Raw genomic sequence first — 461,373 nt, forward strand, 5'->3', positions numbered from 1 at the left:
CAGATTTTTTTATAGACCTCGTTTTCTACAATTACATTTTAAAATGTTTCGTAATCATTGATCTTAAAACAACCAGTTTAAACCATCAAGACATTGGACAAATAGATATGTATGTTAGGATGTATGATGATTTGAAAAGAAATGATGGCGACAATCCAACTATTGGATTATTACTTTGTACCGAAAAAGATGAAACAATCGTAAAATATTCAGTTTTAAATGATAACAATCAGTTGTTTGCCAGTAAATATCTATTGTACTTACCAAAGGAGGAAGATTTAAAAGCAATTATAGAGCAAGACAGGCAGCGTTTTGAATTAGACAACTCCTAAACCCTAAACCTTACACCCTATACTTTCAGCCTTACACCCTCAACCTTCAGCCCTTCAACCTTAAAAACCATGAAAATTACCCACACCCAAATATACCGCTTCAGCATCCCGATGGAACCTTTTGTAATTGCCACGGGCACCATGCATTTTGCACAGAATGTGCTGATCAGGATTTATACGGATACAGGTATCCACGGCATTGGAGAATGTTCTGCCTTCCCGATGATTGTTGGCGAAACGCAGGAAACCTGCATTGCCATGGCCAAAGATTTCGCCGCGATTTTAAAAGGTAAAGATCCCTTAGACATTCCGGAGCGGATGAACGATTTATTGGGTTATGCAGATCACAACAATACCATTAAAAGTGCTTTCGATATGGCTTTGTTTGATATTGCAGCAAAAAATGCGAACCTGCCACTATACAAATTTCTCGGCGGAATCAAACGAATCATAGAAACAGACATGACCATTGGTATTGATACACCAGCGGGAATGGCCACTACAGCTTTAAAATATAAAAGTCAGGGTTGCCGGATTTTGAAAATCAAACTGGGCAAAAAGGTACATGATGATATAGAAAGGGTAAAACACATCCGCGAAGCCATAGGCGAAGATTTGATTTTACGCCTGGATGCCAACCAGGGCTGGAGTTTTGATGATGCTTTATTTGCATTGGGCGAACTGGAAAAATATAACATCGAATTCTGCGAACAACCCATGCGCACCTGGTACGATGATCAATTACCTGAGCTGAATGTGAATTCGCCAATTAAATTAATGGCTGATGAAAGCTGCTATAACCACCACGATGCCCGAAAACTGATCAATAGCCAGTCGACCACTTATTTAAACATTAAATTTTCTAAGTCTGGCGGTATACTCGAAGCGCAGAAAATCCATGAAGAAGCCTTAAAACATGGTGTTAAATGCATGATTGGTAGCATGCTCGAAACCCGGATTGCTTTAAGTGCCAACCTGCATTTTGCCTTCGCCAGCCCTAATGTTGAGTTTTTCGACTTAGATACCGCACTTTTAGGCCACCTGGTTGATCCGGTTGTTGGTGGATTAACCTACAATGGCTATTTTCTGGATGTACCCGAAGAAATCGGTATCGGCGCCGAAGCAGATGAGTTTTTCTTAGAGAAATGTGAAAGCTGGACGATTTAGTTCAGTAGTTCATTGGTCAGTGGTTTATTAGTTTTCAAGCGAGTCTATTAGTGTATTTCATTAGATTCCCATATGATGTAAATGGTCTTGAACAATATATTTAAACAATGAAAGGATTGTAAAAATCACCTATAATAGATCCTGAAACAAGTTCAGGATGACGATTGGCGAAGTATATTACTAATGACTAATGAACCAATGACTAATGACCAATAAACCAATCACTAACGAACCAACAACCTATCCAACGCCAAACTATCGCCATTAAAAGCATTAAAATCAACCACATGGCCAATACCATTAATTTTCGCTTTATCGGAGTGTTGCCAAAATTTCCAGCGGCTTTTATCCAGTCTTAACTTGGGTTGATAATAATGGGCAATCCATAAAGGATAATCATCAAAATGATCCACTAAATAATCTTCATAAAATTTAAGCCCGGTATAAATAATGGGCCTTACCTTGGTTTTCATTTCTACATAATTAAGGAAATCAGCAAGTTCAGCTCGCATTTTTAACGCTGAAACGCCATCTAACGATTCAATATCCACAACGGGTGGTAAATCACCCTTCTCAATATTAACTACCTGTAAGAAAAATTTAGCCTGTGTTTTACCGTCCTTTTTTGGCCTGAAAAAGTGATAGGCTCCACAAATAATCCCCACTTTTGGGGCTTCTCGCCAATTGCGTTGAAAATAGGGATCAACCAGCATTAATCCCTCTGTAGCTTTGATAAACGCAAAACGGATACTCACCTCATCTTCCTTCATTTCCTTTACTTTTTGCCAGTTTATTTTGCCTTGGTAATAAGAAACGTCAATGCCGTGAACGGTATATTTTTTAGGGATCTTGATGTTAAAACTTTCGTAAGTTCTGTAATTAGGGTCTTGCCCCCAATCTTTAACCCAGCGCCAGGTAGCCACAAAACTTCTTAATACATATCCGTAATAAAATGGAGAGAGTAAAATCAACAATAAACCAGCAATAACCAACTTCAATTGCACGGAAATACCATTCTTTTTTTTTCTACCTGTAGTGGGTTTTCTGGCTGCAGGTTTCCTAACGGCAGGTTTTCTGGCGACTGGACTTTTATTTATTGGGATTCTTTTATCTGCAGGCATGGGTTATAATGCCGCTAAGTTGAGGAAAATGTATGGAAATAAAAAAGGCGGGTCTCGAGAAAACCTTTAATTGTCATTCTGAACGCAGTGAAGAACCCCGAGGCTCTGAGAAGCAAATCTTTCAGTTAAAAGATCCTTCGCTGCGCTCAAGAATGACAGCTAACAATAAGGCAAAACCAAGTGAAAGAATTGAATTAAAATGATTAAATAACAGCTGGCTTTTGGTATTTTTACCCCATCTAAACCCACCATGTTCAGACTTATTTTCAACACTTACAAAACATCATTCAGCGGATTAAGCAAAGAAACCTGGCTCTTAAGTATCGTAATGATGTTTAACCGTTGTGGCAGCATGGCAGTGCCTTTTATGGGTTTGTATGTTACTCAAAGTTTACATCGATCAGAAATGGATGCCGGTTTAATCATTACCTTATTTGGTGTGGGCTCTATTTTAGGTTCTGCAACCGGTGGGAAACTAACAGACATTATCGGCTTCAGGCCGGTACAAATTCTCTCCTCCATTATTGGCGGATTGTTGTTTATCTTATTTTCTACCATCAGCCATTTTTCTACCCTATGTGTGCTGGCTGTGGTGATCAGCTTTTTTTCTGAAGCTTTCCGGCCAGCCAATTTTACGGCTGTGGCGCATTATGCAGCAGAAGGGACCATTACCCGCTCCTATTCACTTAACCGGCTGGCGGTAAATATCGGTTGGTCTGCAGGGATTAGTATGGCTGGGATCATTGCCTCTATTAATTACAAGCTTTTGTTTATAGTAGAGGGTTCGGTGAGCATAATCGTTGGACTTTTGATCTTGCTTTTACTACCTAAAGTGCAGGATTTTATTAAAAAAGCAAAAGAAAGCCGCAGCACGATGGTGATTTTAAAACCTTGGGAAGATGCCTTTTATGTAAAATTTATCCTCTTAACTACCCTTTTTATTACCTGCGCTTTTTTAATGTTCAGGGTGGTACCCGTATTTTTTAAAGAGGAATGGCATATTAATGAATTTGCCATCGGCATTATTATTGGCTTAAACGGTGCGATCATTGCGCTGTTTGAAATGATTATGATCAATAAGATTGAAAAGAAAAGATCGCCCATATTTTTCATCATTATTGGTTCAATCTTCTTTGCAGTATCTTACCTGGTGTTAAGTGCGCCGATTATTTTTCATGTGCTATCGGCTGTGTTAACCATTGTAACCTTTACGGTTGGCGAAATGTTTGTGCTCCCGTTTATCAATACCGTGGTTATTAGCAGAAGCAATGAACACAACCGGGGTTTGTATGCAGCGGGATATACTTTGAGCTGGTCTTGTGCACAGGTAGTTGGGCCACTGGCTGGTTTTTATATTGCCAAACACCTGGGTTACAATTGGCTCTGGTTTGGGTTGGCCTGCATCTTATTACTTTGTGCCTATGGTTTTGGCGTGATAGATAAACGCCGACAACAAACGGTATTGGAAACGAATTAGTTTACAGTTAACCATCTGCTAACTGTAAACTACAAACTGACAATTGGAAATTACGGCTATTTAAATTTCTGGGCCTTAACGCCTTCTTTAGTAATTTTTACCGGTAAAATCATCCCATCTGCATCAAATTTCATTTCATCGATACAGGTTTCGCGATGGTTGCCATCCGTTTCGGTTAATGGCCTGCGGTGGTAAACAATGTAGTATTTATTCTTTTTCTCATTGATGATTAAAGAGTGGTGCCCTGCCCCCCTGGCAATAGTGGCATCTTGCTGCAAAATTTTACCTACCCTTTTAAATGGGCCAAATGGCGAATCGCTTACCGCGTAGGCTACAGAATAATCAGGTCCGGTCCAGCCGCCTTCGCTCCACATAAAATAATATTTACCATTTCTGATGAACATATAAGGGCCTTCTACATAGTTATCGGGCGTGATTTCTTTAAAGATTTTTCCATCATCAAAAGGCAAAAAGCCGGTAAAATCTTTATTCAGTTTGGCAATATTACAGTGTTTCCAGCCACCATAAATTAAATAATACTGTCCGTCTTTATCTTTAAACACAAACTGATCAATCGGTTGTGCACCATTATGAAATTTATCTACCAATGGTTTGCCCAAATGATCTTTAAACGGCCCTTCTGGTTTATCGGCAACCGCTACACCGATTCCGCCCACCTCATTGTCGCTCTGGATATCGTTAGCGCCGAAAAATAAATAGTATTTTTTATCTTTTTGAACAATGGCCGGTGCCCACATGGCTTTATTGGCCCATTTAACCGCAGCAGTATCTAAAACATGAGGGTGTTTTTTCCATTTAACCAGGTCATCGGACGAAAAAGCATCCAAAAAAACCTGTTCTTTATACTTGGCAGAGTAAGTTGGGTAAACCCAGTATTTATTATTGAAAACAGCGGCTTCAGGGTCTGCATACCATCCCGGAAATATTGGATTTCCAGATTGCTTAATCGTTTTAGTATCCTGCGCTAAAGAAGTGAGCGCGGATACAAATAAAAGAGATGAGAATAAATATTTCATGGGTACAATTTAGAAAAAAATCTGTGTTTTTAAAATTTGGTGATCGGTTTAACCGCAAAGCGCGCGAAGAAGAAACGCAAAGAATGCAAAGTTGGGCGCATATTGTTTTAACCACAGAGCAAACAGAGATGAGACACAGAGAAAACTGAGTTTGGCCATAAAGGGAGATTCAACCGCAAAGCGCGATAAGAAAAGGCGCAAAGAACGCAAAGTTGGGCGCATATTGTTTTAACCACGGAGAAAACTGAGACGAGACACAGAGAAAACTGAGTTTGGCTATAAAGGGCGTTTTAATCGCAAAGCGCGATAAGAAAAGGTGCAAAGAATGCTGAGCTTCCAGTTTATAATGTTTTAGGAAAGCAATTACAGTGCTTATCTGGTTCGGCAGCCCCGGTCCCGTTACTGCTCCGATGAAGAATCGGGAGCATCCACAAAGATCGGGTTTAGGTGTCAGGGATAGCAAGACTATTAACGTTTTAAGCAAATGCCAAGAACAGGCCTTGCTGATCAGAACAGGCCACTATAAAATAAACCCGACAAAGCTAAATAGCCCGGAATGGAGCACAGCGAAATGAGGACTATAAGCGAATGGCGGGGCTACAGGAGCCATGGAATACAGCACGCCTGTTTTCAAAAAAAAATCGTCATTTCAATCGAAACGCAAACCCGAACTTCCCGGAGAGAAATCGGTTAAAATAGATTTCTCGACTGCGTTGCACTCCGCTCGAAATGACGATCTGTTGCTTTATTTATTCAATTCAGCGAAATATTTGTGGAATAAAGGCAAAGTTTCTATTCCTTTATAATAGTTGTAGATATCATATTTCTCATTCGGCGAGTGTAGCGCATCGCTATCTAAACCGAAACCAAAAAGTACCGATTTAATACCCAATACATCCTCAAACAAGGCTACAATTGGGATACTGCCTCCGCCACGGGTTGGAATAGCAGTTTTGCCAAAGCTATCTTCAATGGCTTTTTCAGCAGCTTTGTAAGCAATACTGTCTGTTGGCGTTACCACGGGCTCGCCACCATGGTGCGGCGTAACTTTTACCTTTACGTTTTTTGGCGCAATGCTTTCAAAATGTTTGGTAAAAATCTCTGCAATTTCTTCTGAGCTTTGGTTGGGCACCAAACGCATAGAAATTTTGGCATTGGCTTTACTTGGCAATACGGTTTTGGCACCTTCACCAATATAACCACTCCAGATTCCGTTTACCTCCAGGGTTGGGCGGGTACCGGTACGCTCTAAAGTAGAATAACCTTTTTCACCCCAAACTTCCTCAATATCAAGATCTTTTTTGTATTCGGCCTCATCATAAGGAGCAGCATTTAATGCTTTTTTCTCTTCATCTGATAGTTCTACCACTTTATCGTAAAAAGCAGGGATGGTTATGTGATTATTTTCATCGTGTAAAGAAGCAATCATTTTACAAAGAATAGTAGCCGGATTGGCCACTGCACCACCGTAAACGCCAGAGTGCAAATCGCGGTTCGGTCCCACTACCTCAACTTCCATATAAGCCAAACCACGTAAACCGGTTTCGATAGAAGGATGCTCCATGCTGATCATCGAGGTATCAGAAATTAGAACGACATCGGCTTTCAATCGATCTTTGTTTTCATTTACAAAAATACCCAGATTGGCAGATCCTACTTCTTCTTCACCCTCAATCATGAATTTAACATTGCAAGCCAACGTATTGGTTTGCATCATCAGTTCAAATGCTTTTACATGCATATAAAACTGGCCTTTATCATCGCAGGCGCCACGGGCGTAAATTTTACCGTCGCGTACTGTTGGCTCGAAAGGTGGCGTATGCCAAAGTTCTAAGGGATCAGCAGGCTGAACATCATAATGGCCATATATTAAAACAGTTGGCAGAGCAGCATCGATAATTTTCTCACCATAAACAATAGGATATCCGGCTGTTGGACAGATTTCTACATGATCAGCTCCTGCATCCTTCAATTTTTGTGCTACATAATCAGCAGTTTTTAAAACATCAGCTTTGTATTTAGGATCGGCACTAACCGATGGAAAACGCAATAACTCAAACAATTCATCTAAAAAACGTTGTTTGTGCGTTTCTACGTATTTTTTAATCTCTTGCATAACAAAATTAGTTTGGGCAAATATAGGCTTTACCTGATAAAAGGCACAGTAAACGATGAAATTATCATCCATGCAAGAACGAAACTTAGCTTCCAGCCGATAGGTTGACCACAGATAATAATCTTTATTTAAAATCACTTGCTGATGTAAAAGCCATAAACCCGTATTTCAAACTATACAAATCGTTTTATGTTTGTAAAAAAGAATAGTACAAATATTATTTATATCTACTTTTTTGTAAATTGCGCCAAATATCCTTTAAATCCTGTACGAAAGAATTTTACCAATGAAGTTTAGCACGAAAGTATTTCTAACTCTGCTGCTGCTTCTTGTTATCCGTATTTCTTCGTTCTCACAAGGGACATCTACTCCTACGCGGGTGAGTTGCCCGGAAGCAGCGCAATACTATTCAAAGGACAGTATCAATATCGTAACTTTTGGTGCCAGCACTGTAGAGGGCGTAAAGGGTATTGGTTTCCAGACCATGCTCCAGAACAATTTTATAAATTGTTACGCCAACAAAATAGTGGATATTACCAATCATGGTATTGGTGGCCAGACTACTTTCCAGGGATTGCTCAGAATAGACAACGCTATAGCCAACAGAACAGGTTTTATTGTCATTGATATGGGTATTAATGATGCCATTGCAATAACTACAGGAAAAGGAAGCATAGCCGAAACCGTTGCCAATATGAGGTCGTTAATTACGGTGAGCCTTAAACAGAAGTTGGTTCCTATATTATGCACGCTACAGTTTGTTGATGACAGGACCAATAAAAGTAATGTGGCTGTAAATACCAACATCAGGAATATCAATGCGGCTTACAGAAAATTAGCGGCAGAATATAAAATATACCTGGCTGATGTAAATGCGGCAATGAGACGCGATTTCTCGCTTTATCAGGATCCGTTTCATCCAAATGCACGCGGTTACAGATTGATCAGTTATGTTATTTTCGACGCAATTAATAAAGCTATTTTTGAAAAATTCCTGAAGTTTACCGTTACGCAGAATTACCCGAATCCTGCAGCCATGCAAACATTTATTGATCTCGTCTTGCCTGAAACAGATAAAATAAACGTCCAGATTTATGATTTAATGGGCCGGTTGGTGAAAACAGTGGTAAATGAATACCTGAATGTAGGCAAACATACTTTAGAAATCAATACCTCTACTTTTGTTCCTGGTATTTATTTCTTTAAAATTTCTTCTGATTCTGGCCAATACAACACAACCAAAAAGTTTATTGTAGCGAGGTAACAAAAGCATTAAATATTAGTCAGATATTTGATTCATACGCGCTATCATTTTAATTATGTCCTCCGATATATCTTTTACAAACGAAACAGTAAATCTTGAACATCTTCCAAAGTATGAAGAAGTTTTACTAAAACAACCTCATTCCAGTTACTGGAAAATTATCTGCATCAACCTGGTGATTTTTTTTGTGCTACTGGGAATCGGTACTGGCTCGCTTTTATTGTTTGTGACTGAAATAAGACCAAATGCGGTTTGGATTGTCCCGCTCTATTTCATCCTGACCGCTGTTTTTTTTCTGCTTTTCCGTTTAAGTTTCAAAAAACGGGGTTATGCGATCCGTACACACGACGTGATTTACAAAAGTGGGGTTATTGCTGAATCGACTACAATAGTACCCCTAAACAGGATTCAACATATCGAATTAAATGAAGGCCTGTTTTCCAGGATGTACAAGTTAGGATCATTACAGCTGTTTACCGCAGGCGGCCAAACGGGGCATATCCATATTTCGGGCATTGCAATTGAAGAGGCAAAAAACATCAGGGACTTACTTTTGAAAAAATTAGAACTGCTCGAAAACCCAACAACTGAAACAGAAGCGTAATGGACAACAATTTTAGCAAACCACAGCGCGAATCGGCTTTGGGTATCGTCATCATGGGTGCGCACATGATGCTGAAAATTGGCAAGGCAACTTTTTTCCTATTCGTTATTGCCTTCGTCAAGATGTCGGGCACTTCTTTCGCCTACCTCATGTTGGGTATTGCTGCAATAATCGTATTCAGTTTTATATTTGCATATTTATGGTACCTAAAATTCACGTTCTTTTTAGATCAAGAAAAGCAGGAATTCGTGGTAAATAAAGGCATATTCAACCGCGATCAGGTCATTATTCAGCTTGACAAAATACAACAGGTTAACATTAACCAGAACATTTTGCAAAAAATTATAGGTGTCTATGGGCTGAAAATCGACACGGCCGGTGCGCATGGAGAAGAAGTAAGTATAAAAGCCATCGATGAAACTTCGGCCTATATCCTTAAAGAACACCTGTTGAACAGCGATACCACAACCGAAACACAACGGCAAGTTGACCTGAAAAATAACAAGACAGCAGAAGCACCATTTTTAAAAATAAGCTCCTGGACACTGTTTAAAGTTGGATTAACCTCTAACTATGGGCAAAGTTTAGCTTTAATTGTTGTTTTTTTTTATACCGTTATTTATGAGGGCAGGCAATTACTTGATGCTTTTAAAATTAACCAAGATCAAATTCAGAGCACAGTAACCGGGATGCTGACCATCGTTACCATTTTTATCTTAGTTGCGTGCCTGTTAATTGTACTGTTGATTGTTAACCTGGTTAGAACTTTTTACAAGTATTTTGAACTCGAAATTAGCGAACATTCCAATACGCTCTTGCTCTCATCGGGATTAATTGCCAAGAAAAACACCCTCGTTAGTCCAAATAAAGTTCAGATTACAAAATACAGCCAGAATTACTTTCAGAAAAAACTGAACATGCTGAATATGAGTTTAAAACAGGCTCATTTTGGTCAGAGTAAAAAAGGGCACGAAATGCAGGGAAACACCTTAGAAATTCCGGGGTGTAATGCTGGCGAACGCGATGAATTGCTGAAAATGATCTTGGGCAAGGTACCATTCAAGGAAAAAACCTTTATTCCCGACTGGCGTTTTCTAAACCTGCCTATTTTCTTTAAACTGATTGTACCTGTATCAATCTTTTTGATCATTACCTTTAATGTACCAGAACTGAAACCTTATATTGGCTTTTCAATTGCCTATCTAATTATCGGTGTATTGATGATTTATATCAGTTACCGCCGGCACCGGATTTCAGTAAGTCAGGATTTCATAATCAAAACCAGCGGAATCTGGGACATTGCTAATGAAATTGTAATGCCTAATAAAATTCAGGCCATTACCACCTTTCAATACCCCTGGCATAAAGGAGTGGATGTTGGCCACCTCACTTTACATACCGCCGCAGGACAGATTCACTTTAAGTATGGCAATTACACCGAAATTAAACAGCTTGTTAATTATTGGTTATACCAGGTGGAAAGTAGAAATGAAAATTGGATGTAAACAAACAGTTGTCCGGCTGCCGGACCGAACAACGGTTATGCTTTAATTAGTTGTGATATGCTGAAGCAAAATCTTTGGCAAAATCTTCAAGTTTAATGTTCCCTAAAACAGGTCTGTTTTTGTAATAATCTACAAACAGTTTATTACTTCTGATCGCATCGCCCATTTCTACATAGTTTTTGGCTATTTCTTCGGGTAATCCTGCCCCTACCATTCCGTTAAATGCCTCTTCATCGCTAAATTCAACCCATGGTAATGTTGGCTTACCAACAGCCATACCCAATGCTTTTGCAACATCAGCTGGCGTGCTTTCATCATCACTGGCTACATATTGGATGGTTTTACCTGTAAAATTACTTTCCAAGACTTCTGCAGCTGCCACTGCAATATCAGCAGGATGTACCAAAACAAGTCTGGCATCAGCGCCAAAATTAGAACCCAGTATATCTGCATGTTTAACCATATCGATGTTGGCTAAAAAGTTGATGTAAAAGTAACCGGCACGCAAATGTTTAACATCTACCCCATTTAATTCGGCAAAAATATTTTCTACGTCGTGCAAGCCAGCTATCGGACCGGTTCCATCAGGCAGATCTGCACCTACACTACTTAAATTCACCACTTTTTTAACCCCCGACTTTTTTATGGCAGCAGCATAATTTTCGCCAATACCTTTAATATATTCCCTGAATTTTGGCGCAGCAAAATTTGGCGGAACCATGGTGTAAATGGCATCAGCCCCTGCGAAAGCATTTGTTAAAAATTCTGTATCGTCTACACTACCAATTAAAGGTATTGCGCCCAGGGCTTTAATTTCTTCGGCTCTATCGGCATTGCTGCTGATCACTTTTACTTCATGGCCTTTGGCCACCAATATTTTGGCCAGCGGCTTTGTAATATTACCTGTTGACCCTGTTAATGTTATTTTCATGATTTTTTATTTTTAATTACTGAGTACAAAGCTATATTTGTGCTTACTTTTATACAAGTACTTACCCCAAAGTATGTAACCATGACTGCTGTTAAAGAAAGTTCGACCCGTAATTTCAATAAAGGCGTAGCGCTAACCAGCTGCCCTGTTACTTTTGTAATGGAAAAAATTGGTGGTTATTGGAAACCGATTATTATTTTTCATTTGATGAGCGGGCCAAAACGCTATAGTGAGCTAAAACGAGCCATACCACAGATTACAGAAAAAATGCTGATACAACACTTAAAGCAATTGCAAAATGACGACCTGGTTCACCGTGATGCACAAGCGGTTATTCCGCCTGTAGTGACTTACAGTCTCACCAAATCAGGGCAGGATCTTTTTCAGGTATTGGATTCCATGGTAGATTGGGCCATTAAAAATGGCTCTGTTTAACCTCATTATAGACAAAATAAGGGTTTGAGTAAAACTTTGGCTCATTTTACCATTTAAGACACATAAGGTACATATAAGCCAATACAGGGTAGATCATGAAATAAGTTTAGCATGATGGCTTTATGTGTAATTGATCATTAGGCGATATATTCTTTTTATTGATTGGAAATGAAAGGATGGTTTTTCATCGGAAGCTGCAGTCCTGCTGTTCACTGTAGCCCTCATGCTTCGGGGCTGCCGCTGCCATCAGGTTTACGAACAGCGTAGCTGCAAACGGCGACCTTGAAAATGAAAAACGCATCTATACATCGAAACGGCCTAAAGGATCATAATGCCTTTGATGTTTCCAGCCTGCTTGTAAACTGCAATCACCTCATCCGCATTTTGCACTGGTTTCTTTACCGTAATGGAAACATATTTCCCTGTTTTTGAAGGCTGCTCCATAAACTCATCGTTAGGTAAAATGGCACGTAACTCCTGTATTTTATCTAAACCTCCGGTAATGATAAATTTAAAATGGTAAACACCCGGAAATTTTTCAACGCTTTCCAGTTTCTCTTTTAAATTCACATAAATATCCTGGCTGGCCCCTTCCGGGATATCGGTAAACTCAATATCGTTATTTGTTTTTTTCTCTTCCATTATTGTACTATCTCAAATTCTATACCTAAAAAATCAGTATGAAATTCTGACAGTATACACAGTTATTCGATTGAAATAAACATCAATTTGGGTTTTGAACCTTTAATAGCAGCATAAACTCAATTTACCTAAACCTTGGCGAAGCGGATACCGACCTGAGCGTAAGGCCTGCAGGCGTATGAGCACAGCAAAGGGCTATACAACCCTATGAAATACAGGTTTGGCTTTCCCCTAAATTATCGAAGGTACAATTCATACCCAAATTTAAGCTCACGATCTTTTTATATTATTACCCAATAAAGGAAAGATGCTGACCACCAAGTAGCTTTTAGACCTAAAAACAATAAGAATAGCTAATAAAATAAGTTCAGCATGACGAATGATTTGCACGAGCCATTGGATTTTTAACTAATTACCAACACCTTTGGCAAAAAGCCCCGAGAATTGTTATTTTTGAACCTCAAAAAAACAGGAGCCGATTTGGATTATTTAGCAGGATTAAACCCACAACAAAGAGCAGCAGTAGAGAACACAAAAGGACCGGTAATGATTGTTGCAGGTGCAGGTTCGGGCAAAACCAGGGTAATTACTTTTCGTGTAGCCCACCTGATCCAAACCGGTACCGATCCATTTAACATCCTGGTTTTAACCTTTACCAATAAAGCGAGTAAAGATATGCGCGAGCGTATCAGCAAAGTTGTTGGCGCAGAGGCGAAAAACATTTGGATGGGTACATTTCACTCTGTTTTTGCAAAAATTTTACGCGTAGAGGCCGAAAAAATCGGTTATCCGAACAATTTTACCATTTACGATACCGACGACAGTAAAAGTGTAATCCGTGCCATTTTAAAAGAAATGCAGCTGGATGATAAATTATATGCCCCAAATTTCGTGTACGGCCGGATTTCGTCGGCAAAAAACAACCTGATATCATGGGGAGAATACCAGGCTAATGACCAGATTCAGGCTGAAGATATCCAGAACAAACGCCCGCTGTTGGGCCAGATTTACGAAACCTATGCCAAACGCTGTTTCAGAGCTGGGGCAATGGATTTCGACGATTTATTGTTCAAAACCAACATCCTTTTGAAAGAACATCCGGATGTTTTAAATAAATACCAGCAAAAATTCAGATACCTGATGGTAGATGAGTACCAGGATACCAACTTTTCACAATATACGATTGTGAAAAAACTGGCTGCTGCGTATCAGAACATTTGCGTGGTGGGTGATGATGCACAAAGTATTTATGCTTTCCGTGGTGCAAATATCCAGAACATCCTGAATTTCGAACGCGATTATCCTGATTTGAAGGTTTACAAACTGGAACAGAATTACCGTTCTACCCAGAATATTGTTGACGCAGCAAGCAGCATCATTGCCAACAATAAAAACCAACTGGAAAAGAATGTCTTTTCTGAAAATGTGGAGGGCGACAGGATCAAAGTTTCCCGTGCTTTTACGGATAATGAAGAAGGTAAACTGGTTGCCGAATCCATTATTCAGGAACGCAGTTTAAAAGGTTATACCTATCATGATTTTGCCATTCTTTACCGCACCAATGCACAAAGCCGTGCAATGGAGGAAGGTTTGCGCAAACTGAATATCCCATATAAAATTTATGGGGGTACGTCCTTCTATCAGCGTAAAGAGATCAAAGATTTAATTGCCTATTTCCGTTTAACTTTTAACCCAAAGGATGAAGAGGCAATAAAACGTGTAATTAATTACCCTAAACGTGGTATTGGTGATACTTCAATCGATAAAATCATCGTTGCAGCCGATCAGCATAACCTCACCATGTGGGATGTGATTTCGAATGCACACCAGTACGTGGATGGACGTTTAGCCAATCAGCTCAATGATTTCGCCATGATGGTGCAAAGCTTTCAGGCAGAAGCTAAAAAACTTGATGCCTATGATTCGGCATTGTTTATTGCTCAACATGCAGGTATTTTAAAAGAACTATATACGGATGACAGCGTTGAAGGGCGCGCGAGATATGAAAATATCCAGGAATTATTAAACGGTATTAAGGAATTTGCAGAACGTGAAGATATTGAGGAAAAAGGCCTTGATATTTTTATGCAGGATGTTGCGCTTTTAACCAACGATGATAAGGACGGCGATAAAAATAAGGATACGGTTTCTCTGATGACGATCCACTCGGCCAAAGGTTTGGAGTTTAAGAACGTGTTTATTGTGGGATTGGAAGAAAACCTGTTCCCATCACAAATGTCGTTAACTAACCGCACAGATTTAGAAGAAGAGCGCCGTTTGTTTTATGTAGCCATTACGCGTGCAGAGGTAAAACTGACCATCACTTATGCCACTTCCCGCTATCGCTGGGGTACCTTAACCAATTGCGAACCAAGCCGTTTCATTAACGAAATTAACCCTAAGTTTTTAGAATTGGATGTTAAACCAGCCAAATCAAACAGTTTTGAAGGCAGTTTTGACAGCGAGCGTAAATCGTGGACTTCTCAGCCCCGTGATTTCATCAGTAAACCAAAACCTGCAGCCGGTGCAACTACTTCAGTACCAGCCGCACGTCCGAAAACAACTTCATTACTGGCAAAAGCACACGTGCCAACACCTGGGTTTACGCCATCACAACCGCACGAGTTTCAAGGTGGTATGGAAGTGGAACACGAAAAATTTGGCTTTGGAAAAATTATTAGTTTAGAAGGCACTTTACCAGATGTAAAAGCCACTGTATTTTTTCAGGGCTTAGGCAATAAACAGTTGCTGCTTAAGTTTGCAAAATTGATGATTGTGAAATAAATGTAGATTTCCATTTAGCCGCCGAAATTCAGAGATGCTAAATAACAAGATTAGTCATCCTGAACTCGTTTCAGGATCTTTAGTAGATAATCAACAGATTGCCATTGACAGAATCCACTAGTGTGGTCGTCATTCTCACGCATGCGGAAATCTTAAAGCACCCTGCAATAGCATTATGATTCCCAATTAAATTGGGAATGACGACCTATCAAAATATAATTTGCTTGTTAAGCCAGCATAAATCTTTTTGACACCACCTTCTTTTATGGATAAACATTTAATAAGATGCTGAATCAAATCCGATAACTAACTATCGGATCAGCAAGACTATCGCTTTTGAAAATTGCTCATAGCGCTATGCACTCTGCGCTTTTCTTTCTACCCTCTTTATGGTTAAAACACCCTGTTTAAAACTTGAAAAACCATAAAATTATCCTTAATATTGGGTTCGGTTCTCCCGATTACAAACCATGCAACTTACCAGGTTAGAAATTAAAGGTTTTAAGAGCTTTGGCGATAAAGTGACCATCAATTTTAATGAAGGCGTTACCGCTATTGTTGGCCCTAACGGTTGCGGAAAATCAAATGTAATTGATGCGATGCGCTGGGTTTTGGGCGAGCAGAGTACAAAAGCATTACGTTCGGAAAAGATGGAAAACATTATTTTCAATGGAACAAAAAACCGTAAACAGGCACAACTTGCCGAGGTTTCATTAAGCTTTGACAACACCAAAAACATCCTTCCTACCGCTTATTCGCAGGTTACCGTAACCCGGAAACTGTACCGCAATGGCGATAGCGAATACCGCTTAAATGATGTGCAGTGCAGGTTAAAAGATATTACCGACCTTTTTCTGGATACCGGGATTGGTTCTGACAGCTATTCGATTATTGAGCTGAAAATGGTTGATGAAATTATCACCAACAAAGAGCATAGCCGGAGGTCGCTATTTGAGGAAGCATCGGGCATCTCTAAATACAAACTCCGTAAGCGACAAACTTTCAGCAAATTAAAAGATACCGAAGCAGATTTAGAGCGGGTAGAGGATTTGCTTTTCGAGATCGAAAAAAATCTAAAGACTTTAGAAAACCAGGCGCGTAAAGCAGAACGTTATTATAAATTAAAGGAACAATACCGCGAGTTGAGTGTACAACTGGCCACGCACCGCATTGCCTTTTTTCGTACCGATTTAAGCGCGCTCGAAGCTCAGGAGCAGCAGCAAATGTTAAACAGAACCGAGCTAAGCACCAAAATAGATACCGGTGAAGCCCAGCTGCAGAAGCTTAAACTGAGCAGTATCAGTCAGGAGAAAAACCTTTCGGTACAACAAAAAGCCACCAACGAGTTTGTTTCCAAAATCCGCGCTTACGAAAGTGAGAAAAAAGTAAAAAATGAGCAGATGCGTTTTTTACAGGAAAAAGAAACCCGTTTATCGGGCGAACTGGAGAAAGATAAAAACCAGGTCAACCACATTAAATATAATATTAAACGGTTAAATGAAGAAGTGGTAACAGAAACCGAGGTATTTAACCGTTTGGAAGCTGACTTAAAACAGTTAAAATCGATGCTTGATACCTTGCGTGAGCAGCAGCAGATTGAAAAAAACCGGATCGACAACCTGATCAAATCTGTTAACGACCTGCAAAGCCATGTATACCAGTCGCAAAAAGAAATTGACATCCTGAATATTCAGAAAGACGCCCTGGTACAGGAAAGTAACCGGAATGTTGACGATACCGAAACCAAAACGCTGGAATTAAAGGCTTTTGATCACGCCCTGGCTGAACTTGATATCCAGGTACGTGAAAAACAGGCCAACATTAAAAATCTCACCGAAGCAGAAGAACTCTTAAAAGAAAAATTAGCCACTTCAGAAAGTAACTTAAGTTCCAATAAGGAAAAACTAACGGCCGAAAACCGTAAAAAAGATGCCAGGCAAAACGAATATAACCTTACTAAATCGCTGGTTGATAGTCTGGAAGGTTTCCCTGAATCGATCCGTTTTTTAAAGAAAAACAATGCTTTTGCCAAAAATGCCTTGCTCCTTTCTGACATTTTATTCTGTAATGAAGATTACCGCATAGCCATAGAGAACTATCTGGAGCCGGTAATGAACCACTACGTAGTTGATCATTATACAGATGCCGTTCAGGCGATTAACCTCTTAACCGATGCCAGCCGTGGAAGGGCAAACTTTTTTATTTTAGAAAATGTTCCGGATAAAAATCCGGTTGTCGGCAGTTATGATGGGCTGATATCCGCTTTATCGGTAGTAGAGGTTGATAAAAAATACCAGAACCTCTGCAATTTGCTTTTGCAAAATGTTTACATCGCTGAAAACGAACAAGAAAACCGATTTAAAAATACGCCGACTGACAGTTTAACCGTATTAGCCAAAAATGGTAAATATGCACAAACCAAATTTACTCTGGCGGGTGGTTCAGTAGGTTTGTTTGAAGGTAAAAGGATTGGCCGCGCCAAGAATTTAGAGAATCTGGCAAAAGAAATTAAAGCTTCAGAATCACTCATCAATCAATATAATGCAGCGATAAAAGCCGAAACAGACAATATATTTAACCTGAAAGAGGCTTCAAAAATTAATCAGATCAACGCTTTACAACAGGAAATGAATCGTTTAAACAACGAACACATTTCTGTCCAGACCCGTCGCGATCAATATCAGGAGTTTATCACCACCAGCGAAAACCGGAAAACAGATATTGCGCAAAAAATAGTATCGATAGAAAAAGCCTTGTCAGAGAAGTTACCGGCCTTGGTACAGTTACAGAAAGACCAGCAGGAAGCACATGTAAATCTACAGGAGCAGCAACTGAACTATCAGGAAATTGCCGACCAGGTAAACGAAAGCGCTGGCAAGTACAACCAGGATAATATCCGTTTCCATCAACAACAAAATAAGTTATCGGGGCTGGAAAAAGACTTGGATTACCGTTTTGTACAGGAAGAAGCCTTAAATAAGCGCATTGCCCAAAATGATAAAGAATTGCAGGAAACCCTGGTACAAATAACGGCAACTTTGCAACACACCGATCTGAGCGACGATACCCTTTTAGAGATGTATCAGCAACGGGAGGAGATGGAAAACGGACTTGCTGAAGCAGAAAAAGAGTATTTTGAAATCAAGGGCAGCATTAACCAGGTAGAAACGGATTTAACCAATATCCGTAAAAACCGAGAAGAAACCGATTTCCTTTTAACTGAAATCAAGGATAAAAAAAATGCTTTAAAAATCGACCTGAATGCTTTAAAAGAGCGTTTGGCGGTAGAATTCAATATTGATATTAATGATCTTTTAGAAACCGATACCGAGATTGAAGCACTGGAAAGTGAATTTGAAATCCGACAGAAAGTAGAAAAAATGAAACGCCAATTGGACGAATTTGGTGCCATCAACTCTATGGCCATGGAAGCCTTTAAAGAAATGGAAGAGCGTTATACGTTTATCCAAAACCAGAAAAAGGATCTTAACGCAGCCAAAAGTGATCTTTTACAGACAATTAAGGAAATAGACGATACGGCCAAGGATAAATTTATGCAAGCCTTTACACAGGCCCGCGAGCACTTTATAGTGGTTTTCCGTTCTTTATTTAACGAAGAAGATAGCTGCGACCTCATTTTGTCCGATATCAATAACCCTTTAGAAGCTGATATTGATATTATTGCACGTCCGAAAGGGAAACGTCCTTTATCCATCAACCAGTTATCCGGTGGAGAAAAAACCTTAACTGCTACAGCCCTACTGTTTTCACTTTACCTGTTAAAGCCTGCTCCTTTTTGCATTTTTGATGAGGTTGATGCCCCTTTGGATGATACCAACATCGATAAATTCAATAATATTATCCGCAAATTTTCTGATCAGTCGCAGTTTATCATCGTATCACATAACAAACGGACCATTGCCAGTACTGATATTATTTATGGCGTAACCATGGTAGAACAAGGGGTTTCAAGGGTGGTAGCCGTAGATTTAAGGGAAGTAGCGGCGTAAAAAGCGGAAAGATAAAAGCAGAAAGACCAAAGCAAAACTCAGCGCTTCAGCCTTTCGATATTTTTTATATTTTTTGTCATGCTTGAGGTACGAAGCATCTTCAACCTAAGAAAAAGATGCTTCGTACCTCAGCATGACAACGTTTGCAAAGTTGCCGCAAATAAAAAGTATTCCTTTCCCATCAGGTTTAGAAACGCAATACAGCACAAAAAACAGCGCTGGAATAGCGTACTGAAAAATGTATATTTGTTAATAACACCAAAGATATGTTAGCCACAGTTAAAGGATATTACGAAAAAGGAAAAATAACGCTGAAAGAAAAAGCGCCTGTACAGACCAAAACGGAAGTTATAGTCACCATTTTAATGGAAGATAGGCCAGTACATGCTAAAAGGATTCCTGGTGCGTTTAAAGGCAAGATATCAATTCCAGATGATTTTAACGATCTTTAAACCTGCGTTTGACAATTAATTATATTAAAAGATTTCCAATTAAAACTTAAATTTAGATCCGTCACCCTGAATTCATTTCAGGGTCTATATTGCAGGAAAGATGCTGAAATAAATTCAGCATGACGATTCTATCATACTATAACCTTAATTCATGAAAATTCTATATATCCTACCCTTAGCCATGATGTTCAGCTGCTGTTCATCAGTAAAAAATCAAAATAATACTGCTTCTGGCAAATTAGATACCCAGTTATTAAAAGATGTTGAAGTATTATCATCTGACGCTTATCAGGGAAGGAAGACGGGTACAAAAGGTGCCGAAATGGCCAGAGCTTATATTATAGAACGGTTTCAGAAATTGGGTTTAAAATCCTACCCCCAGCATGTAAAATACGCACAGGAATTCACTTTTAATGGCAGAAATGGTGTAAAAGTAAACGGAACCAATATTATTGGTTACATCCCTGGCAAAGGTACCAATGCAATTGTGGTTTCAGCGCATTACGACCATCTGGGGGTAATTAAGGATGAAGTTTATAATGGTGCTGATGACAATGCATCGGGAACGGCAGGTTTATTGAAAATCGCCGCCTATTTTGCAAAAAACAAGCCGAATAACACCATTATTTTCGCTGCTTTTGATGCGGAAGAAATGGGTCTACAGGGTGCAAAGGCATTTGTAGGTAATCCACCTGTGCCCATTAATACCATTGCTGTTGATTTAAATATGGATATGATCAGTCATAGTGATAAAGGTGAACTGTATATATGCGGAACATTTAAATATCCCGATTTAAAGAAATATGTAGATACGACTAAAACCAATATCAAACTACTTTTCGGACATGATGACCCTAAACAAGGCCATGATGACTGGACCAACCAAAGCGACCAGGGTGCATTTAATGCAAAAAATATCCCGTTTTTGTACTTCGGAGTTGAAGATCATAAAGATTACCATAAAGCCAGCGACGAATATGCTACCATCACCAAACCATTTTTCAGTAATGCTGCGAGTGCCGTATTGGATGTTGTAAAAAATATCGACAAACAAACTGGTTTACAACAGCTGTTAAAGGATAAGATGATTATGATGGATAATCCAAAAAAATCGGAAAGATTTTAAAAAATCATAAAATAAGATGAAACCTGCCCTATCGGCAGGTTTTTTTATGCTCTCTGCTTTTAGAAACAAAAAATAAAATACTGATTATCAGACATTTAAAATAGAACTATAAAAATAGTTTGCAAACTATTTTTATAGTAGCTAACTTCATTTAACCAAACTACAAAAATAGTTGCTATGATAAAAGAACTCACAAAAGCAGAAGAACAGGTAATGCTCATCCTTTGGGAAATGGGTGAAGCCCTGGTAAAAGATGTTATCGAAAAAATGAATGAACCCAAGCCAGCCTACAATACGGTTTCTACCGTAATCAGGGTGTTGGAAGGTAAAGGCTTTGTTGACCATAAAGCTATTGGTAATACACATATCTATTTCCCTATTGTTAAAGAAACTGATTATAAACGTTTTGCATTCGACAAGGTGATGAACAATTATTTCGAAAACTCTTACGAAAGCCTGGTATCCTTTCTGGTAAAGGAAAAAAGCATGAGTACAGAAGAACTCAACGAAATTATCCAATTGGCAGAGAAACTTAAAAAAGACAAGTGATGAGCTGGCTATATTATTTACTCGAAGCAAATCTATACCTGATCCTGTTTTATGGATTTTATAGGTTATTTCTCCACAGGGAAACCTTTTATGGGTTAAACAGGTCTTATCTGATTTTCAGTTCGATCCTGGCTTTTGTATTTCCGTTTGTTCAGCTGGGTTTTTTGATGAAGGAAATGGTTTTCCACTATACAGGATATATTCGTATTGACGAACCTAAATCCTATTTTACGCTGGAAAATGTTCTTTTAGCATTATATCTATCCATTTCAACAATTTTAATACTAAAAGTTTTATGGGGCCTAAGATACCTGGTAAAATTAATGCGAAATGCCCATAAACGTAGAGAAGATAGCATCACACTTATCGAAATCAAAAATTCAAAGGTTGCATTTTCATTCTTCAATCTACTTTTTATTGATCCGGAGATGAACCAAAAAGCTACCGTGTTAAAACACGAAATGGTCCATATCAAACAAAAACATAGTCTCGATATCATATTATTCGAACTGATACAGATCTCCAGTTGGTTCAATCCGGTTATCTATTTCATCAAGAACGATATCAAGCTCGTGCATGAATACCTTGCCGATGAGGCGACCACTAAAAAAGACATGGCAAAATACGATTATGCGTTGTTCCTGATTCAAAATTCTTACGGGAATCAATCTGTGACACTTAGCAATCATTTCTTTAATTCGTCACTACTAAAAAATAGAATAAGTATGTTAAATCAAACCAAATCAACAAAATGGGCAAGGCTCAAACTGCTGTTCATTATCCCCTTAGCCGGGTTTATGCTCTGTTTATCGACTACGGCATTTACAAAAGACTACAGCACCATTCAGCTGGGGCAAAAAAAGCAAAGTTTAACCATTGTTTTACAGGACACAACCAGGAAAAAATCTGACAAAAAGAGGCTACCTCCTCCACCTCCAAAAGAACCGGGCTCATCCCAATCCAAAAAAATAACAGAAATAAAGATAAATGAGCCTATGATCAAAAAGAATGACAGAAGATTACCACCGCCGCCACCAGTAGAACCACACGCCTTAAAAGCAAAAAAGATTACTGAACAAAAAGGGAATCAAATTCGATTTGCTCCACCTGTTGTTAAAAAAGACAGCAAGAAATCAGTTCCGCCACCTCCACCCGTTGAGGTAAGACCAATCAAAAGTGGAAATGACAGCGAAACCATTAAAGTTAGTTCGGTAATCAATGATAATAATAGGGCACAATCTATTAAAAATACCTCACCGGCAGGGCAAAAGGATGTAAAATCGGTAACTGTTGTTGGTTATCCAAGCACAGGTAATAAAATACAAGTTCCTGTTAAACAGGTAAAAGGAATAAAGATGGAAGAAATTACCATTGAAGGATACCCGAGCAAAAAACAATAACTATTGCGGTACGTAAACCACGTATTTCGTTTCAAAGAAATCTTCATCAAAATAAGCTGAAAGCGGATATAGTTCTGCTTTCAGTTTTGATTCCTTGATCTCTTCTGCCAAATCCCCACCTTTTAGGTACAAAATGCCATTTGGAATAGCATTTATTGAATCTTTTTTAAATTTACCCTGTATCCATGGATAAAATTCGCCTAAACGGGTAACCGCCCTCGACACCACAAAATTAAACTTCTCTTTAACCTGCTCAGCCCTTAGGTGGTCGGCATGCAAATTTTCCAAACCTAGTGCCGAAGCCACTTCTTTAACTACCTTAATTTTTTTTCCGATAGAATCAACCAGGTAAAATTGTGTTTCAGGAAACAAAATAGCCAGAGGAATACCTGGAAAGCCTCCTCCCGTACCTACATCCAGTACCGATTCGCCCGCTTTAAACGTACAGATTTTAGCTATACCCAGGGAGTGGAGCACATGGCGTTCGTACAATTCTTCTATATCTTTTCTCGAAATTACATTGATCTGTGCATTCCAGAAGCTATAAAGATCAAACAACCGCGAAAACTGCTCAAGCTGTTTTTCAGTTAGATCCGGAAAATATTTTAAGATGATATCTGGCTTTACATCAGGCATATTGCAATAACTAAAGGATTATGAACTATTTCCATTTTACATTTTTCTTCCCGAACATGGATAAAAATCCGTTTAGGGTTAAAAACAGAAACAAAAGTATATCTAAAATCGGGAACCACCAACGTAAATCGCCATAGTTTAACCGTTTAAGTAGTTTTGGATAGATAAAACACCTGATCATGATGCTTAGTCCCAAGATTCCCAGCGCTACATATTGCGCTTCACGACTTAAAAACATGCATACAGCAAAAAAAGCGTAAAACAGAAACTGGGAAATAATCTGAAGACTCAAAATAAACTGATGTTTCGGTTTATAGAGCTTTCCAGCCCCAAAATGACGCTTTTTCTGCCTCAAATAACCTGCCCAGGTCTTATTTGGCTCACTCCACACATGGCTATCAGGATGTATCCGAATCTCGGTATTATATTTATTGGCATGTGCGTTTACAAATAAATCATCATCTCCAGATGGAATATGCATGTGCGCTGCAAAGCCTTTATTTTTAAAAAACAGCGATTTTTTATAGGCCATGTTGCGCCCAACTCCCATATAAGGCATGCCCTTAAGAGCAAAAGAAAGGTAATTAACCGCAGTAAAAAAGGTTTCAAAACGGATCAAGGCATTTAAAAGGCTTCTCTTTTTCAGGTATGGCGAATAACCCAATACCATTTCCGTTTGCTCATCAACAGGTTGCTGCATATCCATCAGCCAGTTTTCAGTTGCAGGCACGCAATCGGCATCGGTAAATACCAGCCAATCATATTTAGCTGCTTTTATCCCCATGGTAACGGCGAATTTCTTGCCGGCAATAAATTTATCATTATCTAAAATTTTAACTACCTTAAGGTTATGATGCTTCTTTTCAAAAGCTTCTAAAAACTCTTCCGTACCATCCCAGGAACGATCATTAACCACCACAACCTCAAATTCAGGGTAATTTTGACTCAATAATACAGGAAGATACTTCGTTAAATTAACAATTTCATTTCGGGCACAAACAATTACACTGATGGGTTTTCTGGCCGATACAGGCACTTCTTCAATGCTTACCCTGGCCAGCTTTAAATGAACAAACAGTACATAATAGAACTGAACCAAAAGGCAAAATGCCAATATCGAGAGCAGAATAATTTCAAGTGGGGTTAATATCACAATGGTAAAATAAATAGGCGCAAATTTCTCATTTTTAATCTGTAAATCACTTTTATGTGGATAAAAAATTAAACAAAAATATGCCCTCAATTTTTGCTATTTTTGGCAGATTTTTGACGAGGAAAATACAATATGAAATTTAGTTTACAGGCTAACGATCCACTATCTAAAGCCAGGGCCGGAACGGTTACCACTGCCCATGGCGAAATACAAACCCCAATTTTTATGCCTGTGGGCACAGCCGGAACGGTTAAAGCCGTACACCAGCGCGAGCTTAAAGATGATATTGACGCAAAAATCATTCTCGGAAATACTTACCATCTTTATCTAAGGCCGGGTCTTGATATCCTTGAAAAAGCAGGTGGCTTACATCAGTTTATCGGCTGGGACCGCCCTATTTTAACCGACAGTGGTGGTTACCAGGTATATTCATTAAGTAAAGTGCGTAAAATTAAGGAGGAAGGAGTTACTTTCCGTTCGCATATTGATGGCTCAAAACATCTTTTTACACCTGAATATGCCATGGATATTCAGCGTACCATTGGTGCTGATATCATTATGGCTTTTGATGAGTGCACACCCTACCCATGCGATTACACTTACGCTGCCAAATCTATCAAAATGACCCACCGCTGGCTGGAACGTTGCTGTACCCATTTTGATAATACTCAACCTAAATATGGCTTCGATCAAACACTTTTTCCTATTGTTCAAGGTTCTGTATATAAAGACCTGAGAATTAAATCGGCAGAATTTATTGCCAGTATGGGCCGCGAAGGCAATGCCATTGGTGGTTTATCAGTTGGAGAACCTGCCGAAGAGATGTATGCGATGACAGAAGTGGTATGCGACATATTACCAGTAGAAAAACCGCGTTATTTAATGGGTGTAGGTACACCGATCAATATCTTAGAGAATATTGCCTTAGGGGTAGATATGTTTGATTGTGTAATGCCAACCAGAAATGCAAGAAACGGGATGTTATTTACCAGGAATGGTATTATAAATATCAGGAACAAAAAATGGGAGAATGATTTTTCTCCATTAGATGCAGATAGCGATCTGCATGCCGATCAGGTAACTACCAAAGCTTATTTAAGGCACCTGGTACACAGCAATGAAATGCTTGGCGCTCAAATTGCTACCTTACATAACCTGCATTTCTATCTTTGGCTGGTAAAACAGGCCAGGGAAAAAATCATTGCAGGCGAATTTTATGAGTGGAAAAACAAAATGGTTAAAGTGTTAGGCAATAAGCTATAAAATGAATCTGTTAAAAGGTAGAATAAAAATCATCGATCAGTATATTATCGGGAAATATTTGGGTACATTTATTTACACCCTTGCCATTTTTGTGATCATTATTGTTGTTTTTGACCTGTCGGAAAAAATGGATGATTTTATGAAAAGCGGTTTAAGTTTTTGGGGAATCCTCTCTAAATATTACGCTGGTTCTATTCCTTTCTATGTGAATATGCTTTCGCCACTGATTAATTTTATTGCCGTAATTTTCTTTACGGCTAAAATGGCCGATCAGACCGAAATTGTGCCGATTTTAAGCGGTGGTGTGAGTTTTAACCGGTTTTTATTTCCTTACCTGGTATCGGCCACCATTATTTTTTCGGCCAACCTTCTTTCAAATTTATACCTCCTCCCTTATACCAATACCTTAAAGAATAGCTTCGAGAATACGTATGTAAAACGTAATGATCCCTCCTCAAAATCCAAAATCCACATGAAACTGGATGACAAAACCTATATCTATATTGATAATTTCGACAACAAAACGAATTCAGGATACCGGTTTTCTCTGGATAATTTTAGTGGGGACGTGCTGACCAAAAAGATCGTTGCAGAAAATATAAAGTGGGACTCACTTAAGCGTAAATGGCAATTGAGCAACTACTCCATCCGCAAGATAGATGGCCTGAAAGAAACCATGATTTATGGTAATGGCAAGCTTAAGGATACCATCCTGGATATGCGCCCGGATGATTTTTCAGCCTATGATAATGTGGTGCAAAATTTAACCACTAAAGAACTTACGGATAAGATCAGAAAAGAAAAAATCCGCGGAACAGGTGTAATGAACGACCTTCAGTTTGAGAAATACAAACGTTATCTACACCCGCTTTCCGCCTTCGTATTAACGCTGATTGGCGTAGCGCTGTCGTCGCGTAAGGTTCGCGGAGGCGTGGGTGTATCCTTAGGTATCGGGATCTTCATTAGCTTTGCTTATATCGTATTCAATCAGTTCACCCAAATGTTCTCAACTAAAGGTGGATTACCTCCTTTTGCTGCCGTTATTATGCCAACACTATTCTTTGGCTTGTTAGGTTTTTACCTTTTAAGAAAAGCACCAAAATAGTGATGGACACTACCAAAAAGAATTTACTCATTCTTCATCTTACCGTATTTGTCTGGGGCTTTACGGGCGTACTCGGTAAATTGATTTCCATAGCTGCAGTTCCTATGGTTTGGTACCGGGTATTGATTGCCGCAGTTACACTTTTAGCCTGGTTTTTGATCCTTAAAAAGGATATTAAAATTAGTAAGAAACAGTTTGTCCAATTCTTTTTAACGGGCGGGATTGTAGCCATCCACTGGATATTTTTCTTCCATGCCATCAAAGTTTCTACGGTTTCCGTAACCCTGGTATGCCTCTCTTCTTTTACGCTATTTACAGCCATCTTAGAACCACTGATCAAAAAACAACCCATACAACCAGGCGATATCTTAATCGGTTTACTAATCATCTTAGGGATATATATGATCTTTAAATTCGAAGGCCAGTATACTTTAGGAATTATCTTTGGTTTGTTAGCGGCAGTTGCGTCGAGTCTTTTTTCAACTATAAATTCCACACTGGTACAAAAAAGCGAACCTTCTATCATTAGTTTTTATGAGCTTGTTGGTGCTTTTTTTTGGATCACGTTATATCGTTTATATGATGGCTCGCTGTTGCACACCGCATTCAACCTAAGCGCTAAAAACTGGTTCTATCTCACGCTTCTAGGTACGTTATGCACATCCGTAGCTTACGTTGCCGGGGTTGCTGTGATGAGAACGCTATCTGCTTTCAGAGTCGCTTTAATTACCAATCTGGAACCTGTGTATGGCATAGTGTTAGCTTTTATTTTCTTTCAAAGCAAAGAACAAATGACCGGTGGGTTTTATATTGGGGCAACGATTATTTTAGGATCGATATTCTTATATCCTATTTACAAAAAGAGAAAGAATAAGCTGTAGAATCCTATTGGTAAATTACCCAACAATACGACATACATCTTTCATCAAAACGGCGCGTCATCCCGACCGGAGCAAGGCGAAGTGGAGCGATCTATTTAAACCAATTTCGCCTCACTAAGCATTCAGAAACTCAACTAATTTACCTGCCACTATTACTAATAGCGCTAATAAAAACGGCGCGTCATCCCGACCGGAACAACGCGAAGTGGAGAGATTTATCCAGACTAATTTCGCCTCACTAAGCATTCAGAAACTCATCAAGTCTACCTGCAACTATCACTAATAGCCCTCTTAAAAAGCGGCGCGTCATCCCGACCGGAGCAACACGAAGTCGAGAGATCTATTTAAACCAATATCGCATTATTAGGCATTCAGAAACTCAACTAATTTACCTGCCACTATTACTAATAGCGCTAATAAAAACGGCGCGTCATCCCGACCGGAACAACGCGAAGTGGAGAGATTTATCCAGACTAATTTCGCCTCACTAAGCATTCAGAAACCCAACAAATCTACCTGCCACTATCACTAATAGCCTTCTTAAAAACGGCGCGTCATCCCGACCCGAGCAAGGCGAAGTGGAGAGATCTATTTAAACCAATTTCGCATTATTAGGCATTCAGAAATTCAACTAATTTACCTGCCACTATTACTAATAGCGCTAATAAAAACGGCGCATCATCCCAACCGGAATAACGCGAAGTGGAGAGATTTTTCCAGACTAATTTCGCCTCACTAAGCATTCAGAAACTCAACAAATCTACCTGCTACTATTACGAATATCCCTCTTAAAAACGGCACGTCATCCCGACCGGAGCAACACGAAATCGAGAGATCTATTTAAACCAATATCGCATTATTAGGCATTCAGAAACTCAACTAATTTACCTGCCACTATCACTAATAGTATCTTAAAAACGGCGCGTCATCCCGACCGGAGCAAGGCGAAGTGGAAAGCTCTTCAAGCAGATTTTATCCGCGTGTTCCAACCGATCGCTATCGGATCCGACCGAAATGATAATATTATCAGGTAACTCATACCATTTTACTGTATTCTTATACTCCAGTATCCAAATTAATCAAAGCTAACCACTTCCAATACATGACAAGATAAATTGAATATTTTTTTATTAATTCACTTATCAACATAGAAATTCACTGTCAATAAAATGAGGTAGCTAACAAAAAAAAGCTCTTGTTGTAAAGCTAAATTATCAGCCTCATATCAACCATAAAATATTATTATACCTATGATAAAAAACCTAAATAAAACCACAGGATCACAACGCTGATACAGTATAATCTAAAAACAAAAAGAACATCAAAAACAACTGATAAACAGAGTAAAATTAAAACAGTAAAATCCAATAGTGAGCAAGCCAAAAAAACAAAGAAATACAACTAAAAAATCAAATCAAAAAACCATCATTTTAAGACTAAAAACAGCACACAATAATCGCTAAAATATAGCATAGAAATACTTATGAAAAAGATATAAAAACGAAACATAATCAGCATTTAAAAGCCTGACAAATTAAGGTTCAAATTCATAAAAACGGCCTAAAAAACATCAAATAAATTCCTGTAAAATCTAAGAAAAAAATCCAGTTTAAATTCTCCAAAAAAAGGATAAATATGATGGAATGCCATCAACTAAATACATACAACTAAAGTGAAATATGCAAATATTATAGCTTTCGATCTGTTTACCAGCGTCACCCAAAACTGCCTGTTTTAAGCTGAAAAATTTAGATTTTAAAAACATAATATTTAGAAAATATCTTGTAAAAAAAACCTGATTAATTATTCAGGTTTAGCCTAAATCACTCAGAAAAGCGCCAAAATTTGACTAATCCGCCGATTATGAAATAACAAACAAAAACAACCAAAAAGTGCCTTCAAACAACAATAAAAGCCTTTTTAACATAAAAATAAATTTTTCACAAAAAAGATATCCCAATGAACTTTACCCGAGAATATCGCAGGGAAATCGCATTACCGAGATAAAAAATTGACAATTTAAGGCCCAAAAACATTAAAAAAACATACAAAATGGGACACCTGAATTAAAATTTAGTGAAGAATTTTGATGCTAAAAACTTGATTTTACTTACAAAAAACCGAAATTTTAATGCTAAACTTTAGTATTCGGAATTACCAGAATTTAAAAATTGCAGGTTATGAAAGTTAAATCCATCCTTAATAATAAAAAAAACAGACTGAATTACGCAAATCATTTTAAAGACATTTTGTCATAAAAATATTCTGATCAGAATAAAACCAGATAATGAATCGGCATCAGTTCATGCATTTGGTAGTATAAATTCTCCGAGTTGACGTTGCTCGAGATCCCATTTCAGACTGCGAAGAAATCAATTCAGAAGTGAAGATTATTCTCCTCCTGCTTAAATATGCCGGGTAATTTTTAAGTCCTTACATAATACTAGGCAGGATTCTGAAATTCACAAAACCTGGGTTCCATTTTCAGAACAAAAACCCCATTATAAAATTCATACTGAAATTTAAATAGAAGCAAAAATTTTCGAAGAAAATCGATTAATAAGTGTAAATTAAATCAGTTAATAATCATTGATAAAAAATGTGATGAAGCGCCTAAATCTGACGTAAAATCAGGTTAAAAAATTCAATAAACTTAACATTTACTGAATTCATTTAAATTTTATTAAAAACTATAAATCAACACCTTATTATAAAAAATATAAATTAAAAATTTACATCTGTAGATCACTTTAAAATTTAAAAAACTAAATATTTTAGCAAATAATTTAGATGAACTTAAAAATATCAAACAAAAAATTAATTATCAAGTACTTAGCATCAATAAGTTTAAGTATTACTTCGCTATCTGTTTCTGGTCAGATTTTCAGCACTGCGCAAAACCCACTTAGTGTAAAATGGAACTATATTTATTCTGGTGGCTTTAAAATCATCTACCCACAAGAACTGGAGAAAGAAGCGCAAAGAATGGCTAATACCCTACCCTTCATTTACCCCAAAGTAGGACTCAGTTTAAGGCAACAAAAAACGGCCATCCCCCTCCTTCTCCAGAACCGCGGAACCATTGCAAATGGATTTGTACAGCTTGCTCCTAAGAAGTCTGAATTCTATGCTACCCCACCTCAATTTTTCGATAGTCAGGATTGGTTAAACAACCTGGCCGTACATGAGCTTAGACACGTTGCCCAGTTTGACAAATTGACAGGAACACAAGCACATCCTTTCCCTGAACTGGCTTACTTCGCTTACTTTGGTGCGGCCATCCCGATTTGGTTTTTCGAGGGCGATGCGGTAGTAAATGAAACGGCGCTGACCAATTCAGGCAGAGGGAGGCAGCCCAATTGGATCATGCCATACCGGGCTTCCATTTTAGAAGGAAGAAAAATATCTTACAGTAAAGCCTATTTTGGTTCTAATAAAGACGTAACGCCTGGCTACTACCAAACCGGGTATTTGATGGTATCGGATATGAAAGAAAAATACGGGCAGTTTATTTCCGACAGTATACTTAGCGACATTAGAAAAAGACCTTTAAGACTTTATCCCTTTTCGCAGAGTTTAAAAAAATTTACCAAACAAAATTCCAGCGCCTACTTTCTTTCCACCCAAAACAAACTTGCTGGAGAATGGAAAATACAACAAGAAAAATCGGTTACAGAAAATTATGAGCGCTTAAATAAAAAGACAGATTTGGCAACCGATTATTTCTTTCCTGTAAGACTCAATAAAAAACACATTTTAGCACTAAAAGAAAGCAAGACAGATGCCAGATATTTCGTGATAATTAACGATGATAAATCAGAGCAGAAATTATTCGGAATCGGCTATCAGGAACAGCCTTGGTTTAGCTTGAAAAACGACTTACTAGTCTGGGATGAAATCCGCTACGACCCAAGGTATAAACAGCGAAGTTATAGTGTAATCTGCTCCTATAATTTGAAGACCAAAAAATTCAAAAAATTAAGTAGCAGGAGCAGACTTTTTTCTCCCAGCTTATCCAATGATGGCAAAAGAATCATTGCTTCAAAAGTGGAACTGAACAATCAGTTTAACCTGGTTGAACTGGATGCAGGTTCAGGAAAAATTTTAAAGACTTATCCAAATCCTGAAAATGAAATCCTGCAAACCCCGTCGTTCGATCAATCAGGAAATAGAATCGCCTATATCGGCGTAACAGAAAAAGGAAAAAGTTTGTGGCTGATAGATGGAGAAAAAAAATCAGCATTGATTTCTAACAGTCGTCAACAACTCAATCGTCCGGTATTTATCAATAATAAAATTGTTTTTAATGCACATTTCAATGGCATCAATAACATTTACCAAATTGATCCCACTTCAAAAAAAATTAGTGCATTAACCGCAGCCAAATACGGTGCCTTCAACCCTACCGAAACCCCTGATGGAAAAATCATTTTTAATGATTACAAAATTAACGGATATGAAATCGCAGAAGCCACTCTTACAGAAAAACCGGTAGGCGAAAATAATTTTATTGATTTTGCTGCAGCAGCAGAAAAGCAGGAAAATGTTGGTAATGTTTTTGAAAATATTCCCGATAGTATATACCCTTCTAAGCGGTACCATACCGCATTAAATCTTTTCAGCGTACACAGCATTGTTCCCGTTATAGACAACGAATATATTTTTGGCCTGCAACTGGAATCTAATAATTTGTTGAATACGATGAACTTCTACACGGGGGCTAAATACCACCGGGATTTAAAGCGCTTTGAATACACTGCAGACATTAGCTATAAAGCACTTTACCCCGTATTGAGCATCTTATACCGGAACAGACCTAAACGCACGTTCTACCGTGCTAAAAATCCGGTACAACAAGGCGATTGGCGTGAGAATTATATCAAACTTAATGCATCCCTTCCATTATCGTTTAATGCACGCAATCACAACTATGCTTTTACCCTGAATACGGCAACCAGTTTTACGCAAAGATACATGCCAGAAAACATGCCTTCTGGTTTTATCCGGGAGCTTAAATTTCCGATGGAATATAATTTCACTTTCAACCACAGTGTACGCACTACCGAAAGAGATATTGCGCCCAGGTGGGCACAGGTGCTCAGGGCAACTTACAATCACCAGCCCTTCGACAAAAATTTAAAAGGAGAAATCCTGGCACTCGAAAGCTTCCTGTACTTCCCGGGCTTAGCAAAAAACCATTCCTTCCTGGCCAGCTTTAATTATCAAAAAGCAACCGGGGTAAATCAGTACGCAACAGAGATCGCAACGGTTTATGGATACAACAATATCTTAGCTAAAAGCAAACTACAAAATAGTCTGCTTTTCAATTATCGTTTCCCATTTGCTTTTCCCGATTGGGAGTTAGGTCCTTTTGCTTATGTTAGAAATTTAAGGGCGGGTTTATTTTGCCACTATGAGAACATCGGCAAGGGCACAACCTTTAACGATCCAAAAACTTATGGCGTAGAATTAAACACGAGCGTAAACCTTTTACGCTATCAACCTGTTGCAGATTTAGGGGCAAGATTGGTTTTTGTTAACCAGATTTACAATCAAAATCCGATATTAGAGTTTTCATTTAACTATAGCTTTTAAAACATGAGCGCAAAAACAATCTCGATAATCATATTAACGGCACTATTAACCGCCTTCTTATTTTTGAATAGTGATGAGGTTCCATTTAACTTTATCGTTGCAAACGATGTTCAGGTATCCAAGCTGATCGTTATAGGCGTTTGCATCATCGTAGGTTTTATCATCGGCTTCGTTGTAGGCCGTCCGCGGAAAACAATAAGCAGTTACGATGACGAGATGGAGAGAAATCAAACTACGATAGAAAATAAAAATACCTTAAGCGACGAGGATAGAGATTACATTAGCTAAAGCCCAAAAATTCTATGGTCTGTGTCTCACAGACCATCAAGGTTTATTTTTGCTGCGTACAACTAGCTTTAATGAGATTAGCTTAAAGTGTTTTGAAAATCAAGTCCTGCAGCGCTATTGATTGACAGTCGGGCTTTTCGCTAAATCTTTTAAAATGCAATTGTGATGCTGAGGTACGAAGCATCTGTTTCATCGCTTACAGATGCTTCGTACCTTAGCATCACAGTGAAACGGAAGCAGGTGCTAATTTTAAAAGGATATCGCTGCAATCCCGTTTAGGTGGATTAGCAACTGCAGCTATTGGAGGGAGTAATAGCAAAGTGTAAAAAATATTTCTTTACTTAATTTAGTGCCGACATTATTTCGCCATAAAGGAGTCCACTTCCCCCACCATAGTGCTGGATAATTTTCACGTTTGGTTTAAGCCCGGTTAGCCTTACTCTTAATGCTTTTTCACATGCGGCATCAATGCCATTTCCCAAGAGTACCAAATCTATTTCATTGGTTTGGCAAATCTTGATCGCTTCTTCATCCGTGCATACACAGATACCCTTCCACTCTGGCCTTGCATTCAACAAGCGGTTCATCACAGTTGTAATCTCAGTATCCCTGCCGATATAAAGTATGGTAGTTTGCATATTCTTTACCTAAATAAACCTCGCAGGTTTTAAAACCTGCGAGGTTTGATTAAATTATTTTATTTCAATTCCATCGGCACGTCCATCAATAAAACCTCTGCATCTGCAGTTTGGGCTTTAAAACTAATACTGTCCGTGTCCCACACCCCTAAACCATCTCTTTTGCTCAACACCTGCCCGTTTATGGTTACCTGGCCATTGATTACAAAAGCATAAACACCATTACCTGCTTTTTTGATTTTGTATTCAGTTTCAAATCCGGCATCGAATTTACCTAACGAGAACCAGGCATCCTGATGGATCCATACACCGGCATCATCAGCATTTGGCGATAAAATCTGCTGGAAGTTATTGTGCCTAGATGCAACATCCAATGTCTGCTGATCGTAACGTGGTGTAACGTTTTTCTTGTTCGGGAACAACCAGATCTGCAATAAATTTAATTGCTCGTTTGCATCAGCGTTAAACTCGCTATGGCTCACACCAGTTCCGGCACTCATCACCTGGATTTCTCCATTTTTAATTACTGCCGAATTACCCATACTATCTTTATGAGCAATTGCACCTGCCAACGGAATGGTAATAATTTCCATGTTATCATGCGGATGGGTACCAAAGCCCATACCACCATCAATCAAGTCATCATTTAAAACCCTTAAAACCCCGAAATGCATCCTTTCCGGATTGTAGTAATTAGCAAAACTGAATGAGTGGTGTGCATTTAGCCAGCCATGATTAGCATGACCGCGGGTGTTTTCTTTGTGCAAAATAAACTGTGACATAAATTTCCTTTTCTTATTTATGAAACAAAGTTAATACCGTGAAGCTTACTGTGCATTGATGTAGGGTAAGAAGTGAGTTGGGCGAAAAGTGTGGAGCGGAGAATCGGAGTTCAGGCAAGATAAAGTTAGCGGTACTCACATCACGAATTTAGTTCATCTGTGGAAATCCTGAAGTTTATGCGCTGGTGAATATCCAAAGTTTTATTTCATTTGTAATGTAATTAGGAAACCGCACTTATGATGAAATCATGGCTTAATTGCGATAGCTACTGATAAGCTAAAAATCTTAAACATAACCAATTCTTAACACCGTTTCAGTTTAAAGTTTATATCTAACCCCTAAACTTGTTACTACTTTACCATAACAATCAACCTTGTAAACTCATGCAAAAAAATATGATCGGGATGCTATTGGTGTCCTGCCTATTAACATTCTCCTGCGAAAAGAACACCTCGACAGCAGATCAGACCAGTACGCCAAACCACGACAAAAACATGTTGATGGCCGGTACCGAAGCAGTTAGCGCTGCCGCAAGCGTAAATACTTATTCTAATACATCGGCTTATATCAGCGCCGGTTTTTCATTTTTAAACCCTACACAAATTGATAAAAACCGCCAGGCCATTGGTGGTAGTGCTTATACTGAGGTATATGGCTTTAATGTGCCCGAAGAAAACAGGGTAAGGGGTATCAGATGGAATGAAGATGATGAAACCACTTCTATTTGGCGACCTCAGGGTATTGCAGGTTTCTCCAGGAATGGTGTGCGTTACTTGCTGGTGAGCTGGTACGCCAAAGATGCGGCTGAAAGCAAAGGATCTAGAATAAGCCTCATCGATATTAGTCCGAGTTCGAGCACTTATTTAACTTACAGGCACATTTTACTGGTACAACCTTCCCTTCCAACAGGAACGTTAGATTATACACAATACAGCTTGTATGCACCATTAAATGTCCATGCAGGTGGAATCGCTTATTTTAATGGTAAGATTTATTTAAGCAGTACAAGCTTAGGCCTAAGGGTATTTGATTTAGATAAAATTATCGAAGTAAGTTCTGGAACCGGCACCGAAAATAAATGTGGCAAAGATGCCAGTGGTAACCTTTATGCTTTTAATTACAGGTATATCCTCCCACAAGTAGGTTATTATAAAATCAATGATGCAAGTCCATTTTCTACAGTACAGGTAAATTACGAAAACAACCAGCTATGGACGGGCCAATATTATGCTGGCAGCGCCGATGCCTCAATTGTACCCAAAATATTCGGATTTCCAATTAACAGTTCTGGAGAACTGCAAAATTCTGGTATACAAACCGTGATCCCTAAAAATAATCTGTTTGCTTCCGATCATGCACATGGCATACAGGGTGTTTTCAGAAAAGGCAACAGAACATGGCTTTCCTGCACGGGATCACCGAGCGAATCATTCGGATCAACTGCCCGCCTTGCCAGATATACCGATGGCGACACCAATGCGATAAGATACAGGTGGCCTTATGGAGCCGAATCATTATATTTTGAAACGCAATATGGATATTTATGGAGTTTAACAGAATTTGAACCTAACGCCGGTGCTAACAATGGCAGTCAGGTTAACCGCTGCATATTTGCAGTTGATTTTTCTAAATATGAATAATGATATTGACCTAAAGCAAAAAAAGGGAGCTGTGTTTACAGCTCCCTTTTTCATTATTTATTTTTAAGTCTAAACTAAGCCAAAGCCTGTTCAATATCTGCTAAAATATCATTAATATGTTCTAAACCGATTGATAAACGGATAGATCCCTGTTCAATTCCGACTTCGTTACGCTGCGCTTCGGTCAGTTTGCTGTGCGTACTTGTTGCCGGATGTGTTGCTATAGAGCGGGTATCAGCCAGGTTTGCCGAGATTGAAAATAGCTGCAGACCATCCATAAATTTACGTGCAGCATCTATACCACCATCAACTACAATGGTTACAATGCCACCACCCTGTTTCATTTGCTTTTTAGCAATATCGTATTGAGGGTGCGAAGGCAGGAACGGATATTTAACCAATTTAATTTTGGGGTGTTTTTCTAAGTATTCAGCAACTTTTAAAGCATTTTCGCAATGACGGTCCATACGGATAGCCAAAGTTTCTAAACTTTTAGATAATATCCATGCATTGAAAGGCGATAACGCTGGTCCGCTGTGACGGGCAAAACCAATCACATCTGCAATTAGTTCTTTAGTGCCTAAGATAATCCCTCCCAACACACGCCCCTGACCATCAATATATTTGGTAGCCGAGTGGATAGAAATATGCGCACCAGATTTAATCGGCTGTTGTAAATACGGTGTGGCAAAGCAATTATCAACAACCAGCAAAATATCATGTTTTTTAGCCAGATTGCCCAAAAATTCAAGATCAATGATATCAATACCGGGATTGGATGGGGTTTCTACAAAAATCATTTTAGTGTTTGGCTTAATTAAAGCCTCCCAGTCCTGCGGTTTGTCTAAATCTGCGTAATCGAAAGTTACTCCCCAATTAGAAAAAACATTGGTCAACAATTGGTGCGTAGAACCAAAAACCGATCTGCTGGAAACCAGGTGATCGCCATTTTTCAAGAAAGCACCAAATGTAGTAAAAATGGCCGCCATACCGGTAGCTGTTGCAAAGCCATCCTCTGCACCTTCCAAAAGACACATTTTTTCGATGAACTCTGAAGTATTTGGATTTGAATAACGGCTATATACATTGCCCTCCTTTTCATTGGCAAACAGCGCACGCATTTCTTCCGCATCATCGAATTTATAACTCGAGGTAAGATAAATTGGCGATGAGTGCTCTTTATGTAAGCTGCGTTCGGTTTGTGTGCGTATAGCTATGGTTTCAAAATTTTCGGATTTCATTTTTAGTATCAAGATTTGAGTATCAAGTATCAAGACTTTAGTATCAAGATTAGCATATCAAGCCCGGCATATTGCTTATAACGTCCCTCCTTCTTGATACTTGCTACTTGATACCCTATTCTCTATTTGTTTATTTTATAAGTAAAGTTAATTTTTGCTGATCGGCCTAAAATATTAGATACCGAGCAATATTTATCGAAAGTCATGGCTAATGCACGTTCAACTTTTTGGATGCTTAAATCCCCAAACAAATCGAAGTGAATATCGATTACATCAAAAATCGGGGGCATTTCTTCTTCCTTACGGGTAGCGTTGATAGCAATTTTAATGTCGTTTAATGGTTCTTTTTGCTTAGTAAGTACGTTTACCATATCAATACCACTGCAGCCACCTAATCCGATAAGTAACATCTCCATTGGCCTGAACCCTTTTCCCTCACCGCCAATAGCAGCTTTTGCATCCAACTCTACAGTAAAACCGCTCTCATTTTCTGCCTCAAAATTAAATTTACCGCTCTTGCGGACTAGATTTATATTCATTTTATTCGTATCGAGTATTTAGTATAAAGAATCAAGACACATTTGCTCTAGTCTTTCTGCTTTAACCTTTAAGCTCTATTTAAATATTATAATAAACTAAGTTGTTTTTTTCCAGTTCGGGCAATTTAACCGGATGGTCGAAAATTGCAAAAACCGACGAACCGCTACCACTCATTAAAGCGAATGTTGCGCCTGCATCATATAAACTGGTTTTTATTTGACGAATTTGGGGATACTTTGCGAATACCGATAGTTCGAAATCGTTGATAACCTTATTTTTCCATGTTGTTGAGCACAAATGTAAGATTTCTTTTAACGATTGCAAAGGTTTTTGCGGTTTTACATGTGCATAAGCATCGGCCGTACTCACGTGTACAGGCGGTTTCACCAAAACTTTAAACCAGGCTGACAAATCTACTTCATACCGCTCAAATTCATCACCCTTATTAAATGCGTAAACTGGTTTATTTTCAATAAAAAATGCACAGTCGGCACCTAACTGGCGGGCATAATTCTCCATTTTATCAACAGACATTTCCAGCCTGAATTTATCATTTAACAGTTTGATCAGAAAGGCACAATCTGCTGATCCTCCACCCAAGCCTGCACCAACCGGAATGTTTTTCAGCAAATTGATCTGCTGTGCAGGAATATCATAATCTCTTTTCACTAACTGATAGGCTCTAAAACAGAGGTTATCGTTAGGATCGCCAGGAATACCGATACCGTGAATTTTGCATGAGGTTTCATCAGCATCCGTAATTTCGACCGCATCCTTAATATTAATCGGATAAAAAACGGTTTCGAGATTGTGGTAACCATCAGCACGTTTTTCGGTGATATTTAAACCTAAGTTAATTTTTGCGTTGGGAAAAGATAGCATATTAGTCTGAAGTCTTGAGTCGTCAGTCTGGAGTCCTAATTGCAAAAACAGCAACGACCTTCATTGCAAACATACAATGTTATGTTTTCATAACAAAGTATCCAAAAGTAATGAATTCATAAATTTTAAAAAGTGCATAGTGTCAATAACTAAAATATTCAACTTTTGATAAATTTTAGATATTTGTAAATTATCACAGTAATATGAAACAATATTTAGATTTAATGCAGCATGTGCTGGATCATGGCGCTCAAAAGCACGACCGTACCGGCACCGGAACCATAAGTGTTTTTGGCTATCAGATGCGTTTTAACCTGCAGGAGGGTTTTCCGATGGTAACTACAAAGAAACTGCATTTAAAATCTATCATACACGAACTGATCTGGTTTTTAACCGGCGACACCAACATTAAATACCTGAAGGATAACGGTGTACGTATCTGGGACGAATGGGCCGATGAAAACGGCAACCTGGGGCCTGTTTATGGTTCGCAATGGAGAAGCTGGCCAACACCAGACGGGCAGCATATCGATCAGATCACCAATATCATCAATACGATCAAAAACAATCCCGATTCGCGCAGGATTATTGTTTCGGCCTGGAATGTAGCCGAAATCGAAAATATGGCTTTACCGCCTTGTCACGCTTTTTTTCAATTCTATGTGGCTGATGGGAAGTTAAGCTGCCAGTTATATCAGCGAAGTGCAGATATTTTCCTTGGTGTACCTTTTAACATTGCCTCCTATGCACTGCTTACCATGATGGTGGCACAGGTTTGCGGTTTGGCAGCCGGAGATTTTATCCACACCCTTGGCGATGCCCATTTATACAACAACCATATCGAGCAGGCTAACCTGCAATTAAGCCGGGAGCCAAAACCACTACCAACCATGAAAATCAATCCTGAAGTGAAAAGCATTTTTGATTTTAAATTTGAGGATTTTACATTGGAGAACTACGAAGCGCATCCGCATATTAAAGGTATTGTTGCGGTATAATATTTGTTTATTGGTCATTAGCCAATTGTTCATTTGTTTGGGTGCAGAATTAAGCAGCTGACTTTATAAATCATCCCGAAATATAAATTCAGGTAAACTAAATGAAAAATGAATTACAAATTAGAGGATCTAGAAGTTTATAATCTTTCAGAGTCAATTTCTGATAAAATAGGGGACATTGTTATGTGATGGGATTATTTTGCGAAAGATACTATCGGAAAGCAAATATGCAGAGCAGCTGATTCTATTAGTGCCAACATAGCGGAAGGCTACGGCAGATATCATTTTAAAGAGAATAAAAACTTTTGCTATTACAGCAGGGGCTCAGTTTTAGAAGTAAAATCCTTTCTGAGAAAATCAAAAAATAGAAATTTGATATCTGAAGATTGTTACGCAGCGCTTTATGCAGAACTGCAAACAATGCATTTAAAACTAAATGCCTATATTAAGTATATCGGCAAAAATCTAAACAAATTTTAACTTATCGTTGATGCATGTCGGAATCTGGCCTAACAAACTTTGCTTAACACACCGTGCAGATACTAATAAACCAATGACTAATGACCAATGAACCAAAAAACCTTTCCATCGCTGTAGCCATTGGCGAAAATTACGCAATAGGCAAAAACAACCAGCTTTTATGGCACATGCCAGCCGATTTAAAGTTTTTTAAGCAAACCACCAGCGGGCATACCGTTGTTATGGGCCGTAAGACTTTTGATTCGGTAGGTAAACCATTACCAAACCGCCGAAATATTGTAATTACGCGCGACACCCATTTAAAAATTGAGGGTGTTGAAGTAGTAAACAGCCTGGACGAGGCTTTAGAAATTACCAAATCTGAAGAGAAACCGGTATTTATTGTTGGTGGTGCCGAAATCTACAAACAGGCACTACCTAAAACGGATAGATTATATCTCACTACTATTCATCATAACTTTGATGCCGATACTTTTTTCCCTGAAATTGACAGGAAAGAATGGAAAGTGATTAGCAGCGAAACACACAAAGCGGATGAAAAAAACAAGTACGATTATACTTTTGAGGTTTTAGAAAGGATTTAGCGACTAAAATACCTTGTTTTAGGGTCGTCACCCTGAATTCATTTCAGGGTCTATTTTATCAGAAAGATGCTGAAATAAATTCAGCATGACGATCTCGTTAGTAATAAAGCCAAATATTAATCATTTAGTGAGTTGAACTGGAGCGACTTCTATTTCTACTTGAATAGTTCTTCTTCCATTGCCAGCTAAACCCGATGGCAGTGAGCATGAAGCGCAGCGAAATAAAACGGACAGCGGGACTATCAGAGCCAAAGAAACACAGGTATTGCTTTTCAATAAAAGATTTATCTTTCACGCTAAGAACCCATGTATAAAAAGATGCTTCGTGCCTCAGCACCACAGCAGAAAAAGAGTAAAAAAATAGTGGGATGAAACAAAGCCTAAAAGCTGCTGTAACTGCTTTCCAAATCTATTTCATTCTAAATTTAGTCATCCATAATAAATTCTGCACGATGAATCTCGAAGGATTATTGCCCGATAAAAATTAATGTTAATAAATTATCAATTAAGGGGTTCTATAATTTAAAAATTTAATTAGATTTGCCGACTTGTTAAAAAACAGCGAAAGACAAATTATTTTAAACAAACAATGCAAGGAAAAGGTTTTATTAAGTTTATAGCGATAGTATTGGCTATCGTTTGTGCGTACGCACTTTCTTTTACTTTGGTAGCATCCAAGGTAGAAAAAGACGCAAAAAACGCTGCGAAGGGTGATTTAGCCAAAGAAAAGGCTTACTTAGATTCGATGAGTACCGTAAAAGTTTATCCAGTTGTTGGATTTACTTATCAGGAGGTAAAAGCGAAAGAGATTAATTTGGGTCTGGATTTAAAAGGCGGAATGAATGTGACGATGGAGATATCGTTGGCAGAGTTGGTAAAATCATTGGCGGGTAATCCTACTGATGCGAACTTCAACAAAGCAGTTCAAAACGCACAGATTCAATTAAATGCCGGTGGTAAAGATTACATCAAAATTTTTGTTGATGAATTCGAAAAATTAAGCCCAGGAGTAAAACTTGCAGATTATTTTTCTAATCAGGATAATGCATCTCAGTTAAAACCTAATGCAAGCAATAATGAAGTTGAATCTTTTTTGGAAAAAGAAGCAACCAGTGCTATCGATCGTTCATTTACAGTTTTACGCTCACGTATTGATGGTTTCGGTGTAGTTAGCCCGAACATGCAAAAACAAGAAGGCAGTAACCGTATCTTAATCGAAATGCCAGGTGTACAGGATAAAGAGCGTATCGCTAAACTTTTACAGGGTTCTGCCGAATTACAGTTCTGGCAGGTATACCAGGTACAGGAAGTTGCACCACTATTAGAAAACATTAATAAAATTTTAGCGGCAACATTAAAAACTGATGCTCCAGCTGCTAAAGATACAACGGCTGCTCCGGCTGCTGGTGGTAAATTAGCTGGCTTGGAAAAAGCTGCTGCTAAAGATACTACAGCTAAAGGTAGCAAACTTGCAGGCTTAGGTAAAAAAGATTCGAGCGCAGTTAAAGCCGAATTGATTAAATCTAACCCACTTTATGCTGTTCTTAACCTTCCGATTTACCAGGGCGAAAACGGACAACAACAATTAATGCCTGGCGCAGTGGTTGGTATGTCGCTGCAAAAAGACACGGCAAAGGTTAATGCTTATTTAAAACTTCCTGAAGTAGCTGCATCTATTCCATCTACGATGAAATTTATGTGGAGCGTTAAACCTCGAGAAGGTTCGAAAATTTTCGAATTATATGCTATTAAAGTTGTTAGTGCCGATGGCAAACCAGATTTAGGTGGTGAGGCGATCAGCGATTCGCGTGCTGATTTTGATCAAAAAGGTAAACCAGAGGTAACCATGTACATGACCAGTGAAGGTTCTGCTAAATGGAAAAAAATCACTGCTGAAGCTGCTGCTGATCCAAATAACAAAAAATCTATTGCGATTGTATTGGATAATCAGGTTTATTCCGCTCCTACCGTTCAGAACGAAATTGCCGGTGGCGTTTCTTCAATCACGGGTAACTTTACCCAGGCAGACACCAAAGATTTATCCAACATCTTAAAAGCTGGTAAATTACCTGCTCCTGCTCGTATTGCAGGTAGTTATGTAGTTGGTCCAACTTTAGGTGCCCAGGCTATTCACGATGGTTTAATCTCATTCGTAATTGCCTTTATCGTTATCTTAATCTTCATGGCGCTGTATTATCACCGTGCAGGTTGGGTTGCGAACTTTGCGTTGTTAATCAACTTATTTTTCATCATTGGTATTTTGGTATCGCTTGGAGCAGTATTAACCTTACCTGGTATCGCGGGTATCGTATTAACTATTGGTTTATCGGTAGATGCAAACATCCTTATTTTCGAGCGTGTACGTGAAGAGCTTGCGCATGGCAAGAACACTGCTTCTGCAATTAAAGAAGGTTTTAAACATGCAATGCCTTCCATTATCGACTCAAACGTTACCTTGTTCATTTTAGGTGCTATTCTTTATGTATTTGGTAGCGGTCCGGTTCAAGGTTTTGCTACCACTTTATGTATCGGTATCCTTTCTTCATTGTTTGCAGCTGTAGCCATTTCAAGAGTAGTTTTCGAATCGTTGTTAAACCGCAAAATCGAGGTAAGTTTCGATAACAGCTTAACCCGTAATGCATTTAAAAACTTAGCCTTCAACTTTGTTGGCCGTCGTAAAATCTACTACATTATCTCTACCATCATCATTATTGCCGGTATTGGTATGTACTTCAAAAATGGCGGTTTAAACTTAGGTGTAGATTTTAAAGGGGGTAGAACTTATTTGGTTCACTTCGATAAAGCAGTTAACACGGAAGATTTAAAAACCAAGTTAAACCCGGTTTTCGGTAACGAAACGCCTGAGGTTAAAACTGCAGGTGAAGATAGCCAGGTAAAAATCACCACGACTTTCCACATCGAAGATCAGGACATTAAAACGGATAAAGTTGTAGAGGATGCTTTAAATAAAGGTTTAGCAGGCGCTAAGTATGAAATCGTAAGTTCGCAAAAAGTAACGCCTATCATTGCAAGCGATATTGTAAACGGCGCTTTCTACGCGGTATTGATCTCTTGTTTATTCATGTTTATCTACATCGTGGTACGATTCAAAAAATGGCAGTATGGTTTAGGTGCGGTAATTGCCTTATTCCACGACGTTTTAATGGTATTATCTTTCTATACAATTTTAGATGGTGTGATGCCATTCTCATTAGAAATCGGTCAGGATTTTATCGCAGCAATTTTAACGGTAATGGGTTACACCATGACAGAGACAGTTGTTGTATTTGACCGTATCCGCGAGAAATTAAAAGAATCTGGCAAAGAAGATTTACATGGCGAAGCACGTAACAACTTAATCAACTTCGCGTTGAACAGTACGTTAAGCCGTACCATCTTAACCTCATTAACCGTATTCTTCGTGTTATTGGTGATCTTTATTTTCGGTGGCGATAGCATCCGCGGATTTATCTTCGCATTGTTAATCGGCCGTATCATCGGTACGTACTCATCATTATGTATCTCTACGCCTATCGTAATCGATTTGGGTAGTTCTGCAGAGAAAAAATAAGAGATTAAAATCTTAAAATATATAAGCGCCTCGATTTATCGGGGCGCTTTTTTTATGCCATGCTTTTTTACCACGAAAAGAACAAAAAGTGGTTTGCTATATTTTTTGGTTTTAGAAAAGCAATGCCTGTGGCTCTTCGGTTCCTATAGCCCTGCTGTTCATTTTATTCCGCTGCGCTCCATGCTCACTACCATCAGGTTTAGTTAACTTAAAGTAGTGCTAAGAAACCTATAAAATCCCACTTCGTCATACCAGCGTTATATCTGCTTTGTTAAGCTGAAATAACTGTCAAAACCTCATTTTTTAAACCTTTTGGCTATCTTTTTGTTAATTATGTGTTAGATAAAAAGAGATAAAATGGATTTACAACTTCCTAAAAGCGAGTACCCTAGAGTAGTTATAGTTGGCGGTGGGTTTGGCGGCATTGAGTTAGCCAAACGTTTAAAGAATAAACCTTTTCAGGTAGTGATGCTCGATAAGCACAATTACCATACCTTCCAGCCCTTACTCTATCAGGTAGCTACAGGAGGTTTAGAAGCCGATTCAATTGCGTTCCCCTTAAGAAAGATTTTTAAAGGTCAAAAAAATCTCATTTTCCGGGTAACCAAAGTTCAAGAAGTTAATGCGGCAGAAAACTGTTTACAAACCGATATTGGCAGAATTAAGTACGATTACCTGGTTATTGCTACAGGATCAACCAGTAACTTTTTTGGAAATAAAGAAATCGAGGCCAATTCCATGCCAATGAAATCCATTCCAGAAGCACTGGATTTAAGAAGTTTGATTTTGCAGAATTTCGAAAAATCGCTGATCGAAAAAGATCAGGATAAAAAAAATGCCTTACTTAACTTTGTTGTGGTTGGCGGTGGACCAACGGGCGTTGAAACCTCTGGTGCCATTGCTGAGTTAAAAAAACATGTAATTCCGAATGATTATCCGGAGATGGATCTAAGTAAGGTTAATATTTACCTGGTCGAAAATTCACCGGAATTATTGGGCGTAATGTCGCCACAGGCTCAGAAAAAAGCCAAAGATTTTCTTACCGACATGGGTGTACAGATCATGAATGAAACCCGGGTATTGGGTTATGACGGACATACGCTCACTTTACAGGATAAAGCACCAATTTTAAGTTCTACTGTAATTTGGAGTGCAGGGGTTAAAGGAGAAGTTCTAGCCGGTTTAGACAAAGCAGAAGTTGTGCGTGGAGGCCGGTTGAAAACCGACACCCAAAATTTAGTTGTAGGTTATCAAAATGTATACGCCATTGGCGACGTGGCCGCCATTATAGATGAAGAAACACCTAACGGTCACCCTGGAGTTGCACCTGCCGCGATCCAACAGGGACATCACCTGGCCAAAAATTTGATCAACATTAAAGAAAATAAACCCTTGGAAAAGTTTAAATATTTCGATAAAGGCTCAATGGCTACAGTAGGCAGAAATAAAGCTGTTGTTGATATCGGTAAAATCCGCTTCCAGGGTGTTTTCGCATGGTTTACCTGGATGTTTGTACACTTAATGACTTTGGTAGGCTTCAGAAACAAGATTATAGTTTTCGTCAATTGGGTTTGGAGTTACTTCAGCTACGATCGGGGAACCCGTTTAATTATTAGAACCTTTGCTAAAGATCGAAGTGTAGATTATAGAGAAGAAATACCCGCTGTAAAAGAGGAAGTCAAGGTATTTTAGTCTTTAGTCTTTAGTCTTTAGTCTTTAGTCTTTAGTCTTTAGTCTTTAAGAGAACTATCGGGTTAAAAAATTGTTTTTTCATTGCGAAAAACTTTGCGCACTTTGCGGTTAAACCAAAAACATGAGCCAAACCACTTTCAAATTAGTAGAATGCCCGCGTGATGCCATGCAGGGACTACACGATTTTGTTCCAACTGAACTTAAGGTCGAATATTTAAACCTGTTACTGCAGGTTGGTTTCCATACACTGGATTTCGGAAGTTTTGTATCGCCTAAAGCCATTCCGCAAATGGCCGATACGGCAAAAGTTTTAGACCAGCTAGATTTAAACAGCACCAGTACGAAATTGTTGGCTATTGTAGCCAATTTAAGAGGTGTAGAGGATGCTGTAAAGCATGCGGCGGTTCATTACCTTGGTTTTCCTTTTTCGATCTCTGAAACCTTCCAACAGCGTAATACCAATTCGAGTATATCACAATCATTAAATACGGTTGAAGAAATGCTTTCACTTTGTGCAAAAAATAACAAAAAAGCGGTTGTTTATTTATCAATGGGATTTGGAAATCCTTACGGCGATGAATGGAATTACGAAATTGTAGAAAAGTGGGCGGATGTTTTGATAAGCAAGGGTGTCGAAATTTTATCTTTAGCAGATACCGTTGGTGTTTCTACACCTGAAAAAATTGAGACTATATTGCCTAAACTGGTTTCAAGGTTTAACGATACAGAAATTGGGATCCATTTGCACTCCACACCTGCAGATCGGTTCGAAAAGATTGAAGCTGCTTATCAGGCAGGCGTAAAACGCATTGATTCTGCACTAAAAGGCTTTGGAGGCTGCCCAATGGCCGCTGATGACTTAACCGGAAACATTGCTACGGAAGATGTTATTGGCTATTTGAATGCAAAAGGCGAAAACCTCAATTTAAATATGGATAAATGGAATGAGGCCATGGCGCTATCAGGGAAGATATTTGGATAAGATTTTCTAACATTATTTCATTAGAAATAATGTTAGAAAATCCATTATTTTATCCGTTTACCTTTTTATACATCAGATTGCTTACAATATTGATCACAGTTTCTCGCGGGAAAAACCTTGGAATAAATGAAGTTAGGTAATTTGCAAAGCCTATAATTTTATAGCTTTTTCCTTTTAACATACTTTTAATTCCTATATCGGCCACGGTTTTCGGCGCGTGGGCACTCATTCCCGCTGTATTTGCATTTGCAATACTTTGAAAGCCAGTAGTAGTATTTCCGGGACAAAGTGCCAAAATTTTTAAGCCTTTTTTACTGTACTCTCCATGCAGTGCTTCAGAAAACGCTAAAACAAATGATTTGCTTGCACAGTAAACACCAACATAAGGGCAAGGCTGCAAAGCGCCTGTTGAAGCCACGTTAATAATACCTCCCGCTGCATTTTTCAACATACCTGGTACGAATAAATGTGTTAGCTTAACAAGCGCATTAATGTTAAGTTCCAACATATTATCGTATTCGGCTATGGTTTCATCTAAAAAGTTAGTCCATTTACCGAAACCTGCATTATTTACCAATAAATCAACAGTTAGCCCTTCATTTATGATTTGGCTATAAAGCATTTCAGGCGCTTCTTTTTTAATTAAATCAGCTGCAAAAACAAATACCTTAGTTCCGTATTGTTTATTCAGTTTTATAGCTAATTCCTGTAATTTATCAACTCTTCTGGCTGTTAAAATTAAAATCGCCCCCATTTCAGCTAATTTGTGTGCAAAAGCTTCGCCAATACCTGATGATGCTCCTGTTATTAAAGCAACTTTTCCATTAATACTTTTCATCCTTAAAATGTTAAATTCTGAGGACGTAAAGTTCAATAGTGTCCGATAAAAAATACTGAACAAATGTTAAGAAAGTGTGGCGATCTTTTTTCTGATGCGGCTTAAAGACTGTGGTTCGATGCCAAGATAAGAAGCAATATATTGCAAGGGCACATTTTGAATAATTTCAGGATGGTTTTTCATTAAGTTATGATAACGTTCATCTGCTGTGCAGGTAATCATATCCTGTGCTCTTTGTTCGTTATATAGTAATGATTTTTCGTAGATACGCTTACTAAAAGTATCCCAATTTAGACACTTTTGATAAAGTAAATCAAAATTTTTTCTGTTAATTTTTAACAGGTCACAATCCGTAATGCATTTAACATTATCTATTGATTTTTTTCGATTTATAAAGCCATTAAACGAAGTAATAAATCCAGGCGGGCAGTTGATATGGCTGGTTATTTCATTCCCATTTTGATAATGGAAAACACGTACAAAACCACCATTAATAAAATATAAATTTTCTGGAATTTTATTTTCAAACTCCAGAAAATCATTTTTTTTATGTTTAACCGACTCAAATAGCGCCTTAACTAAATTAAAATCTTGCTCATTAATGCTTATCTGTGTAGAAATCAGATTGAAAAGTTTATTGTAAGCCATAAATTATAATTAAAGCAGACACACTCAAACCTTCTTCACCATTTTAAAATGCTGTATACCAGCCTCTTCAAATTGCTCACCTTCAGCCACAAAACCAAATTTGGCATACAAGCTCATGGCATCCAGTTGCGAGTTTAAGTAAATATAATGTGCATCTTCAGGCAGATCAGATAAAGCTTCGGCAATTAATGCACGGCCAACTCCTTGCCCCCTAAACTCCTTAAGAACTGCAAAGCGTTCTAATTTGTATCCCTTTTCGGTTTTGCGCCACCTACAGGCACCACATGGCTGTCCGTTATGGGTAGCCAGAAAATGTGTAGATTCATCTTCATGCTCCCATTCCAATTCAGGTGGGCAATTCTGTTCATCTACAAAAACAATTTTACGGATCGCAAATACTTTATCTAAATCTTCGGGATGGTTAACTTTTTGAACGTGCAGACTCATTATCGTAGTGTTTAAAGTGTTTATTCGATTTTACTTTTGTTTCATTCAATTCCTTCGCAACATCTATTGAATGCGAGCAATGAATATCGTCCTCTTTTTTGGCAAGTGTAGCAATCGTAACGTAAAATTTATGCAATTGATCCAATTCTTTTTCGCTCAGGTCTTCAATATCTACCATTCGGTTACTCGCGCCTTGTTGTGCAGCAATCAGCTCATTCAATTTTAATTGAATGGCCTTTCCGTCTTTATTCTGTGCTTTCTGAATCAGAAACACCATTAAGAAGGTAATAATGGTCGTTCCAGTATTAATTACAAGTTGCCAGGTTTCAGAATAGTTGAATATCGGGCCGGTTACTGCCCAGATGACTACAATAGCGGTTGCACTGATAAATGCCGCAGAACTACCTGTAAATTTGGTTGCCGCATTTGCAAATTTCTCAAAAAAATTATTTTTTTTGGTATCGTTTTTAGATTTTGCCATTACAAATTTGTTTGCTTAAATATAGCCATAAAACAAACAAAAGCGCCATAAGTTTTAAACCCATGGCGCTTTCGCTTTATGTTGTAATGTTGAAAGATTGAAAAGTTGCAACGTTAAAACATTTCAACTTTCCAACCCCTTAAAGCTTATCGTTAACGTTGATACAGTTCAGATCTTCGAAAGCAGTAGTTAAACGCTTTACAAAAGTTTCTTCACCTTTACGTAACCATACACGTGGATCGTAGTATTTTTTGTTTGGTTTATCATCGCCATCAGGATTACCGATCTGACCTTGAAGATAACCTTCATTCTTTTTGTAATATTCTAAAATACCTTCCCAAAATGCCCATTGCATATCTGTGTCGATATTCATTTTAATTGCACCATAAGAAATGGCTTCCCTGATCTCTTCCTGAGATGAACCAGATCCACCATGGAATACGAAATTAATCGGTTTCTCTGCTGTTAAGTTGAATTTTTCTTTGATAAAATCCTGAGAGTTTTTCAAAATTACCGGTTGCAATTTTACGTTACCTGGTTTATAAACACCATGAACGTTACCAAAAGCAGCGGCAACAGTAAAACGAGGAGAAACTTTGCTTAATTCTTCGTAAGCATAAGCCACTTCGCTAGGCTGTGTATACAATTTGGAGCTGTCTACATCGCTGTTATCAACGCCATCTTCTTCACCACCGGTTACGCCAAGCTCGATTTCTATCGTCATGTTCATCTTTGCCATACGTGCTAAGTATTGAGCAGAAATTTCCATATTTTCTTCGATAGACTCTTCAGATAAATCTAACATATGAGATGAAAACAAAGGTTTGCCGGTTTCAGCAAAGAATTTTTCACCATGATCCAATAATCCATCAATCCATGGCAATAATTTTTTAGCGGCGTGGTCGGTATGTAAAACCAAAGCAACACCATAATGTTCTGCCAATAAATGTACATGTTTAGCTGCAGATACCGCACCTAAAATACATGCCTGTAATTTCTCGTTATCTAATGATTTACCAGCATAGAACTGTGCACCACCATTAGATAGCTGAATCATAACAGGCGAATTTACTGCCTTTGCAGTTTCCAATACCGCATTTACCGTATTGGTACCGGTAACGTTTACTGCTGGTAAAGCAAACTGATGTTTTTTAGCCTGCTCAAATAATTCTTGAACGGCATCTCCGTAAATTACGCCTTTGTAGCCTTTTAAACTCATTTCTTGTTAATTTTATTAAGTCCGAAGTTATAAAAAAAATTAACATTACAAGCTTTTGTAACAACAGAATTATTTGCCTAACAGCAAAATAAAGCCTATTTAGTGTAAAAAACACATTATCCTTAGTGTAAAAAAGACACACTTCAGTTTTCAATTTACAGTTGGCCATGGGGAAAAACAGTTTTCAATTACCTTCACCATTGGCAATCAACCACCAACCAATAAACCATTGACTATTTTTACGGTTAATAAGGTTCGAGTTTATTTTATTTTTCGTTTCTTTGCAGTCCAATTCTTCAAAAAATTATATGGCTTGGTTTAAGAGAGAAAAAAAAGGTATCATTACTACAACAGAGGAGAAAAAAGAAGCACCGGATGGGTTGTGGAATAAATGTCCGAATTGCAAAAAACCGCTACATCAGGCAGAGCTTCAGGAAAACAAATACGTTTGCCACTATTGTGATTACCACCTGAGAGTAGGCTCTAAAGAATATTTCGAGGTTTTATTTGACAATAATCAGTTTAAAGAGCTGTTTCCCAATCTCACATCGGGCGACCCATTAAACTTTAACGATAACAAACCCTACACCGACAGGATTAGAGAAAGCCAGGCTAAAACAGGCTTAAAAGACGCTATCCGTGCGGGTGTTGGTAAAATAGAAGGTCAAGACATTGTAATTGCCTGTATGGATTTTGCTTTCATTGGCGGTTCTATGGGTTCGGTTGTTGGTGAAAAAATTGCCAGATCGATCGATTATAGTATCAAACATAAAGTTCCGTTCCTGATGATCTCCAAATCAGGTGGTGCACGAATGATGGAAGCTGCATTTTCATTGATGCAAATGGCTAAAACCTCAGCTAAATTGGCTTTATTAAGTCAGGCTAAAATTCCATATATTTCTTTATTAACCGACCCGACTACCGGTGGTGTAACGGCATCTTATGCCATGTTAGGTGATATTAATATTGCAGAACCAGGTGCACTGATCGGTTTTGCCGGTCCAAGGGTAATTAAAGAAACCATTAAAAAAGATTTACCCAAAGGTTTCCAAACCTCAGAATTTGTTCTGGAACATGGTTTTCTTGATTTTATTGTAGATAGAAGGGCCATGAAAGCTAAATTAGGTGCTTTTATTAAAATGATGAACAATTAATTAGTTCAATAGCTTATTCGTCATTAGTTTATTAGTGCAAACTGACCACTAAACAAATGACTAATGAACAAATAAACTATTATAAGAAAAGCAGGGCTTGAATAAATCGGTTATCAGCCCTGCTTTTTGTTTCAAGTCCTCGCTACGTGGTGGGCTTTCACTGCATCCGATAGCTATCTCCCGCAACGAAGTCGAGAACCGAAAGGGTTCTGAGAAGCAAAATCTACCTGAACAGATCTCACCTTCCACTGCGGTTCTAGTCAAGGAAGACATTTTTTTATTGAGATCTGTCGATAAATGCCGCAAAACAGCTCTATTTATTAAAAGATGCTTCCTTCGTCAGTATGACAAGAAATTTAAATAATCGTTACAAACCAACTTATAGCCTTGAGATAATTCGGGCGTTATAGACTAATCCCAACTCATAACGCTCCACTCCAAACTCATTTTATTCCTCTTTCTTCTGAAACTTATAAAACAAATATCCTAGGAAAGGTAAAATTAGTACACTGCCCAGTAAAAGCGCCAACCCCAAACTATAAATGGTTTTTTCTGGTCCAACGGTTTCCAATAGCGAGATAGCATCTCCGCTTTTTAAACGGATAAAATTGGGAAAGTGGGCATAACTGATCGCCAGTAGGATCATTGTTACCTGAAAGCCTGCCAAAACGCGTAAAATCTTGGTTTTGCCTTTAATCAACAAGTACCATAATAAAATAAGAGATAAACTTGCCAGAACAATGGCCGATAAACCCACATTACTCCTGAAAACCCAATCGATCAATGGAATTTTATCACGCTGTGCGGCAATAAACACCATGGCACCAAAAACAACTGCTGCCACATTCATAAATTTGGCCTTTTTAATAAACCGGCGTTTATCATGAACTTCTGTTGTTTCGCCAATGAGATAAATGGACGCCAGGAAACCGCAAAGCGCCACTGTAAAGAAACCTACTGCGATTGAAAACCAGTTTAACCAGCCCGATATATAGGCCGTATAAAAATCAGTCGCCTGTGTGTCGATATGCCCAGAAATTAAGCTTCCGGCAATAATACCCAAAAACAAAGCCGTTACAAAGCTCGAATACCGAAATATCCGGTTATATAACCACTGCATATCATCTTTTACAGCATCATAATGGCGGAATACAAAGGCAGTACCTCGGGCAATAATCCCGATGAGCATAATAGCCAATGGGATATGCAGGTAAACCGACATGGTAGTATAAATAAATGGGAAACCGACAAAAAGGATTACAATGGCAATGATTAACCACATGTGGTTGGCCTCCCAAACCGGTCCAATGGCATGATACATGGTTTTGCGTGTTCTACTCCTGTTTTTTGTGGAGGTAAAAAGCTCTATAATCCCCGCACCAAAATCAGCCCCACCCAATAAAAAGTAAAGCAGAATGGCCATGCATAAAAATGTGATTACAACTTCTTTCATATTTAATATGATTACACCAATATTTTAATTACACTGATTAATAAGATTTGCGTTATGTTCTCCATACCCCAGCTATGCTAATTGGTATTAGATTCGACTTTATTATATAATACGGGTACCATTTTAATCTGCCGGTAAAGCAAAAACGTTACGATTATACTTAACGACACATAAATGGCGGAGAAAATATAGAAAGAATATGCAATACCCGGCATTGGTGTTACCGCATCTTTGGTACGCATAATACCATAAATAATCCAGGGCTGCCGGCCAACCTCCGTAACTACCCAACCAGCCTCTAAAGCGATATAACCAAGCGGGATGGCAAAAACAAATAGTTTTAGCAGCCAGCGTTTTTCGGTTAAAGGTTTCTTTTTAAGCAGAATGAAGAAGTAGGTTAAAGATATTAGCAGTAATAATGTACCAATCCCCACCATCATCTGGAAAGCATAATGGGTGATGGCTACCGGTGGGTGTTCATTTTCCGGAATCTGATCCAGGCCTTTAACTTCAGCTTTGAAATCGCCATGTGCCAGAAAACTCAAGGCACCTGGAATTTTGATTGCGCCTGTTACTGTTTTATCTTTTTCGTTTACAATACCGCCGATCAATAATGGGGCAGGTTTTTCGGTTTTATATAATGCTTCCATGGCCGCCAGCTTTGCAGGTTGGCGCCTGGCAACGTCTTTTGCAGAAATATCGCCACTTAAAGGCTGTAATAAAGCAGCAATGCAGGCAAATACAGCCGCTATTTTAAAGGCTTTTAAATGAAAATATGCATTTCGGTTTCGTAAGATCATTAAAGCATGTACGCCTGCCACAGCAAAGCCTGTTGCGGTAAATGCGGCTAGGCACATGTGTAATGCCTGGCTAAACCAGGCTTTATTGAACATGGCTTGTATGGGATCGATGTTGAGGTATTGTCCGTTGACAAAATCAAAACCTGCCGGACTGTTCATCCAGGCATTGGCGGCAACCACCAATATGCCTGAAGCCAATCCGCTTACCCCTACTACCATGCCTGTAAACCAGTGGAACCATTTATTTAACTTATTCCAGCCGTAAAGGAAAAAACCAAGGGCAATGGCTTCAATAAAAAAGGCTGTTCCCTCAAGCGAAAAAGGCATCCCGAATATGGGTCCGGCATGGTCCATAAATTTGGGCCATAGCAGGCCCAGTTCGAATGATAACATGGTACCCGATACCGCACCTGTTGCGAAGAATATGGCTACCCCTTTACTCCAGGCTTTGGTGAGGTTTTTATATACCTCATCGTTCGTTTTAAGCCATTTATAATGCGATACGGCCATAAAGAAGGGCATTACCATGCCGATACAAGAAAAAATGATGTGAAAGCCTAATGACAAGGCCATTTGCGAACGGGCTGCTATAAAATCATCCATGGGCTGTAGATTTTGAATAGTAACAAATATAGTTGTTAATGATTAAAGCCTATGGTAATTCAATGACGTAGAAAGGATTATTTTAAATATAGAACGTTTATAAATTGAAAAAAGATTTGGAAGGCTGTATTAAAGGAACGATAAATTTTTAGCCACAGATGAGCACAGAAGGATATCGTCATTTCGAGCGAAATGCAACGCAGCCGAGAACCACATAGTGCTCAGCGAAGCTAAATCTGTCAAAACAGATCTCTCCATTCCGCTGCGCTTCAGTCGGGATGACGACTTTCTTATGATATATAAGGTTAAACTCCTTTCAATTCATCATAAGCGGCAGTTAAGCTTCTTTCAATGCCTTCGCCCTTCCATTCGGGTGCATTTGGGATGGTTGTCGTTTTTAAAATATCTTCTTTGCTTTTGCCAGTTTTAATTTCGTTTCCTACAAAAGTTAAAAGGTTTTGAAGATAGTTTTGATATGCCTTAACATCTGCTTTGTTTCCCGTTACTTTTTCCGGATCAAGGCTATGTCCCCAGATAAATAAGGTATCGTTATCGAACTGGTTTTGTATCTTATCTAAAGCCGTAATCCAGTTGCCGATGTGTGCACCATTCTCCCTATCAATATATGGAAATTTCCGGTTAAAAACCAGATCGCCTACATGTACAATATTGGCATTTTCGAAATGGTAAACGGCATCGCCATTGGTGTGCCCCGAACCGTAATAATAAGCTTTTATATTTTCGTCACCTACTTTCGCGCTCCATTTTGTACCGAAAGTACTATCAGGCAAAAGCTGTTTATCTAAATTATTGGCTTTCTCTGCGCCTCTTTTCTGGTTGACCAGTGAATTTTGGTGAGCAACCACTTTTTCAGCCAATCCTTTAAAAGAAATATTCCCTGCGGTATGATCTCCATGGTGATGCGTGTTGATCAAATATTTGAATGGTTTTTCGCCCAGTTTTTTCAACTCATCAATCACATGAGGTGCCGTAGTCGGGAACTGCGCATCTACCACTACAAAACCATTACTCGAATTTAACCAGCCAATAGTTCCACCCTGCTCGGTAAATATACCTACATTATTACGGAGCGCTTTAAAATTATAAGCACGAAACAGATCTTGCTGTGCAAAAACATCGGTTTTATAAATTGAAAGCAAGGCCATGGCGAGTGCCGAATTTTTAATAAAATTTCTTCTTTCCATTTTTAAGATTAAGCTAAAAAACCACAGCAAATGCCGTGGTTTAAATTAATGATTTAAATCCTGAAATAACAGAATTATATACCTGCACCTGGCGTAGTACCCGGCTCATGCCCCGGACCAAATGAATTGTTCTTACGGTCTTTATCCTTGTTAAACAAATTTGTACCCACTTTCGATGATTTGTTTTCATCAAGTGTTCTATCTTCTTTAATATCCTCGGCAGTTTTATCCAGTAAATCGTTCTCAACAACTTTACCTTTTTCTTTATTTGTTTCCATAGTAATTGTAAATTGATGTATTATAAGAACAACCTAGAAATAATATTGTTTTCTTTAATCCTAAAAGTCCGTGTTTATTGGCCTACCAAACAAGTAAACAACCACCAACCAATGAAAATGGAAATGCAAGTTTACCTTCACAATTAAAACATTGCCCCGGGGAGTTTTCCTAACTCATGGATGCAGCCAAAAGAATGAAACCTTCGTTTATGGATTTTATTGAAATGGTTTGAAGATTCGAAAGAAAATGGATTGAAGATAAACTTGTAAATGTGTTTTCTTTCTTCGTTTAACTTTTCTTCCAATTTAGCGTTTTCGAGATTTTGAGTGTTGTGGTTAGTTTCCATGACGATATAGATTATTGAAAACCAAGGGGCTTTCAGGTTTAACAATTTTAATCATATTAAAAGCTATTTAAAATTTGCTTAACCTTATACCATGGGGTGTTTGATAAGGTTTCGTTCAGGAACAACAGGTAAAGTGGCGTGGAATGCCTTATGTTTGATTAAATATAAGCTTAATTTTTGAGCTTTGCAAACTATTTTTTGGGTTTTAGATGTGATATGAAAAAAATCTGAAACGTTTTTTGGATATCAGTTGCAGTGGCCATTGGGAAGTTACCATCCTGCTCTCTACTTTACTTCGTTACACTCCATGTTCGTTCCGATCAGGTTTATTGGCACAGCCAGCAAAACGATTAGGAGTTGCAGGGCGCAAAGAATTAGTCTATCAGACAAATATTCTCTTGCATCATACACCCTTAAATAGCAGCACCAGCTTCATGGAACTAAACCTGATTAAAGCGGATACCGGCCAGGCGGTTTAGGCCTGCAGGCGTATGAGCGTAAAGCAGGACGAACATTAAAAATGAAATACTGCCTCTGCTTTTCAAAAAAAACCGGGCTAATTCTTTGCCCCAAAAGAAAGTCCCGATTTATACCGGGACTATCCTATTTGGTTAATGATATTTTATGCTAAAGCATTCTGCTTCACCACCATTTTAACTTTTTCGATTACGTAATCCAAATCTTCCTGAGTAGTATATTTACTGAATGAAAAACGTACCGAAGGACGGTTTGGATCGGCCTTAATACCATTTAACACGTGTGAACCGATGTTTGAACCTGATGAACAGGCACTACCGCCCGAAGCACAGATTCCATTGATATCTAAATTGAACAATAACATATCGGCCATATCCATTTCCGGGAAGGAAACATTTAATACCGTATAAAGACTTTTATCTGCATCGGTTTCGCCATTAAAGGCAATTCCGGGAATTTCGGCAATCAATTGTGCTTTTAGATAATCTTTTAAGCCCTGAATATAAGATTGATGTTGATCCATTTCTGCATAAGCAATTTCCAGGGCTTTCGCTAAGCCCACAATTCCATACACGTTTTCGGTACCACCACGCATATTGCGCTCTTGTGCGCCACCATAAATCATAGGAGGAATTTTAATATTGCTATTTACATATAAAAACCCAACGCCTTTGGGTCCGTGAAGCTTATGCGCAGCACACACAATAAAATGTGCTTTAAGCTCACGTACGTTATGCGGATAATGGCCCATGGTTTGCACGGTATCAGCATGGTAGATGGCATTATATTTCTCACAGATATCGCCAACCTTCACCATATCGGTCAGTGTACCTAATTCATTATTGGCATGCATCAACGAAACGAAGGTACGTTCGTTGTTTTGAAGCAATTCTTCTAAATGGTTGTAATCGATATTTCCTTTTTCATCTATATTAACGAAACTTAATTTATCAATTTCACCATTTTTAAGCATGGTATTTAAAGTATGCTCAACAGCATGATGCTCTATTTTTGAAGTGATGGCATGTTTAATACCATAGGCTGAAATACCGCAGCGGATAGCGGTATTATCGGCCTCCGTACCACCAGATGTAAAAAATATTTCGGATGGAGATGCATTTAACAGACCAGAAACGGTTTTACGGGCCTTCTCAACCAATGTTCTCACCTCACGGCCAAGTGCATGAATGGCAGATGGATTACCAAAATAGTTTTCCATCACGTTTGTCATTTCTGCGATTACTGCCTTATCTAAGGGCGTTGTGGCCGCATTATCTAAATAGACCCTTTTCATTTTATGAATATTTAAAAAGTTAGTGTTGCAAAACTGCCAAGTTAAGGGCAGCCCTTTTGTAAAGGTTCAGGATTTAATACAACGGTTAAATCCTGAACTGGTATGCTTGATCCCAGAATCCGTTTTAGAGATTAAAGGTGTAATATTTCTTTAATATCAGATATCATTTTATTTGCCAGATTTTCGGCAATGGTTTCATTTTCGGCCTCACTGTAAATCCTGATGATTGGTTCTGTATTAGAGCGGCGCAAATGTACCCAGGTTTTATCAAATTCGATCTTCAAACCATCAATGGTGCTGTAGGGCTGATTTTTATATTTTTCTTCTACCTGCTTCAATAAATGATCGATATCCATTTCCGGCGTAAGGGTAATCTTATTTTTAGAAATGTGGTATTGAGGATAGCTGGCCCTAAGTACCGAAATAGATTTACCAAATTTAGCTAAATGCGTTAAAAATAAGGCAATACCAACTAAGGCATCTCTACCATAGTGCGATTCAGGATAAATGATACCACCGTTTCCTTCCCCACCAATAATGGCATTGGTGGCTTTCATTTTGTTTACCACATTTACCTCACCCACAGCCGAAGCATTGTATGCTGAACCAGCTTTTTCGGTTACATCGCGTAAAGCACGGGTTGATGAAAGATTGGAAACGGTATTTCCCGGTGTGTTTTTTAATACATAATCGGCTACTGCAACCAGGGTATACTCTTCACCGAACATACTGCCATCTTCATTTACAAAACATAAACGGTCAACATCAGGATCTACTACAATGCCTAAATCGGCATGCTGTTTCTGTACTTCTTTCGATATTTCTGTTAAGTTTTCTGGCAGTGGTTCAGGATTGTGCGGGAAGTACCCGTCTGGCGTGCAATATAATTCTACTACTTTACTTACACCTAAGGCTTTTAATAAGGCCGGGACAAAAATACCGCCTGTAGAATTTACACAATCAATTACCACTTTAAAGTCAGCCTTTCTGATCGCCTCAATATCAACCAATGGTAAGGCTAAAACTTTATCGATGTGTTTTTGCAGGTAAGTATCATTTTTAATTACTTTACCAAGTTTATCTACATCTGCAAAATCAAAATCGGCACTTTCTGCTAAATCCAAAACTTCCTTACCGTCGGTATCACTAATAAATTCTCCGCTGGCGTTTAATAACTTTAAGGCATTCCATTGCTTAGGGTTATGGCTGGCGGTTAAAATAATTCCACCTCCTGCATTTTCATCAGGAACGGCTACTTCAACGGTTGGTGTAGTAGACAAGCCTAAATCGATTACTTCGATTCCAAGGCCTTGTAAAGTCCCAATAACAAGATGATTCACCATCTCGCCCGAAATCCGTGCATCGCGCCCCAAAACTATTCTTTTATTGCCTGTTTTATTTACTACCCAGCTACCGAAAGCAGCTGTAAATTTCACAATATCAAATGGGGTCAGGCCCTTTCCAGCACTTCCGCCAATGGTTCCCCGTATTCCTGAAATCGATTTTATTAGAGTCACTGCTTATAATTTATTAGAGGCTCCAAAAATAAGAAAAAAAACAAGATAGCTGTTATTTAAACCGAGCTACAGACGTTAATTTATATTGTTTTTACATCCACCTGTACGATCAATTTTATAGAGAATTGTTAAGCGCCAAGAACAAATGTTTGTTTATTTAGATGTCCGATTGATTTTTAGGAATGATTTTCCGGATTTTATATAAGAAGTTGATTTGCTTGCAATAAAAAATCAAATCATAATATTCTTGCAACTTTATTGCATAAATGTGCATTCTACCTTTACTAGCGATTGTAAAACCTTATATTTGCATCTTTTTAAAGATACAAACGGCTTTTATATGCAGCGCAAGTGGTTTCAATATTGGTTCAATTCGCCATATTATCATATTCTTTACCAACAGAGAAATGATGCTGAAGCCGAATTTTTTATTGATAAGCTTACTGCTTTTTTAAATCCCAAAGCTGATGTTAAAATGCTCGATATTGCCTGTGGGAAGGGCCGCCATGCTATTTACCTGAATAAAAAAGGCTTTGATGTTACGGGCATAGATTTATCTGAACAAAGCATCAAGTATGCAAAGCAATTTGAAAACAGCAAACTTCACTTCCTTGTTCACGATATGCGCAAACTGTTTTACATCAATTATTTTGATGTAGCTTTAAATCTATTTACCAGTTTTGGCTATTTTGACACAGAAAAAGACCACGTAAATGCACTTAAAACTTTTCGCAAATGTTTAACTGCAGAGGGTATTCTGGTATTGGACTATTTCAATACTGAGAAGATCATCCGTAATTTAAGTTCCTGTGAAACAAAATCGCTGGATGACATCACTTTTCACATCACTAAAAATGTTATTGATGGGAAAATCATTAAAAAGATCAATTTCGAAGATAAACACAAAGTATACCACTTTGAAGAGCGTGTACAGGCATTTAGTTTTGAGGATTTTGAACGCATGCTGGGCAAAGCGGGGATGGTTATCGAAAAAACCTTTGGCAATTACAACCTGGCTGATTTTGACGAAAGCAGTTCAGACCGGTTAATTTTAATCTGTAAAAAAGCATGATAGAAAGCATACAGCAGTTTGATGTAGATTTGTTCTTGAAAATCCACCGCGGACTTTCAAACGGCTTTTTTGACTGGCTGATGCCGCTGATGCGCAACCGTTTCTTTTGGTCGCCACTTTACCTTTTCATCGTTATTTTTTGCATTAAACAGTATAAAAAACAAGGATATTATATCATTGGCATGGTACTGTTTACCTTCGCCGCGGGCGATTTAATCGCCTCCAGGATTGTAAAACCATGGGTATCGCGTGTGAGGCCTTGCAACGATTTAAGTTTAGCGAACGATATCATTCACCGTGTACCCTGTGGAAGCGGTTTAAGTTTTCCATCTGCACACGCGACCAATCATTTTGCTATAGCTGTTTTTTTGATCTGCATTTTTTACAGCAGGTGGAAACCCATTTTACCTATTGGCCTCTTCTGGGCGTTTATAATCAGTTTTGCACAGGTATATGTTGGTGTTCACTACCCTGTTGATGTAACTACCGGGGCCTTACTAGGTATAACAATAGGCGTGATCTGTTCGAGAATATTTAAAAAATTACAACCTGATTTTTAACCTATGGAAATCTGGAAACTCTGCGTACTCTTTTTCTGTGCCTTCTTAGGCGGAGCTGCTATCTTTTTGGTTAAAAGTGATAAATCTAAATTACTTAAGCTGATTTTATCTTTCAGCGGGGCCTATTTATTTGCCATTACGGTTTTACATTTAATTCCAGATGCTTACAGCGGACCGGACAAATGGCAGATTGGTATTTTTATCCTGATTGGTTTCTTATTACAAATTTTCCTGGAACAGTTTTCAGAAGGAGTAGAACATGGTCATATCCATAAACATCAGGATGGGCATGTATTTCCTTTCGGGATTATGATCAGCTTGTGTTTACATGCATTTTTAGAAGGGATGCCCCTGGCTAAGGAACAGCATAATGAATTGATTTTTGGTATTTCGTTACACCATATTCCTGCTGCCTTTGCATTGGCAAGTATATTGATGCAGAATCATTTTAAAAAAGGCAGCATTGTATTTTACCTGATTATATTTGCCATTATGGCTCCCCTTGGTTTTTATGTAAGTGTTGGTTTAAGCAATGGAACCATAGGTGGCTTAGATGCCTATTTTAATAAAATTATGGGGATTGTAATTGGTATTTTCTTGCATATTTCCACTACTATATTGTTCGAATCGAGCGCCGATCATAAGATCAATACCCGTAAAATGATTGCCGTTTTATTGGGAATAGGTGTAGCATTGATCGGTTTCTTTGCCGGACACTAATTCAGTTGGCAGTTTTCGGTTAGCAGTTTTCAGTTGGCAGTTGGCAGTTTACAGTTAACAGCTGGATAAAATTGTAAGTGAACCTGCCGTAGCTTATCAAAAAAGGCATTATACCATTGAGGAATACCTGAAGATGGAAAAAGCATCAACAGCAAAACATGAATATGACCAAGGAAGAGATCTTTGCCATATCTGGTGCCGGAGAGAATCACAATGAGATTTTCAGTAATGTTTTTGGAGAAATAGCCAGCAAACTTAAAGGCAGGCTTTGCAGACCTTAAGGAAGTGATAAACGAATGAATATCCCGGAGAATACTTTATTTACTTATCCGGATATCTCCATTTATTGTAATGGTTTAAAGCATAACGATGTTGATGAAGATACCTCTGTTTTACCAACTGCGATTATTGAAATCCTTTCGCCTTCAACCTAAAATTATGACAGGAATAAAAAATTCAACCTGTATAAGGATATTCCATCTTTAAAAGAATACATTATGATTGATTCGGAATCTGTTTTTGTACAATCATATCGCATTAATAAAGATAAAAATTGGTTCTTAAGCGAATACAAAGAGATTTCTGATACCTTAACCCTGGTTTAGATGGGATTGATATGGCACTTAGCAATATTTATTATTATGTCCGTTTTTAACAATTGATTTACAGAACGATAAAGTGATGATTGCGATATATTCCAATTAACTACTAACTCAGAACTGTAAACTGTTTTACTTTTTCTCTTTTTTCTTCCCATACCCCCAGGGGCAGTGTTTACACTTATTTTTACAGCAATAACCACGTTTTAAATGGTAAGTTTCAGTAAAAACCATTAATCCATCTTCGTTAAAATAAAAATCTTCGCCTTCTTTCATAGCCAATATTGAATGATTGAATGAATAATGAATGATTGAGTGTTCATTTAATATCTAAGAATTCTGAAACAAGTTTAGAATGACGAACTCTGATTAATTTAATATTTTAACCTCCAGTTTATCTTTAAAATAATCTTTAAGCTGTTTACCATCACCATGCAAAGTCCATACCTGCTTGGGATTGACCTTTTCAATGGTTTCCAGAATTGCATCCCAATCGGCGTGATCAGATATATAAAGTGAAATTCCATTTTGCTGTTGCAGGTTCTTCCATCCGGATGCAAAGGCCCGTACTACATTAATTGCCTTATGGTAACTGTGAAATACCATTGGGGGCACAATATAAACCTGGTGTTCCTGGTTATTTTTCATCACCTTTCTATCGTACATCTTGTAATTCCCTACTTTTATGCCAAAGTCTTCATAGATTTTAACGAAAGGCATAATACTATGGTGAACCATAATGTTTTTTGTAAGGCAATGCGCATTGATCAATTGGATTATCCGCTGGCTTTTGCCCAGTGCATAAGCACCCAGCATAATATTCGCATGGGTATCGTTAAGCTTTTTAATTTCTGCTACCGCAGAAGGATGTTTGGTTTCCGGATTAGCAAAAGTACTTTCTGTAATTAATACATCGGCTTCTACAAATTCAAAAGGCGCACAGGTCTCATCGGGCTCAATCTTGTAATCTCCCGTGTAAAGATATTTAACACCCTTATATTCCATTAGTATCTGGGCGGAGCCTAAAATATGTCCGGCAGAATAAAAAGTAATGTTCACCTCTTTTATTTTGAAAGATTCATGATAACTTTTGGTAAAAAAATCAACCGCTGCAAATTTACGGTACCGGTGTTTCATAAAAGTTGCAGTAGCAGCGGTACAATATACATGCTGGCTTCCACCGATGGCATGGTCGCCATGTGCGTGCGAAACCACTGCCTCTTTAACCGGCTGTTGCGGATCGAGGTAAAAATCGCCGTAAACACAATATAAACCAGTTGGGGTAACAGTGATAAAATCTGCTAAAATCATATAGAATAAAAGGATTTAAGGATGATCTGATTGAAGGAGATCATTATACATTGACACGCTTAATGGCTTCAGCGGCCTTTAGAAATTGCTGATGCAAGGTTAATACCTGCCCGATGATGGACTGTTGCTCATCATTTACGATAAAATGACTGGCCAGTTTAGATTTCTCTTCGTCACTAAGTTGTTTGTCCATACGGGCTTTAACCTGCTCTGCCGAAACACCGTCGCGTTGCATTACCCGTTTCAGCTTAATTTCATACGGTGCAGTAACCAAGATAGTGGTATCACACATCTTGTAGGAACCACTTTCGAACAGGAGGGCAGCCTCTTTAAGTGTGTAAGGTGTATTTTCCGGTATAGTTTGTTCCCAGACATCAAATGCCCTAAAAACTGCCGGATGAACTAATGCATTTAGTTTCTCCAGCGCTTCTTCATGATTAAAAACAATGCCTGCAATATGTTTATTGTTCAGCTTTCCATCTTCAAAGTAACTTTCTTTTCCAAAAGCAGATTTGATTCCTGCTACCAATACAACATCTTTGCACATGATTTCTTTAGCAACCGTATCAGCGTAAAATACCGGAATGCCCAATATTTCAAAAACCTTGCATGCAGTCGTTTTACCGCTGCCAATACCACCTGTTATGCCTACTTTATACATTATTTATCTACAATGAAATCTATTTTAGAAGGGCTTACGCTTACTAACTTACAATAATCAGGAAATTCGGCTATCTTGACGGTAAACTGATGATGTCCTAATTTTTGCCATTCATCAACATCAATCGTTGCGGTAATAAAACTTTCATCAACCTGATCGTAATTACTCAAAGCCACTAAAAAGGTAACTTTAACCTTTTTAGGATAAAGTTTAATGCTATTGTAGCTCCGGTTATTGGTAATTTTTAAAGGTACCTCAATGGTTTTTTCCGTAAACTCATCTACAGGAAGTTTAACCTCAACAGATGAGGGGTAAATGCTTACATTTTTATGAATACTGTGCTGTAAAGCTACCCTTGTCATTATACTACTTTGTATTTTATTCTGTTTAAGTGTATCAGTTGGCCAGAATGTTATTTTAGAAAGCTCTTCTAAAGGCCCGGCAACCTTTACATACTTAGGATTGAGGATCACATCACCTGACCTACCACATTGCTTAGCAAAACCCAATTTATCAATCAATTTTACGGGAACTTTTTTTACTACACGTTTAGTAAAATCAAAGTAAAGGGTATCGGGTTTAACAGAAATTACCTTTTGCGTACTTTCTAATTGCCTGTTGATATTAAAAAGCTGATCGGAGAAAACGATAAAATCTTTAGTATTGAGCTGACTCAGGCTAACAGAAACAGAAGGTGGGCTGATTCTGAGACGGGCAAAAAGCAGCTGCCAGCCTGTGCCTTCCACCTGCAAATCTATTGTATCAGACTGTAAAGGATAAAAAGCTCTTTTGGTTGGACTATTTTTAAAAACCAATACCGTTTTGGCCACATAAACATACTTGTTATTTAATGCCATAAAAAGCCATGCAGCTACAGCCAGCAACAGGCAGGCCAATAAGCTAAATACACGTCTTTTTTCAATCTTCGTTAACGTAATGAAGGGCATAATAAATAAATATGAGCTGTAAGCCGGAAAATTACTATCCGAAATGCATTTAATCAAATGTAATAAAACAAAAACAGTCCCGAAAGTTTTCGGGACTGCACTTAAATTTTATTAATTTATTAGGCTTTAGGCGCTACTACTGCTTTGGTTGCATCTAAAGAAACTGCAGATTTATCAAAACGGATCTTTACACCGCCTTCAACTTCAATTAAGAAAGTGGTTTCATTCATATCTGCAATACGACCATGAATACCAGCAGTGGTTACAATTTTATCGCCCTTTTTTAATTCTTCAACCAATTTTTTGTGGTCTTTAGCTTTTTTAACTTGCGGACGGATCATGAAAAAGTAGAAAACTACCATGATCAGTACCATTGGTACAATTGTAGTTAGCATGTTACTACCACCTGCTGCTGCCTGTAATATTACTGTTGATGTCATTTCTTATTTATTTGTTTTTATGAATTTTGATCCTTATGGATGATGCCATAAACGATCGCCAATTTATTTTTTAGCAAGCACCTCTCCTACCAAATGAACAGTGCTTACGGTTGGATTTGCATTTGATGTTACTGTTATCACCTTATCCTGCATACCCATCTTACCTTCGCTATTGAAAACCACGCTGATTACCCCTTCTTTACCTGGCAAAATAGGTTCGCCCGGTACCTGCGGAATAGTGCAGCCACAAGTTGCCGTTGCATTGGAAACGATGAGTGGACGCTTACCTGTATTTTTAAATTTGAAATCGTGTTTAACTTTTTCGCCCTGTGTGATTTTACCGAAATCGAAAATATCGCGTTCGAAAACGATAACAGGTGCATCTGCCGGAGCAACTTTCGCTGTTTTTGAAGTATCATTACCAACGGAAACAGCTGAAGCAGTTTCGCTGGTTTGATTATTTGCATTACGACATGCTGCAAACGAAAGTGCAGCAATAGCCAGGATAAAAGTTCTTTTCATTTTAATCTTCGATTAATCCGCGGCCGATCTTTTTAATGGTATTGTTTTTCTTTAGATCGCCTAAAATTTTGTCTAAAATACCGTTAATAAATGAATTACTCTTCGGTGTACTGTAATCTTTTGATAACTCCAAATATTCGTTAATGGTTACTTTAACCGGAATGGATGGAAAGTTTAACAGTTCGCAAATGGCCATTTTCATCAAAATAGTATCCATTAATGCAATACGTTCCGATTCCCAGTTTTTAGTCCGATCAGCAATCATATCCTGATATTTGGCATCGTTCTGTAAAGTATGAACAAAAAGATCCTGCACAAATTTGCTGTCTTCAACCCAATCGGCACTAATTTCAGTCAGTTTATTTTTGAACGGATCTTCTGATGTAAAGTTTTTTAAGGTTTTGGCTACCATGCCTTTCATCACTTCGTGATCTACCTGCCAATTGATGAATTTCTCTTCAAAAACCTGAATAATAGCCTGGTTTTTCAGGATAATTTTACGAAAAATGTATTTGATGATATCTTTTGATGATTCCAAACTTTCGTTCGGATCGGCCAGATAATCGGCATATTCTTTTGATGCTTTTAAAGAATTGTAAACAGTTTTACGGATTTCGGGATCGAAGCCCCAGTCTACCTTGTATTTTTTAATTGCAGAAACATATTCGGGATTTTGCTGCAATAAAACGCTAAACTTATTGTGTAGCAATTTCATGTTGGGATTAATATCCTCTGCTGTTTTGATAAACTTATTTGCGCGCTCTGCGGCGTCGTTAGCCGTAAATTCGGTAACTTCTACCATTAGAGACAACATCCAGATGTACATTTCGTACACGCTATCGATGCTCTGCATTAAGGTTTTCAAATCACCTTTAATGTCTTTTTTGTCTGCCATGTGCCAAGCAAAAATATTTTGCAAAGCTTTGATTCTTAAGTGCCTTCTGTTTAACATGAATGTAAGAACGAGTGTGGTTATTTAAAACCTGTTTTAATAATTATGATTTAATATGACGATTTAATTTTTTTAATATCTGCAATCCGTTTCTCGGCAATCCGGTTGGCAGCAATGTTTGTTGATATGTTCTCGGCTTTACTCAATCTGATTACACTGCGTGTAGCATCGTAAATATTCTCGGTAAGCTGTACGGTACGTTTTTTACCGAAACCAGTTAACTCCGAATAGCAGGAAATCAATCCACCTGCATTGATCAAATAATCAGGTGCAAATAAAATCCCTTTCTTTAAAAGTAATTCGCTATCCAGAACCTCATCTTTTAACTGGTTATTGGCTGAACCTGCAATAATTGCAAATTTCATTTTTTCGATGGTTCTGTTATTAACGGTAGCGCCCATTGCACATGGGGCATAAACATCGGCATCAGTTGTAAAAATTTTATCGGCCTCGATCGGTTTTGCTTTATATTTCCGGGCTACGTAAGTTAACTGTTCCTGGTTAATATCGCTGATCAAAACTTCGGCATTTTCTTTTCTCAACAGTGCAACGAGGTGTTCACCAACATTGCCGATACCTTGTACAACAATGGTTCTTCCGGCAAGCATGTCTGTACCAAAAACTTCTTTAACACTGGCTTTTATACCTAAATAAACGCCTTGTGCAGTAAAAGGAGCCGGGTTGCCCGCACCGCCGATTGACTCGGGAACACCAGTAACATAAGTGGTTTCCATACGGATATATTCCATATCGCGTGTATTGGTACCCATTTCTTCTGCCGTAATAAATTCGCCATTCAGGTTTTTAATAAACCTGCCATAGCTACGCATTAAAGTTTCGGTTTTGTCTTTTCTGGAATCGCCGATAATAACACCTTTTCCACCACCCAGGTTCAACCCTGTTATTGCAGCTTTATAGGTCATTCCGCGCGATAAACGCAATGCATCTTCTAATGCTTCGCCTTCGGTGCTGTAACTCCACATGCGAGTTCCACCTAAAGCCGGACCTAACGTGGTATCGTGTATAGCAATAATAGCTTTTAAACCTGTATCTGGATCATTGCAAAAAACCAATTTTTTGTGCCCATAGGCACTTAATTGATCTAAAATTGATGAATCTGACGGAGAATTTGCTGGCATATTGAACGTTCGGATAACCTGCTGCAAAATTAAAATAAAAAACCATTATTACACGCATTTAAGAAAACTATGACAAAATTAATTTGATTATCGCTGCAAATCAGTTTATAAACTCATCTTGAGGGATCATAAATTTCATAAAAATCAATATGAGTGACCCAACTGATTTCCGATGGTATACGGCCTAGTCTTGCCTGGGCTTACCGAAAAATTTGTTAGGTCGGATAACTGAAACGGAGATACACTTCAAAGGCCTTGATATTTGTAAATGCATAGTCTCACTAGTCGTTTATTAGTAAATAATTAAAGAATAACAAATGATAGGCTTTAGGGATTTTTCAATCCTCAGCAGGTGCTTCGTACCTTAGATGATAAAAATCGATTTCAGTGCATTTCTAATTCTTCATTAATACATCATCCAGCTCAAATCATACATCTCACATCCTACATCTCACATTATCCATTTTACATCTCCAAATGTCATTATTCTTTAAAGCTTAGCCCCGATTGGATAAATATACATGATGAAATAACAAAATTAGCTAAGTTTGTACAACATGAAACATCTGAGCAGATTAAACAAATACTTTCTCAAATATAAATGGTGGATTATACCCGGAAGTATTTTCGTGGTAATTTCTAATATTTTTGGGGTAGTGCCTGCCCAGGTGATCGGCTATGCTGTAGACCTGATCAGTGAAAACATTCAGCTCTTTAACCTGTTTAACGGTTTCAATCGGCAGCCCATTATTTACGATATATTTAGCAGCAACCTTTTATTTTTTGCTTTAGTGGTTATTGCGCTTTATTTATTGCGTGGGCTTTTCCTGTTCTTTATGCGCCAAACCATTATATTAATGTCGCGGCATATTGAGTTCGATATGAAGAACGATATTTACCAACATTACCAAGAGCTGAGCTTAGGCTTTTACCGCAGAAACAATACGGGCGATTTAATGAACCGGGCAACAGAGGATGTAAACCGGGTAAGGATGTACGTTGGCCCGGCGATTATGTATACGATTAATACTTTTGTTTTATCTGTGCTCATCATCTGGTCGATGTTTGATGTGAATTCTAAACTGGCCACCTATTGCCTTTTGCCCCTTCCCTTTCTCGTCATCATCATCTACTATGTAAACACCCTGGTCTTTAAAAAAAGCGGAAAGATACAGGAGCGTTTATCAGATCTATCCAGTTTCGTACAGGAACGTTTCTCGGGGATCAGGATTATTAAATCATATGTACGTGAAGATTATACGCGGAACATGTTTGAAATCCAGAGCAACGAATATAAAAAAGACTCCATGAGTTTGGTTAAAGTATCGGCCCTGTTCTACCCTACCATGCTGCTTTTAATAGGCTTAAGCACGATTTTAACCATATACATAGGTGGCATCCAGGTGATGAACGGCAGCATTACTGCGGGGAATATTGCTGAGTTTATCATTTACATCAACCAGTTAACCTTTCCGGTAACCATGCTGGGATGGGTAACTTCTTTAATCCAGCGGGCAGCGGCATCGCAAAAAAGGATAAATGAGTTTTTAGACATCCCATCCGATATTCGATCGAACGAAACAGCAGAAATTGAGCTAAAGGGTAATATCAGATTCGATAAGGTAAGTTTTACCTATCCGGATACCGGAATTGAGGCCCTGAAAAATGTGAGCTTTGAAATTAACAGCGGCGAATTTGTAGCCATTATCGGAAAAACGGGATCGGGAAAATCAACGCTGGCGAACCTGATGATGCGGATGTATGATGTAGAAAGTGGTGTTATAGAAATTGATGGAATGAATATAAAGGCACTAAACCTAAAAGGTTACCGCAGCCAGATTGGCTTTGTGCCCCAAGAGGTTTTCCTTTTTTCGGATACCATAAAAAATAATATAGCCTTTGGCTTAAACGCGGTTACGGATGAAGAAGTGCATGCGGCTGCAAAAAATGCTTCGGTTTATACCAATATTATCGATTTCGATGAAAAATTCGAAACCATGCTGGGTGAGCGCGGAATAACCCTTTCCGGCGGTCAGAAACAACGTGTTTCTATTGCAAGAGCATTGATTAAATCACCTAAGATTTTAATCTTCGATGATTGCCTTTCGGCTGTTGATACTAAAACGGAGGAGGAAATACTCCAAAACCTGGGTAAAATCATGGCCGGTAAAACCAGTATTTTAATCGCCCACCGGATTTCGACCATAAAAAATGCTGATAAGATTTTAGTACTTGATGATGGAAAAATCATCGAACAAGGCACACACAATGAATTACTTAGGCTAAACGGGAGTTATACGGAACTTTATAACAACCAACTTTTGGAGGAGGAAACGCGAACGATTTAAATTGTATCAAAATTGTATTTTGAACTTTAAATATTTGCTTTATATTTACCGAAACCAAAAACCAACATCAATACCAACCATGGGAGAATTCGACAACAAGGAAAGAGAAGAAGTTTTTTCAAAGAAAGTAAGAGCAGGTAAGAGAACTTATTTCTTCGACGTGAAGGCTACAAGATCGGGTGATTACTATTTAACAGTTACCGAGAGCAAGAAAAGATTAGAAGACGGTGTGTTTGTAAAACATAAAATCTTCTTATACAAAGAAGATTTCGAAAAATTTGCAGAAGGACTAAATGAAACTGTAGATTATATCAAAACTCACCAGGATGTGGTTGAAAAACGTTATGAATATTCTGAAAACGGAGAACATAGCACTAAAGCAAGCGACGATTTTACTTTTTAAGCAATTATAATTTCATAAAAAAGCCTCCCGATTTTTAAAATCAGGAGGCTTTTTTTTTGGCTTATTTTATTTTATACCTACACTGCTCACCACAACTGCAAGAATTAACAGAAAATAGCTTACTAATAATATAATAGTGAGTATTCCCCAAAATTTAAACAGTGATTTTACATTAGCAATGGCATCATTTAAATTTTCCTGATCGCCAAAGAGCACGCCTTGTTTGCCTTTACCCGAAAAACGAAACAATAATAAACTCGGGTAAAAAAACAGTAAAGCCAATAGCAGGTAAAATATGGTAATGCCTGTTGCGCCAATACCGGCCAGTGGCCCTAATTGATTAAGCATTGCAGGGTTTGCCGATATTGCAGCCCCTATCCCAAATGAACTCAGGGTTAAAAATGCAGAGACAACAAAACCAACAACCGATAAAAATCTTGCCCATTTACTCATATCGTAAAAATAGCTGCGCATTTCTTCGGTAACAACCAACTTTACTTCCTGAGGCACTTCATTTTCAAAATCTTCCATTTAATCTCTATGTATTTTGGGCTAAACTTAGATAAAATATAGATTTGATACAAGAGTAAGGGTTTAAATAAAGGTTTTAAAAGCTTATCTTTGCGCGGTTTTAGCGGAGATAGGGGATGGAAAATGCGGGATGGATGATGTGAGATATACTGCGGTTACCGACTAAAGACTGTGGACTAAAGACTTAAAGACTAATAAATAATGGCATTACAATGTGGTATAGTGGGTTTACCAAATGTTGGAAAATCGACTCTTTTTAACTGTTTATCAAATGCAAAGGCACAGGCTGCAAACTTTCCCTTTTGTACTATTGAACCTAATGTTGGTGTAATTACGGTACCAGATGATCGTTTGACCAAACTGGCCGAGCTGGTTAAACCAAACAAAGTGCAACCGAATACAATAGAGATTGTAGATATTGCCGGTTTGGTAAAAGGGGCGTCAAAAGGTGAAGGCTTAGGAAACCAGTTTTTAGGAAATATCCGTGCAACCAATGCCATTATTCACGTTTTACGTTGTTTTGATGATGGAAACGTCATCCATGTGGATGGTTCTGTTGATCCGATCCGTGATCGTGAAATTATTGATACCGAATTGCAGCTTAAAGATTTAGATACCGTTGATAAACGTATCCAAAAAGTTGAAAAAATGGCTAAAACCGGTGGTGATAAAGATGCGAAAAGAACTTATGAAATTTTAACTGTGGTTAAATCTCATCTGGAGAGCGGCAAATCGATTCGTACGGCTCCATTGGCGCAGGAGGATTTCGATTTTATTGAAGACTTAGGCTTACTTACCCAAAAACCGGTTATGTATGTTTGTAATGTGGATGAAGCATCGGTGGTTACCGGCAACAAATATGTTGATCTGGTTAGAGCAAACGTTGCTGATGAAAACGCTGAGGTTTTAGTAATTTCTGCAAAAATTGAATCGGAAATTGCTGAACTGGACAGCTACGAAGAGCGTCAGGAATTTTTAGCAGATTTAGGTTTAACTGAATCGGGTGTAAATAAACTGATCCGCGCCGCTTATAAATTATTGAACCTATACACTTATTTTACTGCTGGTGTACAGGAAGTACGGGCCTGGACTATTACCAAAGGTTTTACAGCACCACAGGCAGCAGGTGTAATCCACACTGATTTTGAAAAGGGATTTATCCGTGCGGAGGTCATCAAGTATAACGATTTCGTAACCCTGGGCTCTGAAAATGCCTGTAAAGATGCCGGTAAATTGGGTGTTGAAGGAAAAACTTATGTAGTGGAAGATGGCGACATTATGCACTTCAGGTTTAATGTTTAAGCTAACAACAGATAAATAATACAGAGCCACTCTTTGGAGTGGCTTTCTTTGTTTCTGATACTGACTGCATAAACACAAAAAATCATTAGCCATCTTGTCATCTTGAGCTTAACCTGTTGCGAAAATTTAGGTTAATTTAAAGGTTTCCTCCACAGGAATTGTATAATACCAGGAGTTTTTTTGCTACGGAGACACCAAAAGCACGGAACGCGGCTAGGCCTGTAGAGGCAGAAACATAAACACTTTAAAGAAAATGCTTTAATATTTAACCAGTAAAGTATTTTTTAATCGGCATAAATATCAGTTATTTGTAACTGTAAATTAGCCCTCATGCATAAATTTAAATCTAAACTCGCACTCTTTATTATTTTAACGGCAGTTTATAGCCTAACTGTCGAACTACTCCCATCGTTTTTACAGATCAGGCTTTTACAGCACCTGCTTACCCCTTTTAGTTTCTCTTTTAGGATCAAACAGGTAATTTCTTACGAAACGTTAAGCCAGATTTTTACAGCCTTGTTTCTCATCAGTGGGGTATTATATTATGTAAGCAAGGGAAAAGAAAGTAGATTGGTAACCTTTTTATTTTCGGTTATTTTAATCGACAGGGCTGTTAGGACCTTCAACCTCTTAATGTTAATGTTTTTTTCATTCGGTACGCTGATGGAACATGGCAGCATACTGCTTATATTTTTATCGTTTATTGGCAATATCTTATGGGCCTATCTTTCTTTAAGAATCTTAAAAGATTTTAAAACAAATAAAAAACTACAGGCCAAAACCGAAGCCTATGGCGAGGAAATGGTAACTTATTTAACGGAAGCCAGCAACTGGCAAAGGATATTCCACCTGGTTGTAGACAGTTTGATATTGGTATTTATTTTCTATCCGGTAATCGAGATTATAGCACGTATTGATTTGATTGCTTCATTTTTTAATTTATTGGGTAACACTATAGGAGAAAAACCTGCATTATATTTAATATTCGGCATTTTTAGACTGATTTATTATGTTTTTTTCGAAAAACTGTTCCAGTCGTCGCCAGCTAAATTCCTTACAGAAACAAGACTTGTGACTAATACAGAAGGCGCGGTTACACTCAAAACCGTTTTTGTAAGAACGGCTTCCAGGTTTGTGCCTTTTGATGGGCTGTCTTTCGTGTTCGCCAATGCAGGCTGGCACGACAAATGGTCGGAAACTTCGGTTGTGCGGGAAGAACGTAGCGGTGCTAAGGGCTGGAAATATTTTTTCATCATTCCCATTGTTGTCATTTTATTCTTTGTTTTTGATTATACAAAGACCGAAATCCATTATTATATCGAAAATAGGTCTTCCGGTAATGAAATAAAAGATAAGATTGATCATTTAACGGTAGATGATTTTATTGAATTCAGGAATGTAAAAAATGCAAATACTGTTGTATACCTAAAACCAGAAAACATTAAGGGACAAGAAATTACCTACTCATTAATCGGAATGGACAATGATTTTGAATACCATCCCGAACAGGAAAACATTGATGCTTTTTATCTGAGACATAAAAATACATGGCCATCTGTAACCATCAATAAGGATAAGCTGATGGAAGCATTGCCGGATAATTTTGAGCGGGCAAAATATGGTAGTGTAGAAAATAACGGTAAAGGTATCGCCATTAAAGGCGTTTATGGGAATTACATTATCAAAAGTATTGAAGCCTATATGCAACCCATACTCGCTCTTGAAAACATCAGCGTTTTTAAGGGGAAACAATTTACTTTTTCGATCACAAACAAAGGCTGGAAGGTAAAAATAATAAAAATTGAAATGCCCGAAACCCACATTAACTGGGTTATAAACGACTCTACTATTCAATACAAAAGATTTGGCACCACGATAAGCGGGTTTAGCCGTGAACCCATTGATAAAATAAATGCAAAACTCACGGTACAGGATACAGTAGGCAAAACTTACTTTTACGATATTTCAGCCAGGCTTAATTCTGGAACGATTACGAAGATTAAATAAGATGATATCTTTTCGGATTTAGATATAAGTTTTTCAGACCAGCATACAGCAAGTGCGCATAACAATTCTAGAGTTGCCGACTTACAGGCAGGAAGTCTAGAAAGTTGTCAACTCAACTACAATTCCAACCCATAAGCGGCTAATTGTGTTTTGGTATCTTCGTAGCTGCTGTGATGAATGCCCCTCAAACCCAAACCTTCAGCAACCTGCACAAAAAGCATCCTGTCATCAATGTACAAACTGGTTTCTACATCGCTTTGCGAAATATCGATGGCTACTTTAAAAATATCAGCATCAGGCTTGCGGAAATGCACAAAACTAGATGAGACAAAGAAATCGACGAATTCGTTCAGTTTAAAGGTGTTGATCCGATACTGATTTAATTCCCTACCCTCATTGCTGATTACAGCTACTTTTAAATGGTATTTCTTTTTAAGCTCGCAGATCAACCGGATCATTTCGGGATAAGGAAGTGATTTTTTGAACATGAACTCCTTAAAGTCATCATAACTAAAGCTACGTTCTTCAAAGAAAACGATACGTTCTAAATATTCGTCAAGGGTAAGTTTACCCACTTCATAAGTGTCGAAAGTAAGGTGATGACGTTCTTCGAGATCAACGGAATCAAGATTAAAAAGTACTGAAGCCTCCCCTCTTGCATGTCTGTCCCAGCCATTCGTTAACAAAACGCCCCCGATATCGGTAAAAAGTGTGGTTATTTTCTTTTGCATGATTTAAATTTAAAGTAAGACGCCTTTTAAAATCAATACGGCTACACTAAAATAAATTACAATTCCGGTTACATCTACCATGGTGGCTACAAATGGCGCCGATGAAGTTGCCGGATCGAGTTTTAGTTTTTTCAGAATAATGGGCATCATCGAACCGATTAAACTACCCCATAAAACAATCCCGACAAGGGTGAAGAATATGGTAGTTGCGATTAAAAGCCAATGCGGGCCATAATTATAAAGATGTAATTCTTGCCAGGTTACAATGCGGACGAAACCTATTGTACCTAAAATGATGCCCAGTAAGGCGCCAGAAACAAGTTCGCGGCGCATTACACGCCACCATTCGGCAATGGTTACCTCGCCCAGGGCCATGGCCTGGATAATTAATGTTGAAGCCTGCGAACCACTGTTACCACCACTACTCATAATTAGTGGAATAAAAAGAGACAGCACCACTGCCTTTTCGAGTTCAATTTCAAAGTGCTGCATGGCTGTTGCAGTTAACATTTCGCCTAAAAAAAGCACAATTAGCCAACCAGCACGTTTTTTTACCAGTTTTAAAATCGGGATATCCAGATAAGGCTCATCTAAAGCCTCGGTCCCCCCTATTTTGTGCATATCTTCGGTATACTCTTCGTTGGCAATCCATAAAATATCATCAACGGTAACTATACCTAAAAGAATGTTGTGCTCATCTACCACAGGTAAAGCCACGCGGTTATTCATCCTGAAGATGTTAATTGCATCTTCCTGAGGATCGTTTGCTTTTAAGGCGATAAAACGTTTATCGGTTAATTCACCAATAATAGCTTCCGGATCCGCCAGTAATACTTCACGAATCCTGATATCGTCCAGCAGTACTCCTTCTTTATTAATGACATACACCACATCGATGGTTTCGGAGTTTTTTCCATAACGCCTGATGTGCGCCAAAACCCTCGTGATCGACCACTCGGGTTTTACGGCGATGTAATCGGGTGTCATTAAACGGCCGATACTGTCTTCTTTATAACCTAAAAGTGCGAGTGATTCTTTACGTTCTTCGGGCGGCAAAAGGGTGATCATTTTTTTAACCACATCACCTTTTAACTCGCTAAAAAGTGCGGTACGATCATCTGGTGGCAGATCTTTGATGATCTGATTGAGTTTATTGCCCGAAAGTTTTTTGATGATACGCTCCTGTGTAGGAAAATCCAGAATCCTGAATACGTTTACTGCCCTGTTGAGGGATAAGGTTTCTATAAATTTCGCTGCATGTTGTGGAAGTTCATCTATCAGTTCTTCAACATCTGAAATATTCAGTTGATCGAGATATTGCTTTAACGCTCTATCATTTTCTTTTTCAAGTAGTTCCTGAATTTCTTCCACAACCATTTCTTCCATACACAGCTATTTATTTTGTTACATGCCTAAACCTTAATTAACAGTTCGCAAAGGTGCATTTTTATTTCTTAAAAAGCCAACCTGAGTATCTAAAATCCTCATAGCAGAAAGCCTGCTTTAAAAATACAAGTGCATAAAGTTAATATCAGCGCATGTTTGATAAATGATTTAATCATTTTTTAACATAAAATACATCGGGTAAAAAGATTTGCCTGCACACCCAATCGTTTTGTATTTCCGGGCGGTTTAACAAACATCTATTCGGTTAGTCTACCAAATCCCCATATAAATTACGGCTAGCATCTGGACATAACAACATAATAAATAAGATATTAAAACCTAAAAAAGGCAATTGATTTCGTCTACGGACGAGGCAGAAAATTGCGGTACTGATTAAAAAATCGACAACCAAATTCCAAGTATTAATGATTGGAAAATTTCTGTACTTTTCAACGACAGAAAGCTTGAGGATTTAAATTATCTTAATAAAGCTTTCGTACGCCCCTGGTGCTCATCAGGAATATTTTGTATCTTGTCATATCTAATATATCTCTCATGAACAATACAATCCCCTGCATCATTATCGATGACGATGAGTCAGCTATTGACATGCTTAAAGAATTTATCTCAGAGTTTCCGAGGCTCAGATTAGCACTAACCTACACAAAATCTGTTTCAGCACTAAATGATATTATCATGCTGAAGCAAAGCCACATCATTTTCACGGATATTGACATGCCTAATCTCTCAGGAATTAACCTTGCCGAAAATCTGAAAGGCGAATCACACCATATTATTTTTATCACCTCCTATCCGCAATATGCGATTGAGGCTTTTAAAGTCAGGGCAAAGCATTATCTTCTTAAGCCATTTGATCTTTCAGAATTTGCAAAAGTGATCAATGATGTGTTAAAAGAATGCTACGGGAGCCATAATTTTGAAGGAGATAATGATGATGTGTTCTATTTTAGAAAATCCAGCGATAAAAGCACAATATTAACTGTTCCAAAAAACAACATCATCTATATCCAGGGTTCAAATAACCATATCCATCTATACACCCCTACTGAAAATCATTCGGTTTACATGACCATTAAGGAGATGGAAGAAAAACTTAAATACAACACAAGCTTTTTCAGGGTGCACAAATCTTACATCATCAATTCTGCTTTCGTAAAGAAAATTGAAGGTAACAAGATAAACCTCGGGAAGTATGAAGTATTGATGGCAGCCCATTACAAGGCTGCATTCAGCAAATTTATTGAAGAGCGGTTTCTATTATCCAACAGAACTTAGCTTGAACGGTTATGGTCGGGCGGTTCGTTATTGTGATAATTAATCGAATTTTTCAAGTTAAGCTCAACCTGTGCAGGGCTTGATGTTTACCTAAGGGAATGATCAGAAATGAAAGCAGTTTGTTATTTAAACATCCATAGCTATAGATACAGCTGAATTTAACTATATTTTTTTATTAAAAATGCAAAAAAAATAAGTTTTCAAATCCTATATTTGCAGCCTTGCTCCCGTAGTTCAATGGATAGAATTATGGTTTCCGGTACCATCGATATGAGTTCGAATCTCGTCGGGAGCACATTAGGAAACAACAAACCAATGTTGTTTCCTTTTTTTTTATCTCTATCAATTCTAAAGCAAAAATCCTTGCAATAGCAATAAATTATGTTCGACCTTTGCTGAAAAGTTTACTTTCTAAATAAATCTACCATACAGGGGCTCAATCTTTTCATTTCTGGCTTACCTTGAAAAATAGAGAAATTTTCATCATATTCCCAGATTATCCATGGAACAGACAGCCGGTTGAGTTCATTTTTAACAACAGTTAAATAATTGCATATGCTCTGTTCGGATGCAAATTTCCGGTATACGCCATACTCACCGCAGAGTATGGGTACGTGATAGGTATTAGACCATTGCTTAATGATCATCAATTTATCGTGTATCGCTCCGGCCTTTCCCTCATTTTGATAATTTTTATAATTTGCTTCTCCGGCTGTACCTTTCGCAGACGAGGCCAAAGGGGGCATCTGATGATCGGTGTAAGGAAAAGGGATGCCTGTGGTAGATACCTGTTTCCCGATCCAATCGGCACCTTGGTGGGTAAATATAAATGGTTCGTAAAAATGAAAAGTATATATGATATTTTTAAATGGTAACGGGGTAATCCTGCTTAACTCATACATGCTATTGTAGTTTGAGGCACCCACAATAATTGTCCTGCCAGGCGACATCTTTCTTATGCGTGTTATCAGTTGCTTCGCAACCGGAAGCCATTGCTGATCATTTACTACCGGTTCGTTTAACAGCTCAAAATAAAGGCTGGCGCTACTGATTTTTCGGTAACGTTTTTCGAGAAATGTCCAAAGCCCTAATAGTTGTTGGGTATCGTACTGCAGGTGATCTGCCCTGAGGTTGCCATAATGGTTTACCAGCACCAACCTGATGCGGTATTGAATGGTTTTTTTAATCACCGCATCTATATCAGCAAGCAGCTTAGCTTTCTGTATATCGCTGCCCTGAATATAAAACTGCTGAAAAGCAACCGGCAGGCGGATTGTTTTAAGACCTAAAGCAGCAATTAAACGGAAGTCGGCATTGGTTAATTTATCTTGGTCCAATGCCTTGGGGTTCCAATACTGTTCAAGCCACGATACATTAATGCCATGCCCCAATTGGTCAGCGCGCAAATGAGACAAACCACGTTGCTGTGCATAACCTAAATGCGCAAAAACGATCAGAAGCAAGAGTATGTATTTTTTTTGTTTCAATTCATTTTTTTTATTATGTTTAAAATTCATCCCTGACATCATGAATATAACAACCAAAACAGGTACTTCTAGTGCTGTTTATGTCAGTGAAGTGGCATATGAAAAGCAATTAACAAAAAAATCGACATACTATGCCAATATTATTATTTGGACTGTTTTATTCCTTTATCCGCTACTCGGCATATTGGATTATGTGTACGCCTACCCGATTTATCAGGCGCTTTTCCTCACTAAAGTAATCATAGTATTGCTAATATATGCCGTTTACGACATTTCGATGAGGCTTGGAAAATCTTCAGATTTTGCATTGCATACTACAATTTTGCTCATATCACTTAATGCCTCCATCATATGCAATATTGTACCTTTCGATATTGCGCCAGTATTTTTCATGGTTTTTGCGAGTTTAGCGATGCTTTTTAACCTTGTTGTTTTTTGGAATCCTGTAAACTCATTCGGTCATTTTTTTACCACACTCATATTTATCGCTGTAGGATATCACCTCCTGAATACGGTTAGTGTAGAAACCTATATCACCCAGGGCGCCGGACTTTTTATCATCATCTTTTTTTTCTCTTGTTTTATACCGATGGCCAGGTATGGTATCATCAGAAAAAACACTTTAAACAACCTGCGTTTAAAAAATACAACAGCCCAGCTCAATCTGCTACATGACGAACTGGTAGAGAAAAACCAGCAGGTTGAAATATCAAATTCAAGATTAACCGGTCTGGTCATGCAACAAGACAGCTTTATGGCCTTTGTTCGTGAAGATATCCTGAGTTTTGTCAGTTCGATCAATTCATCGGCCAATGCGATGAGCGATTTGGGATCTGATCGCGACAACCAACAACGGCATCATATCACTATGATAAACGAAAATATTCTCAGGTTAAAACAACTGGCTGAACTTTTCCCTAATGATCATTCGGCCCTATCGAGTGATATTGTGTTATCGCTAAAAAAAGTAGATCTTCTTGCCAGTGTCCAGGCAGTAGCCGATTGCTTAAGTAAAGGTTTTGGGTATCCAGATATCAACTTTAATGTAAATCCCCAGAAAAAATGGGCAGCGGTTCAACTGGATCAGCTTTATACCGACCAGATTCTTTTTAACCTCTTTGCAAACTGTTTTAAGTTCTGCAACAATAACGAAAACATAAATTGCCATATGAAAGAAAGTAATAACAGGCTCCATCTTATTATCAACTGTATTGCGCCTGGCATAGCAGCAGATCTGTTGGCAAATGAATGGGAATCTGCCGTACCCACGGCACAGAGCCTTCATGAAGGTCTTGGGCCTGGTTTTTATATTGCCAAACTGCTTGCTGAAAAAATGGGAGGTGAACTCATTTACCATAAATTCCAAAACCATAGCTGTTACGTACTTGCTTTTAACCAATAATACCATTCAAATTTTTATCCAGATGAAAAAACTACTGATCTTTTTTGCACTGTTTATTTGCTTCATATCAGGTTTCGCACAAAAGTCGTTCGAATCTTACGGTTATCAGCCCCAGCTGATCAGGGGAACTGAAGGACAGTATACCTATTACATCCGCATACTGCCCAGCCAACAGTTGGATAAAAGCACATTGATAATCGATTTCCAGGCTTCAAGGATACTGAATACTTCAAAATCATTTATTCATATCCTGGTTAATGATATGCCTGCACTAAGCAGCAATTTTCAGACGGACAGCACCAACAGGCTCGTGGTCCCTATACGCAAAAGCAGCAAGGGCACTGCTGACTTTCTAAAAATTACCCTTAAATCACAGCTAATGATCGGAGATGATGTTTGTCAGGATGACAACCAGGCTGGTTTATGGCTAAACATTCTGCCAAGCTCTACCGTGTACTGGGCAAAAAATAAGCAGTATGGTCCGTCTAGCGTAAATCTTTCCAATGCCCTTTTCAGTAAAAAAGCGATTGTTTATCCCAATGATATTTCGGCTGCTGAACTGCAAACGGTTGCTTTAACCTATGCCAAACTGTTAAGGAGCGGTACTGAACATGTAGACCTTTACCCGATTTCGCAGATGCCACAAAGTCTAGATAATTTTATCGCTGTTGGATTAGCGCATAAGCTTAAGGCTAAATTTGGAAACAAATTTACCCTTGATCCTAAAAAAGGTCAGGGTATGCTCTATCTGCATAAAGAAACTGATACCACCGAGATTGGATCGCTCAGGCAGATCCTGTTTGTAACCGCAGCTGACGTTGCCGGTATGAGTAAAGCTGCTGACGCATTGCTAACCCCGGGAATTTTGGGCAGTAGCTTTCAGGATGTATTAAAAGTTGACAGGGCAGGTTATAAGGAATTGGAGAAAAAAAGCAGGCTGAATCTTTCACTCCTGGAAGATAATAACAATCTGATGATGGGAGCAGGAAGCCTAACCCATGATTACCGATTTAAAACATCGGCATTCCGCTCACTTCCGGCAGCACTCAACTGCCAGTTTGAGATTAAGTTTTCTGGTATCGGGCAAAATGACAGGGGTTATTTTAATGTTTATTTAAATGATATATTACTCACAAGCAGACAATTAAATGAATCTGGTGCATTACAAATAAGTACAACAGTTAACCGCTACCAGATCAAAAAATTTAATGTACTCAGAACAGAATTTATATTTTACCCGGTCGATGGGATATGCAAGGGTAATTTTAAACATTTTATCGGACAGGTTGATGCCTCAAAATCTTATATAGAAGTATCGGATGAGCTGGAAGAAAAGCAAGCCAGTTTTTACAGTTATCCTGATGTTTTCCAACAGGGAACGACCATATTGGTTGCAAAAAATATGCTTTCTCATGCTGTAAAAGCAATTTGTGAATTAATTTACCAGTTAAACGATCATCCAAGCAATGAGATTGTATACCGTCCGGTTGTAGATTTCAGCAACAATGCGGCTAAGTATAAAGGGCGCAACATTGTGTTAATAAGCGATAGGCAGGATCAGTTGCTCCGCAGTTTTAAGGAGATGCCATTACAATATAAAACTGATTTTACCATTTATGGCGAGCAGCCCGGAGAAGCGATATATAAACTTTCATCACCAGAAGCTGCGGCAATTTCGCAGATATTCAGTGATCAGAATTACCCCTTGGTACTTTCGGTTACCGCCCTGCCAGATGATGCTGCCACAGCACTTTTGTCAAATAGCATTCTGGATTTAAATGAACAGCTGAACCAGCTTTCGGGAAACACAATGATCAACAGCAAAAACAACCACCTCATATTCAATTTAGAAAGGAACAGCAACAATATTGTTTACGAAGGTGATGGTAACGGACAATGGATAACGCTGTGGCTCAAATACAAATTGCTTTTGCTTGCGGGCGCGCTATTCCTGATTTTTCTGGCCTACCTATATGTACGTTCAAAGGTAAAAAAATCACAAAAAATTGTAAATCAATAACTTATAAACATGAAAACCAAAGCTATAAAATTTATTTTTGCAACAATTATCCCATTTTTCATGGTGCAGTATGCTATAGCTAGTGGTTTCCCTATGCGGAAAGGCAAAGCGCTACTTGCCCCCTACCTCAGTTATTTCGTGGCCAACCAATACCGCGATATTAAAGGGCAGAAGTACAGTTATGCAAATGGCGGAAAATACAGTTCTTTTACCATGCAGCTTTATCTGGAGTATGGCATTACCGATCACCTCGATCTGGTTGCAAAACTTCCTTTAACTGCTGCACAGTTTAAAGATAATGTACAGCGAAATAACAATACGGCACTTTCTGACGTAGAAATAGGACTTAAATATAACCTTTTGGAATTTAATCAGAAAAAGTACTTTCTCTCGGCGCAGGCATTGGCAGCGGTTCCGTTGTATGGCAAAAATGGTAACCTCAGCACAGGTTATGGCCAATTCGGTTCTGAACTTAAATTACTTTTTAGCGGGAGTACCCCGGCAGCCTATTTTAATGTAGAAGCGGGTTACAGGCAATATTTCGGTAATACGTTTGGTAACGTGGGGCAAGTAAGTTACATCGCAACGTCTGGATGGCATTTGGGCAAAAATAATCAGCTCGTTGGAGAACTAAACGGGATCAGTTCGTTAAGATCGAACCAATTTAATCCGGAAAATCCAGCTTCAAATACCGAATATACGTTTGTAAAAGCCAATATCAGCATAGGACAACGCATTACTGGTGATAACTGGATATTCGCAGGCCTTTTTCACGATATATTTAACAGGAACTCGGGCATTGGCCAAGGTGTTACAGTTACGGGGATTATACGCTTTTAACATGGGCCAGAAACAACAGCGTTATATTATGGGAATACTCTCTGATCACGGTTATATAACGCATGATGATGTGGTGCGGATTTCTTCGTTTGGAGAAACCAGCGGACTATCGCTGATAAAAATCCTGCTTAATTTTGGGTACATCAGCCGGAAAGATTACCAAAAATGCTTATCGGAAGAGGGCTACGATTTTAAAGACGTTCGGTTGGAAGAGACCGATCCTGAGGTTATGATGCGGATGGATCTTAAATCGGTTGATCGCGACCTGATCCTGCCGTTGCGAATAGAAGATGGTTATGTGCTTGTTGCTGTTGCCGATCCTACTGCAACAGCAGATTTTCTGTTGATTGAGGAAAAATACGGTTGCCCTGTAAAAGTACTGCTTACCTCCGATCTCGATATCATATGGCTCGGACATAAACTACTGGGTGAAAACTATGTTAAAAAAGCAGTCTTCGAATTACTCAACAGGGATCCGGAAAGCTCGGCACTGGTTACTTTTACCAAATCCCAGCTCATTATCATCTTTTCAGTTATTGCACTGGTTACGGTTGCACTCTTTCTCAGTTTTACGAACACCACCATCATCATCAATATGTTAATGAGCAGCTTCTTTTTAGTAGCTGTTACTTTTAAGCTGTTTCTTGCCCTTACCGGATCAAAGCTCGAACTTTTTCAGGCCGTAAGTAAAAAAGAGCTTCTAGGGATAAACAGAGAAGAACTGCCTGTTTTTACCATCCAATTACCGGTTTACAGAGAAGATAAGCTAATCAAAAAACTGATCTGGAACTTACAATCGCTGGATTACCCGAGAGAAAAACTTGATATTAAACTCCTGATAGAAGAAGATGATGACAAAACATTAAATGCTGTAAGAGATCTTGATTTTCCGGCCATTTTTGAAGTGATTGTTGTTCCTTTCCACATGCCCAAAACAAAGCCGAAAGCCTGTAATTATGGTCTCTATTTTTCGCGCGGCGAATACCTTACAATATATGATGCCGAAGATGTACCAGACCATGACCAACTGAGAAAAGTGGTGATCCTGTTCAGCAAGCTTCCCAAAAACTACATCTGTATACAATGTGCGCTTAATTATTTTAACAGGAATGAAAACTTTCTTACACGAATGTTTACCCTCGAATATTCGTACTGGTTCGATTATATGCTGCCGGGCCTAAGCACCCTTGATATTCCCGTTCCATTAGGCGGTACCAGTAACCATTTTAAGCTCGAAAAACTAATGGAACTGGGGGGCTGGGACCCTTTTAACGTTACCGAAGATGCCGACCTCGGCATAAGGGCTTTTGCAAAAGGCTATAAGGTTGCACTGGTAAACTCTACCACTTATGAGGAAGCCAACAACGAACCTTTCAACTGGATCAGGCAACGCTCCAGGTGGATAAAAGGTTATATGCAAACCTATCTGGTACACATGCGTAATCCTTCAAAACTGATAGAAAAAATAGGCTGGAAGGGTTTTTTGGGCTTTAACTTTTTTATAGGCGCAACACCTGTTACGTTTCTTATCTACCCGCTTCTGCTACTGATTTTCATTTGCTACCTGATATTTGATCTTGACGATATCCGTACCGTATTTCCTGATTGGGTTCTTTACATTTCGATATTCAACCTCGCAATAGGCAACATCCTCATTATCTATGTTAATATGATCGCTGTTTTCAAAAGAAGATATTATGAACTCATTTTATTCTCTATCCTTAACCCTTTTTACTGGTTAATGCACTCCATTGCTGCTTATAAAGGCCTTTGGCAACTGATTACCAAACCTTTCTACTGGGAGAAAACGGACCATGGCTTAAGTAAATTACAAACGAACAGAGACATCAAAACGGATACCAGATGAGCGCACAATCGAATAAACCTTTAATCCTGGTATCTTTTTTATTGTTCGGATATTATCTATATATCGCTTACACACTTTTTTATGGGGGGATACACAGCAATGAGGCCCTATTTTTTACAGAAAAATCTGCATTGCTGCGCGAGGGCGATGTGGATCAGATCAAACTCGCCGGACTTACTTTCCCACAGTTGCCTTTTCTAATTTCCTGGCTTTTCTCATTTCTGGATTTGAAGTTTTCTCCGGTTTTTGCCTCATCATTAGGCACTTCTGTACTATTCTTCATTATTACATTTTCAATCAGAGCAAACCAGTACCGAAACTGGTTGTTTTTGGGCATACTCATCACTTTTATACTGCATCCGGCATTTATTTATTTCGCTGTATCAGGAAAAAGTTCGTACATGGTACTCATCTTCTTTTTTCTTTTTGTGATGAGCATTTTCAGGTATTTCCGCACCAATACATCTTACCATATTTCAGTAGCCAGCATCTATTTCACACTGCTTATTTTCTGTTCGTTTAAATTTTTCTGGCTGGTGCTGTTTATCCTTCCCATCATTTTTTTTGTAGCGCTTCAATCTATGACAGTTGCAAAAAACGATCTCATGGATAAGATTGCAATTGCATTCAATACCGAATCGATAAGGCGTAAACTGGTGAATAAAACCTTGGCCATATACCTCGTCATCTTCGCCCTTCCGATAACCGCGATGTTGATTTTCAGGATATTGAACCAGGCGTATACCGGAGATGCAGATTATTACTTAAACAGCCCTTATGCAAATTATACCGCCATTACAGACCAGACAGATAATCTCCGTAATTTAACCGATAACAAACTGGGGCGCATATTTCCTGAGGTACATTTTTTAACAACAGTAAGGATATTGCTATTTGCCCCCTTGATCGTGTTCTGCCTGGGCATTTTCAAGAGCATCAGCCGTAATATCTTTGTGGTTTTTTCCCTTTTCTTTTTCATGGAATTTTTAAAGATAAAATATCCTAATGTTTTTATTCTAAGTCATTTTTACGCGGCCTTCATATGTCTTTCCTGGGCTGTGATAGCGAACGCAAAAAGCATCCGAAAACTCAGATTCAGTAATTTTTTTTATTTTTCGATTATCATTCTACAGTTAGTTACCGCATGGTATACGGTTAATTCCGGACATATACCCGAAGAAAAAAAATTCCAGCATGCATTTGTATCCATCATCACCCAAAAACCAATTGAAAGAGATGATACCGAAAAAATATCGAACTACATCAAAAGTATCAAATCTGACGATGCTATACTTGCGGATGATGCCAATGCCTACCGGATCATCGCATTGACGGGATCTGCCGAAATATTTCTGACTCCGGGAGAAAATAGTTTTTTGGCCGCACTTGCCCGGCCGGCAAAACATGTATCGTACATACTGGCCACCAAAAAAGACAGCCCGTATGATTCATTTGGATTATTAAATGCCACTATGATACAAAACTTGGTTTTAAAGGGAATTTCACTAGATCCGGTCTGCTTCAATAAAAACTGGATATTATGGCGTATCCAAAACGAGCAAAAATAACAATTCAGTATGTTCAATACTACCCTGGAGCACCACAATATTGTTTATCGGGAAAATCAAGCTTTTGTGTCGGAGCATCATATACACTATCTTTTTTGTCTCTTATTTAAAGTATTGAACAATGTTGTAAAACGGATGACGGGCAGTGTACATGTAAATCGCCTTGAACTCAGGTCGAGGCAATGTATAAAAATGTAACTGTTCCAAAATAGAATTTCCTTTTTTTAAGAATAGTAAATGACCGGAAAAGTATCACAGAATCTCCTATCCGGATAATAAATGCCAACCAGTTTAAAATGAAATGTGAGCAATGGCCAAATAATGAATTGCTACATTTCATATTTAAATGTTTATGCCTATCCGCTTATTTTATAAATCTTCCCTTTAGTGGTTAAAAACGTAGTGAGATATCCATTGCCTGATTTAGTGACCTTTTGTTTAACCCCATCTACACGAATCTGATGGCTTGTTCTAATTACACAATTGCCCCCGTTTCCAGATCTGATCAATGCCGATTTTAATTTACCTGCATTCCATTCCATATCCACTGTAAAAACACCCCGCGCTTTTAGCCCTGATATTTTTCCGTTGGCCCATGCTTTTGGAAGTGCTGGCAATAGGTGCAACTCACCGAGTTGACTTTGTAAGAGCATTTCGGTTATACCGGAAGTTGCACCAAAATTTCCATCAATTTGAAATGGAGGATGGGCATCAAAAAGATTTGGATACAAACCACCGCCTTTTGAAACACTTAAATCGCGCATTAAATCGCGAACCAATTTATAGGCATGATCGCCATCAAGTAAACGGGCCCAAAAGTTAATTTTCCAGGCAAGGCTCCAGCCAGTTCCCTCATCTCCACGTAATTCAAGCGTTTTTTTACTTGCAGCCGCAATATCAGAATTGATTAATGGAGATATTTCCCGTCCCGGATGTAAACCAAAAAGATGACTAACGTGGCGGTGATGTGGTTCTACATCTGTCCAATCCTTGTACCACTCCTGTAAGTTGCCCGCCTTACCGATATGAAGCGGATATAGTTTTGCTAATTTGGCTTGAAGTATTTTTCTGAATGCTCCATCAATTTTTAATGATTCGGAAGCTTCTATACAATTGCGGAAATGGTCACGAACGATCGACATATCCATTGTTGTCGCGATAGAGGTATTTGCGGGTTTCCCTTTATCGTCATAATATTCGTTTTCTGGCGAGAATGAGGGAGCGGTAACCAGGTATCCGTTTTTATCTTCTACCAGATAATCAACTAAAAATTCAGCTGCCCCCTTCATCACCGGATAAGCCTTTTTCAAAAAGTCTTTATCCTGGGTAAACCGATAATGCTCATACAAATGCCGGCTTAGCCAGGGAGCGGCCATGTACCAGTTTGCCCATTTAGGGTCGCCCTTGCCTAAATCCCCTACCGGATTACTTAAGGCCCAGATATCGCTGTTATGGTGTGCCACCCAACCTTTCATATGATAAAAATCTCTTGCTGTTTCTTTTCCTGTTATGGCTAAATCGTTGATAAACTTAAACAATGGGTATTCCATCTCTTCCAGATTACTGATGGCAGCAGGCCAATAATTCATTTGGGTGTTAATGTTGATAGTGTAATTTGAGCTCCATGGTGGTCGCATAGAGGCGTTCCAGATTCCCTGAAGATTTGCAGGAGGTCCGCCAGGACGTGAAGAACTGATGAGCAGGTACCTTCCGTATTGGTACAAAAGTGTCTCGAATGCCGGGTCTTTTATGCCTTTGCTAAATTCAATCAGGCGCTCATTTGTGGGAAGTTTCGCATTTGCAGCATCACCGGTTGAGCCCAGCGTAAATTTAACCCGATTGAAATAGCGTGAGTAATCGGCCAGATGCTCCGTAAAGAGTGCTTTCCACGGTCGTTTAATTACAGCTAAAAGATTATCGTTAGTAATTTTAACCTCATCTTTCCCCTCGCTTACCGGACATTTATCAAAACCGTTAAAACTCGTAGCAGCACAAATAAACAATAATACTTCGTCGGCATTTGTAACCTTCACACCCGAAGTATCAGACCTTACGCTTCCACCTTTTAAAACGGCTCGAACCTGCAGGGCTACCCGCATACCGCGGCAATCTCCATCCTCATAATTTATTGGCTTCGGATTGTAATCTATATAATTGGGATCAACCTGTGAAGGGGCTTTTCCCTTAAAAATAATACCACTGTTCCCATCTGCAGTTACAGCTCCTTTAAGCTGACTACTTACACTGGCAAAAAAACTGATCATGCCAGGTTTATCTGCACTTAAGCGGATAACAATGGCCTTACCCGGAGCAGTGGCTATGATTTCGCGTTTGTAAGCCACTCCGTTTGCATTGAAATGAACGGATGCCATACTTTCATCAATGGATAAATCTCTTACGTATTGCTCAAATTGCCCTGTTCCAATATCCTGTTTTAACTTAAGGTCGGCCAGGGGTAAATAAGATTGAGAATAAACCCCCTGCATTTTACTTACCTCCGTATTTGCCTCCTGGTAATTCTCATTTTTCAAAAGCAACCCGCGGGTACGCATCAGGTATTCTGGCGCCCTGGGATTTACATTTGCTTTAACCGGACCACCACTCCATAAAGTGGCTTCATTAAGCTGGAGTAATTCATTAGAAGGATCGCCTAAAATCATGGCGCCCAACAGGCCATTCCCAACGGGCAAAGCTTCAGTCCATTTTTTTGCAGGAGTATTGTACCACAATAAATCATTTTTTTGTCCAAAACACCGAAAAAATAAACCGGAACAAATAAACAGGAAAAATAAAAAACGAATCATAGATTAATATTATATATTAAATTTTAAGAAATGATCTTTAACGACTGTATGGTCTTCAATATTAAATTAAAATTCTGACAAATACGAAGAATTTGACTTAGGTATTGGTATTATGCCCGATATATTGCCACATCTTTTCTACCAAAAAAGGCTTTTTGAGGTTAGCTGCTACTGGCCATCCCACAGCCGGATAGTAATGAAAATTAGTTAATGACGCTTATTGTTAAAAATAATTAGTTTATTTATAAACATAATATAACATTTTTACGTATTAATAAACTACAATGATATACAAATAATCATCTCATGCAATTCCAAAATAAAAATATACTCATTATTGGTGCAAGTTCTGGTATAGGCCTTGAGTTGGTTCACCTGCTTAGTAGTGAAGGCGCAAATGTGTTTGCTGCATCCAGAAGCCGTTCAGAGCGCTGGCCCGGGTCTGTCCGCTATATTGAGCTGGATGTTACACTGGAAACCGGAATCTTATCTGATGCACTACCTGCTGAACTACATGGATTTGTTTACTGTGTTGGTAATATTAACCTCAAACCCTTTTCCAGAATTTCTGAAAACGAACTGATAGCAGATTTTAAACTTAATGTGGTAGGGGCAGCTTTATCAATACAACAAGCGCTTAAACCACTAAAAAACGCTACAGCGGCGTCCATCGTGCTTGTCAGTTCTGTAGCCGCCAGAACCGGGATGGCTTATCATGCCAGCATTGCGGCATCCAAAGCAGCAATAGAGGGATTAGCCATTTCTTTGGCGGCGGAGCTGAGCGGAAGCCAGATTAGGGTAAATGTTGTTGCACCATCTTTAACCGATACGCCATTGGCATCAAAACTGCTCAATACTCCTGAAAAGATAGAAGCCTCTGCAAAAAGGCATCCCATAGGAAGATATGGTTCACCTCAAGACATCAGCACAGCCATCAGATTTTTATTATCAACTGAAAGCAGTTGGATAACTGGTCAGGTTATTCCCATTGATGGGGGCATGAGCAATTTAAAAACAACATTTTAACTGTAAAACCGGCGCCGAATAAAACCGTGTTAATAACTGTTCTAATCATAAAAGACATGATGTATAATCTCATAAATGAACTATTATCCTTAGTTAAAACTTACGAAAATACAGCTACAAAACCAAAGGATGATTTATACTCTTTTCAAAAATGGCTTAGTGAACAACCGGCGGTTAATGCTGCATTAGTTAAAGTAGAACCTGAATGGAGCGGTAAAATAAACGGACGATCTGCAGATAGTGTAATCAATACTGCCCTTGTTCATCTTTACAGGTATGCAAAGATGCATGCAAAGGCGGCAATATCAGAAAGTTCATTTTCCACTCCTGATGAATTCATTTATCTCATCAATCTGGTTTCGCACGGTGCAATGAGCAAAACAGACCTGATCAAAGAAAATGTGCACGATAAGCCAGCAGGAACATTGATTATTAAAAGGTTACTGGATAAAGGTTTTATCGAACAAAAACCTTCGGGTGTAGATAAAAGAAGCGTAATCATAGCCATTACCGAGAAGGGAAATGATGAGCTTAATAAATGTATGGATAGCATTCGCCTGGCATCGGCCAAAGTTACCGGCCCACTAAATAACGATGAAAAAATAAGGTTGATTGCTATTCTTAAGAAGCTTGAAGATTTCCATTACGAACAAAATTTCGAAAAGATTTAATTATTAATAAATGAAGATAATCTATGACAGCGTATCTGCGCAGTGCAGTAAGGTAGTTACCAAAAGTTACAGCACAAGCTTTTCACTGGGCATCCGTTTCCTAAACAAACGCCATCGGGATGCCATTTACGCGATATATGGTTTTGTTAGGCTTGCAGATGAAATTGTAGATAGTTTCCATGACTATGATAAAGCCACCCTACTGTATAAATTTAAACGGGATTGTGAAGAGGCTATCCACGACAAGATCAGTTTAAACCCAATCCTTAATGCCTTTCAACAGGTTGTAAACAAATACAAGATAAAACAAGAACTCATCGAACTCTTTCTGGAAAGTATGGAGATGGATCTTCATCAGCAAAAATATACTCCTGAAAAGTATGACCGTTATATTCTGGGTTCGGCACAGGTGGTAGGCTTAATGTGCCTGCAGGTTTTTGTAGATGGCGATCCGGACAGTTACGAGCGTTTAAAGGAACCTGCCATGAAATTGGGTTCAGCTTTCCAGAAAGTAAATTTTTTGAGGGATGTAAAAGCAGATTTTTATTCGTTGAGCAGAAATTATTTTCCGGATATAAACCTGTCTGAATTTTCAATAGCTGAAAAACTGGTGATAGAAAATCAGATTTCAGCTGAATTCGATGCTGCGCTATATGGCATAAAAGCATTGCCAAAATCATCGAGAGGTGGTGTATACCTGGCATACGTTTACTACAGAGCACTTTTCGAGAAGATAAAGAAGAAAACAGCAACACAGATTATGAATGAGCGGGTCAGGATTTCCAACAGCCATAAATTTATGCTGATGTTTGGTTCAGCACTTAAAAGCAGATACAACAAAATATAACGAGTAAGTAAGAGCCGATACAAAACCGCTAATGAATTAAAAATGACTAACATCAATACACTTTCGGCAGTTGAAATAGACAGGATCATAGAAATGGCATGGGAAGACCGGACTACCTTTGATGCGATCTTTGTACAATTTGGACTGAAACACCAGGAAGTAATCGTGTTAATGAGGAAAGAAATGAAAAAGCGCAGCTTTAAAATGTAGAGAAAACGCGTGAATAATAAATCTACCAAACATGCTGCATTAAAGGCTAATGCAATTTCACGCTTTAAATGCGACCGACAAAGGGCAATTTCAAATAATAAAATAACCAAAAGGTAATTTGGCTGAAATGGAATTTACTACAGATTACAATATAATTTTAAGTAAAATGAAAAATCTGGATGTTGTGCAATATGCCAAAACCAGGAATTTTATAAATGGTGCTGTTAGTTATCTATCTCCGTATATATCCCGCGGGGTAATCAGCCTAAAGCAGATCCAGCAGCAAATCATCAATCGGGGCTTCGGACTGAACACCTCCGAAAAATTCTTACAGGAGCTAGCCTGGCGCGAATATTATCAGCGCATCTGGCAGGAGAAGAAGGATCTGATCTGGCAAGATATGGGTAAACCTCAGGAAAATGTAACGGACTACCAAATGATCACATCAGTATTTGAAGCCAAAACAGGAATAACCGCAATCGATAAAGGGATAAATACACTATACCAAACCGGTTACATGCATAACCACATCAGAATGTATGTGGCATCCATGGTATGCAACATCGGTAAAACCCATTGGAAACAACCCGCAACCTGGTTATATTACCATTTACTGGATGGAGATCTTGCAAGTAATAATGCCAGCTGGCAGTGGGTATCCGGTGCATTTGCTTCTAAAAAATATTACTGCAATCAGGAGAATATTAACAAATACACTTTGGGCAATCAGCAAGGGACTTTTTTAGATAATAGTTATGAAGTTCTCCCGCTAATTTCCATTCCAGCTGTATTGAAACACCGGACTTGCCTGCAATTAAAAACTGTTTTGCCGGAAACCGCAATACCATCAATAGACGTATCAAAACCGACCCTGATTTACAACAGCTATAACCTTGATCCGCTCTGGCGAAAAAATGATAATGCCAACCGGATACTACTACTGGAGCCAGGTCACTTTTTAAAATACCCGGTTCATAAAAATGTGATCGACTTTATCATTTCTCTTGCGAACAATATTCCGGGGATTCAGATTTTTACCGGTGAACTGTCTGAACTCAAATCTTTATATAAAGACAGTGATTTCCCATCAGATAACATTTTCATATCCAAAGATCATCCTGCATACACTTACTACACGGGGATTAAAGATGATTATGAATGGATGTTCCCTGAGGTTACCGGTGCTTTTCCATCGTTTTTCAAGTACTGGAAAATGTGCAGGCCCTACCTGGAAAAAGCAATGAATCAATGATCGGTTGATTAGCAAATTAAAAACTATTTCATTCTTAGCGATGGCAAAAAAATACAAGATATTACGGCTCGTTTTGGGCGACCAGCTTAACATAAAACATTCGTGGTTTAAGAAGGCTGCGCCCGATACGCTCCATGTATTAATGGAAGTAAAAACAGAAACCAATTATGTTTGGCACCATATCCAGAAAGCATGTGCATTTTTTGCAGCAATGGAAAATTTTGCCCAATTGCTAAACAGTAAGGGATTTGAAACACTTTACCTTAAACTTGACGATCCGAAGAACAAACAAAATTTTTCAGATAACCTGAGCCATTTCATACAAATGTTTGGAATAACGGAATTTCATTATCAATTGCCCGATGAATACCGCCTTGATCAGGAACTGAACAAGTTCTGCGGCGGCTTACATATTGCTAATCATGCTTTTGATACCGAACATTTTTACACTGGCCGGTCTGAACTTGCAGATTTCTTTTCTGGGAAAAAAAAATTGTTGATGGAAAGCTTCTACCGGGCTATGCGCTTAAAACACCACATACTGTTAGATGATGGTCATGATCCATTAGGAGGTAAATGGAACTTTGACGAGGAAAACCGTAAAAAACTCCCTAAAAACCACAAACCAACCCCTACCTTATTATTTGATAATGATGTAAGCAGACAGTATGACAGCATAAAAGATGCAGAAATCAAAACCATTGGTCATATTGACCCTAAACATCTCCTATGGCCGATAAACAGGGAACAATCTTTAAAACTGCTACGTTATTTCTGTGAAAATTGCCTCCATTTATTTGGCACCTTCCAGGATACGATGCATGCCGAAGAATGGTCTCTTTATCATTCCCGCTTATCGTTTAGCCTAAATACCAAACTTATTTCACCGGTAGAAGTGGTCAGTTCAGCGATTGAATATTGGAAGGAAAATAAGAAATCGATCACCATGAATCAGATAGAGGGATTTATTAGGCAGATTTTAGGCTGGCGCGAATACATGAGGGGGATTTACTGGATGAAAATGCCAGCGTTTGAGAAGATGAACTTCTTTGATCATAACAGAAAACTTCCAAAATGGTACTGGACAGGAAAAACGGATATGAACTGTTTAAGCCATTCCATCAATCAGTCTCTGGAATATGCATATGCGCATCATATCCAGCGTTTAATGATCACCGGGAATTTTGCACTGCTTGCAGGCATTCATCCGGATGAAGTAGATTTCTGGTATCTGGGTATTTACATCGATGCTATACAATGGGTAGAAATCACAAATACCAGAGGCATGAGCCAGTATGCAGATGGTGGAATTACAGGTTCAAAACCGTATACGGCAACTGCCAACTACATCCATAAAATGAGCAATTATTGCGATAACTGCAAATACGACCGAAATGAAAAGGTTGGAGAAAACTCCTGCCCTTTTAACAGCCTGTACTGGGATTTTCATGATAGAAACAGAAGCAAGCTTGGCAAAAACCACAGGCTTGCTATGGTTTACCGGATCTGGGATAAAATGGATGCTAATTTAAGATCCGAAGTGCTGAAAAGGGCTGATTTTGTCTTAAAAAACCTTGATCATCTTTAAATATTTTAGAGACAGTACCATGTAGTGGTTTTAGTTAATTAGCCATAAAAATGAATTTAAGACCATTGTACATTTAATGCCCGCATTTATAATAGAAGTATTATAAGGTTCTGTGGCTGCAATTTCAGATTGAAATAAAAAAATAAACGATCTATTACCCATTTAATATTAAAAGAGATTGCTTTTCTAACTGCTGGTAAATATCACTCGTAAAATTAGCAGGCTACTATTGACAGTATCTGCTGGTGTAATCGTCATGCACACACACGCAGGCATCTAAAAGTACGCAGCAAAGCTGATCTTAAAACGCTTATATTATGATTATTGATAAGTTCTCCTTAATCAGGAATATTCATAAATGAAATTAAGGGTCTTAGCGCTCAGTTAATTTTCAATCGGGTATAATGTTCTATAAACCAACTTAACACCTCGTTTTTATTCGATTCTTTATAAGCCAGTACCACCTCTGTGTTAATCGGAATGTCACGAAGTTCAATAAAAGATACGTTCAGCTGGGCATATTGCTTTTTTAACGACAGCGGCAAAATAGATACGCCCAGGCCTGCTTCTACCAATTGTAATATAGAATGTACATTGTTAGCCTCGTGGGTAATATCCGGACTAAAGCCCATTCTCTGGCAGATTTCTACAAGCTTCTGGTTATACTGTGGTGCAAAATCTTTATTAAAGAAAATAAACGGACTCTTGCTTAAAAAATTGATAAGTTCTTGCTGAGTATGAATTTTGTAATCTGTTAAGGGCACGACTACCACAAACGGATCAAAAAACAAAGATTCTACGTTCAATTTTTCAGATAAAACGGGGGCTCTTAAAATCCCCACATCTAAGCCTCCTTGTTCCAGCGCTTTAATCTGGGACAGTGTAGGTACCTCGAATAAGCTCGTTTTCAGATAAGGAAATTCCTGATGCATCAATTTTAAAATTTCGGCCAGCTGCGATTGGTAAACTGAACTGATATAACCAATCTTAAATTCGCCGTTAACTCCTTCATGAATTTTACGAACCACTTCTTTACTTTCCTCCAACCTGACAAATAGGGTATCTACCTCGGTTTTAAAATATTTGCCGGCATTTGTCAAGGCAACCCGTTTATTATTCCGAACAAACAACTGCACACCAAGTTCTTCTTCCAATTCTTTAATCTGGCGGCTCAAAGGCGGTTGTGAGATAAAAAGTTTGGTTGCCGCTTTTGTAAAATGAAGTTCTTCTGCAACAGTTTTAAAATATAACAGGTGTCTGAGTTCCATATTTATAATACTTAACAGGTATTAATTTATGCTAAAATTGATATTTTACAAATATGATCAACAGCCGTAACTTTACAAAAAATTAAAAGCAATGCATAAAAATTATTCGCATAAAGCAACAAATGAGGAGATAAAAAAAAGGTTCGACAGCGATGTAGAACGTTTTTCGAACCTGGAGAGTGGTCAGCAAACCACTGTTGATGCACCACTTACCATGGAACTTTGCACGGAGGCAGCCAAATACATCAATCCAAATGCGAAGGAACTACTGGATATTGGCTGTGGTGCGGGCAATTACACGTTAAAAATGCTCAGCAAAATCCCAAACCTGAACTGTACACTTAACGATTTAAGCTTACCCATGTTGGAACGTGCGAGAGACAGGATATCGTCACAAACTACCGGAAAAATAACATTGATACAGGATGATATGCGTAACCTGAATCTGCCCGATAACCATTTTGATATTGTACTGGCTGCAGCAACATTCCATCATTTACGTACGGATACCGATTGGGAACTTGTTTTCACCAAAGTTTACCGGGCTTTAAAACCCGGGGGCAGTATCTGGATTTCGGACCTCATTGCACACGATTCAGTTTTGATTGATAAACTTTTTCAAGATCAGTACGGGGCATACCTGGAAACACTTGGCGGTGAAACCTATAAGCAAAAAGTACTGGATTATATTGCATATGAAGATACCCCGCGTTCGGTAAACTATCAAATGGCATTACTACAAAAAGTTGGATTTAAGATTACCGAAATTCTGCACAAAAATGCTTGTTTTGCAGCATTTGGTGCGATAAAATAAATGATATGACGGGCAATAGTAATGTTATTGCCCATTATTGTCCAAAAAATTAAACCATAGCTTATTCTTACTTTTTAACCAATTTATAGGAGCTTTAGACCTTTTTTGAAAGTGGTTATTGAACGAAATTTGTAGTCAAAATTTCATTAAAGCGAATCTCAAATAATTTGATTTTCGCAGATCGTTCACCCAAATTCATTAAAGTGGCTAATCATACCATCATATCAAACCCAAAAGGTTTTAAAACAGCCGTTCTTCGGCTTATTATTTATAGTGCACTCATTTACCTGCTTGCCGAATTTCTTAAATGGAATGTACAACATGAAGCCGTAAGCAATAAATTTAGTGAAGATTCTGCAGTAGAATATGTTCAGAGCCTTTTGCTACTTTTATGTTCGATCGTTTTTCTCTACAGCTCTATAAAATACAAACCCATTTTTCCCCTTTCTTTCGCACTGTTTGCTTTTATGATGGCCTCTCTCATCAGAGAACAGGATGCTTTTTTAGACCAACATGTATATGATGGAGCCTGGCAAACCGGTGCATTTGGCCTCCTCTTGCTGGCAACTTTACTGGTTTACAGAAAAAAAGAACTCTTTTTCTCCAACCTGAACAATTTTGTACACCAGTTCTCTTTTGGAATTTTGTTATCTGGTATTGTAACTACTTATGTTTTTGCACGCTTATATGGAAGAAAAGTTTTCTGGATGGCCGTTATGGAGGCACAATATGCCCGTGATGTCAAAAATGTATCGGAAGAGTCTCTTGAACTTTTTGGCTATGCACTTATTTTTATTGCAAGTGTAGAGTTTTACCTATTCGCTAATGCCAAAAACCGTGAAATAGAATTAAAAACACACCAAGGCCAAACATCATTCCCTATTTCTGCCTGATTTAAGCCGAGTCCGGTTTAAGCAGCTGGCATTAGCTGGTTTAAATGATCAGTTTGAATATTTAGGGATGTTTTTTTTAAGGAAAGAAACAGGCATCTATTACTTTTGGTATTTTGAGCAGAAAGGTCCCCAATGCGCTAAAAATTATGCGTTTTGCTCTTTTTATGTATTTCTCGATCATGAACTCAAGTTGATTATAAATTAACAGTATTCATTTTTTCATTTAAGCTTAGCAGATATGGTTTAAAACTTAATCCTCTCTTAACAATAGTAGTTTTAAGTTTGTCGTTAAAAATCAGAAGGTTATGAAAAAGCGCTCCACTCACTTGAAAAGAATGGTTTATTACTGTTCTCGTTTTATTATTCTGATCGTTTTCATTCAATCCTGTAAAAAAGACAACAAGCGACCCGATTATCCGGCTGGCAGTAATGAAAACATCAATACCTGGATACTTGACAGTCTGAAACGCTATTATTATTGGAATGAGCAATTGCCTTCCGATCCAAATATCGGTTTATCACCCAAAGATTTTTTTTATTCTGTCCGAAATGCTTCCGACCGTTTTTCTTATATCAATATCTCAAATGATGCCTCAACCATTACACCTAACAACCGGAACTTTGGTTTTGATTATGTAACCGTTAGCGACCAGAACAGTACAAGAGTAATCGGGATTATCAAACTGGTTTTAAAAGATTCTCCTGCGTCACGGGCGGGCTTAAAACGCGGAGATTACATCAGTAAGATAAATGGGAAAACATTAACATCAACCAATGCACAGGCTTTGCAGGACGAAATTTTAAGCGGCGACCGCTTCTCGCTAGGTCTGGCAGAACAGAACAACAATATATGGACGGATACACGTACCGTAGACTTGGCCAAAGGGGTAATCCTTGATCAGAAAGAAATCAGTAAAGTGATGGAAAGTGATGGAAAAAAAATCGGATACCTCTATTTTCTTGATTTTAATGGTGGATTGGCCAGTTCATTAATTCCGGTTTTCAGTAATTTCAAATCGGAAGGCATTACCGATCTGATTCTCGATTTACGTTATAATTCTGGTGGCCAGGTAGCAGAAGCGGCGGCAATATGTGCCATGATTGCACAAAATATAACTTTCGATAAAGCATTCATTACCTATAAGGGCAATAAAAACGGTGGAACCAGAACCGAATCCATCGGCACTGCAGCTACTTTCGATCGAACCGTAAATTTTAATGTCCTGCTCCAGCAAAACCTGGGTTTAAGTAGGGTTTATATTTTATCAACTGCCGCCACCGCGTCCGCTTCAGAAGTGATGATCAATAATTTAAAACCTTATATCCAGGTGATACAGATTGGTGAAAAAACCAGGGGGAAAGATGAAGCATCGTTCAAAATATTTGATGCACGGAGTCCAAAACAGGTGAACTGGGAAATGCACCCGATAGTTTATAAACTATTTAATGCCCAGGGCGCCGGTAATTACAGTACAGGTATCCCACCCGATGTGCTTGTAAATGAAATTAATACTTTACCCCTGCTCCCGTTTGGCGATCAGGCTGATCCGCTGGTCAAAGCAGCCATGGCAACAATAAACGGTAAAGTAACCAAAACTGGCGTTAGCCTTAGTGCTGTACTTTCCGGAACTTTCCAGGCTGGAAATATTTTAATGGATTCGAGTGCCGGATCTGCGCAGCAGGGCATAGTGATAACCCACCGATAGAAAAGGTTCTCATTCGCTTAACATTAACTTTAAACGCAAGCCCTAACTTGCCACCATTAACCGCTACTCATGGAAAAGTTGGAAGATTTTAAAAAAATAAAACTCCTGAATGCATTAAAAGCCGGAGATTCAGCCGCTTTTAATGAAATTTACCACAAGTACCGCCAAAAGATATTTGGTTATGCTTACCATTTTACCCGCTGCCGCGAAGAAGCAGAAGAACTTACACAAGATAGCTTTGTAAGGCTTTGGGAAAACAGGGCTAAAATAGATCCTGAAAAAAATTTCGATGCTTTTATTTATACCCTTATTCGCAATAATTTTTTGGGCGCACTGCGTAAAAAAGCAAGAGAAAAGGCCTATACCTGCGAAAAGCTAACAAATGAACAGTCTTTTAATGCGATCGAAGATGAACTCGATGCGAAAGAATCAAAACAACTGGCACAGGAAGCGATAGAAAGTCTTTCTCCACAGGTAAAAAAAATATACCTACTGAGCCGTAATGACTACTATAGCCATGAAGAAATATCCCAATTGATGGGTATTTCTAAAAACACGGTGAATAATCACCTTAAAAAATCGCTGGGCATTATGCGCAAATACTTTAGAACTTATTCCCCGGAAACGATAATATCATTGGTAATGGTGATGTTTTGCTGAGCGGTTAGCGTAGAGCGTTTGGCGTGGAGCGAGAAGCATTGAGCGTTTGCAACCACGATCGTGATTTCTATCTAATAGCTATTCGACTAAAGCGCAGCGAAATGGAGAGATCTATCTCAATAGATTTCTCGACTGCGTTGCACTCCGCTCGAAATGACGGAAACCAGAGGGAATTTTCATGAAGAGATTAATTATTATCATTTATATTAATTAGAAAAATCGTCATCTCCACTGAAGCGCAGCGAAATGGAGAGATCTATTATTCATTTCAGTATAAAAGATCCTTCATTGCATTCAGGATGACAAATTGATCAATAATAAAATGGTCGTCATCTCTACTGAAGCGCAGCGAAATGGAGAGATCCAATCATTCATTACCCATCTTACACTTCCATTGTAATGGATCTTTCGACTATGTTTAGGATTGACAAAATTGGCAATTAATCCATCTCCATTAATTTTTTAAAATAAATTTCATTTCCCTATAGCTATATACCAGGTCTCGCGCATATATACAGTAGCGCGCAGCATAAAAGCTTACAAATATTAAAGTGAAAGAAAACATTAAAATACTATTTGAACATTATTTAGCAGGTGAAACCACTCCGGAACAAGAAAAAATCCTGATGGAGTATCTGGCCGATCCGGCAAACGCAGATAGTAAATTTCATGGCGTAATGGAAAAGGCCTGGGCAGAACAGAAAAGCGAAACCGATTACTCTTCAACGGCTGTTCAAGGCCTGGCAGAGATATGGAATAAAGTAGAGGAACGCCAGCCACAAATCAGATCAGGCTTTCCCCTATCAAAATATGCGGCAGCAATTGTTGTTATTATTTCTGCAGCGCTAGGCTGGTATACATTTAAGAAAGCGCAACAACCTGTTCAAACAGCCATTGCCTTTCTAACTAAAACCACTCAGAAAGGCGAAAAAGTAAAGTTGATTTTGCCTGATAGTTCTGTTGTATACCTTGGTACCGAAAGCAAACTTACCTGGCCATCACATTTTGTTAAGGGCAAGCTAAGAAATATCCGGTTGGAAGGTGAAGCTTTTTTTGAAGTAAAACATGATAGCACCAGTCCTTTTATTGTACATAGCGGCCAAATGCAGACCAGGGTTCTAGGTACTTCTTTTAACATATATGCCTACCCTAAAGATGGTACTTTCAGTGTAGCAGTAAGAACCGGAAAAGTAGGTGTTTCAGAAGACCATGAAGGTAAATTAAAACATTTATCACTCCTCACTCCAGGAATGAAGTTATCATATCATCTAAAGGCACACAATTATACCATAAGTAATGCGCGCATTACCGAAGTAAATGCCTGGATTAAAAACAGCTTTGCTTTTAAAGACATAAGCCTGCCCAACATGCTTAAATCATTAGAAAGGTATTATAATGTTCATTTTGAACTCAAGACCAATAAATTAAACCAGTGCAGGTTTAACGCCACATTTTCAAACAAAAGCATTGGCGATGTGATGGAAGAAATCCGCGTGATGAGCGGCAAAAAAATAAAATATAAAATAGATACTGCGAACAAAACAATTACCGTATGGGGGGAGGGCTGTCAATGATAAGTTAGCCATATGCTATAGCGCTGCAAAAGGCGCAATAACCGGATTCATACCTACGAAAAACAAATTAAACCGCTTAATATGAACAAGGAGCCGGATTGCTCGAACAATCCAGCTCCTAAAACAAAAGTTTTTAACCCGTGAGAATTAAAAAACATCTTGAACCTATGAAAATAGGCTTTTACCACAATATAAAAGAATATTTTATCAATTTGGATTACCGCCCTGCGGTAGCTATAATGGTACTGTGCATCTTTTTATTTAACCAGGGCATGGCAAACAGCTTTGCCCAAACGCCTAAAGAAAGCGGTTTGAGTATTAAGATAGCTGCAAAAAGCATACCTGATGCACTTTCGTTGCTGGAAGAAAAAGCAGGATTTTCTATCAATTACAACAGATCGATCTTCAACCCAATCGAAAAAATAAACCTTGAGGTAAAGAATATGCCACTTGAGTTTATCCTTAAAAAAATATTGTCGGGCACAGGGGTAACGTACAGGTTTGCCGATTCCAATACCATATTGCTCTATAAATTAGCGGATCCGGTAAAACCGGGCCGGATATCGGGAAAAATATTCGATGAAAAAGGTGAAACACTCCCTGGTGCTTCCATCAAAATTATCGAAACAAATAAAGCTACGCAAACTGCTAGTGACGGAAGTTATAGCATCAATGTAGATCCCGGCACCTATACGGTAGAAATCAGTTATATTTCTTTTGCAACACAACGCATCAGTGATGTAAAGGTAAAAGCCGGCAAGGCTACCCCTTTGGATATTTCGTTAAAACCAGATGCGAAAGGGCTTCAGGATGTGGTGGTAACGGCCACATACAAAAAAGCATCAGTTGAAGGCTTATTAACCCGTCAGAAAAACGCCTCCGAAATCAGTAATGGAATCAGTGCCGAACAGATTTCGAGAACACCGGATAAAAACATTGGTGAAAGTTTAAAACGCATCAGTGGGGTGAGCTCAATAGACAATAAACTGGTATTGGTACGTGGCATTGGCGAACGTTATAATACGGCACAGTTAGATGGTATTACTTTACCAAGCACGGAAGCCCAAACCCGCAATTTTTCGTTTGATCTGATCCCTTCGAGTTTGGTTGACAATGTAGTGGTAAGCAAAACAGTTACACCAGATATGAACAGCAGTTTCGGTGGTGGTTTGATCCAGATTAACACCAAAGATATCCCTACAGAAAACTTTATGAGTTTTACCGCGGGTACTTCTTATAACGACCAAAGTACAGGCAAAGATTTTTTAAGCCACCAGCGTGGTAAAAATGACTATCTGGGTTTTGATGATGGCAGGAGAAAATTCCCTACAGACTTACAGCATACCGACCGTACTATTGTTCCCAATAACACGCTTACGGATGAACAGTACAAACAAAAACTGATTACGCAGAGTCAAAAGTTTACGAACGATAATTTTACGATGTATAAATATAAAACCGCGCCATCGCAGAATTATCAGTTCACCATTGGCAGGTTAATCGGCATTGATACCACCAACAACAAAAAACTGGGTTTTACGGCATCATTAAATTACCGGAATACGCAGAATATAAATACTATCGAACAACAAACCAGGAGCGACTGGAACCCCAACACCCCCAATACCGGGAATAAGTACATGTTTAATACCACTTTGGGAGCCATGTTCAATGTAGGATTACAACTGGATAAAAACAGGTTCGGTTTCCGCAATACCTATACACATATTTATAATAATGATCTGGTTCGTACCATAGGATATGATAACGATCAGGGACTTTCATTTTTTAACGCGGGTTTAAAACCAAACCGCATAATAGAGGCTGATGACCCAACTTATACAGATTTATTGCAGCATAAGTTAAACGGGCAGCACCAGATTGGCAAAGTAAAACTGGATTGGAATTTATCAAGAACATCGATCGACCGTAAAGAGAAAGATCTCAGTATAGCCTCTCAGAATTTAACCAAAATTGGTAATGATTACGCCTATTTTTATGCTTCGAGTGCACAAACTGAAGGTTATATCAAACCCACATCGCGCCATAACTACAGTAATAATGAACATCATTTTTCATGGAGCGGTGATGCGGGTATGCCTTTTAAAACAGGGCCATTAAACAACAGCATTAAAGGTGGCTATTTTGGCATCTACAAAGAAGGATCGTTAAATTGGCAGATTGCTTCGTTGGTACAAAGCGCCACACTAGCCGATAGTTTAAGGTACATTCCGATTGCCCAGATGATCGATCCGGCCAAAATCGGTAATAATGGTTACAACTATTATATCAACAATTACTTTTTAAACGGCTATAAAGGGAAAAGTATTACCCAGGCCGGTTATGCGATGATGGATAATCGTTTGGGCGAAAAATTACGCCTTGTTTGGGGTGTGAGGGCCGAATATTACAAATATACCGAGCTGCGTAACGATATTAATGTAAGGGGAAACAGCTCATTTACATTACCCTACGAAAAGAAATGGCGGTGGTTGCCATCAGCCAACCTTACCTATAGTCCTATCCGGGAAATCAATATCAGGGCTGCGTTTTCCAATACAGCAGTTAGACCGGAGTTAATGGATAACAGCCAGTTTTTTAGGTACGACCCCATGTTTGATGCCCAGTTTGGTAACGAAGGTATAGCCAGTACAGAGATCAAAAATTTCGATATTAAAGCAGAATGGTTCCCCGGATTGGGCGAAATTATTTCAGCAAGTGCTTTTTACAAACGTTTCAATAAACCGGTAGAGGTTACTTTCAGTTTATCTAACGGCAATGGCGGATTCTATTATATCTTAAATTCGGATGAAGCCAAAGTGTATGGTTTAGAATTCGAACTCAGAAAAAACCTGGGCTTTATTGCTGATGCCAAACTGTTATCACACATTACCTTGTATGGCAATTTAACCCTACAAAAGGCAGATGTTGTGGGCACTTACAAAGCAACGGCGCCGGATGGCAGCCAGATCATGGTAAACACCAAGATCAAAAGAAACATGTATGGCCAATCCCCCTACCTTGTTAATGCCGGAATACAGTATTTGGATGAGCATTTCGGATTCAATATTTCGTACAATAAATCCGGGCTTAAAACCACTTTGGTGAGTTCGGAACTGATGCGTATAGAATATGAAAAGCCAAGAGATCAGATTGATGCGCAGGTAAGTTATAAATTTTACAAAAACAAGTTCGAAATCAAGGTAAATGCAGGTAACCTGCTCAATAAGGCCGCTGTCATTTTCAATAATATGGGCAGTTATGAACGTAATCCCGATTATGTTGCCGGAACGGCAGACTACAGTAATCAATACCGATTAAAACCTGGGTTCACCAATGCATTAGAAGAAGGCGACCAGGTATTGTTTTCGCAAAAATTTGGCCGTACCTACAGCACTTCCATTACCTATAATTTTTAAAGCTACCATGAAAAACAATATAAATAAACTTGCACCATCAAAAAAGAAAGGAGGAACACAGTTTCCTGTACAGGCATAAAAAAACGAAAGGTTGTACCAGAACCCTTCGTTTAAACCGATCATTTCTAGTGGAACGGCCAATCCAGGATAAACCTGAAATATTAAAAAAAATACTGTTAAATGCCAAGGGCATCGAACAGATCTGCTTAGTTATCGATAAGAAATACTAAGATATAAAAAACATCCTATTTAGCAATATGCAGGCCTTTATTTTCCGTAAAACAAGGAATTATCTGCCTACATGTCTAAATAACCAAAAAAAATCAACCTAAAAAAATGGATCATACCTATCAGATCCTATGAAAATAAAAAAACGAAAATGAAAAATTTCAAAAGTTTAATCGGTCTTTTATCAATTGTTGCTGTTTCTTTTACAGCTTGTAAAAAAAATGAAGGCGGTTCATCTGCATTCGGCAACCGCAGCACTTCTGCAGCAGATTATTCACAGTCATCATTGCCGGTTGTGGCAGTTAGCGGAGACATTACCAGCTCTGTAACCTGGACAGCAGGAAACGTTTACGAATTAAGTGGTGTAGTAACCGTTAGAAATGGTGCTACATTAACCATCCAGCCAGGCACTTACATCAAAGCATCAGCAAATACCCCTGGTGTACAAAATGGTGTGCTGGTTATTGCAAAAGATGGTACCATCAATGCCTCTGGAACAGCTGCTGATCCAATCGTATTTACCAGCCGTAACCTTTTAGATGGCAACGCCGGCACAACAGGTACTCCTGGCGATTTTGGTGGTGTGATCATTTTAGGTAATGCAACAATCAATGTTGGCGATAAACTGATTGAAGGTTTAGCTAATGAAGCTAAATTCCACTATGGAGGTTCTAATGATGCCGATAACCGTGGTACTTTCCAATATGTACGTATTGAGTATGCAGGTTTCCAATTGGCTCCAAATGTTGAGGTTAACGGCTTAACTTTAGGTGGTGTGGGTAACGGTACCACTATCGATCACGTACAGGTTTCTTACGGTCTTGATGATGGTTTCGAATTTTTCGGAGGTACAGTTAATGCAAGCAGTTTAATTGCTTTAGCTTCTGATGATGACCAATTTGATTTCGACAACGGTTTTACCGGTATATTAAGTGACTGTGTAGCCATTGCCGATAAAAATTCTACCCACAGCACAAGCGGTGGTAACAGCGATTCAAACGGTATCGAATCTGATAACAATGCACCTGCTGAAGATGGTACATTTAGCTTAACCCCTAAAACACACCCAACTTTACAAAACGTAAGCATTTTCGGAACTGAAAATACAAACGGTATTTCTGGTTTAGGTTACCGTAATGGTATCCGTGAACGCAGAGGTTCGGAAGTTAGTTTAATCGGTGTAATTGTTTCTGGTTATAATACCGGCATTGCTTTCGATAGTGATGCTAATGCAAGCCTTTCAGATATCTCAAGTACATCTGTTCACGGTTTCAACAATTCAATCACAGCAGCTGTTGGTGCTTACGTTGATGGTGGCAGTAATACTTTGGTGGTTAATGCAACCAACGCCAGCACTTTCGGGGTTGCACAACCATGGTATAATACTCCAGGTTCTCCTGCTACAGTTACTTTACCAAGCTGGGCTTCAGGTTGGTCAAAACTTGTATTCTAATATTTTTCTCTCTTCATCAAACGAGGCTATACCCTTTGGGTATAGTCTCTTTATGATAAAACAGAACAATCTGTTTTAAATGATAAGTAACCTTTATATGAAACTTAAAATATTTACCCTTTTCTTCCTCCCGGCCATCGCTGCACTAAGTTTTTCTTGTCGTAAGGCTGAACTACTACAACCCGAACCTGTTAAAATTATTCAGTTAAACGTTACTGGTGCAAGTAGTGTTCAGCTGGAATACCTTTATAAAGATAGTGTAATAGCCGCTCCACCTGCCGGGGGCATTAATGTAAAAACCCTCCTCACCGTAAAAGATCAGCAAGCTGATTTGAAAGTAAGAAAAAAAGGTTCTACAGAAATACTACTCTCCAAAACGATAACGGCAGCACCATTCGATCAGTTTATTAGTATTTTTTACGATGGCATTAAAATATACAACAGTTCCGTCTCGTTGAATATTAAGGGTTATGCACTGGCTGGCGAACTCGAGTTTTCACTAGATGGAAAGGTGTTTCTATCCGGTACCGGCACGATAAATAACCTATCCCCTATCTTAATCGATCAAGGTAATACAAGAGAAATTACCGTGCGTAGAAAAGGCGAAACGGCTGTTCTGCTGACCAAAACAATTGAATCGGCTACCCCACGCCAGAACATCAATTTCTTTTTTGATGGAACCAAGATAGTAGATAATGTAAAATTAGATCCACCGGTAAATGCCGCCAATATGTTGGTGAGCGCCAAATTCGAAACGCTGTTTGCCCCACAGTTTAAAAATGTAGATGTAGATCTTGTTTTTTATACCAGGCTTAAACCGCAGTCCACTGCAGCATATGCTACTGCTGGGACAAAAGTAATGCCTGAAATTAGGCTTACATTGCTTAAAGACGGTTCTTTTAGCCAGACAGAGCTTCCACCATTACCTGGTGCCAATTATATTTACAGTTTTGATATTGTTGAAAAAGGTACCAATACTGTTCCTTATACAACAACCAGTGCTCCCTTTGTATTGGCAACCTTTCCTTTTAAACCCAATGAAGGCCGTTATGGAGAAATTAATTTTGAAGCAGGTAAATCGAAATTGTTTGTCATCAATGATACTAAAAATGTGTTAGCGAATACAAGAGGTACTTATTTTTCAGGTAAAATCACAGATCTTTCTCAATATTTTCAGTAAATTTAAAATGCTGTACTAAAAGAAAAAGGGGAACCATAGCTAACTACAAAGGGTATTCCCTTTTTCTTTTTAAAATTTGGCATTAACCAATTGATAATAATCATTTAACCTACCACACCAATTAAATCAGTTACTTATTCATTTATTTGAATAGTGCAGATACCGTTGTCTGCTATGGATATCCAAACTGATCTTATGCCGTCGTTCTGCAACATCATTCCCTTAATAGGAAATACTGATTTAAGTACTCCTCTTGTTATTATTTTTGTAGTATGTTTACTTGCCGTTGTTGGTTTCGAATTTGTTAACGGATTCCACGATACGGCAAATGCAGTGGCTACAGTGATTTATACAAAAGCGCTTAAACCAGTGGTGGCCATCCCTTGGTCGGGGTTCTGGAATTTCATGGGTGTATTTACCGGAGGGATTGCCGTAGCCATGGGCATTTTAAAACTTGTGCCCCTAGATGCATTAATGAACCTTCCTGTTGGTGTAGGTGCTGCCATGGTACTGGCTGTTTTACTGGCCTCCATTGCATGGAACCTGGGTACCTGGTATCTGGGTATCCCCTGCTCAAGTTCACACACCATGATCGGCGCTATGATCGGTGCAGGTTTGGCGTTCACCTGGTACTACGGGGGCAAAGGCGTAAACTGGGGTAAGGCCGAAGAAATCGGATTATCGTTAATTTTATCGCCGGTTATTGGTTTTGGCCTGGCCGTTTTGCTCATGTACTTTTTAAAACACGTTGTAAAGTATCATGCACTTTTTCATATCCCACAGGGTGAGGAAGATCGTCCTCCTTTGCTCATCAGAAGCTTACTCATCACCACGTGTACCTTGGTGAGCTTTTTCCATGGCAGTAACGACGGACAAAAAGGCGTTGGTTTGCTGATGTTGATACTGATTGCTTTTTTACCTGCAAAATTTGCGGTAAACCACCATATACCCAATGATAAAATACTTTTTCAATTGAACCAAACCGAACAGGTGCTTCAGAGAACAGCAGCATTCAATCATGACAAAAGACTGTCTATTAAATTGTTGTTAACTAAAATTAACAAGGCTAAATTTCACCTGGCGCTAAAAAACGAAACAGACAAAAAAAACACCTACCTTTTCCGCAGGCAGATAGAAGAAATAATTACTTCGGTAAAAATAATAAGGACAGATAAAACACTGATCATCAAAAAAGGCGACGATCAGCTCCTTGCGGATAATCATGACAAATTAGCTAAAGTGGTGGAGTTTGCCCCTTTATGGGTGATTCTTTTAATTTCCATTTCGCTGGGGCTGGGCACCATGATCGGTTGGAAAAGGATAGTGGTTACCATTGGTGAGAAAATTGGAAATGAACATTTAAATTATGCCCAGGGTGCAACCTCCGAAGTTGTAGCCGCATCTACCATCGGTTTGAGTACAGCCTTTGGATTACCGGTAAGTACCACACATGTATTATCGAGCGGGATAGCTGGTGCCATGGTCGCATCTGGCGGAAAAGATAATTTAAATAATAATACCTTAAAAAATATTGGCTTGGCCTGGATACTCACCCTGCCGGTATCAATTGTTTTGGCCGCCTTGTTATTTATGCTTTTTCATTTATTTATCTAATCTCTTTGAAATCATTTTATTATCCTTCAAAAAAATGAAACAGATACTTGTAGCAACAGATTTTTCGGGAAGTGCAGGAAATGCCCTGGCTTATGCTTTGGCTATGGCGAAAACACTAAAAATGGAGGTTATGGCCATCCATGCCATCCACCCTACCGAAGGCATAAACAACAGTACTTATAATGCCATTTTTATCGAATCTTATTACGAAAACAAAAGGACTGCCTTAAAAGAATGGGCAGAAAACATCAGGGCAAAAGAAAACTACACTGATGTTAAATTAGAAACTAAATGTGATGTTGGCTTTTTAAGGGCAGTAATCACCCATCACACTGAAAACAACCAGGTAGAACTTCTGGTAATGGGGATTACCGGCGCAACGGGTATTAGCGGCATTGTAGGCAGCAACGCCAGTATGGCGGTTACCAAAATGAGAATCCCAACGCTGATTGTTCCCTTAGAAAGCAGTTTTACCAACTTTCCTGTTATTACCTTGGCCACCGACTATGAAACGATTTTATCGCCTAAAGATATTACCGCACTGAGCGAGCTTTTAAAAGCCTCGGGTACAAGAAAAATGCAAGTGCTTTATGTTGCCGAAAAATCGGATGAACTCCATATTCAAACTGGAGAAAAAAGGATTAGGGAATTGCTTCCTAATACAGAAATAACATTTAACTACATCATGGACAGTAGTGCGCCAAATGGTATTATGGATTTTATCAAAAGTAATCATACCGATATACTTTGTTTAGTTAAACATCACCACAATATTATCTACCGGTTATTCACTAGTAGTACGGTTAACCAGGTAATGAACAAAACGGTGAAGGCTATTTTGGTGTTACACGAATAATTTTTTAGTCCGAATTCCTTAGTCTCTTGACGTTGCAGTAATGATCAGTAAGTAAGTGTTATAAATATTATGATCATTTACCCGGTGCATACCTGTCAGTCAATTATCATGCTGATCCGGTAATTTTCGGATGCACTGAAGGATCTTTAATGATTAAAAATTCATAATGGAAATAACCAAATTTCAGTTTTTTTCCATGTCTGTCCCATTTATTTTTAGCTTAGCGCTAACGATAGCTTTAGCCAATGTACAACGATAAAACAACAGCACTAAAAGATGGAGACCTATGTCTCGTTATCGCCGGAACACATAAAGGCAAGTGGGGCAAAATAAACGACATTAACACCAGTAAAACAGGCCATATTACCATTACAGTAGAGCAGGATAACACGTTAAGGTTTAAAACGTTGATGAAAAATGTAGTACCGAAAGAAATCGAAAAATAAATCCAGTTAATAATATGAAATTAGCAATGTCAATTATCGGATGGTCTGGAGTGTTGTTTTGTACGCTGGGATACCTTTTTCTAAGCATGAAATTAATCCGGCCCGATTCATTTTCTTTTCAGGCGCTCAATATATTGGGTGGATTGTGTTTAGCCATAACTGCATTAGATACGCACGACCTACCCAATGCCGCTGCAAATGTACTCTGGATGTCTATTGGTTTATATGCTTTAAGCCGGCAGTTTAGCAAGCGGGAGCAGAAACAATCTTAAGGGGTATGGAAAGAACATCATATGCCTTTTGTTTATAATAAGCTAAACGATCTAAATAAGCCTTCTTATCACTTTCCATTGACAAGTAAAAATAAGCACCATCTACCAGTACGAAAATAAAATCGGCCGTAACCTGAGGGTTCTCTACATTCGTGATCTGCTGTTCGTTGCACTGCTCAATCATGAGGGCCAGGCCATTGCGGAGTGCATCTAAAATAAGTTTATATTTCGCCTTGATCTTTTTTTCCCTGAATGCCAGTGCGTAAAAGGTATAGAACAATCCATCATCAAACAGTAAATTCCATTTTTTGGAAAACAACATCTCAATAGTACCCTGCAAATCATTCAGGGTTGCTTTTCCTTTGTTTTTTACGGTATAAATCAGTAAATACCGATCGAGTATATGATCGATCAGTTCATAAGTAAGCCCTTCTTTGGTTTCAAAATAATGAATAATAAGGCTCGGGTTAATATCCATTACCTTGGCAATCTTGGCAATAGAGGTATTTTCGTAACCCTCCTTTTTGGCTACCTGGTAAAATACCTTGATAATTTCCTGTCGCCTTGTCTCTTTTAGGCTTTTACGTCCCATCGTGCAGTTAATATAATAGGGCAAACTAATCAAAAGTAGTCGGATTTTGCAAATTTATTTTCCCTAATAGATTGAATGAACATTCAATTAATATAATAATTTAGTCTTAACCTAACTTTAACATGCTATACTCAATTTAGCACCGCTAAAAAGAGCTTATCATTCCAAATCAAACAACTAAATATTAAGAAAATGAAAAAAAAGCTACTCTGGATGTTCATGCTATTGATTCTATCTGCTAGCGGCTTTGCACAAGGGATTGCCATTAAGGGTGTGGTCACTGATGCAAAGACGGGGGAAACACTCCCTGCCGTAAACATTACCGTAAAAGGGACAAACCTGCATATTGCCACCAACATTAGTGGTGTTTACAGCTTAAGTAATGTAAAACCTGATGCCACACTTATCTTTTCCTACATTGGCTACAAACAACAGGAAATTGCAGTTGCTGACAGGGCAAAAATCGATGTTTCCTTATCTCCTGACTTTGCCAACCTCGATGAGGTAATGGTTGTTGGCTTTGGAACCAAGAAGAAAATCAATGTTGCCGGCGCAATTGATCAGATCTCTGGCAAGCAGCTCGAATCGAGACCGGTAACCAACGTATTACAGGGTTTACAGGGCATTAGTCCCGGGCTTAATATCACTTACGCAGGCGGTGCGCCTGGCAGTGTACCCAACATCAACATCAGGGGATATACTTCTATCAATGGAGGGTCTCCGTTAATTGTAATTGATGGTATTCCGGCAACAAGTAATGATGATATGCTGAGATTAACACCGGCCGACATTACCTCTTTTACCGTATTAAGGGATGCGGCATCTGCCGCCATTTATGGTGCACGTGCAGCATTTGGTGTAATTTTGATCACCACTAAACAAGGTGTTGCCGGTAATAATGTAATTAGTTACAATACCTTCCAATCATGGGCTAAACCAACCTTACTGCCTAAGCCGGTAACCGATCCATATATTTTTTCGAGGGTTCTCGAAACTTCTACTGACAATACCCCATGGGATTATGTAAATTATACTGATGAGTATTACCGCTGGGCAAAAGAAAGGTCAGATAATCCTGCTATAGCTGATACCCGATTAAACCCAACCGACCCAACCAAATGGGCCTATATGGGCAGCAATGACTGGTATAAATACTTTTTTAATCACTCAAGTTTATCTAAAAGCCATACCCTTACTTTTTCGGGCGGGGCTGCCGTAAACGAAAAACCATTAACCTACTATCTCTCTGCAGATTACACCAGAGATAACGGGTTAAATAAACTGACTGCAGATTACTGGGACCGTTATGGATTAAGGTCAAAAGTAGGCTTCTCCCCGCTATCCTGGCTTAAAATCGACAATAACCTGAATATTTATCAAACTAAACGGGCACTTCCTAACGGAAACATCACAGATTTGTATTACCTCATGCCTACCGACGTAGCTACGAATCCCGATGGTACCTGGGCAAATACCGCTGCTGGAAAACTGGCTGCAAAACTTGTTGACGGAGGAAATAACCTTCAAAATATGTTCGGTTTCCAGAATATTACCAGTGCAACAGCTTTATTTTTAAAAGGCGATCTTCAGGTAAACGCCGATGCATCTTTTAAACGTGAGCTTTGGAAAACTCATAATGACAGTAAAAAATACAAAATCGGCTATGGCCCGAATGATATCCGCGAAGAAGGCGGAACCGGTTCAGTAACGGAAAACAACGGTTACCTGTTTAATAACGCATTTAATATCTATAGCACTTATAAAAAAACGCTGGGCGATCATTTTTTCAGTGCAATGGTGGGTTTTAACAGTGAAGACTATAGCTATTCTACTGTGAATGCGAGCAAAGATATCCTGATTTCTTCTTCTCTACCCTACCTATCGCTTACCAGCGGAACCGCTACAGCCAGCGCTGCTTATTCAGCTTACGCCACAAACAGTGCATTTTCGAGGTTAAATTACACCTATAAAAATAAGTATATCCTGGAAGCTACAGGAAGGTACGATGGTTCATCGCGGTTCCCGATAGACAGACGCTGGGGATTTTTCCCTTCGGCATCGATCGCCTGGATAGGAAGTGCAGAAGATTTCTTTAAACCATTATTATCTACGGTATCTACTTTTAAACTTCGTACTTCATATGGCGATCTTGGAAACCAGAATGTTGGCGATTTTGGTTATATCCAATCTCTTGTACCTGGTACCTCAGGTTATTTAATTGGAGGCAATGGCCAAAACCAGGTGATTAATGGTGCTCCCGGATTAAACGTAGACCCACGCACTTATACATGGGAAAGGGTATCTACCTTAAATATGGGTACCGATATTGCCCTGTTGAACGATAAACTTTCTTTCACTTTCGATTATTATATCCGCGATACCAAAGGTATGCTTACTGCAGGGCAGGAACTTCCGGGTGTGTTAGGCACTGGTGTACCACGTCAGAATTCGGCCGATCTCCGCACCAAAGGATGGGAACTTTCAGTAACCTATAGAGATAGGTTTGAACTGGGTCCGAATCCCTTCAGTTTTGATGCTAAAATATTCCTGGCCGATTCTAAAGCCAAGATTACCAGGTTTAAAAATGACCAGAACCTATTTTCAAATTACCGCGAGGGGCAGACACTCGGAGAGATCTGGGGATTACAGAATGACGGCGTTTTCCGCAGTAAAGCAGAAATTGCCGCTTTAGATGAATCTGCAATTATTCCGTGGGGTGCACTTTCCATTGTTGAGGGATGGCCAAAATATGTTGATCTTGATGGAAATAAAAAAATTGAAAGAGGTTTAAGTTCAAACGACCCCAAAGATTTAAAAATTATCGGGAACAGTGCTGACCGTTATACAATCGGCGCCAACCTGAATATGGATTGGAGTGGTTTCGATGTTTCCATATTTTTGCAGGGCGTACTCAAAAGAGATTTTTACCCTCACCACTATCTTTTCTGGGGTCCTTATCAGCAGCCATATGCAAATGTTTATCCATGGAACCTTGATTTTTACCGCGGAACAGCCGATTCACCAGCGCAAAGAGCCAAACATTCGGCTTCATATATTGCCGCCGGGCTTGCTGATGCGAATACCGATGCTCAATACCCGGTATTACAATCTTGGCTTGCTGATGCCAATTATGGATCGGGTTTAGATATCCCCCAAACTAAATATTTGTTAAACGGTGCTTACCTGAGGATCAAAAATGTGTCGTTCGGTTATACGCTACCAGTTCAATGGACCAAAAGGTTTCATGTAAACCGTCTTCGCGTATTTGTTACCGGAGAAAACCTGTACGAGTTTTCTTCTATCAAGAAATTTATCGATCCTGAAGCGGTTAACCAGGGACCAAGTGCCTGGGCATATCCTTACCAGAGAAGATATGCCTTCGGTCTAAACCTCGATTTTTAATCTTTGGATATATTACCATTAAATCATTTGAAAATGAAAAAATATCTATATTTCCTATTTATTGCAGCTATATGCATGCTTGCAGCCTGCAAAAAAAACGGACTGGATCGTTTCCCTCAAACCTCCATCTCCCCTAGCCTCTTTTTTAATACAGAAAGTGATCTTTCGCTCTATGTAAATGGCTTAGTCTCGCAGCCAGACCGCAGTACTTACCTTAATGATCAGAGTACGGATAACGTAGCCACTACAGCGGCAGTAGAGGTAAAAAATATAATGACCGGCAACGCGAACGCCCAGAACATTACTACGGGCTGGAGCTGGAGCAGATTAAGAAACATTAACTATTTTCTGGAGAATTACGGAAAAGCGCAAGTCTCTGCTGCCATTAAAAACCACTACGCGGGTTTAGCCAGGTATTACCGTGCTGAATTCTATTTAGACAAAGTAAAGCGTTTCTCTGATGTGCCCTGGTATTCAGGTACGCTGGAACCAGGTGATGAAAAACTTTACAAAGCTCGTGATCCAAGGGCATTAATTGCCGACAGTATCATGGCAGATTTAGATTTTGCCTATAAAAATGTAAGGGAGAGTGTTCCGGCAGGTACTCCGGGAAAATGGGCAGTAGCCACTTTATACGCACGTGCAGCACTGTATGAAGGGACTTATCGTAAATACCATAACGAACTGAATTTAAGCGGTTCAGCCAATGCTTTCTTAGAAACTGCAGCAAGAATTTCAGGAGAGATCATCGCCAGCAAAAAGTTTACTATTTACAACACCGGAAAACCGGAACAAGATTATGCAACGCTTTTCTCCAGTCAGGATTTAACAGCCAATAGCGAAGTGATTTTAGTTAACATCTTTGACCTGAACAAGAGCAAAAGCCAGAATGTTAATTCTACTGTATTCGGCGATTACGAGCAGGCTCCGGCCAAAGACCTGTTGCAGACTTACCTCATGAAAGATGGAAGCAGGTTTACAGATGTAGCAAACTATGCGCAGTTGGGTTTTGTGGCAGAATTTAAAAACCGCGATCCGCGGATGTCGCAGACAATGGTTTACCCGGGATGGATCAGGGTACCCGATCCTACCCCCTATATCCAGCGTTTAAACAAAAATTTTACAGGTTATCATCAGTTGAAAGGTTATGTAAACAGCACTGATAACGCGATCTTAAACGGTGTAGATTTTCCGGTATACCGCTATGCAGAAATACTGTTAACTTATGCTGAAGCGCTTGCTGAATTGGGCACATTAACGCAGGCCCAGCTCGACCAATCGATAAATCTGCTTCGTAAAAGAGCGGGGTTGCCCGATCTTAACCTGGCAGCGGCTAATGCCAATCCAGATCCGGCATTGCAATTACAGTATCCAAATGTTACCGCTAACGCAGGTGTAATACTCGAAATCAGAAGGGAACGCAGGGTAGAATATGCTTTCGAAAACATGCGCTTTGACGATTTAATGCGTTGGAAGGCAGGCAAACTTTTGACCACAAGCCCCCAAGGCATGTATTTTGCCGGATTAGGCAAATACGACCTTACCGGTGATGGTGTTGATGATATTATTCTGATTGACCGAACGGCTACTATTCCCGGCGAAGACCAGAAAGAAAAAAATTCACTTGGGGTAAAACTTATTTATTACCGTACAGGGTTAATCGGCACGGATGCAACGGTTTATTTGAAAAATGGAAACAATGGCGGTAATATCGTAACAGAAAACGTGACCAGAAACTTTGAGGAACCAAAATTCTATTATCGCCCTATCCCGCAGCAACAAGTAATCCTGAATCCTAAACTAAAACAAATTTTTGGTTGGTAATGATGACAGAAATAAAGAGAAGGTCTTTAATAAAGGCGATCGGACTATCAACAGGCGCTGCACTTTCTGGTACGCTGCCTGCACTGGTTGCAGAAACGCTTCCGGATAAACCAAAAGGCAAAAAACTGGTGCTTACCATAGCACATATTACCGATGTTCATATCCGTGCAGGTGAAAATGCGCCAGAACGATTTAAAGCATGTTTAAAACAGATCATCAGCAAACATCAAGTTGATTTCTTTTTAAACGGAGGAGATTCCATTAACGATGCCTCTTACGATAATGTAGAGCGCAAACAGGTAACCGAACAATGGGAGATCTGGGATGATTGCATTAGAACAATTGATCAATACGAAGTACACAGTTGTATCGGCAATCATGATACCTGGTGGAAGGCCCCAACAAAAGATGATGAAATGTATGGAAAGGACTACGTGGTAAAACGGCTGAAAATCCCTAACCGTTATTATAGCTTCTCTAAAAAAAACTGGCATTTTATTATTCTCGATGGCAACAACAACAAAATCTCCCTTGATGATGATCAATATCACTGGCTTGAGCAGGAATTAAAAAACCTGCCTGCCGGCACGCCTACCCTACTCATGTCACATTATCCAATTCTGGGTACCACCCAGGTATTGGTTGGTGGCGGACATTCGGACTGTAAAAAGCTAAAAGATCTTTTCTACAAAAACCGCCACAAGGTAAAAATCTGCCTGAGCGGACACAACCATCTTTCTGATCAAACAGTATACAATGGTGTTCAATACTGCTGCAATGGGGCCATGAGTGGTTTCTGGTGGGGCAAGGGCGATGCAGAATCGGCTGGCCCCGGTTATTATCTGGAAACGCCTCCCGGGTATGCAATACTTAAAATGTACGATGATGGAACAGTTGAAAACGAATATTTACCACACCCTTTCTAATCATAAAACGATGTTAATCAGAACAATTATTTTTGCCTGTCTTTTTTCTTTATCCTTATCGGCAATTGCTCAAAACAGGCCACGAAAAGTGGTGTATGTGATCGCTGATGGCATCCCTGCCGATGTAATAGAACGTTTGGCGTTACCTAATTTCAAAAAGATCATCTCCGCAGGATCTTACTCGCGCATGCACGTGGGTGGAGATAAAGCAAGTTATAACGAAACGCCCACCATATCTGCCGTGGGCTACAACAGTTTGCTTACTGGCACGTGGGTTAACAAGCATAACGTACCCGATAATGATATCAAGTCACCAAATTACAACTATCAGCACATTTTCAGGCTTTTTAAAAACCAGTACCCGGATAAAAAAACAGCTATTTTCTCCAGCTGGACCGATAACCGCACCAAATTGCTTGGCGATGGCCTTCCTGAAACCGGAAACTTTAAACCCGATTTTGTAGCAGATGGTTTCGAGTTAGATACCGCCCGCTTTAAACATGATAAAAAGGCTGACTACATGCATCTTATTGATGAAGAAGTGGTTAAACAGGCTGCTAATACCATTCACGATCAAGCGCCTGATCTTTCATGGATATACCTGGAATATACGGATGATATGGGACACCGTTATGGAGACAGTCCGGAGTTTTATAAAGCTGTTGAGATGCTGGATAAACAAATGGGCCAGATCTGGGATGCCATTACTTACCGTCAACAGCAATTTAAAGAAGATTGGCTGATAGTAATGACAACCGATCATGGACGTGATGAAAAAACTGGCCGCGGACATGGTGGACAATCTGAGCGTCAACGTTCTACCTGGATGGTGAGCAATTATAAAAACCTGAATACTTATGCGCAATACTTCGATCTTGGTATAGTGGATATTATGCCATCCATTGCCCGTTACCTTCATGTAAAACTACCAAAAAGTGTAGAACAGGAAATTGACGGCACATCATTTATTGGCCCGGTATCTATAGCTGCACTAAAAGCAAATGATGTACAAAACCACCTTGACATTAGCTGGAAAGCATTAGATAAGAAAGGAAAAGTAAAAATTTGGCTGGCAACCACCAATGATTTTAAAACAGGAGGAAAAGATGACTATCATTTATTGGGCGAGGTTGATGTGAATCAGCAACATTATTTGGCAGACCTTAAAAACTACCCATCCTTTTTCTATAAAGTCCTGGTTGAAGCACCAGATAACATGCTCAACAGATGGATAAGCATTAAATAACGAGTTCATGCTAATAAATTTTATGACTAAGCCCAATAGCTAATCTTTTAAGATCGTCTGTTGGGCTTTTTTTATTTACCAATGGCACTTATCATTTTCGCTGTAAGCTGTTTCAACTTATTATAGCGCATTAAATAATGGAAAGAAATAATGCCCAAAAGCGCACATAGTAATCCGGCAAACACATCGAGCGTATAATGATGACTGGTATAAACCGCCGAAAACCAGATGCCTAACATTACGGTAAAAAAGAAAATATTAATTCTCCCCAGGCGGTTTTTCAAACCATAATATAAAACAATAACCGGATATGAGGAGTGCAGCGATGGCATGGCCGCAAACACATTGGAACCTTTGCTGTATATCCCATGAAAAAGTGTAAGACCAAAGTAATCATCAAAACGGGCCAATCCGGCAGTATTGCCAGCCGTTTTGGCTATAAATTCGAAGCCATGTTCCTGTACATACCATGGTGGAGCAGCCGGGAAAGCATAATAAACCACAAAACCTAATAAATTCACCCAAACAAAGGTTAGTGAAAACCAAACAAACTGTTCTTTATTTTTAAAGAAAAGATAAGTAGCAAAGGCCAGCGGAACAGGCACCCACATCAGGTAAAATACCCCGGTCAGCACATCTAGAAATGACGTACTGTTTATCTTCCAATACTCGTTAGGTGTAAGTATTAAGCCATGGTAATTGATGCCGAAAGTACTTTTTTCCAGATGATATAAATCTTCAATATGTACCGTATTAAAAAGATAGTTTGGAAAAGCCTTCATGTAATCAAACAGGATCCAATAGACAATAAAGATCGAAAAGCCAAGGATAAACTTTCTGGTTCCACTCGATAGGTAAAATAAAGCATTAAAAATAAAAATCAGCAACAACTGATCGGTTTTAAAGCCCACCAGCAGTACTGATAACAATAGATATCCAACAGATATAGCAACTGTCAGATAAATATTCCGCATACTATAAAAGTCTTTTTTAAACAATGATTGTTGCTGCATGTTATTTTTTGTCAAAATCAGACCTAAAAATATGGTCCCAAAAAGTCCAGCTTACCCCATAACCTTTGGTTGAATCAGAATAGTGGTGAAGCATGTGATGTTGCTTGAGCTTTTTCCAGAAACCGCTTTTAAAATTAGCATGGTGAAGTGCATAATGCACCATATCGTAAAACAGATAACCGATCATAAAACCTGAGAAAAACGGATAAACCATATTATCGGGCAATAACCAATCGAAAAGGAAGTAAAAGCCTAATGCCATCGGGATACTGGCAGAGGGTGGCATCACCAATCTTTTGGCATCATTAGGGTAATCGTGATGTACCCCATGAAAAATAAAGTGGATTTTTTTGCCCCATTCCGCTTCAGGTTCGAAATGAAAAACATAACGATGTAAGATGTATTCCGTGATGGTCCAGATAGCTAAGCCCAACAAAAACCAACCAGAAAAGGTTAAAACCGGCATCTCGATTGCCCAAAGTGCTTTCCAAAAAAGAAAGGCAATAACCGGGACATATACAATCAATGGTACATAAAAACGAACTTTTGAGAGGCTTTCCAAAAAGTCATTTTTAAACATCCTGATGGATGCAGTTGAATTTGAAACAAAATTCTTTTTCATTGTAAATTATTTAAACTGGTCTTCGACTCCACTCTTTTTTCTCCTGTCACCCTTAACGCAGTGAAGGGTCTTTTAACCTATAAATCACAGAACCTGAACCTTATAGTCAAAGATTCTTCGTTACACTCAGAATGACAATCAACATCCACCCAACGTCATCTCGACCGGAGCTCACCGATTTTTCATCCGGAGCGCAATGGAGAGATCTTTAAACTGTGTTGAAGGGTCTTCGGCTTCGCTCAGAATGACACCCTGAACGCAGTGAAGGATCTTTTAACCTATAAATCACAGAACCTGAACCTTATCATTAAAAATTCTTCGTTGTACTCAGAATGACAATCAACATTCACCCAACGTCATCTCGACTGGAGCTCACCGATTTTTCATCCGGAGCGCAATGGAGAGATCTTTAAACTGTGTTGAAGGGTCTTCGGCTCCGCTCAGACTGCAAATTGCTGTCACCCTGAACGCAGTGAAGAATCCCTAACCTATGAGACACGGAACCCAATGCATCACAAAGGATTCTTCGTTGTACTCAGCATGACAATTAACGCCACACGCAACACGCCCTCCGCTACACCTTAATCCTTTCCACTAATACTTTCGAAGGTTCGGAAGCATCAAAACCTTTTATTTCTACATATTTCACATTCGGGAACCAAAACGTTCCACCCTCAATCCGGAGGAATATCCTTTCCAGCTGCATTTTTTTATTATTAATGGTGGCGAAAACATGATATTTTTTATCTGTACCAGATTTATTCAGGTACATCGGCAATTTTTTATGTGAGGTAAAGCGCAGTTCGAACTGGCCATTCCCTAAGTTTTTGCTGATGATGCCATAGGCAAACTTCCGCTGAATATAACTCAGTTCTTTCTTTTCACCCTTGTCGCCGTAACGTATCCAAAACACATTTACGGGTTGTTCTTTATTCACTTCACCATGTTTATCTACATTTAACTGGCAGATAATGGTATTGGTATTCGGATCACGCTGTAAATAAAACAATTGATTGCTGATATCTTTTGGCGTTGGAAATGTAATTGGAGAAGGATCTGATCCCTGCGCATTAGCAGTAAAAGAAAGTACTCCGGTTAAGCTTCCCATTAATACCAAACCCGCAATTAACGCAGCTTTGTTGTTTCCTTTTCGCTCGCTAAATTCTTGCGCTTCCAGGCCTTTTTTGGCTTCCTGTAAACGTTTAACAGCGGTGATATTAGTCAATACTGCCATTAAGGTAATTGGCATGGTAAAAATCGACATGGTTTCGAATACATGGAAAGAAATTCCAGGCACATATAACTTGTAATTTCCACCAATAAAATGGCCTGCAATACCACAGGCAATGGCAAATACACCAATGGTGACCACCCGCTCTGGCCGCTGCATCAAACCGCCTTTACACTCTACCCCTAATCCCTCGGCCCTCGCACGGGTATAACTCACCATCATGGAACCGATTAATGCAATAAAAGCAAACAGTGAACTCAAAAAGTAATGATGTGCCACCAGGTAATAACAGATACCCAAAAACATAATCATTTCACTATAGCGATCGAGTACCGAATCGTACAAAGCGCCAAATTTGGAACTCATGTTTCCCAATCGCGCCACCTGCCCATCGAGCATATCAAATAAACCCGCAAAAAGCACCAATGCACCTCCCCAACCAATGTATGACATATCGCCACGGTTTGATTTTTCGGCACCAAGCACAAAAATAACGGCCACCCCAATATTCAGGATTAAACCAATAGTTGTTACGGCATTAGGTGTTAAACCGATTTTGATCAATCCTTTTACAAAAGGATTAATTACTTTATAAATGCCTAGCTGCAGGCTGTCCCTTAGATTTTTTTCCATAGTTTATCTCTTAAAAATCAAATTTTACCCTTGCCCTTATTCCCCATTCTGAAACTTCCGGATGATTGAGGTAGTTGAACCGTTTCACCAGATCGACCCGCAATAATTTAAAGATGTTGCCTACGCCAATACTGCCTTCCATATAGGGTTCGTTGCCCAATGCATATGTTCTTTGTGCGCCGTTTTCGTAAACTGGCAACTGATATAATCCTGATTGTAAATTAGGATTATTTTCGTTCCTTAACCCTCCATACAAAGCTTTAAATGACACCACTTCCCTCAACTTTAATTTTTTGATCAATGGCACTTTATTAAAAAAGAAGCCATTAAAATTATGGTCGATATTGATGCTCACATAATGATCGCTCACAAACTCCAGGAAGTTCATCAGGTTATAAGAATTGAGTTGATAGGCATAAGTTTGGTTGGCCCGGTGGATGTCCAATAAAGGAAAAGGTACTTTCCCGGCAATATAACTGCCTTCTACAGTTACATCGCTGTAACCCAATTGCGATAAATAAAAACGTTTATCAATACTTCCCAATACGTTATGGTAATTATATTCACCTCCCAGTACACCTTTTAAACCTGCGGTGTAACGCAGATTAAATACCGGATAACGATCGGCTATAGGTACACGGTAAATTTTGCCCTGGTAAAACTTTTCATTCGGGGCGTACCTGAACTGTACAGAAACCTCGCTGGTGGTTAAGCGGTTTACCAGCTGGTTATTTTCATTTAGGTAATTCAATCCGCCGGCCGGTGTCTGACTCCATTTTTTAAAACCCAGGTTATATGAGAAGTGGTTTTCGAACTCCTTTACATAATCTAATCGGTAAAAGTCGTTGTACAAAAGCATATCGTTTACCCCACGCTTAAACGAGAGCAGGAAATTATCTTCCTGAACAAACTGCAGCTCTTGTCCGGGTATTTTGGTATCGCGCTGAAAACTGGCTCTAATGTAGTTTTGGGGAAACTCGTAGATGGATTTATTATTTAAGGAATAAGTTCCGGAAAGGAAAAACTTCCATTTCTCATCTTTAATACCGTAGGCTACATAATTTTCGAAATAGTATCGTTTGCTCAGTTCGGGCGTTGTTCGTCCGCCAAACCGCAGCCTTAAACCTTCTACATTGTTAAAGCTATAAAAAGTGTTTACCGGACCAATTTCGTAAGGGCCAAGATTCTGATAACCTGCAAATAAAAGGGTAACGATTTTCATGGTCCGCTTAAAAGACGGCAGATTCTGCAGGGTATCAATATTGCTATAAATCTTCAGCTGGTTGCTGGAAATGGTATCTAATCTATTTTTCTCCCAAAATTTATCGTCCTTTTTCGCTGCATCAGCCAATACAACAGTGCTTTTTCCCTGAAAAACAGTATCGGGCAGCACCGTATCAAACTGGTAATCTTTAAAAGTAACGTTACGTTCACCTGTAAAACCAATGCCTTTGGTTTTCCCGATGCCAAAATCGGCCAGTAAATTGCTTTTGCTCAAACTGTATTTGCCTTTATCATTCGGTTCAAAATTCAGATCGATTTTTAGTGCACGTACAAAATTGAGGTTGATATTTTTGTTTACGCCGAAAGAAGCTCCCGTCACAGCATAGTGACTATCATTAGTAACATAAATTTTCCCTTCAAACAACATATCATTTGTATTGCGTGGGGTAAAAGACAGCTCTATAATTTCAGGTTTCTGCGTTTTGATGGTGTCAGTAATGAAAAACTTATAAAAAGCAGGTGCACCATCAGCAATAGGGCTTAAAAACTCGTTACTGATTACCGAGATATTGTTTTTATAAATATCAATATCCTGATACATTCTGTCGAAATAGGTTTTCATTCCCTTATTGTCGATGTAGCGGCTGTCGAATTGGACCTGTTTTTCCCCTATTATGATCGTTTTGTTCTTTTCCGGATTTTTGCTCAGGTAATGATCGGCCAGTTGTTCCTGAATATAAATCGGAAGAAGATTTTTTCCACCGATCAATGTTGAATCCTGCTCCTGAAACAGAAACTGATAATTCTTAAACATCCTTTTATTCTTAAACTTATCTGATACATTACTCAGTGAGAAGAGCATTTTTTCATATTGCCTGAAAGAAACGGTATTATAGCTCTTCATGCGGTTTTCATCTTTGTGGGCAATTACCTGGCGGATTAATTCTACTGCCGGATTATCTTTGTTGCGGTATCTTACCTTTTTACCGCCCACAATAACCACTTCATCCAAGGCTCTTGAATCGGGTACCAGGGCAATGTCCAGTTCCTGTGTTGCAGATGGAACAGTATTTTTAAGAACACTACGATAACCAACATAATTGAAACTGATCTCATTTTGTGGGTTGGGAGAAACCAGGAGATATTTCCCGTTCACATCAGTCTGCGTGCCGATCTGGGTATCTTTAAAGAAAACCGAAACATTGGGCAACGTTTCTTTGGTCACGGCATCGCGTACCCTGCCAGATACAACGGTTCTTTGGGCCAAAGCATTTACCTGCAAAATAAAACAGAGCGTAACGAATAATAAAAATGAATAAATCGTTTTCATTTAACTGGAAAAAATAAACTGCTTTTGCATGATATAATTATAACTTACGCCTGTTAAAACAGCGCTCAAAACTTTGGCGAGTACGTAATTGAGATTAAAAAAATGGGTGAATATCAATACACCCGCGGTTACGATGATCAGGTTGCCTGCCCATACCAAAATATACCTGAATACCTGCCATTTCACCTCCTTCGACTGGCTTTGAAAAACCCATTTACGGTTTACGTAAAAGTTAACCACACCACCCGAAATGGTACCGGTGATGCTTGCTGCCAGGTACCACAGTCCGAAAAGGTTTACCGCAATGATGGTGACACCAAAATCGGTTGCAGAAGCTATTAAGGATGACGCCTGTGCTTTTAGGTAGGTAAGCATGTTTAAAAAAATTCAAAAACCATTACCAGTTGCAGTATAATATTTGCATAAATTCCAGCCAGCACATCATCAGCCATTACACCCCAACCACCTGGCAATTCTTCTAATTTGCGGATGCCAAATGGTTTCAGAATATCAAAAAACCTAAAAAGAACAAGCCCAATAAGGGTATACTGCCATTTTAAAGGCACAAATAACAGGGTGATGCACATGCCCGCCACTTCATCAATTACTACCCGGTTATGGTCTTTACCCCAAATCTCTTCTACCCGGTCGGCACTCATGATCCCGACCATGACGATGAACATGGTAAAAAGTATTGGCCATAAATATGGGTTGGTATAAGGGCTCTGGAAAAGGTGCCAGCAGATGCAGGTTGCTATAGCAGCATAAGTGCCTGCACCTTTGCCGATATACCCGATTCCCAGAGCCGTTGAAAGAAATTTATGGATAAACACTATACCGTTTCTATCAGTTCTTCTTCGTAATCCTGACCTAAATGGGTAATCAATTCCTCCCCCATGATGTAACGTAAGGTATTCTGAAGTTTCATTAACTGTTTAAAAATGTCATTTTCTGCAGGTACCCCCGGGATTGTTTGAGGTGATTTCAGGTAAAATGATAACCATTCCTGTATGCCTGAAAGGTTTGCACGTTTAGCCAGATCGATAAACAAAGCCAGGTCTAATACTATCGGTGCGGCCAGAATCGAATCGCGGCAAAGGAAATTGATTTTGATCTGCATTTTGTAACCCAACCAACCGAAAATATCAATGTTATCCCAACTCTCTTTGTTATCACCGTGAGGCGGATAATAGTTGATCCTGATTTTGTGATACATTTCGCCATATAAATCCGGGTTAACTTCTGGCTTAAAAATATCTTCCAGCACACCCAGTTTAGATACTTCTTTGGTTTTAAAGTTATCCGGATCATCCAATACCAAACCGTCGCGGTTACCCAGGATATTATCAGAAAACCAACCGTTTACGCCTAACGAACGCGCCGCTAAACCAGGAGCCAAAATGGTTTTCATTAAGGTTTGACCGGTTTTAAAATCTTTACCAGCAATTGGCGTATCAGTTTCTTTAGCCAGTTCGATCAATGCAGGAATATCTACTGTTAAGTTTGGCGCTCCGTTAGCAAAAGGAATCCCTAATTTTAATGCAGCATAAGCATAAATCATACTTGGCGCAATACGCAGATCGTTATCTCTTAAACCTTGCTCAAAAGCGGCTAATGATTCATGCACTTCAGAGGGTTCGAAATAAATTTCGGTAGAACCACACCAAACCAGTACAATACGGTCGCAGTTGTTTGCGGCCTTAAAGTTTTTAATATCTTCCATTACGGCTAAAGCCAGTTCGTAACGGTTATCGATATCTTTTACATATTTACCATCCAGGTTTTTTACATAATTCCTGTCGAACGCTGCACGCATGGGTTTAATGGCCTGTAATTCTTCGCGCACATCGCGCAAAAGGTTGGCATCCAATACGCGGGCATTCAATGCTGCTTCGTAAACGTTATCTTCATACACATCCCAGCCACCAAAAACTAAATCTTCCAGATTGGCTAAGGGCACAAAATCTTTAATTTTTGGCTCTTTTTTTTCTGTTCTTTTACCCAAACGGATGGTCCCCATTTGCGTTAACGAACCGATCGGTTTTGAGATGCCTTTTTTAATGGCAGCAACTCCGGCAATCATAGTTGTAGCTACAGCGCCAAGTCCCGGCATTAATATTCCCAGCTTACCTTCAGCTGCTTTTACTTGTTGTTTCATTCTGTCTTTTATTTAAAATCTTATAACCAATTATGTTTACGGTACCAGTTGATGGTTTCATTTAGTCCCTGTTCCAATCCGAAACGGGGAACAAAACCAAAATCGTTCTGAATATTTTTAATGTCGCAGCCCCAGTTGAGGGCCGTAAGCTCTTTTATCTTATCTACATTTAAGGCGGGTATTTTATTAAATACGCCATATAAATGTTCCATAGACCAGGCCAAACCTTTAATCAACGGTACCGGTACATTTACCTTTACTGTTTTTTTGCCCAAGGCTTTACTTACATACTGAGCAAGTGATGAACGCTTGTAAACTACCCCATCAGAAATGTTATAACTTTTACCCGCCACAGCAGAAGCAAGCGCCTTAATGATGATATCGGCCAGGTCGGTAGCATATACAAAACTGAGTTCCTGCTCCTGCTTGCCGATGTAAAGCTCCAGCCCGGCTTTAATGGTTTTGATCAGTATGAAAATGTCTTTCTCCCGTGGACCATAAACCGCTGTGGGCCTGAATATGATTAATGGCAGATTGGAAACCTGCGCCAGATAAGTTTCAGCAAGCGCCTTACTGATGCCGTACCGGGTTACCGGGTTGGATGTACTTTTTTCCGTCAGTTTATCGTTTTTCTGCTTTAAAGGACCCAAAGCCGCCAGACTACTGATGAATATAAATTTCTCTATCTTGTGTGTTGCTTTCGAAGCAGCTATCGCTAAATTCCGGGTATAAGTTGCGTTGATCTTATTGTAATCGACTAAATTTTTTGCCTTGGTTACTGCAGCGGCATGTACGATATAATCGTATTTTTTCTCTTCGATATTTTCTTTTAACAGGTAAATCGATTCAAAATCGAGATCCACATAATTGATCTCAAAATCTTTAAGATGATCTGCGGCAGCCGATTGACGCACATTTGCGTACACTTCCAATCCATTGGCCAAAGCAGATTTAATCAGGTGATACCCTACAAATCCTGTCGCCCCGGTAATCAACACCCGCTTTTTCATATCGCTTTCTCTAAAATCCTGTATTTGCGGTACAATTTTCCACCGATATCTTCAATCGGTTTATTGATCAGGTCGTTATGGTCCAAAGTCCAGCTTGCCTCCGCATATTTCATGTTTTTAGCTTTGAAATGTTTAATAATACGGCCATAAAGACAGGCTTCAATCCCCATTTTACGGTAACCATCCACCACGCCAAGCAATAAAATACGGATCCCATCAATTTTCTTTTTATTGGCCAAAAGTTTGATCAAACCTGTTGGAAACAACCTTCCACGTTTAATTTTAATCAGAATCTGGTTAATATCAGGAATGGCCAGTGCAAATCCTACAATTTGACCACGCTGCTCGGCCAGGATGCAAAATTCGGGGTCGAGGATCAGTTTCAGGTCGTTTGCCGTATAGTCAAATTCCTTGTCTGTCATTGGTACAAAACCAAGGTTTTTATCCCATGCTTTATTATACACTTCCCTTACCGCATTACATTCCTCCTTGAATTTCTTCATGTTGATTTTTCGGAGAACGATGTCGTTCCGTTTCAAACGTTCCTCTATCCCATCCAGTAGTTTAACCGATCTTTCGCTATAATTGCCGGCGGTGTAGCGATAGGCCCGTAAATCGACATTTTTCTGAAATCCTATTTGTTCCAAAAGTGGCAGATAGTAACGCGCATTATAAGGCATCATGGCTACCGGCGGCCCATCAAAACCTTCAATGAGCAAGCCGCATACTTCATTGGTAGAGAAGTTTACCGGGCCTAAAACCCTGGTCAATCCCTTTTGCTTTAGCCAATCCTGCGCCGCTTCAATAAGCTGTTTAGCCACTGTGGCATCATTGATACAATCGAAAAAACCAAAGAAACCGTCTTTTGATCCGTAGACTTTATTATGGTTGTTATTATTGATTGCAGCAATTCGTCCAACTATTTCACCTTTATCATAAAGCAAAAAAAGCTGTATTTCAGAGTGTTCGTAAAAAGGATGTTTGGTGGGGGTAAGCAGATCGCGCTGGGCGATAAAAAGTTCGGGCACATAATTTACATCACCTGCATACAGTTCGTGCGGAAAATCAACAAACGCAGCCAATGCTTTTTTACCAGAAACCTTTACCAGTTCTTTCATGATTGGCTCCCCACTAATTCTACATTAACAGCCTTAAAAGCTGCACTTAGTTTGGCTATGGCCGATTCAATCTGATCGAAAGTATGCGTAGCCATTAAAGAAAACCTGATCAAAGACGAATCGGACGGAACGGCTGGCGAAACTACCGGGTTTACAAATACGCCATTTTGCTGAAGGATATTCGTAATCATAAAGGTTTTGATATTATCGCGGATGTAAACAGGAATAATAGGGCTATTGCTATGCCCGATATCGAAGCCGGCATGGAGCAGAAGTTGTTTTGCATATTCTGTATTGGCCCAAAGCTGATCAATCCTTTCAGGCTCCGATTCGATAATATCCAGTGCAGCAATTACACTGGCTACAGCAGATGGCGGCATACTGGCACTGAACATGAGTGAGCGGGCACGGTGTTTAATATATTCGATGGTTTCGGTATTACCCGCAATGAAACCACCTAAAGAGGCCAGCGATTTGCTAAAAGTGCCCATAATGAGGTCCACATCCCCGGTAAGATTGAAATGAGATGCCGTTCCAGATCCATTAAAACCGATTACACCAAGGCTGTGCGCGTCATCCATCATAATATTGGCGCCAAATTCGTTGGCAATTTCTACCATTTCAGGAAGATTAACCAAATCACCTTCCATGCTGAAAATCCCATCAGAAACAATCAGTTTAGCAGCATCTTCAGGTAACCGGCTTAATTTGCGGCGAAGATCCTGCATGTCATTATGCGCATATTTAATGGTGCGGGAAAAGGCCAAACGGCTACCATCTATAATAGAGGCATGATCGTATTCATCCAGTAGCAGGTAATCGTTGCGATCTAACAAGCACGATATTACGCCTAAGTTGACCTGAAAACCGGTACTAAAAAGCACTGCAGCTTCTTTGCCCACATACTCGGCCAGGCGGTTTTCCAATTCGAGATGGATATCGAGCGAACCATTTAAAAACCGCGAACCCGCACAACCCGTACCATATTTTTCGATGGCATCTTTTGCAGCTTCTTTTATTTTGGGATGATTGGTTAAACCTAAATAGGAATTTGAACCAAACATGAGTACCTTTTCCCCGTTGATCACCACCTCGGTATCCTGACCGGATGATATCGACCTGAAATAAGGATACAATCCTTTTTCCTTTATCACCGCCGCATCCTTAAAAGAGGCAATTCTATCTTGTAATTTTTTACGCATGCTGAACACTTATATTCTTCAGTTTTTAAAACCCTGTTCTGAAAGCCTGGCTAGTACCCCAAATGCTACCCGTACAAATTAAAATTCGATGATGTAGATTAAGGACACATTAACCAAACGATTTGATCACACAATTTTAACGCGGAATTGGAGCCAAAAAAAGGTTCAAATGTGGGATATATTGGTCAAAAAGTTGGATCGGCAAAATGTGACATTCAGATGAATTGACCAATTGACATTCTGACTTTTATTATAAAATAGTAAAAAAGTTAAAAACCGCCAAAAAAGCACTAAAAACAGTATAAATAACTGTATTTAAGCAAATTAAAATATATAGATTTCTTAATCAAAAACATTAAAATCAATCAAAAATTAGTCATTTTAAAAAAATATTCTTGCAAAACTGATCCCGAACATTACATTTGTCACATCAAAATCCGACAGATAAAGGGCAAAAACTATCCAAAAAAAGGGTGGCTGAAATTGTAGTGCAAAAGATGATCGAATCTGTTAAGAAATTATTAAAAAACACTGAACGATTTTATGCAACAAGAGTTACTCAATAAAACTTTTTCAGAAAAAAACCACGAGGAAGCGCTTTCATTAAATGATGGCCTGATGGCGAAAATCCACAACAGCACTGATCCGCATTATTGCAGTTCTGAGCCTTTCCGCGTTTCGAGTTATGCCTTAATCCTCATTACCAAAGGCAAGCTCAATATTAAGATCAATTTTGAAGATCATGTGCTCAACCATAGGGATATTTTACTGGTTTTGCCACACTCTGTTTATGAGATTACAGATAACAGCAGTGTTTCGTTTATCAGTATCCATTTTAATAAGAGCTACCTCAAAAATAAGGGCATATTTTTTAACAGCGGCGAAACATACCGGATGTCGAAAGATGTTCAGTCACATAAATTTTCACTTTCAAAAGAGGAATATACATTTATCTATTACGATATGCTGGCCCTCCACAAGAAGCTTAATGTTTCAAAAGATACGCCACAGATCAAAAACATTGTGCACAACAGCTTTTTGGAACTTCTTTATGATATTTTCCTCCTTAAAAACAAACAGAAAGATACTAAACCATTTGTACATAACAGCCGCACAGAATTAACCAACCGGTTTTTGGCATTGGTATCCGAAAATTTTAAAAAGGAAAAAAGGGTAATCTATTATGCCAATTGCCTGCGCATTACACCGAGACATTTATCGCAGGTAGTAAAACAGGTTACAGACAGAACAGCTGGCGAAATTATTGACGAAATGGTAATCAGGGAAGCCAAACTACTGTTAACCAGCCACGTAATGAATATCTCGGAAGTGGCGATAGAATTGTGTTTTAGCAATTCTTCATTTTTCGGCAAATATTTTAAAAAACAAACAGGGGTTACCCCTTCTGAGTATAAAATGTCGAATAACATTGCGGTTTAAACAGATGAATCGTCAAATTCAGTTTTTTATCATTTCCATTAATCATTCTTGTATTTCACCGTTTTTGCGCTGCGCTGTACCAGAGTTTTTAAGCAATAACTAAAAAGAGGCTGCATCATCAATTATAATTCAATCGAATTTGTCACGTTGAGCCTTCCGATGAATCGGAACAGGTCGTCTAAATGCCTTGTAAGACATTTAAAACATATCCTTTGGCAAGCTATTAATAACACTTTTAAAAAAATCGCCGTCATTTCGACTAAAGCGTAGCGAAATGGAGAAATCTTTGAACTATGTAAAAAGATTTCTCCATTCACAAATAGAAATTTCGTCATTGCTAGTTAGGTTTAAGATTTTGCACCCTGTAAAACTCATTAAGCGAAAATATGTAAGGTAGTCCTAAAAATTAAAGATTACGCAGTAATTAATCACCTTATACACCTAAGAACACCTCATTCATTAAATAATCCTTTAGGCTTTCACACCATATAAGAACACGTAAGCTTATATGGCCCTTAAATGTCTTATATGGTCCAGAAAAATGAAAATTCTTCTAACCACAGCCCCGCAGCATGACGTATAAAAGAGACTTAATACCTTTCCCGCTTCACTATTCGTTCCATTATAACCAACCATTGTCTTTCAGATTCATTGCTTAATACCAGCCGGCTCTATGCTTCCGCAATCGATCCCGTGAACGATTGCATAAATATTTAAACCAAAACAAACTTCTTAAGCAGGTATTGTCCGTAATTTAACTCATATAACAAAGCCATCATTAACCTACCAAGCAAAAACATTTAATCTATCCCACATTAAAATTCTAACCAAATTAAAATGAGAAACAAACATTTTTACCTCAATTTCATGGCTATAGCCATGTGTTTAATGCTATTCAGTTGCAAAAAGAATGCAAAGTTAGCTACAGAACCAGAAAACACTGAATTATCCTCTAAATCTTTAACAGCAACAACCGAAGCAGTTTGCACTGCCAAAGGATGGGCATCACAAAATGGAGGCACAACTGGTGGCGGAGAGGCCGGAGCAACAGTAGTAACCAATTATACAGCATTAAAATCTGCAATACAAAACACCAGCATCAAAATGATCCAGGTTAATGGCACCATTACCATTCCATCAGGTGGTCGGATTTCTTTTCAGGACCAAACAGGAAAAACAATTTTTGGCTCATCTGGAGCAAAAATTGTTTCAGCCGATCAAACAAAAGATAATTCGGGCATTCTCTATTTAAAACGCTGCAACAACATCATTATCAGAAACCTGATTTTCGAAGGGCCGGGTGCTTATGATGTAGATGGGTGGGATAGTGTGACATTAGATGCCAGTAATAACGTTTGGGTAGACCACTGCGAATTTAGGGATGGCGTAGATGGCAACTTTGATATCAAAAATACCTCTGATTATATTACTGTGTCTTACTGCAAATTTACCTATTTAAAAACACCACGGGCAGGTGGGCCCGGAGGATCAGATGATCACCGTTTTTCGGACCTGATCGGATCAAGCGATAGCGCTACTGCCGACAGAGGGCACTTCCGTATTACTTTTGTACGTTGTTGGTGGGCACAGGGCTGTGTGGCCAGAATGCCCCGCGTAAGGTTTGGAAAATTACATATTGTTAACAACTACTTTAACAGCACGGTAAGTAAAAATTGTGTACAGGCTGGTTTTGAAGCCAATATTTTAATAGAATCAAATGTATTTGAGAATGTTAAAATTCCAATCGATTTAATGAGCAATACAGCTACAGCGGTACAGGAAAAGAATAACATTTTTACAGCTGTTACCGGAAATAAAACGGGCAACGGGGTAACGGCTTTTACAGTACCCTACAGCCTTACCGTACTTAATGCTTCCAATGTAAAATCAACTGTTACGGCATCTACCGGCGCAGGTGCCACACTTTCTGGTAACAGCTGCACATCTTTATAGTGGCAACTAAAATCTTATCATTATCAATGGGAGATGATTGAATATTAATTTTAAACCGGTCAGGTTAAGCTGATAAATAACCTAAATATGCAAAGCATATCACAGGTGGGAGCTGGATCTTAAATGATCCAGCTTTTTTTTAAACCTCCCCAAATGCTTCTGCCATTGCTTTTAAAAAAAAATTATTAGTTTGATTGATTATTAACAGTCATTTTTTTACCTGCTATATCTTCCCATTTGTAAAAATGAAAGGTTTTATCATCACTCATGGCCACCAGCAAACCATGTTTAAAATCGTTGTTTAAAGGAACTGAAACCACATCGATACCATCTGTTTGATTAGCCGAATATTTTATGGTAGTTAACAGCGGATGAGGATCAGCCGTATTGGCTTTAGCCACCCGATCGTAAACTTTTAACTGCCTGGCGCCCTGATCAGACACTAAAATATATCCTTTGTTGCCCGGGGTTTTATAAATTGCGATCCCTTCATTGTCCACGGCAAAATCACCTTGCCCAAACAGCACCAGTTCTTTATTTCCTTTGGCTGGATCTGCATAATATTTGCGTATACCTACCTGCTCATCGCAATAATAAACAAAACCCAGTTCGTTATCAACGGCAATGGCTTCGATTTCTTTTTTTCCACTATACAGACCAAATTTCCGAACTAAATCTGCTTTAACATTGCCTTTGCCATCATCAGCCAATACATACTGCCAAAGATAACCCCCATTTTTAGGTCCTGTTTTACGACCAACAATGGCATAAATTTTTCCACTTGGATCGGTATACATTGAGATCCCCATCAAATCGCGGTACTCTGCTCCTGTTTCACCTACAAAAACCGGAATGCCGCCATTGTCAATTGCTTTCATATCCGGAAGAGAAAATATCCGCAGTTTATGCGTGTAACGTTCTGTTGTTACGGCAATATCTGTTTTTTTCCCCGCCAACTGTAACCCATAGGCAATATCTACGTTATTAGGACGCTTTAAGCCTTTTATGGTTTTCGGTTTAATGATTTTACCTTTCAGATCGAAAACATACAAACCACCACTGCTATCCTTATCGGTACCGATTACCAACGACTGTGCCGGATCGTTAGGGTTTACCCAGATCGCAGGATCATCCGTATCAAAATCAACAGGGTCAGATACGTATAAAGGTTTTATTACTGCACTATTTCCGTTTTGTGTGCCCCCATTACAAGAAATGGTGAGGCTTAAAACCGCAAAAGCGGCTAGCTTTAATATATTGTTATGTTTCATTTTATATTTTAGTTCCGTATGCACCCACAAATGTAGATGGTGAAGGTGAGCTATAGGTGATACCATTTTTCATTGTAATTCCAGCTTGGTGATGACGTTTAAAGTTGGTGATGCCTTTACCCAAAGCCGGTGAATTACCTTGAAGATGAAAATCCCATGCGGTATTGAAATCGGCATTGGTAACCGCTGTGTTTAAAGGATAATTTACAAATTTAGGATCATTTGCACCGGCAACATTATTGATCACATCGTTTTTACCGCCCACAATATCACCAGTTGGCTGAAACTGATTTACAGTAGCCTGATCAAAACCATAATACCAGTTATTGCTATAAGCAGAACGGCTATCTTCTGGTTTTTTCGGGTCCCTTTTTACCCCAAAACGGGTATTGGCAAAAAGATTATTATACAGGTCGGCACGTACCGTACTTTCCAACCAGATTGATCCACCCTTTGCAGTTGGTCTTCTCCAGCCGGTATTCACCATGGTATTGTTATACGCGATAATATAGGTTTGCGGTGTTTTATCACCGGTATTCGATAATTTTAAGGCATTGGTATTGGTGCTATAAACTAAATTATAGGCTATATCGGCTAAACAGCCTGATTTAAAGTTCATGGCTTCTCCCCCGGTTACACCCGTGGTATAAAACACATTATTGGCAAAAATAATCTTACCACCTTCAATGTAGGTACAATCTTCCTGGAGGTTTCTGAAAATACTATTCTGAACGACTAATTTGCCATTGGCATTGGCAAACCAGAGTGCAGGTAAGTTTTCTCCGGCTTTGGCTTTATAAAGTCCCATTTTAACCGATGTCGAAGCATCTGAAGTGGTCGAACCCGCATATTCGAGGATTACATGATCAAGCACCAGTTCATCGCAAGTTGGGCCGGCCAAAATACCACCCCAAAGCTTTCCGAATTTTTTTGATGCGGTTTTATAAAATTCATTTACCGTAAACCTGATCGGATTTTCTGCAGTTCCAAGTGCATACAGATTGCCTTTTATCACAATTTCTGGTTTCGTAACCGTATCCATCAGCACCGTTACCCCCTCTTCAATGGTCAGCGTTTTGCCTTCCGGGATCACAATGTCGCCTTTAATAACCTGCGTACTGCCTTTTGCCCAAACCCCTGAAACCTCACCAATTGCCGAGCCATCAACAGCTGTGGTATCCACATCTATATTGGCTTTTTCACATCCCGCCAAGGCCAGCACAACAAGGATTAATAATTTAAAAATCTGGTTTGATTTCATGTCTTTTTTTCTTTAAATGCTATTAATTAAATTTATACCTAAAGCCAAGAAGATAATTCTGGCCATAATAATCGCTCCTGATCAAGGTATTTCCGTTTTTAACCAAATCTTCTTTAATATCGTTATTTGCCGGATTTGTACCTTTTATAAATAGTTTTGTTGGGGTGTTTAAAATGTTGTTGGCTTTCACAAAAACACTGATGCCACCTTTAAAACGTTTCTCTGCAGAGGCATCTACCTGTACAAATCCCTTCTGCCACAAATCGTTATTTAAAAACTGTGAAACGGTGTTGATACGTGGTCCGGTATAGGCACCTGCCACCTGAGCGTCCCAGCCTTTTTTAGTGTCTTTAAACAATAACGACAGGTTAGCAATGTGTGCTGACTGACCATAAAGCGGCCGCTCCTGGTTTACATTGGCAGGCTCGGTATCTCCGGTAGTGCTATTGATCACCCTGGTGGTTTTAGTGGTGTTAATACGCGAATGGGTATAGGTATAATTGGCCTTTACACCTATTTTACTGAAATATTTAATATAATCTACCTCTGCTCCGTAGTTATTGGCGGTACCAAAGTTTCCCGGACTATAATAAATATCCTGACCGCGAACGGCATCAGCCTGAAAAGTATATTCAATTGGGTTTTTTATCCTTTTATAGAAAGCACCAACCAATAATTGCTCTGAAGCGCCGGGAAAAAGTTCATACCTTAAGTCGAAGTTATCGGCCAGTGCGCGTTGCAGGTTAGGGTTACCACGTTCCTGAAATTCTTCATTTACCACTTTTCCAGGTACAATTTCGTAAAACCCAGGACGGTTAAGGGCCTTATAGTAAGATGCATGTAACTGTGCTTTTTCTGTTAAAAAATATTTTGCAGTTAAACTTGGTAATACATCGGTATAAATCTGGTTTCCTTTTGGAAAAGATTCTCCTGCCGGAAAAAGAAGATTATAGCCCTGATTGGTATGCTCTACTCTTGCACCACCAATTACTTCGAGTTTAGCTGAAGTATATTTAAACATTCCATAACCGGAAGCGGTTTGCTCAGTTGCATCGTAGGTAAGGGAATTGGCTACTGCACCTGTTGGGTTGCTGACTACCAGATTCAGGTCGGTGTAATTTTGGAAATTTACACCGTAAATATCATTTGCATGATCTGCCCCCTGAGCCATATTGTAGTTATTAAAGAAGCTGCTTCTTTGTTTATCCCGGTATAAACCTCCAGCCATAACATCCAGTTTATGCTCGCCCTCTAAAACATGGTAGGTCAAATCAAGGTAAGCAGCCAAGTCCTCGTCGGTATTGCGTTCCCATCTGCGCGTAACCGGATTGGTATTGACTAAACTGGTGCGTTTGCGCTGAAAATTCTGCTCCAACCCATTCAGACTGATACTGGTATTTTCGGGTACGTCATTTTTGGCAGAAGAATAAACAGCCGACCACTTTACCTTAAATTTATCATTAAAAAACTGATGGTCGCCGTGCAGCGTAGAATTGTAAATCTGCTGCTCCGTTAAACGGCTTCGGGTATCGAAAACCAATTGTGCATTTCCTGCTGTTGGATCATAATCCTTGTTATAAGTGGTGGTTACCGCATCCCTAACCTGTTGATTTTTCAGGTTAACATACACATTGTAGAAACTGATCTGATGGTCTTTGTTGAAAACATAATCTATCTTCGCATGCAAACCTGTACGCTGCTGTTGCTCAGAAAATTCGCGATAACTTTTACTGGTAATGGTGGCATAAGCATCTGTACCAACAACCGAATTATTGTAAAACGTACTGTTGCTACCGCGATAGGTATTTTGATAACTACCAGCCAACACTACGCCTAATCTATTATCTAAAAAGCGCCTACTTAACGATAAACTTCCGATTAAATTAGGTGCAGGATTTTTATATTTATAATCAAGCGTTCCTTTGGTAAAATCGTTCTGCGTAGCACTATAGTTTTTCCCGTTTAATTCGTAAGGCGATTTATAATTAATACCGGAAGCATTGTAACTGGTAAACTTACGATCGAAAAACAGTTGGCTATAACCGGTAGAAACGTTGGCATTTACCTGCATTTGGCCTGGTGCATTTTTCATTACCATATTAATCGCTCCTCCAATCGCATCACCCTCTAAATTTGGGGTAAGGGTTTTATAAACCTCTAAACGATCGAGCAAATCAGCAGGAAAAAGATCGAGCGGAACGTAACGGTATTTATTATCCGGACTTGGGATTTTCACGCCATTTACCAAAGTATAGTTATAGCGTTTATCCATACCCCTCAATATCGCATACTGCCCATCGCCATTGCTATTGCGCTCTATAGACACACCAGAAATGCGCTGCATCACATTGGCTACCGTTAAATCCGGTGAAATTTCAATCGCCCGGCCTGATACGATATTCATCAGCTGCGGCGCATTTTTTTCTAAACGTCTTGCCCCCTGATCGGTAGAGCTCACCGCATTCGATTTAATGGTGATATCATCAAGACTTTTCGAATCACTCTCCATGTAAAACTTTAAATGATCGTTATCTTCCTTCAGGATCATAAAGGTTTTTTCGATGGTTCTGTAGGTAATGTAACTTACACTAATTTTTGCAGTACCTACTTTTACATCCTTAAATTCGAAAGTACCATCTAATCCGGTATTGGTTACACGTCTTGGGTTTTCTAAAACCACTGTTGCACCAACAATGGCCTCGCCAGTTTGCTTATCGTAAACGTGGCCTTTCAGTTTTGTGGCATTTGCTGTGCCTGCACAAAAAAGAAGTAAAAACAGAATTTGTAATGATTTATTCATTGTGTTTGGTCATGTCTTTTTATTATCGACGTGGCAAAGATGTATACACCAGATTACACCAGGAAATATTGAGGGTTACATAAAGGCAACAGCGTTACAACAAGCATATATCAAAAGGCAACATAAAACCATAAAACTATGACTATCAACAAATTAAATAACAATAAAAACGCCGTTATGCTTTTATTACCGTTACATTAACAAATTGTTAAGCACTTAAAAGCATTAGAAACGAGCAGAATACTAAAGCTGATGTAACGGTTATAATGCCTGGATAAATGCGGATAAATTATCGCCTTGAGCCAGATTCAGCTTTTTCCTTAGCCGATATCTAGATACCCTTAAGCTATCGGTAGATATGCCTAGTAAGGTGGCCATGTCGCCCGAGTCGAGGTTCATTTTTAACAGTGCAATTAGGCGCATATCTGCTGAGGTAAGCTCATGACTATATTTTTTCAGGCTTTCAAGAAATTGATGGTGTACCTGTTCGAAAGCCAAAGTAAATTCTTTCCAGTTGCGTTCGTGGTTAAAACTCTGGTTAATCTCGGTCAGAATCTGGTTCATCTGCTTTTTCTGATCGCGTTTATCCTCTTTCACCATCGCTTGTAAGGTACTTCTCAGGTTTTCCAAAAACTGGTTATGCTTAATCAGGTTTAAAGTATGGGTAGATAATTCCCTGCTTTTAACCTCCAGCAACTGTTTCAGATTTTGTTCTTCGAGCTGGAGATTTTTGAGTTCGAGGCTGGTTATATCGTGTTCTATCTCCTTCTGCCTTGCCAGCATCTGTTGATCTTTTAACTTTAAACCTTGCCTGCTGAAAATAACAAAACCCAAAACAACTACCAAGATCACCACAATGGTAGCAGAAAAGGCAATAATCCGGTTTACCTTCCGGTCGTTTTTCAGTTTAATAATCTCATCCGATTTTTTATTGATATCGTAAAGCACCTGCAAAAATGCTGCCTGCCTGGCGCCATCTACCGAATACAGATCGATAGTGTATTTATAACCTAGTTTTACATAGTGATAGGCACTATCCATATTATTCAATAACTCATACGCCTTGCCCAGGTCTCTGCAGCAGGAGCTTAACTGATAAATATTCCCCATCTTTTCGGCAAGTTTTAGTGCAGTTTCAGTTTGCAGAATACTTTCCTTATACCGGCCGGTTTTACGCAAAATATCGCCCAGGTTGTTGATGACTTCAATACTCCCCAGCTTATTATGATCTTTCTGATATAAATCAAGAGACTGTTTAAAGTGCACATAAGCAGAATCGTAACGCTCCAGATCTTCATAGATACTCCCCAGGTTTTCGTGTATTTTGGCAGCTTCGCTTTTATTGTTAAGCTTTTCGTTTATTTTTAAAGCCAGTTTTTGATAATAAAACGCACTATCGTAAAGCTGTCTTTTTTCATACAGCTGCCCAATATTACCCAATACCGTTACCTGCCCGTTTAAATTATTCAATCTTTTATAAAGGTTAATGGCTTTACGATAGCTATTCATGGCCTTATCTTTCTGCTTCATATAATAGTAAAGCACACCTGCATCGTTAAGGTTAGCGGCCATTAACAGCGGTTGATTGGTATTTCCGAATATTTTATCGGCTTTTAAAAAGAATTCTAAAGATTGACTAAAATGGCCTTGTGTATAACAAATCTTCCCCATTTGCTGCAAACATTTGCCTTCCAAAAGTTCATCATTATCATCTATAGCTTTAGCATATATTTTTTTTAACCGGGCCAGGGCCAAAGTCGGATCTTTTTGATTCAGCGCAATAATCGATTCGAATCTGTCTTCACCGGCGTATGCATTGGAAATGAAAAGAAGAAAAAGTACAATTACAATAAGGGGTTTAATCATGTTAAAAACAACTGCATCAGGCAATATGGGACAAAGAAAGAGTGCTCATGTTAACTTAAAGTTAAGTTGAAGTATTGAGTAATATATAAGGTGCTTTATTGATCTTTTTTTCGCTTCGGGTTTTAAGTGATATCAAGTATTGACGTATCAGACGGTATAACATCTGACACCACAGATCTTAAGTTGCATATATTTTGCCACGGAAACACGGATGGCACGGAGAATTTTACTATTGCCATTGCCATGGTTCGTATCTGCACAAACCATTTTCATTTTAAACACCACCGTGGTCTGTGTCCTCACAGAACATCTAAGCGATCAGAATAAACACAGGGGTCGATGAAATGAAAAACCAGAGTTAACTAAACCCGACCGGCAGCGTTATCCCGGTTTAATTATTATTTTATTTACTGTTTGATCTACCGGGATTAAGCAAAGGGCGGGGCTTACCTAACAGAAGCACTACTGGTATTGCTTTCCTAAAACCTAAATGATTAAGCTTTATACCCAACAACTAGCTATATCAATACAACATTTTTTCCGCGTCAGATGGAAACATCTGACACCGCAATATCCGAATTATTTTTGCCACGGAAACACGGATTGGCACGGAGAAATTTTCATAGCCATGGGTCGTATCTGCACGAACCTTTTTTATTTTAACACTACCGCCATAGTTCCATTTTAGTATCCTGATTACAAGTATTTAAACATCAATCTTATAACCAATCCTATTAAAAGATTTGATTTTAATTTTTTAAATGTAACTTTGTTGCATTGAAGCATTCAAAGTACACATACCGACGAGAAATTTTTACCCGCATATGGGCGATATTGTTATTGGGGGTTTTTCTGAATGCAACGCTGATAGAAAGTCTGCACCACCACACTGCGAAAGATACACCGCACCATACATCGTATTCAAAATACAATGCACAACTGGTTTCGGCAAAGTTAAAATGTAAACTCTGCGAAGTACTGAAACACCAATCGCACTTTTTCGATCGCCCCGTACCGCTTGCATTTCTATTACCAATAAATAAACCAGGTATAAAACCTTGTGCTTACCTGATGAAGCAACCTGTTGCTTATATATTATCTTTCAGCAATAAAGGGCCGCCAGACTTAATGGCCTGATCTCAAAACCAGGTTTACTTTATTTATCCGACAAATTTATTTTGCTTCATGTGCAGCTGTGCCCGGCATGCACCTATATTACTTTCTTTTTTATGCTTCAAGCGATTTCATTATCCAAAAATTACGGGGCTTACCAAGCTCTAAAACAACTTAATTTAACCGTTAACGCTGGCGAAGTATTTTGTCTTTTGGGGCAAAATGGCGCTGGAAAAACGACTACCATTAATTTATTACTTGGTTTTATCGAACCAAGCGCCGGTCAAATTTTAATCGACGGGAAAGAGCTGGATGCACACGATCAAGAGCGACGCAAACACCTCGCCTACATACCTGAGGTGGTGATGCTTTATGGTAACCTTTCGGCCATAGAAAACCTCGATTACTTTTCGAAACTGGCAGGTTTCAATTATGCCACCAAAAGTTTAACCAACTTTTTAAGTCAATGTGGTTTACAAGAATCGGCTCACCACAAGCATCTGTCTGGTTTTAGCAAGGGGATGCGCCAAAAAGTAGGTATTGCGATTGCCCTGGCTAAAAACGCGAAAATTATTTTAATGGATGAGCCAACGAGTGGTCTAGATCCGAAAGCAACGGCAGAGTTTACCCAATTGGTTAAACAATTGGCTGCCGAAGGTAAATCCATCTTAATGGCTACGCACGACATTTTTAACGCTGTAAATGTAGGCTCATACATTGGCATCATGAAACAGGGCGAATTGATCCATACCCTTAAAGCAAGTGAGATTAATGCAACCGACCTGCAGGAACTATACTTACAAACCATATAATAAAACCAAATCCATTTCATGTACCCAAAATATAAGGCACTTTCTGGTGCCGTTACAATTGGCTTGCTCTTTTTGCTCAATATTTTTAACCTGCAGGCCATTGCACAGATCAAGGTAAGCGGAAAGGTGGTGAATGCGCAGGATCAAGGCATTTACAAGGCCACCATTAAATTTAAAAATGGCAAAGATCCGTTGAATACGATGAGTGATTCGCTAGGAATTTTCACGCTTGTTTTACCTAAAACAGCCAATTACGCTGTTACTGTTAGTGCCGTTGGCTACAGCAGTTTTAGCCGCACATACCTTATCAATCAAACAGCTGACTTTAACCTTGATGCCATTGTATTGCAACTTTCGAATGAAGAACTACAAACTGTTGAAGTTGTAGGTACGAACAGCAAGAAATATTATGGAAATTACTCCTTCTCAGCCACAAAAACGGCCACTTTAAATAAAGATATTCCGCAGGCTATTTCTTCTGTTTCGAAAGAGTTAATTGCCGACAGGCAGGCAGCTGTACTAGCTGATGCCATCAAAAACGTAACGAGTGTATCGCAAAGCAGCTACTATAACCAATTCTCCATCAGGGGAATTAACCAAAATGAAGAAGGCGCTATTATCAACGGTATGCGTACCCGTCAGTTTTATTTCAACCAACCGTTAACCAACAATCTGGAACGAATAGAAGTCATAAAAGGTCCGGCAAGTGCCACGTTTTCTAGCGTAGACCCGGGCGGAAGTATTAACCTGGTCACTAAAAAGCCTTTGGAGGAAGACCGCAAGGAAATCAGTATCTCGGCCGGAAGTTTTAGTACAGTACGCGGAGCATTAGATTTTACTGGCCCGTTAAATACGGATAAAACATTGCTTTACCGGCTTAACCTTGGATATGAAGACAGCAAAAGTTTCAGAGACCTGCAATACAGAAAAGGTTACCTGATTGCGCCTTCCTTTTCGTACATCCCGAATGACCGTACCAGTTTAAATGTAGAGGTGGTGGTAAACAACAGCAATTCGAGATTAGACCGTGGCCAGGCGATTTTTGGCGCCATTGCCGGGCAAACTGATTTAAAAAGCACACCGATTAATTTTAACATGGGTGCCAGTAATGATCGTTTTAACAGTCAGGATTTAATGCTGATGACCAATTTTTCTCACCGTTTTAACCAGGATATTGTATTTAATGTGGCTTACATGAAGCAAAACTGGAACGAAGATCTTTTGGAACATCGTACCACCAATGCTTTTGGTGTTGATGAAAATAATCAACCTATCCCTACCCTGGCAGCCATGCGGGCAGTTCAACGGCAGCAAAAGTGGCGTACCGATAATTTAAGCACCTATTTCAGTATCAATGCCAATACGTTTAGTTTAAACCATAAAATGGTCATCGGCTACGATCGGATCAATACCCAGAAACTGCGTGGTGGCGGCGAAAATGCGGCACAGGGTTACCGGCTAAAAGATGGTACCATTGCCAGCAGATATGATCCAACAAAAAAAGACCTCTATTTATTTAAATTGGTAAATGGGGTGAATGCACCTGTACCTAATGTTGAGCATTTTAACCTTGCCAACCCCAGTTATACGATCAAAAATTTAAGCGATTATATTTTTACCAAAACTGAAATCCCACCGGCCTATAATTTAGTTAATGCCGTTTATTTTCAGGATCAGATCAAATACGATAAACTTACCTTAACCCTGGGCCTGAGACAGGAGTGGTACGAAGATTACAGCAATTACGAACTGGCTACTCAAAAGAAGATAGATCAGCAGAAGCTTTTGCCGAGGGTTGGGCTAACCTATGCGGCAACCTCCAACATCAACCTGTATGGAACTTATTTACAGGGCTACCAACCACAGGGCAATACTTCAACCCTGGTTATTGTGCCACCACCTGCAGGCGCTAACTTTAAACCCTTAACTAGCGACTTAAAAGAGATTGGTGCAAAATCAGAATGGTTGAATAAAAGTTTAATGGTTAATGTTTCGGTTTTCGAAATTAACCAGAAAAACCTCCTGATGAATGCAAACGACCCTTTGGATGTGAACCGTTTAATTGAACGTGGCGCACAGCGCAGTCGCGGCTTCGAATTCGAAGCTTCAGGTTTCGTCAGACCTAACTGGCAGTTTAACGCTGGTTACAGTTATATAGATGCCATTATTATGGATGATTTCGACCCGGCTTTAGTTGGTCAGCGCGTACAGAACACGCCAAAACACAGCGCCGGTTTATGGACACGTTATAATTTTGAAGCTCAACAACTGAAAGGTCTTGGCTTAGGTGCAGGTTTACAATATAGCGGCACTAAACTTCCCTTGTACATCAGGGATTTTACACTACCGGCCTATACCCTTATTGATGCAGCAGTTTATTATTCGCCCCCAGGCGCTAAGGTACAGCTGGCCTTAAACGCGAACAACATCTTCAATAAAACCTATTGGGTAGGTGCACAAAACTACCTACGCCTATTCCCGGGCACGCCAAGAAATGTAATGTTTAATGTAACCTATAGAATATAATGTCAGGTAGAATAAACACTATTGCAAAACAAACTTTTAAAGCCGCCTTTAACAATAGCGCCACCTTAGCCCTTACCATTTTATTGGGTTTATCGCTCTGTTTGGCTACCTATGTGGGTTGGCAAAACTTTAAAACGCAAAATCATCAACGGCTCCATTATAAAGCGCTGGTCAGGGCGCAATGGCTAGCCAAACCAGATAAACATCCCCATAGGATGGCGCATTATGGCTACCTTGCCTTTCGCGAAAAACATGAACTCAGTTTTTTTGATTTCGGCATAGAAAGTTTTGCGGGGGTATCGATTTTTTTAGAGGCACATAAACAGAACACCGTCAATTTTAGTGAAGCAGGATTTACGAACGGGATGTTAAGGTTTGGCGAGATCAGTGTAGCCATGGTATTACAACTGTTGGTACCCTTGCTCATTTTCTTTTTGGGGTATAACAGTATATCGGCTGAACGTGAATCGGGTACCTTAAAAATCCTGTTATGCCAGGATGTAAGCTGGAAACAACTCCTTTGGGGCAAAACCCTGGGTATTATCGGCATTTGCCTATCCATATTTATCCCACTCATACTGCTGACCATCTTGTTATGGGCATCATTAAGTCATTGGCAAATCAGTACGGATTCTGCCTTACGCCTGTTACTCCTGGTTTTAACTTATGCCATCTATTTTTTCATCATGTCGGCCATTACGGTTTTGGTTTCAGCCTTTGCCCGCAGTTCTAAATCGGCCTTAATTACCTTATTGGCCTGCTGGATATTTTTTATGGTCATAATGCCACGCATAACCCAGGCGGTGGGTGTAAAGATCCATCCTTCACCTTCTAAAATAGAATTTACAGATGCCATTGCTACAGAAGTTCACCGGCAGGGAGATAGCCATGATCCTAACGACCCACATTATGCAGCCATTAAAGATTCGCTACTGAAAGCTTACGCGGTTGATGATGTTAAAAAACTCCCTTTTAACTATGGGGGTTATATTATGGCCGAGGGTGAAAAGATTACCTCAAAAATTTACAGCAAACATCAAGATGAACTGAACAGAATTTTTGAAAAACAGAACAGCGTGACTACAGTTACGGGTTTCTTAAACCCATATTTATCACTGAAAAATATTTCGATGGCCTTAACCGCCTCTGATTTTAATACCTTCGTCGATTTTCAGCATCAGGCAGAAACCTATCGTTATCAACTTGCTCAAAAGATGAATAAGCTGCAGATTGAAAAGATCAGCAACATTAAACCCGGGGATGAAGAAAAACCATTAGCCATTAGTAAGTCCAACTGGGCACAACAACCCGATTTCAACTACCATTTCAAAAAATTAGATACTGTTTTGACGAATGAGCTATTGGCGTTAAGTGCCTTAACCTTTTGGTTAATGATTACGGTTATGTTGCTTCAGTATTCAAACAGATGGATTAAAACGATATGACATTACGCATGAAAAAAAATAGATATCACCTTGAATTTAAATTGTTTTTTAGAAGCAGTTCTTCCTGGATTGGGATCTTTGTGCTCCTGATAACAGGTTTTGCAGGCCTGTATTTTGGCAAAACCTTCATCGCCAGGCAACAGGCTGTAATTGAAAAAGCAGCCACATTGCAAAAGAAAAACACCCTTACCAATATTGATCATTTTGGCAATGATATTGGTCTGTTATTTTTCCATCATAAGTTTACGCTGGCAAACGCTCCTGATCACTGGGCGGCCTTTGCCAATGGACAGCGTGATATCAATCCATATTTAATTTCGGTAACCATGCTAGGCCTCGAAGGCCAGCTTTATGATACCGATATCAATAATCCTTTTAGCCTGCTTTTGGGCAATATGGATTTGAGTTTCGTTTATATCTTTTTGTTTCCACTGGTCATTATTGCCTTTACCTACAATCTCCTTTCAGCACAAAAGGAAAGTGGTATTTGGTCGCTCTTAAGGGCGCAAACCAACCAATCTTTTCAAGTTATCCGGCAAAAGTTTTTGGTCAGGGTGGTGGTGATTTTTAGTGTGGCATTATTGCTGTTATTGGTAGCGATGCTTTACCTGGCATTGCCTCAAGATTTAACCTTCCTTTCGGTTACCGTACTCGTTTTAATCTATCTTACTTTTTGGTTCGCCATTTCCTTTTTCTTCATCTCTCTGGGTAAATCATCTAATTTTAATGCATCCGCACTGATAGCCATGTGGGTATTGCTCTGCATTGTAATTCCGGCATCTTTTAATCTTTTCCTAACGCGTAAATATCCGGTACCAGAGGCTTTGCAAAATGTAATTAACCAACGCGAAGGCTACCATGAAAAATGGGATATGGCTAAAGATGTAACCATGAAACCCTTTTTTAAACATTATCCGCAATTAAAAAAATATCCTTTTCCAGAAAAGAAAACCTTTAGCTGGTATTGGTATTACGCCATGCAGCAAATGGGCGATGACCAGGCAGTGGCAAGTAGGTTGGCTATCGAAAAGAAATTGGCCAGCAGGCAGTATTTCACCAATATTGTTGCTTTTTTCTTTCCCACTATACAAACGCAGCTTGGGGTAAATAAAATAGCAGGAACAGATCTCGATACACATCTCTGGTTTCAACAGGCGGTCAGAAAATACCACGAGCAGATCCGATTACATTTTTATCCGGCCATTTTTCTTAATCAATCAGTTAACGATACTGATATTAAAGATTATAAACTCGAAAAATATAATCGGCAAAAGGCTCCGACAATATGGATGAATATGCTTTCGGTGTCACTGTTAACTATCATTATTATTAGTGCCACGGCTTTCAATTTAAAAAGGTTCAATAATTAACAGAATGGTCATCCTTAAAAGAAGGCTTTTTCAGCCGATAGCCACCCCGATTTTTCGCATCGCGTACACAAATTTATATTAGTGATTATTTTTTAGCAAGTATTATTATGGCGATCGTCATGCTGAATTTATTTCAGCATCTTAAGAAGCTTTAATATCAAAAAAAATATCATTGGATATAAATATTGGATTTATCTTCGCTCTATGCCGCGGTGGCATGGTACTTTGGAGCGCCAAAGTACCCAAAGCGCTTTGTCAATCCAGCAATGGGCCTATTACACGGCCATACTCACATCAAAAAAACAACGGCACTTCGTTTTGTGTTCAATATATTTCTCATCATTTAATTCGCATCTATGAACACAAAACCACTGCGTTTTAGGTTTGGTAGTACTATTTGTTATTTTCTGCAACTGTTTTTTTGATTTCTCCGGCCCTTGGGATTGACGACGTTCTTCGGTTAAAACAATGTGTTATTTGCGGAAGCCTGCAAAACGCCAAAAAAATTATTATTAAAAAAGATATGTCCACACGATAGGGCTTTTCGGGAAAGCAATCTTTACAGCAAGGATTGCTAGCATGAAAGATTGCTTCGTCGTTCCTCCTCGCAATGACGTTTTATTGAGGACATCCGCAACCTCAAATTCTACTAGGTAATCAATCGACTCAAAGGTATCAGATTTCCTTAAACCAATGACAATTGGCCAACTAACTAATGATCAATAAACCTCTCTTACAATGGATAAGCAGTTTCACTCTTCGGTTCAGAAAGTACAAAGTAGCTCTGAACGGTTGTTATATTGGGCAGTGTAGCCAATTTATTCCGTAAAAACTCGTGGTAAGCATCCATATCTTTGGTGGCAATACGGAGAATAAAATCATGGGCGCCTGTCATTTGCAGACATTCCATTACTTCGCCAAACTTGGATACTTCGGTTTCGAATTCGATCAGCGTTTTAGCAGTATGCTCTTTTAGCAGTACATGCGAGAAAGCAATCAGGTTTCTGTTGATTTTTTTCCGGTCAAGAATGGCCACTATTCTTTTAATATAACCCTGTTCCTTTAATCTCCTGATACGTTCGTGTATGGTTGCTATCGATTTATGCAGCTTTAACGAGATCTCCTTATGGGTTAAAGCGGCATCATGTTGCAATAATTTTAATATTTCGATGTCAACCTGATCTAAATCTCCTTGAATCATATATGCTTGGGAATGAAAAAAAATATAATGGACACTAAAAAATTCAACCTAAACTGAAATTAAAATCAATAATAACTAAAAAAAACATAAAATTTCTGAAAAAAATAGATTGTATTGACACAAACAAGAATAATACTGAGTTTTACCGGAATTTAATTAATTAAAAATTTTCTTTAATTGATTTAAAAAATATCCATGAAAGTATTAACAGCAAATGAATTAACAGCTTCCAAAATGGGAAAATTTGAACATTTATCACTCCTGATTGGCAATACCCCAATGCTGGAGCTTACTTATACTTACCGCGGGAGTATGGGTAAAATCTATGTTAAATGTGAACACTATAACCTAACTGGCAGTATTAAAGACAGGATGGCGCTTTATACCTTGAAAAAAGCTTATGCGGAAGGTAAAATCAAAGCCGGCGACCGTATAGTTGAGGCGACCAGTGGCAACACCGGGATAGCATTTGCCGCAATCGGTAAAGCTCTGGGCCATCCGGTAACCATTATTATGCCTAACTGGCTCAGCAAAGAGCGCATGGATATTATTAAAAGTTTAGGTGCTGAAATTATTCTGGTAAGCAAAGAAGAAGGCGGATTTATCGGTAGCATTAAACTTGCAGAAGAAATGGCCGCAAAAGATCCGAATGTCTTTTTACCAAAACAGTTCGAAAACATCGCCAATCCCGAAGCACACGAACAGACCACAGGAAAGGAAATCTGGGGACAATTACAATTGAAAAATATATCGCCCGATGCTTTTGTTGCCGGTGTAGGTACCGGAGGAACCATTATGGGTGTAGGTAATTTTTTAAGAAAGCAAAATGCTGATATTAAAATCCACCCGCTTGAGCCTGCAGAATCACCTACGCTAACCACGGGTTATAAAGTTGGCAGTCATAGAATTCAGGGCATTTCTGATGAGTTCATTCCTGAAATTGTGAAACTGAGCGAACTGGATGAAGTGGTACAGGTAAACGATGGCGATGCCATACTCATGGCGCAAAAACTAGCAGAGAAACTTGGTTTAGCTGTAGGTATATCTTCGGGAGCCAATGTAATTGGTGCCATCAAACAACAGCAAAAAATGGGAATCGACAGCTGTGTAGTGACCATCTTTTCGGATAGTAACAAAAAATATTTAAGTACCGATCTAATGAAAACAGAACCTATTAAAACAGGATATATTACCCCTGAAGTAGATTTTCTGGATTACCAGGCCTTTAGCAGATTAAACTAACCACCAAAAGCAATAACCACAACATGAAAAAAATCATCTTTTTATTATGCGCCGTATGCCTGATTAACCTTTGTGCATATAGCCAGATTTTAAAACCCGTAACCTGGAGTTACGCGGCAAAAAAAACCGGCCCAAATACAGCTACTGTTTTTATTAAAGCCACTATAGATCAGGGCTGGCACCTCTACTCTCAATTTGTTAAAGATGGCGGCCCTGTTAAAACAACCTTTACTTTTCCAACAGCTGCTGCTTACAGTTTGGTTGGAAAAACGATCGAACCAAAAGCGATAACCAAATTCGAACCTACTTTCAAAATGGAAGTGAGTTACTTCGAAAAATCGGTAGTTTTTCAACAAAAAATAAAGTTGAAAGGTAAAACCGCAGCGGTTAAAGGCAGTGTAGAATTTATGGTATGCGATGATAAACAATGTTTGCCGCCAGAACAGGTCGACTTTAGTATTCCTGTAAAATAATATTGTAATCAAGCATATGATATCCTTTAAAAAAATATGTCTCGGTTTGCTGTTCATTTGTGCCATATCCTTAAACGGATATGCACAGGACAGCGCTGGTACCGATGACCTTACGTTTACAGAGATTAAGCCTGAAGCGTCTGACAGTACCATTAAAGCAACTGATACAATTGTTAAAACAGCAGCGGTTTCAACCACTGTTAAACAAACCCCTGCACCACAAAAAGAAGAACACAAAACCTTGTGGGGCATTTTTATTGCAGGCTTTATCGGCGGTTTAGCGGCCTTATTAATGCCATGCATCTTCCCCATGTTGCCGCTTACGGTAAGTTTTTTCACTAAAGGTTCAGAAAAAGGAAAAGCTTTTCAACGGGCAGCCTTATATGGTTTTTTCATTATACTCATTTATGTGGTACTTGGACTTTTGGTTACCGTAATTTTTGGTGCAGATGCCTTAAACAGTTTATCTACCAATGGGATATTTAATTTCTTTTTCTTCCTGTTGCTTGTTGCTTTCGCAGCTTCATTTTTAGGTGCTTTCGAAATTACCCTGCCCTCTTCATGGGTAAATAAAATGGATGCCAATTCGGATAAAGGCGGTATGGCAGGACTATTTTTTATGGCCGGAACGCTGGCCCTGGTATCTTTCTCGTGTACTGGTCCGATTATAGGTACCCTATTGGTACAGGCGGCTACAACCGGCGCTTTATTAGGTCCTGCAATTGGCATGTTTGGCTTTTCATTGGCGCTGGCTATTCCTTTTGCCTTGTTTGCACTATTTCCCTCTGCCATGAACAAACTGCCAAAATCTGGTGGTTGGTTAAACAGTGTTAAAGTTGTGCTCGGGTTTCTTGAACTTGCTTTTGCCTTAAAATTCTTAAGCAATGTAGATCTGGCCTACCACTGGGAATGGTTTGACCGCGAAATATTCCTAAGCCTTTGGATTGTTATTTTCGGAATGATGGGCATTTATCTTTTAGGTAAACTAAAATTTTCGCATGATAGTCCGCTGGCATTTATCTCCGTGCCGAGGCTTTTTCTCGCCACAATAGTATTGGCTTTTACCATTTACTTAATCCCGGGCATGTGGGGTGCACCATTAAGGAGTATTTCTGCTTTTCTTCCACCGCAGGAAACCCAGGATTTTGATCTGTATACCACCAGTTTACTAGCCGGAAAACAGGCCGCAACAAATGATGGTCCGCATAAATATGCAGATAAATTTCATGCTCCGTTGAAACTGAATGTCTATTTCGATTATGATGAAGGTATGGCCGCTGCAAAAAAGCTGAACAAACCTGTAATGATCGATTTTACCGGCCATGCCTGTGTAAACTGCAGAAAAATGGAAGCCAATGTTTGGCCGGATCAGGATGTATATAAAATGCTCAGCAATGATTATGTATTAATCCAGTTATATGTGGATGATAAAACAGAACTGGCTCCTGCTGATGTAACGGTTACACCCGAAGGGAGAAAGCTCACCACCATCGGCAAAAAATGGAGCGATTTGCAAGCCAGGAAATTTCAGTCTAATTCGCAGCCGTTTTATGTATTGCTAGACCCAAAAACAGAAACAATACTGGCTCCACCTCAAGGTGCTGATTATGAAATAGCCAATTACAAAAAATTCTTAGTGAGTGGTTTAAACGCTTTCCACTAAAACAGATAGGAATAAAAGCGTTGAATTTAATTTTAGTTAATGATGTAAGGACAGTACCGGATGGTCTGTCCTTTTTTCTTTTGAGGCTAGGTTTATAGCGGAAAAATCATTACTGATTTTTGAAATTTATTCTGGAGATCTGTCAAAATATCATTTTTTTTTATTTATTTTAAATGCAAGGAATGTATGCTGTGCGCAAACAGACATTATAAAATACGCCATATGAACATCTTAAAAAACGTTTACCTTTTCATTGGTTTATCCGTTTTTAACTACACAGCAAACGCTCAGTCAAAAACTAACATTGAGATTAATTTCGAGAAGAATATAGCACCTATGAAACCTGTATGGGCTTGGTTTGGTTATGATGAACCAAATTACACCTATATGAAAGATGGCCAGAAATTGCTCACTGAAATTTCAAAATTAAGTCCGGTTCCCGTATATGTTCGTGCTCACAATTTGCTCACCTCCGGAGATGGCACCCCCGCTTTAAAATGGGGATCAACCAACGCCTACACAGAAGATGCACAGGGCAATCCGGTTTATAACTGGAAAATTGTTGACCAGATTTTTGATACCTATGTAAAAAGGGGAATGAAACCTTTGGCACAGATAGGTTTTATGCCCGAGGCACTATCTACCAAACCATTTCCCTACCAGCATAAATGGAAACCAGGCGTACGCTACGATGAAATCTTAACCGGTTGGGCCTACCCGCCAAAAGACTATAAAAAAAATGGGGAAATCTGGTATATGAATGGGTTAAACATTGTGTAGCACGATATGGTAAGGCTGAGGTAGAAAGCTGGTACTGGGAAGTATGGAATGAACCCGATGGCGCTTATTGGAAAGGTACCCGGTCCGAATTCTTTAAACTTTATGATTACGCAGCTGATGGACTAAAACGCGCCTTACCTACTGCAAAAATTGGAGGCGCCAACGTAACAGGTGGTGGAACAAAGTATCTGGATGCCTTTATCCAGCACTGCTTAAATGACACCAATTACGTAACCGGTAAAATCGGTTCGCCCTTAGATGCCGTGCTTTTCCATGCTAAAGGCTCGCCAAAGGTAGTTGATGGAACAGTAGTGATGGATGTAAGGGCACAGCTCCGTAATATTCATGGTAATTATAAAATCATCAGTAAATACCCTCAGCTTAAAAATATCCCGGTAATTATTGGCGAATCTGATCCCGAAGGCTGTGCGGCCTGTGGGATGAGTACCAATCCCGAAAATGCTTATCGCAACGGCACCATGTATTCTAGTTACACCGCAGCCTCTTTTGCCAGGCTTTATGAACTTACAGACCAATATAACATCAATCTTCTGGGGGCTGTTACCTGGTCGTTCGAATTTGAAAACCAGCCCTGGTTTGCAGGCTTTCGCGATTTAGCGACTAACGGCGTAGATAAACCAGTTTTAAATATATTCAGGATGTTTGGCCAAATGAAAGGGAACCGCGTGGAGACCACAAGCAACCGCATGTACAATTTAAACTCTATTTTGGATTCTAGTATCAGAAAACCGCAAACAGACGTTGGTGCTTTAGCCACCAAAGCAGAAAGAACAGCTGCAATGATGATCTGGAATTACCACGACGAAGATAAAACAGGCATCCCCGATTCGGTAAGGGTTATATTTAAAAAACTACCCGTTAAAACCATCACATTCACCGAATACCGCGTAGATGCATATAACAGCAATGCATATGAAGTTTGGAAAAAAATGGGTTCTCCACAAAATCCTGACGCCAGGCAAATTGCCATATTAGAGAAAGCAGGTCAGCTTAAAATGATTGGAAAACCGGTAAAGCAAAATAGTTCAAAAAATATAGAGCTGGTATTGCCCAGGCAGGGCGTATCGTTATTGAAAATGGATTGGTAAGTAAATCCCCGCAGTTTTTTTTGAAACCTGCAAAAACGTTTGTTTTGGGATTTTAAAAGGATTAAAAATTCTAAGCCCATCCGGCCACGGTTGCAAATCACAACGAACAATTACGTCATCATCAAGTAGCAATTAGTAATCGCGAACACCGGCAATATTATGATTAGTTGCCTTGATCTTCTACTCCCGGATGCTGACTGGCCGTTACAGGCACTGTACTCAACTGTGAGTCAAAATCAGTTCCATAATAGAGATCGTTCCCTTCACCTTTCGGATTATCGCCATATTCATTTGGACCATAATCGCCGGGGCCGAAAAATAAAATAAAGCCATAAAAAGGAATGAGCATCCACCAGCCGGAGTTGCCTCTGTCGTGACACCGTTTAGCACTTTGTGCAATCAGGATATAGAGTGGAATCAACATCAATATGCCAAAGGCTTCCGATTCACCTTCTGCTGCTGCAGCAATGATGCCAACAAAAATTAAGCAAATAATTCGGGAAAGGGCGTATTCAGTACGACGAATGCGGCCTTCGAAAGAGAAAACTGATTTAAACATAAGTGCGTTTGATGGTTTGGTTAGCACTAAAATAGCGTATTTTTTAGTATTTCAACCTTTTTTAGTTACAAAGTGTGGTATCCCGCCTTTTGCCATAATAGACAGGTTACAGTATCATCTGCCGGTATCTGCTATAATTATTTCCGGTGATCAATCAAAAAGCTAATTCACCAGCCCTTTTTCAACCTCCCCTGCTGTATCCGTTACCAATCTCATTTATCCGTTGCGGAGATTGCAGAATTAATGAACAAAATAATAGGAGAACAAAAAAATAAATGTTCATATAACGTTTATTATGTTAAATATTTTACTTTTACCAGGAGAATCTTCCAAGTATAAACTATATGAAATTAAATTATCCTATAAAAAGTATCTTTTCAGCATGTATAGCATATGCTGTCATCGGAATTGGATACACTACAGAAGTGCAGGCTCAAACTGCTAAAGTAATTAAAGTTAAAACAGACCAAAGTATTGCTAAAGTGCAACCGAACATGTGGGGTGTTTTTTTTGAGGATATTAACTTTGGCGCTGATGGTGGTATTTATGCCGAACTGATTAAAAACCGCTCTTTCGAATTTACCAAACCATTAATGGGCTGGACCATCCAGCGAAAAAAGCAGCAGGAAGGCGAAATATTGGTGGTAAACCGCAAAGAGGTAAATACCGCCAATCCCAGATATTTACAGATAAAAAAACAAACCGACGATTTTGAGCTCGTAAATGAAGGATTTAAAGGTATTGGGGTAAAAAAGGGACTACGCTACGATTTTTCATTGATGTACCGTCAATCAGCCCCAGGGGTTAAACTGGTATTGATGTTAAAAGATGCAAACAATAAAATCATCGGACAGGGAACATTAATACCTGACCAAACGGGTAATGAATGGAAAAAACAATCAGCAAGTTTTACCGCTACCGAGACCGATCCAAAAGCTAAATTCTCCATCCTTTTTCAGGGAAATGGAAATATCGATGTGGATATGATTAGTCTTTTCCCTGGTGATACCTGGAAAAACCGTCCGCAAGGACTAAGGGCCGATATGGTGCAGTTATTGGCCGATATGAAACCTGGTTTTATCCGTTTTCCGGGAGGATGCATTGTAGAAGGAACTGACCTGGCCAACCGCTACCAATGGAAAAAAACCATCGGCCCGATTGAAAACAGGCAACTGATTATCAACCGCTGGAATACAGAATTCGCAAACCGCGCTGCACCAGATTATTTTCAAAGTTTCGGTTTAGGCTTTTTCGAATATTTTCAACTGGCTGAAGATATAGGCTCAGATGCATTGCCGATATTAAATTGCGGTATGGCTTGCCAGTTTAACTCTGCTGAAGTAGCTTCGCTTGACGAACTGGACCCTTATGTACAAGATGCCTTAGATCTGATTGAATTTGCAAATGGCGATGTGACAACCAAATGGGGCAAAATGCGGGCCGATTTAGGTCATCCGAAACCCTTTAACCTTAAAATGATGGGCGTAGGAAACGAAAACTGGGGACCTCAGTATTTAGAAAGGGTTGCCATTTTTACTAAAGCCATCAAAGCAAAATATCCCGATTTTAAAATCATCAACAGCTCTGGAACAGATCCGGAGGGCGACCGTTTTAACTTGCTAAACACCACCTTAAGGAGCAATCATGCCGATTTTATTGACGAACACTACTATCGCCCTGCCGATTGGTTTTTAAAAAATGCCGGCCGTTATGATAACTATCCAAGAAACGGATCGAAGGTTTTTGTAGGCGAATACGCTGTGCATGCAGATCAAAATTTTGTGGGCAGTAACCGCAACAACTGGCAAAGCGCATTGGCATCGGCTTCGTTGATGACAGGCTTGGAACGCAATGCCGATGTGGTACAAATGGCATCTTATGCCCCGCTTTTCGCACATGCTGATGCCTGGCAGTGGGCTCCGGATATGATCTGGGTAGATAACTTAAAATCGTATGGTACCCCGGATTATTATGTTCAGAAACAATTTTCTACCAATAAGGGAACCGATGTGGTTTCGATTACGCTTGACGATAAGAACATTATTGGCCAGGACGGGCTTTACGCTTCTGCCGTTACCGATCAGCTAAAAAAAGAGCTCATTATTAAAATCGCCAATAACTCCGGTCAATCGCAGCAAATAGATTTTGATCTTGAAGGGAAAATGAAACTGAAAAGTAAGGCCACTAATGAGGAAATAGCGAATAGTAACCTTACTCAGGTTAATTCTTTCGAAAATCCCGAGGCGGTAAGTCCAAAAAAAAGCACGATTAAGCTAAAAGGCAAAAAATTAAACATCGCGTTAAAACCTTACTCTTTTAATGTGATCAAAATCCCATTTAACCAATAGACTTAACGAGATCATGATGAAAAAACTTCTCTTATCTGCAACCCTATTCTGCAGTTCTATTTTAGTGCATGCACAAAATGAAACCCAATTAACCATCAAACCTGCGGGCGATCAGGTGGTGAGCAAACACATTTACGGTCATTTTTCAGAACATTTGGGCCGCTGTATTTATGATGGCTTTTGGGTGGATGAAAATTCGACTATTCCAAATAAAGGAAGGATCCGTTTAGATATTGTAGATGCCTTAAAGAAGATAAAAGTTCCAAACCTGCGCTGGCCGGGAGGTTGTTTTGCCGATGAATACCATTGGAGAGATGGTATCGGACCAAGAAACCAACGCCCGAAAATGGTCAATACCAATTGGGGCGGTGTAACTGAAGACAATAGTTTTGGCACGCACGAATTTTTGGATCTTTGCCAGATGCTCGATTGCGAACCTTACATTGCAGGAAATGTAGGCAGCGGAACGGTTGAAGAAATGGCCAAATGGGTAGAATACCTGAATTTTGACGGTGTAAGCCCAATGACAGCTATCCGCAGCCAAAACGGAAGGGAAAAACCATGGAAAGTTTCTTTCTGGGGTGTAGGTAACGAAAGCTGGGGTTGCGGTGGCAACATGACGCCAGCTTACTATTCTGATTTATACCGCAGGTATGCCACTTATGCGCGCAACTATCCGGGTGCTCCGCTCAAAAGAATCGCCAGTGGAGCCAATTCGGGCGATTACAACTGGACCGAAACCTGTATGAAAAATATTGGCGACCAAATGTGGGGATTAACTTTACATTATTACACCATCCCAACAGGAAACTGGGACAAAAAAGGATCAGCTACCAAATTTGATGAAGCACAATACTTTTCGACCATGAAAAACTGCCTACATATGGAAGAACTGGTAAGCAAACACTCCGCAATTATGGATAAATACGATCCTAAAAAGAAAGTGGCTTTGGTGGTTGATGAATGGGGAATCTGGACAGATGTGGAACCTGGAACTAACCCTGGTTTTTTGTATCAGCAGAACAGTTTACGTGATGCTTTAATTGCAGGCACCACTTTAAACATCTTCAACAACCACTCCGATCGCGTTAAAATGGCTAACCTGGCACAAACTGTAAATGTACTGCAGGCTTTAATCCTAACTGAAAAAGACAAAATGATCCTTACCCCTACTTATCACGTTTTTGATCTGTACAAAGTGCATCAGGATGCCAAATATCTACCGATTGCCTTTACCAGTCCTGATTATGTTGTAGGTGATCAAAAAATCCCGGCCTTAAACGTTTCTGCTTCGCAGGATGCCAGCGGTGCCATCCATATTTCTTTGGTTAACTTAGATCCTAACAAAAAAATCGCACTCAGTACGGTTTTAGATGGCCTGAAATGGAGCTCGGTTACCGGACAGATTTTAACTTCAGCTAAATTAACAGACGTAAATACATTTAACGATCTGAACAAGGTACACAATGCAAAGTTTACAGGTGCAAAAAAATCTGGCAATTCGTTAAAAGTAGAACTACCAGCTCAATCTGTCGTAGTTCTGGAATTGAAATAAGGTAATATCCCTAGAGAGGTCGTCATCCCCAACTTGATTGGGGATCTTAATCCAAACGTATTAAGATTCCCGCATGCGCGAGAATGACGACCATCCTAGTAAATCCTTTCAATGGTAGCTTGTTGAAGGGTCTCTTATATCTAGTAGCCTGTGTCCGCACAGACTACAATAGCACAAATTTACTTCACCAGCCTTACTTCATAAATATTCGCAATAGCCGATCCCTGATCAGCAACGAATTTTACTTCTAAATCTGCTTTTAACAGCGCTTTTGGAATCTGATATTCCTGGGTATAAAAAACATCTCCCCGGCTTCCATCTAACTTTACATTCTCAATTTTAACTCCATTGATCAGGATAGCGAAGTTTTTATCCTTTTCCTTCCCAAAATAGGTTAAACTGATCTTATTACCAGATAGGTCTTTATTTTTAAGCACATAACTAAACCATGCCTTTCCATTCCTAAAATGCCTTTCTCGGTAGGTTCCGTTATCGGTTTGTTCGCCTTTAAAATTATGATCGGATTCTGGTTGCTGCTCTCCGGTATTAATAAGGTCAACCGTTTTCTGTTCAATCTTCATCTTTTCTTCTTCAGCCAGTTTAATCGCCTTTGCGCGTTCCGGCAATGCCTGTTCACTGCTGTAAGGAAAATAAACCACATACCGTTTTTCGGCAAGGGTATAAAAAGGAACCAGTTTTAAAGATTGATATCTGGATTGATAGATCGCATTTCTGGCACTAAAAGTTAAACTCTTTTTATCGGTCAACGTAATTTCATTGGCAAGTGTATTTCTAGGTCCGGTAACCAATGGTGCATCGCTGATCGGGAATAAGGCACCAGAAGCAATGTGTCCCATTCTGCTGCCGTCAGCTGTTAAATTAGGTTGATTGAGCGTATCCATCGCTGCAGCAAGTACAATTGGTCCACGGAGAAAGGCTACCCAATCAGAACCATCGGGCATAAACTCCGTAGTGGTATGCATGGGCAGGGCAATATTAACCACGTCGCCTGTACTCCAGATACGATCGATACTGGCATAACCATTTGCTCCACTTTTAGCGGTTACTTTTTTTCCGTTTACCAGCACCGCCATTTTACCTTGTTCTACCCAGGCAGGCTGACGGAAATGCAAGGCAAAACGTTGTTTGTTTTTTAACCGAAGTTTGATTGTCGTGTTCTCAGCATCTGGAAAAAGTGTTTGCTGTACAAGCTGAATACCTTTCTCTTTCCAATTTAAGGTTGAAGGGATAAAAAGATTTACATATATATCATTCGCACCGTGTGCATAAATCAGTTCTCCATATTTACCATGGTTCTCCAATCCTGAACCTACACAGCACCAGAAACTTTCCTGAGGATTAGAATAGGTACGGTAATGCCCTGGCCGCATAGGTGTAAAATACACAAAACCACCTTCCGGCCTTTGCGAAGAAAGGATATGGTTATAAAGTGTACGTTCATAGTAATCAAGATAAGTGTTTGAAGGAGCGGCTAAAAACAGTTGTTTAGTCAGCTTCAACATGTTGTAAGAATTGCATGTTTCAGGTCCCTCCCGCGATTCTGTCATAGAAGAAAAATCGTTGGCGGGATGAAAATGCTCTCTAACGCTATTTCCACCAATGGCTACTGTTCTATGTTCCACTACCGTTTTCCAAAAGAACGCAGCGGCATCCGCCCAGGCAGCATCCTTATCCAGTAAGGCGATCTGCTCAAAACCAATTACTTTCGGAATCTGCGTATTGGCATGTAAGCCATTCAGGGCATCCGTATTTTTTAATAGCGGGTTTAGAATAGACTGGTCAGAAAAACGTTTTGCCAGTTTAAGGTACTTCTGGTTACCTGTTATCGCGTAAACATGGGCGAAAGCTTCATTCAATCCACCATGCTCACTCTTTAATAATTCCTGTATTTGTTGGTCGGACAAATTGGAGACCACATCTATGCACCAATCTGTTAATCTGATCAGCATTTGCTTCGCTTTTGTATTGCCTGCAACCGCATACGCATCGTACAACCCTGCATAAATTTTATGGATATTGTATAGGGGCACCCATTTTCCATTTAGCGAAAAACTGGATGATCTGATGTTTCCAGCTTTAATCTCCTTCCAGATTTCCTTGCCTCCCGGAATCCCGGCCAGGTAACCGTCGCCATTTTGGCGCTGACATTTATCCAACTCGGCAATCATATAATCTATCCGCTCCTTTACCTTCAAATCGCCGGTGGCAGCATACATTAAGGAGAGTGCCGATAGAAAATGTCCACCGATATGTCCGTCTAAACCTGTGTTTTCCCAATTTCCGTAAGATGCTGCTTTAGGTTTTAACCCTGCTTCCCTTAAATATGGCGCCAAAAGCCTGTCTGCATCCAGCGATAGCATATACTTTTTATCAGTTTCCTGAGCCTGTTTAAAAGGCCCATCAAGCAAACGGACTTCCGCTAAACTAAACGGCTGCAAGGCAGTTTGTCCGAAAACAGTTCCGCATAAAGCGGTAAACACAACCGCGGCAATTATTTTTTTCATTTTTAAAAACTTCTTCATAACATATATATCTGAACGCAGTTTGCAAACTATTAGGTATAACATTTACAACCTTCGGTCTAAAATAACCGGCTTTTTCTTTGCCTTTTATCGGCCAATTATCTCCAGGATAATAAATGAATGACAAATGGTTGAATGCGCATACAATTAAAAGTTGTTATACCATTGGCTTGATGATTAAAGCCAGCCAAACGGAATACTTATAAAATCTGGTTAAATAAACGTCTTGAAGACATTTATAAAACGAAGATATAAAAACAATTACCAATTAAGACAGTATTAACCAAATCATTTAACATTTGGGCGTTTTTTCTGACCAAGCGCTTAACAAGCATGATTAATAAAAACAAACAACAACATTTAAATAGTAATTAATAATACAAAATTATTAATTTTAAAATACATTAAAATTAAACTTAAATTTTTTAAAAAAATCATTCCTCTCCTCCAATCACCATCAGCAATACCAACAAATAAATTTTTAAATCAAGCAACTATATTAATAGCTTTAATTTTATCTAAAAAGCCGTAAAAAATTATATAAATTTCACTAAAACAGTATTTTAAAAAAAATAATTCGTAAATTAACCCATTATTAATACTAATTAAATACTGACAATCTTTCTTTGTGTATTTAAAATTTCATAACAATACATAAAGCATCAAAATTTAAAATATTAATTAAATTTTTGTTCATAAAATTCATTTTAATAAAAATTTAGATGAAGCTACTGACAAGTGTTCAGTTCATTCATTTATAAATTACTAAATGATAAAGACATTTTTAATTAATACATTAGTATAATTAATAATACACAATAATTTTAGCGCTAAAAAGCTGTTTTATTGTGCATTGCGGCAGGCATAAAGAACCATTATGTTTTCGCTTAGGATCAATCCACCAGACAGAAGAGTAGCATCAAAATCTAAAGCCATGAATAAACACGCCATTATTGCAGTAACTCCCTTCGAAATCCCCGACAGCAGTCTGATTTCCAGTCTCCAAAAAGCTGGTTGCTTTCCGGTCCTCAGTCTTGGACATAATTACGAAGAAGCCGAAATCGCCATTTCCACACTCCTTGCCACAGGCATTTCAGACTTTGGCGTAAGCATCAATTCAGCTTCGTTAGTAGATATTGATCTGCCAACAGAGGTGAGTTTGATGATTGCACCTTATGATCTCGCCCTAAAAACCAAAACATCTGCAAAAATCATTTACCAGGTTTTTGATCTTGAATCAGCTATCCATGCACAAAAAAAAGGTGCTTACGGAATAATTGTTAAAGGAAATGAAGGTGCCGGCCGGGTGGCATACGAATCGTCTTTTGTTCTTTTTCAGCGCATTATTAAAGAAATTACCTCTATTCCGGTTTGGGTTCAGGGTGGCATAGGTATTCATACCGCTGCCTCTTTAATGGCGCAGGGCGCAGCAGGTTTGATATTAGATTCTCAGCTTGCCTTATTCCCGGAATGTTCTGCACCTGATGATTTAAAAAATGTTTGTGCTAAATTAAGTGGAACGGAAACCAAACTGATCGACAACTGCCGTGTATTGGCCCGTCCTAATTCGCCGGTGCTGGCAGAAGATACAACTTATCAGGACCTTCAAAAATATTTTAAAGGCTATAACCTGGAAACAAATTATCTTCCAATGGGTCAGGATATTACCCTGTCAATTGATCTGGCAACCAAATACAAAAAACTGGACAAAATGGTGTTTGGCATTAAAGAGGCCATATACGGACATTTAAAGCAAGCTAAAGCCATCAATGTTATTCAGGCCAAAAACCCGCTTGCGCAAGATCTGAACATCACTTACCCTATCGCACAGGGACCAATGACCAGGGTAAGTGATGTAGCGCCCTTTGCCGATGCCGTTTCGGAAGCTGGTGCCTTATCGTTCATTGCACTTTCCTTATTAAAAGGAACATCCGCCAAAAACCTGATCGGAGAAACTAAAAAACTGGCGGGTGAAAAAACCTGGGGAGTAGGCATCCTGGGGTTTGCCCCGCAAGAACTCAGGGATGAGCAACAGGAATATATTTTAGCAGCCAAACCTCCGGTTTTATTAATTGCAGGTGGAAGACCCTCTCAAGCCAAACCCTTTGAAAAAGCGGGTATTAAGACCTTTTTACATGTACCATCTGTCGCTCTTTTAGATATGTTTTTAAAAGAAGGGGCTAAACGTTTTGTATTCGAAGGCCGCGAATGTGGCGGGCATGTGGGTCCCCTATCCAGTATGGTGTTATGGGAAAAACAAATCGAACGTTTATTAAAAGAAGAAAATGCCGATCAGATCAGTGTTTTCTTTGCTGGTGGAATCCATGATGCTTTTTCTACCGCATTCATATCCATAATGACTGCTCCTTTGGCCGCTAAAGGCATGAAAATCGGCGTTTTGATGGGCACAGCCTATTTATACACCAAAGAAGCGGTAAGCACAGGTGCTATTTTGGATAAATTTCAGCAGGAAGCCATGCAGGCGAACGATACCGTGTTGCTGGAAACAGCTCCAGGACACGAAACGCGCTGCCTAAATTCTGCTTTTGCTACTTTCTTTAACAAAGAAAAAGAGAAACTGCAGGCAGAGGGCCTGGATAAAAAAGAAATCTGGGCTAAACTCGAGTCGCTTAATGTTGGCCGTTTGCGCATTGCTGCAAAAGGTATGGAAAGACGAGGTGGTGAACTGGTAAAAATTGATGGGGCAGAACAGACTAACCTGGGTATGTACATGATCGGCCAGGTTGCGCCTATGCACAGGGAAGTAATCTCATTGCTCGATCTTCATCAGGATGTAGCCGAAAAAAACTATCAATATATATTAAATGCCATACTTCCCGCACCTCCCGTTAGTCGGGTAAAAGCGCTTGATGTAGCTATCGTGGGTATGGCCTGTATTTTCCCTGGTGCCAGAAACCTTGAAGAATACTGGCGAAACATCATACTGGGCAAGGACGCTGTAACGGAAGTTCCGGACGAAAGGTGGAACAAAGAACTATATTATAACCCCGATTCTACCGCGGGCGATATGTCGCACTCTAAATGGGGTGGTTTTATCCCGAGAATAGATTTCGACCCCTTAGAATTTGGTATTCCACCACAATCGCTTGCGGCTATTGAGCCGACCCAACTGCTTACCTTAATGGTTGCCAAACAGGCCATGCAACATGCAGGTTATGCTGATGGTGGCATAGACAATGAAAATGTTTCGGTAATTATCGGAGCCGAAGGCGGGAACGACCTGGCCAACAGCTACAGCTTCAGGGGGTATTACAAACAGGTTTTTGGCGAAATGCCGGCCGAACTTGATGCAGCCTTGCCAAAAGCAACAGAAGATTCTTTTCCAGGCATTTTGGCGAATGTAATTTCGGGCAGAATTACCAACAGGTTAAATCTGGGCGGCAGGAATTATACCGTTGATGCAGCCTGCGCTTCATCTCTTGCAGCCATTGATCTGGCCTGCCAGGAATTATTTTTAGAGAAATCGGATATGGTTTTGGCCGGTGGAGCAGATCTGCACAACGGCATTAACGATTACCTGATGTTTTCGAGCACACATGCCCTGTCCAAAAAAGGACGGTGCGCAACATTTGATGCCGAAGCAGATGGTATTGCACTTGGTGAAGGTATTGCCATGATCGTTTTAAAAAGATATGACGATGCTTTACGCGATGGCGACACCATTTATTCTATTATTAAAGGCGTTGGTGGATCAAGTGATGGCAAAAGCCTGGGTTTAACTGCGCCACGTAAAAACGGACAGGTAAATGCTTTGGAAAGAGCTTATAGCCAGGCCGGGATTACACCTTCTTTGATTGGTTTGATCGAAGCGCATGGTACAGGAACAGTAGTTGGCGATAAAACAGAAATCAGCGCCTTAACCGATATGCTCAACCAATCAGGAGCAATAGCCGGACAAACGCATTTAGGCTCTGTAAAAACACAGATAGGCCATACCAAATGTGCCGCTGGTATTGCAGGACTGATTAAAGCATCGCTATCTGTTTATCATGGCATTAAGCCACCTACTATTCACTTAAAAACGCCAAATAGTTTCTACGATGCAAAAACCAGCCCTTTTGCTTTCCATACCGAGGCCGGTTTATGGATGGAAGAAAAACGCTATGCTGGCGTTAGCGCTTTCGGTTTTGGCGGAACAAACTTCCATGCCGTATTGGAAAGCGCAAAAAATACGGAAGATAAAAATCCGATATTAAAATCCTGGCCATCAGAACTTTTTGTATTCAGGGGCGATACCTATGGTGAGGCTAAAAACCATATGTTATCGGTAAAAAACCTGTTAGAACTGAACGATCAGGTCGAACTGAGAGATATTGCCTATAGCTTAGCCACTGCCGACACCAAACCCGTTCAACTGAGCATTGTGGCCAACCATGCAGAAGACCTGGTAATGAAAATAGATCTTGTGCTATCTGGCGTAGAAAGTAAAGATACCTACCTCACCCAAAAACAGGCGGGTAAAGTTGCCTTTATGTTTCCGGGGCAAGGCAGCCAGCGCATAAACATGGCCAGAGATCTTTTCGTCATTTTCCCGGAAATGCGAAAACTGCTGAAGGCTTATCCGGAATACGAAAAAATACTCTTTCCCAATACGGTATTTAACGATGCTGATGCAAAAGCACAAAAAGAATGCATTAAAGATACGCGTATGGCGCAACCACTGTTGGGTATTGTTGATCTGGCCATTGCCAACTTTTTAAAATCATTGGGTATTGTTCCTGATATGGTTCTAGGCCATAGCTATGGCGAACTGCCTGCACTTTGTTTTGCAGGCGCTTTTGAGGAAGAAGCCTTGGTTCAACTCAGTGCCGAACGGGCACAATCTATTCTGAATGCCGTAGAAAACGGCGATCCGGGTAAAATGCTTGCTGTTAGCGCAAAACAAGAACAACTTGCGCAATATCTTGGCGATATTGAATCGGTTTACCCGGTAAACTTTAATGCACCAGCACAATGTGTAATTGCAGGAAGTACAGAAGCCATCGGGAAATTAGCGGCTGTTTTAAAAGGCGCCAAAATATCTTTCCGCCCGCTTGAGGTAGCCTGTGCTTTCCATAGCCCTTTGGTAGCCAGATCAAAACAGCTTTATCAGGAAGTATTATCCCGGATAAACTTTAACGATCTAAAACTGCCGGTGTGGTCTAACACCACGGCAAAAGAATACCCAACAGAAGCTGCCGCAGTGAAGGAACGTTTAACTGACCACTTGATAAAACCTGTCCTTTTTGTCGATGAACTCAGGGATATGTATGCTGCCGGAGCCAGGATTTTCGTAGAAGTTGGTCCTGGCAAGGTGCTAAGTGGTTTAACCAGGGCCTGCATTGGCAAAGATGAAGTGATTTTACATACTGAAGATCAGGGCCACAACAAACTCAGCAATTTATTGGGCACACTGGCAAGTTATATGGCTACCGGCCGCGAAATTAAACTCGAAAAATTATTTGAAGGCCGTTCTGTTAAAACCATCAAACTAAACGAACCTTCCAATTATAAAAAAAGTCCGGCTATCTGGTATGTCAATGGCCAGCATGCTGTTCCATCAACTGGCAAACTCCCGGCAAATGGTGCATCACCTATTACTAAACCTATTACCCTTATGAACAACACTTTTACCACAACCGAAAGTCAACAGGTTAATGGCTCAGCTAAAGACCTGATGCTGCAGGAATACCTGCATAGCATGAAAATGCTGATTCAGGCACAGCGCGATGTGATGCTTTCCTTTCTTGGGCAGGCACCAGCTATGCCTTCACAAATCATTAACCAGCCTTTAGCATCATATCAACCCCCTCAGCCAGTGCGCATGGAAAATCAGATGACTATAAAACAAGAGGTAGCGCAGGCACAAATTATTGAAATCATTACACCGGTAAGCGCAACAAAAGACTTAAAATTGATGCTTTTGCAGCTAGTGAGCGATAAAACAGGTTATCCACAGGAGATGCTGGGGATGGAAATGGATCTTGAAGCTGATTTAAGCATTGATTCCATCAAACGTGTTGAAATTATCGGTGCATTACGTACCGAACTGGGTGGTTTTTCTCAACTGAATCTTCCGGAAGATAAAATTATGGAACAGCTGGCAGGCCTTAAAACTTTGAGCAGTTTGGTAAACTGGCTTACAGAAAATACAGCACAACCAAAAACTGTTGCTCCAGCTGCTCCAACAGTACAGGCACAAATAGAAAATGATCAGCCAAAATTCACCCTTGGTCAGTTAAAATCAACCATTCTGGAGATCGTAAGCGCGAAAACAGGCTATCCTACAGAAATGTTGGGCATGGATTTAGATCTTGAAGCAGATTTAAGTATTGATTCCATCAAAAGAATGGAAATTATTGCCTCCCTTAAAGAAAAAATAGGTTTTGGCTCGCCAAGCGATCAGGCTGATGATTTAATGGAAAAATTAGCCGCAATCAAAACCTTAAACGCGCTGGTGAACTGGATTGCCGACGTTGAAGCAGAAAGCTCGGAGGTGCTTACCGCAGCAAAAAAGCTTATTGAGGAGAGTATCGATGATCAAACGGTTAAAGAAAAATTATCGCGTTTAAGATTCGAGCTGACTCCTGCAGCACTTGCCATTACCGAAGCTGCCATTTTAAAGGGACAGCGTTTCGCCTTAACCGATGATGGTGGCGGACAAGCCATCAAAATCAAAAAAGTGCTCGAGAAACACGGCGCCGTTGCCGATCTGGTAAGCCTGGAAGATTCATTGGATAGTTATCAGGGCCTCATCATTCTGAACATGTTTGAAGCTCAGCAAAAAGTGGGTATTCTCGATCATTTCGCTACCATTAAAAAATTAAATTTTGATACCGTAAAATGGGTGTACCTGATTGCAGATACCAAACAATATTTTAACGATCAGTCGGATATTTCTTTCTTAAGAAATTATCAGGGTTACTCTGGTTTCTTTAAAAGTTTAGACCGTGAATATGAACATACAAAATGTCGTTTCATCAGCCTGGAAACCAGGATGACGCCTGATGAAATCACCAATATTACCTTAAACGAAATCCTGAACCCGGATAAGCCTTCAGAGATCATCTATAATGATAACAAAAGGCACATCATGGAATTGGTACCGCAACCTTTAAGTACCGAAACCGATGCACACATCCATTTGGATAAAGATGCCGTGGTAATGGTTTTAGGTGGCGCACAAGGCATTACAGCCGAACTGATGATCCATTTCGCTAAAGATTATCCCTGCAGGTATATACTGGTTGGCCGTTCTGCAAACCCGATCGCATCGGCAAACGAAGCTAGCGCCCTGTTAAAAACCAAAGATGAGATCAGGCAATATGTAATTCAAAAGGGTGAAATTAAAAAACCCGCAGAAATTGAACAGGAAACCAATCGGATTTACAAAAACAACCAGATTTTACGTTGCATTACAACTTTAGAAGAAGGTGGATCAACGGTCGTTTACGAATCCTTAGACCTTAAAGATGAAGGAGCGCTGACCCGTTTAATCAACCAGGTTTATAAAGATTATGGCCGTATTGATGGTGTAGTACACGGAGCAGGTTTATTGGAAGATAAATTGTTCAGCAGCAAAACCTCCGAATCTTTCGGACGTGTTTTCGATACCAAGGTAACCCCTTTAAGGGTATTAGCCGAACAATTACGTCCGGAAACCCAGTTTGTAATCCTTTTCTCAAGCATTGCTTCGGTGTATGGCAACCGTGGACAAACCGATTATGCCGCAGCAAACAGCGTAATGGATAAATATGCATGGGCTTTAAAACAAAAAATACAAGGCAAGGTAATGGCCATTAACTGGGGGCCATGGAAAGGTGCAGGCATGGTTTCGCCAACCCTGGAGAAAGAATACCAGCGGAGGGGAATCGCATTGATCCCGCTGCAAGATGGTATGGAAACTTTCCTGAACGAACTTAAATATGGTAAAGAAAGCCAGGTGTTGATCATGGCCGGAAACACCTGGACATAGAAAAAATCATTTTCAGGATTTTTAGCTACCGGCCGTCACCCTGAATTTATTTCAGGGTCTATTTGACAGAAAAGATGCTGATCACGATGTATAAATCGGGACATCACGATGATCGATTTAGTTAAGCAAGCTAAAACAGCCAGTACAAATAAATATTAAAAGAACTAAGATCAGAAAGATTCCATAAGCAAAAACAATGAAGAAAAGCGATGTAGCAATTATTGGAATGTCATGCATTTTTCCGGGCGCGAAAGATATGCAGACCTTTTGGGAAAATATTATCAACCGGGTAGATTCGACACAACAGGTACCTGCCGACCGGATTGACCCTGTACATTTTAATAAAACGGTAAGTGGCGTAGATCGTTTTTATTGTAACCGCGGCGGTTTTATCCCCGATCATCAATTTGATCCGCAACGTTTCGGCATTTTGCCCCTGGCTGTAGAAGGTACCGAACCCGATCATTTGTTAACCTTAGATCTGGTGCACCAGGCACTGGAAGATGCAGGTATATTTGAAAAAAAATATGCGCTGGATAAAACAGGGATTATTATTGGGAAAGGCAATTATGTAGGACCTGGTGCAACCCGGGCGATCGAAATTGTGCGTACTGGGGAACAGATTTCGAGCATATTGAAAGACCTGATGCCACAACTTACAGAAACTGAAATTGATAAGGTAAAACATGAATTCCAATTGCGTAAGGGCCGTTTTAGTGCCGATACGGCAATGGGGTTGATCCCTAATCTTGTGGCTTCGCTGGTAGCCAATCGCCTTAATTTAGGCGGTTTAGCTTTTACACTGGATGCTGCCTGTGCCAGTTCGCTCATTGCAGTAGATCATGGTGTGCAGGAACTGAATAGCGGTCGTTGCGATATGGTTATTGCAGGCGGCGTACATTTAGGGCAAAATGCTGCTTTCTGGAGTATCTTTTCTCAGTTGGGCGCTTTATCCAAACAAGAAAAAATTAAACCATTCGATCAAAATGCCGATGGTTTGATTATCGGCGAAGGCTGTGGTTTTGTGGTACTTAAACGCCTTGAAGATGCCATCCGAGACCAGGATAAACTTTATTCGGTAATTAAAGGCGTGGGCGTAAGCAGCGATGGAAGCGGCGCCAGTGTAATGAGTCCATCAGTTAAAGGCCAATTGAAAGCCATTACAGAAGCCTGGAAAAATGCCGGATTGGAACGTAAAAACATTGGCTACTTAGAGGCTCATGGTACCGGCACGCCACTTGGCGACAAAACCGAGCTAGAAACCTTAAAACAGTTTTTTGGTCAGGGTGCCGATCTGCCAAAAGCAGGTATTGGCTCTGTTAAATCAAACATTGGCCATGCCATGCCCGCAGCCGGAATTGCGGGTTTGATCAAATCAAGCCTGGCTTTATATCATGGTATTATCCCACCTACTTTACATTGCGAAGAACCCGTTGCTCAACTGGCTGAAACCCGTTTTTCTGCTGTTCAAAAAGCGATAGACTGGAACCAATCTGATCTGCCTAAACTAGCGGCTGTAAACGCTTTTGGTTTCGGGGGAATTAATGCCCATGTGGTATTATCTGCTTACGATAAGCCTAAAAAAGATGAGGTTTTAGTGATGGCTAGACCTACTCATGAAAGTTTAATCCAATCGCTGGAAAATGGTGATTATAGTGCCGCTCAAGGTAATTTCCGTTTGGTATTATTTAATCCAAGCGAAGAAAGGATCAAAAAAGCCTTAAAAATTGTAGCTAAAAATGCTCCGTGGAGAAACAAACAGGATATTTGGTACACCAATTCACCTTTATTGGCCAACGATGGTAAAATAGCCTTTGTTTTTCCGGGTTTAGACGGACTTGCCGGTGGTGAAATTAAATCGGTAGCCGATTATTTCAGGATCCCTATTGATGATAACGGGAAACAAGATGGCCTTTTAAGCGAAGCCCTCCATATCCTGAACAAAAGCAGTGTTTTTGATCAGGCCTTGAAGCAACTGGGCGTTAAATCTGATATGAATGCGGGCCACAGCCTTGGCGAATGGCTTGCAGCAAGGTCTTCTGAACTGGCCGAAGAAAGTTCGGTAATGAATTTACTGGGTGTACTTAACCCCGAAACTTTTGAACTGAAAGATTCGCGCTTTATTGCTGTAGGTGCAGGGTTAGATATCCTTCAACCCATTATAGAAAACATACCTGATTTATACCTTTCTAATGACAACTGTCCACAACAGGTTATTCTCTGTGGCAGTAAAAATGCACTTGATGAGCTCGTTCCAATCTTAAAGGTGAAACAGATTTTTAATCAAATTCTGCCTTTTCAATCGGGCTTTCACTCTCCATTTGTGGCCGATAAACTGGGTTTGATCCTCGAAGGCATGCAAAATATGCAATTCCGAAAAACCAGCACACCGCTTTGGTCGGCAACCACATTAGCAACCTATCCCGAAGGTTTCGAAGCCATCCGCCAGTTAAGTGCCGAGCATCTGATTAAACCAGTGCGTTTCCGTGAGCTTACTGAAAAACTCTACGCTGAGGGCGCACGCGTATTTATCCAGGTAGGTTCGGGTGGTTTGGTCGGCTTTATAGACGATACCTTAAAAGGAAAAGAAATCAGCACGATTAGTGCTAACGTACCCATCCGTTCGGGCATTACACAGTTGCAAAGGGTTTTGGCAGCACTTTTTGTGGAAGGAAAAGAAATCGGACTGGATTACCTGGGTAACATTAAATCAACCCGTCCGCTGAATAATAAGGGAATTAAACTAGAACTGGGCTCGCCGATGATCCATAACCTGCAAACACTTAAAGGTTTAACCATTAAACAAACCCAACCAGCAAAGCCTAAAACTGTCGAGGAGGTAAAACATCCGGTTTTGCAGGCTTTTAATGAGAATGTGATGGAAATGATCAGTATGCAGAACGAAATGATGGAACTGTTCGAAAATACCGGTTTTCAGATTGACCGACCTAGCCATTGGTCACCTGCCGAACCGATAAAACCAATCAGACAGCCTTTTAGTCAAAAACTCGATGTAAGCCTGGATAACTGTCCTTATCTCATTGATCATTCCTTGTTAAGGCAGCCAAAGGGATGGCCGACCGTTGAAGATATGGATCCGGTGATCCCGATGACCATGATTTTTGAAGTATTTGCCGAAATAGCCAATACGCAATCGCCCGGAGAAAAAGTGCATAAAATTATGAATATGCGTGTTTTCCAATGGATGAATGTGGTTAAACCTTTTCAGGAAACCGTAACCGGAGAATGGATAGACGAACAAAGGGTTTATTTGAACCTGGAGCGTTTTGCCCATGCAGAAGTACAGCTTGCAGCACAGTTAAACCCTGCTCCAAACCGCGATTTCGATATCGGAAAGCAATTGGATATCGACCGAACGACGGAGCAGATTTACGACGCACACATGTTCCACGGACCAGCTTATCAAGGCATTAAAAAATTAACCGTCGTTGGCGAAAAAGGGATTACGGGTATTATTGAAGCTGCAGGTGGAAAAGGCTCTTTGCTTGATAATGCGGGTCAACTGTTCGGCCTGTGGCTTCAGCTTACATTAGAAAAAGACCGGATTGCTTTTCCTGTTAAAATCCAGGAAATAGAATTTTTCGGTGATATGGCCAATCAGGAAGGACAATTCGAGTGTACCTGTGTACTTACTGAAATAAACGATGAATTTGCAACGGCCAATATCATCATGAAAAGGGATGGTATTACCTGGTTGATTATTTCGGGCTGGCAGAACCGCCGACTCGAAATTGATGAACCACTTTGGAATGTATCCATGTCACCACTCCACAACCGCTTATCAGAAGAAATTGCGCCCGGCGTTTTTCTTTTCGGCAATGCTTACACCCGCGTGGTATCCTGGGATTTTATCCTCAAAAGATATTTCAATCAAACAGAGAAAAAGCATCACAATAGTCTTTTGCCCAACAAAAGAAAAACCTGGATGATTAGCCGGGTAGCAGCAAAAGATGCGGTAAGAAACTTACTTAATACACAGAAAAATCAGGCCTGTTACCCCATTACTTTCGAAATTTATTCAGACGAGCATCGCAAGCCTTATGTTAAAGGAGGTTTAACAGATAACATCAACATTTCTATTGCACATAAAGGTACCGATGCCGTTGGAATAGCCCGTTTTAACGAACCAGTTGGCATCGACATTGAGCACATAGAGGAACGCAGTGCAGGCTTTTTTGATCTTGTTTTTAATGATCATGAAATAAAACTACTCCAAAACCTCGATAAAACAGAATGGGCAACGCGATTCTGGGTAGCTAAGGAAGCCTATGGAAAATACCTCGGCAAAGGCCTGCAAGGTAATCCTAAAGCCTATACTGTAGAATCTGTAGATGGCGAAGAATTACGCATCAATAACATCACAATCAAAACAATTAAACATAAAAACTATATCATCGGATGGACACTATAACTACAAAATTAAGCAGCGAAGAAATCTTCAACCTCATGAAACAATTTATCACTGAAGTAATCGGCGAAGAATTTGTTGAAGAAATGGATATCACTCCAGAAAGTTCTTTTACCAAAGACCTCGAAATGGATAGCATCGAAATTGTATCCTTTTCTGAGAAAATAAAGGCACATTTTGGCGAGCAGATCGATTTTACAGGTTGGTTATCAGCAATGGATTTAGATCAGCTGATCAATTTAAACCTGGGCATGATCATCTCTTATATCGAAACATGCCAATCATAACGGTAAACGGCAAATCGGTTCACCTTCAGGAGCTTCATAAAGAAGCTGCTGAAACCATCGTCCTGGTTCACGGGATGTTCAGTAACCTGTCTGTTTATTATTTTAACATCGCTCCTCTACTGGCCACAAAATATCATGTGGTCCTTTATGACCTGAAAAGCCATGGCATGAGTGAAAAGACATCAACAGGATACGACCTGGAGAGTATGACCAATGATTTATTGGCACTAATGGATCAATTAAATCTGCAGCATGTTCATTTGGGCGGTTATAGTTTTGGCGGATTGATCGCCTTAAAAATGACCATCCGTTTTCCGGAGCGCATTAATAAACTGGCCATCATCGAAGCTCCAGATCCAAATGATGATAAAACAAGGGGAATTATTGATGAGTACAGCCGTGAGTTTTTAGAACATTACGTTGAAAATTTCACTGATACCACTAAGGTGAAAATGGGTAAAAGACAAATGGAGCGCAACCACCGCATGTACGAGTACCTTTTTTATCAAACCTCAATTAAAAAAGATATGTTGCTTGAAAAAAACTTTTTTAGCAGTGAGGCCATCAGAAAAATAAACCAATCTACGCTACTGCTATATGGTACAGATTCGAATTGTTTAGATGCAGGAAAATACCTTGACAAGTTGATCGAAAATGCAGATTTAATTGCAGTTCCGGGCGATCATAATATCCCGATCCAGCAACCATTAGTTATTGCAGAAGCATTATTAAACTTCTTCCGGGAAAAATAAATTAAACACCAATGGCAAAATTCGTATTTGTAGTTCCTCCCTTAACCGGCCATATTAACCCTACCCTAAGTATGGGTACCGCCTTGCTGGAAAGAAGCCACCGTGTAGCATGGATTACTCTGGATCAATCGCTGGGCGACAGACTTCCTGTTGGCGGTGAATTGCTCGTGATCCATTACGACCAGAATGATCTGCAGAAAAAAGATTCAGAAAAATACCTGGATATCATCACCAAAAAAATTGTTTATGGTATCGATAGCATCAAATTTCTGTACGAGGAAGTATTGATTCCACTTAACCGGCACAGTTACGAAGGCATTGCCGATCTGCTCGATCAGTTTAAGCCCGATTTGGTGATTACCGATCATCAGATGTTTGCCGGTGCCATAGCAGCAACCAAAAAAAATTATCCGTATGTTACTTCGGTTACCGCTCCTGCAGCCATAAAAGTAATGGATGAATTGCCAAAGGTGCACGAATGGGAAGTAAAGCAGATTGTGGAGTTGCAAAAAGAATTTGGCATTATGGCAAGTAGTTCTATTGCCTGTTCCGATCTGGCTACACTGGTATTCACCTCCCGTGATTTTTTCGGGGAAATGGATTTACCGGAACATTTTAAATTTGTAGGGCCCGTTTTTAACCGACGTAAAACCTCCATTCCTTTTCGGTGGGAGGCATTCCATACCAGCCAGCCCAAAATATTGGTTAGTATTGGTACCACCTTCGATCATGAACATAAAAAAGCTTTTTTTGCAAAGGTAATCGAAGCCTTTGCCCATGAAGACCTGCATGTGGTGGTGGTTTCCGATCCGGCTTTATTTGAAACATGGCCGCACAATTTTACCGTGCAGCGCCAGGTACCACAATTAGAACTTTTACCACACCTGGATGCCGTAGTTTGCCATGGCGGACACAATACCGTTTGTGAAACTTTAATGAATGGCCTGCCCATGGTCGTTATCCCAATTGCTTACGACCAAAGCCATGTGGCCGGACGTGTTTTCAGGGTTGGTGCGGGAGAACGTTTAAACTTTAACCGGTTTAAAGCCAGCCACCTTAAAGAAGCAGTAAATAAAGTGCTGTACAACGATAGTTACAAAATTGCTGCAGAACAGATCAAACAGTCATTTATGCAGGCTGGCGGAACAGAAAGGGCAGCTGATTTACTGGAAACTTTAAGTAATACAAACTCAAAAATATTCATCACTTAAATTAGATTTTATGTCAAAATTTCTTTTCGTTGTTCCGCCTTTCTTTGGCCATATCAGTCCAACTTTAAGCATTGGTGCTACTTTATTGGCCCGCGGCCATAAAGTAAAATGGTTCGGCATTACGCCGCTTGCCCAGGCGCACTTACCCGAGGGCGGCGAATTTATCTATCCGGAAGAAGATCTGATTGAGCATGCAGATGAAATACAGCGTATTTTAAAACGGCAGGATGATGGCCCTGCCTGTTCGGGTCCCGAGGTGATGAAACTAGCGCTCGAAGAAACATATGTACCCTTTGCGAAGATGATGATGAAAGGGCTGAACAAGTTTGTTGATAAATGGAAACCCGATGTAATTATTAACGACTGCATTACTTTCGCTGGTGCATTAAGCGCGCACTTAAAAGGTATTCCATCAGTTACCACTACCCCTGTTCCTCCCGATGTAATGGGCGACACGGCTAATAGTGCACCAAAAATATTCGAATGGCAACAAAACCTGATTAAAGGATTACAAAGAGAAGTAGGCATTTACAGTGACGATATCCACATTCACTCGCACGAGCTGAATATGGTTTTCACTTCTCAGGCCTTTGCAGGTTTTGAAGAAAAACCAGCGCACATGCATTTTGTGGGTCCTGTAAAAGGCAGACCAAATTTAGCACCTTTTGATTGGGAACGTTTAAGCCAGGCTAGAACCCCAAAAATATTTGCTTCATTAGGTACTTTGCTGGTGGATATCCGTGCGGCATTTTTCCAAAAACTCATCATTGCTTTCGAAAACGAACCTGTAACCATTGTTGCAGCAACTAATCCCGATATTTTTGAAAAATGGCCGGATAATTTCATTGTTAATGGCTTTGTACCTCAATCTGAACTAATGCCACATATGGATGCTGTGATCTGCCACGGTGGTTTCAATACCGTAAACGACACTTTTACCAATGGTTTACCGATGTTGATCACCCCTATTGCCTACGATCATTTCCATACCGCAAAATTAATTGAGCAGGCTGGTTGCGGCATCAGTATCCGGTACAAACGTTTACGCATCAGCGAATTAAGAAATACGGTATTCGAACTTTTAGAAAACCCAAAATACCGCCAGGCAGCACAAAAAATAAAAGAAACATTCATTGCAGCCGGTGGCAATGATAAAGCAGTGCAATTGCTGGAAGATTTTGCCAGAACAACAACATTAGAAGCGGTTTAATCCCAGATCGTTTCGAGCCCTTGCTCAGTCGTCACCCTGAATTTATTTCAGGGTCTTAATAGCAGAGAAAATGCTGAAACGAGTTCAGCATGACGAAACCTTTGTAATACTAACAAATGAAAAGAAAACTACTATTCGGTGAAAGGATGTTATTCGGAGATGGTAAATGTCCGTTTAACCTGATAGTGCCTTTCAAAATCAGGGGCGAGATAATCGAAAGCGATCTGAGGCATGCTTTACAGAGAATTCAGAATAAGCACCCTTGGCTAACCGCATCCATAGATTTTGATGAAAATAAAAGGCCATGGTTTGTAACCAACCTTAACGAACATTTTAAAATCCCCATTCGCATAGTGGAGCGTTTAAGCGACGAACATTGGGAGCAGGAATCTACCATGGAGTGGAAAACCGTTTTTAATGCTAAAACCGTACCACTTTGCCGCATTACCTGGATAAAAGGAATTCATGTTTCCGAAATCCTGATGGTATACCACCACTGCCTTTGCGATGGTACGGCCACACTTTCTATTTTAGCAGAATTGCTTCAGCTTTTAGATAATCCCAATGCTGATATTGGCAGGGAAGTCCCGATTATGGGCATAAAAGATGTAATACCCGAAAAAATACTAAACAGTTTCGGCAACAGGACTAAAAACAGCATGGTAGGCAAAATGGCCACGCTTGCATTATGGCTGATCCCGGTTAAAAAAGTAGCCATAGCACGTCAAAAAGATTTTATGCTCCATTGGAGATTTGACCAGGAATTTACTGAACAGGTTATCCGGTTTTGCAAAGCCAATCAGTTTACAGTAAATACGCTGTTGAGTGCCGCGGTTTTAACTGCGTTTAAAGCAATAAGAAAAGAAAAAGCATTTAACAAAATATCACTCCCGGTAGATATCCGTAACCTCAATCCAATCATTAAAAAAGACCACATTTTTGCCTTTGGGTTAATGATTGTACTCTCTTTATTACCAGAAAAAGATTTTTTAAAAAGTGTTAAAGCTTTACAAAGGAATGTGAACGATAAATTGGCCAAACTCAATCCTTATCGTTTGATGATGATGATGGAAGCTTGCCATCCAGGCTTACAAAAATTCACTAATCTCTTAAAGTATGGAAAATCAAGTAACGACTGTATGTTCTCTAACCTGGGCAAAATTGATATTCCATACCAGTATCAACACTTTGAAGTTGAAAGCATTTTCAGTCCTTCGGTAATGGGACCACTGGGCAATACCACTACCCTGCTTACCTCCACTTACCGCAATCAGATGGATTTTAGCTTTATGGCCAGTGAAGGTTATGTTCCATTGGTAGAAGCAGCCGCCATAAAAGACAAAATGATTTCCATCCTTAAAGAACAAGTTAAAAAGCCAACTGAAATTTTAACGGCCACCGCATGAAAAGAAGATTAATTTTAGGTGAAAGAATAATGCATGTAGATGCCAAAACACCATTAAACTGTGTTTTTGGCGCTAGAATTTCAGGAGCAATCAATGAAAACAATTTGCATAAGGCCCTGCAAAAAATCCAGCAGAAACATCCGCTCTTGAGAATGAAGATTGATGCCTCAGGCAAAACCCCATATTTTGTACAGAATGAAAACATCAGCAAAATAACGGTTAGAATGGTTGACCGTTTAACAGATCAGGATTGGTTAACACAATCAAAAATAGAGTGGTACAAACTTTTCGATACCCCAAACGAACCCTTAGCCAGATTAGTGTGGTTAAAGGGTGAAATCAGGTCAGATCTTTTGCTGGTACTTCCACACTGTATCTGCGATGGCACTACAATATTAAATTTAATGCGTGAGCTCATGACTTTGATTGATCATCCTGAACAGGAACTCGCACCCTACGCTTCATTTCTTTCTGTTCAGGATCTCTTACCAGAAGATTTTAAGATCACTAGAGCAACCCATTTTAAAGGAAAAATTTTTGCAGCACTTGGCCGCTTATTTTTCTTTTTTAAAGCAACCTCCAACCATCATGTAAACCAGAGCAATTATGCAGTGCATTGGAAAATCAGCACAGATGATACCAAAAAATTATTGGTAAAGTGTAAAGAAGAAAATACGACCGTTCATGCGGCCATCTGTGTTGCCTTTATGGAAGCTTTTAAACATATACAAGGCACTAAGGCTCATGGAAAGGTAATTTGTCCGGTTGATATCAGGCGTTTTGTTGAAACCATAAAACAAGATACCATGTTTGCTTTTGCCCCTATTGTAGAATTAAACCTTGATCAGACGGAGAATCATTTTTGGGCAAAAACCAGAAAACTAAAAACCGATCTCGAAGCAAAAGTAGCTGAGCTGAAAGTTTATAATCTGTTAAACATGAGCGAATATTTCCACTCCTCCATAAATAAGATGATCGGTTTTTTAAAAACAACAAAAGGCACACATGATATTACACTCAGCAACATGGGACTTTTAAATATACCCAAAAACTATAAAAACTTTACAATAGAAACCATATATAGCCCTACAGTTGCTTTTCCGTGGAAAAATGCCAATACACTGGTATGCAGCACTTTTAACGGCCAATTGGATTTCTCTTTTATGTCGGAAGAAACGTTCCTTCGGGAATTTGAAGCCTGGCAGATTAAAGACAAAGCAATGGAACTGATTAAAGAAAACTTAAACGAAATGGCCCATGTTTGATGATGTGGAGAATAACGAGCAGACAAAGGTTTCGAACTGGCGGAAGTTTGTGCGTAGAAACCTGATTTTACACCTGATCCCGAATATGGTTTTAAATACGGTAATACCCTATTTCGCCTTTAAAGCCCAAAATTCAGTACACTTATTTAAAGGGGAGCAAAATCTGGCCAGATTTTTATTGCCGATGTCGCTATTACTGCCGTTTATGATCACTTTGGATATTTTAAAGAAAATAAAAGCGATGCAACATACTGGTGCCATTAATTGCAAAGAAGAGGTAAAAATTACCGGTTATCCTTTTATTCTAAAAAAAGCTGTACTGAATGGACTTTACAGCATTGCCATTGTATTCATTTTAATGCTTATGCTATATTTCTCTTTCCCGCCAGATCATGATTTTGGAATTACACCATCTGCCGTATGTGCTGGATTATTGGCGGGTTTATATTCTATTACCTTTTTTTATCTGGCCATTAGAAGGTTTAGGATGGATGCGATGATTTAATATCCCTAGAAAATATTCTTGTCATTCTGAACGTAGTGAAGAATCTGTTCAATTTTAGTATTATCATTAATAAATATATTAACCTGAGTGCTATTAATAATCTGTTCTGAAGATACGCTACAAACAATTTTCCTTTCTGCCCGTCACCCTGATCCGATAGCTATCGGATTTATTTCAGGGTCTATTTTACAGAAAGATGCTGACCACACAGTAGACACAAAACACTTGAAAATACTATTTTTACTCGTAAAATAAATTCAGCATGAAGATCGTATCATTACGAATGATTAAAAATTAACCTTCTATTTATTAAGATAATCAAACTCAGTTATTAACTTCATTTAGATATTAATTCACAGCTTGTACTTCATTAGTCATGGATTCTTCGCTGCGCTACCATTGACAGATCCTACAGAAGAATCGTCATTTCGACTGGAGCGTGCCGATTTTTCATCGGTAGCGAAATGGAGAAATCTATTGAGAAAGATTTAGCTTCGCTGAGCACTTCGTGTTTCTCGGCTGCGTTGCACTCCGCTCGAAATGACGACTCGGAAGAGGGCTGTCAATAATATTGATTTTTATATCATAAATTATCCCTCAGAATGCCAGCAAATCTACTCCAGCCAAACCATCTGTGTAAAAGCGCCATTGGCAGCAACATCCCAAACCTCTACCCTTACCCATTTACGGCCTTTTAAATCAACCTGCCAGTTAAAATCCTTTTTACCAAATGCCTGCGTTGTATTTAAATTGAGCCGTTTATGGTATACTTTTTTCCCATCACCCGATACAATTTCTGCAAAACCTAAAGGGAATGTCCAGTTAAGCTGCATATTTATCGTTGCTTTTCCGCTGCGATTAACTTTCAAAGTCTCGCCTGCACCTTTTCCATCAACATTAAAGCTCGGGATTAATACCTCACCTGTTGAAACGAAAAATTTTCCTTTCCGCATTACATCTAAAACCGGTTGCCAGCCATCAGCATAGTTGGGCACCTTATCAAGTTGTAAATAATTTACGTTTAAGTGTGCGTACATTTCATTTTGTTCAGTAATGGTAAAGATGTCTGCCTCTGAGATAATATGTTTCTTCAACCCCCAATTGGCCATATCGTCCATCAGATTTAATACCCTTTTACTTAAAGTAGGTAAAGAAAGATCTCCCGGAATCGCTTTCCAGGCTGCGCCCATAAAAGTTTCCGATTTAAAAAAATCCTCTTCCTTATATTTATCAGGATAACCTGTTGAGGCTTTTGTTCGGGCATGGGCAGTCCAGGCTAAGCCATGTTCCTGTTCCAGTAATCTGAGCATTTCAGCCTTATCATTTACCCGGTAAACTTTACCGTATTTAGGGTCGTTGCTTTCGAAAGGCAGGCTGCTCTTCCTCGACATGATCCAGTAAACCGGTTTAGGAAAAAATGCCAGCCAGTGTCCGCCATAAAAATTATTGGCCTCTTCTCCCGGCAACAGCAGAAAATTAGAATCAGACAGTCTTTTGGTTTGTTTAAACAAGGCATCAAGTTCTCTTAAACGAACAGAATCTGGTCCTTTCGGATGACCTGGTCCATGAAATTCGGCCAGTTTCACTATATTCAATCCTGTTTTCCTCAGTACATCCACAAATTCCGGTTGCTCCGGAACGGGTTTGCCACTTAGCACTACATCAGAAATAAACTCATTGTGAAAATGGCTGGCCATAGTTTTATAGCCTGCCAAGGGCACATAAGTATCATTATGGGTAAACTTTTTTACTTCATTTAAAACCACATCTGCTTTCCCTGTGCTCAGCAAGCAGAAAAAATTAAGCCGTTGCTGCGTATTGGGAGGTGCATTAAACCAGGGTACATAACGTTTATCGCCTGAAGGATCCTGACGGATGCCAATCCCAAAATCTGAAATCAGGTTTAAATAATTGCGCCCTTTCCAGGTAAATTTAAGATTAAAAGCTTCATCCAATGGATAAAAATATTGATGCGGAGCAGGAAAAACTGCTAAACTTCCTCCGGTATTTTCACCGATTACCGTACGGTACTTCACCTCCAGATTTTTACTTCCATCAGTTTTAACCGCCTTTTCGGAGTGAAGATTACCTTTTACATCAGACCAGGCTATATCAGACCAGGTCTCTTTTTTGCTTACCAATCCGGCATCGTATAAAATCGCAGTAGAATCCTTCTGGGTAGATACTACTGCAGCTACATTAAACAAAGGGCTTCCGTTGTAAAGTGTTATTTCTAAATTACCGCTAAAATTTTCAGCTTGTAAACCCGCTATCTTTACCACTGTTTGCGTACCATGTGTAAAAACACTTGCATTTCCTTTTTCGAATCTGACTAGATTGGTCGTGTAAGGCCTGGTGGGAACACGGTCAAAAAATACATCCCAACCACCACTTTCAGCACTTAAAGTACGTTTACCTACCCGCAAAATAAAAACGGGGTCGAGATTTGCCGCAACTATTTTTAATGCGCCTTTTTTACCCATCTGCAAACTGTTAAAGAGTGGTTTCCCATTTTCCAGATCAAGAATCATTTTACCAATGGCACCCTTGCCAACCGGCCAATGCACAACCAATCGTTTTTGACTGACAGAAACAGTTGTTCCGTTAGATTTAAAAGCTTTTAAATTAACCTGGGCAGATGCATTTATGAAAAATATACAGATAATAATAAAAAGTGGAAGGGACTTTTTCATCAGGAATATTGGTTTTCCGGTTAGTGGAGAACAAGCAAGATAATGATTATGAACCAAATATGTAATTCCAGAAATCAAACTTCAATTTTCATAAACATTTAATTTTTCATTTTAAAACCCTACTCACTTAAACTTCGTAATCATTAAAACCAACAAATATTTGACCGTTAATGAATTAGAACACTAAAATGAACACCCAAATGCCTGTCTGCAGATTAAAATGGTGCTTTTTGTTCATTTTTTATTTTTTTATAAAAAAACTGTTACATTCCCTACCTTAAGAAAGAATTTTAAAATCAAACACTTTGCATCCAATACTCATCAGAAATAATGTGAAAATACTTGGCGAAGGCAGCCAGGTACTCCTATTTGCCCATGGCTTCGGCTGTGCACAAAACTCCTGGAAATACATCACAGATGCTTTCCTGGAAGATTATAAGGTAATCTTATTTGATTATGTAGGCTCTGGTGATTCAGACCTCAGTCAATACGATCAAAGGAAATATGCTACGCTTGAAGGATATGCCTGCGATGTAATTGATATTATACAAGCGCTTGATCTGAAGAACATTATATTTATTGGGCATTCGGTGAGTAGTATGATCGGCATGATTGCCGCACTGCAGCTACCAGATGTGTTTAAAAAATTGGTATTTATTGGTCCATCACCCCGCTATTTAAACGACCATGATTATATCGGCGGATTTAATGCTAAAGACATTGAAACCATTTTTACGCATATCGCCCATGATTATGTGGCCTGGAGTAAACAATTGGCACCGGTAGTGATGGACAACCCTGGTGAACCTGAACTTTCTGATTTTTTACACGAGTGTTTTGAAGCCACCGACCCGAGTGTGGCGCTGGCCTTTGCAATGGCCACCTTTAAAGCCGATTACAGAGACAAATTGAAAAACCTCGAAGTACCAAGTCTAACCCTGCAATGTACGAAGGATGCAATGGCTCCATTATCGGTTGGAGAATTTATTCATAAAAATACACCCGACAATTTTCTGGTCGTGATGAAAGCTACCGGACATTTTCCGCAAATCAGTGCGCCCGACGAAACCATCCGGGAAATAAAAGATTTTATTGAAGATGCCGGTTTAAAATCAGCATCAGATCTTCCATATGCTCCTGAGAATTTTGCTCATCAATAACTGATGTTGGCTAAGTAGCTAACTTTTGGTCCAAAGGTTTCAACTACGAAGTTTCATAGGGAGAGATTAAATAGCTTTTTTTAACCGCAAAGTGCGCAAAGGAGAGCGCTGAGCCCGCAAAGTGTTAACCACCAAGCCGCACAGAGAGCGGCACAGAGAAGCACTACGCAGCTACTCTAACCGCAAAATGCGCAAAGGAGAGCGCTGAACCCGCAAAGTGTTAACCACCGAGCCTCACAGAGAGCGGCACAGAGAAGCACTACGCAACTACTCTAACCGCAAAGTGCGCAAAGGAGAACGCTGAACCCGCAAAGTGTTAACCACCAAGCCTCACAGAGAGCGGCACAGAGAAGCACTAAGTAACTACTTTAACTGCAAAATGCGCAAAGGAGAGCGCTGAGCCCGCAAAGGGTTAACCACCAAGCCTCACAGAGAGCGGCACAGAGAAGCACTACGCAGCCACTCTAACCGCAAAGTGCGCAAAGGAGAGCGCTGAGCCCGCAAAGTGTTAGCCACCAAGCCTCACAGAGAGCGGCACAGAGAAGCACTAAGTAACTACTTTAACTGCAAAGTGCGCAAAGGAGAGCGCTGAACCCGCAAAGTGTTAACCACCAAGCCTCACAGAGAGTGGCACAGAGAAGCACTGCGCAGCTACTCTAACCGCAAAGTGCGAAGGAGAGCGCTGAACCCGCAAAGTGTTAACCACCAAGCCTCACAGAGAGCGGCACAGAGAAGCACTACGCAGCCACTCTAACCGCAAAGTGCGCAAAGGAGAGCGCTGAGTCCGCAAAGTGTTAAACACCGAGCCTCACAGAGAGCGGCACAGAGAAGCACTAAGTAGCTATTCTAACCGTAAAGTGCGCAAAGGAGAGCGCTGAGCCCGCAAAGTGTTAACCACCGAGTTTCGCAGAGCGTGACGCAGAGAAGCACTAAGTAACTACTTTAACTGCGAAGTGTGCAAAGGATACATAGATTGGCGCATGTAGGACTGCTAAGTTTTGGTAAAATTTTACTTCCGCCTATACCGATGCTTTGATTCGAAAAAGCTCATATCTGATTCATATTCCTTTTTACAGACTTGGTATTTTCATATTGATTAATGCTGAAATTAACTCATCCAGCAATTTTAGACTCATCAAAGGTTGTGCTATCTCAAAGAGACATATCGAAAGATTCAAAAGAAATGAACAAAATGAACAAAATTCATGTCAGCTGAAATCCAATCTGATTCTCATCACGTATATACGCCAGTTCAATATTGACAACGCCAGTGATATCGCCGTAAGAGGCCTCTAAGGCTTATTAAATTGACGTTTGAAGAAAATTTAAAAAAATTATCCTTATTATCCATAAAGAATAAAATGAACAAGATTAAAACGATTACACTTTTCTCCATTGCCATCCTTTCGATTTATACGGCTAAAGCACAAACCTTTAAAGAGCCGGTTGGATACCAACTTAAAAATGGCCTGAACATTATTATTTCTGAAAATAATAAATCGCCAAAGGCTTATTCCAGCTTCACCCTGGATACTAAAGCATTCAATACAAAAAAAGATGGTGTAGTTGAATTATTAAATGCCGTACTCAATGAAAATGTAAGCAAAAACGCCAATATCAGTTTTAAAGATAACAGTGGCAAATTGGCTACAGCCAGCGCAGATTTCGAAAAAGATTTAACTGAAATGGCTGTGCTGATCCAGAATGCTACCATTGATCAAAAAACTTTCAATACAGCCAAAGCTAAATTATTAACCAGTATTAAGGCCAAGGATTACGATTATGATCAAACGGTAAATGAAAACTCGATCAATGCCTTAACCCTGGCCGATGTTAAAAACTTTTATAGCCAGATTTCTCCTGAAAAAACATTTTTAACCATTGCTGGTGATGTGGAATTAAATACAGCTAAAGCTTCAGCAAAAAAAGCTTTTGGTAATTGGAACCGGACACCAGAACTTACAAAGTAGTACTAAAATTAAGTTAAAGCCCTTTGATTCGTTTCAAAGGGCTTTTTTATGCCCTAATTGTTACACGCCTCTGCGTTTTAGTCATTCATATTCCAGTAATCATTTAATATCTTCGTTTTAACTAAAGCTGTCATTACCTAAAAAAGCCCTAAGATGAAAAAAACCTATATCCTACTTACTTTTATAGCCACCAGTTTATCGCTACAGGCTCAGGTTGTAGTTAACCGAAATCAGGATATCGAAAAAATGGTTAAGACTGTAAATCCCGATTCACTAAAATCGTACATCAGTAAAATGGTTTCTTTCGGCACCAGGAATACGCTTAGCGATATTAAAAGTAAAACAAAAGGCATCGGAGCGGCCAGAAATTGGGTGGTGAGTAAATTTAACCAGTTTGCCAGGAAAAGTGATGGCAGGCTTACCGCATACCTGGACACAGTTACATTTAAACCTGATGGCAAAAGAGTAGACCAGCCTACACTTTTGGGCAATGCCGTAGCCATATTAAAAGGCACGGACACAAACGACAAACGTGTTTATGTGGTAAGCGGACACCTCGATAGCCGCGTTACCGATGTTATGAACAGAACCAGTGATGCACCCGGCGCCAACGATGATGGTAGTGGTGTTGCAGGCGTAATAGAGGCTGCGAGAATCATGAGTCAGTATAAATTTCCGGCAACCATCATATTTGTAGCCGTAAGCGGTGAAGAACAATCTTTATTAGGCTCTGGTTTTATGGCCGCAAAAGCAAAAAAAGAAAACTGGAACGTGGATGCCATGCTGAACAACGATATGATTGGCAGCAACAACAGTAGCGAAACACAAATTATTGATAATACCAGGCTCCGTGTATTCAGCGAGGGCTTACCCAGCTTAGATCTGGATAAAAATGCAAAAAGTATCCGCCAGTTTGGTTTAGAAAACGATGGTAAAAGCCGTCAGTTGGCCCGCTATGTTAAAGAAATAGGCGAGCGGTATGTAGATCAGTTAGAGGTTAAACTCATTTACAGAAATGACCGGTTTCTTCGTGGCGGAGACCACACCCCATTCGTAGAGAATGGTTTTACGGCCGTACGCTTAACCGAAATGAACGAAAACTTCGATCACCAGCATCAGGATCTCAGAACAGAAAATGGTGTGCGGTATGGCGACCTGCAGGAATTTATGGATTTCGAGTATTTACGCAAAAATACAGGTGTTAATATTGCAGTTTTGGCCAACCTGGCCAAAGCCCCTTCCAGCCCGACCGAAGTCAAGGTGGATGTTAAGAACCTGAGCAACTCTACTTTTTTATACTGGAAAGCACCGCTTAATGGTACTGCAAAAGGTTATTATGTATTAATGCGCGAAACCAGTAGCCCTGTTTGGGAAAAGAAATTTTTCACTTCAGCTACCGAACTAAGATTGCCTTACAGTAAAGACAATTATTTATTTGCTGTTCAGAGCGTTGGCAATGATGGCAACGAGAGCTTACCTGTGGTACCAGGTATCGGCAGATAATAAAACATTTGGGACTGGTCTTTGTTTAAAAATCAAATTTTAGGCATGAAATTCAAACCACTGGCTTTTATTATTAATATTGCCATCACACTGGGTGTTGGTGCGCTGGGTGGATTGGCAACCGCTCAATCTGTTAAAACCTGGTATCCAACCTTAAATAAGCCATCATTTAATCCACCAAACTGGCTTTTTGCACCTGTCTGGACTACCCTTTACATCCTCATTGGCATCGCTGCCTATCTGGTTTGGGTTAGACGCGATAAAATTGTTCATTTCCCTCGTACTGTAGCCATCTACCTCATCCAGCTGATCTTAAATCTCGCCTGGTCGTTCATTTTCTTTTATCTGCACGAACTTGGCTTTGCCCTGTTCGAAATTATTTTACTGTTAATTATCATTGTTATCAATGCAGGTATGTTCTATAAGATTAACAAATGGGCGGGTTTACTATTCATCCCCTATATTTTTTGGGTAAGTTTTGCATCATTTTTAACCTATAACATTTTCATATTGAACTGATTTTAAAAGAAAAACACTTATTTTTAGGGGTGGTAACTTTTAAAAGATATTTGCTGATCCTGTTCGTTCTGTGCTGTAGCCAATTGCAGGCGCAAAAGGTAGGTCTTGTATTTAGCGGTGGCGGTGCAAAAGGATTGTCGCATATTGGCACATTAAAGGCCCTGGAAGAAAACCACATCCCTATTGATTACATTACCGGCACATCTATGGGTGGCATTGTAGGCGCTATGTATGCCGCAGGTTATAGCCCAAAACAGATTGAGGAGATCGCGCTCAGTAGCGATTTTCAGAACTGGGTAAACGGGCGTTACACCAGCGATTATACCTATTATTTCCAGAAAAATGCACCAAATGCCTCTATGCTTACTGCAAAAGTAGCTATTGATACCGGTTTTCATTTTAGTTTCCGCTCTAACCTGATTAATGACATCCCTTTAAACTTTGCCTTTCTTGAGCTTTTTTCACAGGCTTCTGCCGTTTCCAAAGATAATTTCGACAATCTGTTTGTTCCCTACCGCTGTATGGTGGCTGATGTGCTTTCACAAAAAAGCATTACCGTAAGCAAAGGAAGTTTGGCAGAGGCTGTAAGAGCAACGATGACGGTCCCTATAATTTACCGTCCGATTAAATTAGACGGAAAGTATGTTTTTGACGGCGGGCTTTATAATAATTTCCCGGCTGATGTGATGGAAAGAGATTTCAAGCCCGATTATATGATTGGTGCCAATGTTTCTTCCAAAACCTACAACGAATACCCTAAAAATATCGACGATCGTTTAATGAACCGCTTTCTGGTTTACATGTTCCTATCCAAATCAGACTCGACCATGATCGGTAAAAACGGTGTTTACATCCAACCCGATTTAGCTACCTATAGCGTAACCAATTTCGCTCCGGTAGAAGAACTGATCAAAAAAGGATATGATGCCACCATGGCTGATATGCCTAGAATTAAAGCTTTGATCAGCAGAAGAGTAGGCGATGAAGAACTGGCACAGAAAAGGGAAAAATTTAATTCGAGAAAACCAGATCTCAAATTCAGCAACATCATGGTAACCGGTGTAAACAACCAGCAGAAAAAATATGTAGAAAGACTCTTTAAAAGTGATAAAACGACTTTTAACCTGCAAGATATTAAACGTGGCTATTACAAACTTGTTGCCGACCAAACCTTTGAAACGGTATATCCCAAAATTTCTTATCAAGCAGCAACAGATAGTTATACTTTTGAGGTAGTGGCACAGCCGAAAAAGAGCTTCAAGCTGGAATTGGGCGGCAATATTTCAACCAGACCCATCAGTAATGTTTTTTTGGGCGCACAATACAATTACCTCAACCGCAAATCGTATACTTTTGGAACCAGCTTTTATTCCGGTCGTTTTTACGAATCGGTACAGCTAAATGGCCGGGTAGATTATCCAACCAGGCTCCCCCTGTTTCTGGCAGCAGAGCTAACTTATAATCACTGGAATTTTTATAATACCAGCCAGATCTTTATCGAAAACCCACATCCCATTTATATCGAACAATCTGACCGGAAAATTGATCTCATGATGGGAATGCCCCTAAATTACAATACCAAAATTGTGCTCCACGCCAACTTTATCAATAATAATGACCGTTACAGCCCCAATAACACTTTTGCAGTAGGCGATTTATTAGATCAAACCATATTTAATGGCTTCAGAGGCTCGCTAAACTTAGAAAAAAATTCGCTGAACAGAAAACAATATGCTACTAATGGACAGCATTTTTCATTAAGTTTTAATTATACCACCGGTCGCGAAAATTATAATCCTGGGAACATTTTCCGCAATACCCCTGGTTTTGTGAAAATTCCCGGTAGCAGCCAGCTCCGCCAATGGGCCAGTATTAAACTCACCCAGGAGAACTATTTTTTACACCTTAAAAAATATACTTTAGGTTATATTGTAGAAGGTGTAATTTCGAATCAGCCCTTATTCAGCAATTATTACGCAACGCTATTAACCGCCCCGGCCTTTTATCCGCTACAAGATAGCCGCTCGCTATTTCTCGATAAGTTTAGGGCAACTACCTATGCCGCTGGTGGAATAAAAAACATTTATAATGTTAAAAAAAATCTTGACTTTAGATTGGAGGGTTACTTATTTTTACCGCATAAAGAATTTGAACAAAATAATTTTCAGGATATCAATTACGCAAAGGCCATTACCAAATTACGCTATGCAGGTACCGCAGGCCTGGTTTATCACTCGCCTTTGGGCCCGGTTAGCCTGAGTTATAATTTATATAATGATGCGATTAAAAGAAATGGCGTATTATTGCATATCGGTTATTTAATTTACAATAAACGTTCTATCGAATGAAACGAATCATACTCTTGCTGGCGCTGTGTTTAACTGGATTATTCAGCATTGCACAAACAGCATCAATCAATAATTTTCTGGTAAAAGAGAATTTGCTTAAAAACAGTAAACTGGCCATTATAGCAGCCGATTCGTTGAATAACCCTAACGAAAATATAAACGGAACCTATACCTTTAGCGTAAGTGGTTTTACGCAGGTACTAAAATTTAACGATGGCATAGCTGTGCTGCCCTTACCAATCGATAAATCGACCTTCATTTATATTAAACACCAAAATGATGCCGGCACGCATAGCAAACTGGTGTATGTATACAAAAAAGATACCGATTTAAGTCCTTACACCATCAATAGTTTATGGTTATTTATTATCCCTATTTTACTGATAGTTATAGCCTTCGCCTTCCGCAAACTCATCATATTTGTGGTCATTATACTCCTGGTATTTGCTTATTTCAACCACAGCAACGGGTTAAACCTGTCTACCTTTTTCGAAAGTATTTTTGATGGATTGAAGAACCTGGTCTGATTTGCCTTAGTAAAATCATCATTACGAGGAGAAACGACGAAGCAATCTTTCTACTACGGGTTGAACTTTGCAAATAAATAAGATAATCCAGAAGATCGCTTCGTGATAACAGGTTCATTATTTTTTTAAGAAAAGCAGTACCCATGGTGCTTCCGTTCTGCCAGTCCCGCCCTTTGCTTAATCCCGGTAGATTAATCGGTAAATAAAATGATGCTTAAACCGGGATAACGCTGCCGGTCGGGTTTAGTTAACATAAGTCTGTTACACTGTCAGATTTCTCCGTGTTCATCCGTGTATCCGTGGCAAAATATAAGGGTTTTTTATTTCGTGGTGTCTGATGTTTCCATCTGACAGCAAAGCTATAATTAGCCCGAAAAAAGGTTATGTTTTAAAGCAGTTGTTAATTAAGGTCAGTTGTTTAAAAATAATATAGTTCGTATCCAAGGTACCATCACACAGCAGATTTGCTCAGGCTAATTCTATTTTTACTTACTAATATTTTTAGTAAATTTGTTTTATGGAAAATTTATTTTTAGTGTGTTTAATTCCGCCCATTTCTATCGTATAAGACATAAATGAGATCAGAACCTACATTTCAGATAAATTTAATGTGCATGAATCATTAAAGCGTCCGGCACATATTACCTTATATCCTCCGGTAAAACTTTCATCACATGATGCAGAAAAAAGTTTTTTTAAGGTTTTGGCCGATGCTGCTTTCCATCAGCCCTTTATACAGGTGCTCCGAAATTTCAACTCCTTCCCTGAACATACCTTTTACCTCGATGTTGAACCAAATGAAGGATTAATGCTGCTGGAAAAACAGATAACCAGCGCATTACAGCCACTGAAACTGATCGAAAAAAAAGAAAAATTTAATCCACATTTAACCCTGGCATTCAGAGATATAAAACCCAGTTTCAAACAAATTTGCACCGAATTTAAAGACCGCAGATTTAAGCGTGAATTTGTGGTTTCATCTTTCTCTGTTTACAGGCACATGGATAAAAGATGGCAACCCTTTACAGAATTTTCTTTTAAAGATCCCGATACCAAACCCAAAGCATTAAGTCTTTTTGATTAATTAAAACGGCATTCCGATACCAAAGTTGTATTGTATAAAACGATAGGTATCTGGCCCGTGCGTGGCATTATAACTATTTTTAAAATCTCTTGCCCCGGATAAAAACTTACTGATGACCCATTGATCCGAACCTGCGAACTGAGGATCTTTAAGTTTTAATCCTACATCAAACCTGAAAACAAAATATTGCACATCATATCTCAGCCCTACACCTGTTCCAACGGCGAGTTGCTGGGCTAATTTACTCAATCTAAATATGGTTTGCTCATCCAGTGACGGACTAGCTACAAGAATTGATTCGCCCCTGCGCAGGTTCCATACATTACCGATATCAACAAATGCAGCGCCTTTTAATGTGGCACCTAAAAACTTTTTGGCCACGGTAAAACGGTATTCAAAATTCGTTTCAATACGCATGGTTCCAAGCTGGTCAAGTCCAAAAAATGCTCTCCTTAAGGTATCACTCCTCAAAATACCTCTATCATAGTTTCCAGGACCTATGGTTCTTGCCTGCCAGGCCCTTATTCCGCTTGATCCACCAGCAAAAAACTGCTTTTCAAAAGGTATACCTGTTAAGACTGAATTTCCATAGGCATAAGCTACACCTGCATTTAAACGGGCAATAAACTGTCGATCACCACCTAAGTGTTTATACCACCTCAAGTCAACTTCAGGACGCATGTATTGGTTAAATGGTAAGCCCAATATTCTTGCCGGGTTGTTGTTTGCAGGATCACCTTTTTTGCCGATTAATCCGGATATTCCCTGCAACATATTCCCCGCAATATCCATTCCTGCCCTTAAATAAACAAAAGACCGGTATTCATTTAATTTATTTGCATTTAAAGTATAGGTATATTTCATGCCCAGTGTTAAATCTTTACGGCCTAATAATGTGGAGTAATAAAGGTTGTTCAATACGGTTTGCGCATCAACATTAGGGTCTAAATAGCCAAAACGGTATTCGAAATTTAAGGGCGTAAAAGAATGCAGCTTAGATTTGGTTTCAAACCAATCATAAGTAATGGAGTTGATAAAAATCCTTCTAACCGATACATCTTTCTGAAGTGCATAAATGTAGCTTGATGCAAAAGTAGTGTGCGGCATACCATTACCACCCAAAACCGGATTGTAGAAAGGGATCATCAACCTGGGTACGGTAATACTCGAACTGATCGAAAAATCACGCTGATAAATATCACTAAAAGGTTTTGCACCATTGCCAATTCTGGATTGCAAACCACCTTTTACCTGAAGCTCAAAACGTTCCGCCCCTCTAAAAATATTGTTATTCGTATAAGTATTTCCAATGGTAAATCCTACCGTACCACCATTAAAAGGCACCTCGCCTTCCACCCGGTTACTCATTACCTTTTGTGGAATAAGCTGGATTACTGTATTTATTTTGTTTGAAGTACTGTCCCTTCTGTAATAATCGATTTTTACGTTTTTAAAAATATTGAGTTCGTATAAACGATCGTAAGTGAGGTTTTCATTTCGGATATCATAAAGATCGCCCTGTTTCAGAAAATCATACCTAACAATGGGGTTTCTGCGATAGCGTTTCGAAAAATCGGTGAACATGATACCATTAACGGTGTCTTTACTGAGCTTATAACGTACCGAATCTGGAAAACCATCAGGATTAGGTGCAATAATCATATGGGTGTATCCAATGTTGAACTGCTTATGTTCACCATCGTTGGGATCAGTTACATTCAGGTTCAGGTCTATTTTATTGGTTTTAGAAGTAGGCTCTGCACCGTATACGTCGAAATTTACATAGGGCCTTAAGAAATAGAAATAACCATTTTCCTTCATAATCCGGTAAATCTGCTCCCTTTCATATGTTAAAGAATCTTCATCATATTGCATTCCCTTATGTAAATGGGTTATTTTAGCCTTGTTCGATTCGTAAAGGTTTTTAATATTTCGGTTTGGTATCGAATCAGAAAGCTTATCGATAAAATAGGCAGGTCCCGGTTTTGCCGTGAATACAATTTCGGCCTTTTTATCTGCAACCTTTATCTCGGCTTTGACTTCGGCCCGTCGATAGCCCTTACTTTTTAAAAATTTCTGTATCTGTGTTCTGGAAATTTCGACCAATGTGCTGTCTAAAATGGCTGGTGGCGTACCAAAGGGCTTAATATCACTGGTTTTATACCGACCGTCTTTAGTATTGAAAAAATTGTATAAAGGTACATTAATGCTCAATTTCGATGCCGGTCTGATGTCTTTCTGAACATAGTTGTAAGCCTGTTCTTCAAATTTTGCATCAACACTGTCAATAGTTACCTTTTTCACTATCGATTGGTAGTCTGCAATGTACTTAGTTGACGAGCAGGCCTGAATTAAAACAATAATAAATAGTAATATTGCAGTGCTTTTCAGTTTAATATTTATTGAGTGTTGGTATGCTTTCAAAATCACAGATTAGTTTTATAAAATCGTTACATCAAAAAAAATATCGTAAAGAACATGGTTTGTTTATTGTTGAAGGTATAAAATCCATACAGGAATTTTTTCAATCAAGCTACCAGATCCACACTATATTTTATAACAGCGAGCAATATAATTTGTTACCCAAATTACCTGCAAATATAAACTTATTTGAAGTAAAGAACGCCGAATTAGAGAAGATTAGTACGCTGCAAACGCCACAAGGCTTTTTAGCGCTTGTTCATATTCCCAAAAACAGCGCACTGGTACCAAAAGAGTTAAAAAATCAGTTTACCTTGGTATTGGATGGTGTACAGGATCCGGGCAACATGGGCACCATTATCCGTACGGCAGATTGGTTTGGTTTTAAAAACATCATCTGTTCTGCAGACTGTGTAGAAATATACAATCCTAAAACGGTACAGGCCACCATGGGCTCTTTGGCCAGGATAAATATTTATGAAGCAGATTTACCGGCATTGCTGGAGCATAATACCATCCCTGTATTTGGTGCATTATTAGATGGCGAATCGATTTACAAAACGCAATGGGGAACTGAAGGATTGGTAATTTTAGGTAATGAGGGGAAGGGCATATCGGCAGAGGTGATCAAAAAAATAAATAAGCCCGTCACCATTCCAAGAGTTGGACAGGCCGAATCGTTAAATGTAGCGGTAAGCGCAGCAATCTTTTGTGCTGAATTAGTGCGAGTTCGGAACTAAATTAGATAATTATTAAAATAATGTTTGCGGGCTAACTTATAATTGCTATTTTTGCAGCCTTGAATTTATGGTCGAGTGGCCGAGTGGCTAGGCAGAGGTCTGCAAAACCTTCTACAGCGGTTCGAATCCGCTCTCGACCTCCATTTGTACAAATAAAATAATTAAAAGGTTATTACCATGGCAGTTACCAGATTAAAAAGAAAAGACAGAAGAAATAAAAATACAGCTCACCAAGAGGTAGCATTTTTAAAAAGAGCAACTAACATCGAGTTAGGAAGCCGCTCTGCACAACCTAAAAACGACCAATTAGCTAAAAACAATGCCGTTTTAGCTGCTTTGGCAAAATAGTTTTTAGAAATTCTTCTTAAAGATTTAAAGCATCCTTCTGATCAAAGGATGCTTTTTTTGTTTCCGACTGCAAAGTGTCTTCGACAAGCTCAGACTGACAAAGCGTGTAATTAAGACACCATACCGGAATGACCGCTATAAAATGAATTGGGTGACGATTTATTTTCATAACATTTTCTAACTAACGAATGTAAGAACCACAAAACTTAGTTAAATAAACCCGATTTAGCGTAAAACCCGAAGGCGAGGAACGAACCAAGGCTTTGAAGCGAGAGCGGGACTGGTGCCGCCCATGAAATGCTGACTTTCATTTCACAAAATGTGAAGATTAAAATGTTCTGGCTATAGCTTAACTACCTCGTCATGCTGAACTTGTCTCAGCATCTTTCCTGGAGGAGAGATCCTGAAATAAATCCGATAGCTATCTGATCAGGGTGATGACTATATTTAAACCAGCGCCTTACAGATATTTTTGATCAAACCTGGTCCTTCATAAATAAAACCCGTATACAATTGAACTAAAGATGCCCCAGCATCTAATTTTTCTTTGGCATCTTTTGCGGAATGTATTCCGCCTACACCAATAATTGGAAACGCTTTGTTTGATTTCGCTGAAAGATAACGAATGACTTCCGTAGAGCGTTCTTTAACAGGTTTACCACTCAAACCACCGGTTTCAACAGTTAAATCTTTCTCAGTAGCCAGGTTTTCCCTGCTGATGGTGGTATTGGTGGCAATAATGCCTGCAATTTTTGTTTCTGCCACAATTTCGATAATATCATCTAATTGTGCATCAGTTAAGTCAGGCGCAATTTTTAATAAAATCGGACGTGAAATGTCGTTTTTACGATTACGTTGCTGTAAAGTATTGAGGATTTTCTTCAGGGGTTCTTTTTCCTGCAGTTCGCGCAAACCTGGCGTATTGGGCGAGCTTACATTCACCACAAAATAATCGACCACATCAAAAAGACGGTCGAAACATTTAATATAGTCGCTTACGGCATCTTCATTTGGAGTAGCCTTGTTTTTACCAATATTCCCACCTACCACAATGTCAGGATGTTTATCTTTTAACAAGCGCAAACGCTCGGCCATTACATCCACCCCCTTATTGTTAAAGCCCATCCGGTTAATTAAGGCTTCATCATTAGGTAAGCGGAACATCCGCGGTTTATCATTTCCAGGCTGAGGCATGGGTGTTACCGTACCCACTTCGATAAATCCAAAGCCTAAATTACTAAGTGGCTCTACGTATTCGCCATTTTTATCAAACCCGGCGGCCAATCCAACAGGATTCCTGAATTTTATACCAAAAACCTCGCGCTCTAAACCTTTAATATGCACATCAAAGCTGCTACGGATAATGGTTTTACCAAGCGGGAATTTATCATTAAACCATTTTAACCGCTTAACTACAAAATAATGTACGTTTTCAGGGTCAAATTTGAAGAATATTGGTTTAATAAGGCGATACATGCCACGAAGATAAGAACTTATAGGTAATTATGGAAGATGGAAAATGTAAAATGGATGATGAACCTTTCAATAGCCCCATAAGTTCACTAGTTCATTTGCCATTTGTTCATTTGCCTGGGGCACCAAGTACAAGTTTCATATACAACTTTAGTTGATGGTTTGATAGCCACGAGTGATCATTACGAATGACCAGTAATCAATTCCCAATAATCCATGCGATAAACATTTCGCACATCAATTATGAACCATCAAACCATGAACCTTGGCAACCTGCCTGTTAACGAATAAAGCAATGAATCAACTTCCGCCCTCATCCATTTCCCATCCTACATCTTCCATTTTCCATCTTCCCTTTTACATCTTCCCTTTTCCATCTTTAGTACGCTGCCGTAAACTGCTCCCGGTGATGTGCATTATTTTCCAGCTCATCAGCAATAACAATCGCCAAATCTTCTACCGATAAAACAGAATGGCCTTCTTCATTAAAAACCGGGCTGGTTTTACCCAAACGGTATTTCCCGGTACGGCCGGTCGTAATGCCCTGATGCATCTCAATTGCCGGACTAAAAAATAACCAATCCAGTTCTTTCTCCTGTTTCAGCGTGTTAAAATAATCCCTTACAGCCGTTGCGCCTGGCTTGATTTCAGCAGGGAAATTCGGTCCATCTACAACCTGTTGACCATCAATCTGCAAGGTACCTGCTCCACCGATAAAAATGTAACGTTTAACGCCCGATGCCTTTACCGCAGCCTGAATGGCATTTGCGCCCTCTAAAGTATCGTGATATAAATTGGGGTTGGTCCACCCTGCGTTAAAAGCACTTACTACAGCATCAGCACCTGTTAAAACTGCTGTTAATTTTTCAGTATCCAAAACATCTACCGCTACCTTACTTACCTTTTCATCGTTAATTTCAATTTTGGCGGTATCGCGTGCAATGGCGATTACTTCATTTCCGCGACTTACTAATTCGTTCAAAATGGCTTTGCCTACAAATCCGGAGGCGCCTATTAGTGCTACTTTCATGTTATTTAATTTTTAGTTTATGTACTTATTTTTAAGTGTAATCTTTTTTATTACAGTTTTAGTTAAAAAAATTTATTCAAATTTCGAGGCAAAATCTGCCAATGTCTGTTTGGACAAATTGGCGATAAGGGCATGCTCTGCAGCGTTGTAAAGGGTATCTAAATGTTGGTTGATCTGCCTACCGATCGGACATTTAGGATTCGGTTCATTTTTATGCTGCCCTAACACATTGCTGCTTCTAACCGATTGGTACACTTCGCCCAGATTAATATCTTTAGCATTTTTAGCCAGAAAAGAACCTCCACCCTTGCCTTCCTTGCTCTCCACAAAACCATGCTTACGTAGATTCATGATTTCCTTGCGTATCAAAACAGGATTGACATTGATACTTCCCGCCAAGTATGCTGAACTCACAACACTACCCTTTGCCTCATTTAATAAGGTTAAGATGTGTAGGGAGATGGGAAACCTGCTTGTACTCATTCTGTAATTATTTTTATTACAGTACAAAGGTAAGAAGGTTTTATAGAAATCAAAATTTATTTTTCAATTCCACAACAACTGCCTCTTCACTTCCCTACCGTTGACTGATTTTAAAAATCTCCGTCATTTCGACTGTAGCGCAGCGAAATGGAGAAATCTTTGAACTATGTAGAAAGATTTCTCCACTGCGGTCGAAATGACGACTTTTCGCGGCTTATCATTTCGCTAGGATTCTTCTGTCACTAATATTGATCAGAATGACAGTTTTTCCTATTTGACTTTCCATCTGAAAAAAGCCTTTAAATTTCGTACTTTTGCAGCCGAAATGATTTCAATAAATAATTTAACTTTCCTGATTGGCTCAAGGGCCTTATACGATGACGCGAACTGGCACATCAAACCGGGCGACAGAGCTGGTTTAATTGGCGCCAATGGAACAGGAAAATCAACACTATTAAAAATAATTGTAGGCGAGTACGCCCCGAGTTCGGGTACCGTTTCCATGTCTAAAGACCTGAAAATTGGTTACTTAAACCAGGATTTACTTTCTTACGATTCGCACCATAGCATTTTGCACGTGGCCATGGAAGCTTTTGAGCGCCAGAACCAGTTGCATGATGAAATTGAAGAACTGCTTAAAAAAATCGAGACAGATTACAGTGAAGAGGTTTTATTTAAATTAAGCGATAAACAGCAGGAGTTTGAAGCTTTAGATGGTTACAACATCGAATATAGAGCTAACGAAATTCTGGCTGGTTTGGGTTTTAGTACGGCAGATCAGTTACGCCCGTTAAATACCTTCTCAGGAGGATGGCGAATGCGGGTAATGCTGGCCAAAATATTACTGCAAACTCCTGATATCTTATTACTGGATGAGCCCACCAACCACATGGATTTACCATCTATTAAATGGTTAGAGAACTATTTAATGAGTTTTGAAGGCGCCATTGTAATTGTGTCTCACGATAGGTATTTCCTGGATAAGATTGTAAACCGTACAGTCGAATCACGTAAAGGCAAGTTAACTGTATATGCAGGTAACTACAGCTTTTATGTAGAAGAAAAAGCCTTACGTGGCGAAATCCAAAAGGGTGAATTTAAAAATCAACAGGCTAAAATTAAACAGGAAGAACGTTTAATTGAGCGTTTTAAAGCAAAAGCGAGCAAGGCTAAAATGGCCCAGTCGCGGATGAAAGCTTTAGACAAGATGGAGCGTATTGATGATGTGGATGATGATAACCCCACCGTAAATTTTGCCTTCAAATTTTCTAAACCATCAGGCAGGCATGTGGTGAGGATAGAACACGCGCACAAGAGTTATCCAAATGTGCATATTTTAGATGATGCGGAAGGTGTGATCGAAAAAGGCGACAAAATTGCCTTGATCGGTGCAAATGGTAAGGGTAAATCTACATTACTGAGAATGATTGCCGGAGCTGAAAAATTTGAAGGTTTCTGCGAAACGGGTCATAACGTGACCACCACTTTCTTTGCGCAGCACCAGTTAGAGTCGCTGCATTTAGAAAATTCAATTTTAGAAGAGTTACAGGCCTTTGCGCCAAAACATAGCGATACCGAATTACGGAGTATTTTAGGTTGTTTCTTATTTACCGGTGATGATGTGTTCAAAAAGATCAAAGTGCTTTCCGGTGGAGAAAAATCACGTGTGGCCCTGGCTAAATCCTTAACTACAGATTCAAATTTCCTGATTCTGGATGAGCCGACCAACCACCTGGATATCCAATCGGTAAATATCCTGATCCAGGCATTGCAACAGTTTGAAGGTACTTTTATTGCCGTTTCTCACGATAGGTATTTCTTAGATAATGTGGCCAACAAAATCTGGTTTATTGAAAGCGGAAAAATTAAGCAATACCCTGGCACTTATGCAGAATATGAAGAATGGAATAGCAAAAGGGTAATTCCTGCAGCTAAACCTATTCCGGTTAAAATGCCTGAAAAACAAAAGGAACAGCCCAAACCAGTTACCCCCAATACGGCTAACCAGTTAAAAAAACTGAACGATGAGCTGCAGAAAACAGAAAAGCTGATCACCGAACTCGAGCAGAACGTTAAAAATATTGAAGCAGAACTGGCAGACGAGAATGTTTACGCCAAAGCCGATAAACTGGCTGAAGCCAACAAACGTTACCTGGCAACGAAACAGGAGTTAGATAACAGTCAAACTAAATGGGAAAGTTTAGCTGCTGAGATTATGGAGCTGGAAGGTTAGTTAACAAGAAGTTAATTAGACATAAGAGTTGTATCATAAATATAGATTGTCATCCTGAGCTTGTCGAAGGACCTGGTTTAAATACCTTACAAGGCATTTCGACAGGCTCAACGTGACAAATCCGATTGAATTGCAATTATATGATACAGTTTTTTTTGCCATGGAAACGCAGAAGAAGGTTTTTGATGTTAGCATCCACTAACGCGGTCGTCATTGCGAGGAGGAACGACGAAGCAATCTTTCATGCTAGCGATTCTTGCCTTAAATTTTTGTTCAATATTTTTTGCCACCGAGACACAGAAACACGGTGATTAATATTTCAGCCTATGTCATGCTAAGGCACGAAGCATCTGTTTCATAGGTAGCAGATGCTTCGTGCCTCAGCATGACAGCATATTCAAGGTTGCGGCGTACAAAAAACACCTCTGCGTCCACGGGCAATTTCCCTTACCTAATGAACCCCTCCACGAAGGTAGGGATGATCATACGCCTGAAAATCTTCCGTCTTAATCCGTGCTTCCGTGGCAACCATCCAAAAGTCCATTTTGTCCCTTCCCAATAAAACTTTACTTTTAACCATGCAGAAAATAGTATTTACGGTTTTATTTTTCATCTCTACATTTGCCTTAGCGCAAAACGACACCAGGTTTACCAACGAGAATAAAATTTATCTTCCAAATATTAAGACTGTGCTTTGCTACAATAGCAACAAAGAGCAAAGTTTACCTGTTATCATGCTCAATTCATCAGAAACGATAACATTTTCTTTTGACGACCTTCTTGCGGGCACCCAAAATTACTGGTACACCATTGAGCATTGCACTGCAGAATGGGAAACTTCCAAAATTTCGAGCATTGATTATTTAGGGAGTTTTAACGACGACCGCATCATCAATTACCGCTACTCTTCCAATACCGCCAGAAAATATACACATTACGAAATCAGCCTGCCCAATACGCAGATCCAACCCAAAATTGGAGGCAATTATGTATTAAAGGTTTATTTAGACGGCGACAAAAACAAACCGGTTATTTCGCAACGCTTCTATATGCTCGATAATCAGGTTGCGGTGGCAGCCGATATCACCAATTCCATGCAGGTGGAGAACAGGAATTATAAACAAAAAATCAACTTTACCATTAATCATACCTTTGCCATCCCAAATCCTTATCAGGACATCAAAGCTGTGGTGATGCAGAATTTTAATGCTAACACGATCCAGGTGAATACCAAACCTGCATTTGTACGACCAAACCAATTGGTTTATAACGACCTTAATACGAATGATTTTTGGGGAGACAATGAATTTAGGAAATTTGATACCAGGAGTTTGCGTTATAAAGCAGATAATGTAAAGGATATTTATCGCGATAATCAATCTGTAAATGTTATACTTTTCCAGGATGCACCCAGAACGGCAGGAGCGTTTGCCAACCAGTACGATGAAAACGGAGACTTTTTTATCCGTAATACCGACGGGCGCGATGATAAAACAGAAGCAGAGTATATGAGTGTTTTATTCACTTTAAATGCCCCGGCTCCCAGCCCTAACGGCGATGCTTATGTAATTGGCCGGTTTAACAATTTTACCATGAGCAATGAAAATAAACTGCTTTATGATGCCAGCAGGAAGCAGTTTTATGGCAATGTGATCCTTAAACAAGGCCTTTATGATTATGAATATGCCTGGTATAACAATGATACCAAAACACTGGAAACCAAACCTTTAGAAGGTGCATTTTTCCAGACCGAAAACAGTTATCAGATTTTCGTTTATTACCGCCGCCCGGGCGCACGTTGGGATACTCTGGTCGGTTTTACCAATTTAAGCAATAAAATTTCAGACGGAAGGTAAGCAGTACCATTGCAAAATCATAAGCTTAAATGACCTTACATCCCTGATATGGTAAAACCCTTTGCCTGTGATGGTCTGGTATAACCAAATATAAGTGGAATTTATTCAAAGATTCCTCACCGAATAGATCCAGAAAGGAACGATGAAGCAATATATCATGCTAATGATCGTCGCTGAAAAGGTTGCTTCCCCGTAAAGTCGGGGCAGGCTGTCGGCTGAAAAAGCCTTCTCGCAATGACGATTTAACGCGAAGGTATATAGGTTGGATCTTACCCTCAACCATATTGATTTGTATACCATAAATAACCCATCAAGATGGCCTTAGCTTTAATTGTCAAACTGACTTTTAATATCGCATACCTACCTTTATTGTTACATAAATTTTCTTTGTTTTAAATGTGGTTATTTACATTAGTATTTCAGAAAGTTACCAGATAAACACCTAGAGAGTTAAGTGTATCTAACCAAAAATTATGTTTAAAAAGTTAATTGCCGCAGCATTAATAGCCTACTACCCCTGCGCACAAATTTCGGCACAAACGCCGGGTGATTCGTACACGCAATCCATCAATGGAACTAAATTAAAATTCGATATGCAGGCCATACCGGCAGGCAAATTTAAAATGGGAAGCAAAACCGGAAAACCAGATGAGCAACCTGTTCATGAGGTTAAACTTGATGCTTTCTGGATGGGAAAACATGAAGTAACCTGGGATATTTTTGAGCCCTTTCTCTACCGTGATTACGAAAAACAAGCCAGTACAAGTGCTGTTCCGGCTGAAGTAGACGCCGTTACCAGGCCTACAAAACCCTACCTTGATATGACCTTTGGCATGGGTAAAGCGAACCAGCCAGCAGTAGCCATGACACAATATAATGCCATCCAGTTTTGTAAATGGCTTTATGTGCGCACAGGTGTTTTTTATCGTTTACCCACCGAGGCAGAATGGGAATACGCCTGTAAAGCGGGAACCGAAAGCAATTATTCTTTCGGTGATGATGCGGCTAAACTAAGCGATTATGCCTGGTATAAAGATAACAGTGATAATAAAACACACCAGGTAGGGCAAAAAAAACCAAATCCATGGGGATTATTTGACATGTATGGAAACGTGAGCGAGTGGACTTACGACCAGTACCTTCCTGATTTCTATAGTAAGAGCAAAGATAAAATGGTAGAAAATCCGGTGGCCATACCCGATAAACTTTATCCAAATGTGGTGCGCGGTGGCTCTTATGATGAAACACCAAATCATTTAACTTCAACAGCCAGATTGGCTTCTGATCCATCTTGGAAACAATTAGATCCACAGATCCCAAAAAGTAACTGGTGGTTTCCTGAAGCGCCTTTTGTTGGGATGCGACTGGTACGCCCTGCCAAAATGCCTTCAAAAGCAGATATAGATGCCTACTACAACAAACAACCTATAAAAGACTTTTAACCCTACACTATCTAACCAAAATAAAAAACTAAACACATGAAAAAACCAATCAACCAACAAGATCGTCGCGATTTTTTAAAAGCAACAGCCATGCTGGCCGGCGGGGCCATGCTCAGCAGTATTCCATTGGCCGGCGCATATGCATCCGGATCAGACACGATTAAAATTGCCCTGATAGGCTGTGGCGATCGGGGTACCGGAGCAGCTTTCCAGGCGTTAAGCACAAAATTTAACATCAAACTGGTGGCCATGGCCGATGCTTTTCAGGATCGGTTAGATGGCAGTTACCAATCATTAAGTTCGAAATTTGCAGCAAAGATGGATGTTCCGAAAGAACGCCAGTTTGTTGGCTTCGATGCCTATTTAAAAGCCATCCCGTTAGCCGACGTAGTGTTGTTAACCACCCCTCCGGGCTTCCGTCCGATCCATTTTGAAGAGGCGGTTAAACAGAACAAACAGATTTTCATGGAAAAACCTGTTGCGGTAGATGCACCGGGGATCAGAAAAGTATTGGCCGCAGCCGAAGAAGCGAAGAAGAAAAAATTAAATGTGGTAGTAGGTTTACAGCGCCGCTACCAGACCAACTATCGCGAATCAATGAAGCGCATTAACGATGGTGCCATTGGTGATATCATGTCGGGCCAGGTATACTGGAACAGTGGGGGCGTTTGGGTACGTCCGCGCACAGCAAACCAAACTGAAATGGAATACCAAATGAGAAACTGGTATTATTTCAACTGGTTATGCGGTGATCATATTGTAGAGCAGCATGTACACAATATCGATATTGCCAACTGGATCAAAAACGGACATCCGGTTTCGGTACAGGGAACAGGTAGCCGTGCCTGGAGAACAGGAAAAGACTATGGAGAAATTTATGATAACCACTCTATCGAATTAACGTATGCCGATGGTGCGGTAATCAATAGCCAATGTCGCCATTTCGAAGGCATCAGTAACCGCGTAGATGAAACTTTTCAAGGTACCAAAGGCAAAATTTACCTTTCAGGAAGTAACCAGGCCATTATGAAAGATTATAGTGGCAAAGAATTGTATAACCACAATACCAAAGGCAACGCTAATCCCTACCAAACAGAGCACGACGAATTGTTCGATGCGGTTTCGAAGGGAGAATATAAATTCAGTAATGTAGACTATGCGGCAACAAGTACATTTTCATCTATTATTGGCCGTTATGCTACTTACTCTGGCCAAACCATTAAGTGGGATGAGGCTTTGGCTTCCAACATTAGTTTAATGCCAGAGCGTTTGGCATGGGATGCCAATCCGAAATTAATGCCTGACGACAAAGGACTATATCCAATCGCCATGCCCGGACAAACCAAGGTAATCTAAAACTAAATTGATGCGTTGCAGGTTTTTGCTTTTCATTTTACCGTTCATATTGGCTTTCTCTCTGAGAAAAGAGCTGAAGCAGTATAAAATTGAGGGTTTTGCGCAGGGGACCGATTATACCATTATGTATTATGCCTCAGATAGTTTGGCCACCAGACAAGGCATAGACAGTTTATTAAACGAAATTGATTTATCGATGTCGCTTTACAAAAAGGGATCTTTGATAAATCAATTTAATGCTGCCGAAAAAGAGATCAAACCCGATCGTTTCATGAACGATGTGCTGAAAAGAAGTTTCGAGATCAACCAGGATACCAAAGGCATTTTCGATGTTACCGTTGCGCCATTGGTACAAGCCTGGGGTTTTGGACCAAAAGAGACTAAAAAAGAACCTGATCCGGCGGTTATCAAATCGATACTGGCTTGTGTGGGCATGAAAAACCTGAAACTGACGGATGGCCGGTTAAGCAAACGTAAACCCTGTGTACAGATCGACTTAAATGGAATTGCACAAGGTTACAGCGTCGATTTAATTGCTGATTATCTCGAACAAAAAGGAATTAGACAGTATGTGGCTGAGCTGGGCGGCGAAATTCGCATTTCCGGACCTAAACCCAATGGCGAAACCATGAAAATTGGTATTGAAGGTCCGGATAAAGATGGAACCCCGGTAATCAGGCATATCGCGGCGATAAATGCTGGCGCCATTACCACCTCTGGCAACTACCGTAAATTCCATCAAAGCGGCAGGAAAAAAATTTCTCACCTGATCGATCCGAAAACAGGTTATCCTTTGGATAATGAGATGATCAGCGTTACCGTTTACGCAAATGATGCCATTACAGCTGATGGATATGATAATGCCTTAATGGCCATGCACCTTAAAGATGCCATGGCCTTTGTAGAAAGCAGAAAAAACCTCGAAGCTTATTTTGTATACCACCAAAAAGATGGCACAGTCGCTGATACGCTAACTGCAGGATTCAAAAAATTAATTACACATTAATATCTGTTAAAACTAAACCGATGAAAAGAAGTGAGTTTATAAGAAATAGCCTGTTAACTGCGGGTGCAATAACAACGGGAGCAGGCTTGACCAATACTTTTGCTGCCGACAAAACAAATGACCTATTAAGCGATAAAACTTTTAATCTCGATTACGCGCCGCACCAGGGCATGTTCCAAAATCATGCAGGCAAGAGTTTTTTAGATCAGATCCAGTTTATGTACGATAAGGGTTTTCGTTCTATTGAAGATAACGGTTACCTGGGCCGTTCTGTTGAAGAACAGGAGAAAATCGGAAATTTACTGGCCAAACTTGGCATGCGCATGGGCGTTTTCGTGGTAGATGGTGGCGATAACTGGAAAACTTCTTTAACCACAGGTAAAAAGGAGTTTAAGGATAAATTTGTAGACACCTGCAAAAAATCGGTTGAAGCTGCCAAACGCTGTAATGCCAAATGGCTTACCGTTGTGCCTGGATTTTATGAGCGCAACTTACCTTATGGCAATCAGTTTGCCAATGTAATTGATGCCATGCGTGCCGGGGCCGAAATTTTTGAACCGCATGGTTTAATTATGGTGTTAGAAACCTTGAGCGATACGCCAGAGCTTTTCCTGCAAAAAACAAACGAAACCTATGCCGTTTGTAAAGCGGTTAAAAGCCCTTCATGTAAAATTCTGTATGATATTTACCACATGCAACGTACAGAAGGCGACTTAATTAAAACCATCGATCGTTGCTGGGACGAAATTGCCTACATCCAGATCGGCGATAATCCGGGCCGGAAAGAACCTACAACCGGAGAAATTAATTATAAAAACCTATTCAAACACCTGCATAGCAAAGGCTACAAAGGTGTGATGGGTATGGAGCATGGCAATTCAAAAGGAGGAAAAGAAGGTGAGCTTGCTGTTATTTCGGCTTATCGGGCTGAGGATAATTTTTTGTAATAGAAAATCCCGCGCTAAAGATCGTCATTGCGAGGAGGAACGACGAAGCAATCTTTCATGCTACCAATCCTTAATAAAAGATTGCTTCGTCGGCTGAAAAAGCCTCCTCGCAATGACGATTTATCTAGGACACTATCCCATTAATAATTTGTGCTAAACCAACCACTTTAATCTTAAATGGCCTTCTAAAATTGCTTTCCTGTAACCTGTCATTCTGAACGCAGTGAAGAATCCTTCCAATAAGGAACGTAATTTTGCCATTCTTATAAGCCTGTTACGCTAATTCTGTTTAAGAAAGATCCTTCGCTGCGCTCGGGATGACAAATAAGTATATTCATCCAATGATTAATGACACGCAAAAAACATTTAATCAAAAACGATCTGTAAAATTACTTCACTAAAATCTGTCATTCTGAACGAAGTGAAGAATCCTTAAAAGAAAGGCTTCAATTATGCCACACTAAAATCCTGTTAAGATAAAGTTTGCTTAAGAAAGATCCTTCGCTGCGCTCAGGATGACAAATCACCCATAATGCCCTGGTCTGTGTCTCCACAGACCACAATATTATATATTTTCCTACCCAACTTTCAACACCCACACCGAAACACTACCGGCATTGCAATGAAACTCTGCCCAACCATTTTCATCAATAATCACTTCCTGTTCCCTGTATCCTAAAGCATCAACAAAGGTTTTTCCGGCAAAGTGTTTACCGATTTCCATTTCTTTAAATCCTTCTTCTCCCGTACTCAACAATACGGCTAATCCACTGTTTTCATGTTCTTCATCACCGGCACGGGTCCACCCTACACAAATGCCATGATCAAAATAATCACGTTGCTCACCGTAGGCTAGGGTTGTACGGATTTTACTCATGGTTTCTACCGCAGGGATGGCAGCCAGCTCAACATGCACCTCCTCACCTTCTTTATCTTTATCATCATAAATCCCCCCATAAAGATCAGGAAAAAACAAACAAGGAATGCCCTGCATGCGCAACAGGATCATGGCATAGGCTAAAGGTCTGAACCAAAAATCGACATAAGATTCCAGCGCCTGTAAAGGTTGCGAATCATGATTATCAACAAAGGTTACCGCTAACTCAGGCTTCACCTGCACCAGGGTTCCATCAAAGATCGTCCGCATATCAAATTCCTCGTTTTTACTGGCCAGGAAAAAATTATGGTGTAAAAGCGAATCGAATATCTGGGTCCGTCCACCGGTAATTTCAATATAGTTCAGTTGTCCTGCTATATCTTCCACATTCCAATCTTCGGCCACAATAAAAAACTCGCGATTAAATTTTTGATTCAGGTGATCAATCCACTCTACAATAAAATCAGGATTGATGTGTTTAACGGCATCTAATCTAAAGCCGTCCACCTTGGTCGTCTCCACTACCCATTCGCCCCAATATTTTAATTCCTCAACTACGGCCCTATTGCGAAAATCGATATCGTTATACATCAGGTAGTCGTAATTGCCAAATTCGGTAGATGGAACCTCTTCAAAACCTTCACCCAAGTGGTTTTGGATTGAATAAATAGCAGTCTCTTTGATATCTTCTGCCCAGTCTACTCCACTAAAACATTCATGATTCCATATAAATTCGGAATATTTGCCCTGACGGCCAGGGAAAGTAAATTTTGTCCAGGCTTCTATTTCGAAAACATCGCTGGTAAATTCATTTCTATTATCCGGATTTACAGTTCTAACCGCTACTTTTTCCAGTTCATCGCCACCTGCTTTGTGGTTAAATACAACATCGGCCAGGGCGCCAATCCCATTTTCGTGTAAGGCTTCAATAGCTTTGATATATTCATCTTTCGAACCATATTTAGTATTTACACTTCCTTTCTGATCGAACTCGCCCAAATCAAAAAGATCGTAAACGGCGTAACCGACATCATAGGTAGCATTGTTCGATTTATAAGCCGGTGGCAACCATAAAGCGGTTATACCCATTTCTTTTAAGTGACTCGCTTCGGAAGCTACTTTAGTCCACAAATTTTGTTCTTCGTTATAATACCAATGGAAAAATTGGATCAGGGTCTGGTTTTGCATTAATTCGATTTTTTTTTAGGGATAACATGATAAAAGATGAATTTGTTTTTAAATAACATGACCTAAAAACTATTCCCGCGGATTTCGTAATCACTGCAGAAAACAAGACAATCTATCTGCGAAAATCTGTTTAATCTATGAAGCAGTTCATGCAGTCGTCATGCTGAATTTATTTTACCAGTAGAAATTGTGTTTTCAATTGTCTTGTAGCTACTATGTGGTCAGCATCTTTTTTGCTATTAAAAATACCTTGAATACAAAATATTTCTCCCGCTCTATGCCGCGGTGGCATGGTAGTTTTTCGCAGTTTGTGTTGTTTTTAGCTGTGCTCAAGAATGCTGCGCATTTTGTCGCGCCAAAGTACCCAAAGCGCTTTGTCAATCCAGCAAGTCCCGATTTCATCGGGATTGGGATTGACGGCGTTCTTCGCTTCAGGCTGTGGTTTTTCAAGGGAAGCTTGGCATAATGCCCAAAATCAATGTACAAAATATAAATCGCAAAAGTCGAATAATTGTATATATTAGCCTTTGAGCAGTCGTCACCCTGACCTGTAGCGAAGCGGAAAGCTACGAAGTAAACCGAGCCTTAAGCGAGCTCACCGAAGGTAATTTATTTCAGGGTCTCTCCTGCTATTCGTCATTGCGAACTGAAGCTTGGGCTACGCGTTGGAGTGAAGCAATCTTTTTTGACCATACATTCCACAATATGATACTTCGATTCATAATAATACCGCTGATTTCGCAGATTACCGCAGAAAAATATCATTTCAACCCACTATAATCAGGGGGAATTCCTTTTAAAATATGTGCAAAATTAATTAGCCGCTGAAACACAGAAATTATGGAGGAGAAGTAAAGTTTTCCTGTGTTATTCGCGTTTCCGTGGTAAACATAATGCCTGGGCATGCGCAGAAAGAAGAAGTTTTAAATACATTTTACTTACTTTTGCACTCAAATGAGTTTAAAAAAGAAATTTGCCAGAGAAAGTTTTACCATCATGAACGAATTGGTATTACCCAATGATACCAATACCTTAAATAACCTGATGGGCGGGCGTTTGCTCCACTGGATGGATATTGCAGCGGCAATTTCGGCTCAAAAACACTGCAATCGTATCGTGGTCACCGCCTCGGTTGATAATGTTTCTTTTAAACAGCCCATTAAATTAGGCGATGTCATTACCATCGAAGCCAAAGTGACCCGGGCTTTTAATACCTCGGTTGAAGTGCGTTTAGATGTATGGGCGGAGAATATTCCAAGTGGTGCACGCCAAAAAAGCAATGAAGCTTATTACACCTTTGTAGCACTTGATCAAAGTGCACGTACCATACCTGTGCCCGAACTGATTCCGGAAACGCCAGAAGAAATTGATTTATTTGATGGTGCCCTGCGGCGCAGGCAGTTACGTTTGGTTTTAGGCGGAAAAATGAGTCCTGATGAGGCCAGCGAACTCAAGGCACTTTTCTTTAAAGCGTAATTTTTTTCAACAAATTCCTTTCTGCTTGGTTTGATTGTTTTACTTTAGTGTTTACCTTACGCTGAAAAATATGACAACCTATACCATACTTATTATTTTAAGCGGATTAGTTATTTTCTCTTATCTGTTTGATTTAGTGGCCAGTAAAACCAAAGTACCATCGGTTTTATTGCTGTTGTTACTGGGCATTGGCCTCCGTTTCCTGGTCGATTACCTTCACATCCAAACCTTTAATTTCCTCTCTATTTTACCCACACTCGGTACCGTAGGGTTAATCCTCATTGTTTTTGAGGGTTCACTGGAGCTGAAATACGATCGCGAAAAAAATAAAATCATCAAAAGCGCTTTCTTCTCTGCACTAACCATTTTACTCGCAACAGCAGCCATCATTACGCTGATTATTTACCAGATTACCCATAAAGATCTATATACCTGTATTGCCAATGCCATTCCCTTCAGCGTCATCAGTTCGGCCATTGCCATACCCTCTGCTGCTGCGTTGGGCAAGCAAGACCGGGAATTTGTCATTTATGAATCTTCCTTTTCCGATATCCTCGGTATTATCATTTTCAACTTTGCCATCACCAACCACTCCATTACCACATCGGCCTTTATAGGCTTAGGCTTGAGCACTTTTTTAATCATTTTATTATCGGCAATTGCCTGCGTGGTACTGCTTTATGTAATGGGGAAACTGGTGCACCACATTAAATTTTTCCTCATTATTTCCATATTGATCCTGGTTTATGCCATTGGGCAGTCGTACCATTTATCGTCACTGGTGTTGATTTTGAGCACCGGATTATTTCTGAACAATGCCGATACCATCCGGAATGCCTGGTTCAGGAGTGTATTTCTGTATAAAAACCTCGCTGCAGATTTATCGCAGCTATACCAGCTCTCTGCCGAAAGTGCCTTTATTTTAAGAACGTTTTTCTTTGTGATATTTGGCTTTACCATGAATATTAGCGAGTTGAACGATAAGCCTGTACTGGCCAATGGTTTTTTCATTCTGGTCACCATTTTCGCCGTTCGGTTTTTCTTTTTAAAGGTATTTAAAAATGGCGCCCTCAGCCCGATCGGTTATATCGCGCCACGCGGGTTGATCAGTATTTTACTTTATTTCAATTTGCCTAAATCGCTCAAAATTGTTGAGGTTGGCCCTTCTTTCCTATTTTTAGTGGTGTTGGGCACCAGCCTGGTGATGACTTTAGGCATTACCCTAAGTAAAAATAAACCCGAAGAAACGCCTACGGTTTAAACGAAGCCGAAATGGCTTTTATTTTCTGTAGTTCGGTTATTGGGTTGGTATTTTGCTGATAATAAACCGAGAAATAATCGAGATCAGTTTGGTGTTCTGCATACTTCGCGGCATCGCCGTTAATTTTAAAGTTTGCAATACTCGGGTTAATGGCTTGTATGGGTGCAGCGATGATGTTACCGGTAATATTTACCATGGTTGTAACTACATGTCCGCCTACCTCTTCACCTAGTGTCGGGTCTTTTTCGCCCCACTTCCGAACAATAGCGCCATCTGCACGTTTCTCAAAGTTATCTGCATTCCAGGGGTCATACTTCAAAAACTGAATGATACTGGCTTCTTTTTTCGGGGTTCTGATTTTAATGGTTTTGATCTGATCCACGGGTAAAGTAACCGGACTCCCCTCCACAATCATCACTACGCTAGCCGAATCTGCTTTATACAGCAGCCCTTTTATCACATCAGTTTTTGTTTTTACAATGGCTAGGTAGGGCTTAATGCCCTGCGACCTGCTTTCGTTTACAAATAAACAAGCGGCCAGCATCATAAATGTTGTAATGATTTTAAATTTCATTTGGAGGATGTTAATGGTAGATAAAACTATTCATAAAAACTGAAAATTGCGAACTCTAGCGCGTAGCGTTATGCGCTTAGCGGAAAAACTCCTAACTTTAGTGCCTGGCACCAGACTCCCAGCTCCAAACTCCCAACTCCAAACTTAACCGCGTAGCATTATGCGCTCAGCAGGAAAACTCCCAACTCCAAAGTCCCAACACCAAACTAATCAGCGCTCAGCGTGAAAACTCCAAACTCTAAACTCCCAACTCCAAACTTAACTGCATAGCATTAGGCGCTTAGCATGAAAACTCCCAGCTCCAAACTCCCAACTCCAAACTAACTTCCCATTTCCAGAATCTTATCAAACTCAGTGGCCTTAAGCGGCATTACCGATAAACGTCCTTGTCTAACCAAAGAAATATCAACCAAACTCGGCTCAGCTTTGATCTGCTCCAGCGAAACCGGATTTTTTAACGTTTCTACAGGAGCTAAATCGACCACCACCCAGTTGGCATCATCAGTGGTAGGGTCCTGGTAAAACTCTTTTACTACTTTGGCAATACCCACTACATTTTTCCCTTCGTTACTGTGGTAAAAAAGCACCAAATCGCCCTCTTTCATGGCTTTGAGGTTATTCCGCGCCTGGTAATTACGCACACCATCCCAAAAGGTACGGCCATCTTCATTAAATTTTTCCCAACTGTATTTAAAAGGCTCTGATTTTACTAACCAATGGTTCATGCTGCTTTGTATTTATTTCGATTATTTTACCCTCAAAACTAAGAAAAGGGAATGGATTAGGAAATAGGTTGGGAAGATAAGCGATAACGTAAATAAGATGATATACTTACTTATGTGTAATTAGGGTTTCCCGTATTTTATTTTGAGATTATTAATATAAATTCGTAAAGATATCCGATAAAGCAAAAAATAGCATTAAGAAAATAGACATAAAGTTCTAATTATTTACAAGAATCCTCTCAACATCTAAAAATTGACACTCTAATTTAATTACCGTGAATAATCCCAAACCAACAAGCTTAATTTTAATTACGCATTCCAAAATAGATTTTTACCCTTTAATTATTTCTAATAAATCTAACTAGTTCACTTTTTGGTTCATAGGAATGGAACTATTAAATAAGGTATCATATATCATAGATGCTAAAATTACAACTGATACGGTAATTTTCTTTGATATGGATGGAACATTAATTCATACTGATTATGCCAATTTTTTGTCATTCGAAAAAGCAATTCAATTCGTAAAGGGTAAGACATTCAATTTGGTTTTTGATCCTGAAATACGTCTAAACCGTAGTAGTCTTAAGGCTTTCATACCTGATTTAACTTGTGGAGAATATAAAAAAATTGTTGAGAAAAAACAAACGTTCTACAAAGACTTTATTGACAAAACGGAACTTAATCCGGTTCTTTCTAGTGTAGTAAATGATTATTCAAAAACAAACCAACTGATATTAGTTACTAATTGCAGAAAAAAAAGAGCCTTTGAAACTCTAAATTACTTTGGACTTGTTGACAAATTCAGTCATGTTTTTTATCGGCAATTTAATGACCAAGGTGAGAGAATAAACAAATATCAAAACGCAATTTCGAAGCTGGGAATATTATCAGAAATGGCTGTTGCTTTTGAGAATGAAGAAGTAGAAATTACTGATGCGAAACTAGCAGGCATTAAAATTATCAACCCTCAAATCATAAAAAAATGAACCATTTTAAAATTTATCCAAACGACTATTTAAGTGAAGAAACCTTAGGTTTTTATCATTCAGATTATCATAGTGGAGATGATGAACGAAGAAATACTGTAGGAACAGTGGAAAATATTATTTGCACTTTAAAAAATCAATTTAAAGAAAAAACCTTCGGGGTTTTAAATCAAGCGGAAAATTCCTTAATTCAAATTCTTACAATTGATCTTCCAGAAATACTTAAATTGTCAAGAAAAGAAAATCTTACCATTTGTGTTATACCAAGAGCAAAGGCGAATAATAGCTATACTTCTTCTCAACTCCATTTTAAAAAAGCTATAAGACGTTCAATACACACATTAGATGGTTTTAATGATGGAACTGATTACATAGTTAGGCACACCAATACAAGAACAACACATATGGATAGATCTGGGTATGGGGGTGATGGAGCATTACCATATGAGGGTATTACTAAAGAAACCTGTACAATATCGGATGAAGTAATTGGGAAAGATATTTTATTAATAGACGATTTATACACAAAAACAATAGATATAGATGAAGATGCGATACAGGCGCTGTTAGATAAGGGTGCAAATTCAGTTATTTTTTATGCTTTGGGCAAAACAATGCATGATTAGTAACTATTATCTTAAACAGTTTAATTTTGTAAAATATAATAGGAAATGAAGTATACACAAAACTCAATAAATATTCTCACCATTAAATCATTTAAAGGTATTGGGAATGCTTGGATTATAAAAAATCTAAAAGGAAACGAAAGTATAAACACCATCATTTCTTTACTTAATAAATCTATTAAAGGTGAACCAACTACTGTCGAGAAATTTGAACGTTTGAAGAATGATTTTGAAGAAAAACTTGTAAAAAGATTTGAAAATTGTTGTGATGGTTTTGTAGCCTTAGGTGACGAAAATTTCCCTAAATATCGTGGCAATGTAAAAGAAAGTGAGCAACCAGTCTTCCTGTATTATAAAGGAAATATAAACCTATTAGACAACAACAATAAAAATATTTCCGTTATTGGCCTGCTTAATCCGCAAGGCAATATTGAAGAAAGAGAACGAAAAATTGTCGAGGAATTTACAAGAAATGGTGCAACAATAGTCAGCGGGCTTGCATTGGGTTGTGATAGTATTTCACACGACCAAGCATTAGAGTCCAATGGAAATACAATCGCAATTTTGCCAAGTCCACTGAATAACATACTACCAGCAAGAAATAAAAGCTTGGCTCATAAAATTATAGATGAAGGAGGGCTACTGGTTACAGAATACGGCAATGATTTTAAAAGTGCTATGGAACTTAGCAACCGTTATAAGGAACGTGACCGCTTGCAAGCATTATTTTGTGATACAATAGTTCTAGCTGCTAGTTATGCTAAAGATTCTTCCGAAAGATGGAATATAATAGGGAAAAAACTTGATAGTGGAGCACGTTTAGCAATGGGTTATGCAAAGGATTATAGCATTCCAAGAGCAGTGATGTATGACGAAGAGATTGACAAGGATAATCCAATGTTTGATTTAAATAGAGATATTATCGAAGAACAAAAGACTATTATAACAATTTCACAAGAAAACTATAAAGAAGTCATACCAAATATAATTCAGAATATTTGTTCTGTAAAATATCTTGTTAAAACAGAAAAAACTCTGTTTGACTAAAATAGATAGCTGTATAGCAATGGGAAAAACATAGGCTAATGTTAACAAATGCTATTCTCTCGATCATACTAATAATAAGCCTGACACGATTATGAAGATTTACTTAACAAGAATTTAAAGTTCAATAACTGAGCCGAGCATTGTTTTTATCTCATAAAATATATCATTGTATTGTTCTTGGAACTTTACCATGTCGATATTCCAGGTATATGTGCGTTTAATTTATATTAGTATTTATGGGTTTCCGTAATTAAACAGGTATAATTATATTTATATTAGTGAGTTGTTGCAATTTATTATCATTAATTAAATTTACAAATTCTAAAATCTCAATCTCTTATAATGTCAGAAAAAACATTCTTTGAACGACAAACAGCCTCTTCCAAAATAAAAGCTAATATTGTTTCGAAGTATTTCCCAAGTTATTGCAAGATAATTGCGAAAAAACGCACGCCTATTTCGATACGATTCACTGATTTATTTGCAGGTCCTGGTGTTTATAGTGATGGCAATCTGTCTACTCCAATATTGCTCGCAAAACAGTGTAAAGAGGATGAGTTTTTAAGGAACCATGTCCGTTTTCTATTTAATGATAAACAATATATTGAATTGTTGAAAGAGACTTTCCTAACAGAGTTCCCATTAGGAACATTTGAAAAAAAACCACATTTTGCAGATAAGATAGTGGGTCAAGATGATGATATCAGACAATATTTACTTAAAAATACTCATGTAGGAAAAAATAATGAGCATCCAACATTATTATTTATTGATCCTTTTGGCTATAAGGGCATTGAAACCAAAGTTTTAGCGCAATTTATGCGAAATTGGGGAAACGAAATTTTTCTATTCGTAAATATTAAAAGAATACACCCTGCATTAGAAAATGAAAAATTTGATGATTTAATGCAAGATCTATTTCCTACGACTTTGTCTAAAGTGAGAAACGATAGACGATACAAAAAGAACACTGCAGAAAGAATAAACCTTATAATAGATTGCCTAGGATCAGAATATGAAAATATCCTAGGCGGCAAAATCTATTATACCGCTTTTAAGTTCAAAGAAGAAGATAATGAGGCAACAAGTCATTATATTCTTCACATAACTAAACACCCACGTGGCTTTGACCTAGTTAAACAAATCTATAATGATTTTGCCAATGTCGGGACAATATTCGATGGAATCAATACATATACTTTTGATGCGAAAGAATTAAATAGTGAGAAGATCGAGATGTTTGATACTAAGAGCATGAATGTTGATAAATTAAAAGAAGACATTTATATAGCTTATAAGGGGAAAACTACCAACGCCATGGATTTGTTTGATACATATCAAAAGTCAAATTTATATAGTAGAAGTCATTATTCCGAAGCACTAAGGAGACTAGTATCCGAAGGAAGACTTATTTCTAGATTTACTGATAATAAGGATCATCAAGTAACCGTGTTAATTTCTAAAGACTGCATTCTAACTTTTAAATAATGGCAACCTCATCAATTGAATGGACAGAAATGACTTGGAATCCAACTGTCGGATGCACCAAAATCTCCGCAGGATGTAAGTTTTGTTATGCTGAAGTCATGTCAAAAAGATTAAAAGGCATGGGGCAGGAAAAATATAAAGACAGCTTTACCGTCGTGAAACCCCATCCTGAGTCATTAAATATACCATATACTTGGAAAAACTCAAAGATTGTTTTTGTAAACTCTATGAGCGATCTTTTTCATGAGGATATACCTAGCGAATATATTATTGCAGTATTTAAGGTAATGAACGACAATCCTCAGCATGTTTTTCAGGTCCTAACAAAGAGAGCAAAACGGCTCTTTGAAATACATAAATCTCTTAAGTGGAGCCATAATATTTGGATGGGTGTTTCTGTTGAGGATGATCGAGTAGTTGACAGAATAGACTTTTTAAGAAGAACATCGGCAAAAGTAAAATTTCTTTCCTTAGAACCTCTAATTGGCCCACTTAAGAAGCTAAAGTTAAACAAAATAGATTGGGTTATTGTTGGAGGCGAGAGCGGTCACAGGCCGAGACCTATGAATGTGGACTGGGTTCTTGATATTCAAGAGCAGTGCAAAAATTCCGATGTTGCTTTTTTCTTCAAACAGTGGGGAGGAAAAAATAAAAAAGCTGCAGGAAGAGTTTTAAACGGCAGAACATATGATGATATGCCAGACATTGAAGTTCAAAAAAACATTTAAAATAAAAATCATTGTTTCGAAATATTCTGCGTGCCAGTTATGCAGACTGAGAATTCTCCGAACTAGTTTTTTCCATATCTTAAAGACAATTTAGTTTGTTTTATTAAACACGACTTAGTACTAAGTAAGTATCGGTAAGCTGACTGTATCTCATTATTAGAATAAAGAAGAAAATATGAATAGTCACCTTTTTTTGGCTGGTATCCGTTAGTCCGTATTAACTCTCCAATTATATGAATATAAAGCAACTCACAGAGCAAGTAAAAATAGACATTGACAACTTAAAAAATCATGGAATATTTCCCAAAGAAAACAATCTCTATGATTTTAAGATGGAATTAAATTTTTACGGGTTAACAGATTCGATTGAAATTTTCATGAGAAATTTTGCCAAAGATATTTTGTCTTTCGGTAATGGGAATGGTGGCATCATTTTAATTGGTATCAAAGAAAATAAAGCTTTAGGGATCTTAGAAGACGTGGGACTTAATGAGGTGAATTTAACTATCCTCGATAAGGTTGACCTAAATGAAATAACACAAAAATTTCAAAAAGTTTGCAAAGCTAATATTGATATCGATCTTCAATGTTTTCAATCAGGAACACGTAAATTTTATTACCTTCTTATAGGTAAGCAGAATCAAGTTATTATACCAATAAACGATTTTTCTGATTATAAACTAAAAAAAGGTGATATTGTATATCGAGTTTCTGGAAACAACAAAGTTGCTAATGAAACTACACAAGATTTTAACCATTTCATTCAAATCAAATCTGGAGAAAAAAACAAAGAATTTATGGAGATTTGGTCCAAACTTCTTCCTGAAATCTTCGAAATAAATCCCAGAGAAATTTTACTTATAAACCCTGTCTTAAATAAAGTTTATGGATATAATAGTAAAGATGCTATTTTATCAAGTAGTGAAATCGATATTGATCAGAATGAAAATGGGGTGTTTAATATTATTCTAAGAGCGATATCTGCAGGTGAGATTGGGAAAATATCAGATACAGAAGGAAAACCTCTTTATAAGATTGTTGGTGAAATTAAATCATTAAGTCCTAGAGACTTTATCTCTATCTCAACACTTGAAGCGGAAGTTAAAAAGATTGGAGATTATAAGTTTACTAATGTCCAATTAAAAATTATTCTAAAGCATTTAGATTGGGTCAATGATCCAAAATTCAAGGTAGAAAACCCGATTAAAAATACTGTAAATGAAAGCTTCAATCAGTATATATGGATAGAATCTTTTGATACTCTTAAAGATGTTCATAAAATAGTATTTTCTAAAGAGGCAATAAAACAGGTTTTTGCAGTTGTCCAAGATAAAAATTTACACAAAACACTTTTTGGAAAAGATTTGGAATTGAAGAAACATACTAATATCAACCCAGAAAATTAATAATACATGAGATTAGATTTTTGTAAGTTACTTTATCAACATTGGGATTATCTTGAGAACTCATAGTTCCAAAACAGCCGAAAAATAGCTAAAGATTATTAGTTCAGACGGCAATTGTAAATAGTATATGAGATAAACCAGTTTGCGAATCGGTTCAAAAACTACGCACCCGCTTTTCAGCTTTCCTTTCTTCCACGCCATGCCTGAACATCACTTCTTTCCACTCACAGAAAATATTATTCCCCCACTTGGGCGTATAAAGATCATAATGGGCAAACCAAAAAAGCAGGTCCCTGATCACAACCGGATAGACGACATTGGTATCCAGTACGGCCTTAAACCTTACACTATGAATCATACAAGCCGAGTTCCTCGTCAGCGCCCATAATGTCGATAATATTGTTTTTCTGCTGCACCTTCATTTTTTCCCTGTAAGCCACAACATCTTCGAATTTAATCCTGCGGTGCTTACCCACCTTGATAAACTCAATAGCCCCCTCTTCCAGTAATTTCACTAGATATGGCCTTGAACACCCCAATATCTCGGCTGCCTTCTGGGTAGTTACCTCTGTGGCCACCGGAACGATAGAAACAGGCTTACCTTCCTAAACTGCTTTAATCGATATTAAGACATGCTAGAATATGTTCTCAATGTTTTCACAGTTCAAATACTATTGAGTATTCCTAAAATTATTATTTTACTGCATCTTAAATTAGTACAAATATGAGTTTGGAATATTTTAAAAGACAGGTTGCTCATCCTATCATTTCGATAAATCATTCAATGACGTTTACATTTGTCTCCAAAACAGATATAACAGGTTCAGTCAATGCCTATGACTCTGATTTAGATGTAACAATCACGAGTGATTATGAGCTTTACTATGATGAGGCACAAAATCTTATGATATATATCAAGAATTATAATGTTAAACACGGCAATTGGGTTGGCCGAGGCCTTTCATGTAATGTAATTTTTCTTGTTGATAACTTAAAGAAATTTGAGTCTGCTTATGACCTAGTGGGAGAATGAAGAGATTGCAAAGTCTGAACTACCGACCGCAGCCTCTGAACTGCCGACCGCAACGTCTGAACTACCGACCGTAACCTCTGAACTGCCGACTGCAACTTCTAAACTGCCGACCGCAACCTCTGAACTATCAACCGCAACCTCTGAACTATCGACCGCAACATCTGAAATATCGACCGCAACGTCTGAACTATCGACCGCAACGTCTGAACTAACGACCATAACCTCTGAACTAACGACCGTAACCTCTGAACTATCGACTGCAACGTCTGAACTAACGATTGCAAGATGAAACAGCCCTCATTTATGCCCTATTTGAGCAAAAAGATTTCGTGAATTATTTAATTGTGCTTATCTTAGTGGTGCAGAACAGTAATTAACAATATCTTTTAACTTAATCGGAGAAACATAAAATAAATTAAAAATTTCACAATATTCCTGAGTGAGCGGCTTAGACCCGCATCTTTCAATATCTCTGAAAAGAGTTAATTGTTGTTCTGCAGCACTCAGGAACTTTTTATCAAATGTTATGCAGAACAACAATTGTAAAAACCCAGACACACAGCTCCCAAATGAGGTAGCAGCTGTAAGTACCTTCCGGAAACTGATGGAAGCCTATTTCGATATGATCAGTTTATCGGATGTGAATCAACTCCTTACTGAAATGCTCAGCGCCTGTACCGGTCCCGATCCACGTTCGGGCAAACACAAAGCCAATACCATTGCCAACACCCTTTACGATGTAAACAACATCATCAAACTATTGAGCAAAGCAAAACCTTTGGCCAATGAAGATACCTTTAAGCAATATGCCCAAAACCAGGTGCATCAACTGCAGGCCGTTGGCCATTTTGATATCGAAAACCTAACTGAACTGTTATATTATGGTTTAAATGAATACATCTTCCAGGAAGAAGGTTACGAAGGTGCAGGCCTAAATTTCTCTGCCGAAATTACCGCTGCCTATAAAATGATTTTTGATTGGCTTGCCGCTTGCGATGCCTGGCTTAATGCTGTTGAGGTTGATGAAACTAATGAAACAATCTGTTTAGCAGCCACAGCATAAACGTTCAAATTTTAAATAGCCATTCACCTTATACAGCTATGAGGGGCCACTCCCCTCCTTTTTAAGGAGGGGAGCCCAAACGGCGGGGTGGTTAAGGTTTTTAACCACAGATGCACACAGATAAACACGGATTTTTATATCTGTGTGCATGTTTTTTATGTGCTTCAATTATTTACCCTTTAAAAAGTTTACATTTTAAGTAAACTTTTCGTATATTTGAGATAACGATGTACGTATTAAATGAAAGCACGGGTAAAAAACATACTGTAATCATCAGCAAAATTGATGCAGCCGAGATTGCGCAGATCAATAAAACAAAACGGTTTGCTTTCAACTGGAACAAAGAGAAGAACTTTAGTGTTTACAAACTTACGTTAGAAGACTCCACGGAACCAATAGGCATGTTATCAATTGCAGAAAGACCGGACGATTACGCATTAGAAATCAGACTTCTCGCCTCGTCGTATGAAAATGTAGGTCCTGATAAAATTTATAGCAGGATTGCAGGTTGCCTGATTTCCTATGCCTGTCGGGAATCTTTTAAACTCGGTTATAACGGCTTTGTATGCCTTAAACCTAAAACTAAACTGGAAGCCCATTACATCAAAAGATATGGACTACAGTCAACTAAGCTATTTCTGGTAACAGAAGGAATAAATTCGATAAAATTGATAAAGGAATATTATGAAAACTAACAAGAACAGAAAAGAAATCCAGGAGGTAGCGTTTTCAAAATTTACCAATCAGGAACTTGCAGATGCTTATGTGTTCCCTTCCGATGAGGTACAAACTGCTCAGGAAAAAGATGCAGAACAGGACTTTTGGACAAATAGGAGAAAAAAGTTCGAGAACAGAAGTGAGAACGAAAAAATGTACAATAGACTACTACAGCTTAAGTTTCAGCTTGAAGACTATATCAGCAGCAACCAATATCATAAATCATTTAACTTCGGTTATTTTCTAAATGAATATGTGAATAGACAAGATAAAAAAGACAAACAGTTCGCTATAGAGGTAGATGTTACCCCTGCTGTACTCAGCCAGTATATCAACAATCACCGAAAGCCCAAAGATGAATTTGTGATCAGACTTGAATTACACTCAGGAGGCATGATTCCTGCAATCAGCTGGTTTAAAGTTATACAAAAAGACAAAGAGCACGATATCATCACCAATCAACAATTAAGGCTGGAAGAGAGTAAACATGTAAAAAATAGACTCGAATTCGCCTATTGACCTGAAAACAAAGAAATCAAAAATCTGGTTTGAAACTTATTCTCGTATTAGCGCAAGTGTACGGGCAAGCGGGTTGGGTAACTTGTGCTTTGATTAATAGTCTTTAAAATACTGCTAAGGCACAAGTCTGGCCAATGCTTAAGGCAAGAGTACTAAGACTCGCGCCAGAATGGGGGTCTACTACAGAAATTTTTCGTTCATAGTCGTCACCCTGAATTTATTTCAGGGTCTATTTAGCAGGAAAGATGCTGAAATAAATTCAGCATGACGATCGCGCTAGTCTGATGGGCTTAAAATTAGTCAGTATGAATAAATATTAATCGAATTCAGGTTATTAAGCAAAAGTCTAGGCAATGGGCGCTAAGACTTGCGCTAAACATGTTCATAATTCAATTTTAAATCAAACAAAACCTTACTCTCCACGCGTTAACACCTCATCAATCATTCCAAATTCCTTTGCTTCGGTGGCGCTCATCCAATAATCGCGACTGGCTATTTCATTGATCCGATCATAACTTTGTCCGCTATGTTTTGCCAAAATATGGTACAGATCTGATTGTACTTTTAACACTTCTCTGATCCTGATATCCATATCTATGGCGGTTCCCTCTGCCCCACCCGAGGTTTGATGGATCATAACCCTGGAGTGCTGCAAAGCCGAACGTTTACCGGCAGCACCGGCACACAACAATACCGAACCCATAGAAAGCGCAATGCCTGTACAAATGGTAGCCACATCTGGCGCGATAAACTGCATGGTATCATAAATGCCAAAACCTGCATAAACCGATCCACCGGGTGAGTTGATATACAACTGGATGTCGCTTTTAGCATTAACCGACTGCAAAAAAAGCAATTGGGCCTGTATTACATTGGCATTCCGCTCATCAACCGCTTCCCCTAAAAAAATAATCCTGTCCATCATCAGCCGCGAAAAAACATCCATCTGTGCCACATTCAGCTGGCGTTCTTCCGTAATGTAGGGCGTCATGGCAACAGGCAGGCAATAAGCGGCACTTCTGCTCATATACTGATCTACATAAAGGCTGTTTAAACCCTGGTGTTTTACCGCGTAATGGCGGAATTCCTTATTGATATCCATCGTATTGATTTTAAATTTTGGGCATAGCGATGCCACTGCCCCGAATAATGGAGCATGATGTATAAATTAAATTGATTGTTTACTTGCGGAACAAACGCATTACCTTTTGCCTGAAACTTTTGTGCTCGGCGGTATTAAACAGCGTTTCGTGTATATTATTGATTTCATTTTTCAGCTGCTTCCGGCCATAATCACGCACCATCTGGTAAGTTTTGTTCTGCCAGTACACTTGTTGTTTTAGTTTAGGCTGTAGAATCATTTTAGCTTCGAACAGGAAACGTTCTCCATCCTTACCGTCTGACAGGAGGTAATGCTCAATTAAACGGAGCTCATTCAACGATGTCTTCATATTTTAAGGATTTAGCTTTAACCGTTTCTTTCACTTTTTCGAGGCATTTAAATTTCTGAGCGGTTGCAGAGCGTGCCCCCGAAAAGCCAAAACGCCCGGCCAGTGTTTCCATATCCAGTTTTTCGTAATAAAAAGCACTGAGCAACTGCATACATTTCTGTCCGGCCTGCTCCAGTAAATGCATCAGTTTTCCTGAAGAAACTTCCTCGTACCGGGTATCGGCCAAATCGATCTCTTCATTAAAAACAAATCCAAAGGAATCGAGGGTAACATGTTTGTCGTTTTCCTGATAACGTTTGATCCATAAATATCTGGCAATTCCATACAAATAGGATTTAGCCTGGTAATTCAGCTTCAGTCCCGAAACCTGCACTTTTTCATAATATACCACCAGTGCATCCTGAAAAATATCTTTTGCTTCCTCAAATGATCCGCCCATCTTGCTGACGTGCCTGGCCACCAAAGGAAAAGCTTCTTTGTAAAGTTTCATAAAAAGGGCTTCGCGCTGGCTCGGCTTCTCTTTGATGGATGTTGCTGTCATGATTAGGATGCTTTATATAATATGTGGGGATTTTTGATCAGATATCACCTAAAATTAGTAATTATTTTTTGTTGACGTTAGTTAATCTATTGTTCGGAACATATTGTAAAAATTGTCTGGAGCCTAATGCCAGCTTGCTTGGAAAAAACACACCCCTTACCGAAACAATATTAATACTACCTTGTGGACAATCCTCTTTTAAGGAAAGTTTAGGCATTATGCTAGCTTGCTTTGAAACAACACAGCCCTTACCGAAGCACGCCCGTCAATCCCAATCCTTATATTAAATCCTAGCTTATGGACAATTCTCTTTTAAGGAAAGTTTAGGCATCATGCTAGCTTGCTTTGAAACAACACAGCCCTTACCGAAGCACGCCTGTCAATCCCAAGAGCCGGGGAAATCAAAAAAACAGGTACAGTTCAGGTAAATTGGCACTAACAAACCTGAAACGCAGTGGTTTTGTGTTCATAACGATGATTTAAATTTTTTAAAAAAATATTGAACACAAAACGAAGTGCCGCTGTTTTTTTGATGCGCATGGGATAGTGCAAAAGGCTCATTGCTGGATTGACAAAGCATTTTTGCATACTTTTGATGCCTCAAAAGTTTGATGCCCCGCGGCATAGAGCGGTAGCTGAATATTCACGCTGTAAAGCATTAATGAATTACCATCTTACACCTTCAACTTACCCGGCGTTACTGCAAATTTCTTTCTGAAAGCATTACTAAAGTGCTGTACAGAGGAATAACCGAGCATAAAGGCCACCGATTTTATTGAAATTCCATCAACCAGCAGTTCTTTTGCGTGGTTAAGCCTGTAATCGCTTAGGTAACCAAATATGCTGTTATCAAATAATCCTTTAAAGCCTTGTTTCAGTTTAAATTCGTTAATGCCGCATAATTTAGCCAGTTCTGCAACCGATGGTGGTTGGTGCATATGCTGGATCAGGTAATCTCTGGCCTGATAAATGCAGTCCCGATCATAATTAGAAGATAAAGCCGCTGGCTGTTTTTGGTTAATGCTCCGTTCAAAAGCTTCGGCCTGGAGTACCAGTAACTCAATACATTTCGATTCGATAAACAGATGCTTCAATCCTTCCGGATAATCACAATCGAGAATATCTCTGATGCATTGCTGCATAGGCCATGAAATAGGAAGATTATGATCGCCCAGCTGCATGTAACGCCCGGTATCGGCATGATCTGCCAGCACCTGTAACGCTTTGGTAGAATGCTCTGCCAGTTGCAAAAACTTTTCTTTGGCAAAATGTACCTCAAAAAAGCGATAGCATTGGCCGGTATCATATTGGCCTGTACCATCAAGCTCAGGCATATAAATCATATTCTGCTGGTTGGAATTAAAGATGTATTGCTGCTTATTTACGCGGTTAAAAATGGTGCCACTGCCTGAGAGCGTAAAACGCAGTTTGATCATATCGGGTACATCGTGAGTTGGGCTAAAATACATCTGCTGCTGTTTAAACAGAATGTCGCCGTATACGATATAGATACCAGGAATATTGATCTGCACCAATTCGGCATCACTAAAAGAAAAACTGTATTTATCCTTTCTTTTGGTCATCAATGTTCCCTGTACCAAGCGATCATCAAAGCTGCCCCCTACCTTTTTCCAGGCCCCGTAATTCTTACCAACATTGATTCCCATAAAAGCAATGATCACAAAAAATGCCGAACTAATGTAATGGGATTATCCACATTTCGGTTTTTTGCAAAAGAAAATCCCTTTGGTGTAAAAGCACGAAGCAGGTATTTTTCAATTTTGCCCGAATTGCGAAATGCACCGCAAGAGATTAACCGTTGATTATGGACAAGCAAGAAGACCAAAACACATTAACCCTAAAATTAAAAACTGACGTTCTACCACCCAAAAACAGTCTGATTTTTAAACTTATACAAGGTTTACCTTTAAAAAAGAAAGAAAATGTGTTGGAAATCGACCTGGCTAGCTTAGAACATCTTACTTATCTGCTGCAGAAGGCAGAAAACATCAGTTATTCTGGCACTTATCATACCGAAGCCTTAACTAATTCGGCCTTTTCTATTGATGAAGCTAATGGTAATGCCATAGAATTAATTAAAACAACAGATAATCAACTCGATTTCGATGATAATTCATTTGATTATTGTTTTACAGCCAACACCATTTATTTTTGGCCCGACCCTATAAAGTACTTGACTGAGAGCTATCGCGTATTAAAATCAGGCGGAAAAATGAATCTTGCCTTTGTTGAGAAAAACTTTGGCGCCCACCTACCCTGGACACAGCTCGATTTCACATTTTACGAAATTGATGAAGTAAAAACATTTTTCAAAAAATCGGGATTTACCAATATTGAGGCAAAGGAAATGACAGAAACAATTACCGATCAAAACGGAAAGGAAATCAATAAACCTTTTATCATGGTATCAGGCCAGAAAAAATAGTGGCTCTGGTTAAATTCACCTGCTATTGGAATCCAATGTCATCGAAGGATCGTCATCCTGAACTTGTTTCAGGATCTTATTGAAATAAATTTGGCCCCTTACTAGCCTGCTTAGGCACAAGTCGGGCCAATGCGTAGGCAATAAGCGCTAAGACTCGCGCAAGAATGGGGATTTGCCAATATTTAAGTAAAGAAATTAATTGAAACGATAATCGATCAAAAAGGAGAGTAAATCACTAAACCTTTTATCATGGTATCAGGCCAGAAAAAATAGTGGCTCTGGTTAAATTCACCTGCTAGTGGAATCCAATGTCATCGAAGAATCGTCATCCTGAACTTGTTTCAGGATCTTATTGAAATAAATTTGGCCCCTTACTACTTGCTTAGGCACAAGTCGGGCCAATGCGTAGGCAATAAGCGCTAAGACTCGCGCAAGAATGGGATACTATCCCATTTAATGATTTGTGAAAAACCAACGGTCTGCTGGAATTCCTCTCCTCTAACTTGTCATTCTGAACGCAGTGAAGAATCCTTTCCATACGGACGCAATTTTGCCATCCTCACAAGCCTATTACGCTAATTCTGTTCAAAAAAGATCCTTCGCTTCGCTCAAGGATGACAATGCAACAGAGAATAGAGTCAATAACCCCTCACTAGCGCGAGTCCTAGCGTACAGGCAGGCGCGCTGGATGACTTGTGCTATTGATTAATAGTCTTTAAAATACTGCTTAGGCACAAGTCGGGCCAATGCGTAGGCAATGAGCGCTAAGACTCGCGACAGAATGAGAAAGATTCTTCGCTGCGCTACAATAGACAGAATCCATTAACACGCCCGTCATTCCCGCGCATGCGGGAACCTTAAAGCGCTTGCATTACGATTCCCAATCGAGTTGGCTATTGTGGCATAATGCATTTACGTATAGCTAGGCCATAGCACCGTATCACCGTTCTACTTCAATCCGGCCTAATAAATTTTTCGGACTGCACTGCTCCAGCCATACTACTGCCTTCAAAAGAAAAATTTTCAGCCGGCATTTTTTGTTACTTTTTGATGCCAAAAAGTAAGAGCCCTTCGGCGGCGGCGAGCCGAGGCAAGACTTGTGCGAAGGAAAAAACGTCACTCATATTGATTTTTATACCATAAATTATTCCTCAGGATGACAATACAAAAGAGAACAGAATCTATAACGCTACGCGCCATGATCTGTATCCCACAAAACATATCGATAATCTTATTTAATCACTTTAATCTGGCCTTTCATTACCATATAATGGCCAGGATAGGTACAAATAAAAGGATATATGCCAGGTTTGTTAGGCACGGTAAAATAAATCGTATCTGATTTTCCCGGCTGTAGCAATGAGGTATAAGCCAATACCTTAGGTGTTGCCGGAACAAAATCATACTTTTCGCCATCAAGGCCCATTTTCAAGGCCATTTCTCCTACCGCATTACCTGATGCCGGCATAGTGAGCACAAAATTGTGCAGCATATCATCAACATTTTTGAAGGTTAGTTTTACTTTGGTACCTGCCTTCAGGGTAATATTGGTCAAATCAAATTTAAGTCCTGGCTTGGTGCCCAATACAATCGTTTTCTCTGGTCCTTTTGTCCAGGTTTCGGGCTGTTGTGTTACGTGTTTCGTAATATCGGTATTGCCCTTGACAGCACCGCCCGCTGCAGGCATATTGCCCATCTGGTGATGGTCCATACCCTCCATATGATGTGCGGCCGGCGCGTTGCCTGTGGGTTTATTTTCGGCAGTTAGCGCCAGCTTTTCTCCGTCAGGAATCTTATTCATGGTATAATATCCATAATTGTGCAATAAAGGAATATTGCCGTTTTCTGCACGTAAGCCTTCCATTTTGATTTCATGGATATAACCTTCTTTTAAACTATCCAACACCAGGCGTACCTTTTTATGGTCGGGAGAAACCACAATGGCTTTAATACTACGTGCCGATTGATTAATGACCGGACTACCGTAAATATGGTGGTATTTATAAATAAAAGTAGAGAGTTTATAAGCGCCGGCATCGCGGGCTGTTTTTTCATCAACCGGCATGGTAAACTCCAGCTCGAAACCATCGGGCTGCGCTTTTACCGTTTGCACCTCAAAGGGCATAATACCCGACCAGGTTAAACGCTGCAGCCCATATTCGGCTTTGCCTGTTGATGACCATCCTCTTGAAGTCATCCCCACCAGCATACTACCATCTGAGCCCCAGTTCATCCGGAGGATACCTGAAGAAAATCCCCTGCGGAACGGAAATACCACACCCTGGTATACGCCTTTAACTTTTTCTAAAAATACCCTGTTGATATTACTCTGTGCTTGGTCGCCAACAAAAAGTTGTCCTTTAAAAGGCCCCATATTGCCATTATCAGTATAATTGAGGATACCGGATGTAGAGTTGCCCATAATAGAATGCGGAATCCACACCGAAGGGGTTTTTAATCCAGGTACCCTTTTGGCTACCTCAAATTCGGGTTCGCCGGTATCGGGAATATCTTGTTTACGCAGCTTAACCGGCGAACCAGGCTCACCTGCCCATACCAGGCCCGCAGGATTACCTACAAAATCGCCTTCCGCTACGTGGGTAATGCTACCAGAGCCTACCCAGTCGCCCTGGTTTTCAGCGTAAAATATTTCGCCATCGTTATTCAGTGCCATTGCTGCAGGCGAGCGAAAACCGGTTGCAAATGGTTTCATTTTGAAGTCTGGTGTAAATTTGAGCATCCAGCCATGCCATTTAGATAAACTGGCGCCGTAACCAATCCAACCCAGGTTAAGTGTAACTACCATATTGCCATCTTTATCCAACATCGGACCATAGGCATATTCGTGGTAATTGCCAGATAGCGGCCACGAATACATGGTGCGGTATTCATCGGCTTCTCCATCCCCATCCAGATCGCGCAGGCGTGTAATCTCAGCGCGCTGAGTAAGGTAAATATCTCCTTTGATATAATTTAAGCCCAAAATTTCGTGCATGCCATGCGCAAACAAGCGGTATTTTGGCTGTTGCCCATCCTTCATGTATGGGTTGGTAATGATCCAGACTTCACCTTTACGGGTAGCCACAGCCAGTTCATCGTTAGGTAAAAAAGTCATTCCGCCCACTTCAAGTGCAATTTCTTTCGGAATGGGAACGGTTACGATAGGATAAATCTGTTTCTCTGTTTGTGTTTGTGCTTTTACCGTTACCAAGCCAGTGCCCAGCAACAAAAGCGACAATAAGTATGTTGATTTTTTCATGTCTTGATTACCAGGTTATGGAGTAGGTTAATGAATCAGTAGCATTGGCCAGTTGTACCAGCAGTTCTTTACCCTTTTGGGTTTTCCTGATGAAAGCTTTTGTACCATCGGCAACTTTTATGGTATAAGCTTTGTCGCCAACAACATAACTATTGTTTTTATGCGCTTCGATATTTGGCCCAACTGCAATACGACAATAAAGTGGTTGCTTGCCATTGCTAATGCCAATGGTACGGCTGAATGCTTTACCACCATCAAGAACGGCTATTTTATCGCTTACATCGGCCCCATTTGCCGTGTATAAAAATGTAGGCATTTTGCTTTTATCTAAAACATAGCCCTGGGTTTGTAGATCGTCAAATGCAATGGAATCCGGCCATGCGGCATCCTTGTCGGCCAGCACAGCAAGGGCAGGTGCAGCAGAGAATGGTAAAACGGTCCCTAAAGGCTTAGCCAGCTGAGGTTCTCCCCTATCCTCCCACATTTCTCTTACATCTATAAAATCTCCGCGCCATAGCTCCAGCAGGGCACCCTGTTTCAGATCATAGGCATAATTTACCTTTTCTGGCGTACCGACCGAAATGACATGGGTGCGTTTTTTCCCTTCAAACATCAGGAAGCTTCGCAATAAATACGGTTTGGTTGTTACATTGATGACATAAGGATTGGCATTTTGGGCCATAGAATAGGCTGCACAGCAGGTGATAAGTGCGAGGCAGCACATCATTCGTTTATAGATCATAATTTTCATCTGGTTAAGGCGCAACAAAACAATCGGTTGCATAACAAATATATCATTAGCATGCCAGTTTACAAAAACAATCACCCGCAAACCACACAATAAGTTAATTTACAACTAATTAAAGTTAAATTTAAATAAGACAAACGATAGCACAATTAGGCCATAAACTGGTAAAACCTTTTACTAAAAACGTATAAATTTAGCTTAATGATCCATTAGTTTTTACTTTCATATGTGGGCAATCTCATCATTTCGCGGCGAGCAGAAAAGGCAAGGTCATTACAAGATCTAGCAGATAGATTCTCTACTATGCTTGTATTATGATTAAGGAATGGGTTCGTGATGCTTAATGAACAATCTTAAATACCAATTCTTTTAAGAGTTCTCCATCATCTACATTGCCGGTACTATCTAATCCTTTGCTTTTTAAATCATATTCCCGGAGTAAACTGATCACCTGGAAAACTTTACCGGTATGGTAATTTCTTGCCGCTACTTCATAATCTTTGATAAAAAACGGAGGCACGCCCAAAGCGGATGCAGCATCGGCCTTATTTGGGATATAATGATATTTGAGGAGCTTGGTAAAATAACCACCTAAATTGGCCAAAACCATTACAGTTGGATTGGCTTTGGGGTTGCTGGCGAAGTAATTGATAATTTTATTGCATTTTAGCACATCGCGGATGGCCAGTGCTTTCTGTAATTCGAAAACGTTATATTCTTTACTAATGCCTATATTTTTCTGAACCAGATCGGTATTGATGGTTACTTCTTTCGAAACATTGAGCATCAACTTTTCTATTTCGTTCGCAATTTTAGAAAGATCTGTTCCCAGATACTCAGCCATTAGTGTCGATGCCTGCTGGTCGATCTTATAACCTTTTTCTTTAACAAATTCTTCAATCCAGGGTACCAGCTTATAATCGCGAACGGGATCTGACTGAAAAATCAATCCGCTTTTATTAATGGCTTTATAGATTTTTTTACGTTTATCGAAATTGGCGTATTTATAAGCCAGCACCAAAATGGTACTGGGTAGTGGTTTTTCGAAATAATTGAGTACGAATTCGCCTTCTTTTGAACTATCTTCTTTACCCCACTTTAAATCCTGCGCTTCTTTAACAATCACTACCTGGTAATCTGACATCATAGGGTAACGTTTTGCAGCACCCAAAACCGTAGCCATATCGGTATCTTTTCCATACAAAACCGTCTGATTAAAACCTTTTTCGGCATCATTCAGCAGCTTATCTTCGATATAATCGGTTACCTGATCAATATAATAAGATTCTTCACCATGCAGTAAGTACACAGGTTTAAACTTTCGGGCTTTGATATCTTTAATAATTTCGGCAGCTGTCATTGCCTGTAAAATTACAATTTAGGTTTAAGGATTTGGGTAAATGTTTATAATTTAAAGATATGAGATTGGAGAAGTGAGATTGGAGATATCAGATAGAGTGCTTAGCTGGATATTCCAAAATTAACTACCTTTGAAGCTGCATTAATTGATAAATTGTTTTATTGTTGCATTGTTAAGTGACCTAGCACTGTTAACTGCAAACCGAAAATTGCCAACTGAAAACTGCCAACTGAAAACTGCCAACTGAAAACTGAAAATGTTCACTCCTACCCCGCTTAACCTTCCGCCCTACCCATTTAAAATTACCCAAAAGGATGATGTGGTTTTTATTTTCGATGAGCTGAGGAAGAAACACCTGGTGCTTACCCCCGAAGAGTGGGTGCGTCAGCATTTTATCCAGAATCTGATTTTGGAGAAGAAATTCCCGCGTACATTGATTCAGATTGAAGGTGGCCTGGTGTTAAATCAATTACAAAAACGAAGCGATATTTTGGTTTACAATACCGCTGGCGAAAAACTGATGCTGATTGAATGTAAGGCTCCGAAGGTAAAAATTACACCATCGGTTTTTGATCAGGCCTCGCGGTATAATTCGATACATCAGGCCAGGTGGATTGTGCTAACCAATGGTTTGCAACATGTTTATGCCAGGATGGATATGGAAAAGGGCAGCTTTAACTTTGTAGAAGAAATGCCTGAATATTTGGGCCTTTAGTGCAAGAATTTCCTTTTTTGTCATCCTGAACGTAGTGAAGAATCTTTATTGACCACTATTATGAATTGCGAAGCGATCTTAAAAAGGTATCAATGTATTGTAATGTTTTTTTTGGAAAGCAGAAACAGTGGCATTTAGGTTTATCCAGTCCCGCTCCCGCTTCTGCCGATTGATCCCGATGTAAAATCGGGAGGCATCCCGCTTCGATCGGGTTTAGGTGGCACAGCCGGCAAGGCAATTAGGGGTTGCAATACGCAGGAGTAATATCTTTCTGAATTATGCTATATCCTTCAATAGCAGCAAAAGCCTTACCAGTTTAAATATGACTGACACGAAAATCCTTTTTTGTCCTTTGACTACACTACCGATGACAGAATCCGTTAGCACGGTCGTCATTCCCGCGCAGGCGGGAATCTTAAACCGCTGCGCTACGGTTCAAAATCCGGATTGGGAATGACGATCTCGCGCAGCCTAACACTCATCTTTCGGTTGGTGTCCTCACTAGCGCGAGTCTTCGTGCACAGGCAAGCAGGCTGGATAAATGTGCTTTGACTAATAGTCTTTAACATACTGCGAAGGCACAAGTCTGGCCAATGCATAGGCAATAAGCACTAAGAATCACGCCCGAATGGAATATTTGGGGCTGTAGTGCAAGAATTTCCTTTTTTGTCATCCTGAACGTAGTGAAGGATTTTTATTGACCATTATTAAGAATTGCGAAGCGATCTTAAAAAGGTATCAATGTCTTGTAATGTTTTTTTGGAAAGCAGAAACAGTGGCATTTAGGTTTATCCAGTCCCGCTCCCGCTTCTGCCGATTGATCCCGATGTAAAATCGGGAGGCATCCCGCTTCGATCGGGTTTAGGTGGCACAGGCAGCAAGGCAATTAGGGGTTGCAATACGCAGGAGTAATTTCTTTCTGAATTATGCTATATCCTTCAATAGCAGCAAAAGCCCTACATATTTAAACCTGATTGAAATGTAAAGCCCACAGCGCAGCGAGGACTTGTAATGAAAAGCAGGACTAACTTTAAAACAAAACACTGCAATTGCTTTCCAAAAAAATCACGAGCATTAAACTCTTTTACTGGGGCACCAACCAATAGAAAAAAGATTTGCTTCGCAGAGCCTCCGGGTTCTTCAATCGTTCAGAATGACAAACGAGAATATGGTCTAAACACTATACTCGGGCTTCCAAACCTGTTTATTACCACTATAAATCGCCTCATTACACATCGCCACGCATATAGCGGCCTGCGTTCCGGTATTAATGTTTGATGCAGGCTCTAGCTTTGTGGTGATCGATTTATAAAATTCATCGAGTGCATAATTTGTACCATCAATGGTGGCTTTATCCAAAATCGGGATTCCGCCGTCTTTATTCACCACAATTTTCGTTGCCCCGGTTACGCCATCAACAATACCCAATTCTTTTTTGGCACGCTCTTCAGGATAAAATAAGCCAGTATTGGTTAGCAGGGAAACCGAACCTTTCGTACCTTTTATTTTAAACAGGTAACCATCGTGTGCATTGCCACAAGTCGCCCCGAAATTGCCAATCATACCTTTTTCATTATACCGCAAAATGGCCTGAATGTTATCATAAGTTTCTCTGCCATCCTTAAAAACATCTATGCCACCCGAGCCCATAATTTCATCAGGCTGCGTTTCGAAAGCCCAGTTGATAAAATCGATCTGGTGTGAAAGCAGCTCGGCAGCCAATCCGCCAGAATATTCTTTGTACATCCGCCAGTTGATTTTTCGTTCTAAAGCCGGATCCGGAACAGCCCTGCGCCAGTTACCGTTACGGTCCCAACGGCAATCGATCTGGCTAACCTTGCCCAGGTAACCACTCTGAATCATCTCTTTCACTTTAAAATATAGTGGCGAATAACGGTATTGATAACCCACCTGAAAAACCTGATTAGGGTATCGTTTAACCAGTTTCTTAAGTTCAAGTGCCTGGACGATATTGTAAGTCATGGTTTTTTCTACATAGACATGTTTACCGGCCAGCACGGCATCTTTTGCAATGCCGAAATGCTCGCTTAAGGGTGTAGCAATAAAAACCGCATCGATTGTTTTGTCAGCTAAAACCCTGCGGTAATCTTTAATGGCTTTAGCATCAGCCGGGACATACTTTTCGGTTTCCCTAAGCCTGAAATCGAGCAGATCGCAATAGGCTTTGATCTTATATTTATCCGGCATAGATTTAATTACCGACAATACTCCCTTACCGCGATCGCCACAACCAATCATGGCCACATTAATAATTTCATCAGCTGCTAAATTGGCAAAACCCTGCTTGCCCAAAAGTAATCCAGAACTTATTAGGGCTGATGTTTTAACAAAAGATCGACGATGCATGATATGTTAATGTTTTATTTCTTTATTCGTAAATATATTTAACCACAGATTAATATAGAAAACCAAAATTGGATTATTAATATTGGCTTAAAAGTTTTCTCGGATATTTTTAGCTCACAGTCGTCACCCTGAATTTATTTCAGGGTCTATATAGCAAGAAAGATGCTGAAATAAATTCAGCATGACGATCGCGTTAAGAAAAGTAGACTAAAACTAATCAAAACGCATAAATATTAATCGAACTCAGGTTATAAATTCTTGATTTTAATGGTCCTGAAATCTACTTTATTGCCATGATCCTGCAGCAGGATATGTCCTTTTGGGGCTTCACCAAAGTTTTTCCAGTCTTTATATTTACTAATGGCTACCAATTTTTTAAATTCTTCAGAACCACGTGTATATTCTAACACTTTAACCCCATTTAAATAATGTTCAACTTTATTATTTGGATATACTACCACGCGGCCATTGTTCCAGCTGCCTATTGGGCGCAGGTAACGGGCTTCTTTTTTCGAGGTGATCAAATCATACAGGGATGCTAAAGTGCGGTTTCCATCTCTGCCTAACTTGGCGTCAGGATGCAGTTCGTCATCTAAAACCTGGTATTCCAGGCCAATAGCCGAACCTTTGTTATTTTCGCTCAGGGTAACAAAATATTTCACCCCGCTATTGGCTCCCGGTGTCAGTTTAAACTCGAACGACAAATCAAAAGCAGCATACTCATCCCTGGTCACAATATCTCCACCGTTGGTCGATTCGGCACCGCCAGAAGGCTCTACGCTGATTATGCCATCGGCAATTTTCCAACCTTTGGCAGGGAAAGTAGTTTTATAAGCACCAACCCAACCTGTACTGCTTTTACCATCAAATAACAGTTTATACCCTTCCGATTTTTCATAAGCAGATAAGGTATTCGGGGTTAAATTAACCGTATAAATTCCTTTAGGAAATGCTTTGCTCTTTAGCCCTTCGGTTTGAATGTTGATATTTTTGAAATAAACTTTCTTGCCATCATTATCGAGATTATTGCCGATGCCATGCACCTGCAGACCGATAAATCCTGATTGATCCAAAGTATCAATCACATAGGCAACAGGTGTTCCATTAACCCAGGTTTTAAGTTCGTTGCCAATGCATTCGATTTTGTAATGGTTAAACTCATTCTTTTTGTACAAAGGTTTTGCCGCTGGATTAAGTTCCAGAGGATATAACCACAATCTTCTGGCTTCGTCGTAAATTCCACCTGTCCATGCTCTTGGTGTAGGGTCTATTTCTACCTGCCTCCCAAAAACCAATCCTTTACCATTATTTCCTTCTGGTTTAATATGGCTACGGGTTTGCACACCAGAGTTGGTGGTTTCGCCTTCCAGTTTCACATCCAGTTCCAAAATGAAATCGCCATATTCTTTTTCAGTGATTAAGAACGAATTGGGTGTGCCTTTGGTCATAGTTCCCACAATCATCCCATCTTCAACTTTATAAGGTGCTGCACCTGCAACGGCTTTCCAACCCGTTAGTGTTTTACCATCAAACAATGGTTTTGCTTTTTGGGCAGCGGCTGAAAGGCTGATCAGGGAAAGGGCTAGAATACTATATTTTTTGATATTTAACATGATAGGTTTATGAGATTTTATAGTCTTTAATTATTACAAAAACGGTTTGTTCCAAACTTCAGGAAAACAGTTTTTCTGCAAAAAAGATTGCGCCGTCATTCTTCCTCGCCATGACGGCAAACTAATATTTAAATATTTTTCCGTTCGCCATTACTTCTTGTTTGCCTTCATCGAAAACTGCTTTTGCACCCGTGCGTACCGCAGCATTGGTCATGATATTGGCAACAGAATGCGAATAACCCGCTTCAACCGGGGCATTTGGTGTTTTACGGCTACGCACACATTCCATCCAGTTACGCATATGGCCGGAGGTTAAGGCATCACCGCCCATATTGGCACCGGTTGCGGCTTTAATTTCGGTTTTACTTAAATCAAATTCAGGCAAAAGATTAGCCTTTAATCCCATTGCTGCAGCCTCTCTTTCCCTAAGGCCGCCTTTTGGCGACACTTTATTGGTCATCAGGTTGAGCTCACCACCATTCGAGTAATAAACCTCACCTACATCACCCACACTGTTCTGCATTCTGGAAGTAAAAGTAACCTGGAAACCATCGGTAGTATCCGGCTGACCATAATCGAATACGGCAACCATCGAATCCCAGTTTCTGCGGCCATCCTTCCAGGTGTAAATACCGCCGTTTGCCACTACACTCCGTGGATGTTTTAAATTGGTAAACCAATGCACGGTATCAATCTGGTGGCTCATCCATTGCCCGGGCATACCTGAAGAATAGGGCCAGAATAATCTATATTCCAAATATTTTCTCGGATCAAAAGCCTCATTAGGGCGATTTAACAAAAACCTTTTCCAATCAATATCTTCTTCTTTTAATTTAGCCACTAAATCTGGTCTGCGCCATCTGCCTGGCTGGTTTACATTCCATACCAGATCTACGGCAGTAATCGGCCCGAACTTGCCTTCCTGTATAAATTTTGCCGCATTCATGTAATTTTCTCCACTTCTTCTTTGCGAGCCAATCTGCACAATCTGCCTGCTGGCCTTAACGGCTTTAAATGCAGCTTTGGCATCGTCCATGGTTTCGGCAAAAGGCTTTTCTACGTAGGCATCGCAATTGGCTTTTACAGCCTCGATAGTATGTAAAGCATGTTGAAAATCGGCGGTACTGATAATTACCGCATCAAGATCTTTTGTGGCATAAAGCTCATCATTGTTGCGGCATGCTTTTATATCATGACCAAATTTTTCTTTTAAATGCGCAATCCCTAAATCTCTACGATAATTCCAAAGATCAGAAAGCCCTACTATATCAAAGTTCAGCTCCTTATTATGGTTCAAAAAACAAGGTAAAAGGGTGTCTTTAAAACGGTCAGAAAATCCAACAATACCAACACGTACCCTATCATTTGCGCCAATGATACGTCCATAACTTTTAGCACTCATCCCCATGGTGCCGGCATAGGTTGCTGCAGCAAATACTGCTGATTGTTTAATAAATTTTCTTCTGGAATTTTCCATAGAATAAAACGGTTTAAATAAGGTTAGATAGCTTATGAGTTAAACGATTGATAGCATGTTTAACAGCATCCAAATTAGGATTTTTAGTTTAATAAAAAGGACCGGCTTTGGTAACAATTTAGAAAGGAACAGAAAATGTAAGATGGAGAATGGATGAGGTGAAATGGAGAAGGGGTAAAAAAAGAAAGCCCTTTAGAAAAAATCTAAAGGGCTTACATTAGTCTCGTCACCCTGAATTTATTTCAGGGTCTTAATAGCAAGAAGGATGCTGAAATAAATTCAGCATGACGATCGCAATATCAAGTTATTATTAGCCTAAAACCGCTAAACTTTCTTCAATAATTTTGATTTTAGTTTCAGCGTCGGTTTTTTTGTTGCGTTCATTCGCAATAATTTCTGGTTTTGCATTCTGCACGAAACGCTCGTTGCTCAATTTGGCATCAACGGACTTCAAGAAACCCTGCAGGTATACTAAATCAGCATTTAGACGTTCGCGCTCAGCCTCTACATCAACATTTTCAGTCAGTGGAATAAAGAATTCATCTTTACCCGCCATAAAAGCTGTTGCACCAACAATTTTATCGTTTACAATCTCCGCTTCTGATACGTTGGCTAATTTGAAAACAATGTTTAACCATTTTTCATAATCGAGATCAGAATTTATTTTGATACTTAAAGGCAATGCTTCTTTAGGAGAAATCTGCTTCTGGTTCCTTACATTTCTAATTTCGGCTATCACTGCCTTAATTACCTCGGCATCTTTCAATAATTGCTCATCAAAAGTTCCGCCCTTAGGAAATTCGGCCACAATACAGCAATCCATTTCTGCACGATCGCCAAACAGATCATCATGCCATAACTCTTCGGTAATAAAAGGCATATTTGGGTGCAATAACTTGATGATGTTTTCAAAAAAGGCAATTGTAGCTTTATAACTTTCGGCATCAATGGGCTGTTGGTAAGCAGGTTTAACCATTTCTAAATACCAGGCACAGAAATCATCCCAAACCAGTTTGTAAGTGATCATTAATGCTTCTGATAAACGGTATTGCTTAAAGTTGGCTTCAATTTCTACCAATGCCTCGTTAAAGCGGTTTTCGAACCAGGATATGGCCTGAGTATTAGGGTTAACCAGGTTTTCGTCAACTTCCCATCCTTTTACCAAACGGAAAGCATTCCAGATTTTGCTGGCGAAATTACGCCCCTGTTCGCAATAGCTTTCATCAAACATTAAGTCATTACCAGCAGGTGATGACATTAACATACCTACACGAACCGCATCGGCACCATATTTTTCAATCAAGCCGATCGGGTCAGGTGAGTTACCCAACGATTTAGACATTTTACGGCCTAATTTATCGCGTACAATACCGGTTAAGTATACGTTTGTAAATGGCTTTTTGCCCATAAACTCATGTCCGGCCATAATCATACGCGCTACCCAGAAAAACAAGATTTCAGGCGCCGTAACCAGATCGTTGGTTGGGTAATAATAATTGATATCTTTATTTTCAGGATTTTTAAAGCCATCGAAAACCGAAATCGGCCACAACCATGAAGAGAACCAGGTATCCATCACATCATCATCCTGCCTTAAAAATGGTGATAACTGATGTTTGAACCCTGTTTTTTCAGCATCAGAACAACTCTCGTCCAGATGTTTTTTCTTCCAGAATTCTTCTAAGGCCTCATCTTTGGTTTTGGCTACTACCCAGTTTCCTTTATCATCATACCAGGCCGGAATTCTTTGTCCCCACCATAACTGACGGCTAATGTTCCAGTCGCGCACATTTTCCATCCAGTGACGGTAGGTATTTTCAAACTTATTCGGAATCAGGTTTACTTCTCCATTCAGCACGTCATCCAATGCTGGCTGGGCCATTTCTTTCATCTTCACAAACCATTGCATCGAAAGTTTTGGCTCGATGGCGGCATCCGTACGTTCAGAAAAACCAACCTGCGATTTATAATCTTCCACTTTCTCTAAATGGCCAGCCTCTTCCAACATTTTGGCAATTTTCTTACGGGCAACAAACCTGTCTTCGCCTACTAAAATAACGGCCAGTTCATTTAAAGTGCCATCGTCATTTAAAATATCGGTAACAGGTAAATTGTGCTTAACACCCAGTTCATAATCGTTCAGATCGTGTGCAGGGGTAACTTTTAAACAACCCGTTCCAAATTCAATATCTACATATTCATCTTCAATAACCGGAATTTCGTGGTTAACCAGAGGTACGAAAACCTTTTTACCTTTTAAATGCGTAAAACGTTCATCGTTCGGGTTGATACAGATGGCTGCATCGGCCATAATTGTCTCCGGACGGGTGGTTGCAATAGTTAAAAACTGATCTTCCGTTCCCGAAATCAGGTATTTGATGTAATATAATTTCTGATTTACTTCCTTACGGATCACTTCTTCATCAGAAACTGCAGTTTTACCAGCCGGATCCCAGTTCACCATACGGATCCCACGATAAATCCATCCTTTTTTGTACAGGTGGATAAATGAATCGATCACCGCTTCAGAAAGATCTTCTTCCATAGTAAAACGGGTACGGTCCCAATCGCAGCTTGCACCCAATTTTTTTAGCTGTTCTAAAATAATGCCACCATATTTCTCTTTCCACTCCCAGGCATATTTCAGAAATTCTTCACGCGAAAGGTCTTTTTTATCAATTCCCTGCTCTTTTAACATCGCTACCACTTTTGCTTCGGTAGCAATAGAAGCATGGTCGGTGCCAGGCACCCAGCAAGCATTTTTACCTTGCATACGGGCTTTACGGATCAATACATCCTGAATGGTATTGTTGAGCATATGCCCCATGTGCAGTACACCTGTGACGTTTGGAGGCGGAATGACGATGGTGTAAGGTTCGCGCTCATCAGGTTCTGAGTGAAAAAACTTTTTAGATAGCCAATAGCTATACCATTTATCTTCTGTTTCTGCAGGATTGTACTTGGTGGAAATGCTCATGAAAATTGTTATAAAAGCCCAAAAATAGCTAATTAAGCTGAAAGCCCAAAGCCCGGATAAGCGGAAAGCTGAAAGACTAATGCAGGTGAACTTCAGATGAGTGTATGCACAGATAAGGGTGTTAGTTTTTTGGAAAGCAAGCACAGCATTTTATATGTCCTTGCTGTGGTCTGTAACCCAGACCTGAAGTCGGGCCACCACATCAATCAGGTTTTGAAAAATTAGTCTATGCAAAGCAAGACTTAATCATCCAGTTTCATAAAATCCTTACTCAACATCATCCAAAGCCAGTTCAAAACCCGGCAATACGGTTGATGTATTTTTTTTCACTTAGCGTGAATATTTTAGAAGGCTGAAATTTACCCATCTCATTTAAAGTATAGATCAATATACTCCTATCTCACTGGCTCACCACCCCATATTCTTTCACGCCAAATTCTTCGTAAATGCGATATTTATGAAGCAGTTCCGTTTTGGTATTGCCCAGCGATAAATTAAGAAATTAAGACATTATGTTTTAAGTAATTCCTTAATTATCTTAATTTTCGTAATGGTAAAAGTATAAATGTACTAAAATTTCATCTTCTGAATTCTCACCGCGTTTAAAATGGCCAGGAGTGCCACACCAACATCGGCAAAAACAGCCTCCCACATGGTTGCTATCCCTCCAGCCCCTAAAATTAAAACAATTGCTTTTACAGCAAACGCCAATACGATATTCTGGATCACAACATTTTTGGTGGCCTTACCTATTTTAATCGCGGTTGCAATTTTGGAAGGCTGATCGGTTTGAATGACAACATCTGCTGTTTCGATCGCAGCATCGCTACCCATTGCACCCATGGCAATGCCGATATCGCTGATGGCCAATACCGGAGTATCGTTAATTCCATCGCCCACAAAGGCGACTACGCTACTTTTTTCGCTTTTAATTTCTTCTAGTTTAGCTACTTTACCTTCAGGTAATAAATCTCCAAAATAAGTATCGATTCCTAAAACTGAGGCTACTTTTTTAACGATTGTGGTTTTATCCCCACTTAACATCACCACCTGTTTTATTCCATTTTCGTGGAGCTGTTTGATGGCCTCGGCAGCATCTTCTTTGATCTCATCTGCAATAAGCACATAACCAACATATTGCTGATCTACAGCAACCACAACGATACTGTCTTCAATTGATGAAATTCGGGGATCAAAATCAATATTAAATTTTTCCAAAAGCTTCACATTACCTGCTAAAACCTCCTTACCATTAACCAAACCCTTTAAACCCATCCCAGCAATTTCCTCCATGTTTTCGGCAGGATGAATTTCTTTCTGACCTGCGTATGCTACAATAGCCTTCGCAATTGGATGGGTAGATTTGGCCTCTACAGCCGTTAATAAGTTTAAAAAATCTGTTTCATCTATATTGCTTTCTATTGTCTGAACATTAAAAACACCTTTAGTTAGGGTTCCTGTTTTATCCATTACAACAGTGTTCAGCTTAGTAATTAAATCAAGGAAATTTGCGCCTTTAAAAAGAATACCATTTGCAGATGCCGCACCGATTCCGCCAAAATAACCTAATGGAATAGAAATGACCAGCGCACACGGGCAAGAGATAACCAGGAAAACCAGCGAACGATACAGCCAGGTTTGGAAATGATATTCGTTTCCTAAAACTAAAATTGGAATAGTAATCAGCGCAAGGGCTAAAAAGAAAACAATCGGGGTATATATTTTCGCAAATTTGCGGATAAAGAGTTCGGTTTTTGCTTTACGTGTAGTGGCATTTTGAACCATTTCCAAAATACGCGATAATGCACTGTCAGCAAAAGCTTTGGTAACTTTAACTTCGACTACTTTATCCAGGTTAAGCATCCCTGCCAAAATCGATTCACCTTTATTAATGGTGCGCGGTTTGCTCTCGCCCGTTAATGCAGCAGTGTTGAAACTGCTTTTATCACTGATCAATTCTCCGTCTAATGGGATCTTCTCACCAGCCTTTACTTGTATGGTTTCGCCAATTTCTACCTGTTCAGGATTAATATCTTCGTATTTTCCATTTCGAAATACATGTGCCACCTCTGCCCGCACATCAAGCAATGCTTTAATATTTCTTTTTGCACGGTTTACCGCAGCCATTTGAAACAACTCTCCTATACTATAGAAAAGCATCACCGTTACCCCTTCCGGATACTCGCCAATAGCAAAAGCGCCAATAGTAGCGATAGACATTAGAGAGAATTCGGTAAAAAAATCTTTGGCCTTAAATGTTTCCCAAACCTCACGTAAAACCGGAATTCCCACAGGTAAATAGGCCACAATATACCAATAAGGGCGGATGAGCTGAAATGCAGGAACCGTAAACAGGTTATCGAACACAATTCCAATCAGCAACATAACCAATGTTACGATGGCTGGCAAATAAGTTTTAAAGGCTGATGGATCTCCACCATGGTCGTGGTCATGTTCGTCGCCTTCTTCATGTGTGTGGTCATGAATATGTTTGGTTTCGGAATGTGCTTTACTGCTGCAACAGTTATCTTCTTTATCGTGTGAATGGCTCATTTATATACAATATTCTTATGACATCATTTTTTTAACACCTCCAAAACCCCAAAGTTTTTGAAAACGTAAGGCATCTGGATAAGTATTTCAAATTTATGGAAAATAATATGCTTTATTCCGAATCATTCTCAATAGCAATAATTTTTACAAGCGCACAATAAATTTTGTTAAAAAATGTTAATAGTGGTATAAAAGATTTAAAATCATGAAATCTATCAAATTTTCTTTTTCAGCATCCGACTTAATCAGGCGGCTGGGCTTAGCAAAAATTTACTACTGGTTTAACAAGTAATATTCTTAATATATAACACCAGTATTAATTAGTATTTCCTAAATTTCGCATCATTATTAACTTATTAAGCGAATGAAATACCAAAATTTGAAAAGATGTTTTGCGGCGCTGGGTATAGTCGCTGCTGGCTTTTCTGCAAATGCACAAACAAAAAAATTTATCGACCCTGCCAACATGGATCTGTCCGTTAAGCCAGGTGACGATTTCTACACCTATGCGAGTGGCAATTGGATAAAAAATAATCCGGTCCCTGCTAAGGAAACACGCTGGGGTTCATTTAACGAACTTCGCGATTTCAACATCAATGCTGTTAAATCTTTAGTGGAAGATGCAGCTGCCGATAAATCTGCTCCTGCAGGTTCGGTTAAGCGTAGAGTTGGCGATTTTTATTCTGCCGCTATGGATAGTGCAACCATTGAAAAATTAGGCTATACCCCTATTAAAGCCGATTTAGCTAAAATTAAGCAAATTAAAAACATCGAGGGTGTGCTTGATCAGGTGGCCTATATGCGCACCAATGGTTTGGGCGGTGGAATGTTCGGTTTGGGCGTTGGCCAGGACCGCAAAAACGTAAATAAATACATGGTTAACATTGGTCAGGGCGGCACAACCCTACCCGATCGTGATTATTACCTGAAAGATGATGCCCGTAGCGTTAAAATCCGCGAGGCATACAATACTTACATGGTTACCTTGTTCACTTTAACAGGAAGTTCTCCTGAAGAGGCCAAACAAAAAGCAGCAACTGTTTACAAAATTGAAAAGCAATTTGCTGAGGCACAGATGAGCCGTTTAGAAATGCGCGATCCTTATGCTACCTACAACAAGCTTACTGTTGCCGAACTAAATCAAAAAACGCCGGATATTAACTGGACAACTTATTTACCAAAATTTAAAATTAAAAATCAAGATACTGTTCTGGTTTCATCGCCTAAATTTATGGCAAGCCTTGATGGAATGTTGAAATCAATTCCCGTTGAAGATTGGAAAACCTATTTGGAATGGAACATCTTAAAAGGATCGGCTTCCAGTTTAAGTTCTCCGTTTGTGAAAGCCAGTTTCGCTTTTACACAGGCTCAAACGGGTCAGAAAGTACAAACACCACGTTGGCAACGCATGTCATCCTTAACCGACGGCACTATTGGCGAATTATTAGGTCAGCTCTACGTGGCTAAATATTTTAAGCCGGAAGCTAAAGAACGCATGAACCAGATGATTGTGAACCTGCGTAAAGCATTCGAAATCAGAATTAATGGTTTAGAGTGGATGAGCCCTGCAACCAAACAAAAAGCCTTAGCTAAATTACATGCATTTACACCCAAAGTGGGTTATCCTGAAAAATGGAAAAACTATGATGGTTTAGTGATTAATAAGGATACTTATTTCCAAAACCTACGCAATGCAAGTATTTGGGGCTATAATGAAATGATTGATCAGTTGGGGAAACCTGTTGATCGCAAACGCTTTGGAATGACCCCCCCAACGGTTAATGCCTACTACAGTCCTACATTGAACGAAATTGTTTTCCCTGCGGGTATTTTACAGTTTCCTTTCTTCGATCCAAATGCTGATGATGCCGTTAACTATGGCGGTATAGGCGCCGTAATTGGCCACGAAATGAGCCATGGTTTTGATGACAGCGGAAGCCAATATGATGCAGCCGGTAACTTAAAAAACTGGTGGACAGCTGAAGACAAAGCTAAATTTGATGCCAAAACCAAAGCTTTAGGGGAGCAATTTGATGCTTATACCGTATTGGATACCATTCATGTAATCGGTAAATTAACCATGGGTGAAAACATTGGCGATTTAGGAGGCTTAAATGCTGCCTATACGGCTTTCAAAATGACCAAACAAGGACAGAGCAAGGAGAAAATTGATGGTTTTACACCAGATCAGCGTTTCTTTTTAGCCTGGGCACAGGTGTGGAGAGGTAACATTTTACCTGAAAGTGCAGCTCAGTTAATTAAAACAGATCCGCATTCTCCAGGTCCATATCGTACCATTGGTGCTCCTGTAAATATGGATGCATGGTACAATGCTTTTGATGTTAAACCTGGCGATAAGCTATATAAAAAACCAGAAGACAGAATTAGAATGTGGTAGTTAAAGGTAGAAGGTTGAAAGATGGAGGGTTTAAGACCTAAAGTTTTCTTCCGCCCAACTATAAAGTTTAATTATTATATCACCATCAATATTACGAGCGTTCCGATATTTTCGGGACGCTTTTTTTTAGCCGTGGTGTCAGATGTTTCCATCTGATACCTACCAAAAGCATTAATTCAATCTGCCTTGGTTTCCATGTCATCACAAACAAAAGCAATTGGTATTGATAATTATACCTGTATAGGATGAAAAAACCCAAAACAACAGTCATTCCAGGGGCAATGGTTTGTGTCCCACAAGAACCAATAACTCATTCAACCTTTACCTAAATCAAAAATTAATCCTGCTCCTTTCAGCAATTCCTAATTATCATCCTATCTTTGAAAAAAACATAAGTATCCTATCCATGAAAAGCCCAACCAACTTCCTCTTTATCGTTGCTTTAACTTTATTTTCCCTCACAGGTTTTGCTCAGGAAAATAATTTAATCAGTATTGAGAAATTAATTAATAAAACAGATCCTGCGTGGCCGCTGGTAAAAAAATGGATTGATTCTGCAAAAAACAAGGTAGAGATACTACCTGTTGATTCTGCAAAGGCAAAAGAGGTTTTATATCACTCTCAAATGACAACCTATGCCACACTTGGTTCGGTAATTTACAATACCGGGGGGATTATGGTTGATAATGGCTGGATTAGAATTTTAGGTTCGGGTAGCGAAAGACTGAGCAGAAATGTAGCCGATTGGAATAAAGGAAAAACCTTAAAAGAGTATGGCGACAATATTCCTTACCTCCTCATTGCAGATGATGCCGTAGGTGGTTTTTTCGCCATTAATTATGGCGGTTTGGGCAAAGACATCAAAAACGTTTATTACCTTGAACCGAATACGTTAACCTGGCAACCGCTTGGGGCTGGCTATGGAGAATTCCTTGTTTTTTGTTTCGACAGTGACCTCTCTAAATTTTATAAGGGATTACGCTGGAACAGCTGGGATCAATTTATTGCCAATTTGGATGGAACCAAAACCTATAGTTTCCGCCCGTATTTATGGGAAGAAGGAACAGACATTAATAAATGTACGCGAAAACTTGTTGGAATTGAAGAGATGTACCGTTTTAATATTATGAAATCGAAAGAGCTGAATGCTGACAAAGGCATTAAAAAAGATGAAACCAAAGAGGAAGAAACGATGAAAGAGGAAACTAAGGGCGAGCAGTAAATACCCTTTATGTTATAAAGATAGTCTGGTGACTGATCTACACGCACAAGGACTTCGCAATAAACTTAAGCGTACCTGGCCTGCGTTTTCTTCGGCAATTTAGCTAAAACCATTGCTCTCGAATCGGCCACCCTGCTTTTCAGTTCTTTATCGTTCAACACGTCTAAGTTCTCGATCTGAATCCATTGCCGCTTTGCCATATGGTAGGCCTGAGCAATGCCGTCTCTGGCAGCAAGTTCATCAAATTCATCGGGACGGCATTTAATGGAAAAACGATTACCTTCATCTATAGCGATAATGACATAGATTTTCTCTTCGATCATAAAACACAAATGTTCCCATTTCATACCTTCTGTAGTGCCGGGCAAACTCAAACAATATGCTCTGAACGATTCGATATCCATATTTAGGGTTTAGGGTTTAGGGTTTAGGGTTTAGGGTTTAGGGTTTAGGGTAAGAACAAAGCTAAGAACAAAAGAATAAAAATTAAAGATACAAGTTGCTAGACACAAGTAGCGAGATAAATATGATCTTTAATTAATTCTTACTCCTTGAATTGTTGAATTGCTAAGTGATCGTGGAAATCCAAAAATCCTATTAATCCTGTTCCTATATTTGCATCATTACCCTGAAAAATCAAATAATCAAAGCCCATGAATATTATCACCCCTACTGCCGATGGCTCCAATACACTTTACAACGAAACCATAGGCGAACATTACCATAGTAAACACGGCGCCCTGCAAGAAAGCAAACATGTGTTCATTGATGCAGGTTTGAAATTTGCTTCCGCTAATCAAGATGAAATTTCTATTTTGGAAGTTGGTTTCGGCACGGGGTTAAATTTTATTTTAAGTTCCGAATATGGTACAGCAAATAACATTAAACTAAAATACACCAGCATCGAAGCTTTTCCGCTCGGTAAAGATATGATAGAGCAAACAGGTTATGCAGCATATGTTCCTGAAGAAATATGGACCGATTTTATTTTAAATTATCAAGAAGCATTACGAGCACCACAAAAATTAACGCCACTTTGCACGTTAGAAATTCAGCATACCACATTAGCCGAATACAGCAGTGACCAAAAATTTGACCTGATTTATTATGATGCATTTTCCGTACAGCACCAGCCCGAAATGTGGAGCGATGAAATTATTGCACATGCCTGCAGTTTCTTAAAACCGGGTGGTACTTTTGTTACCTACGCCATTACCGGAAAACTTAAAAGAGCGGTAAAAGCCTGCGGATTTAATATAGAAAAATTGCCTGGCGCCCCCGGAAAAAGGGAAATGCTTAGGGCAATTAAAGGGGGGTAAAGAATGGAAAATGTAAGATGGATGATGTGAAAAGTTCTTCATCGGAAATCCGAAAGTCTGAGGATAAGAATAGTCGTTAAACTTTTTGCCCTTCTTTACCTTTGTGTTTACATTTCTTTGGTTAAAACGATACAATAGAATAGCCTCCCAACCCAGCACCTTTCTCTTTGCGAGCCTTGCGGTTAAAAACATAATTTCATTTTGACATAATTTAGACCGCCTACTAAAACCAGTACAACCTAAAATTGTTAGAACAACATTAATATTCGTATCATGGAAAAAAGAACCTTAGGAAAAACCGATTTAAGTATTGCCCCCATTGTATTCGGAGGAAATGTTTTTGGCTGGACGATTGATGAAAAGAAATCATTTGAAATATTAGACGAATTTGTAGAAAATGGTTTCAATTTTATTGATACCGCAGATGTATATTCTCGATGGGCACCCGGCAATAGTGGTGGCGAATCGGAAACGATTATCGGCAACTGGCTAAAAAAACACAATAGGCGTCACGACATTATTATCGCGACCAAAGTAGGTTCGGATATGGGGCAAGGTAAATCATTAAAGAAAGATTACATTATAAACGAAGTAGAACATTCTCTATCGCGTTTGCAAACCGATTATATCGATCTTTATTTTTCACACTTTGATGACGAAAGCACCCCTGTTGAAGAAACCTTAAGTGCCTACGAAACTTTAATTAAGGCTGGTAAAATCCGTTGGATCGGAGCATCTAATTTTTCTGCTGACCGACTTACAGAATCATTAATTTATTCCACCAAAAATAGTTTACCACGTTACGAAGTTTACCAACCAGGGTACAACCTTTATGATAGAGCGGACTTTGAGCAGGAACACGAAAAAATCTGCCTGGATTACGGCTTAGGCGTTGTGGTTTATTATTCGCTGGCCAGTGGTTTCTTAACCGGAAAATATCGTAGTGAAAACGACCTGAACAAAAGCCAGCGTGGCGGAGGCGTTAAAAAATTTCTGAATGAACGAGGCTTTAAAATTTTAACAGCACTCGATCAGGTTGCAGGGAAACATCGTGTGGAGCCAGCTTCTGTAGCCCTGGCCTGGTTAATTCATCACCCCTCAATTACGGCCCCGATTGCAAGCGTTACTGATTTAAAACAATTAAAATCTTTCACTGAAGCTGTTAATTTAAAATTATCAGCAGAAGATATTTCTCTTTTAGATAAAGCGAGCAGCTATTAAAAATAATCTCTTATATTTAAATGCCCGATTAATGAAACAATTACTCGGGCATTTTGTATTAATCAGGATTTTTAAAATATATGAAAGACAAACTATCTTTTCTACCCAAACTAGCATTGGTTCTTTTCTGTTTAATCAGTTTAACATACATTGCCATTTTAGGCCACTCTTTACTGGCCCCCTTACTGTTTTCTTTTCTAATGGCAATACTATTATTACCTGTAGGTAATTTTCTGGAACACCGGTTAAAATTCAAAAGGAGCTTTTCAACCCTGCTATCAGTGATTCTCATGATTGCCGTAATTGGAGGAATTATATACTTTTTTGGCAACCAACTAAGTGATTTATGGGCAGATTGGCCTTTACTTAAAGAGAAAGCAAATGTTTCATATCACGAACTCCAAAAATGGATTTCTCATACTTTCGGTATAAATTCTCAGAAACAACTCAGTTATTTAAACGATAGCACAGAAAAAGCTTTGGCAACCAGTGCTGCAATTGTAGCCACAACCCTCTCTACCCTATCCTCTACCCTATTGTTTTTAGGTTTTACACTACTATTCACTTTCTTTATCTTAAACTACCGCAGGGTTTTATTTACTTTTTTAACTTCTGTTTTTAGTAAAGAACATAAAGAAAAAGTGTCAGAAATTGTGAGCCAGATTCAGTACATCATTAAAAAATATATCATAGGTCTGTTCTTACAAATGCTTATTGTTACGGTATTAATGATTACGGTACTGAGTTTACTGGGCGTTAAATACGCCGTTCTTTTGGGCCTTGTAGCAGGTATTTTTAATGTAGTCCCTTATTTGGGGATATTCTTTGCGCTGTTAGTAAGCTGTCTTATAACTTTCGCTACAGCAGGTGCTGGTAAAGTATTGCTGGTTTTGATTGCCTTTGTTGGGGTACATGCCATAGATGGAAATGTATTGATGCCATTAGTGGTGGGCTCTAAAGTAAAAATAAATGCCTTATTTGCCTTTATCGGCATTGTTGTTGGCGAAATGATCTGGGGTATCTCAGGTATGTTTTTGTGTATTCCTTATTTGGCCATCTTAAAAATAATTTTCGATAGAGTAGACAGCTTAAAACCTTGGGGCATCTTAATGGGCGAAGAACATAAGCCCGATAAAAAGAAACGGATTTACCGGATTACAAAAAAGATTAAATTAGAAGAAAAAGACTAGAATGGCCGAAAACAGATCGCCACATATTTTAAGCACTTCTGCCAATCTCCTGGGTATTTGCTTTATTGTACTTACTTCCCTTAAAAAACTTGCACTCAACGATGGTTCTTTGATTGACGAATTTGCCGTGGCTGCTGTAATGTTTTTTATGACGAGCTGTATCTTATCTTTTATTTCGATGAGAAGACAAAGAATGACCGGCCAGCGGTTGGAAAAGGCGGCAGACTTTATCTTTTTATCGGGGCTTTTGGTATTGTTTATTGCTACAATTTTAATAGCATTTAATTTAATAAAGTAGATTAGTCCACCAAATGAAACCTTTATTTGTACTTGTAATCGTTTATATTGCGCTATTAGCCTTTGGCGGTCATACCACATTTGATAAAGGAAATATTTTTGCAGGTAATATGGCCATGGGCGTAATGTTACTGTTTACTGCTATTGGCCATTTCAAATTTAAAACCAGCATGGCCGCCATGATTCCGCTGTTTATACCTAAAAAAGCAGAACTTGTACTTTTAACAGGGGCTCTGGAAATCTTGTTTGCCATCGGACTGGCCATACCAGGCACCCGGTATTTCACCGGAATAGCGCTAATTATTTTCTATATAACCATTCTACCTGCAAATATTTATGCAGCCAAACACCGCATCAATTACGAAAACCTGTATAAGCCAGGCCCAGGCCCCAAATATTTATGGTTCAGAATTCCTTTTCAGTTTTTCTTAATCACTTGGGTTTGGTACTTTAGCGTTAGATAAATCCAGTTCAACCATAAAACATGCCTAACAATCCAATTCCTGCAAGCGCCAATAATCCGGCTGATGCCTTTACACGTTTACTTACCGTTTTAGATACATTGCGTACACAATGCCCATGGGATAAAAAACAGACCATGGAAACACTACGCCATTTAACTATAGAAGAAACTTATGAGTTAAGTGATGCCATTTTAGACGGCGATTTAAACGAAATTAAAAAGGAGCTTGGTGATGTAATGATGCATCTGGTTTTCTATGCCAGAATTGCTTCCGAAACCAACGATTTTAACATTACCGATGTTTTGAATGGCGTTTGTGATAAACTGGTAAACCGGCACCCACATATTTATGGCGATGTTGAAGTGGAGAACGAAGCAGATGTTAAACGCAACTGGGAACAGATTAAATTAAAAGAAGGTAACAAATCGGTGTTGGCCGGTGTTCCATCATCACTTCCCGCTTTGGTTAAAGCGGCCCGTATTCAGGAAAAAGCCCGCGGAGTAGGTTTCGATTGGGAAGATAAAAAGCAGGTATGGGAAAAAGTGGAGGAAGAGCTGCAGGAATTTAAAACTGAATTTAATGTGACAGAACATACCGCAATCGATCTGGAAAAAGCTGAATCAGAATTTGGCGATGTATTGTTCTCCCTGATCAATTATGCGCGTTTCATCAATATCAATCCGGAAAATGCATTAGAAAAAACCAATAAAAAATTCATCAAACGTTTTCAATACCTCGAAAGCAAAGCAAAAGAAAATGGAAAAGCCCTGGCCGATATGACACTTGCTGAAATGGATATATATTGGAACGAAGCAAAAAAATTATAGCTAAAAGGAGTATAATCGCAAAATTCATATTAATTCTGCGAATGGAATCGCAAATTTTATATGAATTTTGCGATTTCAACCTTATTCATAAAATTCTCCATCCACATAATACCATTGCCCATCTTCTAACCTGAAATCAGATTTTTCATGCAATATTTCAGTCTGAAATTTCTTATTCAGGTAATAAGCCTTAAACTCTATCACATCAAAAGCCGAAAAAACAATCTCGAGCTTTAGCCATCTGGTATTTTTCGCGCTGTTTAAATAACCGTTTCTGGAATGGTTCTTTCTTTTGCTGGTATGCGTAGTTTCATAAAGATAATCCGCATCAGCTACCACAAAAGCCGAATATCTCGAACGCATTAAAGCCTCTGCGGTTGGCGCTGTTTTCGTTTTTAAATGATAGGGCTGGCAACAGTGATGAAAAGTTATTCCACTTCCACAGGGACAGTTTATTGAATGCATGATTAAAATTTATAGCACAAAAATATGATTTAATATTCCTGGTGCTAAAAATTCCGTAAAATTGCAGCAGAATAATGAGGTATTTTTTTCACATTGCCTATCAGGGCCAATATTATAACGGGTGGCAAAAACAACCTGGTATTAAAAGCGTTCAGGAAGTTATAGAACAAACCCTGTCGAAGATTTTAAAATCGCCAACTGCCATTAATGGTTGCGGACGCACCGATGCTCACGTGCATGCCAGTCAGTTTTTTTTTCATGCTGATATAGAAAAGGAGATTGATTTTGATCTGGTTTTCATTTTAAATAAAGCTTTACCCTATAATATTGCCGTATTCGACATTATTAAAATGGAAGGCAAACCACATGCCCGTTTCGATGCTGTACAGCGGAAATATGATTATTTTGTCCACACCTATAAAGATCCTTTTTTAAGCAGCCAAAGCTCCTTTTATCTATTAAACCACTTAGATTTTGATAAAATGAAGGCTGTAGTAAAATTATTGCCTCAATATAAAGATTACAGGGCTTTCTGTACGCATCCTGATAAATATGAACATACCTTATGCAATGTAATGGAAGCCGATTTATTTGTAAATGCAAAGGGCAACAGGTTGAGGTTTCATATTGCCAGCAACCGCTTTTTGGGTAAAATGATCCGCTTGACTATGGGCAAAATTTTAATGGTTGGCAAAGGAGAACTCAGTATGGATGAATTTGAAAGTGAACTGATTACCCTTAAACCTTCCAAAATATCATTACCTGCCCATCCAACAGGCCTGTATCTTTCAAAAGTTACCTATCCGTACTTAAACCTCGAACCGCGGACAGAGTTTATCCATAGTACCCATGGGATAGAATGGATTTCGATTTAAGTGTAGCGTTTTCATTTTCAACTCCGTTTAAGGAGTATGAAAGTCCAAATCTGTATTTTCCTCTTTGCCCTGATTTTAGCTTTGGGCTGTAAAAAATCCACAAACGTAAATGTTTTACTGGACGGTAATTATACAGGTGTTTTGGTCATTACCAATAGTGATAAATCTGTACCCGAAACACGGCCCATGTCAATTTCGTTGGCGGGTGGAAAATTCAATATTACACCAGGTACAAATACTCACTTAAAATCACTGAGCGGAAAAGGATCTTATACTTTCAAAAATGGCATTGGCTATTTTGAGGATGAAGGTGCCTGGACGGCAGATTTTGACTGGAATATGATGTTAAATGGCGAATATGATATTAGAAGCAGCGGAGTGGATTTAACCCTCAGAAAAAGGTTTAATAAAAAATCAGATTTTTTTCCTGGTACCACTTACGCTACCATAGATTATGAATATATTTTAAAAAGAAGCAATTAGTTTGATATAGATTTTTGTTGAAATTAATTCGATATCAAAATCTGATCCTCAGCTTTTACAAGGATAATACTACACCATAAAGGTTGAGCAATAAGGGCTTAGTTTAGGTTGCTTGGGCATCGGGAACTGATCTGACCGGTGCCCCAAGTTTTTTTATTTAAACCGGATTGCCTTAAGTGGTGAAACCTTGCTGATCAATAGCGAAGGAATAACCAAAACGGTTAAGCACACCACTACCGTAACAATATTAAGCAGCAACACATCAATAAAATGAAATTCTATGGGTGCATAAGCTAAAAAATAAGAAGCCTGATTAAGTTTAAAAATGTGTGTAGACTGCTGTAAGAAACCAAGCCCCAAGCCCAGAATATTCCCAAGTAACAAGCCAATACCAATTAAATAAGCAGCATTGTAAAGGAAAATCTTCATAATGCTCCAGTTGCTGGCCCCAAAAGATTTTAACATCCCGATCATATTGGTTTTTTCCAGAATCATAATCAACAATGCTGTAATCATATTAATTACACCTACAATAAGCATCAGAATTAATAATACTTTGGTATTAACATCTAGAAGGCCCAACCAGGTAAAAATATTAGGAAAATTTTCTTCGATGGAATACGAGCGTAAACTGCGTGGGAGACTTTCATAAATATGATCGGAAATGGGTTTAAGCCGCTTAAAATCCTTGATCCTGATTTCTATACCACCAATTTCATTAGCTTTCCAGTTATTTAAACGTTTAATGATGTTCAGGTTGCCCAGCACAAAACCCTTATCAATATCTTCTACACCAATATCGTAAATACCTACAATTTTGAATTTACGGGGACGCAACTGGTTTTGAACAAAGTACATGATAAAATCATCACCTGTTTTAAGTTTTAATCGGTTGGCCGTATATTTTGAAATCAGCAGTTCCTGCATAGCAGCTGTACTGTCAGAAAAATCGATAATGGTACCACTGATAATATGCTGTTTTATGTAATCCCATTTATAGCTTTTATCTATTCCCTTAAAATTAATGCCTTCAATTTCATTATTGGCCGATAAAATGCCGGGTTTTGTAGCAAAAGGATAATAATATTCAATATCACGGTTGTTTTTGAGCATCTTTTCCGTTTCTGCATCGGGTATGAAGGGCGAATGCTCAAATGAATTATTCAGGTCGTAACGGGTAATCTGTATATCGCCTAAATACCCCCTTACTTTATCTTGAATCTCCGTTTTAAAACCCTTGATAATGGCTATGGAAAGAATCATAACAGCCAGGCTCAGCATCACGCCTGCTATTGCAATACGTACGATAAGTTTTGAAAAAGTACGCTCAGATTTAATGGCTATCCGCCCTGCTATGAAATATTCGAAATTCAATTTAATCAGTTTGTAAGTAACAAAAATGCTCAATTCCTTTTTAAAAATGGCATTTCCGAAAATAAATAACCAACTTTAAATATCAATTATTACTGAGCATAAGAAATACCAATAGCATAATAAAATATACGGTGAATTGTTTTGATATAATTCCGGAAAATTAGCATATAATAAAATGAAAAAATACATCAGCTTTACCTTAACCAGTTTAATCGCATTATCGGCCTGTGGGCAATCCAAACCACAAGAACAAGAGGTTTTGGGCAAAAAAAGCCCTGAAAACAAAAAACTGATGATCAAGACGGTAAAATTATCAACTGCAATTAAAACCGGTGCTGAGCAGACCGAGAAGTACCTGCCGCTATTAAAAGACAAACGTGTTGGCATGGTGGTTAATCCTACATCGATTATTGGTACGCAAACATCGGTTGATAGTCTGTTGAAAAGAGGTGTAAAAATCCAGAAGATATTTGGGCCTGAGCATGGTTTTAGAGGAAATGCCAGTGCTGGTGTTACCGTTAAAGATGATGTCGACACTAAAACTGGCATAAAAGCCATATCGCTTTATGGCAAACACAGTACCCCAACAGCTGAAGATTTAGCGGATATTGATCTGATGATCTTCGATATCCAGGATGTGGGTGTCCGTTTTTACACCTATATCAATACCCTGCAACATGTTATGGAAGCCTGTGCTGCTAACAATAAAACGTTATTAATCTTAGACCGTCCAAATCCAAATGGTTATTTAATCGACGGACCGATCTTAGATCCAAAATTTAAATCGGGCATTGGGGTGCAGCCAATACCTATTGCACATGGCTTAACGGTTGGCGAATATGCACAGATGTTAAATGGCGAAGGCTGGTTGAAAGATAAGGTGAAATGCAAAATTATCATTATCAAAAATGCCAATTACGACCATAACATGGATTATACTTTACCGGTTAAACCTTCTCCTAACTTAAATACACAGCAATCTATTTTACTTTACCCATCAACCTGTTTATTTGAAGGCACTTATTTAAACCATGGCCGCGGAACAATGTTTCCTTTTACTATTGTTGGAGCGCCTTATCTTAAAGGCAAATTCGACTTTAGTTTTACGCCAAAAAGTATAAAAGGAATGTCTGAAACACCATTATTTCAAGATCAGGTTTGTTATGGATTAGACTTGCGAAATTATGATACAGCAGAATTACGCAAAAGCAAACAGATCAATTTATCGTGGTTAATTTCCTTATATCAGGCATCGCCCAAAAAAGAAGACTTTTTCAACACTAAACTGAGCAAAGAGATGGGCGTTATTGAAAGATTAGTTGGTGTTGCCGATTTCAGGCAGCAGGTAATTGACGGCAAAAGTGAAGCAGAAATCAGAGCCAGCTGGGAACCCGGCCTTAATGCATACAAAACCATGCGCAAGAAATATTTGCTTTATAATTAATGATGGAGTGAGGGAAAGATAAACTGTTTTGGAAGATTTTCAAACTTAACAGATTGAGTGTTGTTATATATAAAACGAATAGATATCTGTCTCATTCAAAAATCAATCATTCAATCACTATAAATATGAGCGGTCCAAAAGTTAAAAGCGATAAACCAGGAAGTAATTACCAGGAAGAGGTGCCAAAAGGCAGGGAACCTGTTGACCATAAAACCGTAAGAAAAGAAAACGACAGTACGCCGAATAAAGCGCCTAAAACCAGTAATCCGGCGAAACAGCGTGAAAACGAAGAACAACCTGTTCATCCGATAAAAAAGGCACCTAAAGAATAATACAGGATAAAGAATTACACCAGTTAAATTATGAATTGGTGTAATTAAATTTTTAAGGCAAAGCAAAACGAGGCACCCTGCCCCTCTTCACTTTCTACCCAAATTCTCCCCCTTTCATTTTTGATAATTTCTGCAGAAATATAAAGTCCAAGACCTAAACCAGGGTAGGTATGCTGCAGGCTTCCACCTACCCGATAAAACTGATCGAAAACCAGGTGTTGCAGCTCTTTCGAAATCCCGATTCCATAATCCCTTACACACAAAATTACTTCGTTGTTTAGCAAATAGGTACTTACATCAATCTGATTGGCATCAGTAGAGTATTTAATCGCATTTGATAAAAAATTGGTAATCACCTGGCCAATACGTTCCCGATCCACATAAACCATGGCATTGCTGTTTAAATCGGTTTTGATGTAATGTTTAGAAGTGATGTGCTGCATTTCATCTACAATTTCTTTTACCGCCTCATCAAAATCAAATTTTGCCGGATTAAAAGTCATTTTCCCCGACTGTATTTTGGTTACATCAAGTAAATCGCCGATTAAACCGGTTAAACGGTTTAACTGTAAATCCATTTTGCGCACCATATCAGCCTTTTTCTCATCACCATCATTTCTGATCATCCTTTCCAATACCTGCGCATAAGCTTTTATGCTGGTTACAGGTGTTTTCAATTCGTGACTCGCAATGCCCAAAAATTCATCTTTTTGTTGCTGTAGCTGAACTTGTTTAGTTACATCCATCGCAGCGTGTAAAATGGCATAAACTTTCCCTTCGGCGTTCCTCAAAGGTTTATAAGTAAAATTGAACCACAGGCTTTCCATTTTACCATTAATAGGTAATAAAGCCTCCTGCTGATCAGCATGGTAGGGAATACCTGTACGATAAACCTCTTTTAAAATATCGATAAAAGGTTGTCCTTTTAATTCAGGTATAGCCTCTTCCATCGGCTTTCCGATTACACTTTTATCTTTACCCCAGAACCGCAGCATTTCATCGTTAGCCAGAGAGATTATAATATCTTCCGTTTCGTAATAGCCTGTGGCCATTGGAGTATCCAATAACAAATTCCTGAAACGTTCTTCGCTTTTGGCCATTTCCATCCGCGAATGTACTAACGAAGTGATTTCGTTGGCCACAACCATGATCCCGGTCACCACATTGTGTTGATCGCGGATTGGGTCATATACAAAATTGAAATAATAATCCTGAAGTACACCATCTCTTTCTAAACTCGCCATGGTTTCATAGCCATAATGGGGTACCCCTGTCTGGTAAACCTGAGTTAACAAATCGGGAAAGGGTTGTCCCTTTAATTCGGGCAAACCATCCATTAAATGGAGCCCGATTACCTCTTCTGTTTTACCCCATAATTTTAAAAGATCTGCATTTGCCTGTTCAATTATAAAATTTTCGCCCCTTAAAATACCTATGGCTACAGGTGCATCCTGAATCATCTTCCGGAAAAGCTCTTCACTGGCTTTAATCTTTAATCGGGCATTTACCAGCTCGGTAACATTAGTGGCGTTATTAACGATGCCCCAAACCTTCCCGTTATCATCTTTTAAAGGTTTATAGATAAAATCAAAATAGAAGGTCTGCAGTACACCATTGTTGATCAGCAATACGCGGTCTTCTTTTGTTTCGTAAGCAATGCCTGTTTGGCGAACCTCTTCCAAAATGCTTAAAAAAGGTTGGTCTTTTAATTCAGGCAATGCAATGGCAAGTTCCTGCCCGATAACGCTACTATCCCTACCCCAAGCTTTAAGTATGGCCTTATTGGCTACTTTGATCACCATTTTTTCTCCAACATACAATGCAATAGGCATCGGAGATTCTTCAATCAATGTATAAAAAACGGCAGCTTTATCGTCAAGATTAATGTGCATATTAGGATGAAAGGACAAATATAATTGGTTTTCTACTTACTATTGGCTTTTAAAAATGATAATAATACTTTCTCATCATGCGCCAGGCCCAGTTTTCCGGTTATTTTATTGTTATTCATTTTTTTCATGTATTTGCCCAGTTCATCGTTTTCATAAGCGGTAAGCAACAGCGGGTACACATAAGAACTTTTACATACTGCCCTTGTATTACCTAATTTTTTTGCTACGCAATCCAACACGCTAACAATGGCCTTTTTAGAGTTGAGGTTAAAGTTTTCGTCGGCACTGCACTTCGAAAACTGGCGCAATGCCTCCAATGTTCCGCCCCAGGTTCTAAAATCTTTGGCAGTAAAATCATCACCTGTAATTTCTCTGATATATGAATTTATTTTACCCGAATCGATACTTTTGTGTTCTTTGCCATTAGTATAAAACTGAAATAATTCCTGCCCGGGAATATCCCTGCATTTTTTGACCAGTTTGGCTAATGATCTGTCGTTCAGTTCTACTTTCTGTTGAACACCCTTTTTACCTATAAAATCCATCGTAATTTTACTACCGTCGATTTTGACGTGTTTATCGCGCAGGGTAGTGAGGCCGAAAGAACCATAAAGCTGTTTATAACTTTCGTTACCCACACGAATCAATGTTTTTTGAAGCACATCGACCGAAATGGCCAATACCTTTCGTTCATCTAATTCTTTCCTCCGGAGGTCTTTTTCGAGATTTTTCCTGGCATTTGGCAATGCTTTTCCAAATTCCAGTAGACGAAAATATTTATCTTCAGATCGGCGGCTGGTCCATTTGCCATGGTATTTATATTGTTTTCTGCCGGCGGCATCAATGCCGGTAACCTGCAGATATGCGTTGGGTTTGTTGGCAATCCATACGTTTTGCCATGCAGGCGGAATCACCAGTGCTTTTATCCTATCGAGGTGCTTCTCTTCGGTTATTTTATGTCCATCTTTATCTTCGTAATGGAATTTACCTGGCTTACCTTTTCGGTAAATACCAGGCATACCGTCAGTTACGTACACCAATCCGCTTGCTTTAACAACATCTTTGCCTTGTACCATTTTTGCCTGTAAGTATGGGTTTATTTTTAGTTATTTTGCAAAACTTTAGCGTGGATATCCACGTTATTTTTAGAAACACAACACTTTCCTTATGAAAATAGTTTTTATGGGTACGCCCGATTTTGCGGTAGCCTCTTTAGATGCCTTGGTACAAGCCAGTTTCGATGTAGTTGCAGTGGTTACTGCACCAGATAAGCCTGCCGGACGTGGCCAAAAACTGAATGAAAGTGCAGTAAAAAAATACGCTGTAGAAAAAGGCATTCCTGTTCTGCAGCCAGAAAAGTTAAAGAACCCTGAATTTCTTGAGCAACTCAGATCATATAAAGCCGATTTACAAGTAGTTGTGGCTTTTAGAATGTTACCTGAAGTGGTATGGAATATGCCGCCAAAAGGAACCATTAACCTGCATGGATCGCTTTTACCACAATACCGTGGCGCTGCCCCGATAAATCACGCCATCATAAACGGAGAAAAAGAAAGCGGTGTAACCACTTTTTTCCTCACGCATGAAATCGATACCGGCAATATTATCCTTAGTGACCGTACGCCCATAACTGATGAAGAAAATGCCGGCGACCTACACGATAAACTAATGCACATTGGCGCCAACCTGCTGGTAAAAACGCTTAAAGCCATTGAGGCTGGCGAGGTTAATGAACAACCGCAGCCACAAAGCGGCGACTTAAAACATGCTCCAAAAATTTTCAAAGACGATTGCAAAGTCGACTGGAATAACAAGGCAGAGACGGTTTATAATTTAATCCGCGGACTGAGTCCATACCCTACTGCCTTTACTTTTTTAAACGATAAAACCCTGAAGATATTTAAGGCCGAAATAGAAGATAAAGAACCGGGCATAGCGGCTGGCGGTTTTTTAACAGACGGTAAAACCTATTTAAAATTTGCGGCTAAAGATGGTTTTATCAAACTTTTAGATATTCAATATGAAGGCAAAAAAAGAATGCTGATCGAGGATTTTTTAAGGGGAATGCGGTTGTAAGTTAGTCCCTAGTCTGGAGTTCTAAGTCTGGAGTCCTAAGTCTGGAGCCTGAAGTCTAACAACCGGCAGTAAACTATATGTCATCCTGAATGCAATGAAGGATCTTTTAAAGTTTAGATTCTTTGTTTAAAAAATCGCACATAGATGGGTTTGGGTGACTACGGCAGGACTACTGCCGGCAGTAAATACCCGACCGACAGCGTTATCCCGTTTAAGGATATTTCATTCATGAGATCATTTTATCGGGATTAAGCAAAGGGCGGGACTAGCGGAACCGAAGTACCACAGAATTTGCTTTCCAGAAAAAGAAAGGGTTAAATCTTTGCATGATGACCAAATTAAATCCCTCTTTTTCTGGAAAGCAATAACAATCTTGTTCAGCTACCGGTTATAATTATCAATAGCCTTTTCTATATTCTTTTTACCAGATTCGCCTACCAGAAATCCTCCTATACTTAAACCCGCACCCAGGCCCAGCAAAACAAAACTGCCGGTATAACTACGGTCTGCATATTTAGGAATCCCGCCAAAAGTTGTACCGGTCTGTTTACCTTCCGACATTAGCGTAATCCCACTGGCAATAATTGCAGCTCCTGCCGCCACGTACATCGCAATACCTGTAATTTTAGTATTCCGATATCGTCCTAACAGCGCTAAACTTTTCGGGTTATCAGCCATGGCATCATTTAAATTGCGGTAGTTTACCCTTTTAATATCGGCATAACCCTTGTTAATAAACATCCGGTTGTTTACTGCCTGCCGCCTGTAATCTATAAATCCATAATATTCACCTTCTATCGGAACATCATCATAAGTTACTTCCTGATAAAGATTGAGTTTACCTTCAATAATCCGCTCCGCAAAAGAGGCCGCTCCCAAAAGACTGAGTTTTCTGGTGTTGGCAAAAAAGCCATCCTGATTATTAAAAAATTTGACCTGTGACACCGGTATCCGCCTTGAATCGGCCCGAAGCGACCACCCGCCGGTTAAATCCGGCCGCAACCTGATCTTTTGTGCATAAACTGTAGAATCTGAATAGAAGTACAGAAAGTTTCTGGATTCGTTCAACTGCTGTGAACGGGCGTTCAGGCCATAGCAAGCCATTACGAGCATGAGTAATTTTTTCATTTCGGTTAAATTTGTGTGTGTGACCAATAATACTAAAAATACAGTTCAGGTCAACACAAACCGATAGAAATCAAATGTAACATCGCCGAAGCAAAAGAAATTTGCCTCCTATGGAAATTGAGGACAGGTTATTATAAAGCGTTCAATTTCTCGATCAAAAACTTAGATACCTCATTAAAATACCGTTTCCTCCCATAGCCCATTACCCATTGTATGCCTTGAGTAGCATTAGTAATAAAAACTTCTTCGGCTTCTTTTAATATTTCGGGGTTGATCTGTGCCTCAATTAAAGGCATATCGTTCATTTTACATAATTGCATAATAGCTGTACGCATTACACCACTGATACAACCTTCTGCAAGGGCAGGTGTATAAATCTGTTTATTGTATACTACAAAAACATTGGCACTGATGCTTTCGCAAAGAAATCCATGTTGGTTCAGGATCATGGCCTCATCCAGGCGGTGCTGGCTTTTAAAAAGCCCGGCCATAACATAAAGCAGGGCATTGGCAGTTTTAAAATTCGAGAGTTTATTAACTGGTTTAGTCATTTCATCATAAACATCAATGATCAAACCTTTACTGTTTAACTCATATATAGATGTTTTTAAAGGAATACCCTCCAAAATATAACCTGCTTTATTGATTTCAGGCGTATAAACCCCAGCTCCTCCCCTGTAAACAGACAGCCGGAAACGGACGTTACCGTTCCATTTGTTGCGTTTTACCAGATCGGCGGTTTTTTGACGCAGAAAATAGTCGTCCATTAAAGCATGTCCGTCAATTTTTAGCGCTTTCATGCCAGCCGTTAATCTATCGGCATGTAAATCGGCAAATTGCAACTTATGATTAATCATCCGCATGCTTTCGAACAATCCATCACCAAATTTAAAACTTCTGTTCGAAGCTGTTAAAATCGGGGTATCTGCCGCCAAAAATTCATCATTAAATAAAAGGTAATCCTGAGACATATTTTATGATGTAGCGATATAATTTTCCCATTTGGTTAAACCAGCTTTAAAATCGGGCGGTAGTGGGGATTCAAAATGCATGTATTCTTTAGTACTTGGATGTATAAAACCTAAACTTTGCGCATGTAAAGCCTGTCGTGGCAACAATTCGAAACAATTATCCACAAACTGTTTGTATTTATTAAACGTAGTGCCTTTTAAAATCTTATCGCCGCCATACATAGCATCGTTAAATAATGGATGACCAATGTGCTGCATGTGCGCCCTGATCTGGTGTGTGCGGCCGGTTTCGAGTTCACAACTGATTAAGGTAACATACCCTAAACGCTTTAATACTTTATAATGCGTTACCGACCATTTTCCTTTTTCTTCATCATCGTAAATATCCATCACCCGACGATCTTTCACACTTCGGCCGATGTAACCGCTTACCGTTCCTTCGTTTTCGATATCACCCCAAACCAATGCAATATATTTACGGGTTATACTGTGATCAAAAAACTGACGGGCAAGATGTGTAATCGATTTTTCATTTTTACTGATCAGCAATAATCCCGAGGTATCCTTATCAATCCGGTGTACCAGGCCAGGACGGCCATCATTGCCGGGGAGTTGAGGGAGTTGTTCAAAGTGGAAGGCCAAAGCATTAACCAATGTTCCGGTATAATTATTAAAACCAGGGTGTACAACCATCCCGGCAGGCTTATTTACTACCAGCAAATCGCCGTCTTCGTAAATAATATCCAATGGGATATCTTCAGGATAAACTTCTGTGTCACGTGGCGGATGGGGTAAAACGATAGATATTTCATCATAAGGTTTAACTTTATAACTCGCTTTTATCTGTTTCTGGTTAACCAGTACATTCCCTGCATCAATTGCATTCTGAATACGGTTTCGGGAAGCATTTTCTACACGCACCATCAAAAATTTATCGATACGCAGCAAAGACTGCCCCTTATCAACAATAATCTTTAAATGTTCATATAATTCCTGCTCTTCCGATTCCTGCAATCCGACCACATTTTCCATGGTGCAAAAATAAACTTTTAAGTTCAAGAATTTTTTAATGATTGCATTTTTCAGAAAAACAGCATTATCTTTACTCATAATCAAATCATTCTAAATTGTCTTATATGAAAAAATGCTACGTTTTAAAGGCCATATGCGCCTTATTTTTATTGGTATTTGCTCAAAAAGCAAACGCTCAGCAAAATGTTGGGGACCTTTTTAAGTCTGGTCCGGATGATGCGACCAAATTGATCAACGCTTATTTCGATCCCTTATACAAAGGTTTGGGCATTGGCTTAACGGATGGATGGAGTAATACTGCAAAATCTAAAGGTTTGTTAAAATTCGATGTTCGCTTTTCAGTTTCCGGCGCCTTTGTGCCGCAATCAGCCCGAAGCTATGATGTAAATACATTAGGTCTTAATAACATCAGACCTGCAGTTGGTTCGTCATCTATAGGTCCAACTGCTTTTGGCAACGATGAGGTTGGCGGAAAAATGCAGATTTATGCCAGCAACGGCCAACCTACAACATCATTTTTTAATCTTCCAAAAGGTTTAGGCTTCCATGTTGTGCCTGCTGTACAGTTACAAGCTACTTTGGGTCTGCCCAAAAACATTGATGTTACTTTAAGAGCAATGCCTAAAATAAAACTGGGCAGCGATCTGGGGAGTCTATCAATGATTGGTTTTGGAGCGAAGGTAGAATTGCTGCCACTACTTGTGGGGAATACTACCGAAAAGCTTATTCCAGTTGATATTGCTATTGCAGGTGGTTTTACACAATATAAATACACCTTACCTTTAAATATCAATAATTCGACAGGTTCTAACCAACATATCGATGCCAGGTTTAACGGCGTAAATTTTGACGCAATTGTATCAAAACAAATTTTATTTTTTACGCCATTTGCCAGTCTGGGGTATCAAACTTCTAATACTGATTTAAAGGCTTTGGGTACCTATTCTTTTGATACTGGTAATGGTCAGTCGGTAAATTATACCGACCCGATTGCTGTAAATCAAAGAGATATCAATGGGGTAAGAGGAAGTGTAGGCTTTCAGCTGAAGTTTGGTTTCTTTAAGTTCTATGGTTCATATACCCAGGCAAAATACAGCATGGTTAATGCCGGTATTGGTTTAGGTATCGGTAAATAAGTGACTTATAAATTTAATAGTGTTTGAAAACACCTGAAATATTCAGGTGTTTTTTATTTTTACGCGTGTTAGAAGAAATATATAGCCCTGTACAGAAAATATCATTTGCACCATTAAACAACCTGTTTGTTAAAAGGGATGACCTTATTGACCCTTACATTTCGGGCAATAAATGGCGCAAACTCAAATATATTTTAGCGAAGGCAAAGGATGAAAACAAAACGCATCTGGTTACCTTTGGTGGTGCTTATTCCAATCACCTGGTCGCTACAGCCGCTGCTGCATCACGCTCAGGACTCCAATCAACTGCTTTTGTACGTGGCGAAGAAGTAAAAAATGAGATGTTATTGCTCTGCAGCTTATTTGGGATGAAACTCATTTTTACCGACCGCGAAAGTTATCGGGATAAACTCCAATTGTTCGCAAAGCATTTCGCCCATGATGAACAGGCTTATTTTATAAATGAAGGCGGAGCTTCTGTTGAGGCCACCATCGGTTGTGCAGAAATAATCGACGAATTGACAGCACCATACGACCACATTTTTTGTGCTGCAGGAACAGGAACCACAGCGGCAGGTTTGTTGAGCGGGATCAGGCAACACCAGCTAAATACGAAGTTACATATCATCCCCGTACTAAAGGGGGCTTATTTTATTCAAGAAGAAATTGCACAATATACACCTGTATCTGAACATCTCAAACTTCATCTTGACTATCATTTTGGAGGCTACGCCAAAACCACTCCTGAACTGATTAGCTTTATCAAAACCTTTACGGCAAAGAGCGGAATACTTTTGGATCCTGTTTATACAGCAAAAATGTTTTATGCCATCCAGGATTTAGCAAAACAAGGCATTATCGGCAAAGATGAAAAAGTGTTGGCAATCCATACAGGGGGGCTAATGGGCCTTTTGGGGATGATGGATAAGTTTTAGAAGTTTCTTTTTGCTTAATTCGTTTTGGTAATGTTTAAGCTGTTTGCTGAATCCAGTGCCTTATGTTTATCTCCCCAACTTTCCAGTTGTTTAATAACTGCTTTAAGTTCGTAACCTATTGGTGTTAGTTCGTATTCCACACGTGGCGGAACTTCAGCATAAACAGTACGTTTAATAATTTTGTTCTCTTCCAGTTTTCGGAGCTGAAGCGTCAACATGCGTTCGGTAATATTAGGCAACAGTTTTTTCAGTTCACCAAATCTGAGTTTGCCATTAATTAACCAGGAACAGATGACCAATGCCCATTGCCCTCCGATAATATTGGCCGCATAAACTTCCGGACATTCATCGGCTAATGCCTGCTTATTTGCAAAATTGGTCGATGTTTCCTTGATTTTAGACATTACTTACATTTTTTATAGTATCATACAATGGGTAGCTAATATACATATTGCAGGCAAGCTATCTTATTTTTGTAGCTGATAATTTTAAAACTACTGAAATGAAAACACTCATCATCGTCATTCATCCCGATATCCAAAACTCTGTTGTTAACAAGAGATGGATCGAAGAACTTCGTAAATTCCCTGATAAATTCCATATACATCAATTGCATGAGGTATATCCTGATGGAAAAATCAATGTGCCTGCAGAACAAATGTTGATCGAAGATTATGAAAAGATTGTTTTTCAGTTTCCTTATTATTGGTTTAACTGCCCTGCCTTTTTCAAAAAATGGTTAGATGAGGTGCTTACACATGGCTGGGCATATGGAAGCAAAAGCGGTTATAAAGTTGCAGACAAAAAAATCGCATTGGCCATTTCATTAGGTGTAGATCAGGATGAGCTCAGTTCTTCTGGTATTTACAAATATCCGCTGGAAGAACTTACCCGTCCTTTTGAGCTTTCTTTTGAATATGTTAAAGCCGATTACCAACCATTTTTTGCATACTATGGAATTGATCATCATCCTTCTGAAGACTGGGTTGAAAAAAGCGTTCCGCTATACCTGGATTTTCTGGACAAATTGTAGCAATGTTTGCCAGTGCACATTATTGAAGCAGCAGGCTGTCAGCTAAAAGACAAAAAGCATTGATCAAATGAAAAACCATTCCACACTTTTGAAAGTCCAAAAGTTGAGTTGTCTTTAATCATATTTTAAACAGCTTTGCTCTAAAACACAAAATCCACATTTAAACATGTGTTTAGATGTGGATTTTTGTGTACTGAATTCTGATTTTAAAAATTAATTTCAATAATTAGCGGCTTTGCTTTCAATCCTAAGACTTTCGCGATGAATCGCATTCATAAGCTCGGTAACGAATTCCTCAGATAAACCCTGCTGCATTCCAGCCTTAACAGCATGATTGACTACTTCCTGAAAGCGGGAAGTCTGTAGCGCCGGGATTTTATGCTTGGCCTTATATTCTCCGATCTCCTTAACCAGTTTTTCCCTAAGGGCTATTGTTTCAACAATTTTCTGATCCAGGGAATCAATCATCTTTCTGTTGGTTGCTAAAACCGTGGGCGGTTTGGCAGTTGTTGCTTGTGCGCCAGCTGAACCACATAGGGCAACCACCATGATCAGTATGAAATAACATCTTTTTTCCATAGTTAAAAGGAGTTTTTAGTTTTAAAAACGGACTGGTCAGAACATTATTGCCAGTAAAGAAGTTAACATCATTCAAGCTAAAGATTTATTTTATGCCTGAAATGATAAAACTAGTTTTTCTAAAATATAGATCCGCCAGTATGCAACAGAAGCAGCTTCCCTAATGAATGGAAAATAAAAAGGTTGGTGCCCGCATATTTATCAAAAAAAGGTACTTTAATAAAGCATTCCATTAAAAAAGTTTTCCACATCTGTGAAGTCCAAAACCCGATTTTGTCTATAATCATACTTTAAACTGTTTAAACCTATTTTTTAAGTAAAATGCAGAAAAAGTGCTTAAATTTTGATTTTAGGCACATTTAACTAAATTTGGATTATACCAAAACCAAGTTTATGTATCAATTAACAGTACCTGCAGATCGCGTTAACGAATCTTTGAGTAAGCACATTTTGGCCGATGGTTTCGACCTGACCTATGATATGGAAAAAAGTCAGGGCGCTTACATTTACGACTCGAAATACAATAGGACTTTACTCGATTTTTTCACTTGTTTTGCTTCTGTTCCATTGGGTTATAACCACCCTAAAATGGTTAATGACGAAGCTTTTAAAAAGAATCTTTTACTCGCTGCTTTGTCCAATCCATCGAACTCCGATGTTTATACCCAGCAATATGCACAATTCGTGGAAACATTTTCTAAAATTGGTATTCCCGATTATCTGCCACACGCTTTTTTTATTGCAGGTGGAGCCTTAGCAGTAGAAAATGCCATTAAGGTTGCCATGGACTGGAAGGTTCAGAAAAACTTTGCAAAAGGATATACTGAAGAAAAAGGTTTTAAAGTTTTACACTTTGAAAGGGCTTTTCATGGCCGTACAGGTTACACACTGAGTTTAACCAATACGCTACCCGATAAAACAAAATGGTTTGCCAAGTTCGACTGGCCGAGGGTGGCCGTTCCGGAAGTTAAATTTCCGCTTTCCGGAAATCACTTAAATCATGCCATTGCAACTGAAGAGGCTTCGCTTGCACAGATCAAAAAAGCCTTTGCAGAGAATAAAGATGAGATCTGCGCCATCATTATAGAACCCATCCAATCAGAAGGAGGAGATAACCACCTGAGAGAAGAGTTTTTGATTCAACTTAAAACACTGGCGGATGAAAATGATGCCTTTTTGATTTATGATGAAGTACAAACTGGCGTAGGATTAACGGGTAAATTCTGGTGCCACCAGCATTTTAGTGAAAAAGCCCGACCGGATATTATCGCTTTCGGCAAAAAAATGCAGGTTTGCGGCATCCTTGTTGGCAAAAAGGTAGATGAAATTGAAAGTAATGTATTTAAAGTACCCAGCCGAATTAACTCCACATGGGGAGGCAATTTGGTTGATATGGTACGTTCTTCTCAGATTTTACAGATTATAGCGGAAGATCAGCTATGCGAAAATGCATCAAAAGTAGGCCTATACTTAAAAGATCAACTGGAAAATCTATCGCATAAATTCGATCAAATGACAAATGTACGTGGAAGAGGCCTGTTATGCTCTTTCGATTTCCCGACAAAAGAAATGCGCAATGCATTTATTGGCAAAGGACTGGAAAACAATGTGATGTTTTTGGGTTGTGGTGAAAAAACGATACGTTTCCGTCCGGCACTCTGCATTGGGCAAAAGCATATTGACGAAGGCCTGACGGTTATGGAAAAAATATTGCCTTTATTGTAGGCATGAACAGAAAATCGTCGGTTTATTTCCTGGTTGCAGGTGTTTTAGTATTGATCTTTTTTATGGTTAAAAATGTTTTTGATCAGCCAGGAATTAGTGATATGAAAGCTGGCTTTAAAGAAGTGATCAAATATAGAAATGACAATAACACCGGCCCTATCCAACGGATTTATGTGGTGACAGTTAAAGATTCGATCTGGAAAGAAATGGAAGATTATGGCAATTTAATGCCCCATACCAAATATGGTAATACCAAAGTGTATTTTTTTATGCATCATGCAAATATTCCGCAGAACTTACAGCCTGGTGAAGTAAATTTTGATCCAGCCTTCAACAAAGCCTGTATTGCTTTATATGAAAAAAGTGCGATGAGCCAGGTCGCATTTAATAAACATCCTTTTTAAACAGAAGTTAAACGTCGGGCCAAAGCCTAAAAATTCATGATTATTTGGAAATGAAGGGTCCAGCACATTTGGCATTTTCAGTCCCGCTTTCCGCTTTATCCCGATGAAAAAATCGGGATGTTCGCTGCAATCGGGTTTACATACAAAGTTTTGCACCTTGAAAGCAAGCCATCGTTCAATAAACCTGACAGCAGCGAAAATCCTTTTTGCTTGCACTACCCTTGCATATGCTGTCATGCTGAGGTACGAAGCATCTGTACAGCACACTACTTTAGTACCAGGCACTACAAAACGCGCAAAAAGATTGCAGCGAATGGCAGGGCAACAGTACCTATGAAATACTGACATTCATTTCCAAAACCTAAAAATTTATCATTATTCGGAAATGAAGGGTCCAGCACATTTGGCATTTTCAGTCCCGCTTTCCGCTTTATCCCGATGAAAAAATCGGGATGTTCGCTGCAATCGGGTTTACATACAAAGTTTTGCACCTTGAAAGCAAGCCATCGTTCAATAAACCTGACAGCAGCGAAAATCCTTTTTGCTTGCACTACCCTTGCATATGCTGTCATGCTGAGGTACGAAGCATCTGTACAGCACACTACTTTAGTACCAGGCACTACAAAACGCGCAAAAAGATTGCAGCGAATGGCAGGGCAACAGTACCTATGAAATACTGACATTCATTTCCAAAACCTAAAAATTTATCATTATGCACAGCGGTCTTCGACTACGCTCAGACTGACAAGCAACTAATTACCTTTTCAAACTTCGTTAAGTTCCGATCATCTAAACAAAAGCTGAAAACCCCGTTATCGCCCTACCTACAATCAGGGTGTTAATTTCTTTGGTACCCTCATAAGAATAAATTGCTTCGGCATCGGCCACAAAACGTGCTACATTGTATTCAAGTAAAATACCGTTTCCGCCCATCACTTCTCTTGCTTTACTGACAACATCACGCGTTCTTAATGAACAGAAAACCTTGGCCAGCGAAGCATGTTCATCTTTCAATAAACCCTGGTCCTGTAGCTGTGATAAACGGAAACAAAGTGTTTGCATAGCCGTTAAATTCGATAACATCTCTACCAGGTGATTTTGAATCAATTGAAAAGATGCAATGGGTTTACCAAACTGTTTTCGGGTACGCGTATATTCCAAGGCATTTTCATAAGCGCCGCGGGCACAACCTACCGCCTGCCAGGCCACACCTGCCCTTGTCATTTGTAGTACTTTAGCGGTATCTTTAAATGAGTTGGCATTTTGCAGGCGATCTGCTTCCTCTACCTCGCAATTGGTTAAGGTAATAATTCCATTCTGTACAATCCGTAAGGCCATTTTATCCTGCATTTTCTCTACGGCAAAACCCGGATTATCTTTTTTTACGATAAACCCTTTCACTTCTCCGCTATCCTCATCGCGTGCCCAGATAATTAAGATATCGGCAAAGGTGGCATTACCAATCCATTTTTTCTGACCGTTTAATATCCATTTGCCATTTACTTTTTTACAGGTTGTGGTTAATCCGCCGGCAGCGGCAGACCCAACTTCGGGCTCAGTTAACCCAAATGCGCCTATGATTTTAAATTGCTGCATTAGCGGTAACCACTGTTGTTTTTGTTCTTCCGAACCGCATAAATAAATCGATCCCATGGCCAAACCGCTCTGTACCCCAAAAAAAGTAGAAATTGAGGTATCAATCCTGGCCATCTCCATCGCTAAAATGCCTTCCATCAAATTCGATTTACCCGGACAGCCATAACCTTTGTAGGTTAAACCACAAATATTAAGTTCAGCAAGTTTTGGAATAATTTCAAATGGAAATTCTGCCTTGTTCCAATAGTGGTTCACGATGGGTTTTACTTCCTGCTCTAAAAAAGCCCGTACTTTTAACTGAAGTGCACGGTCTTCATCCTTTAACGCTTCATCGCCCAAATGGTAAAAATCGCCCTCAATAGGTGGCAATTCTTTCTTTTTCCCAGATCCACCCATCATTTTCATCATCCCCTGAATCTGTTTATCATCGAGGCTTGATATCGTTTCAACCATTTTGGGTAAATCAACCTTTTTCGATAAAGCTTCCAGTTTGCCGAAATCTACATGTTTAAAAAGTTGGTAAGCGTTTTTGAGAGAAGAAAATATATTCGCCATTATTATTCGTTTTGAGAATAACAAATGAAGGTCAGTTTTGTTGGCTCATCATTTAGATCGCTCCATACTAACTATTTAGCACTTCACAACTGGAAAGTGTAATGCAAAACATTATTATTAAAGTACTGTTTTATGGTTCTAATTAAATTCAATTTATATGAGCACAGAAAATCAATTACCAGAAGAAGAACAAAGTTTCTTTGATAAAGCAAAGAGTAAATTAAGCGATCTAAAGGACAAAGCTGAAGATGCCTGGGAAGACGCAAAAGATAAAGCAGCGGATGTATGGGAAGATGTAAAGGATAAAGCTGAAGACCTGAAAGATAAAGCTGAAGACAAATACGATGAAATGAAAACAAAGGGAGCATTTGCTGCCGGAGAAGCTAAAGGCCAGGCTGAAACAACAGGAGAAAACCTGAAAGACAAAGCGAGCGATTTGGCTGACAAAGCTGCCGATAAGGTAGACGATCTTAAAACAAAAGCAGCATTTAAAGCTGGTGAGATTAAGGGGAATTTAGAGTCTAAATAATTGGGCTATTAAAAAAAGTGCATGTCTTAAATACCAGGCATGCACTTTTAATTTGATTAAATAGCTGATTTTAACGCAAATCAAACAAATTATCAACACCTAATAATTTCCTCGAAGTAAAACCTTCGCCAAAAGTAGCTCCAATGCTTTTACCAAATTCTCTCGAACGGCCTATTACGCTTTCAAAAAACGCTGGCGAGGATATATAGGTTTGCTGACCTTCTACATCTGGATTATAAAACTGTGTTTTAAAAGCCTGGATCGATTCGATCTTTTTATCCATGTGGTCAGAGATATCTACGATAATATCTGGCTTTAAATACCGATCTTGAATGAATTGCAATAACAATCTTGGACGATGTGCATCTTGCAGAATCCCATCAACTGATGTTTCTATTTTTGGTAAACCCGATAGAAAAACGGAATCGTAAACCAAGTCGCCAGCCCTTCCATGGTCAGGGTGACGGTCTTCAAGCGCGTTGCTTAAAATAATTTCTGGTTGGTATTTTCTGATGGCTTTAATCACTTCTAAACGGTGAAATTCATCGTTCTGAAAAAAGCCATCCCTCAATCTCAGATTTTCGCGGATATGCAAGCCTAAAATTTTAGCTGAATCTGCCGCTTCTTCGTCTCTTGTTTCAGCTGTCCCCCTTGTACCGAGTTCACCTCTGGTTAAGTCTACAATACCTACTTTTTTACCGAGGGCAATATGTTTTAAAATCGTACCTGAACAGCAAAGCTCTGCATCATCAGGATGCACGGCTATTACTAAAATATCTAAGTTCATCTTTGTTTTTTGTGTTTTTCAATTGTCAGATGGAACCTTTAATCATTAAAATAATCATTATCCATCTGGTTTAATGATTATTTAAATAATGTCGGTTTCATTGATTTAATTATTGGGCATTCTGACTCAGCAGTTGCTGAATCTTCTTTTTGATTTTCGAATTTAATGGCTTAGTGAACGGGAAAAAATAATCTTCCAGCTCGCCATTTTTATTCACGATGTATTTATGAAAGTTCCATCGTGGTTTTGAACTTAGTTTTGCGTTTTGTTTTTTATCGCTCAGGAACTGGTAAAGCGGGTGAGCATTTTCCCCGCGAACGATAATTTTATCAAAAACCGGAAATTTCACGCCATGGTTAATTTCACAGAAAGATGCAATATCAGATCCGTTTAAAGGTTCCTGCTTTCCAAAATCGTTGGAAGGAAAACCCAGAATTTCAAAATCAGGGCTGTTAACCTCGTCCTTAAGTTGCTGCAATTCCCTTAACTGTGGTGTTAAACCACATGCTGATGCGGTATTTACGATTAAAACAACCTTATTTCGATAAGCTGATAACGGCTGTTCTTCGCCATTAACTTTCATAACCTTAAACGAATAAATATTTGGGATGCGCTCCTGCATGATATATTATTGATAAAACCCTGAAGTACGGATAATAGATTCTATATCTCTATCCGTATTCGGATCGTAAGTGCTTTTTAAATTATGTCCCACCACACGGGCAACAATCTGATAAGAAAATGCAGCAAAACCACCTTTGGTCTGCTTTACAATATCATATGTTGTTCGGCCCACTTCACGATCGATGAGTTTCGTTAAAATCTGACCTTGAGTAATCGTCAACTCCTTTATTTCACGGTTAAACATGTCTTTGATTTCCTTGTCGCATTGTTTAACCAATTGTTTTTGTTCTTTTTTTTCTGCCGTTTTGGCCAAATCCTGCTCCAGTTGTTCATAACGGCGTTTAGCAAACAAAGCATAAGGCATTACCTTTAATACATTGTACCGCAAACGGTTATAAGCAGCCTGCTCAGCGGGCGATTTCCAGATCCTGGCGGCATAAATGTTAACCTCATTCAGTTGCATCCATGGAATCATTACTCCATTGTCATTCGTTGAGGCTACTTTTATGGTATCACTTTTGCCTAACTTAGGGAATACAGGGGCAGTTGGTTCCTGCGCTTGCAGTGAAACACCATAAATCATTACAATACAAAGAAAAAATAGCCCTTTAAATTTCATAAATTTATACTTTTACAAAGTTAGGTGTTATTTCATATATTAGTTGTTCAACAGAACTAATATAAGTTTTATTCATAAATAAGACGCAATTTTTACGCAAAAAATACAAATGAAAACAGAGTTAGTGATTGATTTAGAGGCGGAAAAGCAAGAGATTCTAAAAAGATATAGGGCATTACTACGGGCAAGCAAATCTACTTTACAGAAGGGGGATAAAAAAGAAATCCGCAAAGCTTTTGATATGGCACTCGAAAGCCATAAAGACATGCGCCGGAAATCTGGCGAACCTTATATCTACCACCCTATTGCCGTTGCGCAGATTGCTGCCGAAGAAATTGGCTTGGGCACAACTTCTATAGTATGTGCCTTACTGCATGATGTGGTAGAGGATACCGATATTACCTTAGAAGATATTGAACGCGAATTCGGCAAAAAAACTGCTAAAATAATAGATGGTTTAACCAAAATTTCTGGCGTTTTCGATACCAATAGCTCATTACAGGCAGAGAATTTCCGTAAAATGCTGCTTACCCTGGCTGATGATGTCCGGGTAATTTTGATTAAACTCGCCGATCGTTTGCACAATATGCGTACAATGGATTTTATGCCCCGCCACAAGCAGCTTAAAATCGCCTCAGAAACCATTTATCTGTACGCTCCCCTCGCCCACCGTTTAGGTTTATACGCCATAAAGTCAGAATTGGAAGATCTTTCCATGAAATATCTTGATCCTGACACCTATAAATTCATTGCAAAAAAATTAAACGAGAAAAAGGCAGAACGTGCACTTTTCATCAAAAAATTCGTAGAACCTATTGACGAGATAGTTCATGAACAAGGATTAGTGGCCGATGTTTATGGCAGACCTAAATCTATCCACTCGATCTGGAACAAGATGAAAAAGAAAAACATTCCTTTTGAGGAAGTTTATGATCTTTTTGCCATCCGGATTATTTTGGATTCAGCACCGGAAAATGAAAAAGCCGATTGCTGGAAAGCCTATTCCATCGTAACCGATTTATACCGCCCAAATCCAGATCGTTTACGCGATTGGGTTTCATCACCAAAAGGAAATGGCTACGAAAGCTTGCACACCACGGTAATGGGTCCACGCGGGCAATGGGTGGAAGTGCAGATCCGTACACAACGCATGAATGAAATTGCAGAAAAAGGTTTTGCTGCACATTGGAAATACAAAGAATCGAGCAATGACAATGGTCTAGATCAATGGATCCAGAAAGTACGCGAAATGCTGAGTAATCCTGAAGCCAATGCTTTAGATTTCCTCGATGATTTTAAAATGAACCTTTTCTCGGACGAGATTTTTATTTTCACGCCAAAAGGTGCTTTAATCCAACTGCCTTTAGGTGCTACTGCATTGGATTTTGCTTTCGAGATCCATACCGATGTAGGCGCAACCTGTATTGGTGCCAAGGTTAACCACAAACTGGTTCCGATTTCCTACAAACTTCAAAATGGCGATCAGGTAGAGATTATCACCTCGAGTAAACAAACGCCTAAAGAAGATTGGCTCAATGTGGTTGTTACCGCTAAAGCCAAGTCGAAAATTAAGTCGTCGTTAAAAGAAGAAAAAAGGAAAATTGCCGAAAATGGCAAGGAAATTTTAGAAAGAAAACTGAAATCGCTTAAAATCACCTACAATACAGAAAACATTCAAAAACTAAGCTATTTCTTTAAGCTACCGTCTACCCAGGAACTCTTTGTACATGTTGCCCTCGGCAAAATAGAGCTGAAAGATATTAAAGAGTATCTATCAAGTGGAAAAGAAGTAGAGAGCCGTAGCCCGGAAAGACCTGAAAATCTTTCTGTTGATGGAATAAAGAGTAAGATTAAGGGTGGAGAATCTGATATTTTACTCATTGGTGAAGATATGCAGCGTATCGATTATACCTTGGCAGCCTGCTGTAACCCGATACCCGGCGATGATGTTTTTGGATTTATCACCGTAAGCGAAGGAATAAAAATACACCGCACCAACTGCCCAAATGCGGCACAGTTAATGGCCAATTATGGTTATCGTGTGGTTAAAGCTAAATGGAACAAACAACAGGAATTAACTTTCTTAACCGGCTTACGCATTGTGGGTATTGATGATGTTGGCTTAATCAACAACATTACACGCGTTATTTCCACCGATTTTAAAGTGAATATGCGCTCTATCACCGTAGATACGAATGAGGGAATTTTTGATGGCTCGATTATGATTTTTGTAAACGATACCGAACACCTGGAAAACCTGATTAAAAATTTATTAAAAGTGAGAGGCGTAACCGGCGTAACGAGGTTTGATGCTTAGTTAGTCCACAGTCCTAAGTCAAGGAGTCCGGAGTTCAAAGTCGAAAGCTTTGACTATGGACTAAAGACTGCGGACTTCAGACTAATCTTACAACATTTAAACAATCTAACCCTCGAACAATCAAACTAATTAACTACCTTTGAATGGAGTTTAAAAACTATGTCTGAACAAAAAACAAATGAGCTCGTTCGCAAGATTTTTGAGGCTTATCTAGAAAACAAAAATCTACGTAAAACACCAGAGCGTTTCGCTATATTGGAAGAAATATATTCAAGAAACGACCACTTTGATGTAGAAACCCTGTATATCCACATGAAAAACCAAAAGTACCGCGTGAGCCGTGCTACGGTTTACAATACGCTGGAATTATTGGTTTCCTGCGACCTGGTTACCAAGCACCAGTTTGGTAAAAACATGGCACAATTCGAAAAATCTTACGGTTACCGCCAGCACGATCACGTGATCTGTATCGAGTGTGGTAAGGTAGTAGAATTCTGCGATCCCCGCATCCACCAGATCCAAACCATGGTTGGTGATCTTTTAAAATTTGATGTTAAACACCATTCGTTAAATCTTTATGGTTTCTGCTCTGATTGCAGCATGGCCAGAAAAGTAAGTGAAAGTGCAGCAACAGTCGAAAAAATTGAACAAAATTAAATCAAAATACAAATAAAACCAGCTTAATTTATTAAATAATGACGCAAGTAGATGTACTTCTCGGCCTGCAGTGGGGCGATGAAGGAAAGGGAAAAATCGTTGATGTACTAAGTCCAAAATATGATCTTATCGCCCGCTTTCAGGGTGGCCCAAATGCCGGACATACTTTAGAGTTTGATGGCAAAAAATTCGTTTTAAATACCATCCCATCAGGAATTTTTAACGAGAAAACCATGAATCTGATCGGTAATGGTGTAGTAATCGACCCTATTATCCTAAAAAGAGAGTTAGATAATTTAAAAAAAGCTGGTCATGATCCGATTGCCGATGGCAAATTGGTGATTGCCCGTAAAGCACACTTGATTTTACCTACCCACCAATTATTGGATGCCGCTAACGAAGCACGCATGGGTAAAAACAAAATCGGATCAACCTTAAAAGGTATTGGTCCAACTTATATGGATAAAACCGGCCGTAACGGTTTACGCGTTGGTGATACCACCTTACCTGATTTCAAAGAGCGTTATGCCAAACTGGTAGAAAAACATACCGAAATCCTTTCTCACTATGAAGGTTTTGAATATGAATTAGCGGAAAAAGAAGCATCATTTTTTGAGGCCATCGAATTCTTAAAAACCATTCCTCATGTAGACAGTGAGCATTATGTGAATGGTTTCTTAAAAGAAGGAAAAGCGGTCTTGGCAGAAGGTGCGCAAGGAACCTTATTAGATGTAGATTTTGGTTCATATCCTTTCGTAACGTCGAGTAACACCACAACTGCAGGTGCCTGTACCGGTTTAGGTATTGCCCCAAACAAAATTGGAGCTGTTTATGGTATTTTTAAAGCTTATTGCACCCGTGTTGGTGGCGGTCCTTTCCCTACTGAATTAGATAATGAAGTTGGCGAAAATTTACGCGCATTAGGTCACGAGTTTGGTGCAACTACAGGTCGTGCCCGCCGTTGTGGCTGGATCGATCTTCCTGCTTTAAAATACGCGATCATGTTAAATGGGGTAACCGAATTAATTATGATGAAGGCCGATGTTTTAGATACCTTTGATACGATTTACGCTTGTACCCACTACGAGTATAATGGCGAAACCATCGATTACATGCCTTACGATATCATTTCTATTGAACCAAAACCAGTATTAAAAGCAATTGAGGGCTGGGCTACAGATGTAACCAAAATCACTTCAGTAGATGAAATACCGGCTAAGCTGACTGATTATATCGCATTTTTAGAAAAAGAACTGGAAGTGCCAATCAAATTCCTTTCTGTAGGACCAGACAGAGCACAAACTTTAGCGTTACGTTAGAAACATAATTCGTCATGCTGATCCGATAGTTATCGGATTTATTTCAGCATTTATCTACTCTATTAACACTAATAGATCCTGAGATAATTCAGGGTGACGATTAATTAAAGAAAAGCAATCCATAACGGGTTGCTTTTTTGTTTTTAGTTAATTATAATAAAAAATCGTCATTCCCGCACAGGCGGGAATCTTAATGCCATAGGCTTTATGATTACTTAACTACACGTTACCGTCATCTCGACTGAAGCATAGCGAAATGGAGAGATCTATCTAAAAAGATTTAGCTTCGCTGAGCACTTCGTGGTTCTCGGCCACACTGCACCCCATTCGAAATGACGACTTATCCGAATGAAAGCATGATGGGAAACTCAAAAAAGTTGTTTCAAAAGATAAAAATTAATTTTCTACAATTACCATCTCTATTTTTACCTTTGCGACAGTTTGAAAACCCCGCAAAACATATCTGAATTTAAACAAAAAGCATTACACTGGGCCAATCAGTTCGAGGTATGTTGTTTCTTTGATTCAAATGAATACAAAGATGCTTATTCGGCTTACGATTTCATTATTGCTGCTGATGTTCATGCAGAATTAATATGTTCTGCAGGTAACGCCTTCGATCAGCTAAAAATTTTTTATGCTGTTCACAAACAATGGATTTTCGGCTATTTTAGCTACGATTTAAAAAACGAAACAGAAGATCTTCAATCTAATAATCCCGACGGTTTAAACTTCCCGGATTTATACTTTTTTGTTCCAAAATACCTCATTGCTTTTAAAGATGGTAAAGCTGAAATCCTGCTTGGTGAACAATCAATTTTAGGAGAGGTTGAGGCCTTCTTTTTTGAAGATAATAAACAATCTAAAGCGGTCCGGATATCACAAAAATTATCTCAAGATCAATACATAGCTAAAGTTGAGGTTTTAAAGAGCCACATCCATAAAGGCGATATTTATGAAATCAATTTTTGTCAGGAATTTTTTGCAAAAAATGCCGAGATAGACCCCATTCATACTTTTGAAGCCTTAAACCAGCTTTCTCCCACACCGTTTGCAGGTTATTTTAAAGTTAATGGCCAATATATTTTATCAGCCACACCAGAAAGATTTTTGTGCAAACGGGGAACGAAACTGACCTCACAACCCATTAAAGGCACTGCTAAAAGAAGTTCTGATCCTGAAGAAGATCAAGCTATAAAACTGCAGCTTAGAAACAATAATAAAGAACAGGCAGAAAATGTAATGATTGTTGATCTGGTGCGCCACGACCTCACTAAATCAGCCGTTAAGGGTTCTGTTACTGTTGATGAATTATTCGGTATCTACAGCTTCCCACAAGTCCATCAAATGATTTCTACCATTAGCTGTAAATTAAATTCAGAGATCCATTTCATAGATGCCATTAAAAATACCTTCCCCATGGGTTCCATGACAGGAGCCCCAAAGGTTAAAGCCATGAAATTGATTGAAGAATACGAAGTAACCAAAAGGGGTATTTATTCCGGTTCCTTTGGATATATAACACCTGATGGGGATTTCGATTTTAATGTGGTAATCAGAAGCATCTTATACAATAGCGATAATCAATATCTATCTTTTCAGGTTGGAGGGGCGATTACTTATGAATCAGACGCAAAAAAAGAGTATGAAGAATGTTTACTCAAAGCCAGTGCCATTTTGAAGGTACTTGAAGGTTAATTGGTTTACTAGTCATTGGCCATTGGTTAAAGGGGGGCGCTCCCCAAGCGATTCGACTATATAAATCGTCGTCATCTCAACTGGAACACATTGGAATGGAGAGATCTATCCAGTATATCTCGCTTTTTAGATTTCTCGACTGCGTTACACTCCGCCCGAAAGGACGGTAATTTAAAGCGGGACGAAACAAAAAAAGGTGGAATTTTCTGCATCATGCAAAACCTTCCACCTTAAACCTTAAGCCCCAAACCTTATTTCTTATAATACTGTTGCGCTTCAGGCAAATATTTTTGAATCTGTGCAATACGTGTAGCATCGCTTGGGTGGGTACTTAAAAATTCAGCTGGTTTTTGTGCTGCAGCTGATGCTGCCGACATTCTATTCCAAAAGGCGGTAGCATTTTGTGGATTATACCCTGCCATGGCCATAAAAATCAAGCCTAAACGATCGGCCTCTAATTCTTGGTTACGACTGAATTTCAACATCGCAACTGGTGTACCTACCCCATAAAGTGTATTAAAAATAGATTGTGTTTTCGGGTTTTTAGACAGCGCTACGCCTGCAGCGGCACCAATTCCCTGGGCTACCATTTCCTGCGACATCCGCTCTGCCGAATGGCCTGCAATCGCATGGGCAATCTCATGTCCCATAACGGTAGCTAAACCGGCATCATCCTGGGTAACCGGCAAAATACCCGTATACACCACAATCTTACCTCCTGGCATACACCAGGCATTTTTTTCATTGTTCTGTACTACATTAACTTCCCATTGATAATCAGCAATCAGATTACCATAGTTATTGCTGTTCATATACGATTTTACAGCAGTAATCAACCGGCTTCCAACGGTTTTGACTTTTAAAGCCTGCGCATTTGAAGCAGGTAAAACGGCTGATTTATTTTCTGTTAAAAAGGTATTATAGGCTTGGAATGCCATTGGCAAAACCTGGTCGTTACTTACCAGATCAAATCGACTACGGCCCGTTAAAGGAACAGTAGAACATGCGTTAAACAATAAAATCCCAGCAACACTGGCTGCTAAAAATAATTTTTTCATAAATGCGATCTTAAATGATTAGTAAAACAAACAGGCAAAGCCGATGATAAAACAGTAAGCCTACATATAAGTTTTAAAGAAATGTGTTTTGTTAATTAATTAGTTTTCTTCCTAAACAAATACACTTTAGATTCTTTGCCTTTCAGCAATCTTTCGAGATTTTTTTGGTGCGTAACCAAGATTAAAATGCAAACCACCATGCCGTAAAGCACCTCAGATTTGATGGAAACCTGAAACAGGAAAACTACGCTTAATGGGAAAGTAAATCCCGCACAGATGGAGCTTAATGAAACATATTTAGTTAACAATAATATCACCACAAAAACCAGAACGCAAAGCATAGATGCTTCGAAGTTAACTGCCAAAATCATTCCAAAAAGTGTAGCCACACCTTTTCCTCCTCTAAAACCAGCAAAAACAGGAAACAAATGCCCCATTACGGCCGTTACCCCTAAGGCAAGCTGATAGTTAACAAAAACAACTGAATTTTGTGGCCCGGTTACCGACATGCCGATCAGATAGGCCAGATTGGTTGCGGTGTATCCCTTTGCAATATCGATGATCATCACAGCAATTCCGGCTTTTTTGCCCAGTACCCTAAAAGTATTGGTTGCACCAGCGTTACCACTTCCGTACTCCCTTACATCAACGCCATAAAAGGCCTGACCAAGCCACACAGCTGTTGGAATAGATCCGAAAAGGTAAGCAATTAATAAAGCGCTGAGAGAATAAACCGTAACCATAGCTTACAATGTTACAAAAAATAAGCTTTTAATTTTATAGCAAATCAATTTAGTATGCTTTTAAACTCATATCCAGGCTTTTCACAGAATGTGTAAGCGCACCCATCGAAATAAAATCAACTCCACAAGCTGCGTATGCAGCAACATTATCTTCCGTAATTCCTCCGGAAGCCTCCGTAATAAATTTCCCGTCTATTAATGAAACTGCAGCCTTTAGGTTTTCAAAACTGAAATTATCAAGCATAATCCGGTCTACGCCACCAACAGCCAAAACCTGTTTTAACTCTTCCAGGTTCCGTACCTCGATTTCGATTTGAAGTGATTTATTTTGATCTGTTAGATATTGTTGAGCAGCTGTAATGGCATTTGAGATCCCTCCTGCATAATCTACATGATTATCCTTGATCAGAATCATATCATATAAACCTATACGGTGATTTACGCCTCCACCAATCCTAACTGCCCATTTCTCTAAATAACGCAAGCCAGGGGTGGTTTTACGGGTATCTAAAATCTTGGTTTTGGTTTTCTTTAACAATGATACGATACGATGGGTCTTGGTCGCAATGCCACTCATACGCTGCATACAGTTTAAAACCAATCGTTCGGCTATTAGAATAGCATGTGTACTTCCTGTAACGGTTAAGGCTATATCGCCAAATTTAACGGCAACTCCATCCTGTAACAATACATCAACCTTCAGGTTGGGATCAACCTCTCTGAATATTTCAATGGCCAGTTCAATTCCAGCTAAAATGCCATCTTCTTTGATAATCAGTTTCGCTTTCCCTTGCGTTCCCTGCGGAATGGTGGAAAGTGAGGTATGATCTCCGTCACCAACATCTTCGGTAAGGGCATTTTTGATGAATTGATGTATAAGTTTAGTATCCAAAATATAGATTTTAATGCCGCAAAAATAAGAATTATTTATTAGCAGGCAATTTCCTGAAAGGTTAAAGTGATTGGTAAATCTAATTTAGCATCAGATTAGAAAGCTTCTAAAATCTAGCAGATAGCTAAAAACCTTAATCCTTTGCAGGCTCTATCCTCAATTCGGTAATAGAAAAACTGGTATTGAATTTTTTCATGGTAATAGAAACCCTGAAGGTTTCTTTAGCAGTGCTCAACATGATTACACCAAAACGATAATTGGGATTGGTATTGATTTTATGAAAAATACTTGTTTTTACGGGCGGATGTTTGATAAAAAAATCTCTCAAAATCTGTTCACCCTGTGCTTTTGAGTATACATCTTCTTCATCAATAATGATCAGTTCGATAGTTGAAGCAAAATCTTTGGCAATTTCTTTTGAGTTGCCAGCCTTAAAATACGAAGATAAATCATCAATTATATCGGCCTGAAAGGCTGTAGGATGATATAATGACGACAAACTAATGATGAGTAAAAATAAGCTTCGGATCATTTCTGTATTTTATACAGAACCCTATAGCTAAAATTATGCCATTAGCATATCAAAAAAAGGATTTCTTCATTTGTATAAGCCTCAATAAAGTTATATTTGCCATATAAACAAAACTACAACATGGAATACATGAAAATGTTTTGATATAGATCAATAAATTTTACAATAAAAATGGTAAACGATAAAAAACTCGCGCTGATAATCCTGGATGGCTGGGGCTACGGCAAACAAGATAATTCTGATGCTGCATACGCTGCCAATACTCCTTTTTTCGATTCGTTATTACAAAAATACCCAAATGCTAAACTTGAGGCATCTGGTGAGGCAGTAGGCTTACCAGCCGGGCAAATGGGAAACTCAGAAGTTGGACACATGAACTTAGGTGCAGGCAGGGTAGTTTACCAGGAGCTTGGAAGAATCAACAAATCGATTGCTGACAGAGAATTGCACCATAACCCGGTTTTAGTCAATGCATTCGATTATGCCAAGCAGCATAATAAAGCAGTTCATTTTATCGGCCTGGTTTCGAATGGAGGTGTACATGCACACATCGAACACTTAAAAGCTTTATGCGATGCCGCAAATGAAGCCAATGTACCAAATACTTTTATACATGCCTTTTTGGATGGCCGTGATACAGATCCAAACGCTGGCTTAGGTTTTATTACTGACCTTGAAAACCACATACAAAATTCTAATGCTAAACTGGCAACAATGGTTGGCCGTTACTATGCCATGGACCGCGATAACCGTTGGGAGCGTGTTAAACAAGCTTACGATGTGATGGTTAATGGCGTTGGCGAAAAAACCCAGGATGCTTTAGCCGCCATCAAAAAATCGTATGCGGATGGCATTACAGATGAGTTTTTAAAACCAATCGTTTTAACTCAAGATAATGGTGCTCCTGTAGCCACCATTCAAAACGACGATGTGGTCATCTGTTTCAATTTCCGTACAGACAGGGGGCGTGAGATTACCACAGCTTTAACACAAAAAGATTTCCCGGAGCAGCAAATGCATAAACTGCCGTTGTATTACGTGACCATGACTACTTATGACGAGAGTTTTGAAAAGGTAAATGTAATCTTCACTAAAGATGATTTAACCCAAACCTTAGGCGAAGTATTGGCCAATAATAATAAAAACCAGATCCGTATTGCTGAAACCGAAAAATACCCTCACGTAACTTTCTTCTTTTCTGGTGGCAGAGAGGCTGAATTTGCTAATGAGAAGCGCATTTTAATTCCTTCGCCAAAAGTAGCCACTTATGATCTTCAACCTGAAATGAGTGCGGCAGGCATTACCGATGCCATTACCAAAGAAATGGAAACAGGATGGGCTGATTTTATCTGCTTAAACTTCGCCAACCCGGATATGGTTGGGCATACAGGTGTTTTTGAGGCCGTGGTAAAAGCGGTTGAAACTGCCGATAAATGTGCCGAAACCGTAGTAAACAAAGGTTTGGAAAATGGTTATTCGTTCATTCTTTTGGCAGATCATGGAAACTCCGAATTTATGGTGAATGCTGATGGATCAGCCAATACCGCACATACAACCAACCTGGTTCCTTGTATTCTAATTGATAAAGATTACAAAACCATTGCAGACGGTAAATTAGGAGACGTCGCCCCTACTATTCTAAAAATATTAGGTGTGGCTATCCCAGCAGAAATGACAGGAAACGTTTTAGTCTAATGATCAAAAAACTTTTTATCCCGGTATTTGCTTTGGCATTGTTTTCCTGCAACCAGCGAAAAGAAGCTGAGGCAAATACTGATTTGGTTTATTTCGATATCAAAGGATATTTTGAAAAAGAAATTTCGCGTTTACAAAAACTTAACCCTATAGTAAATAAAACAGTAAGTGTAAATGGGGCGGTAGAAAGCAAAAGTTCAAAAATTGCTGACTGGTCAAAAGAACTAGCCATTTTTGTTAATGCCGATATCAATAAAACATCGTGGAAAGGAAGTTTCAAAACAAAAAAACAAAACGGAGTAGATATTTATACTTCAGATCATAAAAAAATTCCTATTAAAAAGATTTCCATCACCTGGAAAGATAAAAAAGCAGATATCATAGAGATCATTATCGATAATAAAAATATTCTCTACCGGTCTCAGGATACTTTAACATATTGTCCGGATAGCTTATATAGCATCAAAAAACAACAGAAAATCAGGCTACTGAAGGATAAGAAATATTCCGTTATTGGAAAACTGAAATAAAAAAATGGGACCCGAATATATCAGGTCCCATTTTTTATTTGAAAGACTTTATTTATTTCATGCTTGCAATCTGCGCCTTATCGTAAGTTACCCAATCGATAATATCTTTTCTTAATGGCTGTAAGGTTAATACCTTTTGAAAATCAGCAATAGAGTTATTGAACAAAGCTATGCAGGCTGCTTTTTCCTCTTTTTTCTTTGCTTTAAAAGACCTGAAAATTGCATAATCTTTATAAGCCAAGCCACGGTTCTGAAACATCTGCGCATCCTCATCACCATTAATCTCAATGGCTTTGGTAAAATCTTTTAAAGATGCCTGATAAAAGTTTTCGCGCATCGTATTTAACGATTCCTTAGGATCGTTAGCAATTTTTAACCTCGCTATACCCCGGTAATAATATGCCGAAACCTCGGTAGGCTTAATGTTTAACAATCGGCTATAAGTAGCAATACACTTCTCGTATTCGTGATTCTGAAAATAAGAATATCCAAGCATCTGGAGCACGCGTGCATTATCAGGGCTTTTAGCGTCAGCTTTTTCCAATTGCATAGCCGCAGTCCTGTAATCACCTTTCATCATGGCCTGCATGCTTCTTTCGTAATTGGTCTGCGCGAAACTACCCGTTGATATAAAAATCATTAACCCTAAAATCGCTTTTTTTAAATAGTCCATGTATGAGTAATAAGTGTAACAAATCTGACCCCTAACAGAATTTATAGGAGAATTTTTTTGCAATATAATCCTATTCTGATAATTTAAAAGTTTTTAATTTTCTTTCATTAAAAACCAGTTGCCCTAAACATTAGCTTAAACGCAAAATAATGCTTTATATGATATTGGCGAAAATATTTATATTACTCTGCCTTTTTAACATATGATTAATATTATTTTCATTTTGGCACAAGAGTTGAATTTATAAAATGAATACCAAAATTAAACAAATTAAATACGACTAAACTGCCAGTTTGTCGTTAGCGGAAAATGTGATAATGAGTAAACAAGATATATTTGATTTCCAAACAGCAATGCCAATGATAAATGAGGATACAGAGTTTTTTCCTTTAATGTCTCAACAGGACGAAGAGGAAATGAACAATGAGGAAACGCCGGAAACCTTGGCCATATTGCCTTTGCGAAATACCGTTTTATTTCCCGGTGTAGTGATTCCTATTACCGTGGGAAGAGACAAATCGATTAAGTTGATTAAAGAAGCTTATAAAGGGAACAAAATTATTGGGGTGGTTTCCCAAAAAGACGTTTCTATTGAAGATCCAACTTTTGATCAGCTAAACACGGTTGGTACGGTTGCCAATATTATTAAGCTATTGCAGATGCCTGATGGAAATACGACCGTAATTATCCAGGGTAAACAACGCTTCAGTTTAATTGAAGAAGTACAGAACGAACCTTATATTAAAGCAGTTGTTAAAAAGTTTGTAGAACAAAAGCATAAGGCAGATAAAGAGTTTAAAGCCTTGATTGCTTCTATACGCGAGATGTCTGCACAGATTATACAGCTTTCACCCAATATCCCCAGCGAAGCCAGCATTGCGCTAAAGAACATTGAGAGCAATTCATTTTTGATCAATTTCATTTCCTCAAACATGAATGCCGAAATGGCCGATAAGCAAAAAATCCTTGAAATGGATAAATTGCAGGAAAGAGCGCAAAAGGTGATGGAACTTTTGATGGTAGAACTGCAGATGCTGGAACTGAGAAATCAGATCCAATCCAAAGTGCGTACCGATTTAGATAAACAGCAACGCGATTATTTCTTAAACCAACAGCTAAAAACGATCCAGGAAGAACTTGGTGGTAATGCTGCCGATTTAGAATTTGATGCGCTGCAGGAAAGGGCAAAAAAGAAAAAATGGGCACAGGCCGTTGCCGATCATTTTGATAAGGAAATAGATAAGTTAGGCAGAATGAATCCTGCTGCCCCTGATTATTCGGTACAGTTAAACTACCTGGAATTACTTTTGGATTTACCCTGGAACGAGTTTACAAAAGATAATTTCGACCTAAAAAGAGCACAGCGCATTTTAGATAAGGACCATTTTGGTTTAGAAAAAGTAAAGCAACGTATTATCGAATACCTGGCTGTACTAAAACTAAAACGCAATATGAAAGCACCGATTTTGTGTTTGGTTGGCCCTCCGGGAGTTGGTAAAACATCTTTGGGAAAATCGATTGCAAAGGCATTAGGCCGTAAATATGTGCGCATGGCTTTAGGCGGTATCCGCGATGAAGCAGAAATCCGCGGCCATCGTAAAACCTATATTGGTGCCATGCCAGGACGTATCATTTCATCTATTAAAAAAGCCGGGGCAGATAATCCGGTGTTTGTTTTGGATGAGATTGATAAAGTAGGTACAGATCACCGTGGCGATCCGTCTTCAGCTTTGCTGGAAGTTTTAGATCCTGAACAGAACAATGCCTTTTACGATCATTATGTAGAGGTGGATTACGATTTATCGAACATCCTGTTTATTGCGACAGCAAATTCTTTAAGCACCATACAACCTGCTTTGTTAGACCGTATGGAGATTATTGAAGTGAATGGATATACCATCGAAGAAAAAATAGAGATTGCCAAAAAGTACCTGTTGCCAAAACAGAAAGAAAATCATGGTCTGCAGACCAAAGATATTACCATTAAGCCTGCCCTGATTGAAAAAGTAATTGAAGATTACACCAGAGAATCGGGCGTACGTGGTTTGGAGAAAAAAATAGGTTCGCTGGTGCGTGGTGTGGCAACAAAAATTGCCATGGAGGAAACCTATGAAGTAAATTTAACCAACGATGATGTAGAGCGTATTTTAGGTGCTCCTATTTATGATAAAGATTTGTACGAAGGCAATGAAGTGGCCGGGGTGGTAACAGGTTTAGCCTGGACAAGTGTTGGTGGCGATATCTTATTTATTGAATCTAGTTTAAGCCCCGGAAAAGGAAAATTAACCTTGACCGGTAACCTGGGTGATGTAATGAAAGAGTCGGCGGTGATTGCACTAGCTTATTTACGTGCGCATGCTGCAGAATTTGGTATCGATTATACATTATTTGATAATTGGGATGTACATGTACACGTTCCGGCAGGTGCTACCCCTAAAGATGGTCCATCGGCCGGAATAACGATGTTAACAGCATTAACTTCGGCCTTTACGCAACGTAAGGTAAAACAGCATTTGGCCATGACCGGCGAAATTACCTTGCGCGGAAAAGTCCTTCCGGTAGGTGGTATCAAAGAAAAAATCCTGGCTGCCAAAAGGGCCAACATCAAAGAAATTATTCTTTGCAAGAGCAACCGCAAAGACATTTTAGAAATTAAGGAAAGTTATATCAAGGATTTACAATTTCATTATGTAACCGAAATGAGCGAAGTAATTGATTTGGCATTAACTAAAAATAAAGTAAAAAAACCTTTAGATTTAAGTATTAAAATTGCTCCGATTGTAAACTAATTTATAATCTTTTCGCAGAGAACAATCAAAAATCCAATTACAATAAATACTTTTATAGTCCCGATAATGATCGGGACTTTTTTATGAAATCACTTTTATTTGCACTGGTTTTTTGTTCGGTTGTATCAACCGGTTTTGCCCAATCTTTTAAAAACGAATTTGGTTTTAAAACCGAAAACGATGCTTATCTGGCTACTTTAAACGACCGTTATTACACGAACGGCTTATTTATTTATTTCCGCAGGGCACTTAATACCGAAAAACTATCGGATAAGATCGAAAAGAAAACTTATGAAATTTCTGCCGGACAAAAAATGTATACCCCTTACTGGGGCCAGGTGCCAAAAAAGGAAGATCAGGACCGGCCTTTTGCAGGTTACCTGTATGCAGGTGGTGCATACTCCGTTTTCTATAAAAATGAAAGTGTGTTAAAAACCAGTGTGGAATTGGGAACAGTTGGTCCTCACTCACTTGCGCAAGCTGCGCAGCGATTTCTCCATAAAACCGTTGGCTTTTATACTCCTGCAGGTTGGGATTACCAAATTAAAAATGAACTGGCCGTAAATCTGGCTGCCGATTACAGTAAATTACTTTTTAGACCTGAAGATCCAATTGTAGATATCAGTGCACAAGGCTATGCCAATTTGGGTACCACTTTTTCGGGTTTAGGTACATCAGTACTTTTCAGAGCTGGTAAAATCAATCAATTGTTCAATAGTGCTTACCATCATGCGGTAATTGGAAATTCAAAAACCAAAAGCTTAAATAATGCCGAGTTTTTCTTTTACGTAAAACCGCAGCTCAATTTCGTAGCTTATGATGCCACTATACAGGGCAGTCTTTTCAACAATGACAGTCCGGTAACTTTTGGCGTAAAACCAATCGTTTTTGAACAACAGTTCGGGGTGAACTACAGTTCAAAAAGATTTACTGCCGATTTTAATGTGATTTTTAAAACAAAAGAAGTTAAAAGTGTGGCCAAAGCACAGAATTATGGTGGTTTAAGCTTGTATTATCGATTTGGAAAGATTTAGGTTAACTGTTTTATTGTTAATATTGCTGGATAGTTCATTGCCCAAAGCGATCGTCATGCTGAATTTATTTCAGCATCTCTCTTGTTATATAGACCCTGAAATAAATTCAGGGCGACGACTCTTGTAATGTCAGATATTGCTATCCGACATTATAAATCCTTCACCAGTCAAAAGATCACAAATTTATTTGAAAAATGCTAGGCCTTTAAAAACCAATAATTTTTCGGTTTCTCTTCTTTTCAGCTGTTGAGGCCTTATTCTTTAATCTTTTTTCGATAACGCCTTTAGGGATTTTGGTTGGTTTTCTTTTTTTCTGAACCATCAATGCTTTCTTTAACAGATCGATCAGCTTGACGATGGTTTTTTCTTTATTGAGCAGCTGGCTCCTGTCCTCCTGCGAAACGATATGCAGCAAGCATTCACTATCCAGACGGTTTTGTAGTTTTTCTTTAAGCCGTACTTTTTCCTCATCAGTAAAATAAGCAAAGGCTTCTACATTAAAAACAAGCTCTACCTTACTCGAAACCTTATTTACGTTCTGGCCGCCTTTACCACCACTACGCGACGTTTTAAAAATGGCTGATCGTAAAATTTCTTCTCTGCTCGGTAACATGCGGCAAAAATATAAAGAATATCGATCTAAAAAAAGTTAGCAAACCCATCGGCTTTTTTTACCTTTGTAGCAGAATGAAGAAAAACTTGGTTATAGCAATTGACGGCTATTCATCTTGCGGAAAAAGTACATTAGCGAAAGCACTTGCTAAAAAATTAGGTTTCATTTATGTAGATAGCGGGGCCATGTACCGTGCTGTTACCCTATATTTTTTGCGCAATAATATTGATGTAAGCAATGATACCCAGGTTAAAGATGCTTTACAACACATTGAACTAAATTTCCATTCTCGCGATTATGAATCGCATATTACCCTTAATGGCGAAGAAGTCTCAGATGAAATTCGTTTGATGCCGGTTTCAGAAAATGTGAGCGAGGTTTCTGCACATAAAATTGTTCGCCATGAAATGGTGAAACAGCAACAACGTATGGGAAAATCGAAAAACATTGTAATGGATGGCCGCGATATCGGCACCACCGTTTTTCCGCATGCACCTGTAAAGTTCTTCATGACCGCCGACCCTAAAATCAGAGCTGAACGAAGGTTTAAAGAGCTGGAAAGTAAAGGCAATAATGCAACTACTTTAGAAGAAGTGTTTGAAAACCTTGCCCATCGCGATTACGCCGATACCACCCGTAAAGAAAGTCCGTTGGTTAGGGCCGATGATGCCATTATTTTAGACAATACCGATCTTACACAGCAGGAACAATTGGATTTTGCGCTGGAGAAAGTTAATCCGTTTTTAGTTCATTAGTCAGTAGTTCACTGGTCATTAGTTCATTGGTCATTGATTCATTAGTCATTGGTCATTGGTTCATAGATGATTAACATTGACAAATTCTGAAAAAATCGTCGTCATCTCGACTGTAGCGAAGCGTAATGGAGAGATCTATCGGGATAGATTTTATTTCGCAGATATTCGGATTACTTAAATCCCTGCCCAAAGCTATCCATCAAACTTTAACTTCAGAAAAAAATTCATATTTTTAGCACATAACCCAAATGTTGCTATGAAATTAAAATCAATTTACCTTACTGTATTATTTCTATCCCTTTTTATTTTAAATGTAAATGCCCAAAAAGGCTGGATCAACCTCTTTAACGGAAAAGATTTAAAAGACTGGAATATTAAAATTGCCAAACACGACTATAAAGAAAATTACGCCAATACATTTCGGGTAGAAAATGGTGTAATTAAAGTAAGTTATGATGGATATAATGAATTTGACCAGCAATATGGTCATATCTTCTATAAAAAACCTTTTTCTGCCTATCTATTAAAAGTAACCTATCGTTTTGTTGGCGTTCAGGCCAAAGGTGGCGAAGGCTGGGCAACCCGAAACAGTGGTGCCATGTTGCATTGCCAGGATCCGGCAACGATGTTGAAAGACCAGGATTTTCCAATTTCTATCGAAGGACAGATTTTAGGTGGAGATGGGGAACATGAACGCCATACCAGCAATGTATGTACACCTGGAACACTAATTAACTATAACGGTAAATTATTTACGCCACACTGCCTGGATTCTAAATCGAAAACTTATGCTGGCGACCAATGGGTAACTGCAGAATTTTTAGTTTTAGGTGATTCTGTTATCAAACACATTATAGCAGGCGAAGTAGTTTTAGAATACACCAAACCTCAAATTGGTGGCGGCAACGTTTCTAATTTCGACCCTAAAGTTAAAATAGACGGTAAAGCCTTAACATCAGGTTATATATCATTACAGAGCGAAAGCCATCCGATAGAATTTAAAACAGTAAAGCTTTACGATTTAGAGCCTTACCTAAAAAACAAGGCAAAACTAGACAAAGTATTGGCAAAAATATTAAAAGAGTAAACCATATTGGCAACTGTTTGTTAAATGATGATGCTATAAATTTACACGATGCTCACCAAACATTTAATCAAACCTCTTACCCTTTTCATTTTCCTTTTTTTAAGCCATTTCGTTGTTGCACAAAGGGCTTATCAGGTAAAAGATATTCCCGACCCTAAAAAAAATGGAGGCGGCTACGTTAGCGACCCTGATAAAATTTTGGGTACTGAGGCTGTTGTACAACTCAACAATACCATTGCCGATTTCGAGAGTAAAACCAATGTACAAGTGGCAGTGGTGATGGTTAGCGATTTCGATCATAATAAAGAGGATTTCGACTTTGCTTATGAGCTCTTCAATACCTGGGGAATAGGTTCAAAAACCAGTAACAATGGTTTGTTGTTATTTATATCGAAGGAGCGCCGTAAATACAGGTTTATTACGGGTACCGGTGCAGAAGGTGTTTTACCTGATGTAAAGCTTAAACATATTGCCGAACAGAACCTCTTGCCTGCTTTTAGAGAAAATGATTTTGCGACCGGAATTTCCAATACCATTAATGCCATTGGCGAGATTATCTTAAAACCCGAGCACAAATCGGAGCTCAACCAATTGTTCACCCAGCAGGATAACAATAATGATTTGGAAAATTTCTTACTACCTGCCGGGATAATCATCCTGCTTTTTTGGGGTGCATTCAAAATGGTGAACCGGCAGGCTAAAAATGCAATAAAAGATAAAACCCAATCTGATGGGAACCAATATGAAAAAATTGGAAAAGGCTGTGCGGTGGCGATGATGATTACTTTTATAACGGGCTTTATATTCTTCTGTTTTGGTGGAATGGAATTAGTTGAAAAAATAAGGCCAAAAGATGCTCCGGTTATTCTGTATGTTATTTTGGCTCTTGTCCTTCTCGGCAGGTACCTTTTCCACATTTCAGCATTACGAAGAATACATTATGACGATAAAAACTTTTTTAATTCGGTAAGTAGTTTTCATAAAAAGAATTTTTGGCTGATTATTTTTTCTCCCTTCATTTTAATCAACATAATCATCTATTTATTTAAAACGGTTAAGAACATTAACCGTTTTAAAGCAGTGCTGGATAGTAAGGGACAGGAAATGGTGCGTTTGGACAGGGATATTAATATGGAAGGCGAACCTTTTTTAACGAAGGGCCAACGTATAGAGGAAATAGTAAAAGCCTATGATTATGATATCTGGGAAAGTGTAGATCATCAGGAGCACATGATTAAGCAATGGCCGGCAGAAGCTTACAATAGCTATACCGAATGTCCTGATTGTTATTTCAGAACCTATCAACTTAACAAACAGGTCACCACTAAAAAGGCTACCTACAGTCATGAGGGGCAAGCAAAAATAATAAACGAGTGTAGCTGCTGTAAAAAAACAGAATTTATTAAATGGATTACATTAGCCATGTTGGTTGACTCAAGTTCGTCATCCGGCTCCTCTTCATCAGGCAGCAGTTCATCATCTTCATCATCAAGCAGCTGGGGCGGTGGCAGCAGCAGCGGTGGCGGTACAGGGGGCAGCTGGTAATTTAGCTTTAATTCAACTTCACAGGCACATCAAATTAATAAAATATGATTATTTTGTTGGCTTGATTTAAGCGCTTTCTAAATATGAAAAAAATAATTTTTATCTGTGCAGGTTTCTTTATACTCTTAGTATGTGTATGGATCGGTATCAGGGTTTTTGGTATTTTCAATACCTATAAAAATGCCTCATCAGCCAATGAACCCAATATTGCCGTTAATCAGATCGTAATGGCTTCAAATTTAAAAGAAGCGAAAAAAGGTGGCCTTATTGTAGTGAAAGCAAATGGAGTGCCTTGTATTTATAGACTTTGTGCTGCTGAAGGAGATCAGATCGAAATTAAAAAGGGCGAAGTTTATTTAAACGGTAAAATAATGATTCAAAATTACGACACCAAACACAGCTATAATTTCAGTAACGAAATCTATAACGAACTTATTGATTCAGGGAAGATACAACCCGGAGAAACTATGTATGCTATTGGAAACGAAATTCATATGGAGATTATCGATGCGATAGCTAAGAAGGCTAACATATATCAATATAAAGAAGTAAAAATGCCTGTGTACCGTGATGAGGAAATTGAACAAAAATGGTCAAATAGGTGGAATGCGGATAATTTCGGCCCCGTACTGGTTCCAGCAGACAATCTCTTCGTTCTTGGAGATAATAGAAGTAATGCTCGAGACTCTAGATATATTGGTTTTATCAATAAAAGTGAGCTACTGGGCGTAATATTATAAATGTTGCGATTTTGTGCTTTTTTCAAACTTATAACGACCTATTAAAAGTATTTTCTAATTTTGAAACACTTAGCACGGTGTTTGCTTATAGTGTGTTTTCATTTACCTATTAAACTGTTCGCAGAATCTTATACTTATGACTAGAATTTTCTTCCTCCTTATTGCGCTTTCTTTTTTTGCTGACCGTTTAAATGCACAAGAATTGTATCGTGTTAAGGCCGACCAACTGCGTGTAAGGGAAAGCAGCGATCCGAAAAGTAAAGTTATTGGAAATGTAGCTCAAAATGAAAACATTACAGTTTTGGATGCCAATAATGCGAAGTTTTACAAAGTAAAATTTAAAAACCGCGAAGGCTGGGTAAGCAAAGATTTCGTTGAAAAAATTGCACCTGTAGCCAAACCTACAACTACTCAGTCTACGACTGCGCAGCCCGATGCTGCTCCTCAAACGGCAACAAGCGCCGACATGTACCGGGTAACTGCCGACGATTTAAGGGTTAGGCAACAAGCTGATCCAAAAAGTAAAATTGTTGGATACCTGCCTAAGAATGAAAATGTTGCCGTTATCGATTCTGCTAATACCAGTTTCTATAAAATTAAAGTGACCAATGGCGAAGGATGGGTGAGTAAAGAATTTTTGGTCAGGATTTCTCCGGTAAAAGCAAAAGTTGAAAAAACAAATATTGCTGCATCTGTACCGCAGGAGAAGAAAGATTACACGAACATTATCTTTTTCGCCGTAGTGGCCCTGATACTCATTACCATATTATATTTTTCGATTAAATATGCCAGTGGCAACAAATTTTTGATCGGTTTTTCGGCAATCGTGATTCTGGTAATAGGCTATTTCTGTTATATTACTTTTATACAGGCCAAGCTGGTAGCGGGAACCTTTGCAAGCAATGAAGATATCCAGTACAAATCTTTTAATTTTAAATCTAAAGATTCAGTAACCGTTACCGATGCCTATACCGATTCTGTTTTCACTTCTAAATATGTTATTGAAGGGGACATGATCAAACTTTATGATCAGCAGAACACCATTATGCTATTGATCAGAGATGATAAAACACTAGTTGGTGAGGGTTTTACAAGAGGGACGTTTACGAAAAGATAGAAGTTTATCATTTTAGATGCTGAAATAAATTCAGCATGACGACGCGCTTTATTTCTATTCTTCGTTCTGAACTTGTTTCAGAATTTTTTAAAAGTCCTTCGACAGGCTCATGATGACAATATTTTTTATTTTCACCTTAACTTAATAAATCATTTCCCAGGAACGTTTGGTTGGTATTTGTGCACAGCCCCTGATTGTTAAACCTGATAGAGCGGTATAGCCCGGAGCGCAGCGAGGACTATAAGCGATAGCAGGACTGCTGTTTCAGAAGCATTACTGAACGTTCATTTTCAAACGACTAACAAACCAAACCTACACTAATTCTAAATTTAGCTTGATAGATAGAGAGACTGCTGTCCCTGATGAAATACGGAGCGCTCATTTTCAAATCCTGATGAAAAATCAATCCATAAAGCGATAGCCCTCTTGGCCCAGATCCTAAAATAAATTCAGGATGATGGACCGATATATTATAATCAGCTTAAAATCAGTAAGATTTATTAAAAAAATCTTTTCTATTAATTAAAATATTTTTACCTTTGCAGTCCCTAAATAGGGAAAAAAGGAGACAATTAATTAATGGCTAAAAAACAAGTAGCAGAAAAAGAATTAGCAGCAAAAACAGCTGAACTTCAGGGAGAAGGCGGACGCCTGACTGAAAAAGAAACGATTGAATCAGAAGCTGATTCAGTTTCGATCGAATCGATCAAATCATCATTAGCAACACCAATCGAAGATTTCGACTGGGATGCAGATGAAAAAGTTTTCGGTAATTACAATGATGCAGACCGTAAAAAGTTTGAAGATATGTATGCCGGAACATTCAACCAGATCACTAAAGGTGAAATCATCAGCGGTATTGTTGTTTCAATCAACAACAAAGATGTAGTATTAAACGTAGGTTTCAAATCAGACGGTTTAGTTTCTACTTCTGAGTTCCGTGATACACCGGATCTAAAAATCGGCGATTCAGTTGACGTTTTCGTTGAAGCACCAGAAGATGCTAACGGTCAATTGATCCTTTCCCGCAAAAGAGCAAAAACCCAAAGATCATGGGAAGCGATTAACGAGGCTCTTGAAAATGATAGAATCATCAACGGTTTCGTTAAGAGCCGTACTAAAGGTGGTTTAATTGTTGATATCATGGGCGTTGAGGCTTTCTTACCAGGATCTCAAATTGATATTAAACCTATCCGCGATTACGATGTATACGTGGGTAAAACAATGGAATTTAAAGTTGTTAAAATTAACCATGAGTTTAAAAACGTAGTTGTTTCTCATAAAGTGTTAATTGAAGACGATTTAGAAAGCCAAAAAGTAGAGATCGTTTCTAAATTAGAAAAAGGTCAGGTATTAGAAGGTACCGTTAAAAACATTACTGATTTCGGTGTGTTTATCGATTTAGGTGGTGTTGATGGTTTACTTCACATTACTGATATTTCTTGGGGCCGCATAGAGCATCCAAAAGAAGTATTATCATTAGATGAAAAAATCAACGTGGTTGTTTTAGATTTCGATGATGAGAAAAAACGTATCGCTTTAGGCTTGAAACAATTAACTCCGCACCCTTGGGAGAACTTAAGTACTGACATTCAGGTTGGTTCTAAAGTAAAAGGAAAAATCGTAACTGTTGCAGATTACGGTGCTTTCTTAGAAATCATCCCAGGTGTTGAAGGTTTAATCCACGTTTCTGAAATGAGCTGGTCACAAAACTTAAGAAATCCACAAGAATTCTTAAAAGTTGGTGATGAGATCGAAGCTGAAGTTTTAACTTTAGACAGAGACGAACGCAAAATGAGCTTAGGTATTAAACAATTATCTAACGATCCATGGCAAGAAGTTGCTGCTAAATTCCCGGTTGGAAGCAAGCACCAGGCAACTGTTAAAAACATGACTAACTTCGGTGTATTTGTTGAAATCGAAGAAGGTATTGATGGTTTAATCCACATCTCTGACTTATCATGGTCTAAAAAAGTAAACCACCCTAACGAATTCACTAAAGTTGGTGATGTATTAGACGTAGTTGTTTTAGAATTAGATGTTGATAACCGTAAATTAAGCCTAGGTCACAAACAATTAGAAGAAAACCCTTGGGATACTTTCGAAACAATCTTCACTTTAGATTCGGTTCACCAGGGTACTGTTGTTAAAGTAACTGATAAAGGTGCTGTTATTGCTTTACCATATGGTGTAGAAGGTTTCGTACCAACCAAACACATGGTTAAAGAAGACGGTACTTCAGTTAAAGCTGAAGAAACCAATGACTTCAAAATCATTGAATTCAACAAAGAAGCAAAACGTATCGTAGTATCTCACGCCCGTATCTGGGAAGAGGTTAAAGCTGAAGCTGTAGCAGAAGAAAGAAATGCTAAGAAAAAAGAAGCTAAAGCTGCTGTAACTGCGGTTAAAAAAGTTAAAGATTCTGTAGAGAAATCTACTTTAGGAGATTTAGACGTATTGGCTCAATTGAAATCGCAATTAGAAGGCGAAGAAAGCAAAGCTAAAAAAGGCTAGTTCTTTTTAACTGAATATATTAATCCCGATAGCGAAAGTTATCGGGATTTTTTTTGGCCTCTCCCTCGAGTTACCGTCTTTTCGAGCGTAATAAAACGAAGTCGAGAACCCGAAGGCTCTGCGAAGCTAAATCTATCTCGAGATAGATCTCCCAATTCCACTGCGTTCCAGTAGATGTGACGATTTCTATGTAAATCTGTCAATGCTGAGGCACGAAGCATCTTTTTCATCGCTTGCAGATGCTTCGTACCTCAGCATGACAATGATTTTTAACGGCGCTAGGCAGTTACAACTTTTGTAACAAAATAATCCATTCTCTTCTACTTATTCTGTACATCCCTCCTATTATCACTACTTTTGAAAAACGTAACCAAGCCTTTTCAGCATGAGAAAAATTATCCTTTTGTTTCTGACGATTATTTCCTTCAAACTTATTGCACAAGAAGTGAATATTATTCCGCAGCCAGCAAAATTAGAAGTCAATTCAAAAGAATTGCCATTTAAAATAGATAGCACTACAGTAATATATACAAATGATTCATTAGCCAATCCATCAATAGCGTTTCTGCAAAATTATCTCAGTAAAAATTATAATTTCCAACTTAAGATTAACAGAATACCAGATATAGGCCGAACCAAAGTAATCAATTTGATTATGAATGAAAAGATTGTTAACCAAAAAGAGTACACGTTAAAGGTTACGAATAAATCAATTATTATAGGTGCTACTTCAGACACAGCTATCTTCCAAGGTATTCAAACCTTGATTCAGCTATTACCAACTTCAAAATCAACCGTCTTAAATATTCCCGCTGTTGAAATTACTGATTATCCCCGTTTTGCTTACCGAGGCATGCACCTCGATGTAAGTCGCCATTTCTTTGATGTGCCCTTTGTAAAGCAATACATTGATTATTTAGCCCTTCATAAAATGAATTATTTCCATTGGCATTTAACTGATGACCATGGCTGGCGGATCGAAATCAAAAAATATCCAAAACTGACTGAAATCGGTGCCTGGCGCAACGGCAGTATTATTGGTTTATGGCCGGGAAAAGGCAACGAAAATATTAAATATCAGGTACTGCCAACAGCAGTAAAGATTACGCCAAAAGATGCCGTACTGCAAACAGATGGCATTAAACATGGCGGCTTTTACACACAACAACAGATTAAGGAAGTAGTTGATTATGCCGCCAAACGCTACATTACCATTATTCCGGAAATTGAAATGCCTGCGCATAGTATGGCTTTACTGGCTGCTTACCCTGAATTAGGTACAGCGCCAAATACAAAATACGAAGTTGCCGAAACCTGGGGAATGATGAACAAATACAATAATGTATTGCAGGCTTCTGACACTACTTTTAAATTTTTAGAAAACGTTTTAACCGAAGTGATGGACTTATTTCCATCGCCATACATTCACATTGGCGGTGACGAAGCTTCGAAAATATGGTGGAAACAATCTGCTGTTTCGCAAGAGATCATGAAAGCAAACGGATTGAAAAATGAAAGCGAACTGCAAAGTTATTTTATCCGCAGGATGGAGAAATTTGTAAACAGCAAAGGCAAAACCATTATCGGCTGGAACGAGATTTTACAGGGAGGCCTGGCACCAAATGCGGTGGTTATGAGCTGGCAGGGCGAAAAAGGTGGTATTGATGCCGCTAAACAGCAACATAAGGTAATTATGACGCCTGAAATTAAAATGTATTTTAACCACGCGCAATTTGTAAAAGAAGACAGTTTGACTGCGAATAAATTTTCGCCTCTGATTGATGTTTACAATTATGAACCTATACCAGGAGAACTTACTGCTGAACAGGCAAAATACATTTGGGGCGGACAAGGTTGTTTGTGGAGTGAATACATTACCAATCCGGCAAAAGTACAGTATCAGCTTTTCCCAAGGTTAGATGCCTTAAGCGAAATTTTATGGAGTCCGAAAGAAAAACGCAATTACCCTGATTTTCAAAAAAGGCTAAAAACACAGTTTAAACGCTACGATTTAATGGGAATTACTTATTCGAAAAGGTATTTAGAAAATTAGTGGATGATCTGTTTTGCCACCTGCATCTGATAATTACCCGGTGTAATGCCCACGATCTTTTTAAATGCCCTGATAAAATAATTGGCATCGTTAAAACCAAGCTCATAACTTATCGAAGCCACTTTTGCCCCAGGTTGCGTAAGTAAGATTTTGGCTTTATTAATTTTTTCTGCCAGGATAAAATCGTTAGGGCTGATGCCCAGTTCGCGTTTAAATAACCGATAAAAGGTTGCCTTGCTCATACAGGCCTTATCGCTCAGACTATTGATGCTGATCTTCTCGTTCAGGTTAGATTTAATGTAGTTCAGCACAAAGGCCAATGGGTTTTGATTGAGATTATAACCTTCGTCGCTAATCGTTTTAAGATTCTGCGTTTGCATAATACGCACCAGCAGTTCTTTTAAAGTTAAATCGGCTAAAACATCTTTTTCTTTTGTCCGTTCTGAACAGATCCTGATTACTTTATTGATAAGATAGGCAATCTCCTCATTGTTATAAAAATGGTATTCATCGTAGTTTAACAGCCATTTCTCATTGCTGCCTTCTTTCGGAAAAAACTCGTTCAAATAAGAAATTGTTTTTTGGATCTGCTCCTGATCTATAGCCAGGGCAATACATTGAGTGGGATTAAGATCTGAAGCTTCAGGAAAATCAATTTCCATGGTAACGGCAGGCGGAACAATAACGGTTTGGCCAGGAAAATAATCAAACCCTTTCTTATCAAACAAATGCATTACCTTTTTGCCCCTCAGCATGCTCGTAATCACAAAATCATTAAAAGTAAGCGGAACTTTATACGATTCGGTATAGGTTTCGAAAACATTTAATTCGCAACGCTCTAAGGTATAAGAGGTCCTGTTCTCTACCAAAGTTTGCAAGGTTTCCGATGCACTGAGATTTACCTGATCTAATGTATGTTGCATAAACCGAAAAGATTTGGTCAGACCTATTTAATAAGCTCAAATATAATGATTTCAGCTAGTTATATCCTATATATCAAAGCCTGTTGCTTGCATGATATGACCTAATCTCCACTTACCGACTGTTAAGATCGTTATGGTTACAATTTGGTTACATAGCGTGAAATAATAATGCTATCAATTGATTCGATTGTACTATCAGTTCTGTAGGCTTTGCCATTAGGTTTGTATGAACCAAATCTTAAAATCGTAAAAATCATGATGAGCCATCCCATTAAAAATCCTAAAAAACCCCGCTCAAAATGATTTTTAAAATTTAATAATCGATAATAATTATGGAAAATTTAATTGAAAAACCGTCATTCAAAAGCCATTACGATAATTACATTGGGGGGAAATTTGTAGCCCCGGTAAAAGGTGCTTACTTCGATAACATATCACCGATTGATGGTAAAGTTTTTACTAAAGCAGCACACTCCACAAAGGAAGATTTAGAATTAGCGGTTGATGCCGCACATGAGGCATTTAAAACCTGGAGCAAAACCTCTTCAACCGAAAGAAGCATCATTTTAAATAAGATTGCCCAACGGATGGAAGATAACCTCGAATACCTGGCAACTGTTGAAACGATAGATAACGGAAAAGCAGTTCGGGAAACCTTGGCCGCCGATTTACCTTTAGGCATAGATCATTTCAGGTATTTCGCAGGCGTAATCCGTGCCGAAGAAGGTTCGCTTTCAGAACTCGATCAACATACGGTTTCGTTAATTGTACATGAGCCGATCGGTGTGGTGGCGCAAATTATTCCATGGAATTTTCCATTGTTAATGGGCATCTGGAAACTTGCCCCTGCCCTTGCCGCGGGAAACTGTGTGGTGTTAAAACCGGCTGAGAGTACACCGGTTTCGATTATGGTTTTAATGGAATTAATTGGCGATTTATTGCCCCCTGGAGTTGTAAATGTAGTCAATGGTTTTGGCGCTGAACTTGGACGTGCCTTAGTAACTAATCCTAAAATTTCAAAAGCGGCATTTACAGGCTCTACCCCTACGGGCAGATTGGTGATGCAATATGCAACTGAAAATATCATCCCGGTTACCTTGGAACTTGGTGGAAAATCACCAAATATTTTCTTCAGTTCGGTAATGGCAGAAGATGATGCCTTTTTAGATAAAGCGGTAGAAGGTGCGGTAATGTTTGCCTTAAACCAGGGCGAAATTTGTACCTGTCCATCACGTTTATTGATTCAGGAAGATATTTACGAAAAATTTATTGCCAAAGTAATTGAGAGAACAGAAGCGATAAAAATCGGTAGTCCTTTGGATAGAACAGTAATGATGGGCGCGCAAGCTTCGAAAATCCAATATGAAAAAATTGCGCAATACATTAAATTAGGTAAAGAAGAAGGCGCAGAAGTATTAACCGGCGGAGAGGTAAATGAACTCCCAGGCGAATTGGGTGGCGGTTATTATATCAAACCAACCATCTTTAAGGGCCATAACAAAATGCGGATTTTCCAGGAGGAGATTTTCGGTCCGGTATTGGCCGTTAGTACCTTTAAAACAGTAGAAGAAGCCATTGAAATTGCAAACGATACTTTATACGGTTTAGGTGCGGGTGTTTGGACACGCGATGCGCACGAACTTTACCAGGTACCGAGAGCCATTCAGGCAGGTCGTGTTTGGGTAAATCAATATCATGCTTATCCTGCAGGTGCTCCTTTTGGCGGCTACAAGCAATCGGGTGTGGGTAGAGAAAACCATAAAATGATGTTAGGCCACTACCGCCAGACTAAAAATATGCTGATTTCTTACGATAAAAATAAATTAGGTTTCTTTTAGTTGGCTTGAATGAGGAGCTGTGTTATAAATACAAAATTGTCATCATGAAAATTCAGTCTTTAGCTAAAACATTGTATTTGTGATGACACTTTGAGGGATCGTCATTCCCAACTTGATTGGGAATCCTAATGCAATACGCTTTAAGATTCCCGCTTACGCGGGAAAGACGACCGCTCTTGGAATCTGGCATTACTTTTATAATACAGCATCTTTCTAAAACCCATTTTCAACCTAAAAAACAAGACCATGATCAAGCGTATAGACAGTACAGAAAAAGCAAAAGAATTGATTGCGATACTTAAAGAAAAGCACGGAGAACTCATGTTTTACCAGGCTGGTGGGTGTTGCGAGGGTACACAGCCCCAATGTTTCGAAAAAGGCGGCTATTATCTGCGGATGCGTGATGTTTGTTTAGGTGAAATAGAAGGCTGCGCGTTTTGGGTAGACAGAGACCTGTTCGAGTACTGGAAATTCTCACACTTTACTTTAGATGTACTGGATGGATTTGGTGTAGGTGGTTTTTCGTTAGAAACCCCGCTTCAAAAAACTTTCAAGATCCATTACCGCTTATTCTCTGAAGAAGAATTAAAAAATTTAACTCCAGTTAAAACGGCAGAATGATTTTTATGTATTGGGTAACAAAGGTCAGCTTGGTGTAATCCGGCTGACTTTTTTGTTGACCTTTACCTCATGTTAATTTAGGTCAGCATCTTTCTTGTTTTTAAAAATTTATGCAATCTTTGCATTAAAAATTAAACCATGCGTAAACTATTTGCCGTTCTTTCTACCATCATTACCATATTTGCCATTAAAGAAGCGGTATATGTTTTTATTTCACAGGAAGCGGATATGGTTAAACAGCGCCCGATCCTGATTGTAATTTCATTGAGCATCTGTATTCCGTTAATGGTATTATCGCTATGGTTGTGGTCGCCGGGCGGAAAGAAAAACAAACAATAACATTAAGGATAAAACTTACTTTTCAATTCTGGCTTGGGCACCCAGCAACTCTCCTGCTTTCCCCACCATTTATAACGTTTTTTTGCAATCCCATCATAAACCCAATCACGCATAAATTTGGGAATAATAATAAATGCATAGAGAAGCGGAATTAAACCATTAAGCTTTCGGGCCACCCTCAGTGCTGCTGATGATTTGGTGTAGAGTCTGTCATCCTCCAACAATAGAATGGTATTTAACTTTTCCGGATCCGCATTAAATTTTGGCAGCATTTCTTTGGCATAAGCACCTTGTAGCGCGGTAAATTTAAATTGGTCTTTTTGATCATGTTCAATAACAAACTGCACGGATGAATTGCAAAGATTACAAACGCCATCAAAAAAGATTACTCGTTGCCGGATCATAGATTATAAAAATAATGTTTTTAATCGCAAAAACAGCCATTGCTTTCTCAAAATATAGCTGAAAGTCCAAAGACTAAAGCCTAAAGCGCTTAATCAGAACGGATAAATCGCCTGGCTATTTTTGTAATTTGGCATTTCCATCTACATAAAATTAATTTTTCGCTTTTATATTTTGATAAACAACAATTTAGCCACAGCATATTAAAACAAATCAATCTTCACTTTCTTACCTTAAAACATTTTTATATATTTGCCCAATCCTTCTTCAATGCAAAAGAAAACACTTCTTGACGGACAAAAAATTCAGATTACAATTAAGAGGCTCTGCCATCAATTAATTGAAAACCACGACGATTTCGCAAATACCGTTTTAATTGGCATCCAGCCGAGGGGTATTTATTTAGCTGACCGCATCCATCAGGATCTTCAACAGATCTTAAAAAACAAGAAAATTTTAAAGGGAAACCTGGACATTACTTTCTTTAGAGATGATTTCCGCCGTAAAGACGGATTGGTTACTGCGAGCAGCAACTCGATGGATTTTATTATCGAAGGCAAAAAAGTAATCTTAATTGATGATGTACTGTGGACCGGCAGAACCATCAGGGCAGCACTTGATGCCTTACTCGCTTATGGCCGACCAGAGAAAGTGGAACTTTTGGTTTTAATAGACCGCAGGTTTAGCAGGCATTTACCTATAGAACCAGATTATATTGGCCATCAGGTAGATAGCTTAAACTCGCAACAGGTAAAAGTAACCTGGGCGAGCGAAGGAAGTGAAGATAAAGTGATTTTAATATCGGAAAACAATAAATAAAAATGGCAGCAGAAAAACTATCAACCCGACATCTTTTAGGTATTAAAGATATTAACCGGAATGATATCGAATTGATCTTCGAAACTGCAGATAATTTCAAGGAAGTAATTAACCGCCCGATCAAAAAGGTCCCTTCACTTCGCGATATTACCATTGCCAATATCTTTTTCGAAAACTCTACCCGTACCAAACTTTCGTTCGAACTTGCCGAAAAGAGACTTTCGGCTGATGTGGTTAATTTTGCGGCCTCCTCATCATCGGTAAGCAAAGGCGAAACCCTTATCGATACCGTAAACAACATCTTATCCATGAAAGTTGATATGGTAGTGATGCGGCATCCTTATGCCGGGGCAGGTCAGTTTTTAAGTAAACATGTAAAGGCCCAGATTGTAAATGCCGGAGATGGCGCACACGAACACCCCACACAGGCCTTACTTGATGCCTTTTCCATCCGCCAGAAATTAGGCGATGTAGCTGGCAAAAAGGTAGTTATTGTGGGAGATATACTGCACTCACGTGTAGCCATATCCAACATCCTCTGCCTGCAACGTTTAGGTGCAGAGGTGATGGTTTGCGGCCCTACAACCTTAATTCCAAAACACATTCACCAACTTGGTGTAAAAGTTGAGCATAATTTAATTAAAGCACTGAACTGGTGCGATGTAGCCAACATGCTGCGCATCCAGCTGGAGCGTCAGGATATTAAATACTTCCCATCTTTAAGGGAATATGCCATGATGTATGGCTTAAATAAACAGATCCTGGATAATCTTGATAAAGAAATCATCGTGATGCATCCTGGCCCAATAAACAGAGGTGTGGAGATCACCAGCGATGTGGCCGATAGCAAACAATCGATCATTTTAGAACAGGTAGAAAACGGAGTGGCCGTGAGAATGGCTGTGTTGTATCTGTTGGCGAGTCAGGGGTAGATTAGTTTGGAGTCGTTAGTCTGGAGTCCTGAGTCGTTAGTCGCGAGTCTATTTTCCTGCAATTAACCGATTTAAACAACTAACCAATTAACCTTCCACGCGATTTCTACATAGATTACCCAGCATTATAGGCTTCATTGGGAAAAGCCCCTGCAATGACTGATGCTGGGACTAATCAACCAATGACTAATCAACCAATAAACTAATGACCAGTGAACCGAACTTTTCCACATTCGACCACCCCTTAATACCAAACCAAAAATCCTGTCGTTAATTTGTGTTATTAACAGATGTTAATTACTTCTGTTGATAAGCTTTGATACTATTTCTAATTTAGTACCAACCATATTTGAAACCAATGCAGAAAAAATACTTACTAATTCCGCTAATTTTAGCAGGAAGTTTTAGCACCTACGCTCAAGTTAGCGCTGTGCAAAACCTCAACAAAAACTATCAAACGGGCTTAGAATTATTAGACAAAGAAAAATATACGGCAGCTGCACAACAATTTAAACTTGTTGAGCTGCAACGTTATAAGCCTTCTACCCAAACAGAAAGCAATGCCGAACTGTCTTTACTGAAAGAAAATGCAAAATTTTATGCGGCAGTTTGTGCACTTGAATTGACCAATGCCGATGCGGAAAGTTTGTTTCAGGCCTTTATCCGCGATTATCCGTTAAACCCGAATACCAAGCTGGCTTATTTTTACGTTGGAAAAACTTATTTCAACCAGAAAAACTATAAAAAAGCTTTAGAATGGTTCGAAAAAACCGACCCTTCTACACTTTCGGGTAAACAAAGAAACGAATACCAGTTTAAGCAGGGATATGCCTATTTCGAACTGAAAGACTACGATAAGGCGGAACCATTATTCGAAAAAGTAAAAAAAGAAGAAGGTGATTTTCAGGAAAGTGCTACCTACTATTTTGCTTATATCAATTACTTAAATAAAGAATATAAAACAGCTTTAGCCAACTTCGAAAAGCTAAAGGGTTCTCCTACTTATGAGGCCAGTTATCCTTATTACATCACTTCGATGTATTATCTTGATGAGCGTTACGATGATGTAATCAGCTATGCTTTGGCAGCTATTCAAAAAACCAAACAGCAGTTCGAGCCAGAGATGTTGAGTTTGGTTGCGGCATCATACTTTGCAAAATCTGAATTTAAAAATGCTGAAAAGTACTTCGCTGAATATTATGCAAAAGATAAAAGTGAAACTAAGAATAACCTCTTCATCTACCAATATGGATATTCTTTGTTCCAGAATAAAAAGTATAAAGAGTCGGTTGCCGTTTTAGAAAAACTCAATACTGATGATATTTACCTGCAAAATGGTATGCATACGCTTGGTAAAGCGTTTATCCAGTTGGGTAATAAACAGAAAGCACAAAGTGCCTTTTTCAGGGCTTCGCGTTTAAGCTTCGACAAAGGTGTACAAGAAGAAGCCTGGTTAAACTACGCTAAATTAAGTTACGAATTAGAATTCCATCAACAAGCTTTAGAAGCTACCCAGGGTTTTTTAAAAGCTTTTCCAAAATCGCGTAAAATAAACGAGGCCAAAACTTTATTGGGCGAGGTGTTATTAACCACCAAAAACTACCAGGCAGCTGTTGATATCCTGGAGCCTATTCCGGATAAAAACCTGGAAGCTAAAGAAGCTTATCAAAAAGTAACCTATTTCCGGGGTTTAGAGTTTTATAACGAAAGGGCATTTCCAAATGCATTATCAATGTTTTTGCGTTCTGAAAAATTTCCGGAAGATAACGAAATCAATGCCTTAAACACCTATTGGAAAGCAGAATCGATGTACGAACTGCGTAAGTACGGCGAAGCGGTTACCACTTTCGAGAAATTTTTAAAGATGCCGGATGCCGATAAAACAGGCGTTTACAATTTTGCCAATTATGCGTTAGCTTACGCAGCCTTCGAAGACGAAAAGTACAGCAAAGCCGCCAGTTACTTCGAAAAATTCCTGGCTGGCAGTGATAAAGACCAGAAAACTATTGACGATGCGACTATCCGTTTAGCCGATTCGTATTTCGTCAATAAGAATTATGGTGATGCAATGGCCAATTATAATAAAATCATCAGCCGTAAAACTACTTCTGAAGATTATGCCACTTTCCAGAAAGGAATGATCCAGGGATTGGAAACGCAGTATGATGCGAAAATTGCAACAATGCAAAGCTTGTTAAATAATTTTCCAAACTCAAACTACGCAGACGATGCCGGTTTCGAAACTGCCTATACCTATTTCAACAAAGGTGATTTTGATAAATCTAAATCAGATCTTGTAGCCCTGGTAGCTAAATATCCACGGAGCAGTTATGTGGCAAAAGCTTTGGTCACCATCGGTTTGGTTCAATACAACCAGGATCAGGATGATGCCGCATTAGAATCGTTCAAAAAAGTAATCCGCGATTATCCAACCGCCGATGAAGCTAAACAGGCGATGGAATCGATCAAAAATATTTATGTAGACCGTGGTGATGCAAATGGTTTTATTACTTATGCAGCTACTACCCCACTTGGAAATTACTCAGGTTCTGAGCAGGACAACATCGTTTTTGCCGCAGCCAATAATACCTATTTAAAGGGTGATGCCAATGGCGCGTTACAGGCCGTAAATGCTTACTTTGATAAATTCCCTAAGGCGAACCATGAAAAAGAGGCTAAATTTATCCGGGCAGAATCGTTGGTTAAATTAGGTCGTCCGGATGAAGCCATCCCTGATTACGAATTTATCTTAAATGACTGGACAAGCGATTATACAGAACGCTCGTTGGTTAGCATTTCGCAACTGTTTCTGAATCAGAAAAAATACAATGAGGCTATTGTTTACCTGAAAAGATTGGAGACAACAACCGATTATAAATCGCACTATAGCTTTGCCATCAATAATTTGTTAAAGGCTTACACCGCCCTGAACATGCCTGATGACATGCTTAAATATGCACAGCTGACCAAAGAGTCGGAAAAAGCTTCAGAAGAAGAAAAAAACAGTTCCAGCTTATATTCTGGTAAAGCTTATCTGTTAAAAGGTGACACTACCACAGCCATCAAAGAATTTAAAAATGTAGTGGCCAAAACAAAAACCATTGCTGCTGCTGAGGCAAAATATAACTTAGCTTTATTGGAATACAGCAAAGGTGATTTCAAAACCTCATCTAAAACCTGTTTTGATCTGATCAACAACATGGCTTCTTACGATTATTGGGTTGCGAAAGCCTTTATTCTGCTATCTGATAATTACGTAGCCCTGAAAGACAATTTACAGGCAAAAAGTACACTTCTCAGTATAATTGATAATTACGAAGGCAAGGATGATATCATCCCTACGGCCAAAGAAAAACTAGAAAAACTAAACCAGAAGAAGTAGCATTATGAAATCGATTAAATATATATATAGTTCACTGTTTTTTTTAGCTGCCGGGTTAATGACCGCTCAGGCGCAGGATAAAAAAACGGAGGAAAAAGGGGTTGTAAATGAAGAGATTGAAGTAGTGCGCCCATACAAACCAATTTTGGCAGAAGCGGTGAAGTTGAGAAGAAGCCCAAATTTGGACGACGTTAAAACATATAAAGCAAAATTAAACTATAGCATTTTAGATAGAAAGCTGGATATAAACAGCGATATCCAAAAGCTACAGGCACAGGCACTTGCTGAAGAAAAAGCGAGTATCTTAGTCAACAATTATGTAAAAGGGGGATTTGGCTCTTTAGGTACCCTTCTGGGAGAAGCCTATTTTAACACGGGAAAAGATGAAGGACTACAGGTTGGTGGTTATTTTAAACACTTCAGTCAGCAAGGAAAGTTAAATAAACAGAACAGTAGCAACCAACAACTAAGCGTTTTTGGCCGCAGCATTTTAGAGGAAAACACCGTAAGTGGCCGCATTAATTTTGAGCGTAACGGCACTTATTTTTACGGCATAGATAACAGCAGGCCTATGTTAAATCCCAATCCGGATAAGCAGGCGTTAACCACCATCGAATTAGAGGGCGAACTGGTTAAAAACTTTACCGAAGATGAGGATGCTTTTAGCTACGCTTTAAAAGCCAATGGCTATATCTGGAACGATAAATTTAGCGCTAAAGAAAATTACCTGAGCTTAAACGGTTATGTAAACAAGCGCATCAATTCTTTTAACCTTGGCTTAGCCGCATCAACAGAATTTGGAAATACCAAAGATGCTTTAACCAGTGTGGGCAATAACCTGCTGCGTTTAAATCCTTATATCCGCTTACAGGTTAAAGGGGCTAAAATTACTGCAGGCGTTAATTTTGTACAGGAATTTGGTGCATATAGCAGTACCAAGGTATTCCCTGCAATTACGGCCGATTTTACACTGATTCCTGACTATTTACAGGTTTTCGGAGAAGTTAAAGGTGACGTAAACAGGAACTCGCTAAAGGGATTTACCGATGAAAACCCCTGGTTAAACAGTAATATACTGGTTAAAAATACTGTAGAAAAATTAAGTTTCAGCGCGGGTGTTAAGGGTACCGGCGGACCAGGTTTTGGTTACAAAGCCCGTATCTATATGAAACAGTTTGATGATATGCCTTTGTTCGTAAACAACTTTACAGACTTTAACAAGTTTGATGTGATCTACGATTTCGGCAAAACGAAATTAACGGGTTTAGAAGGCGAAATTTCCATTCAGGTAAGCGATGCTTTAAAATGGACGGGTAAATTAAACCTGGATGATTGGAAGCCGGCTTCTGAAACTTACTCCTGGTTTAAACCGGGTCTAAAAGTGAGCTCGAACTTTATGTATACCCTTAATAAAAAACTAAGCTTTAATGCCGGTGTAGTAATTCAGGATGATGTTAAAGCTAAAGTTTATACCGGTGCTCCGGTTCCTGCTTCGCAATATGTAATTCCCAACACCGGTATAGAATTGATTGAAACCGTTAAAGGTTATGTAGATTTAGGGCTAGGTGCAGATTACCGGATCAATAAAAAATTCTCTGTTTTTGCAAAGGCAAACAACATTTTAAATAATAATTACAGCAGGTATTTATACTATCAGGCTAACGGATTCAATATTTTCGGCGGGCTGACTTATTCATTTTAAGGTACATCCGAAAATCGAATCTGGTAAATACTAAAATGTAAATGAATGCCTCCGAAAAACCGGAGGCATTTTTTGTGTGCTTATTTCCCGAGATATTATAATCTGCATATCTATATAACGAGATATTTACCTTTCGGTTGGTGTATCACCGACCGAAACTTTACCCGGATACATGATAGATTAAATAAAATTATCTTCCTGGTCGTTGAGACACCGACCAATACAATAGAGAACAGGGTGCCAAGCGCACCAAGCTGGATGTACAAATTATTTTCGTCCTCATCATCCATCGTACATCTTTTTCACTTACTTATCCCACCAAACCCTCGTGGTAAGCACATCCCCGCCTGTTATCCTGGCCACCGCATCTTTATAATTCTGAGGGTTATTAAGTACCTCAGTTGATAGATAGATCATCCGGCGGGGAATAGTTGCATTGGTTACATTGCCTTTATAATTTATGGGAACAAGTTTAGGATAGTCGCTTCTCTTCCAGTTTAACCAGGCTTCTATAAAATTAAAATTGGTGCCCGTAGCTACCCAATATTGCGTGTTTATGGCGTTTAATGCACTTTGTGTATTGCTTTCATCAAGCGGATTCTGGTTAACAAATGTGGTAATTTTATTGGCATCAACCGCAGCGAGAGGATCTAACTGCGCAAGCGACTGGATAGCTCCCGTTAATCCGTTGGCATAATGTAGTTTGGCTGTGCCATTAATATTCCAAGCCCTAACCTTAGCTTCGGCCAGTAAAAACTCAGTTTCGGCGTAACTCAAAATAAAAATCGGGCCTCCCAGCTTTAGATACACCGCAGTACGTGGTCTGGAGTATTTCCCTAGCGGCGCAAAATCACTTCCGCTGCCTGTACCATCCGGATAGTTTGGCGACTGACTGATATCAGTTGCACCGCCCTGTAAATCATATCCGTTAGGCATACCCAATTGAGCAGCCGGGTCTGTATTTCCATTAAGGTTCTGATCGGCATTTTTAGCCAGGCCGTCTTTTGGCACCTCACCTATCACACTCAGTCTGGGGTCGTTGGTAATTTTTAACTGATCGATTAAGGTTTTGCTCCAACGTACTTCCAGATAATCAGAAAAGGTTCTTAAAGCAAGTGATGTTCCGTTCTGGCTGTTGAACGAGGAGGCATCGGTCGTCAGGATCGCATTATCGCTGATGCTGTCAAAGGTTTTGCCTGCAGCTTTCTCTGTCCATATTCTGGCTTTTTCCGGATTTACTTTTGTTAAACGCATAGCAATTCTGAGCATTAACGAATAGCCAAATTTCTGCCATTTGGTAATATCACCTTTATAAAAAAGATCGGCAGTTGGGCCTGGCTGGCCGGCATCAAGTTGTGCAATAGCGGTATCAAGATCATTGAGCATCTGGTTATAGATAGCTTCCTGACGATCGTAAACAGGGTATTTAATGCCCTGCATAGCCTTTAAAGCTTGTGTATAGGGTACATCCCCATAGGTATCGGTAATTCTTTGTAAAATCAGTACGAACATGATGTCGCCAATGGCAATCAGATTTTTATACGTTGCCTGATCTTTCAATCGGGCCAGTCGCTGCATCTCCCTGATGTAAGAAGCATCCTTATATCCTTCATCAAAAATGCGCCCCTGATAATCGGTAAAACTGCCCACATTGATATATTTATCGCCATTATTGTAATAATAATAGGTTGAGGCCAGCAATTGCATCATGGTACTTTGATATAAAAGCTGATAATATCCCAAATTAGCATATTTTAATTGCGCCTGAGCAAGCAAGCTATTTGGATCATAATTATTTTCTGTCAGTTTGGACGGATCGGTATTGATCTGATCTAACTTCGCTTTAGAACAGCTACCCGTTAAAGCCAGGAAAAAAATACTCAAAACATACCACTTTCTCATGGCCATCTTATTTAAATTTAAAATTAAAATTAACCCCAAACGTGCGCGTTGCCGGCAGTGAAGCTCCTTCTATCCCCGCATAACCCAGCGTGGGCGAAAACTGTGACTCAGGATCTATATTCTTACTGTATTTGAGTAGTGTAAATAGGTTTCGGGCCACCAGATCAATCCCGATACTGCTAAAAGGTGTCTTTTTTAAATATTTGGCATTGAAAGAATAACCTAAAGTAGCTTGTCTTAATTTAATAAAACTGCCATTGAGAACCGCCAACGCAGAAATATTGGTGGCCAGTTCAGGGTAATAAGCATATGCCGGCACGTTTATGGTATTTTTTTGCCCGTTTTCTAATACACCGTTGGCTATAATACCTGTTTCTCTACCCACCAGGGTTGCCTTATTTAAGCCAAGCACATAGCTGTAATATTCTGTTGCTGAAAGAATTTTATTGCCAAAGCGGTAATCGATCAAAAAAGAAAAACTAAACTGCCTGTAATTAAAACTGTTGGTTATACCACCATACAAATTGGGCATAATACTACCCATAGGGATAAAATTGCCTCGTTTAGGTATGCCATCCGATCCGATGATAATGTTGTCACTGGCATCGCGTAGGTAATCGTAAGCCATAACCTGTGTAATCGGCTTGCCAACCACCAATGCGGTATTGGCATTTAAAGGCCTGTAAGTACCTGTAAGTGTATAGTTGCTATTGCCATCAATAGAAAGCAGCGTATTTTTCACCTTAGTGAGATTAAAATTAATCTGCCATTTGCTGGTTGTGCTCAGGATAGGTGTATAACCTAAAGCCAGTTCTATTCCTGCATTACGGGTTTCACCAAGATTAACGTATGCTGAGGTAAAACCTGTAGTAACTGACTGTTTTGCATTGATGATTTCATTATGGGTAACGCGATTGAAATAGGTAAAATCAACCGCCAGTCGGCTATTAAAAAACTTAAGATCAAGGCCAGCTTCTATTTCATTTAAGGTGAAAGGTTTTAAATTGTAATTGGGTAAATCGCCAGAAAAACTGCCAACGGGTGTACCGTTTACCCGTGTATCTACTGTATAATAAATCTGTGTCGTGTAGGGTACAATTGGTTCGCCACTGGTTTTGGCAAAATCAAGACGCAGCTTACCGAAGTTCAGCCCTTTCAACTTTAGCAGATCTGAAAAAATAAAACTGCCCGAAATCCCTGGCACAAAAATCCCACGGTTATTGGCAGGCAAAGTTGAATAAATATCATAACGGCCCGTAACCGAGAAATTAAGGAACCGTCTATAACTTAGATCTGCTGTGTAATAAGCAGATTCAGTCACTATCTTCGAGACAGCTAATGTTTTCGTACTGGTCATCAGATTTTCGGGCGTATATAAGTAAGGAACAATAAATTGAGAGCCTTTTAGCTTTTCGCTATCGCCCTTTCTTTCGCGGTAATTCGCACCCATAGAAAGTTCGAGATTCAGTTTATCGCCAAGATTTTGGGTGGCACTGAACAATATATCGCTATTCAGTTCAGTAGTATGGTTCTGGTCGAAGGCATTTATACCGCCCTGTCGGTTAATGGAAAAAGCAATTCCGGTGGGCAAAATACTGACCAATTCATCCTTACTCGAATCGTAACCAATTCTTCCCTGAACAGCTGCCCAGCTGGCCAGTTGGTACTTCAGTACAGTGGATGATATATAGCGGTTCCGGCTGGCGTGGTCGGCTTGCTTATTCATTAAAAAATATGGATTGGTTTTGTATTCATCGGCATTCCAGCGGGTTTCGAAACCTGTTTCCGCATCAAAACCAGGTGCCAGAATAGATTGATCCAGGCTGGTAGCCAGGGCAGAAATTCCATAATTAGGATTTAATGGACCATCGCTTAGGTAACTTTTGTTTTTATTCCATTCGTAAATATAGTTACCTGTTAAACTCAGCGATAGTTTAGGACTTAAAGCCAATGTTCCATAAAAATTTAACGTTTTACGATTTAATGCTCCATTTCTAAGAACAGAATTGTAATCTAAATTGGAAACCGAAACCCGATAGTTATTCTTTGTATTTCCACCAACAAGTGAAAGGGTATTGGTAAATGCCGGAGCGATACGGTAAAAAGACCGGATATTATTTTTTACAGGCGCATATGGCCGCATCGAACCATCCAACTGAGGGTTCAGCTTGCCATCCATAATTTCCCCCCAACTTAATAAACCCGTAGAAATGGCGTTGTACAAATCGGCAGGGCGTTTATTCTGAGTGCCTTGTCCGTATATATATTGAAAATCGGTTGAGTTAACAGGAACATCGAAAGCCAGGTTAGTGTTGTATTCAAATTTAGCCCTGACATTTTCTCCTCCACCTTTAAGGTTAATGATGATCACCCCATTTGCAGCCCTGGCCCCATACAAGGCCGAAGCGGCCGAACCTTTTAATATGGTAATGGTTTCAATATCATCTGGATTAATATTGCTGATCCCATCGCCATAATCGGCACCGCCGTACTCGTTGGCACTTCCCCTGATACTATTATCAATAGGCACACCATTTACAATAAATAATGGAGAGGCGGCAGTCATACTCGATACCCCTCTGATGAGCACGCGCGCGGAAGAACCCGGACCACCGTTAACACCTGTAATATTTAATCCCGCTACCCTACCCTGTAGCGCCATAATCAGGTTGCTTTCTCTTGCTTTGGTAATGGTTGAGCCTTTAATGGTGGTAATGGCATAACCCACCTTATTATTATCTTTTTCGATACCCAGCGCCGTAATGACTACTTCTTTTAAAACACGAACACTATCCCCATCCATTTTTACTTCAGAACTTTTCCTGATCACGATGAGATGATTGGGTAAAACGGAATAAGTATACCCACTATTTAGCAGGAGCTGCCCGATCACCTTTACGGTTTCCTCTTCCTTTACCCTGATAGTTACCTGATGTTTAGGAATTTTAGATTCGCTGTAGGCAAAGTGATAAACGGTTTGTTGTTGTATCGCTTCTACAACCTGTTCAAAATTGGCTTCGGTAAAATTTAAGGTAACTTTAGTTTGTGCATGGGCACATAGCGGAAAAATCAATCCAATAAACAATATGATCCGCTGCGCAAAATTCATGGCTACAAATATACATTGCTTAATTGTTTGTGTTAGCGGTAGATATATACATTTTTACCCTTTACCGAATAATTGAAGTTTTCGATGAGTTTTAGCACGTTTAAGGCTTCGGTAAGGCTTTCTTTTTCGAAATGACCGGTAAACTGTAATGCTTTTAAGTCTGGTTCTTTAAAGGCTATGTTGAAACCATACCAACGCTCAAAAAGTTTGGCTATTTCATCAAAACGGTTATTTTTAAAGATCAGTTCATGGTTGAGCCAGGCCGTTTCAATAACTTTATCTGCCCCTGCCCCGTTAAAAAGCGTCAGCTGACTGATGTTTGCTTTACCATCGGTTAAAGTAAATTTATCATTTGGCTTTAAGATAAAAGTTTGTGCAGTATTATTTTTTATGGAGACAGATACCTTTCCCCTGATTAAGGTGGTTTCGGTAAAAGTATCGTTAGGGTAAGCTTTAACATCAAATGTAGTACCCAATACTTTTACAGCCAATTGTTCGGTGTGCACAACAAAAGGGTGTTTATGATCTTTTTTAACATCAAAAAATGCTTCACCAGCCAAGTATACATCCCTGGTATCAGCAGTAAAATGACCTGGATATTTTAAGCGACTCCCCGAATTCATTTTTACGGTAGAGCCATCGGCCAGTACAATGGTTTTTACCTCTGTGGCTTTAGTTAACACCTGTGTTAAAACCAACGGATCTTTTTTGTTGAAGAAAATCGCTTCTCTATTGTATACCAGTACACCAGCGATAACAATGGCTACAACCGCCGCAATTTTTAGCCAGATACTATGAGGTTTATTTTTGACAACTGTTAAGCCCGGTTCTACAGGAACTGTTATCTGAGCTTTGATCCGGCTAAAAACCTGATCAATATTCTCATTATCAGCTGTTTCAGTATCAAAGTAAGATTGCAGGCGATCATATTCCATTCTAAGCGATGCGCTGCCAGCTAAAATAGATTTCAGTTCGACAGATTCATCCGGCGAAATTTCGCCGGCCAATTGTTTTCCAAGCAATTCTGTAAATCTTTGATCTGTCATTTTTTTTCCGTCATTTATGGTAATGTTCCTTTTACTGCTAAAATTGCCTACACAAAATATAAAAAAGATAATTACCCGCTAAGATAATCAGGGAGATCAGGTTTCCCGGTCTTTTTTCATCGTTTCCTTTATCATTTAAAGGTTGTAATACAGTACGGAGCTTCGCAATTGCCCTGAATAATTGGGTTTGCACAGTTCTTGGCGAGATATTCAACAGTTCCGCCACTTCCTTATACTTCATCCCGCTTTCTTTGATTAACCTGAAAACAGTAGCCGCCTGTGGGGCCAAACCGGCAATGGCATGGTCGAGCTGTTGGTGCAGTTCTTTATTTTCGAGAATGTATTCCGGTGTATGATTTGATACCGAAATATGATCATTTTCATCAACTAAATCGATAAACGTAAGAGAAGAATTTTTTTTAAGGTATTTAAGCGATTGATTTTTGATGGCAATAAAAAAGTAGCTTTCGGGATTTAGCACATGGGTACTCGCTGCCCGGTTTTCCCAACACTTCACAAATACCTCGGCTACAACATCTTCAGCAACCTGTTTATCACTTACATAATAAGTAGAAAATTTGATTAACCTGCTATATAGAAAGCGGTAAAGTTGCTCAAAAGATTTTATATCATCCTCAAGACAAATCTTACTCCATAAAACGACTAGGTCTGGCTTAGCTGCTTTCAACTTGGTTAGTTTGGTGAATCAAATGTAAGTTAATTAAAAACATTTCATAAAAAAATCTTCCGCCTTTAACTATTTACCAAAGTGGCTGGTCTTACCGCAAACACAATAAGGTACAAGCCAAATTATAGCATTATTGAGGCAGAAAAAATAATTTAAAAATATTTCCATTCGCTGTAGGCAATTTGTGTAAGCAAAATACTCTTATCTAAAATAGCCCGGACGGAAATCCGCGAGCCGAAAACAATTAACCAAATACTTATTTCAATTTTATTCATAATGAATATGAAAAAATCTTTACAGCTCACGTGTTTATTGCTTTATGCATCCACAGGTCTGTATGCAGCAACACCAAAAAATCATTTTAACCGTGCAGTTTCTTTCCATGCTGTTTATCAGGATGTGATTAAAGGAACGGTAAAAGACGAAACCGGTGCAACCTTACCCGGCGTAACCATTACCATAAAGGGGGCACAGGGCGGAACGCAGAGTAATACTTCAGGGCAATACAGTATTGCAGCCAAAACAGGCGATGTACTGGTATTCTCATTCATTGGCTACCAGCGCAAAGAAGTTACCGTGGGTACACAAAACACTATTGATGTTACTTTAACCTCTGACTCAAAAAATCTTGAAACCGTAGTGGTAACCGCTTTAGGGGTAAAAAGATCAGAAAAATCATTAACCTATACTACACAACAGGTATCGGGCGAGGAGTTGAACAAAGTTAAAAGTCCAAACCTGGTAAATTCATTAAATGGTAAAGTTGCCGGTATGACCATTAGTCCAAGTTCTTCGGGAGTTGGTGGTTCGGCTAAGGTAATTTTAAGAGGTAGCCGTTCAGTAAGCGGCAATAATCAGCCTTTATATGTAATAGATGGGGTTCCCATTAGTAACAACGGTAATGCCAACGCTCAGCAAAACAGCGTTTTCGGTGGTGGCCAGGATGGTGGTGATGGTATATCAAACTTAAATCCTGATGATATTGAAAGCTTAACCGTATTGGAAGGCGCATCTGCTGCTGCTCTTTACGGTAGCCAGGCACAGAATGGGGTAATCTTAATTACCACTAAACAAGGTAAAGCCGGTAAAACACAAATCGGTTTTTCATCGAGTTTAACTTTTGATAAAATTGCTTACAAACCCGAATTCCAAAACAGTTATGGCCCTGCATCTGCTACAACAAGAGACAGTTGGGGAACAGCAATTAGCAACACTACTGATAACCTCGATCAGTTTTTTCAAACCGGAACAAACGCCACCAATTCGATCAATTTTTCTGGCGGTTCTGAAATCGCCCAAACCTACTTTTCTTATGCCAATACTTATGCAAGCGGCATACAGGAAGGCAATAAGTTAAACAGACATAACATTAACCTGCGCGAAACAGCCAAGTTTTTAAACAACAAATTAACGGTTGATGGTAATGTAAGTTACATCAATCAACGCATAAACAATAGTCCGTCAATTGGATTGTATAATAACCCTTTGGTTGGACTTTATCTTTTCCCAAGGGGAGTTGATATCACGCCTTACAAAGACAACTACCTGCTAGCTGGCAACGTGGGTACCGCCCGCCAGAACTGGCTAGGTGGCTCTGCTGATGTTAGTCAGAATCCATGGTTTTTAACCAACCTTAATCCAAATACGGCCATCAGAAACCGCTATTTATTCAGTGGAAATGTGAAATATGAATTTACGCCGTGGTTAAATCTACAGATTAGGGGAAATATCGACCGCACCACAGATGATTTTGAAAACAGACGTTATTCTGGTATAAACGGAAACTTTAACTCAAACGGAAGAGGATATCTTTCTCAGAATACCCAAACTTTTATTCAGAAATATGCCGATGCGATCTTAAATGTTACCGTGCCATTGAAAGGATCTGATTTTAAGATTAACGGATTAATTGGTAGTAGCATTAATGATCAGAAAACTACAGGATTATCTTTGGCAGGTGATTTAAGCGCGGTTGATTTATTTACCCCAAACAATACCATTGTGGCCAATGCAGGTACTTATACCTCAGATGTTTTGAATACCACTAAAGCGAGCGATGCTTACCACAGCCAATTACAGGCGGTATTTGCAAATGCTAACTTATCCTATAAAGATTGGGCATTTTTAACTTTAACAGGCAGAAACGACTGGTCTTCGAACCTGGCATTTACACCGAACATTTCCTATTTCTATCCATCGGTAGGTTTATCATTTATTGTATCGCAAATGGTTAAATTGCCAGAGGCGATTACTTATGCCAAAATTAGAGGTACTTATGCTGAAGTGGGTAATACAGTGCCGGCTTATTTAACTTTTATCCAGAATACTTTGGGTAACGGTGGTGCACTTACCATCAACACCAACAGGGCATTTGCTGAGTTAAAACCAGAAAGAACAAAATCATTCGAAATTGGTACAGATATGCGTTTCCTGGCCAACCGCTTAAACTTTAGCTTTACGTATTACAAAACCAACACTAAAAACCAGTATATTCCGGTTAAACCAGCACCATCAGGACTTGTTGGAACAGGCTACTTAAATGCAGGTAATGTTCAAAATCAGGGTTTACAGTTTACTTTAGGCGCTGATGTATTAAAAGGCGACGGCCTTAACTGGAACATAGCCATCAACGGATCGATGAACAGAAACAAAATCATTGATGTTGCTGCTTCGCAAGGTTTAAATTCGATTGATTTAACAGGTGGTGGTAATAATGCTTATATTTCACGTATTGCCACAGGCGGATCATATGGTGATATTTACGGTTATACCTTACAGAGAGACGCAAATGGCCGCATCATTTTAAACGGTGACGGAACAGCTGCAAATCCTTATTTTCCGGTTAAAAGTGCAGATTACAGTTTAATTGCAAATGCAAATCCTAAATTTCAGCTGGGCTGGAACAACAGTTTCAATTATAAAGATTTAAGCTTAAGCTTTCTGGTAGATGGTAAGTTTGGAGGCAAGGTACTTTCACTTACTGAAGCATTAATGGATCAGGCTGGTGCTTCTAAAGCATCTGGTGATGCAAGAGCACAGGGCGGTGTTAAAATTGATGGTGTTGATGCCAGCGGAAAAGCAGTTTCGGCTACCATTAACCCACAAAGCTATTATTCTTTCTTAGGTGATAGAAACGGTGTAACCGGCGAATACGTGTATAGTGCTACAGTTGTGCGTTTGCGCGAAGCTTCAATTGGTTATAATTTACCTTTAAAAGGAACATTTAAAAGTATGCGCCTTTCGCTAATAGGCAGAAACCTGTTTTACTTCTATAAAAAAGCGCCTTACGATCCAGAGGTTACCATGTCTACCGGTAATGGTTTATCTGGTATAGATGTTTTTAACCAACCGGTTACCAGAAGTTTTGGTTTTAACCTTAATGTTTTATTTTAATCCGAACAAAAATGAAATCGATATATCATTCATCTCAACATAAAATTAAAGGTTTATCTTTAGTTTTACTTTTAGCCGCTGCCGGCCTGAATCAGGGCTGTAAAAAGAACTTTGAAAGTTTTAACACCAACGATAACTTACCTACAACGGAGCAGAGTTTAGCGCTATTAAAATCAGCAATCGGTCCCATTCAGCAAAATATATTTTCTAATTACCAGATTGCTCAGAATTTAAGTTCCGATGCCTTTAGTGGCTACATGATGCCGCCAACTCCATTCGGTGGTGGTATAAACAACATGAATTATTCGCTTAACAATGGCTGGAATGAAGCTGGTTTTAACGATCAGTACACCAATGTAATGGCACCAATTTCTAAAATTGCCATATCTCCATTAAAAGCAACAGCGCCTGAATCATGGGGTATATCACTTTTAGTACAGGTAATTGCGATGGATAGAGTAACCGATAAATTTGGTCCGATTCCGTATACACAAGCTGGTAAATCGTTGATTTCTCAAGCTTATGATGACCAGAAAACTGTTTACAGTGAATTTTTTAAACAGATTGATACAGCCGCAAATAACCTACAGGCGTTTATCACGGCTAATCCCGGTAAAAAAGCCTATTACGATACCGGCGACCTTGTTTATGGCGGGGATGCTGCAAAATGGCTTAAACTGGCCAATTCTTTAAGGTTACGTTTGGCCATGCGCATTGTTAAGGTTGATCCGGCAACAGCAAAGCTGCAGGCAGAAAAGGCAATGGCTGCACCAGGTGGATTGATGACCATACCAAGTGATAATGCGGCGGTTGCACAGTCGGGTAACAGAAACAACGATCTTTGGAATGTAACTGTAAATTACGATGGTGACAATGCCATGGGCGCAGCATTACAATCTTACATGGTTGGTTATTCAGATCCACGTTTGTCGATATATTGTACACCAGCTACCGATCCTTTGTTTGCAGGACAGTATGTCGGAATCAGATCCGGCGCCAATACGTCATTTAATGGTTTGGGCAAAGCTGGTTACAAAACCTATTCAAGTTTAAATTCTTCTGTACCTGACAATTCAAGGGCACCTATCGGACAAAAAGCACCACAGCTATTGATGACAGCTGCTGAGGTTTGGTTTTTAAAAGCTGAAGCTGCTTTACGTGGCTGGGAAGGTGCCGGAGATGCACAGACCAATTACGAAACTGGTATCACGACGTCAATGCAACAATGGAATGCGAATATTGGGAATTATTTAGCTGATGCAACAAGTAAACCAACTGATTATGTAGATCCGAAAAACCCGGCAAACAATGCGGCTGCAGTGAGTACTATTACTGTTAAATGGGATGGAACTGCATCTAATGAAGTAAAGTTAGAACGAATTATTACACAAAAGTGGTTAGCTATCTTTCCTGACGGAGCTGAGGCTTGGGCCGATTTCCGCAGAACAGGTTATCCAAAACTGTTTACAGTAGCTAACAATAATAGTGGTGGTACAATCAACACACAATTACAGATCCGCAGATTGCCATATCCGACAGCAGAATATGGTAACGGAAACAAAGATGAGGTACGTAAAGCGGTAACCTTGCTTGGCGGACCAGACAATGGCGGCACCAGATTGTGGTGGGACGTGAACAAAGCCAATTTTTAACACACCAATACCCGGGTAGGATGACGAAAGTGATCCTACCTTTTTTATATAAAACCCATTTCTAACCAAAATTTTAAACCTATGAGAAAACTAAATTTTTCGGCACACCCTCCGTTAACAACTATCCTTTTACGCTTACAATACCGTGTTAAACACTTTTGTTTATAAAAAATCGTTTGTAGCGGTTGCGAGTGCAAAATCAATTTCTAACCAATTTATTTAAAAGATTATGACAACTACCAAATTGTTAACAGGCAACAAAGCCGCCGTGGCACTGGCCATGTTTTTAACCCTTTCCATCTGCGGCTGTAAGAAAAAAGACATTGCCCGGGATGAAGCCCTTATTGATCCTGTTAAAAAAGAATCTACAGCATCAACCGAGGCAATCGGAGTAAATGGTCCAAAAGGCGTATGTTATGTAGAAGTAAACAATGCTGATATCCGTAATGTTGGCAAATACAAGCTCTCTACGGGACAACAGCTATTCGATATTGCGATCATTTTCGCTGCAAATATCAATTACAATACCTCAACACAAAAAGCAGAATTATTCTTCAACAATAATGTATCAAATATTTTGAACAATAAAACTACTTATATCAAACCACTGCAGGATAAAGGTATTAAGGTTTTACTTTCCATTCTAGGTAATCACCAGGGCGCCGGTTTTTGCAATTTCCCATCACAGGCAGCTGCGCAGGCATTTGCACAACAGTTGGCCAATGCAGTTAATACATATGGCCTTGATGGGATTGATTTTGATGATGAATACGCTGAATATGGCAATAACGGTACAGGGCAGCCAAATGCAAGTTCCTTTGTATACCTCGTAACCGCATTGAGGGAACTTCTGCCTAACAAAATTATTTCTTTCTATTATTATGGGCCTGCTGCTTCAAGATTATCATATAACGGGGTAACAGTAGGTTCAAAAATCAACTACAGCTGGAATGCCATTTATGGAAGTTATTCTGTACCAAATGTACCAGGCCTGGCCAAAGCAAACCTTGGTCCTGCCGCAATTGACATTCAGGCTACCAGTTCCTCAACAGCTGCATCATTAGCTACGCAAACCGTCAATAATGGCTATGGCATTTACCTGTACTACAACTTACCAAATAGCGATGTACATACCTATTTATCAGGCATATCAAGTAATTTGTATGGTGGTAAAACTACAGTATATGTTCCATAATTTATAATCAGATAATTTTTACCGCTACAAACATTTGAGCAGGATGACCTCGGTTATCTTGCTTTTTTTATGTTAATAAAATACAACATCGAGTCATTACCTGATTATATCGATTTAGCCATTTGCTTACTAGCATACCATTTCTATCTTTGTAACCGTTATCTTTGCACGGATACAGCTTTAAATTAACGAACTGTGATTTTTCATGATTAAAATAATAAAAACTGTAGCCGTTTTTGTCCACTTTTGGAATAGGATGTATAATAGCACCCGTAGACACTATTTGAAGGTAGAATATAATTTTTAATTTTAAACGCTTAATTTTACCCGAATGGATATCTTATCATACCTGTTGGCACTCTTGCAGCAACGTAAAGAAGTTGGTGTTACCGGCTTGGGCACTTTTTATAAGAAAAAATACCCTGGAAGATACGATAAGGAGAAACAAACGTTTTTGCCTCCCGGATACACGCTGCAGTTTTCTACCGAAGTAACTGAGGAAGAAGCTTTAGTTAACTTTATTTCTACGAAAAATAACATCACAAATGAAGATGCCCGTCATCACATCACGCAGTTTGTTGAAGAAGTAAATCAAAAACTGGAATTAGACCATGAGGCAGAACTTCAAAACACCGGCCGTTTATTTTTTACTGAACAGGGACTAGATTTCGAACCGGTAAAAAACATGAACTATGGTTCCGAATTTTACGGACTTCCGCCATTGGCAGAAACTGTGATAGAGGAAACAAAAACTGCCTTACCTCAGGATGAGGAAGAAGTTTATGATGAAATTGCTGAGGCACCAAGCGCATCATCTCCTTTTGAGAATAAATCATACCAGGCGCCGGTAATCGAAAATGTAGAACTGGATGAAGTTAGAGATGATTTTAAAAACACCTTAAAACATACCGAAACCGATGCAGCAGAAATTACTGAAGCACCTGAGTTTATCAAAGAACAGCACGAGGAACATCCAAACCATTTCGGCCATACACCGGAGTCGGAAGTAGAAAATGTTATTTCGGAGCAACATACCATTGAATCTGAACCTACAAAAAAACAGGAAGAAGTAAATCCAGCACAGGAAGTAGAAATACCAGAATCGGTTATAACGCAGCACGAGGAACATCCAAACCGTTTCGGCCATGCGCCAGAATCGGAGGTAGAAAATATTGCTGCCGAGCACCAGGCTGTTGAAGATAGCCATACTAATAAAACTGAACAGGTAGAGGATAAGGATAAAGCTCCGGCCAGTCCCGTTGATGATGTTAATCAGGTTGAGGTTCCACGATCTATAGTGGAGCAGCATCAAGAAAACCCTGACCATTCTGGCTACACACCAGCAGCCGAAACGGAAAAAATTGCTGAAGAACCTGCAGAAATAATAATTCCTGAACCAGTTTTACCACAACAAGAATATTCCAGCCGTTTTTCATTAAGGTCTGAAACCGATGAACCAAAAACTTACATCAGTTTAGAAGACGAGGCTAAAAAAGAAGAACCTGTAATTGAGGCCCCTGCTTTTATAAAGGAGCAACATGCCGGGCATCCAAACCGCTTTGGCCACGACCCTATTCAACACAGCGATGAACCTACGCAAGGAATGTCTACCTGGTTAATGATTACTATTGCACTTGTAGCTTTGCTTGTTATTGCAGCAATAACCTTTTTAATTAAACCCGAACTATTTACGGGAGAAACAACCAACGTTGTTAAACCCGCTCAGCTAGTTGTTGATTCACCGAAGGTTGCTGTAGATACCCTGAAGGCCAAACAAGATTCAATAGCCAAAACAGATAGCATTTTAAAGGCCAATCAGGTTCAAAAAAAAGCCGATACTGTTAAAAAAGATGCGGTAAAACCGGCGTTTAAGCCAGCTGTCGAAGCCACTAAAGAAAATAAAGTTGTACCAAACACTGGTCCTTCTACGTTCTATGTTATTGCAGCATCTTTTCAATCAGAAAAAAAGGCGCTTGTTTTTATCAAGCAGATGGAAAAAATTGGCTTAAAGGCTGAAATAGCATCAGTTCCAGGCCGTTTGAAAAAAGTGAGCATAGCAAGTTTCAGTACTGAAAAAGAAGCTAAAGAACAAAAAGATATTTTAGAGAAAAAACTTAAAGGTAAAGGGTATTTCGTACAACAAAAACACAACACACAACCATAATGATAACTTTATTAATTCAGGACACCACACAAGCATTACAAGACACAGCAAATGCAATTAACCAGGCTGTAACACAACCACAACCAGAATTACATTTTATCGATCTGCTTTTTAAAGGCGGCTGGGTAATGATTCCATTAGCTTTTCTGGCTTTTTTAGCTTTAATAATTTTTGTTGAACGCTATTTAACCATTAAAAAAGCAACAAAAGATGAGGCTAACCTTATGGTACAAACCAGATCTTATATTCAATCTGGAAATTTAGATGGCGCCATGTCGCTTTTAAGAAATAATAATTCTCCCCTTTCGCGCATGTTGCAAAAAGGTTTAAAACGTATTGGCCGCCCGATTAAAGATATTGAAGGTGCGATTGAAAACGTGGGTAAGCTAGAGGTTTCTAAATTAGAGAAGAACATCAGCATATTGGGTATTGTGGCAGGTATTGCGCCAATGCTTGGTTTCGTAGGTACTATTGTGGGGGTAATTACCATTTTCCACCAGGTATCAATTAAAGGAGCAATCGAAATCGGAACAATTTCTGGTGGTTTATACACCAAAATGATCACTTCTGCCACCGGGTTAATTATCGGTATCATCGCTTATGTACTGTATCACATTTTAAATATTATGGTCGAAAAAATCATTCTTAAAATGGAAACCGATGCAATTGATTTTATTGATTTACTAGAAGAACCGGGCAAATAATGAATTTACGCAAAAGAACAAAAGGATCGGTAGAAGTACATACTTCAGCGTTGAATGATATTATGTTCTTCCTGATGCTGTTTTTCTTATTGGCCTCTGCAGTAGTTAATCCTACAGTAGTAAAATTATTGTTGCCGCAATCATCAAGCGGACAGCAATCTACCGCCAAAAAAGCAGTTACCGTTACCATAGACGAAAATTTAAAATATTTCGTTGAAAAGAAACCGGTTAGCATTGAGGAGCTTGAGCCAACATTGGCATCTTACCAAAAGCTGGCACCAGATATGACCATACTTTTGTATGTATCGCGCAATGTAACTTATCAGGATGGATTTGTGGTTAACGATATTGCCAATAAACTGAAATTGAAACTTGTTGTAGCCGTTGAACCTAAAAAATAATGAACTACAAAGCACAAATACCTAACGAGGAAAATAATTACCCAAAGGCCATTGCTATAGCGAGCGGCATTATGGGCTTTTTATTATTGATCAGCTTTTTTATCGTGATTGGTTCTTTCCAGCCACCGGAAGAAGTGGGTATGGGCGGTATGGTGGTTAATTACGGAACTTCTGCAGAAGGTATGGGCGATGATTATACCAGTATTGAAGAACCATCTGCAGATCCGAATGCCAATGGTAAACCGCCGGAAAAAGTAACCCCTGAAGAAAAGGTTACCCCAACCACCTCTACCGAAAGTAGCGATAAGGAAGTACAGACACAAAATACCGAAGAGGCCATTGCGGTAAATACCAAACCCACAAAACCAACTACGGCTGCACCTACTCCGGTTACAGAAGATAAACCGGCAAAGCCGGTAATTAACCAAAATGCACTCTATAAAGGCAAAAAAAATACGGGTCAGGGACAAGGGGACGGTACCGGAAAAACGCCAGGCAACCAGGGTGATAAAGATGGCGATCCTTTAGCCTCTAATTATGGCGAAGGTGGTTCCGGAAACGGCAACGTACAGTTATCATTAGCCAGCAGAAAATTTATCGATATCCCCAGGATACAGGATGATGGACAGAGCGCAGGAAAAATTGCCGTTCAGATCCGCGTAGATAAAAATGGAAAAGTTGTACAGGCCCGTGCAGGAGCCAAAGGTACAACCCTATCTGATTTAGCCCTGTGGAGAAAATGTGAGCAGGCCGTATTAGGTGCAAGCCTAAATAAATTGGAATCCGCTCCCGATGTACAAACCGGAATTGTGATGTTTAATTTTAAAGTGAAGTAAAAAGATATTAAATCACCATGGTCTGTGTCTCACAGACCATTTTTTATTCCCATAAGCCTGATCTGATAGCTAAAATGCACCATGATGATACGGTCAGATATTACTATCTGGCAGGAGCAGATTTATTCATAAATGTTAAGATTTTTAAACGATTAATGAATTGGTTATCAACATTATCAGCAGTCAGGTAACATCTGACTTCCCCCCTACAAAACACCTATGGTCTGCATCTCACAGACAATAGATTTAAAGGTTACCGAATGAGTGTAACCGAGCCTTTTTTAATTATTTTCTTGTTTTCTTGTGTCGTGAATGATGCCATCCAGAAATAAACCCCAACAGGAAGGGGTACTCCTTTATAATCACCATTCCATGCATCATAGAGTTTATTCGAAGAAAATATGATTGCTCCCCGCCTGTCGAAAACCTGCAGCTGGAAATTAAAGGCCCTACTCCCTTCTCTTGCTTTAAAGCTATCATTTACATTGTCGGAGTTAGGACTAAATGCCGTTGGAAATGAAATATCATTACAAGCTTCTGTTTCCAGGGTAACATTTAGCTCATCTACTATACAACCATTAAGTTTTAAGATCGAAAAGATATAATTCCCTTCATATAGCCCAGAAAAAATGTAATTACCAGGATAAACGACACCATTATACCTGATGTTATAATCAGCCGAATGGTTACCAATCAAAAACGAGATCTCACCGGTTAAATCACAAACAGGATTTTTGGCATTAACAATAGTATGAGGCTTGGTTAAAGAATAATCCGGAACTGTTACGGTTCGATATGCCGCAGGAGCACCACCCGATGCTTTAACCTCAATAATATAACTACCTGGATTAAGCAGGTTAAAAACACCTGTGCTATTGGAAACAGCATTAAGGGTAAATGTATAGGTCTCTGGAATCGGCGGACAATCAATCCTGATCAAGCCTTTACCCAAGACATTACATTCGGGTAGGATTTCAATACTGTTGATCACAATCGGGCAGGGCTCATAAATCAGTTTCTTATCCAACTCATCAGCTATACAGCCATTAAGTTTAAAAAAGGTGAAATGGTAGTTACCCTCAACTAAATCAGAAAAAACGTGATTGCCAGGATAAACCACTCCATTATATTTCACATTATAATCAGCCGAATTATTACCTATAGTAAATGAAATTTCACCTTTGAAGGCGCAGGCAGGGTTTTTGGCGTTAACTTTTATAACAGGCTTTGTTAAAGAATAGTCGGGTACTATAACGGTTTTTACGGCAGGAGCTGCACCACCAGAAGCTTTAACCTCTATTGTATAGCTGCCCGGATCAAGCATATTAAAAACCCCCGTATTATTTGACACCAAATTATTAAGGGTGAAAGTGTAAATTTCAGGAATTGGAGGACAAATAATATTAATATATCCTTTGCCTAAAACATTACATTCGGGCAGGATTTCTACACTGTTTATTACAATGGAACAGGGTTCGTAAATCAGTTCAATATCAAACTCATCAACTAAACACCCTTCCTTAGTGATAACCACGAAATGATACTTACCAATCTCCAAGTTGATAAATTTATTATCGTATGGTAAAACGTTACCATTCAGTTTAATTTTATAATTATCACTGCCAGCGAACGCGTTAAATTGAATGGAACCCTTATTGGCGCAGGCTGGATTAACCTTTGTAAAAGAAAAATTTGGTTGCAACTGTTTATAATCAGGTACGATTACAGTGGTTTCAAATACATCTTCATCCGAAGTAATTTTCACCGGATAAGCGCCGGCAACTAAATTCTTAAATACCCCGGTCGAATTATTAATCGTATTGTTTAATGTATAGGTATAGGCTGCGTTATGTGGTTTTGTTAAAATGCTAATGACACCCTTATGAAAAGCATCGCATTGTTGCACCACATCAACCTTATCAAATTTGATTTGACATTTATCCCGCCCAACAACAATATCCTGTTCATCAACTTTACAACCATATTTATTTACGATTTCAAAGTGATAGGATCTTACACCTGATAAATTAGTGAAGGTGCTCTTGATCGGATATAACTTTCCATCGTACTTGATCTGATAGGTGCTGTTTTGTTCTGGCGTACTGAAATTGATTTCGCCCAATGTTTCACAAAGCTGATTCCTGATCTGCCAATTATAGACAGGTTTGATCAGGTTAACCTCCGGTACATCAACAGTTGTGCTATATGAATCGGATGCTGAACTGATAGAAAGTGTATATTGACCTTTAGATAAACCAGCAAACTTACCTGTTGAGTTGGTAATTCCATTTAACGTATAAGTAAAATCTTCTAAATGCGGAGCTGTTACTACATCCACATTTGCAAGATTTGCTGAAGCGCAATCCTGATTGATATCTAACCGCTCTAATTCTATTCCGATGATACTCCCATCTTCGACCATACTTGCGGCATCAAGAACATTGTATGGAAGTGTTCCCACCACGCCAACCATTTTTTGATTGTCTATGTCAAACTCAATAATGTTCGTTTTAGAGCCTAAATATTGTAATCCATAAACCGTATTTTTTCTGATACCGGTTGAAACACTAACGATTCCATAAAGCAACATATTTGTAGGGAGTGGGATATGAAGCGTACTTTTATTAGGTTCTTTAAGATTCACCTTCACTATTCCCTGAGTAGCAGCCATATAAAGATCCCTTTTATAAAAACAGATATCACCCGTTGGAAAATAATTAAGAGGTCCTAAAATGTCCGTTTTCCCGGTGTTGATATCAGTACCAAACAAAAAACTAGAACAATAATATAGCTTATTGTCATAACCTAGTGTCAACGAATTTGAATAAGCCATGCTTGGGAAAAGTCGTCTGCAATTTTCGATGCTATTTTCTTTTACATCTGCCGTGTAAATTTGAGAACTATTTAACCAAAATAAATTACTCTTATTCATGGCGATGGAAAAATACTGATCACCAGGTGCACAATCCAAAATTTTAGTAGACTTTACGCCTTCAGACGTAATGTCAACTTTATAAATATAACTCCCTCCAGGAGAAAATATGGGATTGATTGATGAGCTAACATAAAAAGTTTGGGCAGCAAGATTAAAACAACAAGCCAGAAGTATTAAAAGAAATAGAGTAATTTTATTAATCACTATGATTGAGATTGTTAAATATTCGGCAAATATAGCAACATGGAATAAATCATCACAAAATAATTTATTCCTAAGGTTTCTACTATCAATTTTAATGATTTCTCACTAACGACCAATAGTTTATCCCCTACCCATGGAGTCAATCTCCCTGGCAATTTGAACTTCAAATGCCAATCGCTTATATTTGACGCAAAATATGAACTACCAAGAAACGCTTGATTTTTTATACAGTAAACTCCCGATGTTTACCCGGGTTGGCGCGGCTGCTTTTAAAAAGGATTTAACCAATACCATTATCCTTTGCAAAGCTTTGGATAACCCTCAAAATAAATTCAAAAGCATCCATGTAGCCGGTACAAATGGAAAAGGTTCCACATCGCACATGCTGGCTTCCGTGCTTCAGGCTCAGGGGTATAAAACAGGATTGTACACTTCGCCCCATTTAAAAGATTTCCGCGAGCGCATCCGCATCAACGGAAAAATGATCAGCAAAACCGAAGTGGTATCATTCGTCAAAGAACAGCTAAAACTCATCGAAAAAACAGAACCATCCTTTTTTGAAGTAACTGTTGCACTTGCCTTCGATCATTTTGCAAAACATCAGGTAGATATAGCTGTAATTGAAGTGGGTTTAGGAGGAAGGTTGGATTCAACTAATATTATTATGCCTCAAATTTCAGTCATCACCAATATCAGCCTTGACCATATGAATATGCTCGGCAATACATTGGCAGAAATTGCAGGTGAAAAGGCAGGCATCATCAAAAAGAATATACCAGTGGTTATTGGTGAAACACAGGAACAGTCGGCACCTGTTTTCATCAAAAAAGCAAAAACTGAAGGCGCGCCTATCGTTTTTGCTGATCAGGTATTAACTGCCCGGGATTTTAAGATCAAAAACAATAAACTTTTCTTATCCGTTTTGCAGGAAGGAAAAATCAAATACAAAGATCTTCAAAGTGATCTTACCGGAATTTATCAGCATAAAAATATATTAACCGTTCTGGAAACCTTAACTGTACTGAACGAGAGAACAGAAATTAAAACCGATCAGGAAAGTGTTTACAAAGGAATAAGCCAGGTAAAAAAACAAACCGGTTTGCAGGGCCGTTGGCAAACATTATCTAAAAATCCTCTAGTCATCTGCGATACCGGGCATAACGAAGCCGGAATTAACGAAGTCATTAAAAACATTTCACTAACCCCACATCAGCACTTACATATTGTTTTCGGGATGGTTAATGACAAGGACATTTCGAAAGTGTTGTCGCTAATGCCTAAAAATGCTACCTATTATTTCTGCAAACCAGATTTAGAACGCGGTTTAGCCGCAAATGCCTTAAAAGAACAGGCAGCCGCATTTAACTTAAACGGAAACAGTTATACATCAGTTGCCGAAGCAAAAGCAACTGCTATTCAATCGGCTGATGCTAAAGATTTGGTTTTTATTGGTGGCAGTACCTTTGTAGTGGCCGAAGCGATATAAAATCTTTACATAAACTTCAAAGTAGCTTTATCTAAATTCATTACTTTAGCCCTTTAACTAAAGCATAATGAATAAAATATCCCGTTTAATCTTTACTATTTCTATTTTTTCGATCTCACTTTCCTCCGCTCAAACCAAAAAACCAACTACAGCCTCTGCCAAAGCATTTCCGGCTGAAGTTGCACGTCCGAAATTAGTGGTTGGCCTGGTGGTCGACCAAATGCGCTGGGATTATTTATACCGCTACTATAACCGCTATAGCAATGGTGGATTTAAAAGATTAATTAACGAGGGGTTTTCTGTGGAAAATACCTTTATTCCCTATACCCCAACTTATACCGCATGTGGCCATACCTGTATCTACACAGGTTCGGTTCCGGCTGTTCATGGTATTATTGGTAATGATTGGTTTGATCCGGAAACCAAAAAAAATGTTTATTGCACAGAAGATTCTTCGGCTTCTACTGTTGGCAGTACCCCTTCTTCGGAAGGCAATATGTCGCCAAAAAACATGCTAACCACAACCATTACCGATGAGTTGAGGCTGGCCACAAACTTTAAAGGGAAAGTAATCGGTATTTCATTAAAAGACAGAGGTTCTATCCTTCCGGCAGGCCATGCAGCAAATGCGGCATATTGGTACCAGGGCAGTACCGGAAACTGGATTACCAGCACTTATTATATGAAAGAGGTGCCAACCTGGATTGCCGATTATAACAAACTGAAACTTGCCAATAAGTTTTATGCAAAAAACTGGGAAACCTTATACCCGATTAATACCTATGTAAACAGCACCAAAGATGAGCATGCTTATGAAGGTAAATCAAGCACATTTCCACACCAGTTAACGCAAAATATTGATAAAAATTTCGATGCCATCAGAAGTACACCTTATGGCAATACCATCACTTTAGATTTAGCGAAACTCGCTATTCTTTCCGAAGACCTGGGCCAGGACAACATCACCGACTTTTTAGCGGTAAGCTGTTCTTCCACCGATTATATTGGCCATGCTTACGGACCTAATTCTATCGAAGCAGAAGATACCTATTTACGCTTGGACAAAGATTTCGAAGAGTTTTTTAACTACCTGGATAAGAAAGTTGGAAAAGGTAATTATACCGTATTTTTAACGGCAGACCATGGCGCAGCGCACGTACCAGGCTTTATGCAGGAGAATAAACTCCCATCTGGCGTAGTAAGCGATAGAGATATTGCAAATAAATTAAATACGTATTTAAACGATAAGTTTAAGGTAAACAATATCGTGTTAAAATCGATGAATAACCAGATCATTTTTGATCACGATAAGACAGACAAAGGTAATGTGAGTTTCGACGTAATTAAATCAGCATCAGTAGAATTCTTAAAAACTTTAGATGGTTTCCAGAATGCCGTAGATATTGCTAAAATATCTCAGGCAACCTTGCAGGAAATCCAGAAGAAAATGATTACCAACGGGTACAATGCCCGCAGAAGTGGTGATATTTACTATGTTTTACAACCAAACTGGTTTAACGGTAGCAGTACAGGTACAACACACGGAAACTGGAATCCATACGATTCGCACATTCCATTGGTTTTTATGGGCTGGGGAATCAAATCAGGTGCTTCTAATAAAACACATTACATGACCGATATTGCACCAACGCTGGCTGCGCTGCTCCATATTCAGATGCCTAATGGTAATGTTGGAGAACCGATCACAGAAATTACAAACAAATAATTTAAGAAAGCTATGCTCAACAGCATAGCTTTCTTTTGTTTTAAAACGGCCGTCATCTCGACTCCAATAAAAAGCTCGTCATTGCGAAGAGATACGAAGAAACAATCTTTTCTGCCAACGAATCTTGCAAGAAAGATTGCTTCGTCGGCTGAAAAAAGCCTTCTCGCAATGACTACTTTTCGCAGCTTTATCATTGTGATAAACGCCGTCACCCCGACCGAATCATCGCGGAGTGGAGAAATCTATCTCGGTACAGATTTAGCTTCGCTGAGCACTATGCGATTCCCGACTACGTTGCAGTCCGCTCGAAATGACGACCTCGTAAAAATCTTATATGGTAAAAAATAAACTATATTTTTTATCTTAACATCATATCAACATATACCGCTATCAAACTCACGCCCATGCTCGAATCGCATGATATGCAGGCAACATTAAAATTCTATACCGAAATTTTAAATTTCGCCTGCGATAAAAAATTCGACGATTTAAGCTGGTTAATCCTCCGAAAAAATGAAATAGAAATCATGTTCTGTAGCCCTAACGAGCATCGCAATATTTCTAAACCGATCATGAGTGGTTCACTTTACATCAAAACAAACGAAGTAGAATCGCTCTGGGAAAGTTTAAAAGATCATTGCAAAATCTGTTATCCGCTCGAAGATTTTGACTACGGCATGAGGGAGTTCGCCATTTACGACAACAACGGTTATTTACTGCAGTTCGGGCAAAATTTACTGAACTAAAAGCCATAACGGTATAGGGTATTCATGCTTTAAGCTGCTTAATTTAGTACATTTGCATACCAAATATATTTGGAAACAGGGATCGGTAACCAGAGCATACCGATCGTTAAAATCCTAAAGTATGCAACAAGTAGAAATCTATAAGCCTAAAAATAAAATCCGTTTTGTAACCGCTGCATCCCTTTTCGACGGACACGACGCCACCATCAACATTATGCGCCGTATCCTGCAATCATCAGGTGCCGAAGTGATTCACCTGGGCCACAACCGATCGGTTGATGAAGTGGTAAACTGTGCCATTCAGGAAGATGTTCAGGGCATTGCCATGACATCTTATCAGGGAGGACACATTGAATACTTTAAATACATGTACGATCTCCTGCAGGAAAGAGGTTCGGGGCACATTAAAATATTTGCAGGTGGTGGTGGTGTCATCTTACCTTCAGAAATTGAAGAACTACAGGCTTATGGAATTGCTAAAATCTACTCTCCGGATGATGGCCGTAAAATGGGTCTGCAGGGCATGATCAACGATATGCTCATACAAACCGATTTCGTTACCAAAGCCAATATCACTAACGAGCTCGAAACCATTCCAGCAAAAGATATCAAAGCCATTGCCGGAGCCATTACCGTTGCAGAAAATGATCCGGAAGGTGCCCAGAAATTTGTTGATGAATTAAAAAAACTCTCCAAAAATAATACGGCGCCTATCCTGGGCATTACCGGAACTGGCGGTGCCGGAAAATCATCTTTAGTAGATGAGCTTGTCCGGCGTTTTTTGGTAGAAGTGAAAGATAAAACTTTAGCGATCATATCCGTAGATCCGTCAAAAAGAAAAACAGGAGGTGCGTTGCTTGGCGACCGGATCCGCATGAACGCCATCAACAATCCAAGGGTTTACATGCGCTCACTAGCCACCAGGCAGGCCAATCTCGCCTTATCTAAAAACGTACAGGAAAGTATCGATATCGGTAAGGCCGCCGGTTATGATTTAATTATTGTAGAAACTTCCGGCATTGGCCAGTCTGATACTGAAATTACCGAGCACTGCGATGTTTCATTATATGTAATGACACCTGAATTTGGCGCAGCTACACAGCTTGAAAAAATCGACATGCTAGATTTTGCTGATTTGGTAGCCATTAATAAATTTGATAAAAGAGGAGCATTAGATGCTTTGCGTGATGTGCGTAAACAATATAAACGCAACCACAATATTTTCGACGCCAAAGATGATGAAATTCCGGTTTATGGAACCATGGCTTCGCAGTTTAACGACCCAGGTATGAATAACCTGTTTGTGGCTTTAATGGAGCAGATCAAGTTAAAAACCGGAACTGATTTTAAAGCCAAAATGGAGTTAACATCCGATCAATCAGAAAAAATTTACATTATCCCTCCCGATCGCATCCGCTACCTGGCAGAAATTGCCGAAGCAAGCCAGACTTATAACGAATGGGTAGAGAAACAGTCTACCATTGCCCGCAAAATGTACCAGCTTAAAGGTGTAATTGATTTATTAGGCGAAAATAGTTCTCCTCTTCCAGAGGGGTATCCGCAGGACGGAGTGTCAAAAAGCCTGAATGCAACCTATCTATTCTTTGAAGAGCAATTAGATGGCGAATGCAAACGTTTACTCCGCCAATGGCCTGAAACCAAAAGGGCTTATAAAGAAGAATTTTTTATTTATAAAGTACGCGATAAAGAAATTAAACAGCCTTTATTTTATGAATCACTTTCCAAGCTGAATATCCCGAAGGTATCTTTGCCGAGATACGAAGATTGGGGCGATATCCTAAGATGGTTGCTAACAGAAAACCTTCCCGGCAAATTCCCCTATGCGGCAGGTGTTTTTCCTTTAAAAAGAGACGGTGAAGACCCTACCAGGATGTTTGCCGGAGAAGGTGGCCCGGAAAGAACGAATAAACGTTTTCACTATGTGTCGTTAGGTCAACCGGCACATCGCTTATCCACCGCATTTGATTCCGTTACCCTTTATGGAGAAGATCCTCATATTCGCCCCGATATTTACGGGAAAATAGGAAACTCGGGTGTAAGTATTGCCACTTTGGATGATGCCAAAAAATTGTATTCGGGTTTTGATCTTTGTGCACCATCTACTTCAGTATCCATGACCATTAACGGTCCGGCACCAATGTTATTGGGTTTTTTCATGAATGCCGCAATTGATCAGCAATGCGAAAAATACATTATTGAAAATGGTTTAACAGAAGAAGTTGAGGCTAAAATTGCTTCCATCTATAAAGCCAAAAATATAGAAAGGCCATCTTATAATGGTACACTTCCAGAAGGAAATAACGGCTTAGGTTTAATGCTTTTAGGCGTTACAGGCGATCAGGTTTTACCTGGCGACGTTTATGCGAGTATAAGGGCAAAAGCCATCAGTGCGGTAAGAGGAACCGTTCAGGCTGATATTTTAAAGGAAGACCAGGCACAGAATACCTGCATATTTTCAACAGAATTTGCCTTAAGGATGATGGGCGATATCCAGAAATACTTCATTGATGAAAAAGTGAGGAATTTCTATTCGGTTTCCATTTCGGGTTATCACATTGCCGAAGCTGGTGCCAATCCCATTTCACAACTGGCCTTTACCCTAAGCAACGGATTTACCTTTGTAGAATATTATTTGAGCAGGGGCATGCATATTGATGATTTTGCACCTAACCTTTCGTTCTTTTTCTCCAATGGTATCGATCCGGAGTATGCCGTTATCGGTCGCGTGGCCAGAAGAATCTGGGCTAAAGCCATCAAAAATAAATACAAAGGGAACGACCGTTCACAGAAGCTTAAATACCATATTCAAACTTCTGGTCGTTCATTACATGCCCAGGAAATCGATTTTAACGATATCCGAACCACTTTACAGGCACTATACGCCATCTACGACAATTGCAATTCGCTTCATACCAATGCCTACGATGAAGCCATTACCACGCCTACCGAAGAATCGGTGAGAAGAGCCATGGCCATCCAACTGATCATTAACAGGGAGCTAGGCCTGGCCAAGAATGAAAATCCGCTACAAGGTGCTTTTATCATCGAAGAACTGACTGACCTGGTAGAAGATGCTGTTCTTGCCGAATTTAAGCGCATAAACGATCGTGGCGGTGTTTTAGGTGCAATGGAAACCATGTATCAACGTGGAAAAATTCAGGAAGAAAGTTTGTATTACGAAACCCTGAAACATACCGGCGAATACCCTATTGTTGGCGTAAATACCTTTTTAAATAAAAATGGTTCCCCTACTATTGTTCCCGGCGAAGTGATCCGCGCTACTGAAGAGGAAAAGCAGTACCAGATTTCAGCATTGCAGAAATTTCAGGACCGTAATGCAGACCGTTCAGCAGAGTTACTGAAGCAATTACAAAAATCAGCCATTGCAGGCGATAACATTTTTGGACAGCTGATGGAAGTTTGCAAAATTTGCTCTTTAGGTCAGATTAGTAAAGCGCTTTACGAGGTAGGTGGACAATATAGAAGAAACATGTAATAAAAAAAGCCCTCAATGTAAAATCGAGGGCTTTCATATATCTTCTGTACGCTATTATCCAGCAATCCAGCTAAATTTATAATCAATCGTTGGAGTTTTCATACGTTCTGCAACACGTAACAAACGCGAAGGTAAAGCCATAATATAATCACGGGCTTTTTCACCAGCATCATTTAAATCACGCATACCTTCAATTTTCCAATCAACAATTAACTGTTGCATAATTTCAACATAATCAATCGCGGTATAAACGCCTAAACGCTGTGCAGCATCAGTAAAGTGACCAAAAGTCTGGCCAATCTTCAAACCAACCTCACGTAAGAAATGTGCCGGCATCACAATTTTTTTTCGCATCATATCTTCAAAAGCCAGCATGGCTTCATTAGGATCAACCTCAAAAATACGGTTCATAAAATCTTTATAAGCCTTGGCATGTCTTGCTTCATCAGAAGCAATTACGCCACACATTCTTGATAATAAAGTATCGCCGTCTTTTTTTGCTAAAGAAGCTACCCTTCTGTGAGAAATATTGGTGGCCATTTCCTGAAAAGAGGTATAAATAAAGTTACGATATGGATCATGGCCGGTACCGATATCGAAACCATCAGCTATCAGATATTGCGTAGAAATTTCCATCTGACGCATATCTACACGACCTGACAGATATAAATATTTATTCAACAAATCACCATGACGGTTTTCCTCTGCAGTCCAGTGCCTGTTCCATTTCATCCATCCGCCGTCTTCTTTCATACTTGGTCCCTGCACCATGGCCAACCAAGATTCGTAAGTAGGCAATGCTTCTTCAGTAATCGTATCACCGATCAACACAGCTACAAGATCATAAGAAAGATCCTTTGCATTATCCCTTAATATTCTAATATCTTGATAAAATGTTTCGCTAGTAGAATCAGGAAGAAAATCAGATGGTTGCCAGTTAGTATCAATTGGTTTAAGATAGGTATCCATCATCTCCAGCATATACTTTTCTATATGCACCATTACTTCCCTTCTTTTATCTGCAAAAAAACTCATTATTTGTATTTATATATTGTTAACAACAAAGATAACCAAATATTGCGGCAAACCTTATCATATTAACATATTTAGCGCTAAATCAGTTTTAATTGTGATCAAAATCAGTAAGATGCTCTAAAAAGGTATCCTATAGAGGGTGAGTGATGAATTTAATATAATCCTTCTTTATTGTTTTTTATTTTTTGAAACGCAGTTTCCTGTTCATTTGGGTGGGGTTCGGTCCTGCTGTCCGTTTTACTCCGCCAATGAAGGGTTGGCTCCGTGCTCACTACCATCAGGGCTATTTTAGCCAGGTCTGAATATGGAAGATGTAAAATGGATGATCGAATAGCCTCTGTGGAGATCAGCGTAATCGAATAATCCCTTAACTTTTCTGCACTCCCCGATAGTATAAAAACATTCTGGTTTTGAAGCGCAGTTTCCTGTGTGTATGGGCTGGGCCTGTCCTGCTGTACGCTTTATCCTTTTGGGAAACCTGATCTGTTAGGCAGATTAACCCGCCCAAAAGGGATGCCGCTCCCATCAGGGCTATTTAACCCGGGACCGAAGAAGAATAGCAACGTAAGATGGATTAACGATGATGTATGGTCTCTGCGGATATCCGTGTGTTCGGCGGATACAGCTAACTTGACTTTCCTTAACCCCTCAATGGTGTGAAACCGCCCTATGCCCCATGCGCTTCGCCCGCTGCCCAAACCCCTGTAAACGAAGAAAACCCTTCAACATTTCTGCTGAAGGGTTTCTTTTAAGATCTGGCACCGACCTACTCTCCCACGTGTTACCGCAGTACCATCGGCTCTGGTGGGCTTAACTTCTCTGTTCGGAATGGAAAGAGGTGGACACCACCGATATAGGCACCTGAATATTTTATTAAGACTAAAGAAGAAAGCTTAAAGACTAAAGCGTAATACGTCTTTTGTCTTTGGTCCCTCCGCTTTTAGCTTTCAGTATTTCAATTTAAACGACCTTGAAACACAAGGCCTTGTATATAACAAGAAAACCCTTCAACATTTCTGCTGAAGGGTTTCTTTTAAGATCTGGCACCGACCTACTCTCCCACGTGTTACCGCAGTACCATCGGCTCTGGTGGGCTTAACTTCTCTGTTCGGAATGGGAAGAGGTGGACACCACCGATATAGGCACCTGAATATTTTTAATGTTGAGCGGTTGGCGTTTCGCGTCAGGCGTTTACCGCTGTACGCTCAGCGCTATACGCTAAACAGTGACATATTATTGAAAGAAGTTAGTTTGAAGAACAAACAACAGTCTGTTTGCTTTGAAAGCTTCGGATGATTAGTACTACTCGACTGTGCTGTCACCAGCTTTACATCTGTAGCCTATCAACGTAGTAGTCTGCTACGGTCCTATATGGAATTCTCATCTCGTGGCTAGTTTCGCACTTAGATGCTTTCAGCGCTTATCTATTCCCAGCGTAGCTACTCTGCAATGCCCCTGGCGGAACAACAGATTCACTAGAGGCTGGTCCAACCCGGTCCTCTCGTACTAAGGTCAGCCCCACTCAAAATTCCTACGCCCACAACAGATAGGGACCGAACTGTCTCGCGACGTTCTGAACCCAGCTCGCGTGCCACTTTAATCGGCGAACAGCCGAACCCTTGGGACCTTCTCCAGCCCCAGGATGTGACGAGCCGACATCGAGGTGCCAAACCTCCCCGTCGATATGAGCTCTTGGGGGAGATCAGCCTGTTATCCCCAGCGTACCTTTTATCCTTTGAGCGATGGCCCTTCCATGCAGAACCACCGGATCACTATATCCGTCTTTCGACCCTGATCGACCTGTATGTCTCACAGTCAAGCAAGCTTATGCTATTGCACTCCGCGTACGGTTACCAAGCGTACTGAGCTTACCTTTGAAAGCCTCCGTTACCTTTTTGGAGGCGACCACCCCAGTCAAACTACCCATCAAACAATGTCTCCCTCTTTGAAGGATTAGACACCGAATACAGAAAGGGTGGTATTTCAACGTTGGCTCCACGACGCCTAGCGACGCCGCTTCAAAGCCTCCCACCTATCCTACACATCCTGTATCCAATGTCAATGTTAAATTGTAGTGAAGGTGCATGGGGTCTTTCCGTCCCGTTGCGGGTACCCGGCGTCTTCACCGGGACCACAATTTCACCGAGCTCATGGCTGAGACAGCGCCCAGATCGTTACACCATTCGTGCAGGTCGGAACTTACCCGACAAGGAATTTCGCTACCTTAGGACCGTTATAGTTACGGCCGCCGTTTACTGGGGCTTCGATTCAATGCTTCTCTTACGATGACATCCCCTCTTAACCTTCCAGCACCGGGCAGGTGTCAGGCCTTATACCTCATCTTTCGATTTTGCAAAGCCATGTGTTTTTGTTAAACAGTCGCCTGGGCCTTTTCACTGCGGCTGACATTACTGCCAGCGCCCCTTCTCCCGAAGTTACAGGGCCATTTTGCCGAGTTCCTTAGCCATGATTCACTCGAGCACCTTAGAATCCTCTTCCCGGATACCTGTGTCGGTTTGCGGTACGGGTTTTTATAACCTGAAGCTTAGCGGTTTTTCTTGGAAGTCTGATTACCTGCTCTATCCACGCACCCGAAGGCTTGCGGTACTATCAGCGCTCAGCTAGATCGGCGGATTTGCCTACCGTTCTAATACCTACAGCCTTTAACGATCTATTCCGTCAGATCGCGGCAGTGTCACTACTCCGTCCCCACATCGCAGTTATAAAAAGTACGGGAATATTAACCCGTTGTCCATCGAATTTCCCCTTCGGGTTCTCCTTAGGTCCCGACTAACCCTGATCCGATTAGCGTTGATCAGGAAACCTTATCCTTTCGGTGGGCGGGTTTCTCGCCCGCCTTATCGTTACTTATGCCTACATTTGCTTTTCTATAAGCTCCAGCACCCATTACCAGGTACCTTCACTGCCGATAGAATGCTCCCCTACCGATATATTTCAATCCCATAGCTTCGGTGTACAGTTTAATGCCCGTTTATTATCCATGCCCGATCGCTCGACTAGTGAGCTGTTACGCACTCTTTAAATGAATGGCTGCTTCCAAGCCAACATCCTAGCTGTCTGTGCAATCGGACCTCGTTAGTTCAACTTAACTGTAACTTGGGGACCTTAGCTGATGGTCTGGGTTCTTTCCCTCTCGGCGCGTGACCTTAGCACCCCGCGCCTCACTGCCGGTTATATTATATAGCATTCGGAGTTTGTCTGGATTTGGTAGGATTTGACTCCCCCGCACCCAATCAGTAGCTCTACCTCTATATAACTCTACACCGACGCTGTTCCTAAAAACATTTCGGGGAGTACGAGCTATTTCCCAGTTTGATTAGCCTTTCACCCCTACCCACAGATCATCCGGAAACTTTTCAACGTTTATCGGTTCGGTCCTCCAGTACGTGTTACCGCACCTTCAACCTGTCCATGGGTAGATCACAAGGTTTCGCGTCTACCTCCTCTGACTATACGCCCTATTCAGACTCGCTTTCGCTTCGGATCCGTGCCTGAAGCACTTAACCTTGCCAGAGAAGAGTAACTCGTAGGCTCATTATGCAAAAGGCACGCCGTCACTGGACCTGCCAGCTCCGACCGCTTGTAAGTACACGGTTTCAGGTTCTATTTCACTCCCCTGTTCGGGGTTCTTTTCACCTTTCCCTCACGGTACTGGTTCACTATCGGTCTCTCAGGAGTATTTAGCCTTACCGGATGGTGCCGGCTGATTCCCACAAGGCGTCTCCGACCTCGCGGTACTCAGGATACTGCTAGGCTAGCATTCTATACGTGTACCGGGCTATCACCGTGTATCGCTGGGCTTCCCATCCCATTCCACTTCTGGTTGCTAATGCCATGTTGCAGTCCTACAACCCCCACTTTGCCGTAACAAGGTAGGTTTGGGCTCTTTCCCTTTCGCTCGCCACTACTCAGGAAATCATTGTTATTTTCTCTTCCTCTGCTTACTTAGATGTTTCAGTTCGGCAGGTTTGCTCATTATATGTGACATGTCTTCAACATGCCGGGTTGCCCCATTCGGAAATCTTCGGATCAATTCCTATTTGCAAATACCCGAAGCTTATCGCAGCTTATCACGTCCTTCATCGCCTCTGAGAGCCAAGGCATCCCCCGTGTACTCTTTATTACTTTCTTCTACTCATATGCCTTTTGCGCCATATGGTATGCTTTTTTGCTCTTGTTATGATGTCTCATTCCCAACTTTACGTCGGGAGAGCACAAACACAACAGTCGCCTATTGTTGTTTGCTCTTCTTTTTTAACTTCTTCCAATATGTCAAAGAACTTTATTAAGGTTGAAGGGGGAGGGTGTAAAGGTGGAGGGTTTCATTGTCCTGCGCCTAAGCCTCTGCTTAACCTTATTAGTAAAAAACTGCGGTCTCGAACCGTTTCATATTTCGATATCATTATATCTGTATATGTGCCCCATGGCGTTTTCTTCTTTTATTTTTTCTTTATGTCAATGTATATTACCGATCCCGATAATAAGGTGTTTTCTGTTTTTTAAAAGCTTTCTGCTTTGGTCTTTAAGCTTTACAGCTCCAAGGTGGAGAATAACGGAGTCGAACCGTTGACCTCCTGCGTGCAAGGCAGGCGCTCTAGCCAGCTGAGCTAATCCCCCAGAGTATCAGTTTCCATTGTTCAGTTATCAGTTTCCAGTTATGATAACTGTTAACTGCAAACCGCCAATTGTAAACTTCAATGGTAGTCCCGTCCAGATTTGAACTGGAGACCCCTACATTATCAGTGTAGTGCTCTAACCAGGCTGAGCTACGGGACTTCTTGTTTTAAGGTAAAGCATCTGTTCGCAGTATATAGTATCTTACCGCTACTGCTTCCTTTGGCTTCCCCTTCTTGTCTCCGTTAAGCTTACCTTGATAGCAGCCCACCGTTTTCTTCTGGGTGTTTCTTTTTTTCTCTTGTGTTTTTAAAGTAGTCAGTATCAAGTATCAACAACCGCCTTTCAGCTTTAGTCTTTATGCTTTAACATTCTACCTTAATTCGAAATATCATGTTGCGTGGCGAGTAGGCGGTGCTACTCCAGAAAGGAGGTATTCCAGCCGCACCTTCCGGTACGGCTACCTTGTTACGACTTAGCCCCAGTTATCGGTTTTACCCTAGGACGCTCCTTGCGGTTACATACTTTAGGTACCCCCAACTTCCATGGCTTGACGGGCGGTGTGTACAAGGCCCGGGAACGTATTCACCGCGTCATTGCTGATACGCGATTACTAGCGAATCCAACTTCATGGGGTCGAGTTGCAGACCCCAATCCGAACTGTGAACGGCTTTGTGAGATTCGCATCATATTGCTATGTAGCTGCCCTCTGTACCGTCCATTGTAGCACGTGTGTAGCCCCGGACGTAAGGGCCATGATGACTTGACGTCGTCCCCTCCTTCCTCTCTGTTTGCACAGGCAGTCTGTTTAGAGTCCCCACCTTTACATGCTGGCAACTAAACATAGGGGTTGCGCTCGTTGCGGGACTTAACCCAACACCTCACGGCACGAGCTGACGACAGCCATGCAGCACCTAGTTTCGTGTGATTGCTCACTGATCTATCTCTAGATCATTCACTAACTTTCAAGCCCGGGTAAGGTTCCTCGCGTATCATCGAATTAAACCACATGCTCCTCCGCTTGTGCGGGCCCCCGTCAATTCCTTTGAGTTTCACCCTTGCGGGCGTACTCCCCAGGTGGAACACTTAACGCTTTCGCTTAGCCGCTGACTGTGTATCGCCAACAGCGAGTGTTCATCGTTTAGGGCGTGGACTACCAGGGTATCTAATCCTGTTTGATCCCCACGCTTTCGTGCCTCAGCGTCAATAAGACCATAGTAAGCTGCCTTCGCAATCGGTGTTCTGAGACATATCTATGCATTTCACCGCTACTTGTCTCATTCCGCCTACCTCTAGTCCATTCAAGCCCATCAGTATCAAGGGCACTGCGATAGTTGAGCTACCGTCTTTCACCCCTGACTTAACAGGCCGCCTACGCACCCTTTAAACCCAATAAATCCGGATAACGCTTGGATCCTCCGTATTACCGCGGCTGCTGGCACGGAGTTAGCCGATCCTTATTCTTCCGGTACATTCAGCTCTGCTCACGAGCAGAGGTTTATTCCCGGATAAAAGCAGTTTACAACCCATAGGGCAGTCTTCCTGCACGCGGCATGGCTGGTTCAGAGTTGCCTCCATTGACCAATATTCCTTACTGCTGCCTCCCGTAGGAGTCTGGTCCGTGTCTCAGTACCAGTGTGGGGGGTCATCCTCTCAGATCCCCTAGTCATCGTCGCCTTGGTGGGCCGTTACCCCGCCAACTAGCTAATGACACGCATGCCCATCTTTATCCCATAAATGTTTGATCATTAAATAATGCTATTCTGTGATTTTATGCGGTATTAATCCGGATTTCTCCGGGCTATCCCCCTGATAAAGGTAGGTTGCATACGCGTTACGCACCCGTGCGCCACTTTCTCTTCCAGCAAGCTGGAAAATATCGTTCGACTTGCATGTATTAGGCCTGCCGCTAGCGTTCATCCTGAGCCAGGATCAAACTCTCCATTGTAAAATGTGTTGTAAGATGCTGACCAGTTTTAACTATTGTTAAAAATAGTCTTCTTTTTTTTATGTTGTCTGTTAGACACCACCTTTAAAATAAAGCTACGTAATCATGTACTTTGATCGGTACTCCATTACCTCGCTACGCTACATTGACATCTCTTTTAAGAACTTATTGACTGTTGTTGCCTCGCGGCCCGTCTTTATATATCTTCAAACTTCTGTTCGTTCAAGTCTTATTCGTCTTCAACGTGTTTCCGTTTGTTTCAATCTTTTTTGTTGTTTGTGCAACATCCGCTGCTCCAACTTTTTCGCCCTTCGTTTCCGTTGGGAGTGCAAAGGTAAGGAACTTTTCCGAACTTCCAAATAAAATAAATTTTATTTTTTTAAGCCTTCTTTTTTCCTTGTCTGCTTTTCAATATGCCAGGTTTAACTGGCTTTCCGTTCTTCCGAACCGGGCTGCAAAGGTAGCAATCTTTTCCGCTTCCGCAATATTTATTTTAAAATAAATCTCGCTCCCTGTATCTCTATGCCTGCCTTTCAAACTAAAACCCTTCCTCCGAAGCGGGATGCAAAAGTAGGAAAAATATCACAGCATCCAAAGGTTTTCTCCGGGAGAATACTGCCTTTTATGTAAGTTCATGATTTTCAGCAGGAAAAAGTTTTGATGCGCTTAAAACTTTTTAAGGAATTGGGTGTTTAGCGCAGGCCTACCAAACCGATCAGCTTCGAAAACCCGATTGGTTTGTGTCTAGTATCCTTTAAAATTTCCCGATCACCTACCCACCTAAACCCGATAGCAGCGGAAAACACGAAGGGGAGGAACGAACCGAGGCTTTGAAGCGAATAGCGGGAACATCCTTATATAGTAGCACGAAACCTGCTTTACTGAAAAAACGAGTGTATACTATATGGTATATAAGCGCACCTCATATATATGTTAAAATTTGTTAACTGTTATATTCTACTGAATTGCTTTGCATAGCTTAGCGGCGAATTGTTTTTATTGATGTTATCGTATTATTAATTATCTTTGCAGAATGTTTAAAGTTAAACACTTAATTATTTTATTATTTATTGCCGCTGTGGGTATTGCGGGTTGTAAGAGTCGTTTCGAGAAATTGAGAGCGAGCAATGACGTTGCAAAAAAATACCAGGAGGCACTTCGTTTGTATAATAAACGCGATTACAGTAAGGCATTAGTGCTTTTTGAGGATCTTTCTCAAAAATATCGTGGCCGTGCGGAAGCTGAGGATCTGAACTATTATTATGCTTATACGCTATATAGATTAAGTGATTACACTACTGCGAGATATCAGTTTAAAAGTTTTGCTGATACCTACCCCGCAAGTAAAAATGCAGAAGAAGCGAGATACATGGCAGCTTATTGCTATTATTTAGAATCGCCAAGTTTCTCTTTAGACCAGGAAAATACCTACAAAGCTATTGATGCATTACAATTATTCATCAACTTATATCCTACCAGCGATCGTGCTGCAGCTGCCGGCAAATATATTGCTACATTAAGGGGTAAGTTAGAGGATAAAGCTTTCGAAAATGCTAAAATGTATTTAACTACAGGTCCTAGTAATGTAGATAATTACAGAGCGGCTGTTATTGCCTTAAAAAATGCGCAAAGAGATTACCCTGATATTAAATATGCTGAGGAAATGGATTTCCTGATGATCAAGGCGCAATATTTATACGCAAAAAACAGTTATATCATGCGCCAGGAAGACCGTTACAACGAAGCACTTGCTTTATATACTGAATTTACTGAAAATCACCCAGACAGTAAATTTGCCAAAGATGCAAAGGCGCTTAAAGGTGATGTGGAGGCAGGGATTGAGGCTACTAAACAGGAATTGGCATTATATGCTGCCGATCAGGAAAAATACAAGCAGATGTTGATCAGAACCGGTAAATTGAAAGATACCGTTTCTCAAAAACCAACAAATGCAGATAACACGGATATTAAAAACAAGTAATAGATGAATACTAACAAACCTGCTGTACCAAATACTACAGTAACCAGAAACGTACACGATTTAGATAAAACTACTGATAACCTATACGAATCATTAGTGGTCATCGCTAAAAGAGCAAATCAGATTTCGAACAACGTTAAAGAGGAGTTACACGGTAAATTGGCAGAATTTGCTTCTAGCAACGATAATTTGGAAGAAATTTTCGAAAACCGTGAGCAGATTGAAATCAGCAAGCATTACGAGCGTATGCCGAAGCCTGTTTTAGTTGCGATTGATGAATTTTTGAACGAGAAAGTTTATCACAGAAATCCTGCTAAAGAACAAAAGTAACTGGCTTAGCGTATAGCGTTTAGGGCAAAGCGTTAGCACTACGCTCTATGCTTAAAGCTCCGTGCACTATGCTAAATAATAAAAATATAATCCTTGGCGTTTGCGGTAGCATCGCGGCTTATAAGTCGGCATTTTTGGTCCGGCTGCTTGTAAAAGCTGGCGCAAACGTAAAGGTTATTCTTACCCCTGATGGTGCTAATTTCATTACACCACTTACCCTTGCTACGCTTTCTAAAAATCCGGTTTATACGCAATATTTCGAAGAAGAAACAGGCGTATGGAGCAACCATGTTGAGCTGGGCTTATGGGCTGATTTAATCATCATTGCACCAATAAGTGCAAATACCTTAGCTAAGCTGGCAACGGGAATCTGTGATAATTTATTAACAGCTGTTTATCTTTCGGCCAAATGCCCGGTTTATGTAGCCCCGGCTATGGACCTGGATATGTGGAAACACGAAACCACCCAAAATAATATTGAACGTGTGATCAGTTTTGGGAATACCGTTATCGCCCCGGCCAATGGCGAACTGGCCAGCGGACTCTGGGGAGCAGGCCGAATGGCTGAACCCGAAGAAATTGTTTCTTTCCTGGATAATGCCATTAAAAAATCTATGCCTCTATACGGCAAAAAGGTAATGGTTACCGCTGGTCCTACTTATGAGGCTATTGATCCGGTACGTTTCATAGGCAACCATTCTTCAGGTAAGATGGGTTTTGCCTTAGCAGATGAGTTGGCTAAACTGGGTGCTGAAGTTACCTTAATTGCCGGACCAACTGCACAAAAGGCCGATCAAACTTTAAAAAGAATCAATGTAGTGAGTGCACAGGAAATGTTTGATGCCTGTACTGCTGCATTTGCTGAAACTGATATTACTGTAATGTGTGCAGCTGTGGCCGATTATCGCCCCAAACAAGTTGCCACACAAAAAATTAAAAAAAAGGATAGCGGATTGTTTTTGGAGTTGGAAAAAACAACAGATATACTTGCTTTTTTAGGTGCGGTAAAAAAAACGCACCAGATTTTGGTTGGCTTTGCTTTAGAAACCAATGATGAAGAGAATTATGCCAAAGGCAAACTGGAGAAGAAAAACCTGGATCTTGTGGTGCTAAATTCTTTGAATGATAAAGGCGCAGGTTTTAAATCAGATACCAATAAAATTACTATTTTTAACAAAGCTCTGGAGCGGACTGTATTTGAAATGAAATCGAAAACAGATGTTGCCAAAGATATTTGTACTGCCATTTTAAAAATTGCGAAATGATAAAAAAGATTGTTTGGATATTGCTGTTGGCTGGTTTTGGAAAGCTGCAGGCGCAAGAGCTAAATGCAAGGGTAACTTTGCTGGCTCCCCAGGTTTCTAACATTAGCAAACCAACTTTAGATGCTTTGCAAAAAACAATCCGCGATTTTTTGAACAATAACAAATTCAGCAACGAAAGTTATAAACCGCAGGAACGGATAGATTGTAGTTTCGTTATTACCATCAACTCGTGGGATGGTGGCTCCGGTTACACTGCCGAAGCGCAGATTCAAAGCAGCCGCCCTGTTTTTAACAGCTCATACAACAGCACTTTGTTAAATATGAGCGATAAGAATTTCGATTTTAATTTCAACGATGGGGCCACAATCGACTTCTCTGATCAAAATTACATTTCCAACATCAGTGCCCTGCTCACCTATTATGCCTACACCATCATCGGTATGGATAAAGATAGTTTTAGCAAAATGGGCGGCACTCCTTTTTATAAAAAAGCACAAAACATCATCAACCTGGCGCAAGCTTCGGGCAATACCGGCTGGAGAGCAGCCGACGGCCTGCGTAACCGTTTTTGGTTCAATGAAAATGTTTTAAACCCCATTTTTGCAGAGCTCCGCACCTTCATTTACAGTTATCATTTAAGCGGGCTGGATCAGCTAACGGATAATGATAAAGGCTTAACACAGATTGTTGCCGCCCTACCCGCATTACAACAAATGGATAAGCAGAAACTGGGCTCTATTTTCCCTAATGTTTACTTTGCTGCCAAAGCCGAAGAGGTAACCAATGTACTTTCGAAACTCAATGGACAAGAACGCATGAAAGCCTATAACATGCTGGCTGAAATCGATCCGGCAAATATTGGCAAGTATGAGGGACTGAAGAAAAATTAATTCATTGTTCAATAGTTTGATAGCTCATGGTTGATTGCTTAGGAGTTGATCATTGTCTCGGCTAAACTACTTCGGACTCCGGACCGCCGGTCTCGGACTATTCGCGATTAAGTAGTTTCTCTATCTGTCGTAATTAAATTTAGAAAAGCAATCTCAGCATTTCAATTAAAGCCTATCCTGCTTTCGTTCATACGCCTGCAGGCCTTACACACGGGCCGGTATCCACATCAATCAGGTTTAATTACCCCAGTCTGTTTTCCATAGGTTGATTTCACTTCGTAGTGCCTACAACAAAAAAAAACACTTTTTACTACATATTATATAAAAAAATCAAGTCTTAAAATTAAATATTTGTTAAAATATTTTGATATTACGAATATCTTCGTACATTTGAATACGAAATAATTCGTACAACTTGTAACATATGGATAATCAGAACATCAAACCAACAGAAGGTGAAATGGAAATCCTCCAAGTGCTTTGGCAAAAGGGGAATGCAACGGTAAGAGAAGTTCATGAAGCATTGAGTAAAAAAGACTCAGGTTATACCACTACTTTAAAACTGATGCAGATTTTGCATGAGAAAGGAATGGTAGAAAGGGATACTACCCAAAAAACACACATTTATAAAGCATTGGTTAGTCAGGATAAAACTGAAAAGCAATTGGTAAACAAAATGATCGATAATGTATTTAACGGATCGGCAGCGAGGTTGGTGATGCAGGCTTTGGGTAACCATAGTGCAAGTGCAGCAGAAATTGACGAAATAAAAAAATATTTAGATAGCCTAAAGTAAGGCTATTGATGAAGGTTGATTGGTGTAGGGTTCAGATCCCTAATAAGCAGTAAATTTTCGGGTTATTCCCGCATAAAAAATTAAAACCACCGTTATGGAAACTTTATTACAACAGTTCATCAAAGCATTTGGCTGGAGTATTATAAACTCACTTTGGCAAAGCGCGATCATTTATGGCATCCTGTTTATCGTCATGTTAAGCATTCCGAAGCTGGCGTCAAAATATAAGCACAACCTCGCTTTTGGTGCGATCATGTTAATGTTTATTGGCTTTAGCTATAATATCATCCATCAGTTAACATTGAATATAAATGATCATGCCCCTGCAATCAATCCTCAAAATATTCAGGTTTACCAATATTTCAACAACCTTCCACCAAGTTTTAGCAGCAAGGCAGAGCAATATTTCCCTATTGTAGCCATATTTTATGCTATTGGTATTGTATTGCAGTTATTTGTTATTATTAAAGGCTATGGTCAGCTTTCAAAATTGAAAAAAGAAAGTTTAAGTGCTATTCCAGACAGTTGGAAAACTATTTTCGGACAAGTAACTGCCCACCTTAGCATTAACAAAGTTATTCAGTTTCACCTCTCTTCTATTGTGAACGTGCCATTGGTGATCGGTTATTTAAAACCTGTTGTATTATTTCCGCTGGCCCTGGTAAACCAATTAGACAACGATCAGGTAGAAGCGATATTAATCCATGAGTTATCGCATATCAGAAGAAATGATTTCCTGCTGAACCTCATTAAAACAGCCATAGAAACATTATTATTCTATAATCCGTTTGTGTGGATGGCTGGTAGATTTATACATATTGAACGTGAGCACGCCTGCGATGACCTGGTATTAAAAATTACAGGAAAACCATTGAATTACGCCCATGCCCTGCTTAAACTAGAATTATTAAAAGATAAAAACAGTCCGGCTTATGCACTGGCAGCAACAGGCAAAACCCAGAATTTGTATCAACGCATAAAAAGAATAACCAACATGAAAACAAATTATTTAAACGCCAAGCAGCAAATGGCGGCCTTAACTTTAGGGGTAGCCTGCCTGTTTTCTATTGCCTGGATCAACCCAACAGAGAATAAAAAAGAAATTAAAAAAACACCAAAAATTGATGTTTTAAGTGTGATTAACCACAATGATGTTAAAACTGTTGTTTACACAGATACGTCTAAAAAACGCAAAATTAAAATTATAACCATTGATGCCAATGGTAAGAAAACCGAATATAACTCGGTTAAAGAAATGCCAGATAGTCTAAGAAAAGATTTTTACAGCGATGAACTTTTTGCTGGAAAAAATATCTACAGACTGCATGCCGATAGTAATTTTAAATTTAAATTCAACGATTCGCTGTTACTTGCCAAAATAAATAAAGAATACAATTCTCCTGAAGCACAGGCCAAATGGAAAAAATTCGGTGAAGATATAGCGAAACAATACAATTCGCCAGAGGCACAAGCCAAGTGGAAAAAATTTGGTGAAGATGTGGCCAAACAATACAGTTCTCCAGAAGCACAGGCCAAATGGAAAAAGTTTGGCGAAGATGTGGCCAAACAATACAATTCGCCAGAGGCACAAGCCAAGTGGAAAAAATTTGCTGAAGATATGGCTAAGCAATACAGTTCGCCAGAAGCACAGGCCAAGTGGAAAAAAATGGGTGAAGATATGGCCAAAGAATTCGGTTCGCCAGAAGCACAGGCCAAGTGGAAAAAAATGGGCGAAGATATGGCTGCAAAAATGAACACGCCAGAGTTTAGGGCGCAAATTGATAACATCAGGATACAGGCTTTAAAATCTGCTGATGTGGTTAATTTATCGGGCTTAAGAAAATTACCATCTGATTCTATATTTAAAGGAAACAGGCAAATGCTTACCGGCCCGGATGGCGCAGTATTCTATTTCGACAATAATAATAAGGTAAAACAGACTGAGGAATATAAAAAGTTGAAAGAAAAATTCGACAGCGAGGTGAAGGAACTGAAAGAGAGAATGGAACTGAAAGAGAAAAAAGAAAAAGTTGGAGGCGGCAATAAAAGTTCAAAGGTAAGTCCGGCAGTGATGTTGTATCAGCATCAAGATTTTACAGGAGCCGATAAAGCCCTTAACACGTTAAATGCTGTAGTAACCTATAAAAAATCAGATTTTACCAATGCTGATCAGTTGGCTTTAAAAACTTATCTGAAAGTACCCAACTTAAAAATTGCCAATGATAATGTGATTAACATTGCTATCAAATAACAACATATAAACCAAACAGATCATGAACGGCGAAGATTATTCTTCGCTGTTTTTGTTTTGTAGAGTCCTGTTGAATAAATTTTAATATTTTTGCTTAGCATGCTACAAAAACTTTCTATACGTAATTACGCACTAATCGACAGTCTGGATATCGAATTCGATAAAGGCTTGAATATCATCACAGGTGAAACTGGCGCTGGTAAATCAATCATACTTGGCGCATTATCGCTAATTTTAGGTCAGCGGGCAGAAAGCAAATACTTTTTTAACCAAGATAAAAAATGTGTTATTGAAGGAAGTTTTACACTAGCTGATGAAAATCTGAAAGGACTTTTTGAAGAAAACGATCTTGATTTCTCAAAGGATAGCATCTTACGGAGAGAAATATCAATAGATGGCAAAACAAGATCTTTCATTAATGATACGCCTGTAAATTTATCAATCCTCAAACAGATTGGCGAAAAGCTGATCGACATCCACTCACAACATGCTACACAAGAAATTAACGATGCCGATTTTCAACTCTTGATTGTAGATGCACTGGCAAACCATAAATCATTGTTGACCGATTACCGCCGTGGATTTAAAAAGTTTAAATATGACACTGCATTATTAAAGAAACTGATAGCTGAAGCTGATGAAGCCAGAAATAAACAGGATTACGAACAGTTTCTGTTTAATGAGCTGGAGCAGGCAAAACTACAGGATGGCGAGCAGGAAGATTTAGAGCAGGAGTTAGAACGACTAACCCATGCCGAAACTATTAAAAGGGCGTTACTTACCTCTTCGGGATTAATTAACGAAAGTGAGCCTTCTGCCCTCCAGATTTTAAAAGAAGCTTTGTTACAACTACAGAGTATAGAAAAATTCGATCCTGCAATTAATGTGTTGTATGAGCGTTTACGCTCATCGATTATAGAAATAAAAGATATTACCGACGAGGTTTCCGGTATTGAAGAAAATACAGTGCATAGTGCAGATCGTTTAGAACTGGTTAACCAAAGACTGGATCTTTTTTATTCGCTCCAGCAAAAACATCGGGTTGCCAGCAATACCGAATTATTGGCGCTTCAAAAGCAATTAGAAGAAAACCTGAACAAACTCCTATCTTCTGATGAGCGTATCGAAAATCTACAGAAAGAAATAGATCAGCTTCAAAAAGCTTTGCATCAACAGGCCGATCAATTAAGTGCCAACCGTAAAAAAGCCATTACCGTAGTAGAAGAACAAACCGGTGTTACTTTAAAAAATGTAGGTATGCTAAGCGCCAGGTTGGTTTTACATCAAAAAGTATTGAGCGAATTGAATAAAGATGGTTTGGATGAAATAAATCTGCTCTTTACGGCCAATGCTGGTCAGGCCCCTGCACCAGTGAATAAAGTAGCCTCGGGTGGCGAATTATCAAGGTTAATGTTGGCGATAAAAGCTTTATTAGCTAAACATACTTCTTTACCGACCATTATTTTCGATGAGATTGATACCGGAATTTCTGGTGAGACCGCGCTAAAAGTTGGAAAAGTAATTGCAGATTTAGGACAGAACATGCAGGTAATTTCGATTACACACCTACCGCAAATTGCGGCCAAAGGAACATCTCACTATTTTGTTCATAAGCATGAAGACCACGGAAAAACCACAACCGGAATCCGCAAACTTAAGCAGGAAGAACGCATTGGTGTAATTGCCGAAATGCTGAGCGGGAAAAATCCAGGGGCATCGGCAATAGAAAATGCCAAAGAATTATTGGCTTAATTTATTGTGCTAATCCCATATTATGTGCCACAACAGATTGTTTTCATATCAAATCAAACTCAGTAGAGACTGTATCGTAAATTGCAACTCCTTTTGAATTTGTCACGTTAAGCCTATCGAAACGCGTTCTAAGAAATTTAAAACAGGTCTTTCGGCAAGCTCAGTATTGATAATCTCATATTTATCATACAGGCTCTGGTAAGAAAAGCACTAATAATTTTACATTATGAATTAAATATAAACTAATAAATTAGTTTATATTTATACAATGAAATCTTTTTCAGTTTTATTCTTCTTATTGGCCGTTAAAATTTGTTTCGCCCAACAAAACTACATGCTTTCGGGTATAGTTAAAGATAAACGCGGTGAGGCTTTGCCCGGGGCGGGCGTGTATGTAAGTGGCTATAAAATTGCTACGGTAACAGATAATAACGGCCAATATACCCTTCCCTTAAAACCCGGAAACTACGATATTTTAGTACAATTAATTGGCTACAAAGCGTTAAATAAAAACATAGTGATTGCTGATAAAGCTGTAAAACTTGATCTTACCCTCGAAGAAAGTGTAACTCAATTGGCAGAAGTTACGATTAAACCAGATCCGAACAGGGCCCATTATATCGCCATGTTTAAAGATTTTTTTATTGGTACGACACCAAATGCTGAGCAGTGTAAAATGGTTAATCCTAATGTGCTGCTGATTGATTATGATCATGAGGAGGCCAGACTTACGGTAAAAACAAATCAATTTTTAATTATCGAGAACCAGGCATTGGGGTATCGGATAAAATACCTGGTGAATCATTTTGAATACAGTAGCCGGACAAAGATCATCTATTATGAAGGCTTCCCCTATTATGAAGATTTAAAAGGATCGGCCTGGAAAAAAAAGATCTGGGCAAAGAAACGCTTAACTGCCTATCTGGGTTCTCCACAGCATTTTTTCAAATCACTTTATAGCGGCAAGGCAATAGCAGAAGGCTTTATCATTAATAAAATAATTACCCAGCCAAATCGCGACAAACCGTCCGATAGTGTCATAAGGGCAAATATTAAACGTTTAACCAAAATACAGGATGGCTTGCTACGAAAAACGATAAATCTCAATCATGGAGATTCGCTTAGTTACTGGATCAGGAAGAAAAACCTGCCTGATGGCATTTCCATTCTAAACCGCAGTCCTGTTGCGCAGGATACCTTGGTTCATATCAAAAATCAACATATCAAGCGCATAAACTTTACCGATAAACTATATATTATTTACACTAAAGAAAAGGAAGACCCATTATTTGCCAATCGGATAGGTTTATCCATCAACAGGCCTTTAGATATGCCCGACTATCAGATATCGACCATTACCCTACAAGTAGCACCCGTATATTTTTATGAGAATGGCGGAATCTATAATCCACGTTCTATGCTTTATGCAGGCTATTGGGGCTAGGAAAAAATTGCAGATAGTGTACCAATGGATTATTTACCACCTACTGATGTGGAGGTGAAAAATTAAGAATATGCAGGAGCCATGGAAAATGAGCCTTTCGTTTCCGAAAAAACACTACTTGTTAAATCAAGGCCGAATGAATAACTATCTCATAAAAATCACTCGCTGTGCTTAGGATGACAGCAAGTTAATTTATCAATTCGATCAAACAGCTTTAATGTAGACCAGTTCCTATGAAAGATCCATCGCTGTGCTCAGGATGACAGCAAGTTAATTTATTGATTCGTATTAAACAGCTTTGTGTAGACCAGTTTTTATGAAAGATCCTTCGCTGCGCTCAGGATGACAGCAAGTTAATTTATCAATTCGTATCAAACAGCTTTGTGTAGACCAGTTCTTATGAAAGATCCCTCGCTGCGCTCAGGATGACAGGAATTTAATTTATTGATTAGCCGCTCGCTAAGACCTTCGACGGCTGAATTGTTTATCCCACGAAACACCTACCATTGTTAAATAAACCTGACAGAGCGGGTAGCCCACAGTAGAGCGCAGCGCAACGAGGAAACAAGCGATGGCGGGACTACAGTAGCCACAGAAAACGAAACTTTCGTTTCTAAAAAAACACTACTTTTTAAATCAAGGCCGAATGAATAACCATCTCACAAAGATCCTTCGCTGTGCTCAGGATGACAGCAATTTAATTTATCGATTCGTATTAAACAGCTTTGCTATGGACCGGTTCCTTTGAAAGATCCTTCGCTGCGCTCAGGATGACAGCGCTTATTAACAAGATACATCAAATGTTAAATCTGTTAAAAATTTTCTGTCTTTTTCATAAATATTCCTCCTTTTGGTTACATTCGTCTCCATGATTAAAAGCCTTTTAGTAGCCTTTATGCTGATCATGTTGGCTACTAATGCCATTGCTCAAAACACTTTCTCAATCAGTGGCATGGTTAGGGATCAAAAAGATGGATTGCCCGGTGCAAGTATTTACTTAAGCGGATATAAAATTGCAACAGTTGCCGATAACGACGGAAGATTTAAACTTTCAAACTTAAAACCGGGCAGTTACGACCTGCTTGTACAGCTTGTTGGTTACCTCCCCTATTCTAAAAGTGTGATCATTTCAGACAAATCGGTTCAGGTAGAATTGGTTTTAAAAGAGAATGTTGCCCAGCTTGATGAAGTGGTGATCAGGGCCGATCCTAACCGGCAGAAATATATTAATCAGTTTAAGGAGTTTTTTATTGGTAAAACACCAAATGCTGCACAGTGTAAGATATTAAATCCACAGGTTTTAAATGTAGATTTTGATATTACCAAAAGTACTTTAACGGTATCTACCACAGAATTTTTAATCGTAGAAAATAAGGCATTGGGCTATCGCCTTAAATATATGCTCGATCATTTTGAATACAACTCGCGTACACACATTATTTATTACTCTGGTCACCCGTTTTTTGAAGAGTTAAAAGCTTCGGCAACTAAAAAGAAAAAATATATTGCAGCCCGTGAAGTGGCCTATTATGGTTCTTCTCAACATTTTTTTCGTTCACTTTATGCCAATAAAACAAAGGAAGAAGGCTTTATCATCAATAAAATGATCAAAATCCCCAATCCTAACCGTTATCCACAATACATCATCAATACCAATTTAGAAAAAATTAAAGCCGTACCCGAGAAAACAGGCATCAGACAAACAAAAGGGAAAATAGATACTGCCTTACTTGCCTTTTGGACGAAACAACAGGAAATGCCCAAAACTATTGATAAATTTTCGAGGGCTGAAGTACTTACTGATACCTTAGTACATGACTTTAATCAGAACTTGAAATACTTAAGTTATACCGATGCTTTGCTGATCCAATATACCAAAGAAAAAGAATCGCTGGCCTATTCTAAAACAGGCTTCTGGATATTCAGGCCGCTGGACGTTCCGGAAAATGAAATTTCAGTAGCGAATTTAACTGACGGAGGCGTGCGTTTTTATGAAAATGGTGGCATTTACGATTCCCGGTCATTGCTTTATGAAGGTTACTGGGCATATGAGAAAGTGGCCGATATGGTACCGATGGATTATGTACCACTTCCGAAGAAAGAATGACGGATCATGAAAGATTTGAGCTGGAAGATGGAAAATGGGATGATGAATTCTAAAACTAAATTGTTGAAAAGTAAGCATTTTCATCATTTAAATTTACTAAAAATATTAGTAATTTTAAATTATGATTGGCGAAGAAGAAAAACAATATTTTAAAGGACGGGGCGCTCAGGTTAATCCACACAATAAGTTTTTAAAAGATGTTTATGTAAAGGAGCATGATGAAGGAATTGACGATTGGGAGGAAAATGATCGTAAAACTTCTTTCATCTTCGAAAATTCAAAAACCATTGTAAACAAAGTAGATAGTCCGGATGTGGGTATGGCCTATTCCTTAAATCCTTATCAGGGTTGTGAACACGGTTGTACTTATTGTTATGCCCGCAATTCACATCAATATTGGGGCTATAGCGCCGGAATAGAGTTTGAACGCAAAATAATCGTTAAAAAAGATGCGCCAACACTGTTTAAAAAGTTCCTGGAGAAAAAAGGCTGGGATGCCACCACTATTTCTCTTTCCGGCAATACCGATTGCTACCAACCTGCCGAAAGAAAATTTAAGCTAACCAGGCAATTACTAGAAATTGCACTGGCTTATAAACAACCTATTGGGATGATTACCAAAAATTCGCTTATCCTTCGTGATCGGGATATTCTGAAAGAGATGGCCAGGTTAAACCTCTGTATGGTTTACGTTTCCATTAATAGTTTAAATGAAGATTTACGACAGGTAATGGAACCACGTACTGCAACGGCCAAACAACGGCTAAAGGTGGTAGAAGAACTCAGTAAAGATGGAATTCCAGTAGGCGTAATGGTTGCCCCGCTTGTTCCCGGTTTAAGTGATCATGAAATTCCGAAAATTCTAAAAGCAATAGCCAGTGCGGGGGCCATTAAAGCGGGTTATACAGTTGTACGGCTCAATGGCGCCATTGGTCAGATATTTGAAGATTGGCTGCAGCAAAATTTTCCCGATCGTTTTGACAAAGTCTGGCATTCGATACAGAGTTGCCACGGCGGTAATGTAAATGACAGCCGGTTTGGCGATCGGATGCGTGGCGATGGTAATATTTCACAGATGATCAGGGATAACTTCAGACTGCATTGCCGTTTAAATGGCTTAAATGTGAAAGATATTATTTTAGACCATACCTTATTTAAGGTTCCGAGTAACCAGGTGAGTATGTTTTAACATCATTCAACCTTTTTTCCAAGAAATTCTGGAAATTGGCAAATGGTCTTTCATTTTATTCAATGGTGTATATAGCCATTCCTTAATCAAACAGGCTAAACCAGGCGATTTCAGGTTACAACCGGCACATGGAGGATCATTACATCCACAAAAACCAGGTGAGGACCTGATTGCTACCGCGCAACAATACGTTGATTTATTTGCCAGAAACTGTCTTTATGCCCGTGTTGATGGCACTTTCGTAAACGGTGATTTTTTACTGATGGAGTTGGAATTGATAGAACCGTTTTGTTCTTAAATACCGAGCCACAGATTTATGAGCGGTATTATCAGGCTTTAAAGGAGTTGATGTAAAGAGAATCGTCATTGCGAGGAGGACCGACGAAGCAATCTTAAAGCGTATGCTATTGGCTTTTACTTATAAGATTGCCTCGTTGGCTGAAAAGCCTTCTTGCAAGGACGAACTATGCTATTTAGCAGCAAAAACCTGTACCCAATAAAGATCTGTTTTAGCTGCACCCATTTCTTTAAAAGATGCACTCATGATATTCTTACAATGGCTTTCGCTGGCTATCCAGTCGTTAAAAACCTGTGCTTCTGTAGTTTGTCCTGATGCGATATTCTCGCCTACAGCTGTCCAGCTATAACCTGTAGCGGAAACCCTTGCACCAACAGTTTCGCCATTTGCAGAGGTATGTACCATACTTTTGATAGATGCCATGTATTTGCTTTGATAAATTGCAGCTGAAGCCAGACTGGCATTCCAGGTTAAAGCTGCAACAGGTGACATTTTAGTACTACCGCAGTTACAGCCAGCTAAACGGGTATCATTAACCAGTTTTAAAAGCACCTCGTTACTGATGTTTGTTGCAGTAGAAAGTTCTATTTTTAATGTTGGTGATGTGGCATCCGGCGTGTTATTATCATCCGTTCCTTTCTTACAGGATAAGGTACAGCATAACGCTATGCACATGAGTGGAAAAACAATAGACTTCATTTTATAGTTTGTTTGAGGAAAGGTACAATGATTTTTTTAAAAAAATCATTCACATGCATCTTTTTCACACTTCTTGAACAACAAAGTCAGAATAATCCAAAAAAAACTCCCAATCTTTATCGGGAGTTTTTTCGGTTATTTACTTGAAGAATCTTCTTCTTGTTTTGGCTCTTCTTTTTTCTTTTCGCCTTTTTTGTGATTAATCGAAACCACTTCGGTAGTTTTATCATAATCAATTTCTAAAACATCACCATCGGCCAGTTCGCCTTTGAGGATCTCTTCGGCGATCGGATCTTCTAAATATTTTTGAATGGCTCTTTTTAACGGACGCGCACCAAAATTACTATCAAAACCTTTGTCAGCAATATATTCTTTTGCATGATCAGTCAATGCAATTTCATAACCAAGGGTATGAACGCGACCGAATAAAGCTTTTAACTCAATATCGATAATTCTGAAGATTTCATCTTTACCTAAGCTATTGAATACCACTACATCATCTACACGATTCAGGAATTCAGGAGCAAAAGCACGTTTTAATGCACTTTCAATTACACCACGGCTATGAGAATCGGCCTGGTTTGTTTTCGCTGTTGTAGAAAAACCTACACCTTGGCCAAAATCTTTCAACTGACGGGCACCAATGTTAGAAGTCATAATGATGATCGTATTTCTAAAATCAACTTTACGTCCCAAACTATCTGTTAACTGTCCTTCGTCCAAAACCTGTAATAAGATATTAAATACATCAGGGTGTGCTTTTTCAATCTCATCCAATAAAATTACGGCATAAGGTTTTCTTCTCACTTTTTCAGTTAATTGCCCACCTTCTTCGTAACCAACGTATCCCGGAGGCGCTCCAACTAAACGCGAAACAGCAAATTTCTCCATATACTCACTCATGTCAATCTGAATCAGGGAATCATCACTATCGAACATGAAACGGGCCAATTCTTTTGCCAGTTCTGTTTTACCTACTCCTGTTGGACCTAAGAAAATGAAAGAACCAATCGGTTTTTTAGGATCTTTTAATCCTGCTCTTGTACGTTGGATGGCCTTGGTCAATTTTTTGATCGCATCATTCTGACCGATAATTTTCTCAGCCACTTTATCGTACATATTCAGCAGCTTGGCACTGTCTGTTTGCCCCACACGTTGCACCGGAATACCAGTCATCATTGAAACCACTTCAGCTACATTGTCTTCAGATACTTCGTAGCGTTTAGTTTTGGTTTCCGCTTCCCACTCTGCTTTGGCTTTATCTAATTCTTCAATTAAATTTTTCTCTGTATCACGTAGTTTTGCAGCCTCTTCATACTTCTGGCTACGTACTACCTTGTTTTTCTCTAATTTGATATCTTCAATTTTGGCTTCGATATCAATAATATTCTGAGGAACATGGATATTGGTCAGGTGAACACGCGAACCGGCCTCGTCTAAAGCATCAATGGCTTTATCTGGCAAGAAGCGATCGGAAATATAACGCGAGGTTAAAGTAACACAAGCTAAAATAGCTTCTTCTGTATACGTTACACCATGGTGTTCTTCGTACTTATCTTTAATACGGGTTAAAATCTCAACTGTTTCATCTGGCGTAGCGGGTTCAACCATTACTTTTTGGAAACGACGGTCTAAAGCACCATCTTTTTCAATGTATTGACGGTATTCATCTAACGTTGTAGCCCCGATACATTGAATTTCGCCCCTTGCCAAAGCAGGTTTGAACATATTGGATGCATCTAGCGAACCAGATGCGCCACCAGCACCCACAATGGTGTGGATCTCATCAATGAATAAAATTACATCGGTTGATTTTTCCAGCTCGTTCATCACGGCTTTCATACGTTCTTCGAACTGGCCACGGTATTTTGTACCGGCCACCAGCGATGCCAAATCTAACGTGACTACCCGTTTACCAAAAAGTACACGCGAAACTTTACGTTGCACAATACGCAAGGCCAAACCTTCAGCAATTGCCGATTTACCAACACCTGGCTCACCGATCAAAATCGGGTTGTTCTTTTTTCTGCGGGATAAAATCTGTGATACGCGTTCAATTTCTTTCTCGCGGCCTACAATTGGATCTAAACGACCCTCTTCAGCAGCTTTTGTTAAATCACGACCGAAATTATCCAGTACGGGGGTCTTAGATTTTATATCTGAAACTTTTTTAGGCGTACTAAAGCTTTCCTCTTCGCGATAATCATCATCACCTCCTGTGGAAGCGCTGTTGGAGATATCATCTCTGAAACCATTTTTATTCACTTCGACCTCCTGTTTAAAAACATCATAAGTAACGCCATATTGCAATAAGATCTGTGAGGCGATGTTATCATCATCTCTCAAAACCGATAACAGCAAATGTTCAGTACCAATTAAATCGCTTTTAAATATTTTAGCTTCTAAGTAAGTAATTTTTAAAACTTTTTCCGCCTGTTTAGTCAATGGAATATTGCCCAGGTTCACTGTAACACTCGAAGTACCGCGAACAGCATCTTCAATTGAGCGGCGCAATTTACCGGTATCAACTCCTAACGATCTTAAAATTTTTATTGCCATACCATCGCCTTCGCGGATGAGGCCCAATAATAAATGCTCGGTTCCGATGTAATCGTGCCCTAAGCGGAGCGCTTCCTCCCTACTAAAAGAGATTACATCTTTAACCTGTGGTGAAAATTTTGCTTCCATAATACCTTTCTTAACAGCTACGTCCCTAAACTATAAAATAACTTTATAAAAACGAACGTACTGTTTTCTTTATTTTATCAACAATTGCGCCATATGGGTGGATAAAGAGGCTTTAAAATGCCTGAGAACCCAAAATTTAATGTAAGATTACTATTCTGATAAATATTATTTTATTTATATCTATCTACGTAATAAGTGTTCTAAAGGTTTTAAATGGACATTTATTAAAAACATCCGATTGCAGACATTATATTGTCTGTTTATTGTAAGGATTTTTTGGCCATCGGAAACTGACAATATGTATCGTTTTACTGAAGCAATTTACAAGTTTTGACAGAAAAACAAAAAGAACATGACATCATTTAATAATTTTATCAGATAGTCATTAACCGACATCCAATCCACCAGCATTATAGCCTTAATACGATTAACTGTAATTAGATTGTTTTTGTTTTTAACATCGTAATTTATTATCAGGCAAACATCTTTACCAAATAAAAATTAGAAAAGATCATTAAAAGCAATTGTTATCCTGAGGGATAAAACCAACTGTTGATTAAACGTAAGATGGCCACAGTATTTAGCTGTGGCCATCTTACGTTTAAAATCTTTTATTGTGAGTATGGTTATTTCAAGATAGTAGCAAGATTGTTAACCTGAAAATCATTGGGGTTATCCACTTCAGATTGGTATTAATTTACCAGTTAATACCAAGGTTAATCTCGAAGTTTCCTGCGGTATAACCGCTTAAGTTACCCGTTTGTGTGGTATACGCGGTATTGATCATGTATTTTTTCTTGTAATGTAAACCAACGCCAAAACTTGCAGCTTTACTGGTATGATACATAGCTGTAAATAATAACTGTTGGTTTGCAACTCCCAGTTGACCGCCGATATCCACAATATCGGCAATTCCCGTAAAAGAGCGGTAGGCCACTTTTGGCTGAAACAAGCTTTCTCCGAGATCAATTTTGTATCCTGCTGCTGCATAAACAGCAGGCGTATTGATTAATTTTAAGTTATCCCTATTGAAATAATTTTTAAGGTTCACCAATGCAAAATCCAAAACAAAGTGCTGTGAAGTTAGCCCAACTCCAAAATCACCATCAAAATAGGTTCTGTGATCTGTATTGTAAACACCTACCTGCGGATCATTCGGATTTCCGATCAGATCTTGCATATCCACCCGCTGGTTTATAAAACCCGCGGATAAACCAAAATGTAATTTAGCAGATCCATTAAGCGGTAAATGATAGGCATAACTTGCCAGAATTCTCGTTTGCCTTTGCAAGCCGGCTTTATCCAGATTCATGTTCAGTCCTACCCCTACTTTTTCCCATCCATAAGTGGCGCTTAGGTTTTGTACCATCGGAGCACCAGGAATATTATTCCATTGTGAACGGAAAGTGAGGTCTGCAGTTGCACCTTCTGCTAATCCGGCCATGGCCGGATTAGCAAGATAGGTGTTGTTAAAATATTGGTTTAATAATGGACTGGTCTGCGCATTTACCTTCGAAACACCGATAAGAGCAGCCAATATCAATAATGTTTTTTTCATCCTTTTCATTTTCTTAGCGGTTTCTGATAATCGTAATAAATCCTTTTTGAACCAGTTTATTTGGACCATAAGTAATTATATAATAGTACGTCCCCTCTGCAAGGTCATTTCCCCCGATAGTTCCATTCCAGCTATTATCGTATGACTTTTTACTGTACATCTCCCTGCCATTGCGGTCAAAGATCCGGACTTCATTATTCGGATACATATCAATGTTCTGTACGATCCAGGTATCATTTATACCGTCTCCATTTGGTGTTAAGATATTATTCGCAACCAATTTGTAATCCTCATTAATCTTAATAGTGATCGATGCCGAACTATTACAACCGCTGGCATTGGTTACCCTTACCGTATAAGTTGTGGTTTGCGACGGACGAACAGTAAGGGAAGCCGTATTTTGTCCACTAATAATACCACTTGCAGTAGACCAGCTGTAAGTCGTGCCTCCACCAGCTGTTAATACCGCAGTTTCACCTTTACTGATTTCAGTCCCTTTATTGCTTACTATACTTACCGATGGTATGGCATTGATTGTTAACGTACCATTTACGTACACCAAACTATAATTGTTTGATACACCACCTGATGGCACCAGAACATAATTACCTGCAACGTTTCTATTGGCCGTAGTGCTTACAACTGGTTTTGTACTCAATGAATTTTCATTATCGCCAGCTTTAAAACCAGTATACGTTACACCAAAGGTTGGGAACCCGTCTGACTGACACATCACAGCATTATTAGCAGTAACAGTCAGTACTGATTTAGTAATGGTCAAGTTACTACCGATGTAAGCAATTGTGTAATTGCCATTTAGTAAAAGTGTTCCCTGGTTGATTGCATAGGTGCCCACGTTTTCGCCAGGTGCCCTGGTCAGGCTTCCGCTGAAACTGTCGCCGGTTACCAATGCCGGAGCAAAGGTATAGGTCAATGCCGGATCAGCATCACCATAAGTTTTGCTTTTCGCTGCGGCCGTTACCGTGATGGTTTTTGCACCGATGCTCAGGTTCGCACCTACATAAGTTAAACTATAGTTACTGTTCAAAGCCAGTGTGCCCTGGTTGATTGCATAAGTACCCACATTCTCGCCAGGTGCCCTGGTCAGGCTTCCGCTGAAACTGTCGCCGGTTACCAATGCCGGAGCAAAGGTATAAGTCAGTGCAGGATCAGCATCTCCATAGGTTTTGCTTTTTGCTGCTGCGGTTACCGTAATGGTTTTTGCATTGATGCTTAGGTTCGCGCCTATATAAGTTAAACTGTAGTTACTGTTCAAAGCCAGCGTACCCTGGTTGATCGCATAAGTACCTACGTTCTCACCAGATGTCCTGGTCAGGCTTCCGCTGAAACTGTCGCCGGTTACCAGTGCCGGAGCAAAGGTATAAGTCAGTGCAGGATCAGCATCTCCATAGGTTTTGCTTTTTGCTGCTGCGGTTACCGTAATGGTTTTTGCATTGATGCTCAGGTTCGCACCTACATAAGTTAAACTGTAGTTACTGTTCAAAGCCAGTGTGCCCTGGTTGATTGCATAAGTACCCACGTTCTCACCAGATGTCCTGGTCAGGCTTCCGCTGAAACTGTCGCCGGTTACCAATGCCGGAGCAAAGGTATAGGTCAATGCCGGATCAGCATCGCCATAAGTTTTGCTTTTCGCTGCGGCCGTTACCGTGATGGTTTTTGCACCGATGCTCAGGTTCGCACCTACATAAGTTAAACTGTAGTTACTGTTCAAAGCCAGTGTGCCCTGGTTGATTGCATAAGTACCCACGTTTTCGCCAGGTGTCCTGGTCAGGCTTCCGCTGAAACTGTCGCCGGTTACCAATGCCGGAGCAGAGGTATAAGTCAGTGCAGGATCGGCATCGCCATAGGTTTTGCTTTTCGCTGCTGCCGTTACCGTAATGGTTTTTGCACCAATTGTTAAATCAGCACCTACATAAGTCACGGTATAATTGCTGTTCAAGGCTAGTGTACCCTGGTTGATCGCATAAGTACCCACGTTTTCGCCAGGTGTCCTGGTCAGGCTTCCGCTGAAACTGTCGCCGGTTACCAGTGCCGGAGCAAAAGTATAAGTCAGTGCAGGATCAACATCTCCGTAGGTTTTGCTTTTCGCTGCGGCCGTTACCGTGATGGTTTTTGCACCGATGCTCAGGTTCGCACCTACATAAGTTAAACTGTAGTTACTGTTCAAAGCCAGTGTGCCCTGGCTGATCGCATAAGTACCCACGTTTTCGCCAGTCGTCCTGGTCAGGCTTCCGCTGAAACTGTCGCCGGTTACCAATGCCGGAGCAAAAGTATAGGTCAGTGCAGGATCGGCATCTCCATAGGTTTTGCTTTTCGCTGCTGCCGTTACCGTGATGGTTTTTGCACCAATGGTTAAATCAGCACCAACGTAGCTCACCGTATAATTGCCGTTTAGTGCAAGTGTGCCCTGGTTGATTGCATAAGTACCCACGTTCTCGCCAGGTGTCCTGGTCAGGCTTCCGCTGAAACTGTCGCCGGTTACCAGTGCCGGAGCAAAAGTATAAGTCAAGGCAGGGTCGGCATCGCCATAAGTTTTGCTTTTTGCTGCTGCCGTTACTGTAATGGTTTTTGCACCGATAGTCAGGTCAGCACCTACATAAGTCACGGCATAATTGCTGTTTACTGCAAGTGTACCCTGGCTGATCGCATAAGTACCCACGTTCTCGCCAGGTAATCTCGTCAAACTTCCGCTGAAACTGTCACCGGTTACCAATGCCGGAGCAAAGGTATAGGTCAGTGCAGGATCGGCATCGCCATAGGTTTTGCTCTTCGCTGCTGCCGTTACCGTAATGGTTTTTGCATCGATCGTTAAATCAGCGCCTACATAAGTCACGGCATAATTGCTGTTTAGTGCAAGTGTACCCTGGTTGATCGCATAAGTACCCACGTTCTCGCCAGGTAATCTCGTTAAACTTCCGATGAAACTGTCGCTGGTTACCAGTGCCGGAGCAAAGGTATAAGTCAGTGCAGGATCAGCATCGCCATAGGTTTTGCTTTTCGCTGCTGCGGTTACCGTGATGGTTTTTGCACCGATGGTCAGGTCAGCACCTACATAAGTCACGGTATAATTGCTGTTCAAGGCTAATGTACCCTGGCTGATCGCATAAGTACCCACATTCTCACCAGGTAATCTCGTCAAACTTCCGCTGAAACTGTCACCGGTTACCAATGCCGGAGCAAAGGTATAGGTCAGTGCAGGATCGGCATCGCCATAGGTTTTGCTCTTCGCTGCTGCCGTTACCGTAATGGTTTTTGCACCAATTGTTAAATCAGCGCCTACATAAGTCACGGCATAATTGCTGTTCAAGGCTAATGTACCCTGGCTGATCGCATAAGTACCCACATTCTCACCAGGTAATCTCGTCAAACTTCCGCTGAAACTGTCACCGGTTACCAATGCCGGAGCAAAGGTATAGGTCAGTGCAGGATCGGCATCGCCATAGGTTTTGCTCTTCGCTGCTGCCGTTACCGTAATGGTTTTTGCACCAATTGTTAAATCAGCGCCTACATAAGTCACGGCATAATTGCTGTTTAGTGCAAGCGTACCCTGGTTGATCGCATAAGTACCCACGTTTTCACCTGGTAATCTCGTTAAACTTCCGATGAAAGTATCTGTACCTACGAGTGCCGGAGCAAAAGTATAGGTCAGTGCAGGATCAGCATCTCCGTAGGTTTTGCTCTTCGCTGCTGCTGTTACCGTGATGGTTTTTGCACCGATGGTCAGGTCAGCACCAACATAAGTTAAGGTATAATTACTGCTTAGTGCAAGTGTACCTTGGCTGATCGCATAAGTACCCACGTTCTCACCAGGTAATCTCGTTAAACTTCCGATGAAAGTATCTGTACCTACGAGTGCCGGAGCAAAAGTATAGGTCAGGGCAGGATCAGCATCACCATAGGTTTTGCTCTTCGCTGCTGCCGTTACCGTGATGGTTTTTGCACCAATTGTTAAATCAGCACCTACATAAGTCACGGCATAATTGCTGTTTACTGCAAGTGTACCCTGGCTGATCGCATAAGTACCCACGTTCTCGCCAGGTAATCTCGTCAAACTTCCGATGAAAGTATCTGTACCTACGAGTGCCGGAGCAAAAGTATAGGTCAGGGCAGGATCGGCATCGCCATAGGTTTTGCTCTTCGCTGCTGCCGTTACCGTAATGGTTTTTGCACCGATTGTTAAATCAGCACCTATATAAGTTAAGGTATAATTGCTGTTTACTGCTAGTGTACCCTGGTTGATCGCATAAGTACCCACGTTTTCACCTGGTAATCTCGTTAAACTTCCGCTGAAAGTATCTGTACCTATGAGTGCCGGAGCAAAAGTATAAGTCAGTGCAGGATCGGCATCTCCGTAGGTTTTGCTCTTCGCTGCTGCCGTTACCGTGATGCTTTTTGCACCGATTGTTAAATCAGCACCAACATACGTTACGGTATAATTGCTGTTTAGTGCAAGTGTACCTTGGCTGATCGCATAAGTACCTACGTTCTCACCAGGTAATCTCGTCAAACTTCCGCTGAAACTGTCACCGGTTACCAATGCCGGAGCAAAGGTATAGGTCAGTGCAGGATCGGCATCGCCATAGGTTTTGCTCTTCGCTGCTGCGGTTACCGTGATGGTTTTTGCACCGATTGTTAAATCAGCGCCAACGTAGGTCACGGAATAATTGCTACTTAGTGCAAGCGTACCCTGGCTGATCGCATAAGTACCCACGTTCTCGCCAGGTAATCTCGTTAAACTTCCGATGAAAGTATCTGTACCTACGAGTGCCGGAGCAAAAGTATAGGTCAGGGCAGGATCAGCATCACCATAGGTTTTGCTCTTCGCTGCTGCCGTTACCGTGATGCTTTTTGCACCGATTGTTAAATCAGCACCTACATAAGTTAAGGTATAATTGCTGTTCAAGGCTAGTGTACCCTGGTTAATCGCATAAGTACCTACGTTCTCACCAGGTAATCTCGTTAAACTTCCGCTGAAAGTATCTGTACCTATGAGTGCCGGAGCAAAAGTATAAGTCAGTGCAGGATCAGCATCTCCGTAGGTTTTGCTCTTCGCTGCTGCCGTTACCGTAATCGTTTTTGCGTTGATCGTTAGATCAGCACCAACATAAGTTAAGGTATAATTGCTGTTTACTGCAAGTGTACCCTGGTTGATGGCATAAGTACCCACGTTTTCGCCAGGTGTCCTGGTCAGGCTTCCGCTGAAACTGTCGCCGGTTACCAGTGCCGGAGCAAAAGTATAAGTCAAGGCAGGATCGGCATCGCCATAGGTTTTGCTCTTCGCTGCTGCCGTTACCGTAATGGCTTTTGCACCGATGGTCAGGTCAGCACCTACATAAGTCACGGTATAATTGCTGTTTACTGCAAGTGTACCCTGGCTGATCGCATAAGTACCCACGTTTTCGCCAGGTAATCTCGTCAAACTTCCGCTGAAACTGTCGCCGGTTACCAAAGCCGGAGCAAAGGTATAGGTCAGTGCAGGATCGGCATCGCCATAGGTTTTGCTCTTCGCTGCTGCCGTTACCGTGATGCTTTTTGCACCGATTGTTAAATCAGCACCTACATAAGTTAAGGTATAATTGCTGTTCAAGGCTAGTGTACCCTGGTTAATCGCATAAGTACCTACGTTCTCACCAGGTAATCTCGTTAAACTTCCGCTGAAAGTATCTGTACCTATGAGTGCCGGAGCAAAAGTATAAGTCAGTGCAGGATCAGCATCTCCGTAGGTTTTGCTCTTCGCTGCTGCCGTTACCGTAATCGTTTTTGCGTTGATCGTTAGATCAGCACCAACATAAGTTAAGGTATAATTGCTGTTTACTGCAAGTGTACCCTGGTTGATGGCATAAGTACCCACGTTTTCGCCAGGTGTCCTGGTCAGGCTTCCGCTGAAACTGTCGCCGGTTACCAGTGCCGGAGCAAAAGTATAAGTCAAGGCAGGATCGGCATCGCCATAGGTTTTGCTCTTCGCTGCTGCCGTTACCGTAATGGCTTTTGCACCGATGGTCAGGTCAGCACCTACATAAGTCACGGTATAATTGCTGTTTACTGCAAGTGTACCCTGGCTGATCGCATAAGTACCCACGTTTTCGCCAGGTAATCTCGTCAGGCTTCCGCTAAAACTGTCGCCCGTTACCAGTGCCGGAGCAAAAGTATAAGTCAAGGCAGGGTCGGCATCGCCATAAGTTTTGCTTTTTGCTGCTGCAGTTACCGTAATGGTTTTTGCACCAATTGTTAAATCAGCACCTACATAAGTCACGGTATAATTGCTGTTTACTGCAAGTGTACCCTGGCTGATCGCATAAGTACCCACGTTTTCGCCAGGTAATCTCGTCAAACTTCCGCTGAAACTGTCACCGGTTACCAAAGCCGGAGCAAAGGTATAGGTCAGTGCAGGATCGGCATCGCCATAGGTTTTGCTCTTCGCTGCTGCGGTTACCGTGATGTTTTTTGCACCGATTGTTAAATCAGCACCAACATAAGTTATGGTATAATTGCTGTTTAGTGCAAGCGTACCCTGGCTGATCGCATAAGTACCCACGTTTTCGCCAGGTGTCCTGGTCAGGCTTCCGCTGAAACTGTCGCCGGTTACCAGTGCCGGAGCAAAAGTATAAGTCAAGGCAGGGTCGGCATCGCCATAAGTTTTGCTTTTTGCTGCCGCCGTTACCGTGATGGTTTTTGCACCGATGGTCAGGTCAGCACCTACATAAGTCACGGTATAATTGCTGTTCAAGGCTAGTGTACCCTGGTTGATCGCATAAGTACCCACATTCTCACCAGGTAATCTCGTTAAACTTCCGCTGAAAGTATCTGTACCTATGAGTGCCGGAGCAAAGGTATAAGTCAGTGCAGGATCGGCATCTCCGTAGGTTTTGCTTTTTGCATCAGCAGTAATGGCAATAGCCAATGGAGCAACTGTACTGCCGGGTATAGATGTGGTTACATTAGCTGCTCCAGCACTGCTCAATGTAACATTAGTGCCTGCATAAGTATTGGCAGCAGCAGTGTTTTTTAATCTTACATAAACAACTTGTGATATTACACCAGCAGATCCTGCTATAACAGTATTACTAAATGTAATGTTATCTGTACTTACCTCAAAAGCTGCCGGTGGGCTAACTAATATACCTGCGGTCATGTTTACTCCAGAAACTGTAAAACTTGTTGAAGATGAAGCCGTACCATAAGTAGTTGTCAAGGCGCTTAAAGTTCCTGTTACCGTTATTGTTGGCGCAGCGATATAAGTAAACTGGTCGCTGGCACTGGTCGCGCTGGTGCCACCTGTTGTCGTGATGCGGACATCAACCGTGCCTGTTCCCGCCGGTGCGGTAGCCGTGATCTGTGTTGCCGAATTAACGGTGAAGCCAGTGGCCGCCGTAGCGCCAAAGGTCACCGCAGTAGTCCCGCTGAAGTTCGTGCCGGTAATGGTCACGCTGGTACCTCCGCTGGCTGGGCCACTGGTTGGGCTCAAAGCCGTTACCGTTGGCGCAGCCACATAGGTAAACTGGTCGCTGGCACTGGTCGCGCTGGTGCCACCTGTTGTCGTGATGCGGACATCAACCGTGCCTGTTCCTGCCGGTGCGGTCGCCGTGATCTGTGTTGCAGAGTTAACGGTAAAGCCGGTAGCTGCCGTAGCGCCAAAGGTCACCGCGGTTGCCCCGCTGAAGTTCGTGCCGGTAATGGTCACGCTGGTACCTCCGCTGGTTGGGCCGCTGGTCGGGCTCAAAGCCGTTACCGTTGGCGCAGCCACATAGGTAAACTGGTCGCTGGCACTGGTCGCGCTGGTGCCACCTGTTGTCGTGATGCGGACATCAACCGTACCTGTTCCTGCCGGTGCAGTCGCAGTGATCTGTGTTGCCGAATTAACGGTGAAGCCAGTGGCCGCCGTAGCGCCAAAGGTCACCGCAGTCGTCCCGCTGAAGTTCGTGCCGGTAATGGTCACGCTGGTACCTCCGCTGGCTGGGCCACTGGTTGGGCTCAAAGCCGTTACCGTTGGCGCAGCGATATAGGTAAACTGGTCGCTGGCACTGGTCGCGCTGGTGCCACCTGTTGTCGTGATGCGGACATCAACGGTGCCTGTTCCTGCCGGTGCAGTCGCTGTGATTTGTGTTGCCGAGTTAACGGTAAAGCCGGTAGCCGCAGTAGCGCCAAAGGTTACCGCAGTCGTCCCGCTGAAGTTGGTACCGGTAATGGTTACGCTGGTGCCTCCGCTGGTTGGGCCGCTGGTCGGGCTCAAAGCCGTTACCGTTGGCGCAGCGATATAGGTAAACTGGTCGGCGGCACTGGTCGCGCTGGTGCCCCCTGCTGTCGTGATGCGGACATCAACGGTGCCTGTTCCTGCCGGTGCAGTCGCTGTGATTTGTGTTGCCGAGTTAACGGTGAAGCCGGTGGCCGCCGTAGCGCCAAACCTCACCGCGGTTGCCCCGCTGAAGTTCGTGCCGGTAATGGTTACGCTGGTGCCTCCGCTGGTTGGGCCGCTGGTCGGGCTCAAAGCCGTTACCGTTGGCGCAGCCACATAGGTAAACTGGTCGCTGGCACTGGTCGCACTGGTGCCACCTGTTGTCGTGATGCGGACATCAACGGTGCCTGTTCCTGCCGGTGCAGTCGCTGTGATCTGTGTTGCCGAGTTAACGGTGAAGCCTGTAGCTGCCGTAGCGCCAAAGGTTACCGCAGTCGTCCCGCTGAAGTTGGTGCCGGTAATGGTCACGCTGGTGCCTCCGCTGGTTGGGCCGCTGGTCGGGCTCAAAGCCGTTACCGTTGGTGCCGCGACATAGGTAAACTGGTCGGCGGCACTGGTCGCGCTGGTGCCACCTGTTGTCGTGATGCGGACATCAACGGTGCCTGTTCCTGCCGGTGCGGTCGCCGTGATCTGTGTTGCAGAGTTAACGGTAAAGCCGGTGGCTGCCGTAGCACCAAACCTCACCGCGGTCGTCCCGCTGAAGTTGGTGCCGGTAATGGTCACGCTGGTGCCTCCGCTGGCTGGGCCGCTGGTCGGGCTCAAAGCCGTTACCGTTGGTGCAGCGCCATAGGTAAACTGGTCGCTGGCACTGGTCGCGCTGGTGCCCCCTGCTGTCGTGATGCGGACATCAACCGTGCCTGTTCCCGCCGGTGCGGTAGCCGTGATCTGTGTTGCAGAGTTAACGGTGAAGCCGGTAGCCGCCGTAGCACCAAAAGTCACCGCGGTTGCCCCGCTGAAGTTCGTACCAGTAATGGTTACGCTGGTGCCTCCGCTGGTTGGGCCGCTGGTCGGGCTCAAAGCCGTTACCGTTGGTACGGCCACATAGGTAAACTGGTCGGCGGCACTGGTCGCGCTGGTACCACCTGTTGTCGTGATGCGGACATCAACCGTGCCTGTTCCTGCCGGTGCAGTCGCTGTGATCTGTGTTGCAGAGTTAACGGTAAAGCCGGTAGCCGCCGTAGCACCAAAGGTCACCGCGGTTGCCCCGCTGAAGTTGGTACCGGTAATGGTCACGCTGGTACCTCCGCTGGCTGGGCCGCTGGTCGGGCTCAAAGCCGTTACCGTTGGCGCAGCCACATAGGTAAACTGGTCGGCGGCACTGGTCGCGCTGGTGCCACCTGTTGTCGTGATGCGGACATCAACAGTGCCTGTTCCTGCCGGTGCGGTCGCTGTGATCTGTGTTGCAGAGTTAACGGTGAAGCCTGTAGCTGCCGTAGCGCCAAAGGTCACCGCGGTTGCCCCGCTGAAGTTCGTGCCGGTAATGGTTACGCTGGTACCTCCGCTGGTTGGGCCGCTGGTTGGGCTCAAAGCCGTTACCGTTGGCGCAGCGATATAGGTAAACTGGTCGGCGGCACTGGTCGCGCTGGTGCCCCCTGCTGTCGTGATGCGGACATCAACGGTGCCTGTTCCTGCCGGTGCAGTCGCTGTGATTTGTGTTGCCGAGTTAACGGTAAAGCCGGTAGCCGCCGTAGCGCCAAAGGTTACCGCAGTCGTCCCGCTGAAGTTGGTACCGGTAATGGTTACGCTGGTGCCTCCGCTGGTTGGGCCGCTGGTCGGGCTCAAAGCCGTTACCGTTGGCGCAGCGACGGCCTGTACATAGGTGATCGAAAACTGACTGGCAGCCGCATTGCCATTGCCAGCTGCATCCTGGGCCACATTAGCTGCAATATTTATCGTTACCGCCCCATTAGCGGTTGGCGTTGCATTAAAAGTATAAGTTGTTCCATTGCCTGAAAATCCACTGATAGTGGCATTTCCAGGTGTAATATCTCCGGCCAGAAAACCGGTTACCGTTTCAGAAAAGGTAACTGTAAACGGAATTGGTGAAGTGCTGGTTGATCCGCCTGAGGAACCAGCTGTACTGCTGATCACAACAGAAGGGGCAATATTATCCACGGTAGCGTTGGCGTCATCAGCCGTAGTGGTTGTACCAGCTGAATTGGTAGCTGTTACCGATACATTTCTGTTGGTAGCATTTATATTGCCGGCTACAATTGTATAAGTAGCTGTCCAGGTATCGCTGCTGTTGGTAGCTGTTACTGCAGTACCTCCGCCAAACTGGCTGAAATCTATCGTTACTGCCGTAATGCCCGAATTATTATTTCCACTTGCTGAATTATTCCAGGTAGCGGTAACCACATCTCCAATTTTGTAGGCACCACCTGTGCCACTTGCGCCGCTAATGCTGATCGCGGTGGCAGTAACCGTTGGTGCAGCAGCTGTACCCAGGTTAAAACTTGTCCTATTGTCAGAACCAAATCCCCCACTAAAGGTATATGGCGTACCGGACGTAGTGGGACTATTCCAATTGGCAGCATTGGTAATATCAGCTAACCATGATGTTTTTGTTCCGCTTGATAAACTGGGATTATAGATGGCATTTGGCCAGCGGTTGGTGTTATTTGGGTTGGATATAAATCCAATCGAATAAGTAGTACCTAAACCGGGAGGTAATTCACTATAAAACGCGTTGGTTGTTTGTGTATACGCCGAACCCGTAACACCATTTGGATTAACAAACCAGCCACCAGAACTATTGGTGTCACCTGTAGTTCTGACATTATTGAAAGCAAATATAAATGACGGACTAGCATCAAGCCCCTGATAGATGAGCAATTGATCACCGGATGCAGAAGCCCAGGGGATTGAGAGAACAACAGAGTTGTTCCATCCTGATATCGTTACATCGCCAGGCGGCAACGCAGTACCATCACCCTTGGTGGCTGAAACGGTTTTTGATGAAGATATATTAATTTTAAATATGATTACTGTACCTGCAGGTATAAGGGCGGATGGCGTCCATTGAAGTAATCCATCTAAATTCATATTTGTTGTAAACATATTCGAAGCACTGATCCATCCCCGGTCAGTAATTTTAATCACCTCACCTTGGGCTATATCATTAAGTGCCACTACAGCAAAACTGCGTATAGAGCTTGTCCCCTGATCATAATCGCTATTCATCCCGATCACCGCAAGATCGCCTTTAGATAAAGCAGCCCTGGCATTTAATCCACTGATTAAAAGCAATGGGATAATGAATAAAAAATGAAATACTTTTTTGTAAAATTTCTTCATATAAATAACTTTCCTAAATCTTCAATACTTGCGGTAGATAATAAAAGTATAACCGGGATTGAAGTTTACCGGTTATACTGATCAATGGGCAGAATGATTCTCAGGTTTTAATTCCTTGCAGGAAAATTTCCTAACAAACAAATCACATAATTAAGCGCTAAAGAAGGCTGCCTGTTTTCGTGTATTGCTGGAGCAGGATTGCCTGTTATGGCCATTGATAGTGCCGTTAATTGCGGTCCTGTTACACTGCCCACACTAAGTGTTCCATTAGCCATAGGCGCTACTTGTACCCCCGCCTGTGGAACCCCATACATGCTTTCTGATAATGCAGTTGGTGCACCTAAAAAGTTACCCGTTGGTGTAGGATCGCCACTGTCGTTAGCCGATGCCTTAATTGTTAAAGTTGCTGTACCTGTTGCTGCGGGTACATATGTTAAACCATGCGTATGAGCTGACATCTGTGGCAGGCCAATTGGTACAGATTCTGTACCTTCTGAGTCACCTATGCTATATACTGAAAGCCCAGGCCCTTGCCCTGCACCTACTATCGTTCTTCCCTGTAAATCAGGTAATTTAAATGTACTTTTCCCATCGCCCCCGTAATAAGTGCCAATTATAGCATATAATGCCGTGTAACCATTTAACGGTAAAGTTTGTCCGTTACAGATTGCCCAATCCATTGGTGCAAACGTTCCTGCAAACATCCTTACTTCTCCTATAGTTCCTTCCATTGTTGATAAAATTTAGTAATAATCAATTTTTAGTTTCTTGAAGGAAAAATTCCTTCTACACAAATGATATAATTTAATGCCAAAACCGGCTGTATATTACTGTGTGGCAAGCTACTACCTGATACACTTATGGCTACTGCTGGTATGGGTGGTGAAAGATTGGTTATTGTTGCTGCGTTACTATTCAGGCTAACCAGATTTGGAGAACCAGTGGTAATTGCATATAGACTATCCTGGCCTTGTCCATCCTTTGCAAAATAATGGCCAACCGGATTGAATTCGCTTCCATCTGCATTAATTGCATTTAATGAAATTTTTGCTGAAGCAGCAGTGGTGCTATATACTGGCGCAGGCACATGGGTATGCATTGGTAACTCCGAATAAGTTAAAGTATGATTTTCCTCTCCGCGAACCAGCCCTAATGGATAAGCACTAAGGCCAGTACCTTGGCCTGCACCAACCACCACACGACTGGCTATGTTGGGTAAATTGAAAGTGTTTACTCCATCACCGCCATAAATTGTACCAATAATTGCGAAAAGGGCCTGATATTGCTGCAATGACATCGGTTGCCCTTGGCAAAATTGCCAGTTAACTGGTGCGAATGTACCTGCAAAGGCACGGATCTCGCCAATTGTTCCTTCCATATTTTTTTTTGATTGAGGTTTAGTAATTAGTTTCTTGATGGAAAATATCCTTGGATACAGATAATATAATTTAGTGCGATACTAGGCATAATATTATTATGCGGTGCGCTAGCTCCCGAGTTTCCTATAGTTATAGTAGGATTTGGTATACTAACATTTGTTACTTCTACAGATCTCTCATCTAAAGCGCTTAAGGTGCCACTATTGGCATATGTTTGCATCTGTCCGGTATTATCCATGCTGATATAAGCATTGAGCCCGTTCTGTTGGGTTCCATTACCTGGATTAGCATAAAATGTAGTATTACCAATTCCATTACCAGTTGCTGCTGAAACGGTAGCAATATGGGTGTGCGCCGGTATTTGACTTGAGTTAAGCGTTACCGCTTCAACGCCTACTTTTTGTCCTGGCGTGTATGCCGATAAGCCAGCACCTGCCCCCACACCTACAACTGTTCTGCTTCGTAGATCTGGTAATCCGAATGTGGTTTGCCCGTTCCCACCATAGTAAGTACCTACAAGGGCATAAACAGCCTGGTTACCAGTAACATTTAAGAGCTGTCCCTGGCAAAATGCCCAGCCTTTTGGTGCAAAATCGCCGGCAAAAATCCGGACTTCAGCAATTGTTCCTTCCATTTGTTTTTAATTAAGGTTTATAAATTTTTCTCCTGCTTTTATACCCATTTGAAAAAGCTTACTTCCTGAAAAATAGCCTTCCCGCATGTGTAAAATATTAATCTTTAAAAAACGATTTTCAAGGCATGCTACAATCAATCCATAAAGTGCATCAGCATAAACTATAGTGCCGGGCTCTGGCATTACCCCTTCAGGCAATTGAATTTCTGCCGGCGATCCTTCTAATATGCGCACTTCTGTATTTTTAATCCATGCTGTTGCACCGTCATATTTTGAATTGGCCGCATTAATCAAACATTCTATTTCATCGGCAGATTGCTCCCGCCAATTGATTGCTAATTCCTTATTACCAGGTTTTTTTTCCCAAGCCGTATTCGCTAAACTATTTTCATTCACAATAGGTAAGTATTGTGTGTTATTCAGCAGCTCATTTACCGCTTCTACAGCCAAAAACCCCAAACGCTGGCAAAGCAGCCCATAATTTTCCCCTTTTATAATAGGTAGTTGCTTTGTCCATACAATAGGGCCACCATCTATATTTGCCGTCATTTGATGTACCGTCAGGCTTGCATAAGGTTCATTATTTCTGATTTGCCAGAATATCGGATCGGCACCACGGTATTTAGGTAATTCACCAAAATGAAAATTCAGGTAACCTTTGCGTACACTTTGCAGCAGGTGATCTGGAATCATCCATGGAAAACCAAATACCCATACGGCTTCTGCATCCAACCCTGTCATCCATTGTTTTAGTTCCTGCTCCCAAGATCCATAATTCAGTTGCAATATCTGATTTCCGGATAAACCCATGGCCTGCAAGGGCTTCAGCAGCGCTTTGCTACTTCGCTCCAGAATTGCCACACCACCTAAAAGTCCTTTTGAGGCCAAGGCCTGGACCGTTGGGAATGCAAGTGAATCTGAATTGCAAATAACCGCTATTTTATTCATTATATGCCGAGATAAGGGTTCATCCAAAATGAAGAAGTTTGGCTGTTAATGCGTTGCACATCTTCATGATGAATATCAATTGTTTCCAGTTCGCCAATCAGCTGCCTGGCTACTTCACCTTTAATCCCGTTAAAGGTATTTTTAACCAGGTAAACCCTGCTTTGCAAGGTATTCAATTCCGTAGCAATCTCCACACGGCCCCGCGCGGTTTCAATTGCAGCATCGGCAATGGCTTTTTGTAAAGATTTACCGCCTTGTTCTTTAATAGCCTGGGCGATCAGTAAGCCGGTTTCAAAACCAAACTGATTAAAAGGATTTGCCATGGTATCACTCACTTCATCAAGCTGTTCTGGTTTAAGCTCACGGTTTAATGACAATGTAGTATAGACCTCAACTGGCTCAGCTGCGCTAAAAGGTTCTAACAGAAATGGCAAACCCAGTAAGGGAGTAGTTTTATGCAAGCCCTGCTCCACATATTGTGTTAAAAATATTTCAGCTTCTTTTCCACAAAAAGTAGCCAGGATAAAATCAGGTTTATAAATATGTATATGCTCGAAAACAGCTGCAATATTCCCTATTTCTTTTGGATTAGGTGTAGGCGCTATAGCAAAAGGCATGGTTACCCCACTCGCTCCTGATTCCATACCAGCACTCAACATGCTTTGAAATGAATATCCACAATCATACAAGCCAGAAACATACATTCCTTTCTTCCCAAAATTCTTAACACCCCATTGGCCAACAGACCACAGTTGCTGCCAGGTATGAATGGAGTTGAGAAACATATAATCGTTAAACTTTTCAGGATCTGGCAAATGCTCACCTATATTATTGATAATGAATGGCCGTTTAACATTGGCAATCTTATCTGAAAGATCGATACCTACTTTATTGGAAACTATACCGGTAATTATATCGGCATCGTCAAAACCAACCAGCTTGGTAATTGCGGCTTCGGCCAGTTCCCGCGACCCTTGTCCGATAAATTCGGGCACAATCTCCAATTCAACCTCCTGGCTGAGTTCCTTTAATCCATTTTTCAACCCTGTGCTAAAATGCTTAGCCATTGGTAGTATACTCGAGTTGGAAAGCAAAACGCCCACCGTTAATTTTTTAATTGCCATTCTATTAATTAGTTTGCCCACATCCGCAACAGGTTACTATAGTGCTGTTGTAATAAAAGATATTCTTCTTCATTCAATGCTTTGTTACGGAGATTTTCAGTAATCTGAAAAATTTCAAATAACATTTTTCGATGTACGGTTTCTTTAACAAGCGACTGCACCCAGCTTACCGCAACGTTCCGTTCACCACGTGCAACTTCCCTTACCCGATGAACCTGAGTACACGGATAACAGATGACATCTCCTTTATTCAGCTTATACAATACATTTCCATTTGCAGTCTGCAGTTCCAGTTCGCCCCCATCGTATTCTTCGGGATCATTCAAAAAAATAGTGAGCGCCACATCAGTACGGATCATATTACCCATAACCGGACTATCCACATGCCAGCCATAGTGCATACCCGGCTTATAATTACTGATAATAAAGGGATGGATGCTTTGCGGCAATATGGCATTTCGAAATACAGGATTTCGGTTAAGTGCGGCTAAAATAATTTGTTGAATAGCTGCATGCTCTTGAGTTTGATGATTAAGCTGCAGGTTACTTTTGACTTCTTTTGCAGCACTATGGGCGGTTAACCTGCCATCATCAAATGCACCCGACTTAAAAAGAATATGAATATCTCTAACTTCGCTATCACTAAGCAAATTACGGATAGACAGATATGTACCATTTAAAATACAAGTATTTTTTTGATCTGCATCTGTATGGGAAGAGTTCATTTTAAGAGGGCTGATTTAGATGAGTGTAAATCTATTAATAACTTTTTATTTCTAAAAGCACTAAGGCGAATATAATTTGATAAAAATCAACAAATGTTAAAGAACGGGTGATATGTTTTAACAGACAACACCTTGCAAATTCCAAATTATTTAAAAATTCTTTATATGTTTAAGCAGTTAATTCTCTTACATATCTATACACAGTACTAATGGACACCTATATTTTAGGAACGGGCTTATCTCATGATGGATCTTCAGTTTTATTAAAAAATGGTAAAATACTGGTTGCTATCGAGAAAGAAAGGCTAAGCAGGATCAAACACGATGGAGGTAACGATTTTGATACGGTTCAGTATTGCCTGGATTTTGCAAGAATCAAAGCCAGCGATTTGACCTTAATTGTGCAGGCATCAAATTTCGAAAACAATATTTCACCAAGTCAGTATTCCGGTCGCCGATATTTTGAAAAAGATATGAATACTCCTGTAATTACCCTTTCTCACCACCTGGCCCATGCCTGGAGCGCAGTAGGCATGTCTTCTTTCCAATCATGCAATGTAATGGTTATTGACGGTGCTGGTAGCCCTTATATCCATTGCCTTGATCTCGAGGGTGCAATACTAAAAGACTACCCATTTAATAACGGAATGTATTGTGAAAAAGACAGTTTTTATCATTTCGACGGAAAAAACCTCATACCAATATTCAAAGATTTTTCTGAAGTCAGGCTATTTCAGGATACGCCATCTTTAAAACTGCCAACGAATTACCATTCCATAGGCGGACTTTATCATGCAGCCAGTCAGTATTGCTTTGGTAATCTGAATGATGTTGGGAAACTGATGGGTTTGGCTCCCTATGGCGTTTTGAATGGAAAACCACCCCTGTTTAAATTAGAGAATGGCATCATCGAAGTATTTTACGAAAATGTGGATCTTTATTTCAACAAACCTTCATCGGGATATGATGCTTTTAAGCATGATTTTAAGCATTATGCCAATATTGCGCGCTGGGTACAGGATGAAACGGAAAAGGCCATTATTTACCTTTTTCAAGAGCGGTCTAAACTACATCCGTATGCCAATATTGCTTATGCTGGTGGGGTAGCCCTAAATGCCGTTGCTAATTTCAAATTGCGCCGTTCGGGCATTGTAAAAAATTTATATACGCAGCCTGCAGCGGGAGATAACGGAATAGCCATTGGCTGTGCCTATTATGGCTGGCATCAAATTTTGGGCCAACAAAAAGCAAGCATTCCCGATCATGTTTTTTTCGGCCGTAGTTACTCCAATGATGATGTGGAAAAAGCCATATTAGATGCTGGAATTAATGACAATAACACAATCTCAATCAACCAAACACCAGATTTTGTAGCGCTTACGGCTGCCGAACTTGCCCGTGGCAAAGTAGTAGGCTGGTTTCAGGGCGGAGCCGAGTTCGGACCAAGAGCATTAGGTCATCGCAGCATATTAGCAGACCCTCGTATCAAGGATATTAAAAACCACATTAATAGCGCGATTAAATTCAGGGAAGATTTCAGGCCCTTTGCCCCATCTGTAAGAATTGATGATGTACAAAAATACTTTATCCATGGATGGGAAAGCCCTTACATGATATTGATTGATGAGATAAAGCCCGAATGGAAAAATCAGCTTGCTGGTATTGTTCACCAAGATGGTACCTGCCGGGTACAAACTGTAACCAGCGCCTTTAATCCTGATTTCTATCAACTCATTGGCGATTTTGAAGCCAAAACTGGGATTGGCGTTTTATTAAACACGTCCCTGAATCGTAAAGGCATGCCTATAGTAGAAACACCTGCTGAAGCATTATCGCTTTTTTTATCAGGTGCAATAGATGTATTGGTATTAAATAATTTCATAATTTGCAAACATCATGATTTGCTTCTCTAAATTAAACCTCAACATTAACGTTCATGTGCTGCAGCGCGAATTGAACGATTTATTAACTGGTAATCAATGGATGCCGCATTACAATACTGCCGATTATACCGGTAACTGGCATGTTTTACCTTTGCGTACCCCCGGTGGAAACAGCGATAATCCTTTCGCCGATCTCTTAAGTAATACGCATTTTGAAAATACAGGTTTACTGAACAATCTTCCTGAAACAAGCAGATTTCTGGAAAATTTTGAATGTGAAAAACTTTCTGTCCGCTTACTCAACCTAAACGCAGGATCAGTTATTAAAGCACACAGGGATATTGAACTTTCCTTTGAACAGGGAGAGGCACGCCTTCACATCCCCATATTCACCAACCCTGAAGTTGAATTTTATGTAGCTGAAGACCGTGTGGTGATGAATGAAGGAGACTGTTGGTACATCAATGCCAATATCAAACATCGCGTAACAAACAATGGCCCAACAGACAGAATACACCTGGTTATTGATTGTAAAGTAAATGAATGGCTTACCCAACAGATTACTACCGGCATAAAAAAAACAGTATTTCTAAAAAAAGATCCTGAAACTGCACAACAAGTAATTAAAAGTTTGAGAATGGCCAATACAACGAGTTCAGATCGACTAGCCGATGAAATGGAAAAGGAGCTGCAAATAAATCAATTAACGGCCAAACTGCTCGATTTTATTTCCGAAATCGGGTTACAATACCAACTGGAAACCATAAGCGAAGAAACATTTTTGCCAGGCCTTAAACTTAGCGATGGTATATTGATTGTAGATCCCGAAAAACTATTGTATCCGGGCGATATTTTACACGAAGCCGGGCACCTGGCCTGTATGCCTACTGAAATACGCGTGGGTATGAACGATTCGCTACCCATCAACGACCTTAACAATGGCGGCGAAATGATGGCCATTGCCTGGTCATATGCTGCAGCTGTACATTTAGGTATTGATCCCCATATCGTTTTCCATGAAAACGGATATAAAGGTGGAGGCCAAAGTCTGGTAGATAACTTTACCCAGGGTCGTTTTATTGGCGTTCCATTATTACAATGGAACGGAATGACCTATCCGTCGGGTCTGGAAGATAAACTATCTTTTCCGCAAATGATCAACTGGACCTGTAAACAGAATATGTATATCAATCATACAAATGAATAAAGATGATATTAGATCTTACTTTACCACCCTCAACAGAAACGAGCACTTCAGGCCTGATGCATGTGAAGCGTTTCTGGAGCAAAGTTATGCTTAAAAGAGCGAACCAGATAGATGAAGAATTTTGGAATAAAGAATGGGAGCTGGACAAAACCCTATTGAGTGTATTAGGACTAGGCCTTGAACAAACGCTCACTTATGTTTTTCAATATGCTCCGGCATTTGAAGAATTTGAACAATGGATCGTGCAAACCTCAGGCTTCCCTGCAAGCGAACAGATCAGTAGATTTAATGACTTATTTAATAAGACACCAGTGCTTAGCCAACCCATTCCATCAGTACTTAGCGCTGAGGAACTTGCATTTTGGAAAGAAAATGGCTATCTGGTTCTTAAAAATGTGATTCCTAAAGAAGATTGCCGGGCCACTATTGATGTGATTTGCGATTTTCTAAAAATAAATCTAAATGATGCTAACACCTGGTATAGCCCAAATAACTCGAGGCAAGGAATTATGGTTCAATTATTTCAGCATCCTCTATTACAAAAAAACAGGCAGTCAGCTCGCATCAGAATGGCTTATGAACAACTATGGCAACGCTCCGATATCTGGGTAACAACAGACCGTGTAGGCTTTAATCCTCCGGAAACAGAAAAATGGAAATTTCCTGGTCCAGATTTACACTGGGATTGCAGCCTTGATTTACCTATTCCATTTAACCTGCAGGGCTTACTCTACCTTGCTGATACGGCGCCAAATCAAGGTGCTTTTACACTGGTCCCGGGATTTCATAACCGCATTTCAGCATGGCTTTCCTCCCTTCCTGAAGGTACTAACCCCAGAATAGAAAACCTACATGCGCTGGGCAGCTTCCCTATTGCTGCCGAGGCAGGAGATTTTATTATCTGGCACCAGGCTTTACCTCATGGTAGTAGCCCAAATACTTCGTCAAAACCGAGGTTTGTGCAGTATATCAACTATCAACCTGCTGATTTTACTGCCCAGAAGAACTGGATGTAGATCACAATAACATGCTGCTAAATTTAATCAGCTGTGCAAAATTTTATTATTACATTTTCACATAATTTTATGTATCAGATTGCTAATTAATAAAAAGTAAAAAGCTATATTTGAGATAACCTGTTCAAGAACATCGATATTATCAAATTTGCAATATATTGGTTTGAAAACAGGTCGTTAATGCTCTCATCAATCTTGGTTTAACCAAGTCATCAGTTGGTTATGGATGAAATGCATTATATGTAGATAATAGAAGTTAAAAACTTAATTATATCTAAATATGGCAATTTTCAATTTGGCATTTAAAATTACAATGGGTAACGAAGGTGGTTATGCCAATAACCCAAATGATAGCGGTGGAGAAACCTACGCTGGTATCGCAAGAAATTTCTGGCCTAACTGGGCTGGTTGGCCAGTGGTAGACCAGGCCGTTTCAACACATCCTAACAATATAAACGCTACACTGGCTGCCAATAGTGCAGTACAGGCCGAAGTACAATCATTTTATAAGCAGAATTTCTGGGATGTGATCAGTCTGGACAATTTAAACAGCCAACAACTTGCCAACCAGCTATTTGACACGGCTGTAAATATGGGTACAGGTATCGCCTCCCGTTTTTTACAGCAGGCAATAAATAATATTATGCCCGGTAAACTCATAGTGGATGGCATAGTAGGGCCACAAACCATTGCCGCAGCTAACAGTATTCCGCTGGAAGCGCTATACAATCAGGTTATTGCACTTCGAAAACAGCGTTATATCAATATTATTCAACAACATCCTTCACAGGCACAGTTTCAGAACTCCTGGTTCAGTCGTTTAACGCCATTCAATCCGTCGTTATCATAAACTCATCAATTATGAAAAAGAGTAGTTTAATAATGACCTTGGCAATACTTGCTACAGGGATTGCAACAGGCTGCAAAGGAAATGCACAGACTTATGATCTTCATAAAACTTTAGCACTTGTTATCATTATAGGGATTATCGCCGCTTTTTTTGCTTTGGCCTTATTCACCAACATGCTTCGTGATGAGGTAAATGACCCCGATTTGTTTAATGCCAATGCCGCAAGATTGAAACAGGAAAAGCGGCTGCTGATTTTTAAGAGCAACAATCCCTTTAGTCTATCGCGGGTACAATTAGGTGTATGGACTGTGGTGATCTCCTGCAGTTATATTTATCTGCAGCTTTGCATGGGTAACTGTAATGACACAGGCCTAAACGAAACAGCATTGGTGTTAATGGGAATAAGTGCCGGTGTAACTGCTGGCGGCACCATAATTGATAAAAGAGAAATACAAGATGGCCGCTTTCGCCATCAGAACAGTCCTTCTGAAGGCTTTTTTGTAGATATTCTTTCTGATGATAATGGCATCAGCGTACATCGTTTTCAAAAAGTTATATGGACTGGCATTGCTGTTATTATTTTTCTGAATAAAGTATACAGCATCAAAACAGGATGCGCTTTACCAGAACTGAGCCAGACACTTTTATGGCTTACTGGCATAAGCAGTGCTGCCTATTTAGTTTTAAAAACACAGGAAAACGCTCCTTCAATTAACTCTGCGGCAACAAATAATCTATCATCTGATATTTTGCCAGGGCAACAGGCTGCGCCTCCCGTTTCACAGGTAAATCAGGCAGTAACTAACCCTCTACAGCAGTCAACAAACACTTTTTCTGCAAACAATGCATCACCTTACCCAAGCGCGGCAGAGGCACCAGAGAATACAAGCCCATCACCTGGAAGTGATCATAATCAACCTGGATCTTAATTGATTTATTTTTTTAAAATACCGGCAGAAAGCACCTCTGCCGGTACTTAATCCCATCTTTAAATCATATAGGTAAAGCCAGGATGATCAGACATTACATATTCAAATGTGACCTTCATATCTTCCCTATTGTTTTCTAATTTACAAACGGCGAATGGCATTGTTAAGCTGCAAGTGTACGTAGTAAGTACCTCTTTACCAAACACCGTTATTTCCGTAAATAAATCAAGCCGGTTATGGGTTTCAGAAGCAGGCACCTGTATCACCACTGGCTGTGGAAGCTTGAATTCACGTCTGGCACAATATACCTCCCCTAAGTTTATCCTTTTTGGCTGATAATCCTTAATGGTAAAACTATTGTATTCTTCTTTCCATTGGGTTAATACCGCTTCAACGGTTATCTCTTCCGGAATAAAAATAGCTTCCGGACGCATCTGTGGAATTAAATTATTCATGATGGCCAACTGCGGCTCTTTTCTTAAAGCATTTAACATGGTTTCTGAAATGACCATATCAATGCAGATACCATCAGGAAATTTATAGGTAGTGGCATCAGTGCAAACATAGTCGATCACGTAGCCTGATAAGCTTAACTGTTCATACATCATTTTTGCTGCATCCAACGAATCACGATTGATATCCAATAAAATAAAATTGATTTGCGCTGAGGTAAATTGAGATGTTAAAGGTGTAAGCAGTGTGGCATAAGGTCCACAACCAGCATATAATATATTTATGGTATGTGCGGGTATGGTATCTAATAGATGCTTAATCGCATGATAAATGCCTCTGATAAATCTACGTGTGCGCTCCAATTCTTTAAGACAATGCGCAGCTTTAATGGTTGAAACTGCTTTACCGCTTGGCAGATGAATATCTTGGTCTGTAATGTTACCTGCATTTACTCCGGTTACGCCGGCAAAAAGCAAATGGAGCTGATCAATAGCATTTTTGATATGCAGATAGTTGTCTTCAAAAAGTAAGGTATCAGTTGCCGCAGAAATACTTTCGTTGCGTTGTTGAGTCGTTAATTCCATATATATTTATATCTAATGCTAAAAAGTTTTTACTAAACTAAGAGATTAATATTAGCCCAGATTGATCGTTAATTATTAATTTATTTAGCCTTGTTAAATAGGCATCTAATTGATGGTATAATCTTCAAATTTGGTATAGTGCTTATTTCCGTAGAAATCTACCAAACAAAATCCTACCTGATAATTCCCCTTTGGCATGGTTAAAAGCTTGATGTCTAAAGCTGAAGGGTCAGTGATAGTCAATTTACCCAATTCAATACTCATTGATTCATCCAGCGAATTTTGACCCAGAAAAACAATTTCATCGTGCGCCTGCAGGTCCTTAATCTTATCCGTAATCCCATCAGCAAAAATCTCCCGCAACCCAATCACTTTAGCCAGATTTTCCCCGTCAACATTAAAATACTTGATCATAAGTTCAGCTTGTTTTCCATTCCAAAGCACCGGTACATTGTAAGATACACCCGATTGATTGGAAAGGCCCATGAATACACAAACATTGATATCGTTAATACTGATCCACCTGGCATCCCATTTTTTATTACCCCCATGCAAGGTAATATTTCCGCGGTGATCCACATTGGTATCATAGGCATCCAATCCATATGATACCAGTGTACTGTCTTCAGTTAATCTTCTGATATTTAAGTAAATCTTATTGGTGTTAACCAGCATGGCAGCGTTTAGCTTCCTTCCCGAATCACGAACAAAAACGCTATCCGCACCGCCCCCGATTAATTCAGCTACATAAGTTTCGATAAATTTTTCAAACGCTATGTTAAAAGGCGTTTTCAAATAATCATTTAATTGACTGGCGGTTTTTCTATTGTAATAAGGAAAATATACCGAAAGCCCCGAAATGGCATCTTTATCCAAATTTTTTGAATAAATATTGAATAAAACTGCATCCCGCATCTTTTTCTCGAAATCGCTAAACAATGTATCGGTACTTTTAGCTGCTAATTTGAAAAAGCTAAAAATATCAATCATATCTTCAGCCGCGAACGAAAAAGAAGGCAATCCGAATGATTTGGACCTGGCCCTGTAATTTGACTTCTGTTTGAAAGCCTCCTTCGCGGGATAGGTTGAATTTAGATTTGCAGAAATGTTACTGATTAATTTCCCTACGCTTGTATTTAGCGCAGCTATTTTATTAAGCGCGATTACAGACAATGTTGCCTGGATATAAGGTTGAGCTGAATAAGTATCAATATATGATTTGGCAATTCCCTCCAGAAGCTGAGTTGTATTTAGGTTTGGATTGGCAGATAAGGAATTGATGATATATTGATAATTCCAACCGTTGCCAGGTTCGAGCTCTTGTGACGCCACCATGTATTCGGCATAGGGCGCCAGTACAGTGGCAGTTTCAATGGTGGCCATTAAACAGGCATCAAAACCTATAAAATCAAGGTTCAAGTCATTCTGGTTACGTTTCAGATCAGCAAAAGCCTCTCCCATTTCACGCAGAGAGAGGGAAATATCTTCAGGAAATAGCTCATCATATCCAAAACCATGCACACTGCCTCTTCCATGATTCCAAAAAATCAATCCATATCTTTCTGCCGGAAAATTATTTTTGCTAAAAGTGATAAAATCAACCAGGGTAGATGGGTCTCCTATGCTTTTGTTGGCAGTAACTTTAACTTTTTCAAAACCGTCTTTAGTCACCTTGCTGTAGGTGAGGCTATCACTGGAAATCGGCTCTGAAAGATGCCATTTTTTAGTCCCGCCCTGCAAAATCACCGTTGCAAAATGATCATCAACGTTTTTATACGAATGGATAATTTCATTAATGTCTTCACTCGCCAACTGATGTTTGCTTTCCAGGTCTGATCCATTCATATAGATCAGCAGTACAAAGCTGCGTTTAGGCTCCGGCTTTTGAGCATGGATTGTACCCGCGTAAAATATTAGTGCAGCCAGTATGCATAGTAAATGGCGGATTTTCCTAATGAAGTCCATTATCTTCTTGGATTAACTTGTGGAGGATTTCTAAATTGATAAATGGCTGCTGCCACGGCATCTTTAAATTCCTCACCATATTCATTCGTATCATCCGGGAATGTTTTCTTTAACAATTCTGATAATCCATCTGCATAATTCTCATTGGCCTGATCGATATTGAAATCGCTGCTGGCCTTATATGACCTTTTAACTTCGTTATTGTCTTCAACAACGTTCTCCACTCTTGAAAATAAAGAACGCCTTTCGCTCCTTAAACTTCTTGCAACTGTTTTCTGATTATTTATATCCCTAACAAGGCCTAATAGATCAGTCATTTGTTGATCCACTTCACCGGAAATATTGGCTCTAACCTGGTTATCCCGTACCAATGTAATCACCTCATCCAATGAATTTACAAACTCATCGTCAAAGGCTTCCACACATTGCCGCTGGATCACTTCATTTTTGAGTTTCACTTCCTCTATTTCACAAATGTTCTGTTGCCAATCCTCAGGTTGTTTTTCATACTCATTCACATATTTCTTATTCGATTCGATCAGGAAATCTTCTATCATGTCATGAAATGCCAGCAGATCGTAATAGTCTTTTTTATTTTGGGCAATGCTCTGCAAGTTTGGCGTTAATAAATGATAATCCGCTTCTGAACTTAAAGTTCTAAAAATACCGTTATTGATATTTGAGGTTACTTCCTTCGTTTTGGCAGATAGTTGATCCTTCACAAAACCGGTGACCAAAGCACTAATATCGCTCATCGCTTTACCAACATCCAACGAACCTTTTAACTTGATATCATTTCCAAAAACGGTTAACTCAAGTTCGGCTTCTATTTTCCTGGCATTAGCAGTAAATTCCATACTCAATACAAAAGATTTGATCCAAAGTAACCTGGTGATGGCACTTAAGATATTAGCCACTGCTTCTAAGGCTCCTGAGGCGACCTTACCTCCAAGGGTTAGTGCTGCCTTTGCTATTTCCAAAGCACCATAAGCTACGCCAATAGCTACATTAACCCCCACCTTTAAGGTTTCATAATATAAAATCTGAGCCGAATAGTAAATTTTATCATCTACGCGCCACCAGGAAGCATCTTCCCTTCTATCCACATAATCTCTGATGTAATTGTTATATTCACTGATCGTGTTACTCAGATTTAAAATCTGCTGCTGTGCTTCAGTCAGTTTCCGGTTTGCATTTTCAATAGAGTTTTGCACGCTTCGGGCTGCATCACGCACTGCATCCTGGGCTTCTTCCAAAAGTTTGATAAATCCACTGGTATCGAATACCAAACGTGCACTGAACCCACTGCTCGAAAAATCTGCATAGCTTCCCTCTAAATGAAATAAAATTTTAAATCCAACATATTGCAGTTCAAGATCAATGTATACCATCCTGTCTTTAAGAAGAATCAAGGCATCTAACTGAAAGATATTTAAGATATTAACATAGGCACTTAAATAAAATTCGAGTTTTTTTGATGACTTGTTGATGTTTAAATACAGTACCGGGCCTTGGGCATCTGCTTTGATCAAGGCACCGGCCAGGCCACCTTTTACAGGTTCCATTGGCATTGTTTTTCGGGACCTCGTCAGTTCAAATATTCCCTTAATCTCAATTTTTGAAATTTCAATCAATGCTAAAATAGCATTACCAGGCTCGATCAGAAAAAGCCCTCTGGCCTTTACATTAAAGATTTCGATGGTACCGCACAGAAAAAAACCAACATTCATCTGATAGTTTCCAATTCTGGTAGGCTGTGTGCATATAAAGAGCTGACAGTTTAAAGAAATGGTTCCCGACGAATCAACGCGGTAATGACGCATGGTTGAAGTATCGGTAAATATGGATTGACCGCTTGTTCCCAAAGCAGAAACCTGAAGGTTTTCTGCGCCAGGTATGGCAAGTTCAGCGGGCAGGCTTGAATTAAAGTTCTTTAAGATCTCCGCTTTACTGGTCGTATCGGGATGCGATGGATACGCCCACTGGGGCATTTTAGCGTTATTGATTTCAAAATCAGCTAAAGCTATTACATCAAGGAACGCTATTCCAGGAAAATCAACTTCCGCAATATCTACAATAATATCCTTTAGGGAAGTCCTCCCCCTGGTAGAGGTAATTGCCGCGGTAATTAATCCGATATTAGCCTGGCTCACAATAAACCCTGCAAAAATGGAAATATTATTGGTTGTTACCCGACCTGTCATCCCGAAAGTAAGCCCTGTGGCCCCTAAACCAATCATCAAGCCCAAATCGCTCAGACTGATCTTGTTGTTCAATGGTATTTTATAATTTGAAGAAGCAGATAAGGTAAATGAAGAAACAGACAGGTTTCCGGCAAGAACAAAGGTTAAGACATCGTTTTTTAAAGGAAAATTGAGCTTCCCTCCCGCTTCTAAGTAGAAACCATTATCCTTTTTAATTCCAAAGTATAAATCTTCAATTTCATAACCATCCTTTTTGATATTTCTACTCATCAGCATCGCCTCAAATTTTGAAGTGTTCAGCGCTGCTGCTATGATGAGGTCGATATGATCCAGACCAGTTAATTGATAAAGCCCCTTTCCAAATACACTTTCACTATTTTTCAAATCAAATAAGGAGTTGGCAACCAATTGATGGTTGCCAAAGCGATCTGATAAAACCATTTCGGGAAAATGATCCGATGCGTTTCGTTTTAAATATTGGTTAATGGCAAGGGAGGCTTTATTTCTAACGATTACTGCTACTTTTTTTATGGCAAAAAAAGTCATGGTGTCGTAAATGAAACGCTCTAATACATTTCCATCCCGAAAAAAACCGGTATCTATACTTAAAGCCAGCTGTTTAGCATCCGCCAGCACAACCGCATTGACATAAAGTAAGGCTTTACTGCTAGCCACATTTTTATTGTACTGAATAACCACAGATAAGATATCTGCAGATTTAAGCACCTGTGCTTTAAAAGTTCCGGGCAAATTATTAAACAGCGTAAATTGGCCAGAAAGTTCATTAACGCCTAATTCATTATTATTTAATAAATCTTTGATTTTAGCCCGGCTGGTGTCAAGCGCTCCAAAAATCGATTTTTTATTGTTATTTATAATAATAGTTACTGATGCATCTAACTCAAAAATCTTCCCGGTAGCCGAAAAAGCGAAGTTGGTATGGTTACTCATTTGAAATCAAAAAATTATGCGCTTGCGGCTATGCTTAACAGAAAGTAGTTCAACTTGGCTGAATATTTATCGCTTAATCATTCAACTATCACGGGTTATACTGCTTCGGTTAATTTTTTTTCAGGTGCATCAAGTTTCTCAACTAAATTTTCAATGGTATCTAAATTCAGCTGTTGTAATATCTTATTTCTTTTGGTATTCCATATTTTGAAGGCTAATTTCTCAATTTTTACAAACCCTAAATCAGGAATGGCATTTCCACAATCTACTTCAATGGCAAAAGCATATTCCTTAACATCTCCTTTTACATAAATATAAGCGGTTTTCAAGCTAAATATAAGCTTCTCCACATCAAACGCTGTATTTGGCTTTTTGCCAGAATTTAATGCCTGAAGATTTTTTTTTATATCATCCGTATCAACCTCATTACCAAAAGCTTCAGTTAAATCCTCTATCATTTCGCCCAAGGTGGCACTACCTACCTCATCTGGATTTGTCGGCACTAAAAGAAAAGAAGATACGGTGTTATCTTTTTCGTAAACTGCTACTAATTTGGTTTTAAGTAATTGGAACTGTACGCCCAATTGAAGATTCATTTCACTCATTTTTTTAAAAATTCCTTATTTTTCCTACTCCTATGGCTTTTCGGATGATGCCCCGTTTGCTCTTGTGGTCTCTGGTCTCCACTTTAGATTCTTATCAGATTATTTAGCAGATTGATGTAGCTTGCTTAAGCCATCCATCCTCTTTTAATACATTGAAAACTAATTGGCAATAGTTAAAAGCAGAGATATGAACCTGTAAAGGTTGGTTCACCATTAGGTTTGTCTTTGGCTAATCTTCTCAAAGCCGACAGTGGGGTAATTGTTTTTTGCATATCAACTATATTTATGGTCGTTAAATCCATTTTTGGCACAAAAAAACATTAGCCATTTGATGGCTAACAAAAAGATTGGCCTTTTGGCAATACAGTTGCAACGAGAAAGAGTGATGATCTGAGAGCGTTGCGTAAACTGATGGTTTGCTTGTTTTTCGGCAGATCAAAAAAAAGGAACTGCTGCACGAATATAATAATTTTTATAATTTCAAATACTCATGTTGAACAAAAAATAATATTAACATAACAGCGGGAGGAGCAGATGATGAAGTTGAGCAGGTAAGCCTATTGCCCAATAAATAGTTTATTATTGATCAAGCCAGGCTTTAAACACCGGTGCCCGTTCCCGGCTTACAAATGCTTCCTGCAAGGGGTAGTCAAGAAAAGTAATTTTGAGTTTTGAGTTGAAATGATTGTAAACCTTATCTATAGCATTTATATTAACAATATACTGCCTGTTGAGCCTAAAGAATAGTATTGGATCCAATTGTTCTTCCAATTCTTCCATATTCTGGGGTACAACTTCATTTTTTCCATTAGGCAAATGTGCATAAGTAATCCTGTGCTCAGAATGAAAAAAGCTGACATCGTTAGCGGTAAGTATTTTATAACCATCTTTATGGGGGATTAAAAAGCGTGTTCTGATCTTTTTGTTTTCAAGCGCATCAATTACACCCTTTAATCGATCGGTTAGGATTGCAGATGCATCTTCATTTCTCCGACTGATTTTTTCAAGCGCTGCACGGAGTTCTTCTTCTTCTACAGGTTTAAGCAGGTAATCAACACTGTTAAACTTAAATGCCCTTACCGCATACTCATCATAAGCCGTAGTAAAAATAATAGGGCTCTTTACTTCTACCTGATTAAAAATTTCAAAACTGATGCCATCGGCCAGCCGGATATCCATCAATATCAAATCAGGAACGGGGTTTGATTTAAGCCAATCAACACTACCTGCAACTGTATCCAATACATCCAGAATCACAGCTTGTGGCTTTATGGCCAACACCAGCCTTTTAAGACGTTCGGCATTAGGATGCTCATCTTCTATAATTAGTATATTGATCATTTTAGCAAAGGTAAGATTACGGTAAAATGCTTGTCGGTTTTGGTCATGACAATTTCCGGGGCATGGAGCAGGCGATAACGATCCTTGATATTACCCAGACCAATACCGGTACCATCTAAATGGCTTAACAATGGTTTCAACTCATTGGACACTAAAATTTCGTTTCCATTTGGTGATTTAATTTCGATCAGCAAAGGATCTGATTTTACCGTTCGGTTATGCTTGATGGCGTTTTCTACCAAAAGTTGTAATGCCATGGGCGGTATCATCGCATCTTTACTGATCTGCGTAAGGTCAATATTAAATGAGATACCCGAACCGATCCGTACCCTGGTCAAAAATAAATATGATTCTAAAAATCTGAGTTCTTCCGCAACGGAAATCTTATCTTTTTTTGAATTGACCAGTAAATAACGGTATACCTTGGCGAAGTTTTCTGCATATGCAAAGCCTTTTTGCTGATCCTGTAAAATCTGCTCTGCCAAAACACTCAGGTTGTTGAACACAAAATGCGGATCGATCTGCAGCCTCAAAGCATAAAGTTCGGCCTCAGTGGCGGCCTGTTTGTGCAGGGCTGTATTTACTTCAAGTTCAAGCGCCAATGTTGCTGTTTTTTTCCAGCTGGTCAGGAAATAATAACCGATATTACCCGCCATAATCAATAAGGAAAGAATAACTGCTGAAGTTAGAAATTGCGAAAAAAGCCGGAGTTCCTCTCTCGAATAACTGGGCTCTTTCTCCAAAAAAAAGGCAACATAAGCCAGGTCCATGAGGTAAACAGAGATAATAGCAATAATGGTCTGTAAAAGTGTCTGAACAAACAGCCTTATTCCCGAATTTTTTTCCCAGGTTAACCAGTCATCCAGTTTACGGTCTACCCAGAAACTGATCACGGTGAGCAGCAAAACATATATATAAGAGTATAGGGTATCGCGAAGTGCAATCCAGCCAGGGCTAAAATAATAATCTTTCCAGTAGGGGTCGTATGGATCTACAAGGTACGAGAGCAGGGTCAGAATAACCAGTGCAACCAGACTTACCATGATGACATGGCGTGCCGGCATTTTCTCTCTTGTGTATTTTGTTTTTCCCATAGTGTAAAAATAAGCTTTGCCAACCTCAGTGGCAAAGCTATTCGTATTATTGCAATCCTCCACCCATACTTCGGTATAAATCAATGGCAGACTGGAGTTTTTCCAGGCGTATATTGGTTCCCTCAAGTTCAGTCTGCAGCAGATTATTCTGTGCCGTGATGATTTCCAGATAGGTTGCCATTCCGTTCTGATAAAGTAACGAAGCATCTTTAGCCGCTTTTTGCAAAGCCACCAGCTTTTCATCAATCAATATCAACCGTTCTGCAACGCGCTTCTGTTTTTCCAATGCATCGCTCACCTCACCTACTGCGGTTAGTACATTTTGTTTAAACTGAAGTACAGCCTTTTCCTGCTCCAAAGCGGCACGCTCATAAGCTGTTTTAAGTGATCTCTTTTGAAATATAGGCTGAGTGAGGTTAACGGCCAGGTTTTTTGCCAGCGATCCCGGGAGATTGAACCAGGAGTTTAGTTTAAATGAATTGGCGCCGATTGATGGAGTAAAGCTGAATGAAGGATACATGGCCACTTTAGCCAGACCTAATTTGGACTGTGCATGCATTACGGCCCATTCTGCGGCTTTCACATCGGGCCTTCTGCTGAGAAGCCTTACAGGCAGAGCACTCCCGAAGCCGTTAAGTGCAGCAACACTAAAATCTGGTTTTCTGTCAATAGGAGATGGAAATTCACCGCATAAAATGCTCAGTGCATTTTCCTGTATGGCGATGTTTTGTTTTACAAGTGGAACCAGTAATTCAGCAGTTTTCCGCTGTGCTTTTGCCTGCTGAACAGCCAATGAATTTACCTGTCCGGCGTTGTACTGCAAAGTAGTTATTTTTAATGTACTGTCGCTTAAAGCCAGGTTACGGTCTGCAATTTTTAATTGTTCATCAAGAGCGAGCAGATTATAATATGCCTGGGCTACCTGGGCAATAATCCTGGTTTGCATAGCCCTTGCCAATTCCTTATTTCCCATTAAATCTGCATAGGCACCATCCTGCTGCATGGCCGTTTTACCCCATACATCCACTTCCCATGATACCCTGAACTGCGCATTGTAATCATCTAAATAACTCGTTTTGGTAAACTGCTCGCTCAACGAACCGTTTAATGAGTTTTTAGACATCCAGTTTCTTGCCCCAGTTACATTCAGATCAAGGGTTGGCAGGAGCGCTTGTTTGGCTTCCTTTAATCCAGCTTCTAGTTGTTTTACGGTAAGTTTAGCAACCTCCAGATCATTATTTCTTTTTAAGGACAGTGAGATCAGGTGCTGTAATTTTTCATCACTGAAAAAAAATTTCCATGGAAGGCTTAGGGAATCACCGGTAAGAAATGATTCCCTATAACTTTGGGGCATTTGTACCGATGGCTTAACCTGAGGCTTTCTCAGCAAACAAGATGAAAAAAACATGGTGCCAAATGCCAATAATATTAAATTCTGTACCCGAATCATTTTATCTAATCTTTAATTTTTTGAACAGCAATTTTTTCCTGTAGATATTGAAATGTTATAAATAACAGCGGAATAACAATTACGCCCAGTACTACGCCGGAAAGCATACCCATAGCAGCGCTTATACTGATGGAACGGTTACCTACTGCGGTCCCACCAGTAGCCATCATGAGTGGAATCATTCCGACAATAAAGGCAAGCGATGTCATGATGATTGGTCTCAGCCTCGAACGCGCGCCTTCAATGGCTGCTTCTACAATGGTTAAACCCGATTGGCGTTTCTGAATAGCAAATTCTACGATCAGAATAGCATTTTTTGCCAGCAGCCCCACAAGCATGATCAAGCCGATCTGTACGTAAATGTTATTGTCCAATCCAACTGCCTTGATGCCTAAGAAAGCACCTATAACGCCTGTAGGAATGGATAGCAATACCGAAAGCGGCAAAAGATAACTTTCATATTTTGCAGCCAGAATAAAAAATACGAAAAGCAGGCAAAGTCCCAAAATGATAACGGTTTGATTGCCGCTCGCCTTTTCTTCCAAACTTAGACCCGTCCATTCATAGCTATACTCAGCAGGCAATTTGGAAAGCGTTTCTTCAACCCTTTGCATCACTACCCCATTACTTATTCCAGGTGCCCCGGTAACATTTATATTCAACGAATTGTATAGGTTATAGCGCCCTACCGATTCTGGCCCATATACTTTGTGCAGGCTTACCAGTGTAGATGCCGGAACCATCTGTCCATCTTCACTTTTTATAAAAATCTCCTGAAAGGCATGAGCGTCCATTCTGAATATTCCGTCGGCCTTAATATTTACCCGATAAAATTTACCGAACCTGGAGAAGTTCAGCGACTGGTCTCCTGAAAAATAATTTTGGATAACGCTCAGCAGATTGCTCACACCAACTCCCATTTGTTTTGCCTTATCCTCATTCACGTCTAATTCAAGCTGAGGATAATCGGCCCTAAAGGTAGTATAAGCCATGGCTATGCCAGGTTGCTTCGAAAGTTCTCCGATAATCTGATCGGCCTTTTGTTTAAGTTGTTGTGAACTACGCCCCATACGATCCTGCAATGCAAATTCGGCACCACCGGTTACCCCATATCCCTCTACAGGGGGCATCCGGAAAGCCATTACAGTACCACCTTTAACGGTGGCAATGGCCTGGTTAACCTGGCCCATGATCTGATTGATATCTTTTACCTTACCCCGTTCCTTAATCGGTTTTACCGTAACAAAACCCATCGCATAAGAAGGACCTGCTGCATTACTCAATAAATTAAAACCAGTAATGGAGGTATTTTCGCCCACTGCCTCGATTTTTGCCAGTTTGTCGCCAATTTCTTTGGTTACCCGGGTGGTGCTATTAAGGCCGGTTCCTGGCGGCATGGAGAGCGAAAACATAAACATTCCATCATCTTCCTCTGGCACAAAGCTTTTCGGAGTGGTTACCATCAACCAGGCAGCTGCCCCTATAGTTAATGCAATAAGCCCTGCTGAAATCCATTTTTTAGAAATTAAAAACCGCAGCCCAGCAATATATCTATAAGTCAGGTGGTTAAAACCAGCATTAAAAGCTTTAAAAAAGCGATCTTTTACTCCAGTGGGTTTGGTGTGTGCTAAACCACCCTGATGATTATTTTTTAGGAGAATGGCACATAATGCAGGCGTGAGCGTAAGGGCGTTAACAGCTGATATTAAAATGGCGATGGCCAATGTATAGGCAAACTGTTTGTAAAAAAGCCCGGCCGATCCAGACATAAATCCAATTGGGATGAAAACCGCCGCCATCACCAGGGTTATCGATATCACTGCCGCAGTAATTTCATTCATTGCAGCCTTTGTGGCTGCACGACCGCTTAGATCTGAATTTTCCATCTTACTGTGAACCGCCTCAACCACCACGATTGCATCATCTACTACAATTCCAATGGCCAGCACCAACGCAAAAAGCGTCAGGACATTTATAGTAAAGCCTAAAAGCAATAAAAAGAAAAAGGTTCCAACAATGGCTACCGGCACTGCAATAGCAGGGATAATGGTTGATCTGATGTCCTGAAGAAACAGGAAAACAACGATAAATACCAGAATAAATGCTTCTATCAAAGTAGTCTTTACCTGACTGATAGAGAGATCGAGCTTTTCTTTTGTACTCAAAATCTTGGAAAAATGAATCCCCGGCGGGAAAGTCTTTTCCAGTTTTTTAATTTCAACATCTACTCCCCTTTCAATTTCATTTGCATTCGATCCCGTTGTCTGGTTAATGGCAATCGTAACGGCGTTACGGTTATCCGATTTATTGGCACCCGAATAACTGGTTGAACCAAATTCCACACGTGCCACATCTTTAAGGCGAATTACACTTCCTCCATTTCGCTTAACCACCATGCGTTCATAATCCTGAACCAGGTTTTTCTTTCCTTTGTAACGAATTACGTATTCAAGTGCTGCATCAGAATCCTCACCTAGTTTTCCCGGGGCAGCCTCAATACTTTGGTCTGCAATCGCACTGGAGACATCTGCAGGTACGAGCCCTAAAGAAGCCATTTTACGTGGATTTAGCCAAACCCGCATCGCATAATCTTTAGTACCGAATACCTGGGCCTGGCCTACGCCCGGAACACGTTTGATCTGCGGAATTAAATTAATATTCGCATAGTTTTGCAGAAAAAGCTCGTCATATTTGTTATTGTCATCAGTATAAAGATTAAAAATCATAATCATACTGTTCTGCTGCTTTGAAGTGGTAAGCCCCGTGCGGATTACTTCCTGTGGCAGAATCGGTGTGGCCTGTTGTACCCTGTTCTGCACGTTTACAGCCGCCTGATCTGCATTTACGCCCTGTTTAAAAATGATGGATATGGAAAATGTTCCATCGTTTGATGCCGTAGATTTAATATACTGCATATCCTCAACACCATTAATCTGTTCTTCTAAGGGCGTAACCACCGAACGGATAACAGACTCACTGTTTCCTCCTGGATAGGAACCCGAAACCATCACCGTAGGCGGCGAAATATCCGGAAACCGGGTTAGCGAAAGACGGCTTAGACCGATTACCCCTAAAATCACGATGACAATGGAAATAACGGTCGCGAATACCGGCCTATCTATTATTTTTTGTAACATAAAATTTTGATGAAAAAGTTTAAGATTTTGTTTTGACCTTTGGTTTTACCTGAATGCCATCGTAAAGCACATCAATCCGGTTAATGGCAATCTGATCACCATTTTTCAGGCCTGATCTGATGATATAGTCATCGCCACTCTCCGCTTTTATTTCGATTGGAATCAATCGCACCTTATTGCTGTCAGCCAGGCGATAAACAAAAAACTTATCCTGTATGTCTTTTACAGCTGCTTTAGGCACTAAAAGTATATCCGATATAGATTCTTCTACTACCACATTGGCTGAGCCGCCAGAACGCAACATTCTTTTTGGATTATTGAACACGGCTTTCATACTAACGGTTCCGGTTACCCGGTCAATGTTTCCACTGGCAATCTGCAGCTTACCATTTTCAGGATAATGCTGCCCGTCGGCAGTAACCAGGCCGATATTCATTTGGGTAGCTTTATCCGTGCTTCGCGAATTTAAGCGCATAAATTCCGCTTCACTGAGCGAGAAATAAACATATACGGTACTAATATCAGAAAGCGTGGTTAATGGCGTCGCATCAGTTGCTGAGATCAGATTTCCTATGCGGTTTGGAATCCTGCCAATGTAGCCGCTTACGGGTGCTTTAATCAGTGCAAAACCAGCGTTTATTTTAGATGCTCCGAAAGTGGCTTTCGCCTGCGCTACCTGTGCGCTGGCAGCTTGCAGGTTAGCTTCAGCTGTCTTCAGCTGTACCGGCGATACAACATTTCCATTAACAAGTGATTTCATTTTTTCTACTTCGATTCCGGCATTAACCTGCGCTGCAACTGCAGACTGCAAAGCGGCAGAACTGTTGCTAACCTGTTCCTGAAAAACTTCTGATTTGATTTTAAAAAGCAATTGTCCTTTCTGTACATAATCACCTTCTTTAACGAAGATTTTTTCCAGGTAACCACTCACCTGGGCTTTGATATCAACATTTACGAGACCTTCCATATTCCCCGGGTATATTTGTTTAACGGTTGTGCTACCGGGATTTAAAGTAATAAAGTCTGTTTCTAAAGCCTGTAGCTGTTCTGTAGAAGCATTTTGAGGTTCGTGGCTGCACCCAAGCCACAATAAAGAACAGTAGAGCCAGCTTAAGGATTTTTTTGTTATGCTCATTTTCATGATAATCTTTAAAATAGAGACAGGCTCAATTACCTGTTTGGATACAAAATAAAGACGCATTAATATAAATATTGCCTGAAAGGATCCTCAAGCGTGGAAAATAGCAACCCAAACGTAATATATGGTTCCTGAACTGAATGTGTTTAAAGAACTTTTTAATGGCAAAATGGATGATGCGCCACGCATATGCTTAATATTCGGTCAACGTGCTTATTCAAGAAATGTAAACTGCGTTGGATAGCGCTTAACAACAGGATTAATCTTGCTACGCAATTGAAATGAATCAAGCATCGTATTGAGCAAAATCAAGAGAATAGCATTTTTTAATTGTGAATTTAGTACTATTAACTTATTAATAGTGGGCATGCGATAGATAAGCAACATCATAACCATCCAGGGCTATCAATTTGCTTATCCTGTTAAAAGGCGTAAATAAGATCAGCATACTGTTGAAAGCACAAGAAAAATTGGAAATGAAAAAAATAGAAATCAAGTTTTTTTTAAAAATATTCCTGCCATTAATTAACCGAAAACAAGGCCGTGCGGCGCTAAGGTGTCTCTTTAGACATACTACTGCATTTAACTTGCGCAAAGGAGAAACCCTCTTTCCGAAAAATATTGCAGGTACAGCTGGTCAGATTATTGTGGTGTGCAATGGGTTGGTTAACGGTTTTTTGCATGATAATGAATGGGGGAAAACCAATATCTGGCTGGGACAGGAAGGTAGTATTTACGTTTGTCAGGATCAGAACAGCCCCAGGCAGGAAAATCTTAATCTGGAGGCCATAGAGGAGACCATGGTTTTTTTAATAGATCGCAAAGACCTCCAAGACTGCTATCAATCGCATCCGGAATTAGCTGAATTATTCTACTCCTACTTTCTTCCATGTGCCATGAGCGATGCTAGCGAAAGAAATATAATCTTCCGTATGCCTGATGTAGCCTGTAGAATTACCCGTTTCCGGAAATTTTATCCAGGGCTGTACGAACGCCTGCCAAAAGACTTACTTCTTTCTTATGCTTTATGTGGATAATTGCTGGAAAGGATATGATATTTACTGCTCAGATATGGCAGATCTTTCTACAGATCGCCATACTATAGTTTTATTTACGCACCACTTCTCCCCGGTTTTCAGACAGATTGTAATATAGATTGAAAAAATCTGTACTTCCCACATAAATGAATTTATTGTATCGAACATTTTCGATACCGCCGCTTGGCAAAGTCTCTCCCAGTTCAGAATAATACCGCATATTCACCTGCCGGTCAATCTTGGTAATATCGAAAAAAGCTGTCAATGCAAATATGATCAGTAACAGATGAATACCTATGTAATGAAGTTCAAATGACCTGATATGAAACACCACTAACCAGAATACCACGGCCAGAATTAAGCAGACAAGGGCTAAGATCAATCCTGCAAATCTGTATTCGACTATATAGGGATAGAACAACAGGTATGGTGTAAACCCGATCAAGAGAAATAACCAAAGGAACAACTGTTTCGAAAATTTATCTTTCATCCAGGAGCACAAAATAAATATCAGGCACAGGAAAAACGGAACCAAAAATACAAGAATAACTTGCTGCATAAAAGTGAAAACTCTTTCAGAAACCAGAAAATAGGTCAATTCCTCCAGTTTCAGTATATCAATTTTAAAATTATGATAATAATATAACTCGCCAAAAGCATTTAATGTAAATAAAAACAGGACACAGAAAATTAAATAGATAAAAAACATTCTTAACATATTTTATACATATTTTACATGGTGTACAATGAAACAGACCATTTACCCAAATGAAGGTGCTTAACAGCTTTACCGGATATTTTGAGCTTTATTTACCAAGATTAAATGCAGATGAATCATCATCTATTTTAGTCTTGAAAATCATGCTGATCTGAACGCAATTCGAAATTGGGCTTAATCCACATTATTTCCATTGACTACAGACAGGCTGCATCTTGATCATCATCAGTATGGATTAATTCTGGCTACTTTATAAGCAGCCCAAGATCCTAAAAGCATTTTCTATATTTAATTAAATCTTTTTAGGCACATGATGATCACCTGAACAAAACCAAATGGGGCTGTTTTTTATGTATGACTTTTAAAGAAACCCAGAAAATATCCTGTATAAGCACTTAGCAAGTAATATTAAACGGGTAGGTGATTGTATGAAGAACACAAAAGTTTCTATTATTTTTTGTAAGGGGGTCAATTATATACATTTTTTAAGCGCTCAACTTTTTTTAGAATGATATCGTTCCCATCCTTTTCAATAAGGCCTTCCCTGGCAAAATCACCTAGAATCCTGCTAAGGGTTTCTGAAGCAATTCCAATAGCATTAGCAAGGTCGTTTCTGGGAAGAGTGAGGCGTGTATTATCGGGTGTATTACTTTCCTTTTTTGCCAATTTAAGAATCGACCTGGATACCCTTGCCCGTACGGGGGCATGAGCGAGCTCCAGTATTTGATCATCCTTTTCATGTGTTACGCCTGCTAATTTTTTTGCAAAAAAGTTCGTCACTTCAGGATGCTCCTGAACCAATTTATTAATTATCCCTAAAGGAATAACTACCACCTGTGCATCATCAATAACCATTGCTGTATTTGATGCACGTGATCCAGCGATAAAATCCTGAAATCCAAAGTATTCACCAGCGTAATACAGTTCTGTAATTAATACTCGACCGGAAGAATCTGCGATAAAAGTTTTTATTTTACCTGACAGCACATAATAAATCCCTATGCAAGGTTCTCCCTTATAAAAGATTACCTGTTTCTTTTTAAAAATCCTGGGCACTAATGTTTCGCGCCTGGCATCCAACCAAAAAAGGCCATTATCTATCCCAGTAGGGCTTTTCTGCTGAAACTGCTGCTGCAGAAAAAATTCATACTGAAGGCGCCTTTTCCTTAACCGGGCCTCCACCTGGTTCAATAGCTCTGCATCGTCAAAATCATCAACAAGATATCCATCTGCCCCTATTTCCATCAATCTCCTTATCGCGTATTGATCGTCACCCTTTACAATCATCACAACGGATATGCTAACCGTATCGATAAACTTATTTACCATCCGCAGTACCCCAAACCCATCGATCCCATTTAAATCCATGCCACAAATGATCAGGTCTATCGGTAGGTTCCTGATTAATTCTATTGCCTTTTTCCCATTATCGGTAAACTCAACCAAGTATTTACCCGTGACCAATATATCGGAAATCTTCGCCCTGAGCTTGGCGTCCTTTAATATAATCAATATCTTAGAGCCTTCCATTCAAATGTAATTTTTTCCTACAGAAAACTATTTGCCCCCTGTTGGATATCGAAGTTTGTTAATTTATTCCTTATCCTGCTTTTACGGAAAAGAGAGTTACCTAGCCAAAAATTTAATCGTTTTGAAACTGGGTAGAACATGGAATTTCTAGTAAAAGCTATAAGCCTATAAGGCTATCTTCATTACCCCTGATCAATAATTAATTAGTATAGCCACCAAACACCATGTGTATTTTGATAGCAATTCCAGGTAAAAAGGCCAAGCATAAAATAATGTTCCAATAACCACCTGATGATCAAGTGTATCGATTGTGATATTAAAAATCCAGATGCGCTACATTTTTTTTTCTTTGGGATCACATTTCTTTTGATCACACTTATTTCAAAGGGTTTGCATTGCATTAATGTTATTAACTTAGGGTAGACATTATCAAAGGTTGTTAAAAAAATAAAAAAACCTATTGATTATTATCAACAATTTGATTGAAAAAAATCAACTCGAAATATAAGTACATCTAAGTTTAACGGAATTAAATCATTTTTATTAATCTGATCACATCATTTAGGATTATTCTTCCCCATTTGATGGCTAATTAAAAACCACATCTATGTTTGTAATCAGGAATGATGAAATTATATCGCTTTAAAACAAGATTTTGAAATTTTACCCGGTTTACAAGAACAGGATCCCATTTATTTAATGGTCAGATTTTAATAAGGAACTTAAATTCTATTGATAAAAGTTCGAAAATCTATCATTGTGGCTTGGTTTGCTAATTAACAGCAAACTTCTCGGAGAGAATATATACCGATTTAAATTAAATTTTAAGGGATCAATCCGTGAAGAACAATTTCCCTAAAAACAATAAACCTACGTATTCAGAAAGGAACTATTTAGCTGGCGCTGCACGATATTTGCAGAAAATTATGAAAAAACCAATTACTCCAAAATCTACCTGTAGATGGTATGGCCAATGGGAAGAGATACAATTCAAAATATTCATCATGAACGACATCATTTAGATGTTCATAAAAACACAGGAAAGAAAGGTTTTTTTATCCTGATTTATGATGCTTAGATGTTTCTGGGGGGTTAATTTTGCAACAGGTGAAGCCCCTAAGACCAGAAAACCTGGGATTAAGCCATTAATATAGAATTGTAATCCTACACACTTATGGAAGGACTTCTCATAATACTGTTATGGCATCTCCATACTAAATTTCAACTTCACACAAGTACAGTCAAACGCAACTACGTTGATGAAACTTGCTTTAAAAAGTGAACCCCTAAAATCAGACTAAAACTTTTTGGGGTTCACTATTGATGATACAGCCTTTTTCCATTCCTGAAAATTGGCAGATCTGCTATTACATTAAAATGCAACTATACTTATGGGTTATAAGGTCCACTGAACTCTGTTAAACCGTCCTTACGCATGGCTTCTATTATTAAGCAGGTATAGGCAAAATCCCAGCTCGTAGTAACCTCTGAATTCTGGTTAAGACCATAAGGCCAGTAATGTTGACTATCACCATTGAGTTGGGCGCCATTGTCATTCGTGATCAATCTTAATATTGCCGTTACGCTTGGGGCCTGTAATTTACCGTTAACCAATGTACTCCACCACCAGGAAGATGTTCCGGTACCTAAAGTGTGTGAACCTTCATGAAGCATTGTTCTTAAATTTTGATAAGAAGAATTGGTTCCAAACCGCATCCAACCACCATTATTGGCATCTGCTGTTGGTACACCATCAACATAATTTAAATACACGTGTTTGGTAACAGAGGTATAGTTATTAAAATACCAGACTGCACTATCAATAGCAACTTGTAACCTGCCATATGCAGCGAGCTCTTCTGCTCCGGGATTCTGAGATTTGTTAAAGGTATAGGTAAAATTACCTTTAGTAATGGTTTTAAAGGTAACTTCACTGCTATAACTTACTCCCTTTGTATTAATGGCATAGGCCCGGGCGTAGTAAGTAGTTTTTGGTGTAAGGCCTTTTAAACTCACCCTAAATTTACCAAGACCGGCATTGTTATGCTTTACTTTACTGCTGCTGATTGTTGGATTTGGCGAGGCAGCATATACAATGCCACGCTCGGTTACGGCATCACCACCGTCTGTTAACACCTCAATATCGGCTGCGGCTACCGTTGAACCAACAATATACATGGGTGAAAAGCCAAATGTTGCGCCGGCTATGCTGGCCGTAGTCAGTTCCATTTCATTACCATAAGCTACCCCTGCTTTATTTACCGCAAAAGCCCTTACGTAATATTTAGTAGAAGCCGTAAGCCCTTTAATTTCACTTGTAAATGTACCTGAGCCACTCACACTGGCTACGCCCGATTTATTGTTATCCATTGTTGGTTTGGGAGATGTACTCCAGCAAATCCCCTGATCGGTAACTGCAGACCCACCTTTGTCAGTTATTACTCCACCACTCATGGCAGAAGTAGTGGTAATGTTTGTAAAAGCACTGGTGGTAATTGTAGCCACAGAACCATTTGACTCCGTTTTAGGTGTGGTGGTTTCTGTTATTTTTTCAGTTTTTTTACATCCGCTGAATAGAGCAAAAATAAAACATACTGCAATAAGATATTTTTTTGATTGAGTCTTCATTTGTAGCGATAATTAAAGGTTTAATATTTTTTAATCAAAGTAAAGTGGTTCAAAAATGAATAATCCTCAAAGCTAAATTAAGATTCGAGGATTATTCAATGAGGTTATATCATAACTAAAGTGATTTTAGCGATACACCTTTCACTACCCAATATTGATTACCTGTAGTCATAGTCGCCAGAAAACCAATTGAAACCGTAGTAGGCTGAGTTAGCGTAAACTGAAGATTTTTATCTGCAAAGTTGGTGTAAGCTATTGAGGTGGATATAGCATTAACGTTAGGCAATGTATTCCCTACAGCAGCAACAATATAAACAGGATCAATGGCTTCATTAGCGCCAATATCAATTCCAAAATTATATTTACCGGCAGGCAGCGTAAAGGATTGATATATTTTACCATCAATTATTGCAGCGGTATTACTCCACCCCATTTCCATTGCCAAGGTTCCTCCCTGATCGGAGCACCAGCTTCCATAACCACCATGGTTTTTAACGCTGGCAGAAACAACCCAATCTTTTAACACACGCCATCTGCCACTGCCACTTGCCCCGTCTGATACGAATGGATTTCCTTTATTCTTGAAATATCCGCTATAATCAAGCAGTATACGTTGTGTCTGAAATGCCGTCGAAAAGGTATCAACACACGATGTATCCGGAAGAAACAATGTACGGTACTGGATATCGGTTCCTGCTTTCAAATCAGGAATAACAGTTCTGGTAGAATCAATTTTCGTTCTAATTTTCTTCGATACATTACTTGTACTGGTATATTGTACTTCTGTAGCAAATACTCCGGTAAGCTTATCCATACCCAGCCATGATATAATCCCCTTGCCCGTACTGGCATCAGCAGTTGCCGAAGAAATAGGTCTATTTGATAATGAGGCCTTGTAACGATCTCCATAAGATCTGGCATTGGCATAAACCGGAATAGATTTATTACCTACTTTATCATAAGTGTATATGGTAAAATTTTGTAAACCTTCTGTTTTGATTGGAATAGAGTAATTAAGCGTATCTACAACATTTTTCTTAACAACCGGGATTACCAACGAATCTTTCATGTTATTCCAGAATATTTTACAACTTACTACTTTAGGGTCTGCCAGAAAAAGTCCTTTCAGTAATACTCTTGAATCACCGGAAAACATTTTAACAGAATCAAGCTTACCAGTATAAGAAATTTCGCCACCTGCTACAAATTTCTTAAAGTCATCCTGTTTGGTACAGGCACTGTATACCCCTGCTACTAATATAAGCAAAGCGGTCACAGTTAACTTTCTATATTTTTTTGATTTATAATTATTCATCTTTATCATTTTTAAATGAAACTTAAATCGCTATCGCGGATCTCCATAACATTGAATTTCAGAAATGGACTGAAAAGTTGTACCCTGCCAGTTTTTAATGGATTTGATGCGCAGATAACGATATTTCTTAGCAGCGGCTCCAAAAGTATAACTGATACCGGCATTGGCAAAGGCATAATCTTCTGATGTTTGTACACCATAAGCGCTACCAGATGGTTTTGCAGATTTAAATGATCCGATCATTACCCAATTATTAAAACTACCATCTGCAGGAGGATTATCGGATGCCCAGATCTCAAAATCCTTTAAATTTCCACCATAATAGTACATTCTTCCCGCATTTAGATATTCCGGATAATTCCACACTACAATCCTGCTTAGGATAGCGGATTTTCCCAGATCAAAAGTTACCCATTGTGGCGTTACTTGCGTAACATCAGTAAGAGAGCACCTTGGCCAATCAATAAAGTTATTATCCCACATATTCTCCAAAGCAGTTGCCGTGTAAGTCTGCACAGCATCTGTTGGAAGTTTTAATGCTTTATATAGTGATTTAGAAAGCGCAGTTTCATACAATGGCTTTAATGTGGTGTATAAGGTATCACTATAATTTAACCACCTGTCGCGAATAGTAATGGCGAATTTACTGCTCAGTGTATCCAAGCCACGGATAGACTGGTTAATATCTGCCGCAGACGTATAGATGTTTTTACCCAGCGATTCGTATTTACCATTTTTAAAGATCATCACTTCAATTGATAAATCGGCTTTGGCCGGATTGCTTGATGTAAAGTTAATGCCCGCAAAATCAGGTATCACCTTTAAGCTCCTGAACACTCCTCTGATTGGATTTTCCAAAGGTTTGATTTTAACGATTGTTGGCGCTGAAGCTACCTCACTCCTGTTTACTGCATACAACATCACTTCATGCTCATTGGTATCGCCAAAGCCTTCTACCAACAGGCTGTTATTATAATAGGATGATTTAACTTCTGCCTCTGTACCATTTGCTAATTTGTATACCGCTTTAACATAAAGCAAATCCTTATCTACAGGTAAGTTATAACTAATTTTTGCATTAGCCGGACCATTCACTACCATTATATTGGAAACCTGCCCTGGAGGCGTTTCATTCTTTTCAAATGGTTTGAGTTCATCCTGTTTACATCCTATAAATGACACTATCATCATTGATAGCACCAAATAAAATAGTTGATTAATCTTTTTCATATTTTTTTATTGATTAATAATAATTTTACCATCCTGGGTTTTGTACCAGTTTAGGATTAACGGTCAAATCATACGTTCTGATTGGCCATAAATAATCACGAGGCGCTATAAAATTCTGATTTAATACTGTTCTTACACGGTAATAAGACTGCTCATCCGGCTGGTTTACACTCCACGCCGTAATCGGCTGATTAAACATTTCTGCTGCACGTTTCCATCTTCTGATATCCCAGTAGCGGCTACCTTCAAAGGCCATTTCAATTAAACGTTCTTGTTGAATGATCTCGCGCATACCATCTTTCGTGGTATATTTTGATGGATTGGTTGAATAGTTCGTCCATGATGTTTCTACACTTTGCAGACCGGCCCTGGTTCTGATTTTGTTAATGTAATTATAAACATCAGAAGAAGGGCTTGATAAAGTCTCATTAAGCGCTTCCGCATACATCAGATATAAATCTGCCAAACGGACTTCAGGCCATGCATAAGTTCTGTAGGATGCTCCACTATTGCTTTGCGACATATTCCAATCTACCACTTTCTTAACAAAATAGCCGGTTTCATTATACCAGCCAAAGTTGTTTGCGCCGGCCAATTGCGTAGATTTGGCTTCTACAGTATAAGTATTTTCATCAGAACTTGAAGGGCTATCATATTTGTACCAGGTAGCGCCGTCAAATGCTAAATCAGCATAGAAACGTGGCTCTCTGTCAAAGTTTAATCTTGCCGTATTATAGCCTTCTTTAATATAAAAACGCTCTGCTTTTACCGCTTTCCTAATGCTATAACGATTGGTGAAATCGAGCGTTTTATCTTCACCAATAGGCACACCGTTCCGGGTATAGAACATTTCAGCAATTTTAATAGGAGGAGCCAATTGTTGTCTGGCCAATCCTACAGGAATTGGATCTGAACCTTTCATTAAACGCGGCATTGCTACCTGTTGCATAAATAGTGACAGACTATTTGGATTAGCCCAAACATGCTCAGAATTTTGAGCAACTCTCTCCGTTAATGCACCCCTTATCGTAAGCTGTCTCAATGTAGAGTCAGACAGTTTAAACTGAGATCCTGGAAATTGATATAATTTAAATCCTGCGCCTTCGGCTGCATCAACAGCAGCTTTCGCCGCATCCCTGGCTTTTATCCATTTATTGGCATCATATGTAGTATTAAAAAGTGCAACTCCATCTTTATCCCTGAATCCCGCATAATCTGTGTTTCCATTGAATAATGGGCTTGCAGCTGTTAATAACAATCTAGCCTTAATGGCAAGTGCGATCGGTTTGGTAATACGCCCCAGTTCGTTGGTTCTATCCGTAATAATCATGGGTAAGTTGGCAATAGATTCATCCAACAGGTTATTCACGTAATTCACACAATCATCAAAAGGCTGCCTTTTAATCCTCACTTCATCAACAGAGGCATCAAGATCCAGGTTTTTGTCTACTATTGGAATCGGGCCATACATACGCAGCAGTAAAAAGTTATAATATGCTTTTAAAAATTTTACTTCTGCAATCCAGCGCTGTCTTTCATCCAATTTGAGATCCGGAACTTTGGTCGGATCCTGTACATTGTCCAGAAAAATATTACAGGTTCTGATCGCTTTATATAAACCAAAGTTATCATTAGCTCCACCGCCCTGATAACGTCCGTTCCACGCATCCATTAACGGATTATCGGCGTTCTGGCTACCTCTGGCTATACGCCAGCCATAAGAAATAAACTCCCGTTCTTCTATATTTGACCAGATTTCATCTCCTGCCATAAAACCCATATTGCTTAAAGGGTCGCCATCTTTAGGCAAAAAGGAATAACAGGTAAATAAATACTTTTCTGCCTCACTCCTTAAGGTAAATGCATTATCTATTGTGGCCACGTTATCGGGAACAATGTCCAGATACTTTTTACATGAGCCCAATAAAACTAAACTCAGCATTAGAATGGAGGCAAACCCCATTAAACCAGGCTTCTTTTTATTTTGAAATAATATTTCGGTATTTTTCATTTTATTTTCTTTAACGATCTTTAAAAACTTAAACTCACACCTAAATTGTATACCGTTTGTACAGGGTAACCTAAACCGTTTCCACCCATTTCCACATCCCATAACTTAAATGAGCTAAATGCGGCAAGGTTACTGGCGTTTAGATAAAAGCGGGTAGCCCTGATTCCGAGTTTGTTTTGGATTCTGGTTGGAAGATTATAACCAAGCTCTACCGATTTTAATCTTAAAAATGATCCATTGCGCATCCACCAGGTTGATGTCTGATTATTATTAGCAACAAATTTATCGCTTAATCGTGGCCAGAATGCATATATATCGCGATTCTCTTCACTCCAGTGACTGTTAGCAACCACATCAAGAAGACCATTCTGTGAACCGCCGTTAAATACAAAAGGAGAAATATTTTGTGGATTGATAAAAAACGAAGAACGGGCAGATCCCTGGAAAAAGGCAGAGATATCAAAACCTTTAAAGCCAAATGTTCCCCCAAAACCATAAATAATTTCTGGCGCTTGTGGTAGTCCGATCGGCACAGCATCAGCCTCTGATATAATACCATCACCATTTACATCTCTGTATTTGATATCACCGCCACCATAATCAAGTCCGGGTTTACCTGCAAATTGCACCGGTGAATTTTTAGCTTCAGCGTCGTCAACAAATAGCCTTTCTGCGATATATCCAAAAGCCTGCGTACTTGGCAATCCTACACGCGTGCGGTATGCCTCATTTGCATTATAAGCCGGCTCATCGTTAATTAGAATTTTGTTGGTAGCATAGGTAAGGTTACCTCTTAACTGCAGATACATGCTGTTTCCAAAAGACTTGTTATAATTGGCCGAAAAGTCAACCCCTCTGCTTTCCATCTCATTAGTATTCGCCTTCACTGCCGCCTGTAGTCCCATGGTACTTGGCACATATACCCTATCTGTTAAAATATTTGAACGGTTTTGTTTATATACATCAATGTTAAGACTTAACGCATCAAACAGGGTCATATCCAAACCAAGATTGATTTGCTTAGATTTTTCCCAGGTGATTAAAGGATTGGCATAACGTGAAATAGAAATACCATCTTTATAATAGAAGTTATTCTCACCAAATGTTCCGCCATAAGATCCATTATTCATGTTCACCTCTGAAAGATAGAAGAAACGATCCTGAGCCCTTCCAATCTGATCATTACCGGTGATACCATAAGTCGCTCTTAATTTTACATTGCTCAATACTTTGCTCAACGGTTTGAAGAATTTTTCATTTGAGATCAGATAACCCAAACCGAACGAAGGGAAGAAACCAAAACGATTATTTGCAGCAAAACGCTCAGATCCGTTATAACCAAAGTTGAATTCTGCCAGATAACGATTATCATAGCCATAAGTTGCACGGCCAGATACACCCTGGTTACGGGATGGCAATGACAACTGAAGACTTCCGGCATTTGCAGCCAGATAATTCCTCATATTGGTAATCAACATACCGGATACCGCATGTTTCTCTTTAAAAGTATGATTGTAATTTACAGCTACTTCTGTATAAAAAGTAGAGTTCAAACTTTTAGTGCCTTCTGAATAATTAAGATATTCCGTTCCGGTAAGGCCATAGGTTGGAGGTGCACCACTATTTAACAGGTTTAGCATAAAATCACCACCTGCCGGATTAGGAATAGCTGAATAATAAAAAGGATTATAATTACGTGCGATATCAAAGTAGGAATACCGGATTACATAAGACATCAATCGGGCGCTTAAACCTGGTAATACACCTTTTAAGTCTTGCTTGAGTTCAATCTGCGTTTGTAAGGTTGAAGAATTGTTATCCTGATATCCTTTAACCATTTCAGCATAAGGATTTATGTATAACGATCCGCTAGGAGAAATGGCATTACCAAATAACGGGTGTTTAGCGTAAGGCTGATAACTTGCCGGGTAAACCGCAGGGAACATTACCGGATTTGACCAGAGTGCCTGGTTAAAAATTTTCTGGCCACCATTGATTTTATTTCCGTTACTATCAAAACCGCCAACCGGCCCCCTGTAATCATCAAACTGACCATACACCCTCACAATAGCTTCTGTAGTGTTGGTTAGGTTGATATTAACGGTAGATCTTATTGAATAATTTCTGAGTTTGATATTACTGTTGAAATTATTGAGATCAGCTACTTTTAATACCCCATTATCAATATTATAGGTACCTGAAATATAATAACTAGCTTTACTACCACCACCTGTTACGTTCATATTATAACGCTGGTTAAAGGTATAATCCTTAATCAACTCTTTTATCCAGTTGTTATTTGGGTATAAAAGCGGATTTTCACCGGCCGCAGTAGCATCAATTTTAGTCTGCAGATAAGGTAATATAGCTAATCTGCTCCTGGTTAATGCCGCTTCGTTGGCCAGCTTCATATAGGTAACATTATCTGCAAATTTGAAATTTCTTGTATTACCGGATAATGAAGTTTCAGCACGGAAAAAATATTTAGTTTCTCCGGCCTGCCCTGCTTTTGTTAAAATCAAAAGCACACCATTTGCACCTCTGGCTCCATAAACGGCTGAAGCAGTTGCATCCTTTAAAACGTTAAATGATGCAATGTCATCCGGCTGTAAACGGGCCATGTCATTTTGAGTAGACTCAACACCATCAATCAAAATTAAAGGATCCTGCTTGCCCGCACCGAAACTACCTAACCCGCGGATAAAGAAAGAGGCATTATCTGCACCTGGCTCACCACTACGTTGATAGGCAATCATACCGGCTACCCTTCCTGCCAGCATGGTAGTCAGGTTACTGGTTGGGCCCTTTAATTCTTTTGGATTAATAGAGGTAATGGAACTGATTACACTTTGCTTTTTCTGGGTACCAAAACCCACTACCGCAACATCCTGAAGAGAATTTGCATCAGGCTTTAACACCACATTGATTACATAACTTCCATCGCCTGATTTCTCATAATCAATAACTGCTTTAGTTTGTGCTTTATATCCTACCAGGGAAAAAAGCAATTTTCCTGAACGGGGAACCTGGATGGTATATCTTCCCAGATCGTCAGAGGAAATTCCGCGACTTGTTCCCGAAACTTTAATGTTTACCCCTGGTAATCCGCCCATTGTATCCTTTACTACCCCTTTTACCGTTACTTCATTCTGAGCAGAGGCCGAAAAGCCCAAGCCCAAAAATAACAGCATACTGAGCAGCGTTCGGAATACGCCTCCACGGAAAAATAGGCAGCCCGAAATCTGGGCCTTCTTTTTGTAGATTTTTCTCATTGTTTGATTTTAGTTTGAAATTGTTTGTTTATTAGTTTATTCACGAGTATACCAACCATCATACGGTAAAACCTTACGATAGCAGATATTCTTACTTTGCAAAACTCAGCCGAAAGCTTCTTCTAGTTACTGAAAAAGCTTGATGATAAATTAGGCAATAATCATCTTTATAGAGATAACTATAAGCAGAGGTTTAGTTGAATCTTCTTGATAGTATGGTTTTCTTCATATGTTCAATATTATATTTGGTTGTAACAAATTAACCACTAAAATTGCTATACGAGTGAGGGGCAATATGGTAATTCTTAGGGGCCAAATTGATAAGAAAGCCGTTGATAAGCTAAAATAACCCATATTATCTGATTAAATTAAAAAAGTAAAACTATTTTTTTTAAAAAATTATAGCCTATGATTGGTGCTTACAAAATGGATGAATTGATTCATAACGAGCTTTTGAAATTTAGTTTTTAACTGATTTAACGATCCTATAATCGAACAGCATGTAAACCAAAATCCTAATACAATAATGAAGGAGGAAAATAGGAAATAGCCTTTGGAAAACAATTTTGGTCAGTTCAATACCGGTGAACTATCTACCTTTAAGATATGACCACTCTTAATTTAAAATGATGGTACAACGTATGGCGCGCCCGTCATCAAAAGTTATCATATACTTCATAAACCATTTTGTAATGGGCTTGTTGTTTCTATCTTTGTAGCCGGCATTAGCAGTGCCGCTTTGGAGACCTGGATAATTAAAAAGCAGATTTTTAACAGTAAAAAATCCAGTTTCAAAGCAAACTGCATTTAAATATTTTAACATAAGAAATTAGCATGTCTGACGAGAAAATAATATTTTCAATGGCAGGTGTAAATAAAATTTACCCGCCACAAAAACAGGTTTTAAAAAATATTTACCTTTCTTTCTTTTATGGAGCCAAAATCGGGGTTATCGGTTTAAACGGTTCTGGTAAGTCATCTCTTTTAAAAATTATTGCCGGCCTGGATAAATCTTATCAGGGTGAAGTCGTTTTCTCGCCTGGTTATTCGGTAGGTTATTTAGCACAGGAACCAATATTAGACCCGGAAAAAACCGTTCGCGAGGTAGTTGAAGAAGGGGTTGCCGAAGTTACGGCCATTTTGAAAGAATACGAAGAAGTGAATGAGGCCTTTGGTTTGGAAGAAAATTATTCTGATCCAGACAAAATGGATAAGTTAATGACCAGACAGGGTGAACTTCAGGATAAAATTGATTCATTGGGTGCCTGGGAAATTGATTCTAAATTAGAAAGAGCGATGGATGCCTTACGTTGTCCTGATCCCGAAACCAAAATAGGCGTGCTGTCAGGCGGTGAGCGCCGTCGTGTGGCCATGTGCCGCTTATTGCTTCAACATCCTGATGTATTGTTATTGGATGAGCCTACCAACCACCTGGATGCCGAAAGTATTGATTGGTTGGAGCAATTCTTACAAAATTACGAAGGAACTGTTATTGCCGTTACCCACGATAGATATTTCCTGGATAATGTAGCCGGATGGATTTTAGAGTTAGACCGTGGTGAAGGAATCCCATGGAAAGGAAATTACAGCAGCTGGTTAGACCAGAAAGCAAAACGCTTATCGCAGGAAGAGAAAACAGAAAGCAAACGCCAAAAAACATTGGAACGTGAGTTGGAATGGGTACGTATGGCCCCAAAAGCACGTCACGCTAAATCTAAAGCGCGTTTAGCCAACTATGATAAATTAGCTTCTGAAGACGGAAGAGAAAGAGAAGATAAATTAGAACTCTTTATCCCTGCAGGTCCGCGTTTGGGTAATGTAGTCATCGAAGCCACGAATGTGACCAAAGCTTATGGCGATAAAGTATTGTTCGATAATTTAAATTTTTCCCTTCCTCCGGCAGGTATTGTGGGAATTATTGGACCCAATGGTGCAGGTAAAACCACTTTATTCCGTTTAATTACCGGACAGGAAGAAGCAGATGCCGGCACTTTCCGTGTAGGCGAAACCGTTGAGCTGGGTTATGTAGATCAGATGCACAATGATTTAGATGCCGATAAAACTGTATACGAAAATATTACTGATGGATTAGACAATATACAGCTAGGAACTAAAGCTATTAACGGCCGTGCGTATGTTTCCAAATTCAACTTTAATGGTGGCGATCAGCAGAAAAAAGTGGGTATTTTATCAGGTGGTGAACGTAACCGTGTACACTTGGCCATTACCTTGAAAAAAGGGGCCAATGTATTGCTGCTGGATGAGCCTACCAACGATATTGACGTAAATACTTTGCGTGCACTGGAAGAAGCTTTAGAAAATTTTGGTGGTTGTGCGGTAGTAATCAGTCACGACAGGTGGTTCCTGGATAGGATCTGTACACACATCCTTGCTTTCGAAGGTAACTCTGAGGTTTATTTCTTTGAAGGAAATTATTCAGATTATGAAGAAAACCGCAAAAAACGTTTGGGTGACGTTACGCCGAAACGCATTAGGTATAAGAAACTAGATTAATACAAAGTCCCGATAAAAATCGGGACTTTGTTGTGATGCGTAATATTGAAAGCTTTCTATATCTGTCACGTTGAACCTGTCGAAACGCCTTTTATACCTTAAAAAGGTCCTTCGACAGGCTCAGGATGACAATTTTGCTTACAATTTATGCAGGTTGAAAAGGGTTTGGTCTTTGGTTTTCTTTTGCTTTGCGTTTGCCCCTGAAAAAGAAATACAGGTTGATAAACAGCATAATGCCAAGGTAAATGGCGAAACCACCTATCTTAGCACTCAGTGCCTCCACTAAACTGCGGTAATCGTTTGCGCCGATCGTAATCTTCATAATCAACAGGGCGAAACCGATATTGAGCAGGTAAAAGCCTGTTTCGAAAAGTTTGTTAGTGGCATTCGCGATTTCTTCCCTCCCTTTAAAAATATCAAGCATATATATCTTACTGTTTTTGAACAGCGTTTTTGAAACATAAAAAGTCAGAAAAAGTGCAATTGGTAAATAAACTGCATAGCCGGTTAAAATTTTTGTCGTTTCCATAATGAAAAATTTTTAAGGTGTTATTTTATTAATTTATATATGGTATGGGTAAGCAAATAGATATTTAAATAATGAAGAACAGACAGGATGCAAACAATGGTAGCCACTTTTACCGCCATCACTTCTATAAGGTGCTGCGATGAAAGGACCGTCTCCCACCCTACCAATGTCATGGCACAATAACCAATATTAACCAGGTAATAAGAAACCAAAAGCGATTTATTAATCTGCTGACAAAGATCCAAATGATCGGGAATGAGTTCGGCTACGAAGATATTTCCATTGCGGTAACAGATTTTCCCTACCACCACGATGATAAATACGATAACCGTTATAAAGATGGCATATCCGAGTATATTGTAGTCCATAACCAAATATTAAATTATACAACTTTCAGAAAAAAATGAAAATATAGATTAAAAAAATAAGCCTATTTTAAGGCATGATGTAAATCTTTTTATCTCCATTTCCCTTTCACCATGTAAAAGTAAATAAAACTTATTAAACTTTCAAATATTATTGAAAGTTAATGAAATAAATATCTCTTCATATGTGTTCTAAACATAACATGTTGAATCCGTTTTTTGAGGGATAGCTCCTACAAGCTATCGTCATTTGAGTTCGAACGGAGAAAAACAACGTAGAGAAACCAGCATGCTAAACGAAGCTAAATCTATCGCAGCAGATCTCTCCACTTCGCGTTGCTTCGGTCGAGAGGACGACCCGCATTAATGAATTATGTCAATGTTAGCTTAATCTAAGGGTTATTCAGTATTCCTATGTTTTTAAAGATTCTTCACTGTGTTCAGAATGACATAAAAGAATTTAATTTTTGATCTACGACGCGCAATTTTTTGTATCATCAACCAATGAACCAATGGCCAATGAACTTTCTAGCGCCAGTTTTTTAAAGCTTTTTTTACCGCAGCATCCGTTACCTCTTCCATAATTTTATAACCCGCAAGGTTAGGATGAACACCATCTACCGTTAACTCGGCGCGTTGCCCCCTTCTTTCGTCTGCCAAAGGTGTCCAGTAATCCAAAATGGTAAAATTACGCTCTTGGGCATAGGCCTCAATCTTTTCGTTTAAGTTAATTATGCTATCGGCTGCTTTAATTTGCTTATTCCATGGATACTCGTAAACTGGCAAATATTTACAAAGTATAACCTTAATACGGTGTAACTTTGCCAGTTCTGCCATAGATTTAATGTTATTCATCACTTTATCGATGGTCACGTGACCTGTATTGCCTGCAATGTCATTACTACCCGCCAAAATAATTACTACTTTTGGTTTAAGGTTAATCACATCCTGCCGAAAACGGATGAGCAGCTGTGGCGAAATCTGCCCGCTTATTCCCCTGTCCACGTAATTATTCCGACTGAAATACTCAGGATCTTTCTGTTTCCAGAATTCGAAAATAGAACTTCCCAAAAAAACTACCCTTTTTTCTTTTTTGGCCGGTATCGGTAAAAGTTCATTTTCTTTCTGATATTTCGTTAAAGCGGCCCAATCGTCGCTAAAATTTTCTTTTTCGGCACTGGTATTTAATGAGTCTGCTTTCTGATCTTGTGCAAATACAGCACTGGCAGAAATCCATAAAATAAGAAACAGGAATTTATTCATAAGGCAAATTGCATCATATAACGAAACACTAAAACTAAATAATCCGGGAATAAATATTTATTCTTCAGCATTAATGTTACTGTTTAACTTACTGTTTTTACTGCCAAACTGGCTCAGGTTATAACTTAATGTTGCTTGTATAAAGCGGCTGATAAACCTTGTTCTATTTTCTGAAATGGAGTTATTGGTTATACTGGTGCTAAATAATGCGCCCTGATTAAACAAATCGTTTGCCTGTACAGCGAAAAGCAACCTGTTTCCTTTCAGAAAAGAAGTATTCATTCCCATATTTACCAATAAAGGATTTCCGGCATATAAGCTATATCCAAAATTTAAACTTTTAGAGGCCGATGCATTTACCCTGAAGTGTTTACCTGGAATCCAGCTTGCACTTCCGCTCAGGGCCACCACCTGCACATTTTTGATGTTCTGGTTCATTACCGAATAAGTATTGGAACTGAAACTATAAGATGCACTGGTATTAAAGGCATATTTTTTCTGGTTAAGGTTAAATTTAAAACCATTAGAAACGTTAATACCTTTGCTTCGGTTCAGTACATTATCGGTATAAAAAACATTGTGGCTATAGGCAATGTTTCCATATATCGATAGGGAAAGCTTATTATCCAGCATTCTTTTATTGGCGGAGTAATTTGCGCCAATATTATAAATACCGTTCACATTTTCGAATGTAGTCTGCTGTTTTAAACTATTTAGTGTATCCCTGAGAAAAACCGTATTGCTGACCACACTGTTGATCGCAAAAGTACCCGATAAGCCTGCCATTATACTCAGCCCCGATTTAACCCCAAATTTATTATAGCTAAAATCAGCCGTGTGGCTTGACGTTGCTTTAAGATCCGGATTACCAATAATCAGGTTCTGTACATCATTATTGTTCCTAATGGGTTGTAGTTTATTAAAATCGGGCGAATTGGTATAGCCGCTGTAATCAAAACTTAAATTTCCATTTTCTTTAATCTGATAGCTTAAGTTGGCCGATGGTGAAAAATTTAACTGATAGTTTTTAAGTTTCTGCCCGGTATTCCGGTATTGACCAATAATGATACTCGGGGAAAAATTAATGCCAAAGTTGTAACTAAGCTGGTTTTTGTTGGCATTATAACCAACACTAATGTTCTGGTTGATAAAATTTGAAACATAATCCTGCCCGAGCGAATCGACTTCAAAACTATTTCCTAAAGGATTGTTAACCGTGGTAGTTTGCAGGTTGCGGCTTCTGCTTACCATAAAGCGATAAGATACGTTGATAAAATTATACCCGGTACTATCTTTCGCTTTTTTCAGTGAATTTGAAAACTGAATATTGCCGCCAAAATTAGAACTTGAGGTATTATTATCTACCAATCGATTCAAAATTGAATCTTTAAGCAATACATTGGTAGTTTCGTTATAATAACGGATCATATCATTAATGCTGCTACTGGTATTTCCACCACTGGTACCAAAGCTGAAGCCCATAGATAATGAACGTTTATTATCAGATAAACGCCGCGACCAGTTGATGCTTCCATTAAGATTGGGATTGCTGTTCCTCGATCCTGAATTAGAACTCAGGTCCTGCCTGATTATTCCGGTTTTGTTTGAAGTAGAAAAAGCATCATTACGGGTATCGGCCAATGCGCCGGCAAGCATAATATTAAAATAATTTTTCTTGGTAGAACCGTTTAAACCAAGGTTGATGTTATTGGTTAATGAATTGGAATTATTAATGCTTTCCCTTAAATCGTAAATCGTACCCTGCGGATTAAAGGTTTCCAGATAATTACTCTGAATAGATTTATTGGTTCCATCACTGAAATCGTAACTGCCGTTAACCGTAAATTCTTTTGAAATCTTATCTCTGATATTACCACTTAAGGCTCCGTTATTCAATTTAGCAAATTCATTATTGGTCAAACCATAACGGCCACCAAAACCAATCTGTTTTGTTTTCTTCCAAACGTTTCCCTTACCGGCTAAATTATGTGCGTTATTAGTCGCAGTATTCGTATTCACTCCACCAAAAATGCCTTGATCCTTACCTGGCTTCGTTACCAGGTTTAACATTTTTTGCGGTGTACCGGTTTTAATACCTGTAAAATTAGCTTCATCACCATAATCTTCAATAACCTGTAATTTGGCAATAATATCTGCAGGCAACTGCTTAATATAATCCTCTACATTGTTAGTGAAAAAATCTTCACCGTTTACCCGCAGCTTGGTCATTTTCTTTCCCATGGCGGTAACAGCGCCTTTTTCGTCAATTTCAATGCCTTGCAGCTGCCTTAACAGGTCTTCCACTTTATCGTTTTCTCTTATTGTATAAGCCCCTGCATTATATTCGATGGTATCTTTTTTGATTTTAATGGGATCTACTTTTACCTTAACCTGCACATCCTCCAGGCGAATTGTTTCGACCTGAAGCACTACAGGATCTAAAACAGCATTTTTTTTCGAAGATTCAATTTCGTAGATAGAAGTAAAAGGCTTGTAGCCCAACGCAGTAATGGAAAGATAAAACTTATTTCGGGTTACTTTTGAGAATGCAAAGTTTCCTTTCGCATCAGAATTTGTGCGGAGCGTATCTGGGTGTGTAATTAACCTAATGCTTACACCTTCAATAGGTTTCTTCAAAGAATCGATTACATGACCACTTATTTTAAACTGAGACTGTGCGAGAGCGTTAAAGGAAAATATGATCAGTATAAAAAATAGTAAAAAGCATAAATTATTGCTTTTTCTCATCCCTCGGCCCCCTTTTGTAAATAACAAGACCATTTAAAAAATTGCGCAGAATCTGATCGCCGCAAGGTTTAAAATTCTCATGGTCTTCATTTCTGAAAATATCGCCCAGCTCTGCCTTCGTTACTTTAAATCCGACAAGGTCACAAATGGTTATGATATCTTCTGTTTTAAGTGATAAGGCTACTCTAAGTTTCTTTAATATATCGTTATTGCTCATGCCGTTTGAATTTATTGAATGATTGATGTGGTGTTAGAATGTTATAAAGTTGAACTGTTGCAAAGTTGGAAAAATTTTAATTAAGAAAGCTGAATTTGATTTATTGTATACTCAAATTAACCAATGACCAATGAACTACCGAACAATTAATTTAAAAAACTCAACTCGCAATTTCTAATTTAAGTTTCTTCCCTTTAATTTTTTCACCGCTTAGTTTTTTAAACAATTGGGTTATTTTGTTTCTTTTTACCGCTACGTAACTGCTTGTATCTTTAACTTCTATCAAGCCTAAATCATCCTTTGTTAAATCTCCCTTTTGTAAAAACAGGCCTACAATGTCAATTTTATTAATTTTATCTTTCTTACCGTGCGCCAGATATAAGGTTACCCAATCACTCGCTTCGGGTAAGGCATACCGGTCTTCTAAAATTTCCTCCTCCACATCAGCAGGCAAATATTTATAGTTTTCTTCAGTTGTTAAAATAGCATATGCTGTTCCCGTCGCATGCATACGTGCCGTACGGCCATTTCGGTGGATATACGCATCTTCCGTATAGGGTAATTGATAGTGCACAATATGTTCCACTTCCGGGATATCGAGACCACGTGCTGCCAGATCTGTTGTAATTAAAATCCGATGACTGCCATTTCTAAATTTAAGCAATGCCTTTTCCCGATCAAGCTGCTCCATTCCACCATGAAAAACATCGTGACCTAAACCATTTTCGAACAGTAAATCACTTATCCGGTCTACCGTTTCCCTGTGGTTACAGAATACCAATGTATTTTTATTGCCTATTTTACTCAATAATCTGAATAGGTAATCTAACTTATCAGCTGCAGGTACTGTTATTTTTTTGAGCTTTAGATCTGGTTTTGCTTCGATATTCTTCGAAAAATCGACTTCAACCGGTGTCTTGATTTTAACAAAACCAGGAATCTCTTCCATTTTGGTTGCTGAGGTTAATATCCGTTGCTTTAAAGAAAGTAATGACCCGATGATATAAGACATATCATTTTCAAAGCCGAACTCCAGCGCCTTATCAAATTCATCTAAAACTAAAGTTTCGATAAAAGATTCGTCAAAGTTCTGATGTTCCAGATGATAAGCGATCCTTCCTGGCGTGCCGATCAAAACCGCAGGAGGATGGGCAAGGTTATTTTTTTCGATCCTTACCGCATGGCCTCCGTAACAGCAGTTTACCTTAAACGAAGTGCCCATTTGTTTAAACACCTGCTCAATCTGCAGGGCAAGTTCTCTTGAAGGGACCAGAATCAAAGCCTGTACGCCTTTCACTTCGATTTTTAAATTAGAAAGCAATGGCAATAAAAAAGCCAACGTTTTCCCCGAACCCGTTGGCGCTATTAATATGACATCTTTACCGGTCTTAGCTGCTTTTACAGAAGACTCCTGCATTTCGTTAAGTGCAGAAATGTTTAATTTTTTTAAGGCATTTTCTATCATTCCGCCATAAAGGTAATCATTTCTCTTCAGGGCAAAAACGGCACCCTTTGTCAGGGTTTGAAAAATTTTCTCCGCAATTTGCGGAGCGTAGAAAAATTGAGTCCTTTATCCAGCAACATTAACATCCTACCGCGTTTGGACATAGAAGATAGTACCTTTTCGTTAACGGCATCAACTGAGGATAAGATCCTGTCAGTTAGTTCATCAACAAATTTATTCGCTCTGCTATTTTGTAATAACTGGAGCTCTTGAATTAGTTCTGCTCTCATAATTAACAAATTTTAATGAATATATAAATATTAACGGACCGGATAATGATTTGTTTCATATAATTAGAAGTTCATCAAATTATTTTAACTAACTTGTTGATAACTAACTTTTTGTTAGCAAATAAACAATCATGACTTAACATTTATTTAATTTTTAGCACTTATTTTTATAAAAACCTGATTACCATTCGTTAACCTCAAAAAACACAGTGTATGACGTGGAAAAAATTTAGTGGTGAAATTATTCAGTCTTCAATCCTCGAAGAAATAGAAAATGCGATTATCAGAGAAAGTGAAAAAGGCTATAAGCTTAAAGTTTGCATTGGTACCGATTCGCAGGTAAAAGGTGCAATAACCGATTTTGCAACGGTAATTGTACTTTTAAGGGAGCATCATGGTGGTTTTATGTATATCCACCAGGAGAGGAGTACGCAGCAGGTGAGCATCAAAGAACGGATGTTGATGGAAGTACAGAAATCTATTGAAACTGCCTATTCCATTTGCGATTTACTTGATATTTACGATGTAGCGCTGGAAGTACATGCCGATATTAATACCAATCCATCTTTTAAATCAAATAAAGCGCTGAATGATGCCATGGGTTACATTTTAAGCATGGGTTTTATTTTCAAAGCCAAACCTGAAGCATTTGCAAGTTCTACCTGCGCTGATAAAATGGTGCATTAGAATGGAAAATGTGGGATGGAGTTAGTCCGGGATCTGAAGTCAAAGGTCCGAAGCCCTGGTGCCTTCATTCCCCGACATCATGAGGAAAATCAACAAAATATTGTTGTCCAGACAACATCTGGTATTCGCTTATGGTTTCCTAGCTGCGGGAACGACAGATCTATAGCGCCCAACTCTGCGATCTTTGTCTTTCCCTTTGCAAACTTTGCGGTTAAACCCAACAAAACCGCATCTTTATTGTTGTGCTTTAAAAGGAAAAATTGAAAACTTATAGATTAGAATTTACGCAGAAACTCCCTGTAGATCTGGACACTGCCTGGGACTTTTTTTCTTCGCCAATGAACCTGGCCGAAATTACCCCTAAAGACATGACCTTTGATGTTACCTCACCAAATATGGCCAACACCAAAATGTATCCAGGTTTAATCATCACCTATAAAGTTTCTCCATTGTTTGGAATTAAATTGAGCTGGGTAACAGAGATTACGCATGTTCAGGATAAGGTATATTTTATTGATGAACAGCGATTTGGTCCTTTTGCGTTTTGGCACCATCAACATCATTTCGAAAAAATAGATGGTGGTGTATTTATGCGCGATGTTTTACATTACAGCATTGGCTGGGGACCAATTGGTGCTATTGCAAATGCAATAGTGGTGAGCAACAAAATAAACGAAATTTTTAAATTCCGTTATCAAAAGGTTGAAGAATTATTTGGCAAGTTTTAGCTTTACTTACCACTTTTTAGTTGAAATGGTTTCGGCTTTCTTTTTGGTTTTCTCTACCCTGCTGGTGGCTAAATATTTTTTAAATTCTTCGCCGAATTTTTCGACTTTATTATAGGTACTGTTTAAAATATCTTTCCAGGCACCAGCACCAAGTTTACCAGGTGTACGCTCTAAAGGTACACCAATTGTCGTGGCAGGCACAAAATTACCATAGCGATCCCTTTGATAAGGAATAAACAACATATCAGTTAACCAAAACCTGTATTTGCCCTGGCGCGCCTCGAAAACAAAATTATAGCTTACCTCTCCGCTAGGGTGACCGGCAACCAAAATAGTCTTATCGATTATCATTGTTCCTTTCGCCAAAACAGAAGAATCGGTAACAGTTTGTTGTGCCATAGATTTTTTATAGACAACATTAACAAAAGATTTAGCCCTTTGCAGTAAAGTATCTTTGTTTACCAATTGCGAATCTACCACCTGATAATAGATAAATTTGCCGGTGTCATCTTTAGAAAACTGTTTCTGCTGTGCAGATAATTTAACTGAAGAAATGGCGAGAAAACCAAAAAGAATGTATTTCATGGATAGGAACTAAAAGATAAAACTAAATGTTAAAGATAAAAAAAGCCGTCCTGATTTTACACCAGGACGGCTTCATATTTTTCAACTTTATTTCTTTAAAAAGCGTAAACTGCTGCCAGCGAAAACTGACCACCATTTGGTGCAGCTGCTCCGCTTTTGTTAAAGAAAGGTTTGTCGCTATTGTGGTCTAACCTTACCTCTGGGATAAAAGTTAAACCGCCCGATTTAATGTTTGCAGTAAGCGTAACTGCAGTAAAAGCCGTTTCGGGAACCGCACCTGCTGCTTTAACCTTGAAATATTCACCCCTTAAACCTATTGTAACAGCATCGGCCACAGCGTACTGAGGATATAACGCAGCACCAGCATAACTTCCTGGTACCGAACTGTCTTTAATATCATAATTGGCCGCATTTAAACCCAATTTAAATTTCTCTGTAATTTGGTATGAAGTCGTTAAATCCACAATAGTTCCGTATCCACCAAAACCAGCACCAGATAAGGCATTGATATAAGCAGTCCAGCCCTCTACCGGAGCAACCATTAATTGTCCGCCTACCGCAGATACACCACGTGTTGCACTATACACGTTCCAATCATTAAATACGCCCGCCATTAAACTCACTTTATCAGAGAACTTATAGGTTGCTTTAATACCGGCATTCTGGAATGGCCCATTGGTGAATAGATAAGAGGTAGAGTAATTGAAGTTTCCAACCGGTGAGATTACTTCATATCCGATAAATGTACCCATATAACCAGCTGTCATACTAAATTCATCAGTAAAATCGTAGTTAACATACAAGTTCTGGATATTAAATGATGAACCACCAGCAGCGGCATCCGGTATAGACTGCGATTGCCCTCTTGGGCCAAAAGAAAGTTCGCCTACAAAAGAGGCCTTTCCTGTTTTTTTCTTCAATGCAATATCGATCATTCCAAGGGAAACAGAGTTGTGATCGGTTACAAAAGATGTTTTGGCATTTAAAGGATTTTTCGCAAAATCATATTTAAAATAGGTATCTACCGATCCTGAAATTTCAAGTGGAGATGATGTGGTCTCTTGAGCAAGGGCACACGTTGTGCTTGCCATTGTAAAAATAGCGGTTAAAAGTTTCTTCATGTTTGAGCTTGATTTGAGTTTAGATATTAAAAAGTCGTTAAGAAATTGGTTCTGTTATTGGACTGTTTCTTTCAATGTAGATGGCCCTCTCCTCTACAAGTAAAGTACCTTGAGAGTATTTTTCATCATGCTGAGAAGCATCTAGACCAAGTTCTTCTTCTTCTTCAGAAACCCTTATTGGATTGATCAGGTTTACCAGTTTAAAGATTACAAATGACACAATAAAACTGAATGCAATTACAATTAAAGCACCTTTTAATTGGGTTACAAAAAAAGCAGGATTACCGTAAAACAAGCCATCTGCACCGGCAGCGTTAACGGTTTTGGTTGCAAAAACACCAGTCAAAAGCATACCTACAATACCACCAACACCATGGCAGGGAAACACATCTAATGTATCATCCAAACTGGTTTTTTGTTTCCATGAAACCACAAGATTGGAGATAACTGCGGCAATAGCACCAATAAATACACTGGATGAAATACTTACGAAACCTGCACCTGGTGTAATGGCTACCAAACCAACTACTGCTCCGATACAAAAACCTAATACAGATGGTTTTTTGCCTCTTGCAACATCAAAGAACATCCACGATAAACCAGCAGCACCTGCAGCGGTATTGGTCGTTAAAAATGCAGAAACAGCCAAACTACCAGCACTTAATGCAGATCCGGCATTAAAACCGAACCAACCAAACCACAATAAACCCGTACCGATTAATACGTAAGGAATATTAGCCGGCGGTACTTCTTTGTGTTCTAAGTGTGATTTTCTGCGTTTCAGCACCAGTGCCCCTGCTAAAGCAGCCATACCAGCAGAAATATGCACTACTGTACCACCTGCAAAATCCAATACACCCATTTTTAACAAGAAACCTTGTGGATGCCATGTCCAGTGTGCTAGTGGCGAATAAACAAATATGGCGAATAAAACAATAAACAAAATATAAGAGGTAAAGCGGATACGCTCTGCAACAGCACCAACCACTAAACCTGGAGTAATGATGGCAAACATCAACTGAAATACAGCAAATAAAGATAGCGGAATAGTTAAGTCAGCCCCTCCCTGAAGATGTGGCGCGCCGGAATTTACGCCTTTAAAGAACAAAAACGTTGATGGATTTCCGATAAAACCACCAATAGTATCTCCGAATGCCAAACTAAAACCCACTACTGTCCATAACACGGTAATTACGCCCGCTGCTACCACACTTTTAATCATGGTAGACAATACATTTTTACGATGAACCATTCCACCGTAGAAGAATGCTAGGCCCGGAGTCATTAAAAACACAAGCGCAGCTGCGATTAATATAAATGCAATGTCTGGACCGCTGTACTTTCCTTCATCAAAATTAGGAAGAAGCGGAATAAATAGAGCGAAAATTGCGACAATCATCAATATCGCAAAAGGCGCATACTGTTTAAAGGAGAATTTACTCATAGTTTTTAGGTTAATTTGTTTGTATTATTTAAATAATTGAAATATGCTTGGTTTATTTTCATAAAAATACGACATATTGTATTTTTTACACCATTATATTTAATTTTTTTAATAAAATTGGTTAATTTTTATAAAACAAAACAAAAAATAACCTTTAAAATAAAAATAACGAAAAATACGCGTGCTTTCAACACGTGTTTTTAAGAAAAATAAAATCAAATATTAACCCTATTTGACGTTATTTTAACTATAATCCAACAAAAATCACCTGCAAAATTGATCAAAAAACAAAAAACCCATGAAATTTCATGGGTTTTTAATTAAAATATTTAAAAAATTTAATTTTTCACAAAAAATACGCAGAACCCTGAATAACTCCTCTTTTTTCAATTTCTTTATCCATGTAAGTCTGAATTGCCGATTTATTAAGGCCCCAGTTAGGCGCAATCAACAAATCCCAATCAGAAATACCAAAAAGCCTTTGAATAACAATATCCGGACGCAATAAAGGGATCAACTCACAAAGTAAATCGGTATATTCTTCGAGCGAAAATAATTTAAAGGGTTCTTTTTTGTACTTAGCCCCCATAATCGATCCTTCTACTACATGAAGATGGTGAAACTTGACAAACTTGATCTGTGGAAAACGGTTAATTTCGTGAATATAACCATACATCTGTTCTCTCGTTTCCCAGGGGAAACCAAAAATAGTATGCACACAAAGATCGAGTTTACTGTTTTTTAAAAGTTCTACCGCAGCCACAAATTCGCCATGACTGCAGCCTCTGTTGATCTGATCGAGGGTTTCATCGTAAATTGATTCCATACCCATTTCTAAATCTACATCGAAACGGTCGGTATAACTTTCCAACAGCGCTACTTTTTCGGCATCAATACAATCAGGCCGGGTACCTACTGCAAACCCCACAATATTTTCGGTATCAACCGATAAGGCCTCATCATACATCATCTTTAAATAATGCACCGGCGCATAGGTATTGGTATTGGGCTGAAAATAAACAATATACTTATCAGCTTTATAAGAAGTTTTAGCCCTGAACATTCCTTCGGCAAGCTGATCTTTAATATTCGGATTCTGACGCGAAGGCTCTGGTGTAAAAGAATCTACATTGCAATACGTGCAACCGCCAAAGCCTTTGCTCCCATCCCGGTTGGGGCATGTAAAGCCGCCATCTACAATTACCTTAAATACGCGCTGCCCCTTATACTTTTCACGCAGATAAGTCCCGTAATTCTTATAACCCTTTATCCCTGAATCTACTAGTGTTCCCATTGTCCACAAAAATACGTTTTTTGTTCGAGATTTGGGTTAGCGGTTAGCGGTTAGCGGTTAGCGGTTAGCGGTTCAACAGCTTGACAGGGATTTATGTTTTAATTATTTAAGAGATGTTAATTAATTTAATCGCATTTTGGACAAGTAAATGGCAGCATCCTTATTTCCTAATTTTTTGGCCACTTGCAAATGTGCCACTGCATTTTTATTATCTTTCTTCAGATGATAGACGACGCCTAAATTAAATTCTACTCCAGAATAATAGCCCGTTAGTTCACTTTCGCCATTTTTTACAGCTAAAGCTTTTACCAGATGATATTCTGCGGATTTTAAATCGTGAAGATGTAATTTACATTCGCCCAATAAAGCATGGGCTACAAGAAAACCATTATTTAGCGATTCCTGGAAATATCTACTGGCCTCGACATATTTTTTTTGATCGTAAAATTCAAGTCCTTTATCAAATTGACTGAGTGCCTTATCCTTTTCTATTTTTCTATCGATGGACGCAATATTCGCTTGATCACTGGTATCGAATAACATTTTATACCCTAGAAATACCATGAATAATGCGAACAATACACTGAATATAACCAGCTTCTTTCCTCTTAGTGGTTGTTTTTTTTCCATAGCGATTAATAAATAGCGATTAGCAAAATAAAGATACCGATTAATGTAAAAGCAATATTTGATAATTTTTTATGCAAGTTGTTGATATAGCGATAGCCCTTCTTATACTCATCTGAACATAAAATAAAGGTCAATATAAGCGGAACAACTAAATACAAGATTTGGTTATTAACCGAATAAGAAACAATTTGAAACATTTCTTCTAAAAAGTTTAGTTTATGTTCGGCAACATAATAAAGTTTTTTGTTTCGACTTTTATCCGCCAGTTGGTTAGCTGATATTGATAAATATACTGAATCAACTTTTTCAATATTTTTAAATTCGAGGAACAAATTTGAAATACAGTAATTTTTAAATGATCTTGAGTAATTATTCTGATGGTTTGATACATTTAACGTAAAACTAAATTTGCCATAAGTCCCACTTTCTCTCTTTTGAATATGAATATCTTTCCTTGCAACGGAAATTACAGTTGCCTGTTTAAAATTCATCAAAAGCAATAGGATAAAAACTAACCAGGTGGTAACTGCAAGCAATGGGAGTCTATAAATTTTATACCAACTCATACGTCAGTTTCGATTACATTTATTGCCGCTTTTGCTTTTGCTTCATCATTAATCATTGCTTTAATATAATCTTGTATTTCATCTTTAACAAATGGATTGGTGATATATTTATACAAATCTGGTATGAGCCCGAGTAAAAAACCTTTATAATCTTTAAATGTATTTGAAGCACCTTGTCCTATACCTTTCATCGCATCGTTTCTTGAAACGCGCGACCATTGATTATTAGTTGTAACATGTTGTATCTGACCTTCAGAATAACTTCCGGATCCATCTGCAAATTGTGAATTTTGGTTATAACTAGTTTCAAGTTGTGGATTATTTCCCTGAATAGCATTAGGATCTACACTTGAGTAAGTCCTAGTTTGCCCATATTCTTCTATATCATTTAACCTCGCATAATCCTGGGACACGTAAGTATTAGATTCCGATATGTTTTGTTTACTAATTTCATGCCCCTTACCTGTAGCATCTATACCCTTTGTTCCCTGATCCAGTACAGTTTCACTTGTGTATGACTCATGCTTATTAATTTGCTCATTGATAACAGTAATATCAGTTTCATAACCGTCAACTTGATCTTTAACACCTGCATATTCATATGCTTGATCTTTTGTTTTGCTTAAAACAAAATCTGCACCGTATGCACCTGCCCCCCCTAATAATGTTAATGCAACATATTCTCCTAATGCAACCTTCCCAAAAGTGGCCAAAATGGTTGACCCTGTACTAAATGCACCAGCTATTCCTTGAAAAGCCCCTCCAGCAACAAAGGCAGAAGCCATTACAAGCCCTACGTCTGCCAAAGTTTTTTTTCTCTTTAAATCAATGGCCTCATCGGCAGCTTTTTCCGAATAGAATATCATTACTTGACCACCAAAAAAACAGCTCACTTTAGAACTTTCTATAAGTGCTTTTTTCTTTTCAATCAAAACCTTTGGATGAACAGGAGCCCAATCACTTCCTGATGTCAATAATGCACAAATGCACGGCATAAAACCCGCTCCAAGACCTAAGGCAGCGCCACCAGCAGCTCCTCCTGCTGCGATAGCACCTATAATGAGCGCTCCTGCTACACCGCCAGTTGCCACTGTCGCAGCAGCAATAATCCCCGCAACAATTGCTCCTATTATCGCACCGGCAATAACCATCTTCGCACAATTAAAATTCCCCCCCATTCGATCATCTATTGTTCCCGCTAAACGACCTCCTACAATTTTGATAGTGGACTGACTTCCTACTTTTAATTGTTGTTTAGACATTCCGTCAGAGCAAACCAGATAAGATTGATCAGGTACATATATCTTAGCCATAATTTTCTTTTTTTAATTTAAAGGAATAATGCGATCTAAAATAAAAGTTATTGTTTAACCGCTCTTCTACCTCGCATTCAACATTTTTTAATACACCAGAATTTTTAAACACTTTATAGTTTATGTTTACCCTATACTCATAATCCAACTCAGCAATTAATATTGGCTTATATTGTAAATTATATATTTCTAGAATTTCCTGAGTATAATTTCCCTTTTTTTCATTTATAAAAGTTTCTTTAATAATGATTTCATCTACCCCGGCTCCCTCAACTATTCTTTCTCCAGAAAGATTGATTCTTTTCTCATTAAATATATTTGATCTAAAATCTCTTTCCACTTTATCTACCCGGCTTTCATTTCCTAAATCATAAAATGCGGGAAATAGTAATTGATATAATATTCCATCGCCAATAAGTGAAACACTATTAGCAAAATCATTATCCCCGGCTTTTATAATCAGTTTACTTTCATTACTGTTGGCATTAACAAGCGATGATAATTCATTTTCCTTCATATTTTGCCAGATGCTAAGTATTTCAGCTTGGTTTAATACAGAAATTAATTTACCAGTTTTGGTAAATCTAAGATGCAACCTTGAGGTTGGAGAATTAAATAATTTAGCGAAAGCCGCTAAATGCTGTAATTGACTATTTGTTTTTAACACATCATGCTCTATTTGATTCAAATAAAGTTGATATCCTTCATTATCCACCAGAATATTTTCAAGCTGCCAGAGCATTTTTGTTTCAGTATCCGAAATCGTTTGGTCATTTGCAACTGTTTTTTGCTGTTGGATTATTACATAATTTAAATTATTTGGTTCACCCCTGTATGTCAATTTATTATGTAAGGTTTCCTCTTTTTTTATTTCGTCATCAAAAAATTTAAATCTGCTCATAATTAATTTATATCTACCTGGCTACCCGTAATGGTTTGTACGCCAGTTGAAGTTTGTGAAATGGTTGTTTGAGAATTTACACTGATTCCGTTACTGGCTTTCGAATCGATATTTTTCGTATCAATGGTAACCGCAGTAGTTGCGTTCTTACCAATATTTACCGCATCACCTGGCTTCTCACCTGCATTTGCATTAATTACGTGAGTACCCTGGATATTGATCACCTTTCCGATAATATCGATCGTACCATCTTTCTTTAATGTAATGCTGCTCTGCCCTGTCTTGATGACAATGGTCTCCGCAGATTCCGCAGTAATTAATCCGGGTCCATTTTCAATTTTCACAAAATTTGCTGCATTGGTGCCCAGGTTTAATGCATGGTTAAGGTCATCAAAACTTAAACTGCTTCCTTTTCTGGATGTAAGTCCTTTGGTATTACTGTTTTTAAAGCCGCTGCTATCGCCACTTTTACCATGGTACACACTCCCCATTACCACCGGCCTGGCTACATTTCCTTCTTCGAAAGCGATAACTACCTGATCGCCTTTTTCCGGAATAACATGAAAACCCCTGTTTTTACCGGTATCGCCGCTCCCCGCATTCGGGCTGATTACCCTTAGCCATTCGGTAGGATCGTTTGTATGGCACTCCCATTTAAATTTAACTTTCACCCTGCCCTGCCCTTGTGGATCATCATTATCAATCACATCGGCCAGTTGCATATCCGATTGTGGTTTTTGGTAATTCTTAACCATTATACGCTCAGTGGTAGCCACTATACCTTCGAAAGTATTGCTGTATTTACCCGTTCCGTCTATCTGGTGGTTGATGTTGGTAATCAAAAATTTACCCAGACTTTCAGTTGCAAAAGCAAGCTCTTTCCTGAAACTCATCGTAATTTCGGCAATACTGCCGATACTAAGCTGAGCATTATCGCCACTGGCATTAATTTTTAATAGCTCGCTGATGTGCGCCTTCTCTTCATTTTCTACATGGCTTTTAATATCGTTGTTGTTATCAACCCTGATTAAAGATGGCTGATTAAAGGTTTTGCTGTACATGTTGTTAGACGCCTTGATGGCATGCGCCAGATCAGGATTTCCATCTGCTTTACCTGTACTTTCGCTATGCAGCATTTCATCCTGTTTAGGGTTATAAGCAAAGCGCTTGTACTTTATTGGCGAAACCTCCATGGCGTATTGCAGGTTAAACACGTCGCGTCCATAAAAAAGAGACACTGCTTTTTGCTTGTCGGGTTTACCAAAATTAAGTTGCTTGCCATCATAGTAAAACCACTCATGATATTCGCCTGACAAACGGTTCAAAAATTCGAAATCGCTTTCGCGGTATTGTATCAGATAATCAATTGCTGCTTTTCTTGAAGCATTGCTTACAATTGCGAGGTCGTTAGCCGGTGTATCATTCGTGGCCAGCTTAACAATGGTATCAAGATCTTTATCTAAATAAGATCCTAAATCTGGACCGCGGTCTATTAATATGGTAGGGCTATAGCCACTTACAATAAGTACGCCGTGGTAACCATGACTTTGCGAAAGTTCTACTTTGGTAACAAGCCCGGCAAAATGTTGCAGGTTTTCTGGCGAATAGCCGAAAGAAGCAGTTAAGGTTTTACCCACGAAATCGCGACTATCATCTAAACTGATTAAGCCAGGGGCACCCAAGTGATCGTGGTTAAAATGAAGTTCAAAATAATGGTGGTGGTTAAAAGCCTGTAGTAGATTAAAAGAAGCAAAATGGGCAATTGCCGCATCTTCTATACTAATTTCTACAATAAGTTTATTTTCCATAATGTATTTTATTACTGTTACAGTAGCGTTTTGGCTACATTGTTCTGTAAACTGCAATTTTATAAAGACCGGGATAGAAATGCACTTCAAATTGCGTACCTGCTGCATTTCTCTTAAAAGATGCTTCTATAACCTTTTTGGTGTAGGGATGCACTTCTATCGTATTTCCCTTTTTTAAATAACCATTCCCGATCATGGTATCAATATCGTTAGGCCGCACATGGATGCAACCATGTGATTCTGCCAGTTGAAAAACCCTACCTTGAGCTGTTGCCGCTTCATCAGGCGGTGTGGTATGGATAAAATCGCCCATAATATATTCCTTACCATTCATTTTACGGTCATTATTCAGGTCTTTAAAATATTTGACTGAAACATGCCCAAAATCATTGAAGAGCCATTTGGTTGGAATCGGTGAATTGGGATAAAGATCACGCTGGTACTTCAGTATATAATTGGTAACCCCTTTCTGGTCGTTTTTATATTTTCCCCACTCCGCGTTTACATCTGTCAACTTTTTCCATTTACCAGCCAATTTTACCATTACAATGCCTCCGCTTATTTTCATCTCAGTTCCCCAGGCAACACCTGACCAAACGGCGTAACGGCCATAACTCACATGTTTTTCAATGCTCCTGATCACAAACCTACCTGTAGTAGTGGAGGTTTGTGCATGGCCATCATCTCCCGTTTTAACGTTAGATGGCCCGCCATGTGCATCATATTCCTTAATTTTTACGAGCGTATTCATCACTATAATCTATATTTCAAAACTTCAACCATGGTTACATGGGCAAGTTCCAACTTTTCACTATGGTTAAACGTTAATTTTAACGCTGTACTGGCATTAATGCTAATCTCGATTGGTAGTGGCTGTTCCGTAGTGCCGATCATCGGTCTTTCTTTTTTAATATCCCCAAAGTACCGCGTAAAATCTCCGATAGTTAAAGAATCTGTAATCGATTTGGGCACCAATAATCTAATTCCTGCCTGAACAGAAGCCATATCATTATTTTTATAGGGTTGAACGATAATGCTATCCTGACCAATTGCTTTACCCTCATAAATGCTTAGGGGTAACTGACCGGCAAATCTCTTGTTGATTGGAACGATACCCAGCCTGTTAAGCTGGCTTAGAGGCAATCTGGTTAAAGAGTCTGTATAAGAAAGAAAACTATTGGTGATACTGACTTTCTCTGCCAATATATGGCCATTTTTTTCATCCGGCTGTTTATCCGCTCCACTACATCCCGAAAAATATAAAACTGTTGCCGCAATTAAAACCAGAAAAAAGTAAATACGACCAGATAAGCGCATAATTTTCATTTATAATTTATGTGTTGTGAAATTAAGCAATAGGTTGAAGGCATAGCCCTAAAATATGTCCGATCCTTAAAGACCAAGTGACCAAAAAAGCGATAATACTTCCCTTGTTCACTTAGCACAGCGACATCATCGGAAATATATTAAGTTTTAATAAATAGGCATGCTGAAGTACCTGGTACTTTTTGCCCGAAAAATTTAAGCTAGCTTTGAAAGCCATAGTTTTAAAATTTAAAGGTTAAAATTTGATTAGTGTAGCCAAGCTACAGTGTAAACTAAACCAAATATCAGGCCAATTGCATGGCACTACGCTCATCAGCAATCGCAAAGGCAAAACCTAAAATGGAAAAAATAAATATTTACATAGCTTGTAAATAGATTTAAACTATTAATAAAGGTTAATATTAATTGTTGTTTTTTTTACCAACACCTAACCTTAACATACAGGTTTGTAAGCATTAGTCTATAAAATGATACGATTTTTAAAGGGTTTGGGGCTGGGGAAAACATTCTGCCGTAAACTAAGTTTAAAACACTTTCCATATTTTTTTGTCAAAAGCAAAAACTGCATTTTATGGCAACGTTAGCCCCCGCCACATGATCATAAACCTGCAGGCCCTACACAAATCTGGTTTAAATTGCAGGGCATCCCCCGCACAGCTATGCGTTGGCTAAAACGGTAGTAGCGAACACGGGCCTTGTTTTTCAAACCTTGAAAAGATTTGAAATGCTGGATTTGAGATTGAAAATGCTATATCGATAAAAAATCTAACAGATTTAATTCTTCTGTTTATTTCTAACTATCATGCCAAGGAATAGTTTATTGAATAAAAATCAACACTAGTGACAGAAATTTTATTAGGTATTATTACTCAAGGAATCCTCATTCCCAACTTGATTAGGAATCTTGATACAAGTGCTTTAATATTCCCGCATGTGCGAGAATGTACTATTTCTACTTATAAAATAAATCCGACAACTATAGGATCAGCAAATGGGCCATCACTAACCCTTTTGTTCTTTCTTATTGATCAGAAAATAAACAGGAACCCCAAGCAAAACAATTATAAGTCCTGGCCAGGTATATTGTTGTTTGTAAATTAAAAGCAGTATGCAAAATGCCGCACCGATTAACAGGTAAATAACCGGTGTGATTGGATACAACCAGGCTTTGTAAGGTCTTTCTATTGCGGGTTGTTTTATCCTTAAGTAAATTACACCGAAAACTGTAATCATATAAAAGAGTACAATAACAAAAGAAATCATATCTAAAAGGTTACCATACTGCCCGCTTAAACACAAAGCAGCTGCCCAAATGCCCTGCATCCAGAGCGACCTTTCGGGTACGCCGTTTTTATTGTTTTGAAGTGCCGCCTTAAAAAACATACCATCTTTTGCCATGGTTTGAAACACCCTTGCCCCTGCCAGTACGATTCCATTAACACAACCGAAAGTAGAAATCATCACCAATAATGCAATGATCACTGTACCCATACCGCTGCCAAAAATTTGCTCAGAGGCTGCAACTGCAACCCGATCGTTAAGGGCGAAAGCAATACTATCTCTGTTTAGTGTATTGAGGTAAATAAAATTAACCAATAAGTAAAGAATCATGACGGCCGAGGTACCCAAAACCATAGAACGCACTACATTTTTTTTAGGGTTTTCGATTTCTCCCGAAACGAAGGTTACGTTTTCCCAGGCTACGCTCGAAAATACGGACCCCACCATAGCTGCTGCAATTCCGCCCATTATGGTCATTCCCGAAATAGATTCCCATCCCGATTGGAGAAAATTACCGCTCGGGTCTGTTTTAAGATTATTAAAAGCATTCCATCCAAAACTCATGTTTTCTGTCCAGAAGCTGTTTTTCACCAAAAGAAAACCCAAAACAATCAGGCCGATTAAAGCAACAATTTTAGAACCTGTAAAAATATTCTGCAGTATCTTACCGCCCTCAACGCCTTTTGTATTGATATAAGTTAAGAGTAGAATAACACCGATAGCCAGGATCTGGATCCAGGTAATTTTATAACCACCGCTTTGAAAGATTGGAGCAGCGTTGTTTAACGCAGGGATGAGGTAGGCCGTAAATTTACCAAAAGCCACTGCAACAGCGGCAATAGTACCAGTCTGGATTACCGTAAAAAGGCCCCAACCGTAAAGAAAACCCATCATTTTACCAAAAATCTCTTTCAGGTAAGTATATTGTCCGCCCGCTTTAGGAAACATAGAAGAAAGTTCACCATAAGAAATTGCAGCTGCAACAGTCATTATTCCTGTAATGATCCATACCACAATTAACCAATAACCAGAGCCTAAATTTCTCATGATATCGGCACTTACGATAAAGATACCGCTCCCGATCATTGAGCCCATTACCAGCATCGTGGCATCAAAAAGGCTTAACTTTCTTTTTGCAGATCCATCTTCTTTTTCCATTTTCATTTTTTAGTTCGGTTTAGTTGGTGGCTAATTTATTTAAAAAAAAGAAAATAGGTGCGCTTCGCCTGTATTATTTTAACTGAATATTTTTTTTCACAAGGGCAATGAAAATTTTAATCACAAAAAGAATATTTTATTAACTTGCTAAGTATAAGTCCGAAGTCTGGAATCCGGAGGCTACAATAAATTAACAAACCGGCAGGGTCCGGAGTTTAGAGAAGGTACTAGGGCTAGACAATACAGCTTACATAATTAACGGATTCAAAGAGTTGATCCATTAAATAACCGCTAACCAAATATAAAACCAATTATTAACTATGAACTTTTTACAAAACAATTTAATTTACTGTATTCCGGCGCTGGGGCTTGTTGGCATTATAGTTATGATGATTAAAAGCGCCTGGGTAAACAAGCAGGATGCAGGTGATCAAAACATGCAGGAACTTGCGGGCTACATAGCCGATGGTGCCATGGCTTTCTTAAAAGCTGAATGGAGGGTGCTGAGCATTTTTGCTGTTTTTACAGCAGCGCTTCTGGCTTATTCGGGAACGATTACCGAAATTAAAGGCATCCCGATGCATTCAAGCTGGATTATTTCTATCTCTTTCATTATTGGAGCGGTATTTTCTGCTACAGCAGGTTATATCGGCATGAAATCGGCAACGAAAGCCAATGTAAGAACCACACAGGCAGCCAGAACGAGTTTAAAACAAGCCTTAAAGGTTTCATTTACCGGAGGAACAGTAATGGGCCTGGGTGTTGCCGGACTAGCCGTTTTGGGTTTAGGTGGCTTATTTATCGTATTTCTTAAGCATTTTAATGTTGTATCGGTTAACAGTGTGGAAATGAAAACCGCCATCGAGGTTTTAACCGGATTCTCACTGGGTGCCGAATCTATTGCCCTATTCGCCCGTGTAGGCGGTGGTATCTACACCAAAGCCGCAGATGTTGGTGCCGATTTAGTGGGCAAGGTGGAGGCCGGTATCCCTGAGGATGATGTACGCAACCCCGCTACCATTGCCGATAATGTGGGCGACAACGTAGGTGATGTGGCCGGTATGGGGGCCGATTTATTCGGCTCGTACGTGGCTACTATTTTAGCAACCATGGTTTTAGGACAGGAAATTAATGTAACCGATAATTTTGGAGGAATGTCTCCTATTTTGTTACCCATGGTCATCTGTGGGCTGGGCATTGTATTTTCGATCATCGGAACCTGGTTTGTCACCATTAAAGATGAAAAATCGAATGTTCAAAATGCACTGAACCTGGGTAACTGGTCGTCTATTGTGATCACAGCAGTAGCTTCATTCTTTATAGTGAAATGGATGTTGCCTGAAACGCTTAATTTACGTGGATATGAATTTTCGAGCATCAATGTATTTTATGCCATTATAGTAGGTTTGGTAGTGGGCACCATTATGAGTGTGGTTACCGAATATTTTACAGCGATGGGCAAAGGTCCTGTAAATTCGATTATTCAACAATCTTCAACCGGGCACGCCACCAATATCATTGCTGGTTTATCTGTTGGGATGAAATCTACCGTAATTCCAATTCTGGTATTGGCCGGGGGAATTACGGCCTCTTACCATTTTGCGGGTTTATATGGCGTTGCCATTGCCGCAGCCGGAATGATGGCTACCACAGCCATGCAATTGGCTATTGATGCTTTCGGACCGATTGCAGATAACGCCGGCGGTATTGCCGAAATGAGCCAGTTGCCTCCCGAAGTACGTGAACGCACTGATAATTTAGATGCTGTTGGTAATACCACCGCAGCCACCGGAAAAGGTTTTGCCATTGCTTCTGCTGCACTTACCTCTTTAGCCTTATTTGCCGCCTTTGTTGGTATTGCCGGCATTACTGCAATAGATATTTATAAAGCACCTGTGCTGGCCGGTTTATTTGTAGGCGGGATGATCCCTTTTATCTTTTCTGCTTTATGCATCCAGGCGGTGGGTAAAGCCGCAATGGATATGGTGCAGGAAGTGCGCCGCCAGTTTCGTGAAATACCTGGTATTATGGAATACAAAGCAAAACCTGAATACGAAAAATGTGTGGCCATTTCTACCAAAGCCTCCATCCGTGAAATGATGATGCCTGGCGCGATTGCTTTAATTACACCTGTAATTGTAGGCTTTACGTTCGGACCGGAAGTTTTAGGCGGTTTATTGGCCGGCGTTACCGTAACGGGCGTATTGATGGGCATTTTCCAGAGCAATGCGGGTGGTGCATGGGATAATGCCAAAAAATCTTTCGAACAGGGGGTAATGATTAATGGAGAAATGCACTACAAAAAATCAGAACCGCATAAAGCATCTGTAACAGGAGATACCGTTGGTGATCCTTTTAAAGATACTTCCGGCCCTTCGATGAATATTTTGATTAAATTAATGTCTATTGTTTCACTGGTTATTGCGCCTTACATTGCAGTTAAGGCAATTGCAGGCGAACAAAAACAGGAAGTTCGGAAAGAAATCAGAATTGAACAAAAAACCGATGCTTCTGGCAACATAAAAACAGATACTTTAATCAATACGACTGATACATTAAGCCTTTAGCTGTAAAAACATAGATATAAACATCCATAAAAGGGATTTTAACAGAATCCCTTTTTCTTTTTGGTAATTTTTATTTAGGTTTACTGCTTATTATCATAAAATCAACAAACATAAAAGACTAAACAACTTATGAATCTAAAAAAGCCTATTGATGTGCTTATAGCAGAATCTGCTGAAAGCGGTGAAGGCACGCTGAAACGGACACTGAGCAGTACAAGCCTTGTTGCGTTGGGCATTGGGGCAATTATTGGTGCAGGCTTATTTTCGTTAACGGGTATTGCAGCTGCTGACCACGCTGGGCCTGCTGTAACCTTATCATTCGTATTGGCAGCAGTTGGCTGTGCTTTTGCCGGATTATGTTACGCAGAATTTGCATCAATGATCCCGGTAGCAGGAAGTGCCTATACCTATTCTTATGCCACCATGGGCGAGTTTATGGCATGGGTTATCGGCTGGGATCTTGTGCTCGAATATGCTTTAGGCGCCGCAACCGTGGGTGTTTCATGGTCTGGATACTTTAATAAACTATTGCATGAGTTTGGGCTCGAAATGCCCCTCTACTTAACTAAATCATTTGCAGAAGTAGATGGCGGCGGAATCAACCTTCCTGCCGTAGTAATTGTTTCCTTACTTTCATTAATGTTAATCCGCGGTACCAAGGAATCTGCAAGCCTTAACAACATTTTAGTAATTGTAAAAGTAGCTGTGGTAATTATTTTCATTGCGCTGGGCTGGAAATTTATTAATCCTGCTAACCACACGCCTTATATTCCTGCAAACACAGGTGTTAAAGGAGAATTTGGTATTTCAGGTATTGCAGCCGGTGCAGCATTGGTATTCTTTGCATTTATTGGTTTTGATGCTGTTTCTACCGCAGCCCAGGAAGCTAAAAATCCTCAAAAGGGCATGCCGATCGGTATATTGGGTTCTTTAGTGGTTTGTACTATACTTTATGTGTTATTTGCACACGTAATGACAGGTTTGGTACCATTTACTGTTTTTAAAGGTGATGCCTCTCCTGCGGCTACAGCTTTTAAAGTAACCGGGTACAGTTGGTTGCAAATGGGCTTAATTATTGCCATTTTAGCCGGTTATACCTCTGTAATATTAGTGATGTTGATGGGTCAGTCAAGGGTATTCTATACCATGTCTAAAGATGGATTGCTACCAAAATTCTTCAGCAGTATCCATTCTAAATTCAGAACACCTTTCAAAACCAATATTTTCTTCATGTTTTTTGTAAGCATCTTTGCAGGTTTTGTTCCGGTTACCGATTTAGGCCATATGGTTTCTATCGGTACATTGTTTGCATTCTCTTTAGTTTGTATTGGTGTAATGTTATTACGCAAAACAGATCCCGACAGGCCACGTCCTTTCAAAACGCCATTGGTTCCTTTTGTACCGATTATGGGTATCATTGTTTGCGTTTATTTAATGTCTTCACTTCCATTGGAAGCCTGGATCAGGTTAGCAATCTGGATGGGATTAGGTGTGACGATTTACTTCTTCTATGGTAAAAAGAACTCGGTTCTTGGAAACAGTGGGAGAACGGTAAAACCGGTAGATCCTCCAAAACCAGAATTGTAATTTAAAAAACAATATTTTTCATTGAGCCCCGATTTAAAGTCGGGGCTTTTTTTATGTTAAATAATTGTTAATAAAGTTAACTTTGCAAAAAACTGATAAAATGTACCGCAATTCGGCCAAAATTAAAAGTATTTATTTTTCTCTAACTGCTGCTTTATTATTCATTTCCACTATGGGGCATGCACAAAGAACCATTAATGATGTGATGGATTCTACCACGGTAAATCATTTACTCATTATATCGAAAAAGTACGGTTCATTATCATTTAGCGGATATTTACAACCTCAATTCCAGCTGGCAGAATCAAAAGGTACACAGGCCGAATTTCAGGGAGGAAATTTTGGTGATTTTACCAATAACCGGTTTAGGTTAAGGAGGGGCCGGTTAAGGGCCGATTATATGATGTTAACAGAAGATGGATCTCCCTCTACCTATTTTGTGCTCCAGTTTGATGGTACAGAACAAGGAGTGGCCATACGTGATTTCTGGGGCCGTTATTATGAAAACAAATGGAAGATATTAGCCGTAACGCTTGGCCTTTCAGGTCGTCCATTTGGTAATGAGCTTCAACTTTCTTCATCTGTTAGAGAAGCTCCGGAGCGGGGTAGAATGTCGCAGATTTTGATGAAAACAGAACGCGATCTGGGGGTAACTTTTACTTTAAATCCGCGCTGGAAAGATGCCAGACTTAAAAATTTTGTATTCGATTTTGGCATTTATAATGGCCAGGGTTTAGCGGGTAACGGAGAGTTCGACAACAGTAAAGACTATATTTTCAGGTTAAGCCATAAAACTTATGCATTTAAAAACTTTACCATTGCCGGTGGTGTAAGTATGCTTCAGGGAGGTTTAGATCATCGTTTGCCGGTGAGCTACAAAATGGAGGAAAACAATAATGTATGGAGAATGGTTAAAGATTCTTCTGCCGCAACAGTAAACAAAGTTGCTCCGAGGAGATATTATGGCGCAGACATTCAGTTGGCTACAAAAACCAAAAGCTGGAAATCGGAACTTAGAGCTGAAGTAATTTCGGGCCTGCAAACCGGCACTTCAACTACTTCAACCACACCTGGCTCCTATCCCGTTGATAATAAATCGCTGGCCCTGCCTTATTACACCAGAACTTTTAATGGTGCTTATTTTACCTTTGTGCAAACGTTAAACAGTACCGATAACCAACTCATTTTTAAATACGACTGGTACGACCCGAATGCTAAGGTTAAAGGTATGGACATTTCTGCCGATAAAGGACTTTCGCCTGCCGACGTTCGTTTTGATACTTTTGGTTTTGGCTTTTTACATCACTTTAACCCACACTTTAAAGCCGTACTGTATTACGATATGATCAAAAATGAATCTACTCAGATTTCTGGTTATACTGCTGACAGAAAAGATAATGTGCTTACCTTGCGTACCCAATTCTATTTCTAATAAATCATATTAACTTGAGAAATTGATATAAATTCCGCTACCTTTGCTTAAAATTGCGCTGCTATGAAATCTGATTTTATGACGTTCAACTTAAGCCAGATCCTATCGACAACGATGGTGCTCTTCGCGATTATCGATATTTTAGGGGCCATCCCTGTCGTAATCGAATTACGTAGAAAAGCAGGTCATATTGAATCGGAAAAAGCATCGCTGGTGGCAACAGGCTTAATGATCCTCTTTTTGTTTGTTGGCGAATCGCTCTTAAAAGTTATTGGTTTAGATGTAGAATCTTTTGCTATTGCAGGCTCATTCGTAATCTTTTTTATCGCCATGGAAATGGTATTGGGATTAACCATTTTTAAAGAAGAAGCGCCGGAAACGGTATCCATTGTTCCATTGGCTTTTCCTTTAATTGCCGGGGCCGGAACAATGACCACTTTGCTTTCGCTAAAAACAGAATACCATACCCAGAATATTGTAGTGGGCATCATCCTCAATATGTTGTTTGTGTACTTTGTATTGAAAAACACCAACAGGCTGGAAAAACTTTTTGGTAAATCTGGTCTGAACATTTTACGTAAAGCCTTTGGGGTAATTTTATTGGCTATTGCCATTAAATTGTTCAGGAATAATACAGGGCTTTAAAAGATGGTTGATGTGAGATGGAAAATGGATGATGGAGAACAGGTTCCTAATCCTCGCCATGACGAGAACAACATAAATGACGATCCCTTCACCAAACTGTAACAATAATTCCGTATATTCATCTAAACATAAAGCTAACATCATGAACAGCTTTGAAGAATATACCTTAATCATTGGAGTCATCGCCGTTTTAGTCGAGGCGGTGAAGTACGTTAAAAGAAATTTCAGATCCTGGTTTGAGCATACTTAGTATGCATTGAATCGATTTCTATTTTTTAAATAGATTCGTCATTTCCAACTTGACTGGAAATCTTAAAGCATTAGGATTCCCGCCTGCGCGGGAATGACGGCCGAGAAGATATTTACTGATCTTAAAATCCTTTAATCCTGATCAATCTTAGCGCTTAATCAACCTGGCTACAAACATGGTGTCTGCATTATTTTCGTAGCCTTTTATCAATTCCATTTTTTCCAGTTCCAAAGGTAATGTATCGGTCATATGTTTTACAACGGCCTCATTTTCTGCTGCAAAAGCAGAACAGGTAATGTAAATCAAAGGTTTACCGGTTTTAAGGTATTTTACCACATTTTGAGCAATGCCCTTTTGCATAGTTGCAAACTGATTGATTTTACGTTCTTCGAAAAAAGTGAGCATTTCAGGTGTTCTTCCCCATGTGCCAGAACCTGTACAAGGCGCATCTAAAATAATTCCATCAAACTGGTAATGGTGCAAAACCTGATCGTTGTTCCTTAAAAGATCAAGCTCTTTTTTATGATACTTTTTAATTCCTGCCAAACGAAAACGTTCATCCAGATTCAAGAGTACACTTTCCCGCAAATCTGAAACTAAAAGTTCAATTACAGGTTCAAAACTGTGCAAAAGCAAAGTCTTTCCACCCGAAGCGGCACAGCAGTCCCACCATTTATCCCATTTGTTTGGCTTAAAATACAAGCCGGTATGTTGTGAAGATAAATCCTGAACCTGATAACTCCCCTCACTTAAAACCGCTTCAAGTTTGGTTCCATTGGGCAAGGCCAAAGCGGTATCAGTAATTGCATTAACGGCAATGTTTTCAGCTTCCAGTTTAGAGATAACAACTTTAGCATCTTCAGCTTTCACCCGGATAAACAGGTCTGGCTGCTTCAAAAAAGAGGTAAAAAAGGTCTCTTTATTCATATCATCGGAAAGCGCTACATGAAAAGGATAAACCTGTTCTACATCAAATTCAGGATATTTAACTTTAACCAGCGCTAATTTTTCCCCGAGCGGCGAAGTGATACTTTCCTTTAAATCCGGCAGATTCTTCTCCACCAGCAAACTTATCGTATCATGGCATAGAAAATCTGCAATACTCAATCTTTCTTCAACAGGCAATGAAGATAAAGCCATACCTAACCTAAAAAAACTGTAAATATGCCTGGTTGCCCATCTCCTGTCGGATGAGCCCATCTGCTTATGCTGTTTAAAATAAGCCGGCAGAAAGCGATGTAAGGGCATGCTACCATCATAACTATTTAAAATATGTTCAAAGGCTCTTAACTGATGATCTGCTCTCATGCGATAATTAAAATGGAAGAAAATGATAGATTACTCTACCGGGCTTAAGGAGAAATTTTTATACTTCAATAACATTAAACTCGTATTAATATAGCCTAATTTTTCATCACGGATGAATGAAAAATTATTATGCAGCCCCTTGTATTTATCTTTTACGATATAATCCCTGTAATCTTCGCCATAGTTTACCAATAACCTGCCAAAATAATAGCCAATATCGAAACCTTTAAAGGCATACTCCCCTGGCTCAAAACCATATTTATAGCGATACTTTTTGATGAAAGTAATTACATTACTATTCTTGTAGTCGATTTTGTATGAAGAACTGATTATGGTATTCAGATCCTGCAGTTTATCGACAGGATAATTCTGCTTTACCCAATTCGGGTGACCAAAGAGCGAGATATTATACCCACCAGTTCGAAGATGCTTTAGTTTATAAAGCTTTTCTATAGTAGGGAGTACAAAAGCACGGTCGGAGGAGGCCAATACCACAACATATTGTTTGCCTTTGATCATTCTTGTTTCAAAAGCATAGGCTGAAGCATACTCCTGTACAACAAATTTACCACTAGTTTGAAAATAATTCCTTATTGGTGCGGCAAACTGTTCGTCTTCTGTTTTTTTAGGATTGATGAAAACTACTATCGTATTAGCGGGATTGTAATTTTTAGTGATGTACGTAGCTATTCTTTTTCCATGTAAGCCGATATTATTTACAATGGACACCAGATTAGGATTATTAAATTCAGTAGGTTCGGATGCAGCCAAAGGAGACACAATGATTGCATTATTTTCTTTGGCATAACTGGAGATAAACTTTAATCCGGCGGGAAAAACTGGCCCTATAATTAAATTGCTTTGTTTAAAACGCTCGTTCTTATACAGGAGCGATATATGTGCATTATCATCCTGCGTATCGAAAACATTTAGTTTAAAATTTAAACCCTGCGCCGCTGCAGAATCCAACCCCAGTTTAAAGCCCTGATAAAAATCGATAGGCATGGCGTACTTTTCAATTTCGGCTTTTGTGGCTGTTTTTAAATTTAGCTCATCCAGTTTAAAGGGAACGAGCAGCGAAACACTTGCCTGCGAAAACTTCTTGACCGGCTTTTTATCTGCAGGCTTTTCTTTTTCAACCGGCTTACCAGTTTCAGGCCTGGGTGTCCTGATTTTAGGCGAACATGCACCCAAAACTATCGTAAACAAAACCAGCAACCCATAAACCTTCTTAAAATTCATACCTATCATTTTTAACAAAATATGCTAGCAAAGTTTATTCCACCTTGCTAGCATACTCATATTATTTACATAAAGACTCCCGACTAAAGACTCAGGACTCCAGACTTAAAGCTATTCCCACTCAATAGTTGCCGGTGGTTTAGAGCTGATATCGTACACCACTCTATTGATCCCTTTCACCTTATTGATAATTTCATTAGAGATTTTAGCCAATACCGGATAAGGCAGGTGGCACCAGTCTGCAGTCATCCCATCCAGTGATTCTACCGCCCTTAAGGCAATTACATTTTCATATGTACGTTCATCGCCCATTACCCCTACTGATCTTACGGGCAAAAAGATAGCTCCGGCCTGCCATACTTTATCGTACAAACCTGCTTCTTTTAAATTGTCAATGTAAATTTTATCAGCATCCTGCAAAATGGCTACTTTTTCAGGAGTAACCTCCCCAATAATACGGATGCCTAAACCTGGCCCTGGAAATGGATGACGCCCTAAAATAAACGATTCTAAACCTAATGCGGTACCTACTCTTCTTACTTCATCTTTAAATAAAGTTTTAAGTGGCTCTACGACTTTAAGTTTCATAAAATCTGGCAAACCACCTACATTGTGGTGCGACTTAATGGTAGCCGACGGACCTTTTACCGACACCGATTCGATAATATCAGGATAAATAGTACCTTGAGCCAACCATTTTACATCCTGGATCAGGTGCGATTCTTCGTCGAAAACTTCGATAAATACACGACCAATAATTTTACGCTTGGTTTCAGGATCTTCTACGCCCGCCAACTGACCTAAAAATTTGTCTTTAGCATCAACCCCTTTAATGTTTAAGCCAAAATCTTTATACTGCTCTAAAACACTTTCATATTCATTTTTGCGCAATAAACCGTTATCCACAAATATACAATGCAGGTTTGTGCCGATAGCTTTATGCAATAGAACAGCAGCAACGCTACTATCCACACCACCTGAAAGCGCCAGAACAACTTTATCGTTACCCACAGTAGCTTTAATATCGGCTATAGTGGTTTCAACAAAAGCAGCTGAAGTCCAATCCTGGCTACATCCGCAGATATCAACCAGGAAGTTTTCTAAAAGGATTTTTCCATCAATACTATGCGTTACTTCAGGGTGAAACTGGATGGCATAAGTATCAGAATCTTTAATGTGGTAAGCGGCAACCCTTACACTATCGGTGCTGGCAATTAACTCAAAATTTTCAGGAATATCGGTAATGGTATCACCATGGCTCATCCATACCTGTGAACCGATATTGATCCCTTTAAATAATTTGTTTTCCTGGTTTACAAAATTCAGGTTGGCACGGCCATATTCGCGTGTTGAGGAAGGCTGAACTGCACCACCAGCATGTTGGGCAATATATTGTGCGCCATAACAAACCGCCAGTAAAGGATATTTTAAATGGTACTTTGATAAATCAATCTGAGGCGCATCTTCCTGGCGAACAGAGTATGGACTGCCCGAAAAGATAACACCTTTTACATCAGGCGTAACCTCAGGAAGATTGTTATATGGATATATTTCACAGTAAATATTTAGTTCGCGAACCCTACGGGCGATGAGTTGTGTAAATTGCGAACCAAAATCGACGATAATGATTTTTTCTTGCATCCGCAAAGGTACCAATTAGATATGAGATTTGGGACGGAAGATTATAGATTTTTGAAGGAAAAAGTCCAAAGTCAGTTTGGAGTTGAGCGTTTCGCGTTTGGAGTCAATTAACCGATTTAAACAGTTAACCAATATATAACTTGCAGTCACTAATAATAATAAAAAGGTGAACAATACTCCCCAAATAACCTTTAAACCTGCAGATTGGTATTTACTGATATTTTCATCTTTGCTGATTAAGGTTATATCTTTTTGAATAGCTTGCCATATTAACATCCTATCAAAGGAATCTCTATACCAGGCGGCATTTAACTTATAATGACTTGCTGCTGATTCCGGCGAAACTGGCATTAAGTCAAAACCCAAATCTTTTGCTTGCTTTATCAATTCATTAGGTTTTAAACCGATGAGATTGAGTTTACCAAGTGCACATTTAAGTGATATTTCCCAAAGACTAATGGCACTTATAAAAATTGTATTTTCGTTATTTTCAATTACAGAAATTGCCTTTTCTGAAAGGCTTTTCGGATCAATTATCGCCCACAAAAACTCATGTTTATCTAACAAGTAAACCATAGCCCTATCAGCTCTTCATCTGTCATGGCAAAATCGTTGTTAAAAATCACTTTAGCCTTACCTTCTAAAGGACCTAATTTTCTTTTAGTTTTACTTTTACCCGATTCTGGAAGAAAATAACCTATAACCTCTTTTTTTCTTCCATAAGTTACGGCAATACCAATACCTGCCTTAACATCTTTAAGCACTTCAGAAAAGTGAGCCTTAAATTCCCCAACTGACATTGTTTTCATAGCTAAATATTTTATAATCAAATACAAAGAAAACTTGTCAAGATGAAAACGCGTTATGTTTTAGAAATAAACTTTGATAAGCTGTTATACAACTTACAGTTACCAATAACAAATGAACCAGTGACCCCACTAAGATTCGATCAAAATCACCTCCACCCCAAATTTCCTCAAAAAGTCAACCCCTTCATCACTGGGCAAACCCTTGTAAGCGGCGTAAGATTTAGAATAATATACCAGTTTGATGCCTGACGATAAAATAAGGCGGGCACAGGCAATACAAGGTGATAAAGTGGTATAAAGTGTACAACCTTCTATTTTTGCTCCATTTTTTGAGGCATACAGAATAGCATTTTCTTCTGCATGTAAGGCTAATGAACAGCTTCCTTTACTATCCCGTGCGCATCCATGCTCCGGCCATTCCTCGTCGCAATTATGAGTACCGGCCGGAGGGCCATTGTAACCAATAGAAATAATGCGGGTATCTTTTGTTAACACTGCACCAACATGCGCTCGCACGCAATGTGAGCGGGCGGCCAGATCGGTGGCGAGGTTCATAAATATAGAATCGAAACTTGGTTTCTCTGTCATGGATTAAAATCAAAAAAGCCACAAAGAATTAAATCTTTGTGGCTGCTAAATTACTTTATTAAAAATTAATGTCCACCCTCTGCAGTGATATTTTCTACATCTATTCCTTGTTTCTTAAGTTCACCGCTCACTTTCCATGCGAAGAAAATTAAATATGCGAAACCGATAACCGGAATAATATATGAATGGTGAATGCCAGCACTATCAGCTAATTCGCCTTGAATAGGCGGAATAATTGACCCACCTAAAATCATCATGATCAGGAATGACGAACCTTGCGACGTATATTTACCTAAACCGGTAATGGCTAACGAAAATATTGACGGCCACATAATTGAGCAGCATAAACCGCCACTCACAAAAGCGAAAATAGCCACATGGCCTGTTGTGAACAAACCAATGATCATGGCCAAAGCACCCAAAGTACCAAAAATAGCAAGCGTTTTAGCTGGTTTTTCCTGTCCGATGAAAACAGCTAAAACCATGATGGCAATACACAATCCATAAACATATAAATTACCCACATCTGTACCAGTTGCATGGTTAACACCTAAAATAATGGCGAATGCTACGAAAGGTACGATAACTGTCAGGATATTTTTCGTCATTTTAGTCAGGTTGAAAGCACTAACGGCCCCTGCCCAACGGCCAATCATCATACTTCCCCAATATAAAGAGATATACGGTTTAATATCAGCATCCGCTAAACCACCGAATTCAGGTAATTTTAGCAAAGCGCCCAAATTACTTTGAATCGTTACCTCTGTACCTACATACATAAAGATGGCCAACATCCCCAAAACCAATTGAGGGTACTGCATCGCACCCCAGCTTGAAGAATTTTCCTTTTTAGCAAAATAACCAAACAATAATGCACCTAAAATGATCACGAATGAAGAGTAAACAAAAATAGATGCACTAATCCCCGTTAAGTTCGCTAACGGGCTGGCAGCAGCCACCATCAGGAAGCCCAAAATCATCACGACCAATGGTCCGGTAGGCTTGCTACTGGCTTCTATTTTCTCTGTGCTGGTAACATCAGGAAGTTTAGAAACCCCAAAAAATATGGCAACAGCTAGAAACAGGCCAGCCAAAATATAATATAGGTTATTAATAGACGAAATTTCTACAGCCTTGGCAACCGCATCATTTGCAGTTCCAAATAATACAACACTAACAATAACTGGCCCCATCAAACCACCAAAGTTATTAACCCCGCCGGCGAGATTTAGGCGATGTGCACCACTTTCAGGTTCACCCAAGGCAACTACAAAAGGGTTTGCGGCCGTTTGCTGTAAAGAAAAGCCCAAAGCAATGACAAAAAAAGCAAACAGGATAAATAAAAACGATCCTGAATGTACGGCTGGAATCATTAAGAGTGCCCCCGCTGCAGAAATAATAAGGCCCGCAATAATTCCTTTTTTGTAACCAATTTTATTTAAAATATCTACTTTGGAAGCCTGCGAAGCAAAATACAGGATCAGCGACCCGATAAAATAGCCACCATAAAATGTAAAATCTATTAATTGAGACTCGAATTGAGTTAATTTAAAATGCGTTTTACAAAAAGGAATAAAGATGCCATTTGAAGCAGCAACGAAGCCCCAAAAAAAGAATACAGTTATAATTGTATATAGCGCTGTACCATAATTTTTAGTTGTGTCTTTTGTCATTTTTTGATAATTGGTAAATTGATTTAGTGGGGCTAAACTTAAATAAAAAAAACTAATAACCAGTATTTTTTATGCAACCTGTGCAACAAAAATAAATGTTACATGTTTAGGTATAAAATTGCATATTCGCATATTCTAAACAATACAATGCATGTTTGAAGCCATATTACTAGGTATAGGAGCAGGGATTATTTCATCGTTTTTAACAGGGCCTGTATTTTTTGCGATGATTAAAACGAGCATAGAAAGGGGCTTCAAAGCTGGTTTCTCATTGGCCGTTGGTGTAATTATAAGTGATATTATTCTGATTGGTCTGGTTCTTTTTGGGAGCCAGTTTGTTGATTATAAATCTGAATTTGATAAATACGTCGGCAGTATCGGAGGGGTATTCCTGCTTGCAGTGGGCATCTATTACCTGGTTTCTAAAATCACCGTACATTACGACAGTAGCACGCTACAAAAAGTGAGCAAACGAGGTTATGTGCTGAAGGGTTTTTTAATGTGTATCCTCACCCCTTCTACCCTCATGTTCTGGATTATTGTGAGCGGGATTATATCTGTTAAGCTCAATAATATGCTTAATGAAAAACTGGTCTGCTTTTTTATTGCCATGGCTACCCAACTCGGCATTGATGGTGCTAAAAGTTTTTACTCAAGCAAACTCCGTTATAAAATAAAAGAAGACGCACTTAAAAAGCTGAATAAAATTGCAGGTGTAGTCATCATCTTTTTCGCCTTCTGGCTGATTATTAAAACTTACCTGAAGTTTTACGCATAAAATTTACATTCCCTGCAAATTAATCTTGCATAGCGCCTTTTGTTCCTTAATAGTTTTTTTGAAAAGCAATGACGGTGCAGCTATTAAGCGTTAGTCCTGCCAATGCTGCAAGTCCTCGGCAAATGAAGGATTTGCCTCCGGGCTTTGCGCGAATGTCAGGTTTAGATAGCGGGTCAGCTGTATTGGAAAGCCACATGATTAAAAGATTGCTTCGTCGTTTCCTCCTCGCAATGACGTGATTTTTAATAAAGCTTATTCTTCTCTCTGTGCAAACTCAGTGCACTCGGTGGTAAAAAAAAAATAGCCCATATTACTATGAGCTATTTGTTATTCAACTATTTTAGGGTCTAATATGCCCTTTGGTTATTTCCTTCTTTCCAGTTAATAAAAGCTTTATTAACCACCTTATTACCGCCTGGTGTAGGGTAATTTCCAGAGAAATACCAGTCACCTTTGTTTTTCGGACAAGCCTCATGCAGGTTTTCTAAAC

Annotated in this window: 347 protein-coding genes, 4 tRNA genes, 4 rRNA genes and 1 pseudogene (2 of these 356 cut by a window edge); 193 read left to right on the plus strand and 163 right to left on the minus strand. The window is 39.5% G+C overall.

Features of this window, described 5'->3' with window-relative positions; all coding sequences use genetic code 11:
* A protein-coding gene (locus ABEG20_RS10605; protein WP_406827343.1) for a YhcG family protein crosses the window boundary here: on the plus strand, positions 1-332 show its final stretch. It extends 652 nt beyond the left edge of the window; the window shows 332 of its 984 coding nt (coding positions 653-984); its start codon lies beyond the left edge, outside the window; it ends in the stop codon at positions 330-332.
* 69 nt (positions 333-401) lie between these two features.
* Entirely contained in the window at positions 402-1,499 is a 1,098-nt protein-coding gene (locus tag ABEG20_RS10610) for a mandelate racemase/muconate lactonizing enzyme family protein (protein ID WP_406827344.1), read from the plus strand.
* A gap of 224 nt (positions 1,500-1,723) precedes the next feature.
* Here ABEG20_RS10610 and ABEG20_RS10615 read toward each other — a convergent pair whose 3' ends face one another.
* On the minus strand, positions 1,724-2,620 hold the full coding sequence (locus tag ABEG20_RS10615; protein WP_406827345.1) for a glycoside hydrolase family 25 protein: 897 nt from the start codon (positions 2,618-2,620) through the stop codon (positions 1,724-1,726).
* 250 nt (positions 2,621-2,870) lie between these two features.
* Between ABEG20_RS10615 and ABEG20_RS10620 the strand changes: the two genes are divergently transcribed.
* The gene (locus ABEG20_RS10620; RefSeq protein WP_406827346.1) at positions 2,871-4,097 is read left to right on the plus strand and encodes an MFS transporter; all 1,227 of its coding nucleotides are present in this window, start codon (positions 2,871-2,873) and stop codon (positions 4,095-4,097) included.
* Positions 4,098-4,153: 56 nt separating this feature from the next.
* On the opposite strand, the gene ABEG20_RS10625 is transcribed toward ABEG20_RS10620, so the two are convergent.
* Both ABEG20_RS10625 and ABEG20_RS10630 read right to left on the minus strand, forming a co-directional pair.
* On the minus strand, positions 4,154-5,134 hold the full coding sequence (locus tag ABEG20_RS10625; protein ID WP_406827347.1) for a glycoside hydrolase family 43 protein: 981 nt from the start codon (positions 5,132-5,134) through the stop codon (positions 4,154-4,156).
* Positions 5,135-5,879: 745 nt separating this feature from the next.
* A complete protein-coding gene (locus ABEG20_RS10630; RefSeq protein WP_406827348.1) occupies positions 5,880-7,250 on the minus strand; it encodes a dipeptidase in 1,371 nt (456 codons plus the stop codon).
* A gap of 286 nt (positions 7,251-7,536) precedes the next feature.
* Between ABEG20_RS10630 and ABEG20_RS10635 the strand changes: the two genes are divergently transcribed.
* From ABEG20_RS10635 to ABEG20_RS10645, 3 genes are read left to right on the plus strand one after another with little or no spacing between them, the layout of a single operon-like run.
* Entirely contained in the window at positions 7,537-8,514 is a 978-nt protein-coding gene (locus ABEG20_RS10635; RefSeq protein ID WP_406827349.1) for a GDSL-type esterase/lipase family protein, read from the plus strand.
* Positions 8,515-8,569: 55 nt separating this feature from the next.
* Entirely contained in the window at positions 8,570-9,118 is a 549-nt protein-coding gene (locus tag ABEG20_RS10640) for a PH domain-containing protein (RefSeq protein ID WP_406827350.1), read from the plus strand.
* Positions 9,118-10,623, plus strand: a complete 1,506-nt coding sequence (locus ABEG20_RS10645; protein ID WP_406827351.1) for a PH domain-containing protein — start codon at positions 9,118-9,120, stop codon at positions 10,621-10,623. The genes ABEG20_RS10640 and ABEG20_RS10645 overlap by 1 nt, the downstream gene beginning before the upstream one ends.
* Positions 10,624-10,669: 46 nt before the next feature.
* On the opposite strand, the gene ABEG20_RS10650 is transcribed toward ABEG20_RS10645, so the two are convergent.
* Positions 10,670-11,554, minus strand: coding sequence for an NmrA family NAD(P)-binding protein (locus ABEG20_RS10650; RefSeq protein ID WP_387504557.1), 885 nt, complete (start codon positions 11,552-11,554; stop codon positions 10,670-10,672).
* Between the two features lie 39 nt (positions 11,555-11,593).
* Between ABEG20_RS10650 and ABEG20_RS10655 the strand changes: the two genes are divergently transcribed.
* Positions 11,594-11,989: a winged helix-turn-helix transcriptional regulator gene (locus ABEG20_RS10655; RefSeq protein WP_387504556.1), complete on the plus strand. Its 396-nt coding sequence runs from the start codon at positions 11,594-11,596 to the stop codon at positions 11,987-11,989.
* Between the two features lie 318 nt (positions 11,990-12,307).
* Here the strand turns inward: ABEG20_RS10655 and ABEG20_RS10660 are convergent, their stop codons facing one another.
* Positions 12,308-12,631: a DUF493 family protein gene (locus ABEG20_RS10660; protein WP_406827352.1), complete on the minus strand. Its 324-nt coding sequence runs from the start codon at positions 12,629-12,631 to the stop codon at positions 12,308-12,310.
* 480 nt (positions 12,632-13,111) lie between these two features.
* Here ABEG20_RS10660 and ABEG20_RS10665 point away from each other — a divergent pair, with 480 nt between their 5' ends.
* The 6 genes from ABEG20_RS10665 to ABEG20_RS10690 all read left to right on the plus strand — a co-directional run bounded on the left by ABEG20_RS10665 (position 13,112) and on the right by ABEG20_RS10690 (position 22,952).
* Positions 13,112-15,415, plus strand: coding sequence for an ATP-dependent helicase (locus ABEG20_RS10665; RefSeq protein WP_406827353.1), 2,304 nt, complete (start codon positions 13,112-13,114; stop codon positions 15,413-15,415).
* 470 nt (positions 15,416-15,885) lie between these two features.
* Entirely contained in the window at positions 15,886-19,425 is a 3,540-nt protein-coding gene (gene smc / locus ABEG20_RS10670; protein ID WP_406827354.1) for a chromosome segregation protein SMC, read from the plus strand.
* Between the two features lie 266 nt (positions 19,426-19,691).
* Positions 19,692-19,877 (plus strand): hypothetical protein, encoded by a 186-nt coding sequence (locus ABEG20_RS10675; RefSeq protein WP_406827355.1) that lies wholly within the window; start codon positions 19,692-19,694, stop codon positions 19,875-19,877.
* Positions 19,878-20,028: 151 nt separating this feature from the next.
* A complete protein-coding gene (locus ABEG20_RS10680) occupies positions 20,029-21,003 on the plus strand; it encodes a M28 family peptidase (protein WP_406827356.1) in 975 nt (324 codons plus the stop codon).
* 177 nt (positions 21,004-21,180) lie between these two features.
* Positions 21,181-21,552 carry a BlaI/MecI/CopY family transcriptional regulator gene (locus ABEG20_RS10685; protein WP_406827357.1) on the plus strand — a complete coding sequence of 124 codons (372 nt, stop codon included), beginning with the start codon at positions 21,181-21,183 and terminating at the stop codon, positions 21,550-21,552.
* Complete coding sequence (locus ABEG20_RS10690) at positions 21,552-22,952, plus strand: M56 family metallopeptidase (protein ID WP_406827358.1); 1,401 nt, start codon at positions 21,552-21,554, stop codon at positions 22,950-22,952. Before ABEG20_RS10685 ends, ABEG20_RS10690 begins: the two co-directional genes overlap by 1 nt.
* Here ABEG20_RS10690 and rsmG read toward each other — a convergent pair whose 3' ends face one another.
* A complete protein-coding gene (rsmG, locus tag ABEG20_RS10695; protein WP_406827360.1) occupies positions 22,953-23,588 on the minus strand; it encodes a 16S rRNA (guanine(527)-N(7))-methyltransferase RsmG in 636 nt (211 codons plus the stop codon).
* 25 nt (positions 23,589-23,613) lie between these two features.
* Positions 23,614-24,831, minus strand: a complete 1,218-nt coding sequence (locus ABEG20_RS10700) for a glycosyltransferase (protein WP_406827361.1) — start codon at positions 24,829-24,831, stop codon at positions 23,614-23,616.
* 42 nt (positions 24,832-24,873) lie between these two features.
* Between ABEG20_RS10700 and tgt the strand changes: the two genes are divergently transcribed.
* The 5 genes from tgt (at position 24,874) to ABEG20_RS10725 (ending at position 33,873) form a co-directional block, all read left to right on the plus strand.
* Entirely contained in the window at positions 24,874-26,004 is a 1,131-nt protein-coding gene (gene tgt, locus ABEG20_RS10705; protein WP_406827362.1) for a tRNA guanosine(34) transglycosylase Tgt, read from the plus strand.
* 1 nt (position 26,005) lies between these two features.
* Positions 26,006-27,109: an LptF/LptG family permease gene (locus tag ABEG20_RS10710; RefSeq protein ID WP_406827363.1), complete on the plus strand. Its 1,104-nt coding sequence runs from the start codon at positions 26,006-26,008 to the stop codon at positions 27,107-27,109.
* A gap of 2 nt (positions 27,110-27,111) precedes the next feature.
* Positions 27,112-27,990 (plus strand): DMT family transporter, encoded by an 879-nt coding sequence (locus tag ABEG20_RS10715; protein ID WP_406827364.1) that lies wholly within the window; start codon positions 27,112-27,114, stop codon positions 27,988-27,990.
* Positions 27,991-30,780: 2,790 nt separating this feature from the next.
* Positions 30,781-33,585, plus strand: a complete 2,805-nt coding sequence (locus ABEG20_RS10720) for a TolB family protein (RefSeq protein ID WP_406827365.1) — start codon at positions 30,781-30,783, stop codon at positions 33,583-33,585.
* Positions 33,586-33,588: 3 nt separating this feature from the next.
* Positions 33,589-33,873: a hypothetical protein gene (locus ABEG20_RS10725; RefSeq protein WP_406827366.1), complete on the plus strand. Its 285-nt coding sequence runs from the start codon at positions 33,589-33,591 to the stop codon at positions 33,871-33,873.
* Positions 33,874-34,214: 341 nt separating this feature from the next.
* Here the strand turns inward: ABEG20_RS10725 and ABEG20_RS10730 are convergent, their stop codons facing one another.
* The gene (locus tag ABEG20_RS10730; RefSeq protein ID WP_406827367.1) at positions 34,215-34,511 is read right to left on the minus strand and encodes a hypothetical protein; all 297 of its coding nucleotides are present in this window, start codon (positions 34,509-34,511) and stop codon (positions 34,215-34,217) included.
* A gap of 59 nt (positions 34,512-34,570) precedes the next feature.
* On the minus strand, positions 34,571-35,293 hold the full coding sequence (locus tag ABEG20_RS10735) for a pirin family protein (RefSeq protein WP_406827368.1): 723 nt from the start codon (positions 35,291-35,293) through the stop codon (positions 34,571-34,573).
* Positions 35,294-35,677: 384 nt separating this feature from the next.
* On the opposite strand from ABEG20_RS10735, the gene ABEG20_RS10740 reads away from it, so the two are divergent.
* The gene (locus ABEG20_RS10740) at positions 35,678-36,934 is read left to right on the plus strand and encodes a hypothetical protein (RefSeq protein WP_406827369.1); all 1,257 of its coding nucleotides are present in this window, start codon (positions 35,678-35,680) and stop codon (positions 36,932-36,934) included.
* 74 nt (positions 36,935-37,008) lie between these two features.
* On the opposite strand, the gene ABEG20_RS10745 is transcribed toward ABEG20_RS10740, so the two are convergent.
* From ABEG20_RS10745 to ispE, 3 genes are all read right to left on the minus strand, one after another.
* Entirely contained in the window at positions 37,009-38,175 is a 1,167-nt protein-coding gene (locus ABEG20_RS10745; RefSeq protein ID WP_406827371.1) for a trans-sulfuration enzyme family protein, read from the minus strand.
* A 122-nt stretch (positions 38,176-38,297) separates the two neighbouring features.
* The gene (locus ABEG20_RS10750) at positions 38,298-38,714 is read right to left on the minus strand and encodes an OsmC family protein (RefSeq protein ID WP_406827372.1); all 417 of its coding nucleotides are present in this window, start codon (positions 38,712-38,714) and stop codon (positions 38,298-38,300) included.
* A gap of 79 nt (positions 38,715-38,793) precedes the next feature.
* Entirely contained in the window at positions 38,794-39,597 is an 804-nt protein-coding gene (gene ispE, locus ABEG20_RS10755) for a 4-(cytidine 5'-diphospho)-2-C-methyl-D-erythritol kinase (protein ID WP_406827373.1), read from the minus strand.
* Between the two features lie 203 nt (positions 39,598-39,800).
* On the opposite strand from ispE, the gene ABEG20_RS10760 reads away from it, so the two are divergent.
* The 6 genes from ABEG20_RS10760 to ABEG20_RS10785 all read left to right on the plus strand — a co-directional run bounded on the left by ABEG20_RS10760 (position 39,801) and on the right by ABEG20_RS10785 (position 47,904).
* Complete coding sequence (locus ABEG20_RS10760) at positions 39,801-40,595, plus strand: thymidylate synthase (RefSeq protein WP_406827374.1); 795 nt, start codon at positions 39,801-39,803, stop codon at positions 40,593-40,595.
* A gap of 213 nt (positions 40,596-40,808) precedes the next feature.
* A complete protein-coding gene (locus ABEG20_RS10765; protein ID WP_406827391.1) occupies positions 40,809-41,075 on the plus strand; it encodes a four helix bundle protein in 267 nt (88 codons plus the stop codon).
* Between the two features lie 80 nt (positions 41,076-41,155).
* A complete protein-coding gene (locus ABEG20_RS10770; RefSeq protein WP_406827375.1) occupies positions 41,156-41,659 on the plus strand; it encodes a dihydrofolate reductase in 504 nt (167 codons plus the stop codon).
* A 589-nt stretch (positions 41,660-42,248) separates the two neighbouring features.
* Positions 42,249-45,230: a protein translocase subunit SecDF gene (gene secDF, locus ABEG20_RS10775; protein ID WP_406827376.1), complete on the plus strand. Its 2,982-nt coding sequence runs from the start codon at positions 42,249-42,251 to the stop codon at positions 45,228-45,230.
* Positions 45,231-45,587: 357 nt separating this feature from the next.
* Positions 45,588-46,922, plus strand: coding sequence for an NAD(P)/FAD-dependent oxidoreductase (locus ABEG20_RS10780; RefSeq protein WP_406823355.1), 1,335 nt, complete (start codon positions 45,588-45,590; stop codon positions 46,920-46,922).
* A 121-nt stretch (positions 46,923-47,043) separates the two neighbouring features.
* The gene (locus tag ABEG20_RS10785) at positions 47,044-47,904 is read left to right on the plus strand and encodes a hydroxymethylglutaryl-CoA lyase (protein WP_406823356.1); all 861 of its coding nucleotides are present in this window, start codon (positions 47,044-47,046) and stop codon (positions 47,902-47,904) included.
* Between the two features lie 49 nt (positions 47,905-47,953).
* Here ABEG20_RS10785 and ABEG20_RS10790 read toward each other — a convergent pair whose 3' ends face one another.
* The 5 genes from ABEG20_RS10790 to fbaA form a co-directional block, all read right to left on the minus strand.
* Entirely contained in the window at positions 47,954-48,742 is a 789-nt protein-coding gene (locus tag ABEG20_RS10790; RefSeq protein ID WP_406823357.1) for an SDR family NAD(P)-dependent oxidoreductase, read from the minus strand.
* A 66-nt stretch (positions 48,743-48,808) separates the two neighbouring features.
* The gene (locus ABEG20_RS10795; protein WP_406823358.1) at positions 48,809-49,390 is read right to left on the minus strand and encodes a Crp/Fnr family transcriptional regulator; all 582 of its coding nucleotides are present in this window, start codon (positions 49,388-49,390) and stop codon (positions 48,809-48,811) included.
* Positions 49,391-49,414: 24 nt separating this feature from the next.
* Positions 49,415-49,837, minus strand: coding sequence for a GNAT family N-acetyltransferase (locus ABEG20_RS10800; protein WP_406823359.1), 423 nt, complete (start codon positions 49,835-49,837; stop codon positions 49,415-49,417).
* Entirely contained in the window at positions 49,812-50,318 is a 507-nt protein-coding gene (locus ABEG20_RS10805; protein ID WP_406823360.1) for a low affinity iron permease family protein, read from the minus strand. The genes ABEG20_RS10800 and ABEG20_RS10805 overlap by 26 nt, the downstream gene beginning before the upstream one ends.
* 139 nt (positions 50,319-50,457) lie before the next feature.
* Complete coding sequence (gene fbaA / locus ABEG20_RS10810; RefSeq protein WP_406823361.1) at positions 50,458-51,537, minus strand: class II fructose-bisphosphate aldolase; 1,080 nt, start codon at positions 51,535-51,537, stop codon at positions 50,458-50,460.
* A gap of 308 nt (positions 51,538-51,845) precedes the next feature.
* On the opposite strand from fbaA, the gene accD reads away from it, so the two are divergent.
* Positions 51,846-52,691, plus strand: coding sequence for an acetyl-CoA carboxylase, carboxyltransferase subunit beta (gene accD / locus ABEG20_RS10815; protein WP_406823362.1), 846 nt, complete (start codon positions 51,846-51,848; stop codon positions 52,689-52,691).
* Positions 52,692-53,139: 448 nt separating this feature from the next.
* On the opposite strand, the gene ABEG20_RS10820 is transcribed toward accD, so the two are convergent.
* From ABEG20_RS10820 to glmM, 6 genes are all read right to left on the minus strand, one after another.
* On the minus strand, positions 53,140-54,144 hold the full coding sequence (locus tag ABEG20_RS10820; RefSeq protein WP_406823363.1) for a cytochrome d ubiquinol oxidase subunit II: 1,005 nt from the start codon (positions 54,142-54,144) through the stop codon (positions 53,140-53,142).
* 77 nt (positions 54,145-54,221) lie between these two features.
* Positions 54,222-55,547, minus strand: coding sequence for a cytochrome ubiquinol oxidase subunit I (locus ABEG20_RS10825; RefSeq protein ID WP_406823364.1), 1,326 nt, complete (start codon positions 55,545-55,547; stop codon positions 54,222-54,224).
* Positions 55,548-55,852: 305 nt separating this feature from the next.
* Positions 55,853-56,752, minus strand: coding sequence for an MBL fold metallo-hydrolase (locus ABEG20_RS10830; protein WP_406823365.1), 900 nt, complete (start codon positions 56,750-56,752; stop codon positions 55,853-55,855).
* 74 nt (positions 56,753-56,826) lie between these two features.
* The gene (locus tag ABEG20_RS10835) at positions 56,827-57,030 is read right to left on the minus strand and encodes a hypothetical protein (protein ID WP_205058282.1); all 204 of its coding nucleotides are present in this window, start codon (positions 57,028-57,030) and stop codon (positions 56,827-56,829) included.
* A gap of 969 nt (positions 57,031-57,999) precedes the next feature.
* Positions 58,000-59,148 carry a cysteine desulfurase family protein gene (locus tag ABEG20_RS10840; RefSeq protein WP_406823366.1) on the minus strand — a complete coding sequence of 383 codons (1,149 nt, stop codon included), beginning with the start codon at positions 59,146-59,148 and terminating at the stop codon, positions 58,000-58,002.
* A gap of 131 nt (positions 59,149-59,279) precedes the next feature.
* Positions 59,280-60,665 carry a phosphoglucosamine mutase gene (gene glmM, locus ABEG20_RS10845; protein ID WP_406823367.1) on the minus strand — a complete coding sequence of 462 codons (1,386 nt, stop codon included), beginning with the start codon at positions 60,663-60,665 and terminating at the stop codon, positions 59,280-59,282.
* A gap of 340 nt (positions 60,666-61,005) precedes the next feature.
* Here glmM and ABEG20_RS10850 point away from each other — a divergent pair, with 340 nt between their 5' ends.
* The 5 genes from ABEG20_RS10850 (at position 61,006) to ABEG20_RS10870 (ending at position 63,451) form a co-directional block, all read left to right on the plus strand.
* A complete protein-coding gene (locus ABEG20_RS10850) occupies positions 61,006-61,737 on the plus strand; it encodes a class I SAM-dependent methyltransferase (RefSeq protein WP_406823368.1) in 732 nt (243 codons plus the stop codon).
* Complete coding sequence (locus tag ABEG20_RS10855) at positions 61,734-62,297, plus strand: phosphatase PAP2 family protein (RefSeq protein ID WP_406823369.1); 564 nt, start codon at positions 61,734-61,736, stop codon at positions 62,295-62,297. The genes ABEG20_RS10850 and ABEG20_RS10855 overlap by 4 nt, the downstream gene beginning before the upstream one ends.
* Positions 62,298-62,300: 3 nt before the next feature.
* Complete coding sequence (locus ABEG20_RS10860) at positions 62,301-63,017, plus strand: ZIP family metal transporter (RefSeq protein WP_406823370.1); 717 nt, start codon at positions 62,301-62,303, stop codon at positions 63,015-63,017.
* A 158-nt stretch (positions 63,018-63,175) separates the two neighbouring features.
* Positions 63,176-63,298: a hypothetical protein gene (locus tag ABEG20_RS10865; protein ID WP_406823371.1), complete on the plus strand. Its 123-nt coding sequence runs from the start codon at positions 63,176-63,178 to the stop codon at positions 63,296-63,298.
* A gap of 15 nt (positions 63,299-63,313) precedes the next feature.
* Entirely contained in the window at positions 63,314-63,451 is a 138-nt protein-coding gene (locus ABEG20_RS10870) for a hypothetical protein (RefSeq protein ID WP_406823372.1), read from the plus strand.
* A gap of 297 nt (positions 63,452-63,748) precedes the next feature.
* Here ABEG20_RS10870 and ABEG20_RS10875 read toward each other — a convergent pair whose 3' ends face one another.
* From ABEG20_RS10875 to ABEG20_RS10910, 8 genes are all read right to left on the minus strand, one after another.
* A complete protein-coding gene (locus tag ABEG20_RS10875) occupies positions 63,749-63,892 on the minus strand; it encodes a DUF5522 domain-containing protein (RefSeq protein WP_158554515.1) in 144 nt (47 codons plus the stop codon).
* Positions 63,893-63,985: 93 nt separating this feature from the next.
* Positions 63,986-64,927, minus strand: a complete 942-nt coding sequence (locus ABEG20_RS10880) for an exonuclease (RefSeq protein ID WP_406823373.1) — start codon at positions 64,925-64,927, stop codon at positions 63,986-63,988.
* 43 nt (positions 64,928-64,970) lie between these two features.
* A complete protein-coding gene (gene coaE / locus ABEG20_RS10885) occupies positions 64,971-65,588 on the minus strand; it encodes a dephospho-CoA kinase (protein ID WP_406823374.1) in 618 nt (205 codons plus the stop codon).
* Positions 65,588-66,535 carry a YbbR-like domain-containing protein gene (locus ABEG20_RS10890; RefSeq protein WP_406823375.1) on the minus strand — a complete coding sequence of 316 codons (948 nt, stop codon included), beginning with the start codon at positions 66,533-66,535 and terminating at the stop codon, positions 65,588-65,590. The genes coaE and ABEG20_RS10890 overlap by 1 nt, the downstream gene beginning before the upstream one ends.
* Before the next feature lie 119 nt (positions 66,536-66,654).
* Complete coding sequence (gene yajC, locus ABEG20_RS10895; protein ID WP_184466845.1) at positions 66,655-66,975, minus strand: preprotein translocase subunit YajC; 321 nt, start codon at positions 66,973-66,975, stop codon at positions 66,655-66,657.
* Between the two features lie 63 nt (positions 66,976-67,038).
* A complete protein-coding gene (locus ABEG20_RS10900) occupies positions 67,039-67,497 on the minus strand; it encodes a DUF1573 domain-containing protein (protein WP_406823376.1) in 459 nt (152 codons plus the stop codon).
* A gap of 1 nt (position 67,498) precedes the next feature.
* Entirely contained in the window at positions 67,499-68,449 is a 951-nt protein-coding gene (gene nusB / locus ABEG20_RS10905) for a transcription antitermination factor NusB (protein WP_406823377.1), read from the minus strand.
* A gap of 50 nt (positions 68,450-68,499) precedes the next feature.
* On the minus strand, positions 68,500-69,588 hold the full coding sequence (locus ABEG20_RS10910; protein WP_406823378.1) for a Glu/Leu/Phe/Val family dehydrogenase: 1,089 nt from the start codon (positions 69,586-69,588) through the stop codon (positions 68,500-68,502).
* A 557-nt stretch (positions 69,589-70,145) separates the two neighbouring features.
* On the opposite strand from ABEG20_RS10910, the gene ABEG20_RS10915 reads away from it, so the two are divergent.
* Both ABEG20_RS10915 and ABEG20_RS10920 read left to right on the plus strand, forming a co-directional pair.
* Positions 70,146-71,936: an ABC transporter ATP-binding protein gene (locus ABEG20_RS10915; RefSeq protein ID WP_406823379.1), complete on the plus strand. Its 1,791-nt coding sequence runs from the start codon at positions 70,146-70,148 to the stop codon at positions 71,934-71,936.
* Positions 71,937-72,015: 79 nt separating this feature from the next.
* Complete coding sequence (locus tag ABEG20_RS10920; protein ID WP_029275977.1) at positions 72,016-72,339, plus strand: DUF3276 family protein; 324 nt, start codon at positions 72,016-72,018, stop codon at positions 72,337-72,339.
* A gap of 66 nt (positions 72,340-72,405) precedes the next feature.
* Here the strand turns inward: ABEG20_RS10920 and ABEG20_RS10925 are convergent, their stop codons facing one another.
* Positions 72,406-72,870 (minus strand): DUF5362 family protein, encoded by a 465-nt coding sequence (locus tag ABEG20_RS10925; protein ID WP_406823380.1) that lies wholly within the window; start codon positions 72,868-72,870, stop codon positions 72,406-72,408.
* Between the two features lie 201 nt (positions 72,871-73,071).
* Here ABEG20_RS10925 and ychF point away from each other — a divergent pair, with 201 nt between their 5' ends.
* On the plus strand, positions 73,072-74,172 hold the full coding sequence (gene ychF / locus ABEG20_RS10930; RefSeq protein ID WP_406823381.1) for a redox-regulated ATPase YchF: 1,101 nt from the start codon (positions 73,072-73,074) through the stop codon (positions 74,170-74,172).
* 330 nt (positions 74,173-74,502) lie between these two features.
* The gene (locus tag ABEG20_RS10935; RefSeq protein WP_406823382.1) at positions 74,503-76,179 is read left to right on the plus strand and encodes an RDD family protein; all 1,677 of its coding nucleotides are present in this window, start codon (positions 74,503-74,505) and stop codon (positions 76,177-76,179) included.
* A 116-nt stretch (positions 76,180-76,295) separates the two neighbouring features.
* Here ABEG20_RS10935 and ABEG20_RS10940 read toward each other — a convergent pair whose 3' ends face one another.
* Together ABEG20_RS10940 and mgtE are read right to left on the minus strand one after the other, a co-directional pair.
* Positions 76,296-76,910, minus strand: a complete 615-nt coding sequence (locus tag ABEG20_RS10940) for an HAD hydrolase-like protein (RefSeq protein ID WP_406823383.1) — start codon at positions 76,908-76,910, stop codon at positions 76,296-76,298.
* A gap of 9 nt (positions 76,911-76,919) precedes the next feature.
* Positions 76,920-78,296 carry a magnesium transporter gene (gene mgtE / locus ABEG20_RS10945; RefSeq protein WP_406823384.1) on the minus strand — a complete coding sequence of 459 codons (1,377 nt, stop codon included), beginning with the start codon at positions 78,294-78,296 and terminating at the stop codon, positions 76,920-76,922.
* Positions 78,297-78,851: 555 nt separating this feature from the next.
* Between mgtE and ABEG20_RS10950 the strand changes: the two genes are divergently transcribed.
* Positions 78,852-79,592 (plus strand): LytR/AlgR family response regulator transcription factor, encoded by a 741-nt coding sequence (locus tag ABEG20_RS10950; protein WP_406823385.1) that lies wholly within the window; start codon positions 78,852-78,854, stop codon positions 79,590-79,592.
* A gap of 223 nt (positions 79,593-79,815) precedes the next feature.
* A tRNA-Arg gene (locus tag ABEG20_RS10955) sits at positions 79,816-79,887 on the plus strand.
* A 109-nt stretch (positions 79,888-79,996) separates the two neighbouring features.
* Here the strand turns inward: ABEG20_RS10955 and ABEG20_RS10960 are convergent.
* The gene (locus ABEG20_RS10960; protein WP_406823386.1) at positions 79,997-81,079 is read right to left on the minus strand and encodes a glycoside hydrolase family 5 protein; all 1,083 of its coding nucleotides are present in this window, start codon (positions 81,077-81,079) and stop codon (positions 79,997-79,999) included.
* A 40-nt stretch (positions 81,080-81,119) separates the two neighbouring features.
* On the opposite strand from ABEG20_RS10960, the gene ABEG20_RS10965 reads away from it, so the two are divergent.
* Genes ABEG20_RS10965 through ABEG20_RS10985 form a run of 5 tightly spaced genes read left to right on the plus strand, consistent with a single transcriptional unit; the run spans position 81,120 to position 88,776 of the window.
* Positions 81,120-82,481: a sensor histidine kinase gene (locus tag ABEG20_RS10965; protein WP_406823387.1), complete on the plus strand. Its 1,362-nt coding sequence runs from the start codon at positions 81,120-81,122 to the stop codon at positions 82,479-82,481.
* Between the two features lie 22 nt (positions 82,482-82,503).
* Entirely contained in the window at positions 82,504-84,501 is a 1,998-nt protein-coding gene (locus tag ABEG20_RS10970) for a cellulose biosynthesis cyclic di-GMP-binding regulatory protein BcsB (protein WP_406823388.1), read from the plus strand.
* A 9-nt stretch (positions 84,502-84,510) separates the two neighbouring features.
* On the plus strand, positions 84,511-85,341 hold the full coding sequence (locus tag ABEG20_RS10975) for a hypothetical protein (protein ID WP_406823389.1): 831 nt from the start codon (positions 84,511-84,513) through the stop codon (positions 85,339-85,341).
* A 1-nt stretch (position 85,342) separates the two neighbouring features.
* The gene (locus tag ABEG20_RS10980; RefSeq protein ID WP_406823390.1) at positions 85,343-87,208 is read left to right on the plus strand and encodes a glycosyltransferase family 2 protein; all 1,866 of its coding nucleotides are present in this window, start codon (positions 85,343-85,345) and stop codon (positions 87,206-87,208) included.
* The gene (locus ABEG20_RS10985; protein WP_406823391.1) at positions 87,205-88,776 is read left to right on the plus strand and encodes a hypothetical protein; all 1,572 of its coding nucleotides are present in this window, start codon (positions 87,205-87,207) and stop codon (positions 88,774-88,776) included. The genes ABEG20_RS10980 and ABEG20_RS10985 overlap by 4 nt, the downstream gene beginning before the upstream one ends.
* A gap of 356 nt (positions 88,777-89,132) precedes the next feature.
* Here ABEG20_RS10985 and ABEG20_RS10990 read toward each other — a convergent pair whose 3' ends face one another.
* Entirely contained in the window at positions 89,133-91,505 is a 2,373-nt protein-coding gene (locus ABEG20_RS10990) for a glycosyl hydrolase family 95 catalytic domain-containing protein (RefSeq protein ID WP_406823392.1), read from the minus strand.
* Positions 91,506-91,886: 381 nt separating this feature from the next.
* Here ABEG20_RS10990 and ABEG20_RS10995 point away from each other — a divergent pair, with 381 nt between their 5' ends.
* From ABEG20_RS10995 to ABEG20_RS11020, 6 genes and pseudogenes are all read left to right on the plus strand, one after another.
* A complete protein-coding gene (locus tag ABEG20_RS10995) occupies positions 91,887-92,606 on the plus strand; it encodes an SDR family NAD(P)-dependent oxidoreductase (protein ID WP_406823393.1) in 720 nt (239 codons plus the stop codon).
* Between the two features lie 56 nt (positions 92,607-92,662).
* Positions 92,663-93,277, plus strand: coding sequence for a MarR family winged helix-turn-helix transcriptional regulator (locus tag ABEG20_RS11000; protein WP_406823394.1), 615 nt, complete (start codon positions 92,663-92,665; stop codon positions 93,275-93,277).
* A gap of 10 nt (positions 93,278-93,287) precedes the next feature.
* Positions 93,288-94,124 carry a phytoene/squalene synthase family protein gene (locus ABEG20_RS11005; protein WP_406823395.1) on the plus strand — a complete coding sequence of 279 codons (837 nt, stop codon included), beginning with the start codon at positions 93,288-93,290 and terminating at the stop codon, positions 94,122-94,124.
* 42 nt (positions 94,125-94,166) lie between these two features.
* A pseudogene (locus ABEG20_RS11010) lies at positions 94,167-94,451 on the plus strand (TIGR03643 family protein).
* A gap of 10 nt (positions 94,452-94,461) precedes the next feature.
* Positions 94,462-95,586, plus strand: coding sequence for an FAD-binding domain-containing protein (locus ABEG20_RS11015; protein WP_406823396.1), 1,125 nt, complete (start codon positions 94,462-94,464; stop codon positions 95,584-95,586).
* A gap of 40 nt (positions 95,587-95,626) precedes the next feature.
* Entirely contained in the window at positions 95,627-97,174 is a 1,548-nt protein-coding gene (locus ABEG20_RS11020) for a cryptochrome/photolyase family protein (RefSeq protein WP_406823397.1), read from the plus strand.
* Positions 97,175-97,554: 380 nt separating this feature from the next.
* Here the strand turns inward: ABEG20_RS11020 and ABEG20_RS11025 are convergent, their stop codons facing one another.
* Positions 97,555-98,442 (minus strand): LysR family transcriptional regulator, encoded by an 888-nt coding sequence (locus ABEG20_RS11025; RefSeq protein ID WP_406823398.1) that lies wholly within the window; start codon positions 98,440-98,442, stop codon positions 97,555-97,557.
* Between the two features lie 91 nt (positions 98,443-98,533).
* On the opposite strand from ABEG20_RS11025, the gene ABEG20_RS11030 reads away from it, so the two are divergent.
* The 12 genes from ABEG20_RS11030 (at position 98,534) to ABEG20_RS11085 (ending at position 113,557) form a co-directional block, all read left to right on the plus strand.
* Complete coding sequence (locus tag ABEG20_RS11030; protein ID WP_406823399.1) at positions 98,534-99,256, plus strand: class I SAM-dependent methyltransferase; 723 nt, start codon at positions 98,534-98,536, stop codon at positions 99,254-99,256.
* A 203-nt stretch (positions 99,257-99,459) separates the two neighbouring features.
* Positions 99,460-100,149: a hypothetical protein gene (locus tag ABEG20_RS11035; protein ID WP_406823400.1), complete on the plus strand. Its 690-nt coding sequence runs from the start codon at positions 99,460-99,462 to the stop codon at positions 100,147-100,149.
* Between the two features lie 305 nt (positions 100,150-100,454).
* Complete coding sequence (locus ABEG20_RS11040; RefSeq protein WP_406823401.1) at positions 100,455-101,855, plus strand: S41 family peptidase; 1,401 nt, start codon at positions 100,455-100,457, stop codon at positions 101,853-101,855.
* Between the two features lie 69 nt (positions 101,856-101,924).
* Positions 101,925-102,515: an RNA polymerase sigma factor gene (locus tag ABEG20_RS11045; RefSeq protein WP_406823402.1), complete on the plus strand. Its 591-nt coding sequence runs from the start codon at positions 101,925-101,927 to the stop codon at positions 102,513-102,515.
* A 551-nt stretch (positions 102,516-103,066) separates the two neighbouring features.
* A complete protein-coding gene (locus ABEG20_RS11050) occupies positions 103,067-104,089 on the plus strand; it encodes a FecR family protein (RefSeq protein WP_406823403.1) in 1,023 nt (340 codons plus the stop codon).
* Between the two features lie 167 nt (positions 104,090-104,256).
* The gene (locus ABEG20_RS11055; RefSeq protein WP_406823404.1) at positions 104,257-107,508 is read left to right on the plus strand and encodes a TonB-dependent receptor domain-containing protein; all 3,252 of its coding nucleotides are present in this window, start codon (positions 104,257-104,259) and stop codon (positions 107,506-107,508) included.
* Positions 107,509-107,887: 379 nt separating this feature from the next.
* On the plus strand, positions 107,888-109,189 hold the full coding sequence (locus ABEG20_RS11060) for a hypothetical protein (protein ID WP_406823405.1): 1,302 nt from the start codon (positions 107,888-107,890) through the stop codon (positions 109,187-109,189).
* Between the two features lie 97 nt (positions 109,190-109,286).
* The gene (locus ABEG20_RS11065; RefSeq protein WP_406823406.1) at positions 109,287-110,369 is read left to right on the plus strand and encodes a hypothetical protein; all 1,083 of its coding nucleotides are present in this window, start codon (positions 109,287-109,289) and stop codon (positions 110,367-110,369) included.
* A 174-nt stretch (positions 110,370-110,543) separates the two neighbouring features.
* Positions 110,544-111,983, plus strand: coding sequence for an inorganic phosphate transporter (locus ABEG20_RS11070; RefSeq protein WP_406823407.1), 1,440 nt, complete (start codon positions 110,544-110,546; stop codon positions 111,981-111,983).
* Between the two features lie 34 nt (positions 111,984-112,017).
* On the plus strand, positions 112,018-112,839 hold the full coding sequence (locus ABEG20_RS11075; protein ID WP_406823408.1) for a universal stress protein: 822 nt from the start codon (positions 112,018-112,020) through the stop codon (positions 112,837-112,839).
* Between the two features lie 245 nt (positions 112,840-113,084).
* The gene (locus tag ABEG20_RS11080; RefSeq protein ID WP_406823409.1) at positions 113,085-113,285 is read left to right on the plus strand and encodes a KOW motif-containing protein; all 201 of its coding nucleotides are present in this window, start codon (positions 113,085-113,087) and stop codon (positions 113,283-113,285) included.
* Between the two features lie 86 nt (positions 113,286-113,371).
* Positions 113,372-113,557 (plus strand): hypothetical protein, encoded by a 186-nt coding sequence (locus ABEG20_RS11085; protein WP_406823410.1) that lies wholly within the window; start codon positions 113,372-113,374, stop codon positions 113,555-113,557.
* Here ABEG20_RS11085 and ABEG20_RS11090 read toward each other — a convergent pair.
* On the minus strand, positions 113,529-114,149 hold the full coding sequence (locus tag ABEG20_RS11090) for a TetR family transcriptional regulator (RefSeq protein ID WP_406823411.1): 621 nt from the start codon (positions 114,147-114,149) through the stop codon (positions 113,529-113,531). The genes ABEG20_RS11085 and ABEG20_RS11090 overlap by 29 nt on opposite strands.
* A 192-nt stretch (positions 114,150-114,341) precedes the next feature.
* Between ABEG20_RS11090 and ABEG20_RS11095 the strand changes: the two genes are divergently transcribed.
* From ABEG20_RS11095 to ABEG20_RS11110, 4 genes are all read left to right on the plus strand, one after another.
* On the plus strand, positions 114,342-117,551 hold the full coding sequence (locus tag ABEG20_RS11095; RefSeq protein ID WP_406823412.1) for a SusC/RagA family TonB-linked outer membrane protein: 3,210 nt from the start codon (positions 114,342-114,344) through the stop codon (positions 117,549-117,551).
* A gap of 549 nt (positions 117,552-118,100) precedes the next feature.
* On the plus strand, positions 118,101-119,375 hold the full coding sequence (locus tag ABEG20_RS11100; RefSeq protein ID WP_406827392.1) for a RagB/SusD family nutrient uptake outer membrane protein: 1,275 nt from the start codon (positions 118,101-118,103) through the stop codon (positions 119,373-119,375).
* Entirely contained in the window at positions 119,375-120,301 is a 927-nt protein-coding gene (locus ABEG20_RS11105) for a metallophosphoesterase family protein (protein WP_406823413.1), read from the plus strand. The genes ABEG20_RS11100 and ABEG20_RS11105 overlap by 1 nt, the downstream gene beginning before the upstream one ends.
* 10 nt (positions 120,302-120,311) lie before the next feature.
* Complete coding sequence (locus ABEG20_RS11110) at positions 120,312-121,547, plus strand: alkaline phosphatase family protein (protein WP_406823414.1); 1,236 nt, start codon at positions 120,312-120,314, stop codon at positions 121,545-121,547.
* 71 nt (positions 121,548-121,618) lie between these two features.
* Here the strand turns inward: ABEG20_RS11110 and ABEG20_RS11115 are convergent, their stop codons facing one another.
* From ABEG20_RS11115 to spt, 10 genes are all read right to left on the minus strand, one after another.
* Complete coding sequence (locus ABEG20_RS11115) at positions 121,619-122,560, minus strand: phosphatase PAP2 family protein (RefSeq protein ID WP_406823415.1); 942 nt, start codon at positions 122,558-122,560, stop codon at positions 121,619-121,621.
* A 1-nt stretch (position 122,561) separates the two neighbouring features.
* On the minus strand, positions 122,562-123,182 hold the full coding sequence (locus tag ABEG20_RS11120) for a sterol desaturase family protein (RefSeq protein ID WP_406823416.1): 621 nt from the start codon (positions 123,180-123,182) through the stop codon (positions 122,562-122,564).
* A 574-nt stretch (positions 123,183-123,756) separates the two neighbouring features.
* A complete protein-coding gene (locus ABEG20_RS11125) occupies positions 123,757-125,046 on the minus strand; it encodes a DUF4833 domain-containing protein (protein ID WP_406823417.1) in 1,290 nt (429 codons plus the stop codon).
* 10 nt (positions 125,047-125,056) lie between these two features.
* Entirely contained in the window at positions 125,057-127,600 is a 2,544-nt protein-coding gene (locus tag ABEG20_RS11130) for a DUF5686 family protein (RefSeq protein WP_406823418.1), read from the minus strand.
* Positions 127,601-127,975, minus strand: coding sequence for a GtrA family protein (locus ABEG20_RS11135; protein WP_406823419.1), 375 nt, complete (start codon positions 127,973-127,975; stop codon positions 127,601-127,603). It abuts the gene before it with no gap.
* A 2-nt stretch (positions 127,976-127,977) separates the two neighbouring features.
* Positions 127,978-128,433 (minus strand): phosphatidylglycerophosphatase A, encoded by a 456-nt coding sequence (locus ABEG20_RS11140; protein ID WP_406823420.1) that lies wholly within the window; start codon positions 128,431-128,433, stop codon positions 127,978-127,980.
* A complete protein-coding gene (locus tag ABEG20_RS11145; RefSeq protein WP_406823421.1) occupies positions 128,433-129,758 on the minus strand; it encodes an inositol-3-phosphate synthase in 1,326 nt (441 codons plus the stop codon). The genes ABEG20_RS11140 and ABEG20_RS11145 overlap by 1 nt, the downstream gene beginning before the upstream one ends.
* A gap of 20 nt (positions 129,759-129,778) precedes the next feature.
* Positions 129,779-130,768 carry an NAD-dependent epimerase/dehydratase family protein gene (locus ABEG20_RS11150; protein ID WP_406823422.1) on the minus strand — a complete coding sequence of 330 codons (990 nt, stop codon included), beginning with the start codon at positions 130,766-130,768 and terminating at the stop codon, positions 129,779-129,781.
* Positions 130,765-131,886: a hypothetical protein gene (locus ABEG20_RS11155; RefSeq protein ID WP_406823423.1), complete on the minus strand. Its 1,122-nt coding sequence runs from the start codon at positions 131,884-131,886 to the stop codon at positions 130,765-130,767. Before ABEG20_RS11155 ends, ABEG20_RS11150 begins: the two co-directional genes overlap by 4 nt.
* Entirely contained in the window at positions 131,883-133,088 is a 1,206-nt protein-coding gene (spt, locus tag ABEG20_RS11160) for a serine palmitoyltransferase (RefSeq protein WP_406823424.1), read from the minus strand. The genes ABEG20_RS11155 and spt overlap by 4 nt, the downstream gene beginning before the upstream one ends.
* A gap of 543 nt (positions 133,089-133,631) precedes the next feature.
* Here spt and ABEG20_RS11165 point away from each other — a divergent pair.
* Both ABEG20_RS11165 and ABEG20_RS11170 read left to right on the plus strand, forming a co-directional pair.
* Positions 133,632-134,528 (plus strand): helix-turn-helix domain-containing protein, encoded by an 897-nt coding sequence (locus ABEG20_RS11165; protein WP_406823425.1) that lies wholly within the window; start codon positions 133,632-133,634, stop codon positions 134,526-134,528.
* 837 nt (positions 134,529-135,365) lie between these two features.
* Entirely contained in the window at positions 135,366-136,481 is a 1,116-nt protein-coding gene (locus tag ABEG20_RS11170) for a polysaccharide lyase family 1 protein (RefSeq protein WP_406823426.1), read from the plus strand.
* A gap of 185 nt (positions 136,482-136,666) precedes the next feature.
* On the opposite strand, the gene ABEG20_RS11175 is transcribed toward ABEG20_RS11170, so the two are convergent.
* From ABEG20_RS11175 to ABEG20_RS11190, 4 genes are all read right to left on the minus strand, one after another.
* Positions 136,667-137,752 (minus strand): phytase, encoded by a 1,086-nt coding sequence (locus tag ABEG20_RS11175; RefSeq protein ID WP_406823427.1) that lies wholly within the window; start codon positions 137,750-137,752, stop codon positions 136,667-136,669.
* Position 137,753: 1 nt separating this feature from the next.
* A complete protein-coding gene (locus tag ABEG20_RS11180; RefSeq protein ID WP_406823428.1) occupies positions 137,754-139,013 on the minus strand; it encodes a right-handed parallel beta-helix repeat-containing protein in 1,260 nt (419 codons plus the stop codon).
* A gap of 22 nt (positions 139,014-139,035) precedes the next feature.
* On the minus strand, positions 139,036-141,813 hold the full coding sequence (locus tag ABEG20_RS11185) for a TonB-dependent receptor domain-containing protein (RefSeq protein WP_406823429.1): 2,778 nt from the start codon (positions 141,811-141,813) through the stop codon (positions 139,036-139,038).
* A gap of 261 nt (positions 141,814-142,074) precedes the next feature.
* Complete coding sequence (locus ABEG20_RS11190) at positions 142,075-143,679, minus strand: tetratricopeptide repeat protein (RefSeq protein ID WP_406823430.1); 1,605 nt, start codon at positions 143,677-143,679, stop codon at positions 142,075-142,077.
* Between the two features lie 777 nt (positions 143,680-144,456).
* On the opposite strand from ABEG20_RS11190, the gene ABEG20_RS11195 reads away from it, so the two are divergent.
* The 5 genes from ABEG20_RS11195 to ABEG20_RS11215 all read left to right on the plus strand — a co-directional run bounded on the left by ABEG20_RS11195 (position 144,457) and on the right by ABEG20_RS11215 (position 150,945).
* Positions 144,457-144,816, plus strand: coding sequence for a hypothetical protein (locus tag ABEG20_RS11195; protein ID WP_406823431.1), 360 nt, complete (start codon positions 144,457-144,459; stop codon positions 144,814-144,816).
* 92 nt (positions 144,817-144,908) lie between these two features.
* Complete coding sequence (locus ABEG20_RS11200; protein WP_406823432.1) at positions 144,909-145,604, plus strand: ABC transporter ATP-binding protein; 696 nt, start codon at positions 144,909-144,911, stop codon at positions 145,602-145,604.
* A gap of 18 nt (positions 145,605-145,622) precedes the next feature.
* Positions 145,623-148,130 carry a TonB-dependent siderophore receptor gene (locus ABEG20_RS11205; RefSeq protein ID WP_406823433.1) on the plus strand — a complete coding sequence of 836 codons (2,508 nt, stop codon included), beginning with the start codon at positions 145,623-145,625 and terminating at the stop codon, positions 148,128-148,130.
* A complete protein-coding gene (locus ABEG20_RS11210) occupies positions 148,130-149,575 on the plus strand; it encodes an ABC transporter permease (protein ID WP_406823434.1) in 1,446 nt (481 codons plus the stop codon). The genes ABEG20_RS11205 and ABEG20_RS11210 overlap by 1 nt, the downstream gene beginning before the upstream one ends.
* An 8-nt stretch (positions 149,576-149,583) precedes the next feature.
* The gene (locus tag ABEG20_RS11215; RefSeq protein WP_406823435.1) at positions 149,584-150,945 is read left to right on the plus strand and encodes a DUF3526 domain-containing protein; all 1,362 of its coding nucleotides are present in this window, start codon (positions 149,584-149,586) and stop codon (positions 150,943-150,945) included.
* A 733-nt stretch (positions 150,946-151,678) separates the two neighbouring features.
* Here ABEG20_RS11215 and ABEG20_RS11220 read toward each other — a convergent pair.
* The gene (locus ABEG20_RS11220; protein WP_406823436.1) at positions 151,679-152,146 is read right to left on the minus strand and encodes an Lrp/AsnC family transcriptional regulator; all 468 of its coding nucleotides are present in this window, start codon (positions 152,144-152,146) and stop codon (positions 151,679-151,681) included.
* Positions 152,147-152,341: 195 nt separating this feature from the next.
* On the opposite strand from ABEG20_RS11220, the gene ABEG20_RS11225 reads away from it, so the two are divergent.
* The 5 genes from ABEG20_RS11225 (at position 152,342) to ABEG20_RS11245 (ending at position 157,413) form a co-directional block, all read left to right on the plus strand.
* On the plus strand, positions 152,342-153,388 hold the full coding sequence (locus ABEG20_RS11225) for a PLP-dependent cysteine synthase family protein (RefSeq protein WP_406823437.1): 1,047 nt from the start codon (positions 152,342-152,344) through the stop codon (positions 153,386-153,388).
* 23 nt (positions 153,389-153,411) lie between these two features.
* Positions 153,412-153,861, plus strand: a complete 450-nt coding sequence (locus tag ABEG20_RS11230; RefSeq protein ID WP_406823438.1) for a protein-disulfide reductase DsbD domain-containing protein — start codon at positions 153,412-153,414, stop codon at positions 153,859-153,861.
* A gap of 16 nt (positions 153,862-153,877) precedes the next feature.
* On the plus strand, positions 153,878-155,524 hold the full coding sequence (locus ABEG20_RS11235) for a protein-disulfide reductase DsbD family protein (RefSeq protein WP_406823439.1): 1,647 nt from the start codon (positions 153,878-153,880) through the stop codon (positions 155,522-155,524).
* 222 nt (positions 155,525-155,746) lie between these two features.
* Positions 155,747-156,304 carry a GH39 family glycosyl hydrolase gene (locus ABEG20_RS11240; protein ID WP_406823440.1) on the plus strand — a complete coding sequence of 186 codons (558 nt, stop codon included), beginning with the start codon at positions 155,747-155,749 and terminating at the stop codon, positions 156,302-156,304.
* Positions 156,274-157,413 carry a GH39 family glycosyl hydrolase gene (locus ABEG20_RS11245; RefSeq protein ID WP_406827393.1) on the plus strand — a complete coding sequence of 380 codons (1,140 nt, stop codon included), beginning with the start codon at positions 156,274-156,276 and terminating at the stop codon, positions 157,411-157,413. Before ABEG20_RS11240 ends, ABEG20_RS11245 begins: the two co-directional genes overlap by 31 nt.
* A gap of 163 nt (positions 157,414-157,576) precedes the next feature.
* On the opposite strand, the gene ABEG20_RS11250 is transcribed toward ABEG20_RS11245, so the two are convergent.
* Positions 157,577-157,972 carry a DUF805 domain-containing protein gene (locus ABEG20_RS11250; RefSeq protein ID WP_406823441.1) on the minus strand — a complete coding sequence of 132 codons (396 nt, stop codon included), beginning with the start codon at positions 157,970-157,972 and terminating at the stop codon, positions 157,577-157,579.
* 344 nt (positions 157,973-158,316) lie between these two features.
* Between ABEG20_RS11250 and ABEG20_RS11255 the strand changes: the two genes are divergently transcribed.
* Entirely contained in the window at positions 158,317-160,320 is a 2,004-nt protein-coding gene (locus ABEG20_RS11255) for an alpha-L-arabinofuranosidase C-terminal domain-containing protein (RefSeq protein ID WP_406823442.1), read from the plus strand.
* A gap of 13 nt (positions 160,321-160,333) precedes the next feature.
* Positions 160,334-161,875 (plus strand): alpha-N-arabinofuranosidase, encoded by a 1,542-nt coding sequence (locus ABEG20_RS11260; RefSeq protein WP_406823443.1) that lies wholly within the window; start codon positions 160,334-160,336, stop codon positions 161,873-161,875.
* Positions 161,876-162,054: 179 nt separating this feature from the next.
* Here ABEG20_RS11260 and ABEG20_RS11265 read toward each other — a convergent pair whose 3' ends face one another.
* Complete coding sequence (locus tag ABEG20_RS11265) at positions 162,055-164,400, minus strand: beta-L-arabinofuranosidase domain-containing protein (RefSeq protein ID WP_406823444.1); 2,346 nt, start codon at positions 164,398-164,400, stop codon at positions 162,055-162,057.
* Positions 164,401-165,295: 895 nt separating this feature from the next.
* Here ABEG20_RS11265 and ABEG20_RS11270 point away from each other — a divergent pair.
* The 9 genes from ABEG20_RS11270 (at position 165,296) to ABEG20_RS11310 (ending at position 183,458) form a co-directional block, all read left to right on the plus strand.
* A complete protein-coding gene (locus ABEG20_RS11270) occupies positions 165,296-172,393 on the plus strand; it encodes an SDR family NAD(P)-dependent oxidoreductase (RefSeq protein WP_406823445.1) in 7,098 nt (2,365 codons plus the stop codon).
* Between the two features lie 196 nt (positions 172,394-172,589).
* Positions 172,590-176,825, plus strand: coding sequence for a beta-ketoacyl synthase N-terminal-like domain-containing protein (locus ABEG20_RS11275; RefSeq protein ID WP_406823446.1), 4,236 nt, complete (start codon positions 172,590-172,592; stop codon positions 176,823-176,825).
* Positions 176,826-176,860: 35 nt separating this feature from the next.
* The gene (locus ABEG20_RS11280; protein ID WP_406823447.1) at positions 176,861-177,109 is read left to right on the plus strand and encodes an acyl carrier protein; all 249 of its coding nucleotides are present in this window, start codon (positions 176,861-176,863) and stop codon (positions 177,107-177,109) included.
* Positions 177,097-177,861: an alpha/beta fold hydrolase gene (locus ABEG20_RS11285; protein WP_406823448.1), complete on the plus strand. Its 765-nt coding sequence runs from the start codon at positions 177,097-177,099 to the stop codon at positions 177,859-177,861. The genes ABEG20_RS11280 and ABEG20_RS11285 overlap by 13 nt, the downstream gene beginning before the upstream one ends.
* An 11-nt stretch (positions 177,862-177,872) precedes the next feature.
* Complete coding sequence (locus ABEG20_RS11290; protein WP_406823449.1) at positions 177,873-179,072, plus strand: glycosyltransferase; 1,200 nt, start codon at positions 177,873-177,875, stop codon at positions 179,070-179,072.
* A 10-nt stretch (positions 179,073-179,082) separates the two neighbouring features.
* Positions 179,083-180,282, plus strand: coding sequence for a glycosyltransferase (locus ABEG20_RS11295; protein ID WP_406823450.1), 1,200 nt, complete (start codon positions 179,083-179,085; stop codon positions 180,280-180,282).
* Positions 180,283-180,398: 116 nt separating this feature from the next.
* Positions 180,399-181,688: a condensation domain-containing protein gene (locus ABEG20_RS11300; protein WP_406823451.1), complete on the plus strand. Its 1,290-nt coding sequence runs from the start codon at positions 180,399-180,401 to the stop codon at positions 181,686-181,688.
* Positions 181,685-182,953, plus strand: coding sequence for a condensation domain-containing protein (locus tag ABEG20_RS11305; RefSeq protein ID WP_406823452.1), 1,269 nt, complete (start codon positions 181,685-181,687; stop codon positions 182,951-182,953). The genes ABEG20_RS11300 and ABEG20_RS11305 overlap by 4 nt, the downstream gene beginning before the upstream one ends.
* Positions 182,946-183,458 (plus strand): hypothetical protein, encoded by a 513-nt coding sequence (locus tag ABEG20_RS11310; protein ID WP_406823453.1) that lies wholly within the window; start codon positions 182,946-182,948, stop codon positions 183,456-183,458. Before ABEG20_RS11305 ends, ABEG20_RS11310 begins: the two co-directional genes overlap by 8 nt.
* Before the next feature lie 614 nt (positions 183,459-184,072).
* Here the strand turns inward: ABEG20_RS11310 and ABEG20_RS11315 are convergent.
* The gene (locus ABEG20_RS11315) at positions 184,073-186,151 is read right to left on the minus strand and encodes a hypothetical protein (RefSeq protein WP_406823454.1); all 2,079 of its coding nucleotides are present in this window, start codon (positions 186,149-186,151) and stop codon (positions 184,073-184,075) included.
* Positions 186,152-186,456: 305 nt separating this feature from the next.
* Here ABEG20_RS11315 and ABEG20_RS11320 point away from each other — a divergent pair, with 305 nt between their 5' ends.
* The 7 genes from ABEG20_RS11320 (at position 186,457) to ABEG20_RS11350 (ending at position 195,262) form a co-directional block, all read left to right on the plus strand.
* The gene (locus ABEG20_RS11320; RefSeq protein ID WP_406823455.1) at positions 186,457-187,311 is read left to right on the plus strand and encodes an alpha/beta fold hydrolase; all 855 of its coding nucleotides are present in this window, start codon (positions 186,457-186,459) and stop codon (positions 187,309-187,311) included.
* A gap of 1,361 nt (positions 187,312-188,672) precedes the next feature.
* A complete protein-coding gene (locus ABEG20_RS11325; protein ID WP_406823456.1) occupies positions 188,673-189,281 on the plus strand; it encodes a hypothetical protein in 609 nt (202 codons plus the stop codon).
* 153 nt (positions 189,282-189,434) lie between these two features.
* Positions 189,435-190,784: a M28 family metallopeptidase gene (locus ABEG20_RS11330; RefSeq protein WP_406823457.1), complete on the plus strand. Its 1,350-nt coding sequence runs from the start codon at positions 189,435-189,437 to the stop codon at positions 190,782-190,784.
* A 45-nt stretch (positions 190,785-190,829) separates the two neighbouring features.
* On the plus strand, positions 190,830-191,303 hold the full coding sequence (locus ABEG20_RS11335; RefSeq protein ID WP_406823458.1) for a TspO/MBR family protein: 474 nt from the start codon (positions 190,830-190,832) through the stop codon (positions 191,301-191,303).
* Between the two features lie 29 nt (positions 191,304-191,332).
* The gene (locus tag ABEG20_RS11340; RefSeq protein WP_406823459.1) at positions 191,333-193,651 is read left to right on the plus strand and encodes a patatin-like phospholipase family protein; all 2,319 of its coding nucleotides are present in this window, start codon (positions 191,333-191,335) and stop codon (positions 193,649-193,651) included.
* Positions 193,648-194,178, plus strand: a complete 531-nt coding sequence (locus ABEG20_RS11345) for a hypothetical protein (RefSeq protein ID WP_406823460.1) — start codon at positions 193,648-193,650, stop codon at positions 194,176-194,178. Before ABEG20_RS11340 ends, ABEG20_RS11345 begins: the two co-directional genes overlap by 4 nt.
* Before the next feature lie 580 nt (positions 194,179-194,758).
* Positions 194,759-195,262 (plus strand): 2'-5' RNA ligase family protein, encoded by a 504-nt coding sequence (locus ABEG20_RS11350; RefSeq protein ID WP_406827394.1) that lies wholly within the window; start codon positions 194,759-194,761, stop codon positions 195,260-195,262.
* Here ABEG20_RS11350 and ABEG20_RS11355 read toward each other — a convergent pair whose 3' ends face one another.
* Complete coding sequence (locus ABEG20_RS11355; protein WP_406823461.1) at positions 195,263-197,686, minus strand: BamA/TamA family outer membrane protein; 2,424 nt, start codon at positions 197,684-197,686, stop codon at positions 195,263-195,265. It abuts the gene before it with no gap.
* Between ABEG20_RS11355 and ABEG20_RS11360 the strand changes: the two genes are divergently transcribed.
* The 3 genes from ABEG20_RS11360 (at position 197,677) to ABEG20_RS11370 (ending at position 198,771) form a co-directional block, all read left to right on the plus strand.
* Positions 197,677-198,423 carry a TrmH family RNA methyltransferase gene (locus ABEG20_RS11360; protein ID WP_406823462.1) on the plus strand — a complete coding sequence of 249 codons (747 nt, stop codon included), beginning with the start codon at positions 197,677-197,679 and terminating at the stop codon, positions 198,421-198,423. The two genes, ABEG20_RS11355 and ABEG20_RS11360, sit on opposite strands and share 10 nt — an antisense overlap.
* 69 nt (positions 198,424-198,492) lie before the next feature.
* A tRNA-Cys gene (locus tag ABEG20_RS11365) sits at positions 198,493-198,566 on the plus strand.
* A 34-nt stretch (positions 198,567-198,600) separates the two neighbouring features.
* A complete protein-coding gene (locus tag ABEG20_RS11370) occupies positions 198,601-198,771 on the plus strand; it encodes a hypothetical protein (protein WP_029275070.1) in 171 nt (56 codons plus the stop codon).
* A gap of 447 nt (positions 198,772-199,218) precedes the next feature.
* Here the strand turns inward: ABEG20_RS11370 and ABEG20_RS11375 are convergent, their stop codons facing one another.
* The 3 genes from ABEG20_RS11375 to ABEG20_RS11385 form a co-directional block, all read right to left on the minus strand.
* Complete coding sequence (locus ABEG20_RS11375; RefSeq protein ID WP_406823463.1) at positions 199,219-200,247, minus strand: quinone-dependent dihydroorotate dehydrogenase; 1,029 nt, start codon at positions 200,245-200,247, stop codon at positions 199,219-199,221.
* A gap of 376 nt (positions 200,248-200,623) precedes the next feature.
* The gene (locus ABEG20_RS11380) at positions 200,624-201,274 is read right to left on the minus strand and encodes an NAD(P)-dependent oxidoreductase (RefSeq protein WP_406823464.1); all 651 of its coding nucleotides are present in this window, start codon (positions 201,272-201,274) and stop codon (positions 200,624-200,626) included.
* A 72-nt stretch (positions 201,275-201,346) separates the two neighbouring features.
* Positions 201,347-201,757: an Rrf2 family transcriptional regulator gene (locus ABEG20_RS11385; protein WP_406823465.1), complete on the minus strand. Its 411-nt coding sequence runs from the start codon at positions 201,755-201,757 to the stop codon at positions 201,347-201,349.
* A 325-nt stretch (positions 201,758-202,082) separates the two neighbouring features.
* Here ABEG20_RS11385 and ABEG20_RS11390 point away from each other — a divergent pair, with 325 nt between their 5' ends.
* The 6 genes from ABEG20_RS11390 (at position 202,083) to ABEG20_RS11415 (ending at position 210,597) form a co-directional block, all read left to right on the plus strand.
* The gene (locus ABEG20_RS11390) at positions 202,083-203,990 is read left to right on the plus strand and encodes an ABC-F family ATP-binding cassette domain-containing protein (protein WP_406823466.1); all 1,908 of its coding nucleotides are present in this window, start codon (positions 202,083-202,085) and stop codon (positions 203,988-203,990) included.
* A gap of 578 nt (positions 203,991-204,568) precedes the next feature.
* On the plus strand, positions 204,569-205,846 hold the full coding sequence (locus tag ABEG20_RS11395; RefSeq protein WP_406823467.1) for a DUF5103 domain-containing protein: 1,278 nt from the start codon (positions 204,569-204,571) through the stop codon (positions 205,844-205,846).
* Between the two features lie 473 nt (positions 205,847-206,319).
* Positions 206,320-207,288, plus strand: a complete 969-nt coding sequence (locus ABEG20_RS11400) for a formylglycine-generating enzyme family protein (protein WP_406823468.1) — start codon at positions 206,320-206,322, stop codon at positions 207,286-207,288.
* Between the two features lie 36 nt (positions 207,289-207,324).
* A complete protein-coding gene (locus ABEG20_RS11405; RefSeq protein WP_406823469.1) occupies positions 207,325-208,644 on the plus strand; it encodes a Gfo/Idh/MocA family oxidoreductase in 1,320 nt (439 codons plus the stop codon).
* Positions 208,645-208,693: 49 nt separating this feature from the next.
* A complete protein-coding gene (locus ABEG20_RS11410; RefSeq protein ID WP_406823470.1) occupies positions 208,694-209,650 on the plus strand; it encodes an FAD:protein FMN transferase in 957 nt (318 codons plus the stop codon).
* 20 nt (positions 209,651-209,670) lie between these two features.
* Positions 209,671-210,597 (plus strand): hydroxypyruvate isomerase family protein, encoded by a 927-nt coding sequence (locus ABEG20_RS11415; protein ID WP_406823471.1) that lies wholly within the window; start codon positions 209,671-209,673, stop codon positions 210,595-210,597.
* A gap of 577 nt (positions 210,598-211,174) precedes the next feature.
* Here the strand turns inward: ABEG20_RS11415 and ABEG20_RS11420 are convergent.
* A complete protein-coding gene (locus ABEG20_RS11420) occupies positions 211,175-212,662 on the minus strand; it encodes an alpha-amylase (RefSeq protein ID WP_406823472.1) in 1,488 nt (495 codons plus the stop codon).
* A gap of 954 nt (positions 212,663-213,616) precedes the next feature.
* Between ABEG20_RS11420 and ABEG20_RS11425 the strand changes: the two genes are divergently transcribed.
* Both ABEG20_RS11425 and ABEG20_RS11430 read left to right on the plus strand, forming a co-directional pair.
* The gene (locus ABEG20_RS11425; RefSeq protein WP_147229298.1) at positions 213,617-214,138 is read left to right on the plus strand and encodes an acyl-CoA thioesterase; all 522 of its coding nucleotides are present in this window, start codon (positions 213,617-213,619) and stop codon (positions 214,136-214,138) included.
* Between the two features lie 70 nt (positions 214,139-214,208).
* Positions 214,209-215,399: a sodium:proton antiporter gene (locus ABEG20_RS11430; protein ID WP_406823473.1), complete on the plus strand. Its 1,191-nt coding sequence runs from the start codon at positions 214,209-214,211 to the stop codon at positions 215,397-215,399.
* Here the strand turns inward: ABEG20_RS11430 and ABEG20_RS11435 are convergent.
* Positions 215,389-215,973, minus strand: coding sequence for a hypothetical protein (locus ABEG20_RS11435; protein WP_406823474.1), 585 nt, complete (start codon positions 215,971-215,973; stop codon positions 215,389-215,391). The two genes, ABEG20_RS11430 and ABEG20_RS11435, sit on opposite strands and share 11 nt — an antisense overlap.
* A gap of 320 nt (positions 215,974-216,293) precedes the next feature.
* Positions 216,294-216,698, minus strand: coding sequence for an EVE domain-containing protein (locus ABEG20_RS11440; protein ID WP_406823475.1), 405 nt, complete (start codon positions 216,696-216,698; stop codon positions 216,294-216,296).
* Between the two features lie 386 nt (positions 216,699-217,084).
* Between ABEG20_RS11440 and ABEG20_RS11445 the strand changes: the two genes are divergently transcribed.
* From ABEG20_RS11445 to ABEG20_RS11470, 6 genes are all read left to right on the plus strand, one after another.
* Positions 217,085-217,687, plus strand: coding sequence for an HAD hydrolase-like protein (locus ABEG20_RS11445; protein ID WP_406823476.1), 603 nt, complete (start codon positions 217,085-217,087; stop codon positions 217,685-217,687).
* On the plus strand, positions 217,684-218,313 hold the full coding sequence (locus ABEG20_RS11450; protein ID WP_406823477.1) for a phosphoribosyltransferase: 630 nt from the start codon (positions 217,684-217,686) through the stop codon (positions 218,311-218,313). The genes ABEG20_RS11445 and ABEG20_RS11450 overlap by 4 nt, the downstream gene beginning before the upstream one ends.
* 45 nt (positions 218,314-218,358) lie before the next feature.
* Positions 218,359-219,360, plus strand: a complete 1,002-nt coding sequence (locus tag ABEG20_RS11455; protein ID WP_406823478.1) for a DNA-processing protein DprA — start codon at positions 218,359-218,361, stop codon at positions 219,358-219,360.
* 342 nt (positions 219,361-219,702) lie between these two features.
* Positions 219,703-220,848, plus strand: coding sequence for a three-Cys-motif partner protein TcmP (gene tcmP, locus ABEG20_RS11460; protein ID WP_406823479.1), 1,146 nt, complete (start codon positions 219,703-219,705; stop codon positions 220,846-220,848).
* Positions 220,848-221,576 (plus strand): DUF5131 family protein, encoded by a 729-nt coding sequence (locus ABEG20_RS11465; protein WP_406823480.1) that lies wholly within the window; start codon positions 220,848-220,850, stop codon positions 221,574-221,576. Before tcmP ends, ABEG20_RS11465 begins: the two co-directional genes overlap by 1 nt.
* Before the next feature lie 233 nt (positions 221,577-221,809).
* Positions 221,810-222,982 carry an RNA-binding domain-containing protein gene (locus tag ABEG20_RS11470; protein WP_406823481.1) on the plus strand — a complete coding sequence of 391 codons (1,173 nt, stop codon included), beginning with the start codon at positions 221,810-221,812 and terminating at the stop codon, positions 222,980-222,982.
* Between the two features lie 154 nt (positions 222,983-223,136).
* On the opposite strand, the gene ABEG20_RS11475 is transcribed toward ABEG20_RS11470, so the two are convergent.
* On the minus strand, positions 223,137-223,340 hold the full coding sequence (locus ABEG20_RS11475) for a hypothetical protein (protein WP_406823482.1): 204 nt from the start codon (positions 223,338-223,340) through the stop codon (positions 223,137-223,139).
* Complete coding sequence (locus ABEG20_RS11480) at positions 223,330-223,560, minus strand: helix-turn-helix domain-containing protein (RefSeq protein ID WP_406823483.1); 231 nt, start codon at positions 223,558-223,560, stop codon at positions 223,330-223,332. Before ABEG20_RS11480 ends, ABEG20_RS11475 begins: the two co-directional genes overlap by 11 nt.
* Positions 223,561-223,706: 146 nt before the next feature.
* Between ABEG20_RS11480 and ABEG20_RS11485 the strand changes: the two genes are divergently transcribed.
* The 4 genes from ABEG20_RS11485 to ABEG20_RS11500 all read left to right on the plus strand — a co-directional run bounded on the left by ABEG20_RS11485 (position 223,707) and on the right by ABEG20_RS11500 (position 226,314).
* A complete protein-coding gene (locus ABEG20_RS11485) occupies positions 223,707-224,015 on the plus strand; it encodes a hypothetical protein (protein WP_406823484.1) in 309 nt (102 codons plus the stop codon).
* A gap of 526 nt (positions 224,016-224,541) precedes the next feature.
* Positions 224,542-225,078 carry a hypothetical protein gene (locus tag ABEG20_RS11490; protein ID WP_406823485.1) on the plus strand — a complete coding sequence of 179 codons (537 nt, stop codon included), beginning with the start codon at positions 224,542-224,544 and terminating at the stop codon, positions 225,076-225,078.
* Positions 225,079-225,305: 227 nt separating this feature from the next.
* Entirely contained in the window at positions 225,306-225,773 is a 468-nt protein-coding gene (locus tag ABEG20_RS11495) for a hypothetical protein (protein ID WP_406823486.1), read from the plus strand.
* A complete protein-coding gene (locus tag ABEG20_RS11500) occupies positions 225,763-226,314 on the plus strand; it encodes a hypothetical protein (RefSeq protein ID WP_406823487.1) in 552 nt (183 codons plus the stop codon). The genes ABEG20_RS11495 and ABEG20_RS11500 overlap by 11 nt, the downstream gene beginning before the upstream one ends.
* Positions 226,315-226,726: 412 nt before the next feature.
* Here ABEG20_RS11500 and ABEG20_RS11505 read toward each other — a convergent pair whose 3' ends face one another.
* The 4 genes from ABEG20_RS11505 to ABEG20_RS11520 all read right to left on the minus strand — a co-directional run bounded on the left by ABEG20_RS11505 (position 226,727) and on the right by ABEG20_RS11520 (position 229,973).
* Positions 226,727-227,416 carry an ATP-dependent Clp protease proteolytic subunit gene (locus tag ABEG20_RS11505; RefSeq protein WP_406823488.1) on the minus strand — a complete coding sequence of 230 codons (690 nt, stop codon included), beginning with the start codon at positions 227,414-227,416 and terminating at the stop codon, positions 226,727-226,729.
* A gap of 79 nt (positions 227,417-227,495) precedes the next feature.
* Positions 227,496-227,765, minus strand: coding sequence for a hypothetical protein (locus ABEG20_RS11510; RefSeq protein ID WP_406823489.1), 270 nt, complete (start codon positions 227,763-227,765; stop codon positions 227,496-227,498).
* Positions 227,746-228,306 (minus strand): RNA polymerase sigma factor, encoded by a 561-nt coding sequence (locus ABEG20_RS11515; protein WP_406823490.1) that lies wholly within the window; start codon positions 228,304-228,306, stop codon positions 227,746-227,748. Before ABEG20_RS11515 ends, ABEG20_RS11510 begins: the two co-directional genes overlap by 20 nt.
* A gap of 674 nt (positions 228,307-228,980) precedes the next feature.
* Positions 228,981-229,973 carry a helix-turn-helix domain-containing protein gene (locus tag ABEG20_RS11520; protein ID WP_406823491.1) on the minus strand — a complete coding sequence of 331 codons (993 nt, stop codon included), beginning with the start codon at positions 229,971-229,973 and terminating at the stop codon, positions 228,981-228,983.
* Positions 229,974-230,131: 158 nt separating this feature from the next.
* Between ABEG20_RS11520 and ABEG20_RS11525 the strand changes: the two genes are divergently transcribed.
* Positions 230,132-230,752 (plus strand): class I SAM-dependent methyltransferase, encoded by a 621-nt coding sequence (locus ABEG20_RS11525; protein WP_406823492.1) that lies wholly within the window; start codon positions 230,132-230,134, stop codon positions 230,750-230,752.
* Between the two features lie 1,231 nt (positions 230,753-231,983).
* Here the strand turns inward: ABEG20_RS11525 and ABEG20_RS11530 are convergent.
* The 3 genes from ABEG20_RS11530 to holA all read right to left on the minus strand — a co-directional run bounded on the left by ABEG20_RS11530 (position 231,984) and on the right by holA (position 236,119).
* Positions 231,984-234,011, minus strand: a complete 2,028-nt coding sequence (locus tag ABEG20_RS11530; RefSeq protein WP_406823493.1) for a plastocyanin/azurin family copper-binding protein — start codon at positions 234,009-234,011, stop codon at positions 231,984-231,986.
* Positions 234,012-234,018: 7 nt separating this feature from the next.
* The gene (locus tag ABEG20_RS11535) at positions 234,019-234,762 is read right to left on the minus strand and encodes a hypothetical protein (RefSeq protein ID WP_406823494.1); all 744 of its coding nucleotides are present in this window, start codon (positions 234,760-234,762) and stop codon (positions 234,019-234,021) included.
* A 337-nt stretch (positions 234,763-235,099) separates the two neighbouring features.
* Positions 235,100-236,119, minus strand: a complete 1,020-nt coding sequence (gene holA, locus ABEG20_RS11540; RefSeq protein WP_406823495.1) for a DNA polymerase III subunit delta — start codon at positions 236,117-236,119, stop codon at positions 235,100-235,102.
* 256 nt (positions 236,120-236,375) lie between these two features.
* Here holA and ABEG20_RS11545 point away from each other — a divergent pair, with 256 nt between their 5' ends.
* The gene (locus tag ABEG20_RS11545) at positions 236,376-236,834 is read left to right on the plus strand and encodes a type I restriction enzyme HsdR N-terminal domain-containing protein (RefSeq protein ID WP_406823496.1); all 459 of its coding nucleotides are present in this window, start codon (positions 236,376-236,378) and stop codon (positions 236,832-236,834) included.
* A 1,173-nt stretch (positions 236,835-238,007) separates the two neighbouring features.
* Here ABEG20_RS11545 and ABEG20_RS11550 read toward each other — a convergent pair.
* The 5 genes from ABEG20_RS11550 to ABEG20_RS11570 form a co-directional block, all read right to left on the minus strand.
* The gene (locus ABEG20_RS11550) at positions 238,008-239,201 is read right to left on the minus strand and encodes a Gfo/Idh/MocA family protein (protein WP_406823497.1); all 1,194 of its coding nucleotides are present in this window, start codon (positions 239,199-239,201) and stop codon (positions 238,008-238,010) included.
* 248 nt (positions 239,202-239,449) lie between these two features.
* Positions 239,450-240,814, minus strand: coding sequence for a DUF1080 domain-containing protein (locus tag ABEG20_RS11555; RefSeq protein WP_406823498.1), 1,365 nt, complete (start codon positions 240,812-240,814; stop codon positions 239,450-239,452).
* 121 nt (positions 240,815-240,935) lie between these two features.
* Positions 240,936-242,291 (minus strand): Gfo/Idh/MocA family protein, encoded by a 1,356-nt coding sequence (locus tag ABEG20_RS11560; RefSeq protein ID WP_406823499.1) that lies wholly within the window; start codon positions 242,289-242,291, stop codon positions 240,936-240,938.
* A gap of 310 nt (positions 242,292-242,601) precedes the next feature.
* A complete protein-coding gene (locus ABEG20_RS11565) occupies positions 242,602-245,268 on the minus strand; it encodes a valine--tRNA ligase (protein WP_406823500.1) in 2,667 nt (888 codons plus the stop codon).
* Between the two features lie 570 nt (positions 245,269-245,838).
* Positions 245,839-247,821, minus strand: coding sequence for a heavy metal translocating P-type ATPase (locus ABEG20_RS11570; RefSeq protein WP_406823501.1), 1,983 nt, complete (start codon positions 247,819-247,821; stop codon positions 245,839-245,841).
* Positions 247,822-248,185: 364 nt separating this feature from the next.
* Between ABEG20_RS11570 and ABEG20_RS11575 the strand changes: the two genes are divergently transcribed.
* Positions 248,186-250,219: a M13 family metallopeptidase gene (locus ABEG20_RS11575; protein ID WP_406823502.1), complete on the plus strand. Its 2,034-nt coding sequence runs from the start codon at positions 248,186-248,188 to the stop codon at positions 250,217-250,219.
* Positions 250,220-250,625: 406 nt separating this feature from the next.
* Entirely contained in the window at positions 250,626-251,441 is an 816-nt protein-coding gene (locus ABEG20_RS11580) for a DUF2625 domain-containing protein (protein WP_406823503.1), read from the plus strand.
* Positions 251,442-251,506: 65 nt separating this feature from the next.
* Here the strand turns inward: ABEG20_RS11580 and ABEG20_RS11585 are convergent, their stop codons facing one another.
* On the minus strand, positions 251,507-251,845 hold the full coding sequence (locus tag ABEG20_RS11585; RefSeq protein WP_406823504.1) for an MmcQ/YjbR family DNA-binding protein: 339 nt from the start codon (positions 251,843-251,845) through the stop codon (positions 251,507-251,509).
* A gap of 249 nt (positions 251,846-252,094) precedes the next feature.
* Between ABEG20_RS11585 and mnmD the strand changes: the two genes are divergently transcribed.
* The 6 genes from mnmD to mazG all read left to right on the plus strand — a co-directional run bounded on the left by mnmD (position 252,095) and on the right by mazG (position 256,759).
* Positions 252,095-252,760 carry a tRNA (5-methylaminomethyl-2-thiouridine)(34)-methyltransferase MnmD gene (mnmD, locus tag ABEG20_RS11590; protein ID WP_406823505.1) on the plus strand — a complete coding sequence of 222 codons (666 nt, stop codon included), beginning with the start codon at positions 252,095-252,097 and terminating at the stop codon, positions 252,758-252,760.
* Positions 252,761-253,033: 273 nt separating this feature from the next.
* Positions 253,034-253,981 carry an aldo/keto reductase gene (locus tag ABEG20_RS11595; RefSeq protein ID WP_406823506.1) on the plus strand — a complete coding sequence of 316 codons (948 nt, stop codon included), beginning with the start codon at positions 253,034-253,036 and terminating at the stop codon, positions 253,979-253,981.
* A gap of 80 nt (positions 253,982-254,061) precedes the next feature.
* Entirely contained in the window at positions 254,062-255,171 is a 1,110-nt protein-coding gene (locus tag ABEG20_RS11600) for an AI-2E family transporter (RefSeq protein WP_406823507.1), read from the plus strand.
* A 1-nt stretch (position 255,172) separates the two neighbouring features.
* Positions 255,173-255,469: a hypothetical protein gene (locus tag ABEG20_RS11605; RefSeq protein WP_406823508.1), complete on the plus strand. Its 297-nt coding sequence runs from the start codon at positions 255,173-255,175 to the stop codon at positions 255,467-255,469.
* 13 nt (positions 255,470-255,482) lie between these two features.
* Positions 255,483-255,932, plus strand: coding sequence for a hypothetical protein (locus ABEG20_RS11610; RefSeq protein WP_406823509.1), 450 nt, complete (start codon positions 255,483-255,485; stop codon positions 255,930-255,932).
* A gap of 20 nt (positions 255,933-255,952) precedes the next feature.
* A complete protein-coding gene (gene mazG, locus ABEG20_RS11615) occupies positions 255,953-256,759 on the plus strand; it encodes a nucleoside triphosphate pyrophosphohydrolase (protein ID WP_406823510.1) in 807 nt (268 codons plus the stop codon).
* 81 nt (positions 256,760-256,840) lie between these two features.
* Here the strand turns inward: mazG and ABEG20_RS11620 are convergent, their stop codons facing one another.
* On the minus strand, positions 256,841-257,224 hold the full coding sequence (locus tag ABEG20_RS11620) for a YchJ family protein (protein WP_406823511.1): 384 nt from the start codon (positions 257,222-257,224) through the stop codon (positions 256,841-256,843).
* 74 nt (positions 257,225-257,298) lie between these two features.
* Here ABEG20_RS11620 and ABEG20_RS11625 point away from each other — a divergent pair, with 74 nt between their 5' ends.
* On the plus strand, positions 257,299-258,099 hold the full coding sequence (locus tag ABEG20_RS11625; protein ID WP_406823512.1) for a tRNA pseudouridine synthase A: 801 nt from the start codon (positions 257,299-257,301) through the stop codon (positions 258,097-258,099).
* Positions 258,100-258,135: 36 nt separating this feature from the next.
* A complete protein-coding gene (locus ABEG20_RS11630; protein ID WP_406823513.1) occupies positions 258,136-258,582 on the plus strand; it encodes a hypothetical protein in 447 nt (148 codons plus the stop codon).
* A gap of 153 nt (positions 258,583-258,735) precedes the next feature.
* Here the strand turns inward: ABEG20_RS11630 and ABEG20_RS11635 are convergent, their stop codons facing one another.
* Positions 258,736-259,989, minus strand: a complete 1,254-nt coding sequence (locus tag ABEG20_RS11635) for an ABC transporter permease (RefSeq protein WP_406823514.1) — start codon at positions 259,987-259,989, stop codon at positions 258,736-258,738.
* Positions 259,990-260,131: 142 nt separating this feature from the next.
* Between ABEG20_RS11635 and ABEG20_RS11640 the strand changes: the two genes are divergently transcribed.
* Complete coding sequence (locus tag ABEG20_RS11640; protein WP_406823516.1) at positions 260,132-261,400, plus strand: exo-beta-N-acetylmuramidase NamZ domain-containing protein; 1,269 nt, start codon at positions 260,132-260,134, stop codon at positions 261,398-261,400.
* 125 nt (positions 261,401-261,525) lie between these two features.
* The gene (locus ABEG20_RS11645) at positions 261,526-261,732 is read left to right on the plus strand and encodes a hypothetical protein (RefSeq protein WP_406823517.1); all 207 of its coding nucleotides are present in this window, start codon (positions 261,526-261,528) and stop codon (positions 261,730-261,732) included.
* 44 nt (positions 261,733-261,776) lie between these two features.
* On the opposite strand, the gene ABEG20_RS11650 is transcribed toward ABEG20_RS11645, so the two are convergent.
* Together ABEG20_RS11650 and ABEG20_RS11655 are read right to left on the minus strand one after the other, a co-directional pair.
* Positions 261,777-263,624: an ATP-binding protein gene (locus ABEG20_RS11650; protein ID WP_406823518.1), complete on the minus strand. Its 1,848-nt coding sequence runs from the start codon at positions 263,622-263,624 to the stop codon at positions 261,777-261,779.
* Positions 263,625-263,656: 32 nt separating this feature from the next.
* Positions 263,657-264,700 carry a DNA topoisomerase IB gene (locus ABEG20_RS11655; RefSeq protein WP_406823519.1) on the minus strand — a complete coding sequence of 348 codons (1,044 nt, stop codon included), beginning with the start codon at positions 264,698-264,700 and terminating at the stop codon, positions 263,657-263,659.
* 91 nt (positions 264,701-264,791) lie between these two features.
* On the opposite strand from ABEG20_RS11655, the gene fmt reads away from it, so the two are divergent.
* Positions 264,792-265,700 carry a methionyl-tRNA formyltransferase gene (gene fmt, locus ABEG20_RS11660; RefSeq protein ID WP_406823520.1) on the plus strand — a complete coding sequence of 303 codons (909 nt, stop codon included), beginning with the start codon at positions 264,792-264,794 and terminating at the stop codon, positions 265,698-265,700.
* 381 nt (positions 265,701-266,081) lie between these two features.
* Here fmt and ABEG20_RS11665 read toward each other — a convergent pair whose 3' ends face one another.
* From ABEG20_RS11665 to ABEG20_RS11675, 3 genes are all read right to left on the minus strand, one after another.
* Positions 266,082-266,828, minus strand: a complete 747-nt coding sequence (locus ABEG20_RS11665; protein ID WP_406823521.1) for a hypothetical protein — start codon at positions 266,826-266,828, stop codon at positions 266,082-266,084.
* Positions 266,829-266,959: 131 nt separating this feature from the next.
* Entirely contained in the window at positions 266,960-267,799 is an 840-nt protein-coding gene (locus ABEG20_RS11670; protein WP_406823522.1) for an aminotransferase class IV, read from the minus strand.
* A 3-nt stretch (positions 267,800-267,802) separates the two neighbouring features.
* Positions 267,803-268,831: an RluA family pseudouridine synthase gene (locus ABEG20_RS11675; RefSeq protein WP_406827395.1), complete on the minus strand. Its 1,029-nt coding sequence runs from the start codon at positions 268,829-268,831 to the stop codon at positions 267,803-267,805.
* Between the two features lie 104 nt (positions 268,832-268,935).
* Here ABEG20_RS11675 and ABEG20_RS11680 point away from each other — a divergent pair, with 104 nt between their 5' ends.
* Both ABEG20_RS11680 and ABEG20_RS11685 read left to right on the plus strand, forming a co-directional pair.
* Entirely contained in the window at positions 268,936-269,967 is a 1,032-nt protein-coding gene (locus tag ABEG20_RS11680; RefSeq protein ID WP_406823523.1) for a DUF6588 family protein, read from the plus strand.
* A 23-nt stretch (positions 269,968-269,990) separates the two neighbouring features.
* Positions 269,991-270,902, plus strand: coding sequence for a 1-aminocyclopropane-1-carboxylate deaminase/D-cysteine desulfhydrase (locus ABEG20_RS11685; RefSeq protein ID WP_406823524.1), 912 nt, complete (start codon positions 269,991-269,993; stop codon positions 270,900-270,902).
* 14 nt (positions 270,903-270,916) lie between these two features.
* Here ABEG20_RS11685 and ABEG20_RS11690 read toward each other — a convergent pair whose 3' ends face one another.
* Positions 270,917-271,306: a winged helix-turn-helix transcriptional regulator gene (locus tag ABEG20_RS11690; protein ID WP_406823525.1), complete on the minus strand. Its 390-nt coding sequence runs from the start codon at positions 271,304-271,306 to the stop codon at positions 270,917-270,919.
* Positions 271,307-271,404: 98 nt separating this feature from the next.
* Here ABEG20_RS11690 and ABEG20_RS11695 point away from each other — a divergent pair, with 98 nt between their 5' ends.
* On the plus strand, positions 271,405-271,935 hold the full coding sequence (locus tag ABEG20_RS11695) for an NAD(P)H-dependent oxidoreductase (protein ID WP_406823526.1): 531 nt from the start codon (positions 271,405-271,407) through the stop codon (positions 271,933-271,935).
* A gap of 219 nt (positions 271,936-272,154) precedes the next feature.
* Here ABEG20_RS11695 and ABEG20_RS11700 read toward each other — a convergent pair whose 3' ends face one another.
* Complete coding sequence (locus ABEG20_RS11700; RefSeq protein WP_406823527.1) at positions 272,155-272,514, minus strand: chorismate mutase; 360 nt, start codon at positions 272,512-272,514, stop codon at positions 272,155-272,157.
* Positions 272,515-272,907: 393 nt separating this feature from the next.
* Here ABEG20_RS11700 and lat point away from each other — a divergent pair, with 393 nt between their 5' ends.
* Positions 272,908-274,239, plus strand: coding sequence for an L-lysine 6-transaminase (gene lat / locus ABEG20_RS11705; RefSeq protein WP_406823528.1), 1,332 nt, complete (start codon positions 272,908-272,910; stop codon positions 274,237-274,239).
* Positions 274,240-274,241: 2 nt separating this feature from the next.
* Positions 274,242-274,643 carry a hypothetical protein gene (locus ABEG20_RS11710; protein ID WP_406823529.1) on the plus strand — a complete coding sequence of 134 codons (402 nt, stop codon included), beginning with the start codon at positions 274,242-274,244 and terminating at the stop codon, positions 274,641-274,643.
* 789 nt (positions 274,644-275,432) lie between these two features.
* On the opposite strand, the gene ABEG20_RS11715 is transcribed toward ABEG20_RS11710, so the two are convergent.
* Positions 275,433-276,794 (minus strand): acyl-CoA dehydrogenase family protein, encoded by a 1,362-nt coding sequence (locus ABEG20_RS11715; protein ID WP_406823530.1) that lies wholly within the window; start codon positions 276,792-276,794, stop codon positions 275,433-275,435.
* Positions 276,795-276,951: 157 nt separating this feature from the next.
* On the opposite strand from ABEG20_RS11715, the gene ABEG20_RS11720 reads away from it, so the two are divergent.
* Positions 276,952-277,323, plus strand: coding sequence for a hypothetical protein (locus tag ABEG20_RS11720; RefSeq protein WP_406823531.1), 372 nt, complete (start codon positions 276,952-276,954; stop codon positions 277,321-277,323).
* A 70-nt stretch (positions 277,324-277,393) separates the two neighbouring features.
* Here the strand turns inward: ABEG20_RS11720 and bshB1 are convergent, their stop codons facing one another.
* The 3 genes from bshB1 to ABEG20_RS11735 form a co-directional block, all read right to left on the minus strand.
* Entirely contained in the window at positions 277,394-278,110 is a 717-nt protein-coding gene (bshB1, locus tag ABEG20_RS11725) for a bacillithiol biosynthesis deacetylase BshB1 (protein WP_406823532.1), read from the minus strand.
* 109 nt (positions 278,111-278,219) lie between these two features.
* Complete coding sequence (locus ABEG20_RS11730; protein WP_406823533.1) at positions 278,220-278,732, minus strand: glutathione peroxidase; 513 nt, start codon at positions 278,730-278,732, stop codon at positions 278,220-278,222.
* Between the two features lie 6 nt (positions 278,733-278,738).
* Positions 278,739-279,353, minus strand: a complete 615-nt coding sequence (locus tag ABEG20_RS11735; RefSeq protein ID WP_406823534.1) for a DUF4294 domain-containing protein — start codon at positions 279,351-279,353, stop codon at positions 278,739-278,741.
* A 109-nt stretch (positions 279,354-279,462) separates the two neighbouring features.
* On the opposite strand from ABEG20_RS11735, the gene ABEG20_RS11740 reads away from it, so the two are divergent.
* The 4 genes from ABEG20_RS11740 (at position 279,463) to ABEG20_RS11755 (ending at position 285,344) form a co-directional block, all read left to right on the plus strand.
* Positions 279,463-281,670, plus strand: a complete 2,208-nt coding sequence (locus tag ABEG20_RS11740; protein WP_205059065.1) for a bifunctional (p)ppGpp synthetase/guanosine-3',5'-bis(diphosphate) 3'-pyrophosphohydrolase — start codon at positions 279,463-279,465, stop codon at positions 281,668-281,670.
* Between the two features lie 159 nt (positions 281,671-281,829).
* A complete protein-coding gene (locus tag ABEG20_RS11745) occupies positions 281,830-282,327 on the plus strand; it encodes a Fur family transcriptional regulator (RefSeq protein ID WP_265852281.1) in 498 nt (165 codons plus the stop codon).
* Positions 282,328-282,365: 38 nt separating this feature from the next.
* Positions 282,366-283,646 (plus strand): adenylosuccinate synthase, encoded by a 1,281-nt coding sequence (locus ABEG20_RS11750; RefSeq protein WP_406823535.1) that lies wholly within the window; start codon positions 282,366-282,368, stop codon positions 283,644-283,646.
* A 441-nt stretch (positions 283,647-284,087) separates the two neighbouring features.
* On the plus strand, positions 284,088-285,344 hold the full coding sequence (locus ABEG20_RS11755; RefSeq protein ID WP_406823536.1) for an anthranilate synthase component I family protein: 1,257 nt from the start codon (positions 284,088-284,090) through the stop codon (positions 285,342-285,344).
* Between the two features lie 251 nt (positions 285,345-285,595).
* Here the strand turns inward: ABEG20_RS11755 and ABEG20_RS11760 are convergent, their stop codons facing one another.
* The 4 genes from ABEG20_RS11760 to ABEG20_RS11775 all read right to left on the minus strand — a co-directional run bounded on the left by ABEG20_RS11760 (position 285,596) and on the right by ABEG20_RS11775 (position 288,569).
* Entirely contained in the window at positions 285,596-286,402 is an 807-nt protein-coding gene (locus ABEG20_RS11760) for a M48 family metallopeptidase (RefSeq protein WP_406823537.1), read from the minus strand.
* A gap of 95 nt (positions 286,403-286,497) precedes the next feature.
* A complete protein-coding gene (gene plsY / locus ABEG20_RS11765) occupies positions 286,498-287,145 on the minus strand; it encodes a glycerol-3-phosphate 1-O-acyltransferase PlsY (RefSeq protein ID WP_406823538.1) in 648 nt (215 codons plus the stop codon).
* A gap of 49 nt (positions 287,146-287,194) precedes the next feature.
* A complete protein-coding gene (nadC, locus tag ABEG20_RS11770; RefSeq protein ID WP_406823539.1) occupies positions 287,195-288,037 on the minus strand; it encodes a carboxylating nicotinate-nucleotide diphosphorylase in 843 nt (280 codons plus the stop codon).
* A gap of 133 nt (positions 288,038-288,170) precedes the next feature.
* A complete protein-coding gene (locus tag ABEG20_RS11775; protein WP_406823540.1) occupies positions 288,171-288,569 on the minus strand; it encodes a DUF4783 domain-containing protein in 399 nt (132 codons plus the stop codon).
* 171 nt (positions 288,570-288,740) lie between these two features.
* Between ABEG20_RS11775 and gpmI the strand changes: the two genes are divergently transcribed.
* Entirely contained in the window at positions 288,741-290,264 is a 1,524-nt protein-coding gene (gene gpmI, locus ABEG20_RS11780; RefSeq protein WP_406823541.1) for a 2,3-bisphosphoglycerate-independent phosphoglycerate mutase, read from the plus strand.
* Complete coding sequence (locus ABEG20_RS11785) at positions 290,264-290,794, plus strand: hypothetical protein (RefSeq protein ID WP_406823542.1); 531 nt, start codon at positions 290,264-290,266, stop codon at positions 290,792-290,794. The genes gpmI and ABEG20_RS11785 overlap by 1 nt, the downstream gene beginning before the upstream one ends.
* A gap of 52 nt (positions 290,795-290,846) precedes the next feature.
* Here ABEG20_RS11785 and ABEG20_RS11790 read toward each other — a convergent pair whose 3' ends face one another.
* The gene (locus tag ABEG20_RS11790; protein WP_406823543.1) at positions 290,847-291,467 is read right to left on the minus strand and encodes a tetratricopeptide repeat protein; all 621 of its coding nucleotides are present in this window, start codon (positions 291,465-291,467) and stop codon (positions 290,847-290,849) included.
* 317 nt (positions 291,468-291,784) lie between these two features.
* On the opposite strand from ABEG20_RS11790, the gene lon reads away from it, so the two are divergent.
* On the plus strand, positions 291,785-294,256 hold the full coding sequence (lon, locus tag ABEG20_RS11795; protein ID WP_406823544.1) for an endopeptidase La: 2,472 nt from the start codon (positions 291,785-291,787) through the stop codon (positions 294,254-294,256).
* Between the two features lie 83 nt (positions 294,257-294,339).
* Positions 294,340-295,290, plus strand: a complete 951-nt coding sequence (locus ABEG20_RS11800; protein WP_406823545.1) for a lipid A deacylase LpxR family protein — start codon at positions 294,340-294,342, stop codon at positions 295,288-295,290.
* Positions 295,291-295,495: 205 nt separating this feature from the next.
* Here the strand turns inward: ABEG20_RS11800 and arfB are convergent, their stop codons facing one another.
* A complete protein-coding gene (arfB, locus tag ABEG20_RS11805) occupies positions 295,496-295,903 on the minus strand; it encodes an alternative ribosome rescue aminoacyl-tRNA hydrolase ArfB (protein ID WP_406823546.1) in 408 nt (135 codons plus the stop codon).
* A gap of 74 nt (positions 295,904-295,977) precedes the next feature.
* On the opposite strand from arfB, the gene cmk reads away from it, so the two are divergent.
* The 7 genes from cmk to ABEG20_RS11840 all read left to right on the plus strand — a co-directional run bounded on the left by cmk (position 295,978) and on the right by ABEG20_RS11840 (position 305,714).
* Positions 295,978-296,658, plus strand: coding sequence for a (d)CMP kinase (cmk, locus tag ABEG20_RS11810; RefSeq protein ID WP_406823547.1), 681 nt, complete (start codon positions 295,978-295,980; stop codon positions 296,656-296,658).
* 256 nt (positions 296,659-296,914) lie between these two features.
* The gene (locus ABEG20_RS11815) at positions 296,915-297,745 is read left to right on the plus strand and encodes a DUF1080 domain-containing protein (RefSeq protein ID WP_406823548.1); all 831 of its coding nucleotides are present in this window, start codon (positions 296,915-296,917) and stop codon (positions 297,743-297,745) included.
* Positions 297,746-297,793: 48 nt separating this feature from the next.
* Positions 297,794-299,290 carry a TPM domain-containing protein gene (locus ABEG20_RS11820; protein ID WP_406823549.1) on the plus strand — a complete coding sequence of 499 codons (1,497 nt, stop codon included), beginning with the start codon at positions 297,794-297,796 and terminating at the stop codon, positions 299,288-299,290.
* A gap of 83 nt (positions 299,291-299,373) precedes the next feature.
* Entirely contained in the window at positions 299,374-300,030 is a 657-nt protein-coding gene (gene lepB / locus ABEG20_RS11825) for a signal peptidase I (protein ID WP_406823550.1), read from the plus strand.
* A gap of 136 nt (positions 300,031-300,166) precedes the next feature.
* A complete protein-coding gene (locus ABEG20_RS11830) occupies positions 300,167-301,147 on the plus strand; it encodes an SH3 domain-containing protein (RefSeq protein WP_406823551.1) in 981 nt (326 codons plus the stop codon).
* A 579-nt stretch (positions 301,148-301,726) separates the two neighbouring features.
* Positions 301,727-303,661, plus strand: a complete 1,935-nt coding sequence (rpsA, locus tag ABEG20_RS11835) for a 30S ribosomal protein S1 (RefSeq protein ID WP_406823552.1) — start codon at positions 301,727-301,729, stop codon at positions 303,659-303,661.
* Between the two features lie 385 nt (positions 303,662-304,046).
* Positions 304,047-305,714 (plus strand): beta-N-acetylhexosaminidase, encoded by a 1,668-nt coding sequence (locus ABEG20_RS11840; protein WP_406823553.1) that lies wholly within the window; start codon positions 304,047-304,049, stop codon positions 305,712-305,714.
* Here the strand turns inward: ABEG20_RS11840 and ABEG20_RS11845 are convergent.
* On the minus strand, positions 305,711-306,637 hold the full coding sequence (locus ABEG20_RS11845) for an AraC family transcriptional regulator (RefSeq protein ID WP_406823554.1): 927 nt from the start codon (positions 306,635-306,637) through the stop codon (positions 305,711-305,713). The genes ABEG20_RS11840 and ABEG20_RS11845 overlap by 4 nt on opposite strands.
* 332 nt (positions 306,638-306,969) lie before the next feature.
* On the opposite strand from ABEG20_RS11845, the gene ABEG20_RS11850 reads away from it, so the two are divergent.
* From ABEG20_RS11850 to ABEG20_RS11860, 3 genes are all read left to right on the plus strand, one after another.
* Positions 306,970-308,475, plus strand: a complete 1,506-nt coding sequence (locus ABEG20_RS11850) for an aldehyde dehydrogenase family protein (protein WP_406823555.1) — start codon at positions 306,970-306,972, stop codon at positions 308,473-308,475.
* Between the two features lie 246 nt (positions 308,476-308,721).
* Positions 308,722-309,096: a DUF779 domain-containing protein gene (locus ABEG20_RS11855; RefSeq protein ID WP_406823556.1), complete on the plus strand. Its 375-nt coding sequence runs from the start codon at positions 308,722-308,724 to the stop codon at positions 309,094-309,096.
* A gap of 138 nt (positions 309,097-309,234) precedes the next feature.
* Complete coding sequence (locus tag ABEG20_RS11860; RefSeq protein WP_406823557.1) at positions 309,235-309,435, plus strand: hypothetical protein; 201 nt, start codon at positions 309,235-309,237, stop codon at positions 309,433-309,435.
* 2 nt (positions 309,436-309,437) lie between these two features.
* Here ABEG20_RS11860 and ABEG20_RS11865 read toward each other — a convergent pair whose 3' ends face one another.
* A complete protein-coding gene (locus tag ABEG20_RS11865) occupies positions 309,438-309,839 on the minus strand; it encodes a thiol-disulfide oxidoreductase DCC family protein (RefSeq protein WP_406823558.1) in 402 nt (133 codons plus the stop codon).
* Between the two features lie 268 nt (positions 309,840-310,107).
* On the opposite strand from ABEG20_RS11865, the gene pyrR reads away from it, so the two are divergent.
* The 4 genes from pyrR to ABEG20_RS11885 all read left to right on the plus strand — a co-directional run bounded on the left by pyrR (position 310,108) and on the right by ABEG20_RS11885 (position 316,672).
* Positions 310,108-310,656: a bifunctional pyr operon transcriptional regulator/uracil phosphoribosyltransferase PyrR gene (pyrR, locus tag ABEG20_RS11870; RefSeq protein ID WP_406823559.1), complete on the plus strand. Its 549-nt coding sequence runs from the start codon at positions 310,108-310,110 to the stop codon at positions 310,654-310,656.
* 2 nt (positions 310,657-310,658) lie between these two features.
* Positions 310,659-311,588, plus strand: coding sequence for an aspartate carbamoyltransferase catalytic subunit (locus ABEG20_RS11875; protein ID WP_029279355.1), 930 nt, complete (start codon positions 310,659-310,661; stop codon positions 311,586-311,588).
* Between the two features lie 358 nt (positions 311,589-311,946).
* On the plus strand, positions 311,947-314,970 hold the full coding sequence (locus ABEG20_RS11880; RefSeq protein ID WP_406823560.1) for a tetratricopeptide repeat protein: 3,024 nt from the start codon (positions 311,947-311,949) through the stop codon (positions 314,968-314,970).
* Between the two features lie 4 nt (positions 314,971-314,974).
* Positions 314,975-316,672 (plus strand): hypothetical protein, encoded by a 1,698-nt coding sequence (locus ABEG20_RS11885; RefSeq protein WP_406823561.1) that lies wholly within the window; start codon positions 314,975-314,977, stop codon positions 316,670-316,672.
* A gap of 306 nt (positions 316,673-316,978) precedes the next feature.
* Here ABEG20_RS11885 and ABEG20_RS11890 read toward each other — a convergent pair whose 3' ends face one another.
* The 4 genes from ABEG20_RS11890 to ABEG20_RS11905 are packed head-to-tail and all read right to left on the minus strand — an operon-like array spanning position 316,979 to position 323,417.
* Positions 316,979-318,574 (minus strand): SusD/RagB family nutrient-binding outer membrane lipoprotein, encoded by a 1,596-nt coding sequence (locus ABEG20_RS11890; protein ID WP_406823562.1) that lies wholly within the window; start codon positions 318,572-318,574, stop codon positions 316,979-316,981.
* 7 nt (positions 318,575-318,581) lie between these two features.
* Positions 318,582-321,683 carry a SusC/RagA family TonB-linked outer membrane protein gene (locus ABEG20_RS11895; protein WP_406823563.1) on the minus strand — a complete coding sequence of 1,034 codons (3,102 nt, stop codon included), beginning with the start codon at positions 321,681-321,683 and terminating at the stop codon, positions 318,582-318,584.
* Positions 321,684-321,715: 32 nt separating this feature from the next.
* Positions 321,716-322,729 (minus strand): FecR family protein, encoded by a 1,014-nt coding sequence (locus ABEG20_RS11900; protein ID WP_406823564.1) that lies wholly within the window; start codon positions 322,727-322,729, stop codon positions 321,716-321,718.
* A 37-nt stretch (positions 322,730-322,766) separates the two neighbouring features.
* The gene (locus ABEG20_RS11905; protein WP_406823565.1) at positions 322,767-323,417 is read right to left on the minus strand and encodes an RNA polymerase sigma-70 factor; all 651 of its coding nucleotides are present in this window, start codon (positions 323,415-323,417) and stop codon (positions 322,767-322,769) included.
* 282 nt (positions 323,418-323,699) lie between these two features.
* Here ABEG20_RS11905 and ABEG20_RS11910 point away from each other — a divergent pair, with 282 nt between their 5' ends.
* The 7 genes from ABEG20_RS11910 to ABEG20_RS11940 all read left to right on the plus strand — a co-directional run bounded on the left by ABEG20_RS11910 (position 323,700) and on the right by ABEG20_RS11940 (position 333,762).
* On the plus strand, positions 323,700-326,810 hold the full coding sequence (locus tag ABEG20_RS11910) for a SusC/RagA family TonB-linked outer membrane protein (RefSeq protein ID WP_406823566.1): 3,111 nt from the start codon (positions 323,700-323,702) through the stop codon (positions 326,808-326,810).
* Between the two features lie 11 nt (positions 326,811-326,821).
* On the plus strand, positions 326,822-328,462 hold the full coding sequence (locus ABEG20_RS11915; protein ID WP_406823567.1) for a SusD/RagB family nutrient-binding outer membrane lipoprotein: 1,641 nt from the start codon (positions 326,822-326,824) through the stop codon (positions 328,460-328,462).
* A gap of 229 nt (positions 328,463-328,691) precedes the next feature.
* The gene (locus ABEG20_RS11920) at positions 328,692-329,657 is read left to right on the plus strand and encodes an endo-beta-N-acetylglucosaminidase H (RefSeq protein WP_406823568.1); all 966 of its coding nucleotides are present in this window, start codon (positions 328,692-328,694) and stop codon (positions 329,655-329,657) included.
* Positions 329,658-329,988: 331 nt separating this feature from the next.
* A complete protein-coding gene (locus ABEG20_RS11925; RefSeq protein ID WP_406823569.1) occupies positions 329,989-331,821 on the plus strand; it encodes an SPOR domain-containing protein in 1,833 nt (610 codons plus the stop codon).
* Positions 331,821-332,525, plus strand: coding sequence for a MotA/TolQ/ExbB proton channel family protein (locus ABEG20_RS11930; RefSeq protein ID WP_406823570.1), 705 nt, complete (start codon positions 331,821-331,823; stop codon positions 332,523-332,525). Before ABEG20_RS11925 ends, ABEG20_RS11930 begins: the two co-directional genes overlap by 1 nt.
* Entirely contained in the window at positions 332,525-332,926 is a 402-nt protein-coding gene (locus ABEG20_RS11935; RefSeq protein ID WP_025144642.1) for a biopolymer transporter ExbD, read from the plus strand. The genes ABEG20_RS11930 and ABEG20_RS11935 overlap by 1 nt, the downstream gene beginning before the upstream one ends.
* A complete protein-coding gene (locus ABEG20_RS11940) occupies positions 332,926-333,762 on the plus strand; it encodes an energy transducer TonB (RefSeq protein ID WP_406823571.1) in 837 nt (278 codons plus the stop codon). Before ABEG20_RS11935 ends, ABEG20_RS11940 begins: the two co-directional genes overlap by 1 nt.
* 253 nt (positions 333,763-334,015) lie before the next feature.
* On the opposite strand, the gene ABEG20_RS11945 is transcribed toward ABEG20_RS11940, so the two are convergent.
* Complete coding sequence (locus tag ABEG20_RS11945) at positions 334,016-336,433, minus strand: gliding motility-associated C-terminal domain-containing protein (RefSeq protein ID WP_406823572.1); 2,418 nt, start codon at positions 336,431-336,433, stop codon at positions 334,016-334,018.
* A 664-nt stretch (positions 336,434-337,097) separates the two neighbouring features.
* Between ABEG20_RS11945 and ABEG20_RS11950 the strand changes: the two genes are divergently transcribed.
* The 4 genes from ABEG20_RS11950 to ABEG20_RS11965 all read left to right on the plus strand — a co-directional run bounded on the left by ABEG20_RS11950 (position 337,098) and on the right by ABEG20_RS11965 (position 344,376).
* Positions 337,098-338,387, plus strand: coding sequence for a bifunctional folylpolyglutamate synthase/dihydrofolate synthase (locus tag ABEG20_RS11950; RefSeq protein ID WP_406823573.1), 1,290 nt, complete (start codon positions 337,098-337,100; stop codon positions 338,385-338,387).
* Between the two features lie 67 nt (positions 338,388-338,454).
* Positions 338,455-340,113, plus strand: coding sequence for an alkaline phosphatase PafA (pafA, locus tag ABEG20_RS11955; RefSeq protein ID WP_406823574.1), 1,659 nt, complete (start codon positions 338,455-338,457; stop codon positions 340,111-340,113).
* A gap of 404 nt (positions 340,114-340,517) precedes the next feature.
* Complete coding sequence (locus ABEG20_RS11960; protein ID WP_406823575.1) at positions 340,518-340,859, plus strand: VOC family protein; 342 nt, start codon at positions 340,518-340,520, stop codon at positions 340,857-340,859.
* Positions 340,860-340,980: 121 nt separating this feature from the next.
* Positions 340,981-344,376 (plus strand): methylmalonyl-CoA mutase family protein, encoded by a 3,396-nt coding sequence (locus tag ABEG20_RS11965; protein ID WP_406823576.1) that lies wholly within the window; start codon positions 340,981-340,983, stop codon positions 344,374-344,376.
* 54 nt (positions 344,377-344,430) lie between these two features.
* Here the strand turns inward: ABEG20_RS11965 and ABEG20_RS11970 are convergent, their stop codons facing one another.
* From ABEG20_RS11970 to ABEG20_RS12000, 7 genes are all read right to left on the minus strand, one after another.
* Complete coding sequence (locus ABEG20_RS11970) at positions 344,431-345,411, minus strand: acyl-ACP desaturase (protein ID WP_406823577.1); 981 nt, start codon at positions 345,409-345,411, stop codon at positions 344,431-344,433.
* A 753-nt stretch (positions 345,412-346,164) separates the two neighbouring features.
* Positions 346,165-346,276: ribosomal RNA gene (gene rrf, locus ABEG20_RS11975) — 5S ribosomal RNA — on the minus strand.
* 173 nt (positions 346,277-346,449) lie between these two features.
* Positions 346,450-346,561, minus strand: a 5S ribosomal RNA gene (gene rrf / locus ABEG20_RS11980).
* A 127-nt stretch (positions 346,562-346,688) separates the two neighbouring features.
* A 23S ribosomal RNA gene (locus ABEG20_RS11985) occupies positions 346,689-349,563 on the minus strand.
* A gap of 412 nt (positions 349,564-349,975) precedes the next feature.
* Positions 349,976-350,049, minus strand: a tRNA-Ala gene (locus tag ABEG20_RS11990).
* Between the two features lie 81 nt (positions 350,050-350,130).
* A tRNA-Ile gene (locus ABEG20_RS11995) sits at positions 350,131-350,208 on the minus strand.
* A gap of 264 nt (positions 350,209-350,472) precedes the next feature.
* Positions 350,473-351,994: ribosomal RNA gene (locus ABEG20_RS12000) — 16S ribosomal RNA — on the minus strand.
* Together the 16S, 23S and 5S rRNA genes with 2 tRNA genes alongside form the textbook arrangement of a ribosomal RNA operon.
* Positions 351,995-353,027: 1,033 nt before the next feature.
* Between ABEG20_RS12000 and ABEG20_RS12005 the strand changes: the two genes are divergently transcribed.
* The 10 genes from ABEG20_RS12005 to ABEG20_RS12050 all read left to right on the plus strand — a co-directional run bounded on the left by ABEG20_RS12005 (position 353,028) and on the right by ABEG20_RS12050 (position 365,999).
* Positions 353,028-353,975, plus strand: coding sequence for an outer membrane protein assembly factor BamD (locus ABEG20_RS12005; protein ID WP_406823578.1), 948 nt, complete (start codon positions 353,028-353,030; stop codon positions 353,973-353,975).
* A 3-nt stretch (positions 353,976-353,978) separates the two neighbouring features.
* Positions 353,979-354,305, plus strand: coding sequence for a DNA-directed RNA polymerase subunit omega (locus ABEG20_RS12010; RefSeq protein WP_090504977.1), 327 nt, complete (start codon positions 353,979-353,981; stop codon positions 354,303-354,305).
* Positions 354,306-354,373: 68 nt separating this feature from the next.
* Positions 354,374-355,570, plus strand: coding sequence for a bifunctional phosphopantothenoylcysteine decarboxylase/phosphopantothenate--cysteine ligase CoaBC (gene coaBC, locus ABEG20_RS12015; RefSeq protein ID WP_406823579.1), 1,197 nt, complete (start codon positions 354,374-354,376; stop codon positions 355,568-355,570).
* On the plus strand, positions 355,567-356,460 hold the full coding sequence (locus tag ABEG20_RS12020; RefSeq protein ID WP_406823580.1) for a DUF4835 family protein: 894 nt from the start codon (positions 355,567-355,569) through the stop codon (positions 356,458-356,460). Before coaBC ends, ABEG20_RS12020 begins: the two co-directional genes overlap by 4 nt.
* 424 nt (positions 356,461-356,884) lie before the next feature.
* Positions 356,885-357,256, plus strand: a complete 372-nt coding sequence (locus ABEG20_RS12025) for a BlaI/MecI/CopY family transcriptional regulator (protein ID WP_406823581.1) — start codon at positions 356,885-356,887, stop codon at positions 357,254-357,256.
* A gap of 94 nt (positions 357,257-357,350) precedes the next feature.
* Positions 357,351-359,507 carry a M56 family metallopeptidase gene (locus ABEG20_RS12030; RefSeq protein ID WP_406823582.1) on the plus strand — a complete coding sequence of 719 codons (2,157 nt, stop codon included), beginning with the start codon at positions 357,351-357,353 and terminating at the stop codon, positions 359,505-359,507.
* Between the two features lie 99 nt (positions 359,508-359,606).
* The gene (recN, locus tag ABEG20_RS12035) at positions 359,607-361,259 is read left to right on the plus strand and encodes a DNA repair protein RecN (protein ID WP_406823583.1); all 1,653 of its coding nucleotides are present in this window, start codon (positions 359,607-359,609) and stop codon (positions 361,257-361,259) included.
* Positions 361,260-361,527: 268 nt separating this feature from the next.
* On the plus strand, positions 361,528-362,703 hold the full coding sequence (locus ABEG20_RS12040; RefSeq protein ID WP_406823584.1) for a carboxypeptidase-like regulatory domain-containing protein: 1,176 nt from the start codon (positions 361,528-361,530) through the stop codon (positions 362,701-362,703).
* An 868-nt stretch (positions 362,704-363,571) separates the two neighbouring features.
* The gene (locus tag ABEG20_RS12045) at positions 363,572-364,810 is read left to right on the plus strand and encodes a carboxypeptidase-like regulatory domain-containing protein (protein ID WP_406823585.1); all 1,239 of its coding nucleotides are present in this window, start codon (positions 363,572-363,574) and stop codon (positions 364,808-364,810) included.
* A 121-nt stretch (positions 364,811-364,931) separates the two neighbouring features.
* A complete protein-coding gene (locus ABEG20_RS12050; protein WP_406823586.1) occupies positions 364,932-365,999 on the plus strand; it encodes a PA0069 family radical SAM protein in 1,068 nt (355 codons plus the stop codon).
* Between the two features lie 469 nt (positions 366,000-366,468).
* On the opposite strand, the gene ABEG20_RS12055 is transcribed toward ABEG20_RS12050, so the two are convergent.
* The 10 genes from ABEG20_RS12055 to ABEG20_RS12100 form a co-directional block, all read right to left on the minus strand.
* Positions 366,469-366,996 carry a CAP domain-containing protein gene (locus tag ABEG20_RS12055; protein ID WP_406823587.1) on the minus strand — a complete coding sequence of 176 codons (528 nt, stop codon included), beginning with the start codon at positions 366,994-366,996 and terminating at the stop codon, positions 366,469-366,471.
* A 135-nt stretch (positions 366,997-367,131) separates the two neighbouring features.
* Positions 367,132-369,684: an ATP-dependent Clp protease ATP-binding subunit gene (locus ABEG20_RS12060; protein WP_406823588.1), complete on the minus strand. Its 2,553-nt coding sequence runs from the start codon at positions 369,682-369,684 to the stop codon at positions 367,132-367,134.
* A 697-nt stretch (positions 369,685-370,381) separates the two neighbouring features.
* Complete coding sequence (locus ABEG20_RS12065; protein ID WP_406823589.1) at positions 370,382-371,242, minus strand: PorP/SprF family type IX secretion system membrane protein; 861 nt, start codon at positions 371,240-371,242, stop codon at positions 370,382-370,384.
* 13 nt (positions 371,243-371,255) lie between these two features.
* Positions 371,256-382,793, minus strand: a complete 11,538-nt coding sequence (locus ABEG20_RS12070) for an MBG domain-containing protein (protein ID WP_406823590.1) — start codon at positions 382,791-382,793, stop codon at positions 371,256-371,258.
* A 107-nt stretch (positions 382,794-382,900) separates the two neighbouring features.
* The gene (locus ABEG20_RS12075) at positions 382,901-383,524 is read right to left on the minus strand and encodes a phage tail protein (RefSeq protein WP_406823591.1); all 624 of its coding nucleotides are present in this window, start codon (positions 383,522-383,524) and stop codon (positions 382,901-382,903) included.
* Between the two features lie 29 nt (positions 383,525-383,553).
* Positions 383,554-384,171, minus strand: a complete 618-nt coding sequence (locus ABEG20_RS12080) for a phage tail protein (protein WP_406823592.1) — start codon at positions 384,169-384,171, stop codon at positions 383,554-383,556.
* Positions 384,172-384,197: 26 nt separating this feature from the next.
* A complete protein-coding gene (locus tag ABEG20_RS12085) occupies positions 384,198-384,806 on the minus strand; it encodes a phage tail protein (protein WP_406823593.1) in 609 nt (202 codons plus the stop codon).
* Positions 384,807-384,812: 6 nt separating this feature from the next.
* Complete coding sequence (locus ABEG20_RS12090) at positions 384,813-385,754, minus strand: formyltransferase family protein (protein ID WP_406823594.1); 942 nt, start codon at positions 385,752-385,754, stop codon at positions 384,813-384,815.
* Positions 385,754-386,878 carry an ABC transporter substrate-binding protein gene (locus ABEG20_RS12095; RefSeq protein WP_406823595.1) on the minus strand — a complete coding sequence of 375 codons (1,125 nt, stop codon included), beginning with the start codon at positions 386,876-386,878 and terminating at the stop codon, positions 385,754-385,756. Before ABEG20_RS12095 ends, ABEG20_RS12090 begins: the two co-directional genes overlap by 1 nt.
* Positions 386,879-386,886: 8 nt before the next feature.
* Complete coding sequence (locus tag ABEG20_RS12100; protein ID WP_406823596.1) at positions 386,887-387,603, minus strand: Fe2+-dependent dioxygenase; 717 nt, start codon at positions 387,601-387,603, stop codon at positions 386,887-386,889.
* Between the two features lie 209 nt (positions 387,604-387,812).
* On the opposite strand from ABEG20_RS12100, the gene ABEG20_RS12105 reads away from it, so the two are divergent.
* The 5 genes from ABEG20_RS12105 (at position 387,813) to ABEG20_RS12125 (ending at position 393,488) form a co-directional block, all read left to right on the plus strand.
* On the plus strand, positions 387,813-389,516 hold the full coding sequence (locus ABEG20_RS12105; protein ID WP_406823597.1) for a carbamoyltransferase: 1,704 nt from the start codon (positions 387,813-387,815) through the stop codon (positions 389,514-389,516).
* Positions 389,500-390,693, plus strand: a complete 1,194-nt coding sequence (locus tag ABEG20_RS12110; RefSeq protein ID WP_406823598.1) for an aspartyl/asparaginyl beta-hydroxylase domain-containing protein — start codon at positions 389,500-389,502, stop codon at positions 390,691-390,693. Before ABEG20_RS12105 ends, ABEG20_RS12110 begins: the two co-directional genes overlap by 17 nt.
* Positions 390,694-390,695: 2 nt before the next feature.
* Positions 390,696-391,709, plus strand: coding sequence for a phytanoyl-CoA dioxygenase family protein (locus ABEG20_RS12115; RefSeq protein ID WP_406823599.1), 1,014 nt, complete (start codon positions 390,696-390,698; stop codon positions 391,707-391,709).
* A 280-nt stretch (positions 391,710-391,989) separates the two neighbouring features.
* Positions 391,990-392,559: a glycoside hydrolase family 108 protein gene (locus ABEG20_RS12120; RefSeq protein ID WP_406823600.1), complete on the plus strand. Its 570-nt coding sequence runs from the start codon at positions 391,990-391,992 to the stop codon at positions 392,557-392,559.
* Between the two features lie 11 nt (positions 392,560-392,570).
* Positions 392,571-393,488, plus strand: a complete 918-nt coding sequence (locus ABEG20_RS12125; protein ID WP_406823601.1) for a hypothetical protein — start codon at positions 392,571-392,573, stop codon at positions 393,486-393,488.
* A gap of 59 nt (positions 393,489-393,547) precedes the next feature.
* Here ABEG20_RS12125 and ABEG20_RS12130 read toward each other — a convergent pair whose 3' ends face one another.
* From ABEG20_RS12130 to ABEG20_RS12170, 9 genes are all read right to left on the minus strand, one after another.
* Positions 393,548-394,525, minus strand: coding sequence for a methyltransferase domain-containing protein (locus ABEG20_RS12130; RefSeq protein WP_406823602.1), 978 nt, complete (start codon positions 394,523-394,525; stop codon positions 393,548-393,550).
* 105 nt (positions 394,526-394,630) lie between these two features.
* Entirely contained in the window at positions 394,631-396,490 is a 1,860-nt protein-coding gene (locus ABEG20_RS12135) for a clostripain-related cysteine peptidase (RefSeq protein ID WP_406823603.1), read from the minus strand.
* Positions 396,490-399,645, minus strand: coding sequence for a hypothetical protein (locus ABEG20_RS12140; protein WP_406823604.1), 3,156 nt, complete (start codon positions 399,643-399,645; stop codon positions 396,490-396,492). The genes ABEG20_RS12135 and ABEG20_RS12140 overlap by 1 nt, the downstream gene beginning before the upstream one ends.
* 95 nt (positions 399,646-399,740) lie before the next feature.
* Entirely contained in the window at positions 399,741-400,250 is a 510-nt protein-coding gene (locus ABEG20_RS12145) for a hypothetical protein (protein WP_406823605.1), read from the minus strand.
* Between the two features lie 579 nt (positions 400,251-400,829).
* A complete protein-coding gene (locus ABEG20_RS12150; protein ID WP_406823606.1) occupies positions 400,830-401,591 on the minus strand; it encodes a LytR/AlgR family response regulator transcription factor in 762 nt (253 codons plus the stop codon).
* The gene (locus ABEG20_RS12155) at positions 401,588-402,685 is read right to left on the minus strand and encodes a sensor histidine kinase (protein ID WP_406823607.1); all 1,098 of its coding nucleotides are present in this window, start codon (positions 402,683-402,685) and stop codon (positions 401,588-401,590) included. The genes ABEG20_RS12150 and ABEG20_RS12155 overlap by 4 nt, the downstream gene beginning before the upstream one ends.
* 46 nt (positions 402,686-402,731) lie before the next feature.
* On the minus strand, positions 402,732-404,135 hold the full coding sequence (locus ABEG20_RS12160) for a TolC family protein (protein ID WP_406823608.1): 1,404 nt from the start codon (positions 404,133-404,135) through the stop codon (positions 402,732-402,734).
* A 5-nt stretch (positions 404,136-404,140) separates the two neighbouring features.
* Complete coding sequence (locus ABEG20_RS12165) at positions 404,141-407,272, minus strand: efflux RND transporter permease subunit (RefSeq protein WP_406823609.1); 3,132 nt, start codon at positions 407,270-407,272, stop codon at positions 404,141-404,143.
* A 19-nt stretch (positions 407,273-407,291) separates the two neighbouring features.
* On the minus strand, positions 407,292-408,407 hold the full coding sequence (locus tag ABEG20_RS12170) for an efflux RND transporter periplasmic adaptor subunit (RefSeq protein WP_406823610.1): 1,116 nt from the start codon (positions 408,405-408,407) through the stop codon (positions 407,292-407,294).
* 479 nt (positions 408,408-408,886) lie between these two features.
* Between ABEG20_RS12170 and ABEG20_RS12175 the strand changes: the two genes are divergently transcribed.
* Positions 408,887-409,447 (plus strand): hypothetical protein, encoded by a 561-nt coding sequence (locus ABEG20_RS12175; protein WP_406823611.1) that lies wholly within the window; start codon positions 408,887-408,889, stop codon positions 409,445-409,447.
* A gap of 70 nt (positions 409,448-409,517) precedes the next feature.
* On the opposite strand, the gene ABEG20_RS12180 is transcribed toward ABEG20_RS12175, so the two are convergent.
* The 7 genes from ABEG20_RS12180 to ABEG20_RS12210 form a co-directional block, all read right to left on the minus strand.
* Complete coding sequence (locus ABEG20_RS12180; RefSeq protein WP_406823612.1) at positions 409,518-410,156, minus strand: hypothetical protein; 639 nt, start codon at positions 410,154-410,156, stop codon at positions 409,518-409,520.
* A 477-nt stretch (positions 410,157-410,633) separates the two neighbouring features.
* Positions 410,634-411,695, minus strand: coding sequence for a cyclic nucleotide-binding domain-containing protein (locus ABEG20_RS12185; RefSeq protein ID WP_406823613.1), 1,062 nt, complete (start codon positions 411,693-411,695; stop codon positions 410,634-410,636).
* 1,389 nt (positions 411,696-413,084) lie between these two features.
* On the minus strand, positions 413,085-414,323 hold the full coding sequence (locus ABEG20_RS12190; protein ID WP_406823614.1) for a hypothetical protein: 1,239 nt from the start codon (positions 414,321-414,323) through the stop codon (positions 413,085-413,087).
* A 115-nt stretch (positions 414,324-414,438) separates the two neighbouring features.
* Complete coding sequence (locus ABEG20_RS12195; protein WP_406823615.1) at positions 414,439-415,638, minus strand: DUF4998 domain-containing protein; 1,200 nt, start codon at positions 415,636-415,638, stop codon at positions 414,439-414,441.
* A gap of 30 nt (positions 415,639-415,668) precedes the next feature.
* Complete coding sequence (locus ABEG20_RS12200; RefSeq protein WP_406823616.1) at positions 415,669-416,868, minus strand: DUF5000 domain-containing lipoprotein; 1,200 nt, start codon at positions 416,866-416,868, stop codon at positions 415,669-415,671.
* 25 nt (positions 416,869-416,893) lie between these two features.
* A complete protein-coding gene (locus ABEG20_RS12205; protein WP_406823617.1) occupies positions 416,894-418,879 on the minus strand; it encodes a RagB/SusD family nutrient uptake outer membrane protein in 1,986 nt (661 codons plus the stop codon).
* Between the two features lie 20 nt (positions 418,880-418,899).
* The gene (locus tag ABEG20_RS12210) at positions 418,900-422,151 is read right to left on the minus strand and encodes a SusC/RagA family TonB-linked outer membrane protein (RefSeq protein WP_406823618.1); all 3,252 of its coding nucleotides are present in this window, start codon (positions 422,149-422,151) and stop codon (positions 418,900-418,902) included.
* An 834-nt stretch (positions 422,152-422,985) separates the two neighbouring features.
* Here ABEG20_RS12210 and ettA point away from each other — a divergent pair.
* Positions 422,986-424,665 carry an energy-dependent translational throttle protein EttA gene (gene ettA, locus ABEG20_RS12215; protein ID WP_406823619.1) on the plus strand — a complete coding sequence of 560 codons (1,680 nt, stop codon included), beginning with the start codon at positions 422,986-422,988 and terminating at the stop codon, positions 424,663-424,665.
* 145 nt (positions 424,666-424,810) lie between these two features.
* Here the strand turns inward: ettA and ABEG20_RS12220 are convergent, their stop codons facing one another.
* The 6 genes from ABEG20_RS12220 to ABEG20_RS12245 all read right to left on the minus strand — a co-directional run bounded on the left by ABEG20_RS12220 (position 424,811) and on the right by ABEG20_RS12245 (position 431,252).
* A complete protein-coding gene (locus ABEG20_RS12220; protein WP_406823620.1) occupies positions 424,811-425,194 on the minus strand; it encodes a hypothetical protein in 384 nt (127 codons plus the stop codon).
* A gap of 20 nt (positions 425,195-425,214) precedes the next feature.
* Complete coding sequence (locus ABEG20_RS12225; RefSeq protein ID WP_406823621.1) at positions 425,215-425,562, minus strand: hypothetical protein; 348 nt, start codon at positions 425,560-425,562, stop codon at positions 425,215-425,217.
* Between the two features lie 525 nt (positions 425,563-426,087).
* On the minus strand, positions 426,088-426,822 hold the full coding sequence (locus ABEG20_RS12230) for a GDSL-type esterase/lipase family protein (RefSeq protein ID WP_406823622.1): 735 nt from the start codon (positions 426,820-426,822) through the stop codon (positions 426,088-426,090).
* A 57-nt stretch (positions 426,823-426,879) separates the two neighbouring features.
* Positions 426,880-429,603, minus strand: a complete 2,724-nt coding sequence (locus ABEG20_RS12235) for a TonB-dependent receptor (protein WP_406823623.1) — start codon at positions 429,601-429,603, stop codon at positions 426,880-426,882.
* A complete protein-coding gene (locus ABEG20_RS12240; protein WP_029274124.1) occupies positions 429,554-429,787 on the minus strand; it encodes a DUF1456 family protein in 234 nt (77 codons plus the stop codon). The genes ABEG20_RS12235 and ABEG20_RS12240 overlap by 50 nt, the downstream gene beginning before the upstream one ends.
* A 160-nt stretch (positions 429,788-429,947) precedes the next feature.
* Positions 429,948-431,252 (minus strand): DEAD/DEAH box helicase, encoded by a 1,305-nt coding sequence (locus ABEG20_RS12245; RefSeq protein ID WP_406823624.1) that lies wholly within the window; start codon positions 431,250-431,252, stop codon positions 429,948-429,950.
* Between the two features lie 482 nt (positions 431,253-431,734).
* Between ABEG20_RS12245 and ABEG20_RS12250 the strand changes: the two genes are divergently transcribed.
* Positions 431,735-432,208, plus strand: a complete 474-nt coding sequence (locus tag ABEG20_RS12250) for a ribonuclease H-like YkuK family protein (protein ID WP_406823625.1) — start codon at positions 431,735-431,737, stop codon at positions 432,206-432,208.
* Positions 432,209-432,468: 260 nt separating this feature from the next.
* On the plus strand, positions 432,469-432,936 hold the full coding sequence (locus tag ABEG20_RS12255; protein WP_406823626.1) for a hypothetical protein: 468 nt from the start codon (positions 432,469-432,471) through the stop codon (positions 432,934-432,936).
* A 6-nt stretch (positions 432,937-432,942) separates the two neighbouring features.
* Here ABEG20_RS12255 and ABEG20_RS12260 read toward each other — a convergent pair whose 3' ends face one another.
* The 12 genes from ABEG20_RS12260 to ABEG20_RS12315 form a co-directional block, all read right to left on the minus strand.
* On the minus strand, positions 432,943-433,521 hold the full coding sequence (locus ABEG20_RS12260) for a hypothetical protein (protein ID WP_406823627.1): 579 nt from the start codon (positions 433,519-433,521) through the stop codon (positions 432,943-432,945).
* A gap of 95 nt (positions 433,522-433,616) precedes the next feature.
* Positions 433,617-434,642 carry a porin gene (locus ABEG20_RS12265; RefSeq protein ID WP_265851775.1) on the minus strand — a complete coding sequence of 342 codons (1,026 nt, stop codon included), beginning with the start codon at positions 434,640-434,642 and terminating at the stop codon, positions 433,617-433,619.
* 37 nt (positions 434,643-434,679) lie between these two features.
* Positions 434,680-436,086: an ammonium transporter gene (locus ABEG20_RS12270; RefSeq protein WP_406823628.1), complete on the minus strand. Its 1,407-nt coding sequence runs from the start codon at positions 436,084-436,086 to the stop codon at positions 434,680-434,682.
* Between the two features lie 346 nt (positions 436,087-436,432).
* Positions 436,433-437,380, minus strand: a complete 948-nt coding sequence (locus ABEG20_RS12275) for a TIGR01212 family radical SAM protein (protein WP_406823629.1) — start codon at positions 437,378-437,380, stop codon at positions 436,433-436,435.
* A 120-nt stretch (positions 437,381-437,500) separates the two neighbouring features.
* Positions 437,501-438,010, minus strand: coding sequence for a tetratricopeptide repeat protein (locus tag ABEG20_RS12280; protein WP_406823630.1), 510 nt, complete (start codon positions 438,008-438,010; stop codon positions 437,501-437,503).
* Positions 438,011-438,015: 5 nt separating this feature from the next.
* Complete coding sequence (locus ABEG20_RS12285) at positions 438,016-438,576, minus strand: hypothetical protein (RefSeq protein WP_406823631.1); 561 nt, start codon at positions 438,574-438,576, stop codon at positions 438,016-438,018.
* Positions 438,573-439,889 carry a PAAR-like protein gene (locus ABEG20_RS12290; RefSeq protein WP_406823632.1) on the minus strand — a complete coding sequence of 439 codons (1,317 nt, stop codon included), beginning with the start codon at positions 439,887-439,889 and terminating at the stop codon, positions 438,573-438,575. The genes ABEG20_RS12285 and ABEG20_RS12290 overlap by 4 nt, the downstream gene beginning before the upstream one ends.
* A complete protein-coding gene (locus ABEG20_RS12295) occupies positions 439,882-440,790 on the minus strand; it encodes a hypothetical protein (RefSeq protein WP_406823633.1) in 909 nt (302 codons plus the stop codon). The genes ABEG20_RS12290 and ABEG20_RS12295 overlap by 8 nt, the downstream gene beginning before the upstream one ends.
* A gap of 2 nt (positions 440,791-440,792) precedes the next feature.
* Complete coding sequence (locus ABEG20_RS12300; protein ID WP_406823634.1) at positions 440,793-442,598, minus strand: type VI secretion system Vgr family protein; 1,806 nt, start codon at positions 442,596-442,598, stop codon at positions 440,793-440,795.
* Between the two features lie 34 nt (positions 442,599-442,632).
* Complete coding sequence (locus tag ABEG20_RS12305) at positions 442,633-443,349, minus strand: hypothetical protein (protein WP_406823635.1); 717 nt, start codon at positions 443,347-443,349, stop codon at positions 442,633-442,635.
* 2 nt (positions 443,350-443,351) lie between these two features.
* Complete coding sequence (locus tag ABEG20_RS12310; protein ID WP_406823636.1) at positions 443,352-443,924, minus strand: hypothetical protein; 573 nt, start codon at positions 443,922-443,924, stop codon at positions 443,352-443,354.
* Between the two features lie 1,002 nt (positions 443,925-444,926).
* Positions 444,927-446,363: an APC family permease gene (locus ABEG20_RS12315; RefSeq protein ID WP_406823637.1), complete on the minus strand. Its 1,437-nt coding sequence runs from the start codon at positions 446,361-446,363 to the stop codon at positions 444,927-444,929.
* A gap of 320 nt (positions 446,364-446,683) precedes the next feature.
* Between ABEG20_RS12315 and ABEG20_RS12320 the strand changes: the two genes are divergently transcribed.
* From ABEG20_RS12320 to ABEG20_RS12335, 4 genes are all read left to right on the plus strand, one after another.
* A complete protein-coding gene (locus tag ABEG20_RS12320) occupies positions 446,684-448,930 on the plus strand; it encodes a sodium-translocating pyrophosphatase (protein WP_406823638.1) in 2,247 nt (748 codons plus the stop codon).
* A gap of 129 nt (positions 448,931-449,059) precedes the next feature.
* Positions 449,060-450,517, plus strand: coding sequence for an amino acid permease (locus tag ABEG20_RS12325; RefSeq protein WP_406823639.1), 1,458 nt, complete (start codon positions 449,060-449,062; stop codon positions 450,515-450,517).
* 100 nt (positions 450,518-450,617) lie between these two features.
* Positions 450,618-451,949 carry a porin gene (locus tag ABEG20_RS12330; RefSeq protein WP_406823640.1) on the plus strand — a complete coding sequence of 444 codons (1,332 nt, stop codon included), beginning with the start codon at positions 450,618-450,620 and terminating at the stop codon, positions 451,947-451,949.
* A 78-nt stretch (positions 451,950-452,027) separates the two neighbouring features.
* Positions 452,028-452,594 (plus strand): MarC family protein, encoded by a 567-nt coding sequence (locus ABEG20_RS12335; RefSeq protein WP_406827396.1) that lies wholly within the window; start codon positions 452,028-452,030, stop codon positions 452,592-452,594.
* Positions 452,595-452,991: 397 nt separating this feature from the next.
* On the opposite strand, the gene ABEG20_RS12340 is transcribed toward ABEG20_RS12335, so the two are convergent.
* The 7 genes from ABEG20_RS12340 to ABEG20_RS12370 form a co-directional block, all read right to left on the minus strand.
* Complete coding sequence (locus ABEG20_RS12340; RefSeq protein ID WP_406823641.1) at positions 452,992-454,152, minus strand: RsmB/NOP family class I SAM-dependent RNA methyltransferase; 1,161 nt, start codon at positions 454,150-454,152, stop codon at positions 452,992-452,994.
* 30 nt (positions 454,153-454,182) lie between these two features.
* Positions 454,183-455,394: an ABC transporter substrate-binding protein gene (locus ABEG20_RS12345; protein WP_406823642.1), complete on the minus strand. Its 1,212-nt coding sequence runs from the start codon at positions 455,392-455,394 to the stop codon at positions 454,183-454,185.
* A gap of 111 nt (positions 455,395-455,505) precedes the next feature.
* On the minus strand, positions 455,506-457,035 hold the full coding sequence (gene guaA, locus ABEG20_RS12350) for a glutamine-hydrolyzing GMP synthase (RefSeq protein WP_205056471.1): 1,530 nt from the start codon (positions 457,033-457,035) through the stop codon (positions 455,506-455,508).
* Positions 457,036-457,050: 15 nt separating this feature from the next.
* Positions 457,051-457,581, minus strand: a complete 531-nt coding sequence (locus ABEG20_RS12355; protein ID WP_406823643.1) for a type II toxin-antitoxin system VapC family toxin — start codon at positions 457,579-457,581, stop codon at positions 457,051-457,053.
* Positions 457,582-457,595: 14 nt separating this feature from the next.
* Positions 457,596-457,844 (minus strand): type II toxin-antitoxin system Phd/YefM family antitoxin, encoded by a 249-nt coding sequence (locus ABEG20_RS12360; RefSeq protein ID WP_406823644.1) that lies wholly within the window; start codon positions 457,842-457,844, stop codon positions 457,596-457,598.
* Between the two features lie 129 nt (positions 457,845-457,973).
* Positions 457,974-458,432 carry a deoxycytidylate deaminase gene (locus tag ABEG20_RS12365; RefSeq protein WP_406823645.1) on the minus strand — a complete coding sequence of 153 codons (459 nt, stop codon included), beginning with the start codon at positions 458,430-458,432 and terminating at the stop codon, positions 457,974-457,976.
* A gap of 65 nt (positions 458,433-458,497) precedes the next feature.
* Positions 458,498-460,105: an MFS transporter gene (locus tag ABEG20_RS12370; RefSeq protein WP_406823646.1), complete on the minus strand. Its 1,608-nt coding sequence runs from the start codon at positions 460,103-460,105 to the stop codon at positions 458,498-458,500.
* Between the two features lie 151 nt (positions 460,106-460,256).
* Between ABEG20_RS12370 and ABEG20_RS12375 the strand changes: the two genes are divergently transcribed.
* Positions 460,257-460,883 (plus strand): LysE family translocator, encoded by a 627-nt coding sequence (locus tag ABEG20_RS12375; RefSeq protein ID WP_406823647.1) that lies wholly within the window; start codon positions 460,257-460,259, stop codon positions 460,881-460,883.
* A gap of 347 nt (positions 460,884-461,230) precedes the next feature.
* Here the strand turns inward: ABEG20_RS12375 and ABEG20_RS12380 are convergent, their stop codons facing one another.
* Positions 461,231-461,373: the 3' portion of an amidophosphoribosyltransferase gene (locus ABEG20_RS12380; RefSeq protein WP_406823648.1), read on the minus strand. 1,759 nt of this gene lie beyond the right edge of the window; 143 of the gene's 1,902 nt are visible here — the last part of the coding sequence; its start codon lies beyond the right edge, outside the window — the gene reads right to left on this strand; its stop codon occupies positions 461,231-461,233.

This window comes from Pedobacter sp. KACC 23697 (assembly GCF_045348445.1).
GTDB lineage: Bacteria > Bacteroidota > Bacteroidia > Sphingobacteriales > Sphingobacteriaceae > Pedobacter.

Excerpts from the sequence above, each read along its gene's own strand:
- ABEG20_RS10610 (WP_406827344.1), top strand. The coding sequence starts at position 402 with ATGAAAATTACCCACACCCAAATATACCGCTTCAGCATCCCGATGGAA.
- ABEG20_RS10615 (WP_406827345.1), bottom strand. The coding sequence starts at position 2,620 with ATGCCTGCAGATAAAAGAATCCCAATAAATAAAAGTCCAGTCGCCAGA.
- ABEG20_RS10620 (WP_406827346.1), top strand. The coding sequence starts at position 2,871 with ATGTTCAGACTTATTTTCAACACTTACAAAACATCATTCAGCGGATTA.
- ABEG20_RS10625 (WP_406827347.1), bottom strand. The coding sequence starts at position 5,134 with ATGAAATATTTATTCTCATCTCTTTTATTTGTATCCGCGCTCACTTCT.
- ABEG20_RS10630 (WP_406827348.1), bottom strand. The coding sequence starts at position 7,250 with ATGCAAGAGATTAAAAAATACGTAGAAACGCACAAACAACGTTTTTTA.
- ABEG20_RS10635 (WP_406827349.1), top strand. The coding sequence starts at position 7,537 with ATGAAGTTTAGCACGAAAGTATTTCTAACTCTGCTGCTGCTTCTTGTT.
- ABEG20_RS10640 (WP_406827350.1), top strand. The coding sequence starts at position 8,570 with ATGTCCTCCGATATATCTTTTACAAACGAAACAGTAAATCTTGAACAT.
- ABEG20_RS10645 (WP_406827351.1), top strand. The coding sequence starts at position 9,118 with ATGGACAACAATTTTAGCAAACCACAGCGCGAATCGGCTTTGGGTATC.
- ABEG20_RS10650 (WP_387504557.1), bottom strand. The coding sequence starts at position 11,554 with ATGAAAATAACATTAACAGGGTCAACAGGTAATATTACAAAGCCGCTG.
- ABEG20_RS10660 (WP_406827352.1), bottom strand. The coding sequence starts at position 12,631 with ATGGAAGAGAAAAAAACAAATAACGATATTGAGTTTACCGATATCCCG.
- smc (WP_406827354.1), top strand. The coding sequence starts at position 15,886 with ATGCAACTTACCAGGTTAGAAATTAAAGGTTTTAAGAGCTTTGGCGAT.
- ABEG20_RS10675 (WP_406827355.1), top strand. The coding sequence starts at position 19,692 with ATGTTAGCCACAGTTAAAGGATATTACGAAAAAGGAAAAATAACGCTG.
- ABEG20_RS10680 (WP_406827356.1), top strand. The coding sequence starts at position 20,029 with ATGAAAATTCTATATATCCTACCCTTAGCCATGATGTTCAGCTGCTGT.
- ABEG20_RS10685 (WP_406827357.1), top strand. The coding sequence starts at position 21,181 with ATGATAAAAGAACTCACAAAAGCAGAAGAACAGGTAATGCTCATCCTT.
- ABEG20_RS10690 (WP_406827358.1), top strand. The coding sequence starts at position 21,552 with ATGAGCTGGCTATATTATTTACTCGAAGCAAATCTATACCTGATCCTG.
- rsmG (WP_406827360.1), bottom strand. The coding sequence starts at position 23,588 with ATGCCTGATGTAAAGCCAGATATCATCTTAAAATATTTTCCGGATCTA.
- tgt (WP_406827362.1), top strand. The coding sequence starts at position 24,874 with ATGAAATTTAGTTTACAGGCTAACGATCCACTATCTAAAGCCAGGGCC.
- ABEG20_RS10710 (WP_406827363.1), top strand. The coding sequence starts at position 26,006 with ATGAATCTGTTAAAAGGTAGAATAAAAATCATCGATCAGTATATTATC.
- ABEG20_RS10715 (WP_406827364.1), top strand. The coding sequence starts at position 27,112 with ATGGACACTACCAAAAAGAATTTACTCATTCTTCATCTTACCGTATTT.
- ABEG20_RS10720 (WP_406827365.1), top strand. The coding sequence starts at position 30,781 with ATGAACTTAAAAATATCAAACAAAAAATTAATTATCAAGTACTTAGCA.
- ABEG20_RS10725 (WP_406827366.1), top strand. The coding sequence starts at position 33,589 with ATGAGCGCAAAAACAATCTCGATAATCATATTAACGGCACTATTAACC.
- ABEG20_RS10730 (WP_406827367.1), bottom strand. The coding sequence starts at position 34,511 with ATGCAAACTACCATACTTTATATCGGCAGGGATACTGAGATTACAACT.
- ABEG20_RS10735 (WP_406827368.1), bottom strand. The coding sequence starts at position 35,293 with ATGTCACAGTTTATTTTGCACAAAGAAAACACCCGCGGTCATGCTAAT.
- ABEG20_RS10740 (WP_406827369.1), top strand. The coding sequence starts at position 35,678 with ATGCAAAAAAATATGATCGGGATGCTATTGGTGTCCTGCCTATTAACA.
- ABEG20_RS10745 (WP_406827371.1), bottom strand. The coding sequence starts at position 38,175 with ATGAAATCCGAAAATTTTGAAACCATAGCTATACGCACACAAACCGAA.
- ABEG20_RS10750 (WP_406827372.1), bottom strand. The coding sequence starts at position 38,714 with ATGAATATAAATCTAGTCCGCAAGAGCGGTAAATTTAATTTTGAGGCA.
- ispE (WP_406827373.1), bottom strand. The coding sequence starts at position 39,597 with ATGCTATCTTTTCCCAACGCAAAAATTAACTTAGGTTTAAATATCACC.
- ABEG20_RS10760 (WP_406827374.1), top strand. The coding sequence starts at position 39,801 with ATGAAACAATATTTAGATTTAATGCAGCATGTGCTGGATCATGGCGCT.
- ABEG20_RS10770 (WP_406827375.1), top strand. The coding sequence starts at position 41,156 with ATGACCAATGAACCAAAAAACCTTTCCATCGCTGTAGCCATTGGCGAA.
- secDF (WP_406827376.1), top strand. The coding sequence starts at position 42,249 with ATGCAAGGAAAAGGTTTTATTAAGTTTATAGCGATAGTATTGGCTATC.
- ABEG20_RS10780 (WP_406823355.1), top strand. The coding sequence starts at position 45,588 with ATGGATTTACAACTTCCTAAAAGCGAGTACCCTAGAGTAGTTATAGTT.
- ABEG20_RS10785 (WP_406823356.1), top strand. The coding sequence starts at position 47,044 with ATGAGCCAAACCACTTTCAAATTAGTAGAATGCCCGCGTGATGCCATG.
- ABEG20_RS10790 (WP_406823357.1), bottom strand. The coding sequence starts at position 48,742 with ATGAAAAGTATTAATGGAAAAGTTGCTTTAATAACAGGAGCATCATCA.
- ABEG20_RS10795 (WP_406823358.1), bottom strand. The coding sequence starts at position 49,390 with ATGGCTTACAATAAACTTTTCAATCTGATTTCTACACAGATAAGCATT.
- ABEG20_RS10800 (WP_406823359.1), bottom strand. The coding sequence starts at position 49,837 with ATGAGTCTGCACGTTCAAAAAGTTAACCATCCCGAAGATTTAGATAAA.
- ABEG20_RS10805 (WP_406823360.1), bottom strand. The coding sequence starts at position 50,318 with ATGGCAAAATCTAAAAACGATACCAAAAAAAATAATTTTTTTGAGAAA.
- fbaA (WP_406823361.1), bottom strand. The coding sequence starts at position 51,537 with ATGAGTTTAAAAGGCTACAAAGGCGTAATTTACGGAGATGCCGTTCAA.
- accD (WP_406823362.1), top strand. The coding sequence starts at position 51,846 with ATGGCTTGGTTTAAGAGAGAAAAAAAAGGTATCATTACTACAACAGAG.
- ABEG20_RS10820 (WP_406823363.1), bottom strand. The coding sequence starts at position 54,144 with ATGAAAGAAGTTGTAATCACATTTTTATGCATGGCCATTCTGCTTTAC.
- ABEG20_RS10825 (WP_406823364.1), bottom strand. The coding sequence starts at position 55,547 with ATGGATGATTTTATAGCAGCCCGTTCGCAAATGGCCTTGTCATTAGGC.
- ABEG20_RS10830 (WP_406823365.1), bottom strand. The coding sequence starts at position 56,752 with ATGGAAAGAAGAAATTTTATTAAAAATTCGGCACTCGCCATGGCCTTG.
- ABEG20_RS10835 (WP_205058282.1), bottom strand. The coding sequence starts at position 57,030 with ATGGAAACAAATAAAGAAAAAGGTAAAGTTGTTGAGAACGATTTACTG.
- ABEG20_RS10840 (WP_406823366.1), bottom strand. The coding sequence starts at position 59,148 with ATGAAAAGGGTCTATTTAGATAATGCGGCCACAACGCCCTTAGATAAG.
- ABEG20_RS10850 (WP_406823368.1), top strand. The coding sequence starts at position 61,006 with ATGCAGCGCAAGTGGTTTCAATATTGGTTCAATTCGCCATATTATCAT.
- ABEG20_RS10855 (WP_406823369.1), top strand. The coding sequence starts at position 61,734 with ATGATAGAAAGCATACAGCAGTTTGATGTAGATTTGTTCTTGAAAATC.
- ABEG20_RS10860 (WP_406823370.1), top strand. The coding sequence starts at position 62,301 with ATGGAAATCTGGAAACTCTGCGTACTCTTTTTCTGTGCCTTCTTAGGC.
- ABEG20_RS10865 (WP_406823371.1), top strand. The coding sequence starts at position 63,176 with ATGAATATGACCAAGGAAGAGATCTTTGCCATATCTGGTGCCGGAGAG.
- ABEG20_RS10870 (WP_406823372.1), top strand. The coding sequence starts at position 63,314 with ATGAATATCCCGGAGAATACTTTATTTACTTATCCGGATATCTCCATT.
- ABEG20_RS10875 (WP_158554515.1), bottom strand. The coding sequence starts at position 63,892 with ATGAAAGAAGGCGAAGATTTTTATTTTAACGAAGATGGATTAATGGTT.
- ABEG20_RS10880 (WP_406823373.1), bottom strand. The coding sequence starts at position 64,927 with ATGATTTTAGCAGATTTTATCACTGTTACCCCAACTGGTTTATATTGT.
- coaE (WP_406823374.1), bottom strand. The coding sequence starts at position 65,588 with ATGTATAAAGTAGGCATAACAGGTGGTATTGGCAGCGGTAAAACGACT.
- ABEG20_RS10890 (WP_406823375.1), bottom strand. The coding sequence starts at position 66,535 with ATGCCCTTCATTACGTTAACGAAGATTGAAAAAAGACGTGTATTTAGC.
- yajC (WP_184466845.1), bottom strand. The coding sequence starts at position 66,975 with ATGACATCAACAGTAATATTACAGGCAGCAGCAGGTGGTAGTAACATG.
- ABEG20_RS10900 (WP_406823376.1), bottom strand. The coding sequence starts at position 67,497 with ATGAAAAGAACTTTTATCCTGGCTATTGCTGCACTTTCGTTTGCAGCA.
- nusB (WP_406823377.1), bottom strand. The coding sequence starts at position 68,449 with ATGTTAAACAGAAGGCACTTAAGAATCAAAGCTTTGCAAAATATTTTT.
- ABEG20_RS10910 (WP_406823378.1), bottom strand. The coding sequence starts at position 69,588 with ATGCCAGCAAATTCTCCGTCAGATTCATCAATTTTAGATCAATTAAGT.
- ABEG20_RS10915 (WP_406823379.1), top strand. The coding sequence starts at position 70,146 with ATGAAACATCTGAGCAGATTAAACAAATACTTTCTCAAATATAAATGG.
- ABEG20_RS10920 (WP_029275977.1), top strand. The coding sequence starts at position 72,016 with ATGGGAGAATTCGACAACAAGGAAAGAGAAGAAGTTTTTTCAAAGAAA.
- ABEG20_RS10925 (WP_406823380.1), bottom strand. The coding sequence starts at position 72,870 with ATGGAAGATTTTGAAAATGAAGTGCCTCAGGAAGTAAAGTTGGTTGTT.
- ychF (WP_406823381.1), top strand. The coding sequence starts at position 73,072 with ATGGCATTACAATGTGGTATAGTGGGTTTACCAAATGTTGGAAAATCG.
- ABEG20_RS10935 (WP_406823382.1), top strand. The coding sequence starts at position 74,503 with ATGCATAAATTTAAATCTAAACTCGCACTCTTTATTATTTTAACGGCA.
- ABEG20_RS10940 (WP_406823383.1), bottom strand. The coding sequence starts at position 76,910 with ATGCAAAAGAAAATAACCACACTTTTTACCGATATCGGGGGCGTTTTG.
- mgtE (WP_406823384.1), bottom strand. The coding sequence starts at position 78,296 with ATGGAAGAAATGGTTGTGGAAGAAATTCAGGAACTACTTGAAAAAGAA.
- ABEG20_RS10950 (WP_406823385.1), top strand. The coding sequence starts at position 78,852 with ATGAACAATACAATCCCCTGCATCATTATCGATGACGATGAGTCAGCT.
- ABEG20_RS10965 (WP_406823387.1), top strand. The coding sequence starts at position 81,120 with ATGAATATAACAACCAAAACAGGTACTTCTAGTGCTGTTTATGTCAGT.
- ABEG20_RS10970 (WP_406823388.1), top strand. The coding sequence starts at position 82,504 with ATGAAAAAACTACTGATCTTTTTTGCACTGTTTATTTGCTTCATATCA.
- ABEG20_RS10975 (WP_406823389.1), top strand. The coding sequence starts at position 84,511 with ATGAAAACCAAAGCTATAAAATTTATTTTTGCAACAATTATCCCATTT.
- ABEG20_RS10980 (WP_406823390.1), top strand. The coding sequence starts at position 85,343 with ATGGGCCAGAAACAACAGCGTTATATTATGGGAATACTCTCTGATCAC.
- ABEG20_RS10985 (WP_406823391.1), top strand. The coding sequence starts at position 87,205 with ATGAGCGCACAATCGAATAAACCTTTAATCCTGGTATCTTTTTTATTG.
- ABEG20_RS10995 (WP_406823393.1), top strand. The coding sequence starts at position 91,887 with ATGCAATTCCAAAATAAAAATATACTCATTATTGGTGCAAGTTCTGGT.
- ABEG20_RS11000 (WP_406823394.1), top strand. The coding sequence starts at position 92,663 with ATGATGTATAATCTCATAAATGAACTATTATCCTTAGTTAAAACTTAC.
- ABEG20_RS11005 (WP_406823395.1), top strand. The coding sequence starts at position 93,288 with ATGAAGATAATCTATGACAGCGTATCTGCGCAGTGCAGTAAGGTAGTT.
- ABEG20_RS11015 (WP_406823396.1), top strand. The coding sequence starts at position 94,462 with ATGGAATTTACTACAGATTACAATATAATTTTAAGTAAAATGAAAAAT.
- ABEG20_RS11020 (WP_406823397.1), top strand. The coding sequence starts at position 95,627 with ATGGCAAAAAAATACAAGATATTACGGCTCGTTTTGGGCGACCAGCTT.
- ABEG20_RS11025 (WP_406823398.1), bottom strand. The coding sequence starts at position 98,442 with ATGGAACTCAGACACCTGTTATATTTTAAAACTGTTGCAGAAGAACTT.
- ABEG20_RS11030 (WP_406823399.1), top strand. The coding sequence starts at position 98,534 with ATGCATAAAAATTATTCGCATAAAGCAACAAATGAGGAGATAAAAAAA.
- ABEG20_RS11040 (WP_406823401.1), top strand. The coding sequence starts at position 100,455 with ATGAAAAAGCGCTCCACTCACTTGAAAAGAATGGTTTATTACTGTTCT.
- ABEG20_RS11045 (WP_406823402.1), top strand. The coding sequence starts at position 101,925 with ATGGAAAAGTTGGAAGATTTTAAAAAAATAAAACTCCTGAATGCATTA.
- ABEG20_RS11055 (WP_406823404.1), top strand. The coding sequence starts at position 104,257 with ATGAAAATAGGCTTTTACCACAATATAAAAGAATATTTTATCAATTTG.
- ABEG20_RS11060 (WP_406823405.1), top strand. The coding sequence starts at position 107,888 with ATGAAAAATTTCAAAAGTTTAATCGGTCTTTTATCAATTGTTGCTGTT.
- ABEG20_RS11065 (WP_406823406.1), top strand. The coding sequence starts at position 109,287 with ATGAAACTTAAAATATTTACCCTTTTCTTCCTCCCGGCCATCGCTGCA.
- ABEG20_RS11070 (WP_406823407.1), top strand. The coding sequence starts at position 110,544 with ATGGATATCCAAACTGATCTTATGCCGTCGTTCTGCAACATCATTCCC.
- ABEG20_RS11075 (WP_406823408.1), top strand. The coding sequence starts at position 112,018 with ATGAAACAGATACTTGTAGCAACAGATTTTTCGGGAAGTGCAGGAAAT.
- ABEG20_RS11080 (WP_406823409.1), top strand. The coding sequence starts at position 113,085 with ATGTACAACGATAAAACAACAGCACTAAAAGATGGAGACCTATGTCTC.
- ABEG20_RS11085 (WP_406823410.1), top strand. The coding sequence starts at position 113,372 with ATGAAATTAATCCGGCCCGATTCATTTTCTTTTCAGGCGCTCAATATA.
- ABEG20_RS11090 (WP_406823411.1), bottom strand. The coding sequence starts at position 114,149 with ATGGGACGTAAAAGCCTAAAAGAGACAAGGCGACAGGAAATTATCAAG.
- ABEG20_RS11095 (WP_406823412.1), top strand. The coding sequence starts at position 114,342 with ATGAAAAAAAAGCTACTCTGGATGTTCATGCTATTGATTCTATCTGCT.
- ABEG20_RS11100 (WP_406827392.1), top strand. The coding sequence starts at position 118,101 with ATGGCAGATTTAGATTTTGCCTATAAAAATGTAAGGGAGAGTGTTCCG.
- ABEG20_RS11105 (WP_406823413.1), top strand. The coding sequence starts at position 119,375 with ATGATGACAGAAATAAAGAGAAGGTCTTTAATAAAGGCGATCGGACTA.
- ABEG20_RS11110 (WP_406823414.1), top strand. The coding sequence starts at position 120,312 with ATGTTAATCAGAACAATTATTTTTGCCTGTCTTTTTTCTTTATCCTTA.
- ABEG20_RS11115 (WP_406823415.1), bottom strand. The coding sequence starts at position 122,560 with ATGCAGCAACAATCATTGTTTAAAAAAGACTTTTATAGTATGCGGAAT.
- ABEG20_RS11120 (WP_406823416.1), bottom strand. The coding sequence starts at position 123,182 with ATGAAAAAGAATTTTGTTTCAAATTCAACTGCATCCATCAGGATGTTT.
- ABEG20_RS11125 (WP_406823417.1), bottom strand. The coding sequence starts at position 125,046 with ATGGAAAAAAATCTAAGGGACAGCCTGCAGCTAGGCATTTATAAAGTA.
- ABEG20_RS11130 (WP_406823418.1), bottom strand. The coding sequence starts at position 127,600 with ATGAAAACGATTTATTCATTTTTATTATTCGTTACGCTCTGTTTTATT.
- ABEG20_RS11135 (WP_406823419.1), bottom strand. The coding sequence starts at position 127,975 with ATGCTTACCTACCTAAAAGCACAGGCGTCATCCTTAATAGCTTCTGCA.
- ABEG20_RS11145 (WP_406823421.1), bottom strand. The coding sequence starts at position 129,758 with ATGAAACAACAAGTAAAAGCAGCTGAAGGTAAGCTGGGAATATTAATG.
- ABEG20_RS11150 (WP_406823422.1), bottom strand. The coding sequence starts at position 130,768 with ATGAAAAAGCGGGTGTTGATTACCGGGGCGACAGGATTTGTAGGGTAT.
- ABEG20_RS11155 (WP_406823423.1), bottom strand. The coding sequence starts at position 131,886 with ATGAAAGAACTGGTAAAGGTTTCTGGTAAAAAAGCATTGGCTGCGTTT.
- spt (WP_406823424.1), bottom strand. The coding sequence starts at position 133,088 with ATGCGTAAAAAATTACAAGATAGAATTGCCTCTTTTAAGGATGCGGCG.
- ABEG20_RS11165 (WP_406823425.1), top strand. The coding sequence starts at position 133,632 with ATGCAACAAGAGTTACTCAATAAAACTTTTTCAGAAAAAAACCACGAG.
- ABEG20_RS11170 (WP_406823426.1), top strand. The coding sequence starts at position 135,366 with ATGAGAAACAAACATTTTTACCTCAATTTCATGGCTATAGCCATGTGT.
- ABEG20_RS11175 (WP_406823427.1), bottom strand. The coding sequence starts at position 137,752 with ATGAAACATAACAATATATTAAAGCTAGCCGCTTTTGCGGTTTTAAGC.
- ABEG20_RS11180 (WP_406823428.1), bottom strand. The coding sequence starts at position 139,013 with ATGAAATCAAACCAGATTTTTAAATTATTAATCCTTGTTGTGCTGGCC.
- ABEG20_RS11185 (WP_406823429.1), bottom strand. The coding sequence starts at position 141,813 with ATGAATAAATCATTACAAATTCTGTTTTTACTTCTTTTTTGTGCAGGC.
- ABEG20_RS11190 (WP_406823430.1), bottom strand. The coding sequence starts at position 143,679 with ATGATTAAACCCCTTATTGTAATTGTACTTTTTCTTCTTTTCATTTCC.
- ABEG20_RS11200 (WP_406823432.1), top strand. The coding sequence starts at position 144,909 with ATGCTTCAAGCGATTTCATTATCCAAAAATTACGGGGCTTACCAAGCT.
- ABEG20_RS11205 (WP_406823433.1), top strand. The coding sequence starts at position 145,623 with ATGTACCCAAAATATAAGGCACTTTCTGGTGCCGTTACAATTGGCTTG.
- ABEG20_RS11210 (WP_406823434.1), top strand. The coding sequence starts at position 148,130 with ATGTCAGGTAGAATAAACACTATTGCAAAACAAACTTTTAAAGCCGCC.
- ABEG20_RS11215 (WP_406823435.1), top strand. The coding sequence starts at position 149,584 with ATGAAAAAAAATAGATATCACCTTGAATTTAAATTGTTTTTTAGAAGC.
- ABEG20_RS11220 (WP_406823436.1), bottom strand. The coding sequence starts at position 152,146 with ATGATTCAAGGAGATTTAGATCAGGTTGACATCGAAATATTAAAATTA.
- ABEG20_RS11225 (WP_406823437.1), top strand. The coding sequence starts at position 152,342 with ATGAAAGTATTAACAGCAAATGAATTAACAGCTTCCAAAATGGGAAAA.
- ABEG20_RS11230 (WP_406823438.1), top strand. The coding sequence starts at position 153,412 with ATGAAAAAAATCATCTTTTTATTATGCGCCGTATGCCTGATTAACCTT.
- ABEG20_RS11235 (WP_406823439.1), top strand. The coding sequence starts at position 153,878 with ATGATATCCTTTAAAAAAATATGTCTCGGTTTGCTGTTCATTTGTGCC.
- ABEG20_RS11240 (WP_406823440.1), top strand. The coding sequence starts at position 155,747 with ATGAACATCTTAAAAAACGTTTACCTTTTCATTGGTTTATCCGTTTTT.
- ABEG20_RS11250 (WP_406823441.1), bottom strand. The coding sequence starts at position 157,972 with ATGTTTAAATCAGTTTTCTCTTTCGAAGGCCGCATTCGTCGTACTGAA.
- ABEG20_RS11255 (WP_406823442.1), top strand. The coding sequence starts at position 158,317 with ATGAAATTAAATTATCCTATAAAAAGTATCTTTTCAGCATGTATAGCA.
- ABEG20_RS11260 (WP_406823443.1), top strand. The coding sequence starts at position 160,334 with ATGATGAAAAAACTTCTCTTATCTGCAACCCTATTCTGCAGTTCTATT.
- ABEG20_RS11265 (WP_406823444.1), bottom strand. The coding sequence starts at position 164,400 with ATGAAAAAAATAATTGCCGCGGTTGTGTTTACCGCTTTATGCGGAACT.
- ABEG20_RS11270 (WP_406823445.1), top strand. The coding sequence starts at position 165,296 with ATGTTTTCGCTTAGGATCAATCCACCAGACAGAAGAGTAGCATCAAAA.
- ABEG20_RS11275 (WP_406823446.1), top strand. The coding sequence starts at position 172,590 with ATGAAGAAAAGCGATGTAGCAATTATTGGAATGTCATGCATTTTTCCG.
- ABEG20_RS11280 (WP_406823447.1), top strand. The coding sequence starts at position 176,861 with ATGAAACAATTTATCACTGAAGTAATCGGCGAAGAATTTGTTGAAGAA.
- ABEG20_RS11285 (WP_406823448.1), top strand. The coding sequence starts at position 177,097 with ATGCCAATCATAACGGTAAACGGCAAATCGGTTCACCTTCAGGAGCTT.
- ABEG20_RS11290 (WP_406823449.1), top strand. The coding sequence starts at position 177,873 with ATGGCAAAATTCGTATTTGTAGTTCCTCCCTTAACCGGCCATATTAAC.
- ABEG20_RS11295 (WP_406823450.1), top strand. The coding sequence starts at position 179,083 with ATGTCAAAATTTCTTTTCGTTGTTCCGCCTTTCTTTGGCCATATCAGT.
- ABEG20_RS11300 (WP_406823451.1), top strand. The coding sequence starts at position 180,399 with ATGAAAAGAAAACTACTATTCGGTGAAAGGATGTTATTCGGAGATGGT.
- ABEG20_RS11305 (WP_406823452.1), top strand. The coding sequence starts at position 181,685 with ATGAAAAGAAGATTAATTTTAGGTGAAAGAATAATGCATGTAGATGCC.
- ABEG20_RS11310 (WP_406823453.1), top strand. The coding sequence starts at position 182,946 with ATGTTTGATGATGTGGAGAATAACGAGCAGACAAAGGTTTCGAACTGG.
- ABEG20_RS11315 (WP_406823454.1), bottom strand. The coding sequence starts at position 186,151 with ATGAAAAAGTCCCTTCCACTTTTTATTATTATCTGTATATTTTTCATA.
- ABEG20_RS11325 (WP_406823456.1), top strand. The coding sequence starts at position 188,673 with ATGAACAAGATTAAAACGATTACACTTTTCTCCATTGCCATCCTTTCG.
- ABEG20_RS11330 (WP_406823457.1), top strand. The coding sequence starts at position 189,435 with ATGAAAAAAACCTATATCCTACTTACTTTTATAGCCACCAGTTTATCG.
- ABEG20_RS11335 (WP_406823458.1), top strand. The coding sequence starts at position 190,830 with ATGAAATTCAAACCACTGGCTTTTATTATTAATATTGCCATCACACTG.
- ABEG20_RS11345 (WP_406823460.1), top strand. The coding sequence starts at position 193,648 with ATGAAACGAATCATACTCTTGCTGGCGCTGTGTTTAACTGGATTATTC.
- ABEG20_RS11360 (WP_406823462.1), top strand. The coding sequence starts at position 197,677 with ATGCTTTCAAAATCACAGATTAGTTTTATAAAATCGTTACATCAAAAA.
- ABEG20_RS11370 (WP_029275070.1), top strand. The coding sequence starts at position 198,601 with ATGGCAGTTACCAGATTAAAAAGAAAAGACAGAAGAAATAAAAATACA.
- ABEG20_RS11375 (WP_406823463.1), bottom strand. The coding sequence starts at position 200,247 with ATGTATCGCCTTATTAAACCAATATTCTTCAAATTTGACCCTGAAAAC.
- ABEG20_RS11380 (WP_406823464.1), bottom strand. The coding sequence starts at position 201,274 with ATGAAAGTAGCACTAATAGGCGCCTCCGGATTTGTAGGCAAAGCCATT.
- ABEG20_RS11385 (WP_406823465.1), bottom strand. The coding sequence starts at position 201,757 with ATGAGTACAAGCAGGTTTCCCATCTCCCTACACATCTTAACCTTATTA.
- ABEG20_RS11390 (WP_406823466.1), top strand. The coding sequence starts at position 202,083 with ATGATTTCAATAAATAATTTAACTTTCCTGATTGGCTCAAGGGCCTTA.
- ABEG20_RS11395 (WP_406823467.1), top strand. The coding sequence starts at position 204,569 with ATGCAGAAAATAGTATTTACGGTTTTATTTTTCATCTCTACATTTGCC.
- ABEG20_RS11400 (WP_406823468.1), top strand. The coding sequence starts at position 206,320 with ATGTTTAAAAAGTTAATTGCCGCAGCATTAATAGCCTACTACCCCTGC.
- ABEG20_RS11405 (WP_406823469.1), top strand. The coding sequence starts at position 207,325 with ATGAAAAAACCAATCAACCAACAAGATCGTCGCGATTTTTTAAAAGCA.
- ABEG20_RS11415 (WP_406823471.1), top strand. The coding sequence starts at position 209,671 with ATGAAAAGAAGTGAGTTTATAAGAAATAGCCTGTTAACTGCGGGTGCA.
- ABEG20_RS11420 (WP_406823472.1), bottom strand. The coding sequence starts at position 212,662 with ATGCAAAACCAGACCCTGATCCAATTTTTCCATTGGTATTATAACGAA.
- ABEG20_RS11425 (WP_147229298.1), top strand. The coding sequence starts at position 213,617 with ATGAGTTTAAAAAAGAAATTTGCCAGAGAAAGTTTTACCATCATGAAC.
- ABEG20_RS11430 (WP_406823473.1), top strand. The coding sequence starts at position 214,209 with ATGACAACCTATACCATACTTATTATTTTAAGCGGATTAGTTATTTTC.
- ABEG20_RS11435 (WP_406823474.1), bottom strand. The coding sequence starts at position 215,973 with ATGAAATTTAAAATCATTACAACATTTATGATGCTGGCCGCTTGTTTA.
- ABEG20_RS11440 (WP_406823475.1), bottom strand. The coding sequence starts at position 216,698 with ATGAACCATTGGTTAGTAAAATCAGAGCCTTTTAAATACAGTTGGGAA.
- ABEG20_RS11445 (WP_406823476.1), top strand. The coding sequence starts at position 217,085 with ATGGAACTATTAAATAAGGTATCATATATCATAGATGCTAAAATTACA.
- ABEG20_RS11450 (WP_406823477.1), top strand. The coding sequence starts at position 217,684 with ATGAACCATTTTAAAATTTATCCAAACGACTATTTAAGTGAAGAAACC.
- ABEG20_RS11455 (WP_406823478.1), top strand. The coding sequence starts at position 218,359 with ATGAAGTATACACAAAACTCAATAAATATTCTCACCATTAAATCATTT.
- tcmP (WP_406823479.1), top strand. The coding sequence starts at position 219,703 with ATGTCAGAAAAAACATTCTTTGAACGACAAACAGCCTCTTCCAAAATA.
- ABEG20_RS11465 (WP_406823480.1), top strand. The coding sequence starts at position 220,848 with ATGGCAACCTCATCAATTGAATGGACAGAAATGACTTGGAATCCAACT.
- ABEG20_RS11470 (WP_406823481.1), top strand. The coding sequence starts at position 221,810 with ATGAATATAAAGCAACTCACAGAGCAAGTAAAAATAGACATTGACAAC.
- ABEG20_RS11475 (WP_406823482.1), bottom strand. The coding sequence starts at position 223,340 with ATGATTCATAGTGTAAGGTTTAAGGCCGTACTGGATACCAATGTCGTC.
- ABEG20_RS11485 (WP_406823484.1), top strand. The coding sequence starts at position 223,707 with ATGAGTTTGGAATATTTTAAAAGACAGGTTGCTCATCCTATCATTTCG.
- ABEG20_RS11490 (WP_406823485.1), top strand. The coding sequence starts at position 224,542 with ATGCAGAACAACAATTGTAAAAACCCAGACACACAGCTCCCAAATGAG.
- ABEG20_RS11495 (WP_406823486.1), top strand. The coding sequence starts at position 225,306 with ATGTACGTATTAAATGAAAGCACGGGTAAAAAACATACTGTAATCATC.
- ABEG20_RS11500 (WP_406823487.1), top strand. The coding sequence starts at position 225,763 with ATGAAAACTAACAAGAACAGAAAAGAAATCCAGGAGGTAGCGTTTTCA.
- ABEG20_RS11505 (WP_406823488.1), bottom strand. The coding sequence starts at position 227,416 with ATGGATATCAATAAGGAATTCCGCCATTACGCGGTAAAACACCAGGGT.
- ABEG20_RS11510 (WP_406823489.1), bottom strand. The coding sequence starts at position 227,765 with ATGAAGACATCGTTGAATGAGCTCCGTTTAATTGAGCATTACCTCCTG.
- ABEG20_RS11515 (WP_406823490.1), bottom strand. The coding sequence starts at position 228,306 with ATGACAGCAACATCCATCAAAGAGAAGCCGAGCCAGCGCGAAGCCCTT.
- ABEG20_RS11520 (WP_406823491.1), bottom strand. The coding sequence starts at position 229,973 with ATGGGAATCAATGTTGGTAAGAATTACGGGGCCTGGAAAAAGGTAGGG.
- ABEG20_RS11525 (WP_406823492.1), top strand. The coding sequence starts at position 230,132 with ATGGACAAGCAAGAAGACCAAAACACATTAACCCTAAAATTAAAAACT.
- ABEG20_RS11530 (WP_406823493.1), bottom strand. The coding sequence starts at position 234,011 with ATGAAAAAATCAACATACTTATTGTCGCTTTTGTTGCTGGGCACTGGC.
- ABEG20_RS11535 (WP_406823494.1), bottom strand. The coding sequence starts at position 234,762 with ATGAAAATTATGATCTATAAACGAATGATGTGCTGCCTCGCACTTATC.
- holA (WP_406823495.1), bottom strand. The coding sequence starts at position 236,119 with ATGACAGCTGCCGAAATTATTAAAGATATCAAAGCCCGAAAGTTTAAA.
- ABEG20_RS11545 (WP_406823496.1), top strand. The coding sequence starts at position 236,376 with ATGTTCACTCCTACCCCGCTTAACCTTCCGCCCTACCCATTTAAAATT.
- ABEG20_RS11550 (WP_406823497.1), bottom strand. The coding sequence starts at position 239,201 with ATGCATCGTCGATCTTTTGTTAAAACATCAGCCCTAATAAGTTCTGGA.
- ABEG20_RS11555 (WP_406823498.1), bottom strand. The coding sequence starts at position 240,814 with ATGTTAAATATCAAAAAATATAGTATTCTAGCCCTTTCCCTGATCAGC.
- ABEG20_RS11560 (WP_406823499.1), bottom strand. The coding sequence starts at position 242,291 with ATGGAAAATTCCAGAAGAAAATTTATTAAACAATCAGCAGTATTTGCT.
- ABEG20_RS11565 (WP_406823500.1), bottom strand. The coding sequence starts at position 245,268 with ATGAGCATTTCCACCAAGTACAATCCTGCAGAAACAGAAGATAAATGG.
- ABEG20_RS11570 (WP_406823501.1), bottom strand. The coding sequence starts at position 247,821 with ATGAGCCATTCACACGATAAAGAAGATAACTGTTGCAGCAGTAAAGCA.
- ABEG20_RS11575 (WP_406823502.1), top strand. The coding sequence starts at position 248,186 with ATGAAATACCAAAATTTGAAAAGATGTTTTGCGGCGCTGGGTATAGTC.
- ABEG20_RS11580 (WP_406823503.1), top strand. The coding sequence starts at position 250,626 with ATGAAAAGCCCAACCAACTTCCTCTTTATCGTTGCTTTAACTTTATTT.
- ABEG20_RS11585 (WP_406823504.1), bottom strand. The coding sequence starts at position 251,845 with ATGGATATCGAATCGTTCAGAGCATATTGTTTGAGTTTGCCCGGCACT.
- mnmD (WP_406823505.1), top strand. The coding sequence starts at position 252,095 with ATGAATATTATCACCCCTACTGCCGATGGCTCCAATACACTTTACAAC.
- ABEG20_RS11595 (WP_406823506.1), top strand. The coding sequence starts at position 253,034 with ATGGAAAAAAGAACCTTAGGAAAAACCGATTTAAGTATTGCCCCCATT.
- ABEG20_RS11600 (WP_406823507.1), top strand. The coding sequence starts at position 254,062 with ATGAAAGACAAACTATCTTTTCTACCCAAACTAGCATTGGTTCTTTTC.
- ABEG20_RS11605 (WP_406823508.1), top strand. The coding sequence starts at position 255,173 with ATGGCCGAAAACAGATCGCCACATATTTTAAGCACTTCTGCCAATCTC.
- ABEG20_RS11610 (WP_406823509.1), top strand. The coding sequence starts at position 255,483 with ATGAAACCTTTATTTGTACTTGTAATCGTTTATATTGCGCTATTAGCC.
- mazG (WP_406823510.1), top strand. The coding sequence starts at position 255,953 with ATGCCTAACAATCCAATTCCTGCAAGCGCCAATAATCCGGCTGATGCC.
- ABEG20_RS11620 (WP_406823511.1), bottom strand. The coding sequence starts at position 257,224 with ATGCATTCAATAAACTGTCCCTGTGGAAGTGGAATAACTTTTCATCAC.
- ABEG20_RS11625 (WP_406823512.1), top strand. The coding sequence starts at position 257,299 with ATGAGGTATTTTTTTCACATTGCCTATCAGGGCCAATATTATAACGGG.
- ABEG20_RS11630 (WP_406823513.1), top strand. The coding sequence starts at position 258,136 with ATGAAAGTCCAAATCTGTATTTTCCTCTTTGCCCTGATTTTAGCTTTG.
- ABEG20_RS11640 (WP_406823516.1), top strand. The coding sequence starts at position 260,132 with ATGAAAAAATACATCAGCTTTACCTTAACCAGTTTAATCGCATTATCG.
- ABEG20_RS11645 (WP_406823517.1), top strand. The coding sequence starts at position 261,526 with ATGAGCGGTCCAAAAGTTAAAAGCGATAAACCAGGAAGTAATTACCAG.
- ABEG20_RS11650 (WP_406823518.1), bottom strand. The coding sequence starts at position 263,624 with ATGCACATTAATCTTGACGATAAAGCTGCCGTTTTTTATACATTGATT.
- ABEG20_RS11655 (WP_406823519.1), bottom strand. The coding sequence starts at position 264,700 with ATGGTACAAGGCAAAGATGTTGTTAAAGCAAGCGGATTGGTGTACGTA.
- fmt (WP_406823520.1), top strand. The coding sequence starts at position 264,792 with ATGAAAATAGTTTTTATGGGTACGCCCGATTTTGCGGTAGCCTCTTTA.
- ABEG20_RS11665 (WP_406823521.1), bottom strand. The coding sequence starts at position 266,828 with ATGAAAAAATTACTCATGCTCGTAATGGCTTGCTATGGCCTGAACGCC.
- ABEG20_RS11670 (WP_406823522.1), bottom strand. The coding sequence starts at position 267,799 with ATGTCTCAGGATTACCTTTTATTTAATGATGAATTTTTGGCGGCAGAT.
- ABEG20_RS11675 (WP_406827395.1), bottom strand. The coding sequence starts at position 268,831 with ATGGAAAATGTGGTCGGATTGCAGGAATCGGAAGAGCAGGAATTATAT.
- ABEG20_RS11680 (WP_406823523.1), top strand. The coding sequence starts at position 268,936 with ATGAAAAAATGCTACGTTTTAAAGGCCATATGCGCCTTATTTTTATTG.
- ABEG20_RS11690 (WP_406823525.1), bottom strand. The coding sequence starts at position 271,306 with ATGTCTAAAATCAAGGAAACATCGACCAATTTTGCAAATAAGCAGGCA.
- ABEG20_RS11695 (WP_406823526.1), top strand. The coding sequence starts at position 271,405 with ATGAAAACACTCATCATCGTCATTCATCCCGATATCCAAAACTCTGTT.
- ABEG20_RS11700 (WP_406823527.1), bottom strand. The coding sequence starts at position 272,514 with ATGGAAAAAAGATGTTATTTCATACTGATCATGGTGGTTGCCCTATGT.
- lat (WP_406823528.1), top strand. The coding sequence starts at position 272,908 with ATGTATCAATTAACAGTACCTGCAGATCGCGTTAACGAATCTTTGAGT.
- ABEG20_RS11710 (WP_406823529.1), top strand. The coding sequence starts at position 274,242 with ATGAACAGAAAATCGTCGGTTTATTTCCTGGTTGCAGGTGTTTTAGTA.
- ABEG20_RS11715 (WP_406823530.1), bottom strand. The coding sequence starts at position 276,794 with ATGGCGAATATATTTTCTTCTCTCAAAAACGCTTACCAACTTTTTAAA.
- ABEG20_RS11720 (WP_406823531.1), top strand. The coding sequence starts at position 276,952 with ATGAGCACAGAAAATCAATTACCAGAAGAAGAACAAAGTTTCTTTGAT.
- bshB1 (WP_406823532.1), bottom strand. The coding sequence starts at position 278,110 with ATGAACTTAGATATTTTAGTAATAGCCGTGCATCCTGATGATGCAGAG.
- ABEG20_RS11730 (WP_406823533.1), bottom strand. The coding sequence starts at position 278,732 with ATGCAGGAGCGCATCCCAAATATTTATTCGTTTAAGGTTATGAAAGTT.
- ABEG20_RS11735 (WP_406823534.1), bottom strand. The coding sequence starts at position 279,353 with ATGAAATTTAAAGGGCTATTTTTTCTTTGTATTGTAATGATTTATGGT.
- ABEG20_RS11740 (WP_205059065.1), top strand. The coding sequence starts at position 279,463 with ATGAAAACAGAGTTAGTGATTGATTTAGAGGCGGAAAAGCAAGAGATT.
- ABEG20_RS11745 (WP_265852281.1), top strand. The coding sequence starts at position 281,830 with ATGTCTGAACAAAAAACAAATGAGCTCGTTCGCAAGATTTTTGAGGCT.
- ABEG20_RS11750 (WP_406823535.1), top strand. The coding sequence starts at position 282,366 with ATGACGCAAGTAGATGTACTTCTCGGCCTGCAGTGGGGCGATGAAGGA.
- ABEG20_RS11760 (WP_406823537.1), bottom strand. The coding sequence starts at position 286,402 with ATGAAAAAATTATTTTTAGCAGCCAGTGTTGCTGGGATTTTATTGTTT.
- plsY (WP_406823538.1), bottom strand. The coding sequence starts at position 287,145 with ATGGTTACGGTTTATTCTCTCAGCGCTTTATTAATTGCTTACCTTTTC.
- ABEG20_RS11775 (WP_406823540.1), bottom strand. The coding sequence starts at position 288,569 with ATGATCCGAAGCTTATTTTTACTCATCATTAGTTTGTCGTCATTATAT.
- gpmI (WP_406823541.1), top strand. The coding sequence starts at position 288,741 with ATGGTAAACGATAAAAAACTCGCGCTGATAATCCTGGATGGCTGGGGC.
- ABEG20_RS11785 (WP_406823542.1), top strand. The coding sequence starts at position 290,264 with ATGATCAAAAAACTTTTTATCCCGGTATTTGCTTTGGCATTGTTTTCC.
- ABEG20_RS11790 (WP_406823543.1), bottom strand. The coding sequence starts at position 291,467 with ATGGACTATTTAAAAAAAGCGATTTTAGGGTTAATGATTTTTATATCA.
- lon (WP_406823544.1), top strand. The coding sequence starts at position 291,785 with ATGAGTAAACAAGATATATTTGATTTCCAAACAGCAATGCCAATGATA.
- ABEG20_RS11800 (WP_406823545.1), top strand. The coding sequence starts at position 294,340 with ATGAAATCACTTTTATTTGCACTGGTTTTTTGTTCGGTTGTATCAACC.
- arfB (WP_406823546.1), bottom strand. The coding sequence starts at position 295,903 with ATGTTACCGAGCAGAGAAGAAATTTTACGATCAGCCATTTTTAAAACG.
- cmk (WP_406823547.1), top strand. The coding sequence starts at position 295,978 with ATGAAGAAAAACTTGGTTATAGCAATTGACGGCTATTCATCTTGCGGA.
- ABEG20_RS11815 (WP_406823548.1), top strand. The coding sequence starts at position 296,915 with ATGAAATTAAAATCAATTTACCTTACTGTATTATTTCTATCCCTTTTT.
- ABEG20_RS11820 (WP_406823549.1), top strand. The coding sequence starts at position 297,794 with ATGCTCACCAAACATTTAATCAAACCTCTTACCCTTTTCATTTTCCTT.
- lepB (WP_406823550.1), top strand. The coding sequence starts at position 299,374 with ATGAAAAAAATAATTTTTATCTGTGCAGGTTTCTTTATACTCTTAGTA.
- ABEG20_RS11830 (WP_406823551.1), top strand. The coding sequence starts at position 300,167 with ATGACTAGAATTTTCTTCCTCCTTATTGCGCTTTCTTTTTTTGCTGAC.
- rpsA (WP_406823552.1), top strand. The coding sequence starts at position 301,727 with ATGGCTAAAAAACAAGTAGCAGAAAAAGAATTAGCAGCAAAAACAGCT.
- ABEG20_RS11840 (WP_406823553.1), top strand. The coding sequence starts at position 304,047 with ATGAGAAAAATTATCCTTTTGTTTCTGACGATTATTTCCTTCAAACTT.
- ABEG20_RS11845 (WP_406823554.1), bottom strand. The coding sequence starts at position 306,637 with ATGCAACATACATTAGATCAGGTAAATCTCAGTGCATCGGAAACCTTG.
- ABEG20_RS11850 (WP_406823555.1), top strand. The coding sequence starts at position 306,970 with ATGGAAAATTTAATTGAAAAACCGTCATTCAAAAGCCATTACGATAAT.
- ABEG20_RS11855 (WP_406823556.1), top strand. The coding sequence starts at position 308,722 with ATGATCAAGCGTATAGACAGTACAGAAAAAGCAAAAGAATTGATTGCG.
- ABEG20_RS11860 (WP_406823557.1), top strand. The coding sequence starts at position 309,235 with ATGCGTAAACTATTTGCCGTTCTTTCTACCATCATTACCATATTTGCC.
- ABEG20_RS11865 (WP_406823558.1), bottom strand. The coding sequence starts at position 309,839 with ATGATCCGGCAACGAGTAATCTTTTTTGATGGCGTTTGTAATCTTTGC.
- pyrR (WP_406823559.1), top strand. The coding sequence starts at position 310,108 with ATGCAAAAGAAAACACTTCTTGACGGACAAAAAATTCAGATTACAATT.
- ABEG20_RS11875 (WP_029279355.1), top strand. The coding sequence starts at position 310,659 with ATGGCAGCAGAAAAACTATCAACCCGACATCTTTTAGGTATTAAAGAT.
- ABEG20_RS11880 (WP_406823560.1), top strand. The coding sequence starts at position 311,947 with ATGCAGAAAAAATACTTACTAATTCCGCTAATTTTAGCAGGAAGTTTT.
- ABEG20_RS11885 (WP_406823561.1), top strand. The coding sequence starts at position 314,975 with ATGAAATCGATTAAATATATATATAGTTCACTGTTTTTTTTAGCTGCC.
- ABEG20_RS11890 (WP_406823562.1), bottom strand. The coding sequence starts at position 318,574 with ATGAGAAAGTGGTATGTTTTGAGTATTTTTTTCCTGGCTTTAACGGGT.
- ABEG20_RS11895 (WP_406823563.1), bottom strand. The coding sequence starts at position 321,683 with ATGAATTTTGCGCAGCGGATCATATTGTTTATTGGATTGATTTTTCCG.
- ABEG20_RS11900 (WP_406823564.1), bottom strand. The coding sequence starts at position 322,729 with ATGACAGATCAAAGATTTACAGAATTGCTTGGAAAACAATTGGCCGGC.
- ABEG20_RS11910 (WP_406823566.1), top strand. The coding sequence starts at position 323,700 with ATGAAAAAATCTTTACAGCTCACGTGTTTATTGCTTTATGCATCCACA.
- ABEG20_RS11915 (WP_406823567.1), top strand. The coding sequence starts at position 326,822 with ATGAAATCGATATATCATTCATCTCAACATAAAATTAAAGGTTTATCT.
- ABEG20_RS11920 (WP_406823568.1), top strand. The coding sequence starts at position 328,692 with ATGACAACTACCAAATTGTTAACAGGCAACAAAGCCGCCGTGGCACTG.
- ABEG20_RS11925 (WP_406823569.1), top strand. The coding sequence starts at position 329,989 with ATGGATATCTTATCATACCTGTTGGCACTCTTGCAGCAACGTAAAGAA.
- ABEG20_RS11930 (WP_406823570.1), top strand. The coding sequence starts at position 331,821 with ATGATAACTTTATTAATTCAGGACACCACACAAGCATTACAAGACACA.
- ABEG20_RS11935 (WP_025144642.1), top strand. The coding sequence starts at position 332,525 with ATGAATTTACGCAAAAGAACAAAAGGATCGGTAGAAGTACATACTTCA.
- ABEG20_RS11940 (WP_406823571.1), top strand. The coding sequence starts at position 332,926 with ATGAACTACAAAGCACAAATACCTAACGAGGAAAATAATTACCCAAAG.
- ABEG20_RS11945 (WP_406823572.1), bottom strand. The coding sequence starts at position 336,433 with ATGGCTGCTACTCAGGGAATAGTGAAGGTGAATCTTAAAGAACCTAAT.
- ABEG20_RS11950 (WP_406823573.1), top strand. The coding sequence starts at position 337,098 with ATGAACTACCAAGAAACGCTTGATTTTTTATACAGTAAACTCCCGATG.
- pafA (WP_406823574.1), top strand. The coding sequence starts at position 338,455 with ATGAATAAAATATCCCGTTTAATCTTTACTATTTCTATTTTTTCGATC.
- ABEG20_RS11960 (WP_406823575.1), top strand. The coding sequence starts at position 340,518 with ATGCTCGAATCGCATGATATGCAGGCAACATTAAAATTCTATACCGAA.
- ABEG20_RS11965 (WP_406823576.1), top strand. The coding sequence starts at position 340,981 with ATGCAACAAGTAGAAATCTATAAGCCTAAAAATAAAATCCGTTTTGTA.
- ABEG20_RS11970 (WP_406823577.1), bottom strand. The coding sequence starts at position 345,411 with ATGAGTTTTTTTGCAGATAAAAGAAGGGAAGTAATGGTGCATATAGAA.
- ABEG20_RS12005 (WP_406823578.1), top strand. The coding sequence starts at position 353,028 with ATGTTTAAAGTTAAACACTTAATTATTTTATTATTTATTGCCGCTGTG.
- ABEG20_RS12010 (WP_090504977.1), top strand. The coding sequence starts at position 353,979 with ATGAATACTAACAAACCTGCTGTACCAAATACTACAGTAACCAGAAAC.
- coaBC (WP_406823579.1), top strand. The coding sequence starts at position 354,374 with ATGCTAAATAATAAAAATATAATCCTTGGCGTTTGCGGTAGCATCGCG.
- ABEG20_RS12020 (WP_406823580.1), top strand. The coding sequence starts at position 355,567 with ATGATAAAAAAGATTGTTTGGATATTGCTGTTGGCTGGTTTTGGAAAG.
- ABEG20_RS12025 (WP_406823581.1), top strand. The coding sequence starts at position 356,885 with ATGGATAATCAGAACATCAAACCAACAGAAGGTGAAATGGAAATCCTC.
- ABEG20_RS12030 (WP_406823582.1), top strand. The coding sequence starts at position 357,351 with ATGGAAACTTTATTACAACAGTTCATCAAAGCATTTGGCTGGAGTATT.
- recN (WP_406823583.1), top strand. The coding sequence starts at position 359,607 with ATGCTACAAAAACTTTCTATACGTAATTACGCACTAATCGACAGTCTG.
- ABEG20_RS12040 (WP_406823584.1), top strand. The coding sequence starts at position 361,528 with ATGAAATCTTTTTCAGTTTTATTCTTCTTATTGGCCGTTAAAATTTGT.
- ABEG20_RS12045 (WP_406823585.1), top strand. The coding sequence starts at position 363,572 with ATGATTAAAAGCCTTTTAGTAGCCTTTATGCTGATCATGTTGGCTACT.
- ABEG20_RS12050 (WP_406823586.1), top strand. The coding sequence starts at position 364,932 with ATGATTGGCGAAGAAGAAAAACAATATTTTAAAGGACGGGGCGCTCAG.
- ABEG20_RS12055 (WP_406823587.1), bottom strand. The coding sequence starts at position 366,996 with ATGAAGTCTATTGTTTTTCCACTCATGTGCATAGCGTTATGCTGTACC.
- ABEG20_RS12060 (WP_406823588.1), bottom strand. The coding sequence starts at position 369,684 with ATGGAAGCAAAATTTTCACCACAGGTTAAAGATGTAATCTCTTTTAGT.
- ABEG20_RS12065 (WP_406823589.1), bottom strand. The coding sequence starts at position 371,242 with ATGAAAAAAACATTATTGATATTGGCTGCTCTTATCGGTGTTTCGAAG.
- ABEG20_RS12070 (WP_406823590.1), bottom strand. The coding sequence starts at position 382,793 with ATGAAGAAATTTTACAAAAAAGTATTTCATTTTTTATTCATTATCCCA.
- ABEG20_RS12075 (WP_406823591.1), bottom strand. The coding sequence starts at position 383,524 with ATGGAAGGAACTATAGGAGAAGTAAGGATGTTTGCAGGAACGTTTGCA.
- ABEG20_RS12080 (WP_406823592.1), bottom strand. The coding sequence starts at position 384,171 with ATGGAAGGAACAATTGGCGAGATCCGTGCCTTTGCAGGTACATTCGCA.
- ABEG20_RS12085 (WP_406823593.1), bottom strand. The coding sequence starts at position 384,806 with ATGGAAGGAACAATTGCTGAAGTCCGGATTTTTGCCGGCGATTTTGCA.
- ABEG20_RS12090 (WP_406823594.1), bottom strand. The coding sequence starts at position 385,754 with ATGAATAAAATAGCGGTTATTTGCAATTCAGATTCACTTGCATTCCCA.
- ABEG20_RS12095 (WP_406823595.1), bottom strand. The coding sequence starts at position 386,878 with ATGGCAATTAAAAAATTAACGGTGGGCGTTTTGCTTTCCAACTCGAGT.
- ABEG20_RS12100 (WP_406823596.1), bottom strand. The coding sequence starts at position 387,603 with ATGAACTCTTCCCATACAGATGCAGATCAAAAAAATACTTGTATTTTA.
- ABEG20_RS12105 (WP_406823597.1), top strand. The coding sequence starts at position 387,813 with ATGGACACCTATATTTTAGGAACGGGCTTATCTCATGATGGATCTTCA.
- ABEG20_RS12110 (WP_406823598.1), top strand. The coding sequence starts at position 389,500 with ATGATTTGCTTCTCTAAATTAAACCTCAACATTAACGTTCATGTGCTG.
- ABEG20_RS12115 (WP_406823599.1), top strand. The coding sequence starts at position 390,696 with ATGATATTAGATCTTACTTTACCACCCTCAACAGAAACGAGCACTTCA.
- ABEG20_RS12120 (WP_406823600.1), top strand. The coding sequence starts at position 391,990 with ATGGCAATTTTCAATTTGGCATTTAAAATTACAATGGGTAACGAAGGT.
- ABEG20_RS12125 (WP_406823601.1), top strand. The coding sequence starts at position 392,571 with ATGAAAAAGAGTAGTTTAATAATGACCTTGGCAATACTTGCTACAGGG.
- ABEG20_RS12130 (WP_406823602.1), bottom strand. The coding sequence starts at position 394,525 with ATGGAATTAACGACTCAACAACGCAACGAAAGTATTTCTGCGGCAACT.
- ABEG20_RS12135 (WP_406823603.1), bottom strand. The coding sequence starts at position 396,490 with ATGGACTTCATTAGGAAAATCCGCCATTTACTATGCATACTGGCTGCA.
- ABEG20_RS12140 (WP_406823604.1), bottom strand. The coding sequence starts at position 399,645 with ATGAGTAACCATACCAACTTCGCTTTTTCGGCTACCGGGAAGATTTTT.
- ABEG20_RS12145 (WP_406823605.1), bottom strand. The coding sequence starts at position 400,250 with ATGAGTGAAATGAATCTTCAATTGGGCGTACAGTTCCAATTACTTAAA.
- ABEG20_RS12150 (WP_406823606.1), bottom strand. The coding sequence starts at position 401,591 with ATGATCAATATACTAATTATAGAAGATGAGCATCCTAATGCCGAACGT.
- ABEG20_RS12155 (WP_406823607.1), bottom strand. The coding sequence starts at position 402,685 with ATGGGAAAAACAAAATACACAAGAGAGAAAATGCCGGCACGCCATGTC.
- ABEG20_RS12160 (WP_406823608.1), bottom strand. The coding sequence starts at position 404,135 with ATGATTCGGGTACAGAATTTAATATTATTGGCATTTGGCACCATGTTT.
- ABEG20_RS12165 (WP_406823609.1), bottom strand. The coding sequence starts at position 407,272 with ATGTTACAAAAAATAATAGATAGGCCGGTATTCGCGACCGTTATTTCC.
- ABEG20_RS12170 (WP_406823610.1), bottom strand. The coding sequence starts at position 408,407 with ATGAGCATAACAAAAAAATCCTTAAGCTGGCTCTACTGTTCTTTATTG.
- ABEG20_RS12175 (WP_406823611.1), top strand. The coding sequence starts at position 408,887 with ATGAAAAAAATAGAAATCAAGTTTTTTTTAAAAATATTCCTGCCATTA.
- ABEG20_RS12180 (WP_406823612.1), bottom strand. The coding sequence starts at position 410,156 with ATGTTTTTTATCTATTTAATTTTCTGTGTCCTGTTTTTATTTACATTA.
- ABEG20_RS12185 (WP_406823613.1), bottom strand. The coding sequence starts at position 411,695 with ATGGAAGGCTCTAAGATATTGATTATATTAAAGGACGCCAAGCTCAGG.
- ABEG20_RS12190 (WP_406823614.1), bottom strand. The coding sequence starts at position 414,323 with ATGAAGACTCAATCAAAAAAATATCTTATTGCAGTATGTTTTATTTTT.
- ABEG20_RS12195 (WP_406823615.1), bottom strand. The coding sequence starts at position 415,638 with ATGAATAATTATAAATCAAAAAAATATAGAAAGTTAACTGTGACCGCT.
- ABEG20_RS12200 (WP_406823616.1), bottom strand. The coding sequence starts at position 416,868 with ATGAAAAAGATTAATCAACTATTTTATTTGGTGCTATCAATGATGATA.
- ABEG20_RS12205 (WP_406823617.1), bottom strand. The coding sequence starts at position 418,879 with ATGAAAAATACCGAAATATTATTTCAAAATAAAAAGAAGCCTGGTTTA.
- ABEG20_RS12210 (WP_406823618.1), bottom strand. The coding sequence starts at position 422,151 with ATGAGAAAAATCTACAAAAAGAAGGCCCAGATTTCGGGCTGCCTATTT.
- ettA (WP_406823619.1), top strand. The coding sequence starts at position 422,986 with ATGTCTGACGAGAAAATAATATTTTCAATGGCAGGTGTAAATAAAATT.
- ABEG20_RS12220 (WP_406823620.1), bottom strand. The coding sequence starts at position 425,194 with ATGGAAACGACAAAAATTTTAACCGGCTATGCAGTTTATTTACCAATT.
- ABEG20_RS12225 (WP_406823621.1), bottom strand. The coding sequence starts at position 425,562 with ATGGACTACAATATACTCGGATATGCCATCTTTATAACGGTTATCGTA.
- ABEG20_RS12230 (WP_406823622.1), bottom strand. The coding sequence starts at position 426,822 with ATGAATAAATTCCTGTTTCTTATTTTATGGATTTCTGCCAGTGCTGTA.
- ABEG20_RS12235 (WP_406823623.1), bottom strand. The coding sequence starts at position 429,603 with ATGGTCTTGTTATTTACAAAAGGGGGCCGAGGGATGAGAAAAAGCAAT.
- ABEG20_RS12240 (WP_029274124.1), bottom strand. The coding sequence starts at position 429,787 with ATGAGCAATAACGATATATTAAAGAAACTTAGAGTAGCCTTATCACTT.
- ABEG20_RS12245 (WP_406823624.1), bottom strand. The coding sequence starts at position 431,252 with ATGATAGAAAATGCCTTAAAAAAATTAAACATTTCTGCACTTAACGAA.
- ABEG20_RS12250 (WP_406823625.1), top strand. The coding sequence starts at position 431,735 with ATGACGTGGAAAAAATTTAGTGGTGAAATTATTCAGTCTTCAATCCTC.
- ABEG20_RS12260 (WP_406823627.1), bottom strand. The coding sequence starts at position 433,521 with ATGAAATACATTCTTTTTGGTTTTCTCGCCATTTCTTCAGTTAAATTA.
- ABEG20_RS12265 (WP_265851775.1), bottom strand. The coding sequence starts at position 434,642 with ATGAAGAAACTTTTAACCGCTATTTTTACAATGGCAAGCACAACGTGT.
- ABEG20_RS12270 (WP_406823628.1), bottom strand. The coding sequence starts at position 436,086 with ATGAGTAAATTCTCCTTTAAACAGTATGCGCCTTTTGCGATATTGATG.
- ABEG20_RS12275 (WP_406823629.1), bottom strand. The coding sequence starts at position 437,380 with ATGGGAACACTAGTAGATTCAGGGATAAAGGGTTATAAGAATTACGGG.
- ABEG20_RS12280 (WP_406823630.1), bottom strand. The coding sequence starts at position 438,010 with ATGGAAAAAAAACAACCACTAAGAGGAAAGAAGCTGGTTATATTCAGT.
- ABEG20_RS12285 (WP_406823631.1), bottom strand. The coding sequence starts at position 438,576 with ATGAGTTGGTATAAAATTTATAGACTCCCATTGCTTGCAGTTACCACC.
- ABEG20_RS12290 (WP_406823632.1), bottom strand. The coding sequence starts at position 439,889 with ATGGCTAAGATATATGTACCTGATCAATCTTATCTGGTTTGCTCTGAC.
- ABEG20_RS12295 (WP_406823633.1), bottom strand. The coding sequence starts at position 440,790 with ATGAGCAGATTTAAATTTTTTGATGACGAAATAAAAAAAGAGGAAACC.
- ABEG20_RS12300 (WP_406823634.1), bottom strand. The coding sequence starts at position 442,598 with ATGGAAAATAAACTTATTGTAGAAATTAGTATAGAAGATGCGGCAATT.
- ABEG20_RS12305 (WP_406823635.1), bottom strand. The coding sequence starts at position 443,349 with ATGAATACGCTCGTAAAAATTAAGGAATATGATGCACATGGCGGGCCA.
- ABEG20_RS12310 (WP_406823636.1), bottom strand. The coding sequence starts at position 443,924 with ATGAAAATTATGCGCTTATCTGGTCGTATTTACTTTTTTCTGGTTTTA.
- ABEG20_RS12315 (WP_406823637.1), bottom strand. The coding sequence starts at position 446,363 with ATGGAAAAAGAAGATGGATCTGCAAAAAGAAAGTTAAGCCTTTTTGAT.
- ABEG20_RS12320 (WP_406823638.1), top strand. The coding sequence starts at position 446,684 with ATGAACTTTTTACAAAACAATTTAATTTACTGTATTCCGGCGCTGGGG.
- ABEG20_RS12325 (WP_406823639.1), top strand. The coding sequence starts at position 449,060 with ATGAATCTAAAAAAGCCTATTGATGTGCTTATAGCAGAATCTGCTGAA.
- ABEG20_RS12330 (WP_406823640.1), top strand. The coding sequence starts at position 450,618 with ATGTACCGCAATTCGGCCAAAATTAAAAGTATTTATTTTTCTCTAACT.
- ABEG20_RS12335 (WP_406827396.1), top strand. The coding sequence starts at position 452,028 with ATGACGTTCAACTTAAGCCAGATCCTATCGACAACGATGGTGCTCTTC.
- ABEG20_RS12340 (WP_406823641.1), bottom strand. The coding sequence starts at position 454,152 with ATGAGAGCAGATCATCAGTTAAGAGCCTTTGAACATATTTTAAATAGT.
- ABEG20_RS12345 (WP_406823642.1), bottom strand. The coding sequence starts at position 455,394 with ATGAATTTTAAGAAGGTTTATGGGTTGCTGGTTTTGTTTACGATAGTT.
- guaA (WP_205056471.1), bottom strand. The coding sequence starts at position 457,035 with ATGCAAGAAAAAATCATTATCGTCGATTTTGGTTCGCAATTTACACAA.
- ABEG20_RS12360 (WP_406823644.1), bottom strand. The coding sequence starts at position 457,844 with ATGAAAACAATGTCAGTTGGGGAATTTAAGGCTCACTTTTCTGAAGTG.
- ABEG20_RS12365 (WP_406823645.1), bottom strand. The coding sequence starts at position 458,432 with ATGACAGAGAAACCAAGTTTCGATTCTATATTTATGAACCTCGCCACC.
- ABEG20_RS12370 (WP_406823646.1), bottom strand. The coding sequence starts at position 460,105 with ATGACAAAAGACACAACTAAAAATTATGGTACAGCGCTATATACAATT.
- ABEG20_RS12375 (WP_406823647.1), top strand. The coding sequence starts at position 460,257 with ATGTTTGAAGCCATATTACTAGGTATAGGAGCAGGGATTATTTCATCG.